Source organism: Streptomyces sp. NBC_01445 (assembly GCF_035918235.1).
Classification (GTDB): Bacteria; Actinomycetota; Actinomycetes; order Streptomycetales; family Streptomycetaceae; genus Streptomyces.
On record NZ_CP109485.1, the window covers coordinates 2,975,400 to 3,436,772 of the forward strand.

General features: G+C 71.2%; 389 protein-coding genes, 6 pseudogenes and 1 riboswitch (2 of these 396 running past the window's edge). Of the genes and pseudogenes, 149 read left to right on the forward strand and 246 right to left on the reverse strand.

The genetic code is table 11. The annotated features are described in order from the left end of the window. Both OG574_RS13685 and OG574_RS13690 read right to left on the reverse strand, forming a co-directional pair. Positions 1–197 carry the start of a sugar ABC transporter substrate-binding protein gene (locus tag OG574_RS13685; RefSeq protein WP_326773449.1) on the reverse strand. Its footprint begins 793 nt before the window's first position, so only the first 197 of its 990 coding nucleotides appear in the window; it begins with the start codon at positions 195–197; the stop codon falls past the left edge of the window. Between the two features lie 92 nt (positions 198–289). Beyond that, positions 290–1,027: a GntR family transcriptional regulator gene (locus OG574_RS13690; RefSeq protein WP_326778469.1), complete on the reverse strand. Its 738-nt coding sequence runs from the start codon at positions 1,025–1,027 to the stop codon at positions 290–292. 127 nt (positions 1,028–1,154) lie between these two features. Here OG574_RS13690 and OG574_RS13695 point away from each other — a divergent pair, with 127 nt between their 5' ends. Further along, complete coding sequence (locus OG574_RS13695) at positions 1,155–2,159, forward strand: Gfo/Idh/MocA family protein (RefSeq protein ID WP_326773450.1); 1,005 nt, start codon at positions 1,155–1,157, stop codon at positions 2,157–2,159. Positions 2,160–2,201: 42 nt separating this feature from the next. Here the strand turns inward: OG574_RS13695 and OG574_RS13700 are convergent, their stop codons facing one another. The 5 genes from OG574_RS13700 to OG574_RS13720 form a co-directional block, all read right to left on the reverse strand. After that, complete coding sequence (locus OG574_RS13700) at positions 2,202–2,648, reverse strand: PaaI family thioesterase (RefSeq protein ID WP_326773451.1); 447 nt, start codon at positions 2,646–2,648, stop codon at positions 2,202–2,204. Between the two features lie 74 nt (positions 2,649–2,722). Then, positions 2,723–3,904, reverse strand: coding sequence for a cytochrome P450 family protein (locus OG574_RS13705; protein ID WP_326773452.1), 1,182 nt, complete (start codon positions 3,902–3,904; stop codon positions 2,723–2,725). 43 nt (positions 3,905–3,947) lie between these two features. Beyond that, a complete protein-coding gene (locus OG574_RS13710; RefSeq protein ID WP_326773453.1) occupies positions 3,948–5,195 on the reverse strand; it encodes an ROK family transcriptional regulator in 1,248 nt (415 codons plus the stop codon). A gap of 83 nt (positions 5,196–5,278) precedes the next feature. Beyond that, positions 5,279–5,944 (reverse strand): response regulator transcription factor, encoded by a 666-nt coding sequence (locus OG574_RS13715; protein WP_326778470.1) that lies wholly within the window; start codon positions 5,942–5,944, stop codon positions 5,279–5,281. 115 nt (positions 5,945–6,059) lie between these two features. Continuing rightward, positions 6,060–7,325 carry a sensor histidine kinase gene (locus OG574_RS13720; RefSeq protein ID WP_326773454.1) on the reverse strand — a complete coding sequence of 422 codons (1,266 nt, stop codon included), beginning with the start codon at positions 7,323–7,325 and terminating at the stop codon, positions 6,060–6,062. Positions 7,326–7,505: 180 nt separating this feature from the next. Here OG574_RS13720 and OG574_RS13725 point away from each other — a divergent pair, with 180 nt between their 5' ends. After that, on the forward strand, positions 7,506–7,706 hold the full coding sequence (locus tag OG574_RS13725) for a hypothetical protein (protein ID WP_326773455.1): 201 nt from the start codon (positions 7,506–7,508) through the stop codon (positions 7,704–7,706). A gap of 22 nt (positions 7,707–7,728) precedes the next feature. Here the strand turns inward: OG574_RS13725 and OG574_RS13730 are convergent, their stop codons facing one another. Beyond that, positions 7,729–8,136, reverse strand: coding sequence for a ribonuclease (locus OG574_RS13730; protein ID WP_326773456.1), 408 nt, complete (start codon positions 8,134–8,136; stop codon positions 7,729–7,731). A gap of 131 nt (positions 8,137–8,267) precedes the next feature. Continuing rightward, positions 8,268–9,170, reverse strand: coding sequence for a DMT family transporter (locus OG574_RS13735; RefSeq protein WP_326778471.1), 903 nt, complete (start codon positions 9,168–9,170; stop codon positions 8,268–8,270). A gap of 227 nt (positions 9,171–9,397) precedes the next feature. Here OG574_RS13735 and OG574_RS13740 point away from each other — a divergent pair, with 227 nt between their 5' ends. Next, on the forward strand, positions 9,398–10,129 hold the full coding sequence (locus tag OG574_RS13740; protein ID WP_326773457.1) for an SDR family oxidoreductase: 732 nt from the start codon (positions 9,398–9,400) through the stop codon (positions 10,127–10,129). Positions 10,130–10,196: 67 nt separating this feature from the next. Here the strand turns inward: OG574_RS13740 and alc are convergent, their stop codons facing one another. Further along, a complete protein-coding gene (gene alc / locus OG574_RS13745; RefSeq protein WP_100591456.1) occupies positions 10,197–11,312 on the reverse strand; it encodes an allantoicase in 1,116 nt (371 codons plus the stop codon). A gap of 5 nt (positions 11,313–11,317) precedes the next feature. Then, positions 11,318–12,658 (reverse strand): allantoinase AllB, encoded by a 1,341-nt coding sequence (gene allB, locus OG574_RS13750; RefSeq protein ID WP_326773458.1) that lies wholly within the window; start codon positions 12,656–12,658, stop codon positions 11,318–11,320. Positions 12,659–12,962: 304 nt separating this feature from the next. On the opposite strand from allB, the gene OG574_RS13755 reads away from it, so the two are divergent. Next, entirely contained in the window at positions 12,963–13,763 is an 801-nt protein-coding gene (locus OG574_RS13755) for an IclR family transcriptional regulator (RefSeq protein ID WP_100591454.1), read from the forward strand. Here OG574_RS13755 and OG574_RS13760 read toward each other — a convergent pair. Further along, positions 13,706–14,464, reverse strand: a complete 759-nt coding sequence (locus tag OG574_RS13760) for an ABC transporter ATP-binding protein (RefSeq protein ID WP_326773459.1) — start codon at positions 14,462–14,464, stop codon at positions 13,706–13,708. The genes OG574_RS13755 and OG574_RS13760 overlap by 58 nt on opposite strands. Further along, a complete protein-coding gene (locus tag OG574_RS13765) occupies positions 14,461–15,537 on the reverse strand; it encodes an ABC transporter permease (protein WP_326773460.1) in 1,077 nt (358 codons plus the stop codon). Before OG574_RS13765 ends, OG574_RS13760 begins: the two co-directional genes overlap by 4 nt. Before the next feature lie 135 nt (positions 15,538–15,672). Here OG574_RS13765 and OG574_RS13770 point away from each other — a divergent pair, with 135 nt between their 5' ends. Together OG574_RS13770 and OG574_RS13775 are read left to right on the forward strand one after the other, a co-directional pair. Further along, entirely contained in the window at positions 15,673–16,848 is a 1,176-nt protein-coding gene (locus OG574_RS13770) for a sensor histidine kinase (protein WP_326773461.1), read from the forward strand. Beyond that, positions 16,845–17,471, forward strand: a complete 627-nt coding sequence (locus OG574_RS13775) for a response regulator transcription factor (protein ID WP_326773462.1) — start codon at positions 16,845–16,847, stop codon at positions 17,469–17,471. Before OG574_RS13770 ends, OG574_RS13775 begins: the two co-directional genes overlap by 4 nt. Before the next feature lie 188 nt (positions 17,472–17,659). Here OG574_RS13775 and OG574_RS13780 read toward each other — a convergent pair whose 3' ends face one another. Together OG574_RS13780 and OG574_RS13785 are read right to left on the reverse strand one after the other, a co-directional pair. Continuing rightward, positions 17,660–18,193 (reverse strand): universal stress protein, encoded by a 534-nt coding sequence (locus tag OG574_RS13780; RefSeq protein ID WP_326773463.1) that lies wholly within the window; start codon positions 18,191–18,193, stop codon positions 17,660–17,662. Further along, complete coding sequence (locus tag OG574_RS13785) at positions 18,190–18,333, reverse strand: hypothetical protein (protein WP_326773464.1); 144 nt, start codon at positions 18,331–18,333, stop codon at positions 18,190–18,192. The genes OG574_RS13780 and OG574_RS13785 overlap by 4 nt, the downstream gene beginning before the upstream one ends. Before the next feature lie 101 nt (positions 18,334–18,434). On the opposite strand from OG574_RS13785, the gene yczR reads away from it, so the two are divergent. Beyond that, entirely contained in the window at positions 18,435–19,928 is a 1,494-nt protein-coding gene (gene yczR, locus OG574_RS13790; protein ID WP_326773465.1) for a MocR-like transcription factor YczR, read from the forward strand. A 35-nt stretch (positions 19,929–19,963) separates the two neighbouring features. On the opposite strand, the gene OG574_RS13795 is transcribed toward yczR, so the two are convergent. Then, positions 19,964–20,278, reverse strand: coding sequence for a DUF5955 family protein (locus OG574_RS13795; protein WP_326773466.1), 315 nt, complete (start codon positions 20,276–20,278; stop codon positions 19,964–19,966). A 225-nt stretch (positions 20,279–20,503) separates the two neighbouring features. Here OG574_RS13795 and OG574_RS13800 point away from each other — a divergent pair, with 225 nt between their 5' ends. Continuing rightward, positions 20,504–21,109 carry a nucleotidyltransferase family protein gene (locus OG574_RS13800; RefSeq protein ID WP_326773467.1) on the forward strand — a complete coding sequence of 202 codons (606 nt, stop codon included), beginning with the start codon at positions 20,504–20,506 and terminating at the stop codon, positions 21,107–21,109. 216 nt (positions 21,110–21,325) lie between these two features. Next, positions 21,326–22,963 (forward strand): malate synthase A, encoded by a 1,638-nt coding sequence (gene aceB / locus OG574_RS13805; RefSeq protein WP_326773468.1) that lies wholly within the window; start codon positions 21,326–21,328, stop codon positions 22,961–22,963. A gap of 65 nt (positions 22,964–23,028) precedes the next feature. On the opposite strand, the gene OG574_RS13810 is transcribed toward aceB, so the two are convergent. Continuing rightward, positions 23,029–23,952 carry a HipA family kinase gene (locus OG574_RS13810; RefSeq protein WP_326773469.1) on the reverse strand — a complete coding sequence of 308 codons (924 nt, stop codon included), beginning with the start codon at positions 23,950–23,952 and terminating at the stop codon, positions 23,029–23,031. A 169-nt stretch (positions 23,953–24,121) separates the two neighbouring features. On the opposite strand from OG574_RS13810, the gene OG574_RS13815 reads away from it, so the two are divergent. The 3 genes from OG574_RS13815 to OG574_RS13825 are packed head-to-tail and all read left to right on the forward strand — an operon-like array spanning position 24,122 to position 27,528. Further along, the gene (locus tag OG574_RS13815) at positions 24,122–25,363 is read left to right on the forward strand and encodes an FAD-dependent monooxygenase (protein WP_326773470.1); all 1,242 of its coding nucleotides are present in this window, start codon (positions 24,122–24,124) and stop codon (positions 25,361–25,363) included. A gap of 45 nt (positions 25,364–25,408) precedes the next feature. Continuing rightward, on the forward strand, positions 25,409–26,677 hold the full coding sequence (locus tag OG574_RS13820) for a VWA domain-containing protein (protein ID WP_326773471.1): 1,269 nt from the start codon (positions 25,409–25,411) through the stop codon (positions 26,675–26,677). Continuing rightward, entirely contained in the window at positions 26,677–27,528 is an 852-nt protein-coding gene (locus OG574_RS13825) for a hypothetical protein (protein ID WP_326773472.1), read from the forward strand. Before OG574_RS13820 ends, OG574_RS13825 begins: the two co-directional genes overlap by 1 nt. A 64-nt stretch (positions 27,529–27,592) precedes the next feature. On the opposite strand, the gene OG574_RS13830 is transcribed toward OG574_RS13825, so the two are convergent. Further along, positions 27,593–28,231, reverse strand: coding sequence for a winged helix-turn-helix transcriptional regulator (locus OG574_RS13830; RefSeq protein ID WP_326773473.1), 639 nt, complete (start codon positions 28,229–28,231; stop codon positions 27,593–27,595). Between the two features lie 92 nt (positions 28,232–28,323). Here OG574_RS13830 and OG574_RS13835 point away from each other — a divergent pair, with 92 nt between their 5' ends. Beyond that, a complete protein-coding gene (locus OG574_RS13835; protein WP_326773474.1) occupies positions 28,324–29,532 on the forward strand; it encodes a pyridoxal phosphate-dependent aminotransferase in 1,209 nt (402 codons plus the stop codon). A gap of 381 nt (positions 29,533–29,913) precedes the next feature. On the opposite strand, the gene OG574_RS13840 is transcribed toward OG574_RS13835, so the two are convergent. Further along, complete coding sequence (locus OG574_RS13840) at positions 29,914–30,648, reverse strand: DUF7873 family protein (RefSeq protein WP_326773475.1); 735 nt, start codon at positions 30,646–30,648, stop codon at positions 29,914–29,916. A 71-nt stretch (positions 30,649–30,719) separates the two neighbouring features. On the opposite strand from OG574_RS13840, the gene OG574_RS13845 reads away from it, so the two are divergent. Together OG574_RS13845 and OG574_RS13850 are read left to right on the forward strand one after the other, a co-directional pair. Beyond that, positions 30,720–31,178 (forward strand): hypothetical protein, encoded by a 459-nt coding sequence (locus OG574_RS13845; RefSeq protein WP_326773476.1) that lies wholly within the window; start codon positions 30,720–30,722, stop codon positions 31,176–31,178. Between the two features lie 56 nt (positions 31,179–31,234). Further along, a complete protein-coding gene (locus tag OG574_RS13850) occupies positions 31,235–31,768 on the forward strand; it encodes a hypothetical protein (RefSeq protein WP_326773477.1) in 534 nt (177 codons plus the stop codon). 9 nt (positions 31,769–31,777) lie between these two features. Here OG574_RS13850 and OG574_RS13855 read toward each other — a convergent pair whose 3' ends face one another. Both OG574_RS13855 and OG574_RS13860 read right to left on the reverse strand, forming a co-directional pair. After that, positions 31,778–33,055 (reverse strand): SWIM zinc finger family protein, encoded by a 1,278-nt coding sequence (locus OG574_RS13855; RefSeq protein ID WP_326773478.1) that lies wholly within the window; start codon positions 33,053–33,055, stop codon positions 31,778–31,780. A 13-nt stretch (positions 33,056–33,068) separates the two neighbouring features. Next, on the reverse strand, positions 33,069–35,933 hold the full coding sequence (locus OG574_RS13860; protein ID WP_326773479.1) for a DEAD/DEAH box helicase: 2,865 nt from the start codon (positions 35,931–35,933) through the stop codon (positions 33,069–33,071). Positions 35,934–36,155: 222 nt separating this feature from the next. Between OG574_RS13860 and OG574_RS13865 the strand changes: the two genes are divergently transcribed. The 3 genes from OG574_RS13865 to OG574_RS13875 all read left to right on the forward strand — a co-directional run bounded on the left by OG574_RS13865 (position 36,156) and on the right by OG574_RS13875 (position 37,992). Then, the gene (locus OG574_RS13865) at positions 36,156–36,749 is read left to right on the forward strand and encodes a histidine phosphatase family protein (RefSeq protein ID WP_100591435.1); all 594 of its coding nucleotides are present in this window, start codon (positions 36,156–36,158) and stop codon (positions 36,747–36,749) included. 93 nt (positions 36,750–36,842) lie between these two features. After that, positions 36,843–37,481: a hypothetical protein gene (locus OG574_RS13870; RefSeq protein ID WP_326773480.1), complete on the forward strand. Its 639-nt coding sequence runs from the start codon at positions 36,843–36,845 to the stop codon at positions 37,479–37,481. Between the two features lie 88 nt (positions 37,482–37,569). After that, on the forward strand, positions 37,570–37,992 hold the full coding sequence (locus OG574_RS13875; RefSeq protein WP_326773481.1) for an acyl-CoA thioesterase: 423 nt from the start codon (positions 37,570–37,572) through the stop codon (positions 37,990–37,992). Positions 37,993–38,020: 28 nt separating this feature from the next. On the opposite strand, the gene OG574_RS13880 is transcribed toward OG574_RS13875, so the two are convergent. Next, positions 38,021–38,875 carry an NAD(P)H-binding protein gene (locus OG574_RS13880; RefSeq protein WP_326773482.1) on the reverse strand — a complete coding sequence of 285 codons (855 nt, stop codon included), beginning with the start codon at positions 38,873–38,875 and terminating at the stop codon, positions 38,021–38,023. A 102-nt stretch (positions 38,876–38,977) separates the two neighbouring features. Between OG574_RS13880 and OG574_RS13885 the strand changes: the two genes are divergently transcribed. Beyond that, positions 38,978–39,865, forward strand: a complete 888-nt coding sequence (locus tag OG574_RS13885) for a helix-turn-helix domain-containing protein (protein WP_326778472.1) — start codon at positions 38,978–38,980, stop codon at positions 39,863–39,865. 196 nt (positions 39,866–40,061) lie between these two features. Beyond that, positions 40,062–40,886 (forward strand): chitosanase, encoded by an 825-nt coding sequence (locus tag OG574_RS13890; RefSeq protein ID WP_326773483.1) that lies wholly within the window; start codon positions 40,062–40,064, stop codon positions 40,884–40,886. A 319-nt stretch (positions 40,887–41,205) separates the two neighbouring features. On the opposite strand, the gene OG574_RS13895 is transcribed toward OG574_RS13890, so the two are convergent. Then, the gene (locus OG574_RS13895) at positions 41,206–41,952 is read right to left on the reverse strand and encodes an AraC family transcriptional regulator (RefSeq protein WP_326773484.1); all 747 of its coding nucleotides are present in this window, start codon (positions 41,950–41,952) and stop codon (positions 41,206–41,208) included. A 141-nt stretch (positions 41,953–42,093) separates the two neighbouring features. Here OG574_RS13895 and OG574_RS13900 point away from each other — a divergent pair, with 141 nt between their 5' ends. Then, the gene (locus OG574_RS13900; protein ID WP_326778473.1) at positions 42,094–43,236 is read left to right on the forward strand and encodes an MFS transporter; all 1,143 of its coding nucleotides are present in this window, start codon (positions 42,094–42,096) and stop codon (positions 43,234–43,236) included. 224 nt (positions 43,237–43,460) lie between these two features. Here the strand turns inward: OG574_RS13900 and OG574_RS13905 are convergent, their stop codons facing one another. The 8 genes from OG574_RS13905 to OG574_RS13940 all read right to left on the reverse strand — a co-directional run bounded on the left by OG574_RS13905 (position 43,461) and on the right by OG574_RS13940 (position 50,757). Continuing rightward, positions 43,461–44,837, reverse strand: coding sequence for a nucleobase:cation symporter-2 family protein (locus OG574_RS13905; RefSeq protein WP_100591789.1), 1,377 nt, complete (start codon positions 44,835–44,837; stop codon positions 43,461–43,463). Positions 44,838–45,182: 345 nt separating this feature from the next. Next, complete coding sequence (locus OG574_RS13910) at positions 45,183–46,571, reverse strand: 8-oxoguanine deaminase (protein ID WP_100591427.1); 1,389 nt, start codon at positions 46,569–46,571, stop codon at positions 45,183–45,185. A gap of 48 nt (positions 46,572–46,619) precedes the next feature. Next, entirely contained in the window at positions 46,620–48,032 is a 1,413-nt protein-coding gene (locus tag OG574_RS13915; protein ID WP_326773485.1) for a nucleobase:cation symporter-2 family protein, read from the reverse strand. Positions 48,033–48,102: 70 nt separating this feature from the next. Continuing rightward, on the reverse strand, positions 48,103–49,035 hold the full coding sequence (gene pucL, locus OG574_RS13920; RefSeq protein WP_326773486.1) for a factor-independent urate hydroxylase: 933 nt from the start codon (positions 49,033–49,035) through the stop codon (positions 48,103–48,105). Positions 49,036–49,040: 5 nt separating this feature from the next. Then, complete coding sequence (gene uraH, locus OG574_RS13925; RefSeq protein ID WP_326773487.1) at positions 49,041–49,445, reverse strand: hydroxyisourate hydrolase; 405 nt, start codon at positions 49,443–49,445, stop codon at positions 49,041–49,043. Further along, complete coding sequence (gene uraD, locus OG574_RS13930; protein ID WP_326778474.1) at positions 49,445–49,960, reverse strand: 2-oxo-4-hydroxy-4-carboxy-5-ureidoimidazoline decarboxylase; 516 nt, start codon at positions 49,958–49,960, stop codon at positions 49,445–49,447. The genes uraH and uraD overlap by 1 nt, the downstream gene beginning before the upstream one ends. Positions 49,961–50,131: 171 nt before the next feature. Further along, on the reverse strand, positions 50,132–50,509 hold the full coding sequence (locus OG574_RS13935; RefSeq protein ID WP_326773488.1) for a helix-turn-helix domain-containing protein: 378 nt from the start codon (positions 50,507–50,509) through the stop codon (positions 50,132–50,134). Then, entirely contained in the window at positions 50,506–50,757 is a 252-nt protein-coding gene (locus tag OG574_RS13940) for a hypothetical protein (RefSeq protein ID WP_100591422.1), read from the reverse strand. The genes OG574_RS13935 and OG574_RS13940 overlap by 4 nt, the downstream gene beginning before the upstream one ends. A 160-nt stretch (positions 50,758–50,917) precedes the next feature. Here OG574_RS13940 and OG574_RS13945 point away from each other — a divergent pair, with 160 nt between their 5' ends. From OG574_RS13945 to OG574_RS13955, 3 genes are all read left to right on the forward strand, one after another. Next, on the forward strand, positions 50,918–51,757 hold the full coding sequence (locus tag OG574_RS13945) for a TIM barrel protein (protein WP_326773489.1): 840 nt from the start codon (positions 50,918–50,920) through the stop codon (positions 51,755–51,757). A 56-nt stretch (positions 51,758–51,813) separates the two neighbouring features. Continuing rightward, positions 51,814–52,704, forward strand: coding sequence for a 2-hydroxy-3-oxopropionate reductase (locus OG574_RS13950; RefSeq protein ID WP_100591420.1), 891 nt, complete (start codon positions 51,814–51,816; stop codon positions 52,702–52,704). A 205-nt stretch (positions 52,705–52,909) separates the two neighbouring features. Beyond that, entirely contained in the window at positions 52,910–54,367 is a 1,458-nt protein-coding gene (locus tag OG574_RS13955) for a catalase (RefSeq protein WP_100591419.1), read from the forward strand. Positions 54,368–54,812: 445 nt separating this feature from the next. Here the strand turns inward: OG574_RS13955 and OG574_RS13960 are convergent, their stop codons facing one another. Together OG574_RS13960 and gcl are read right to left on the reverse strand one after the other, a co-directional pair. Next, the gene (locus OG574_RS13960; RefSeq protein WP_326773490.1) at positions 54,813–55,583 is read right to left on the reverse strand and encodes a hypothetical protein; all 771 of its coding nucleotides are present in this window, start codon (positions 55,581–55,583) and stop codon (positions 54,813–54,815) included. Positions 55,584–55,757: 174 nt separating this feature from the next. Next, complete coding sequence (gene gcl, locus OG574_RS13965; RefSeq protein WP_326773491.1) at positions 55,758–57,536, reverse strand: glyoxylate carboligase; 1,779 nt, start codon at positions 57,534–57,536, stop codon at positions 55,758–55,760. Between the two features lie 362 nt (positions 57,537–57,898). Here gcl and OG574_RS13970 point away from each other — a divergent pair, with 362 nt between their 5' ends. Further along, entirely contained in the window at positions 57,899–58,699 is an 801-nt protein-coding gene (locus tag OG574_RS13970) for a hypothetical protein (RefSeq protein WP_326773492.1), read from the forward strand. A gap of 88 nt (positions 58,700–58,787) precedes the next feature. Here the strand turns inward: OG574_RS13970 and OG574_RS13975 are convergent, their stop codons facing one another. Further along, a complete protein-coding gene (locus OG574_RS13975) occupies positions 58,788–60,434 on the reverse strand; it encodes an AMP-binding protein (protein ID WP_326773493.1) in 1,647 nt (548 codons plus the stop codon). Then, on the reverse strand, positions 60,431–62,134 hold the full coding sequence (locus OG574_RS13980) for an AMP-binding protein (RefSeq protein ID WP_326773494.1): 1,704 nt from the start codon (positions 62,132–62,134) through the stop codon (positions 60,431–60,433). The genes OG574_RS13975 and OG574_RS13980 overlap by 4 nt, the downstream gene beginning before the upstream one ends. 109 nt (positions 62,135–62,243) lie before the next feature. Here OG574_RS13980 and OG574_RS13985 point away from each other — a divergent pair, with 109 nt between their 5' ends. Continuing rightward, complete coding sequence (locus OG574_RS13985; RefSeq protein WP_326773495.1) at positions 62,244–63,161, forward strand: helix-turn-helix transcriptional regulator; 918 nt, start codon at positions 62,244–62,246, stop codon at positions 63,159–63,161. 91 nt (positions 63,162–63,252) lie between these two features. Continuing rightward, positions 63,253–63,897 (forward strand): LysE family translocator, encoded by a 645-nt coding sequence (locus OG574_RS13990; RefSeq protein WP_326773496.1) that lies wholly within the window; start codon positions 63,253–63,255, stop codon positions 63,895–63,897. 22 nt (positions 63,898–63,919) lie between these two features. Here OG574_RS13990 and OG574_RS13995 read toward each other — a convergent pair whose 3' ends face one another. Beyond that, on the reverse strand, positions 63,920–65,068 hold the full coding sequence (locus tag OG574_RS13995; protein ID WP_326773497.1) for a winged helix DNA-binding domain-containing protein: 1,149 nt from the start codon (positions 65,066–65,068) through the stop codon (positions 63,920–63,922). Between the two features lie 183 nt (positions 65,069–65,251). Here OG574_RS13995 and OG574_RS14000 point away from each other — a divergent pair, with 183 nt between their 5' ends. Next, positions 65,252–66,415, forward strand: a complete 1,164-nt coding sequence (locus OG574_RS14000) for a magnesium and cobalt transport protein CorA (RefSeq protein ID WP_326773498.1) — start codon at positions 65,252–65,254, stop codon at positions 66,413–66,415. Positions 66,416–66,626: 211 nt separating this feature from the next. Here OG574_RS14000 and OG574_RS14005 read toward each other — a convergent pair whose 3' ends face one another. After that, the gene (locus tag OG574_RS14005; RefSeq protein WP_326778475.1) at positions 66,627–67,985 is read right to left on the reverse strand and encodes a diacylglycerol/lipid kinase family protein; all 1,359 of its coding nucleotides are present in this window, start codon (positions 67,983–67,985) and stop codon (positions 66,627–66,629) included. An 878-nt stretch (positions 67,986–68,863) separates the two neighbouring features. After that, positions 68,864–69,991: pseudogene (locus OG574_RS14010) on the reverse strand (short-chain fatty acyl-CoA regulator family protein); the annotation flags it as partial. Here OG574_RS14010 and OG574_RS14015 point away from each other — a divergent pair. Further along, positions 69,983–70,156 (forward strand): annotated as a pseudogene (locus tag OG574_RS14015) (3-hydroxyacyl-CoA dehydrogenase family protein); the annotation flags it as partial. The pseudogenes OG574_RS14010 and OG574_RS14015 sit on opposite strands and share 9 nt — an antisense overlap. 24 nt (positions 70,157–70,180) lie before the next feature. Here OG574_RS14015 and OG574_RS14020 read toward each other — a convergent pair. Genes OG574_RS14020 through OG574_RS14030 form a run of 3 tightly spaced genes read right to left on the reverse strand, consistent with a single transcriptional unit; the run spans position 70,181 to position 74,559 of the window. Continuing rightward, positions 70,181–70,885 carry a M24 family metallopeptidase gene (locus OG574_RS14020; protein WP_326773499.1) on the reverse strand — a complete coding sequence of 235 codons (705 nt, stop codon included), beginning with the start codon at positions 70,883–70,885 and terminating at the stop codon, positions 70,181–70,183. Positions 70,886–70,945: 60 nt separating this feature from the next. Next, positions 70,946–73,729: a molybdopterin-dependent oxidoreductase gene (locus tag OG574_RS14025; RefSeq protein WP_326778476.1), complete on the reverse strand. Its 2,784-nt coding sequence runs from the start codon at positions 73,727–73,729 to the stop codon at positions 70,946–70,948. After that, complete coding sequence (locus tag OG574_RS14030) at positions 73,729–74,559, reverse strand: FAD binding domain-containing protein (RefSeq protein ID WP_326773500.1); 831 nt, start codon at positions 74,557–74,559, stop codon at positions 73,729–73,731. The genes OG574_RS14025 and OG574_RS14030 overlap by 1 nt, the downstream gene beginning before the upstream one ends. A gap of 261 nt (positions 74,560–74,820) precedes the next feature. On the opposite strand from OG574_RS14030, the gene OG574_RS14035 reads away from it, so the two are divergent. Further along, positions 74,821–75,282: a VOC family protein gene (locus OG574_RS14035; protein WP_326773501.1), complete on the forward strand. Its 462-nt coding sequence runs from the start codon at positions 74,821–74,823 to the stop codon at positions 75,280–75,282. Between the two features lie 27 nt (positions 75,283–75,309). Here OG574_RS14035 and OG574_RS14040 read toward each other — a convergent pair whose 3' ends face one another. Continuing rightward, positions 75,310–77,136: a bifunctional sugar phosphate isomerase/epimerase/4-hydroxyphenylpyruvate dioxygenase family protein gene (locus OG574_RS14040; RefSeq protein ID WP_326773502.1), complete on the reverse strand. Its 1,827-nt coding sequence runs from the start codon at positions 77,134–77,136 to the stop codon at positions 75,310–75,312. A 51-nt stretch (positions 77,137–77,187) separates the two neighbouring features. Further along, on the reverse strand, positions 77,188–78,063 hold the full coding sequence (locus OG574_RS14045; RefSeq protein WP_326773503.1) for a shikimate dehydrogenase: 876 nt from the start codon (positions 78,061–78,063) through the stop codon (positions 77,188–77,190). 130 nt (positions 78,064–78,193) lie between these two features. Here OG574_RS14045 and OG574_RS14050 point away from each other — a divergent pair, with 130 nt between their 5' ends. From OG574_RS14050 to OG574_RS14060, 3 genes are all read left to right on the forward strand, one after another. Then, positions 78,194–78,859, forward strand: coding sequence for a TetR/AcrR family transcriptional regulator (locus OG574_RS14050; protein WP_326773504.1), 666 nt, complete (start codon positions 78,194–78,196; stop codon positions 78,857–78,859). Positions 78,860–79,075: 216 nt separating this feature from the next. Beyond that, positions 79,076–80,440: an MFS transporter gene (locus OG574_RS14055; protein ID WP_326773505.1), complete on the forward strand. Its 1,365-nt coding sequence runs from the start codon at positions 79,076–79,078 to the stop codon at positions 80,438–80,440. 137 nt (positions 80,441–80,577) lie between these two features. Then, positions 80,578–81,507 (forward strand): oxygenase MpaB family protein, encoded by a 930-nt coding sequence (locus tag OG574_RS14060; protein ID WP_326773506.1) that lies wholly within the window; start codon positions 80,578–80,580, stop codon positions 81,505–81,507. Here OG574_RS14060 and OG574_RS14065 read toward each other — a convergent pair. Beyond that, positions 81,480–82,973, reverse strand: coding sequence for a hypothetical protein (locus OG574_RS14065; RefSeq protein ID WP_326773507.1), 1,494 nt, complete (start codon positions 82,971–82,973; stop codon positions 81,480–81,482). The two genes, OG574_RS14060 and OG574_RS14065, sit on opposite strands and share 28 nt — an antisense overlap. A gap of 550 nt (positions 82,974–83,523) precedes the next feature. On the opposite strand from OG574_RS14065, the gene OG574_RS14070 reads away from it, so the two are divergent. After that, a complete protein-coding gene (locus tag OG574_RS14070) occupies positions 83,524–84,324 on the forward strand; it encodes a polysaccharide deacetylase family protein (protein ID WP_442816821.1) in 801 nt (266 codons plus the stop codon). A gap of 27 nt (positions 84,325–84,351) precedes the next feature. Here the strand turns inward: OG574_RS14070 and OG574_RS14075 are convergent, their stop codons facing one another. Next, a complete protein-coding gene (locus tag OG574_RS14075; RefSeq protein WP_326773508.1) occupies positions 84,352–85,566 on the reverse strand; it encodes a cytochrome P450 family protein in 1,215 nt (404 codons plus the stop codon). 137 nt (positions 85,567–85,703) lie between these two features. Between OG574_RS14075 and OG574_RS14080 the strand changes: the two genes are divergently transcribed. Then, a complete protein-coding gene (locus OG574_RS14080) occupies positions 85,704–86,144 on the forward strand; it encodes an SRPBCC family protein (RefSeq protein ID WP_326773509.1) in 441 nt (146 codons plus the stop codon). A 13-nt stretch (positions 86,145–86,157) separates the two neighbouring features. On the opposite strand, the gene OG574_RS14085 is transcribed toward OG574_RS14080, so the two are convergent. Then, a complete protein-coding gene (locus OG574_RS14085; RefSeq protein WP_326773510.1) occupies positions 86,158–87,621 on the reverse strand; it encodes a hypothetical protein in 1,464 nt (487 codons plus the stop codon). Positions 87,622–87,706: 85 nt separating this feature from the next. Between OG574_RS14085 and OG574_RS14090 the strand changes: the two genes are divergently transcribed. Continuing rightward, entirely contained in the window at positions 87,707–89,506 is a 1,800-nt protein-coding gene (locus OG574_RS14090; protein ID WP_326773511.1) for a hypothetical protein, read from the forward strand. Here the strand turns inward: OG574_RS14090 and OG574_RS14095 are convergent. The 5 genes from OG574_RS14095 to OG574_RS14115 all read right to left on the reverse strand — a co-directional run bounded on the left by OG574_RS14095 (position 89,455) and on the right by OG574_RS14115 (position 96,354). Continuing rightward, positions 89,455–90,630, reverse strand: coding sequence for an XdhC family protein (locus OG574_RS14095; protein WP_326773512.1), 1,176 nt, complete (start codon positions 90,628–90,630; stop codon positions 89,455–89,457). The genes OG574_RS14090 and OG574_RS14095 overlap by 52 nt on opposite strands. Positions 90,631–90,685: 55 nt before the next feature. Further along, positions 90,686–92,143: an NCS2 family permease gene (locus tag OG574_RS14100; protein ID WP_326773513.1), complete on the reverse strand. Its 1,458-nt coding sequence runs from the start codon at positions 92,141–92,143 to the stop codon at positions 90,686–90,688. A 287-nt stretch (positions 92,144–92,430) separates the two neighbouring features. After that, a complete protein-coding gene (locus OG574_RS14105) occupies positions 92,431–94,830 on the reverse strand; it encodes a xanthine dehydrogenase family protein molybdopterin-binding subunit (protein WP_326773514.1) in 2,400 nt (799 codons plus the stop codon). Positions 94,831–94,834: 4 nt separating this feature from the next. After that, positions 94,835–95,464 (reverse strand): (2Fe-2S)-binding protein, encoded by a 630-nt coding sequence (locus OG574_RS14110; RefSeq protein ID WP_326773515.1) that lies wholly within the window; start codon positions 95,462–95,464, stop codon positions 94,835–94,837. Beyond that, positions 95,464–96,354: an FAD binding domain-containing protein gene (locus OG574_RS14115; RefSeq protein ID WP_100591390.1), complete on the reverse strand. Its 891-nt coding sequence runs from the start codon at positions 96,352–96,354 to the stop codon at positions 95,464–95,466. Before OG574_RS14115 ends, OG574_RS14110 begins: the two co-directional genes overlap by 1 nt. Positions 96,355–96,691: 337 nt before the next feature. On the opposite strand from OG574_RS14115, the gene OG574_RS14120 reads away from it, so the two are divergent. Both OG574_RS14120 and OG574_RS14125 read left to right on the forward strand, forming a co-directional pair. Then, positions 96,692–98,422, forward strand: a complete 1,731-nt coding sequence (locus OG574_RS14120) for a PucR family transcriptional regulator (RefSeq protein WP_326773516.1) — start codon at positions 96,692–96,694, stop codon at positions 98,420–98,422. Positions 98,423–98,586: 164 nt separating this feature from the next. Further along, positions 98,587–99,348, forward strand: a complete 762-nt coding sequence (locus OG574_RS14125; RefSeq protein ID WP_100591784.1) for a hypothetical protein — start codon at positions 98,587–98,589, stop codon at positions 99,346–99,348. 28 nt (positions 99,349–99,376) lie between these two features. On the opposite strand, the gene OG574_RS14130 is transcribed toward OG574_RS14125, so the two are convergent. Continuing rightward, positions 99,377–100,150, reverse strand: a complete 774-nt coding sequence (locus tag OG574_RS14130; RefSeq protein WP_326773517.1) for a GntR family transcriptional regulator — start codon at positions 100,148–100,150, stop codon at positions 99,377–99,379. Positions 100,151–100,291: 141 nt separating this feature from the next. Between OG574_RS14130 and OG574_RS14135 the strand changes: the two genes are divergently transcribed. After that, the gene (locus OG574_RS14135; RefSeq protein WP_326773518.1) at positions 100,292–101,137 is read left to right on the forward strand and encodes a (2Fe-2S)-binding protein; all 846 of its coding nucleotides are present in this window, start codon (positions 100,292–100,294) and stop codon (positions 101,135–101,137) included. Positions 101,138–101,353: 216 nt separating this feature from the next. Then, positions 101,354–102,433 carry a DUF2637 domain-containing protein gene (locus OG574_RS14140; protein WP_326773519.1) on the forward strand — a complete coding sequence of 360 codons (1,080 nt, stop codon included), beginning with the start codon at positions 101,354–101,356 and terminating at the stop codon, positions 102,431–102,433. Positions 102,434–102,494: 61 nt separating this feature from the next. Here the strand turns inward: OG574_RS14140 and OG574_RS14145 are convergent, their stop codons facing one another. From OG574_RS14145 to OG574_RS14160, 4 genes are all read right to left on the reverse strand, one after another. Then, positions 102,495–102,986, reverse strand: coding sequence for an ATP-binding protein (locus OG574_RS14145; protein ID WP_326773520.1), 492 nt, complete (start codon positions 102,984–102,986; stop codon positions 102,495–102,497). Positions 102,987–103,145: 159 nt separating this feature from the next. Further along, positions 103,146–104,891, reverse strand: a complete 1,746-nt coding sequence (locus OG574_RS14150; RefSeq protein ID WP_326773521.1) for a pyruvate dehydrogenase — start codon at positions 104,889–104,891, stop codon at positions 103,146–103,148. 70 nt (positions 104,892–104,961) lie between these two features. Then, positions 104,962–106,536, reverse strand: coding sequence for a protein phosphatase 2C domain-containing protein (locus OG574_RS14155; protein WP_326773522.1), 1,575 nt, complete (start codon positions 106,534–106,536; stop codon positions 104,962–104,964). 153 nt (positions 106,537–106,689) lie between these two features. Then, positions 106,690–110,436 (reverse strand): S8 family peptidase, encoded by a 3,747-nt coding sequence (locus tag OG574_RS14160; protein ID WP_326773523.1) that lies wholly within the window; start codon positions 110,434–110,436, stop codon positions 106,690–106,692. A 198-nt stretch (positions 110,437–110,634) separates the two neighbouring features. Here OG574_RS14160 and OG574_RS14165 point away from each other — a divergent pair, with 198 nt between their 5' ends. From OG574_RS14165 to OG574_RS14190, 6 genes are all read left to right on the forward strand, one after another. Beyond that, entirely contained in the window at positions 110,635–111,687 is a 1,053-nt protein-coding gene (locus OG574_RS14165; RefSeq protein ID WP_326773524.1) for a winged helix-turn-helix transcriptional regulator, read from the forward strand. Positions 111,688–111,856: 169 nt separating this feature from the next. Continuing rightward, positions 111,857–112,339: a DUF456 domain-containing protein gene (locus OG574_RS14170; protein WP_326773525.1), complete on the forward strand. Its 483-nt coding sequence runs from the start codon at positions 111,857–111,859 to the stop codon at positions 112,337–112,339. Between the two features lie 153 nt (positions 112,340–112,492). Further along, positions 112,493–114,820, forward strand: a complete 2,328-nt coding sequence (locus OG574_RS14175) for a glycosyl hydrolase family 95 catalytic domain-containing protein (protein ID WP_326773526.1) — start codon at positions 112,493–112,495, stop codon at positions 114,818–114,820. A 174-nt stretch (positions 114,821–114,994) separates the two neighbouring features. Next, entirely contained in the window at positions 114,995–116,692 is a 1,698-nt protein-coding gene (locus OG574_RS14180) for an MFS transporter (protein WP_326773527.1), read from the forward strand. Continuing rightward, positions 116,689–118,119, forward strand: coding sequence for an amidase (locus OG574_RS14185; protein ID WP_326773528.1), 1,431 nt, complete (start codon positions 116,689–116,691; stop codon positions 118,117–118,119). The genes OG574_RS14180 and OG574_RS14185 overlap by 4 nt, the downstream gene beginning before the upstream one ends. 77 nt (positions 118,120–118,196) lie before the next feature. Next, positions 118,197–118,565 (forward strand): PPOX class F420-dependent oxidoreductase, encoded by a 369-nt coding sequence (locus OG574_RS14190; RefSeq protein WP_326773529.1) that lies wholly within the window; start codon positions 118,197–118,199, stop codon positions 118,563–118,565. 12 nt (positions 118,566–118,577) lie between these two features. Here OG574_RS14190 and OG574_RS14195 read toward each other — a convergent pair whose 3' ends face one another. The 3 genes from OG574_RS14195 to rsgA form a co-directional block, all read right to left on the reverse strand. Then, the gene (locus OG574_RS14195) at positions 118,578–119,069 is read right to left on the reverse strand and encodes a methylated-DNA--[protein]-cysteine S-methyltransferase (RefSeq protein WP_326773530.1); all 492 of its coding nucleotides are present in this window, start codon (positions 119,067–119,069) and stop codon (positions 118,578–118,580) included. Further along, the gene (locus tag OG574_RS14200) at positions 119,066–120,466 is read right to left on the reverse strand and encodes a DNA-3-methyladenine glycosylase 2 family protein (protein WP_326778478.1); all 1,401 of its coding nucleotides are present in this window, start codon (positions 120,464–120,466) and stop codon (positions 119,066–119,068) included. The genes OG574_RS14195 and OG574_RS14200 overlap by 4 nt, the downstream gene beginning before the upstream one ends. Positions 120,467–120,588: 122 nt before the next feature. Beyond that, positions 120,589–121,698, reverse strand: coding sequence for a ribosome small subunit-dependent GTPase A (gene rsgA / locus OG574_RS14205; protein ID WP_326773531.1), 1,110 nt, complete (start codon positions 121,696–121,698; stop codon positions 120,589–120,591). A 422-nt stretch (positions 121,699–122,120) separates the two neighbouring features. On the opposite strand from rsgA, the gene OG574_RS14210 reads away from it, so the two are divergent. The 3 genes from OG574_RS14210 (at position 122,121) to OG574_RS14220 (ending at position 124,374) form a co-directional block, all read left to right on the forward strand. Continuing rightward, a complete protein-coding gene (locus OG574_RS14210) occupies positions 122,121–123,398 on the forward strand; it encodes a DUF1906 domain-containing protein (protein WP_326773532.1) in 1,278 nt (425 codons plus the stop codon). Positions 123,399–123,487: 89 nt separating this feature from the next. Next, entirely contained in the window at positions 123,488–123,910 is a 423-nt protein-coding gene (locus tag OG574_RS14215) for a hypothetical protein (RefSeq protein WP_398374591.1), read from the forward strand. Next, the gene (locus OG574_RS14220; protein WP_326773533.1) at positions 123,907–124,374 is read left to right on the forward strand and encodes a peroxiredoxin; all 468 of its coding nucleotides are present in this window, start codon (positions 123,907–123,909) and stop codon (positions 124,372–124,374) included. The genes OG574_RS14215 and OG574_RS14220 overlap by 4 nt, the downstream gene beginning before the upstream one ends. 52 nt (positions 124,375–124,426) lie before the next feature. Here OG574_RS14220 and OG574_RS14225 read toward each other — a convergent pair whose 3' ends face one another. Together OG574_RS14225 and OG574_RS14230 are read right to left on the reverse strand one after the other, a co-directional pair. Next, positions 124,427–125,746: a radical SAM protein gene (locus OG574_RS14225; RefSeq protein WP_326773534.1), complete on the reverse strand. Its 1,320-nt coding sequence runs from the start codon at positions 125,744–125,746 to the stop codon at positions 124,427–124,429. Between the two features lie 61 nt (positions 125,747–125,807). Then, positions 125,808–126,500, reverse strand: coding sequence for a pyridoxamine 5'-phosphate oxidase family protein (locus OG574_RS14230; protein ID WP_326773535.1), 693 nt, complete (start codon positions 126,498–126,500; stop codon positions 125,808–125,810). 132 nt (positions 126,501–126,632) lie between these two features. On the opposite strand from OG574_RS14230, the gene OG574_RS14235 reads away from it, so the two are divergent. The 4 genes from OG574_RS14235 (at position 126,633) to OG574_RS14250 (ending at position 132,318) form a co-directional block, all read left to right on the forward strand. After that, the gene (locus OG574_RS14235) at positions 126,633–127,859 is read left to right on the forward strand and encodes an ROK family transcriptional regulator (RefSeq protein WP_326773536.1); all 1,227 of its coding nucleotides are present in this window, start codon (positions 126,633–126,635) and stop codon (positions 127,857–127,859) included. A gap of 15 nt (positions 127,860–127,874) precedes the next feature. Next, positions 127,875–130,769 (forward strand): glycoside hydrolase family 2 TIM barrel-domain containing protein, encoded by a 2,895-nt coding sequence (locus OG574_RS14240; protein WP_326773537.1) that lies wholly within the window; start codon positions 127,875–127,877, stop codon positions 130,767–130,769. A 127-nt stretch (positions 130,770–130,896) separates the two neighbouring features. Continuing rightward, positions 130,897–131,811 (forward strand): homocysteine S-methyltransferase, encoded by a 915-nt coding sequence (mmuM, locus tag OG574_RS14245; protein ID WP_326773538.1) that lies wholly within the window; start codon positions 130,897–130,899, stop codon positions 131,809–131,811. A gap of 96 nt (positions 131,812–131,907) precedes the next feature. Further along, complete coding sequence (locus tag OG574_RS14250) at positions 131,908–132,318, forward strand: VOC family protein (protein WP_326773539.1); 411 nt, start codon at positions 131,908–131,910, stop codon at positions 132,316–132,318. Here the strand turns inward: OG574_RS14250 and OG574_RS14255 are convergent. Both OG574_RS14255 and OG574_RS14260 read right to left on the reverse strand, forming a co-directional pair. Continuing rightward, on the reverse strand, positions 132,315–133,499 hold the full coding sequence (locus OG574_RS14255) for a M20 family metallopeptidase (protein WP_326773540.1): 1,185 nt from the start codon (positions 133,497–133,499) through the stop codon (positions 132,315–132,317). The genes OG574_RS14250 and OG574_RS14255 overlap by 4 nt on opposite strands. Beyond that, positions 133,496–134,947: an MFS transporter gene (locus tag OG574_RS14260; protein ID WP_326773541.1), complete on the reverse strand. Its 1,452-nt coding sequence runs from the start codon at positions 134,945–134,947 to the stop codon at positions 133,496–133,498. Before OG574_RS14260 ends, OG574_RS14255 begins: the two co-directional genes overlap by 4 nt. A 112-nt stretch (positions 134,948–135,059) precedes the next feature. On the opposite strand from OG574_RS14260, the gene OG574_RS14265 reads away from it, so the two are divergent. Beyond that, a complete protein-coding gene (locus OG574_RS14265) occupies positions 135,060–136,076 on the forward strand; it encodes an Lrp/AsnC family transcriptional regulator (RefSeq protein ID WP_326773542.1) in 1,017 nt (338 codons plus the stop codon). A 14-nt stretch (positions 136,077–136,090) separates the two neighbouring features. On the opposite strand, the gene OG574_RS14270 is transcribed toward OG574_RS14265, so the two are convergent. Then, on the reverse strand, positions 136,091–136,783 hold the full coding sequence (locus tag OG574_RS14270) for a helix-turn-helix transcriptional regulator (RefSeq protein WP_326778480.1): 693 nt from the start codon (positions 136,781–136,783) through the stop codon (positions 136,091–136,093). 51 nt (positions 136,784–136,834) lie between these two features. Further along, positions 136,835–138,010, reverse strand: a complete 1,176-nt coding sequence (locus OG574_RS14275; protein WP_326773543.1) for a YihY/virulence factor BrkB family protein — start codon at positions 138,008–138,010, stop codon at positions 136,835–136,837. Between the two features lie 18 nt (positions 138,011–138,028). On the opposite strand from OG574_RS14275, the gene OG574_RS14280 reads away from it, so the two are divergent. Together OG574_RS14280 and OG574_RS14285 are read left to right on the forward strand one after the other, a co-directional pair. Continuing rightward, the gene (locus OG574_RS14280) at positions 138,029–139,675 is read left to right on the forward strand and encodes an acyl-CoA dehydrogenase family protein (RefSeq protein ID WP_326773544.1); all 1,647 of its coding nucleotides are present in this window, start codon (positions 138,029–138,031) and stop codon (positions 139,673–139,675) included. Between the two features lie 329 nt (positions 139,676–140,004). Further along, the gene (locus OG574_RS14285) at positions 140,005–141,279 is read left to right on the forward strand and encodes a helix-turn-helix domain-containing protein (protein WP_326778481.1); all 1,275 of its coding nucleotides are present in this window, start codon (positions 140,005–140,007) and stop codon (positions 141,277–141,279) included. Positions 141,280–141,333: 54 nt separating this feature from the next. Here the strand turns inward: OG574_RS14285 and OG574_RS14290 are convergent, their stop codons facing one another. After that, positions 141,334–142,218 carry an SIS domain-containing protein gene (locus OG574_RS14290; protein WP_326773545.1) on the reverse strand — a complete coding sequence of 295 codons (885 nt, stop codon included), beginning with the start codon at positions 142,216–142,218 and terminating at the stop codon, positions 141,334–141,336. A gap of 212 nt (positions 142,219–142,430) precedes the next feature. Between OG574_RS14290 and OG574_RS14295 the strand changes: the two genes are divergently transcribed. Next, positions 142,431–143,558, forward strand: coding sequence for a ricin-type beta-trefoil lectin domain protein (locus tag OG574_RS14295; protein WP_326773546.1), 1,128 nt, complete (start codon positions 142,431–142,433; stop codon positions 143,556–143,558). A 47-nt stretch (positions 143,559–143,605) separates the two neighbouring features. Here OG574_RS14295 and OG574_RS14300 read toward each other — a convergent pair whose 3' ends face one another. From OG574_RS14300 to OG574_RS14320, 5 genes are all read right to left on the reverse strand, one after another. After that, positions 143,606–144,391 carry a DeoR/GlpR family DNA-binding transcription regulator gene (locus OG574_RS14300; protein ID WP_100591358.1) on the reverse strand — a complete coding sequence of 262 codons (786 nt, stop codon included), beginning with the start codon at positions 144,389–144,391 and terminating at the stop codon, positions 143,606–143,608. Positions 144,392–144,546: 155 nt separating this feature from the next. Continuing rightward, a complete protein-coding gene (locus OG574_RS14305) occupies positions 144,547–145,734 on the reverse strand; it encodes a Gfo/Idh/MocA family protein (RefSeq protein ID WP_326773547.1) in 1,188 nt (395 codons plus the stop codon). Positions 145,735–145,801: 67 nt separating this feature from the next. Continuing rightward, on the reverse strand, positions 145,802–147,451 hold the full coding sequence (locus tag OG574_RS14310) for a hypothetical protein (RefSeq protein ID WP_326773548.1): 1,650 nt from the start codon (positions 147,449–147,451) through the stop codon (positions 145,802–145,804). Positions 147,452–147,503: 52 nt separating this feature from the next. Next, complete coding sequence (locus OG574_RS14315) at positions 147,504–148,367, reverse strand: carbohydrate ABC transporter permease (protein ID WP_326778482.1); 864 nt, start codon at positions 148,365–148,367, stop codon at positions 147,504–147,506. A 104-nt stretch (positions 148,368–148,471) separates the two neighbouring features. After that, positions 148,472–149,527, reverse strand: a complete 1,056-nt coding sequence (locus tag OG574_RS14320; protein ID WP_442816925.1) for an ABC transporter permease — start codon at positions 149,525–149,527, stop codon at positions 148,472–148,474. A gap of 333 nt (positions 149,528–149,860) precedes the next feature. On the opposite strand from OG574_RS14320, the gene OG574_RS14325 reads away from it, so the two are divergent. Then, positions 149,861–153,751, forward strand: coding sequence for an endo-alpha-N-acetylgalactosaminidase family protein (locus tag OG574_RS14325; RefSeq protein WP_326773549.1), 3,891 nt, complete (start codon positions 149,861–149,863; stop codon positions 153,749–153,751). A 73-nt stretch (positions 153,752–153,824) separates the two neighbouring features. Here the strand turns inward: OG574_RS14325 and OG574_RS14330 are convergent, their stop codons facing one another. The 4 genes from OG574_RS14330 to OG574_RS14345 form a co-directional block, all read right to left on the reverse strand. After that, entirely contained in the window at positions 153,825–154,643 is an 819-nt protein-coding gene (locus OG574_RS14330) for an ABC transporter permease (RefSeq protein ID WP_326773550.1), read from the reverse strand. Positions 154,644–154,646: 3 nt separating this feature from the next. Next, a complete protein-coding gene (locus tag OG574_RS14335; protein ID WP_326773551.1) occupies positions 154,647–155,546 on the reverse strand; it encodes an ABC transporter permease in 900 nt (299 codons plus the stop codon). Next, positions 155,533–156,546: an ABC transporter ATP-binding protein gene (locus OG574_RS14340; protein ID WP_326773552.1), complete on the reverse strand. Its 1,014-nt coding sequence runs from the start codon at positions 156,544–156,546 to the stop codon at positions 155,533–155,535. The genes OG574_RS14335 and OG574_RS14340 overlap by 14 nt, the downstream gene beginning before the upstream one ends. A 199-nt stretch (positions 156,547–156,745) precedes the next feature. Continuing rightward, on the reverse strand, positions 156,746–157,606 hold the full coding sequence (locus OG574_RS14345; RefSeq protein ID WP_326773553.1) for a glycosyltransferase family 2 protein: 861 nt from the start codon (positions 157,604–157,606) through the stop codon (positions 156,746–156,748). Between the two features lie 171 nt (positions 157,607–157,777). On the opposite strand from OG574_RS14345, the gene OG574_RS14350 reads away from it, so the two are divergent. Then, positions 157,778–158,596 carry a phytanoyl-CoA dioxygenase family protein gene (locus OG574_RS14350; RefSeq protein ID WP_326773554.1) on the forward strand — a complete coding sequence of 273 codons (819 nt, stop codon included), beginning with the start codon at positions 157,778–157,780 and terminating at the stop codon, positions 158,594–158,596. Positions 158,597–158,623: 27 nt separating this feature from the next. On the opposite strand, the gene OG574_RS14355 is transcribed toward OG574_RS14350, so the two are convergent. Beyond that, positions 158,624–159,370 carry an SDR family oxidoreductase gene (locus tag OG574_RS14355; RefSeq protein ID WP_326773555.1) on the reverse strand — a complete coding sequence of 249 codons (747 nt, stop codon included), beginning with the start codon at positions 159,368–159,370 and terminating at the stop codon, positions 158,624–158,626. A gap of 96 nt (positions 159,371–159,466) precedes the next feature. Between OG574_RS14355 and OG574_RS14360 the strand changes: the two genes are divergently transcribed. Both OG574_RS14360 and OG574_RS14365 read left to right on the forward strand, forming a co-directional pair. Continuing rightward, positions 159,467–160,777: an aspartate aminotransferase family protein gene (locus OG574_RS14360; RefSeq protein WP_326773556.1), complete on the forward strand. Its 1,311-nt coding sequence runs from the start codon at positions 159,467–159,469 to the stop codon at positions 160,775–160,777. Positions 160,778–160,949: 172 nt separating this feature from the next. After that, the gene (locus OG574_RS14365; protein ID WP_326773557.1) at positions 160,950–162,146 is read left to right on the forward strand and encodes a DUF3472 domain-containing protein; all 1,197 of its coding nucleotides are present in this window, start codon (positions 160,950–160,952) and stop codon (positions 162,144–162,146) included. A 36-nt stretch (positions 162,147–162,182) separates the two neighbouring features. Here the strand turns inward: OG574_RS14365 and OG574_RS14370 are convergent, their stop codons facing one another. Together OG574_RS14370 and OG574_RS14375 are read right to left on the reverse strand one after the other, a co-directional pair. Beyond that, positions 162,183–163,742: a right-handed parallel beta-helix repeat-containing protein gene (locus tag OG574_RS14370; RefSeq protein ID WP_326773558.1), complete on the reverse strand. Its 1,560-nt coding sequence runs from the start codon at positions 163,740–163,742 to the stop codon at positions 162,183–162,185. Between the two features lie 155 nt (positions 163,743–163,897). Then, positions 163,898–164,941 (reverse strand): M36 family metallopeptidase, encoded by a 1,044-nt coding sequence (locus OG574_RS14375; RefSeq protein ID WP_326773559.1) that lies wholly within the window; start codon positions 164,939–164,941, stop codon positions 163,898–163,900. Positions 164,942–165,051: 110 nt separating this feature from the next. Here OG574_RS14375 and OG574_RS14380 point away from each other — a divergent pair, with 110 nt between their 5' ends. The 12 genes from OG574_RS14380 (at position 165,052) to OG574_RS14435 (ending at position 175,342) form a co-directional block, all read left to right on the forward strand. Further along, the gene (locus OG574_RS14380; protein WP_326773560.1) at positions 165,052–165,618 is read left to right on the forward strand and encodes a GNAT family N-acetyltransferase; all 567 of its coding nucleotides are present in this window, start codon (positions 165,052–165,054) and stop codon (positions 165,616–165,618) included. 215 nt (positions 165,619–165,833) lie between these two features. Further along, positions 165,834–165,917: a putative leader peptide gene (locus OG574_RS14385; RefSeq protein WP_324902501.1), complete on the forward strand. Its 84-nt coding sequence runs from the start codon at positions 165,834–165,836 to the stop codon at positions 165,915–165,917. A gap of 118 nt (positions 165,918–166,035) precedes the next feature. Beyond that, positions 166,036–167,733 (forward strand): nitrite/sulfite reductase, encoded by a 1,698-nt coding sequence (locus tag OG574_RS14390; RefSeq protein ID WP_326773561.1) that lies wholly within the window; start codon positions 166,036–166,038, stop codon positions 167,731–167,733. Next, complete coding sequence (locus tag OG574_RS14395) at positions 167,730–167,909, forward strand: hypothetical protein (protein ID WP_100591340.1); 180 nt, start codon at positions 167,730–167,732, stop codon at positions 167,907–167,909. The genes OG574_RS14390 and OG574_RS14395 overlap by 4 nt, the downstream gene beginning before the upstream one ends. Further along, positions 167,906–168,628 (forward strand): phosphoadenylyl-sulfate reductase, encoded by a 723-nt coding sequence (locus OG574_RS14400; RefSeq protein WP_326773562.1) that lies wholly within the window; start codon positions 167,906–167,908, stop codon positions 168,626–168,628. Before OG574_RS14395 ends, OG574_RS14400 begins: the two co-directional genes overlap by 4 nt. Continuing rightward, positions 168,628–169,194 carry an adenylyl-sulfate kinase gene (cysC, locus tag OG574_RS14405; RefSeq protein WP_199841625.1) on the forward strand — a complete coding sequence of 189 codons (567 nt, stop codon included), beginning with the start codon at positions 168,628–168,630 and terminating at the stop codon, positions 169,192–169,194. Before OG574_RS14400 ends, cysC begins: the two co-directional genes overlap by 1 nt. Continuing rightward, the gene (gene cysD, locus OG574_RS14410) at positions 169,191–170,129 is read left to right on the forward strand and encodes a sulfate adenylyltransferase subunit CysD (RefSeq protein WP_326773563.1); all 939 of its coding nucleotides are present in this window, start codon (positions 169,191–169,193) and stop codon (positions 170,127–170,129) included. Before cysC ends, cysD begins: the two co-directional genes overlap by 4 nt. Then, positions 170,130–171,488: a sulfate adenylyltransferase subunit 1 gene (locus OG574_RS14415; RefSeq protein WP_326773564.1), complete on the forward strand. Its 1,359-nt coding sequence runs from the start codon at positions 170,130–170,132 to the stop codon at positions 171,486–171,488. Between the two features lie 230 nt (positions 171,489–171,718). After that, a complete protein-coding gene (locus OG574_RS14420; RefSeq protein WP_326773565.1) occupies positions 171,719–172,834 on the forward strand; it encodes an aliphatic sulfonate ABC transporter substrate-binding protein in 1,116 nt (371 codons plus the stop codon). Positions 172,835–172,883: 49 nt separating this feature from the next. Beyond that, a complete protein-coding gene (locus OG574_RS14425; RefSeq protein ID WP_326773566.1) occupies positions 172,884–173,675 on the forward strand; it encodes an ABC transporter ATP-binding protein in 792 nt (263 codons plus the stop codon). Beyond that, positions 173,662–174,585: an ABC transporter permease gene (locus OG574_RS14430; RefSeq protein ID WP_326773567.1), complete on the forward strand. Its 924-nt coding sequence runs from the start codon at positions 173,662–173,664 to the stop codon at positions 174,583–174,585. The genes OG574_RS14425 and OG574_RS14430 overlap by 14 nt, the downstream gene beginning before the upstream one ends. A 7-nt stretch (positions 174,586–174,592) precedes the next feature. Then, positions 174,593–175,342, forward strand: a complete 750-nt coding sequence (locus OG574_RS14435) for a sirohydrochlorin chelatase (RefSeq protein ID WP_326773568.1) — start codon at positions 174,593–174,595, stop codon at positions 175,340–175,342. Positions 175,343–175,361: 19 nt separating this feature from the next. Here OG574_RS14435 and OG574_RS14440 read toward each other — a convergent pair whose 3' ends face one another. From OG574_RS14440 to OG574_RS14465, 6 genes are all read right to left on the reverse strand, one after another. Next, complete coding sequence (locus OG574_RS14440; RefSeq protein WP_326773569.1) at positions 175,362–176,012, reverse strand: mycothiol-dependent nitroreductase Rv2466c family protein; 651 nt, start codon at positions 176,010–176,012, stop codon at positions 175,362–175,364. 87 nt (positions 176,013–176,099) lie between these two features. Continuing rightward, positions 176,100–176,651 carry a TIGR03086 family metal-binding protein gene (locus OG574_RS14445; RefSeq protein WP_326773570.1) on the reverse strand — a complete coding sequence of 184 codons (552 nt, stop codon included), beginning with the start codon at positions 176,649–176,651 and terminating at the stop codon, positions 176,100–176,102. A gap of 81 nt (positions 176,652–176,732) precedes the next feature. Next, entirely contained in the window at positions 176,733–177,740 is a 1,008-nt protein-coding gene (locus tag OG574_RS14450) for a ketopantoate reductase family protein (RefSeq protein ID WP_326773571.1), read from the reverse strand. Between the two features lie 557 nt (positions 177,741–178,297). Continuing rightward, on the reverse strand, positions 178,298–178,663 hold the full coding sequence (locus OG574_RS14455) for a nuclear transport factor 2 family protein (protein WP_326773572.1): 366 nt from the start codon (positions 178,661–178,663) through the stop codon (positions 178,298–178,300). Beyond that, positions 178,656–179,207, reverse strand: a complete 552-nt coding sequence (locus OG574_RS14460) for a DUF1697 domain-containing protein (RefSeq protein WP_326773573.1) — start codon at positions 179,205–179,207, stop codon at positions 178,656–178,658. The genes OG574_RS14455 and OG574_RS14460 overlap by 8 nt, the downstream gene beginning before the upstream one ends. A 73-nt stretch (positions 179,208–179,280) precedes the next feature. Continuing rightward, a complete protein-coding gene (locus tag OG574_RS14465; protein WP_326773574.1) occupies positions 179,281–180,492 on the reverse strand; it encodes a S8 family peptidase in 1,212 nt (403 codons plus the stop codon). A 397-nt stretch (positions 180,493–180,889) separates the two neighbouring features. Between OG574_RS14465 and OG574_RS14470 the strand changes: the two genes are divergently transcribed. Beyond that, a complete protein-coding gene (locus tag OG574_RS14470; RefSeq protein ID WP_326773575.1) occupies positions 180,890–183,145 on the forward strand; it encodes an MMPL family transporter in 2,256 nt (751 codons plus the stop codon). 91 nt (positions 183,146–183,236) lie between these two features. Here the strand turns inward: OG574_RS14470 and OG574_RS14475 are convergent, their stop codons facing one another. Then, positions 183,237–184,196, reverse strand: coding sequence for a CDP-alcohol phosphatidyltransferase family protein (locus OG574_RS14475; RefSeq protein WP_326773576.1), 960 nt, complete (start codon positions 184,194–184,196; stop codon positions 183,237–183,239). 387 nt (positions 184,197–184,583) lie between these two features. On the opposite strand from OG574_RS14475, the gene OG574_RS14480 reads away from it, so the two are divergent. Both OG574_RS14480 and OG574_RS14485 read left to right on the forward strand, forming a co-directional pair. Further along, positions 184,584–185,681: a DegT/DnrJ/EryC1/StrS family aminotransferase gene (locus tag OG574_RS14480; RefSeq protein WP_326773577.1), complete on the forward strand. Its 1,098-nt coding sequence runs from the start codon at positions 184,584–184,586 to the stop codon at positions 185,679–185,681. Positions 185,682–185,722: 41 nt separating this feature from the next. Continuing rightward, entirely contained in the window at positions 185,723–186,715 is a 993-nt protein-coding gene (locus OG574_RS14485; protein WP_326778484.1) for a Gfo/Idh/MocA family oxidoreductase, read from the forward strand. A gap of 9 nt (positions 186,716–186,724) precedes the next feature. Here the strand turns inward: OG574_RS14485 and OG574_RS14490 are convergent, their stop codons facing one another. Further along, the gene (locus OG574_RS14490; protein ID WP_165914600.1) at positions 186,725–187,117 is read right to left on the reverse strand and encodes a GtrA family protein; all 393 of its coding nucleotides are present in this window, start codon (positions 187,115–187,117) and stop codon (positions 186,725–186,727) included. A 156-nt stretch (positions 187,118–187,273) separates the two neighbouring features. Between OG574_RS14490 and OG574_RS14495 the strand changes: the two genes are divergently transcribed. Continuing rightward, on the forward strand, positions 187,274–188,233 hold the full coding sequence (locus OG574_RS14495; RefSeq protein WP_326773578.1) for a glycosyltransferase family 2 protein: 960 nt from the start codon (positions 187,274–187,276) through the stop codon (positions 188,231–188,233). 37 nt (positions 188,234–188,270) lie between these two features. Here the strand turns inward: OG574_RS14495 and OG574_RS14500 are convergent, their stop codons facing one another. From OG574_RS14500 to OG574_RS14560, 13 genes are all read right to left on the reverse strand, one after another. After that, a complete protein-coding gene (locus OG574_RS14500) occupies positions 188,271–188,894 on the reverse strand; it encodes an acyltransferase (protein ID WP_326773579.1) in 624 nt (207 codons plus the stop codon). Between the two features lie 61 nt (positions 188,895–188,955). After that, complete coding sequence (locus OG574_RS14505) at positions 188,956–189,405, reverse strand: hypothetical protein (RefSeq protein WP_326773580.1); 450 nt, start codon at positions 189,403–189,405, stop codon at positions 188,956–188,958. Between the two features lie 48 nt (positions 189,406–189,453). Continuing rightward, entirely contained in the window at positions 189,454–191,580 is a 2,127-nt protein-coding gene (locus OG574_RS14510; RefSeq protein ID WP_326773581.1) for a N,N-dimethylformamidase beta subunit family domain-containing protein, read from the reverse strand. Further along, positions 191,522–192,895 carry a hypothetical protein gene (locus OG574_RS14515; protein ID WP_326773582.1) on the reverse strand — a complete coding sequence of 458 codons (1,374 nt, stop codon included), beginning with the start codon at positions 192,893–192,895 and terminating at the stop codon, positions 191,522–191,524. Before OG574_RS14515 ends, OG574_RS14510 begins: the two co-directional genes overlap by 59 nt. Positions 192,896–193,118: 223 nt before the next feature. Beyond that, positions 193,119–194,681: a hypothetical protein gene (locus OG574_RS14520; RefSeq protein WP_326773583.1), complete on the reverse strand. Its 1,563-nt coding sequence runs from the start codon at positions 194,679–194,681 to the stop codon at positions 193,119–193,121. A gap of 86 nt (positions 194,682–194,767) precedes the next feature. Then, a complete protein-coding gene (locus OG574_RS14525; RefSeq protein WP_326773584.1) occupies positions 194,768–197,011 on the reverse strand; it encodes a bifunctional glycosyltransferase/CDP-glycerol:glycerophosphate glycerophosphotransferase in 2,244 nt (747 codons plus the stop codon). A gap of 47 nt (positions 197,012–197,058) precedes the next feature. Then, positions 197,059–199,287, reverse strand: coding sequence for a bifunctional glycosyltransferase/CDP-glycerol:glycerophosphate glycerophosphotransferase (locus OG574_RS14530; RefSeq protein ID WP_326773585.1), 2,229 nt, complete (start codon positions 199,285–199,287; stop codon positions 197,059–197,061). Positions 199,288–199,309: 22 nt separating this feature from the next. Then, positions 199,310–201,562 (reverse strand): bifunctional glycosyltransferase/CDP-glycerol:glycerophosphate glycerophosphotransferase, encoded by a 2,253-nt coding sequence (locus tag OG574_RS14535; protein ID WP_326773586.1) that lies wholly within the window; start codon positions 201,560–201,562, stop codon positions 199,310–199,312. A gap of 480 nt (positions 201,563–202,042) precedes the next feature. Further along, the gene (gene mgt, locus OG574_RS14540) at positions 202,043–203,257 is read right to left on the reverse strand and encodes a macrolide-inactivating glycosyltransferase (protein ID WP_326773587.1); all 1,215 of its coding nucleotides are present in this window, start codon (positions 203,255–203,257) and stop codon (positions 202,043–202,045) included. 43 nt (positions 203,258–203,300) lie between these two features. Beyond that, positions 203,301–203,756 (reverse strand): MaoC family dehydratase, encoded by a 456-nt coding sequence (locus OG574_RS14545; RefSeq protein ID WP_326773588.1) that lies wholly within the window; start codon positions 203,754–203,756, stop codon positions 203,301–203,303. Positions 203,757–203,819: 63 nt separating this feature from the next. Next, positions 203,820–205,307 (reverse strand): acyl-CoA synthetase, encoded by a 1,488-nt coding sequence (locus tag OG574_RS14550; protein WP_326773589.1) that lies wholly within the window; start codon positions 205,305–205,307, stop codon positions 203,820–203,822. A gap of 11 nt (positions 205,308–205,318) precedes the next feature. Beyond that, the gene (locus OG574_RS14555; protein ID WP_442816822.1) at positions 205,319–206,200 is read right to left on the reverse strand and encodes an amidohydrolase family protein; all 882 of its coding nucleotides are present in this window, start codon (positions 206,198–206,200) and stop codon (positions 205,319–205,321) included. Continuing rightward, the gene (locus OG574_RS14560; protein ID WP_398374537.1) at positions 206,197–207,153 is read right to left on the reverse strand and encodes an SDR family NAD(P)-dependent oxidoreductase; all 957 of its coding nucleotides are present in this window, start codon (positions 207,151–207,153) and stop codon (positions 206,197–206,199) included. The genes OG574_RS14555 and OG574_RS14560 overlap by 4 nt, the downstream gene beginning before the upstream one ends. A 234-nt stretch (positions 207,154–207,387) precedes the next feature. Between OG574_RS14560 and OG574_RS14565 the strand changes: the two genes are divergently transcribed. From OG574_RS14565 to OG574_RS14585, 5 genes are all read left to right on the forward strand, one after another. Then, the gene (locus OG574_RS14565) at positions 207,388–207,813 is read left to right on the forward strand and encodes a MarR family winged helix-turn-helix transcriptional regulator (protein ID WP_326773591.1); all 426 of its coding nucleotides are present in this window, start codon (positions 207,388–207,390) and stop codon (positions 207,811–207,813) included. A gap of 10 nt (positions 207,814–207,823) precedes the next feature. Then, entirely contained in the window at positions 207,824–208,612 is a 789-nt protein-coding gene (locus tag OG574_RS14570) for an IclR family transcriptional regulator (RefSeq protein ID WP_326773592.1), read from the forward strand. Between the two features lie 135 nt (positions 208,613–208,747). After that, positions 208,748–209,815 carry an aromatic ring-hydroxylating dioxygenase subunit alpha gene (locus OG574_RS14575; RefSeq protein WP_326773593.1) on the forward strand — a complete coding sequence of 356 codons (1,068 nt, stop codon included), beginning with the start codon at positions 208,748–208,750 and terminating at the stop codon, positions 209,813–209,815. Further along, positions 209,812–209,976 carry a hypothetical protein gene (locus OG574_RS14580; protein ID WP_165914601.1) on the forward strand — a complete coding sequence of 55 codons (165 nt, stop codon included), beginning with the start codon at positions 209,812–209,814 and terminating at the stop codon, positions 209,974–209,976. Before OG574_RS14575 ends, OG574_RS14580 begins: the two co-directional genes overlap by 4 nt. Further along, positions 209,973–210,914, forward strand: coding sequence for a PDR/VanB family oxidoreductase (locus OG574_RS14585; protein WP_326773594.1), 942 nt, complete (start codon positions 209,973–209,975; stop codon positions 210,912–210,914). Before OG574_RS14580 ends, OG574_RS14585 begins: the two co-directional genes overlap by 4 nt. Before the next feature lie 21 nt (positions 210,915–210,935). Here the strand turns inward: OG574_RS14585 and OG574_RS14590 are convergent, their stop codons facing one another. The 3 genes from OG574_RS14590 to OG574_RS14600 are packed head-to-tail and all read right to left on the reverse strand — an operon-like array spanning position 210,936 to position 214,008. Then, positions 210,936–212,222, reverse strand: coding sequence for an ABC transporter substrate-binding protein (locus OG574_RS14590; protein ID WP_326773595.1), 1,287 nt, complete (start codon positions 212,220–212,222; stop codon positions 210,936–210,938). After that, the gene (locus tag OG574_RS14595) at positions 212,219–213,052 is read right to left on the reverse strand and encodes a carbohydrate ABC transporter permease (protein ID WP_326778486.1); all 834 of its coding nucleotides are present in this window, start codon (positions 213,050–213,052) and stop codon (positions 212,219–212,221) included. The genes OG574_RS14590 and OG574_RS14595 overlap by 4 nt, the downstream gene beginning before the upstream one ends. A 17-nt stretch (positions 213,053–213,069) precedes the next feature. Beyond that, positions 213,070–214,008, reverse strand: a complete 939-nt coding sequence (locus tag OG574_RS14600) for a carbohydrate ABC transporter permease (protein WP_398376107.1) — start codon at positions 214,006–214,008, stop codon at positions 213,070–213,072. 191 nt (positions 214,009–214,199) lie between these two features. On the opposite strand from OG574_RS14600, the gene OG574_RS14605 reads away from it, so the two are divergent. Next, positions 214,200–215,087 carry a phosphotransferase enzyme family protein gene (locus OG574_RS14605; protein WP_326773596.1) on the forward strand — a complete coding sequence of 296 codons (888 nt, stop codon included), beginning with the start codon at positions 214,200–214,202 and terminating at the stop codon, positions 215,085–215,087. Positions 215,088–215,253: 166 nt separating this feature from the next. Beyond that, positions 215,254–218,091 carry a glycosyl hydrolase family 95 catalytic domain-containing protein gene (locus OG574_RS14610; protein WP_326773597.1) on the forward strand — a complete coding sequence of 946 codons (2,838 nt, stop codon included), beginning with the start codon at positions 215,254–215,256 and terminating at the stop codon, positions 218,089–218,091. A gap of 80 nt (positions 218,092–218,171) precedes the next feature. Here OG574_RS14610 and OG574_RS14615 read toward each other — a convergent pair whose 3' ends face one another. The 4 genes from OG574_RS14615 to OG574_RS14630 all read right to left on the reverse strand — a co-directional run bounded on the left by OG574_RS14615 (position 218,172) and on the right by OG574_RS14630 (position 222,504). Continuing rightward, complete coding sequence (locus OG574_RS14615) at positions 218,172–218,894, reverse strand: 3'-5' exonuclease (protein WP_326773598.1); 723 nt, start codon at positions 218,892–218,894, stop codon at positions 218,172–218,174. Between the two features lie 110 nt (positions 218,895–219,004). Continuing rightward, positions 219,005–220,261: an SAV2148 family HEPN domain-containing protein gene (locus tag OG574_RS14620; protein WP_326773599.1), complete on the reverse strand. Its 1,257-nt coding sequence runs from the start codon at positions 220,259–220,261 to the stop codon at positions 219,005–219,007. A 101-nt stretch (positions 220,262–220,362) separates the two neighbouring features. Next, complete coding sequence (locus OG574_RS14625) at positions 220,363–221,670, reverse strand: copper amine oxidase (protein WP_326773600.1); 1,308 nt, start codon at positions 221,668–221,670, stop codon at positions 220,363–220,365. A gap of 45 nt (positions 221,671–221,715) precedes the next feature. Continuing rightward, complete coding sequence (locus OG574_RS14630; protein WP_326773601.1) at positions 221,716–222,504, reverse strand: Tat pathway signal sequence domain protein; 789 nt, start codon at positions 222,502–222,504, stop codon at positions 221,716–221,718. 159 nt (positions 222,505–222,663) lie between these two features. Between OG574_RS14630 and glgX the strand changes: the two genes are divergently transcribed. Beyond that, positions 222,664–224,778 carry a glycogen debranching protein GlgX gene (gene glgX, locus OG574_RS14635; RefSeq protein WP_326773602.1) on the forward strand — a complete coding sequence of 705 codons (2,115 nt, stop codon included), beginning with the start codon at positions 222,664–222,666 and terminating at the stop codon, positions 224,776–224,778. Here the strand turns inward: glgX and OG574_RS14640 are convergent. Further along, entirely contained in the window at positions 224,732–226,000 is a 1,269-nt protein-coding gene (locus tag OG574_RS14640) for an MFS transporter (protein ID WP_326773603.1), read from the reverse strand. The genes glgX and OG574_RS14640 overlap by 47 nt on opposite strands. 90 nt (positions 226,001–226,090) lie before the next feature. On the opposite strand from OG574_RS14640, the gene treY reads away from it, so the two are divergent. Both treY and OG574_RS14650 read left to right on the forward strand, forming a co-directional pair. Further along, a complete protein-coding gene (treY, locus tag OG574_RS14645) occupies positions 226,091–228,505 on the forward strand; it encodes a malto-oligosyltrehalose synthase (RefSeq protein WP_326778488.1) in 2,415 nt (804 codons plus the stop codon). A gap of 280 nt (positions 228,506–228,785) precedes the next feature. Further along, complete coding sequence (locus OG574_RS14650; protein WP_326773604.1) at positions 228,786–230,036, forward strand: M14 family zinc carboxypeptidase; 1,251 nt, start codon at positions 228,786–228,788, stop codon at positions 230,034–230,036. A 39-nt stretch (positions 230,037–230,075) separates the two neighbouring features. Here the strand turns inward: OG574_RS14650 and OG574_RS14655 are convergent, their stop codons facing one another. Beyond that, on the reverse strand, positions 230,076–230,627 hold the full coding sequence (locus OG574_RS14655; protein WP_326773605.1) for a DUF1707 and FHA domain-containing protein: 552 nt from the start codon (positions 230,625–230,627) through the stop codon (positions 230,076–230,078). A 195-nt stretch (positions 230,628–230,822) separates the two neighbouring features. On the opposite strand from OG574_RS14655, the gene OG574_RS14660 reads away from it, so the two are divergent. Continuing rightward, a complete protein-coding gene (locus OG574_RS14660; protein WP_326773606.1) occupies positions 230,823–231,773 on the forward strand; it encodes a GNAT family N-acetyltransferase in 951 nt (316 codons plus the stop codon). A 135-nt stretch (positions 231,774–231,908) separates the two neighbouring features. After that, complete coding sequence (gene treZ, locus OG574_RS14665; RefSeq protein ID WP_326773607.1) at positions 231,909–233,657, forward strand: malto-oligosyltrehalose trehalohydrolase; 1,749 nt, start codon at positions 231,909–231,911, stop codon at positions 233,655–233,657. 18 nt (positions 233,658–233,675) lie between these two features. Here the strand turns inward: treZ and OG574_RS14670 are convergent, their stop codons facing one another. Continuing rightward, complete coding sequence (locus OG574_RS14670) at positions 233,676–234,602, reverse strand: aminoglycoside phosphotransferase family protein (RefSeq protein WP_326773608.1); 927 nt, start codon at positions 234,600–234,602, stop codon at positions 233,676–233,678. A 5-nt stretch (positions 234,603–234,607) separates the two neighbouring features. Then, the gene (locus tag OG574_RS14675; protein WP_326778489.1) at positions 234,608–235,732 is read right to left on the reverse strand and encodes a M24 family metallopeptidase; all 1,125 of its coding nucleotides are present in this window, start codon (positions 235,730–235,732) and stop codon (positions 234,608–234,610) included. Between the two features lie 215 nt (positions 235,733–235,947). On the opposite strand from OG574_RS14675, the gene OG574_RS14680 reads away from it, so the two are divergent. After that, a complete protein-coding gene (locus OG574_RS14680; protein WP_326773609.1) occupies positions 235,948–236,742 on the forward strand; it encodes a metallophosphoesterase in 795 nt (264 codons plus the stop codon). Positions 236,743–236,763: 21 nt separating this feature from the next. Here OG574_RS14680 and OG574_RS14685 read toward each other — a convergent pair whose 3' ends face one another. From OG574_RS14685 to cyc2, 3 genes are all read right to left on the reverse strand, one after another. Then, complete coding sequence (locus tag OG574_RS14685) at positions 236,764–237,357, reverse strand: PDZ domain-containing protein (protein ID WP_100591305.1); 594 nt, start codon at positions 237,355–237,357, stop codon at positions 236,764–236,766. Positions 237,358–237,447: 90 nt separating this feature from the next. After that, complete coding sequence (phsA, locus tag OG574_RS14690) at positions 237,448–239,337, reverse strand: O-aminophenol oxidase PhsA (protein WP_326773610.1); 1,890 nt, start codon at positions 239,335–239,337, stop codon at positions 237,448–237,450. Positions 239,338–239,399: 62 nt separating this feature from the next. Beyond that, positions 239,400–241,601 carry a germacradienol/geosmin synthase Cyc2 gene (cyc2, locus tag OG574_RS14695; RefSeq protein WP_326773611.1) on the reverse strand — a complete coding sequence of 734 codons (2,202 nt, stop codon included), beginning with the start codon at positions 241,599–241,601 and terminating at the stop codon, positions 239,400–239,402. A gap of 144 nt (positions 241,602–241,745) precedes the next feature. On the opposite strand from cyc2, the gene OG574_RS14700 reads away from it, so the two are divergent. Next, a complete protein-coding gene (locus tag OG574_RS14700) occupies positions 241,746–242,216 on the forward strand; it encodes a universal stress protein (protein WP_326773612.1) in 471 nt (156 codons plus the stop codon). A 67-nt stretch (positions 242,217–242,283) separates the two neighbouring features. Next, positions 242,284–244,350, forward strand: coding sequence for a prolyl oligopeptidase family serine peptidase (locus OG574_RS14705; protein WP_326773613.1), 2,067 nt, complete (start codon positions 242,284–242,286; stop codon positions 244,348–244,350). A gap of 22 nt (positions 244,351–244,372) precedes the next feature. On the opposite strand, the gene OG574_RS14710 is transcribed toward OG574_RS14705, so the two are convergent. Further along, a complete protein-coding gene (locus OG574_RS14710; protein WP_326778490.1) occupies positions 244,373–245,215 on the reverse strand; it encodes a pentapeptide repeat-containing protein in 843 nt (280 codons plus the stop codon). Positions 245,216–245,419: 204 nt separating this feature from the next. Between OG574_RS14710 and OG574_RS14715 the strand changes: the two genes are divergently transcribed. Next, entirely contained in the window at positions 245,420–245,881 is a 462-nt protein-coding gene (locus tag OG574_RS14715; protein ID WP_100591301.1) for a hypothetical protein, read from the forward strand. Between the two features lie 19 nt (positions 245,882–245,900). Here the strand turns inward: OG574_RS14715 and msrB are convergent, their stop codons facing one another. The 4 genes from msrB to OG574_RS14735 all read right to left on the reverse strand — a co-directional run bounded on the left by msrB (position 245,901) and on the right by OG574_RS14735 (position 249,229). Next, positions 245,901–246,308 carry a peptide-methionine (R)-S-oxide reductase MsrB gene (gene msrB / locus OG574_RS14720; RefSeq protein ID WP_326773614.1) on the reverse strand — a complete coding sequence of 136 codons (408 nt, stop codon included), beginning with the start codon at positions 246,306–246,308 and terminating at the stop codon, positions 245,901–245,903. A 5-nt stretch (positions 246,309–246,313) separates the two neighbouring features. Further along, complete coding sequence (gene murC, locus OG574_RS14725; protein WP_326773615.1) at positions 246,314–247,732, reverse strand: UDP-N-acetylmuramate--L-alanine ligase; 1,419 nt, start codon at positions 247,730–247,732, stop codon at positions 246,314–246,316. Positions 247,733–247,837: 105 nt separating this feature from the next. Continuing rightward, positions 247,838–248,311 (reverse strand): indole-3-glycerol phosphate synthase, encoded by a 474-nt coding sequence (locus tag OG574_RS14730; RefSeq protein ID WP_100591298.1) that lies wholly within the window; start codon positions 248,309–248,311, stop codon positions 247,838–247,840. A gap of 144 nt (positions 248,312–248,455) precedes the next feature. Then, positions 248,456–249,229 carry a pyrimidine reductase family protein gene (locus OG574_RS14735; protein WP_326773616.1) on the reverse strand — a complete coding sequence of 258 codons (774 nt, stop codon included), beginning with the start codon at positions 249,227–249,229 and terminating at the stop codon, positions 248,456–248,458. Positions 249,230–249,266: 37 nt separating this feature from the next. Between OG574_RS14735 and zapE the strand changes: the two genes are divergently transcribed. Further along, complete coding sequence (zapE, locus tag OG574_RS14740; protein WP_326773617.1) at positions 249,267–250,358, forward strand: cell division protein ZapE; 1,092 nt, start codon at positions 249,267–249,269, stop codon at positions 250,356–250,358. A gap of 12 nt (positions 250,359–250,370) precedes the next feature. On the opposite strand, the gene OG574_RS14745 is transcribed toward zapE, so the two are convergent. Further along, positions 250,371–250,913: a hypothetical protein gene (locus OG574_RS14745; protein ID WP_326773618.1), complete on the reverse strand. Its 543-nt coding sequence runs from the start codon at positions 250,911–250,913 to the stop codon at positions 250,371–250,373. A gap of 178 nt (positions 250,914–251,091) precedes the next feature. Between OG574_RS14745 and OG574_RS14750 the strand changes: the two genes are divergently transcribed. From OG574_RS14750 to OG574_RS14765, 4 genes are all read left to right on the forward strand, one after another. Then, positions 251,092–252,492, forward strand: coding sequence for a PhoX family protein (locus OG574_RS14750; protein ID WP_326773619.1), 1,401 nt, complete (start codon positions 251,092–251,094; stop codon positions 252,490–252,492). Positions 252,493–252,705: 213 nt separating this feature from the next. Then, positions 252,706–253,530, forward strand: coding sequence for a polyphosphate kinase 2 family protein (locus OG574_RS14755; protein WP_326778491.1), 825 nt, complete (start codon positions 252,706–252,708; stop codon positions 253,528–253,530). A 147-nt stretch (positions 253,531–253,677) separates the two neighbouring features. Continuing rightward, positions 253,678–254,541: an ABC transporter substrate-binding protein gene (locus OG574_RS14760; RefSeq protein ID WP_326773620.1), complete on the forward strand. Its 864-nt coding sequence runs from the start codon at positions 253,678–253,680 to the stop codon at positions 254,539–254,541. Between the two features lie 90 nt (positions 254,542–254,631). After that, positions 254,632–255,495 (forward strand): polysaccharide deacetylase family protein, encoded by an 864-nt coding sequence (locus tag OG574_RS14765; protein ID WP_326773621.1) that lies wholly within the window; start codon positions 254,632–254,634, stop codon positions 255,493–255,495. A 157-nt stretch (positions 255,496–255,652) separates the two neighbouring features. Here the strand turns inward: OG574_RS14765 and OG574_RS14770 are convergent, their stop codons facing one another. The 20 genes from OG574_RS14770 to OG574_RS14865 form a co-directional block, all read right to left on the reverse strand. Continuing rightward, positions 255,653–256,546 (reverse strand): peptidoglycan-binding protein, encoded by an 894-nt coding sequence (locus tag OG574_RS14770; RefSeq protein WP_326773622.1) that lies wholly within the window; start codon positions 256,544–256,546, stop codon positions 255,653–255,655. Further along, positions 256,546–258,105, reverse strand: a complete 1,560-nt coding sequence (locus OG574_RS14775) for a DUF6519 domain-containing protein (protein WP_326773623.1) — start codon at positions 258,103–258,105, stop codon at positions 256,546–256,548. Before OG574_RS14775 ends, OG574_RS14770 begins: the two co-directional genes overlap by 1 nt. Before the next feature lie 54 nt (positions 258,106–258,159). Beyond that, positions 258,160–260,337, reverse strand: coding sequence for a hypothetical protein (locus OG574_RS14780; RefSeq protein ID WP_326773624.1), 2,178 nt, complete (start codon positions 260,335–260,337; stop codon positions 258,160–258,162). Continuing rightward, a complete protein-coding gene (locus tag OG574_RS14785; RefSeq protein WP_326773625.1) occupies positions 260,337–264,095 on the reverse strand; it encodes a putative baseplate assembly protein in 3,759 nt (1,252 codons plus the stop codon). Before OG574_RS14785 ends, OG574_RS14780 begins: the two co-directional genes overlap by 1 nt. Beyond that, positions 264,092–267,202 (reverse strand): putative baseplate assembly protein, encoded by a 3,111-nt coding sequence (locus OG574_RS14790; RefSeq protein WP_326773626.1) that lies wholly within the window; start codon positions 267,200–267,202, stop codon positions 264,092–264,094. Before OG574_RS14790 ends, OG574_RS14785 begins: the two co-directional genes overlap by 4 nt. Continuing rightward, complete coding sequence (locus OG574_RS14795) at positions 267,199–267,591, reverse strand: GPW/gp25 family protein (protein WP_326773627.1); 393 nt, start codon at positions 267,589–267,591, stop codon at positions 267,199–267,201. The genes OG574_RS14790 and OG574_RS14795 overlap by 4 nt, the downstream gene beginning before the upstream one ends. Further along, positions 267,588–267,923 carry a hypothetical protein gene (locus tag OG574_RS14800; RefSeq protein WP_100591284.1) on the reverse strand — a complete coding sequence of 112 codons (336 nt, stop codon included), beginning with the start codon at positions 267,921–267,923 and terminating at the stop codon, positions 267,588–267,590. Before OG574_RS14800 ends, OG574_RS14795 begins: the two co-directional genes overlap by 4 nt. A gap of 19 nt (positions 267,924–267,942) precedes the next feature. Continuing rightward, positions 267,943–268,479, reverse strand: coding sequence for a phage baseplate assembly protein V (locus tag OG574_RS14805; protein ID WP_326773628.1), 537 nt, complete (start codon positions 268,477–268,479; stop codon positions 267,943–267,945). Positions 268,480–268,509: 30 nt separating this feature from the next. Then, positions 268,510–269,649, reverse strand: coding sequence for a hypothetical protein (locus OG574_RS14810; protein WP_326773629.1), 1,140 nt, complete (start codon positions 269,647–269,649; stop codon positions 268,510–268,512). Then, the gene (locus OG574_RS14815) at positions 269,642–269,995 is read right to left on the reverse strand and encodes a LysM peptidoglycan-binding domain-containing protein (protein WP_326773630.1); all 354 of its coding nucleotides are present in this window, start codon (positions 269,993–269,995) and stop codon (positions 269,642–269,644) included. The genes OG574_RS14810 and OG574_RS14815 overlap by 8 nt, the downstream gene beginning before the upstream one ends. Positions 269,996–270,005: 10 nt before the next feature. Then, the gene (locus OG574_RS14820; RefSeq protein ID WP_326773631.1) at positions 270,006–270,692 is read right to left on the reverse strand and encodes a hypothetical protein; all 687 of its coding nucleotides are present in this window, start codon (positions 270,690–270,692) and stop codon (positions 270,006–270,008) included. Then, complete coding sequence (locus OG574_RS14825; RefSeq protein ID WP_326773632.1) at positions 270,689–271,267, reverse strand: hypothetical protein; 579 nt, start codon at positions 271,265–271,267, stop codon at positions 270,689–270,691. Before OG574_RS14825 ends, OG574_RS14820 begins: the two co-directional genes overlap by 4 nt. Before the next feature lie 15 nt (positions 271,268–271,282). After that, positions 271,283–277,840: an eCIS core domain-containing protein gene (locus OG574_RS14830; protein ID WP_326773633.1), complete on the reverse strand. Its 6,558-nt coding sequence runs from the start codon at positions 277,838–277,840 to the stop codon at positions 271,283–271,285. Beyond that, positions 277,837–278,169 carry a hypothetical protein gene (locus tag OG574_RS14835; protein WP_326773634.1) on the reverse strand — a complete coding sequence of 111 codons (333 nt, stop codon included), beginning with the start codon at positions 278,167–278,169 and terminating at the stop codon, positions 277,837–277,839. Before OG574_RS14835 ends, OG574_RS14830 begins: the two co-directional genes overlap by 4 nt. Then, a complete protein-coding gene (locus OG574_RS14840; protein ID WP_326778492.1) occupies positions 278,160–280,121 on the reverse strand; it encodes an ATP-binding protein in 1,962 nt (653 codons plus the stop codon). Before OG574_RS14840 ends, OG574_RS14835 begins: the two co-directional genes overlap by 10 nt. Positions 280,122–280,154: 33 nt before the next feature. Next, a complete protein-coding gene (locus OG574_RS14845) occupies positions 280,155–280,982 on the reverse strand; it encodes a DUF4255 domain-containing protein (protein ID WP_326773635.1) in 828 nt (275 codons plus the stop codon). Positions 280,983–281,042: 60 nt separating this feature from the next. Continuing rightward, positions 281,043–281,777: a hypothetical protein gene (locus OG574_RS14850; protein WP_326773636.1), complete on the reverse strand. Its 735-nt coding sequence runs from the start codon at positions 281,775–281,777 to the stop codon at positions 281,043–281,045. After that, positions 281,770–282,498, reverse strand: coding sequence for a T4 family baseplate hub assembly chaperone (locus OG574_RS14855; RefSeq protein ID WP_326778493.1), 729 nt, complete (start codon positions 282,496–282,498; stop codon positions 281,770–281,772). The genes OG574_RS14850 and OG574_RS14855 overlap by 8 nt, the downstream gene beginning before the upstream one ends. Positions 282,499–282,577: 79 nt before the next feature. After that, complete coding sequence (locus OG574_RS14860; RefSeq protein WP_100591276.1) at positions 282,578–283,102, reverse strand: phage tail protein; 525 nt, start codon at positions 283,100–283,102, stop codon at positions 282,578–282,580. A 34-nt stretch (positions 283,103–283,136) separates the two neighbouring features. Beyond that, entirely contained in the window at positions 283,137–285,002 is a 1,866-nt protein-coding gene (locus tag OG574_RS14865; RefSeq protein WP_326773637.1) for a phage tail sheath subtilisin-like domain-containing protein, read from the reverse strand. Positions 285,003–285,643: 641 nt separating this feature from the next. Here OG574_RS14865 and OG574_RS14870 point away from each other — a divergent pair. The 6 genes from OG574_RS14870 (at position 285,644) to OG574_RS14895 (ending at position 291,657) form a co-directional block, all read left to right on the forward strand. Beyond that, the gene (locus OG574_RS14870; protein WP_326773638.1) at positions 285,644–285,850 is read left to right on the forward strand and encodes a hypothetical protein; all 207 of its coding nucleotides are present in this window, start codon (positions 285,644–285,646) and stop codon (positions 285,848–285,850) included. 57 nt (positions 285,851–285,907) lie between these two features. Continuing rightward, positions 285,908–286,684 (forward strand): peptidyl-tRNA hydrolase, encoded by a 777-nt coding sequence (locus OG574_RS14875; protein WP_398376155.1) that lies wholly within the window; start codon positions 285,908–285,910, stop codon positions 286,682–286,684. 175 nt (positions 286,685–286,859) lie between these two features. Further along, on the forward strand, positions 286,860–288,185 hold the full coding sequence (locus tag OG574_RS14880; protein WP_326773639.1) for a DUF692 domain-containing protein: 1,326 nt from the start codon (positions 286,860–286,862) through the stop codon (positions 288,183–288,185). A 103-nt stretch (positions 288,186–288,288) separates the two neighbouring features. Next, the gene (locus tag OG574_RS14885) at positions 288,289–289,032 is read left to right on the forward strand and encodes a DUF4142 domain-containing protein (RefSeq protein ID WP_326773640.1); all 744 of its coding nucleotides are present in this window, start codon (positions 288,289–288,291) and stop codon (positions 289,030–289,032) included. Positions 289,033–289,144: 112 nt separating this feature from the next. After that, a complete protein-coding gene (locus OG574_RS14890; RefSeq protein WP_326773641.1) occupies positions 289,145–289,915 on the forward strand; it encodes a TIGR04222 domain-containing membrane protein in 771 nt (256 codons plus the stop codon). 149 nt (positions 289,916–290,064) lie between these two features. Continuing rightward, complete coding sequence (locus OG574_RS14895; RefSeq protein WP_326773642.1) at positions 290,065–291,657, forward strand: alpha/beta hydrolase; 1,593 nt, start codon at positions 290,065–290,067, stop codon at positions 291,655–291,657. A gap of 75 nt (positions 291,658–291,732) precedes the next feature. On the opposite strand, the gene hemQ is transcribed toward OG574_RS14895, so the two are convergent. After that, positions 291,733–292,452, reverse strand: a complete 720-nt coding sequence (hemQ, locus tag OG574_RS14900; RefSeq protein WP_100591268.1) for a hydrogen peroxide-dependent heme synthase — start codon at positions 292,450–292,452, stop codon at positions 291,733–291,735. A 4-nt stretch (positions 292,453–292,456) separates the two neighbouring features. Further along, positions 292,457–293,923, reverse strand: a complete 1,467-nt coding sequence (gene hemG / locus OG574_RS14905) for a protoporphyrinogen oxidase (RefSeq protein WP_326773643.1) — start codon at positions 293,921–293,923, stop codon at positions 292,457–292,459. Positions 293,924–294,070: 147 nt separating this feature from the next. Here hemG and OG574_RS14910 point away from each other — a divergent pair, with 147 nt between their 5' ends. Then, positions 294,071–295,063: a DUF4349 domain-containing protein gene (locus OG574_RS14910; RefSeq protein WP_326773644.1), complete on the forward strand. Its 993-nt coding sequence runs from the start codon at positions 294,071–294,073 to the stop codon at positions 295,061–295,063. A 27-nt stretch (positions 295,064–295,090) separates the two neighbouring features. Further along, on the forward strand, positions 295,091–296,470 hold the full coding sequence (locus OG574_RS14915) for an FAD-dependent oxidoreductase (protein ID WP_326773645.1): 1,380 nt from the start codon (positions 295,091–295,093) through the stop codon (positions 296,468–296,470). On the opposite strand, the gene OG574_RS14920 is transcribed toward OG574_RS14915, so the two are convergent. Next, positions 296,467–296,823, reverse strand: a complete 357-nt coding sequence (locus OG574_RS14920) for a hypothetical protein (RefSeq protein WP_326773646.1) — start codon at positions 296,821–296,823, stop codon at positions 296,467–296,469. The genes OG574_RS14915 and OG574_RS14920 overlap by 4 nt on opposite strands. Before the next feature lie 135 nt (positions 296,824–296,958). Then, complete coding sequence (hemE, locus tag OG574_RS14925; RefSeq protein WP_326773647.1) at positions 296,959–298,026, reverse strand: uroporphyrinogen decarboxylase; 1,068 nt, start codon at positions 298,024–298,026, stop codon at positions 296,959–296,961. Between the two features lie 152 nt (positions 298,027–298,178). On the opposite strand from hemE, the gene OG574_RS14930 reads away from it, so the two are divergent. The 6 genes from OG574_RS14930 (at position 298,179) to OG574_RS14955 (ending at position 305,750) form a co-directional block, all read left to right on the forward strand. After that, positions 298,179–298,811 (forward strand): DUF3000 domain-containing protein, encoded by a 633-nt coding sequence (locus OG574_RS14930; protein WP_384249349.1) that lies wholly within the window; start codon positions 298,179–298,181, stop codon positions 298,809–298,811. Between the two features lie 368 nt (positions 298,812–299,179). After that, positions 299,180–299,842: a response regulator transcription factor gene (locus tag OG574_RS14935; RefSeq protein ID WP_100591261.1), complete on the forward strand. Its 663-nt coding sequence runs from the start codon at positions 299,180–299,182 to the stop codon at positions 299,840–299,842. A 324-nt stretch (positions 299,843–300,166) separates the two neighbouring features. Further along, positions 300,167–301,450 (forward strand): HRDC domain-containing protein, encoded by a 1,284-nt coding sequence (locus OG574_RS14940; protein WP_100591260.1) that lies wholly within the window; start codon positions 300,167–300,169, stop codon positions 301,448–301,450. Positions 301,451–301,549: 99 nt separating this feature from the next. Further along, the gene (locus OG574_RS14945; protein ID WP_326773648.1) at positions 301,550–302,260 is read left to right on the forward strand and encodes a ferritin-like domain-containing protein; all 711 of its coding nucleotides are present in this window, start codon (positions 301,550–301,552) and stop codon (positions 302,258–302,260) included. Between the two features lie 134 nt (positions 302,261–302,394). After that, positions 302,395–303,621: a thiolase family protein gene (locus OG574_RS14950; protein ID WP_100591258.1), complete on the forward strand. Its 1,227-nt coding sequence runs from the start codon at positions 302,395–302,397 to the stop codon at positions 303,619–303,621. After that, positions 303,618–305,750 (forward strand): 3-hydroxyacyl-CoA dehydrogenase NAD-binding domain-containing protein, encoded by a 2,133-nt coding sequence (locus tag OG574_RS14955; RefSeq protein WP_326773649.1) that lies wholly within the window; start codon positions 303,618–303,620, stop codon positions 305,748–305,750. Before OG574_RS14950 ends, OG574_RS14955 begins: the two co-directional genes overlap by 4 nt. Positions 305,751–305,826: 76 nt before the next feature. On the opposite strand, the gene OG574_RS14960 is transcribed toward OG574_RS14955, so the two are convergent. The 5 genes from OG574_RS14960 to OG574_RS14980 all read right to left on the reverse strand — a co-directional run bounded on the left by OG574_RS14960 (position 305,827) and on the right by OG574_RS14980 (position 312,641). Then, positions 305,827–306,897 carry a C40 family peptidase gene (locus OG574_RS14960; protein WP_326773650.1) on the reverse strand — a complete coding sequence of 357 codons (1,071 nt, stop codon included), beginning with the start codon at positions 306,895–306,897 and terminating at the stop codon, positions 305,827–305,829. A 22-nt stretch (positions 306,898–306,919) separates the two neighbouring features. Next, a complete protein-coding gene (locus OG574_RS14965) occupies positions 306,920–307,402 on the reverse strand; it encodes a poly-gamma-glutamate biosynthesis protein PgsC/CapC (RefSeq protein WP_100591255.1) in 483 nt (160 codons plus the stop codon). Then, positions 307,399–308,952, reverse strand: a complete 1,554-nt coding sequence (gene pgsB, locus OG574_RS14970) for a poly-gamma-glutamate synthase PgsB (RefSeq protein ID WP_326773651.1) — start codon at positions 308,950–308,952, stop codon at positions 307,399–307,401. Before pgsB ends, OG574_RS14965 begins: the two co-directional genes overlap by 4 nt. Positions 308,953–308,958: 6 nt before the next feature. Next, positions 308,959–311,193 (reverse strand): HAMP domain-containing protein, encoded by a 2,235-nt coding sequence (locus tag OG574_RS14975; protein ID WP_326778495.1) that lies wholly within the window; start codon positions 311,191–311,193, stop codon positions 308,959–308,961. A gap of 230 nt (positions 311,194–311,423) precedes the next feature. Beyond that, a complete protein-coding gene (locus tag OG574_RS14980; RefSeq protein WP_326773652.1) occupies positions 311,424–312,641 on the reverse strand; it encodes a CapA family protein in 1,218 nt (405 codons plus the stop codon). Between the two features lie 59 nt (positions 312,642–312,700). Here OG574_RS14980 and OG574_RS14985 point away from each other — a divergent pair, with 59 nt between their 5' ends. Together OG574_RS14985 and OG574_RS14990 are read left to right on the forward strand one after the other, a co-directional pair. Further along, the gene (locus tag OG574_RS14985) at positions 312,701–313,636 is read left to right on the forward strand and encodes a hypothetical protein (protein WP_326773653.1); all 936 of its coding nucleotides are present in this window, start codon (positions 312,701–312,703) and stop codon (positions 313,634–313,636) included. Then, positions 313,633–313,983 carry an NYN domain-containing protein gene (locus tag OG574_RS14990; protein ID WP_326773654.1) on the forward strand — a complete coding sequence of 117 codons (351 nt, stop codon included), beginning with the start codon at positions 313,633–313,635 and terminating at the stop codon, positions 313,981–313,983. Before OG574_RS14985 ends, OG574_RS14990 begins: the two co-directional genes overlap by 4 nt. 22 nt (positions 313,984–314,005) lie before the next feature. Here the strand turns inward: OG574_RS14990 and OG574_RS14995 are convergent, their stop codons facing one another. From OG574_RS14995 to OG574_RS15015, 5 genes are all read right to left on the reverse strand, one after another. After that, complete coding sequence (locus OG574_RS14995; RefSeq protein ID WP_326773655.1) at positions 314,006–316,753, reverse strand: bifunctional glycosyltransferase/CDP-glycerol:glycerophosphate glycerophosphotransferase; 2,748 nt, start codon at positions 316,751–316,753, stop codon at positions 314,006–314,008. Positions 316,754–316,804: 51 nt separating this feature from the next. Then, on the reverse strand, positions 316,805–318,280 hold the full coding sequence (locus OG574_RS15000; protein ID WP_326773656.1) for a glycosyltransferase family 2 protein: 1,476 nt from the start codon (positions 318,278–318,280) through the stop codon (positions 316,805–316,807). Between the two features lie 21 nt (positions 318,281–318,301). Next, complete coding sequence (locus OG574_RS15005) at positions 318,302–321,043, reverse strand: bifunctional glycosyltransferase/CDP-glycerol:glycerophosphate glycerophosphotransferase (protein WP_326773657.1); 2,742 nt, start codon at positions 321,041–321,043, stop codon at positions 318,302–318,304. A gap of 46 nt (positions 321,044–321,089) precedes the next feature. Then, positions 321,090–322,898: a stealth family protein gene (locus tag OG574_RS15010; protein WP_326773658.1), complete on the reverse strand. Its 1,809-nt coding sequence runs from the start codon at positions 322,896–322,898 to the stop codon at positions 321,090–321,092. A 228-nt stretch (positions 322,899–323,126) separates the two neighbouring features. Next, positions 323,127–324,257 carry a hypothetical protein gene (locus OG574_RS15015; protein ID WP_326773659.1) on the reverse strand — a complete coding sequence of 377 codons (1,131 nt, stop codon included), beginning with the start codon at positions 324,255–324,257 and terminating at the stop codon, positions 323,127–323,129. Between the two features lie 330 nt (positions 324,258–324,587). Here OG574_RS15015 and OG574_RS15020 point away from each other — a divergent pair, with 330 nt between their 5' ends. Beyond that, complete coding sequence (locus OG574_RS15020) at positions 324,588–325,676, forward strand: LCP family protein (RefSeq protein WP_326773660.1); 1,089 nt, start codon at positions 324,588–324,590, stop codon at positions 325,674–325,676. 35 nt (positions 325,677–325,711) lie between these two features. On the opposite strand, the gene OG574_RS15025 is transcribed toward OG574_RS15020, so the two are convergent. The 9 genes from OG574_RS15025 to ngcE form a co-directional block, all read right to left on the reverse strand. Further along, positions 325,712–327,202 (reverse strand): amino acid permease, encoded by a 1,491-nt coding sequence (locus OG574_RS15025; protein ID WP_326773661.1) that lies wholly within the window; start codon positions 327,200–327,202, stop codon positions 325,712–325,714. Between the two features lie 148 nt (positions 327,203–327,350). Continuing rightward, positions 327,351–329,276 carry a 1-deoxy-D-xylulose-5-phosphate synthase gene (dxs, locus tag OG574_RS15030; protein ID WP_326773662.1) on the reverse strand — a complete coding sequence of 642 codons (1,926 nt, stop codon included), beginning with the start codon at positions 329,274–329,276 and terminating at the stop codon, positions 327,351–327,353. Between the two features lie 270 nt (positions 329,277–329,546). Next, positions 329,547–330,833: a sugar ABC transporter permease gene (locus OG574_RS15035; protein ID WP_326773663.1), complete on the reverse strand. Its 1,287-nt coding sequence runs from the start codon at positions 330,831–330,833 to the stop codon at positions 329,547–329,549. Continuing rightward, positions 330,830–331,621 carry an ATP-binding cassette domain-containing protein gene (locus OG574_RS15040; protein ID WP_199841620.1) on the reverse strand — a complete coding sequence of 264 codons (792 nt, stop codon included), beginning with the start codon at positions 331,619–331,621 and terminating at the stop codon, positions 330,830–330,832. Before OG574_RS15040 ends, OG574_RS15035 begins: the two co-directional genes overlap by 4 nt. Before the next feature lie 232 nt (positions 331,622–331,853). Next, positions 331,854–332,960: a sugar ABC transporter substrate-binding protein gene (locus tag OG574_RS15045; protein WP_326778496.1), complete on the reverse strand. Its 1,107-nt coding sequence runs from the start codon at positions 332,958–332,960 to the stop codon at positions 331,854–331,856. A 133-nt stretch (positions 332,961–333,093) separates the two neighbouring features. Then, positions 333,094–334,293 (reverse strand): ROK family transcriptional regulator, encoded by a 1,200-nt coding sequence (locus OG574_RS15050; protein WP_100591239.1) that lies wholly within the window; start codon positions 334,291–334,293, stop codon positions 333,094–333,096. A gap of 218 nt (positions 334,294–334,511) precedes the next feature. Beyond that, a complete protein-coding gene (locus tag OG574_RS15055; RefSeq protein WP_326773664.1) occupies positions 334,512–335,429 on the reverse strand; it encodes a carbohydrate ABC transporter permease in 918 nt (305 codons plus the stop codon). Between the two features lie 2 nt (positions 335,430–335,431). Then, positions 335,432–336,355, reverse strand: coding sequence for a carbohydrate ABC transporter permease (locus tag OG574_RS15060; RefSeq protein ID WP_326773665.1), 924 nt, complete (start codon positions 336,353–336,355; stop codon positions 335,432–335,434). A 60-nt stretch (positions 336,356–336,415) separates the two neighbouring features. Continuing rightward, a complete protein-coding gene (ngcE, locus tag OG574_RS15065; protein WP_326773666.1) occupies positions 336,416–337,864 on the reverse strand; it encodes an N-acetylglucosamine/diacetylchitobiose ABC transporter substrate-binding protein in 1,449 nt (482 codons plus the stop codon). A gap of 490 nt (positions 337,865–338,354) precedes the next feature. Here ngcE and OG574_RS15070 point away from each other — a divergent pair, with 490 nt between their 5' ends. Continuing rightward, positions 338,355–342,167, forward strand: coding sequence for a GH92 family glycosyl hydrolase (locus tag OG574_RS15070; protein ID WP_326773667.1), 3,813 nt, complete (start codon positions 338,355–338,357; stop codon positions 342,165–342,167). Between the two features lie 74 nt (positions 342,168–342,241). Here OG574_RS15070 and OG574_RS15075 read toward each other — a convergent pair whose 3' ends face one another. After that, positions 342,242–342,832 carry a TetR/AcrR family transcriptional regulator gene (locus OG574_RS15075; protein ID WP_326773668.1) on the reverse strand — a complete coding sequence of 197 codons (591 nt, stop codon included), beginning with the start codon at positions 342,830–342,832 and terminating at the stop codon, positions 342,242–342,244. Positions 342,833–342,985: 153 nt separating this feature from the next. Between OG574_RS15075 and OG574_RS15080 the strand changes: the two genes are divergently transcribed. Beyond that, entirely contained in the window at positions 342,986–343,927 is a 942-nt protein-coding gene (locus tag OG574_RS15080; protein ID WP_326773669.1) for an alpha/beta hydrolase family protein, read from the forward strand. Positions 343,928–344,065: 138 nt separating this feature from the next. On the opposite strand, the gene acnA is transcribed toward OG574_RS15080, so the two are convergent. Further along, positions 344,066–346,792, reverse strand: coding sequence for an aconitate hydratase AcnA (acnA, locus tag OG574_RS15085; RefSeq protein ID WP_326773670.1), 2,727 nt, complete (start codon positions 346,790–346,792; stop codon positions 344,066–344,068). Between the two features lie 333 nt (positions 346,793–347,125). Here acnA and OG574_RS15090 point away from each other — a divergent pair, with 333 nt between their 5' ends. Further along, positions 347,126–348,655, forward strand: coding sequence for a helix-turn-helix domain-containing protein (locus tag OG574_RS15090; protein WP_326773671.1), 1,530 nt, complete (start codon positions 347,126–347,128; stop codon positions 348,653–348,655). Between the two features lie 15 nt (positions 348,656–348,670). On the opposite strand, the gene OG574_RS15095 is transcribed toward OG574_RS15090, so the two are convergent. Continuing rightward, positions 348,671–349,603 carry a 2-hydroxyacid dehydrogenase gene (locus OG574_RS15095; protein ID WP_326773672.1) on the reverse strand — a complete coding sequence of 311 codons (933 nt, stop codon included), beginning with the start codon at positions 349,601–349,603 and terminating at the stop codon, positions 348,671–348,673. 129 nt (positions 349,604–349,732) lie between these two features. Here OG574_RS15095 and OG574_RS15100 point away from each other — a divergent pair, with 129 nt between their 5' ends. The 3 genes from OG574_RS15100 to OG574_RS15110 all read left to right on the forward strand — a co-directional run bounded on the left by OG574_RS15100 (position 349,733) and on the right by OG574_RS15110 (position 353,024). Beyond that, positions 349,733–351,061 carry an MFS transporter gene (locus tag OG574_RS15100; protein ID WP_326773673.1) on the forward strand — a complete coding sequence of 443 codons (1,329 nt, stop codon included), beginning with the start codon at positions 349,733–349,735 and terminating at the stop codon, positions 351,059–351,061. A gap of 54 nt (positions 351,062–351,115) precedes the next feature. Then, positions 351,116–351,877, forward strand: a complete 762-nt coding sequence (locus tag OG574_RS15105) for an IclR family transcriptional regulator (protein ID WP_326773674.1) — start codon at positions 351,116–351,118, stop codon at positions 351,875–351,877. A gap of 106 nt (positions 351,878–351,983) precedes the next feature. Then, positions 351,984–353,024, forward strand: coding sequence for an NAD(P)-dependent alcohol dehydrogenase (locus OG574_RS15110; RefSeq protein WP_326778497.1), 1,041 nt, complete (start codon positions 351,984–351,986; stop codon positions 353,022–353,024). 24 nt (positions 353,025–353,048) lie between these two features. Here OG574_RS15110 and OG574_RS15115 read toward each other — a convergent pair whose 3' ends face one another. Continuing rightward, on the reverse strand, positions 353,049–353,453 hold the full coding sequence (locus OG574_RS15115; RefSeq protein ID WP_326773675.1) for a RidA family protein: 405 nt from the start codon (positions 353,451–353,453) through the stop codon (positions 353,049–353,051). After that, positions 353,450–354,580 carry an acyl-CoA dehydrogenase family protein gene (locus OG574_RS15120; RefSeq protein WP_326773676.1) on the reverse strand — a complete coding sequence of 377 codons (1,131 nt, stop codon included), beginning with the start codon at positions 354,578–354,580 and terminating at the stop codon, positions 353,450–353,452. The genes OG574_RS15115 and OG574_RS15120 overlap by 4 nt, the downstream gene beginning before the upstream one ends. A 151-nt stretch (positions 354,581–354,731) precedes the next feature. On the opposite strand from OG574_RS15120, the gene OG574_RS15125 reads away from it, so the two are divergent. After that, on the forward strand, positions 354,732–356,366 hold the full coding sequence (locus OG574_RS15125; protein WP_326773677.1) for an AMP-binding protein: 1,635 nt from the start codon (positions 354,732–354,734) through the stop codon (positions 356,364–356,366). Between the two features lie 4 nt (positions 356,367–356,370). Beyond that, a complete protein-coding gene (locus OG574_RS15130; RefSeq protein WP_326773678.1) occupies positions 356,371–357,192 on the forward strand; it encodes a PaaX family transcriptional regulator in 822 nt (273 codons plus the stop codon). Here the strand turns inward: OG574_RS15130 and OG574_RS15135 are convergent. Both OG574_RS15135 and OG574_RS15140 read right to left on the reverse strand, forming a co-directional pair. Then, positions 357,176–359,470, reverse strand: coding sequence for a bifunctional salicylyl-CoA 5-hydroxylase/oxidoreductase (locus OG574_RS15135; RefSeq protein ID WP_442816823.1), 2,295 nt, complete (start codon positions 359,468–359,470; stop codon positions 357,176–357,178). The genes OG574_RS15130 and OG574_RS15135 overlap by 17 nt on opposite strands. After that, a complete protein-coding gene (locus OG574_RS15140) occupies positions 359,455–360,282 on the reverse strand; it encodes an enoyl-CoA hydratase family protein (protein WP_100591225.1) in 828 nt (275 codons plus the stop codon). The genes OG574_RS15135 and OG574_RS15140 overlap by 16 nt, the downstream gene beginning before the upstream one ends. A 229-nt stretch (positions 360,283–360,511) precedes the next feature. Between OG574_RS15140 and OG574_RS15145 the strand changes: the two genes are divergently transcribed. Beyond that, complete coding sequence (locus tag OG574_RS15145) at positions 360,512–361,036, forward strand: ATP-binding protein (RefSeq protein WP_100591224.1); 525 nt, start codon at positions 360,512–360,514, stop codon at positions 361,034–361,036. Positions 361,037–361,063: 27 nt separating this feature from the next. On the opposite strand, the gene argF is transcribed toward OG574_RS15145, so the two are convergent. From argF to OG574_RS15165, 4 genes are all read right to left on the reverse strand, one after another. Beyond that, positions 361,064–362,071 (reverse strand): ornithine carbamoyltransferase, encoded by a 1,008-nt coding sequence (gene argF, locus OG574_RS15150; protein ID WP_326773679.1) that lies wholly within the window; start codon positions 362,069–362,071, stop codon positions 361,064–361,066. A 112-nt stretch (positions 362,072–362,183) separates the two neighbouring features. Next, positions 362,184–363,407, reverse strand: a complete 1,224-nt coding sequence (locus OG574_RS15155; RefSeq protein ID WP_326773680.1) for an arginine deiminase — start codon at positions 363,405–363,407, stop codon at positions 362,184–362,186. Between the two features lie 76 nt (positions 363,408–363,483). Next, a complete protein-coding gene (locus OG574_RS15160; RefSeq protein ID WP_326773681.1) occupies positions 363,484–366,057 on the reverse strand; it encodes a polynucleotide kinase-phosphatase in 2,574 nt (857 codons plus the stop codon). Then, positions 366,054–367,583 (reverse strand): 3' terminal RNA ribose 2'-O-methyltransferase Hen1, encoded by a 1,530-nt coding sequence (locus tag OG574_RS15165; RefSeq protein ID WP_326773682.1) that lies wholly within the window; start codon positions 367,581–367,583, stop codon positions 366,054–366,056. Before OG574_RS15165 ends, OG574_RS15160 begins: the two co-directional genes overlap by 4 nt. Before the next feature lie 104 nt (positions 367,584–367,687). Here OG574_RS15165 and OG574_RS15170 point away from each other — a divergent pair, with 104 nt between their 5' ends. Next, positions 367,688–368,611, forward strand: coding sequence for an LLM class F420-dependent oxidoreductase (locus tag OG574_RS15170; protein ID WP_326773683.1), 924 nt, complete (start codon positions 367,688–367,690; stop codon positions 368,609–368,611). Between the two features lie 234 nt (positions 368,612–368,845). Continuing rightward, entirely contained in the window at positions 368,846–369,043 is a 198-nt protein-coding gene (locus OG574_RS15175; protein WP_100591218.1) for a hypothetical protein, read from the forward strand. Between the two features lie 72 nt (positions 369,044–369,115). Here the strand turns inward: OG574_RS15175 and OG574_RS15180 are convergent, their stop codons facing one another. From OG574_RS15180 to OG574_RS15215, 8 genes are all read right to left on the reverse strand, one after another. Then, a complete protein-coding gene (locus OG574_RS15180) occupies positions 369,116–369,595 on the reverse strand; it encodes a DUF6099 family protein (protein WP_100591217.1) in 480 nt (159 codons plus the stop codon). 188 nt (positions 369,596–369,783) lie between these two features. Beyond that, a complete protein-coding gene (locus tag OG574_RS15185) occupies positions 369,784–370,116 on the reverse strand; it encodes a nucleotide pyrophosphohydrolase (protein WP_100591216.1) in 333 nt (110 codons plus the stop codon). Then, a complete protein-coding gene (locus OG574_RS15190; protein WP_326773684.1) occupies positions 370,113–371,267 on the reverse strand; it encodes an AAA family ATPase in 1,155 nt (384 codons plus the stop codon). The genes OG574_RS15185 and OG574_RS15190 overlap by 4 nt, the downstream gene beginning before the upstream one ends. Positions 371,268–371,359: 92 nt before the next feature. Next, positions 371,360–371,746, reverse strand: coding sequence for a cell division protein SepF (locus OG574_RS15195; RefSeq protein ID WP_107489189.1), 387 nt, complete (start codon positions 371,744–371,746; stop codon positions 371,360–371,362). 139 nt (positions 371,747–371,885) lie between these two features. Next, positions 371,886–373,223 carry an FtsX-like permease family protein gene (locus OG574_RS15200; RefSeq protein ID WP_326773685.1) on the reverse strand — a complete coding sequence of 446 codons (1,338 nt, stop codon included), beginning with the start codon at positions 373,221–373,223 and terminating at the stop codon, positions 371,886–371,888. Between the two features lie 3 nt (positions 373,224–373,226). Continuing rightward, complete coding sequence (locus OG574_RS15205; RefSeq protein ID WP_326773686.1) at positions 373,227–374,027, reverse strand: ABC transporter ATP-binding protein; 801 nt, start codon at positions 374,025–374,027, stop codon at positions 373,227–373,229. A gap of 151 nt (positions 374,028–374,178) precedes the next feature. After that, positions 374,179–374,574, reverse strand: a complete 396-nt coding sequence (locus tag OG574_RS15210; RefSeq protein ID WP_326773687.1) for a TOBE domain-containing protein — start codon at positions 374,572–374,574, stop codon at positions 374,179–374,181. Positions 374,575–374,646: 72 nt separating this feature from the next. Further along, positions 374,647–375,858, reverse strand: a complete 1,212-nt coding sequence (locus tag OG574_RS15215) for an FAD-dependent monooxygenase (RefSeq protein WP_326773688.1) — start codon at positions 375,856–375,858, stop codon at positions 374,647–374,649. Positions 375,859–376,146: 288 nt separating this feature from the next. On the opposite strand from OG574_RS15215, the gene OG574_RS15220 reads away from it, so the two are divergent. The 3 genes from OG574_RS15220 (at position 376,147) to OG574_RS15230 (ending at position 378,568) form a co-directional block, all read left to right on the forward strand. Further along, the gene (locus OG574_RS15220; RefSeq protein WP_326773689.1) at positions 376,147–377,133 is read left to right on the forward strand and encodes an ABC transporter ATP-binding protein; all 987 of its coding nucleotides are present in this window, start codon (positions 376,147–376,149) and stop codon (positions 377,131–377,133) included. Beyond that, entirely contained in the window at positions 377,130–377,942 is an 813-nt protein-coding gene (locus OG574_RS15225) for an ABC transporter permease (RefSeq protein WP_100591209.1), read from the forward strand. The genes OG574_RS15220 and OG574_RS15225 overlap by 4 nt, the downstream gene beginning before the upstream one ends. A gap of 95 nt (positions 377,943–378,037) precedes the next feature. Continuing rightward, positions 378,038–378,568, forward strand: a complete 531-nt coding sequence (locus OG574_RS15230; RefSeq protein WP_326773690.1) for a YceI family protein — start codon at positions 378,038–378,040, stop codon at positions 378,566–378,568. A gap of 71 nt (positions 378,569–378,639) precedes the next feature. On the opposite strand, the gene OG574_RS15235 is transcribed toward OG574_RS15230, so the two are convergent. From OG574_RS15235 to OG574_RS15260, 6 genes are read right to left on the reverse strand one after another with little or no spacing between them, the layout of a single operon-like run. Next, positions 378,640–379,530 carry a thiopeptide-type bacteriocin biosynthesis protein gene (locus tag OG574_RS15235; protein ID WP_326773691.1) on the reverse strand — a complete coding sequence of 297 codons (891 nt, stop codon included), beginning with the start codon at positions 379,528–379,530 and terminating at the stop codon, positions 378,640–378,642. 32 nt (positions 379,531–379,562) lie between these two features. Beyond that, positions 379,563–381,065 (reverse strand): nitroreductase family protein, encoded by a 1,503-nt coding sequence (locus OG574_RS15240; RefSeq protein ID WP_326773692.1) that lies wholly within the window; start codon positions 381,063–381,065, stop codon positions 379,563–379,565. Then, positions 381,062–382,990 carry a TOMM precursor leader peptide-binding protein gene (locus tag OG574_RS15245; protein ID WP_326773693.1) on the reverse strand — a complete coding sequence of 643 codons (1,929 nt, stop codon included), beginning with the start codon at positions 382,988–382,990 and terminating at the stop codon, positions 381,062–381,064. The genes OG574_RS15240 and OG574_RS15245 overlap by 4 nt, the downstream gene beginning before the upstream one ends. Beyond that, the gene (locus OG574_RS15250; RefSeq protein ID WP_326773694.1) at positions 382,980–384,638 is read right to left on the reverse strand and encodes a hypothetical protein; all 1,659 of its coding nucleotides are present in this window, start codon (positions 384,636–384,638) and stop codon (positions 382,980–382,982) included. Before OG574_RS15250 ends, OG574_RS15245 begins: the two co-directional genes overlap by 11 nt. Further along, positions 384,635–387,196, reverse strand: a complete 2,562-nt coding sequence (locus OG574_RS15255) for a hypothetical protein (RefSeq protein ID WP_326773695.1) — start codon at positions 387,194–387,196, stop codon at positions 384,635–384,637. Before OG574_RS15255 ends, OG574_RS15250 begins: the two co-directional genes overlap by 4 nt. Further along, a complete protein-coding gene (locus tag OG574_RS15260) occupies positions 387,193–388,356 on the reverse strand; it encodes a hypothetical protein (RefSeq protein ID WP_326773696.1) in 1,164 nt (387 codons plus the stop codon). Before OG574_RS15260 ends, OG574_RS15255 begins: the two co-directional genes overlap by 4 nt. A 205-nt stretch (positions 388,357–388,561) precedes the next feature. Between OG574_RS15260 and OG574_RS15265 the strand changes: the two genes are divergently transcribed. After that, positions 388,562–389,116: a DUF7010 family protein gene (locus OG574_RS15265; RefSeq protein WP_326773697.1), complete on the forward strand. Its 555-nt coding sequence runs from the start codon at positions 388,562–388,564 to the stop codon at positions 389,114–389,116. Positions 389,117–389,229: 113 nt separating this feature from the next. On the opposite strand, the gene OG574_RS15270 is transcribed toward OG574_RS15265, so the two are convergent. From OG574_RS15270 to OG574_RS15280, 3 genes are all read right to left on the reverse strand, one after another. Continuing rightward, positions 389,230–389,406, reverse strand: a complete 177-nt coding sequence (locus OG574_RS15270; protein WP_100591202.1) for a thiazolylpeptide-type bacteriocin — start codon at positions 389,404–389,406, stop codon at positions 389,230–389,232. 68 nt (positions 389,407–389,474) lie between these two features. Then, positions 389,475–389,651 carry a thiazolylpeptide-type bacteriocin gene (locus OG574_RS15275; RefSeq protein ID WP_100591202.1) on the reverse strand — a complete coding sequence of 59 codons (177 nt, stop codon included), beginning with the start codon at positions 389,649–389,651 and terminating at the stop codon, positions 389,475–389,477. A 126-nt stretch (positions 389,652–389,777) separates the two neighbouring features. Further along, on the reverse strand, positions 389,778–391,334 hold the full coding sequence (locus OG574_RS15280) for a SagB/ThcOx family dehydrogenase (protein WP_326773698.1): 1,557 nt from the start codon (positions 391,332–391,334) through the stop codon (positions 389,778–389,780). Positions 391,335–391,611: 277 nt separating this feature from the next. On the opposite strand from OG574_RS15280, the gene OG574_RS15285 reads away from it, so the two are divergent. The 4 genes from OG574_RS15285 to OG574_RS15300 are packed head-to-tail and all read left to right on the forward strand — an operon-like array spanning position 391,612 to position 396,811. Beyond that, entirely contained in the window at positions 391,612–393,069 is a 1,458-nt protein-coding gene (locus OG574_RS15285) for a multicopper oxidase family protein (RefSeq protein WP_326773699.1), read from the forward strand. A 43-nt stretch (positions 393,070–393,112) separates the two neighbouring features. Then, a complete protein-coding gene (locus tag OG574_RS15290; RefSeq protein WP_326773700.1) occupies positions 393,113–394,792 on the forward strand; it encodes a class I adenylate-forming enzyme family protein in 1,680 nt (559 codons plus the stop codon). Next, complete coding sequence (locus OG574_RS15295; protein ID WP_326773701.1) at positions 394,789–395,724, forward strand: 2-amino-3,7-dideoxy-D-threo-hept-6-ulosonate synthase; 936 nt, start codon at positions 394,789–394,791, stop codon at positions 395,722–395,724. The genes OG574_RS15290 and OG574_RS15295 overlap by 4 nt, the downstream gene beginning before the upstream one ends. Next, complete coding sequence (locus tag OG574_RS15300) at positions 395,696–396,811, forward strand: 3-dehydroquinate synthase II (protein ID WP_326773702.1); 1,116 nt, start codon at positions 395,696–395,698, stop codon at positions 396,809–396,811. The genes OG574_RS15295 and OG574_RS15300 overlap by 29 nt, the downstream gene beginning before the upstream one ends. A gap of 110 nt (positions 396,812–396,921) precedes the next feature. Here OG574_RS15300 and OG574_RS15305 read toward each other — a convergent pair whose 3' ends face one another. Both OG574_RS15305 and OG574_RS15310 read right to left on the reverse strand, forming a co-directional pair. Then, complete coding sequence (locus OG574_RS15305) at positions 396,922–397,527, reverse strand: response regulator transcription factor (protein WP_100591196.1); 606 nt, start codon at positions 397,525–397,527, stop codon at positions 396,922–396,924. Between the two features lie 4 nt (positions 397,528–397,531). Then, positions 397,532–398,071, reverse strand: a complete 540-nt coding sequence (locus OG574_RS15310) for a hypothetical protein (protein WP_326773703.1) — start codon at positions 398,069–398,071, stop codon at positions 397,532–397,534. A gap of 169 nt (positions 398,072–398,240) precedes the next feature. Here OG574_RS15310 and OG574_RS15315 point away from each other — a divergent pair, with 169 nt between their 5' ends. Next, on the forward strand, positions 398,241–399,224 hold the full coding sequence (locus tag OG574_RS15315) for a helix-turn-helix transcriptional regulator (protein WP_100591195.1): 984 nt from the start codon (positions 398,241–398,243) through the stop codon (positions 399,222–399,224). Between the two features lie 25 nt (positions 399,225–399,249). On the opposite strand, the gene OG574_RS15320 is transcribed toward OG574_RS15315, so the two are convergent. From OG574_RS15320 to OG574_RS15390, 15 genes and pseudogenes are all read right to left on the reverse strand, one after another. After that, a complete protein-coding gene (locus tag OG574_RS15320) occupies positions 399,250–399,519 on the reverse strand; it encodes a hypothetical protein (RefSeq protein ID WP_326773704.1) in 270 nt (89 codons plus the stop codon). Positions 399,520–399,710: 191 nt separating this feature from the next. Then, a complete protein-coding gene (locus OG574_RS15325) occupies positions 399,711–400,052 on the reverse strand; it encodes a MerR family transcriptional regulator (RefSeq protein ID WP_326773705.1) in 342 nt (113 codons plus the stop codon). Between the two features lie 187 nt (positions 400,053–400,239). Then, positions 400,240–400,551, reverse strand: coding sequence for an SCO5918 family protein (locus tag OG574_RS15330; RefSeq protein ID WP_326773706.1), 312 nt, complete (start codon positions 400,549–400,551; stop codon positions 400,240–400,242). A 7-nt stretch (positions 400,552–400,558) separates the two neighbouring features. After that, on the reverse strand, positions 400,559–400,846 hold the full coding sequence (locus OG574_RS15335; RefSeq protein ID WP_326773707.1) for a CBS domain-containing protein: 288 nt from the start codon (positions 400,844–400,846) through the stop codon (positions 400,559–400,561). Between the two features lie 51 nt (positions 400,847–400,897). Next, positions 400,898–402,352 (reverse strand): DEAD/DEAH box helicase, encoded by a 1,455-nt coding sequence (locus tag OG574_RS15340; RefSeq protein WP_326778499.1) that lies wholly within the window; start codon positions 402,350–402,352, stop codon positions 400,898–400,900. 214 nt (positions 402,353–402,566) lie between these two features. Further along, positions 402,567–402,770: a cold-shock protein gene (locus OG574_RS15345; protein WP_100591190.1), complete on the reverse strand. Its 204-nt coding sequence runs from the start codon at positions 402,768–402,770 to the stop codon at positions 402,567–402,569. 282 nt (positions 402,771–403,052) lie between these two features. Continuing rightward, complete coding sequence (locus tag OG574_RS15350) at positions 403,053–403,520, reverse strand: hypothetical protein (RefSeq protein WP_326773708.1); 468 nt, start codon at positions 403,518–403,520, stop codon at positions 403,053–403,055. Between the two features lie 44 nt (positions 403,521–403,564). Further along, complete coding sequence (locus OG574_RS15355; protein ID WP_326773709.1) at positions 403,565–404,032, reverse strand: cupredoxin domain-containing protein; 468 nt, start codon at positions 404,030–404,032, stop codon at positions 403,565–403,567. A 169-nt stretch (positions 404,033–404,201) separates the two neighbouring features. Next, positions 404,202–404,891, reverse strand: coding sequence for a M24 family metallopeptidase (locus tag OG574_RS15360; protein WP_326778500.1), 690 nt, complete (start codon positions 404,889–404,891; stop codon positions 404,202–404,204). Between the two features lie 26 nt (positions 404,892–404,917). Then, positions 404,918–405,682: a class I SAM-dependent methyltransferase gene (locus tag OG574_RS15365; RefSeq protein ID WP_326773710.1), complete on the reverse strand. Its 765-nt coding sequence runs from the start codon at positions 405,680–405,682 to the stop codon at positions 404,918–404,920. 97 nt (positions 405,683–405,779) lie between these two features. After that, positions 405,780–406,253: pseudogene (locus OG574_RS15370) on the reverse strand (glutamine amidotransferase-related protein); the annotation flags it as partial. A 45-nt stretch (positions 406,254–406,298) separates the two neighbouring features. Continuing rightward, positions 406,299–406,424, reverse strand: coding sequence for a hypothetical protein (locus tag OG574_RS15375; RefSeq protein ID WP_326773711.1), 126 nt, complete (start codon positions 406,422–406,424; stop codon positions 406,299–406,301). 52 nt (positions 406,425–406,476) lie between these two features. Further along, on the reverse strand, positions 406,477–406,899 hold the full coding sequence (locus OG574_RS15380) for a DUF7144 family membrane protein (RefSeq protein WP_326773712.1): 423 nt from the start codon (positions 406,897–406,899) through the stop codon (positions 406,477–406,479). Between the two features lie 35 nt (positions 406,900–406,934). Next, on the reverse strand, positions 406,935–407,414 hold the full coding sequence (locus OG574_RS15385; protein ID WP_326773713.1) for an SHOCT domain-containing protein: 480 nt from the start codon (positions 407,412–407,414) through the stop codon (positions 406,935–406,937). Positions 407,415–407,527: 113 nt separating this feature from the next. Next, positions 407,528–408,190 carry an HdeD family acid-resistance protein gene (locus OG574_RS15390; protein ID WP_326773714.1) on the reverse strand — a complete coding sequence of 221 codons (663 nt, stop codon included), beginning with the start codon at positions 408,188–408,190 and terminating at the stop codon, positions 407,528–407,530. Positions 408,191–408,487: 297 nt separating this feature from the next. Here OG574_RS15390 and OG574_RS15395 point away from each other — a divergent pair. Beyond that, positions 408,488–408,835, forward strand: a pseudogene (locus tag OG574_RS15395) (DUF2252 family protein); the annotation flags it as partial. 10 nt (positions 408,836–408,845) lie between these two features. Here OG574_RS15395 and OG574_RS15400 read toward each other — a convergent pair. The 4 genes from OG574_RS15400 to OG574_RS15415 all read right to left on the reverse strand — a co-directional run bounded on the left by OG574_RS15400 (position 408,846) and on the right by OG574_RS15415 (position 413,087). Continuing rightward, positions 408,846–409,055 carry a hypothetical protein gene (locus OG574_RS15400; protein WP_100591755.1) on the reverse strand — a complete coding sequence of 70 codons (210 nt, stop codon included), beginning with the start codon at positions 409,053–409,055 and terminating at the stop codon, positions 408,846–408,848. A gap of 435 nt (positions 409,056–409,490) precedes the next feature. After that, positions 409,491–412,181, reverse strand: a complete 2,691-nt coding sequence (locus OG574_RS15405; protein ID WP_326778501.1) for a LuxR C-terminal-related transcriptional regulator — start codon at positions 412,179–412,181, stop codon at positions 409,491–409,493. Positions 412,182–412,560: 379 nt separating this feature from the next. Next, positions 412,561–412,791, reverse strand: a complete 231-nt coding sequence (locus tag OG574_RS15410; protein WP_326773715.1) for a hypothetical protein — start codon at positions 412,789–412,791, stop codon at positions 412,561–412,563. Further along, positions 412,788–413,087, reverse strand: coding sequence for a hypothetical protein (locus OG574_RS15415; RefSeq protein WP_326773716.1), 300 nt, complete (start codon positions 413,085–413,087; stop codon positions 412,788–412,790). Before OG574_RS15415 ends, OG574_RS15410 begins: the two co-directional genes overlap by 4 nt. Before the next feature lie 224 nt (positions 413,088–413,311). Between OG574_RS15415 and OG574_RS15420 the strand changes: the two genes are divergently transcribed. Beyond that, entirely contained in the window at positions 413,312–414,154 is an 843-nt protein-coding gene (locus OG574_RS15420) for a helix-turn-helix domain-containing protein (protein WP_326773717.1), read from the forward strand. Next, entirely contained in the window at positions 414,136–414,345 is a 210-nt protein-coding gene (locus tag OG574_RS15425) for a DUF397 domain-containing protein (RefSeq protein WP_326773718.1), read from the forward strand. The genes OG574_RS15420 and OG574_RS15425 overlap by 19 nt, the downstream gene beginning before the upstream one ends. Before the next feature lie 273 nt (positions 414,346–414,618). Here OG574_RS15425 and OG574_RS15430 read toward each other — a convergent pair whose 3' ends face one another. After that, positions 414,619–416,442: a TerD family protein gene (locus tag OG574_RS15430; RefSeq protein WP_326773719.1), complete on the reverse strand. Its 1,824-nt coding sequence runs from the start codon at positions 416,440–416,442 to the stop codon at positions 414,619–414,621. A 551-nt stretch (positions 416,443–416,993) separates the two neighbouring features. Here OG574_RS15430 and OG574_RS15435 point away from each other — a divergent pair. Then, the gene (locus OG574_RS15435; protein ID WP_326773720.1) at positions 416,994–417,224 is read left to right on the forward strand and encodes a MerR family transcriptional regulator; all 231 of its coding nucleotides are present in this window, start codon (positions 416,994–416,996) and stop codon (positions 417,222–417,224) included. Positions 417,225–417,328: 104 nt separating this feature from the next. Here OG574_RS15435 and OG574_RS15440 read toward each other — a convergent pair whose 3' ends face one another. The 8 genes and pseudogenes from OG574_RS15440 to OG574_RS15475 all read right to left on the reverse strand — a co-directional run bounded on the left by OG574_RS15440 (position 417,329) and on the right by OG574_RS15475 (position 425,437). Continuing rightward, the gene (locus OG574_RS15440) at positions 417,329–418,858 is read right to left on the reverse strand and encodes an FAD-dependent monooxygenase (RefSeq protein WP_326773721.1); all 1,530 of its coding nucleotides are present in this window, start codon (positions 418,856–418,858) and stop codon (positions 417,329–417,331) included. A 55-nt stretch (positions 418,859–418,913) separates the two neighbouring features. Further along, complete coding sequence (locus OG574_RS15445; RefSeq protein ID WP_326773722.1) at positions 418,914–419,606, reverse strand: TetR/AcrR family transcriptional regulator; 693 nt, start codon at positions 419,604–419,606, stop codon at positions 418,914–418,916. Positions 419,607–419,803: 197 nt separating this feature from the next. Continuing rightward, positions 419,804–419,955: pseudogene (locus OG574_RS15450) on the reverse strand (transcriptional regulator); the annotation flags it as partial. Positions 419,956–420,063: 108 nt separating this feature from the next. Continuing rightward, a complete protein-coding gene (locus tag OG574_RS15455; protein ID WP_326773723.1) occupies positions 420,064–420,354 on the reverse strand; it encodes a hypothetical protein in 291 nt (96 codons plus the stop codon). Between the two features lie 352 nt (positions 420,355–420,706). Then, positions 420,707–422,038, reverse strand: coding sequence for a class I SAM-dependent RNA methyltransferase (locus OG574_RS15460; protein ID WP_326773724.1), 1,332 nt, complete (start codon positions 422,036–422,038; stop codon positions 420,707–420,709). 112 nt (positions 422,039–422,150) lie between these two features. Next, entirely contained in the window at positions 422,151–424,199 is a 2,049-nt protein-coding gene (locus tag OG574_RS15465) for an APC family permease (protein ID WP_100591180.1), read from the reverse strand. 111 nt (positions 424,200–424,310) lie between these two features. Further along, positions 424,311–425,057, reverse strand: a complete 747-nt coding sequence (locus OG574_RS15470) for a transglycosylase SLT domain-containing protein (RefSeq protein ID WP_326773725.1) — start codon at positions 425,055–425,057, stop codon at positions 424,311–424,313. An 8-nt stretch (positions 425,058–425,065) separates the two neighbouring features. Continuing rightward, positions 425,066–425,437, reverse strand: a complete 372-nt coding sequence (locus OG574_RS15475) for an ArsR/SmtB family transcription factor (protein ID WP_234374118.1) — start codon at positions 425,435–425,437, stop codon at positions 425,066–425,068. 183 nt (positions 425,438–425,620) lie between these two features. Here OG574_RS15475 and OG574_RS15480 point away from each other — a divergent pair. From OG574_RS15480 to OG574_RS15490, 3 genes and pseudogenes are all read left to right on the forward strand, one after another. Further along, positions 425,621–426,280: pseudogene (locus tag OG574_RS15480) on the forward strand (acyltransferase family protein); the annotation flags it as partial. A gap of 169 nt (positions 426,281–426,449) precedes the next feature. Beyond that, positions 426,450–427,121, forward strand: coding sequence for a potassium channel family protein (locus OG574_RS15485; RefSeq protein ID WP_100591177.1), 672 nt, complete (start codon positions 426,450–426,452; stop codon positions 427,119–427,121). Beyond that, a complete protein-coding gene (locus OG574_RS15490) occupies positions 427,121–427,798 on the forward strand; it encodes a potassium channel family protein (protein ID WP_326773726.1) in 678 nt (225 codons plus the stop codon). Before OG574_RS15485 ends, OG574_RS15490 begins: the two co-directional genes overlap by 1 nt. 118 nt (positions 427,799–427,916) lie before the next feature. Here OG574_RS15490 and OG574_RS15495 read toward each other — a convergent pair whose 3' ends face one another. The 10 genes from OG574_RS15495 to OG574_RS15540 form a co-directional block, all read right to left on the reverse strand. After that, positions 427,917–428,660 carry a DUF3159 domain-containing protein gene (locus OG574_RS15495; protein ID WP_326773727.1) on the reverse strand — a complete coding sequence of 248 codons (744 nt, stop codon included), beginning with the start codon at positions 428,658–428,660 and terminating at the stop codon, positions 427,917–427,919. A gap of 3 nt (positions 428,661–428,663) precedes the next feature. Next, positions 428,664–429,074 (reverse strand): OB-fold nucleic acid binding domain-containing protein, encoded by a 411-nt coding sequence (locus tag OG574_RS15500; RefSeq protein ID WP_100591174.1) that lies wholly within the window; start codon positions 429,072–429,074, stop codon positions 428,664–428,666. A gap of 41 nt (positions 429,075–429,115) precedes the next feature. Beyond that, positions 429,116–429,799, reverse strand: a complete 684-nt coding sequence (locus tag OG574_RS15505; protein ID WP_100591173.1) for a response regulator — start codon at positions 429,797–429,799, stop codon at positions 429,116–429,118. Further along, positions 429,796–432,351 carry a sensor histidine kinase KdpD gene (locus OG574_RS15510; RefSeq protein ID WP_326773728.1) on the reverse strand — a complete coding sequence of 852 codons (2,556 nt, stop codon included), beginning with the start codon at positions 432,349–432,351 and terminating at the stop codon, positions 429,796–429,798. Before OG574_RS15510 ends, OG574_RS15505 begins: the two co-directional genes overlap by 4 nt. Before the next feature lie 143 nt (positions 432,352–432,494). Continuing rightward, a complete protein-coding gene (locus OG574_RS15515) occupies positions 432,495–433,238 on the reverse strand; it encodes an ABC transporter ATP-binding protein (protein ID WP_326773729.1) in 744 nt (247 codons plus the stop codon). Positions 433,239–433,311: 73 nt separating this feature from the next. Further along, entirely contained in the window at positions 433,312–434,538 is a 1,227-nt protein-coding gene (locus OG574_RS15520; protein WP_326773730.1) for an alginate lyase family protein, read from the reverse strand. Positions 434,539–434,655: 117 nt separating this feature from the next. Beyond that, the gene (locus OG574_RS15525; RefSeq protein WP_398376214.1) at positions 434,656–435,039 is read right to left on the reverse strand and encodes a hypothetical protein; all 384 of its coding nucleotides are present in this window, start codon (positions 435,037–435,039) and stop codon (positions 434,656–434,658) included. A 281-nt stretch (positions 435,040–435,320) separates the two neighbouring features. Then, complete coding sequence (locus OG574_RS15530; RefSeq protein WP_100591169.1) at positions 435,321–436,088, reverse strand: DUF3710 domain-containing protein; 768 nt, start codon at positions 436,086–436,088, stop codon at positions 435,321–435,323. Between the two features lies 1 nt (position 436,089). Further along, positions 436,090–436,617, reverse strand: coding sequence for a dUTP diphosphatase (gene dut, locus OG574_RS15535; protein WP_326773731.1), 528 nt, complete (start codon positions 436,615–436,617; stop codon positions 436,090–436,092). Then, positions 436,614–437,198 carry a PaaI family thioesterase gene (locus tag OG574_RS15540; protein ID WP_326773732.1) on the reverse strand — a complete coding sequence of 195 codons (585 nt, stop codon included), beginning with the start codon at positions 437,196–437,198 and terminating at the stop codon, positions 436,614–436,616. Before OG574_RS15540 ends, dut begins: the two co-directional genes overlap by 4 nt. A 58-nt stretch (positions 437,199–437,256) precedes the next feature. On the opposite strand from OG574_RS15540, the gene OG574_RS15545 reads away from it, so the two are divergent. Continuing rightward, on the forward strand, positions 437,257–437,703 hold the full coding sequence (locus OG574_RS15545) for a DUF3093 domain-containing protein (RefSeq protein ID WP_326773733.1): 447 nt from the start codon (positions 437,257–437,259) through the stop codon (positions 437,701–437,703). Between the two features lie 6 nt (positions 437,704–437,709). Here OG574_RS15545 and OG574_RS15550 read toward each other — a convergent pair whose 3' ends face one another. From OG574_RS15550 to OG574_RS15565, 4 genes are all read right to left on the reverse strand, one after another. Next, positions 437,710–438,675 (reverse strand): hypothetical protein, encoded by a 966-nt coding sequence (locus OG574_RS15550; protein ID WP_326773734.1) that lies wholly within the window; start codon positions 438,673–438,675, stop codon positions 437,710–437,712. A 13-nt stretch (positions 438,676–438,688) separates the two neighbouring features. Beyond that, on the reverse strand, positions 438,689–438,985 hold the full coding sequence (locus OG574_RS15555; RefSeq protein ID WP_030357326.1) for a DUF4193 domain-containing protein: 297 nt from the start codon (positions 438,983–438,985) through the stop codon (positions 438,689–438,691). A gap of 461 nt (positions 438,986–439,446) precedes the next feature. Continuing rightward, positions 439,447–440,691, reverse strand: coding sequence for a sensor histidine kinase (locus tag OG574_RS15560; RefSeq protein ID WP_100591164.1), 1,245 nt, complete (start codon positions 440,689–440,691; stop codon positions 439,447–439,449). A gap of 6 nt (positions 440,692–440,697) precedes the next feature. Further along, positions 440,698–441,351, reverse strand: coding sequence for a response regulator transcription factor (locus tag OG574_RS15565; RefSeq protein ID WP_100591163.1), 654 nt, complete (start codon positions 441,349–441,351; stop codon positions 440,698–440,700). Between the two features lie 322 nt (positions 441,352–441,673). Between OG574_RS15565 and OG574_RS15570 the strand changes: the two genes are divergently transcribed. Beyond that, a complete protein-coding gene (locus OG574_RS15570; protein ID WP_199841616.1) occupies positions 441,674–441,847 on the forward strand; it encodes a hypothetical protein in 174 nt (57 codons plus the stop codon). A gap of 84 nt (positions 441,848–441,931) precedes the next feature. Here OG574_RS15570 and OG574_RS15575 read toward each other — a convergent pair whose 3' ends face one another. Then, positions 441,932–442,729, reverse strand: a complete 798-nt coding sequence (locus OG574_RS15575; RefSeq protein ID WP_326773735.1) for an inositol monophosphatase family protein — start codon at positions 442,727–442,729, stop codon at positions 441,932–441,934. Positions 442,730–442,739: 10 nt separating this feature from the next. Further along, on the reverse strand, positions 442,740–443,876 hold the full coding sequence (locus OG574_RS15580; protein ID WP_326773736.1) for a ferrochelatase: 1,137 nt from the start codon (positions 443,874–443,876) through the stop codon (positions 442,740–442,742). 106 nt (positions 443,877–443,982) lie between these two features. On the opposite strand from OG574_RS15580, the gene OG574_RS15585 reads away from it, so the two are divergent. Together OG574_RS15585 and OG574_RS15590 are read left to right on the forward strand one after the other, a co-directional pair. Next, positions 443,983–445,254 carry an MFS transporter gene (locus OG574_RS15585; protein ID WP_326773737.1) on the forward strand — a complete coding sequence of 424 codons (1,272 nt, stop codon included), beginning with the start codon at positions 443,983–443,985 and terminating at the stop codon, positions 445,252–445,254. Further along, complete coding sequence (locus OG574_RS15590) at positions 445,181–446,542, forward strand: D-arabinono-1,4-lactone oxidase (protein ID WP_326773738.1); 1,362 nt, start codon at positions 445,181–445,183, stop codon at positions 446,540–446,542. Before OG574_RS15585 ends, OG574_RS15590 begins: the two co-directional genes overlap by 74 nt. A 6-nt stretch (positions 446,543–446,548) precedes the next feature. On the opposite strand, the gene OG574_RS15595 is transcribed toward OG574_RS15590, so the two are convergent. Beyond that, positions 446,549–447,742 (reverse strand): hypothetical protein, encoded by a 1,194-nt coding sequence (locus OG574_RS15595; protein ID WP_326773739.1) that lies wholly within the window; start codon positions 447,740–447,742, stop codon positions 446,549–446,551. Between the two features lie 462 nt (positions 447,743–448,204). On the opposite strand from OG574_RS15595, the gene sepH reads away from it, so the two are divergent. Then, positions 448,205–449,275 carry a septation protein SepH gene (gene sepH, locus OG574_RS15600; protein WP_326773740.1) on the forward strand — a complete coding sequence of 357 codons (1,071 nt, stop codon included), beginning with the start codon at positions 448,205–448,207 and terminating at the stop codon, positions 449,273–449,275. Between the two features lie 70 nt (positions 449,276–449,345). On the opposite strand, the gene OG574_RS15605 is transcribed toward sepH, so the two are convergent. Beyond that, positions 449,346–450,200 (reverse strand): sulfurtransferase, encoded by an 855-nt coding sequence (locus OG574_RS15605; RefSeq protein ID WP_326773741.1) that lies wholly within the window; start codon positions 450,198–450,200, stop codon positions 449,346–449,348. A gap of 249 nt (positions 450,201–450,449) precedes the next feature. On the opposite strand from OG574_RS15605, the gene OG574_RS15610 reads away from it, so the two are divergent. Further along, positions 450,450–451,247: a VOC family protein gene (locus OG574_RS15610; RefSeq protein WP_326773742.1), complete on the forward strand. Its 798-nt coding sequence runs from the start codon at positions 450,450–450,452 to the stop codon at positions 451,245–451,247. A 17-nt stretch (positions 451,248–451,264) separates the two neighbouring features. Here OG574_RS15610 and OG574_RS15615 read toward each other — a convergent pair whose 3' ends face one another. From OG574_RS15615 to OG574_RS15630, 4 genes are all read right to left on the reverse strand, one after another. Further along, positions 451,265–451,915 (reverse strand): thymidine kinase, encoded by a 651-nt coding sequence (locus tag OG574_RS15615; protein ID WP_326773743.1) that lies wholly within the window; start codon positions 451,913–451,915, stop codon positions 451,265–451,267. A gap of 37 nt (positions 451,916–451,952) precedes the next feature. Next, complete coding sequence (locus OG574_RS15620) at positions 451,953–453,140, reverse strand: alkaline phosphatase family protein (protein WP_326773744.1); 1,188 nt, start codon at positions 453,138–453,140, stop codon at positions 451,953–451,955. Next, positions 453,140–453,727: a DUF5998 family protein gene (locus OG574_RS15625; RefSeq protein WP_326773745.1), complete on the reverse strand. Its 588-nt coding sequence runs from the start codon at positions 453,725–453,727 to the stop codon at positions 453,140–453,142. Before OG574_RS15625 ends, OG574_RS15620 begins: the two co-directional genes overlap by 1 nt. 93 nt (positions 453,728–453,820) lie before the next feature. Further along, a complete protein-coding gene (locus tag OG574_RS15630; protein WP_326773746.1) occupies positions 453,821–456,643 on the reverse strand; it encodes a bifunctional acetate--CoA ligase family protein/GNAT family N-acetyltransferase in 2,823 nt (940 codons plus the stop codon). Between the two features lie 177 nt (positions 456,644–456,820). On the opposite strand from OG574_RS15630, the gene OG574_RS15635 reads away from it, so the two are divergent. After that, the gene (locus OG574_RS15635) at positions 456,821–457,102 is read left to right on the forward strand and encodes an HPr family phosphocarrier protein (protein ID WP_326773747.1); all 282 of its coding nucleotides are present in this window, start codon (positions 456,821–456,823) and stop codon (positions 457,100–457,102) included. Between the two features lie 193 nt (positions 457,103–457,295). On the opposite strand, the gene OG574_RS15640 is transcribed toward OG574_RS15635, so the two are convergent. The 4 genes from OG574_RS15640 to OG574_RS15655 form a co-directional block, all read right to left on the reverse strand. Next, the gene (locus OG574_RS15640) at positions 457,296–457,982 is read right to left on the reverse strand and encodes a GntR family transcriptional regulator (RefSeq protein WP_326773748.1); all 687 of its coding nucleotides are present in this window, start codon (positions 457,980–457,982) and stop codon (positions 457,296–457,298) included. Between the two features lie 261 nt (positions 457,983–458,243). After that, the gene (locus OG574_RS15645; protein WP_326773749.1) at positions 458,244–459,032 is read right to left on the reverse strand and encodes a M23 family metallopeptidase; all 789 of its coding nucleotides are present in this window, start codon (positions 459,030–459,032) and stop codon (positions 458,244–458,246) included. A 13-nt stretch (positions 459,033–459,045) separates the two neighbouring features. Beyond that, positions 459,046–459,201: riboswitch (cyclic di-AMP (ydaO/yuaA leader) on the reverse strand. 196 nt (positions 459,202–459,397) lie between these two features. Beyond that, positions 459,398–460,783, reverse strand: coding sequence for a M16 family metallopeptidase (locus OG574_RS15650; RefSeq protein WP_326773750.1), 1,386 nt, complete (start codon positions 460,781–460,783; stop codon positions 459,398–459,400). Then, positions 460,780–461,373 carry the 3' end of a M16 family metallopeptidase gene (locus tag OG574_RS15655; protein WP_326778502.1) on the reverse strand. The gene runs 816 nt beyond the window's last position, so the window shows 594 of its 1,410 coding nt (coding positions 817–1,410); the start codon falls outside the window, past its right edge; the stop codon is at positions 460,780–460,782. The genes OG574_RS15650 and OG574_RS15655 overlap by 4 nt, the downstream gene beginning before the upstream one ends.

The following is a 461,373-nucleotide window of genomic DNA, read 5'->3' on the forward strand; positions in this document are numbered from 1 at the left end:
CTCTGGACGATGTCCCAGAAGGTGTCGCCCTCACCGGAGTGCGTGACCATCGCGATCTTCAGGCGGGGCGTGCCGGCGGACTTGCCGCCCCCTGAGTCGTCGGCCTTGTCCTCGGAGGTCTTGCCTCCGGAGCTGCTGCATCCGGCCGCGAGTGCGACGACCGCAATGAGGGTTGCTGCCGTGCGGGCTGTGCGCATGGTGTGCCACCTCTCTCCTCGCCGCCCGTGTGCGGCTGGAGGAGTTCTAGCGGTGGGTACCCGGCACCGTCAATGACTTTGTCATAACATTCTTACGGCCGTACGAGGAGCTGGAACTCGAAGGAGTAGCGGGACGCCCGGTATGTGTGCGACCCGAACTCGACGGGTCGGCCGGTGTCGTCGAACGTGGTGCGCTGCATTGTCAGGAGCGGGGCGCCCGCGGGCTCGGCGAGCCGCTCGCCCTCCTCGGCCGAGGCGGCGCGGGCGCCGACGGACTGGCGGGCGCTGTGCAGGGTTATCCCCGCGGCGCGCATCAGCCGGTAGAGCCCGGTCGCCTCCAGCCGCTCCGTGTCGAGCGGGAGCAGCCCGGTGGGCAGGTGGTTGCAGAGGTACGCGACCGGGTCGCCGTGGGTCAGCCGCAGCCGCTCGACCCGGTGCACCTCGTCGCCCTCCGCCACCCCGAGCGCGGCCGCGACCTCGGCGGACGCGGGCACGAGGGTGTTGGCCAGAACGCGCGTCTCGGGCTTCTGGCCCGCCGCCTCCAGGTCGTCGTAGAGGCTGCTGAGCTCCAGGGGGCGCTTGACCTGGCTGTGGACGACCTGGGTGCCGACGCCCCGGCGGCGGACGAGGAGGCCCTTGTCGACGAGGGACTGAATGGCCTGGCGCACGGTGGGCCGGGACAGGCCGAGCCGGCCCGCGAGCTCGATCTCGTTGCCGAGCAGGCTGCCGGGGGTCAGGGAGCCGCGCTCGATCGCCGCCTCCAGCTGCTGGGAGAGCTGGAAATAGAGCGGGACCGGACTGCTGCGGTCCACGCTGAGCTGGAGCGACACGGTCGGGTCGACTACTGGTTTGGCCACGGGCCGAGCGTAGTCGCAAGGAATGTTGACGGGAAGTCGTGAAGTTCGGTTGTCAGGACAAACCGTTGACAGCGGGTTCCCCGGGCGGCACCTTGACTGCATGCGCATCGGACTCATCGGGACGGGCCGTATCGGCACCTTTCACGCAGCTGTTCTGGAGCGGTACCGCGAGGTCGGCTCGCTCGTCGTCACGGACGCTGACCCGGAGCGGGCCGTCGCGCTCGCGGACCGGATCGGCGCGACCGCGGCGCCCACGGTGGACGAGATCTTCTCCTGGGGCGTGGACGCGGTGGTCATCACGGCGGCGACGTCCGCACACGGCGAACTGATCGGGCGGGCGGCGCGGGCCGGGCTCCCGGTGTTCTGCGAGAAGCCCATCGCCCTCGACCTGCCGGGCACGCTGGCCGCGCTCGACGAGGTGGAGCGGGCCGGGACCGTGCTCCAGCTGGGCTTCCAGCGCCGCTTCGACGCGGGGTACACGGCGGCGCGCGAGGCGGTGCGCTCGGGCCGCCTCGGCCGGGTGCACACCGTACGGGCCATGACGAGCGATCCGGCGCCGCCGCCGGCCGCCTATCTGCCGCTCTCCGGCGGGCTCTACCGGGACTGCCTGGTCCATGACTTCGACATCCTGCGCTGGGTGACCGGCCGCGAGGTGACGGAGGTGTACGCGACCGGGTCCGATGCCGGGCCCGCGATGTTCCGCGAGGCCGGGGATGTCGACACGGCGGCCGCGGTCCTCACGCTGGACGACGGCGCGCTGGTCACGGCGACGGCGACGCGCTGCAACGGCGCGGGCTACGACGTACGCATGGAACTCTCCGGCGAGCGGGACACAGTCGTCGTCGGCCTCGACGACCGCACGCCCTTCGCCTCCACCGAGCCCAAGGGCCCCTCGGCCGCGACCAAGCCCTGGCCCGGCTTCCTGGAACGCTTCGCCCCCGCGTACGAGGCGGAGCTCGTCGCGTTCGTCGACGTGGTGCGCGGCGAACGCGAGAACCCGTGCGACGGCCGCGAGGCACTGCACGCGCTGCGGATCGCGGAGGCCTGCGAACTGTCGCGCCGGGAACGGCGGTTGGTCCGGATGGAGGAGATTCCGGGGGGCTGATTCTCCGGCCTTGTACACGCGCCGCTCAGCCTGTGCGACCGATCAGCCCTGCGTGACCGACAGGATCGTGCCCTGGGCGAGGGCGCACAGTTTCTCCGTGCCCTCCTCGTCCGCCGTCGACAGGTCACAGCGGACGACGGCCTGGCGTCGGCCGCCGTGCATGACCTGGGCGCGGGCGATCAGGGTGCGGCCCGTCGCGGGGCGGACGTACTGGATGGAGAAGCCGCCGGTGAGCACCGCCGCGCCCAGGACCGCGCCGCCCGCGAACGTCAGCGCGTTGTCGGCCGCGTAGGAGAGCACCCCGCCGTGCAGGAACCCGTTCTGCTGGTGCAGCTCGGGTCTGATGTCGACCTCGATCGTGGCCGCTCCGTCGCCGAACTCGGTGAGCCGGGCGCCCACGAGACGGGTGAACGGCTGGGCGTCCAGAAGCTTCGCGGCCAGGGCGAAGTCGAGTTCGTGGGGGCTGTCGCTGTCGCGGGGTGCGGTCATGGAGATCTCCGGGCGGGTCGGCGGGCGCGTCGGGTACGGCCGACCGGTCGCGCCGGGCGGTGGCGTCATGTCACTCACCACCGGACCGGCAGACTGCGGACACCCCTTATCAGCATGCCGGGCAGCCAGTCGTCGGCCGGGCCGTCGAGCGCGAGCGCGGGGGCGCGGTCCAGGAGCGAGCGCAGGGCGATCTGGCCTTCGAGGCGGGCCAGGGGTGCGCCGAGGCAGTGGTGAAGGCCGTGCCCGAAGGCGATGTGGCCCCGGGCGTCGCGCCGGATGTCGAAGCGGCCCGGCTCGGGGAAGCGGTCCGCGTCGTGGTCGGCGGCAGCGAGGCCCACGAGGACGGGGGAGCCGGCGGGGATGACCGTGCCGCCGATCTCGGTGTCCTCGACCGTGAAGCGGTACGTCGCGTTCTCCACGGGGCCCTCGTAACGCAGCATCTCCTCGACGGCTCCGCCGAGGAGGGTCATGTCGGCGCGCAGCGCGGCGAGTTGATCGGGGTGGGTCAGCAGGGCCCGTACGCCGCCCGCGATCAGGTTCACCGTCGTCTCGTGGCCCGCGATGAGGAGGATGAAGGCCATGGCGCGCAGCTCGTCGGGCGAGAGCCGGTCGCCGTCCTCCGCGGTCGTGCGGATCAGGGCGCTGAGCAGGTCGTCGGCGGGGGCCGAAGCCTGCTTGTCCTCGATCAGGTCGCGCAGGTACGCGGCGAGTTCCGCGAACACCGCGTACTCGGCGTCGCGGTCGGTCGGCGCCACCACCTCGTTCGACATGCGCCGGAAGTCGGCGCGGTCGATGTCGGGCACGCCGAGCAGCTCGCAGATGACCGTGAGCGGCAGTGGGAAGGCGAACGACTCGACGAGGTCGGCGCGGCCGTGCGGGAGCATCGCGTCGAGAAGGTCGTCGGTGATGCGCTGGATGCGCGGGCGCAGGGATTCGACGCGGCGCGCGGTGAAAGCGCGGGTGACGAGGGAGCGCAGCCGCGTGTGGTGCGGCGGGTCGGTGATCAGCAGATGGGCGCCGATCAGCTCCTCGTCGAGGCCGGAGAAGCCCAGCTTGGCGGGGGACTTGACCAGGCGCGGGTCGGTGAGCGCGGCGCGCGCCTCCTCGTGCCCGACGATCAGCCACGCCTCGCCGTCGTCGGCGGGCTTCGGCAGCCTCACCCGGTGCACCGGGCCCCGGGCGCGCAGCTCCTCGTAGACGGGATACGGGTCGGCCGTGAAGCCCGCGTACTCGCCCAGATCGATCGGTTCCCCCATGGCACCGCCCCTCACGTCGGTCAGGCGTCAATCCCTGCTGAATCTAACTCGCGCCACTGACAATCGGTTCCCGTGACGTGATCGACGCGCCGCCCTCGGCCAGGAAACGCGCGAGCGGCAGGGTCGCCGCGCCGACTGTGACCGCGTCGGGTCCGAGGCGCCCGAGTTCGATGGTGGTCTGCGCGTACGGGTGGCGCAGGGCGTACGCGGCGGCCGCCCGCCGGACCGGTTCGAGGAGGCGGGGGCCCAGGAGCAGCCCGGCCCAGCCGCCGACGACGATGCGCTCGGGGTTGAAGAGATTGACGAGGTCGGCGATGCCCGCGCCGAGGAACTCGGCCGTCTCGTCGAGGAGTTCACCGGCTTCGGGGTCGGCGAGGAGCTCGGCGAGCGCCCCCTCCTCGTCGGCCGAGGTCGGGTGGCCGCCGCTCTCCCGCCACCGTTCGAGCAGCGCCTCGGCGCCCACGTACGCCTCCAGGCAGCCGCGCGCCCCGCACCGGCAACGGCGCCCGCCGACCTGGAGCGTGGTGTGGCCCCACTCCCCCGCACTGCCGGACGAGCCCTGGTAGGGGACGCCGTCGGCGATGACGCAGGCGCCGACGCCGGAGCCGATGAGGGTGACGACGGCGTTGCGGGCTCCACGGCCCGCGCCGAACCACATCTCGGCGAGGCCGAGCGTCTTGGCGCCGTTGTCGACGAACAGGGGCAGTTCGGGCGGGAGTTCACCGCAGTCGCGGAGCATCGCCTCGAGGGGGACGGCGTCCCAGCCGATGGCCTGGCCGTGCACGACGGCTCCGACGGCGCCGCCCGCACCGGAGGCGTCGACGATGCCGGGCACGCCGATGCCGACGCCGATGAGGGCGTCCGGCGCGACCTTCGCCTCGGCGAGCACCTGCGCGAGGCCGGCCGCGACGATCCGTACGACGTCCCGCGCGTCATGGTGTCCGTCGGGCAACGGGGCGTCCACGCGCGCGAGTTCGTTCAGGGTGAAGTCGAAGAGCTCCACGCGTACGCGTGTCTCGCCGATGTCGACGCCGGCGAGGTGGCCGCAGTGCGGGGCGACGCGCAGGAGCGTGCGCGGCCTGCCGCCGTCGGAGTCGACCGATCCTGCTTCCTCCAGGAGGCCGTCGGCGACGAGCTCGGAGACGACATTGCTGATCGACCCCGAGCTGAGTGCGGTGAGCGGGCCCAACTCCTGCCGGCTGAGCGGCCCGTCGAAGTAGAGCTTGCGCAGCACCGTGGCGCGGTTGTTGCGTCTGAGGTCACGCACCGTGCGCCGGCGTGGTCCGGCCATCGTCATCCTCCCCCGTGCGGCGGACCCTGAGCGCCGTTCGCCCGCGCCCGGATCACGCTGTGAATTTACCCGTGCCGCTGGAGTCAGTCGTCGAGGAGTCCCGCGTCGTGGGTCAGGAGGGCGATCTGGACGCGGTTGTTCAGGCCGAGCTTCGCGAGGATGCGGGAGACGTGCGCCTTGACGGTCGCGACGCTCATGTAGAGCTCAGCGGCGATCTCCGCGTTGGACGCGCCGCGGCCCACGGCGACGGCCACCTCCCTTTCGCGGTCGGCCAGTTCGCCGAGGCGCTCACGCGCGCGTGCCCTGCGGTCCTGCTGCGGGTCGGGGCCGGTGGCCCGCGTGATGAGCTGCCGGGTCACGGTCGGCGACAGGACGGGCGCTCCGGAGGCGACCCGGCGGACCGCCTCGACGATCTCGGCGGGCGCGGTGTCCTTGAGGACGAAACCCGCGGCCCCGGCGCGCAGCGCCCGCAGTACCTGTTCGTCGGCGTGGAACGTGGTGAGGACGATGACCTCGGGTGCGTCGGGCCGCGCCCGCAGCGCCTCGGTCGCGGCGAGACCGTCCACGTCCGGCATGCGGATGTCCATGAGGACGACGTCGGGCCGGGTCTCGGCGACAAGGGCGGGGACCTGTGAGCCGTCGCCCGCCTGGCCGACGATCTCGATGTCGGGCGCGCCCCCGAGCATGAAGGAGAGGCCCGCGCGCACCAGCGGGTCGTCGTCGACGAGGAGCACCCTGATCGGTTCCACCGAATTCACCCAGTCCCGCCTTCGCGCCGTCGTACCGCGGCCGTCACCGTCCCCGGGGGCCACCGTAGCGAGCCGGTGATCACGTGGTCCAGGCGTGCGGGCCGCGGGCTGGGGGTCACCCGGGCCACGGCAGCCAGGCCTCGATCGCGAAGCCCCCGTCGTCGGCGGCGCCGTGGCCGAGGCTGCCGCCGGCCAGGGTGGCGCGTTCCGTGAGGCCGATCAGGCCCTGGCCCGAGCCGGGCACGTGCGGGACCTCGCCCGGGGGCGGCGGGTTGCGGACCGAGACGGTGACCCCGTCTCCCGGAGCGCCGGACACGAGGACCTCGACCTCGGCGCCGGGGGCGTGCTTGCGGGCGTTGGTCAGGCCTTCCTGGACGATGCGGTAGGCGGTGCGGCCGACGGACGCGGGGACGGCGTCCGGGGCGGTGACCTGATGATCGAGGACGATCTTCATGCCCGCCTCGCGGGACTCGGCGACCAGGGCGTCGAGTCCGGCGAGCGTCGGCTGCGGCCGCCCCGACTCCTCGCCGTGGTCGTCGGCCCGCAGGACGCCGATGATCTCGCGCAGGTCCTGGAGCGCCTCGTGGGCGCTCTCGCGGATGACGCCGGCCGCCCGGGCGACCTCCTGCTGGGGTGCGTCGGGCCGGAACTCCAGGGCGCCCGCGTGCACGCTGAGCAGGGTGAGCCGGTGGGCGAGCACGTCGTGCATCTCGCGGGCGATGGCCTCGCGGGCGAGGCGCTGCGCCTGCTCGGCCCGCAGTGCGGCCTCGGTCTCGGCGCGCCTCGCCCGGTCGCGCAGCGACAGCAGGAGCTGGCGCCGGGAGCGTACGAACATGCCCCAGCCGACGACGGTGACGGTGAGGACGATCGTGAAGGTGACGGAGAGGACGTACGGCGAGTCCGGGTCCGGCCTGATCCAGAAGAAGAGCGGGATCAGCGCGCACGAGGCACCGGCGACCCAGGCGACATACCTGAAGGGGCGGTGCACGGCGAGGGTGAAGATGGCGACCATGGTGGCGCCGCCCGCGCTGTTCGACACCATGCTGACCGCCGCCAGCGCGATGGCCAGGCCCAGGGGCCACCTCCTGCGCAGCCACACGGCGGCGCAGGCGAGCGCGCCGAGCCACTGGTCGAGGGCGGCGAGGCCGTCGGAGGTGTTCGGGTCGTTCGAGACGGAGTGGGCGCCGAGCAGGCCGATGCCCACGGCGGCGAGGAAACAGGTGAAGTCGACGACCCAGTCGCGCAGGGTGCGGCGCCTGCGGCCGGGGCGGCCGTCCGGGTCCAGGTCGAGCTCGTCGGCGACGGCCGAGGGCAGCATCCTGCGCCGCCACCGGTACCGCTCCCCCGGTGGGGTCGTCCCTGTCCGCTCCTGAACCTCCATGGTCGACAAATCTACGCACCCGTGGCACCCGGGACCGCCTCGTGGAGCGGACCGTGGACGAAAGTCGCGGCGGCCGGTACTTCGGTACGCGCGTCCCGCCGTAAGTCGCGTCTTGTGGCGGGACGCGCCTCGCCCCGCGGCCGATGTGCGTGGGAGGTCCGCGGGGCGAGGTTGTCACCTATGAAGAAGGTTCTGGAGTTCATCGGCGCGATCGCGCTCATTCAGGGCGCGATCGGCCTGCTGCACGAGTTCACCGGGTGGCTGAGCTGGGGCGTCATCCAGCATCTCGGCTTCCTCGACGGCTACGAGGTGTACGGGAGCATCACGCTGATCGTGCTCGCGTTCGCCCTGTTCGCCGCGTCGGAGAGCCTCAAGAGCTGACGGCGCCGGTCACCGGGGTCGTTCAGCAGCTGTGGTCGACGAGGTCGAACGTCGCGTAGTGGTCGCCGGTGTAGTAGTCCTCCTGGGACTGCTCACCGGTGACGATGCGGCGGGCGCCGCGGGTCGGGGAGCCGGGGGTGATGACCGTGTACTCGTGGTAGTAGCCGGTGGACTGCGAGGGCAGGACGCCCTCCCGGTTCTGGAAGACGGTGCCGTCCTGGTCGTACGGGTAGGGGCCGCCCTGCTCGATGAGGTCGAGCGTGTCGTGGGCCTGGGAGGGCAGCGCCGAGTAGCAGATGTCGCCGACGGCTGTCACGGAGTACGTGACGGGGGCCGGGGCCGCGGTGGCCGAGCCGGCGAGGACGGGGCCGCCGATGAGCAGGGCGGCGGCGAGGGCAGTGACGCTGGCGATTCGTGGGGGGATTCGCATGGCCCCTAGTGTGACGCGCGTAGAGCATGACGTGTCAACGTCAAGTCGGGGGAGTTTTCCGGAAGTTAACCAATCGGAGGCGCCGCTTCAGGCGCGTCCGGGGCGCATTCGGGGCCCGTTCAAGGTGCGGCTCAGGCGGTGGCGCGGCGCCCCCACGCCGTCCCTGCCAGCACGAACACGGCCCCCAACAGGCCCAGCGGCCCCAGGCGTTCGCCGCCGACGGCGATGCCGGCCGCCGCGGCCCACAGCGGCTCGGTGCCAAGAAGCAGGCTCACCCGCGACGGTGACGTCCGGTGGACCGCCCACATCTGCACGAAGAAGGCGAAGAGCGTACAGAAGACGGACAGGAAGACGAGCCCCGCCCACGCGCGCGGGCCGAAGTCCGCGGCCGCCTCCCACGGCGCGGCGCCCGTCCCCGGCACCCCGCACAGGAGCGCGAACACCGCGACGGACGCGCCCAGTTGGACCGTCGTCAGGGGCAGCGCGTCCGCGCCCCGCACGGACTTCATCCGGGCCATGGCGAGGACGTGGACGGTGCGGGCGAGTGCCGCGAGCAGCATCAGGAGGTCGCCGCCGGACGGGGCCGTGAAGCCGCCGCTCTGGGTGAGCAGGACGACGCCGGCGACGGAGACGGCGGCCGCGGCGAGGAAGGTGCGGGACGGCCTGGTCCGCGTCAGCGCGGCCTCGGCGAGGGGCGTGAAGATCATGGTGAGGCTGATGATGAGGCCCGCGTTCGTCGCCGAGGTGTGGACGACGCCGTAGGTCTCCAGGAGGAAGATCCCGCTGAGGATCAGCCCGAGGAGTCCCGCCCCGCGCCACTGCGTGGCGCTCAGCCCGCGCAGCGCGCCCCGCCCGGCCACGGCGAGCGCCGGCAGGACGGCGCCGAACCGGAGCACGAGGACCGCGAGGACGGTGGTCTGTGTGGTGATGCCCTTGGCCGCGAGATAGCTGGCTCCCCAGACGACGGCCACGAGGAGAACGGGCAGGTCGGTGAGCCAGGCGCGGCGGGGCGCGGTGACGGTGAGCGTGGTCAAGGTGCGGTCTCCGGCGGCGTACGGCGGCGTGGAGACGACGGCGACTCGCACGGGGGCGGGCTCACGGTACCGGCGGCAAGATCATCAGGGCCACCGCTTTCCGTCCACCGGACCCGCCGGGCAACTCACCACTGCAGGCGGGGCATCGGTGTCCGTTTGCCGCCAGCATCGGCGGTCGCCCGTCCATTTACTTGAAGTCATAACAACCGATGGCTTCAGGAGGACCCATGAACGGCAAGGCAGCACTCGTCACCGGTGGCGGCCGCGGGATCGGCGCGGCGACCGCGCTGCGGCTGGCGCGTGAGGGCGCGAATGTGGCGGTCACCTACGTGAACGGCAAGGAGGCGGCCGAGGAGGTCGTGCGCCGCGTCGAGGCACTGGGCCGGCGCGGTCTCGCACTGCGCGCCGACTCGGCGGACCCGCACGAGGCGGCGGGGGCGGTGGATCAGGCGGCGGACGCGTTCGGCGGGCTCGACGTGCTGGTGAACAACGTGGGCGTGGGGGTGCTCGGGCCGCTGGAGGGCTTCTCGCTCGCCGAGATCGACCACGCGCTCGCGGTGAACGTGCGCGGTGTCCTGCTGGCGTCGCAGGCGGCCGCGGCGCGGCTGTCCGACGGCGGCAGGATCGTCACCGTCGGCACCTGCATGGCGAAGCGCGTACCGGGCCCCGGCGGGACCGTGTACGCGACGACCAAGGCGGCCCTGATCGGCCTGACGAAGGCGCTGGCACGCGAGTTGGGCGGCCGCGGCATCACGGCGAACATCGTCCACCCGGGCCCGATCGACACGGACATGAACCCGGCGGACGGACCGTACGCCTCGGGCCAGACCGTGTCCGTCGCGCTGGGCCGGTTCGGCACGGCCGACGAGGTGGCGTCGATGGTCGCCTATCTCGCGGGCCCCGAGGCCACGTATGTCACGGGTGCGGAGTTCGCCGTGGACGGCGGGCACGCGGCGTGACGTATGCGCGCGGGGGCGTACCGGTGCTGTCAGGCCGGTACGCCCCCGCGCGGGTCCGGGGCCCGGGTCAGCCGCCGAGCTCCTGGTGACGGGCTGTCAGGCGGGCCGTGCCCTCGTCCGTCAGCGAGCCGAACAGCCGCAGGCGGGAGATGCCGCCGTCCGGGTAGATGTCCACGCGCGCGTGGGTGCCGACCGCAGGGGCGTCGAGGACGAAGCGGTGGTTGGTGTCGGGCTGGAGGCGGGTGCGGGGCAGGACCTCCACCCACTCGCCGTCGTCGCCGTCGCGCACGGAAACCGACGCCCAGCCCGCCGAGTTGCCCTTGAGGTAGGCGGTGTCGATCTCCAGGGCGCGGATCTGCGACTGGGCGGCCAGGCCGTAGCTGATCCAGTCGTTGCCCTGGTCGCGGCGGCGGCGGGTCTCCCAGCCGTCGTCCATCTTGCGGGAGCGGCCCGGCTGGATGGTGTTGCTCGCGGGCGAGTAGAAGAGGTTGGAGGCGTCCTCGGCGCGGCCGCCGTTCTCCAGGGCGACGACGTCGAACGTGCCGAGCGTGGCGAGCCACTTGGGGTCGGGCACGACCTCGCCGTGGACCCGCAGGCGGGCGATGCCGCCGTCGGGGTGCTGATTGACGCGCAGGTGCGTGAAGCGCTGCTCCACGTCGACGGCGAAGCCGTTGGCCGCGTGGCCGCCGACCGCCGTGCGCGGTACGAGTGTCGTCCACTTGACGTCGCCCGACAGGAGCTCCTCCGGGGTGGGCGCGCCCTCGACGGACGCGGCCTCCACGGAGACGGCCTGCGGGTAGTTGCCGCGGAAGTGGGCGGTGTCGACGATGATGCCGCGGATCACGCCGGGGGCGCCGAGCCGGACGAGCGCCCAGTCGTGGTCCTCGGCGGTCGGCCACGGGTGGTCCGCGCCGGTGCCGCGGCGACGGCGGGTCTCCCAGCCGTCCATGATCTTGCCCTTGTGGCCGAAGTGCTCGGGGTCGAACTCGGCGCGCTCGGGCACGAGGAGGTTCTCGCGCTGGGCGAAGAACTCGTCGTTGGCGGCGATGACACCGGCGCCGAGCTGCCGCGCGGCGAGGTCGGCGTACTGCGTGAACGGGAAGTCGGCGGTGCGGTAGTCGGCGTACGGGTCTCCGCCGCCGTAGGGGTTCGCGTCGCCGGTGAAGCTGGGAATCGCCGTCACAGTGATCAGTTGTTCCTTTCGAGGAGCTTGCCGGCGGGAGCGGTGAACTCGCCTTCGGCGACGATGCGCTCACCGCGCAGCCAGGTCGACTTCACGACGCCGTGCAGCGTCTTGCCCGCGTAGGCGGTGACGCGGTTGCGGTGCTGCAGTTCGGCCGGGTCGACGGTGAAGGTCTCCTCGGGGGCGAGGACCGCGAAGTCGGCGTCGCGGCCGGCGGCGATGGCGCCCTTACGGTCGTCGAGGCCGACCAGCTCCGAGGTGCGCGAGGACATCCAGCGCACCACGTCGTCGAGGGAGTGGCCGCGCCCACGGGCCTCGGTCCAGATGGCGGAGAGGCTCAGCTGGAGGCCGGAGATGCCGCCCCACGCGGTGGCGAAGTCGTCGGTCTTCAGGTCGGCGGTCGACGGCGAGTGATCGGTGACGATGCAGTCGATGGTGCCGTCGGCGAGCGCCTGCCACAGCAGGTCCTGGTTCGCGGCCTCGCGGATGGGCGGGCAGCACTTGAACTCGCTTGCGCCGTCCGGGACTTCCTCCGCGGTGAGCGTGAGGTAGTGCGGGCACGTCTCGACGGTGAGCTTGACGCCCTCGGCCTTGGCCTCGGCGATCAGCGGCAGCGCGTCGGAGGAGGAGAGGTGCAGGATGTGGACGCGGGCGCCGATCCGCTTGGCGGTGTCGATGAGCCCCTTGATCGCGACGTCCTCGGAGATCCGCGGCCGGGTCGCGAGGTAGTCGTCGTACTTCGGGCCGCTGTTGTGCGGGGCGACGTCCAGCTCGTGCGGGTCCTCGGCGTGCACGATGAGCAGGCCGCCGAACCCGGCGATCTCGGCCATGGAGGCGGTGAGCTGGTCCCCGTTCAGGTGCGGGAACTCGTCCACGCCGGACGGCGAGAGGAAGCACTTGAAGCCGAAGACCCCGGCGTCGTGCAGCGGACGCAGGTCCTTGACGTTGTCCGGCAGCGCGCCACCCCAGAAGCCGACGTCGATGTGCGCCTTGGCGGCGGCGACGTCCTGCTTGGTGCGCAGGTTGGCCGCCGTCGTCGTCGGCGGCAGTGAGTTGAGCGGCATGTCGACGATCGTGGTGATGCCGCCGGCCGCCGCGGCGCGGGTGGCCGTCCAGAAGCCCTCCCACTCCGTGCGCCCCGGGTCGTTCACGTGGACATGGGTGTCCACGAGTCCGGGCATGAGGACGTCGTCACCGAAGTCCTCGAGCCGGGCGCCTGCCGGTACGTCCGCGTCGTGCGGAAGGACGGCGGCGATCTTTCCCCCGGCGACGGCGACCGACGCGGGCCGCGTGCCTTCGGGGGTGATGACGCGGGTCGAGCGCAGCACCAGTTCGACGTCGGACACCCGAGCCCCTCTCAGTAAATTCAACGTTCTGTTGAAGGAGTTTTCACTCCAGTCCAGGGTCCGTCAAGAGCCGCCCCGTAAGGGACGACGCCATCCTGGACGTTTCCACAAAGTGGAATTAGAATTCCGTAAGCCAGAACGTAGCTATCTACGACGACACCGTCAAGAGACCACAGGCATGGCCCGGCGACACCCGGACAAAGACCCCCTGACCGGCCGGAACAACCCGGGCCGTGCCACACCCCCCTCGGTGACCGCCGGGTAGGCTGCTGCCTTGCCCTTCCGCCCCGAAAGGAACGCGCCCGTGCCGACGTCAAGCGCCAGCACCAAGTCCTCTGGCCCTTCCGCCCCGACCGGCGGAGTCCAGTCCCTCGAGCGCGCCTTCGACCTCCTCGAGCGGATGGCCGACGCCGGGGGCGAGGTGGGTCTCAGTGAGCTCTCCGCGAGCAGCGGCCTTCCCCTGCCGACGATCCACCGCCTGATGCGCACCCTGGTCGCCTGCGGCTACGTGCGCCAGCAGACCAACAGGCGCTACTCGCTCGGCCCCCGCCTGATCCGCCTCGGCGAGTCCGCCTCCCGCCTCCTCGGCACCTGGGCCCGCCCCTATCTCGCCCGCCTCGTCGAGGTGACCGGCGAGACGGCGAACATGGCGCTGCTCGACGGGGACGAGATCGTCTACGTCGCTCAGGTGCCGTCCAAGCACTCGATGCGGATGTTCACCGAGGTGGGCCGGCGCGTCCTGCCGCACTCGACGGGCGTGGGCAAGGCCCTGCTCGCCGACACCCCGGCCGACGAGGTGCGCGCGCTGCTCGCGCGGACCGGCATGCCGGCCGCCACGGAGAAGACGATCACCACGGCCGACGGCTTCCTCGACGCGCTCGCGGAGGTGCGCCGCGCCGGGTACGCGGTCGACGACAACGAGCAGGAGATCGGCGTGCGCTGCCTCGCCGTCTCCGTGCCCAACTCCCCCACGGCCGCCGCGATCTCGATCTCGGGCCCGGCGGGACGTGTCACCGACGCCGCGACCGAGAAGATCGTGCCGGTGCTTCAGCAGGTCGCCGAGGAGCTGTCGGTGGCACTGTCGAGCTCCGGGGTCGGCGTGTAGCGGGCACCACCCGCAGCGTCACGGGACGGGCCGGCCTTCGTGAGCCGCCCGTCCACCATTTCGCACACCTCGTCCGCCACCGCGAGATGCGCCCGGTCGTGCGTGACCAGGACGGTCGCGGTGCCGCGCTCCCTCGTGAGCCGGGCGAGCAGATCCAGTACGGCCGCCCCGCGTTCGTGGTCGAGGGCGCTCGTCGGCTCGTCCACGAGCAGGACCGCCGGCTCGTTCATCAGGGCGCGGGCGATGTTGACGCGCTGGCGCTGACCGCCGGACAGCTGGTGGGGGCGGCGGCGCGCCTGGTCCGTCAGTCCGACCGCGGCCAGCAACTCCCCTGCCCGCTCCCGCGCTTCGCGCGGCTTGCGGCCGTCCAGGTGGGCCATGACCTGGAGCTGTTCGAGGGCGGTCAGGGACGGCAGGAGGTTCGGCTGCTGGAAGACGATGCCCAGAGAGCGGCGGCGCAGCCCGGCGCGTTCGGCGGGGCCGATCGAGTCCGTCGGCGTACCGCCCACGGTCACGGTGCCGCTGTCGGGCGTGACCAGCGTCGCCGCGACCGCGAGGAGGCTGGACTTGCCCGACCCGGACGGGCCGACGACCGCGGTGACCGTGCCGGCCGGGACGTGCAGCGTGACGCTGTCGAGCGCCGTGATGCGTCCGTCGCCGTCCGGGTAGGTGAGGGTGATCTCGTCGAGGTCGAGGCTCATCGGGCGCTCCCGAGTGCGGTGAGGGGGTCTACGGCGGTGATGCGCCGGATGGACAGGGCGGCGCCGGCCGCGCCGAGCACGGTCATGACGGCGGCCGGGCCGAGCGTGGTGAGCGGCTCCATGACGAACGGCACGCTGTCGGGCACGAACGCCCCGATGAGCGCCGCGAGCGCCGTCCCGAGGGCCGTACCGCCGACGAGCATGACCACGGCCTGCCCGAGCGCGTCCTTCAGCAGATAGGGCGTCGAGGAGCCGAGGGCCTTGAGGACCGCGATGTCGCCGCTGCGCTGGATCGTCCACACGGTGAAGAACGCGCCGATGACCATCGCCGAGATGACGAAGAGGAAGCCCCGCATGAGCTGGAGCGAGCCGTTCTCGGCCTGGTAGGACCCTATGGCCTCAAGGGCCCCGGCCACGGTCCGCGTCTCGGTGCCCGCCGCACGGTCCGCGGCGCCGAGGTCGGCGCCGTCCCCGGTGCGCAGGGCGATCACGGTGGCCCGCTCCCCTGTGCGCTGTCCGCCCGGCGCCACGTTCTGCCAGTCGCCGAGGTCGATCCAGACGACGGGTGTGTGGCTGTACGAGGCGTCGCCCGCGACCGCGCTCACCGTGAGGGACGTACGGGACAGGGCGATACGGTCACCGGGCCCCGCGCCCAGATCGTCCGCCGCCTGCTGGGACAGGACGGCCGTGCCGGGTGCCGTCGTGTCGGGCGCGAGCCCCGAGCGGGGCCGCACGCCGAACGCGGACACGGCCGCCGTGTGGTGGCCCGCCTCGGCGTTGACGGTGCTGATGCCGAGCGGCTGCGCGCTCTCGATCCCCGGCCGCGCGGCCAGCGCCCGCCACTGCCCGGACCCGACCGTCGAACCGGTGAACGACACCGCCTGGCCGTCCGCGGGCCGGGCGAACGCCAGGTGGTCGGCGGGCAGCCCGGTCAGCGCCGAGGTGTTGTCCCGGGCCAGGCCCGCGGTCAGGGCGGACAGCAGGCCGACGAGCAGCGTGATCAGCACGACCACGCTTCCCATCAGCGCGAACCGGCCCTTGGCGAACCGTAGATCTCTCCATGCGACGAACATGGTCCCCAGCCTGCGGCCGGGCGCCCGCCCCGGGCATCGCGCCACAGCACGCTTCACCCGAATCGAAGGAAGGAGCCGCCTTTCAAACTTTCGGTTGACCGTCTTCGACGTTCTTCTGCCTACGCTGGTGACGGTATGGATCCACGTTCTCTGACCCCCGTTCTGCGCGTCCTGCGCCTGTGCCTGCACGTGCTGATGGCCGGGCTGCTCCTGCTGGTCGCCGGCCGCGCGCTGGCCGGGGACTCGACGGGGGCGGGCGCCGTGGTGGCCGCCGCGGTGGTGATGACCGTCGTGTACGGGGCGGGCCCGCTGATCCCGGCCGTACGGGACACGCGGGCCGGGGCGGCCCTCTGGCTCGGGGCGCTGTGCGCGGTGTGGCTGGTGCTGCTCGTCCTCTCCCCCGACGGGCTGTGGCTGGCGTTCCCGCTGTACTTCCTCCAGCTGCATCTGCTGCCCGCCCGCTGGGGCGTCCCCGCCGTGGCGCTCACCGCGTGCGCCGCCATCGCCTCGTACGTACGCCATGGGCAGGAGCTCAACCCGGGGGCCTTCATAGGGCCGCTCCTCGGCGCGGCCGTGGCCGTCGCGACCGTCATGGGCTACCAGGCGCTGTACCGCGAGAGCGAGCGCAGACAGCGCCTGATCGAGGAGCTGATCGCGACGCGCGCCGAACTCGCCGCCGCGGAGCGCACGGCGGGCACCCTCGCCGAGCGGGAGCGCCTGGCGCGCGAGATCCACGACACCCTCGCGCAGGGTCTGTCCTCGATCCAGCTCCTGCTGCGCGCGGCCCAGCGCGCGCTGCCGCCGCAGTCACCGGCCGCCCCGCACATCGAAGAGGCGCGCGCGGCCGCCCAGGACAACCTGGCCGAGGCCCGCCGCTTCGTGCGGGCCCTGTCGCCGCCGGACCTGGAGAGCGGGTCGCTTGCGGGGGCCCTGGAGCGGCTGTGCGCGACGGCTCCCGGGCTCACCGCCCGCTTCACGGAGAGCGGCACACCGTCCGGGCTGCCGACGCCGTACGAGGTCGCCCTGCTGCGGATCGCGCAGTCGGCGCTCGCGAACACGGTGCGCCACGCGGGAGCCCGCCGCGCCGAGATCACCCTCAGCTTCATGGACACGGCCGTGGCCCTCGACATCGTGGACGACGGCCGCGGCTTCGACCCCGCCTCGGCCCCGTCCGGCGACGGCGGGTTCGGCCTGCCCGCGATGCGCTCACGCGCGGAGTCCCTCGGGGGCACGTTCACGGTGGAGTCGGCGCCGGGCCAGGGCACGGCGGTCGCGATCACTCTCCCTCTCCCCGTGGAAGGCGCGTCATGACCGTCCGGCTCCTGCTCGCCGACGACCACCCCGTCGTACGCGCCGGGCTCCGCGCCGTCCTCGACGCCGAACCCGACTTCGAGATCGCCGCGGAGGCCGCCACGGCGGAGCGGGCCGTGGAGCTCGCCGCGGCCGGCGGGGTCGACGTCGTCCTCATGGACCTCCAGTTCGGCGCCGGAATGCACGGCTCGGAGGCGACGGCGGCCATCGCGGCGAGGCCCGGTGCGCCGCGCGTCCTCGTCCTGACCACGTACGACACGGACGCGGACATCCTCGCCGCGGTGGAGGCGGGCGCGTCCGGCTATCTGCTCAAGGACGCGCCGCCGGAGGAGCTCGCGGCGGCGGTCCGCACGGCGGCCTCCGGCCAGTCCGCGCTCGCGCCCGCCATCGCGCACCGCCTGATGGACCGCATGCGGGCCCCCGCCGAGGCGCTCAGCCGCCGCGAGCTGGAGGTGCTCCAGCTCGTCAGGGACGGCCTGTCGAACCAGCGGATCAGCAAGGAACTGTTCCTCAGCCAGGCGACGGTGAAGTCCCATCTGGTGCACATCTACGCCAAGTTGGGCGTCGACTCGCGCACAGCGGCGGTCGCCGCGGCCACCGCACGCGGCCTCATGCGCCGCTGACCTGCCCGTTCAGCCCACCGGACCTTTCGCCGCGAAGTCCTGCGGCCATCCGCCGCAACCCGTCCCGCGCAGGCGCCGGCGCGGCACGCTCAGGACCGGGCACCCGGCGCACACCCCACCACCGAACCGCAGATCCGCCTCACACAGCGGCAACCACCGCCTACGGCCTCATGCGCCAATGCCCCCGTTCACCCGGCCGGGCCCGCCGCCGCGAAGTCGTATGCGCTCGCTCGGCGCAGCGCGCGCAGCTCGTGCCGTGCCAGCGGCGGGGCCGGCACGGTCAGGACCGGGCAGCCGGCGTGTGCGACGACGTAGCGGTGGATCCGTCCGCGCCGCATGCGGCGTGGACGGACGCCGATGACGAGCAGGTCGTCCGGGCCCGCCACCGCGTCGCGCAGGGCCCGGCCCGGTCTGGCCCTGACCACACGGCGTACCAGGTCGACGTCCCGGGGTGGCCCGCCGAGCGCCTCGGCGAAGGCGCGGTCGAGGCGGGCGCAGGCCTCGCCGTGCCAGTGCCGGGCCCACTGCCGGTCGGGGCGGCGGGCGTACAGGCCCTCACCCTCGGGCGGCTCCCAGGCGAGGACGGCGACGAGGACCCGGCCCGAGCGGCGCGCCTGCTCGGTGGCCGCGCGCAGCGCCGCGAGCCCGCCGAGCGAGTCGCTCACCCCGACGACGACCTGACCGACCGTTCCCTCGGGCCGTCGGGCCTCGATGGCGCTCACGGCTTCCTCCCCTTGCGCTGCTTCCCGTTCACCAGCGCGCGGACCCAGGCGCCCGCCGGCCGCGTGGTGCGCGCCTCCGCGCGGCGCTGCATCTCCCGCTCGAAACGGTCCGTGACACAGCCCGCCTCGTACCCGTCCATGGCATGCCTCCTCAGCCGGCTCCCCAGGCCAAAACCCCTGACCTCCCTCGAGTCTGTAGGCTGATTGGCCTGGACAGCAGGGCCAATAGCGGGGAGTTGGTATGGCAGGCAATCGAGTGGTCCACGCCTTGAACCCGCCGGGCACGGACAACATGAACGGGTCCCTGGGCAGCCGCCGCCTCGCCGGCCTCCTGGCGGTCACCGCCGGGGAGCGACCCGGCTACCGCGTCCTGGCCCAGGGCGTACGCACCCTGCTGCTCGACGGGCGCATCCCGCTGCACACCCGGCTGCCCGCCGAGCGCGAGCTGGCCACGGCGCTCGGCGTCAGCCGCGCCACGGTCACCGCCGCCTACGACCTGCTGCGCGAGGGCGGCTACGCACGCAGCAGGCGTGGCGCGGGGACGTGGACCGAGCTGCCCGAGGGACAGCGGCCCGCCAGCGTGGCCGTCTTCCCCACGGGCGACGACGTGATCGACCTCGCCATCGCGGCGCCCGGCGCGCCCGAGGCGGAGCTCGCCGACGCGCTCGCCGCCGCCGGCGCACAGCTGCCGAGGCACGCGTCGACGCCCGGCTACCACCCGTACGGGCTTCCCGAGCTACGGGCCGCGGTCGCCGAGCGGTTCACACGGCGCGGCCTGCCGACGCTCCCCGAACAGATCCTCATCACCTCGGGCGCCCAGCAGGCGGTGTCGCTCACCCTGGGGCTCCTCGCCCGGGCGGGCGACCGCGTCCTGGTCGAGAACCCGTCGTACCCGAACGCCCTGGACGCGCTGAACAGGGGCGGGATGCGGGCCACGCCGGTGCCGGTCACGGACGGCGGCTGGGACACGGACCTTTTCGAGTCGGCGCTGCGCCAGACCGCGCCGCGGCTCGCCTATCTGATCCCGGACTTCCACAACCCGACCGGGCGGCTGATGCCGCGCGAGCAGCGGGTGCGGCTCCTCGAGGCGGCGCGGGCGACCGGGACCTGGCTGGTCGTGGACGAGACGGTCGCCGACATCGCGCTGGACGTGCCGGCGCCCGCGCCGTTCGCCTCGCTCGCCTCGCACGGTGCGGGCGAACAGGTCGTCACCGTGGGCTCGTTGAGCAAGTCGCACTGGGGCGGGCTGCGCATCGGCTGGGTACGGGCCGGGTCGCGGCTCATCACGGAACTGGCCACGGCACGGGTGCCGTTCGACATGTCGGGTTCCGTGCTCGACCAGCTTGTCGCGCTGCGGCTGCTCGACCGGATGGACGAGGTCCTGAGCGAGCGCCTGCCGCGGATGCGGGCCCAGCGGGACGCGCTCGCCGAGGACCTGGCGCGCGAACTGCCTGAGTGGCGCTGGCAGTTGCCACCCGGCGGCCTGTCGCTCTGGATCGACCTGGGCCGCCCGATCGCCTCGGCGCTCGCCCGGGCCGCGCTGCGGCACGGGGTGCGCATCGAGGGCGGCTCCCGCTTCGGCGCGGACCCGGGCACGCACGAGCACCGGCTGCGCTTCCCGTACACACAGCCGCCCGAGGTCGCCAGGGAGGCGGTGCATCGCCTGGCGCAGACGCTCGCGGACGGCCTCGGCGCGACCGGTGACGAGCCGGGCCGGCCCCACTGGGTGGCGTGACGCCGGACTGATGGGCCGTCAACTCAGGCACGAGGTCAGTGCAGTGACGGCCCGCCGAACAGCTCCACCGCGTTCCGCACGTCCCCGAGGCCCTTCGCCAGGGCGCTGACCGAGCCGATCGCGCCCGCGATGAGCAGCAGGGAGCGGCGCAGGCGCGGGATCTCGGGGAGGCCGCCGGCGGCCATCGCGTCCAGGGCGGCCAGTTCGTCCTCGGCGACCGCCCGGTCGGGGAACTCGGCCGGATGGGCGGCCAGTTCACGGCGCAGCCTGGACACCGCGGCGCGCAACTCCGTCACCCGCGGATCCTCTTCGCTGACCGCCACCAGCTTCTGCCCCACGCTCCGCAACACAGCTCTCCCCCCTCGCACGCCTTTGTGCGACCGCGGACGTGCGCGTTCCGCACGCCGTACGCCTTCCGCGGCCCCGGCGGGGCGTTGGCCGGACTCGCCGCATCGGGGTCGTCGGCCAGTAAACGCCACCTTCTGCCGCGCCCGCCACCGTGCCGACCGAATTCCGGCCTCACGAGTGTCCCCGGGGGTCGGCGCGCGGGCGGCCCGGTGAGGTATCCAGGCTTCATGACACACGCAACGGATGAGGCTCCGGTGACGGGACTGCTGCTCGCGGCGGGCGGTGGGCGCAGGCTCGGCGGGCGGCCGAAGGCGCTCCTGACGCACCGCGGGCGCCCCCTGGTGGAGCACGCGGTGGCGGTGCTGCGCGCGGGCGGCTGCGAGCGCGTCCACGTCGTACTGGGCGCGGCAGCGGACGACGTGCGGGCGCGGGCGGACCTGGCGGGGTGCGTGCTCGTGGAGAACCCGGCGTGGGAGGAGGGCATGGGGTCGTCGCTGCGGGCGGGGCTCGGCTCGCTCACCGGGACGGGGGCGTCGGCCGCGCTCGTACTCCTTGTGGACCAACCGGGGATCGGGGCTCCGGCGGTGGCGCGCGTGCGCGCCGCGTACCGGTCGGCGGGGTCGCTGGCGGCGGCCGCGTACGACGGGGAGCGCGGGCATCCGGTCCTGTTCGGGGCGGAGCACTGGCCGGGGATCGTGGCGAGCGCGGCCGGGGACCGCGGGGCGCGCGCGTACCTGAAGGAGCACGCGTCGGAGCTCACGCTCGTGGAGTGCGGCGATGTGGCCGATGACTACGACATCGACACCGAGGCCGACCTGAAGCACCTTGAGTGAGGGGCATGAACGGGGCGTGAGGAGCCTGGCACCGAGCGCCACGTTATGTCGACCCGGAGAATCTCGACATCAACAAACCATTGAACTTCCACAATGAGGAAACTAGTATCCACTGCTCAGAAGGGCCGGTCCCCCCGCGCGGGGTCCGTAGTCGTATTCCGGCGCCCACGGCACTCGGTGCCGCCCGCGCCCGTTCGCTGAAGGAAGTGACAGCTCATGTCCGCACCAGCGCCGTCCCCGCTGGCCATCGTCGACGCAGAGCCCCTGCCCAGGCAGGAAGAGGTGCTCACGGACGCGGCCCTCGCCTTCGTGGCCGAGCTGCACCGGCTGTTCACGCCCCGGCGTGACGAGCTCCTCACCCGCCGCGCGGAGCGTCGCGCCGAGATCGCCCGCACCTCCACGCTCGACTTCCTCCCGGAGACCGCTCACATCCGCGAGGACACCACCTGGCGCGTCGCGCCCGCCCCGGCCGCGCTGAACGACCGCCGCGTCGAGATCACCGGTCCCACCGACCGCAAGATGACCATCAACGCCCTGAACTCGGGCGCCAAGGTCTGGCTCGCGGACTTCGAGGACGCCTCGGCCCCCACCTGGGAGAACGTCGTCCTGGGCCAGGTCAACCTGATGGACGCCTACACGCGCAACATCGACTTCACGGACGAGCGCACCGGCAAGTCGTACGCCCTCAAGGGCAACGAAGAGCTCGCGACCGTCGTGATGCGCCCGCGCGGCTGGCACCTGGACGAGCGCCACCTGAAGGACGAGGCCGGCCGGCCCGTCCCCGGCGCGCTCGTCGACTTCGGCCTGTATTTCTTCCACAACGCCAAGCGCCTGATCGAGCTCGGCAAGGGCCCGTACTTCTACCTCCCGAAGACGGAGTCGCACCTGGAGGCCCGCCTCTGGAACGAGATCTTCGTCTTCGCGCAGGACTACGCCGGGATCCCCCAGGGCACCGTCCGCGCGACCGTCCTGATCGAGACGATCACGGCCGCGTACGAGATGGACGAGATCCTCTACGAGCTCCGCGACCACGCCGCCGGCCTGAACGCGGGCCGCTGGGACTACCTGTTCTCCATCGTCAAGAACTTCCGTGACGGCGGCTCCAAGTTCGTCCTGCCGGACCGCAACCTGGTCACGATGACGGCCCCGTTCATGCGCGCCTACACCGAACTCCTCGTCCGCACCTGCCACAAGCGGGGCGCGCACGCGATCGGCGGCATGGCGGCGTTCATCCCGTCACGGCGCGACGCCGAGGTCAACAAGGTCGCGTTCGAGAAGGTCAAGAACGACAAGGACCGCGAGGCCGGCGACGGCTTCGACGGCTCGTGGGTCGCCCACCCCGACCTGGTCCCGATCGCGATGGCGTCCTTCGACGCGGTCCTCGGTGACAAGCCGAACCAGAAGGAGCGCCTGCGCGAGGACGTGTCCGTCGCGCCCGGCGACCTGATCGCGATCGACTCCCTCGACGCCCGGCCCACCTACGACGGCCTGGTCAACGCCGTCCAGGTCGGCATCCGCTACATCGAGGCGTGGCTGCGCGGCCTCGGCGCCGTCGCCATCTTCAACCTGATGGAGGATGCGGCCACCGCCGAGATCTCCCGCTCGCAGATCTGGCAGTGGATCAACGCCGGCGTCGTCTTCGAGGGCGGCGAGCACTCCGGCACGACGGTCACGGCCGACCTGGCCCGCGAGGTCGCGGCCCAGGAGCTCGCGAACATCAAGGCCGAGATCGGCGAGGAGGCCTTCGCGGCCGGCAAGTGGCAGCAGGCCCACGACCTCCTCCTCCAGGTCTCCCTGGACGCGGACTACGCGGACTTCCTGACGCTGCCCGCGTACGAGCAGCTCGCCGGCTGAGTCCGGCCCCGCACCACCCGAGCCCTCGGCACCGCACAGCGCCGGGGGTTCGGTCGTGTCCGGGGTCAGCCCTTGTCACCGAGGTGGACGGACCAGTCCTGTTCGGCGGCCGGTTTGCCGTGCAGGTCGGGGACGCGCTTGAGCCAGTCGGGGCGGCCCTTCTCCGTGTCGGCCGCGCGGCGCGCGTCGGCGGCCGCCAGCTGATCGCGCGACGGAAAGTCCGTGGGCAGCCAGGCGGGGGACGTACGGGCGCGGGCCGCGAGATAGGAGACGTACGCCTCGCGGACCGCGTCCGGCGAATGGAAGCCCGGCTCGTCGGTCAGCCACGCGTCGGGGACGAGCGCGGTGATCTCGCGGAGCATCTCCTCGGTGACGAGGGGCGCCAGCTCCGCGTCGGCGGCCGCCGTGTCGGGCCCGTAGGCGCCGAGGGCGTGATGGCGGAAGTCGTACGCCTTGTCGGGCGCGGACGCGTCCCAGCGGTGGTGGAAGATCAGGGCGGCGCCGTGGTCGATCAGCCACAGCTTCGGCTCCTGGATGCCGAAGGTGGGCCAGATCATCAGGTTCGAGCTGTGGATCGTGCGGTCCACGTTGACCGTGAGGGCGTCGAGCCACACGATCTTCCCGGCCTCCAGCGGGTCCACCGTGAAGGCGGCAGCGACCTCGGGCGTGAAGTCCTTCGCGCCCGGCAGGAAGTCCATCCCGAGGTTGAGCCCGTCGCTCGCGCGCAGCAGGTCCTGGACCTCCTGGTGCGGCTCGTGTGCGGCCACCTCGGGGTCGAAGTGGACGCGGACCAGCTCGGGAAAGCGCAGGCCGAGGCGGCGCGCCAGCTCACCGACGACGATCTCCGCGACGAGCGCCTTGCGGCCCTGCGCGGAGCCGGTGAACTTCACGACGTAGGTCCCCAGGTCGTCGGCCTCGACGACCCCGGGCACGGAGCCGCCGGTTCGCAGGGGGTTCAGATACCGGACGGCCGTCACTTCTCGCAGCACACCCGCCAGCCTAACGGTCGGCGCCCGCGGCCGAGGGGTGGCCGGGATCGCACCCTGCGGCGCTCCGGGTCCACCCGACGCCCGGCGACTGCCGGTACCGTCGTCCCGGCTGCGGAGATCTTCTTGCGCTATCTCCCTTGCGCGGGACCGATGATGAGGGACGGGACGCATGGTGAACGGTGGCCGGGTCGCGGTCGTGGGCGGGAGCATCGCCGGGTGCGCCGCGGCTCTCGCGGCCCATCGCGGGGGCGCGGACGAGATCGTCGTGTACGAGCGGGCCGCGAGCTCCCTCGCGGAACGCGGCGTGGGCCTCGCGGTGCACGACGCGCGGTACGCCGAGCTGGAGTCGGCCGGGTACATGGACGCGGGCATGCCGTGGGTGGGCCTGGTGCGCCGTCGCTGGTACGTGCGCGCCGGGGGCAAGGAGCTCGGGCGCGAGATCGCCGTCATGCCGTTCCCGTTCCGTACGTACAACTGGGGGCCGCTCTGGCGCGATCTGCGCCGGGCGGTGCCCGAGGGCGTCGAGTTCCGTACGGGTGCGGCGGTGGCGCGGGTCGAGGCGACGGCGGGCGGGGCCCGCGTACACACGGCAGCCGGTGGCGCCGAGGAGTTCGGCCTCGTCATCGGCGCGGACGGCTACCGCTCGGCGGTGAGGGCCTGCGCGTTCCCCGACGTACAGCCGCGGTACGCGGGATATCTGGCGTGGCGGGGCGCGTTCCCCGCACAGCGGATCTCCGAGCCCGGCCTGTGGGCCGAGGAGGACTGCGCGTACGTCGTGTTCCCCGGCGGGCACCTCATCGTCTACCGGATCCCGGACGGCGGCCCGTCCGGCGGCCATCGCGTGAACTGGGTTCTCTACACGGCTCCCCCGCCGGGCGTCGACGCGGCGCTGCGCGTCGACCTGCCGACGAGCCTGCCGCCCGGCACCCTCACCGACGCGCTGCGCTCCCATCTCGCCTACGTGGCCGACGAGTTGCTGCCGCCGTACTGGGGCGACCTGGTCCGCCTCACCGCCCCGGACGAGCTCGCGCTCCAGCCCATGTACGACTTCACGGCCCCGCGGTACGCGACGGGCCGGTTCATGCTGGCCGGGGACGCGGCGACGGTCGCGCGCCCGCACACCGGGGCGGGGGCGGTGAAGGCCCTCCAGGACGGCGTGGCCATCGAATCCGCGTTCCGCGCCGCGCCGGCCCTGGACGGGGCGCTCGCCGCGTACGACGACTCCCGCACGGCGGCCGGCGGCGCACTGGTCGGGCTCGGACGGAGCCTCGGCCGGGCGCTCGTGCAGGAGACCCCGGACTGGCGGGAGTTGGACCAGGCCGGGCTTGAGGCGTGGTGGGCACAGGCGGACGGAACCGGGGTGTTCGGCGGGAAACAGCTGGATTCCGGCACCGGCCCGCATCCCCGCTGAGCAGTCGTTTTGTTGTGCGCGTACGTTGATCCATAAGATCCGGCGATGATCATAAGAAAACGGCTGGCGGCGGGAACGTGTGTCCTGTTCGCCGCCCTGACCATGGGGCTGACGCCCGTCGGCGCCTTCGCCGCGGACAGCCCCGACGAGCAGCCCACGGCCGCCCCGAAGGTCGAGCTCGTGCTCGACGTGAGCGGTTCCATGCGGGCGCGCGACATCGACGGCGGGACCCGGATGGCCGCCGCGAAGCAGGCGTTCAACGAGGTGCTCGACGCGACGCCGAAGGAGGTGGAGCTCGGCATCCGCACGCTGGGCGCCAACTACCGCGGCGAGGACCGGAAGGTGGGCTGCAAGGACACCGCGCAGCTCTACCCGGTCGGGCCGCTCGACCGCACCGAGGCGAAGACCGCGGTCGCCACCCTCTCGCCGACCGGCTGGACGCCGATCGGCCCCGCGCTCCTGAAGGCGGCCGACGACCTCGACGGCGGCGACGGATCGCGCCGCATCGTCCTCATCAGCGACGGCGAGGACACCTGCCAGCCGCTCGACCCGTGCGAGGTCGCCCGCGACATCGCCGCCAAGGGCATCAACCTCACCATCGACACGCTCGGCCTGGTCCCTGACGCCAAGACGCGTGACCAGCTCAGCTGCATCGCCGAGGCCACCGGCGGGACGTACACCTCCGTGCGGCACACCGATGAACTCACCGACCGCGTCGGCCAGTTGGTCGACCGGGCCGCCGACCCCGTGGTCAACCCCGTGGCCGTCGAGGGCGCCGAGGAATGCACCGGCGCGCCGGAGATCAAGCCGGGTCTGTACACGGACCGCGAGACGTTCGGCGAGCACCGCTTCTACCGCGTGGCCGTCGCCCCCGGGCAAGAACTGCGTGCCTCGGTGAGCGTCGCCGCGGACCGCGCGGTCAACAAGGACTACGGCGTGCTGCTGCGCGCGGTCACCGAGCACGGCCGTGAGATCGTCCGGGGCTCGGAGGCGGGCGACGGTCGTACGGACGTGATCTCGACCGGTCTGCGCTACCCGAAGCCCGAGCAGGACGACGAGGCGGCGGCCGAGACCGTCTGCCTCCAGGTGTCGAACTCCTACTCGGCCCCCGCGTCGGTCAAGACGACGCCGGGCCTCCCGGTCGAGCTGACCGTCGACGTCGTGGACGCGCCGAGCGCCGCGTCCGACGTGGCCGCGTTCGGCCTCGGCCGCGGCTGGTGGCTGCTCGGCGCCCTGGTGCTCACCGGCTTCGTGGCGGGTGTGCTGTGGGGCTGGATCTCGCGCTGGCGGGTCGCGGTCTGGAGGACCAACTGATGCGTAAGACCAGGTTGTTGGTGACGGCGGGGCTCCTCGGCGCGAGCGCGCTGACCGCACTGCTCGGGGCCGGCGCGGCGTTCGCCGGCTCCAGTGACTCCGGCTCCTCCGGTGACGACAAGGCCCCCACCGAGGCGGGCACGTCGTTCCGTACCGCGCAGGAGGTGGAGCAGGGCCGGCGGGCCACCGCGGGCGCCTCCACGGGTGACTACCTGTACTGGTCGTTCCCGGCGGACGCCGGGCAGCGACCCACGGTCAAGGCGACGGTGAAGCTGCCGGACTCGGCGGCGCGGCCCTCGGGCGCGACATGGCGGATCGACGTGTACGACGGGCTGAGGCGCCGTCAGTCCTGCATGTACGGGACTCAGTCGAGGGCGGCGGCGCAGGATGCGTCGTCGGTCGACCTGTCCTGCACGCTGCGCACGGTGCGGGCCTGGTCGGACCAGTGGGCGAACGACCCGCTGCCCGGCACCTACTACGTCCGGCTCACGGCGGCCGCGCTGACGCCCTCGGACCAGGGTCTGCCCGTCTCGGCCGAGGTCGAGGTGACCTCCAAGAAGGTCGGCGGCTCCGCGGCGGTGGACGGCTCGCTCGCGGCCCCGCTCGTGCCGGGCTCGACGACGGAAGAGGCCGCTGCGGCCACCGACGACGCCTCCGACGAGGAGAACGGCTCGTCGGCGAGCCAGGCGCTCGCGACGGGTGAGCCCGAGGACGGCTGGTCCTCCGGCTGGTGGTCGGACCGCTGGGTCTGGACGGCGGCGGGCGGCATCCTGGCCGCGCTCGCCGGTATCGGCGGCTACGCCCTGACGCGCGGCACGGGCCGCCCGTCCCGGGTACCGCCGGGCAGGTAACCCGCCCGTCCATGGCGCCCGCGCACCTCACGTGCCGGGCGCCATGGACGAGTTGGCCCCTGCTTCACACCTCTCGCAGCGCCTTCGCCAGGGCGCCGTCCCCGGACACGGCGACACGGCCCGCGCGCGCCGCCTCCTCCAGCGTCAGCTCGCCCCGCACCACGGCGACACAGGTTTCCGTGCCGAGGACGAGCCGCGCGTCGGGCTCGCCGCCCACCGGCCCCTCGGCATAGACAGGCCCGCCCGCACCCGAGCCGCCGACCCGCACATGGAACTCCCCCTCGTCGAGGCGGACTTCGACCACACCCTCGCCGCCGAGCCGCTCCAGATGGCTCAGGAGCGGCAGGGCGAACCAGTGCGCGCGTACCGCGTCCGTGGGCCCGCGCTCCTCAAGCGCAGGTGCGCCCCACTCACCCAGCGCCTGGAGCACCGGCAGCAACTGCCGTCCCCGCGAGGTCAGTTCATACACGTACGCCGAGACGGGCGCCGGCAGCCTGCGGCGCTCGGCGACGCCCTCGCGCTCCATGTCCTTCAGGCGCGAGGCGAGCACGTCCGTGCTGACACCGGGCAGGTCGGCGTGCAGATCGGTGTAGCGGCGCGGCCCGGCGAGGAGCTCACGGACGATCAGGAGCGTCCAACGGTCCCCGACGGCGTCGAGGGCGCGGGCGGCGGCGCAGTACTGGTCGTAGCTTCGGCGTGGCATGGCTCGCAGTCTATGCAACTTGTTGGACTTTCCAAGCGGTCACTTGGTAAAACCAAGTCACACACGTCACGGGCAGTCCGGGAGGGCACCACATGGAGTTCCGGCAGTCGAGCAAGCTCAGCGAGGTCTGCTACGAGATCCGCGGCCCGGTGATCGAGCACGCCAACGCCCTTGAGGAGGCGGGCCACAGCGTCCTGCGCCTCAACACCGGCAACCCCGCGCTCTTCGGCTTCGAGGCACCCGAGGAGATCGTCCAGGACATGATCCGGATGCTCCCCCAGGCCCATGGCTACACCGACTCGCGGGGCGTCCTGTCCGCCCGCCGCGCCGTCGCCCAGCGCTACCAGGCGCTCGGCCTCGAGGTCGGCGTCGACGACGTGTTCCTCGGCAACGGTGTGTCCGAGCTGGTTTCCATGGCCGTACAGGCACTCCTGGAGGACGGCGACGAAGTCCTCATCCCTGCCCCGGACTTCCCGCTGTGGACGGCCGTCACGACGCTCTCCGGCGGCAAGGCCGTGCACTACATCTGCGACGAGTCGGCCGACTGGTACCCCGACCTCGACGACATGGCCGCGAAGATCACCGACCGCACCAAGGCGGTCGTCATCATCAACCCCAACAACCCCACGGGCGCCGTCTACCCCAAGGAGATCATCGAGGGCATCCTCGACCTCGCCCGCCGGCACGGCCTGATGGTGCTCGCGGACGAGATCTACGACCAGATCCTGTACGACGACGCGGTACACCACAGCGCCGCCGCCCTCGCCCCCGACCTGGTCGTCCTCACGTTCTGCGGCCTCTCCAAGACCTACCGCGTCGCGGGCTTCCGCTCCGGCTGGCTGGTCGTCACGGGACCGCAGCAGCACGCCCGCAACTATCTGGAGGGCCTGACGATGCTCGCCTCCATGCGGCTGTGCGCCAACGCCCCCGCCCAGTACGCCATCCAGGCCGCGCTCGGCGGCCGCCAGTCGATCCGCGAACTGACCGCGCCGGGCGGACGCCTCCTCGAACAGCGCGACAAGGCCTGGGAGAAGCTCAACGAGATCCCGGGCGTCTCCTGCGTGAAACCGAAGGGCGCCCTGTACGCGTTCCCGCGCATCGACCCCAAGGTCCACCCCATCGTCGACGACGAGAAGTTCGTCCTAGACCTGCTGCTGCGCGAGAAGATCCAGGTCGTCCAGGGCACCGGCTTCAACTGGCCGCGCCCGGACCACTTCCGCATCCTCACCCTCCCCTACGCCGACGATCTCGACGCCGCGATCAGCCGGATCGGCCGCTTCCTGAGTGGGTACCGCCAGTGACGAGCAGATCGTCCGACGACATGGAGCGGGTCCGAGGGCGTAGCCGGCCCCCGGACCCCATGAATGCCACTCACATCACACGCCGACACGCTTGAGGACCCGGGTCAGTGTCAATGCCCTGCGTCCTGCCTTTGGACTACCGCCCATCGAGCTGGGCGGGCCGGATTCGAACCGGCAATTCGGGGCCTGGGGCCCGGGTCCGATCGATTCGGCGATGAGCGGCGAATACTGAGTCTGGAGCAAGAGTCTGAGATTGATGGCGGTCCGCGTGTGCTGTGCGGACCGCACCGTCACGACAAGCTTCAGCTTCAGCTTTGCGCTCCTCGCGCACCCCGGCCGCCGGCTGAGCGGCGCCCGGGGAGTCTTGTGCGGGGCCCTGGATCAGCCGAACAGATAGCTGAACACGGGGTCACCCGCCCGCTGGTCGGTCACCTCCGCCGCGTTCGCCTCCTCGCGGGCGAACTTGACGGCCTGCTGGAGCCTCTCGATCCGCTCCAGCAGCTCGTTCACCCTGCGCGCGGGCAGCGCGCCGGAGAACTTCACCGTCGTCCAGTACCCGACGGGCACGTCCTCGTAGTACACCTCGACCTGCGCCGGGTGCTTCTCGGTCGCCTCGGCCTTCACGTGGTTGCGCGGCACCTTCTTGGTGCGCAGCGTCCGCACCGGCTCCGTCTTCCAGTCGTCGGTCGACGGGTCCTGCGTCCACGACTCGGAGGCGTCGAGCAGGGGCAGCTTGCGCACGAAGGTGTTGAGGTCGACGAGCTGCTTCTCCAGGAAGAGCAGGTAGGCGACCGGCACCTGGCTCAGGACGGCCCGTCCGTCGACGGTGACATCGGCGCGCGCCTCGCAGTTCGCCCAGTCCTTGGTGGCGGTCACATCGAACAGCCGGGTCAGCGTCTTCGCGGTGTCCCGCAGCACGTGCTCGGCCTTCACCTGGACCCGCGTCGACTCGGGCGGCAGCTGCTCGCCCTCCTCGTCCTTGGGCTGGTAGGTACGCGAGATCCCGGCCAGGAGCGCCGGCTTCTGAAGCCCGTGATGGGCCGCCGTCAGGTCCTGGTGTGCCTTGGACTTGACGCCTTTCTCGACTGCGATGATCTGATTGAGTTTCGTTGCCACGCGAGAACGGTAGTCAGGCACCGCACTCCGAATCGAATGGTTTTTCCCCGGCCCACGAGGAGCAACTCACCATGGATGCGGCGCTGATAGCCGTGCTCGGCACCCTGCTCGGTTCCGTCGTCACCCACTTCTTCCAGGCGCGGTCCACTGAACGGGTCGCCGGACTCGCCCGCGCCGAGCAGCTGCGTCAGGAACGGATCTCCAGCTACAGCGCGTTCGCCGGGGCCCTGTTCGACTACCGGCGCAGTCAGAACGACCGCTGGTTCCGGGCCCATGAGGTGCCGGGTTCCACGCAGGCGGAGGAGGCCCGCTTCGCCTCGTACGAGGCGCGGATCAGCGCGCGGCAGGCGCTGGCGCGGCTCCAGTTGGTGTGCGACCGCGCGGACACGCGCCAACTGGCGGAGAGTTCCTTCGAGTTGGCGAACTGTCTGCACGAGGCGGTGGACGAGGAGGACCGGGACCGGCGGTCACAGCGGTGCAAGGAAGCCCTGACGAGGTTCATCGACTCGGCGGCCCCGAGCGTGCGCTGACCGTGTGTCCGACGTCGCCATGAGCGATCACCGGCCTCGGTGGGCAGTACCTCTGCATGACACACAGGCCGCTGCTCCTCCTGGACGTCGACGGGCCCCTCAACCCGTACGCCGCCCGCCTCCCCCGTCTGCGCGGTTACGCCGCTCACCGCGTCCACCCGGCGAACTGGCTCTCGCGCCAGGTCCCCGGCTCGCGCCGTCACCGCCGCGGGTTACGGGTCGTGCTCAACCCGTCCCACGGCCGGCGCCTGGCCGGCCTGCCCTTCGAACTGGCCTGGGCGACCACGTGGATGCACGAGGCGAACGAGATGATCGGCCCGGCGATCGGACTGCCCGCCGCGCTCCCGGTGATCGAGTGGCCCGAGCTGTTCGCCAGGGATCCCGACGGCCTCTACTGGAAGACGCGCCCGCTGCTCGACTGGGCGGCCGGCCGGCCCTTCGCGTGGGTCGACGACATGATCACGGATCTGGACTCCCGCCATGTGACCGCGCACCACGACGCTCCGGCCCTGCTCCTGCGCATCCATCCGCGCCACGGGCTGCGCGAGACGGACTTCACGACGCTGTCCCGGTGGGCGGAGGCGTTGTGACGCGACGCGTCACCGGCCGAGCAGTGCCGTGAGGGCTCCGACGGGGTCCGTGTCGGGGGTGCCTCTCGGCCACCAGTCCTCGCGGCCCGGGTCCGACTCGTAGCCGTACCAGAGCCCTTCGCGGCCGAGGCGGAGCTGGAGGTTGTCCGTGGACAGCCTGTTGCGGTGGGGACGGAAGTGGGGGAAGTCCGCGGCGATGAGGGCCGGGCGGGCACGGTCGAAGGGGCCGGCCGGCGGGTCCCACTCCTCTTCGAGGACGCCCAGGCCCGCGAGTCCGCCCTGGCGCCAGGCGGCGACGGCGCGGGCCAGGTCGGTGGCCGTGCGTCCGGTGCCCTGGGCGAGGGACTTGTAGAGCGCGCGCGTGGACGCCGCAAGGCCGGAGCCGGGGTGGGCGGCGGCGAGCCGGACCGCGTCCTGCCAGGGGGTGAGACCGGCGATCGGGTCGATGCCCCGGGTGAGGAAGGTGTGGGCGCGGGCCGCGGCCTCCGTGGCGAGGAGGTCGAGGGCGAGCGGGTCGGGGGCGCCGGACGCGTGCGGGTAGACGGGCGGGCGGCCCGGGTGCGCGGGGGCCGGGAAGGGCGGGGGCAGGAGCGGCAGGGTGCGGGGCGCGAAGGCTTCGCGGGCCTCGACCGAGGGCAGCGCGGGGGCCGTGGCGGAGCGCTCGCCGGCGGCCCGCGCCGCGTTGCGCCGGGTGAGGTCGGCGAGGAGCTCCTGTTCGCCACGGCCGCGCAGCAGGAAGAGGACGAACGGGTCCTCGTCGAGCAGTCGTGCCGTCTGATAGCAGAGCGCGGCCGCGTGCTTGCAGGGGTAACCGTCGTCCGGGCAGGAGCAGTCGGGGATCAGGTCGCCGACGGCGGGCAGGAGGTCGGCGACAGCGGCCAGCGCGTGCGGCACGTCCTTGTCGAGGAGGGCGGCCATGTGGTCGGGGCGGGCTGCCGCCGTGTCCAGGATGCGTTCCCAGTCCTCGTCGTGGAGGGTGCGCAGGCGGATCTCCGTGCGGTACGGGCGGGGGCGTGAGCCGTGGACGTAGGCCATGACGCGGCCGGGGGTCACGGTGATGGCGTCGACGTGTCCCCGGTCGGCGTAGGAGCGGCCACGGGTGAGGCGGGCCGTGTCGAGCGCCGTGTCCACGAGGGCGTCCACCCACGCGTTCCCCCACCAGGTCAGGGCGAAGTCGTCGGCCGTGCGGGTGCGGGGCGGCAGGGGCGGGAAGGTGCGGCGGCGGTCGTCGACGCGGGCGCGGGCCTGGGCGTGCGCGCCGGCGCGGCCCGGCGTGTGGGGTGTCATGCCGTCCTCCGTGTCATGCCGTCCTCCTGAGGGAGACGAGGTCGGCGAGCTCCCGGTCGGTCAGCTCGGTCAGGGCGGCTTCGCCGGAGCCGAGCACGGCGTCCGCGAGGGCCTTCTTGGCGGCGAGCATCTCGGCGATGCGGTCCTCGACGGTGCCCTCGGTGATGAGGCGGTGGACCTGGACCGGCTGGGTCTGGCCGATGCGGTAGGCGCGGTCGGTGGCCTGCTCCTCGACGGCCGGGTTCCACCAGCGGTCGAAGTGGACGACGTGGCCCGCGCGGGTGAGGTTCAGGCCGGTGCCGGCGGCCTTCAGTGAGAGCAGGAAGACGGGGACCTCGCCGGACTGGAAGCGGTCGACCATGCGCTCGCGTTCGGCCACGGGGGTACCGCCGTGCAGGAGTTGGGACGGGATCGCGCGGGCGGCGAGGTGGGTCGCGAGGAGGCGGGCCATGGACACGTACTGCGTGAAGACGAGGACGGAGCCGTCCTCCGCGAGGATCGTGTCGAGGAGTTCGTCGAGCAGGGCGAGCTTGCCGGAGCGGCCGGTGAGGCGGGCCCGCGGGCCTTCCGCCTCCTTGAGGAACTGCGCCGGGTGGTTGCAGATCTGCTTGAGCGACGTCAGGAGCTTCATGATCAGGCCGCGGCGTGCGATGCCTTCGGCGGCCTCGATCTCCGCCATCGTCTCGCGGACGACCGCCTCGTAGAGCGAGGCCTGTTCGCGGGTGAGGGGTGCCGGGTGGTCCGACTCGGTCTTCGGCGGCAGCTCGGGGACGATCCCGGGGTCGGACTTCTTGCGGCGGAGCAGGAACGGCCGCACGAGGCGGGCCAGTCGCTCGACGGCCTCGGCGTCCTCACCGGTCTCGACGGCGCGCGCGTGCCGTGCGCGGAAGGACTTGAGCGGGCCGAGCAGTCCAGGGGTCGTCCAGTCGAGCAGGGCCCACAGCTCGGAGAGGTTGTTCTCCACGGGGGTGCCGGTGAGCGCGATGCGGGCGGGCGACGGGATCGTGCGCAGCGCCTTGGCGGTGGCGGAGAAGGGGTTCTTGATGTGCTGCGCCTCGTCGGCGACGACCATGCCCCAGGTGTGCCCGGCCAGTTCGGCGGCGCGGGTGCGCAGGGTGCCGTACGTGGTGAGGACGAAGCCGCCTGCGAGGCCGTCGAGGGTGCGGTCCGTGCCGTGGAAGCGGCGGACGGGGACGCCGGGGGCGAAGCGGGTGATCTCCCGCTGCCAGTTCCCGAGGAGGGACGCCGGGCAGACGACGAGGGTGGGCGCCGCCTTGTTCCTGCGCAGGTGGAGCGCGATGAGGGTGACCGTCTTGCCGAGGCCCATGTCGTCGGCGAGGCAGCCGCCGAGGCCGAGCGAGGTCATGAGGTCGAGCCAGGCCAGGCCCCGCAGCTGGTAGTCGCGGAGCGTGGCGTGCAGGCCCGCGGGCTGGGTGACGGCGGCGGGGCCTTCGACGAGGCGGTCGCGGAGGTGGGCGAGGACGCCGGTGGGGACGGCCTCGACGCGCTCGCCGTCGATGTCGGCCTCGCCGGTGAGGGCCACGGCGAGGGCGTCGACGGGTTGGAGCAGTCCCAGCTCGCGTTTGCGGGCCTTGCGTACGAGGTCGGGGTCGACGACGACCCACTGGTCGCGCAGCCGGACGACGGGCCGGTGGGACTCGGCGAGTTCGTCCATCTCGCGCTCGGAGAGGGGGTCGCCGTCGAGCGCCAACTGCCAGTTGAACTTGAGGAGTTCCTCGCCGTCGAAGAACGGGGTGCCGTCGGTGGCGGAGCCGGGCGCGGCGGCGCGCACCACGGCGGTGGCGGTGAGGGCACGGGCCAGGTCCCTGGGCCAGTGGACCTCGACGCCCGCGTCCGCGAGGCGGGCCGCGGCCGGGCCGAGCAGGTCGAGCAGCTCGCCCTCGGAGAGTGCGAGGACGTCGGGCACGTCGCGCTCCAGGACGCGGCCGAGCGGGGGCCAGACACGGGCGGCGCGGCGCAGGGCGAGGACGGCGTCGATCCTGGCGCGCGGGCCGAAGTGCGCGTCGCCGTCACCGGCCCAGAGCCGGGCCGCGTCGACGACCTGGGTGGGGTCGGCGAGGCTGTGCACCTGGACGAGGGCGGCCCCGGCCCGCCGCCGCTCCTCGGCGCCTGGGCCTCCCGGGCAGTCCTCACCGGCGGAGGCGGGGTCGGTGGCATCGCCAGCGTCGTCCGTGTCGAAGAGCGTGAAGTTCGAGAGGTCGAGGCGCAGGGACACCCGTACGCCCGCGTCCATACCGGCGGCCGCCTCGACCGCCCAGGCACGCGCGCGGGGCAGGTGCTGCGGCGCGAAGGAGGCGAAGGGTGCCCCGGCCGCGAAGGGTGCGGCGGGGCTGCGCGGGAGGGAGTCGGCGACGGCGTCGAGGAACGCGCGCACAAGGGCCTCGGGCTCGGGCAGCCGCAGCGGCTTGGAGCCCTCGACGGGCGCGGCATGGGCCTCGTACGGCATGGCTGCGGCGATGGCGCGCAGCTGTGCGATGTCGTCCGCGTCGAGGGGTCCTGCGCGCCACGCGTCGTGGTCGGAGGGGGTGAGGCCGGGCAGGAGGCGGCCGCGGCCCACGAGGTGCAGGGCGTGCAGGGCGGCGGCGCCCCAGCAGGCCGCGGCGGGGTGGGCGCCAGGGGTGTGGCGGGCCCGGACGAGCAGGGGCAGGGCGTCGGTGACGGGCAGCCGGACTGCGGGCACGGTCCGGGCGCGGGCGCCCGCGCCGTGCGGCCGGACGACGGTGAGCGGAGTGGCGCCCGGCAGGTCCGTGCCGTCCGGGTGCCAGAACGCGACGCTGCTCTCGCGCGGCAGGGGCGCGGGAAGGAACACGGCGGCCGCGGCGACGGTGATGCCCCTGTGGTCGATCTGCTCCGTCATGGCCGGGCTCCTTTCCCTGGTCGGCCGGCATGGGTACGCCCTGGTCGGTGCGGCGTGCGTCGCCCTCGTCCGGCGGGACCGGCGACGTCTACGACCTTACGGGCGGGGTCTGACAATCAAGGCCGGGCGTCCCTCCCGCACCGCGTGTACGGTTCGAACGACGGCCCGTGCAAGATCGCCGGGCCCGACCGACGGCAGCCTCGGAGAGAACAGGACAGTCGCATGGGTGACCTGCTGCTGGTCCGGCACGGCGAGACCGAGTGGGCCCTGTCCGGGCGACACACGAGCTGGACCGACGTCCCGCTGACGGAGAACGGCCGCGAGCAGGCGCGCAAGCTCGCCCCGCTCGTCCGCAGCTATCACATCGGAGCCGTCTTCTCGAGCCCGATGGTGCGGGCCCACGAGACCGCGAAGCTCGCGGGTCTCGGGAACGTGCGGGTCGACGCCGACCTGTGCGAGTGGGACTACGGCGCCTACGAGGGCGTCACCACGCTCGAGATCCAGCGCACCCGGCCCAACTGGTTCCTCTTCACGGACGGGGTCGCGCCCGGCCCCCCGGAGCACCCCGGCGAGAGCCCGGAAGAGGTGGGGGCGCGGGCCGACCGCATGCTCGCGAAGGTGGACGCCGCGCTCGCGGAGAACGAGGGCAGCGTCGTCCTCTTCGGCCACGGCCACTTTTCGCGGGTCCTCACCGCACGCAGGCTCGGCCTGCCCCCGGCGGACGGGGCGCACTTCCTGCTGGCGACAGGCACGGTCAGCAGGCTGAGCACAGAGCACGGCCGGCCGGTCATCGCAGGGTGGAACCTGCGGCCCTGATACGCCGTCGGACCCGGCCGTTGTCAGACCCGTGCTGCACCATCGGAACGTACGGAGCACGTACCGGCCGAGGGACGGAATCAGGGGGGCGCCATGGCCAGGCCGCTGTCCGCCGCGCAGCGGCGCATCGTCGACGAGGCCGACCCGGTCACCGGGCGGCTGAAGGGCGGTGACGCCCAGCTCGCGCGCCTCGTCCTGATGAAGCTCGCGTTCCGGCACCCGCGACCGCCCCACGACCACTTCCTGACGCCGGCCGGACACCGGATACGGGAGGCGGGGGACGAACCGGAGCGCGCCGAGCAGCCCCCGCCGCCGGAGCCTTCGGGCGGCGGCCCCTTCGCGGCGCGGGTGGGCGGAGAGGCGCCGGTGCCGGGCGGTCCGGCGCGGGCGCGCGAGGTGTGCAGTGCCTGGCAGGGGCTCGTGGAGATGCGCCGGATGACCAATCCGGGCGGCGTCACCGACCGCCCGTGCGCCTGGGAGCGCGCGCATCTGGTGCAGGCCGCCGCCCTCGCCCTGGAGGCGGCGGGCTGCCGTCCGGCGGAGGGTGACACCGGGGACGGCTACCGTGTCGGCGGCACACCACAGCCGGAGGCGGTGGCCGTACGGGGGCGGGGGCCGGACGGAATCGCGGGCTGCGCCGCCGCGTTGGAGCGGGCAGGGTGGCAGGTCAGCGAGCACGCGGAACCCCGCACCGGGGGACGGTACTTGCTGGCGTCACCGCGAAGATCATGACGATCGAGAAGCAGACGTAGCACCCGAAGCAGAAGCCGTAGTAGCTGTACCAGCCTGATCAGCCGTAGTAGTCGTCGAAGGGGAAATCGTGGCCGAGCCGTTCACCGTGCGCATTCAAGTGCGCGGGTACGAGACCGACTCGCAGGGGCACCTCAATCAGAGCGTGTACCTGCAGTACGCGGAGCACGCGCGATGGGTGCTGCTCCAGCACGGCGGGATCCGGCAGGCCGACCTGCTGGCGAAGGGGGTCGGCCCGGTCGCCCTGGAGACGACCATCCGCTACCGCCGAGAGCTGCGCGCGGGCGACGAGGTGGACGTGAGCTGCGCGTTCGTGTGGACGGAGGGCAAGACGTTCCGGATCGAGCAGTCGATACGCAAGACCGACGGCACGCTCGCGGCTGAACTGACGAGTGCGGGCGGCCTGATGGACCTCAAGGAGCGCAAGCTCGTGGCGGATCCGCGCGAGTACTTCCGGGCACTCGCGTCGGATCCACGCGCCTTCGGCCTCTGATTCCCGACGGCCCTGGACGAACGCCGCCCTAGACGAACGCCCCCTTGTGCTCTTCGGCCCACATGGCGAAGGTACGGGGCGGGCGTCCGAGGATCCGTTCGACGTCGTCCGTGACGATCGCGTTGTGGCCGGCGCGGACGTACGCGAACCCTTCGAGGACACTGGCCACGGACTCCTCGGCGATGCCCGCGGCAAGCACGTACTCGCGGGCGGACTCCAAGGGCACCTCGACGGTCTCGACGGAGCGCCCGACCGCCGCGGCGATGGCGGCCGCCTGGTCGGGCACGGTGAGGAGTTCGGGTCCGGTGAGGGTGTAGACGCGGCCGGTGTGCCCGTCGGCGAGGAGGGTCTCCACGGCGGCCTCGGCGATGTCGCGCGGGTCGATCACGCCCTGGGCGCCGTCCGCGAACTGGTTGGGGACGGGCCGCCCGGCCCGGATCTCCGGTGCCGACCACAGGAAGTTCGACGCGAACGTCGTGGGGCGCAGTACGGTCCACTCCAAGTCGCCCGCCCGGAGCGCCTCTTCGCCCGGTACGTGCCACATGCCGAAACGTCCGGCGCCCGGCTCGCCCGTGCCGATCGCCGAGAGCTTCACGACCCTGCGCACGCCGGCCGCCCGCGCCGCGTCCAGCAGGTCCTTGTCCTGCGCGCCGGGCCCGGATCCCGAGCCGGGCAGGGTCACCATGAAGACGGCCGTCGCGCCGGACACCGCCGCGCCGAGGGTCTCCGGGTCGTCGAGGTCCCCTCGGACGACCTCGGTGGCGGGGCCGAACGCGGCGCGGGCCGGATCACGGGTCAGGGCGCGGTGCGGGACGCCACGCGCGGCCAGGAGGCGGGTCACTTCACTGCCGATGGTGCCGGTGGCACCGGTGATGAGGATCATGGCTGCAACGCTGCCGGTCAACGGGCCCCCGCAGCTAGGAAATTCCGGCACAGCCGGCGGCGCCCGGACGGCACAGCCCCCGGTTAACGTGGAGAGGTGACCATGCTGCGGGACAGGACGGCGGAACAGGCGGGGGCGCCGCACCACACCGGCACCCCCGGTCGGTACGGCACCCCTCTCGCGCCGCCCGAGGCACTGCGGCCCTGGATCACCGAGATCGACTCGATCAACTCCGTCGGCTCTTCGGACTTCGGTCAGGGGGACACAAGGCCGATCACCCACGTCCCGGACGCGGCGACGCGTCTGGTGTTCCGTGTGCTGCCGGACGGCGGCACCGACGTGGTCGCCATCGGCCCGCGCACCAAGGCCTCGTACTACGAGGAGAAGCGGCTCCCGATGTGTCTGCAGCTGCGGTTCCGGCCCGGGGCCGCGCGACCGCTGCTCGGGGTGTCCACACGCGAACTCGTGGGCCGCGCCGAGCCGTTGGAGTCGCTGCCGGGCGAGGCGGGCCGACGGCTCGCGCGCGGGCTCGCGGCCCTCGGGCCCGCCCCGGACCCGGACGCCGTACTCGCGCGCATGACGGAGCTGCTGCCGGACGGTCTCACGCCGCGCGACCGTGGCGAGCGCGCCCGCGACGGCCTGGTGCGGGCGGCGGTGGAGGCGCTGTCGACGGCCCCGGGGCGCGACCGGCCGGGGACGGTCACCGAGGTGGCCCGGCAACTCGCCGTGAGCGAGCGCCAGTTGCGCAATCTCTTCGCGGACGGCGTCGGTCTGTCCCCCAAGCACTTCGCGCGGATCGACCGGGTGCGCCAGGTGCTCGCCGGCGCGGGCGCCGAGGAGCACCCGCGGTGGGCCGGACTCGCGCACGCCACCGGTTACTACGACCAGTCGCACATGACGGCGGAGTTCCGCGCACTGCTCGGCGTACCGCCGACGGCGTTCGTCACGGGACGCCTCCCGGCCGCGCGCCCCTGCGGCCCGGGCCACTGATCCCACCGGCGCCCCGCCCACCCCCTCCCCACATACAAAACCGCCGTTCACGTGCGGGAACGGCCTGCGGGAGCACATCGACCCCCGCCCCACACCCCCAACTCCCTTCCGCTTGACGGGTATACGTCACCCGCAATCTCTGGTAGGAAACCTTCCTAACAGTTCGCGGAAGAACGAGCTCCCCCATGGAGGTCCCGTGCACACCCCCCACATACGCACGTCGCGTCGCACCCTGCTCGCCCTGATCGGCGCCTCGGTCGTCGCGGCCCCGCTCCTCACGACCCAGCTCGCGACGGCCACACCCGTCTCCGCGAGCGGGCTCGACGACCCGGCGAAGAAGGAGATCGCCATGAAGCTGGTGTCGAGCGCGGAGAACTCCTCGCTCGACTGGAAGGCCCAGTACGGCTACATCGAGGACATCGGTGACGGCCGCGGCTACACCGCCGGGATCATCGGCTTCTGTTCCGGCACCGGCGACATGCTCGACCTCGTGGAGCTGTACACGCAGCGCAAGCCCGGCAACGTCCTCGCGAAGTACCTGCCCGCCCTGCGCGAGGTGGACGGCACCGACTCGCACGACGGCCTCGACCCGAACTACCCGCGCGACTGGGAGAAGGCGGCCGAGGACTCCGCGTTCCAGCAGGCCCAGAACGACGAGCGCGACCGCGTGTACTTCAACCCGGCGGTCTCACAGGGCAAGGCGGACGGCATCGGCACGCTCGGCCAGTTCGCGTACTACGACGCCATCGTGATGCACGGCGACGGCGATGACGCGACGAGCTTCCGCAACATCCGCAAGCGCGCCCTCGCCCAGGCCCAGCCGCCGGCGCAGGGCGGCGACGAGGTCGCGTACCTGAACGCGTTCCTCGACGCTCGGGTGTGGGCCATGAAGCAGGAGGAGGCCCACAGCGACACGAGCCGCGTCGACACCGCGCAGCGCGTCTTCCTCAAGAACGGCAATCTCAACCTGGACCCGCCGCTCGACTGGAAGGTGTACGGGGACAGCTACCACATCGGCTGACAACTCCCTTCCCAAGGCGGCGCGTTCGGCTTTCACGTGAGCCGGGCGCGCCGCTTGCGCGTACGCCGAACAGCCCATGCACCCCGTCCGTCTACGCACGTCACCCCGATGCGTTGCCCCCAGCGTCACCCCCGAAGCGAGAGGCCCGTACCCGACGGGTGACGTCCGGCACGTGTCCGACATCTCGGTGACCGGTGACGGGCGGATGCTCGTCAGCTCGGCGTCGGACGCGGGGGGACGACGGGCCGTTCGACTCGGCGGTGAGTACGGCGGGGCGCGTGCGCGGCCCGGACGGCCAAGGGACACGTAAGGAGAAGCCCTAGGGCCTCCGGCTGTGCTCCCCCGGCGTGGTGCCGAACGCGCGGCGGAACACGTCGATGAACGCGCTGGTGGACGACCAGCCGCAGCGGTGCGCGACCGCTGTGACCGGCTCGCCCTCCGCCAGCATCCGCAGTGCGTGGTAGAGGCGGAGCTGGGTGCGCCATTGAGGGAAGGTCATCCCCAGTTCGCGGCGGAAGAGGCGGCTCAGCGTGCGTTCACCGGCGCCGGACGCCCTCCCGAGCGCGGCCAGGGGGCGGGCGTCGGCCGGGTCGTCGGACAGGAGGTCGCAGACCGCCTTGAGGCGCGGGTCGGTGGGGGTGGGGAGTTGGAGGGGCTGCTGCGGGGATGCGCGCAGCTGGTCGAGGAGGACGGCGCGCAGGCGCCTGCTCTCGGGGCTGTCGTCGTCGGGGTCGCGGGTGGCGGCGAGGAGCAGTTCGCGCAGCAGCGGGCTGACGGTCAGGACGGTGGGCGCGTCCAGGCCGAGCGGGTTGACCCGGGCGGGCAGGCCGAGCGTGTGCAGGGCGAGGTGCCCGTGGGCGCGGTGGGCGTGGACGCAGCCGGCAGGTACCCAGATGGCGCGGGTGCCGGGCGCGAACCAGGTGCCGGCGTCGGTGGTGACGGCGAGGACTCCCGAGCCCGCGTAGACGATCTGGTGCTCGTCGTGCCGGTGCGGGTCGATCCGCCCGCCCGCCGCCAGCGTCTGGGTGCGGGTGGGTGCCTGTGGAGTGTGGCGGATATCCGGCATATGTTGGCACTTTATCGGAAGCGCGCCACGGCGGCCCGTACGGACGATGGACGGGTGTCAGACAACCGGACCTCCGTCTCCCCCGCGCCCACGACCGAGCCAACAGCCGCCCCCGGACCACCGGCCCGCCGGCGCGGGCCCATCACCCTGCTCGCTCTCGGGCACGCGTGCGTGGACGTCTACCAGGGCGCGGTGGCCGCCCTGGTGCCGTTCTTCGTCTCCGAGCGGGCCTACACGTATGCCGCCGCCTCCGGGATCGTCCTGGCCGCGTCGCTGCTGTCGTCGGTGGTGCAGCCGCTGTTCGGCGCGCTCACGGACCGGTGGGCGATGCCCTGGCTGCTGCCGGTGAGCTGCGTGGTGGGCGGGGCCGGTGTGGCGCTGGCCGGCGTCGGGGACTCGTACGCCCTCACGCTGGTGGTGGTCGCGGTGTCCGGGATCGGGGTCGCCGCCTACCACCCTGAGGCCGCGCGCGTGGCCCGCGTCGCGAGCCGTGGCAGCCATACGGCGATGGGCTGGTTCTCGCTGGGCGGCAACCTCGGATTCGCGACCGCGCCCCTGCTGGTCTCGGCCGTCGTCGCCACCGGCGGGCTGCACGCGTCGCCGCTCCTTGTCGTCCCGGGCCTGGCCGGAGCGGCCCTGTGCGTGGCCGCGCTGCGCTCGGGCCGCAGAGCCGTCCCGGCGGCGGGCGGAGCCGCGCTCGAAGTGGACGGCAGGGACGACTGGCCGTCGTTCCTCAGGCTGACCGGCGCCATTGTGTGCCGCTCGATCGTCTTCGTCGGCCTGAGCGCGTTCATCTCCCTGTACGCGCGCCAGCGGGCGGGCGGCGGTGAAGTAGCGGGCACAGCCGCGCTGTTCGTGCTCTACATCGGCGGCGCGGTGGGCACCGTGGCGGGCGGCAGGCTCGCCACCCGCTTCGGCCGCGTGCCGGTGCTGCGCTGGTCGTACGCCCTGACGGTCCTCGCCGTCGCCGGGGTCGTCTCCGTCCCCGGTCCCGCGCTCTACCTGTGCGTGGCGCTGACGTCGGCCGGCCTGTACGTACCGTTCTCGCTTCACATCACGCTCGGCCAGGACTATCTGCCCCGGCGCGTGGGCACCGCGAGCGGCGTCACGCTGGGGCTTGCGGTCAGCGTCGGCGGCATCGCGAGCCCGGCGATCGGCGCCCTCGCGGACGCCACGTCCCTGCGCACCGCGCTCGCGCCGCTGACCGTCCTGCCGGCGCTCGGCTGGCTGCTCGTACGGTCGCTGCGCGAGCCCGGCGGACGGCCCGTGAAACAGGCGGAGTGACGGGCAGTACGGGAGGGCCGGTTCGGTCACCTTGGCCGAACCGGCCCTCCGGCCCGGGTGGTTGAAGAGAAGGTTCGGGCCGACTGCCAGGATGCAGTCCGTCGAGATGCCCGAACCGAGGACGACGGCCGGTCCCGTCGCGCTGCGGCTCACGCGGGACCGGCAATCCGGTTTGATTACAAAGCACCTTCCGCCATGCGGTCGGCGGCGTCACGCTCGGTGCGTCAGTGCACCCCTGCCGCGGAAGACCCTGCCGACGCCGAGGACCCGGCGACCGTACGCGTCGACGCGATCTCACCGCCCGGTTCCATGGGGGCCGTCACGTCGTCCGCGTCGCCGCTGCGGCCGAGGTGGTTGAAGAGCAGGTTGAGGATCACCGCGGCCACGCAGCCCGTGGAAATACCCGAATCCAGGATGATCTTCGCGGTCTCCGGGAACGCGTGGTAGAACTCCGGCGCCGCGATCGGGATGAGCCCGACGGCCAGCGAGACGGCCACGATCAGAACGTTGTTGTCCCGCTCCAGGTTCGCCTTGACCAGGGTCTGGATGCCGCTCGCCGCGACCGAGCCGAAGAGCACGACGCCCGCGCCGCCGAGAACGGGCCGGGGCACGACCGCGATCAGCGAGGCCGCCATCGGGCACAGGCCCATCAGGACGAGGAAGCCGCCGCCCGTGGCGACCACGTACCGACTGCGGATCTTCGTCATCGCGACGAGGCCGATGTTCTGGGCGAACGCGCTGCACATGAAGCCGTTGAAGAACGGGCTGAGCGCCGAGCCGAGGGTGTCGGCCCGCAGGCCGGCCGCGATGGTCTTCTCGTCGGCGGGACGCTCCACGATCTCACCGAGCGCCAGCATGTCGGCCGTGGACTCCGTCATCGAGACGACCATGACGACACACAGGGAGACGATCGCGGCGGCGGCGAACTGCGGGGCGCCGAAGTGGAACGGCGTCGGGAAGCCGATGACGTCCGCGTCGCCGATCGGGCTGAAGTCCGTGACGCCGAAGGGGATCGCGACGAGGGTGCCGATGATCAGGCCGAGGAGTACGGCGATCTGCTTGACGAAGCCCGTGGTGAACCGGCGCAGCAGCAGCACGATGACGAGAGTGATGCCCGCCAGCGTGAGATAGGTCGTCGAACCGTAGTCCTTGGCCGCGGGGTTGGGGCCCTGGGCCCAGCCGAACGCGACCGGCATCAGCGAGACGCCGATGAGGGTGATGACCGTACCGGTCACGACCGGCGGGAAGAAGCGCACGAGCTTGCTGAAGAAGGGGGCGGCGATGAAGCCGAGAACGCCGGCGACGATGACCGCGCCGAAGATGACGGGCAGCGCGTCCTTCTTGTCGTCGGTCGAGTTGACGACGGCGATCATGGGCGCGACACCGGCGAAGGTGACGCCGTTGACGAACGGCAGACGGGCGCCGATCTTCCAGATGCCGAGGGTCTGGAGGAACGTGGCGAGTCCCGCGGTGAACAGGCAGGCGCCGGTCAGGAAGGTGAGTTCCTTGGGCGACAGGCCCACGGCGGCGCCCACGATGAGCGGCGGCGCGACGACGCCCGCGTACATGGCGGCGACGTGCTGGAGGCCGGTCGTCGCCATCTTCAGCGGCGGCAGCTTCTCGTCCACCGGGTGCTTGCCCGCAGGATGTTCGGTGTGCCCCTCGGATATCTCGTCGGGGGTGGTGCCTTGCTTGGTGAACCTGGGCTTGATGGCCACAGCGGCTCCTCCGGTTGTTTTCCAGTGCCTGGGCGGCACTCGCTTCTGGGAGGTGGTACGTCGTGCAAGGACTTGCCGGTATTCGGTTGTGGGTACTGCGCCCAGGTAGTGCTGACCGCCCCGGGATCGTGAAGTGTTGGGCCACGATCCGGGGCGGCACTTGAGCAGCCCGCTCGGCAGCTCAAGCCCGGTCGGGGGCCGTCCCCCCCGACCGGAGTTCTTGGGTTGTCAGGACTCGGCGGTGATCCGCGCGAGACGCTGGGCCTCCTGACGCGCATCGCGGGCGATGGCGTCCTCGTCGGCGTGCAGCAGGCGTCCGTCCTCGACGACCGGCTTTCCGTTGACGAGGGAGAGGGTGACCGGGGCCGCCGCGCCGAAGACGATGGCGGTGACCGGGTCGGCGATCGAGGAGTGCCCGATGCCGTCGATCTTCCACAGGACCAGGTCGGCGAGCTTGCCCGCCTCCAGGGAGCCGATCTCGGCGGCGCGGCCCAGGACCCGGGCACCGCCGGCGGTGCCCAGCCTGAGCGCCTGACGGGCGTTCAGGGCGGCCTCGCGGTGGGCGCCGAGACGGTTGATGAGGAGGGCGTTGCGCAGCTCGGTGTGCAGCTCGCCGGACTCGTTGGACGCCGTGCCGTCGACGCCGAGGCCGACCGGGACGCCGGCCTTGAGCATGTCAGGGACGCGGGCGATGCCGGCCGCCAGACGGGCGTTGGACGACGGGCAGTGCGCGACACCCGTGCCCGTACGGGCGAAGGCGGCGATGTCCGAGTCGTTCATGTGGACGCAGTGCGCCATCCACACGTCCTCACCGAGCCAGCCCGTCGACTCGAAGTAGTCGGTCGGGCCCATGCCGAAGAGCTCGTGGCAGAACTTCTCCTCCTCGACCGTCTCGCTGCCGTGAGTGTGCAGCCTCACCCCGAGCCGGCGCGCCAGCTCGGCGCCCTGCTTCATGAGTTCGGTGGACACGGAGAACGGCGAGCAGGGGGCGACGGCCACCTGGGTCATGGCGCCGAAGGAGGCGTCGTGGTGCTTCCTGACGGTCTCCTCGGTGGCCGCGAGCGCGCCCTCGAGGGTCTCGACCGCGAAGTCCGGCGGCAGGCCGCCGTCCTTCTCGCTGCGGTCCATGGAGCCGCGGGCGAGCGTGAAGCGGACACCCATGTCGGAGGCGGCGCCGATGATGGCGCCGGACAGGTCGCCGGAGCCCTGCGGGTACACGTAGTGGTGGTCCATCGCGGTGGTGACACCGCCGCGGGCCATCATCGCGAGGGAGCCCTGCGCGGCGACGCGGGCCATCTGCTCGTCGATGCGCGCCCACGTCGGGTACAGCGCGACCAGCCAGTTGAACAGGTTGTGGTCCGTGGCGAGGCCCCGGGTGATCCACTGGTAGAAGTGGTGGTGGGTGTTGATCAGGCCGGGCGTGACGAGGTGACCGGTGCCGTCGACCCGGCGTACGACGTTCTCCAGGCCCGCGGGGGCCTGGCCTGCGCCGATGGACTCGATCTTGTTGTCGGCGACGACCACGTACCCCGAGGCGTACTCGGTGTCGTTGGCGTCGACGGTCGCGATGGCCGCGTTCTCGATGACGATGCGGGAAGGGGCTGCCGAAGGTGCCATGGTGCTTCCTTCATGATGAGTGGCGAGGCGTGTGGGCACGGCAGGACCCTAGGAGGATTTGAGTGCCGCGGCGGCGGTGGCGCGGCCGCGGGTGCCGAGATGGTGAAAGAACAGGTTCAGCGATACGGCCACCAGGGCGCCCGCGCTGATGCCGGAGCCGAGCACGGTCTGCGCCCAGGCCGGGAATTCGGCGTAGAAGGTGGGCGCGGCGAGCGGGACGATCCCCGCGCCGAGCGAGACGGCGACCAGGATGATGTTCGAGCTGTCGTCGAGGCCGGCCTCCGACAGCGTACGGATGCCGCTGACGGCGATGGAACCGAAGAGGACGATGCCCGCGCCGCCGAGGACCGGCATCGGCACCGTGGAGACCACCGCGCCGAGCACCGGGAAGGCGCCGAGGACCAGGAGCGCGCCTCCCGCGGCGGCGACGACGTAGCGGCTGCGCACCTTGGTCAGCGACACGACGCCGACGTTCTGGGCGAAGGCCGAGGTGGGGAAGCCGCCGAAGACGGGGCCGAGAAGGGTGGCGAGGCCGTCGGTGCGCAGGCCGCGGGTGATGGTCCTGCCGCTGGTCTCGCGGTCGCAGATCTCGCCGATGGCGAGCATTCCGGCGCTGGACTCCGTCATCAGGACGAGCATCACCAGGCAGAGCGAGAGGATCGCGGCGGGCTGGAACTCGGGCGTGCCGAACGCGAAGGGCGTGGGCAGCGCGGCGACCGGGGCCGACCTGAGGGCGCCGAAGTCGGCCATGCCGAACGGGATCGCGGCCAGCGTGCCGATCAACAGGCCCAGAAGCAGGGCGACTTGCTTGACGAAGCCGCGGCCGAAGCGCTGGATCACCAGGATGACGACGAGCGTGAACGCGGCGAGTCCCAGGTACTTCATGTCGCCGAAGTCGGCGGCGGTCTTGTCACCGCCCTGCGCCCAGGCGACCGGGACGGGCATCAGGGTCACCCCGATGAGGGTGATGACGACGCCCGTGACGAGCGGTGGGAAGAAGCGCAGGAGCCTGCCGAAGAACGGGCCGATCGCGAGACAGAAGACGCCGGCGACCATCACCGCACCGTAGATGGCGGGGAGTTGGTCGCCCCGGGCGTTGGTCTCGGCGATGGCGAGCATCGGCGCGATGCCGGCCGAGGAGGCGGCGTTGACGAAGGGCAGCCGGTTGCCGACGAGTCCCTTGACGCCGAGGGTCTGCAGGAGGGTGGCCACGCCCGCGATGAGCAGGCTGGCGGCGATGAGCCGGGTCTGGCCCGCCGTGTCGAGACGGACGGCCTGGCCGATGATGAGCGGGGGCGTGACCACGCCCGCGTACATCGCGGCGATGTGCTGGAGTGCCGCGGGGACGAGCCGCGAGGGGTGGAGCTTTTCGTCCACCGGGTGCACCACGTTATGGCTTGTGGTGTTCTCCGATGGGGTGGAACACGGGCCTTCTGCCGGCCCTTTTGCAGGCGTTGCCATTGCTGTCCCTCCGGTGTGGCGCACCCCCCGCCCGGCTACGGGCGGGCGGGCGGGGGGTGCGCGCCCCGCGTCAGAGGTTGGTCATGTCGACCGGGATGTGCGGCTCGCAGCCGTCGCGCAGGATGGTGGCCTCGATCAGGCCGTAGGGGCGGTCGGCCGCGTAGTACACGGCGCCGTCCTTGGCTTCGTTCTCCAGACCGAAGGCGGAGAGGTCCTGCCGGAAGTGGTGCTTGTTGGGCGCGGAGAAGCGGATCTCGTCGATCTCGCTGCGGTTGTTGATGACCCGCGAACCCATTTGGTACAGCGTCTGCTGGAGCGAGAGCGAGTACGTCTCCACGAACGCCTGGAGGATGTGCTTCTTGGACTGCTCGTAGGACTTCTCCCACTGCGGCATGCGCTGGTCGTCGGAGGTCCAGTTGTGCCGCCACCACGTCGACAGGGACGTGGCGAGGATGCGGTCGTAGTCCTCCTGGAGCGTCGTGTACTTGTCCTTGATGTAGCCCCAGAACTCGGAGTTCGTGGAGTTCATCACGGTCAGGTCCTTGAGCCCGGACAGGACTTCGAACTTCTCGCCGTCGTACGTGATCTGCGCGAGGCGGGTCTCCTGGCCCTTGCGGACGAAGGAGTGCTTGACCTCGTCGGCGCCGATGAACTTGGAGTTGCCGTCGGAGCCGGCGATGCGCTCCCAGGAGTACTCCTCGATGCGGATGCGCGCGCGGTGGATGGACGGCTGGCTGTCCACGAAGTGCCGGGCGAGGTGGATGCCGTACTGCTCGGCCGACTCGATGCCGTATTCCTTGGCGAACGCGAAGCAGGTGTTCTTCGTCGTGTCCGTCGGAAGGCAGTTGGCGTTCGAGCCGTTGTAGTGGACGTCGTCGAGGTCGCCGGAGAGGGCGACGGAGACGTTCAGGTCCTTGATGTGGTGGGTGTCGCCGTCCCGCGTGATCTTGACGACGCGGTTCTCTGCTTTGCCGTACTGGTTCTGGCCGAGAATCGTGGGCATGTCTGCTAGCTCCCTCGGTAAACGGAGTAGCCGAACGGGTTGAGCAGCAGCGGTACGTGATAGTGCTCGCCCGGCTTGACGGCGAACGTGATCGCCACCTCCGGGAAGAACGCACCGCTGTCCCTTACGCGGGGGGCGTCCTGCTGCGCCTCGGCTTGCTTCACTGTCTTGATAGAACGCGTGAAGTACGTCTCGACGGCGAAGTCGAGCCGTACGTGGGTGGTGCCCTCCGGCAGCGCCGGCAGGTCCTTGCAGCGCCCGTCCGCGTCGGTCGCGGAGCCGCCGAGCGCCACCCACTCGGCGTCGCTGCCCTGACGGGCGGCGAGCGAGATGGCGACGCCCTCGGCGGGGCGTCCGATGCTGGTGTCGAGAATGTGCGTCGACACCGACGCGGTGGTCGCGGTGCTCATCAGTCCTTGTCCTCTTCCACTTCTACGTCTTCTTCGGCGAGGCGGGTCAGGCGGATACGGTTGATCTTCCCCAGTTCGGTGCGCACGATCTCGCGCTCCGTGCGGGTGTCGTTACCGATCCTGGCCTTCATCGCGTCGCGCATCTGCTCGCCGGTCGCCCCGGTGGCGCAGATCAGGAAGACATGACCGAACCGGTCCTGGTACGCCAGGTTCAGTTCGAGCATCTCGGCCTTGAGCTCCTCGGAGGCGCCGGCCATGCCCCGCTGCTCGCGGGACGAGGTCGGGTCGCCCGGCTTCGGGCGGCCGATCGGGGGGTGCCCCGCCATCGCCTCGGCGAGATCCTCGGCGCTGAGCTCGGCCATGGCGGCGTCGCTCGCGGCGAAGAGTTCCTCCGCGGTTTTGAAGGGGCGCTGGGCGAGGAGCTTGCTCCCCCACGCCGAGCTTGCACACACCTCGTGGAGCGCGGCACCGGCCGCGTTCTCCTGAAGGGTGTTGAACCGGGAAAGCCCCGGCATCGGACGTGAAGTCACGGGAAGCCTCCGTGGCCTTGAGCTGGACGGGCTGCGGATAGCTAACGCCCTCCGAAACACCACGTCAACACTTTGTTGAAAACTCGGAGTTACAAAAACCGCCGCCCGGTATCCGGACGGCGGCTGGTTCGACACCTTGGCGTGATACTGGGGAGGCTACTCCCCCTTGGCCGCGTTTTCCCTGTTCAGGTAGTTGTAGACGGTAAAACGACTCACCCCGAGCGCACCGGCCACGGTCTCCACTCCGTGCCGCACGGAGAAGGCACCGCGTGCCTCCAGTATCCGTACGACCTCCTGCTTGGCCTTGCGGTCGAGGGCCGACAGGGGCATGCCCCGCCCGCGCTCCATGGCCACCAGGATGTGATCCAGGGAGTCGGCCAGCTGGGGCAGCCGTACCGCGATGACCTCGCGACCCTCCCAGTGCAGGACGACATCGTCCTTGCCCGCCTCCTGCGGCGGCAGCATCTCGCCCCCCATGGCGTCCACCAGCGGCTTCACCGCGCTGACGAAGGGGACGTCTCCTGTAGCGCTCACTTATCGCCCTCCCCCATCACATTGACCTGGAGCGAGACGCGGGTGGCGCCGGCCGCCAGGGCCTGGCGCAGCAGCGCGTCCACCGCACCGAGCACGGCGTCCGCCTCCCCTTCGGCGGTGTTGCCGAAGGGTCCGACATCCACCGCGTCCAGTTCGGCCTTCTGGATGACGTCGCGGGCGACGACCGCATGGGGCGGCGCCTCGTCCAGGTCGAAGGGCTCGGTCGTGAACTCCACTCTCAATCGCACGGGGTCAACCTACTGCCGCGACCGGTTTTTCCGGCAGCCCCTCTTGACAAGAGCGAAGCATCCCCGGCAGTCTTCCATCAAGCAGAAACGAACTTCCGCTATACGGAACTCGACACCGAGTGCCGTACGGATCTCGATACGGAAGGGAGCGCCGACCCCGATGGGATTCGCAGACCAGCGCTTCAACGTCAACCTGTCGATCCTCTTCACGGAACTCCCGCTCCTGGAGCGCCCCGCGGCCGCCGCCGCGGCGGGCTTCACCGCGGTCGAGCTGTGGTGGCCCTGGGTCGACGCCCCCACCCCCGAGCAGTCCGAGCTCGACGCCCTCAAGAAGGCGATCGAGGACGCGGGCGTACAGCTCACCGGACTCAACTTCTACGCCGGACAGCTGCCGGGCCCCGACCGCGGCGCCCTGTCCATCCCCGGCGAGGAGAGCGACAGGTTCCGCGCGAACATCGACATCGCGGCGGACTTCGCCCTCTCCCTCGGCTGCAAGGCGCTCAACGCGCTGTACGGCAACCGCGTCGACGGCGTGGACCCGGCGGTCCAGGACGAGCTCGCCCTGGAGAACCTGGTGCTCGCGGCCCGCGCCGCCGACCGCGTCGGCGCGATCCTCCTGATCGAGGCGCTGAACAAGCCCGAGTCGCCGCTGTGCCCGATCGTGAGCGCCCCCAAGGCGATCGAGATCGTGGACAAGGTGAACGCGGCCACGGGCCTCGGCAACGCCAAGTTCCTGATGGACCTGTACCACCTGTCCATGAACGGCGAGGACCTGCCCGCGGTGATCGAGCAGTACGCCGCGAAGACCGGCCACGTGCAGATCGCCGACAACCCGGGCCGCGGCGCCCCCGGCACCGGTTCGCTGCCGCTCGAGGAGCTGCTCGACCAGCTGGCGAAGACGGGCTACGAGGGCTATGTCGGCCTGGAGTACAAGCCCGGCGACAAGCCGAGCGCCGAGGCCTTCGACTGGCTGCCCGCCGGGGCCCGCGCCACGCGCTGAGCGTCCCGACGCACGCCAACTCACCTACGTACGACCGCAGTTAGAGAGGCACCCTCATGAGCAACCTCCCCAAGATCGCGTGGATCGGACTCGGCATCATGGGCTCCCCCATGTCCGAGAACCTGATCAAGGCTGGTTACTCGGTGACCGGCTTCACCCTCGAGCAGGACAAGCTGGAGCGGCTCGCGGCCGCCGGCGGCACCGCGGCCGGCTCGATCGCCGAGGCCGTCAAGGACGCCGACGTCATCGTCACGATGGTGCCCGCCTCTCCGCAGGTCGAGGCCATCGCCTACGGCGAGAACGGCATCCTCGAGAACGCGAAGTCCGGCGCCCTGATCGTCGACATGTCGTCGATCACCCCGCAGACCTCCGTGGACCTCGCGAAGGCCGCCAAGGACAAGGGCATCCGCGTCATCGACGCCCCCGTCTCCGGTGGCGAGGCCGGCGCGATCGAGGCCGTTCTGTCGATCATGGTCGGCGGTGAGCAGGCCGACTTCGACGAGGCCAAGCCGCTCCTCGACGCCCTCGGCAAGACCATCGTGCTGTGCGGTCCGCACGGCTCGGGCCAGACCGTGAAGGCCGCCAACCAGCTGATCGTCGCCGTGAACATCCAGGCGTGCGCCGAGGCCGTGGTCTTCCTGGAGAAGTCCGGCGTGGACCTGACGGCCGCGCTCGACGTCCTCAACGGCGGCCTGGCCGGCTCGACCGTCCTGACCCGCAAGAAGGACAACTTCCTGAACCGGGACTTCAAGCCCGGCTTCCGGATCGACCTGCACCACAAGGACATGGGCATCGTCACCGACGCCGCCCGCAACGTGGGCGCCGCCCTGCCCGTCGGCGGTGTGGTCGCCCAGCTCGTCGCCTCCCTGCGCGCCCAGGGCGACGGCGGCCTCGACCACTCCGCGCTGCTGCGCGGCGTCGAGCGCCTCTCCGGTCAGCAGGTCTGACCCCCCGGACTTCCGGGCCGTGGCGGCGCTGACACCTGTCCTGTCGCGCCCAGGCGTCGCCACGGCCCGGAACCATGCCTTTCAATTCAACAAACTGTTGACCATGACTTCAACAAACTGTTGACGTAGCTGTTCAGAGCCTCTTACGCTCCGGTTCACCGTCAGCAGTCCCAGCAGTTCCGTACGGAAGGTCACCCTCGCCACCATGTCGAAGCGTGTGCTCACGACCGAGTCCGGCGCTCCTGTCGCCGACAACCAGAATTCCGCCACCGCCGGCGTCGGTGGCCCGCTTCTCCTCCAGGACCAGCACCTCCTCGAGAAGCTCGCTCGCTTCAACCGCGAGCGCATCCCGGAGCGTGTCGTCCACGCGCGCGGTTCCGGCGCGTACGGCTACTTCGAGGTGACGGACGACGTCACCGGCTTCACCCACGCCGACTTCCTCAGCACGGTCGGCAAGCGCACCGAGACGTTCATCCGCTTCTCCACCGTCGCGGACAACCTCGGCGGCGCGGACGCGGTCCGCGACCCGCGCGGCTTCGCGCTGAAGTTCTACACCGAAGAGGGCAACTACGACCTCGTCGGCAACAACACCCCGGTGTTCTTCATCAAGGACCCGATCAAGTTCCCCGACTTCATCCACTCCCAGAAGCGCGACCCCTTCACGGGCAAGCAGGAGGCGGACAACGTCTGGGACTTCTGGGCGCACGCCCCCGAGGCGACGCACCAGATCACCTGGCTGATGGGCGACCGCGGCATCCCTGCCTCGTACCGCCACATGAACGGCTACGGCTCGCACACCTACCAGTGGACGAACGCCGAGGGCGAGGCCTTCTTCGTCAAGTACCACTTCAAGACGAACCAGGGCATCCGCTGCCTCTCCTCCGAGCAGGGCGCCGAGATCGCGGGCAAGGACGCCAACTCGCACCAGACGGACCTGCTCCAGGCCATCGAGCGCGGCGTCAACCCGTCCTGGACCCTGTACGTGCAGCTCATGCCCGTCGCCGAGGCGGACGACTACCGCTTCAACCCGTTCGACCTCACCAAGGTGTGGCCGCACAAGGACTATCCGCTGCAGCGCGTGGGCCGCCTGGTCCTCGACCGCAACCCGGACAACGTCTTCGCCGAGGTCGAGCAGGCCGCGTTCTCCCCGAACAACTTCGTGCCCGGCATCGGCCCCTCCCCGGACAAGATGCTCCAGGGCCGCCTGTTCGCCTACGCGGACGCGCACCGCTACCGCCTGGGCGTCAACCACACCCAGCTCGCGGTGAACGCGCCCAAGGCGACCGACGCCGACAACTACGGCCGCGACGGCCTGATGGCGTCCAACGCCTACGGCCGCGACCGCAAGAACTACGAGCCCAACTCGTACGACGGGCCCGCCGAGACCGGCCGCCCGCTGTCGGCCCCGCTCGCCGTCGCCGGCTACACCGGCACGCACGAGGCGCCCGCCCACACCAAGGACGACGACTTCTTCCAGGCGGGCGAGCTGTTCCGCCTGATGTCGGACGACGAGAAGTCCCGTCTGATCGCCAACATCGCCGGCGGCCTCTCGCAGGTTTCCCGCGACGACGTGATCGAGAAGAACCTGGCTCACTTCCACGCCGCCGACGCCGAGTACGGCAAGCGCGTGGAGGAAGCGGTCCGCGCCCTGCGCGAGGACTGACACCCGAGCTGCGTCCGGGGTCTGACGGGAGGTCAGGCCCTGGACGCAATGCCCGCGTCACTGTGCAGACCCGGATGAGGGGTGGTCACACGGCGACGCGGGTGGTCCGCCCCAGGCGGACAGGCACGGTCCGCGGCGGCTCTGCGAGCCAGTGCGGTGGTCAAGATCCTGGCGGCCCCTTCTCGACCTGAGGGGAGGGCAGTCGCCGGGGTTCATCCCAGGCCGCCGCGGTACCGGCCACACCACGGAATCCGCCCGGCGGCACGCATGCATGTTTCGCCAGTCGCATGCCGTCGGACGGCACCAACTCCCTTCGGGGAAAGCCCTCTTCGGGGAATGCTCATTTCAGGAGAGGTCAGCTTCGGGGGAAGCACAGAACGCCGAGTACGGACGGTCCCGTACTCGGCGTTCTTGCGTTGTCCCCGCGTCGCCCGGCCGACGGTGCTCAGGAGTTGCCGCTGCCCGCCTGCGCGATCAGCTTCTCGCGCAGCACGGTCCACTGCGCCGTCATGTCGTGCACCAGATACAGGTCGCGCCGCCGCGTCCAGGCCTGGCCCGACTCGGGGTCGTACGTGCCGGGCATCTCGAAGCCGGCGGGCGCGTACGCCTTCATGCCGCGGTCGTTCGTGGTCTGCACACAGCGCTTGACGTGGTCGCGGAAACCGATGACGCCCGCCGTGCCGATGCCCTGCGGCAGCTTCTTGCGGGCCTCCACGACCTGGGCGGCGACGCCGTCCGTGCTCAGGTACGTGATGGTGCCGTCCGGCGCGATGACCGGCTCGATCGATGTCACGTCGGTCATGCGGTACTTGGACTTCAGGAAGCGCGCGATCTCCCACTGCGCGTACACGGGCACGTCCCTGCGGGCGCGCACTCGGGCCACGGTGTCCGCCAGCTCCTCGTTGACCGGTCCCGGCTCGTACATGACCTTCGTGGGGTCGCCGCCACCGGCCGGCGGCCGGTTCCCGAAGCCGTACGCGACGAGGAAGTCGATCCGGCCCAGGGGCACCGTCGGCGGGTGCCAGTCGAAGCCGATGCCGTGGATGTGGGGCTCGACGGCGCGGGCGGCGGCCCGGTCGTCGAGTTCGGCGCCGAGCGCGGCCCGCATGGCCTTCCTCAGCCGGTCGTCGCCGTGCGAGGGGGCGGGGGCCGCGCCGAGCAGGGCGGGGGCGGCGGCCGCTGCCGCGATGCCCGCGGCGAATGTGCGTCGTTCCATGACCGGATCGTCGCCTTCCGGGACGGCCCGCCGGTCAACACGGGGCAGCGGCCGGGTGTCGGCGCGGTGTCATACGTATCGCGCGATGTCACACGTGACGCGCGCTGTCATGCCGAAGGGGCGGCCCACCCCCCATCGGGTGAACCGCCCCTTGTCGGACCGGCAGGCGCCTGATCAGGCCGTCAGCGGCCGGATCGCGGTCGGCGCGTGGCCGGGCTCGGTCGCGAGCTCCTCGAACTCCTTGACGGCGCTGATGTCGGCCGTCGGGCTCATCGAGATGTTCGTGATGCGCTCCAGGATCGCCTCGACGACGACCGGAACGCGGTACTGCGCGGCGAGCTTCTTGGCCTCCTCGAAGGCCGGCAGCAGCTGGTCGGGCTCGGTGACGCGGATCGCCTTGCAGCCGAGGCCCTCGGCGACCTTGACGTGGTCGACGCCGTAGACGCCGAGCTCGGGGCTGTTCTGGTTCTCGAACTCCAGGTTGACCTGGAAGTTGATGTCGAGACCGATCTGCGCCTGGCGGATCAGGCCCAGGTAGGCGTTGTTGACCAGGACGTGGACGTACGGGATGCGGTGCTGCGCGCCGACCGCCAGCTCCTCGATCATGAACTGGAAGTCGTAGTCGCCCGAGAGCGCGACGACCTGGGTCTCCGGGTCGGCGGTGGCGACACCGAGCGCGGCCGGGATGGTCCAGCCGAGCGGGCCCGCCTGGCCGCAGTTGATCCAGTGGCGCGGCTTGTAGACGTGCAGCATCTGCGCGCCGGCGATCTGGGAGAGGCCGATGGTGGTGACGTAACGGGTGTCGGGCCCGAACGCCTTGTTCATCTCCTCGTAGACGCGCTGGGGCTTCATCGGCACGTTGTCGAAGTGCGTGCGGCGGTGCAGCGTGCCCTTGCGCTCCAGGTGGGCGGCGACCCACGCGGAACGGTCGGGGAGCTTGCCCGCGGCCTTGAGCTCGCGCGCGACCTCGACGAACAGCTCGAGGGCGGCCTTGGCGTCGGAGGCGATCCCGTAGTCCGGGGCGAAGATCTTGCCGATCTGGGTCGGCTCGATGTCGACGTGGACGAACTTGCGGCCCTCGCGGTACACGTCCAGCTTGTAGCCGGTGTGACGGTTGGCCCAGCGGTTGCCGATGCCGAGGACGAAGTCCGACTCCAGGAACGTGGCGTTGCCGTAGCGGTGGCCCGTCTGCTGGCCGACCATGCCCGCGTTCAGGTCGTGGTCGTCCGGGATGGTGCCCCAGCCCATGAGGGTCGGGACGACCGGCGTGTTGGTGATCTCGGCGAACTCGACCAGGAGGTCGGAGGCGTCCGCGTTGATGATGCCGCCGCCGGCGACGATCAGCGGGCGCTCGGACTCCAGGAGGAAGGAGATCGCCTTCTCGATCTGGGCGCGGGTCGCGGCCGGCTTGTAGACGGGCAGCGGCTCGTACGTCTCCGGGTCGAAGTCGATCTCGGTCTGCTGGACGTCGATCGGCAGGTCGATGAGGACCGGTCCCGGACGGCCGGAGCGCATCAGGTGGAACGCCTGCTGGAAGACGCCGGGCACCTGGGCCGCTTCGAGGACCGTGACGGCCATCTTGGTGACGGGCTTCGCGATCGAGGCGATGTCGACGGCCTGGAAGTCCTCCTTGTGCAGGAGGTGGCTGGGCGCCTGGCCCGTGATGCACAGGATCGGGATGGAGTCACCGGTGGCCGAGTAGAGGCCGGTGATCATGTCGGTGCCGGCCGGTCCCGAGGTGCCGATGCAGACCCCGATGTTGCCCGGGTTCGTACGGGTGTAGCCCTCGGCCATGTGCGAGGCGCCCTCGACGTGGCGGGCCAGCGTGTGGCTGATGCCGCCGACCTCCTTGAGGGACTTGTAGAAGGGGTTGATGGCGGCACCCGGCACGCCGAACGCGTTCGTGACGCCTTCGCGCTTGAGGATCTCAACTGCCGCGCTGGCAGCGGTCATACGAGCCATTGAGTTCTCCTGCTTCGGCTGTCGGATTCGCGCTCCCGTCGCGCCCCCGCGGCGAGCTGTGAGTCCGTGTTGTCTTCGTACTGTCTTCAGCTTCTAATTTCCACATTGCGGAAACTAGGTTCTGCTATATGGAAGCAATGTAGGCGGCGACCTCCCGAGCGTCAAGGGACGGCCTCTCGTCGACGGATCCGGAGCGATCTCGCCCGACTGCCTGCCGCGGCCGGGGAGTTTGGAGGACGATGGCCCCCGAGGGGCTTTCGTTCGGATCCGGCCTGATCCGAACGAAAGGCCCAAGGGCGGGAAGCCATCACGAGCCCGGGTGCGGAGCCCCGGGCGGATGCCGGGAGTGGGTCATGGCTCAGAACGTGCCGGTGCGGTGCCCCGCCTGCCGGCGTGAACAGCTGTATGCGCCACCGGTCTACCCCTGCTCGTGCGGCGCGCCCGTCGTGCCGCCGCTGCGGCGCGGGGCGCCCGCGGAGCCGGTCACGCACCGCACCTGGCTCGACGACTGGGTGACCGTGCGGTGCGCGGCCTGCGGGCGCCGGGACCGGTGGCCGCGCCCGGAGGTCGGCTGCGCGTGCGGCACGGTGCTGCGGATCCCGGTCGAGGGCGACCCGGCGCCGAGCCATGACGCGTCGCCGGACTCCGACGTGGCGGGCGGCGCGACATGGCCGGGGCCCGCGGACCCGCCCACGACGGACGATCCGGATCAGGCCGGTCCTACGCGGCCGGGCCCCGCCCACATTCCGCTGCCGCCCACGGCTCCGGTCCCGCGCCCCGCGTTCCGGCCGGTGGCCATCCGCACGGCGCGCGACGCAGTGACCGCCGTCGCCCTCTATCTGCGCTGGCTCGGCTACCGGGACATCCGCCGCGCCGACCAGCGCCCCTCGTCCGGCATCGGCCTCGCGGCGCGCGGCGTCGTCGCCCAGGTCGAGCCGTCGGTACGGCCCGCCACCCTGCGGGACGTGGAGTGCCTGTGGCTGACCGGCATGACGGAGTCGGCGGTCTGCGTCTACTTCTCACTCGCGGGCTACGACGAGGACGCGCGCACCCGCGCCGACGAACTCGGCATCCCGCTCTTCGTCCTCGACCTGGCGGGCATGCCCCAGCCGGTCAACAATCCGGCGGACGAACTGATAGCGGCCGGGGCGTAGACCCTGCCGGGTTCGGTCGGAGGCATGGGGCGGGCCCCACCCGGGCCGATCGGGCCCGGATGAGGCCCCGCAGAAAGAGTCGTACGCCTCAGCCGGCGTCGGCCCCGTACCCCTCCCGCAGCTCGATCTTGCGGACCTTGCCGCTCACCGTCATCGGGAACGCGTCGAGGATGCGCAGCCGGGCCGGCGTCTTGTAGTGGGCCAGCCGGTCGCGGCAGTACGCGCGGAGTTCCTCCAGGGTGAGCGTGTCCTCCGGGTGACGGAGGATCACGCAGGCCAGGACCTCCTCCCCGTACCGCTCGTCGGGCACGCCCACGACCTGGACGTCCGCGATCTTCGGGTGGGCGTAGAGGAACTCCTCGATCTCGCGCGGGTAGACGTTCTCGCCGCCCCTGATGATCATGTCCTTGATGCGGCCGACGATCTGGACGTAGCCGTCCTCGCGCAGGACCGCGAGGTCGCCGGTGTGCATCCACCGTCCCGGGTCGATGACCTCGGCCGTCTTCTCCGGCTCGTCCCAGTAGCCGAGCATCACGCTGTAGCCGCGCGTGCACAGCTCCCCCGGCTCGCCGCGCGGCAGCGTCACGCCGCTGACCGGGTCGACGACCTTGACCTCGATGTGCGGCAGGACGCGGCCGACCGTGCCGGTGCGGCGCTCCAGGTCGTCGTCGCGGCGGGTCTGCGTGGAGACGGGCGAGGTCTCGGTCATGCCGTAGCAGATGGAGACCTCCGCCATGTGCATCTCGGCGACGACCCGCTTCATGACCTCTACGGGACACGGCGAGCCCGCCATGATGCCGGTCCGCAGCGACGACAGGTCGTACGTCGCGAAGTCGGCGAGGTTCAGCTCGGCGATGAACATGGTCGGGACGCCGTACAGCGACGTGCACCGCTCGCGCTCGACCGCGTGGAGCGTGGCGACGGGGTCGAAGGAAGGGGCGGGGATGACGATGCAGGCGCCGTGTGACGTTGCGCCCAAATTGCCCATCACCATCCCAAAACAATGGTAGAAGGGCACGGGCAGGCAGACCCGGTCCTGCTCGGTGTAGCCGACCGTCTCACCCACCCAGAAGCCGTTGTTGAGGATGTTGTGGTGGGAGAGCGTGGCGCCCTTCGGGAAGCCGGTCGTGCCCGAGGTGTACTGGATGTTGACCGGGTCGTCACAACTCAATTCCGCCTGTCTGGCATCGAGTTGCTCAACCGTCACCGCGGCCGCACCCGCCGCCAGGGCGTCCCATCCGGGGTCACCGATGAAGACCGTCTCGCGCAGCTCGGGGCACCGCTCCCGCACCTGCCGGACGAGCGCCCGGTAGTCGCTGCCCTTGTGCTCGGTCGAGGCGACGAGGATGCAGACGCCCGCCTGCTTGAGCACGAACTCCAACTCGTGGGCTCGGTATGCGGGGTTGATGTTCACCATGACCGCGCCGATGCGCGCGGTCGCGTACTGCACGAGGACCCACTCGGGGCAGTTGACCGCCCAGACCCCGACGCGGTCACCCTTGAGCACACCTGCGGCGAGCAGCCCTCGCGCCAACTGGTCCACGTCCGCGCCGAATTGGGCGTAGGTCCAGCGGCGCCCGGACGGCACGTCGACCAGTGCGTCACGGTCGGGGTACGCGGCCACGGCCCGGTCGAGGTTGCGGCCGATGGTGTCGCCGAGGAGCGGCGCGGGGTCCGTCCCGTGCGCGTACGACAGGGCCTGGGGCCGGGCCGTCGTGCGGGGTTCGCTCGTCACCGGAAGTCCTCCTCGCGGTACTCGGCCGTGGAACCCTGCGCCGTGCGCTCGCGCAGCTCGATCCGGCGGATCTTGCCGGAGACCGTCTTGGGCAGCTCGGCGAACTCCAGACGCCGGACGCGCTTGTACGGCGCGAGCACGTCCCGCGAGTGCGCGAACAGCAGCTTCGCGGTGCCGGGCCCGGGTTCGTACCCCTCGGCGAGGACGACGTACGCCTTGGGGACGGCGAGCCGCAGCTCGTCGGGGGCGGGCACGACGGCCGCCTCGGCGACCGCCTCGTGCTCCAGGAGCGCGCTCTCCAGCTCGAACGGGCTGATCTTGTAGTCGGAGGCCTTGAAGACGTCGTCCGAGCGGCCGACGTACGTGAGATAGCCGTCGGTGTCACGCGAGCCGATGTCGCCGGTGCGGTAGTAACCGCCCGCCATCGCCTCGGCCGTGCGCTCGGGGTCTCCGTGGTAGCCGACCATGAGGCCGACGGGCCGCTCGGACAGATCGAGGCTGATCTCGCCCTCCTGCGCGCCGGGTCGGCCGGTGACCGGGTCGAGCAGTTCGACCTTGTAGCCGGGGCTGGGGCGACCCATGGAGCCGGTCTTCAGCTCCTGACCGGGGCTGTTGGAAACCTGCACGGCGGTCTCCGTCTGGCCGAACCCGTCCCGGATGGTGACGCCCCAGGCGCGCCGCACCTGCTCGATGACCTCGGGGTTCAGCGGCTCGCCCGCGGCGACGACCGCGCGCGGCGGCGTCGCCAGCTGCGTCAGGTCGGCCTGGATGAGCATGCGCCACACGGTCGGCGGGGCACAGAAGGACGTGACGCCCGCGCGCTCCATGACCTCCAGGAGCCGGCCCGCGTCGAAGCGCGTGTAGTTGTAGAGAAACACGGTCGCCTCCGCGTTCCACGGCGCGAAGAAGTTCGACCAGGCGTGCTTGGCCCAGCCGGGCGACGAGATGTTCAGATGGACGTCTGCGGGACGCAGCCCGATCCAGAACATGGTCGCCAAGTGCCCTACGGGATACGACACATGGGTGTGCTCGACGAGCTTGGGCCGGGCAGTCGTGCCGGAGGTGAAGTACAGGAGGAGTGGGTCCTCGGCCGACGTGACGCCGTCGGGCTCGAAGATCTCGGAGGCGTCGTCGGCGTCCTCGTACGAGAGCCAGCCGCTTTCCGCGGTGCCGCTCGCACCGACGACGGTTCGGGTGAAGTCGCCGGGGACCTCGGTGAACTTCTCGACGTCCTCGGGGCGCACGATGACGTGCCGGGCCCGGCCGCGGTCCACGCGGTCGCGCAGGTCGGCGGGTCCGAGCAGCGGTGTCGCGGGGATGACCACGGCCCGCAGCTTCATCGCGGCGAGCATGATCTCCCACAGCTCCACCTGATTGCCGAGCATCAGGAGAACCCGGTCGCCCGCGTGGACGCCCTGGCCGCGCAGCCAGTTGGCGACTCGGTTCGAGCGGCGGCGCAGCTCGTCGAAGGTGAAGCGGCCCTCGCGGCCGTCCTCCTCGACGATGTGCAGGGCCGTCTTCCCGTTGCCGTCGGCGATGGCGTCGAACCAGTCGAGGGCCCAGTTGAACCGCTCGGGGCGCGGCCAGGCGAAGCCCTCGTACGCGGCGGTGTAGTCGTCCGCGTTCCGCAGCAGGAAGTCCCTCGCCGTGCGGAACTGCTCGGTCGGGCTCGGATCCGTGCCGCTGGTGGCGGTCGTCATGTGTCCTCCTCATTGCGGACCGTGCATGCCATCGTGTAATCCGTGACGCAGATCTCACCACCCCCGGACGGGGGTGGTGTACGAACCGCTCTCTGGAGGGACACGGCGAGTGAGCGCAGACGGGGCCGACGCGATGGAGATGCGTGCCGCTCTGGTGCGGCTGCGGCGGGGCACAGGACTGCCCGTCGCATTCGGCGGGCTCATGACGGGCGGCACCGTGACGGGCGGCACGGGTTCGGTGCGCATCGGTGAATTGAGCGGCGCGGTGACGGGCGCGCTCCGCGGCCTCGCCATCGCGACGGGCAACGGCCTGGGCGGCAAGGCACTCGCTCTGTCCCGGCCGTGCGCCGTCACGGACTACCCGGTCTCGCGGCACATCAGCCACGAGTACGACGCGGCGGTCGCGGCCGAGGGCCTGCTCTCGGTCCTCGCGGTCCCCGTCGTCGTACGCCGCAGGGTGCGGGGCGTGCTCTACGGGGCCCTGCGCACCGCCCAGCCACTGGGCGACCGCACGCTGGGCGAGGCGGTCGCGGCGGCGCGCGACGTGGAACAGGCCTTGGTGATACGGGACGAGGCGCGGGCGCTGCTGGCGGCGGTGGGCGGAGCGGGGGCCTCCGGGTCGGGGGCTGGTGGGGCAGCCGGTTCGGTGACTGGCGCGTCGGCCGGCTCGGCGGCTGCGGCGGCCGGCGCGGCGGCGTGGGAGGAGGTGCGGGAGGCGCACGGAGCACTGCGGGCGCTCGCGCCTCGCGTCGTGGATCCGGCACTGCGCGAGGAACTCCTCGCGGTGTGCGGGCGGCTCGCCTCGGCGACGGCTCCGCCGCGCGTTCGGGACGTGGGGCTCGCGCCGCGCGAGGTGGATGTCCTCGCGTGCGTGGCCACCGGCGCGACGAACGCGGCCACGGCCGAACGCCTCGGCCTGCGGCCCGAGACCGTGAAGGGCTATCTGCGGTCGGCCATGCGGAAGTTGGGCGCGCACACGCGCCTGGAGGCGGTGGTGGCGGCACGGAGGGCGGGGCTGCTGCCGTAGCTGCTGCCTTGGACGGGCCGCGCCTCGGGCAGGAGCAATTCCTCATGTGGTCCGTGGACGACGAAGGGGGTTGGGGGACATGCTGGGGAACATGGTGTCCACCGACCGGTATCTGGCGTTCGCGGCGATGTCGCTCCTTGTGATCGTGATCCCTGGGCCGAGCGTGCTGTTCGTGATCGGGCGCGCGCTCGCGCACGGCCGGCGGACGGCGGTCGCGACGGCGCTCGGCAATGTCATCGGCTCGTACGTGCTCGTGGTGGGCGTGGCGCTCGGGATCGGTTCCCTGGTGGAGCGCTCGGCAGCGGTGTTCATGGCGGTGAAGCTGGCGGGAGCCGCGTATCTGGTCTTCCTCGGCGTGCAGGCGTTCCGGCATCGCAGAGAGATGCGGGCCGAGGACATCCGGGCGCCGCACGGCCCCCCGCGCGGGGATCTGCGGACGGTCGCGGACGGCGCGCTCGTCGGGGTGACCAACCCCAAGGGCATCGTCTTCTTCGCGGCGGTCCTGCCCCAGTTCGTGGACCACTCGGGCGGTCAAGTGCCCGCGCAGATGCTTCTGTTGGGGCTGATCCCGATCTCGATCGGCCTGGTCACGGACACGCTGTGGGGCCTGACGGCGTCCGCCGCGCGTACGTGGTTCGCCCGGTCCGACCGCCGTCTGTCACTGATCGGCGGCACGGGAGGCTTCGCGATGATCGGCCTGGGAGTGACGGTCGCGGCGACGGGTCGCGCGGACTGATCCCGGCGCGCTCCGACCGCCACTACTCCGGCCGTACGGTCCCGAAGCGGATGTCGCACGGGCCCTTGACCCCCAGCGTGCGCGCGGTGGTCTCCGCCTCGTCCGTGAGGGCGTCGCGCTGCTGCGCGGTGAGCTTCCCGAAGGGCTGGAGGGTGAGCGTGGCGGAGTCGTCGTTGGCCTCGTCGAGCTTCCAGAGCCCGGCGAGCATGCCGTCGACGAGGAAGGCGGGAAAGGACATGTTCGCCTTCCAGGTGCGGTCCTTGTACGCGAGCGGCACGAGGCGGGTGCGGTCGGCGTGCGAGAGCAGCAGGTTGTCGAACTCGGGGAGGAGGCGCGGCGGGGCGGGGGTGTCCTCGTCGGGGCGGGGGGCGTCGGGCAGGTCGAAGAGCTCGACGCCGTGCGGGTCGCGGAAGGTGACGAGCTGCGGCCGCAGCCGCTCGAAGACCTCCCTCATACGGGTCAGGCCCGCCCACTGCTGCATGTCCTTGACCGAGGCGGGCCCGAACGCGGCCAGATAGCGCAGGACGGTGCCGTCCGGGGCGGGCGCCGGGTCGGCAGCCCGGTCGAGCCAGTGCTCGGCGGTGGTCAGGGCGACCTGGCCGCTGCGCTTCCACAGGCCGCGCGGCGTGGTCTGCACGAGCGGCAGCCGGCAGCGCGCGGCGATCGTGAGGGCGAGGGGGTCCGCGTCGGGCCACTCGGCGAGGAGCAGCTCCCTGATCTGCTTGGGGGTACGCGGCTCCTGCTCGACGTACGCCTTGGTGAGCGCGGTGAGCCGGTCGAGGTCGACGTCGGGCAGGCCCTTCGCGAACATCTTCAACTCCCGCTCACGCGCGGGCTGGACGAGGGGGCGCAGACTCATGCAGTCGTCGGCGCTGTGGAGGTGGATGGTCGAGCGCATGGTGACGATACGGACGACTTCGCGGTCCTCCAGGAGCCGGGAGAGCTCGGCGGGGTCGAAGCCGTCGAGCCGGGCGGCGAGCGCGCCGTAGGGCGGCTTCACGTTCTGCGCCTGGAGCCCCAGCAGATGTTCCACGGCGGCCTTCACTGTGACCGGCGAGCGCCGCAGCAGGAACTGACGGTCAAGGGTGGCGCGACCCAGGGCCCGGGCCGACAGGGTCGGCGCAGCCGCATTGCTCACACTTGCCTTGGCCGTGCTCCGCTTGGTGGTCATACTCGGCACGCTATCGGGACTTGCGGACAGCTACTGGCCTCGAGCCACCGCCCAGCCCATCACCCACGTCCCACCGACCTGCCGACCGGCTCTCTGACGATCTTCCCCCACCGGCCGTATTTTGGGCTATATATCCTGCACAGTGGCCGAAGTGACAGCCGTTTCGACACGCAAGGCGGAGACATGGCAGAGCGGCGGACCCGCCCCGGAGCGGAACCGAAGAAGTACATGTGGCGCCGCGCCGCAGGACAGTCGCCGGCGAACCCGCCCGAGCCCGACACCACGCCGCCCCCGCCCGCCACACCCACCGACCCGGCGTCGGAGACGGCGAGCGTGGTGCAGGCGGCGCTGTACCGGGACGGGGTACGGGTGTCGTCGCCCGCGACGCTGGCCGAGACGTTCCGCGAGCTGCGCGAGCAGCAGGACGGCATGGCATGGATCGGCCTGGCCCGTCCGACGGAGTCCGAACTCCTCTCCCTGGCAGGCGAATTCGACCTGCACCCGCTCGCGGTCGAGGACGCACTGGAGGCGCATCAGCGGCCGAAGCTGGAGCGGTACGGGGACACGCTGTTCGTCGTCCTGCGCGCCGCCCGCTACCTGGACGCGCCCGAGGAGGTCGAGTTCGGGGAGCTGCACGTGTTCGTCGGAGCGGACTTCGTCATCACGGTCCGGCACGGCGCGGCGCCCGACCTCTCCGGTGTGCGCCGCCGCATGGAGGACTCCCCAGAGCTGCTGAAACTCGGCCCCGAGGCGGTGCTCTACGCGATTCTCGACGCGGTCGTGGACGGCTATGCCCCGGTCGTCGCCGGCGTCCAGACCGACATCGACGAGATCGAGACAGAGGTCTTCTCCGGAGCGCCCGAGGTGTCCCGGCGCATCTACGAACTCTCGCGCGAGATGGTCGAGTTCCAGCGCGCGACCCGCCCCCTGGTCGGCATGCTGCACGCCCTGATGGCGGGCTTCGCCAAGTACGGCACGGACGAGGAACTCCAGCGCTACCTGCGCGACGTGGCCGACCACGTCACGCACACGAGCGAACGCGTCGACGGCTTCCGCCAGGCCCTCGCGGACATCCTGACGGTGAACGCGACGCAGGTCACCCAGCAGCAGAACGCGGAGATGCGGGCACTGGCCGAAGCGGGCTTCGAACAGAACGAGGAGATCAAGAAGATCTCGTCGTGGGCGGCGATCCTGTTCGCACCGACACTGGTGGGAACCATCTACGGCATGAACTTCGACCAGATGCCGGAGCTGCACTGGGCGGGCGGGTATCCGTTCGCGATCGTGCTGATGGCAGTGGTGTGCACGAGCCTGTACGTCATTTTCAAGAAGCGGGACTGGCTGTAGTAGGGATCTGGCACCTGGGCGGCCCGGTCGGCGGCGTTCGGAGAGTCACTGGTTCCGGCACCGCTGAGAGGGGGCCCGATGCACGGATGCCCTCCTCGGGCACTTCGGCTGCCCTGCGGATCGAGGTCGGAGCTACGGCAACACGCGCGTCCGCCCGGCGGTGCGCGGGAGGTGTCGGCCGCGCCGCGTCGACGGCCGCGTTCGCCATCCGTCAGGCGCGGGTCTGCGCATCGGCGGTCCGCTCGGTACGGCGGAAGGCGAGGTCGATGATCCGCCGCCAGTTCACGGGCGGCTCGGGTACCACGACGCCGGGGCGGTCGCGCGGTACGAGGACCCGCAGTGCCCCCGGGCGCAGCGTGCAGACCACCGGGGTGGGCATCCGAAGCGCCTCGCCGTCGACCGCGACGGGGATCTCGTCCGCGTCGGTCGTCACCTCGACACGGTGTGCGGTCATGACGGTCAGTCCGGTGGACTCCGAGCCCCGCACGGCCAGGTCGGCAGCCTGCGCCGCGTCCTCCACCCGGATCCCGAGCACCCCCAGTTCGCCGTCGTCCAGTCGGGGCCGGCGGCCGCCGCCGCTGAGCTCGTCGGGTGAGGTGTACGGGTTGTTGCTGACCAGCAGTGCCTGCTGGGAGGAGAGGGTGGTGCCGTCGACCCGTGCGTCGAGCCGTCGTACCCCTTCGCCGAGCAGCAGGTCCGGCATGAGGGACAGCGCCGTGCCCGCCTTGTCGTCGCGGTACTCGGGCCGTTGCACGACATCCGCGTACACCCCGAACGACACGGTGTTCACGAAGGCCCGGCCCGCGATGTCGCCGAGGTCGACCCGGACCTCCTCGCCGGCCGTCAGCGCGTCGAGGCAGCGGGAAGGGTCGGAGCGGTCGAGGCCCAGGTCCATGGCGAAGTGGTTGCGGGTGCCGGCGGAGACCACGAGGAACGGCAGGTCGTGCTCGGCGGCGATCGCCGCGACCAGGGCCTGGGTGCCGTCGCCGCCGGCGACGCCGAGCAGGTCCGCGCCTTCGGCCACGGCCTGCCGGGCCAGCGCGGCGACGTCCGCCGCGGCGGACGGATCGAGCAGGATCACCCGCGCGCCGAGTTCCTCCGCCCGCTCGACCAGCCCGAACCGGCCGACCTTCCCGCCCCCGGACTTCGGATTCATGATCAGGACCGGCCGGTTCGGCCGGGAGGCGGCCCTCGTCCGCGTCGGCCGCTCCGGGCGCGACTTGCGCAGCGCTGTCCTCGCGCAAGCCAGGGCCACGCCCCAGCACAGGCAGAGGACCAGAGCCGTCAGCCACAGGCCGTCGTGCGCGAAGAGCACCAGGACGGCGACGGGGGACACGACCGCGAGGAGCGCCCCGCCCAGCCGCACCAGTCCGCGGTGCGCCACGAACCACCAGACGCCGACCGCGCAGACGATCAGCCCCAGGAGCCCGGCGCCGACGACGACCAGGCCGCCCTCCCCCAGCGCGAGCACGAGCACGAGCACCGAACCCACCACCGCGAGCACGGCCAGACGTGCCAACAGCCGCGCGGCCCCATTCCCGCCGGGGCCCGTCGTGCGCGTCCTGCCCATGGCGTCCTCTCCACAGCCCTGTCCGACCGCGAGCCCGGTCCTGGTCACCAGCCTGCATGCTCCCTGATCGGGGAGCATCCCAGCGGGCGGCGGGCGAACTCCTGCGCGGTCAGCGCGCCGAAGGTGAACCAGACAGCCAGGGCTCTCAGATGGCTCACGTCGTGCACGAGGCCGAGGTCACCCCTGCCGGATGTGTGCGCGGCAGGGGCGTAGCACAGGCCTGCCACGAACGCCGCGACGAAACCGTCGCTGCGACCAGCACGGAGGCGGCGTAGGTGAGGAACGGCAACGCGGGACCGGCCCGGCGCGTTTCCTCTGCGGCCCCGGCCGAGCGTGGAGGGCCGATGGTGTGTACTGCTTGACGTACCTCGGAACCTCGTCCTGGACGGTGAGCGCGCGGGCGGTGTGGGCGCCGGTCATGCCCAGCCTTCCGGCGACGAGGATCATCGGACCACTTCGTGGCGGAGGTGCGTCACACCCGGTGCCACGATGGTTTCCAGCTGACGCAGGCGCACGTGCTTCGGGAGCTCGCGGAAGAAGCTGCGACCGCCGCCTGCTACTCCCCGGATTCATGTCTCGATGCGCGGCTCGGACGATGCACCGCGCCCGCCGCGCCTTTGGACGAACTGGCCCGTCGCAATCCCCCAAAGGAGGGAGCCAAACCCACAGGAGTGATCGAACGCAGCATCACAGCGCGGCTCCCTCGGCCACACCAAGGGTCCTCCGGCTATTCGAAGTCCAGTCGCCGGCGTTCCCGACGTCCGGTTCGTGCACGGCGACGTGGTCGACCACCTGCGTACCGCCGAGCCCTTAGATGCCGCCTACGCCATAGGTTCCATGGCCTTCGCCGACCCGGCTCGGGCAGGGACGTAGCAAGGTCAGGCCTCCGGAGCAGGACCCCGGTTCGCGGACGTTCCGTGCGCCACCGGATACGGCACGAACGTGCTGGAGTTCTGGTCGATCCGTAGCGCGTGGCCGAGTGGGGGCGCTGCGCGCTGGGGGCATTCGAGGCGTTCGCAGACCCGGCAGCCCATGCCGATGAGGGCGGCGGAGGCTGTGCGGCCGAGGTCGAGGCCGTCGGAGTAGACGAGGCGGTGGGCGTGGCGGATCTCGCAGCCGAGGCCGATCGCGAAGGTCTTGCCGGGCTCGCCCCAGCCGCCCCGGTGCCGGGTGACGGCGCGCGCGGTCCACAAGTACCGCTGGGCGTCGGGCATTTCGGCGATCTGGACGTGGATGCGGCCCGGCGCGGCGAACGCCTCGGAGATGTTCCACAGGGGACATGTGCCGCCGGAGCGCGAGAAGTGGAAGCCGGTCGCCGACTGCCGTTTGGACATGTTGCCGGCGCGGTCGACGCGGACGAAGGAGAACGGTACGCCGCGCAGCCGGGGTCGTTGGAGGGTACTGAGGCGGTGGCAGACGGTTTCGTAGCCGAGGCCGTAGCGGTCGGTGAGGCGTTCGATGTCGTAGCGCACCGTCTCGGCCGCGGTGTGGAAGTCGCGGTACGGGAGGATCAGCGCGGCGGCGAAGTAGTTGGCGATGCCGATGCGGGCCAGGGCGTGGGCGGGTTCGCCCGGTGTGAAGTCTTCGGCTGCGTAGGCGTCCAGCTCGTCCCCGTGTTCCAGCAGGGCGAGTTGCGTGGCCATGCGGAAGGCGCGCTGGCCCGGGCGCAGTCGCGTGGACAGGTGAAGCGTGCGTGTGGCGGTGTCGTAGTGGTGCAGGTGTGAGCCCCCCGTACCGAGCCGGACGCCGTGCCGGTCCGCCAGGCGCGCGGACAGGGCTCTCAGTACTTCGCCCGGGCGGATACCGATGGCCTGGGCGAGTTCCTCGGCCGCCAGGTCCGCCTCGTGCAGATAGTTCTGGCGGCGGTAGAAGTAGTCGCGGATCTCTTCGTGCGCCGAGCGAGGGGCGTCCTGCCCGCTGTCACGGCCGTCGGCGCCGCCGACCAGTTCGGCCAGGCGCTGATTGCGCCGCCCCAGGTCGAGGAGGACTTGGGCCACGGCAGGCATCGGCTCGCCGACCTGATCGGCCTCGACACCGTCGCCGCCATCGCGGAATCGCTCTACGAGGAGTTCAAGGAACCGCTGTACGCACCGCCGCCCCTGCTTCAACGCATGGTCGAGGCAGGCCTGTTGGGCCGCAAGACGGGCCGCGGCTTCCACACCTACGACTAGGGCGGCTTTCACCGGCAGCCGGAGTCAGGCCAGGTCCAGGAGCCCCTTGTACGCGCCGCCGAAGCCCCGGTGCTCGTCGAGCAAGCTGATCTCCAGCAGCCAGTGGGCCTGCCAGCCGTCCTCGGCCGTACGGCGGAGGGGGCGGTCGTTGGCGGGGGAGATGTACGCGTCGGACGACTGGGCGCCGCCGTGGGCATTCGGCGCCCCCACCATGTGCCCCGCGTTCCAACCCCCCAGCGTCCAGCCCGCCTTGGTGGCCAGGGTCTGGATCTCGGCGTGCAGGTGGCTGCCGGTCAGGGTCCGGTCCGCGTGGAACGCCTCGCGGGCGGCCGCGAACAGCCTCGGGAGATCCTCGATGAGGCGGCGTTTGTCCGGGTCCTGGCCGATGACGACCGTACGTACGAAGCCCGACTCGTAACCGGCGAGGACCGGGCCGAGGTCGGCGATCGCGATGTCGTCCCCGGTGAGGATCCGGTCCTCCGGTGGCTCCTGGCCTGCGGGCAGGGCGGAGTGCGGCCCCGATCGCACGGCCCGCCAGGAGCCGCACGTGCCCCAGGCGGGTACTTCCCGCGTCAGGGCGCCGATGCGGTCGCTCACCTCGCGTTCGCTGCGGCCCGGGGCGATCAGACCCCGGGCGGCGACCTCGGCGAACAGGGCCTGGGCCATCCGCTGGCCCTCCACGAGGCCCAAGGCGCGCAGCCGTTCGTCCATCCGGTCGGGTGCTGCCATGGCGCCGTTCCTCTTCCGTTCAACCCGCATTCCGTTCAACCGAATTCCGTTCAGCCCGGATCAAGCGCCCGGAACGGGGTCGTGCCGGTCGAGGGCGAGCCAGACGCGGTCCCGGGTGACCGGCATCTCGGTGAAGCGGACACCGGTGGCGTCGCGCAGCGCGTTGGCGAAGGCGGGGGCGACCGGGTTGAAGGGGCTCTCGCTCATCGACTTGGCGCCGAGCGGGCCGATGGCGTCGGTGGTCTCCATGAAGTGGACCTCCGTGCGCGGGACATCGGCGTACTGCGGGAGGCGGTAGCGGCGGAAGGCGGCGGTGGTGACCTCGCCGCGGTCGTCGACACGTACCGTCTCAAAAAGCGTCGCGCCCAGCGCCTGGGCTACGCCTCCCTCGACCTGGCCGCGGCACTGCATCGGGTTCATGACCTTGCCCGCGTCGGCGGCGTGGACGCTGCGCAGGATGCGGATCTCGCCGGTGCCGGGGTCGACGGCGAGGCGGAACCACTGGGCGTTGAAGGCGACGGAGCGGGGCGAGCCGCCCCAGTGGCCGTCGGCGGCCACCTCGTCCATGGCGCCCTTCGCCTCGGCCGCCTCGTACAACTCCTTCAGCGTCACCACCCGGCCCGCGCAGTCGAGGGCCTCGGCCCCGAGTACGCACAGGTGACGGGCGACGCCCGTGTGCCGGGCGGCGAAGGTCCGCAGCCGTTCGGCGAGCGAGCCGGCGGCGAGGAGGACGGCCTTTCCGGCCACCACCGTGCCCGCGGAGCCGAAGGCGCCGGTGTCGTGGCGGACGACGTCCGTGTCGGACTGCCGGATCGTGAGGCGGTCCTCGGTCGTGTTGAGGGCGCCGGCGGTGATCTGTTTGTGGACGGTGGTGGTGCCGTTGCCGAACTCCGCCGTCCCGACGGCGATGTCGTACGTCCCGTCGGACAGGAGCGACACGCGGGCGTCGGCGTAGTGCCCGCCGGGCGGCCCGGTGGCGATCATCGCCATCGCCGTGCCCTGCCCGACCAGCCATCCCTCGGGCGCCTGCTCGGCGCTGGTGTCCTCGGCGATCGCCTTGCGCACGACCCCCAGGCACTGGTCGAGGCCGTAGGAGGCGATGTGGAGGTCCTCCTCCTCACCGATCGGGCTGAGCATGTGCTCGCCGGGGCCGATGATGTTCTTCTCGCGGAAGGCCAGCGGGTCCATGCCGAGACGGCGGGCCAGTTCGTCCATGACCGATTCGACGGCGAAGGTGACCTGGCCGAGGCCGTAGCCACGGAAGGCGCCGGCCGGGACCACGTTCGTGTAGACGGAGAACGCGTCGACCTTCTTGTGCGGGGCTCGGTAGACGGCGAAGGACTCGCCGACGCTGTGGAACATGACGGCGGGGCCGTGGTTGCCGTAGGCGCCGGTGTTGGAGACCACGCGCATCTGGATCGTGGTCAGGGTGCCGTCGGAACGGGCCCCGACCTTGATACCGATGGCGAACGGGTGGCGGGTGGTCGCTCCGTAGAACTGCTCGCCCCGGGTGTACTCCAGCTTCACCGGCCGCCGCAGCTTCAGTGCCGCCAGCGTGACGATGTCCTCCGTCAGCATCTCCTGCTTGCCGCCGAAGCCGCCGCCCACGCGTCCCGCGACGACACGGACCTCGTCCTCGGGCAGGCCGTACAGTGCGCACAGCGCGCGGCGCGTCAGGAACGGGGTCTGGGTGGAGGAACGGACAGTGAGGCGCTCGCCGGTGCCGTCCTCCTTGGGCTCGAAGTAGGCGACACAGCCGTGGGTCTCCAGGCTCGCGTGCTGGACGCGCTGGGTGCGGAAGGTCTCCTCGTAGACGACGTCCGCGTCGGCGAAGCCGTCCTCGACGGAGCCGATCTCGCCGTGCACCTCGCCGGCGACGTTGTTCTCCACGCGGGAGATCCGCACCTCGGGGCCCTTTCCCTCGTGGATGACGGGGGCGCCGGGGGCCATCGCCTTCTCGGGGTCGGTGACGTAAGGGAGTTGCTCGTAGACCACGTCGATCCGCCGGCAGCCCTCCTCGGCGGCCTGCTCGCTGTCGGCCACCACGGCGGCGACGCGCTGGCCGACATAGCGGACGGTGTCGTCGAGGACGCGCGTGTCGTCGGGGTCCTCGGTGGGATGCTCGTGCCGGGCCGAGGAGTACAGGGTCGCGGGGGCGTCCTCGTGGGTGAGGACGGCGTGCACGCCGGGCACGCGCAGGGCGTCCGCAGTGTCGATGGAGACGATACGGGCGTGCGGGTACGGGGAGCGCAGCAGTTTCAGGTGGAGCAGCCCGGGGACCTCGACATCGAAGGTGTAGCGGGCGGTGCCGGTCACGACCTGGGGGCCGGCGGGCGCGCCGAGACTCTTGCCAACTGCCTTGCCGGCACAGGGGCGTTCCGTGTGCTGCACGCCTCGCACGGCGTCCTCGATGGCGCGATATCCGGTGCACCGGCAGATGTTGCCCTTGAAGGCGCGGGGCAGGTCGTCCAGTTTGCCGTCGTCGCGCTCGGTGCCCTGCTCGGCTTCGAGGGCGGCCGTCGTCATCAGGAATCCGGCGGTGCAGAAGCCGCACTGGAACCCCTGGGCGGCGAGGAACTTCTGCTGGACGGGGTGGAGTTCGCCCTCAGGGGACGCGAGGCCTTCGACCGTCGTCACGCTGCGGCCCTCCGCCCGTACGGCCGGATACAGGCAGCTGTGGACCGGCTCCCCGTCCACATGGACGGTGCAGGCGCCGCAGTCGCCGGCGTCGCAGCCCTTCTTCACCCCGAACCAGCCGCGCTCGCGCAGATACGTACGCAGACACTGGCCGGCCCGTGGGTCCGTGTCGAAGTGCTGGTCGTTGACCTCGATGTCGAAGCTCATCATGCACCGTCCTCAGAGAGCCGGGTCAGTTCATGACGGACTTCCTCGGCGAGGCGGAACCCCATGTGCCGCCGCCACTCGGGCAGTCCGTGGATGTCGTCGAACCAGTCGTCCTCGCCCACGGCCGCTTCGATGGCCCGCCGGAGTTCACCCTTGTCCGGCAGCAGGGGGAACCAGAGGCGGAAGGGGCGTACGGTCGCCGCGCTGATCGTCACCGCCATCGACCCGTCCACCGGATCGAGCGCCCCGATGACCAGCGCTCCCGAGCGGCCGAGCCCGTACAGCGACGCCTGGCGGAAGGCCGTCCGGCAGCCGAGTGCCCGCGCGGGCAGGGTGACCGAGCGGAGCAACTCGCCCTCGCCCAGGTCCTTGCGACCCGCGCCGGTGATGAAGTCGGCGACCTTCACGGTCCGCCTCACTCCTGCCTGCGACTGGAGCAGGCACGTGCCGTCGAGCGCGGCGGTCAGCGAGATCATGGGCCCGGCCGGCAGCCCGTTGCAGAGGTTCCCGCCCACGGTGGCCATGTTCCAGATCTTGAACGAGGCGAGAAAGGCACGACAGCACTGCTCGAACAGAGGCGCCGCCTCGGCCGCGAACTGCCGCCCGAAACGCGAGAGTTGGGCAATAGTGCACGTCGCCGCGATCTCCAGCGCCCCGTCCTCACCGAGGGTGAGCGACTCCCAGCCCATGCGGCTCAGATCCACCAGGCGCCGCAGATGAGGCTGCGGCTCGGAGAACAGGTACGTGCCCCCGCCCAGCCACGCGTCGCCCGGTTGCCAGGGCTCCCGCAGCCGGCCGTCACGCACTTCCTTCACCGTGTTCAGATCCATGTCTCCAACGCCCCTCAGCTGCTGCCTCACAGCCAGTGAAGCCGGGAGCGAGTCCGGAAACGACTGGTTCACCACACGGAAAACCCCGCCCCGACACCGTGGGCATTGGTTGAACGACCAAGCAGGTTCTGCCCTCGGCGCACCGGGGTCGCGGACCGCATCTGTCCGCGAGAGGTGCCAGGGTGATGCAAGGGCCGCAGACGCACTCCGCCGCGGATCCTCTGCCCGCACACACGCGCCACGCCACGAACGGAGCACCCCGTGAGCCGCCACATCCAGGTCACCTTCGATGCCCACGACCCGCGGGCACTGTCGTCCTTCTGGCGCGACGTACTGGGCTACGTCCACCCCGGCCCGCCCGGCGTCGAGGTGCCCGAGGGCGCCGACCCCCTGGCCGCGTGGGACGGCTTCCTCGCGCGGATCGGCGTACCGGAGGAGCAGCGCAACACGAGGTCGGCCATCGAGGACCCGGAAGGGCAGGGCCCGCGGCTGTTCTTCCAGCAGGTGCCGGAGGACAAGGCCGCCAAGAACCGCGTCCACCTCGACGTCCGTGCGGCACCCGGACTGGAGGGGGAGGAGCGCATGGCGGCGCTCGAGGCCGAGTGCGCGCGGCTCGTCGCACTCGGCGCCGCGCGGGTACGACGCGATGAGCCCGCTCCCCCGCTGAGCACGGGCTACATCGTGATGAACGACCCGGAGGGGAACGAGTTCTGCCTCGACTGACGTGGTTCGGCCCGTAGTTGCGGGGCTCTACCTGCGTCCGGGGCGCAGGGCGTGCTGGGCGGCGAGGCGGACGGGGGCGTTCTGGGCGCCGTATCCGCGGTATCCGCCGTCGCGCTGAACCAGTTCGAAGAAGACCCGGCCGACCGTCTCCGTGTAGAAGTGGCGGAAGGTGCCGTGCTCGTCACGGTCGTAGAGGATGCCGAGCTCCCGGTACGTCTCCGCCTCGCCGGGGGCGAGCTCGAAGCGGGCCGCCAGGTCGTCGTAGTAGTTGGGCGGTACGGGCAGCGGGCGGCCGCCCGCGTCCTGGAAGGCGCGCGCGGCGGCGACCACGTCGTCCGTCGCGAGGGCGATGTGCTGGGCGCGGCCGGCGTCGTCGGCGGGGCCGGGGCCGATGCCCAGGGCGATCCGCACCCTGCCGTCGTCGTTCGTGACGGCGCGGCTGCGCAGCAGCCCGTAGGGGTCGGCGACGTCGACGCTCTCCTGCGGCCTGAGCCCGAGGACCGTGCGGTGGAAGAGCGCGGCCTCGTCGAACTGGTGCCAGGGCTGGGTGAGGGCGAGGTGGTCGATCCGCAGGACGGCGCCCCGCCGGTCCCGGCCGGGTTCGCCTGAGCCGTCGCCGTCGCCGTCGCCGGGTAGCGGCGCGAAGTCCTCCCGCCAGTTCGGCAAGCCCTCCCGGTCCGTCGCGCAGAAGAAGATCTCCACGCCGTCGGGCGCGGCCACCGCGTCCAGCGGGGCATCCTCGGGTGCCCGATGGCGGGGCAGTACGGGGGCGAGGAGCGAGTCTGCGCGGGCGGTCGCGGCCGCCGGGTTCGGGGACTCCAGGCCGAGCGCGTTGAGGGAGAGTCCGTCGCGGTGGCGGACGGGATCCGTGGTGACGAGGATGCGGGCCTCGCCGCGCTGCCACAGTTCGACGGGCTTGCTGCGGTGCCTGGCGGCCCGGGCCAGGCCGAGCGCGCCGAGGAGCGCGGACACGGCACCGGCGTCCGGGGTGGTGAGTTCCGCGAAGGCGAAGCCGGTGGGCTGGACCGGTGCGGGCGGCGCCGTGAGGCCGGCGGCCTCCTGGAGGAGCATCAGGGAGCGCCGGGCGTCGACGGCGGTGGGGCCCGCGTCGGCCTGCCGGAAGACGTCGTTGAACACTTCGAGCGAGAGCGGGCCCGGGTAACCGGCGTTGATCACGTGCCGGACGAGTCCGGTCACGTCCAGGCCGCCCTGCCCGGGGAAACAGCGGTAGTGGCGACTCCACTGGAGCACGTCCATCGCCATCAGCGGGGCGTCGGCGAGCTGGAGGAAGAAGATCTTCTCGCCGGGGATGTCCTCGATGCCCTTGGGGTCGGAGCCGCGGGCGAGGATGTGGAAGCTGTCCAGACAGGTGCCGAGCGCCGGGTGCCCCGCCGCCTCGACGATGCGCCAGGCGTGGTCGTAGGTGCTGACGTGGCGGCCCCAGGCGAGTGCTTCGTAGGCGACGCGTACGCCGTGTTCCTGCGCCGACTCCGCGAGCCGGTGCAGGTGTTCGGCGGCGAGCGCGTCGTCGTCGACGGCGAGGGGCGACACGCTGGAGCACACCAGGACGGTGTCGGTGCCGAGCCGGTTCATCAGCCGGAACTTGTGCTCGGCGCGGCGCAGGTTCCGCTCGAACTCCTGCGGCGGCACCGCCTCGATGTCCCGCATCGGCTGGTAGAGGTCGATGGTCAGGCCGAGGTCGGCGGTGCGGGACCGGATCTCCTCGGGGGTGAGCGGACTCGCGAGGAGATCGTTCTCGAAGATCTCCACCCCGTCGAACCCGGCCGAGGCGGCGGCGGTCAGCTTCTCGGTCAGGGATCCGCTGAGCGAGACGGTGGCGATCGAGGTACGCACGACGGTGCTCCTTGAGAGGGAGGAGGAGGGGGTCGGTGTGGGGGGCCGGGGTCAGCCTCGGGCCGCCGCCGCACCCGCGAGTTCGGCGATGTCCGCGAGCATCCGCGTGACGTCCGGCTCGCGGCGCGTGAAGAGCCGGAACGCGTCGGCGGCCTGGAACACCGCCATGCCCGCGCCGTCGAGCGTGGCGCAACCCAACTCCCTTGCGGTGTGCAGGAGTTCCGTCTCCAGCGGACGGTAGACGACTTCCGCGACCCAGAGGGACGGGCGCAGCAGGCGGGCGGGGAGCGGAAGTCCCGGGTGGGCGGCCATGCCGGTGGGTGTGGCGTGGACGAGGCCGTCGGCGCGGGCGAGGGGCTCTTCGATGCGGTCCGGGGTCCCGGCGGACGCGCGGCCCTCGCCGAAGTGCCGGTTCAGCGACGCGGCCAGGTCCGCGGCCCGCTCGGGCAGTGCGTCCACGACGGTGAGGTGACCGCCGCCCAGGGTGAGCACGGCGTGCGCGACCGCCGCGCCCGCGCCGCCCGCGCCGAGCTGCACGACCCGGTCGAGCGGGGCGTCGGGCAGGCCGCGGGCGAAGGAGGCCGCGAATCCGGTGACGTCGGTGTTGTGGCCGACGGCGCGCCCGCCCTCGAACACGACGGTGTTGACGGCGCCGAGCGCCTCCGCCTGCGGGGCGAGCTCATCGAGGTGCTCAATGACGAGCTGCTTGCAGGGGTGGGTGATGTTCAGGCCGTCGTAGCCCACGGCCCGGGCCGCCCGCACCAGGTCGCCGACCCGGTCCGGGGTGACACCCAGGGCGTCGATGTCGATCAGCCGGTAGAGATGGCGCAGGCCCTGGCGGTCGGCCTCCCGCTCATGGAGCGCGGGGCTCAGCGAGGGGCCGATGCCCGAACCGATCAGACCGACGAGACAGGAGTCCTGGGACACCGCGCTCCTCCTAATGTACGAACTGGTTCGTTAGTAATACCAGGAAGGCGTCATCCTGGAAAGGGCAGCCGGTCACCAGCCCCGGCCCTGCTTCTACAATCACCAGCACAGAACCGACCCGGAGGAACGCATGGCCACAGTCGAAGAGCCGACGCGACCCGCCGGACGGATCCGCGACGCCGCCCGCACCCGGGCCGAGATCCTCGACGTCGCCACCCAGGAGTTCGCCCGCGCCGGATACACGGGCGCCCGCGTCGACGAGATCGCGGCCCGCACCCGCACCACGAAGCGGATGATCTACTACTACTTCGGCGGCAAGGAACAGCTGTTCACGGCGGTTCTGGAGCACGCGTACTCGGCGATCCGGCAGGCCGAGCAGGAGGTCGACGTCGACCATCTGGACCCGGTCGCGGCCATCCGCCGGCTCGCCGAGCTCACCTTCGACCACCACGAGGCGCACCCCGACTTCATCCGCCTGGTCGCGATCGAGAACATCCACGAGGCGGAGCACATCGCCGCCTCCGAGCAGCTCGGCGCGCTCAACTCGCCCGCGATCGAGGTGATCCGCCGCATCCTCGACGCCGGACGCGCGTCGGGCCTGTTCACGGCCGAGATCGACGCCGTCGACCTGCACGCGATGATCAGCTCGTTCTGCTTCTTCCGGGTCTCGAACCGGCACACGTTCGGCGCGCTCTTCGGCCGTGACCTGGTGGCGGAGGACCGGCGCGAGCACTACCGGACCATGCTCGGCGACATGGTCATCGCCTATCTGACGGCGGACCGCACCGAGGACTAGGAGCGGGTACCGGGAGGGCACCTCGTGCGGAAGTTTTCGCGGCCCACCTCTTGACACGCGGGTAACGCCAGCGCAACATCCGTAGCCATCCGCTACTAACTACCCAGTGGGTTAATTAACCGCTCGCCCTGCCCCAGGGCCGGAGAAAGACACCGCGACACCACCCCGCACCCCTCCGCTCGCTTCATCGCCGAAGCGTCCCCCTAGGAGTACGCCGTGACCGTCCCCTCCCCCGGCGCCGCAGCGCCGCCTCGCGCCCCCGAGGCTCAGCCGCGCAAGGCAGCGCTCGCGGCCTGGACCGGCAGCGCCCTGGAGTACTACGACTTCTTCATCTACGGCAGCGCCGCGGCCCTGATCTTCCCCAAGGTCTTCTTCGACGAGTCCGACCCCGCGAACGCGACGCTGCTCTCCCTCGCCACCTTCGGCGTCGCCTACGCCGCCCGCCCCGTCGGCGCGCTCTTCCTCGGCCACATCGGCGACCGGCTCGGCCGCAAGAAGATCATGGTCTTCACGCTGATCCTGATGGGCCTGTCCACATTCCTCATCGGCTGTCTGCCGAGCCGCGCTCAGGTCGGCTCGCTCGCCCCCGTGCTGCTCGTGCTGTGCCGCGTGCTCCAGGGCATCTCCGCCGCGGGCGAGCAGGCCAGCGCGAGCTCGATGACGCTGGAGCACGCGCCGCCGGGCCGACGCGGCTTCTTCACGAGTTTCACCCTCAGCGGCACGCAGGCGGGCCAGCTCATCGCCACCCTCGTCTTCCTGCCGGTCGCAGCCCTGCCCGAGGACCAGCTGCTCTCGTGGGGCTGGCGCGTCCCGTTCTGGCTGAGCGTCGCCGTCGCCGTCGTCGGGTACGCGATCCGGCGCTCCCTGGAGGAGACCCCGGCCTTCGCCAAGCAGGCGGCGACGGAGGGCGTCGTGAAACTGCCGCTGGCCGTGCTGCTGCGCGACCACTGGGCCGACGTCCTGCGCGTCGTCGCCGGATCCCTGATCGCCTCTGTGAGCACGATCTTCACCGTGTGGGCCCTGTCGTACGCGACGAGCGACTCGGTGGGCATGGACCGGTCCGGGATGCTGTGGGTGGGCGCCCTCGCCAACGTGGCGGCCCTCGGCGCGATCCCGCTCTGGGCGAAGCTCTCGGACCGTATCGGCCGCAAGCCGGTCTACCTCGTGGGCGCGGTCGGCAGCGCCGTGCTCATGGCCTGCTATCTGTGGGCGATCTCCACGGGTTCGTACCCGCTGGTCCTCGTCCTCGGCATGCTCACCTTCGGCGTCGTGTACAGCGCGGCCAACGGTGTCTGGCCGTCCTTCTACGGCGAGATGTTCTCGACCCGCGTGCGGCTCTCCGGTGTGGCGATCGGTACGCAGATCGGCTTCGCGGTGGCCGGGTTCGCGGTGACGTTCGCGGCGCAGCTCGCGGGCCCGAACGGTGACGACTGGTCCACGGTCGCCCTGTTCACCGCGGCGCTCTGCGTACCGCCGGTCATCGCAGCCCTCACCGCGCGCGAGACGCACCGGGTGCCCTCGGACCGGCTCGGCCTGCGCAACGAGGCCGGGGCCCCCGGCCGCGTACCCGCCGAGGTCTGACCCCGCAACCGCCCACGACGGCCGAACTGCCCTGCGCTGCCCCGCACTTCACCACCGGAATTCATACCGCGCCGAATCGGAGCCGGTGGCGGGGCCGCGCCGTAGGGTTGATCTCCCGGCCACAGATGGGGGATGGCATGCAGCGCTATGAACGGCTCCGGCAGATCCGGCGGCTCGACCCGGACCGGGACTGGCTGACGATCTACCGGCTGACCGCCACCTACGAATTCCCGTGGGACCTCACGCGGGCACTGGAGCTGGCGCTCTACCGCACCTATGCCGTGCCCAGCATCGGCCGACTACTGGCTGAAACAGCAGAACTGACGGAACGTCCGCAGAAGCGGTACGACGACACCTCGCTGCTCCTGGACACCGTCGTCGAGCACGGCTTCGACAGCGTCCAGGGGCGCACGGCGATCCGCCGCATCAACCAGATGCACCGCAGCTACGACATCAGCAACGACGACATGCGGTACGTCCTGTGCACGTTCGTCGTCGTGCCCAGACGCTGGATCGACACCTACGGCTGGCGCCGCCTCTCGCGCCACGAGGTGATCGCCTCGGCGCACTACTACCGCGCGCTGGGCCGGCACATGGGAATCCAGGGCATCCCGGAGTCCTACGAGGAGTTCGAGACCTGCCTCGATACGTACGAGGCCGAGCACTTCGGCCGGGACGAGGCCGGGCGACGGGTTTCGGACTCGACGCTCACTCTCATGGCTTCCTGGTATCCGGGCGTCCTGGAACCGGTGTTGAAGAAGGCGACGGTCGCGCTGCTCGACGAGCCGCTCCTGCGCGCCTTCGACTACGAGCCACCGAGCCCTCTCACGCGCACGCTCGTCCGGGGCGCCGTCCGCCTGCGCGGCCGTGCGGTACGTCTGCTGCCGCCCCGCCGCGCGCCGCACCAGGCCCGCCAGAACTGGGAGATCAGGGGCTATCCGAACGGCTACCGGGTCGGTGAGCTCGGCACGTTCCCGACGCCGGGCCTGCGCGGCTGCCCCGTCCCGCACGCGACGCCGCCCGGCGAGGGTTCAAGGGATCACAGGCCGCCGCCGCGCACGACGTAACTGCACTGCGTGTACGAGTAGCCCGGCCTGATCTCGCTTCCGGCGGCACGGTCGGAGATGGCCGCCGTCGTGTCCCCGCTGTGCTTGTGGAGGAAGTGGTAGCTCCCGGCGGGCAGCCTGATCGTGGCCTTCGGGTACTTCCTGTTCGCCTTGCAGGCCTTGGTCCTGCCGGCCGACTCGCTCGCATACATCGTGCACGAGCCGCAGGCGGCCAGCTTCACGCTGCCGGTGACGGGGCCCGTGTAGAGGACCTCGACGGGGCCGGGGCCGTCGTTGGTGACGACGAGCGTCATCCGAGTACCGCCCGGACTCCCGGCGGGCGGAAGGCGGTTACCGGCGGCGGGACGCACCCCGGCGATCTCCGCGGCGATGGCGATGTCCTCGGCCCTGGCCCTGTTCCTGCTGTTCTTGTACGTGTCCGCGAAATCGGCCAGCGTCTTGCGGGCGTCGCCGAACTTCTTGTCCTTGAACTCGTCGACGCCGCAGGCATACACGCCCTTCTCGACGCCCTTGTCGACGTCGGTCGCCACGCCCGCTCCCGCATCGTCGGGGAGAGCGCCGGCGGTCTCGCCGATGCTGCGCAGTTCGTCCGTGGCCGTGCAGGGTTCGGCGCCGCCGAGGCTGCGGTCGCGGGCGGCGACGGCGTCGCGCAGGGCGCCTGCGACCTGTCCCGCCTGCTCCGACTTCGGGAACGTACGCAGGAGTCGGCCCAGCTCACCGCCTTCGGATCCGGCGGACTCGGTGCCGAGCTTGCCGGTGCCGCAGGCGTAGAGAGAGGCGGCGAGTGGCTTGTCCGGCCAGGTGGCGAGGGAGCCGAGCACGTCGCGGTCCATGCCCTTGCCGGGCACGGCCCGCAGATAGGCGAGCGGCTCGATCGCTTCGCAGTCCTTCTTGTCCGTGTACGGCTTGGCGACGGCCTTGTAGTAGGCGTCGAGCCGGTCAGGCACGAGCCCGGCGGCCTTGGATCCTGCGTGGTCGTGGGCGAGTTCGCGGTAGCGGGCGAGCGCGGTCGTGTAGTCGCCACGTCCCTCGGCGAACGAAGTCCGGGCGGCGGCCTTCGCGACGAGCGCGTCGGCGTCGTCGAGGCGGCCGAGCAGCATTTCCTCCACGGCGTCGTCGCGCGCGGCGTCGTACGCGACGACGCCTCCGGCGGGCACGGCGAGCAGCACGATCCCGAGAGCTGTCGCCACAACCGGGCTGTGCAGTGGGGTGGTTGCGGCTCGCCGGGCCGCGTCCAGGGCGACGACGAGCAGCAGGAGCCCGTACCCGACGAGCAGCCCGGCTGGTACGCCTTCCGGTTCGGCGGGCAGCGCGAGTACGAGCAGCGCGGCGGTGGCGGCAAGACAGACCGCGGCCAGGACCCAGCGCCTCAGCAGGAGGTAACCGGCCCCGAGTCCACCGAGGTTGAGCAGGGCGGCGGCCACGGCCCGCACAGGATCGACGGGGGCCTTGGGTACGGGGGCCACCGGCGGTGGCGGTGGCGGCCCGAAGGTGGGCGGACCGGCGGGCGGGGGCGGTGCGGCGGGGTATGCCTGCGGCGGCGCGTGGCTTGGCAGTTGGGGTGCGGCCGGCCCTGACGCCGATCCCGTCGTGACAGTCGCCCCGGAGCCTGGAGGTCCGAAACTCGGCGCGGAACCCGGACCGGGGTCAGGGTCAGTGGCGCCGGGCGCCGAGCCGATCGGGCCCGCCTCCTGACCCGCCGCCGGCTCCCGCGTCACCGCATCCCGGGGAACCGAGTCCGCCGGCACCGCATCCCGCGGCTCCCGCTCCTCTGATCCCGCCCCCGCGTGCCCATCCCCCACACCCATCTCGGTCCCCCAACCGTCAGGCGTCGCGCCAGAGGGACACCATCCGCAACGGCGCACGCGCTGTCAATCGTGCGCGCACGCCACTGTCGGACCCTGCCTTCCGAGGCCACTAGGCGCATCAGCACGCCGCCGCCGGCATCTCCGCAGGCCAGAGAGCTATACACCATGACTATACATTCCGCGTATACACACTATGTATAGTCCTCGCATGCCTACCGCGAATCAGAAGATGAGGAAAACCAGGGCCGCGTTCCACGCCGCCGCCGCGCTCTTCACCGCCGGTGCTCTGGCCTTCGGCCTGAGCGGCTGCACGTCGTACGACACGACCGCCCCGAGCGGGGCCAGGGCCGACAGGAGCCACACGGACGCCAAGAACGCGCCGGCCTCACTGGGGACCGTCGACTGCCGCAGGGCGAAGTGCGTGGCGCTCACATTCGACGCGGGCCCGAGCGAGCACAGCGCGCGGCTGCTCGACATCCTGAAGGAGAAGCATGTCCCCGCGACGTTCTTCCTGCTCGGCAAGAACCACATCGCGAAGTACCCGGAGCTGGTCAGACGCATGGAGCGCGAGGGTCACGAGGTCGCGAGCCACACCTGGGACCACAAGATCCTCACCGACATCGGCGACGCGCAGATACGGGAGGAGTTCGAGCGACCCGACGACGCGATAGAACAGCTGACGGGGAAGCGGCCGACGTTGATGCGGCCGCCGCAGGGCCGCACGAACAATCACGTCAGCGAGCTCGCCAAGGAGGAAGGGCTCGCCCAGATCCTCTGGAGCGTGACGGCCAAGGACTACACGACGAACGACTCGGCCGTGATCAGGAAACGCGTCGTCGACCAGACGAAGCGCGACGGGATCATCCTGCTGCACGACATCTACAAGGGCACCGTGCCCGCGGTCCCCGGCGTGATCGACGAACTCAAGGCGAAGGGCTACGTGTTCGTGACCGTGCCGCAGCTCTTCGCGCCGGGGAAGGCCGAGCCGGGCAAGATCTACCGGCCCTGACCCGCCTCCCCCGTGCTGCCCGGGTCCCTACAGGGTGACCCTCAACTCGCCGTAGCCGTAACCGATGAAGGACTCCACGTGCGGGGCAGCGCCCTCGCTCGCGTCGAGTGCGAGGGCGGGGAAGCGCTCGAACAGCGCGGGCAGTGCGACCGCCGCTTCGAGGCGGGCCAGCGGCGCGCCGACGCAGTAGTGGACGCCGTACCCGAAGGCGAGGTGTTCCTTGTCCACGCGTGTGACGTCGAAGGATCCCGCGTCCTCGCCGTGGCGCAGCGGGTCACGCCCGGCCGAGGCGTACGTCGCGAGGATCGCGTCGCCCTGCGGGATCTTGACACCGTCGGGCAGCTCGATGTCCTCGACGGCGTACCGCAGTGGCAGGTTGGCGATCGAGGGGGCCCAGCGCAGGGTCTCCTCGATCACGTCGTTCCAGGGGATCTCGCCCGCGAGGACGCGGGCCAGCTGGTCGGGGTGGCTGAGCAGAGCCTGCACGGCGTTGCCGATGAGATTGACGGTCGTCTCGTGACCGGCGCCGATGACGAGCAGCAGTGTGTCGATGAGCTCCTGCTCGGTGAGGCCCGAGCCGTCCTCGTCGTCGCGGGTGGTGATCAGGACGCTGGTGAGATCGTCGGCGGGCGTCTCGCGCTTGAGGGCGACCAGGCCCCCGAGGAGCTCCTGCACCTCCTGCCAGATGGCCATGGCCTGTTCGGGGGTGACGGTGGTGTCCATGATGCCCGCGACGAGGCGCGCGGCGTCGGCCTGCCGGTCCTCGGGCAGCCCGAACAGTTCGCAGATGACCTGCATGGGCAGCGGGTGCGCGTACGCGGCGCGCAGGTCGACACGGCCGTCGGGCGCCTCGGCCATCCGGTCGAGGAGGCCGGCGGTGAGCTCCTCGATGCGGGGGCGCAGGCCGTCGGTGCGGCGCTTGGTGAACGCGGGCGAGATCAGCTTGCGCAGGCGCCGGTGGTTGCTGCCGTAGGCGGTGAACATGTTGGTCACGCCCACCCAGGAGTTGACCCAGGTCTCGCGGAACTCGCCGTTGATCCAGGCGGGCCAGTGCTGGTTGGGGTCCTTGGAGACGCGGTCGTCGGCCAGGAGCTGCTTGAGGATCGTGTACCGGGTCGGGGCCCAGGCGCGTATACCGCCCGGGAGTTCGACAAGGGCGGCGGTGCCGCGCGTGCGCAGCAGGTCGGCCTCCGCGTGGAGGCCGCGTCCCGCGGGGTCGATGACGTGGGGGTCGTGTGCCATGGGGGCTCCAGCCGGTGTGGGGGTTTCATGATCAAATTGGCACGACAGATCGTAGGGTCTCAGGAGTGAGGAAGCACGGCGATCCGGCGCGCGCCGGGCAGCGCCGCGAAGGGCGCCCGCGGATCTAGGATCCGGGCGTGGCCTTCTTCCGAATCACCCGTGAATCGCCGCTTTCCGCCGCCGAGGCGTGGCGCCGCATGACGGACTGGGAGCGGCACGGGGACGTCGTCCCCCTCACCCGTGTCAGACTCGCGACCCCGCCTCCGACCGGCGAGGGCACCGTCTTCGTGCCGCGGACCGGCGTCGGGCGCCACACCTTCGACGACCCCATGGAGGTCGTCGACTGGGCGCCCCCGTACGGCGACTCGGCCGGGCGGTGCCGTCTGGAGAAGCGCGGCACGTTCGTCACGGGCTGGGCCGAGATCGAGGTGGCGCCGTACGGCGCCGGGTCCCTCGTCGCATGGCGCGAGGAGATCCGCGTCCGCCCACTGCCGCGATGGTGCGACCCGCTGCTCGCGAGGGCGGCCCGCCTGATGTTCGGACGGGCGGTCAAGAAGCTCCTCCAGTACGGAGGTTGAACCGCAGGATCATTCACCCTCTTCCGATGACGCGCCTGGCGCCTGCGAGGACCGCCGTCGCCAGGGTCCAGCCGGAGACCACGAGGAAGACGGCGACGGCCTTGCCCGCGCCCTGCGGATCCCAGGAGCCGCGGTAGCCGAGGCTCGCCACCGGGATGAGCAGGTCGACGCTGTAGAGGACCGGGTCCCAGGCCCGCTGCCCGGAGCCGCCCACCGCACGCGGCTCGTGGAAGGCGAACCACAGGGAGCCCGCGGCGGCCAGGGAGAGCAGCCAGACGAGCGCCCGGCGCGGGGCGTAGCCGTAGCCGAACAGGAGGTCCTGGACCAGGCCCCAGGCGCGCCCCGACAGCCGGTCGAGGCGGCGCACATGGCGCTCCCTCGCGTGCCGCACGGTGCGCGCGGACCGCTCGTCGCCCACGCTCTCGTACGACGTCGCCAGCTGCTCGAAGGAGCCCGCGCCCGCGTTCGGGTCGCGGGTCAGCCAGCCGATACGGGCGCGGACGTCGACGGGTCCGGCGGTTTCCAGGCGCTTGTACGTGAAGCCCTCCAGGTTGAGCCGGCCCGGGGCGGCCCACGTGGCGGCCGAGTCCACGAGCACGTCGACGGCCGCGTCCTGGAGGACCACGGCGTCGGCCGGTGGTTCGCGCAGATCGAGGCGGAGTCGTGGGACCCGGAGCCGGCTCAGGAGCAGTGCGCCCGCGGGTGCGCCGATGACGCTGTCGTGGAACGTGACCACGCCCTCGATCACGGCGGCGCGCAGCAGCACCTGCCCGGCGCTGCGGAAGCCCCAGTCGGCGTACAGGCCTCGCCCGCAGGCGAGTCCGGTGCCGTCGAGGCCGCCGACGTCCGCGCCGTTGAGGTTGAGGGCGTACGCAATCTGGGCGTCCCTCAGATAGAGGGCGCCTGAGGCGGTGAGGCCGCGCGCGTGGACCGAGCCCGCCACGTTCAGGCGGGGGGCGAGCAGGGACCAGGGGCCGGAGTCGGCGACCGTGAGCTCTTCGACGACGAGGTTGCCGTCTATGCGCGCGTCGGCCAGTTCCAGTACGGCCGACGTGGAGTCCTCCGGCAGGCGGCGCGGGACCCGCGGGCCGTCACCGGCCGCGGGCGGGGCGGTCAGCGGCTGAGGGACGGGCGTTCCGCTGCCGAGCGTGGCTCCGGTCAGGCGCAGGTCGCCGTCGACGGTGATCCGGTTCGCGTGCAGGGCGGGCGCTTCGGAACCCGACAAGTTCAGTGCGCCGACGGTGAGTTCGGCGAGTCGGAGTGGCTCGTCGAAGACGCAGTCGACCAGTTCGAGGACGGCGTCGACGCGGCAGCGGGACAGGTCGAGCCGCCCGCGCACCCGCAGCCCCTCGAATCTGAGCGGGCCGCCGGTGCCGCCCTCGTGTCCGGTGATCTCCTCGCGCAGCCGGGCCGCGTCGACCGTGTCGCCCGGCGCCGGGCGCCACCTCGGACGCCTGCTCCCCCTGAGACGTGCCATCGTCGCCTCCCCCTTCTCTTCCTCCTCGCAGGAGATATCACGCGAGGGCGAACACGCGCGCGGTCCTTGCGGTGATACTGAACTGATGGACCGCTCCTCGCAGTTCGCGCCGTTCGGTACGCGCGCTGCCGCGCTGCTCGGCCAGTGGCAGCAGCAGAACCACCGCCCGCTGACCGCCCCGGCCTGGCTCGACACCGGTGGCAGCGGTGCGTCCCTGGCCTCCGTGTTCGTCCGGGACAGCGACCCGGGGCGCACCAAACGCCGGATGATCATCAAGCTCTGTTCCCCGGACGGCGACTCCTCGATGGAACCGGGGCGGCTCGTCGCCGCGAGGCGGTCCCTGCCGAACGGCGATACCTCGTTCCCCCGCGACCATCTCGTGGAACAGCTCTACGATCCGATGCCGGTGGACGACGCCTGGCTGATGTTCCAGGGCTTCGCGGGCAACGACGAGACCATGGTGACGCTCAGCACGATCCTGCGGCAGCGGCGCATGCCCGGCGTCGCCGCGCAGATCACGCGGTCCCTGCTGGCCGACTGGAATCCGGACGAGGACTCGGACGGGCAGATGTCCGCGGCCTCGTTCGTCTCCGAACTCCTCGACCGACGCCTCGAACCGGCGGAACCCCTGGCCGTCTGGGTCCGCGACACACTGGGCCTCGACCTCGATACCGCGTGGATCAGACTGGGCCGCCCGAACGCCGCGCCGGTCCCCAACCCCGTACACCTGACAGGAAGTTGCCCGCTCGCGGCGCGCACCATCGACTACCCGATGCGCGGCCGGGCGCACGGCGATCTGCACCCCGGCAACATCATGGTGCCCAGGGAGCCCGACGCGGACACCGGCCGCTACGTCCTGATCGATCTGTCGCGCTTCGACGAGCGGGCGCTGCTCGCCCGTGACCCCGTGCATCTGCTGCTCTGCCTGGTGGCCGACTTCCTGCCGCACCTCTCCGACGACGCCCGCGCCGAGCTCCTCGACCTGCTCATCGGCCGGGACACCCCGGGTCTGCTGATCCCGCAGGGCCTGGCCCGGACGGTCGACGAGGTGCGCAAGGCACCGGGCGGCTGGCTGCACCAGCGCGCCATCTCGGGCCAGTGGACCGGCCAGTGGCTCCTGTCGATGCAGGCGTGCGCGCTGATGTTCACGGCCCGCGTCCGGTACGACGCGCGGGACCGGTGGTGGTTCTTCCGGCTCGCGGCGGAGGCGGCCGGCGCCTGTCTGGGGCCGGCCGAAGCGTACGAGCCGGGTGAGGTGAAGTTCGTGCCGGGGCCACGGGAGGCCGAACCGAAGGTGGTGGAGGTGGTGGTGGCCGCGGCGGCGAAGGTGCCGAAGCAGGTGACACCGCCCGAATCGAAGCCCGGGGCGGAGCCCGGTCCCGTACGTGTCCCCGCCCCCGCACCCGTACGGGAGCCGGCCCCCGAGACTCCCCCGGAGGCACTCCCGGGCACGCTCCCGGCGCTCCTCCTGGACCTCGGCAACGCCTTCGGGACCGGGCTCGAAGAGCTCAGGCAGCAGGAGGCGGGGTCGGTCATCGCCAAGACGCTCGGCTTCGTCAGGGAACAGGCCTACCGGGGACAGATCGATCTCTCGGCGCTGCTCGACGCCGCTGACGGCACCCTCGGCGAAGAGGACCGGTCCCGCCTCCACGAGGTCCGCGGGCACCTCGCCGGCGTCACCGAGGCGGCGAACGAACCGGGGTTCTCGCACAAACAGCCGTTGTTCGTACGGGACTTGGCTCATCGGGCACTCGTCATGAGGATCGACCAGCTGCTCGCATCCGCGCGAGAGGCGGCGCTCGGCCTCCAGGCCGGTCGGGCCGGTCGGACCGGTCAGGCCACGGACCCGATCCGGACGGAGGGTGCCCGCGCTCCGTCGGGGTGAATCGGCGTGTGGGCGCCGGTCAGCGCGACGCCGCTGCCGCCGCGCCGGTTGGCGACGATCTCCGAGGCGATGGACAGGGCCGTCTCCTCGGGGGTGCGGGCGCCCAGGTCGAGGCCGATCGGCGAGCGCAGGCGCGCCAGTTCGAGTTCCGTGACGCCGACGTCGCGCAGGCGGTCGTTGCGGTCGAGGTGAGTACGGCGAGAGCCCATGGCGCCGACGTAGGCGACGGGCAGGCGCAGCGCGAGCTGGAGGAGCGGGACGTCGAACTTGGCGTCGTGGGTGAGGACGCACAGGACGGTGCGTCCGTCCGTCTGCGTACGCTCCAGGTACTTGTGCGGCCATTCCACGACGATGTCGTCGGCGTCGGGGAAGCGGGCCGGCGTGGCGAAGACGGGGCGCGCGTCGCACACCGTCACCTGGTAGCCGAGGAACTTGCCGATCCTGACGAGCGCCGCCGCGAAGTCGATGGCCCCGAAGACGATCATGCGCGGCGGGGGGACGGACGACTCGACGAGGAGGGTGAGGGGCTGCCCGCAGCGCGAACCGCTCTCGCCGATTTCCACGGTGGCGGTGCGTCCGGCGTCGAGGAGCGCGCGGGCCTCGCCGGCCGCGGTGCGGTCCAGTTCGGGGTGCCCGCCGAGGCTGCCCTCGTAGCCGCCTGCGAAGCCGCTCTCGGGGGCGCTGTCGTCGCGTACGAGAATGGCGCGGCCCATGAGTTCGGCCGGGCCCTGGGTGATGCGCGCGACCGCCGCCGCCCTGCCTCGGGCGGCGGCGGACAGCGCCGTCGCGAGCACCTCCCGTCCCGGGGTGTCCGCGCGAACCGGGGTGACCAGGATGTCGATGATTCCACCGCAGGTGAGCCCCACGGCGAAGGCGTCGTCGTCGCTGTAACCGAAGCGTTCCAGGACGGTCTCGCCGTCCTGGAGCGCCTGTTGGCACAGTTCGTAGACGGCGCCCTCCACGCAGCCGCCGGAGACCGAGCCGATCGCTGTGCCGTCACTGTCGACGGCGAGTGCGGCGCCCGGCTGCCGGGGCGCGCTCCCGCCGACGGCCACCACGGTGGCCACGGCGAAGTCGCGTCCCTGCTCGACCCACCGGTGCAGCTCTTCGGCGATGTCCAGCATCTCTAGGTCTCCTTGTCGGTTGCGTGGAGGGCGCGGGGCCCTCACGGGCCGGGCGTCAGTGGACGCCCAGCCATCCTTCGATCGGGTTGAGGGCGAAGTACACGAGGAAGATGACCGTGAGGCCCCACATGAAGGCCCCGATCTCCCGGGCCTTGCCCTGGGCGACCTTGATGGCGACCCAGGAGATGACGCCCGCGGCCACACCGGTGGTGATGGTGTAGGTGAAGGGCATCAGGACCACGGTCAGGAAGACCGGGATCGCGGTGGCGCGGTCCGCCCAGTCGACGTGCCGGGCGTTCATCATCATCATCGCGCCGATGACGACGAGCGCGGCGGAGGCGACCTCCTGGGGCACGATCGCGGTGACCGGGGTGAAGAACAGACAGGCCGCGAAGAACAGGCCGGTCACGGCGGACGCGAGGCCGGTGCGGGCTCCCTCGCCGACGCCGGTCGCGGACTCGACGAACACGGTCTGACCCGAGCCGCCGGCGACACCGCCGATGGCGCCGCCCGCTCCGTCGATGAACAGAGCCTTGGACAGGCCCGGCATGCGGCCCTTGTCGTCGGCGAGCTTGGCCTCGGTACCGACGCCGATGATGGTGGCCATCGCGTCGAAGAAGCCGGCGAGGACCAGGGTGAAGACGATCATGCCGACGGTCATCGCGCCGACTTTGCCCCAGCCGCCGAACTCGACATGGCCGAAGAGCGAGAAGTCGGGCGTCGAGACCGCGCTGCCGTGCAGCTCGGGGGCTCCGTTGGCCCACTGCTTGGGGTTGATCACGTCGAGCGCGTTGAGAATCATCGCGACGACGGTGCCGGTGATGATGCCGATCAGGATGGCGCCGGGGGTGTTGCGGGCCTGGAGCATGAAGATCAGGAGCAGGGTGCCCGCGAAGAGCAGGACGGGCCAGCCGGCGAGTTCTCCGGTGGCGCCGAGCGTGAGCGGGGTGGCCTTGCCGACCTGGACGAAGCCGGACTTGTAGAGGCCGATCAGGGCGATGAAGAGGCCGATGCCCATCGTGATGCCGTGCTTGAGCGCGAGAGGAATCGCGTTCATGATCATTTCACGGAGGCCGGTGACGACCAGGAGCATGATCACCACGCCGTACATCACGCACATGCCCATGGCCTGCGGCCACGTCATCTCGGGGGCGACCTGCGAAGAGATCACACCTGAGACGGAGAGGCCGGCGGCGAGTGCGAGCGGCACCTTGCCGACGAAGCCCATGAGGAGCGTGGTGAACGCCGCGGCGAAGGCGGTGGCGGTGATGAGGGCCTTCTGGCCCATCATGTCGCCCGCCACGTCCTTGCCGGACAGGATCAGGGGGTTGAGCAGCAGGATGTACGCCATGGCCATGAAGGTCGTGACGCCGCCGCGCACCTCACGCGCGACAGTCGATCCTCGTTCGGATATGTGGAAGTACCGGTCGAGCCAAGACCTGCCGGCCGACGGACGCGAGCCTGCGCCCGCGTCTTCGGCGGTGGTCTTCGGCTCCAGAGACTGCTGGGTCATGGTGCCTACTCCCAAGGTTCACAGGGACACCCGCACAAACGTGGTTGGAGATCGCGGGATTTGGGATGGTGCGTGGGCTGCACGACCCGGGGGACGGCCCGAGACGAACGGGGAAATGCGTAGCTCTGTTACGCAAGAAACCGTGTTGCTGGTGTTGTTACCGGTGGTGCCTTTGGTGCTGGTGGTGCTGGAAAGAACCGCGAGCGGTGCGGTACTTGAAGGCTCCGGACGGTGCGGGCTGGGAAGTGTGACGTTCCTGGGAGGCACGCACCGTCCGGAGAGCTTTGTCAGGCCGGGCCCGTTCCCGTGAGGTGCTCGGGGCGTACCGGAGTCCGGTCGAGCTCCAGGCCCGTCGCGTTGCGGATCGCCGCGAGGACGGCCGGCGTGGACGACAGGGTCGGGGCCTCGCCGATGCCGCGCAGCCCGTACGGGGCGTGGTCGTCGGCGAGTTCGAGCACGTCGACCGGGATGGTCGGCGTGTCGAGAATCGTGGGGAGCAGATAGTCCGTGAAGGACGGGTTCCTGACCTTCGCGGTCTTGGGGTCGACGACGATCTCCTCCATCACCGCGATGCCCATGCCCTGGAGGGTGCCGCCCTGGATCTGCCCGACGACGGACAGCGGGTTGAGCGCCTTGCCGACGTCCTGGGCGCAGGCCAGCTCGATGACCTTGACCAGGCCGAGCTCGGTGTCGACCTCGACGACGGCGCGGTGCGCGGCGAACGAGTACTGCACGTGACCGTTGCCCTGACCGGTGACCAGGTCGAAGGGGACGGTGGGCCGGTGGCGCCACTCCTCCTCCAGCTCGACGACCTCGCCCTCCAGGACGTCGACGAGGTCGGCGAGGACCTCGCCTCCGTCGGTGACGACCTTGCCGCCCTCCAGGAGGAGTTCGGCCGTCGCCCACGCCGGGTGGTAGGTGCCCTTCTTGCGGCGCCCGATCTCCAGGACCTTCTCGCGCACCAGCTCGCAGGCGTTCTTGACGGCTCCGCCGGTCACGTACGTCTGACGCGACGCGGACGTGGAGCCGGCCGAGCCGACCTGCGTGTCGGCGGGGTGGATGGTCACCTGCCCGACGCCCAGCTCGGTGCGGGCGATCTGCGCGTGGACGGTGATGCCGCCCTGGCCGACTTCCGCCATGGCGGTGTGCACGGTGGCGACGGCCTCGCCGTTGATGACCTCCATGCGCACCTTGGCGGTGGAGTAGTCGTCGAAGCCCTCGGAGAAGCCGACGTTCTTGATGCCGACCGCGTAACCCACACCCCGGACGACGCCTTCGCCGTGCGTGGTGTTGGACAGACCGCCGGGCAGCTGACGCACGTCGGAGCCCTCGCTGGACTCCCACTGGCGCTCCATCGGCAGCGGCATCGCCTGGACCCGGCGCAGCAGTTCGGCGACCGGGGCCGGGGAGTCGACCGGCTGGCCTGTCGGCAGGAGCGTGCCCTGCTCCATGGCGTTGAGCTGCCGGAACGCGACCCGGTCCATGCCCACCTTGTCGGCGAGCTTGTCCATCTGGGCCTCGTACGCGAAGCACGCCTGGACCGCGCCGAAGCCGCGCATGGCGCCGCAGGGCGGGTTGTTCGAGTAGAGCGCGATCGCCTCGATGTCCACGTCGTCGATCACGTACGGACCGACGGAGAGCGACGAGGCGTTGCCGACCACCGCCGGCGAGGCGGAGGCGTAGGCGCCGCCGTCGAGGACGATCTTGCACTTCATGTGCGTGAGCTTGCCGTCCTTGGTCGCCCCGTGCTCGTAGTAGAGCCTCGCGGGGTGGCGGTGGACGTGCCCGAAGAACGACTCGAAGCGGTTGTAGACGATCTTGACCGGCTTGCCCGTGCGCAGCGCCAGGAGGCAGGCGTGGATCTGCATGGACAGGTCCTCGCGGCCGCCGAAGGCGCCACCGACGCCGGAGAGCGTCATGCGTACCTTGTCCTCGGGCAGGCCGAGGACGGGGGCGATCTGCTTGAGGTCCGAGTGCAGCCACTGGGTGGCGACGTACAGGTCGACGCCGCCGTCCTCGGACGGCACGGCCAGACCCGACTCGGGGCCGAGGAACGCCTGGTCCTGCATGCCGAAGTAGTACTCGCCCTTGACGACGAAGTCGGCCTTCTTGGCGGCCTCTTCGGCGTTGCCGCGGACGATCGGCTGGCGGTGCACGATGTTCGGGTGCGGGACGTGGCCGATGTGGTGGTCGTCGCGGCCCTCGTGGACGAGGATCGCGTCCGGCGCGGTCGCGCTCGCCTCGTCGGTGATGACGGGGAGTTCGCGGTACTCGACCTTGATCTTGGCGGCGGCGCGGCGCGCGGTCTCCGGGTGGTCGGCGGCCACGATGGCGACGGGCTCGCCGTGGTGGCGGACCTTGCCGTGGGCGAGGACCGGGGTGTCCTGGATCTCCAGACCGTAGTTCTTCACGTCGGTCGGCAGGTCGTCGTACGTAAGTACCGCGTAGACGCCGGGAGTTGCCAGGGCCTCGCCCGTGTCGATGGAGAGGATCTCGGCGTGCGCGACCGGGGAGCGCAGGATCTGGCCCCACAGCATGTCCTCGTGCCACATGTCGGACGAGTACGCGAACTCGCCGGTGACCTTGAGGGTGCCGTCCGGACGGAGCGTGGACTCGCCGATGCCGCCCTTGGTCTTGGATCCCTGCGTGACGTTGAACGGGATGCCGGTGGTGCGTGTGTCGGCCATGGCGTCAGGCTCCCTGGCTCGGAACAGTTGCGGACTGGCGCGCGGCGGCGAGCCGTACCGCGTCCATGATCTTCTCGTAGCCCGTGCAGCGGCACAGGTTGCCCGACAGGCCCTCACGGATGTCCGCGTCGGACGGGTCCGGGTTGCGCTCGAGCATCTCGTCGGCGGCGACCAGGAGACCCGGCGTGCAGAAGCCGCACTGGACGGCGCCGGCGTCGATGAACGCCTGCTGGATCGGGGAGAGTTCATCGCCCTCGCCGGTCTGGGAGTCGCTCGGCCTGGACTGCCACTGCTGGGCGTCCTGGAGCGAGGTGCCCGCCCTGCCGGCCTTGCCCGCGTCGTCGCCGCAGGCGCCGCTCGCGCAGCCCCCGTGCTGCGCACGCTGCCTGGCGAACTCGGCCAGACCCTCGACGGTGACGACGTCGCGGCCCTCGACCTGGCCGGCCGCGACCAGACACGAACAGACCGGTACACCGTCGAGGCGGACGGTGCAGGAGCCGCACTCGCCCTGCTCGCAGGCGTTCTTCGAGCCGGGCAGCCCCATGCGCTCACGCAGGACGTACAGGAGGCTCTCGCCCTCCCACACGTCGTCGGCTTCCTGCTGACGGCCGTTGACCGTGAAATTGACGCGCATTACGCGACTCCCTCCGTGCTTGCGGCGGTGCCGCGGTAGGACTCCCAGGTCCACGTCAGGGTGCGGCGGGCCATGATGCCGACGGCGTGCCGGCGGTAGCTCGCGGTGCCCCGGACGTCGTCGATCGGGTTGCAGGCGGCCGAGCAGAGGTCCGCGAACTGCTTGGCGACCGAAGGGGTGATGATCTTGCCGTTGTCCCAGAAGCCGCCCTCTTCGAGCGCAGCGTTCAGGAACTCCTCGGCGGCCTTGGCACGGACCGGGGTCGGCGCGGCAGAGCCGATGCCGGTGCGCACCGTACGGGTCTCGGGGTGCAGCGCCAGACCGAAGGCGCACACGGCGATGACCATCGCGTTGCGGGTGCCGACCTTGGAGTACTGCTGCGGGCCGTCGGCCTTCTTGATGTGGACGGCCCGGATGAGCTCGTCGGCGGCGAGCGCGTTGCGCTTCACGCCGGTGTAGAACTCGTCGATCGGGATGCGGCGCGAGCCGCGTACGGACTCCACCTCGACCTCGCAGTCGGCGGCGAGGAGCGCGGGGTGGGCGTCACCGGCGGGCGACGCGGTGCCGAGGTTGCCTCCGACGCCGCCGCGGTTGCGGATCTGCGGCGAGGCCACCGTGTGCGAGGCCAGGGCCAGGCCGGGCAGCTCGGCGCGCAGGTTCTCCATGATCTCGGTGTAGGGGACGGAGGCGCCGAGGCGGACGGTGTCCTGCCCGACCTCCCATTCGCCGAGCTCTCCGATGCGGTTCAGGTCGAGGAGGTACTCGGGGCGCCGGTGGTCGAAGTTGATCTCGACCATCACATCGGTGCCACCCGCGAGCGGCACAGCGGTGGGGTGCTCGGCCTTGGCGGCGAGCGCCTCCTCCCAGCTGGCGGGGCGAAGGAAGTCCATGAGCGGCTCTCTTCTTCGTGATCTCGTGGTCGGTCGTTCGAACGGATCGAGCCACGGGATGTGCGGACCTCGAAGGCTCGTTCATGTGCTGTTTACGTGGAGTGGGCTCAGTACACAGCGCGGCACTCCGCCGTGGTCAGTCACGGAAACCATGAAGGAGTTGGCTGGCCAACCGGGACGTCTTGTAGATTCATATAAACGGCGGTCACCGGGAACCTCACCGCTTTCCCCTTGAAGCGCAGAACCACACGCAACACGGACACGGTGCCCGGGAAGCGGCTCCGGCCGCTTCACCGTCAGGCAAGCACAATCTTCGAGACAGATCGGCGGCAACGAGATGCGGCTGCGCGCCCTACTTGATACAGACGCGCTGGGCCTCAGGCTGCTCGGCGGCGAGGACGAACTGGACCGCACCGTGCGCGGTGTGATGACCACCGACCTGCGGGACCCCAGCCGCTACCTCTCCGGCGGCGAGCTGGTCCTCACCGGGCTCGCGTGGCGCCGGGACGCGGCGGACTCCGAACCGTTCGTCCGCATCCTCGCGACGGCCGGCGTGGCCGCGCTCGCGGCCGGTGAGGCCGAGCTCGGGGACATTCCCGACGACATCGTCGAGGCATGCGCGCGCCACCGGCTCCCGCTGTTCGCGGTGAACGAGTCCGTCGCCTTCGCGACGGTCACCGAGCACGTCGTGCGCCAGGTCTCGGGCGAGCGGGCCGGCGATCTGGCCGCCGTCGTCGACCGGCACCGGCGCCTCATGACGTCCGGCCCCGCGGGCGGCGGCCCCGACGTGGTCCTGGACCTTCTCGGCACCGACCTCGACCTGCGCGCCTGGGTACTCTCCCCCGCGGGCCGGGCCATCGCCGGGTCGAGCGCGGCGGGCCCCGAGCTGACCGCCGGCGTCTGCGCCCGCCTCGCGGCCGAGCACCTGGCGGCCACCCGCACGGGGCGGCGCGGGCCGCACCGGGTGACGATCGAGGGGGGCGGCGCGAAGCGTCTCGATGAGGGGCGGCGGCCGGGCGACGGGCCGGGAGGCACGACGTACTCGCTCTTCCCGATCCGCAGCGCGGGCCGCGGCGCGACGCCCGCCTCCCGCGACGTGCGTGAGACGGTCCTGTCCGACTGGCTGCTCGCCGTCGAGGCGGACGCCGGCGACTGGCCCGAGGAGCGGCTCGACCTGCTCCAGGGCGTGACCCAGCTGATCGCCGTCGAGCGCGACCGCCGCGACGCGGCCCGCACCGTGCGCCGCCGGCTCGCGCAGGAGGTCCTCGAACTGGTCCAGACGGGCGCCGCCCCCGCCGAGATCGCCGCACGCCTGCGCGTCGCCGCGCCCGTGCTGCTCCCCGGCCTCGGCGCCGCCCCGCACTGGCAGGTCATAGTGGCGAAGGTCGAGTGGGACGGCGGCGACATCGAGGGCGGCCCGGTCGCCCAGTCGCTCCTGGAGGAGATCCTCGTCGACCCCCTGTCGGCGGGGCCCGAGCCCTCAGACCGCATAGCCGTCGCCCACAACGGCGACGAGGCCATCGCCCTGGTGCCGCTGCCCGCCGTGCCGGACGAGCACGACGGGACGCAGACGGGGCTGCACGCCGACGCGCTCCTGGACTCCGTACGCGATCCGCTGACGGCGGGCCTCGCGGACGACGGGCGGCTCACACTGGGCGTCAGCGCCGCCGTGCACTCGGCGGAGGGGCTGCGCGGGGCCCTGGAGGAGGCACGGCACGCCCGCCGCGTCGCCGCGGCCCGTACGGGGCGCGTGTGCGCCGCGGGTCACCAGGAGCTGGCCTCGCACGTCCTGCTGCTGCCGTTCGTCCCGGACGACGTGCGCCGCGCCTTCACGGCCCGCCTCCTCGACCCGCTGCGCGACTACGACCGCAAGCACCGCGCCGAGCTCATTCCGACCCTGGAGGCGTTCCTCGACTGCGACGGTTCGTGGACGCGCTGCGCGAGCCGTCTGCACCTCCACGTCAACACGCTGCGCTACCGCGTCGGGCGGATCGAACAGCTCACCAACCGCGATCTCTCGCGGCTCGAGGACAAGCTGGACTTCTTCCTGGCCCTGCGTATGAGCTGAACTCGGGCCACCCGAGGGGTGTTTCGAACCCCGTCCGCCACCCCATGCGATTGTGAAATCTTTCACCTACCCCCTTGGCCGAGTGTGCCCATCCATGCTGAGATGCGCGCACGACAGCTCGGCTCAATGGTGTGCTCGGGGAGGGCAACGTGGCGCATACCGCCATGTCTGGTTCCGGAACGACTGCAGGGGACGATCCACTCCAGACCGCGGTATGGCGGCTGCGCTCACGCGCCTGCTGGACCGACGCGGCCGCACTGCTCGAGCGGCTCGCCGCGACGGACGCGCGGGCCGCGCTCCAGCGGGCCGCGCTGCTCGGGGAGCGCTGCCTCTACACCGAGCAGGGCTGGGCCGCCGCGGAGGACGCGCTGCGCGCCGCCGAGGCCCTGGCTCACGACGACGGCGAACGCGGCGCCGCGGCCTGCGAGCGCGGCCAACTCGCCTACTCGGCAACGCTGTTGGGGGTACGGGACCGGGCCGACGAGGCGCGCTCCGCGCTCGGCAGGGCCGCCGCACTGCTCCCGCCCGGCGCCCCGGGACGCGCCCTGCTGGACTTCCGGCGCGGCCTGATGGCGGAGAACCTGTCCGACTCGCCGCAGGCGGCCAGGGCCGCGTACCGCAGAGCCCACGCGGGTGCGACGGCGCACCCCGATCCGCTGCTGCTGTCCTTCACCTGGCGCCATCTGGCCGGACTCGCCCTGCGCGAAGGCGAGTTGACGGAGGCCCGGCACGGTTTCGCCGAGTCGCTGCGCATCCGCGAGGAACTCGGCTACCTGGTCGGCACGGCACCGGCGCTCGCCTCCCTGGCAGAGGCGGAACCCGACCCGGAGGCGGCGGCCCGCTTGCGTGCGGAGGCGTCCCGCCTGTTCCGCCTCCTGGGCGGCGTCCCCACATGGCTGGCGGAGCACTTGCCGACGGCGGCCTGACGGTCCGGCGCGGCTGAAGGCGGCGCAGTCAGTCCGCTGCCCCGGTGAAGTGCTCCCGCACCAGCGCCTGCACCACCGTGAGGTCCTGGGCCTCCAGGGCCGCGAGGAGTGCCATGTGTTCCGCGGCGTCGGCCACCAGGTCGGCGCGGCGGGACAGCGGTCCGCCGCCGGGCAGGGGCCACTGCGAGCGGCGGTGCAGGTCGTCCGCGACCTGTACGAGCTGTTCGTTGCCGCCGAGGGCGAGCATCGCGCGGTGGAAGGCGCGGTCCGTCTCCGCGTAGTGCGCACGGTCGCCGCCGGCGGCCGCGACGGCCGTCGCGTCGGCGAGGGGCCGCAGCTCGGCCCAGCGCGCCACCGGCACCGTACGGGCGAGCCGCAGCACCACCGGCACCTCGATCAGCGCCCGCACCTCGGCCAGCTCGGCGAGCTCGCGGGCGCTGCGCTCGGTGACGCGGAAGCCGCGGTTCGGCACGACCTCGACGGCGCCTTCGCGGGCCAGCTGCTGCATCGCCTCGCGCACGGGCGTCGCCGAGACGCCGAGGCCGTCCCCGAGGGCGGGCGCGGAGTAGACCTCGCCGGGCACGAGCTCGCCGTCGACGAGCGCGGTGCGCAGCGCGTCGAGCACCTGTCCGCGCACGGAGGTCCGCTCGACGCGGGGGCGCGGCAGCGGCGTCTCGCTGTGGGTGTGCTCGCCCCGGGTCTGCTCGGGCACCTGGTGCCACCCGGCGGTACCCCGCTGCTCGGGAACGCTCGCGGGCAGCCCTGAGGGGGCGCTGTCGGCGCGCGTTCTGGCCTGCTCCACCCAGGTCCTCCCCGGTCGTCGGTAATCCGCGGAATTCGTCCAACGCAGAACCATAGGCCGCTGGGCCCGCAGTTCAAACCCCCCATCGTTCGGGTAAGGTAAGGCTTACCTGCAAACGATCGCGATTCGGTGGTCCCCTGCATGCCTTTCCCCGCATCGGCCCCCGCGGCCACCAGCGCGCTCACGCCCGCGTACACCCGGCTGACCGAGGTGTTCGCGGGTCTGCGGATCACGGAGCTCGCGGACACCGAGCAGCCCCCTCAGGGCAGCGGCTGGGTCGCCGCCGCCCGGCTCGCGGAGGGCGGACCCGCCCTCGACGCGTTCCTCGCGTGGGACAACGCTCAGGTGCTCAAGGACTACGGGCAGCAGGCCCGCCCGGACGTCGTCGCCAGCTTCGGCCTGCACCGCTACGCCTGGCCCGCCTGCCTGCTGGTCACGGTGCCGTGGTTCCTGGACCGCCGCGTCCCGCGCTTCCCCGTGACGAACGTCGCCTTCCAGCGCACCCTGGGACGGATGGCCGTACGCGTCACCGACTTCGCCTGCCTGCCGGGCGACCCGGCCGCAGCGCTGCCCGGCGCCCACGTCGTGCCCGACGAGGAGGCGCTGCGGGCCGAGGTGCGCGCGGCCGTCGCCGACCACCTGGGCCCCGTGCTCACCGGATTCGGACCGCGGATGCGGCGCGGCCCGCGCGCCCTGTGGGGCATGGCGACCGACGAGATCGTCGAGGGCCTCTGGTACATCGCCCATCTGCTCGGCGACGAGCGCCGCGCGATGCAGGAGCTCGAACTGCTGCTGCCCGGCACGACGAAGCCGTACGCCGGCAAGCCCGCGTTCCGTGAACTCACCGGCCCCGAGGGCCAGTCGCTGCCGACGCGCGACCGGGCGAGCTGTTGCCTCTTCTACACGCTGCGCCCCGAGGACACCTGCGTGACGTGCCCCCGCACCTGCGACGCGGACCGAGTGGCGAGGCTGAGCGCAACCGCCTGAACACGACGACGGCAACCCCCTCACCATGAACCACCCTTTCGGGTGACGTGATTCGAACTCAACTTCCCTCATTCTCAAGGGAGTTCGAGCGCATACCCGCTTCGTACGCCCCCTCGCACTCCAATGGCGTTCTCTTGTCCCGAAACTCCTTGCGCACAGGTGGCCTTGAGTCAATATGGCGGCCGAAAAGCCCTACCGCGACGCAAGGGACCCCAGATGAGACTGACCGACATATCGCTGGACTGGCTGCTTCCCGGCGCCGTGCTGCTCCTGGGCCTGCTGGCGGCGGTGGCGGTCCTCGCGCGCAGCAAGCGCGCCGGGGAGAGGGCGGCCGCATCGTCCGACGACTCGTGGGAGCGCAGCGAGGAACGCCGCAGGCGCAAGGAGGCCGTCTACGGCACCGCGTCCTACCTGCTGCTGTTCTGCTGCGCCGCCGTGGCCGCCGCGCTCTCCTTCCACGGGCTTGTCGGCTTCGGCCAGCAGAACCTGAACCTGTCCGGGGGCTGGGAGTACCTCGTCCCGTTCGGCCTCGACGGCGCGGCCATGTTCTGCTCCGTGCTCGCGGTGCGCGAGGCGAGCCACGGCGACGCGGCGCTCGGCTCCCGGATACTCGTGTGGACCTTCGCGGGCGCCGCCGCCTGGTTCAACTGGGTGCACGCGCCGCGCGGCATCAGTCACGCGGGCGCCCCGCACTTCTTCGCCGGCATGTCCCTGTCCGCCGCGGTCCTCTTCGACCGCGCACTGAAGCAGACCCGCCGCGCGGCCCTGCGCGAACAGGGCCTGGTGCCGAGGCCGTTGCCGCAGATCCGGATCGTGCGGTGGCTGCGCGCGCCCCGCGAGACGTACGGCGCCTGGTCGCTGATGCTGCTCGAAGGGGTGCGCACCCTGGACGAGGCAGTGGAGGAGGTGCGCGAGGACAAGCGCGAGAAGGAGCAGAACCGGCTGCGCAGGCGCGAGCACGAGAAGCTGGAGCGGGCCCAGCTCAAGGCGATCAGCCGGGGTCATCCCACGCTCGGAGGGCGCGGAGGGCGCCAGGTGGACGTGCAGACCGCCGTCTCCGCGGGGGCCGGCACGGGGCAGGCGGGCGCGGAGCCTGCCATATCGGAGGACCCGCCGCCCTCACCCCAGGAACAGCTCCCGCTGCGCGCGCGTCCCTCCCTCCAGGCCGTCAAAGGCGGCCCTGAAGCCGGCAAGCCCGTCACGGTCGACCTCACGGCGGAGGACGACACCCAGGCCCTGCCGCGGCTCGACTCACTGGAGCAGAAGCTCAAGGACCTCGAGCAGCAATTCGGCTAGGGAGCGTCCGAAGGGAGTTCGGCCCGGCGGGCTTGCCGTTCCGGGCGGTGGTCCCGCGGTGTCACGCGGGACCACCGTCCAGTTCGAACCAGACCACCTTGCCCACCCCCAGGGCCCGTACGCCCCAGGCGTCCGCGAGGGACTGCACCAGGACGAGACCCCGGCCGTTCGTACCGTCGTCGGCGACCGGTGCGCGCAGCCTCGGCCTGCGCCCCACGAAGTCCCTGACCTCCACCCGGAGCCGCTTCGGCCCGACGGTGGCCGTGAGGACGGCGTCGTGGTCGGTGTGCACCAGGGCGTTCGTCACCAGTTCGCTGGTGAGCAGCTCCGCGGTCTGCGACCTCTCCGGCGGGCCCCACTCGTCGAGGAGTTCACGCAGTGCGCGTCTCGCCTCGGGCACCGCCCGCAGATCGGACCGCCCCAGCGTGCGCCTGAGCTTCGCGCCGCCGTCCGTCGTGCCGTCTGTCGCCGCCCCGTCGCCGCCCGGCGCTCCCTCCGTTGGGGAGCGTCCGGCCACCTTGGTGGGAACGCGCCCTCGTACCAGCCGTTTCATGACCCCCGCCCGCACGCCGATGACCTTGACCCTTCTCCTGCGACCACGCTCGAACGCGTACACGGGAATGCATGCCCCGCACGCATGTCCGCACTCCTGTGGATTCATCCACCAACGAACTCGTGGCCCGGCAGGCGCCGGCAGGGCGACACGTACCGGCTACGGGCGCGGCACGTTGCGGATGTTGGAGCGGGCCATCTGCACCATGCGGCCGACACCGCCGTCCAGGACGATCTTGGAAGCGGAGAGCGCGAAGCCCGTCACCATCTCGGCGCTGATCCTCGGCGGGATCGACAGGGCGTTGGGGTCGGTGACGATGTCGACGAGGGCGGGGCCCTTGTGCTTGAAGGCGTCCTTCAGCGCCCCGGCGAGCTGCTTCGGCTTCTCCACGCGCACCCCGTACGCGCCGCACGCGCGGGCGACGGCCGCGAAGTCGGGGTTCTTGTTCGCCGTCCCGTACGACGGGAGCCCCGCCACGAGCATCTCCAACTCGACCATCCCGAGGGATGAGTTGTTGAAGAGGACGACCTTGACCGGCAGGTCGTACTGGACGAGGGTCAGGAAGTCTCCCATCAGCATGGAGAACCCGCCGTCGCCCGACATCGAGACGACCTGGCGGCCGCGGTCGACGAACTGGGCGCCGATCGCCATCGGCAGCGCGTTGGCCATGGAGCCGTGCGAGAACGAACCGATCACGCGGCGGCGCCCGTTGGGCGAGATGTAGCGCGCCGCCCACACGTTGCACATGCCCGTGTCGACCGTGAACACGGCGTCGTCGGCGGCGAGTTCGTCCAGTACGGAGGCGACGTACTCCGGGTGGATCGGGACGTGCTTCTCGACCTTCTTCGTGTACGCCTTGATGACGCCTTCGAGGGTGTCCGCGTGCTTCTTGAGCATCTTGTCGAGGAAGCGCCGGTTCGTCTTCGGCTGCACGCGCGGGGTCAGACAGCGCAGCGTCTCGCGCACGTCGCCCCACACCGCGAGGTCCAGCTTCGAGCGCCGGCCGAGGTGCTCCGGCCTGACGTCGACCTGGACGATCTTCACGTCCTTCTGCGGCAGGAACGCGTTGTACGGGAAGTCCGTGCCGAGCAGGATCAGCAGATCGCACTCGTGCGTCGCCTCGTACGCGGCGCCGTACCCGAGCAGCCCGCTCATCCCGACGTCGAACGGGTTGTCGTACTGAATCCATTCCTTGCCGCGCAGGGCGTGCCCGACCGGAGACTTGATCTTCTCGGCGAACCCCATGACCTCGGCGTGCGCGCCCGCGGTGCCGCTGCCGCAGAAGAGGGTGACCTTGGCGGCCTCGTCGATCATCTCGACGAGCCGGTCGATCTCCGTGTCGCCCGGGCGGATGGTCGGCCGGGACGTGACGATCGCCGTCTCGACGGACTTCTCGGGGGCGGGCCGGTCGGCGATGTCGCCGGGCAGCGTGACGACGCTGACGCCCGACTGGCCGACCGCGTGCTGGATCGCCGTCTGCAGGACGCGCGGCATCTGCTGCGGGTTGGAGATCATCTCGCTGTAGTGCGAGCACTCCTGGAAGAGCCGGTCCGGGTGGGTCTCCTGGAAGTAGCCGAGGCCGATCTCGCTCGACGGAATGTGCGAGGCGAGGGCCAGGACCGGGGCCATGGAGCGGTGGGCGTCGTAGAGCCCGTTGATGAGGTGCAGATTGCCGGGCCCGCAGGAGCCGGCGCAGGACGTCAGCTTCCCCGTGATCTGCGCCTCCGCCCCGGCGGCGAATGCTGCGGTCTCCTCGTGCCGTACGTGGATCCAGTCGATCGCGGAGTTGCGGCGGATCGCGTCGACGACCGGGTTCAGGCTGTCACCGACGACGCCGTACATGCGCTTGACGCCCGCGCGGACGAGGATGTCGACGAACTGCTCGGCGACGTTCTGCTTGGCCATGACTCACGCGCCCCTTCACGAACCGGGTACTGAGGACACTCCTTTCCCCATGAATTCACAGCGGGCGCGGTTACGCCTCCCAAACAGCGGCGGCCGTGCGGTCGTCCGCGTACCCCTTGACCCGTACCTGGGTGTCCGCGAGGAAGGCGGTGAGGCCGGGCGGGCCGCTCCCGTTCCAGCGGCGCGTGAGGTGCCCGGACAGTTCCGGCTCGCCCCGCAGGGGCTCGGCGAGGCCCGCCGTGCACAGCAGGAGCGTGTCACCCGGGCGGGCGACGGAGGCCCGGAAGCGGAACGGGTCGCGGGGCTGCTCGGGTGCCGGCTCGTACGGGCTCGGGGGCGTGGTGATCCCGAGGTCCATGGTCAGGCGGTCGCCGTCGGGGGTCTCCGGCGGCGGTGAGCCGTAGCCGACGACGGGGGCGCCCGACACCTCGGAGACCTGCGGCTCGATGTCCTGCCACGCGCCGTCGCGCAGCCGGAACAGGCCGCCTCCGCCGACGCCGAAGAACACGCGGGTGCGGCAGTCGGGGTCGGCGGGCAGCAGGAGGCAGCGCAGGCTCGCCGTGTACTCCTCCGGTTCGAGGCCCTGCTCGGCGGCGCTCGCCCTGAGTCTGCCGAGGCTGCGGTCGGTCAGGCGGTGCAGGCCCGACTTGAGGTCGCCCCGGTGGGCGGCGCGGATGTCCTCGGCGAGCCTCGCGTGGCTGCGGCCGACGGCACGGCCGATCCAGTCGCAGGCCTCGGCCGCCGCGCGGTGCGCCCCGGGGGCGGCGCGGGCGCCGGTGGCCATGGCGACCAGGATCAGGGCGCCGGGTCCCGTGCCGAACCGGGCGGTGAGCAGACAGTCGCGGCGGGGCTCGCCCCGGTAACGCGCGGAGTCGCCGCGCACGGACACCGCGCGCAGGGTGGATGTCCCGTATCTGGCGCCGTCCAGGACGGTGTCGGCGACGAGGTCGTCGAGGGTGTCGGGGTCGGCGGGCGGGAGCGCGGTGGGTTCCGCGTCGTAGGTGGGCGGGCCGTCGCCCACGTAGGGGATGACCGGGGGTTCGGGGCGGGCCCCGGGCCCTTCGGCGACGACCGCGTCCTGACCGGGGCCGGCGTCGGGGGCCGCGTCGGGGGCGTGCGCATCCGTGTCGGGCGCGCGGAGGTCCGGCGCGGCGGTGGGAGGGGGCGGTGGTGGCCGGTGGCCGGGCGGCGGTGGCCCGGGCGGAAAACTCCGGGGGCGCCCCGGAGCGTGTGCCGGGGGTTCCCACGGGGCGCGCGGGGCGCCCGGATCCGGCGGCGGGTCCACGGGCCGTGCAGGCGCCGGGGGCGGTGGCGGAGCCATCCGCTGCTCCGGGGGCGGTGGCGGTGGCGGAGCGATCCGCTGCTCCGGGACCGGCGCCCGCTCCGTGACCTGCTCGGGCACCGGCCCGGGGACCTGCTCGGGCACCGGCCCGGGGACCTGCTCAGGCACCGGTTCCGGGACCTGCTCCTCGCCCCTGTCGGAACCTGGTGGCGAGACCGTCCCCGACACCGAGGCGAAGCGGTCGTCGAGGGTGTCCGGGGCCGGGGCCGGGCCCGTGTCGTCGGTGGATTCGTCGTACAACTGCCCCCACCAGTCGTCGCCTTGACCGTGTCGGCCGGAGTTCCTCTCCCCCTGCTGGCTCATGCCCTTATTGTCCACCGCACGGGCCTTACGAAAACGGGACACTCGAAAACGACCAAAAATGGCCCCGAATGACCCGGCTTGAAGCGAAAAAGGTCCGCCGGACGACCCCACCCCCCACGGGAAGGACGCCCGGCGGACCGGCTCGTTCGGTGATCAGCGCACGTCGTAGGCGCGCGTCACCGTCTGCGTGACCGAGTTCCCCTTGGAGTCGGTCAGTTCGGCCTTGAGCGTGACCGGCTTGCCGGAGGCGCCCGCGTGGTTCACGGTCGCGCTCCACTTGCCGTCACGCTCACCGGTCGGCGCCTCGGTCCACGTGGTGCCGCCGTCGTAGGAGTACGACAGCTCGGCCGAGGTGATCTTGCCGGGCGTGTAGCCGGCGTGACCGGTCGCGGTGAGCGTGATCCGCTGGCCGTCCGTGGCGGGCAGCGTCTTGAGGTCGTCCTGCGGAAGGGCGTAGTGCGGGAAGAGCAGCGGGATGCCCTGCGAGTAGGCGTTCTCCTCGAGGTGCGAGCGGAACGACCAGGTCGTCGTCGTCTGCGTGGAGCGGTTCCAGGCGCCGAAACTCTGCTTGAACGTGTTGAGCGTCAGGTCGTACGACGAGTCGTCGGCCGGGACGTCGAACACACCGGACGGCCAGGCGCTGTCCCCGATGACCTCGCCGTCGCGCTTCAGCTCCATGCCACCGAAGTCGCCGAAGCTGCCCTGGACGCCCTGGTGTTCACTGTCGCCCCAGAAGCCGGGCGCGACACCGATCAGGTTGCCCTGGCGCTCGGCGGCGAGCGCCGGCTTCCCCGCCTCGTCGAGGGGCGTGGTGGGCGCGAGCACGCCGCCGTACCACTCCTCGGTGCGGTGCTCGCCCTTCTTGTACGTGCGCACCGGGTCGATCATGTACTCGCCCCAGGGGAAGCTGCTGGAGACCTGGTGGCCCCAGCCGGTGGTCCCCGCCGAGTAGAGCTCAGTGCGGTGGGAGGGCGCCGCCACGGTCTCGAAGTCACCGAAGTAGGCCGAGAGTCCGCTGGGGCGCGTGACGCTGGGGATGTCCATGTAGTCGGTGGGCGTACCCATCGCTCGGTACGTCGCCTTGTTCTCGGCGAGGTCGCGGTCGCGGACGGTGTAGGTGCGCGCGCTCTGCACCGGGCCGCTCTCGGGGAAGGCCAGGTTGTAGAGGTACGGGCTCTTCGCCGTGCCCTTCCAGTGGAGGGTCACGTCGCCGGCGCCGATCCGGGTGAGCAGGTCGGCGGCCTCGTCGGACGGGATACCGATGACGGGCAGGGAGCCGCCGATGAAGCCGACGGACGGGTAGAAGCGCCCCGGGATCGAGCGGTGGGCGAGGACGGCGATGGCTCCGGCGTCCTTGGCCGCCTTGGCCACGGCCGCGGCCGCGCCGTTGTCGGCGAGCTTGACCAGAGCGATCTTGCCCTTGACGCCGGCCGCGGCGAGCTCGGCGGCCGTACCGGACTTGGCGTCGACGACCTGGGCCTTGCCGGAGCCGTCGAGGTTGGCGGAGTTCGTCGCCCCGGCCACCGCGTGCAGCGCGGGGCCTCCTTCGACGCCGAACTCGGTCAGCTGCGGGGCCGCAGCGCGCCAGAAGCTGTCGAACTCGAAGGTGCCGTCGGTGGCCCGGCCCTCGACGTCGGCGTAGTAGCCGGCGATGCTGCGGCCGCCGGCCGCGGTGCCGGCGTGCAGCCAGGTGTCGTCCCAGCTGCGGGCGAACCCGAGGGTGGCGCCGCGCACTTCGGACGCCTTGTCGGTCTTCACGCTCAATCGGCCGGCCTTGCGGGCGTCGAGGACGACGGTGGTGTCCTTCTTGACCTCGAGCTGCGGACGGGCCAGGTAGGAAAGGGAGTTGAGGAGGGTGCCCTCGGTGTCGGGCGTGGCGACGAAGCTGGAGAGGAAGTAGCGGCCCGGACGCACCTGGTACGTCTGGTCGGCCGCGCCCTCGTTGAAGCGGCGCTCGCCTCTGGCGTCGTCGGTGCCGATCACGTCGACGGACGACTGGGCGTCGGCGGGCTTGCCGAGGCGGTCGACGAGCTTGACGCGCAGGGTGACCGTCTCGGGCTGCACGTACAGCGAGAACGGCGTGGAGACGCCGACGCCGTCGGCGGTGGCGAGCACGCGGCCGGTGACGTCGCCGTACTGGGCGGCCTTGAGCGAGGCGGTGGGGTCGATCTTCAGCGGGACCTTGACGGTCGCGCCCGCGGGGACGGTGACCGTGCGCTCGCCGAGCTTCGCGACGGAGGAGTGGACCGCGGAGCCGTCGTTGCCGGTGACGCCCTTGACGGAGAGGCTCAGTCGGACCGGCTTGTCGGTGGTGTTGGTGTAGGGCACGTCGACGGTGGTCCGGTCACTGCTGTCCTGCGGCCAGTTGAAGCTGCCGCCCTGGACGGCGCTCGCGCCGAGCACCTTCTCGTCGATCGCGGCCTTCACGTCGAGGCGGCCGCCGCCGGTCTCGCGCACGTCGCCGGGGATGGCCGCGTCCGCGGAGGACACGAGGGCCGACTTGATCTGCTGCGCGCTCCAGTCGGGGTGGCGCTGCTTGACGATGGCGGCGGCGCCCGCGACGTGCGGGGTCGCCATCGACGTACCGCTCATGGACTGGTACGCGTAGACGCCCCGGCCGCCCGCGGCGGCGGCCGAGATGTCGACGCCGGGCGCGGTGATCTCGGGCTTGAGGGTGTGCGAGCCGTAGGCCGGGCCGCGGCTGGAGAAGCTCGCGGTGGAGTCGTCGCGGTCGACGGCACCGACAGTCAGGACACTCGGGGCGCAGCCGGGTGAGGACACGGTGTTGTTGCCGGGGCCGGTGTTGCCCGCCGCGATGACGAAGAGGGTGTTCTTCGAGGACTGCGCGAGTTCTTCGGTGGCGATGGCCATCGGGTCGGTGCAGTCGGTCTGTGCGGGGTTGCCGAGGCTCATGGAGACGACGTCGGCGCCCTGGTCGACGGCCCACTGCATGCCGGCGATGATCCACGAAGTGGCGCCGGAGCCCGAGTCGTTGAGGACCTTGCCGTTGAGGAGCGAGGTGCCGGGGGCGACGCCGCGCTTCTTGCCGTCGCTCGCCGCGCCGGTCCCGCCGACGGTGGACGTGGTGTGGGTGCCGTGGCCCTGGTGGTCGGTCGCGTCGGGCGAGTCGGTGAAGTTCTTCGACTCGGCGACGCGCCCCTTGAGGTCGGGGTGGTCGGTGTCGACACCGGTGTCGAGAACGGCGACCTTGGTGCCCTTGCCGTCGTACCCGGCGGCCCACGCCTCGGGGGCGTGCACCTGCTTCGTCGACCGGTCGAGGCTGGCCTCCACCTTCTCGTCGAGCCACAGCTTCTTGAGGGAGCCGGCGGCGCGGGAGCGGGTGTTGGTGACGTCCGCCCAGAAGTCGGCGGCCTTCTTCTTGTCGGCCTTCAGCGCCACGCCGTCGACGGGGTCGAGCACGAGGCCGCGCTCGGCGCCGCGCGGGGCGGCGGGCGCGCTGCGGGCGACGTCGACGGACTTGTCGTAGACCGCGATGAGCGGCAGCGACTTGCTGTGCGCGTCGTCGTAGCCCTGGCGGACGAGGCCCGTGACGTTGAAGAGCTCCTCGTCGACGCGGCCGTCGGCGATCGCCTTGACGGCCCCGGCGGGATAGACGTAGAGGTCCTGGCCCGACGTCCGCGTCTGCACGAGCGGGGCGGTGCCGTCCTCGCCGGGGAGCGCGGTGGCCGCGCTGTGGCCCGAACCGTCCTTGGTCACCAGGATCCGGTCGCCCGTGACGAGCGTGACGACGGAGCCAGCCCCCTCCTTCGCGGCCGCCTCGCTGCCGACGAGCGGTCTCTTGGCGTCCTCCCGTGGCTCGGCCACGGTAGGCAGGGCCGCGGTGACGGCCAGGACGACGGCGGTCGCCGCCACCGAGGCCGTACGCGATATCGCGCGCATCGCTCTCCCTCTCCCCAGGTGAAAGCGCAGGTGAATACGGCACAAAGGCCGTATTCCCGGCGGATGTTGGTGCTGCGGTGGCGCCACATTGGCAGAGAGAGCGCTGGTGCGGGGAAGATGGGGCGCGGCGGGTTTGTGCCGTGGCCGTTTCCCGCCACGGTGCCGCCGGAACCGAGGCTCGGGGAGGGGCATCGCCGCATGCTGGGTGCGATAGGTCTGGACGAGATGCACGAGAGCGCCTACCGCGCGCTCGTGTCGCTGGGCGCGGCCGACGTGCCCGATCTCGCGGGGCGGCTCGCCCTCGCCGAGTACGAGACCGAGCACGCGCTGCGCAGGCTGGAGCGGCACGGGCTCGCGGCGCAGTCGTCCGCGCGGCCGGGGCGCTGGGTCGCGGCTCCGCCGGGCGTCGCGCTCGGCGCGCTCCTGACGCAGCAGCGGCACGAGCTGGAGAAGGCGGAGCTGGCGGCGGCGCTGCTCGCGGAGGAGTACCGGGCGCAGGCCGCCGAGCCCGCCGTGCACGATCTGGTCGAGGTGGTCACGGGCGCGGCGGCGGTCTCGCAGCGGTTCCTGCAGCTTCAGCTGGGTGCGACGGACGAGGTGTGCGCGTTGGTCACCGGCAACCCGATCGTCGTCTCGGGGATGGACAACGAGGCGGAGGAGCAGGCCACCGGCCGGGGTGTCGCGTACCGGGTCGTGGTGGAGCGCGAGGTGCTCTCGATGCCGACGGGGCTGACGGAGCTGTCGGCCGCGATCGGACGGGACGAGCAGGTACGGGTCGTGGACCGGGTGCCGACGAAGCTGGTGATCGCCGACGGGGCGCTCGCGATGGTGCCGCTGACCTCGCGCGGGGCGGAGCCCGCGGCGCTCGTCGTGCACGCGAGCGGGCTCCTGGAGTCGCTGTCCGGACTGTTCGAGGCGGTCTGGCGGGACGCGCTGCCGCTGCGGCTCGGCGAGAGCAGCCGCGCCATCACCGAGCAGGAGCCGGACGGCCCCGACGGCACGGACCTGGAGATCCTCTCCCTTCTTCTGGCCGGACTCACGGACGCGAGCGTCGCCAAGCAGCTCGACCTGGGGCTTCGCACGGTCCAGCGCAGGGTGAAGCGCCTGATGGAACTGGCCGGTGTGACGACGCGGCTCCAGCTGGGGTGGCATGCGTACGAGCGGGGCTGGGTGTCACGGGACGTGCCGGGGTCGGACCGGGGCGGGGAGCGGATTCAGGAGCGAACCGGGGAGCACGGCGCGGAGGGGTGACTTCCGGGTCGAGACGATCCGGCGATGGAGCGCGGTGCCAAGCAGGCCCGGGGCCGGATCGGGGAGCACGGCGCGGAGGGGTGACTTCCGCGGCCGGAAGCCGTCGGTGGTGGCGGAGCGTGAAGCTCTGCGATCTGCGGGTTCGGCCGTTGTCCGGCACTCTTGGCAGATGGGCGTGTGGGAACTCCTGCTGGTGGGAGTGGTGATGCTGCTCGGCCTGTGCGGAGTGCTCGTGCCCGGGGTGCCCGGGTCGTGGCTCGTGTGGGCCGCGGTCCTCGTGTGGTCGCTCCAGGACCCGAACGGGCTGGCCTGGGGTGTTCTGGTCGGCGCCACCGCTGTCCTGCTCGCCTCTCAGGTGCTTCGCTGGCAGCTCCCGCCGCGCCGGCTGCGCGAGAGCGGGGCCACGCGCCGCACCGCGATATGGGCGGGGACCGGCGCCCTGGTCGGTTTCTGCGTGATCCCGGTGATCGGATCGATCCCGGGGTTCGTCGGAGGTATCTACCTCTGCGAGCGCCTGCGCCTCGGCCGGCACGGCGACGCCGTCGCCTCGACCCGGACCGCGATGCGGGCCGGCGGCTCCAGCGTCCTGGCCGAACTCTTCGCCTGCCTGCTCATCGTGGGCGCCTGGATCGGGGCCGCGATCTGGGGCTAGCCGCTCCGGTTCATGTACACGTACAGCATCCACGTAGCGCGAGTTACATCGGATCTCTCCCGGCATATTGACGGGCTCTCGTCACATCTCTAGCTTGCCGCAGGGGATAGCTCCGATGAATCGACGTCCGCTTCGACACGTGGAGGCCGCGCCATGCCAAGACCGTCCAGAAGGACCGTGCTCGCCACCGGATCCACCCTCGCCGGGGCCGCGCTGGCGGGCGGGCTGCCGTCACCGGCCACCGCCGCCACTCCCGTCGCGCCTCCCGCCACAGCCGTCAGCGCTCCCTCCGAAGACGCCTGGCGCACCGTCCTCGACGACGCCGACCTCGTCTGGCAGAAGATGCCGAAGACCTGGTACGAGGGCCCTTACCTGGGCAACGGCCTCCTCGGCTCCGGGATCTACCAGGAGCCCGGGAAGAACGCGATCCGCTTCAACGTCCAGCACTCCGAGGTCCAGGACCACCGCCCGGAGTTCGGCTCCCTGTTCGGTCTGGCGCGGCTGCCCATCGGCTACTTCACGCTGGAACCCGTCGGCGCCATCACCGGCCTCGACTGGCGCCTGCGCCTTCGCGACGCGGAGCTGACCGGCACCCTCACCACCGACCAGGGCACGCTCACGATCCGCGCCCAGGTCACCAACGCGCTCTCCGTCCTCGCCGTCGAGGTCACCCCGTCCGAGGGCGAGCGCGGCTTCGCGTGGGTCTTCCACCCCGCCCAGTCGATCAGCCCGCGCGCCGCGTTCCAGCCGATCCCCGCCGGCTACGAGGGCAACCCGCCCGCCGAGTCCGGTGAGTACGACGGCATCTCCGCCTCCGTCCAGCCGCTCCTGTCCGGCGGCCAGCACGTCACCGCCTGGCGCGAGCGCACCCGCGGCGAGCGGCGGACGCTGTACGTGAACGTGGCGCACTCCTTCCCGAAGTCCACCGCCCGCGACCGGGCCGTCCGGACGGTGCGCGCCGCGGCCGTGCTCCCCTACGACGCCCTCGCCGTGACCCATCGCGCCTGGTGGCACGCGTACTACCGCAAGAGCTTCCTGTCCGTCCCCGACGCGCGCATCCAGCGCTTCTACTGGATCCAGCTCTACAAGACGGCGTCCGCCGCCCGCCGGGACGCCCCCGTGATGGCGACCAGCGGCCCCTGGCTGGAGCCGACGCCGTGGCCCGCGACCTGGTGGAACCTCAACGTGCAGCTGGAGTACTGGCTGATCCACGGCTCGAACCACCTCGAACTCGACGCCGTCACGCGGGCGCTGGGCGAGTTCCGGGACAACCTCACCGCCGAGATGGCCGCCCCGTACCGCGCCGACTCGCTCGGCATCCCGCGCACCACGGACATGCACCTCGTCAACGGCGGCGCGACGAGCAACGCGCAGGGCTACGGCGTCGGCATCCCCGGCCAGGACACTCCGACCCCCGAGGTCGGCAACCTCACCTGGGCGCTGCACAACGTGTGGCTGAGCTACCGGCACACCATGGACGAGAAGATCCTGCGCGACGTCCTCTTCCCGCTGCTGCGCAAGGCGATCAACTACTACCTGCACTTCCTGGAGCCGGGAGCCGACGGCAGGCTGCACCTGCCCGCGACGTTCTCGCCCGAGTACGGCGGCAACACCCGCGACTGCAACTACGACCTGATGCTCCTGACGTGGGGCTGCCGCACCCTCCTCGATTCGGCCGAACTCCTGGGCATCGACGACGAGTTGGCGCCGCGTTGGCGGGAGGTGCTCGCCAGGCGCGTGGCCTACCCGACGGACACGAACGGCTTCATGATCGGCGCGGACATCCCCTTCGCGAAGTCCCACCGCCACTACTCGCACATGCTCGCGGTGTACCCGCTGTACGAGCTGACCGGCCGCACCTCCGACGAACTCGCCCTGATCGAGAAGTCGCTGGCCCACTGGGTCGGCTTCGAAGGGGCCCTCCAGGGCTATACGTTCACGGGCGCGGCCTCGATGTCGGCGCTGCTCGGCAAGGGCGAGGACGCCCTGAAGTACCTGGGCCAGCTGATGTCCCGCTTCATCCAGGCCAACACCATGTACAAGGAGTCGGGCCCGGTCATCGAGACGCCGCTGTCGGCCGCCCAGTCCCTGCACGACATGGTGTGCCAGTCCTGGGGCGGCGTGATCCGCGTCTTCCCGGCCCTGCCCGCCGCATGGAAGGACCTCGCCGTCCACAACTTCCGTACGCAGGGCGCCTTTCTGCTGAGCGCGGTACGCGAGGGCGGCACGACGCGCTGGGTGCGGCTGCTGAGCGAGGCGGGCGCACCGTGTGTGGTGCGGCACGGCATCGCGGGCGCGGTCGACGTACGCGACGGCCGGGGCAGGCCGCTCCGCTACGAGGACACGGGCGACGGCGCGATCCGGATCACCCTGCGCAAGGGCGACTCGGCGCTCGTCACGGCGAAGGGCGACCGCCCCGACCTGAGCGTCGAGCCGGTCACGGCGAACGCGCCGGCGGAGCGCTGGGGACTGCCCGCCTGACGCCGGCGCGTATCCCCGCGGCCCGGGCCTGCCCGCCTCCGGGCAGGCCCGGGCCACACACTCCCGCCGTAACGAGATCACAAACCCTTGTCCTACCCCTAGGAGATACCGACTGGACGGTATTAGCCTCCCCGACCATGCACACGCTGGCGTGTGTCTCGACAGCAGGGAGGCATGATGTCGGTTTCGTCACCGGCGGGCACGGCGCGGCGCACCAGCCGGCCAATCCCCTCAGCTCTGAGCCGCCTCGGCGGCAGACGGCTCGACCACTACCCCGAGAGTGGTCCCCGGTACTGGTACCTGGGCATCGTCGTGCTCGTCACGATCGTTCTCTACTACCAGCTGTACATCCAGTACGCGGTGTCGACAGCCATCATCAGCCACTACCACATGACGTTCCTGTACTTCGTCTACATATCGGTGGCCGCCAACGCGGTGGGCGCCTTCTCGTCCCTGGTGGCCGGCCTCGCCGACCGCTGGGGCCGGGCGAACATCGTGGTCTACGGCCTGCTGGTGGTCGGACTGCTCACCACGTTCGCCCTGCCCAACGCGCCGGGCAAGGTGAGCTATCTGATCGTCTACGCGGCCGTGTCACTCGTCGAGGGCATGATCCTGGTCGCCACCCCGGCGCTCATCAGGGACTTCTCTCCGCAGCTCGGCCGGGCCTCGGCGATGGGCTACTGGACGATGGGGCCGATCATCGGCAGCCTCGTGGTCACCGCCGTCACCTCCCGCACCTTCAGCGGCTCCACCACCTGGCAGGACGAGATCCGCTTCGCGGGCATCAGCGGCCTCGTCATGTTCGTCGTCGCACTGTTCGGACTGCGTGAGCTGGCCCCGGCGCTGCGCGACCAGATCATGGTGAGCCTGCGCGACCGCGCGCTGGTCGAGGCACGCGCCAAGGGGATGGACACCGAGACGGCGCTGCGCGGACAGTGGCGCCAGATGCTCCGCCTCGACGTCATCGGCTCCGCCGTCGCCATCAGCGTCTACCTCCTGCTGTACTTCGCCGCCGTCGGCAACTTCGTGCTCTACTTCGCCACCAACTTCGGATACACCCCGCAGCGCGCCAACGCCCTGCTGAACTGGTACTGGGGAGCGAACGCGATCTCCCTGGTCCTGGCCGGCCTGTTCTCCGACCGCCTGCGCGTGCGCAAGCCCTTCATGCTGCTCGGCGCGCTCGGGTCCATAGGCTTCACGCTGGCGTTCACCCTGCACGCCACCCAACCGCACACCGGCTACTACACGTTCGCGTTCATCGTGGCGGGCATCGGCGTCACCAGCGGTATCGCCTACTCGCCGTGGATGGCGAGCTTCACGGAGACGGTCGAGCGGCACAACCCGGCGGCCACCGCCACGGGCCTCGCCGTGTGGGGCTGGATCGTGCGGATCACCGTCGCCCTGTCCGCCGCCTTCGTACCGCTCGTCGTGAGCACCGTGACCCCGCTGATCGAACACGGCGCGGAGGTCAAGGCGGCGTCGGTGCAGGCGGCTCCGGCCCTCGCCATCACCGACGCCCACCCGAAGCTCTTCGCCGAACTCGGCTCGTACGCACCGGACAAGGTGCCCGCCCCGCTGCTGGCCCAGGCCCGGAAGGAGGTCGGCGCCGAAGGTCTGGAGACCGTGCAGAAGGCGGCGCCACAGCTGAAGATCCTGCGCGAGCACGGGCCCGAGGTGCAGCGGGCGAGCGCGGACAACGCGCACGCGTGGCAGACCTGGTGGTGGGTGTGTCTCGGCGGACAGGTGCTGTTCCTGCCGTTCATCTTCGTGATGACGGGCAGGTGGCGGCCGCGCGACGCGCGACGCGACGTCGAGGAGCACGAGGAACTGGTGGCCCGGCAGGTCGCCGAACTGAAGGAGAGCACCGCATGACCGCCGCGACTCGGCTGCACGCACTCGGCGCCCTCGAACAGGCCGCCGCCGTCCGCAAGGGCGAGGTCGGCCCGGTGGAACTCGTACGGCATCACCTGGACCGGGTGGAGCGTTACGACGAGCAGTTCGGCGCCTTTGTGACGGTGACGCCCGACGCCGCTCTCGCCGAGGCGGCGGCCGCGCAGGAGCGGCGCGCGGACGGGGACCTGCCGCCGCTGTTCGGCGTGCCGACGGCCGTCAAGGACCTGGTGGACACGGCCGGTGTGCGCACGTCGTACGGGTCCAAGGCCTTCGGCGGCCATGTGCCGGAGGCCGACGCCTACAGCGTGACCCGGCTGCGCGAGGCCGGCACGATCAGCCTCGGCAAGACCAACACCCCTGAATTCGGCTGCTGTTGCTACACCGACAACGATCTGTCGGGTCCGGCCCGCAACCCGTGGGACCCTGCCCTGTCCGCCGGAGGATCCAGCGGCGGGGCGGCGGTGGCCGTGGCGCTCGGCCTCGTGCCGGTCGCCCACGCCAGCGACGGGGGCGGCTCCATCCGGATCCCGGCGAGCATCTGCGGCCTCTTCGGCATCAAGCCGTCGCGGGGCCGGGTCAGTTCGGGCCCCGCCGGGATCGAGGTCAACGGCCTTTCCGTACAAGGGCCGTTGGCGCGCAGTGTGCGCGACGCGGCGGCGCTGCTCGACGCGCTGGCGGGGCCCGAGCAGGGCGACCCGCACTGGGCACCGCCGCTCCCGCCGGGCGAGACGTTCCTCTCGTATGCCGAGCGCTCCCCCGGGCGGCTGCGCATCGGCCGGTACGCGCGGCCCGCCGCCGAAGGCGTGACGGTGGACCCGGCATGCCTGGCGGCCTGGGAGCACGCCTCGCACCTGCTCGAAGATCTCGGGCACGTCGTGGAGGACATCCCGACGCCGTTCGGTCCCGAGATCAGCGGCCACTTCGTGACGGCGTGGGGAGTTCAGTCGCTCGGACACACCCTCGACGCCGGAGCGGAGGAGCTGCTGCGGCCGGTGACCCGGGCGTGGCGCGAGTTCGGCCGTGGCATCAGCGGCGAGCAGCTCGCGGCCGCGATCACCGGGATGCAGCGCGCCGCACGCCGTGCGGTACGGGCGACGTCCGGCTACGACGCCGTACTCACCCCGACGCTGGCCACGCTGCCGCAACCGCTCGAGTTCTTCGACGAGTCCGGCGACCCGCTCGACAACCTGCGCCGGCAGAGCGCGTTCAGCGCCTTCACCAGCCCGTACAACATGACGGGCCAGCCGGCGGTCAACGTCCCGCTGTACTGGACCCCACAGGGCGGGATCCCGGTGGGAGTCTCCCTGGTGGGACGCCCCGCCGACGAGGCCACCCTGATCGCCCTGAGCGCGCAGCTGGAGGAAGCGCACCCCTGGCACGACAGGTACGCACGCCTCTTCTCTTAGCCGCCGGGACGCATCGGGCAACGGCCCTAGGACCGGGGCCCGATGCATGGCGGGGGCGATCGTGTTTGGCTGAGGCCATGACCGAATTCAGCGAGGCCGAGCTCACCTATCTGAAGTCCCAGCGCCTGGGACGGCTGGCCACCGTCGACCCGAAGGGCCAGCCGCAGGCGAACCCTGTGGGGTTCTTCCCGCAGGACGACGGCACGATCCTGGTCGGCGGATACACGCTCGGGAAGACGAAGAAGTGGCGCAACCTCCAGGCGAACCCGAAGGTCGCGCTCGTCGTCGACGACATCCTCAGCGTCAAGCCGTGGAAGGTGCGTGGCGTCGACATCAGGGGCGAGGCGGAACTCCTCACCGGCCCGCACCACCTGGGCGCGCACTTCAGCGAAGAGCTCATCCGGATCCACCCGCACAAGATCCACAGCTGGGGGCTCGACGACTAGGGGCCTCGACGACTAATCGTCCTGGAGGACTCCCTCCAGGGCCAGCAGCTGCTGCTTGCACTCCAGGCCGCCCGCGTACCCGGTGAGGGAGCCGTCCGCGCCGATCACGCGGTGGCAGGGGCGGACGATGAGGAGCGGGTTGGCCCCGATCGCGCCGCCGATGGCGCGGACCGCGGCGCGTGACGCGCCGATGCTCGCGGCGACGGCGCCGTACGTGGTGGTCGCGCCGTACGGCACGGCGTCGAGTGCCGCCCACACCTTCTCGCGGAACTCGGTCCCGTCCGTGCTGAACTCCAGGTGGAATTCCTTGAGTTCACCCCTGAAGTAGGCGGCGAGCTGCTTCTCGGCGTCGGCGAAGCGCTCCGGTGCGCGCCGCCACCCGGGCTGCACCGTGCGTCCTGCCTTCTGCCCGGGCACGGACAGAGAGGTGAGGGCACCCGACTCGTCGCCGGTGAGCAGGAGTTCACCGATGGGGCTGTCGAGCACGGTGTAGTACACGGTCATGACTGCTGCTCCAACTGTCGCTGTGTCCAGAGGTGTTGCTGTGCGTACGTGCGCCAGGGGCGCCAGGTGTCCGGTACGGGTTCCTGCCCCGGCTCTTCGGGGAGGGCCACGTCGGGGTCGGCCAGGGATCGCATGCGGATGAGGGCGGCGGTGCGGGCGTCGACGCCGGGCAGGGCGCGCAGGGCGGCCTCGGCGTCGTCGCGGTCGGCGCCCGGATCCAGGCGCAGGGCTCCGTCGGCGAGGGCCGTGGCGAGCGCGCCGACGGGTCCCGGCTCCCCGGCGAGGTCGTCGGGCGAGGGGAAGACATGGGTGAGGGTGCCGCAGGGCGCGTCGACGGCCTTCGCGTACCGCTCGACGAGCCGCGCCGCCTCCTCCCGCCCCGCGAGGACCCTTACGGCCAGCTCGTCGGGGTCGGCGGCGCCCGGCGCGCGCAGGCCGGGCCGCGCGGCGACGAGTGGCGCGAGGCGCGGGTCGGCGCCGAGGCGCTCGTCGATCGCGTACGGGTCGCTGTCCAGGTCGAACAGGCGCCGCAGGCGTCCCACGGCCGTCGTCAGATCGCGCAGGTCGGTGAGGTGGATGCGGGCGTCGAGCCAGCCGCCGTGGTGCGCGGCGCGGCTCGCGGGCGTGGACCTGGTGCGCTCGTCGACGGAGACGACGCCGGTGCCGTAGGGCAGGCGCAGGGTGCGCCGGTAGGTGCGGGCGCCCGGCGTTCCGGTCATCTCCTCGACGCCGTCGAGGGCCTCGCGGGCGAGGGTGTCGAAGAGGGGGCGGGCCTGGTAGGGGCCGCGGTGGGCGAGGCGCAGGGGGATGCCGGCCGCCGTGGCGGTGGCGCGGGTGGCGGGGGCCTCGGCGCGCAGCTCCGTGGGCGTACGGGCGTAGACCGCACGGATGGTGTCGTTGAACTGGCGCACGCTCGCGAAGCCCGCGGCGAACGCGATCTCCGTGATCGGCAGGCCGGTCGTCTGGAGCAGGACGCGCGCGGTGTGCGCGCGCTGGGCGCGGGCCAGGGCGACAGGTCCGGCGCCCACCTCGGTGGTGAGCTGGCGCTGCACCTGGCGGGCGCTGTACCCGAGGCGCACGGCGAGCCCGGCGACGCCCTCGCGGTCGACGACGCCGTCGCCGATCATGCGCATGGCGCGGCCCACCACGTCGGCGCGTACGTTCCAGTCGGCCGAGCCCGGCACGGCGTCGGGGCGGCAGCGCCGGCAGGCGCGGAAACCGGAGCCCTGCGCCGCCGCTGCGGTGGCGTAGTAGCGGACGTTCTTCCGCCTGGGGGTGACCGCGGGGCAGCTGGGGCGGCAGTAGATGCCGGTCGTCTCGACGGCGAAGAAGAACTCCCCGTCGAAGCGCGCGTCACGGCTGCGCACCGCTTCGTACCGCGTGTCCTCATCGATCATCACGCCCTCCAGTGTGCGCCTGCGCGGCGCCGGGGGCTGGCGGGATTCGGACATGGCACTGCCCGGGGAGTGCCGCGACCCCCGCGCCCCGTACGGGACAGCGGGGGCCGCGCGAGGCCGCCTCAGCCGAGGCGCCCCCGCTTCGCCTCCATCGCGGCGCGGCCCTCGGCGCCGCGCGCCTTCCAGACGCGCCGCATCTCGTCCCGCAGGCGGGCGTCGGTCCGGGCGGCGAGCCGCTGGTTCTCGCGCAGCAGCTTGCGGTAGCTGTCGAGGCGCCGCGGGGGCAGCGTCCCGTCGTCGAGCGCGGCCAGTACGGCGCATCCCGGCTCGGCGTCGTGGGCGCAGTCGTGGAACCTGCACCCCTCGGCCAGGGCCTCGATCTCCGAGAAGACCTGCCCGACGCCGGCCTCCGCGTCGAAGAGCCCGACGCCACGCAGCCCGGGGGTGTCGATCAGGACGCCGCCGGTCGGCAGGACCAGCAGGTTCCGGGTGGTCGTGGTGTGCCGGCCCTTGCCGTCGACGTCGCGTACGGCGTTCACGTGCATGACGTCGGCGCCGAGCAGGACATTGGCCAGCGTCGACTTGCCCGCTCCGGACTGGCCGAGCAGCACGGACGTCCCGTCGAGGAGCGCGCCGAGCACGTCGATGCCGTGGCCCTCCTCCGCGCTGACCGCGAGGACGTCCACGCCTGGCGCTGCCGTCTCCACGTCGGAGACGAGGTGCGCGACGGTCGCGGCGTCCGGTACGAGGTCGGCCTTGGTGAGGACGACGACGGGCTGGGCGCCGGACTCCCACGCCAGGGCGAGGAACCGCTCGATACGGCCGAGGTCGAGCTCCGCGGCGAGCGATACGGCGATCACCGCGTGGTCGACGTTGGCCGCGAGGATCTGGCCCTCCGACCGCTTCGACGAGGTCGACCGCACGAAGGACGTGCGGCGCGGCAGCAGCGACCGCACGTACCGCGGGTCGCGTTCTTCAGGGTCGACGGCGACCCAGTCGCCCGTGCACACGACCTTCATCGGGTCGCGCGGGACGACGAATTCGGTGTCGGCGCGCACCACACCCTCGGCGGTGACGACGTCACACAGACCGCGATCGACACGTACGACACGGCCCGGCAGCAGGCCCTGCTCGGCGAACCGGGCGAACTCGGCCTCCCAGCCGCCGTCCCAGCCGTACACAGCCAGGGCCGATTCCGAGGGAGAAGAGCTCGGGAGAGAAGAGGAAGACAAGGGGTGACCCTTCACAAAGGCGGCCCCGGCTGGTCACGCACAGCGGCGCGAACAAAGAAGGTAGGTCAGCCGGTGACCACAGAGGTGGACTCGATGAACTTCTGGATGCGGGCAGCGCCCGTCACAACGACAGCCATCGGTCAACACCTCCTGGAATACGCCTCTGCATACGGTGGCCATGGACCACCGCTGGAACGGTTCGGAGACTAACTCAGGCAAGAGGCGCGGCGCCAGGCATTTATCGGCCTCGCGCCCGACCCCCGGACACCAGCCCACAGCCCTGAGTCGGATACCAGGTGAGTGAGACTACGGAGGGCGGATGACACCTCGTCACATCCCACGCGTCGTACAGCCTCCTCGCTGACCCGACGCGGTACACCTAGCGCTGCAGCCACCCTGATCCCCCCGAAGAGGAGACCGTCGTGCAGCTCCGTCCGATCATCCGGCGCAGGCGCGGCCCGGCCGCCACCGCGGCGGCACTGCTCGTCGCACTGGGGGCCTTGTCCGCAGCGCCCGTCGGGGCAGCTCCGGCGCAGGCGCAGGACGGCGCACAAGTGGTGACGTACCACGGCTACCAGGTGCGGGTCCCGGCCACATGGCAGGTCGTCGACCTCGACCGGCACCCAGACACCTGCGTACGTTTCGACCGGCCCACTGTCTATCTCGGCCGTCCCGGCAACGGGTCGACGTGCCCGGCGAGGCTGGTCGGACGCACAGAGGGCCTGGTCGTCGAACCGCTTGCCGGTCTTGACCCCCACCGTGTGACGCCCTCCACGGCACGCACCGCCGGTCATTCGGCCGTCGCTCCGGGCGCGGTCTCCACCAACGACGAGATCCAGGTCGCCGTCGAGAGCGCGGGCGTACTCGTCACCGCGTCGCACACCGATGCCAACGAGACCGCGGTACGCAAGGTCCTGGGGTCGGCGACCCTGACGGCGGGCGGCGATCCCGCTCCGCTGCCGACGGCCCGTGCGGCGCGGACCGCGGCCGCCGCGGGGGCGCAGCCCGGCGAATTCACCGGCCATGGCTTCGACGCCTGCACCGCGCCCTCCCAGAAGACGATGGACGCCTGGCGGGCCGACTCCCCGTACGGTGCCGTCGGCGTCTACATCAGCGGCCAGACACGAGCCTGCGCGCAGCCGAACCTCACCGCCTCCTGGGTGAGCAAGCAGACCGCGAAGGGGTGGCGGCTCATCCCGATCGAGGTCGGCAGGCAAGCCCCCTGCACGACCTTCTCCAACAGGATGTCCGCCGATCCGGCCACCGCACGCTCTCAGGGCGCCGCAGCCGCCGTCGGCTCGGTGTCCGCCGCCCGGGCACTCGGCATCCCGGCCGGGAGCGCCCTCTACAACGACATCGAGGGCTACGCCTCCACCGCCTCCTGCAAAGCGGCCGTCCTCTCCTACCTGTCCGGCTGGACCGAGGCGCTGCACGCCGGCGGCTATCTCTCCGGCTTCTACTCCGGCGCCTCTTCCGGCGTCCGCGACGCGGCGGCCGAGCACGACAACCCGGCGTACACACGCGTCGACCACATCTGGTTCGCCGCGTGGAACGGCACCGCCACCACCGACGCGGGCAGCTACGTCCCGGCTTCCGCCTGGCCGGGCAGTCGGCGCATCCACCAGTACGCCGGTGAGGTCCAGGAGACCTGGGGCGGCGCCAAGGTGAACATCGACCGCGACTATCTCGACGTCGGATAGGCCAGGGGCGACAGGGGCTCCGTCACACGGGCTTCCCCAGCGCGCTTACTCCCGAGTAATATCGCGCGCCAGTCATCCGAGGAGGTCCCGTGCCCCGCCCCGCTTCCGATTCCAGGCCCAGTTCCAGGGCCCGTTCGTCGTCCACCCGCAAGTCACTCGCCCTCGCCGGGCTGCTCGCCGGTGCCGGGGTGACGCACTTCGTCGCCCCGAAGTCATTCGACGCCACGGTGCCCCGCGTGCTGCCGGGCTCCGCGCGTGGGTGGACGTACGCGAGCGGCGCCGTCGAGCTCGCGCTCGCGGCCGGCATCGCGCTGCCGTGGACGCGCCGCAGGGCCGCTCAGGCCACTGCCGCGTTCTTCGTGGGCGTCTTCCCCGCCAATGTGCAGATGGCGGTCGACTGGCGCGACAAGCCCGCGCCGCTGCGGACCGCGGCCCTCGTGCGGCTGCCCCTTCAGGTGCCGCTCGTCCTGTGGGCGCGCGGCGTGGCCAAGGCCCAGGAGGCCGGATCATGAGCAAGCGCGTCGAAGCGGGCGACACCGTCGAGGACTTCACCCTGCCGGACGAGAGCGGAACCCCGACGCGGCTGTCGGAGCTGCTGAGCGAGGGGCCCGTCGTCCTGTTCTTCTACCCGGCGGCCATGACGCCCGGGTGCACGGCCGAGGCCTGTCACTTCCGGGATCTCGCGGCCGAGTTCGCGGCCGTCGGCGCACGGCCCGTGGGCGTCAGCGCCGATCCGGTCGAGCGCCAGGCGGAGTTCGCCGGGAAGCACACGCTCGGCTTTCCGCTGCTCTCGGACCCGGACGGCGAGGTCCGCGAGAGGTTCGGGGTCGCGCGCGGCTTCTCCATCGCGCCGACCAAGCGGGCCACGTTCGTGCTCGGCCAGGACCGCGTCGTCCTCGAAGTGGTCCGCAGCGAGTTCCGGATGAGCGCCCACGCCGACCGCGCGCTCGCGGTGCTGCGCGAGCGGGCGGCCTGAACACAGGTGGACCGGGCGGGTGTCGGGCCGGCACCGCGCCCGGATCCCGCGGCTAGCCGGCCGGGGCCGGCTCCGGCGCGAGGCTGTCCATGAACGAGCTGACGGAGAACACGGCGCGGCCGGCGCCCGCGGGGCCGTAGCCGGGGGGCGAGGAGAGGCCGTACTCCTCCATCGTGGAGCGGTAGGCCTCCAGGAGCCTGATGTGGTACTCCAGCGGCGCGCCCTGCGGGTTGGCCTTGCCGAGCGGGGTCGTCGGCTCGGGGCACCACGTGGTGAAGCGGGGCGTGATGCCGTGCGACATGAAGAAGCGCAGGCCCTCGGTGGTGGAGGCGATGGCCTCGTCGACGGTGGCGAAGCCGGAGGGCTCGGCCATCTCGACGCCGGCCACGAAGTTCGGGATCACATTGCGCGCACCGAAGACGTCCGCCGAGTCGAGGATGCGCTTGTGCCACTCGTCGCGGCCGACGTAGCGCTCCTTGCCGGGGCAGTACAGCTCGAACAGACGGCGGTCCCACACCTCGTAGTTGGGGTGGTAGATCTGCACGCCGTAGTCCTTGAAGCGCTGCACGTCGTCCTTGGGCAGCGCCTGGGCGACGACCTTGCCGATCCAGCGGCCGGGGAAGTGCTCCTCGATGGCCTTGGCGTACAGGCCGTAGAAGTCGGCCTCGTCGCGGCCCTGGAGCTTGGAGGTGATCGCGCCGCCGGTGAGCGTGTAGGCCGTGGACGCCTTCGTGGTGTCGTACTTGTCGATGATCTCGAGGGCTTCGAGGACCTCGTCGACGTCCTTGACACCGGTGTACGGGCGGCCGGCCGCCTTGTGCTGGCGCCAGTTGTGGTTGATGTCGCAGTACTGGCACTCCTCCTTGGCGCCGAAGTACTGGCAGACGCGGAAGACCGTCAGGTAGATCAGGTAGCCCCACTGGATGGTGGGGGCCACCTCCATGACGGACTTCCCGTTGGAGAGCTTGTGCCGGTAGTACTCCGGCATCGGCGGGACGCCGACGTCCGAGATCCGCTTCCCGTCGAGGTAGAGCCCGAGCATCCCGTCCTCGTCGGCCGCGACCCGGTAGGGCGACGCGGGGTTCACACGGACCGAGACGACCGTGCGCCGCAGGTCGTACGGGCCGCCGGTGAGGATGATCTCCTCCGGCGGGCGGCGCAGCGCGGCCTCGCCGAGCTCGGGGAGCGTGCCGTGGTCGAAGGAGAAGATGAAGTACGACTTCGGCTTGACGTCACCGGACTCGTTGTCGCTGAGCGCGGACTTGTCGAACGCCACGCCGCCGCGCAGCAGGTCCTCCTTGAACACCGCTTCCCGCGGCACGTGCGGGAAGCGCTCCATCAGGTCCTCGACCAGCGCCGTGCGGCTCTGCATCCCGTTCTCCTCGCTCCCAGAACCAGTGCTCGAGAACTCACGGTATGCCCCCGCTTGCCGGTCAGCCCTGCCGGGTCCCCGCGCGCGCCACGATGTGGGCCGGGGCGGTGATGCCGGTCGGCAGCAGCGGATCGGCGGTGGGCGCGCCCCAGCGGGAGGTCAACGGCAGGGTGCCGGCCCACAGGCCGAGGGCCGCGTCGGGCCCGTCGCCGTCGTCCGGGGCGCCCGTACGAATCTTGACGGAGGCCTCGTCGAGGGACAGGACCAGGAGGGTGGTGGCGGCCAGCTCCTTGCGGCTCGGCTGCCTGGCGTACGTCCACTGGCCCGGGGTCGCGTGCTCGGTGAGGCGGCGCAGGCCCGCCAGTTTCTCGTCGGGGTCGGTGACCGTGTGCGGTACGCCGTGGATCATCGCGCTGCGGTAGTTCACGCCGTGCTCGAAGACGGAGCGGGCGAGGACCAGGCCGTCGACGTGGGTGACGGTCACGCATATCGGCCCGTCGGGTTCGGCGGCCAGGCTGCGGCTCGCCACCGATCCGTGCAGGTAGAGCCGGGTGTCGTCGCGGCCGTAGACCGTGGGGACGACAACGGGGCGGCCGTCGACGAGGACGCCGAGGTGGCAGACGAACCCCGCGTCGAGGATCGCCTCGAGGTCGGAGCGTTCGAGACTGGCCTGCTCGCGGAGCCTGCTGTGGCGGGTGCGGTCGGTCTGCGGGAGCGTGCGCGACAGCGTTGTCGCGATGTCGGACTGGGTCATGCGGTCGGACGGTACTCCGTGGTGATCACCCCCTCGCGGGCGGGGACTTCTGGCAACCCCTTTTCAAACCCCTTGTAGAAAGGACGCGGGCGGCCGTAGCGTCGAAGGGGGCCCAGGAGTGGAGGGGACACGGTGAAGCGCACATCCCGCGACATCAGGACGGCGAACCGGTACGCGGTGCTGCGCCACCTCATCGCCAAGTCCCCCGCTTCCCGGGGCGAGCTGACGGCGGGGACCGGGCTCAGCCAGGCGACGGTCGCCACGCTCGTGGGTGAGCTCACCGCGCTCGGCCTGCTCGTCGAGGTCGGCTTCGAGGAGTCCGCGGGCGGGCGTCCGCGCTCGCTGGTAGCGGTGGACGCGGCGGGCGGCGCCCTCATCGGCGTCGACGTGGCCGAGACGTACGTGCACGCGGAGCTCTTCGATCTCGCCCTGGGCGTCATGGCGCGCGCGGAGGAGGAGCTGCGGCCCGGCGAGTCCGCCCCGGAGCAGGTCGTCGGCCGGATCGCCGCGGCGGTCGGGGCCGTGGTCGCCGCCGCGGGCCCGCGCCGCCCGCCCCGCGTGCTCGGCGTGGGCGTCACGATGCCGGGGCAGGTCGACCGCGAGCGCGGTGTCGCCGTGCGCGCCGCGAACTGGGGCTGGCGCGACGTGCCCCTGACCGCACTGCTCGCAGAGCGCTTCCCCTACCCGGTCCACCTCGACAACCCGCTGCGGGCGGCCACGCTCGCGGAGCTGTGGTTCGGCGCCGCGCGGGGCCGCGACGACGCCGTGGTCATCAACCTCGGTACGGGCGTCGGCGCGGGCCTCGCGCTCGGCGGCTCCCTGCACCGCGGTGTCACGAACAGCGCCGGCGAGTGGGGTCACACCACACTCGTCCTGAACGGGCGGCCGTGCCGTTGCGGCGACAGCGGGTGCGTGGAGGCGTACGTGGGCGCGCCCGCCATCATGCGGACGCTGCGCGAACTCGCCCCGGACAGCGCCCTGTTGACGGACGACGACCAGACCGCGACGATCGGCGCGCTCGGCCGCGCGGCCGCCGGTGGCGATCCGGTGGCGCTGCGGGTCGTCCGGGAGACCGCCCGCCATCTCGGCGCCGCCGTCGCGGACCTGGTGAACCTGCTCAACCCCGAAGTGATCGTGCTCAGCAGCTGGGTGGCGGCCGCGCTCGGTACGCCCCTGCTGACCGAAGTACGCGAGGCCGTCGCGCGGCACGCCCTGGGCAGCCCGTTCGCGGCCACCGAGATCGTCCTGTCCCCGATACCGACCGACCCCGTGAGCCTGGGCGCGGCGACCTTCGCGCTGGAAGGCGTGCTGTCGTCGCCGGGCCTGACCGGCACCACCCTCACCCCGCACACGACCTGACCGTCAAGGAGAACGATGTCCCTCCCCGAGGTGTCCCTCCCTGAGGAATCCGCACTCCCCTACTACGAGCAGGTGTCCCCCGGGACCGGCGGTGTCGCGCCGCGCTCCTGGTATGCCGCATCGGACGCCAAGTCCCTCTCTCTCAACGGTCCGTGGCGCTTCCGCCTCGCGGCGACGGCCGACGGCCACGACGCGTCCTTCGCCCGCCCCGGCCACGACGCGTCCGCCTGGGCGGAGCTGACGGTGCCGGGGCACTGGGTGCTCCAGGGCGACGGGGCCTACGGGTCACCTGCGTACACGAACACTCTCTACCCGTTCCCCGTCGACCCGCCGCGCGTCCCCACCGAGAACCCGACCGGCGACCATCTGCGCGTCTTCGACCTGCCGGACGACTGGCCCGCGTCGGGAGCGACCGTGCTGCGCTTCGAGGGGGTCGAGTCGTGTGCGCGGGTCTGGCTGAACGGCGAGGAGCTGGGCGAGTTCAAGGGCTCGCGGCTGCCGCACGAGTTCGCCGTCGAGGGGCTGCTGCGCGCGGAGGGCAACGTCCTGGCCGTACGCGTCCACCAGTGGTCGTCCGGCTCCTATCTGGAGGACCAGGACCAGTGGTGGATGCCCGGCATCTTCCGTGAGGTCACACTGCTGCACCGGCCCGACGGCGCGGACGCCGACTTCTTCGTGCACACCGCGTACGACCACCGCACCGGAGAGGGCACGCTGCGGGTCGAGGCAGGCGCGGGAGGCCGCGTGACCGTGCCCGAACTCGGCGTCGACGTCGGGGCCGGGGAGCCGGTGACGCTGCCGGTGGAGCCGTGGACGGCCGAGACGCCGCGCCTGTACGCGGGTGAACTGGCCACGCCGGGCGGGGAGATCATCCCCTTCCGCGCCGGATTCCGTACGGTCGTCGTGGAGGACGGCCTCCTCAAGGTCAACGGGAAGCGGATCCTCTTCCGCGGCGTCAACCGGCACGAGTTCCACCCGGAGCACGGCCGCACCGTGGACGAGGAGACGATGCGCCACGACGTCCTCCTCATGAAGCGGCACAACATCAACGCCGTGCGGACCTCGCACTACCCGCCCCACCCCGCCTTCCTCGACCTGTGCGACGAGCTCGGCCTGTGGGTGATCGACGAGTGCGACCTGGAGACGCACGGCTTCACCCACGAGCGGTGGAACGGCAATCCGGTCGCCGACGAGCGCTGGACCCCGGCGCTCCTCGACCGGGCCGCCCGCATGGTGGAACGCGACAAGAACCACGCGTCGGTGGTCATCTGGTCCCTCGGCAACGAGTGCGGCACGGGCGCGGGCCTGACCGCGATGGCCGGCTGGATCCGCGACCGCGACCCGTCCCGCCCGCTGCACTACGAGGGCGACGCGTCGTGCGCCGACACCGACGTCTACTCGCGGATGTACGCGGACCACGCCGAGGTCGAACGCATCGGACGTGACGAGGACGAGGGACCAGAGGCGCGCCGCGAACTCCCCTTCATCCTGTGCGAGTACGCGCACGCGATGGGCAACGGTCCCGGCGGGCTCTCCGAGTACCAGCGCCTCTTCGAGACGTACGACCGGCTCCAGGGCGGGTTCGTCTGGGAATGGATCGACCACGGCCTCGCGGACGAGCGGTACGGGTACGCGTACGGCGGTGACTTCGGCGAGGAGCTGCACGACGGCAACTTCGTCTGCGACGGCCTCCTCTTCCCCGACCGCACGCCCTCGCCCGGGCTCGTCGAGTACAAGAAGGTGATCGAGCCGGTCCTGATCGAGGGCGACGGTACGGCCGGCACGGTCCGCGTCACGAACCGCCACGACTTCGCGGACCTCGCCGCGCTGGCCTTCACCTGGTCGTACGAGGTGGACGGCGTACCGGTGGAGTCGGGCCCGCTCTCCGTGCCGACGCTCGCGCCCGGCGAGAGCGCGGACGTCAAGCTGCCCGCCCCGCCGGACGCGGCGCGGGGTGCGGAGACGCAGTGGTCGGTACGGGCAGCGCTGGCCGACGACACCGCGTGGGCGGACCGGGGTCATGTGGTGGCATGGGGTCAACTCCCCGTATCGGGGCGGCAGTCGGTCGTTACCGCGAGCGGGGTGTCGCCTGTGCGGGACGCGGACGTCGTCACGCTCGGCCCGGCCGCCTTCGACGCACGTACGGGCGAGCTGCGGAGTGTCGGACAGGTGCCGGTCACCGGGGTGCGCCTCGATGTGTGGCGGGCGCCGACCGACAACGACAACGGCGCCGACTGGCAGGAGGACCGGCGGTTCGGCCCCCTGTGGCGCGCGGCCGGGCTGCACCGCATGCGGCACCGCCTGGACCAACTGACTCTGGAATCAGGCGGGTTGACGGTGCGGACCCGGGTGGCGCCCGCGGCCGGGCAGTTCGCGCTCGCCACGGAGTACCGCTGGACGGCGGACGACGCGGGCCGCCTGACCCTCACGGTCTCGGTGACCCCCGAGGGGGACTGGATGGTGCCGCTCCCCCGCCTGGGCGTCCGCCTCGGCCTCCCGTCGTCCGCGACGCACGCGCGCTGGTTCGGCGGCGGCCCCGGCGAGGCCTATCCGGACACGCGGGCCGCGTCGCGGCTCGGCCTGTGGGAGGCGACCGTCGACGAGCTCCAGACGCCGTACGTGCGGCCGCAGGAGAACGGTGCGCGGGCGGATGTCCGCCGGGTGGAGATCGGCGGCCTGCGGATCGACGGCGAGCCGGAGTTCTCGTTCACGGCCCGCCGCTGGACGGGCGAACACCTCGACGCCGCCGGGCACCGCACGGACCTGGTGGCCGGGAACACGGTGTGGGTGAACCTGGACCACGCCCAGCACGGCATCGGCTCCCAGTCCTGCGGCCCCGGCCCGCTCCCGCAGTACGTGCACGAGGTGGTCCCGGCCTCGTTCGCCTTCACGTTCTCGGCGGCAGGCTGAGCCATGGCGGACACCTGAAGGTCCGGCTCCGCGCTCGGTTCGATCACGTCTGGGCGTTCGGCTGAGCACGAGACCTGGCAAGAGGACTCACTCCCGCTCAGTCCCTAGGAACGGTTAGCGTCGTCGTATGACGTCACCCCCTCTTGCCGAAGCCCTCGCCTCGGGGCCGGTCGTCCTGGACGGCGGGCTCTCCAACCAGCTGGAGTCCGCCGGGTACGACCTGAGCGACGAGCTGTGGTCGGCGCGGCTGCTCGCCGAGCGGCCCGAGGCGATCGTGGCCGCGCACCTCGCGTACTACGAGGCGGGGGCCTCGGTGGCGATCACGTCGAGCTACCAGGCGACGTTCGAGGGGTTCGCGCGGCGCGGGGTCTCCCGCGAGCGGGCCGCCGAACTGCTCGCCCTGAGCGTCGAGTTGGCGCGCGAGGCGGCCCGGCGCGCGGAGGCGAAGGGGGTGCCGGGTCCGCTGTGGGTGGCCGCGTCGGCGGGCCCGTACGGGGCGATGCTGGCCGACGGTTCGGAGTACCGGGGCCGCTACGGCCTGACGGTGGCCGAGCTGGAGGCCTTCCACCGGCCCCGGCTCGAAGTCCTCGCCGCGGCCGGGCCCGACCTGCTCGCCCTGGAGACGGTGCCGGACACCGACGAGGCGCGGGCGCTGCTGCGGGCCGTGCGGGGTCTCGGCGTCCCGGCGTGGCTGTCGTACAGCGTCGCCGGTGACCGCACCCGCGCCGGGCAGCCCCTGGAGGAGGCGTTCGCGCTCGCCGCCGACGCGGACGAGATCGTCGCGGTGGGCGTCAACTGCTGCGCCCCCGAGGACGTCGAACCCGCGGTGGCGCTGGCCGCGCGCGTCACGGGGAAGCCGGTGGTGGCCTATCCGAACAGCGGCGAGTCCTGGGACGCGGGGGCGCGCGGCTGGCGGGGCGCGGCCACGTTCACCGCGGACCGCGTTGCCGGCTGGGAGCGGGCCGGGGCGCGGCTGCTCGGGGGCTGCTGCCGCGTGGGCCCTGACCGGATCGCGGCGCTCGCGGCGGCCGTACGTCGCTGAGCGGCGCGGGCCGGTGACCGGGCGCGGGTGCGGCGCGACGCGGCAGTGTCCGATTCCTTCAAGACCGGCTCCGGGGCAGGTGCCTACGGTGGGGCCATGACCGAGATCACCGCACGACTGGACGCCGTCGGCGTCGTCGTCTCCGACATGGCCGCCGCCGTCACGTTCTACCGCCGCCTCGGCCTCGCGTTCCCGGAAGGAGCCGAGGAGCAGCCGCACGCGGAGGCCGCCCTGCCCGGCGGGCTTCGCGTGCTGCTCGACACCGAGGAGACCGTGAAGTCGTTCCACCCGTCCTGGCGGGCGCCGGCCCGCGGCGCCTCCCGGCACGGGCTGGCCTTCCACTGCGGCGACGCGGCCGGGGTGGACGCCGTCTACGAGGAGCTGACGGCCGCCGGGTACGACGGCGAGCTCGAGCCGTGGGACGCGTTCTGGGGCCAGCGGTACGCCGTGGTGCTCGACCCGGACGGGAACGGCGTCGACCTGTTCGCACCGCTGGCCACCGCCTAGGAGGCGTGTGCCCGGCGCTTGCTCACCCCGTCGAGCAGCCGGGCGCGCTGTGCCTCGGACGTGGCGAGATCGACGCCGACGAGGGCGAGGGCCGTCGCTCCGTCGAGCACCGCGAGGTCGGCGCCCGGGGTCTTGCCGTGGGCTGTGAACTCGGGGGTGTGCTGCTTGGCGCCGCCCGTGTCGTAGCCGACCGTGGGGTGGATCGTGGGGATGCGCTGCGAGACGTTGCCCATGTCGGTCGACGCCATCGTCTCGCCGTGCAGCGAGGTGACGGTACGGCCCAGCTCGCCGGCGGCCCTCGCGTAGGACCGGGTCATCGCCTCGTCCTGGCGCAGATCCGCGAAGTCCCTTCCGTGCGCGCTCACTTCGAGCTCGGCGCCGGTGGCGAGCGCGCCCGCCTCGAAGCACGCCCTGACGCGCTGCCATGCCTCGGCGAGCTGCTCCACGGTGCGCGCCCTGACCTCGTAGCGGGCGGCGGTGCGGGCGGGGATGACGTTCACGGCCTGGCCGCCGTCGGTGATGATGCCGTGCACTACGACGCCGGGCGGCAGCTGCTGACGCAGGAGGCCGACCGCTGTCTGGGCGACGGTCATGGCGTCGAGCGCGTTGACGCCCTCCCAGGGGGCGAGCGCGGCGTGCGAGGGCCGGCCCCGATAGGCGAGGTCCCAGGCGCCGATGGCCAGCGAGGAGGCGCCCACGGTGTCGTCGGGGGCGGCGTGCACCATCATCGCGGCGGCGACGTCGTCGAAGATCCCGGCGTCCATCAGGAGCACCTTGCCGCCGATGTCCTCCTCGGCGGGCGTGCCGATCAGCTTCACCGTGACGCCGAGCTCGTCGGCGACGGCGGCGAGGCCGAGCGCGGCGCCGACGGACGCGGCGCCGTTCACGTTGTGCCCGCAGGCGTGGCCGATGCCGGGCAGGGCGTCGTACTCGGCGCAGAACGCGATGACGAGGTCGCCGGTGCCGTACGTGGCGAGCACCGCGGTGGGGAGGCCGCCGGCGCCGCGGGTGACGTCGAAGCCGGCGTCCTCCATGAGGTCGGCGATCCGGGCCGCCGCGCGGTGTTCCTCAAGGGCGGTCTCGGGGTCGTCGTGCAGGGCGTGGCTGAGCCCCACGACCTGCTCGCGCCAGTTCCGTACGGCGCCGGTCACGGTCTTGCGCGCGGTCGGGGTGTCGGTCATGCGAGGTCTCCGCTCGGGGCGAGGTGCGGTACGGGGGTGGCGGCGTCGGCGCGGGGGACGCGGTAGCGCAGGGCGAGGGCCGTGCCGACGACGGCGGCGCAGGCGCACGCGCCCCAGCCCCACAGGTAGCCGGACTCCGCGATGCGCGTGGTGCCGCGCACGGCGTGGGCGGTGAAGAAGCCGCCGATGACGGCGGCGCCGATGGCCGCGCCGAGGGAGAGGGCGAGTTCGTTGAGGCCGACGGCGAGCGCGGTCTCGTGCTCCTCGACGACCTCCGCCGACAGGGTCCGCGTGATCGACTCGAAGAGCCCGGTCGCCAGGCCCACGACGAGGGCGGATGTGACGTACTGGGCGAGGCTGTCGTGGAAGAGGGCCATGCCGACGAAGCCGAGCGCGACGAGGACGCCGCCCGTGGCGAGCACGGCGCGGTCGCCGATGCGCCGGGCGAGGCGCGGGGTCAGCGTGGATCCGGCGAATCCGGCCACGACCATGGCGAGCGAGATCGTGGCGATGGCCTGCGGGCCCATGTCCATGCCGTAGCCGTTCTCGGACCGCGAGGAGCCGAGGAAGAGCGCGTTGGCGCCGAGGAAGCCGATCGTGCCGAACGCGGCGCAGAACGTGTATCCGCTGACCACGGCGAGCCGCGGGTTGCTCAGCATGCGGACGCTGACCAGCGGGTTCTCGGACCGGCGCTCGACTGCCACCCAGGCCGCGAGGACGGCGACGGCGACGACGGCGAGCCCGATCGTGCGCGCCGAGCCCCAGCCCCACGTGCTGCCCTGCGCGAGGACGAGGACGAGCGCGACGAGGCCCGCGGTGAGCAGCGCCGCCGCGCCGTAGTGGAAGCGCCCGCCGCGCGGGATGTCGCTGTCCGGCAGTACGAGACCGGCGACGACGGCGAGCACGGCGACGGGGACCGCGGTCCACAGACCCGCCTCCGCGTGTCCCTCGCTGAGCGCGCCGGCCACGAGACCGCCGACGCCGATCGAGATGAGCAGGACGCCCACGAGGAGGGAGATGCCGGTGCGGTTCTGCTCGGGGGCGCGGGAGCGGAGGATGCCCACGAGGAGCGGGAAGAAGCCGACGAGGGCGCCCTGGAGGGTGACGCCGACGGCAAGGGTCGCTGCGGACGGCCACGCGGCGATCAGGAGCGAGCCGCCCGCCACCATCGCGAGCGCCACCCGCAGCAGCCTGCGGTGTCCGTACAGGTCACCGAGCCGGGACAGCAGCGGCGTCAGCACGGCGCAGGCGAGCTGGAAGAGCAGGTAGATGTTGTTCTGCCCGACGGTGCCGATGTGCAGGCTCCGGCCGACCTCGGGGAGGAGCGGGGTCAGATAGCCCTGGACGATGCCGCTGAACAGGACGACGACGGCCATCGTCGCGACCATGGCCGGGCCGGAGCTGACCGCTCTCGGCCCGCGTCCCGTTCCCGATATGTGTGTGGACACAGCTTCACCTCTGGGTCTTCTGGTGGCCGGAACCGAATGTGGTCGCTACTGTGCGGGCCGAGGCACGGGCGGCCCCGAATATTCATGGATTCGTACGTACGGAGTGCTTGTGATGCGAGAAACGGTCACCGCCAGCGAGCTCGACCTCGCTCTGGTGAACGCCCTCCAGCTGCGGCCCCGGGCGTCCTGGTCGGAGCTCTCCCCGCTGCTCGGCGTGACGGCGGGCACGCTGGCGCGGCGGTGGGACCGGCTGACGCGGGCGGGGCTCGCCTGGGTGTACGCGGCGCCGGGCCGTGAGTTCACCCGCAACCGCTGCACGGCGTTCGTGCTGCTGCGCTGCCGGCCTCAGGAGCGGTCGCGGCTGCTGGCGGAGCTGAGCGTGCTCCCGGAGGCGGTGACGATCGAGGTGACGGCCCCCGGCAGCTCCGACCTGCTGCTCGACGTGCTCGCCCCCGACCTGCCCTCGCTCAGCCGCTTCCTCACACAGGACCTGGACCGGCTGCCGGGCGTCGAGTCGGTCAGCGCGCTGTTCGCCACCTCGCTGTACGTGGAGGGCAGCCGCTGGCGGCTGCGCTCCCTCGACCCCTCGCAGCTCACGGCGCTCGGCAGTCAGGCTGCGGCGCAGCATCCGGTGCGCGGGCTCGAACTCGACCCCGTGGACCGGGCCCTGCTCGGCGAACTCGTCCGTGACGGGCGCCTCGGCCTCGCCGAACTCGCCGAGCGCACCGACACCAGCCCGCCCACCGTGCGCCGCAGGCTGCGCCGTCTCACGGACTCGGCGGTCCTGACGTTCCGCTGCGACATAGCCTCCGCGCTCGCGGGCCATCCGGTCCCGGTGTCGCTCCTCGGCCGGGTCCCCGCGCGGGACATCGGCACCGTCCACCGCACGCTCGCCGCGCTGCCGGAGTGCCGGCTGGTCGCGGCCGTCACGGGTCCCGCGAACATCTTCGCCACGCTGTGGGTGCACGACCTGGGTGACATCCAGCGCCGCGAGACCGCGCTGTGCGCCCGGCTGCCCACGCTCACTGTGACGGACCGCATCGTCGGTCTGCACACGGTCAAGCGCATGGGCCATCTGCTCGACGAGGAAGGGCGCCGGGTCGGCGTCCAGCCCATCTCCCCCTGGTAGTCGCGGCGGCTTCGTCAGACGAGGCGGGTCGGCGGAACACCCGCCAACTCCCTTACGTCGCGTGCCAGATGGGCCTGGTCGGCGTATCCCGCCCGCGCGGCCGTCTCGGCGAGCGGCACTCCCCCGCGGGCCAGCGCGAGGGCGCGTTGCAGGCGCAGGACGCGGGCCAGGGTCTTGGGTCCGTAACCGAACGCGGCGAGGGAGCGCCGGTGCAGGCTGCGGGCGCCGAGCCCGGCGCTGTCGGCGGTCTCGGCGACGGTGCGGCCCGCGCCGAGCGACGCCACGATGTGCGCGAGGACGGGGTCGGGCGGCGCGGCTCCCCGTTCCAGGGCCACGGTTTCGAGGGCGGCGGCCGGGTCCTGTGCCGCGTCGACGCGTTCGGTGAGGCGCCGTACCTGGTCCGACGGCCACAGGTCGTCGAGATCGACGCGCCGGTCGCGCAGTTCCTGGGCCGGGACGCCGAGGACGGCGGGCGCGGTGCCGGGAAAGAAGCGGATGCCCGCGAACCGGGTGGCGCCGCTGATGCCGGGCCGGTACACGTGCGTGTCGGGTCCGGCGACGAAGAGGCGTCCCTCGGTCCACAGCAGGTCCATGCAGCCGTCGGGCAGGACGTCCGGTTCGGGGCTTCGGTCGTCGCCGTCCGGGGTGACGGTACGGGTCCACAGGACCGCGCCCGCCACGCTCGGCGCCGCCCGCTCCCGGTACACGTCAGCCACGTCTTCGAGGCTACGCCGCGTGTGCGGGGTGGCGTCGGCCGGTCAGTTGTGATCGTGGTGGTCGTGGTCGCGCGGGTTGGGGTCCTGCGGATGGTCGCCGTTCTTGCGCACGTGCGTGCGCAGGCGGGACGACACGTCGTCCGGGGGCAGGAACTTCGACCAGCGCTCGGGGAACTCGGACGGCATGTCCGGGTCGTCCGCATCGTCGGTGCCTCTGTGCCCCTCGCGGGCGGCGGAGCGGGCGATGTACTCCGCGGCCTGCGCGGTCCGCCACCGCTCGTTGGCGGCGCGGGCGACCGAGGTCGCGACGGACGGCCAGACCCGGTCGATGGCCGCGTTCACCGCGGCGCCGACGAGCACCGCGAACGCCGATACTCCGATCCACAGGAGCACGGCGACGGGCGCGGCGAGGGACCCGTAGATGGTGGGGCCCTCGATGGTGCTGGTGATGTAGAGACGGAGCAGGAAGCTGCCCGGCACCCACATCGCGAGGGCCACGAGCGCGCCGGGTACGTCCTCGATCCACGGCGAGCGCACGGGCACGGACACGTGGTAGAGCGTCGTCAGGAACACCACGGACAGGAGGAGGACGACGGGCCAGTACAGGACCTGGACCACGGTCTCCGACCACGGGACGAGGGCGATCACGGCGTCCGGGCCCGCGATCATCAGCGGCAGCGCGACCGAGCCGACGATCAGCGCGCCGAGGAACAGCAGGAAGGCGAGCAGCCGGGTCTTGACGATGCCGCGCACCCCGTCGAGCCCGTACATGACCGTCACCGTGTCGACGAACGTGGACACCGCGCGCGAGCCCGACCACAGCGAGAACAGGAAGCCGATGGAGATGACGTCCGGGCGGCCCTTCATCGCGTCGTCGAGCATCGGCCGGGCGATCTCCTTCACGCCCTGGTCGCTCAGGACGGTGCGCGACGCCTCCAGGATGTTGTCGCGGACGCCCGCGATCGTGTGGGCGCCGGTCCAGGTGTCGACGTAGGCGAGCAGCCCGATCAGGGAGAGAAGCAGCGGCGGCACGGACAGGAGGGTGAAGAACGCGGCCTCGGCCGCGAGCCCGAGGATGCGGTACTCCATGCACGAGTTGACGGTGTCCTTGAGCAGCAGCCAGGCGGTCCTGCGCTTCGAGACGTTGCGATAGAGGGCGCGGGCCCGGTGGAGTCGGCCTCTGTGTGGCCGATCTGGTGTTTCTTTTGCCTGGTGCACGTCCTTACCGTATCTGTCATGGCAGCCACCACCCACGCAGTGACCAACCAGGCTCCGCCCCTGGTGGGATATGACGTTTTTGCCGCGGACAGGGCCCTCGCCGAGGGGGTCGAACGGCATCTGGAGCCCTCGCTCACGTCCGAGGTCCGCGAGGAACTCGGCGGCCTCGGCCGCGCCGCCGGTTCGGCCCAGGCGCAGGAGTGGGGCGTGCTCGCGAACGAGAATCCGCCGCGGCTGCACACCCACGACCGCTACGGGCACCGCGTCGACGAGGTCGAGTTCCATCCGGCCTGGCACCGGCTCATGGGCAAGGGCGTCTCGGCCGGGCTGACGTCGGCCTGGTCCCGGCCCGGCGGCCATCTGCGGCGCGCGGCCGCGTTCCTGGTGTGGAGCCAGGTCGAGGCGGGCCACACGTGCCCGCTGTCGATGACGCACGCGGCGGTGCCCGCGCTGCGCGCCGATCCGGCGCTGGCCGCCGAGTGGGAGCCCCGGCTGACGTCGACGGTGTACGACGCGGGGCTGCGGCCAGCCGCAGTGAAGGCGGGCGCCGTGTTCGGGATGGGCATGACGGAGAAGCAGGGCGGCAGCGACGTCCGCGCGAACACGACGCGGGCGACGGCGCTCGCCGAGGACGGCACGTACGAGCTGACCGGGCACAAGTGGTTCTGTTCGGCGCCCATGTCGGACGGGTTCCTCGTCCTGGCGCAAGCGCCCGAGGGACTCACGTGCTTCCTGCTGCCGCGCGTCCTGGAGGACGGCACGCGCAACCCGTTCGCGATCCAGCGGCTCAAGGACAAGCTGGGCAACCGGTCGAACGCGTCGGCCGAGGTCGAGTTCGACGGGACGTGGGCCCGCCGGGTCGGGGACGAGGGGCGCGGGGTGCGCACCATCATCGAGATGGTCGCCGCCACGCGCCTGGACTGTGTGCTCGGTTCGGCCGCGATCATGCGGCAGGCCGTCGCGCAGGCGATCCACCACTGCACGTACCGCGAGGCGTTCGGCGGCCGGCTCGTCGACAAGCCGCTGATGCGCAACGTACTGGCCGACCTGGCGCTGGAGTCGGAGGCCGCGACGACGCTGGCGCTGCGGCTCGCGGCGGCCCAGGACGCCGTCCAGGACACCGGGTCGGAGCAGGAGCGGGCGTTCCTGCGGATCGCGGTGCCGGCCGCCAAGTACTGGGTGACGAAGCGCTGTACGCCCGTGGCGGCGGAGGCCCTGGAGTGCCTGGGCGGGAACGGCTATGTGGAGGAGTCCGGCATGCCGCGGCTGCTGCGCGAGTCGCCGCTCAACTCGATCTGGGAGGGGTCGGGCAATGTGCAGGCCCTCGACGTGCTGCGGGCGTTGCAGCGCGAGCCGCAGGCACTCAACGCGTTCCTCCAGGAGGTCGGCAGGGCGCGCGGCGCCGATCACCGCCTCGACCGCGCCATCAAGGACCTGCTGACCGAACTCGCCGACCTGGACGGCATCGAGGCACGGGCGCGCCGGGTCGTGGAGCGGATCGCTCTCGTGCTGCAGGGTTCGCTACTGGTGCGTCACGCGCCGCCGGAGGTCGCGGACGCGTTCTGCGCCTCGCGGCTCGGCGGGGACTGGGGTTCGGCGTTCGGCACGCTGCCGCACAGTCTGGACCTGCGCTCGGTCGTCGAGCGGGCGCGCCCCGTGAGTTGAACGACCGGGCGGAGGGTACGCGGTGACGATCGAAGTCACCGGTCTTGACGACTGAGGTCACGGGGGTGATGCTGCGCCGACACGGCATCACCCCCGCCCTCAGGCCCCGTTGAGGAGCTCCTGCGCCGCCGGAGCGGCACGGCTTCAGCTTCGACCGACGTACGGCCGTTCGCCAGAGTTGCAGAGGGTTGCAACCGTCCCGCCCCCCTTTCGGCCCCACGAAGGCCGGAGAAGCGGCACGATGGGCACATGTCCGCACGCACTGGTCTGTTCCAGGAGGACCTGTGACGCAGAAGAACTCGACCGTCGATCTGGGCCGGCTGTCCACGATGGACTTCTCGCAGGCCGCACGGCTCCTGAAGGGCGTCCGCGCCGCGACCCTGTCGGGGCAGCGGCCGCAGATCCTGCCGCGCCCGGTGATCGGCGAGTCCTGGAACCGCATGCTGCGCAGCGGCGTCGACCCCGACCGTGACGTGCGGTCGGGCCTGCTGAACCTCGAGGAGATCGAGGAGCGCCGCCAGGCGTCCGGGCTCATGGAGATACTGCCGGTGCTGCGCGAGGCGCTGGTCACCGTCGCGGACGCGGCGCAGCACATCATGGTCGTGTCCGACGCGGACGGGCGCATCCTGTGGCGCGAGGGCTGCGCGGCGGTGCTGCACAAGGCCGACCGGCTCGGCTTCGAACTGGGCGCGGACTGGGCCGAGGAGACGGTCGGTACGAACGGGGTGGGCACGCCGCTCGTGACGCGGCGCCCGGTGCAGGTGTTCTCCGCCGAGCACTTCGTGGTGTCGCAGCACGCGTGGACGTGCACGGGCGCGCCGATCACGGACCCGCGCGACGGGCAGCTGATGGGCGTCGTCGATGTGAGCGGCCCGATGGAGACGATGCACCCGGCGACACTCGCGCTCGTCGGGGCGGTGGCGCAGCTCGCGGAGGCGCGGCTGCGGGAGCGTCATGCGGCGGCCCTCGACCGCTTGCGGGCCGTCGCGGCGCCGGTCCTCGCGCGGATCGGCGGCCGGGCTGTCGCGGTGGACGTCCAGGGCTGGACGGCGGCGGTGACCGGGATGCAGCCGGTGGACCGGATCGCGCTGCCCAAGTCGCTGTCCGAACTCTCCGAACTGTCGGAAGGGCGGGCCTGGGTTCCGACCCTGGGGATGTGTGCGGTGGCGCCGCTGCCCGGCGGCTGGCTGCTGCGGCCCGACGGCCCGGGAGGGGCGGCCGAACCGCTCGGCGGCACCCGCGTCGTGCTGGACGTGAGCACGCCACGGCGCTGGTCGGTCACGGTGACGGACGGCACGCGGTCCTGGTCGCACGAGCTGAGCCCGCGCCACGCCGAACTCCTCTATCTGCTCGCCCTGCACCGCGGCGGGCGCAGCGCGTCGGGCCTCGCACAGGACATGTTCGGCGACCCGACGCGCACGGTGACGGTCCGCGCCGAGATGTCGCGGATACGGCGCTATCTCGGCAGCCTGCTCGGGCACCGCCCGTACCGCTTCCATGAGGAGGCGGAGCTGGAGGTGGTGCTCCCGCAGAGCCCGGCGGACCTGCTGCCGCACTCGGTGGCGCCCGGGGTGCTGAGATCGCGCTCAACACCGCCGCACTGACACCCCCCACACAACAGCCTTGCTCTCAGCCGCAGTTGACCGGCACGCGGGTCCTCAGACCCGGGCGAGGATCACCGAGCGCGTGAGGTGGCGGGGCCGGTCCGGGTCACGGCCGCCGGCCACCGCGACCGCCACCGCGAGGCGCTGCGTCCGTACCAGTTCGGCCAGCGGGTCGAGGCCGCCGGCCACCCACATTCCGCCGGTGGCGTGCACCTCGTCGGCGAGACCGGCGGGCGCGTCGCCGAGCATCCAGGTGACCGTGCCGCGGGTCGAGACGCTGATCGGGCCGTGCCGGTACTCCAGGGCCGGATAGGCGCCCGCCCAAGGGAGTTGACTCTCGCGCATCTTGTGGGCAGCCTCGCCCGCGAGCCCCACGGTCCAGCCCCGGCCGAGGAACGTGAACTGCGTGCAGCCGACGAGCCACGGGGGCAGCGGCTCGGCGAGCGCGTCGTGTGCGTCGTCCACGACCTCCTGCGAGTGCAGCCCGAAGTGGGCGCGGAGCAGGGTGAGGGCCGAAGTCGGGAAGCGGGTCTGCACGACGGACTTCTCGTCGGCGAAGTCGAGGACGACCACGTCGTCGGCGGCCGACGCCACGGGGGTCGCGGCGTCCGTGGTGATCACGGTGGTCCTGACCCGTTTGCGCAGCCCGGCGAGGAGGCGGAGCACCTCGGTGGTGGCGCCCGAGCGGGTCAGGGCGACGACGCGGTCGTAGGGGCGTCCGGCCGGGAACTCCGAGGCGGCGTGGGCGTGGGTCTCGCCGTGGCCTGCTTCCTCGCGCAGCGCGGCAGCGGCCTGCGCCATGAAGAGCGAGGTGCCGCAGCCGACGATCGCGACGCGCTCGCCCGGCTCGGGCAGCAACGCCGCCCGGTCCAGGGCCAGTTCGGCCGCCCGGTCCCAGCACTCGGGCTGGCTGTACAGCTCGTTCTCGATATGGCTCATGGCGCACCCTCACATCCCAGCACATGCTTGGTTGTGCAAGTTATAGCGCGTTTTCAAGCATTTGAGATCAGCCGGACCCGTCAAAGTCCGCCGAGAGTCCATGTGCGCGCTCCAGAAGTCCATGCCCTTGCCCACCCACCGCGGCCACTCTCTTGTCGAGCACGAGCACATATCTGCAAGCACCTCCCTCCCCCACCGTTCAGGAGGAACCTGTGCGTCGCTTCAGATCGATCAGATCCGTCTGTGTGACCGCCGTCGTCGCGGTCGCCGCCACTCTGGGCCTGTCCGCGCCGGCCCAGGCGGCGGGGCAGACCCCCGGTACCTACACCAACTACGGCTTCCCGTCCGGCACGACGGCCCTCACCGAGGCAACGTGGGGCACGACGGTCGAGGCGGACCCGGGCCGCGGAAACGTCTACTGGGCCCACCAGTTCGACTTCACCAACAGCGTCGGCGGCTACATCGGCCAGCAGCGCTGGCGCACCGGCACCGGCATGTTCCTGTTCTCCCTGTGGGGCTCCACGGCGGCGAAGGCGGGCTCGGCCGGTACGTACTGCCAGACCTTCGACGAGTCAGGCACCGGGTACACGTGCCGCTACAACCAGGCGTTCGCGTCGGGGCACCACTACACGTACCGCATCTCCCCCGACACGACCGACGGCTGGTACAAGGCGACCATCTCCGATGTCACGGCCGGCACGTCCTTCGTCCTGGGCAGCCTCCAGGTCGGCTCGGGCGCCCGGATCAGTGCGGGCGGCATGGTCGACTGGGTCGAGTACTTCGACTGGAACAGCAACTCTGCGACCTGCGAGGACGAGCCCTACTCACGGGCCCGCTTCGACCTCCCCAAGGGCACGTCGACGGGCGGCTCCGCCGTCACCGCCTCCGTCAGCTCGACGTCCACGAGCAGCACCTGCACGCAGTACGCCAAGGTCACCCAGGTCTCCGGCGGCAGCGTGCACGACGACGCGACCGGAAACTCCGCCTCGGGCGACATCACGGGCAGCGGCGGCAAGTGCGTCGACATCACGGGCGGCAGCAGCACCGACGCCACCCCGCTCGAACTGTGGACGTGCGGCGGCGGCAACAACCAGAACTGGGTCCTGTCTCACGACGGCACCGTGCGCGCGCTCTACAAGTGCATGACGGTGAGCGGGAGTTCGGTGCAGCTGTCCACGTGCAACGGATCGGCCGCGCAGCAGTGGCAGCGCTCCGGGGACACCCTCGTCAACCAGGGCAAGTGCCTGGACGCCGAGGGCGGCACGAGCGCGGACGGCACGAAACTGATCACCTACACGTGCTCGGGCGGCGCCAACCAGCGCTGGACGACGCCCAGTTGATGCACACGTGACCGGGCGTCGCCACGACACGCCCTACGGGCGCCCGATCACACGCAGATGACTTCGATGCCCTGCGCCGTGATCTCCTCGACGAGCGCCTCGGGGGCGTCCTTGTCCGTCACCAGGATCGACACCGCGTTGAGCGCGCACACCTGGGCGAACGCCCGGCGGCCCAGCTTCGAGGAGTCGGCCACCACGATGACCGTGCCCGCGCGTTCGGCGAGCGAGCGGTTCGCGCTGGCCTCCGACTCGTCGTGGGTGGCCGCGCCGAAGTGCGGGTGGACCGCGTCCACACCGAGGATCGTGTAGTCGAGGGCGAGGCTCTGCAGGACGGACGTGACGAGCGGGCCGACCAGTTCGTACGAGCTCGGCCGGGCCACGCCGCCGGTGACGACGATCTTCACATGGGGGCGGATCGCCAGCTCGTTGGCAATGTTGATGGCGTTGGTGACGACGGTGAGCGCGACGCCGCCGGACGTGCCACCCGGGTCGGTGCGGACGGCCAGTTCCCTGGCCACCTCGGAGGTCGTGGTGCCGCCGTTGATGCCGACGACGGAGCCCGAGGGGACGAGTTCGGCGACCGCCTTCGCGATCCGCTGCTTCTCGTCCGCCTTGCGGGCCGTCTTGTAGCGCAGCGGCAGGTCGTAGGCGACGGAGCTCACCACGGCCCCGCCGCGGGTGCGGGTCAGCAGGGACTGCCGGGCCAGTTCGTCCATGTCGCGCCGGACCGTGGCGGAGGAGCAGCCGAGCAGTTCGGCGGCCTCGGTGACATCGAGATGGCCCTGATTGCCCAGTATTTCCAGCAGTTGGGTCCATCGGGCATGTGCGCCCACTTGTTCCTCCTCGCGACGCGCGTAGCGTAACCCGCGCCGTTCTCCGCATCCAGACGTGATCATCCGCGCACCTACACGTGACCGTCTGTGTGCGCACGCAGGCGTGGACAGGCCCGCCCACTCCGACGGGCCCGCCCACACCTGCGCTGTGGCTGCTACTCCCCGGCTCCGCGCGTCAGCTGCCCGCCGTCGAAGTACGCGAGGAGCTCCGGTTCGAGCTCCGGGACGTCGTACGGCATGCCCCCCTCGCGCAGCGAGCGGGTGGCGAGCGCGCCCGCGGCGACGCTCATCCGGGCCGCGACGGGCGACGTGTCGGTGACGCCGCCCTCGCGCACGAAGCGGCAGAACTCGCCGATGATGCGCTCGTCGGCGCCGCCGTGCGAGCCCTTCGCCTCGGGCACGCGGTACACGATGTCGGCGTCCTTGCGGTAACCGGTCGGGCCCGTGTTCCAGACCCGGACCTCGTCGCCGGGGCTGTCCCCGAAGTTCTCGAGGCGGCCCTCGGTGCCGATGACCGTGTAGTTGCGGAAGTAGTCGGGGCTGAAGTGGCACTGCTGGTAGGCGGCGATGACGCCGTTGTCCAGCTGCATGTTCATCACCGACACGTCCTCGACGTCCACGACGTGGTGCAGGTCGTGGCGCTCCGTCGGCGGCCAGTCGAACTCCTTCAGCCAGCCGTCGGGGCGCGGTGTGTCCGGCTCGCGGCGCGGCAGGTCGCCGTAGACCATGAGGTCGCCGAGGGCGTTGACGCGCCTGGTGTAGCCGCCGGCCAGCCAGTGCACCACGTCGAGGTCGTGGGCTGCCTTCTGGAGGAGGAGGCCCGTGGTGCGGGTGCGGTCGGCGTGCCAGTCCTTGAAGTAGTAGTCGCCGCCGTACGAGACGAAGTGCCGTACCCACACGGTCTTCACCTCGCCGATGTCGCCGCGCGCGATGATGTCGCGCATGAGGCGCACGACGCCCATGTGGCGCATGTTGTGGCCGACGTAGAGACGGGTGCCGGTCTTGTACGCGGTGCGCAGGATGGTGTCGCACTGCTCGACCGAGATGCCGAGCGGCTTCTCGACGTACGCCGGCTTGCCCGCTTCGAGCGCCTCGCAGGCGATGGCTTCATGGGTGTCGTCGGGGGTGGCGACGATGACGGCGTCGATCGAGGGGTCTTCGAGGAGCCTTCGGTGGTCGTCGACGGCGACCGCGCCCTCGTACAGCTCCGGTACCTTCGCCCGGATCTGCGGGTCGAGGTCGGCCACCGCCGCCACGACCGACCCCTTGCCGGGGCGGTGCGCGGCGGTCGCCAGGTTCCGTCGCAGTCCGAGCCCGATGACTCCGATGCGCAGGTCTTCCACGTGCGGGTGTCCTGTTCTGTGTGCGAGACGCATAGTGGTGCAGGGTGGAACGGGGCCGGGGCCGGTGTTACTTGGCGTCGGCGATGGCCTTCTCGAACTCGTCGCGCATCGCGTTGCCCGCCTCACGCTGCCAGGTCGGCAGGATGTCCTTCTTGAAGGAGGAGAGCGGGGTGCGGCCGGCGACGATGTCCTTGACGGCCGTGTACACCGTGTCGGTGGAGGACGCGCCCTTGTTGGCGTTGGTGTCGGAGAAGAAGCCCGTGGTCGGGTTGACCTTGGCGATCTTCATCAGCTCCACCTCGGTCTCGTGGACGCCGCGGGTGATGTCCGCCTTGCCGGGCAGGTAGAGGGCCTGCGGGGCGTTACCGAAGAAGTTGATGGCCTGCCGGGTGGTGAGAACCTCGGCGTTGCCCTTCTTGTTCAGGAGCACGTCGCCGTTCTTGGCCCGGGTGTGGTGCGTGCCTTCGAGACCGTTGTCGAGGAAGAGCCGCTCCTCGGTGCCGAAGGGGGCGCTGAGATAGTTCATGACCTGGAGCAGCGTGTCGATGCGGTCCTTGCTCACGGCCCTGTTGATCGCGGTGAAGCCGACCGAGCCGTAGCCGAAGCCCCAGGTGGGGGTCATGCCCTTCTCCGCGGCGAACGGGACGACGACCTTCTCCGGCCAGTCGTACATGTTGCTGTCGTTGAGGAAGCCGGGGAAGGACTGGACGTGCAGCCCGAGGAACCCGCCCTCCATCTTCTCCAAAGTCGTCGGCAGGTTCGGGTCCGGCCAGAACAGCTGCGCCTTCTGGCACTTGAGGGCGAACTCGAGGCCGGCGTGGAACTCGTCTGTCTCGAAGTAGTGGGTGAGCTTCCCGCCCTCCGTGCGCCAGCCGTTGGGCGCGCCGTGCCAGTAGGCGAACTGCAGGATGTGGTTCACGTACGCCGGCTCCAGGACGTACTTCTTGCGCTTGACGTCGAGGAGTTCCTTCGCCTTGTCGAAGAAGTCCTGGGCGCTGTCGAACTGCACGCCGCCGACCGGCTTCCAGAAGTCCTCGTTCGCGACGTAGACCTGGCCCATGCGGCCGTACGGGACCGCCATGCCCCAGATCTTGCCGTTGAAGACGGCCGTCTTCCAGGCGAACTCGGGGATGTTGGCGAGGTTCGGGTACTTCTTGACCGCGTCGCCCGACAGGTACTCGGTGAGGTCGTGGAACTTCGCCTCGAGGAGCGCGGGGACGTTCTTGAGGCCCTGGTTCGGCGGGAACCACATGAGGTCGGGCATGTCGCCGCCGGCGATGGTGGCGTTGAACTTCGCGCGGTAGACGTCGTCGGCGCCGAGGCCGTTGACGATCGTCATCTTCAGCTCGGAACCCAGGCGCTTGTTGAGCTCCTGCCAGTACTGGTTGCGGTTCATCGCGGGGGCCGCGGTCGTGAAGGTCTCCGTCAGGGCGGTGACCGGCTTGCCGTCGCCCGGCTTCTTGGTGACGCTGCGGACCGGGGACTTGGGGTAGCGCAGGTACGCCGGGTCGAGGCCCGCCGCGTTGCCCGGCAGGTCGGGCGCCGGGACGTTCGCGGGGACGTACGTCGGCAGCTTCAGCTTGGCCGACGCCTTGGCGCCGCCACCACCCGAGGCCGCACCGGAACCACAGGCCGTGAGGGAACCGGCACCGGCGACGGTGAGGCCGGCGACGGTCGCGGCACCGAGGAACCCGCGGCGGTTGAAGTCTCTGGACATGACTCTCCTAAGGGGCGAGGAGCGGTTGAGGGTGGTGGCTCAGGGGGGTGGCTCAGGCCTTGATGGCGCCGGTGAGAACGCCCTTGACGAAGTACTTCTGGAGGAACGGGTAGACCGCGATGATCGGCAGGACCGCGAGGATGAGCACGGCCATCGACAGGGAGGTGCTGGCGGGCAGCACGCTCACGCCGAGGGCCTTCGCATTGAAGGTGTCGCCCTGGAGGACGTAGCTGCGCAGCACCACCTGGAGCGGCAGCTTGTCCGGGTCGTTGATGTAGAGCATCGCGTTGAAGAAGCTGTTCCAGTACGTCACCGCGTAGAACATGCCGACCACGGCGATGACGGCCTTCGACAGGGGCAGCACGATCCGGCACAGGATGGTGAGTTCACCGGCGCCGTCGAGGCGGGCCGCCTCGTGCAGCTCGTCGGGGATGCCCTGGAAGAACGCCCGGACCACGATGATGTTGAACGCGTTGAGCAGGATCGGCGCGATCATCGCCCCGTAGGTGTCGAGCAGTCCCAGCTCCTGCACCACCAGGTAGTTGGGGATGATGCCCGGGGTGAACAGGAACGTGCCGACGACGATCAGGAGCAGCGGCTTGCCCGCGAAGGTCCGCGGCCGGGAGAGGCCGTAGGCGAGCGCGATCGTGCAGAGCAGGCTGAGCGCCGTGCCGACGACGGTGATCCCGACGCTCACGACGGCGGCGCGGGTGATGACGCCGCCGGACAGGACCACCCGGTACGCCTCGAGCGTGGGGTGCGACGGGAACAGCACATAGCCGCCGTTCGCGGCGAGTTCGGCCTTGGAGGAGAGACTGGTGCCGATCGCGAGCAGGAACGGGTAGCCGACCGCGACGATCATCGCGACGATGACGATGAACTTCAGCGTCTGGGCGGCCGGGTTGGGCTGTTCCATCCAGGCGGGGCGCTCGGCGGAGCCGCGGCGCTTCCTGCTGCCGGTGCGGCCTTTTCGGCTCTCCTGGCTCTCGGGCCGCAGGGTGGTGGATATGGGCGCGGTGCTCACTGGTAGACCCCCTGCTCGCCGAGGCGGTGCGCGAACTTGTTGGCGAGGACGATCATGACGAAGCCGATGACGCCCTTCATCAGGCCGGCGGCGGTGGACATGCCCCAGTCGCCGTCGACGACACCGTGGAAGTAGACGTAGGTGTCGAGGACTTCGGAGGCGTCACGGCCGACGTTGTCGCGCTGGAGGAGGATCTGCTCGAAGCCGACCGACAGGATGTCGCCGAGGCGCAGGATGAGCAGCATGATCATCACGGGCCTGATGCCGGGCAGCGTGATGTGCCACATGCGGCGCAGCCAGCCCGCTCCGTCCATCGCCGCCGACTCGTAGAGCGAGGTGTCGATGGAGGCCATCGCGGCGAGGAAGATGATCGCTCCCCAGCCGGCGTCCTTCCAGACGCTCTGGGAGGTGATCAGGTAGATGAACGTGTCGGGGTTGTTCATGATGTTGCCGACGTGCACGCCGTGGTCGTTCAGGTAGCTGGTGACCGTACCCGCGCCGCCGAAGACCTGCTGGAACATGCCGACGACGACGACCCACGACAGGAAGTGCGGCAGGTAGACGACCGTCTGCATGAGGCGGCGGGTCTTGTTGCTGATCAACGAGTTGAGGAAGAGCGCGAGGGCGATCGGCGCGGGGAAGTAGAGGATCAGCTGGACGGCGCTGATCGTCAGCGTGTTCCAGACGGCCGTCCAGAACTCCGGCTGTTCGAGCAGGGCCTTGAAGTTGTCCCAGCCGACCAGCGGGCTGCCCTTGAAGCCGAGGTAGGGCTGGTAGTCCTGGAAGGCGATGCTGTTGCCCGCGAGCGGAAGATAGAAGAACACCGCGAAGTAGAGGATGCCCGGCACGCACAGCAGGAGCAGCGTGCGGTCCTGCCTCAGACGCTCCCGCAGGCTCCGCCGTTCGGCGGGCTTGCTCCCCTTCCTGCCCGGCGTCCCCTTCGTGCCGGACGCCTTCTTCCTGCCCGACGTTCCGGGTGCCTCGTGCGTTAGGTCGGGCGGGTTTTGCGATGTGGGCGTGGGCGATGCGGACGCAGCGGCCGACACATTCACCTCCTGCGTCGAGTGGCGAGCGAGGGTTGGTTTCACAGGGCCCTCGCGGGGGCTGCGGCCCGGCTCGCGAGGTACCGGAATCTTGCGTCAGCCTGCCGACAGATGACAAGACTTGATTGGTAACTATTTAGATCTTGCAGCTTCACGCATGAAACGCGCAGGCAACGAACACGGCCACCGCAGTCGCACGCACCGCCCCCGACCTGGGCGAAGCTGCCCTTCTGTGTTTGGACTAACGACCGCTGGTGTTTGGACTTTGGTGGAAATTGCTTCCTAGGGCCCTGGATCGCCCACTAGACAGTGCGTGTTCGCACCGTCGCAGCAGGGAGACATATGTCCAGATCCCCAGGCAGACGCCGCCTCTCGGGCGCCGTCGGTGTTGCCCTCGCGCTGACCCTGGCGGGTGGTGCCGTCCCGGCCCTCGCCGACTCCGCGCACGCCTCCTCCGCCGACGCCGGCGCCGACGCGGCCGGGGACGGCGCGGCGATCACGTCCGGCGCCCTGTCCGTGAGCGTCGCGAAGGACTTCCCGCGCGTCCTCTCCTACACCGACCGGGCGAGCGGGGAGCGACTGCTCGGCAGTACGAGCCCGGTCACCGAGGTCACGCTCAACGGCAAGGCGTACAAGGTGGGCCTCAAGGCTGCGCCGAAGGTCACCGCCCACCGGGCCGCGTACACGCTGGTCTTCCCCGATCTGCCCGGCGTCGAGATCGACACGGTGCTCGACGTAGCGGGCCGGGCCACCACCTTCAAGGTCACCGCCGTGCGCGACACCGAGACGTTCCGGCTCGGCACGCTCGACATACCGGGCCACGACCTGATCTCGGTGGGCTCCACGGACACCGGCGCCGAGACCGCGTTCACCCGGCTCGACACCGACTCGACCCGCACCGCCGACGTGTTCGGCAAGGTCACGGCGTCCACCGCGCCCGACGCGTCCCCGGTCGGCGCCTCGTACGCGATCGTGAACACCGGCTCGCTCGCCGCGGCGGTCGAGTCCAACTCGACGTACGACAAGCCCGCCGGAGCCACCAACGGCGACAACGCCCGCTTCTGGCACCAGGCCCGCAAGGGCGCCGACGGCAGTGTCCGCGTCGGCGTCTGGTCGGGGCAGTGGACCTACCGCAGTGACGGCGCGCCCGCCCCGGAGAAGGAACTGCCCTGGGCGAAGGTCGTCGTGACGCCCGACGCCAACGGCGACAAGACGGTGGACTGGCAGGACGGCGCCGTCGCCTTCCACGACATCGGCGTCAAGGTCAAGGGCGGCGACAAGACCCCGGACCGGGTGATCACCCACATCCCGTACAACTTCGCCAGCCAGGCCACGCACCCCTTCCTGCGCACGCTCGACGACGTGAAGCGGATCTCGCTCTCGACGGACGGGCTCGGCCAGCTGAGCATCCTCAAGGGGTACGCGTCCGAGGGGCACGACTCCGCGCACCCCGACTACGGCGGCAACATCAACAAGCGCGCCGGCGGCCTCAAGGACCTCAACAAGCTGCTCAAGGGCGGCAAGAAGTGGGGCTCCACCTTCGGTGTGCACGTGAACGCCACCGAGGCGTACGCAGAGGCGAACGCGTTCGACGACAAGCTGGTGGACAAGTCGAAGCCGGGCTGGAACTGGCTCGGGCAGTCGTACTACATCGACCAGCGCCACGACATCAACAGCGGGAACCTTGCCCGGCGCTTCCAGCAGCTGCGCGACGAGACCGACCCCAACCTGTCGCTCATCTACGTCGACGTCTACTACACGCACGGCTGGATCGCGGACCGGACGCTGACCGAGCTGAAGAACCAGGGCTGGGACATGGCCACTGAGTTCGGCAACAAATTCGAGCGTCAGGCCCTGTGGTCGCACTGGGCCAACGACCTCGACTACGGGCCCAAGACGAACAAGGGCCTCAACTCGAAGATCATCCGTTTCATCCGCAACGGTGAGAAGGACGTCTGGAACGACGACCCGGTGCTCGGCCAGACCGCGCTGGTCGGCTTCGAGGGCTGGACCGGCGAGAACGACTGGAACGAGTTCTCCGCCAACGTCTGGGAGCGCAACCTCCCGGCGAAGTTCCTCCAGCACTACCGCATCACCGACTGGGACAAGAACGACGTCACCTTCACGGGCGGCGTCCGCGGCACCGTCACCGACGGCAAGCGCGAGGTGTCCCTCGGCGGCTCCAAGGTGATCGACGGCGACTCCTACCTGTTGCCCTGGAAGTCGGAGGACAGCAAGCGGCAGGACAAGCTCTACCACTGGTCGAAGAACGGCGGCACGAGCACCTGGACGGTGCCCCGACCCTTCGCGGGGACACGGCAGTTCACCGTCTACAAGCTGACGGACAACGGCCGCGTCAAGCAGTCCACCGTCACCGCCGAGGACGGCAGGATCACGCTGACCGCGACCGCCGGACAGCCCTACGTCCTCTACCCGCACCAGGCGCCGAAGCAGGCCCACCCCGACTGGGGCCAGGGCGGCAAGGTCAAGGACCCCGGCTTCAACGACATCGCCCTGACGGACTGGAAGAAGACCGGACCCGTCACCAGCGACCGTGACGACCTCGGCCACCGCGGGGTGGCCCTCGGCGGCGGCAAGGCGGCCGCGATCGAGCAGCGCGTCACCGGCCTCACCCCCGGCAAGCGCTACAGCGCGTCCGTGAACGTCGAGGTCGAGCCCGGCAGGACGCGGCCCACGACCCTCGCCGTCGGCGGCGAGAAGCTGACGGTGGACCGCTCGACGGCCAAGAACTACATCGCGGGCGACGAGCGGCACGGCACGTACTACCAGCGGGTCAAGGTCCACTTCACCGCACCCGGGAACGGCTCGGCGACACTGCGGATCTCGGCGGCGGGTGACAGCGGCGCGAAGGTCGGGCTCGACGACGTGCGGATCGTGGAGAACGACCCCGCGACGAAGAAGGGGACGGTCGCCTACGACGACTTCGACGCCGTCGACCAGGGCTGGGGCCCCTTCGTGAAGGGCGAGTCGGGCGGCGAGAACGACCCGCGCACGCACATCGCGCAGAAGCACGCCCCGTACACGCAGGCCGGCTGGAACGGGAAGCTCATCGACGACGTGATCGGCGACGGTGAGTCCCTGAAGTCGCACGAGGAGAACGACGGCCTCGTCTACCGCACCACTCCCGCGTCCGTGCCCTTCGAGTCGGGCCACGCCTACAAGGTGGAGTTCGACTACCAGAACAGCCACGCGGGCGCCTACCAGTGGACCACCGGGTACGACACGGTCACCGGCGGCGAGCCGACCGGCGTGACCACCCGCAGGACCGCGCTGCCGCAGGAGCGCACCACCGGCCACTTCAGCGAGCGGGTCGTCGGCGGCTGCGGTGACGTGTGGACCGGACTCACCAAGGCGGAGAACGCCCCCGAGGGCGCCGACTTCGTCCTCGACAACTTCACCGTCACCGACCTCGGCACCACCGACGAGCGCACCGCGTGCGCCACGCTCGGTCTCACCTCGGCCAACGCGACGCTGGAGCCCGGCAGCGCGAACAAGGTGACGGCGGCGTTCGCCAACCACGAGGCGACCGCGGCCAAGAACGTCAAGGTGACGCTGGACGTGCCGGAGGGCTGGAAGGCCGAGGCGGCCGGCGCGACGACGTTCGACTCCGTCGCCGCGGGCGCCAAGGCGACGGCGACCTGGAACGTCACGCCGCCGGCGGACGCCGAGTACAAGAGCTACCCGCTCACCACGAAGGCGTCGTACGAGGCGGGCGGCGACACCAAGTCGCTCACCGACGGCATCTCGATCCACACGCTCGCCCCGCCGCCCACCGAGGACACCTGGGTGAGCGACATGGACTGGGTGTCGGCCGACAACGGCTGGGGACCACCGGAGAAGGACCTCTCCAACGGCGAGGTCGGATCCGGCGACGGGCAGCCGATCAGCATCGGCGGAACGGCCTTCCCCAAGGGCCTCGGCACGCACGCGCCCGCCGACGTGAAGTACTACCTCGGCGGAGGCTGCGAGGCGTTCACCGCCCAGGTGGGTGTCGACGACGCGCAGAAGACCGCGGGCTCGGTCCAGTTCAGTGTCCTGGCGGACGGCAGGAAGGTCGCCGAGAGCCCGGTCCTGAAGGCGTCGGACAGCGCGTACAAGCTGGACGCCGACGTCTCCGGCGCGAAGTACGTCGAGCTCGTCGTCGGTGACGGCGGCGACGGGAACGGCAACGACCACGCCAGCTGGGGCGGGGCGAAGTGGCTCTGCGGCTGACCTGAGGCCGTGAAGAACGGGGCCCCGCACGCTTTCGGCGTGCGGGGCCCTTCGCCGTGTCCGTACGGGTCGCTCAGCCCGCGCCCTGGTACCGCCGCAGACCGGCCCGCCAGATCAGCCCGGCCACCGTCAGCGTCGCGGCGCCGCCGAGGAGCAACAGGGCGATACGGCCGAGGAGTTCGAGGCCGCCGGAAGCCAGCGCCAGCGTCGGGTAGTAACTCAGGAGGCCGAAGGGCAGCACGAACGTGAAGACGAACGCGACGGCGGAGTCGTAGAGCGTGAGGGGGAACTTGGCGAGGTCGGCGGTGTTGCCCACCAGGATCGAGACGCTGTTCTGCTCGGCGCCGTCCCAGAACACGAGGCTGTTCGTGGCCAGGTTGAGCGAGCCGACGACGACCACGCCGTTGCAGACCGCGACGACGAGCACGGTGAGGGACGCGGCGCTCACGGCGAAGGCTCCGTGGCGTGCCGCGAGGACGAGGAGCGTCAGGCCGAGGACGACGTCGCCCGCGCCGGCCGGGTTCGCCCGCAGGGTGCACAGCTGGAGGAGCGGCGAGAGCGGCCGGGTCAGGAACTGGTCGAACTCCCCCTTCACGACCAGGTGTCGCAGCTCCCACACCCCGTCGAAGAGCATCACGCACAGGCCGCGCGGGACGATCGCGAGCGCGTAGGTCACCGACAGCTGCCAGATCGTCCACCCGGCGATGTCCGGGACCTGCCGCAGGATGATCCACACCGTTCCGAACCCGGCGGCGTGCAGACAGAACGCGCCGAGCACGCCGATCACGAAGTCCGCCTTGTACTCCAGCTGCGACTGGAGCCTGATCCGGTACAGCTTGGCCGCGCTCGACAGGTATCTGAGGCTGGGGTGTCCCGGGCTGGGGCTCGGCACGGGTCATCCTCCGTTGACGGTCAGGTGGCGGCGCGCCGCCCGCCACAGCCGGACCGTCAGGGCCGACATGACCACGGTCCAGGCGAGTTGGCGTCCTAGGGCGAGAAGGGCGTCGTCACCGGTGAGCCGGCCCAGGTACATCTGCACGGGCGTGGACACGATGGCGCTGAACGGCAGCCACTCGGCGACGACGCGCAGCGGCGCCGGGAAGAGGGCGAGGGGAACCATGCCGCCCGCCATGAAGGTGGTCACGGCCTGCCGCGCCAGGATCAGGCCGTACGCGCTCTCCGTCCAGAAGCAGAGCAGGCTGGTGAGGAAGCAGAGCATCGCGTTGACGGCGACCCCGACGGCCAAGGTGATCAGGAACAGCAGCGCGGCGGCCGGCGACTGCGGGGGCAGCGCGTGCAGCAGCATTCCGCCGATGACGGCGGTCCCTGCGAGTGCGCCGGCCATGTGCGGGGTACCGGCGCCGAGTGCCCTGACGAGCTGCATCGCCGGATAGTTCACGGGGCGTACGAGGTCGAGGGCGACCTGGCCGCTGCGGATGTCCCTGTGCATCTGCATCTCGGCCTGGAACGCGAGGAGTTGGCCGAGCGCGAAGGAGAGCAGGACGTAGGTACGCATCTGGTCCCAGGAGTACCCGCCGACACTGGTGGCGCCGGCGAAGATCGAGCGCCAGAGGTAGTAGAGGACGGCCGCCCAGACGGCGTTGCCCGCGAGGTCGACGAGGACGGCGCGGCGGTGGGCGAGGGCCTGCTGGAGCGAGGCGAGGTAGAGCGAGCGGTAGGGAGCGCGAACGGTGGGGCGTACCGGGTGTACGGGGTGCCCGGGGGCGGGGTGTACGGGGTGCGCAGAGCCGGGGTGTACGGGGCGCGCGGGCTCGGGTGCGCTAGAGAGCGGCATCCACTCCGCCCTCGTACAGGTTCCGGATGATCTCCTCGATGCTGGGCGCGCCGACCTGGATGTCGTCCACGGGGAGGGTGGCGAGGGCCTGGGCGATGACGTCGCGGGTGGCGAGGGTATTGCGGTCGTAGCCGATCTCCAGGGTGTTGGCATTCTTTTGACGGACCGTCACGTCATCGCCGAAGCACCCTTCGAGCGGCACGGCGGTGAGCCGATCGGCGCCGCTCACGGTGACGGTGCGGCGCGTGCCGTAGCGGGCGAGCATGTCGCTGACCGGCATGTCGAGGAGGATCCGTGCGCGGTCGATCAGGACGATGCGGGTGCACAGGGACTCGACGTCGCCGAGGTCGTGCGAGGTGAGCACGACGGTGACGCCGCGCTCGCGGTGCAGGGTGGCGAGGAACTCGCGGAGCCGGGCCTTCACCGAGACGTCGAGACCGATCGTGGGTTCGTCGAGGAAGAGGACGGGCGGCGCGTGCAGCAGCGAGGCCGCCACGTCGCACCGCACGCGCTGACCCAGCGAGAGCTGCCGGACGGGCCGCTCCAGGAGGCCCTCGATGCCGAGGAGTGCGATCAGTTCGTCCAGGCGGGGGTCGAACTCCCGCTTCGGGACGAGGTAGATGTCGCCGAGCAGGCGGAACGACTCGCGCACGGGCAGGTCCCACCACAGCTGGGTGCGCTGCCCGAAGACGACGCCGATGTTCCGCGCGTTGGCGACCCGGTCCTCGTACGGGACGACGCCCGCGACGCGCAGGTCGCCCGAGGTCGGGGTGAGGACGCCGGTGAGCATCTTGACGGTGGTCGACTTGCCGGCGCCGTTCGGGCCGACGTAGGCGACGCTCTCGCCGGGCGCCACGCGCAGGTCGACGGCGTCGACGGCGGTTCTGTCCTCCCACTCGCCGCGGACCAGATGGCGCAGCGCCCCGCGCATCCCGGGCCGTTTCCTCGCGACGCGGAACCGCTTGGTGAGGGCCCGCGCCTCGATGATGTGCTCGCCCATGGCCAGGGCCTTCCGTTCGGATCGGGCTGGATCGGGAGCGGAGTCTGGTGCGTGCAGCTGCAAGGCGGAGGATCGAGGCGACGCGATGGGGGTCCCCCTGCTCGAGCGGAGCCGAGAGCTCGGGGGGCGGTGATGGACGACAACGCGGCACATGTGCGTGCCAGACCCCGCGAGCCCAGCGTGATCCAAACGCAAGGCTCTAGCTCACGGCGCCGAAGTCCGCGCTGATGTCCTCGCCGCGCAGGGTCCTCGCCGGGTAGGAGAGGGCGAAGATCGCGTGCGGCGGTCCCGCCTTGAGGTCGTCGTCGACGTTCTCCCCGGCGAGGATCCGGCGGGCCAGGCCCTGGCACGAACTGTCGTACACGTCAGGGTGGTTGGTCACGATCGCGGCGCGCAGCGCGAGGTCGTGGACGCGGTGGCGGGCGAACATTCCGTCGACGCTGGTGCGGTAGTGGAGCAGCGGCTCGGGGACGGTCGTCATGTGGCCGCCGTGCTTGCCGACGGCGATCCAGAAGTTCCAGTCCTCGTACGCGGGCAGGCCCTCGTGGTAGCCGCCCGCCCGCTGCCACGCGGAGCGGCGGAACATGGCGCAGTACGGTGCCTGGTTCACCGATGTCGACGCGTCGAAGTCGTAGTCCGGGTACTCCCAGATCCGCTCCTCCACACCGAAGGAGCGCAGATAGGGCCGGGCGACCTCGGCGGTCGGGTCGCGGTCCAGGGCGGCGGAGAGCTTCTCCAGGGCGTGCGGCTCGTAGTGGTCGTCCGCGTCGAGGCAGGCGACGTAGCGGCCGCGGGCCACGGATATGCCGAGGTTGCGCGCGCGCCCGAGGCCGCCGTTGCGGGTGAACACGAGAGTCACGGCCAGCTCGGGGTGGGCCGCGGCGAAGGTCTGGGCGACGTCGCGCGAGGTGTCCGTGCTGCCGTCGTCGACGATCACGAGCTCCCAGTCGGCCGTCGTCTGGGCTCGGACGCTCTCGAGCGCGCGCAGCAGCATCCGGTCGTAGTTGAAGCAGGTGACGACCACGGAGACGAGTGGGGTGCGGGTTGAGTGCTGCTGCATCTGGCCTTCCTGACCCGGGATGTTGCAGGAACGCAAGCAGTATGCACGAAGCTGCTCGATTGAGAGCCTCTGCGTGCACAATCAAGCAACTATCGCTACGGTTCCTTTCTGTTCGCCGCGCGACCACCTCCCACAACAGGGCACAAAAAGCACCAAGTTGAAGGAAGGCCAATGGGGATCACGGGAATCATGGGGACCGACGCCGCTCTGACCGGACAGGACCGCAGACAGTTCGAGGAGGAGGGCTATCTGGTCCTCCCGGGCTTCCTGCCCGCCGCACTCGCGGAGCGCGCAAAGGCCGAGGTCGACCACTGGGTGGACTCGGGTGCGCGGCAGCGGTCCATAGCCTCGGCCGTCTCCCCCGACACGTACGGGCTGCCGCCCCTGATGGAGCTGGAGATGGAGGCGCACGGCCGGATCCTGGCCCATCCGCCGCTGCTCGAACTGCTCGCCGGGCTGCTCGGCGAGTCCTTCGTCTTCCACCACCTGCACAGTGACCGTCGCCCGCCGAACGCGCCCGGCAAGGACTGGCACCACGACTACGAGCTCGGCCCGCGGGCGGAACGCACCCACACGATGGTCCACGCGCTGCACTACCTCGGCGGGCTCGACGCCTCCGTCGGCGGGCTCGCCGTACTGCCCGGCTCGCACCGCGAGACCGCCACCAAGACGGCCCGCGCCCACCTGGGCACGTCCGAGCTGCCGGGTGAGGTCTTCATCGGTGAACTGCCGCCCGGCTCAACGGTGTTGATCCACTCGGCCCTGTTCCACACCCGCCGCACGGCTCCCCACGGGGAGAGCCGTGAGCGGTACATGGTGGACAGCTCCTACGCGCAGACGGGCGTCCGCTGGCGGCCCGTGAAGCCGTACTGGCGGCACATGCTCGCCCGCGCCAGGGAGCTCCGGCTCGCGGGCGACGGGTGGCCGGAGCTCTTCGCCGAGCACCACTTCACGGAGTACGAGGCCGAGCAGGCCGGGCGTCGGGGATGACGGACGGGACGGGGCGGACGAGAGGCCCTAACCGCGTCCCACGTAGGGCATCGCGCTCGGCATCACCGTGACGGACTGGATGTTCACGTCCACGGGGAGCTCCGCCATGGCGGCGACCATGTCGACGACATGGCGGATGTCCATGGTCGGCTCCACGCGCCGGCTGCCGTCCGCCTGGAGGACGGCGGGCTGGGGGCGGTCGGCGGGGGTCACGTTGCCTATGTCGATCTGCCCGCAGGCGATGCCGTGCTCACGCCCGTCGAGGGACAGCGAGCGGGTCATCCCGGCCACGGCGTGCTTGGCCGCGGTGAACGCGATCGAGTCCGGGCGGGGCACATGCGCCGACGGAGCGCCGTTGTTGATGATCCGGCCGCCGCGCGGGCTCTGCTCCTTCATCATCCGGAACGCCGCCTGCGAGCACAGGAAGGTACCGGTCGCGATCGAGCCCATGACGCGATGCCAGTCGTCGGCCTCGACATCCTCCGTGGGGATGTACGGCATGGTCTCGGCGGCGTTGTTGAACAGCAGGTCGACGCGGCCGAACCGCTCACCCACGGCGGCGAACAGGCGTGTCACCGCCTCCGGGTCGGTGATGTCCGCGACGAACGGGACGGCGCGGTCCGCGTGCTCGCCCGCATCCGCGGCCGTCGCTTCGAGGAGCGCCTCGCGGCGGCCCACGAGGACGACCGACCAGCCCCGCGCCAGGAGCCCGAGGGCGCAGGCCCGACCGATTCCGACGCCGGCGCCGGTGATGACGGCCACCTTCTCGACCATGTCCGTTTTCCCCTCTGCAACATTTCAGGATCTCTCGGGCATGGAGTCTCACTCCCACCGGAATCCGTGTCAACGCCTTGAAAACAGGAGGAATTGATGGCATATCACAAGAGCCGCGAGCTCTTCGAGCGCGCACGAGGGTCGCTCGCGGGCGGCACCAGCTCCTCCTCCCGCATCACCACCACCGGGCCGGAGCCCCATCCGCTGTACATGGAGAGCGGCTCCGGTGCGCGCATCAGGGACGTGGACGGCAACACCTACGTGGACTATCTGCTCGCCTACGGCAGCGCCGTCCTCGGCCACGCGAACCCGCTGCTCACCGACGCCCTCTCGACGGTCCTGGCGAGCGGCACCATGTTCGGCACGTGCAACGTCCCGGAGATCGAACTCGCCGAGAAGATCCGGGAGTCGGTGCCGTGCGCCGACCTCGTGCGCTACGCGAACTCCGGCTCCGAGGCGGTCCAGGGCGCGATACGGGCCGCGCGCGGCTTCACCGGGCGCTCCCTCGTCGTGAAGTTCGAGGGCCACTACCACGGCTGGACCGACACGCTCGCGGTGTCCAGCAAGTCGACGCGGGACGAAGTCGGCCCGTACGAGGCGCCGTTCGCGAAACCGCACTCGCGCGGGATCCCGCAGGGCGTGCTGGATGACGTGGTGATCTGCCCGTGGAACGACGCCGAGGTCCTGCGTGACGTCCTCGACGCGCACCGCGGCCGGATCGCCGCAGTCGTGTGCGAGCCGATCGTCGCCAACAACGCCTGCACGATGCCGGTCCCGGGCTACCTGGAGACCCTGCGCGCGGAGTGCACGAGGCGCGGCATCGTGCTCGTCTTCGACGAGGTCTGCACAGGATTCCGCACCGGACCCGGCGGCGCGCAGGCCCTCTTCGGGGTCGTGCCCGACCTCGCGGTCTACTCCAAGGCGCTCGGCGGCGGGCTGCCCATCTCGGCGTTCGCGGGCTGCCGGGAGATCATGGAGCAGGTCGGCGACAACCGGATCAAGCAGGGCGGCACGTACAACGGTTCCCCCCTGTGCGCCACGGCCGCCCTGGTGACCGTCACCCAGCTCGCCGATCCCGCGGTCGCCGGCCGGATCGACGAGGCGGGGCGGCGCGTCATGGAGGCGGTCCGCCGGGCGTCCCGCGACCACGGCGTGCCGTGCGCGGTCCAGGGGGTCGGCGCGATGTTCCAGATCGTGTTCTCGGCGGACGGCGCCCCGACCCGCCACTACCGCGATCTCTTCGCCGCCGATCTGGACCGCTACGAGCGCTTCCGCCACGAGCTGCTGGTGCGCGGTATCCACGTCAACGTGTACGGCCTCGCCTGCTGGTTCGTCTCCGCCGCACTCGAGGAGGACGACATCCGGCGCACCTGCGAAGCCGTGAACGAGGCGTTCGCGGCGCTGTGACGGCCCTGCGCGCCCCCTCTTGCCCCGCGCCGTCCGATGGCGCAAGATGTGCCCGGCACGCGCGATCATGCTCTAAGTCACGCGCTTTCAATCACCTTCGCGCACGATGGTGCGCAGTGCAGCCCGACGCACTCCCTTCACGCATCCACCTCCATCACAGGCAGGGTTTTCGATGACTGGACGCTTCACCCGTTCCCTCAAGCGGCGGTCCGTGCCGCTCCTCGCGGCCCTCGGCCTCGCCGCCGGCGCCGGCCTGGCCTCCGCCCCCGCGGCGAACGCGGACGACACGATCGGCACGACCCCGGGGACGTACACCTACTACTCGTTCCCGTCGGCGGCCGACGGGCTCAGCGAGGTCACCTGGTCCACGACGGTCGAGAAGGACCCCGGCTACAACGCGAACACCTTCTGGAGCCACCAGTTCGGCTTCAACGTCGGCAACGGCGCCTACATCGGGATGCAGCGCAACGGCGGCGACAAGCCCACGTTCCTGTTCTCGGTGTGGGACAGCTTCGAGCGCAAGCCCGGCTCCGAGGGCAGCTACTGCCTCCAGTTCGGCGGCGAGGGCGAGGGCTCCAGCTGCCGCATGAACCACGACTGGGAGGAGGGGCACACCTACACCTCCACGGTCGCCTACGAGGGCGACGGCTGGTTCGGCGCCACCATCCACGACAGGACCACGGGTGAGTCGTTCAAGCTCGGCAGCGTGCAGACGCCGGCCACGGCCATCAAGCCCACCGGCCTGATCGACTGGGTCGAGTACTTCGAGTGGAACGACCCGCGGGCCACCTGTTACGACCAGCCGTACTCGGACGCCCACTTCGGCCTGCCCACCGGCACCGCCGTCGGCGCCGACGCGGCCGTCAGCTCGGTGACCAAGACCAAGAGCAACCCGCCGTGCGCCGCCGCCGTGGACGCGCGTCCCGACGGAAGCACCAACCAGCGTCTGGCGCTGGGCAATTCGAAGCGCGCCGAGATCTCCGCGCCCGGCGACAAGTGCCTCGCCCCGAGCGGCACCGCCGAGGACGGCGCGGAGCTCACGCTCGCCGCGTGCAAGGACAACGGCCCCGGCGCCTTCGAGCAGTCCTGGGTCCTCGCCGCCGACGGCACGGTGCGGCTGCCGTCGAACTACTGCCTGACGGCGAGCGACAAGAAGAGCGTGCGCATCACCGACTGCGCGGGCGACATCGCCACCGGCGGCAAGGTCACCGACCCGGCCAAGCTGTGGACGTACAACCCGGGCAGGAAGACCCTGGTGAACCAGGCGACCGGGCGCTCCCTCGCCCGCACCGGCTCCGAGGTGAAGCTCGCGCCGGCCGGACCGGGCACGCAGGGCTGGCACGCGCCGGTGCCCGTCAGCGCCCCGTAGGGCGCCCCGACCAGGATCAGGGCGCCCCGCCGATCGTCACCGGACGGTTGAACTCCCGTTCCACGCACCGATGTTGGGCGCCGCTCCCGGCACCACCGGGTTGCCCGCGAAGTCGCGGGCGCCCGCGTCGGCGAGCGGCGCCCCCGTTCCGAGGGCGGGCGATCCGGCGCGCAGGGAGTAGGCGGCCGCGGCGTCCCCGTAACCCGTGGCCGTGCCCGGACGGGTGAGCAGCGGGTCGGCGGTGGTGCCGCCGGGGTTCGCGGGCGCCGCCCCGATCCCGTACAGCGCGTTGTGGGACGCGGTGACGCCGCCGGAGCGCAGGGTGAAGGCCGCCGTGCCGGCGCCCTGCTTCACGACGAGGTTGTTGTCGAAGGCGATCTCGTGCCGGCTGGTGGTGTTCTCGTTGACGACGGTCTGGCTGACGCCGTCACCTACGTAGATCGTGTTGTGCAGGAAGCGGACCCCGGAGAACGAGCCGCGGCAGGTCTCGATGCCCCTGAAGTGGTCGTTCTGGCTGATGTTGAAGCGGATCACGGCGTCGCCGAGGGTGCCGTCGGCGCTGCAGACGAGGAAGAACCCGCCCGCGTTGTCGTGGCTGTAGTTGTACTGGAAGACGGTCCCGAACGAGCCCTCGTCGACGTCGTACGCCATGCCGTCGCGGGTCGTCTCGCCCCCGGACGTCTCGTTGTACTGGAAGACGGTGCCGTCCGCGTTCCACGGCCACATGCCCGCGTTGTATCCGGCCGAGCGCCGCTGGAAGCCGTGCAGGGTGTTGTGCTCGACCAGGGCGTCCTTGGTGGCGGTCATGACGATGCCGTCGCCGCCGAGGTCGTTCAGTGTGTTGCCGCGCACGACGACGCCGGTGGACGGGACCCAGCGCGGGCCGTTCGGGTCGTAGCCGCTGATGGCGGGCCGCTGGTTCCAGCTGGACGCGAAGAAGATGCCCTCGCGGTCGACCGTCCTGAGGGTGTTGTTCTCGACGCGTACGTCGTCGTAGTGCGTCTCCTTCGCGGACCCGGTGACGGAGAAGAGGATGCCCGCGGAGCCGTCGTTGTCCTTGGTGTCGTCGCCACGGATGTCGTGGATGTCGAGGCCCGTGAGGCGGTAGTGCCTGCCGGTGCCGTAGTCGCTGAGGACGACGCGCACGCCGCGGCGCTTCGTGCCCGGGTTCGCCGCGTTGGTGATCTCCAGGTCGGAGACCTCGATCCACTGCGTGTTCCGCAGGAGGACGGTGTCGGGCGCGCCCGCGCCGTCGATCACCGGCTTCGCGCCGGTGCCGTAGGCGGCGATGCGGACGGGGCTGCCGGGAGCGCCCGCGCCGTTCGGGGTGAGCGTGCCCGTGCAGCGGGTGCCGCGCTTGAGGAGCACCTGGTCGCCGGGGCCGAGGTGCTGGGCGTTGACGGCGGCGAGCGTGCGCCAAGGCGCGGCCCGCGTGCCCTTCTGCGGGCCGGTCCCGCCGCGGCAGTCGACGTAGTGGGCGCGGGACTTGAACGGGGAGGCGGCCGTGGCGGCGGGGGCGGCCGCGAGGGCCGTGACGCCGGCGGTCGCGGCGGCGCAGAGGGCGACGAGCGCGGTGCTGACGCGGGTGCGTCTCATGACGTACCTCCGTGAGTGGTTGCGGGTGCCGGAGGGGACGGAGTCGCCCGGCGGGACGGCTCAGAGCGTGCCGCCCGGCCGGGCCCGACTCCATGGACTTACGGAGGGGGTTCCTGGACATCCGCCGGTCCCGCGCCCTCCGGTCCCGCGCGGACTCACACCCCGGGGATGCCCCGGGCCTGGAACGCCTTGCGCACGGCGTCCGCCGCGCTCTTCCCGTACAACTTCTGCGCGGTCGCGACCGTCGTCAGGGCCGCGTCCGTGAAGCTGGTGTCCGGGGCGAAGCCGAACTGCGCGTCGACGATGACGCGGTCGGCCGTACGCGCGCCGAGCGCGCCCCTGATGTCGAACAGCGCCTGGGACCAGATCTCACCGTCCGCGTGTACCTCCCCCACCTTGTCGGCGTACGTCTTGCCGGTGTCGAGGCGGCGCAGGCAGTGCGGGGCGGTGGCCGTGTACGAGACCGAGTCCCAGTCCGCGACACAGGCGAGGTCGGTCTTGCGCGGCCAGCCGTACTTGGCGTCCGCGTAGGCACCGACGGACGCCGCCAAGTAGTCGCCCCACGCCTCTCCGATGGAGCCTGCCTCCTCGGAGGTACCGAACCCGGGGACCTGCGCGTTGTGCACGGCGTGTCCGTACTCGTGGACGATGACCTCGGCGTCCTCCGCGTCGTCGACGCCGCCCTTGCCGAAGCGGATCTCGGCCTTCTTGTCGGTGAAGAAGGAGTTGTCGGCGCCCCACTGGTCGATACGGACCGGCTGCTGCCGGTCGTTGGCTCCGGGCAGTTCGCTGCCGAAGCCGAGGCTCTGGAGGTACTCCTGTGCCTCGTTGACCCAGAAGTAGGCCATGACCTGCTCGAACTGGTCGTCCTTACGGTCGTATCCACCGGCGCCGGCGACCGAGGCGGCGCCACCGGTGTTCGATCTCACGGAGACCCACTTGCCCGAGAGGCCGCCGCTCGCGTCGAGGTTTCGCAGGGCGGCGAGGGTGTAGGCGGAGGCGGGCACCGCGGTCGCGGAGTCCTTCGCGTCGGTGAGGGTCTGGTCGCCGGACGACTGGACGGGGTTGACCATGAAGACCCGGCCTTGCGGGCCCGCGGCCTGGGCACCGGCCGGGGCGGCGAGGGTCGCGAGGGCCACGGTGGTGATGGCCGTGGCGAGGAGACCGCGGGGTGTGCGGCGAGCTGTCCTGCGGGGCATGAACATTCCTCCGGGTGCGTCGTGCGCGGGGGGTGGCATGGCGCGGGCGGATCTTCCCGTATCGCGGACCGCTTTGGCCAGGGTGCGGGGCCCGTGATTGCCTGACGTGCATGAGCAACATCGCTGTGACCACCTGGTCCCTGGAGCAGACCGCTCCGTCCGACCTCCGGCCGGCCCCCGCGCCCGAGGGCGACGGCCTCCGCGTCGTCCGCGCCGAGGTGCCCTCGCCGGAGTTCAGCCGCTTCCTGTACGCGTCCGTCGGGGGCGACATCCTCTGGACCGACCGGCTGAGCTGGACGTACGCGCGCTGGCAGGAATTCCTGGCGCGGCCGGGCACCGAGACGTGGGTGGCGTACGAGAAGGGGACCCCGGCGGGTTACGTCGAGCTGGAGGCGCAGGACGACGGCGTCGTCGAGATCGTCTACTTCGGCCTGATCCCCGCCTTCCGGGGCCGCCGCATCGGCGGCCACCTCCTCTCCTACGGAGTGGCACGCGCCTGGGACCTGGCCGAGCGGTGGCCGGACCGCGCGCCGACGAAGCGGGTCTGGCTGCACACGTGCAGCAAGGACGGCGAGCACGCGATGGCCAACTACGAGCGGCGCGGGTTCCGCCTCTTCGACACGAAGGTCGAGGATGAGCCCGAGGTGGCGACGCCGGGGCCGTGGCCGGGGGCGTAGCCCGGGCCGTAAGAGAGGGACAAGAACATGAGGGGCGCCGTGAGGCATCGCGGCGCCCCTTCCCGTACCCTCCAGTCACACCCCAGCAGCCACACCCCGGTCCATTCCCGCGGCGTCCAGTGACGCGCGACACATATGTCCACGATGCGAGACAGTCATGTCCACTTTCTGGACAGTGGTGGACTGGGCCGAAAGTCCCATGACACGCTTCCGTCATGGATCGAGCTGGAATTGCCTTGGTGAGTCGGCGGCACGTCGACCTCGGCCGCATGTCCAGCGCCATGTGTCCGGTGAGCTGACTCCACCAGCACCGCCGCACTTTCTCCCCGTACAGCACTCTGCGCACCGCCGCGCCCTCGCGCGAAGTGTGCTGGTCAAAGCTGTCAGAGCCTCCGCCCGCCCGAAGGACGTACACCCATGGCTGCCACCCCTGAAAAGCCCACGACCGCCGCGCCGCGCCGCAAGGTGAGCCGTCACCGCGGCGAGGGCCAGTGGGCCGTGGGGCACTTCACGCCGCTCAACGGCAACGAGCAGTTCAAGAAGGACGACGACGGTCTCAACGTGCGGACACGCATTGAGACGATCTACTCGAAGCGCGGCTTCGACTCCATCGACCCCAATGACCTCCGGGGCCGTATGCGCTGGTGGGGGCTCTACACCCAGCGCAAGCCCGGGATCGACGGCGGCAAGACCGCGATCCTGGAGCCGGAGGAGCTGGACGACGAGTACTTCATGCTCCGCGTCCGCATCGACGGCGGCCGGCTGACGACCGAGCAGCTGCGCGTCATCGGCGAGATCTCGCAGGAGTTCGCGCGCGGCACCGCCGACATCACCGACCGGCAGAACATCCAGTACCACTGGATCCGCATCGAGGACGTGCCGGAGATCTGGCGGCGCCTCGAAGCCGTCGGGCTCTCCACCACCGAGGCCTGCGGTGACACGCCCCGCGTCATCCTCGGCTCGCCCGTCGCCGGGGTCGCCGCCGACGAGATCATCGACGGCACGCCCGCCATCGACGAGATCCAGCGGCGCTTCATCGGCAACCCCGAGTTCTCGAACCTGCCCCGCAAGTTCAAGACCGCCATCTCCGGATCCCCGCAGCTCGACGTGGCGCACGAGATCAACGACATCGCGTTCGTCGGCGTGAACCACCCCGAGCACGGCCCCGGCTTCGACCTGTGGGTCGGCGGCGGCCTGTCCACCAACCCCAAGCTGGGCCAGCGCCTCGGCGCGTGGGTGCCGCTCGACGAGGTGCCGGACGTGTACGGCGGCGTCATCGGCATCTTCCGCGACTACGGCTACCGCCGCCTGCGCACCCGCGCCCGCCTGAAGTTCCTGCTCGCCGACTGGGGCACCGAGAAGTTCCGGCAGGTCCTGGAGGACGAGTACCTCCAGCGGAAGCTGGTCGACGGCCCCGCGCCCGAGCAGCCCGCCGGCACCTGGCGCGACCACCTCGGCGTGCACCGCCAGAAGGACGGCCTCTTCTACGTCGGCTTCGCGCCCCGTGTCGGCCGCGTGGACGGCACGACCCTCACCAAGATCGCCGAGGTCGCGGGCGCCCACGGCTCCGGCCGGCTGCGTACCACCGCCGAGCAGAAGATGATCGTGCTCGACGTGGCCGAGGACCAGGTCGAGTCGCTGGTGGCGTCCCTGGAGGCGCTGGACCTCAAGGTCAACGCGTCTCCGTTCCGGCGCGGCACCATGGCCTGCACCGGCATCGAGTTCTGCAAGCTCGCCATCGTCGAGACGAAGGCGCGCGGCGCCTCGCTGATCGACGAACTGGAGCGCCGCGTCCCGGAGTTCGACGAGCCCCTCACCATCAACATCAACGGCTGCCCGAACGCCTGCGCCCGTATCCAGGTCGCGGACATCGGCCTCAAGGGCCAGCTGATGCTGGACGCGGACGGCAACCAGGTCGAGGGCTACCAGGTGCACCTGGGTGGCGCGCTCGGCCTCGAGGCCGGGTTCGGCCGCAAGGTCCGCGGCCTGAAGGTCACCGCGGCCGAGCTGCCCGACTACGTCGAGCGGGTCCTCAAGCGCTTCCAGGCGGAGCGCGAGGACGGCGAGCGCTTCGCCACGTGGACCGCGCGGGCGTCCGAGGAGGCCCTCTCGTGAGCGAGCGCGCCGCCCCCTTCTACTGCCCCTACTGCGGTGACGAGGACCTGCGTCCGAACGAGACCGGTCACGGCGCGTGGGAATGCGCGGCGTGCAATCGGGCCTTCCAGTTGAAGTTCCTCGGTCTGCTGACCCGGGGAGTTCAGCGCAACGACGGTGGAGGGGAAGACATATGACGACCACTCAGGCCACGCAGGTACCTGACCGGACCGAGCCCGACCTGCGGGAGCTCGCGGAGCGGGCCGGGCGCGACCTGGAGGACGCGTCCGCCCTGGAGATCCTCAACTGGGCGGTCGACACGTTCGGCAAGCGCTTCTGCGTGACCTCCTCCATGGAGGACGCGGTCGTCGCCCACCTCGCCTCGCGCGCCAGGCCCGGCGTGGACGTCGTCTTCCTCGACACCGGCTACCACTTCGAGGAGACCATCGGCACCCGGGACGCCGTCGAGGCCGTGATGGACGTGAACGTCATCACGCTCACGCCCCGCCAGACCGTCGCCGAGCAGGACGCCGAGTTCGGGCCGAAGCTGCACGACCGCGACCCCGACCTGTGCTGCGCCATGCGGAAGGTCAAGCCCCTTGAGGACGGCCTGAGTTCGTACACGGCATGGGCCACGGGACTGCGCCGCGACGAGTCCCCGACGCGGGCGAACACCCCGGTCGTCGGCTGGGACGAGAAGCGCCGCAAGGTGAAGGTCTCGCCGATCGCCCGCTGGACGCAGGACGACGTCGAGGCGTACGTCGCCGAGCACGGTGTGCTGACCAACCCCCTCCTCATGGACGGCTACGGCTCCGTGGGCTGCGCCCCCTGCACGCGGCGCCTCCTCGAGGGCGAGGACGCGCGGGCCGGCCGCTGGGCCGGAAGCAACAAGACCGAGTGCGGGATCCACGGCTGATGCCCGGGACCACAGAGACTTTGGAGAAGCAAGTGACCGGAGCCACCGTCTGGCTCACGGGTCTGCCGAGCGCGGGCAAGACCACCATCGCCAACGAGCTCGCCGAGCAGCTGCGCACCGACGGCCGCCGCGTCGAGGTGCTCGACGGCGACGAGATCCGCGAGTTCCTCTCGGCGGGCCTCGGCTTCAGCCGCGCGGACCGCGACACCAACGTGCAGCGCATCGGCTTCCTCGCCGAACTCCTCGCCCGCAACGGCGTGCTGACGCTCGTCCCGGTGATCGCACCCTTCGCGGACAGCCGGGAGGCGGTACGCAAGCGCCACCAGGCCGGCGGCACCGGCTACCTCGAGGTGCACGTGGCCACGCCCGTCGAGGTGTGCTCCGTGCGCGACGTGAAGGGCCTGTACGCGAAGCAGGCGGCGGGCGAGATCTCCGGGCTCACCGGGGTCGACGACCCGTACGAGGCACCCGAATCGCCCGACCTGCGCATCGAGTCGCACACCCAGACCGTGCAGGAGTCCGCGGCGGCGCTCTACGCGCTGCTCACCGAGAGGGGTCTCTCATGACGACCGTCGCACCCACCACAGGCGAAGAGACCGACAGCCCGTACGCGCTCTCGCACCTGGACGCCCTCGAGTCCGAGGCCGTGCACATCTTCCGTGAGGTCGCGGGCGAGTTCGAGCGGCCGGTGATCCTCTTCTCCGGCGGCAAGGACTCCATCGTGATGCTGCACCTGGCGCTGAAGGCGTTCGCGCCGGCGCCGGTGCCGTTCACGCTGCTGCACGTCGACACCGGGCACAACTTCCCCGAGGTCCTCGAGTACCGCGACCGGGTCGTCGCCGAGCACGGCCTGCGGCTGCACGTCGCGTCCGTGCAGGAGTACATCGACCGCGGCGCCCTCAAGGAGCGCCCGGACGGGACGCGCAACCCGCTGCAGACGGTGCCGCTGACGGAGAAGATCCAGGCGGAGCGCTTCGACGCGGTCTTCGGCGGCGGGCGCCGCGACGAGGAGAAGGCGCGCGCCAAGGAGCGCGTGTTCTCCCTGCGCGACGAGTTCTCCCAGTGGGACCCGCGCCGCCAGCGCCCCGAGTTGTGGCAGCTCTACAACGGCCGCCACGCCCCCGGCGAGCACGTGCGCGTCTTCCCGCTGTCCAACTGGACCGAGCTCGACGTGTGGCAGTACATCGCCCGCGAGGGCATCGCACTGCCGGAGATCTACTTCGCCCACGAGCGGGACGTCTTCAAGCGCTCCGGCATGTGGCTGACCGCCGGTGAGTGGGGCGGCCCCAAGGACGGCGAGAGCGTCGAGAAGCGCCTCATCCGCTACCGCACGGTCGGCGACATGTCGTGCACCGGCGCCGTCGACTCCGACGCGACGACGCTGGACGCCGTGATCGCCGAGATCGCCGCCTCCCGGCTCACCGAGCGGGGCGCGACCCGTGCCGACGACAAGATGTCCGAGGCCGCGATGGAAGACCGCAAGCGCGAGGGGTATTTCTAAATGACCACCACCACAGAGCAGTTGGCCGACCTGTCGGCCACCACCCTGCTGCGGTTCGCCACCGCCGGTTCCGTCGACGACGGCAAGTCCACGCTCGTGGGCCGCCTGCTCCACGACTCCAAGTCGGTCCTCACGGACCAGCTGGAGGCCGTCGAGCACGCGTCCCGCAACCGCGGTCAGGAGACGCCCGACCTGGCGCTGCTCACCGACGGCCTGCGCGCCGAGCGCGAGCAGGGCATCACCATCGACGTCGCCTACCGCTACTTCGCCACGGCCCGGCGCCGGTTCATCCTGGCCGACACCCCGGGCCATGTGCAGTACACCCGGAACATGGTGACCGGCGCGTCCACCGCCGACCTCGCCGTCGTCCTCGTCGACGCCCGCAACGGCGTCATCGAGCAGACCCGCCGGCACGCCGCCGTCGCCGCGCTGCTGCGCGTCCCGCACGTCGTGCTCGCGGTGAACAAGATGGACCTGGTCGACTACGCGGAGCCCGTCTTCGCGAAGATCGCCGAGGAGTTCACGGCGTACGCGTCCGACCTGGGCGTTCCCGAGATCACCGCGATCCCGATCTCCGCGCTCGCCGGTGACAACGTCGTGGAGCCGTCCGCGAACATGGACTGGTACGGCGGCCCGACCGTGCTCGAGCACCTGGAGACGGTCCCGGTCAGCCACGACCTGACGAGCTGCCACGCACGGCTGCCCGTGCAGGTCGTGATCCGCCCGCAGACCGCCGAGCACCCCGACTACCGCGGCTACGCGGGCCAGATCGCGGCCGGCACGTTCCGCGTCGGCGAGTCCGTCACCGTACTGCCGTCGGGCCGCACGTCGAAGGTCTCCGGGATCGACCTGCTGGGCAAGTCGGTCGACGTGGCCTGGACGCCGCAGTCGGTGACCCTCCTCCTGGAGGACGACATCGACATCTCGCGCGGCGACCTGATCGTGCCGACCGGCGACGCGCCCGCCACCTCGCAGGACGTCGAGGCGACCGTCTGCCACGTGGCCGACCAGCCTCTCGCCGTCGGCCAGCGCGTGCTGCTCAAGCACACGACACGCACGGTCAAGGCGATCGTCAAGGAGATCCCCTCGCGGCTCACCCTGGACGATCTGTCCCAGCACCCCGAGCCGGGACAGCTCGTCGCCAACGACATCGGCCGCGTCAAGGTCCGCACCGCCGAGCCGGTCGCGCTCGACGACTACGCCGACTCGCGCCGCACCGGTTCGTTCCTCCTCATCGACCCGTCCGACGGGACGACGCTCGCCGCCGGCATGGCGGGCGAGGCGTTCGGCGGCAAGGCGCATGCGGCCCACGCGGAAGAGACCGCGCCGGCCTCGGACGACGACGGCTGGGACTTCTAGTCATGACGGCCATCGACATGTATGCGACGTTCGCGAAAGAGGGCGGCCGCGTCGGCAGCGGCGCCCTCGGCGCGGGCCAGGGCGGGGTCGGGCGATGTGCGCGATGACGTACGCGCACTGCCTGCGCGCCCACACCCCCCGCGACCTGTTCGTGCGAAGACGAAACCCTGCCGACCTCCCGGCCACGCCCTGAGAGCGTGACCGCCGGGCCAACGAGAGGACCACCTCCCGTGCCTGCCAACTCCGCCTCCTGGCGCCGCGGCCTCGCCGCCGTCGCCGCCCTGCCGCTCCTCGCGCTCGCCGCGACGGCCTGCGGCTACGGCTCCGACGCCAAGGACGACACGTCCGGCAAGACGAACGTCGCCGCCAAGGGCAAGAAGCTCTCCGCCGACACCGTGAAGATCGGTTACTTCGGCAACCTGACGCACGGCACCGCCCTCGTGGGCAACCAGAAGGGCTTCTTCCAGAAGGAGCTCCAGGGCACACAGGCCAAGTACCAGATCTTCAACGCGGGGCCGTCCGAGATCGAGGCGCTCAACGGCGGCTCCATCGACATCGGCTGGATCGGCCCCTCGCCGTCGATCAACGGCTTCACGAAGTCCCAGGGCAAGAGCCTGCGCATCATCGGCGGTTCGGCGTCCGGCGGTGTGAAGCTCGTGGTGAACCCGAAGAAGATCAAGTCCCTGGACGACGTCAAGGGCAAGAAGATCGCCACCCCGCAGCTCGGCAACACGCAGGACGTCGCGTTCCTCAACTGGATCGCCGAGAAGGGCTGGAAGGTCGACGCCAACAGCGGCAAGGGCGACGTCTCCGTGGTCCGTACGGACAACAAGATCACCCCGGACGCCTACAAGTCCGGCTCCGTCGACGGCGCCTGGGTACCGGAGCCGACCGCGTCCAAGCTCGTGGCCGAGGGCGGCAAGGTCCTCCTCGACGAGTCCGACCTGTGGCCCGACAAGAAGTTCGTGATCACGAACATCATCGTGTCGCAGAAGTTCCTCAAGGAGCACCCGGACGTCGTCGAGGCCGTGCTGCGCGGCTCGGTGAAGACGAACGCCTGGATCAACGCCAATCCGGACGAGGCGAAGGCCGCGGCCAACAAGCAGCTGGCGGCCGACTCCGGCAAGGCGCTGCCCGCGAACGTGCTCGACCCGGCCTGGAAGTCGATCCAGTTCACCGACGACCCGCTGGCCTCGACCCTCGGCACCGAGGCGACGCACGCGGTGAAGGCCGGCCTGCTGGAGAAGCCCGACCTCAAGGGCATCTACGACCTCGCGCCGCTGAACAAGGTCCTCAAGGCCGAGGGCAAGGGCGCGGTCGCCGACGCCGGCCTCGGCGTCAAGTAACCGCGTCGGCAAAGCCCGTAATCGCTTGAGTTCCCAGGAGGTGACGACCATGGCAACGACCCTCGCCAAGGCCGCGGACGGCGGCACGCGGACCACCGGCCACGCCGCGCGGATCGAGCACGTCTCGAAGTCCTTCGCCACGCCCGCCGGGCAGCAGCTCGTCCTGGACGACATCACGCTCGATGTCGCTCCGGGCGAGTTCGTCACCCTCCTGGGAGCCTCGGGCTGCGGGAAGTCGACGCTGCTCAATCTGGTCGCGGGCCTCGACCGGCCCTCGTCCGGCGAGATCAGCACGCAGGGCCGGCCGGCCCTGATGTTCCAGGAGCACGCCCTCTTCCCGTGGCTGACCGCGGGCAAGAACATCGAACTGGCCCTGAAGCTGCGCGGCGTTCCGAAGGCGGACCGCCGCACGCGGGCGGAGGAGCTCCTGGAGCTCGTCCGCCTGAACGGCGCGTACGGCAAGCGGGTGCACGAGCTGTCGGGCGGTATGCGCCAGCGCGTGGCGATGGCCCGCGCGCTCGCGCAGGACAGCCAACTGCTGCTGATGGACGAGCCGTTCGCCGCGCTCGACGCCATCACGCGCGACGTGCTGCACGACGAGCTGACCCGCATCTGGCGCGAGACGAACGTCTCCGTCCTGTTCGTCACCCACAACGTCCGCGAGGCGGTACGCCTCGCGGAGCGGGTCGTACTGCTCTCGTCGCGGCCGGGCCGGGTGGCGCACGAGTGGCGGGTCGGCATTCCGCAGCCGCGCCGCATCGAGGACACCGCCGTGGCGGAACTGTCCGTCGAGATCACCGAACAACTGCGTGGGGAGATCCGCCGCCATGGCCAGCACTGAGACGACGACCGCGGGCAAGGACACGGGCGCCGTCAAGGACACGGGCGCCGGGCAGGACCTGGCGGGTCTCGAAGCGGGGCTCGACGCCCTGGACACCGTGCACACCGCCCGTACCCCGCTGCGCCAGACGCTGGTCCAGAAGGTGCTGCCGCCGCTGACGGCGGTGCTCCTGGTCCTGGTGGTGTGGCAGGGACTGGTCTCGTTCAAGATCGTCGACGACCCGAGCAAGCTGCCCTCGCCGTCCGCGGTGTGGGGCGAGGTGTCCGACGCGTGGCTGCAGGGGACGCTTCTCGACTACATCTGGACGAGCGTGTCGCGCGGCCTGCTCGGCTTCCTGCTGGCACTCGTGATCGGCACCCCGCTCGGCCTGGTCGTCGCCCGGGTCCGGTTCATCCGGTCCGCGATCGGCCCGATCCTGTCCGGCCTCCAGTCGCTGCCCTCGGTCGCCTGGGTCCCGCCGGCCGTGATCTGGCTGGGCCTCGACAACAAGATGATGTACGCCGTGATCCTGCTCGGCGCGGTCCCCTCGATCGCCAACGGCCTGGTGTCGGGCGTCGACCAGGTGCCGCCGCTGTTCCTGCGGGCCGGCCGCACGCTCGGCGCGACGGGCCTGCGGCACACCTGGCACATCGTGCTCCCGGCCGCGCTGCCCGGCTATCTCGCGGGCCTGAAGCAGGGCTGGGCGTTCTCGTGGCGCTCGCTGATGGCCGCGGAGATCATCGCCTCGTCGCCCGACCTGGGCATCGGCCTCGGCCAGCTCCTGGAGAACGGCCGCAACGCCAGCTCCATGTCCATGGTCTTCCTCGCCATCTTCCTGATCCTGATCGTCGGCATCGCCATCGACCTGCTGATCTTCAGCCCCCTGGAGCGGCGCGTCCTGCGCAGCCGCGGCCTCCTGGTGAGGAGCTGACCCCGTCATGCACCAGCGCCCCGCCCGCCCGGTCCTGCTCGTGATCGCTCACGGCAGCCGCGACCCGCGCCATGCCGCGACGGTCCACGCGCTCGTACGCGAAGTACGGGCGCTGCGGCCGGGGCTGCGCGTGGAGACGGGGTTCCTGGACTTCAACGTCCCCTCGGTGAACGGCGTCCTGGAGTCCCTGGCGGCGGAGGGCGTGCGCGACGTGGTCGCCCTCCCCCTGCTCCTGACGCGCGCGTTCCACGCGAAGGCGGACATCCCGGCGGTCCTGCGGCAGGCCCCGGCCCGGCTGCGGATCCGCCAGGCGGAGGTGCTCGGCCCCTCCCCACTCCTGACGGCAGCGCTCGAACGCCGCCTCTACCAGGCCGGGCTCACCCCGGCCGACAAGCCCACGACCGGGGTCGTCCTGGCCTCGGCGGGCTCCACAGACCCGGAGGCGATCGCAGTGATCGCTGAAATCGCGCGGGAGTGGCGGCACACCGGTTGGTGCGCCGTGCGACCTGCGTTCGCCTCCGCATCTCTGCCCCGCACGGAGGACGCCGTGGCTGGGCTGCGCGCCGAGGGCGTCCGCCGGGTGGCGGTGGCCCCCTACGTCCTGGCCCCCGGCCACCTCCCGGACCGCATCGCCCGCGGCGCCTCCCGAGCGGACGTCCTCGCGGACGTACTGGGCCCGGCACCGGAGGTGGCGCGGCTGCTTGTGCGGCGCTATGAGGCAGCGACCGTACGGGAGTTGGTGGCGGTGGGCGCGTGAGGCGATCGCCTCAACGGCGTCAGGAGAAGTCCAGACCCCCGGTCCTCGTCCGCTTCAGTTCGAAGAGGTCGGGGTGGGTCGCCAAGGTGCGGAAGCTGTCGAAGAGGCGGGCCGCTTCCTGGCCGCGCGGGATCGCGCGCAGTACCGGGCCGAACCACACCGTGCCGTCGACGTGGATCGTGGGTGTGCCCACATAGCCGTCGGAGCCGGGCTCCTTGCCGGCGTCGTGGCTACGGCGGACCGCTTCGTCGTACGCCGGGTCGTTCGCGGCCCGGGCGAGTTCGGCGGGGAGGCCCAGCTCCGCCAGTGAGTCGGCGACGACCTGGTCGAAGTCCTCGTTCTTCTCCTCGTGGATGCGGGTGCCGAAGGCCGTGTAGAGGTCCCGGAGCACCTTCTCGCCGTGCTGTTCGGCCGCGGCCACCGCGACCCGCACCGGGCCGATCGACCTGTCGACCAGTTCCCGGTACCAGTCGGGGAGTTCGTTGCCGATGTTGTGCAGGTAGAGGCTCATGGGGTGGAAGCGGATGTCGAGCGCGCGTTCACGTTCCACCTCCAGCATCCAGCGCGAGGTGATCCACGCGAAGGGGCAGGCAGGGTCGAAGTAGAAGTCCACGCGGGGCGCTGAGGTGGCGTCTGGGCGAGACGCTGCGTGATCGGTCGTCGTCTTCATGACCCTGACGCTACCTGGCCAGTGGCCCGCCCCCTTGGTCCATTCTCGTACTGTTCCCCTGGGCCATTCAGCTCGGATCGCGTCCGCTCAGGATGAGCGCGCGGTGGAACACGGGCGCGCCATACGGCACCGGGACCACATCGGCGAAGCCGTCGTGCCGGCGGTACTCCTCGGCGTTCGCCTCGATGACTCCGAGCAGGAGGCGGCCGTGTCGTCCGAGACCTGGAACTTCTGGCCGGTGGCGCGGGCCACGTCCCAGCCGTGGAGGGCGAGTTCGGCGATGAGCAGTCCGGCGATCTCCGGTGCGGGCGTCGTCGCGAAGCCGAGGTCGATCTCGCCCTCCCAGACCCGCGGGTCCGCCCACGCGGCGACGGCCCGTTCGAGCTGCACGGCGTACGCGTCGGCCCAGCCGGTATCGGCCGCGAAGTCACGGGCGGTGGCTCGTCGGGGAGCCTCGTGCGCAGGGCCCGGTGCTCCAGGCCGTGCCGGGGTGCAGAGGACCCAGTGGTTGACGAGGGCGCGGACGTCCCGGTCGCCGCACCCGCTCGGCTCGGGCAGGCGGCCCGCATCGACGCCCCGCGACGCGACCCTGCCGGCCTCCGCGGCGCATTCCTTCATGGAGGTGTACTCGTTTTCCATGCGGCAGGCGTCTGGCGCGAGGACCGCCGGTGGCTTGGAGAAATGCGACAACGCGACAGCAGCCAACGGGAAGCGCGACAGCTACCGCGTCGCCGCGGCGGCCTTTGAGATGAGTTCCGTGATCGGCATTGATCCGGCCGGGCGGCCCTCGCGGGCGAAGCGGTTGGCCACCGACTGGAGGGCGTCGTTGACCGGGGTCGGAACGCCGTGCAGCCGTCCGAGCAGGCCCATCTCGCCGTTGAGGTAGTCGGACTCGATGGTGCCCGTGCCGCGGCTGAGGGACTGCCAGGACGAGCCGCCGCTGCGCTCCGAGCCGTCGAAGGGCTCGAAGCGGATCTTGTCGCCGCGGGACTCCTTCTCCTCCTCCTTGGAGGCGAACGCGATGCCCGCCGAGGCGAGCACGGCCTCGCCCTCCGCACGGGCCCGCCCGTGGAGGGCGAGCCCCTCCTCGCTGGTGATCACCCCGGACACGGCCTCGATCGCGTTGGCCAGGTTGCCGAGGAGCTTGGCGTACTTCCAGCGCATCACGTCGGGCACGACGGGTGCCTCGAAGAAGGACTTCTCCAGGTCGGCGGAGATGCGGTGGGCGGTCTCGTCGGTGCCTCCCGGGTACCGGCCGATGTGCAGGATGCCGGTGAGCTGAGTGCCCGCGGCGGACACGACACCGGGCTCGACGAACGTGGCGGGCAGCCACACGCACATGCCGTACACGCGCCGGAAGAGCCGCAGCGCGAGACGCTCGCTCTCCACTCCGTTCTGCGCGCAGACCAGCGGCAGCCGCTCGGCGGCGGTGCCGCCTCCGGCGACCGGCCGCCCGGCCCACGCTTCGAGCGCGGCGACGCTGTCCTGGGTCTTCACCGCGAGCACGAGCACGTCGTCCGGGCTCAGTTCGCCGAGCTCCCCGGGCCCGGCGACGACCGGGAGACGGTGGATGTGCGGGCCGTCGGGAGTGACGAGCCGCAGCCCGTGGTCCCGCAGTGCCTCGTACTGCTTGCCGCGGGCGACGAGGACGACGTCGTGCCCGGCCTGTGCGAGCCGGCCGCCGATGGCGCCGCCGACCGCTCCTGCTCCGATGATGAGGTAACGCATGCCAACGAGCCTTTCACAGAAGGCTGTAGGGGCCACTCATGATCAGGCAAACTCTCGCGCTCCGCGCACGCGGACGTGCGAGCCTGCTCCCCGTGCGTACACGCTCGGTCCTCTGGGGGACCGGATTCCTCTGCCTGCTCTCGGCGGTTGTGGGCAGCTGCTCGGCCTCCCGGCAGTGGCGGCAGGCGGAGCGGATCGACGCGGCTCCGGTCCGCGTGAGCGGCGTCGTCACCGCCGTCGAGCACGTGCCGAAGAGCGGCTACGAGCAGGTGATCGCGTACGAGGTCCAGGGGCACCGGCGCACCGTCACGAGAGCGCTGGGCACGGGCCCCGGCAGTCCCGGAGTCCGTCACCGGGTGTGTCTGGAGGCCGACCGCGACCACCCCGGCGTGGTGCGGCTCTGCGGTGAGCGGTATCCGTCGGGCGACGACTGTATCCCACGTACGGCCTGGTCGCGGTCGCCGGAGCCATCGGGACCTGTGTCGTTGCGGGCGTCGCGGCCGGGGTCCGCCGCCGCTCCCGCTCGAAGCCGGCGCGCTGACGTCTCCGCGCCGCGCTCACTCCCGGCTGAACGGCGTCCCTTGATGGAAGTACAGCAGCCAGCCCTCGACGCCCTGCCGCCACAGTGAACTGCGGTGTGCGCAGACCCCGTTGCGGTCGGTGTCGAAGGTCAGATGGACGAGCCCGGGGCCGAGCCGCACGCCCTTCATCCGCGAGACGGTGAGGGGCCGCACGCCCAGCTCGGCCGTCGAGGAGAGCTCGGCGATGATCGAGGCGCGGTCCCAGCGGCGGCCCGACACGCCGAACTCGAAGTAGTCGGGGTGCAGCAGCGCGCCGAGCAGCTCCGGGGAGCGGCGCACGGCCGGGTCGAGCAGCCGCAGTTCACCCTCGATGGCGGCGTCGACGGCGTCGAGCTCAGGCACCGGTCATCTCCACGAGCTTGACGACGGTGTTCCAGTTGCGGGAGGTGGCGATGAGGCCCTTGTTCAGGGACGGACGGGAGAGCACGGCGCCGAGCTTCGAGCGGCCGAGGCCCTCGGGGGCGTAGAGGTACAGCTCGCGCGGGCCGAGCCGGAAGTCCTCGGGGGCGAACTCGGCCGGGTCGACGGAGGCGAACCGCTCGGGGTCGACGGGCCCGGAGAAGTAGGTGACGTGCAGCTGCTTGCCCTCGAGCGAGGCGGCGGGGAAGGGGCATGCGTCCACGACCGACGCAAGGTAGGCGTGCTCGCGCACGATCACGTCCACGCCGAAGCCGAACTCCTTCTCGATGGCCGTGCTCAGCTCGGCGGCCAGGGTCGCCTCGTCGCCGTGGTCGCTGGTGAACGTCGCGTTGCCGCTCTGCAGATACGTCCGTACGCCGCCGTGCCCGAGCCCTTCGATCAGGGGGCGAAGCCGCGCCATCGGGACCTTTCTGCTGCCGCCCACATTGATCCCGCGGAGCAGTGCCGCGTACGCCTTTGTCGCCATGGGGACACGATAGGCGGCCGCCGCGCCCCGTGGGGGAGGGCACGGCGGCCGCCGGTCAGGGGTGCTGCCGGTGCTACTCGACGATCTTGAGGAGCTTGTTCGGCGTGCCCTCGCTCGCGTTGGAGATCTTGTCGGGGGTCGCGCCGTCGGTCAGTGCCTTGGAGACGTCCGCGGGCGTCGCGTCCGGGTGGCCGCTCAGGTAGACGGCGGCGGCGCCCACGACGTGGGGGGTCGCCATCGACGTACCGGAGATGGTGTTGGTGGCGTCGTCGCCGGTGTTCCAGTCGGAGGTGATGTCCGAGCCGGGGGCGTAGATGTCCACGACGGAGCCGTAGTTGGAGAAGTCGGACTGCTCGTCGTCCTTGGTGGAGGAGGCGACGGTGATGGCCTCCTTGACGCGGGCCGGGGACCCGGCGGACGCGTCGGTCGACTCGTTGCCCGCGGCGACCGCGAAGGTGACGCCGGAGGCGATGGCCTTCTGGACGGCCGCGTCGAGCGCCTCGTCGGCGCCGCCGCCGAGGGACATGTTGGCGACGGACGGGCCCTGGTGGTTCTTGGTGACCCAGTCGATGCCCGCGACGACCTGCTCGGTGGTGCCCGAGCCCTCGTTGTCGAGGACGCGGACGGCGACGATCTTCGCCTTCTTGGCGACGCCGTGCGCGTCACCGGCGATGGTCCCGGCGACGTGCGTGCCGTGGCCGTTGCCGTCGTCGGCGTTGTCGTCGTTGTCGATGGCGTCGAAGCCGGAGGTGGCGCGGCCGCCGAAGTCCTTGTGGCTGACACGGACGCCGGTGTCGATGACGTACGCGGTCACGCCCTCACCGGCGCTGTCCGGGTACGTGTACTTCTTGTCGCCCGCGGTGTCCGCCTGGTCGATGCGGTCCAGGCCCCACGACGGCGGGTTGTCCTGGGTGGCATCAATGTGGAACTTCTTGTTCTGGACGACCTTGGCGACCGACGAATCGGCGGCGAGGCGCTTGGCCTCGGTCTCCGAAAGGCCGTTCACGGAGAATCCGTTGACGGCGGAGGAGTAGGCGCGCTTCAGCTGGCCGCCGTACTCCTTGGCGAGGTCCTGCTTGCCGTTCTTGTCGGTCTTCTGGTCCAGCAGCACGATGTAGCTGCCGGAGACGGCGCCCTTGGCGTCGAGCCCGTAGACCTTGCCCTCGGCGGGGGTCGAGGCGCCGGCCAGGGAGCCCGCGAAGACGATCACGCCGGCCGCGGTGGCAGCGGTGGCTATCGCCGCGGTGAGCTTCATCGTGTTGCGGGCACGCTTGTGAGTTGCCATGAAGAGGGGTCTCCTCGTGGTTTCTGTGGGGGGGTTTGTGGGGGGTTTACTGATGGATCTCACGCATCCCCCGGCAATCTCCGGAAGATCTCCGGGGGTTGGCACGAAACCCTGTCCGATTGACGCGACCAGATCAAGACCTACATACAGCTGTGACTTGTTCAACAAGCCTTCGTAATAACAATTCGGTCTTCGACCGACACTTCGGACTCCGGGAATTCCCTATAGATGTAGGGGACTTCAGTCCTCCTGAGTGGGGAGCCCGCCCCGCCCGCAAGGAGGAGCCGGGCCCCGCCGGCTCACCGGACAGCACGACGAGACCCTCTTATCGGGCCCATACCTTCGATACGGAGGTGACGGCACGGTGCTGTCACCGCACACAAGGGGGCAGCCCGTCATGGGGAACCGAGACACGCGGGTACGGGGCCTTGCGGCCCGGGCCGGCGGCTGGAGCGTGCGGCACCGATGGGCTGCCGTAGGCATCTGGGTGCTGTTCGTCGTCCTGGCCATGGGGATCGGCACGGCCGCCGGCCGGGTCGATGTGTCGGACAGCGATCAGCTCCAGGGAGAGACCACACAGGCGGCGCGCATCATCGACGACGCCGGTATCGAGGAGCCCGCGGGCGAAACCGTGCTCGTCCAGGGCAGGGACGGCGAAGTGCGGGCGACGGACGCCGACTTCCGGCGGGCCGTCGACGAGGTCGTGAAGGCGGTCCAGGGCACCGGCGCCGCCACGAACGTGAAGTCGCCCTACGACCCGGGGTCGAAGACGATCTCCAAGGACGGCCGCAGCGCGCTCGTCCAGTTCGACATGCGCGGCGACCCCGGCACGGCGAGCGACCGCGTCGAACCGGTACTCAAGGCCGTCCAGAAGGTCCAGCGGACCCATGGCTCGCTGCGGATCGAGGAGATCGGCGGCGCGAGCATGGGCAAGACGTTCGAGGACGCCTTCGGCAACGACTTCCAGCGGGCCGAGTACTCGGCGGTCCCGGTCGCGCTCGGCATCCTCCTCATCGCGTTCGGCGCACTGGTGGCCGCTCTCCTCCCGGTCGCCCTGGCCGTCACCGCGATCATGGCGACGATGGGCCTGATGGGCATCGTCAGCCACCTCCAGCCGATGAGCGACACCGCCAACTCCGTGATGCTGCTGGTGGGTCTCGCGGTCGGCGTCGACTACTGCCTCTTCTATCTGCGGCGCGAGCGCGAGGAGCGGATGAAGGGCCACGACCCGCAGACCGCGCTGCGGGTGGCGGCGGCGACGAGCGGCCGGGCCATCATCGTCTCGGGTGTCACGGTGTGCGTGGCGATGGCGGGCATGCTGTTCACGGGCCTCGCCGAGTTCCAGGCGATGGGCCTCGCCTCACTGATGGTCGTGGCGGTCGCCATGGTGGGCTCCGTGACGGTGCTGCCGGCGCTGCTCTCGCTGCTCGGCGAGCGCGTGGAGAAGGGGCGGCTGCCGTTCCTGAACCGCGGCAGGCGCCGTAACGGGAACGGGGCTCCGGAGGGCAGCCGGTTCTGGCAGGCGGTGCTGCGCGTCGTCCTCGCCCGGCCCGCCGTGTCCGTGGTCGTCGCGATCGGCGCCCTCCTCGCGGTGACCGCCCCGGCACTCGGCATGAAGACCCAGAACCTCACCCTGGACCAGGAGTTCGGCGACTCGCTGCCGATCGTGGCGACGTACGACCGGCTCAACGACGCGTTCCCCGGCGGCTCCGAGCCGGCCGAGGTGGTCGTCAGGGCCGCCGACATCAACGCGCCCGAGGTGCGGAGCGCGATCGCCGGCTTCCGGGAGGCCGCGGTCAGCTCGGGGGCCTCGCGCGGCCCGGTGGACCTCACCGTGCACGGCCGCGAGAACGTGGCGTTCATCAGCGTCCCGCTGGTCGGCGGCTCCGACCAGGACAGGGCGGAGAAGAGCCTCGCACTGATCAGGGACCAGGTGCGGCCGGACACGCTCGGCAAGGTCGACGGGGTCGAGGCGCCCGTCACCGGTCAGGTCGCGGGATCGAAGGACTTCAACGACCAGATCGTCGGCTCGGTGGTCCCGGTGTTCGCTTTCGTCGTGGTCTTCGCGTTCCTGCTGATGCTGCTGTCGTTCCGCTCACTGACGGTGGCCATCACCTCGATCGCCCTCAACCTGCTGTCCGTGGGCGCCGCTTACGGCATCCTGGTCGCCGTCTTCCAGAACGGCTGGGGCGCGTCCCTGGTCGGCGCGGAGGGCGTGGGCGCGATCATCTCCTGGCTGCCGCTGTTCCTCTTCGTGATCCTCTTCGGGCTCTCGATGGACTACCACGTGTTCGTGGTGTCGCGGATCCGGGAGGCGCGGCTTCAGGGACGTACGAACAAGGACGCCATCACGCACGGCGTGGTGACGACGGCGGGCGTGGTCACCAGCGCGGCGGTCATCATGGTGGCCGTCTTCGCGATCTTCGGGACGCTGTCCATGCAGTCGTTCAAGCAGATGGGTGTGGGCCTGGCTGCCGCGGTGCTCATCGACGCGACGGTCATCCGCGGCATCCTGCTCCCCGCCGTGATGGCGCTGCTCGGCGAGCGGAACTGGTATCTGCCGAAGTGGCTGCACCGGCTGCCCGACCTGACCCACGACGAGGTGGCCGCTCCCCCGCCTCCGGCCGTGACGGACGAGAGGGTGGGGGTGTGACGACGGCGTAGGGCTGAGGTACGCGTCGGGGGTGCCCCGCGGGACCGTCAGGTCCGGCGGGGCACCACCGCACGTTCGAGCGCCCTCACGTTCAGGCCGCGGCGGTTCGCCGGCCTCGCTCCGCGAACGAGTCGATCGTGCGCGTGAAGTCGCGGGTCGACAGCAACAGCTTGTAGATGATGGCGAGTTCGAAGACGAGCAGAAGCGCTCCGGACACGATCGTCGCCCACAGGACCTGGTCGATCAGCGGGCCGATCATGAAGACGCCCATCTGGAACTCGATCCCGCTGATCAGATGCGTACGGATGCGGTGACGCAGAAGGAACGAGCGCAACCGCAGGTATACGGGGAAGCGGCTCCTGAACTCCTGGTGCAGGTCGACCACTTGGGGCGCGGGCTGCGGTGCGGCCTCCGCGATCCCCTGAGCCGAGCGCGCCTTCTGGAGGTCCTGCTCGATGTCCGCTTCGGGGTTGTCGCGGAGGAGGTCCTCCATGAAGGCCAGCTCGGCCTCGTTCTCGGCGCGCCGCGCCTCCTTGACCCGCTCCTTGATCTGCTTGCGCATGGAGTGGCGGATCTTGAAGATCTCCAGGGAGTTGATGTAGCGCAGGGTGTCGAGGCCGACGACGGCCAGGGCGAGCCAGATGTAGAGCTCGTCATCGGTGCGTTCGTACTGGCCCGCCATGAGCGCGACCCCGCACACCATGACGCGGATGCGGTCGAAGACGAAGTCCAGCCAGGCGCCGAAGACCGACCCCTGGCCGGTGAGCCGGGCGACCTTGCCGTCCATGCAGTCGAGGATGAAGGACAGGTGGTAGACGACGGCGCCGGCGATGAGCCACCGCCAGTCGCCCAGCCAGAAGCAGACGGCGGAGCCGAGGCCCAGGGCGAAGGCACCCCAGGTGATCTGGTTCGGGGTGATCCTCGTACGCATCGCCGTCAGCCGCACGAGCGGCGTGGCGACCGGGTCGACGAGGAGCACGGTCCACCACGCGTCCCGTTTCTTCTGGGTGATGCGGCGCACCTCGTCGAGGGGCGGTATGTCTCGGCGCATGGCTGGTCAACTTCCTGGCGTTCGACGTGAGTTCATCTCACGCTAGAAAGCCCTTCACGCGAGGTTCAAGTAGCGCAGAGTGCAACCTTTGGCCGGGGGTAACGGTCGAACTCCATGGCCAAGTCAATGACTTCGCCACGAACCACCTGCGTTACCCGAGCGTTATGAAATGACCTGACCGTTACCCAAAACGCGCGATCACTTCACGCCTCCCGTGGAACCAGGCCGCCGGCCACGTGGCCGAGACGGCGAGCACCTCATGCGGGCAAATCACCTCATCCTACGCATACTGCCTTCCGGGTTGATTGGTGGTGCCATCAGAAACCCCTGACACGGAACTGCGGTTAAAGGCAGGCCGACTCCCTCGCTCTCGAACGGAGACTGCCCGTGTGCGGGTCCAGCCTGCCCATCCCAGCCGCCCGGCCCGTGATCGGCGAAGCCGAGATCGAAGCCGCCGTACGCGTCCTGCGTAGCGGCCATGTCACCCAGGGCCCGGAGGTGGCCGCCTTCGAGGAGGAGTTCTCCGAGCTGGTCGCCGACCGTAGCTGTGTAGCGGTCAACTCCGGCACCTCCGCGCTGCAGCTGAGCCTCATGGCGCTCGGCATCGGAGCGGGCGACGAGGTGGTGGTGCCCTCTTTCTCGTTCGCCGCCACCGCCAACGCGGTACGCCTGGTGGGCGCCGAACCCGTCTTCGCCGACATCACGCCCGGCACCTACTGCCTCGATCCGCTCGCCGCGGCGGCTGCGATCGGCCCGCGAACCGCGGCGCTGATGCCGGTGCATCTGTACGGACATCCCGCCGCCATGGACCACCTGATGCCGCTCGCCGCGCGCCATGGCCTCGCCGTCGTCGAGGACGCCTGCCAGGCGCACGGCGCCGCCCTGCACGGTCAGCCCGTCGGAACCTTTGGGCAGGCCGGATGCTTCAGCTTCTACCCGACGAAGAACATGCACGCGCTCGAAGGCGGCATGATCACCACCGCCGATCCCGAACTGGCCCGCATCCTCAGACTGCTCAGGAACCAGGGCATGGAACAGCGGTACGAGAACGAGATCGTCGGCGCCAACATGCGGATGACCGACGTCGCGGCGGCCGTCGGCCGTGCGCAGCTGAAGCAGTTGCCTGCGTGGACCGACCAGCGGCGGGCCAACGCCAAGGTGCTCGACTCCCTTATCGAGGGGCTGTCCGTGCCGCAGGTGGCCGATGGCGCCCGGCACGTCTACCACCAGTACACCGTCGCCGTCCCCGACGGCCGCAGGGACGCCGTGCAGCGGGAACTGGCGCGGCAGGGCATCGGCAGCGCGGTGTACTACCCGACGCCGATCCACCGTCTGAAGCCGTACCACGACCCGGCCGGCCCTCCCTTGCCCGAGACCGACCGCGCTGCCGCCGCGGTGCTCTCGTTGCCGGTCCACCCGACCCTCGGGCAGGGCGAGCTGGAGCGCGTCGCCCGGGCCGTGAGCGTCGCCGGAGGTGCCCGGTGAGCAAGCAGACCCTGCGCGCGGGACTTGTCGGTCTGGGTGCGATGGGACGCAACCACGCCCGGGTGCTGTCGTCGCTCGACGGCGTCGGACTCGTCGGCGTCATGGACCCGGCGGGAGACGCCACGGGCGCAGCACGTGGCGTCCCGGTCGTCGCCACCCTGCCTGAACTGCTCGCGCTCGGCCTCGACTACGCCGTGGTCGCCTGCCCCACCGCGCTGCACGAGGAGATCGGCCTCGCCCTGGCCGCGGACGGCGTGTGCGCGCTGATCGAGAAGCCGCTCGCCCACTCCGCGGCTGCGGCCCGACGACTGGTCGATGCCTTCGACAGGGCCGGTCTGATCGCCGGGGTCGGGCACATCGAGCGCTTCAACCCGGCGTTGCAGAGCCTGCGTTCGCGCCTGGAGGCGGGCGAGCTGGGTGAGATGTTCCAGGTGGTCACGCGGCGGCAGGGGCCTTTCCCGCAGCGCATCGCGGACGTGGGCGTCGTCAAGGACCTGGCGACCCACGACATCGATCTCACCAGCTGGGTGACGGGGTGTCACTACGCTTCCCTGGCGGCCCGCACGCTCTCCAAGAGCGGCCGCCCGCACGAGGACATGGTCGCGGTCGTCGGTGAACTCACCAACGGCACCATGGTCAGCCACCTCGTGAACTGGCTGAGCCCGCTCAAAGAGCGCTTCACGGCGGTGACCGGCGAGCACGGCTGCTTCATCGCGGACACCCTCACCGCGGACCTCACCTTCCATGCCAACGGCGCCGTCGCCACGGAGTGGGAAGCGCTGAGCACCTTCCGCGGAGCCGCCGAGGGCGACATGGTCCGGTACGCCATCCCCAAGCGTGAGCCGCTGTTCGTCGAGCACGAGCGGTTCCGCGACGCCGTGGAAGGCAAGGGCACGGACATCGTCACCCTCGAGCAGGGGCTGAGGACGGTCGAGGTCGCCGAGGCGGTCCTCGACTCGGCACGGCGGAAGACGGATCTGCCGCTGCAGAGCCCGCACTCGCGGAATCTGGCGGCGGTCACCCAGCGGTCGTGAGGTGCCCGGTCACGGCAGTCGGGTCGGCTCGGGCCTGCCCGGACTGCCGTGGCTTCGCACACCGGGCGACCTGAAGACCCACCACCGAAATGCGCCGTAATTCACCACCGCATTGACGATGGTCGACGTGGTCTTCGCCGCCACATAGGGCAGCCCCAGAGCTGTCAACCCGGTGACCGTCGCCACAGTTGCACTGTAATTCAGCCCGACGAGCACAAGATATTTGGCAAAGGCCGGTCCTGCCAGTGCGCCGCTGCGAAATACAAAGGACCTGTTGAGGCCGAAATTGACCGCCAGCACGGTCACGAACGCCAGCGAGGTGGCCGCGGCCAACGGCATACGAAGTCCGCCGTGCAGCAGGACCAGCGTCCCGACATCGATCAGGTAGCACAGCCCTCCCACAAGGAGGAACCTTGTCGTATCAGCCGAGGAAAAGCGGCAAACGGTGTCCCACAGTTTCCGTACGATTTCTGGTACCTTCCCCCGTGCTCCAGCCCATCGTCGCAGACGGGCTCCAGTTGAAGAACCGTGAGAGGTTTTTTCTCCGTGTATCGAAATATGAAAGTCGCGGTTGTGGTGCCGGCGTACAACGAGGAAAAGTTGATCGCCCGGACGATCAACACCACGCCCGATTTCGTCGACCATATCGTGGTGATCGACGACGCCAGCAGTGACTCGACGGCCGTCGAGGCGATCGACGCCGGCGACCCGCGGGTGGTTCTCATCCAGCACGAGAGAAACACCGGAGTCGGTGGAGCTGTCTGCGACGGGCACAAGGAGGCACTGCGGCTGGGGTGTGACGTCTCGGTGGTCATGGCGGGCGACGGGCAAATGGACCCGGCCTATCTTCCCGCCCTGCTGGCTCCGATCTGTGACGGGACCGCTCTCTTCACAAAGGCGAACCGCTTCTACTCGCGCGACTCCTACCGCGGCATGCCGAAACACCGGATTCTCGGCAACGTCATCCTCTCTTTCCTGACCAAGCTGGCATCCGGGTACTGGCACCTGTTCGACCCCCAGAACGGGTACACCGCGATCCACCGGGCGGCGCTGGAACGGTTGAACCTCGACCGCGTGGCCAAGGACTACTCATTCGAGAACGACCTGCTGATCAATCTGAACATCCTCCGGATCCCGGCCTGCGACGTCCCGATTCCCGCGGTCTACGGGGATGAGGTGTCAACCATGCGGATGCACAAGGTCATTCCGGCATTGATTGGCCAGCTGGCTCGCGGGTCCGGACGACGCGTCGTCCTGAAGTACGTCGTCTTCTCCTTCTCGCCGATCGCTCTTCTGCTCCTGGCGGGACTGTTCCTGATCGCCTTCGGCAGCGCGGCAAGCACGTGGGTACTGGTCCACACGCTCGGGCCTGCGAGCGCCAGCGCAGGAAGTGTCCTGCTGGCAACCCTGCCTATCCTCACCGGAATTCACTTTCTCGTCGGCGCCCTCATGCTCGATATCCAGGAGAGCCCGGACCGCCCAGCCGCCACCGCCGCCGGGATCGGAGGCTCCGGATGAAGTCCGCCGCAGCCGGACCCAAGGCGACGTTCTCGCATCAGACCTCCGTGAGAACGCCGTCGTTCTCGACGTGCAGGACGCCGGTGCCCGGGCATTCCCACATCCCGGTCGAGCCGGGGACCTCGCTGAGCCGCAGGCCCGCACGCCCCACCCAGCCGATGTGACGGGCCGGGACGCCGGCGACAAGGGCGAAGTCCGGCACGTCCCGTGTGACCACGGCACCGGCGGCCACCATCGCCCAGCGGCCGACGCGGACCGGAGCCACGCAGACCGATCGCGCGCCGAGCGACGCGCCCTCGGCGACCGTGACCCCCACGGGCTCCCAGTCGGCACCTCTCTTGGGCCGCCCTTCGGGGTCGACCGAGCGCGGGTTGTGGTCGTTGGTCAGCACGACCGCGGGACCGACGAAGACACCGTGGCCGAGCTCCGCCGGCTCGTAGACCAGGGCATGGTTCTGAATCTTGACCCCGTCGCCGATCCGGACTCCGGGGCCGACATAGGCGCCCCGCCCCACCACGCAGTTGTCGCCCAGCACGGCCGCCTCACGGATCTGGGCGAGCTCCCACACGGCGGTGCCGGGGCCCACCGCGGCCGACTCGTCGACCTGGGCCCCGGCTGCGATCCGAACCGGAGCGAGCGGCGCTTCACTGTTCTGCATCATGTGTTGTGGAACGACCCAAGGGGTGTGTGGGTTCGGGGACTTGGCCCGTTCTTCTTCTCCCCTACCAGCCTGCCGGCTCTTCGCCGCAAACAGGGCCGAGGGTGATGCAGGCGGTCCCAGCCTCTTCGCACACATGCAGGGTGAAACAGTGCTGGATGGCGCCATAGAAGTAGCCGGTAGCGGTCTCCCCTGCCTTCACCGTTTCCGTGACCCTGCCTGATTCAGGCCCCCCGGTCGTATCCACGTACCACACCGTGTAGGTCATCGGCCGGGCGCCGCCATTTGTGATGACGTACTGGAGGCCGGTTACGTCCTGGACTTCTCGTGCCGTGACGCAGACCTTCGTGCTGCCCAGATTTCCGCAGGTGCTGGTCGCCTGCCGTTTCCCTTTCGCGGTAGCCGGCGGTTCCTCTTGCCCGGACTCCGCACCAGCAGTCGAGGCGGGAAGGCCCAGCGCAATCACCGTGGCCGCGGCGCCGACCAGTACGGTGCGACGCGAGGTCTCCTTCATGTTCTCTCCTCTCCCCGTCGTCGGTACCTGATCTCGTAAGTCAGGACACTAGGCCACCGCTTTCGCGAAAACGTTCAGCAGGATCTTCTGGATCGCGGTGTCGAACGGAATGCTGCCGGTGAAGGACAGGGAGCCGACCGTGAACACCCAGCCCTTGGGGGAAACGGGCGGCACGTAGAGCATTTCGGCCCCGCCCGAACTATTGAGCCCTTCCGCGATCAGTACGGATCCGGGCACGGCGGCCTGTCGACGGTCGACCTCCCAGCCGCTGGCGGCGATGTCGTAGGAGACGCTGCCAATGGCGTCTCCCACGTTCAGACCGGTTCCCGCCGTAAAAGGATTGTTAGCGGTGTCGCGCACCTCGTACGGAGCGAAGGACATATACGTCGGTGGGAAGTGCGATACGCCCAGGATCTGCGATTCGGACTGTCCGGAATCTGCGAAAACATCTCGTGAGCCGTTGGGCCGTCGAAAAATGACCGCGTTACCGTCCGGCGTGTACTGCATCCGTTCGTAGATTCCGTTCCCGCCCAGGTAGATGATGCGGCCGCCGTTGTTCTGGAAGTCAGCAATGTTGTCACGCGCGGTTTGCGTGAAATACTCGGGATGGGTGGTCAGCACCAGCGCCTTGTAATTTCCGCCCTGCGCGGGTGTCCGCAGCCAGCCGGCACCCGTCGCATGCAGGTCGTTGTCCGCGTAGCAGTCGTACTGGATGCCCTGTGAGCTCATCCATCGAAACAGCAGCAGGTCACTGTAGAGGAGGTGGTCGATGATTCCGGTCGCGGTCACATAGGAGTTGTCCCACGAGGTTCCCATATTGGGGCGCTGCAGGGTGACGGTCCGCTGCGCACCGGATTGGCCGGTCGTATATTGATTGTGCCCGCCCCAGAAATTGTAGGCGTTATAAGTATTGGTCGGCACCAGGACGGCGATCTGTCGCTGTGGCGTTGAGGGCCGCACGACGAACATCACGTTGTGTTCTTTACCCTGAGGTGATTTCAATTGTGATGCGTATACGCCCGAAGGCCAGCTCGCCCCGGACCCCACAGATACCGAGAAGGACGGATTCCACCCGCACCCTGCGCTGTGATATCCGCTCTGCAGCAGCTGGAACTGCCCGGTTCGAGTAGCGGGCGGTGTGACGGTGACGGGGCCACCGGGGGCAGGAGCGAGGCGAACGGTGGACGACGTGTACGAAGGGAACGTCGTGGAGACGTGGATGCCGAGACTCGTGCCCTGCCGAGTGGACAGTGACGTCGGGTAGCCCTGCAACGCCGCGGAATTCTCGCGGGTGAAACCCGAGCCGACCACAGCGCCGGAACCGCTGGCCCATTGAACGCCGCTGGTATCGACGGTCTCGGAGTTGAGCAGGCGATACCACTGGAGTTGATTGTCGGGGCCCGGCGGGTTGGCGGTGCTCGTGTTGATCTTGTACACGGCACCGGAACCATTGGAGAAAAGCCCCCTCTCGAACGGCCCCAAAATTGTGGTGTCAACAGGCGCGCCACCGTTCGCCCAGTTGAACGTTCCAGTCGAGCTGAGATAGCGGAACCAGCTGAGCGCGCTGCCGTGCCGCGTTCCAAAAATAACGCCGTTCGGGTCGGCGAACAGTTGGGTGTAGGGCTGCCATTTCGAGCCGATCTTGGCACCCGAATTCGCCGCCCAGCTGAAGGAGCCGTTGGTGCCGGTATATTTGTACCAACGCAGGTCCCCGTTGCCGTCCTGCGCGTAGAGGACGTTCCCCCACCCGCCGATGACACGCGGGAAGTTCCACTGGGTACCGATACGACTGCCGCTTGCCGAGTGCCAGCTCCCGGCGCCGGTGCCGAGGTTGGACAGGATATATCGGTACCAAATAAGGTCCCCGTTGGGCAGGAACGCGAAGATCTGTCCATCGGCGGCGGCCAGGACGAAACGGAATTTCTGCCATCCGGTGCCGATGAGTCGAGGGGCGCCAGAATTTGCCCAGGAGGCGGGGGTGCCCGTCGTCCAATTGATATGCCGATACCAATACAGGTTTCCGTCGGCCTGAATCGCGTAGATGATTCCGTTTCCGCCGGGAACCAAGCTCAAGAACCGCTGTTGAGGGTCATAGGCCATGTCTTTCGATGCCCTTTCAGATAAACCGCCGTGGGCATGGTCGTGCGTTACTGGTCCACGTGCAAGAATCGACACGATCCAATCGGGCCGAGGCCCATAGGGCGGGGAACAGCGACAGGCAGAGCACGCCGATGAAGAGTGGCGCTGCCATGTAGCGGAAGCACGGCGCGGGATTAGCTGCGAGCACGGTGAGCTGCACGCCGAGGGTGACGCCCGCCAGGGCGAGCAGGGGACGGCAGCGGCGGACCCGGGCGAGCAGGGCGACGAGCGCGTAGGTGGCGTAGCACCAGGTGGCGCCACGCCAGAAGAGCCACTCGAGCTGGGGGACGCGGAAGGCGGAGCGGCCGAAGGTGGCCGCGTGGTTGAGGGTCTGGGACAGCGGCCGGGCCGTGAGCACCGGTCGGTACGGGCTGTCCTGGATCGAGCGGAATCCCCACAGGTCTGCGGGGATCGATGTGCCGTACGTCCATGTCCTGGCGTTCTTGCTCCGCGGTCCGGGGAAGACGGCCCAGGCAATGTGCGCTCGGCACAGCCGCGCGTCGAAGATCTGCTGAGGGGACGTGCGCAGGACCCGCCACCACAACCGCACCAGCGGTTCGGCGAGCCGGTCGGCCGCGGCCCGGTTCAGCGAAGGACTGTAGTAGAGCACGTCGGACACATAGCAGTTGGTGCCGGCGCCCTGCCAGGTCGAAAGCGGCGCCACCCCGGCCATGAGCCGCAGATCATCCGCGGTGAACAGGCCCGGCGCCTGCGCATAGGTCACCGCCAGGTCGGCGTAGTGCAAGTTGTAGATGAATGCCTTGCTCGGCTGCTCGACGCCGGCCGCCGGATAGACAACGAGCATGAGCAGCAGCGTCAGGGATGTGGTGGCGGCAGCGAGGCCGGCGATCATGCGCCGGGCTCCGGGCAGCGCCAGGAGCAGGACCAGTGACGCGATCACGGACATCGGGAAGCCGTTGTTGCGGAAGAGGTCGACGCCCAGGAGCCCGGCGCACAGCAGCAAGAGCTCCGAGCTGTGCAGATGCCCGTTCCACGTGCCGTTCGAGCGCCTGCCCAGGAGCCGTACCGACACTGCGAACACCAGCACCGCACAGATCGTGAACGGCACGTCCTTCCAGACGAAGACGGTGAAGGACCCGAGCGGTGGAGCCGCCGCGCAGGCCACCGCGGCCGGTGCGCTCCATCGCCCCCGTACACCCAGAGTCCGCAGGCTCGCGCACGTGTAGCCGAGTACCGCGGACATCGCGATCGTCTGCAGCAGCGTCAGCGCAGCGAGGTCCCCCGTGATGCCGAGGGTCAGCCGGACCAGCGCGTTGTAGAGCACCGAGTGGTCCGAGCGCCAGTGGCCGGTGGTGACCTGCCACGTGTAGACGACCGAGTCCATGCTCATCAGCCCCGGGTAGAAGGCCGCCCACCACAGCAGGTGGCAGGCCTGGCACGAGAGGAAGACAGCCAGCGGCAACCGTAGTTCCGGAGGTACGCGCGACGAGAGGGCCCGGGCCTTCGTGGCCGTCTTCACATCGGACCGGCCGGAACGGACTTGTTGTGGGGGATGGACGGAGATCTCCTGGGCGTTCGGGACACCGAGCAGTTTCAGCTGCTCCGTGCGCTTGTCACGGGATGTACTCCACGTTCTTCGGTGAGGTGGGTGAGGTCGCTGCGGTGGTGGACGGTGTCGCTCGGGACGCCGGGGGCGGGACGACGGGGCGTCCGGCACCGCGCAGCGCGGGAATGAGTGACAGGCAGAGCACGCCGATGAACATGGGGGCCGCCATGTAGCGGAAGCACGGCGAGGGGGTCGCGACGAATACGGTGAGCTGATTGCCGAGGGTGACGCCCGCCAGGGCGAACAGGGGGCGGCAGCCACGGGCCCGGGCGAGCCGGGTGACGAGCACGTAGGTGGCGTAGCACCAGATCGCGCCGCGCCACAGGAGCCACTCCAGCTGGGGAACGCGCGAGGCGGCATACGCGAAGACGCCGACGTCGTGAAGGGCTTGGGACGGGGGCTGGGGCTGGGCCGCCTGCCGGTAGGGGCTCGTCCGCATCTCCGGATACCACTTGTAGAACACCGGGTTCACCCAGTTGAGGGAGTTGTACGTCCTGCCTCCTTGATCCTGCGGCCCGGGGAAGACGGCCCAGGCGATGTGCCCGCGGCAGATCCGCGCGCCCATCACCTTCTGGGGGGCCTTGCGCAGAGTGCGCCACCACAACTGCACGAGGGGTTCGGTGAGTTGATCGGTGACATGCCTGTTCAGCTTCCGGTACAGCGGGTCGGAGGCAAAGCAGGTGGCTCCGGTCGTACGCCAGTCCGAGAGCGGCGCCGCCCGGGCCATCAACCGCAGATCATCCTGGGTGAACAGGCCCGGCGCCTGCGCATAGGTCACCGCCAGGTCGGCGTAGTGGAGGTTGTAGACCAGCGTCTTGGGCGGCTTCTGGATACCGACCGCCGCATAGACCACGAGCATCAGCGTCAGTGTCACGGCGGTGGTGACGGTGACCAGCACGGCGATCATGCGGCGGGCCCCGGGCAGCACCAGAAGAAGGCTCAGGGCGGCGATCACGGCAACGGGGAAGCCGTTGTTGCGGAAGAGGCCGATTCCGAGGAACGCGACGCACAGCAGCAGGAGTTCGGAGCGTCGCAGGTGGCCGTTCCACCTCCCCTGCAACCGCCTGCCCACCAGTCGTACCGTCACGGCGAAGGCCAGCACCGCACAGGTCGTGAACGGCACGTCCTTGCCCACGTAGACGGTGAACACACCGAGCGGTGGAGCCGCCGCGCAGGCCACTGCGGCCGGTGCGCTCCACCGTCCGCGTACGCCGAGTGTGCACAGGCTCGCGCACGTGTAACCGAGTACCGCGGACATCGCGACCGTCTGCAGGAGCGTCAGCGCAGCGAAGCCCCCGTTGCTGTTGAGGGACAGCCAGAGCAGGGAGTTGTAGAGGACCGAGTGATTGGAGATCCAGTGGTCGGTGGTGACCTGCCAGGTGTAGGCGAGCGCGTCGTAGTCGATCAGGCCTGGGTAGAACGCCAGCCACCACAGCAAGTAGCAGGCCTGGCAGGAAAGGTAGACGACGAGCGGCAACCGCAGCGCCGGCGGCACGCGCGACCACAGCTCGTGGGCCCTGGCTGCCGCCGTTGAGGAATGGAGCCGGGAACGGGGCGCTGTGGCTGACATGGCGGAGATCTCCTGGGCGTTCGGACCGGAGCGGCGAGCGGAAGGTGACGGGAAGGACAGGCCGGTGGCCCACGCTGCGGCCCTGGTCATCGTGTGCCGTCCGGGACTGCGGGGTGCGCGGCGCCTCGGAGCTGTCGTGCGTCCTGCTGAGGGATGGCCGACAGGGGGTACTCCTGGCCGAGCATGATCAGGGAGACCACCCGGGCGGCCGCGTGCCCGTCGTCGTACGGACAGAACCGTCGGCGGAAGGTGGCGCGAAGAGCGGCGGAGCGCGCGTCCTGCCATGCCCCGGAGACGAACAGATCCGTCAGCTCTTCGGTGCTGGTGGAGACATGGCCCGGCGGCTCGGCCGGCAGATCGACGTAGGCGCCGCGGGCCGCCCGGTACGCCGCCCAGTCGTCGCCGTGGACGATGATCGGGCGGTCCGTGTTGGCGTAGTCGAACATCAGGGACGAGTAGTCGGTCACCAGGGCGTCGGAGACGAGCATCATGTCCTGTACCGAGGGCTCGTCGGTGACGTCGAGGAGCTGCCCGCGCCGCTGGAGGTCGCGCAGCTGCAGACCACGGATCTCGGCCTTGGTGTCCCTCGGGTGCAGACGGACGAGCAGGGTGACCGCCGGCCCCAGCTCCCTGACCAGGTGCTCGAAGTCGAGCCGCGGCACGTACGACTTGCGGTGGTCGCGCCTGGTCGGGGCGTAGAGCACCACGGCGTTGCCGTCCGGGACACCGAGCCGCTTGCGCAGGGCGACCGTCCGCAACGCGTCCCCCCGCACCAGCACGTCGTTGCGCGGGGCGCCGGTCGGCAGTGAGGTGAAGTGACAGGGATAGGCGCGGTCCCAGATCTGCTGCGCGTACGGACTGGAGACCAGGCTGAAGTCCCAGCGGTCCGCACGCCGGAGCATCGCACGGACATCGACGTGGTACTTCGCGGCCGGGCGGCCGAGCAGGTCGACGCCCATGTGTCCCAGGGGTGTCCCCTGGTGGGTGTGCACATGGATCTGCCCTGGGCGCTTCACCAGGCCGTGTGTCCAGTCGACGTTGTTGACGAAATACGTGGCGCGGCTCATCACCCGGTGGTAACCAGGCGTGTCCGGGGCGACGTGGTCGATGCCTTCCGGGAGCCGCTCCACGTCGTCCGGCCGCACCACCCACACCGGGTGGATGTGCGGGGCCAGCATCCGTGCCACGTCATGGATGGCAGCCGGATCGCCGAGCACACCGCGGTGCCAGAAGGCCGAGTACACGGCGAGATTCGGATCGAGCGGGCGCCGGCGCTGGGTCCCGGCGATGGCTCTGTTGATCCGCCGTGTGGTCGCCTTGCGCACCTCGCTCTTCTTGCGGAGCAATGCGTTGCGCAGCCGCTCAGCCAGCACGCAGGCCTGGAACACGGGGTAGGGGCTGCCGGGGAGCAGGCGCCACTGGGTGCGGTAGGTATCGTCCGGCGGGGTGAAACCGTCCGGCTTGTAGCGCCGGTAGTACCCCACTGTCTCCCGGTAGAAGGCGGCCCGGTCCTCGGGCAGTACTCGCTCGCCGAGCGGCATCGTCGCCAGGAAGTGGTTGATCATCCGCTCGAAGAGGAGCGGCCTCGCCCCGTCCAGTTCCGGGTGTTCGTCGAGAAACGCGAACAACCCCGCGTACTGCGCGAAGATGTCGAAGTGCCTGCGTCCCGGGGTGCGGGTGATCGCGCCACGCCTGCGCTGCAGATACTGGACGCACACCCGGTCGAGACAGGCGATGCGGCGGGCGCACATCAACGCCTGATAGGTGACGGGGGCGTCCTCGTAGAGACCCTGCTGGTAGGTGAATCCGTGGCCGGTGAAGAAGTCACGACGGTATGCCTTGTTCCAGGCGACCAGGAACAGATGCAGATACTGGGGACTGCTCATGATGTCGAACGTGTCCGTGCCCGCGGAGGCGAGCAGATCCGCCGTCATGCTCCTGCCGCCACGGCCCCACCAGTGCGTGCGCACATGGTCGAAGACGAGAACGTCCGGGTCGTCGGTGACGGCGAGCCGCTCGTCGATGGCTCGCAGTGCTCCGGGGGTGTAGCTGTCGTCGCTGTCGAGGAAGAGCAGATACTCGCCGGTGGCGTGGCCGACCCCCGCGTTGCGTGCCCGGCCGAGGCCGACGTTCCGCGGCAGGTGGACCGCGGTGACCCGTGCGTCGCGCGCCGCGTACTCGTCGATGATGTTGCCGCAGTTGTCGGGTGAGCAGTCGTCGACCGCGATGACCTCGATGTCGGTGCAGGACTGCGTCAGGATCGAGTCGAGGCACTCGCGCAGGTAGCCCTGGACCTTGTAGACGGGAACGATGACGCTGAAGCGAGGCACGGGCTCTTCCACGGTCGTGAGGGATGGGGGCGTGCGGTTCGGACGGGTCAGTGATGCGGGACGCGGGCTGCGGCCGGGGCCGGGACGCGCTCGCCCAGCGGAACGACCGGCGGCAGGGCCTCGGCCGGCTCACCGAGCAGCACCCGGCGCACCACCCGCTCTGCGGCAAGCCCGTCGTCGAATTCGCAGAACCGCTCACGAAACGCGCCGCGCAGCCGGGCCGCGGCCTCGCCGTCCCACTCACCGCCGCGGAAGATCCGCGTGAGCTCGTCCTGGGTACGGGCCACCGGACCCGGCGGCGCGGCAAGCAGATCGAAGTAGACGCCCCGTGTCTCCCGGTAGATGTCCCAGTCGTCGGCGTACACGACGATCGGGCGGTCGAGGTTGGCGTAGTCGAACATGATCGACGAGTAGTCCGTGATCAGCACGTCCGCGGCGAGGCACACCTCCTCGGGCGAACGGTGCTCCGTCACGTCGATCAACGCGCCGGAGCGCAGCATCCCTTCGAGGCCTGCGGCCCCCTCGTAGGAGTGGTGGGCCCGCAGCAGCACGACGAACTCCTCGCCGAGCGCCTCGCAGAACGCGACGAGGTCCAGCTGGGGGAGGAAGTCCGTGCGGTAGTCGCGGTAGGTCGGCGCGTAGAGCACCGCGATCCGGTCCTCGGGGACGCCGAGGCAGTGCCGGATCGCGGCCACGTCCTCGGCCGTCGACGTGTAGAACGCGTCATTGCGCGGATAGCCGACGTCCAGACTCTCGTACTCGCCCGGGTAGGCCCGCTCCCAGACCTCGGTGGAGTGGCGGTTCGAGGAGAGGTTGAAGTCCCAGCGGTCCACGCGCTGCAGGAGCTTGCCGAGCGGGCCGGCCGCGGCCGCCGCTGCCGGGAACTCCACCTGGTCCACGCCCATGCGCTTGAGCGGGGTGCCGTGCTGGGTCTGCACATGGACGGTGCCGGGGCGCTTCTTGACCGACATCTCGAAGTTGACGTTGTTGAAGGTGTACTTGGCGGTGGCCATCACCTCCCAGTAGCGGGCGCTTCCGATCACCACGCTCTCGACGTCCTCCGGCATCTGTCGCGCGTGGTTCTCGGTCGACAGAAAGACCGTTCTGATGTGCGGTGCCAGACGCCGCGCCGCCGCGTGGATGGCGGCGGGGTTGCAGGTGTAGCCGCGACCCCAGTACGAGGAGAAGACAGCGAGGTTCTCGTCGACCGGCCGTCTGAGGAAGGCCCCGTACGGGTTGCCGGTCCGCTTCCGCAGTCTCCTGAGGAGCCGTCCGACAGACCGCGCCGCCCTGCCGAGGCAGCGCTTCGTGCCGCGCAGTGCGCGGAATGCCGTGTAGGAGCGGGAAGCCAGCAACACGTGCTGCAGCCCCACGCTGCCTCCTGGCGGGCGGTGGCCCGTGGGGCGATGCTGACGGTAGAGCCGGGCGGCCCTGCGGAAGTACTGTCGCCGCAGCGCGGGCGTCGGCAGCCGTGCGGGCGATGCCGCTGTCTTGAGCACCCCGCACACCAATTGGTGGAAGACCCTGCCGAGCAGCGCCGCGTCCGGCTTCAGCTCCGCCGCCCGGCGCATCACCAGGTCGAACCGGTCGAGCAGATCCATGTGGTGGAGTCCGGGGATCTCGTTCCGGCTGCCTTGGCGGCGCAGCAGATGACGTACGCAGATCCGGTCGAGCAGCGCGATCCGCTCGGCCCGCAGCGCGGCCAGCACGCTCCACACCGTGTCGGTGAACATGCCGGGTACGAAAGCCAGTTCGCGCCGGGACACGAAGTCGCGCCGATAGGCCGCGCTCCATGCGGGCACCAGCACATCGGGCAGCGCGGGGTGCTGCTCCACGGTAAAGGTCCCGGCCGGGGCCCCCTGCCACAGCCGCTCGAGTGTCGCGCCCCAGCTGCCGTCGAACCAGTGCACCCGCTCATGGTCGAAGAGCAGCAGATCGGGCTCTTCGCACTCGGCGAGCCGGGCGTCGAGGACTCCCAGAGCGCCGGGCACCAGCGTGTCGTCGCCGTCGAGGAAGAGCAGGAACTCGCCCTCGGCAACGGCGATCCCGGCATTGCGTGCGCCCGGAAGGCCGTGACCCGGTGGCGAGTGCACCACCTTGATCCGCGGATCGCGGTCCGCGTGTGCGGCCACGATCGAGGCGCACAGCCCTTCCGGGGCGCTGACGACCGCGATCAGTTCGAGGTCGGCGAATGCCTGGCCGAGCACCGAATCAAGACAGTCGGGCAGTCGCCCCGGCCCGTCGTGGGCGGGAACAACAACGCTGAAGCGGGGCAACACACTCTCCTTCGGTGGGCGTTCAAGCAGCGCTGGTGGGCAGGGTCGCGGTTGCCTCCGGTTCCTTCCGCGGGCCGGATGCCGCCGGGGCCTGGGCCGGTTGCCGCTCGTCCAACGGCACGACGGACGGCAGGCCCGCCGTCTCCCCGAGGAGGACATGCCGCACGACCCGCTCGGCGGCGCCCCCGTCGTCGTACGGGCAGAAGCGACTGCGGAATGCGGCCCGCCGCTGGGCGGAGCGCGGGCTGCACCACTCGCCGGTCGCGAAGATGTCGATCAGCTCGTCCTCGCCGGTGGCGACGGCGCCGGGCGGGAAGGACCAGAGGTCGAAGTAGGTGCCGCGGGCCGCCTCGTAGGCCTCCCGGTCGTCGGCGTACACGACGATCGGGCGGTCCAGATTGGCGTAGTCGAACATCAGCGAGGAGTAGTCCGTGACCAGCGCGTCGCTCGCCAGGCAGAGGGATTCGACGCAGGGGTGGTCCGAGACGTCGACCAGTCGGGACGAGTCCCTGCCCACGAGCGGACCGCCGGAGAGGTGGTGGGCGCGGGTGAGCAGTATGAAGCTGGGGCCGAGTGAGCGCAGCATGCGCTCCAGATCGATCACGTGGCGCTGCGTGCGACGGTAGTCCCGGTGTGTCGGGGCGTACAGGATCGCGACCGAATCCCGGGGGATGCCCAGGGTCTCGCGCAGCCGGGCCACGTCCTTGCCGGTGGCGTGCTGGTAGATGTCGTTACGCGGATATCCGTACTCGAGCGTGGTGTAGGCGGCGGGGTAGACCCGCTCCCAGACGAGCGTCGAATGGCGGTTCGCGGACAGGACGTAATCCCACTTGTCGCAGTTGGCGAGCATGCGCCCGACGTCGGTGTCGCCGACTGCGGCGGGCCGGTCGAGCAGGTCGAGGCCCATGTGCTTGAGCGGGGTGCCGTGCTGGGTCTGCAGGAACACCTGGCCCCGGGCCTTGACGAGTCTTCGGTCGAAGTTGACGTTGTTGACCAGGTATTTGGAGCGGGCCAGCGCCGTCCAGTACGCGGCCGAGCCAGGAGTGAGGCGACGGGTGCCCGCCGGGACCGTGTGGTCGTGCGCGGGGCCCGCGATCCAGGCGGTGCGGATACGGGGCGCCACTTCGCGGACCTTCGCCTCGATCGCCGCCGGGTTGCAGCCGTAGCCGCGGCCCCAGTAGGCGGAGAACACGGCGTCGTTCTCGCGCAGTGGAAGGAGCCGTTGGATGCGGTAGTGGATCTGGAGTGCGGCCGCCCTGACGGCACCGTATGCGGCGACGGCGGCGCGGTGGACGTGTCGATGGACGGCTCGTGCGCAGTACAGGGCGAGGTAGCTGCGGTGCGCGCCCAGGCGCACCAGGGCGTGCCGGATTCTGGTGCGCGCGGGGGGAGTCGCGCCCGGGCAGTGGTAGCGGCGGCTGTAGGTGCGGGCCTGGCGCAGAAACGCGGCACGGCTGCCGCGCAGCAGCCGGTCGCGCGCCGTGAACACCGTGCTGAAGTGGTCGAGCATCCGGCGGAAGACGAAGGGGCGCCAGCGCGCCAGTTCGGGGTGCGCGTCCAGGTAGGCGAAGACCCGGTCGTACTGGTCGAAGATCTCGAAATGCCTGCGCCCGGGGGAACAGGTGATCGCTCCCTGTCTGCGCTGCCGGTACCGCACGCAGACCCGGTCGAGCACCGCGATCGAGTTCGCGGTCACCAGCACCGGATAGGTCCAGGAGACGTCCTCGTAGTAGCCGGGGGCGAAGGTGAAGCCCGCGCGCTCCAGGAACTCACGGCGGTAAGCCTTGTTCCAGACGACGTGCAGGACTCTCAGCAGGCCTGGCCTGTCGTCCAGGGTGAACGCCGCCGGGCCCTCCTCGGTGAGCTGGGCCGTGACGACGTTGGGCGCCGTCCTCCCGGTGCAGTACGACCGTACGTAGTCGTAGACCAGGACGTCGGGGGCGTCCGTGTTCTTGAGCCGGTCCGAGATCGCGTGCAGCGCGTCAGGGGTGAGGGAGTCGTCGCTGTCCAGGAAGATCACATACTCGCCGGTGGCGCGTTCGAGCCCGGCGTTGCGGGCTCGGCCGAGACCCGTGTTCTCCGTCAGATGGATGGCGCGCACACGCGGATCCCGGGCCGCGAATTCGTCGATGATCGTTCCACTGCCGTCCGGTGAGCAGTCGTCGATCGCGATGAGCTCAAGATCCGTGAAGGGCTGCTCCAGGACGGATTCAAGGCATTCATGTAGATATGCCTGCACCATGTAAGCGGGGACAATCACACTGAACCGTGGCAATACGAATCCATGGGTCGGCGGCGGCGTATTGCCCGAAAACGACCGATAGCATCCGAAGTTACGCCAAATCTGGCATACGGGGGACTCCTGGGTGATCAGGGGGCGGAACCGCCGCCCCTCCCCGCCGCGAGCGGAGCGATTGGGGGCTACCGTGCTCGGCGCCCTCGCCGGCCACAGGGGCGCCGGCCACGAGGTTGTCGATTTCGACGACGCGGGGCAGCGCGGCCGTCCCGGGATCCGTCGGCGGGTCCGCCGTCCGAGCCCGGGACCGCGCTCCGGCGCGCTGTGGCGCCGCTGGGCAGGGCGTGCCGACGAACGCGATCACCGAGGCTCGGCAGCGGGGACGCACCCATGCTTTGGCGGCGCACGAGGCCGGGCGGCGGGTGCCGGAGCCGGCCGGACGGGAGGTCGCGGAAAGCCTTGCCGGGGGCAGCGGGACGGACCGCCCCCGTCGGTATCCACCAAAAACGTGCGCTCCCTCTACCTTTGGCGGGCACCCGCCCTGTCCGCCGCCGCCTCCACCAGGTCGGCTGCCCGGGCCGTGCCGCCCTCTCCCGCCATCTCCGCCCGGATCTCCTGGAGGCGGCGCGCCACCTCGGGGTCGGACGCCATGGCGAGTACCGCCTCCCTGAGCTTCCCGGGCGTGGCCTCCTCCATCGGTACGTGGCGTGCGACGCCGAGCCCCTGGAGCATGTCGGCGTTGCCGAACTGGTCGACGGCCTGCGGGACCGCGACCATCGGCGTCGCGGTGGCGAGGCCCTCCTGGCTGCCGCCCGCGCCCGCGTGCGTGATGAAGGCGTCGGCCTGCCTGAGGATCGCCAGCTGCGGCACCCAGTGGTGCACCTCGACGTTCGCGGGGACCTCACCGAGCTCCTCCTCGTCGACGAACTTGCCGATCTGGAGCACCACATGCCAGCCGGGCAGGTCACCGAAGGCCTCGATGCAGGCACGGTAGAAGGCGGGCTGCTTGGTGAAGGACGAACCGAGCGAGACGAGGAGGAGCTTCTCCGCGCCGGCCGGGCGCTGCCACTCGCCCTGCGCCGCCCGCTCGCCCTGGCAGGCGCCGACAAAGGTGTAGCGGCTCTCGTCGACCCGGTCGGCGTTCGGCTGGAGCGCCTTGGGGATGAGGACGAGGCAGCGGTCCGGGCGGCCCATGAAGTCCTCGACCGAGAGGTCGATTCCGTTCGACCTGATCCAGCTCTCGAAGTTCTCGTAGAACGCCTTGCCGCGCGGCGTCTGCTTCAGCGGCTCGAACATCGGCTTGCCGACCTCTTCCTCGTATCCCTCCCAGGCCACGAGGTTCGGCGAGAACTGCACGATCGGGACGTTCCAGCGGTGGGCCAGGACGCGGGCGGGGTAGGCGGTGATGTCGTAGAGGACGAGGTCCGGTTCGTCGTCCTCGTAGAGGTCGACGAGCTGCGGCAGCGCCTGGATCGCGTCGGTGAGGAAGGGTTCGAGGTTGTCGACCAGCTCCGTGCCCCACGCGTCCGGGTCGTCGTCGGTGGGCAGCGTCGAGTGCCAGATCTTCGGCTCGGCCCCGGTCTCGGCGACCTTCTCGGCGAACTGTGGCGGGATCGCGTACGTCACGCGGTGCCCGCGGGCGACGAGCTCCCTGATCACCTCGATGCTCGGGTTCACGTGCCCGTGGGCGGCGACGGAGAACATGGCGATATGGGCGTTCCTGGGGACGGACATGACGCCACCGTAAGTGAGACGAGACGTCTCGTGCAATTTCTTTCTACGCGTAGAACCTCGAGACGCTCTGCAGGACGCATGCGGGCTTGGCCGCTCCCTCGATCTCGACGGTGCCGTCGACCGTGATCTGCACGCCGCCCGGCACGTCCTCGACCCCGGCGAGGCGCGCGGCCAGGCGGATACGGGAGCCCGCCGGCACGGGGGCGGGGAAACGGACCTTGTTCAGGCCGTAGTTGACCTTGGTGGTGACTCCTTCGACGTCCAGGAGCTCGGTGAACATCGGGATGAAGAGGGAGAGCGTCAGATATCCGTGCGCGATGGACGCGCCGAAGGGGCCTTCCTTGGCGCGCTCGGGGTCCGTGTGGATCCACTGGTGGTCGTCGGTGGCGTCGGCGAAGGTGCCGATCCGCTCCTGCGTGACGTCGGTCCATTCACTGGAACCCAGGTCGCTTCCGGCGAGCTTCTTCAGTTCGTCCAGGCCGTTGACGGTGATGCCCATGAGGGGCTCCTTCGGTGGGTGTTGATGGGGGTGCGATGCGGGGCGGGGCAGGGCATTCAGGGGTCATGAAGTGCCGTGCAGGCGACGGACGTCGGCCTTGACGAGCTTTCCCGACGCGGTGCGGGGCAGGGCGTCCACGACGACGGCCGACTTGGGGATCTTGTAGGGGGCCAGGATCCCGGACAGCGACGCGAGGACCTCGTGCGGGTCGGGCGCGTGGCCTTCGCGGGCGACGAGGACCGCCCTGCCGACCTCACCCCACTTCTCGTCGGGTACGCCGATGACCGCGCACTCGGCGATGTCCGCGTGGGCGAGCAGGGCGTCCTCGACCTCGGCGGGGTAGATGTTCTCGCCCCCCGAAATGATCATGTCCTTGAAGCGGTCGACGATGGTGACGTAGCCGTCCGCGTCGATCCGGGCCGCGTCCCCCGTCCGGAACCAGCCGTCGGCGAACGCGGCGGCGCTCTCGTCGGGCAGACCCCAGTAGCCGGGCATGACATGAGGCCCGCGCACCAGGACCTCGCCCGTCTCGCCCGGCTCCACCGGCGCGAGATCGGGGCGCGCCACGCGTACGTCGCTGAAGAAGTGCGGCACGCCCGCCGTGCCCGCCTTGCTGACGGCGTGCTCGGCGTCGAGGAAGAGGGTGCCGGGCGCCGCCTCGGTCATCCCGTAGCCCTGCAGGAAGGTGAGGCCGCGGTCCTGGTAGGCCGCGATGAGCGGGGTCGGGACGGGCGAGCCGCCGCAGCTGAGCATCCGCAGCGACGACAGGTCGGCGTCCGGCCAGTTCGGTTGCCGTGTGAGCTGGTCGAACATCGTCGGGACGCCGAACATGAACGTGACCCGGTGGCGCTCGACGAGTTCCAGGGTCGCCGCCGCGTCGAACGAGCCCACCAGGACGCAGCTGCCGCCTTTGAGCAGCACCGGCAGGGTGAGCATGTTCAGGCCGGCGGTGTGGAAGAGCGGCGCCACCACGAGCGCGATCTCGTCGGCGACGAGGTCCTGGTCGACCAGGACGTTGACGGCGTTCCAGGTGAGGTTCCCGTGCGTGAGCATGGCTCCCTTGGGACGGCCCGTCGTCCCGGAGGTGTACATGATGATGGCTACGTCGTCGGGGCCGACCTGCTCGTCGATGGCGAGGGCCGGGGCGGCGGCCAGCAGTTCCTCGTACGCCGGTCCGTCCGCCTCGACGGCGGTGCGGACGCCCGGCAGGTCACCGCTCCGCGCGGCGGCGTGCAGCAGCACCGTGGCGCCGGAGTCCCGTATCTGGAAGGCGAGTTCGGGCTCGGCGAGCCGGGTGTTGAGCGGTACGAAGACCGCGCCGAGGAGCCCGGCGGCGAACAGGGCCTCCAAGAACGAGGGGTGGTTGGGGCCGAGGTAGGCGACCCGGTCTCCGCGCCGGACGCCGAGCGCCCGCAGGGCGTGGGCGAGCCGGGTGGTGCGCTCGTGCAGGGCGGCGTAGGTGACGGCGGCGCCGGCGTGGATCAGTGCGGTGCGGTGCGGGGTCTTGCGGGCCCGGCGTGCGGGCCACGACCCCAGTCCCTCGTTGCGCATGTCCGGCCCCTTCACGGTTTTGTCAGCCCGAGCAGCCGGGCGGCGTTCTCCTTGAGGATCTTCGGTCGGACCTCGTCCTTGATCGGCAGCTTCGCGAAGTCGGCCAGCCAGCGGTCAGGGGTGAGGACGGGGTAGTCCGAGCCGAAAAGCACCTTGTCCTTCAGCAGGGTGTTGGCGTACTGGACCAGCTGCTGCGGGAAGTACTTCGGCGACCAGCCCGAGAGGTCGATGTGCACCCCCGGCTTGTGGGTGGCCACGGCGAGCGCCTCGTCCTGCCAGGGGAACGACGGGTGCGCGAGGATGATCTTCAAATGGGGGAAGTCGGCGGCGACGTCGTCCACGTGCATCGGGTTGGAGTACTTCAGGCGGATGCCGCCACCGCCGGGCACGCCCGCGCCGATGCCGGTCTGGCCGGTGTGGAAGAGCGCGACGGCGCCCGTCTCCTCGATCACCTCGTAAAGGCCGTACGCCATACGGTCGTTGGGGAAGAAGCCCTGGATGCTGGGGTGGAACTTGAATCCGCGCACCCCGTACTCCTCGACCAGGCGCCGGGCCTGCCGGATCCCGGCGCGGCCCCGGAAGGGGTCGATGCTCGCGAACGGGATCAGCACGTCGGGGTTGGCGTGCGCGGCCTCGGCGACCTCCTCGTTGGGGACGGGCTCGGTGCCGGTGGCGGACTCGGCGTCGACGGTGAAGATCACGGCGGCCATCCGCCGCTCGCGGTAGTACGCGGCCGTCTCCTCGAGGGTGGGCTTCCGGTTCCCCTCGATCTTGAAGTAGGCGCTGGACGCGGCGTTCAGCTCGTCGTCGAGCGAGGCCCGCCCCTTGGACGACACCTCGGCGTGCGTGTGGACGTCGATCGCGGTGAGTGCCGCCACGTCGATGCCGCTCATGCCGGGACCACGCCCTCGGGAGCCTTCGGAAGGCGGGGCGCGGGGATGCCGACGGACTGCGGCTCGCGCCCGACCGACGTGTGCCAGGTCTCGGCGATGGTCCGCGGGCTCCAGCCGCCGTCCGCGTAGGCGACGGACACCTCCTGCGGGTGCGACCACAGGGCGAGCTTGTCGCCGCCGATGCCGATGCACTGGCCCGTGACGTCCCGGGCCGCTTCGGAGGCGAGGAAGGGCACGAGCGCGGCGCAGTCCTCCGGTGTGCCGAAGCCCTCGCCCCTGCGCAGGAACCCGGGCAGCGGCTCGCCGCCGCGCAGGGCGTCGACGTACGGGGCGAAGGCGGGGATGGTCTCGGTCATCGCGGTCGCGGCGACCGGCACGACGGCGTTCACGGTGACGCCCGCGCGGGCCAGCTCCATGGACCAGGTGCGCACCATCGCCGCGATCCCGGCCTTGGCCGCCGCGTAGTTGGTCTGCCCGAAGTTGCCGCGCTGGCCCGCCGGGGAGGCGACGAGCACCAGGCTGCCGCCCTCGCCCTGCTGGCGCATGCGCACGGCGGCGGCACGTGCGCAGGTGAAGGTGCCCCTGAGATGGGTGGTGACAACGGCGTCGAAGTCGTCGTCGGTCATCTTCCACAGCACCTTGTCGCGCAGGATTCCGGCGTTGGTGACCATGACGTCCAGCCGGCCGAACTCCGAGACGGCCCGGCCGACCAGGCGCTCGGCGGCCTCGGTGGTGCCCACGGGGACGACCTCGGCAACGGCCCGGCCGCCGGCCTCGGTGATCGTCTTGACGGCCTGCGCGGCGACGTCCTCGTCGATGTCGTTGACGACGACGCTCGCTCCGGACCGGGCGAGGGCGGTGGCGTAGGCGAGCCCGAGTCCGCGGCCGCTTCCGGTGACGACGGCGACCTTTCCGTCGAGAGAGGTCAATGGTCCTGATGACACGTCAGACATTGCGGCTGTGCCCTTCCGATGGCGTGAACAGGTACGTGGAGGGGAGAAGGCGGCCGAGGAGATCCGTTCCGCTCAATCCGTACCGGCCGACGAGAAAGACGCTAGGACCAATCATTGTTGTCGTCAATAGTTGCCGGAAGCCTTTAAGTCCTTCATGCTGGAGCCGACCTCACGCCCCCGTGCCCGCACGGACCGACCCCGGAGCCCGACATCACTGACGAAGAGGCGCCCTGGATGCGCGCGCTGCACGCCGACACCGGCTATCTCCTCTACCGGCTCGGGCTGCACTCGGGCCGGCTGTTCAACGCCACGCTCGAAGAGTTCGGCCTGCGGCTGCGGCACTACGCGCTGCTGCGCTACCTCGCCACCGTGGAAGGCGCCCTGCAACGCGAACTGAGCGACCGGCTCGGCTACGACCCGAGCGCCATCGTGTCCCTCGTGGACGATCTGCAGGACCTCGGCCTGGTGGAGCGGGGACCCGCGCCGGGCGACCGGCGCAGCCGCATCGTCGCTCTCACAGACCGGGGAAAGGACGTCCTGCGCGACACCGACAAGGGCAGCCGGCGCGTCACCGACGAACTGCTCGCCCCCCTCGCCCCCGGCGAACGGGCCACGTTGCAGGCCCTGTTGGCGCGGGTCGCGGAAGCGGACCGGGGCTGACCCGGCGGACATGACAGGGCCGTCGGAGGACTCCGCGGACGCAGCGCGCAGCCGTTCCGCGGCGGAGCGTCTCCTTGCGGTGCTCGGCGCGTTCGACCACCGCAGACCCGCGCTGTCTCTCACCGAGATAAGCCGCCGGGCCGGACTGCCGCTGGCCACCGCCCACCGCCTGGTGGGCGAGCTCACCGCGTGGGGCGCCCTCGAACGCGACGCGGCAGGCAGCTACCACGTCGGGCTGCGGATCTGGGAACTCGCGGCGCTGGCCCCGCGCGGCCCCGCCCTGCGCGAGGCCGCGCTGCCCTTCCTCGAGGACCTCTACGAGGCGACCCACGAGAACGTGCACCTCGCGGTGCGCGACGGCCTCGACGTCGTCTACATCGAGCGGCTCTCCGGCCGCCACGCGGTCGGCGTGCGCAGCCGCGTCGGGGCGCGCTGGCCGCTGCACGCGACGGGCGTCGGACTCGTCCTCCTCGCCCACAGTGCCAGGACCTTCCAGGACCAGGTCTGCGACCGGCCGCTCGCCTCCTTCACCCCGCACACCCTGTCCGACCCCGTCCGGCTGCGCCGCGCTCTGGCCGAGGTGCGGCGCACCGGCTGCGCGGTGGCCGACCGTCAGATCACGGACGACGCGGTCTCGGTGGCCGCGCCCGTGCGCGGGCCTGGGGGCGACGTCGTGGCCGCGGTCTCGCTCGTGGTCCCCTCGGCCGGGACACAGCCGCACTCGCTGATCCCGGCCGTACGACTCGCGGGCCGGGGCATCTCGCGCGCCCTGGGCTGGCGGCCCGGCTCAGGTCGGTGATCAGATATCTCCGGCATTCTCCGGCTTCCGCCCGGCGGAAGTGCCGTTGCCGGGACCTGGCCCCCGTCACGACGCTGGTGGCACACCACGGCACGGCGAAGCAGAGCCGCTTCGCCCTTCAGGGACGGGAGTGCCATGTCCGAGTTCGCGCGGAACCAGTGGTATGTAGCGGCGTACGGGACGGAGGTCGGGCGGGAACTGCTCGCCCGCACCGTCCTCGGCGAACCGATCGCCTTCTACCGGACCGAGGACACGGGCGAGGTCGTCGCCCTGGCGGACCGCTGCGTGCACCGCCGCTTCCCGCTCTCGCACAGCCGGCTCGACGGCAACAAAGTGGTCTGCGGCTACCACGGCTTCACCTACGACACGACCGGCACCTGCGTGTACGTACCCGGACAGAAACGCATCCCCCGTACCGCCAGGGTGAGTTCGTACCCCGTGGCCGAGCTGGACTCCTTCGTGTGGGTGTGGATCGGCGACCCGGCGCTGGCCGACCGGACGACGATCCCGCGGGCCCCGCACCTGGCCGACTCGGCGCACTGGACGACGGTCGGCGGCATGGAGCCCATCGACGCCGACTACGTCCTGCTGGTCGACAACCTGATGGACCTCTCCCACGAGACGTACCTGCACGGCGGCTACATCGGCACGCCCGAGGTCGCCGACACTCCCATGACGACCGAGGTCGACGAGGGCGCCGGCATCGTCCGCGTCAGCCGGCACATGGACGACGCCGAGTGCCCGCCGTTCTACGCGAACTCCACCGGTATCAAGGGCCGCATCACCCGCTGGCAGGACATCGAGTACCACGCCCCGTGCCTGTACCTGCTGCACAGCCGCATCGCCCCCCAGGGCGTCCTGCCGAATCCGGACGGCACCGACCCGGACGCCTTCCACGTGGAGATCACCTACGCGATCACACCGTCCACGCAGAACCAGGTCTACGACTTCTGGGCCGTCTCCCGCGACTTCGGCCACGGCGACGAGGAGATGTCCACGTTCCTGCGCGACTTCAACCACGAGGTCGTCATGCAGGACGTGAACGCGCTGAACCTGCTCCAGAAGACCCTGGACACCGAGCCCGCCGGCTACCAGGAACTCAGCATCAACATCGACACGGGCGGCCTCGCCGCCCGCCGGATCCTGGCCCGCCTCGCCGCCGGGGGCGACCGGTCCGCGACCCCCGACACCGTCGCGCGATGAGCCGCCCGCCCACCGCCGAGGTGTACCGCGTCGACTGGGTCCCCGGCACCGACGAACTGCACGGCATCTGCCACTGCGGGGCCGAGCACGACACGCAGGACCCCGTGGCGATGTGGCAGTGGATGCTGTCCCACCCCGATCACCAGGAGGACGACCGGTGACCCCGCCCTACGAAGCCGACCTCGTCGTCGCCGCACGCACCGAAGAGGCCACCGGCGTCATCTCCTTGACGCTCCGTCACCCCGAGGCGGACCCGCTGCCCTCCTGGGAGCCGGGTGCCCACGTGGACCTGGTCCTCACGGACGACCTGGTCCGCCCCTACTCGTTGTGCGGCGACCCCGCCGACCGCACCGCCTGGACCGTCGCCGTCCTCCACGAACCGAGCGGACGCGGCGGATCGGTATACGTGCACGAGAAGCTGACCCCGGGCACGGTCGTCCGCGTCCGGGGACCACGCAACCACTTCCCTCTCCACGAGGCACCGGGCTACCGCTTCGTGGCGGGCGGCATCGGGATCACCCCGATCCTTCCGATGGTGGCCGCCGCCGAGGCGGCGGGCGCCGAGTGGAGCCTGCTGTACGGCGGGCGGTCGCGCGGCTCGATGGCGTTCCTCGATCAACTCTCCGCCTACGGCGCGAAGGTGCGCGTCGCGCCGGAGGACGAGACGGGGCTCCTCGACCTCGACGGATATCTCGGCCCGTCGGACGAGAACACCCTGGTCTACTGCTGCGGCCCGGGACCGCTCCTCGACGCCGTCGAGGCCCGGGGCGCCGCGCACACCGAGCGATTCCGTTCTGCGCAGGACGGACCGGACGGCGCCGACGGCACGGACCACGCCTTCGAGGTGGAGCTGCGGCGCTCCGGCCGCACCCTGACCGTGCCGCCCGGCCGCAGCATCCTGCACACGGTGCAGGACGCGGGGATCGAGGTGCTGTACTCCTGCGCCGAAGGCACCTGCGGGACCTGCGAGACCGACATCGTGGAGGGCGCGGCGGACCACCGGGACTCGGTGCTCACCGCGGAGGAGCGGGCGGCGGGCGAGACACTGATGATCTGCGTCTCGCGCTGCCTGGGCCCGCGCCTCGTCCTCGACATGTGAATCCGTCTCCCGCGTCCCGCCCTACCTCTGATACCTCGCGAGCACCAGATTTCCGTCCTTCACCAGGCGCTTGCGCAGTTCACCGAGTCCGATCGAGCCGCTGTAGTACTCCTGGAGCGCGGGTGTCGCGACCTTGTCCTTCCACTCCGCGTAGCCGCGCACCGACTGCGCGGGGGCCGAGCGGAGGTCACCGGCGAGGGCCGTGCCGGTCGCCCAGTCGTTCTTCTGCGTGTGCAGGGCCGGGTCCTTCAGCGCCTCGGTGCCGGTGGGCAGCATCCAGTCGCCGAGCGCGAGGCGCACCATGTTCGGCGGCCGCAGCAGGAAGTCGATGAACTGCGCCGCCTCCTTCTTGTGCGGGCTGTCCTCGGCGACGGACAGGGTCTGCGGGGACACTCCCTGGGCGAGTCCGTCACGGCCCGCGGGCGCCGGGAGCACCTGCCAGTCGAAGCCCTTGGGCGCCTGCTGGACGATCTGCTGGCGGTAGGAGAAGCCGAGCGGGACCATCGCGTACTTGCCGGCGAAGAAACCGGGGAGCGTGTCGGAGCCGCCCATGCCGAGCGTCGTGCCCGAGGCGCTGCCGTCGGTGTTGACCTGGTCGTGGACCGTGCGGGGCACGACCTGGTCCGCGGCGTCGAAGCGGACCGTCACCTTGCCGTCGGCGCCGCGGTGGAACATGCGTCCGCCGGCCGAGAGGGAGAGGTTGAGGGTCGCCGAGACGGGCTCCTTCAGCGGCCACGCGACGCCGAACTTCTTGTCGCCGCTCAGCTTCTTCGTGACGGTCCTGAACTCCTCCCAGGACCAGGGCTTCGCAGGCGTCGGGATGCGGACACCCGCGGCTTTCAGGATCTTCGCGTTGGCGATGAGGACGCGCGGCTCCTGGAGGAACGGCACGCCGTAGACGCCGTCACCGAAGGTCGCGGTCTCCCAACTGTGCTGCGGGATGCCGGACTTGAGGCGGGCGGGCAGCAGGTCCCGCAGATCGGCGAGGTAGCCGCCGTACGCGAAGTCAGCGAGGTCGTCGGAGGCGTCGTGGATGACGTCGGGCGCCTCCCCTCCCTCGAAGGAGGTGAGCAGCTGGTCGTGGACGCTGTCCCAGCTGCCCTGGACGTACTTGACCTGGATGTCCGGGTGCGCCGCGTTCCACTCCTTCACGAGCTGCTTGTTGGCGTCGACGGACTCCTTCTGCCAGGCGAGGGACTGGAACTCGAGAGTGATCTTGCCGTCGTCGGCCGTGCCGCCCGAGGAACAGCCGGTGACCAGCAGGGCCACGGCCGCGGCGACGGCGGCCAGCCGGCCTACGCGCCTCATGACTTCACCGCCCCGGTCAGCATCCCGCCGGTGAGTCTGCGCTGGATGAGCGCGAAGATCACCAGTGAGGGCAGGGTCGCGAGGAACGCCGCGGCGGCCAGCGGCCCGAGGTCGGCAACGCCCTCCGCGCCGAGGAAGTGCGTCAGGATCACCGGCAGCGTCTGCCTCTCCGGGGTCTTCATCAGGACCAGCGCGAAGAAGAACTCGTTCCACGCGGTGATGAACGCGAACAGGGCCGTCGCCACCAGGCCCGGCGTGAGCAGCGGCGCCGTGACGGAGACGAGCGTGCGCAGCTTTCCGGCTCCGTCGACGGCAGCCGCCTCCTCCAGCTCGGGCGGCACGGCCCGGACGTAGCCGACCAGCATCCACAGTGCGAAGGGCAGCGACCACACGACGTAGACCATGGTCAGGCCGGGCAGCGAGTTGATCAGGTGCAGGTTCTTCAGGATCAGGAAGAGCGGGATGATCAGCAGGACGAACGGGAACGCCTGGCTGACCACCACCCAGCCCGTCGCAGCGCGGGACAGCGCGGAGCGGTGGCGGGCCATCACGTACGCCATCGGAGTCGCGATGACGACGGCGATCAGGGCCGCGCAGACCGCCACGATCACGGAGTTGACGGCGGCCCTCAGGAGCGGCTGCTCGTCGAAGGCCTGGCGGAAGTTGGCGAGTGTGGGGTCCTTGGGTATCCACGTGGGGTGCAGGCTCGCGAGTTCACGGGGCGGCTTGAACGCCGTGGAGATCAGCCACAGGAACGGGAACGCGAGGAAGACGAGATAGGCGAGCAGCGCGAGGTACTGGCCCGCGCGCGCCGGCCTGCTGGGCCGGATGCCTGTCCGGGTACGGCTCACTGCTCGTCGCCTCCCTTGAGCCGGCCCACGAGATAGAAGGCGAGGATGACCGAGATGACCGCGACCATCACGCAGCCCATCGCCGCCGCGTAGCCGAACTGGCCGTAGCGGAAGGCCTCTTCGTAGGCGAAGAGCATGGGCAGGCGGGTCCGGCCGCCCGGGCCGCCGTTGGTCAGGACGTAGACCAGGGCGAACGAGTTGAAGTTCCAGATGAAGTTGAGCGCGGTGATGGCGAGGGCGACCGGCCTGAGCGCGGGCCACGTCACAGCGCGGAAGCGGCCCCAGGCACCGGCGCCGTCGAGCGCCGCGGCCTCGTGGAGTTCGGGCGAGGTGTTCTGGAGCCCGGCGAGCAGGGCGACGGTGGTCTGCGGCATGCCCGCCCAGATGCCGACGACGATCACGGCGGGCAGCGCGGTCGCCAGACCGGTGAGCCAGTCGCGCCCGTCACCGAGGCCGAGGTCGCGGATGGTCTCGTTGAGGATGCCCGCGTCGGGGTTGTAGACGAGGCGCCACATGATGCCGACGACCACCTCGGGCATCGCCCAGGGAATGATCGCGAGCGCCCGCGCCAGCCAGCGGAAGCGGAGGTTCTGGTTGAGCAGGAGCGCGAGGCCCAGGGCGAGCAGGAACTGAGGGACGGTCACCCCGACCGCCCACAGCAGGCCGATCCGGAACGAGTCCCAGAACAGCGTGTCGTGCAGCAGGTCCTGGAAGTTGAGCGCCCCGACCCACTGGGTCGGCGCCGTGCGGCCGGCCTGCGAGTCGGTGAACGCCAGCGCGATGCCGTAGAGGAGAGGCCCGACGCTGAGCACGAGGATCGGGATGAGGGCGGGCAGAACCAGGAACCAGGCGGCGCCGCGGTCCGCCGGGCGCCCACCGCCCGGTGGCCCTGGCACGCGCTTCCCCGTCCGCGTCGTTGCGGTCGCCAATGTCACGTGTCCGGCTCCTTCGGGCGACTGGGTACGGCACCGGCCACCCCGGCGGCCTCCGTCATCGTGCTGAGGGACCCGTTACTCGTCAAGCCAGTGCGCACGGCCTTGTCCGTCAGGGCGTGGACCGGGGCGTATGCGCACGTGATACGGGTGCGAGACTGGGCCCGGACCAAGGGATCATCGGGAGGCAAGTGATGGACGAGGCGCAGGCGCGGAAGGTGCTCGCGGCGGCGGGGCTCCTCGGTGGACAGCAGGGCGGCGGACAGCGGGGCGGTGGGCCGGAGGGCGAGCTGCTCGCGCTCGGCGAGAACGCCGTGTTCGCGCTCGGCGACCTGGTGGTCAAGGTGGGCCGCGACCCCGAGCTCCTGGAGCGTGCCCGGCGCGAGCTCGCCGTCGCGGGCTGGCTCGCCGGCCAGGGCGTGCCGGCCGTACGGGCCGCCGAGCCCGAGCCGCTCCTCGTGGACGGTCACCCGGTGACGCTGTGGCACCGCGTTCCGGCCGCGCTGCGCCCCGCCGAGCCGCGCGACCTGGCCGAGCTGCTCCGCCTCGTGCACGCCCTGCCCGCCCCGCCCTTCGCGCTGCCGCGCCGCGAGCTGCTCGGCGGCGTCGAGCGGTGGCTGCGGCTCGCAGGCGACGCGATCGACCCCGCCGACGCCGCGTATCTGCGCGAACGGCGCGACAGCTTCGCGGACGCGGCGGCGGCGCTCGTCCCCCACCTGACGCCGGGCCCGATCCATGGGGACGCGCTGCCGCGCAATGTTCACATCGGCCCCGACGGACCCGTCCTCGTCGACCTGGAGACGTTCTCCTCCGACCTGCGCGAGCACGACCTGGTCGTCATGGCGCTCTCCCGCGACCGCTACGGGCTCGACCCCGAGGCGTACGACGCGTTCACGCGGACGTACGGCTGGGACGTGCGGGAGTGGGACGGGTGCGCCGTGCTGCGCGGCGCGCGCGAGACGGCGAGCTGCGCGTGGGTCGCCCAGCACGCGCCGACCAACCCCAAGGCGCTCGCGGAGTTCGAGCGCAGGGTGGCGTCACTGCGGGACGGGGATCCGACGGTGCGCTGGTACCCGTTCTGACGGCTTCCTTCGAGGCGCGCGGCTGAACTTCCGCCCCTGCACGGGCGTTTGGACTCCCGCTCAGGAGTTGTTGGACTTTCGCGCTGAATTCATCCGATCTCTTTCCCGTGGCGGGGTCCTGGAGCAAGGTACGGCGGAGTTCGCCGACCCTTGCCTGGAGGACCTGATGCCCACGCACCCCGAACCCGACTCCGCCGTCTCCCGCCGTTCCGTCCTCAAATACGGCTCAGCCATCGGATCTCTCCTGGCCCTGAGCCAAGTTCCCGCCTTCACGGCACAGGCAGCGCCGAGACCCGGCGGGCACCCGGCCGCGCCACGCCTCGTACCCGAGGCCGACGCGCTCGCGCTGCGCTACGGGTCCCCGGCCGCCGAGGACCTGCTCATGCGGGAGGGACTGCCCATCGGCAACGGCCGCCTCGGGGCCGTCGTCTCGGGGCACCCGTCCCGCGAGGTCCTGTCCGTCTCGGACGTCACCCTGTGGACGGGCGGAGCGAACGACGCGCTCGAGTCCGACGGTCAATTCCCTTACGACACCGCCCATTTCGGCTCGTACGGCGTCCTCACCAAGGCGTATCTGGAGGTGCCGGGACACGACCCGTCCGCCGTGAGCGGCTACCGGCGCCGCCTCGACCTCAGCAACGGCCTGACGACGGTGGAGTACGAGCTCGGCGGAACCCGCTTCCGGCGTGAGATCTACTGCAGTCACCCCGACGACGTGATCGTCGTCCGGCTCACCCGCAACGGCGGCGGCACCTGGAGCGGACGCCTCACGCTGACCGGGACGCGCGGCGAGCCGATCACCGTGGACCGCGCCACGGCGTCGGCCGGCTTCGCCGCGAAACTCGACAACGGCCTCGCGTACGCCGCCGTCGCGCGGGCGGCGACGCACCGCGGCGGCACGGTCGGCGCGAGCGGCTCCTCGGTCACCTTCGAGGACTGCGACGAGGTGCTCCTCGTCCTGAGCGGCGGCACCTCCTACTCCCCCGACGCCGACGGCTTCATCGACCGTGACGCCGACCCGCGCGCCACCGCCGCCACGCGGACCGCCGCCGCGGCGAAGGCCGGCGCGACCCGCCTCCTCGCCGCCCATGTCGCCGACCACCGCGCCCTGTTCGACACCATGAGCGTCGACCTGGGCGCGTCCACCGACGCGCAGCGGGCCCTGGACACCGACAAGCGGCTCCTGGCCCGGCAGGCCTCCGGTGGCCGCCCCGACCCCGAACTCGAGGCGTCGTACGTCCAGTTCGGCCGCTATCTCACCGTGTGCGGCTCGCGCTCCTCGCTGCCGCTCAACCTCCAAGGCCTGTGGATCGACCGGAACGACCCGGCGTGGATGGCGGACTACCACACCGACATCAACATCCAGATGAACTACTGGCCCACCGACAGGACCGGCCTGCCCGACTGCTTCGACGCCCTCGCCGACTACTGCCTCGCCCAGGTCCCGCACTGGGAGAAGCGCACCCGCGAGCTGTTCAACGACCCGCGCAACGGCTTTCGCAACACGAGCGGCGAGATCGCCGGCTGGACCACCGCGTTCTCCACCAACACCATGGGCGGCCCCGGTTGGTGGTGGCACCCGGCGAGCAACGCCTGGCTGTGCAACTCCCTCTTCGAGCACTACGAGTTCACCCTCGACCGGCGCTATCTGGCGAAGATCCTGCCGCTCCTGGAGGGGGCCTGCGCGTTCTGGGAGAAGCGGCTCGTCACGGCGACGGTGAAGGACCCGAGGACCGGGGCGGACGTCGAGGTGCTCGTCGACGACCACGACTGGTCGCCGGAGCACGGTCCGACCGACGCGCGCGGCATCACGTACGCCCAGGAGCTGGTCTGGCAGCTCTTCGAGAACTTCCGCACCGCCACGGCGGCCCTCGGCACCTCCAAGGCATACGCCCGCCGTGTCGCCGCCCTCCAGAACAGGCTGTACCTGCCGCGCGTCAGCCCCACCACGGGCTGGCTGGAGGAGTGGATGGGCGGCGCGAACCTCGGCGAGACGCAGCACCGGCACCTCTCCTACCTCGTCGGCCTGTTCCCCGGCGACCGCGTCAGCCGCGACCGCAGCCCGCACGACGTCCTCGTCGGCGTCGACAAGGGCCTCACGGCCCGCGGCATGGACACCTACGGCTGGGGCTGCGCGTGGCGCGCCCTGTGCTGGGCGCGGATGAAGGACGCGGAGAAGGCGTACCAGCTCGTCGGCACGGTACTGCGGCCCTCCGTGAACCACAGCAACGGCACCGCGCCGAACTTCTTCGACATGTACCAACTGGGCGGCGACAGCTCGGTGTTCCAGATCGACGCCAACTTCGGCGCGACGGCCGCCGTGATCGAGATGCTCCTCTACTCCCGCCCCGGCCTCGTCGAACTCCTGCCCGCTCTGCCGGTCGCGTGGGGCGCGTCGGGCAGGGTCACCGGCATCGGCGTGCGCGGCGGGTTCACGGCCGACCTGGAGTGGAAGGACGGCGTGGCGACGAAGCTCCGGCTCACCTCGACCGGCGGCCGCACCACCCGCGTACGGGCCGGCTCCTGGACGAAGGACGTCAGCCTGAAACCGGGCGCGAGCATCACCCTGGCCCCCTCGTACGCGTCGCAGCGCTACGTCCTCGTCAACCGGGCCGACAGCGGCATGGCGATCGAGGTGTCGGGGACCGCCGAGTCCGCGCCGCTGGTCCTCGGCACGCGCACGGGCGGCGCGTCGCAGCAGTGGAAGTTCGCGGAGTCCCTGGACGGCGGCCACCGCCTCACCAACGTGCACTCCGGCCTGACGGCGGACGTCAGCGGCGGCCAGGCCACGGAGAACGCCCCGATCGTCCAGTACCGGGCCACCGGCGCCGACAACCAGCACTGGCGCGCGGAGTCCACGGACGGTGGCCACGTCCGGCTGGTGTGCGTCCGCACGGGCAAGTCCCTCGGCGCGGCCGGCGGTTCCACGGCGACGGGCACGGCGGTCGTCCAGCAGACGTACACGGGTGCGGCGTCGCAGCAGTGGCGGCGGGTGGCCGTGTAGAGCGGCTCGGTGGCGGCGGGATCTTCACGGCTTCACCGGCCCCCGGACCGGTGGCTCCGTGAAGCCCCCCGCCCCACCACTCAGACCCCGGGCCCCGTCAGCTCCCGCATCGGCCACGCCGCCTCGACCACTGCCTGTGCGTCGCCCTTGCGGCGCAGGAAGGACTGGAAGTCCGCCGCCCACTGCGCGTACCACTCGATCTGGGACTCGTGCAGCCGGGCCGGTCCGAGGGAGGCGACCTTCGGGTGGCGGCCGGCTATCGCGCCGGCCAGGCGCGCGGCGGCGAGGGCGTCGGCGGAGGCGTCGTGCGCGGATTCGAGCGTCACGCCGTACTCCGCGCACACCGCCTCGAGGTTCCGCTTTCCCTTGCGGTAGCGGTCCACCGAGCGGTCGATCGTGTACGGGTCGATGACCGGCGCCGGGTCCACTCCGCCGAGCCGCTCCCGCAGCGACGGCAGGCCGTGGCGGCGCAGCTCGGCGGAGAGCAGGGTCAGGTCGAACGCGGCGTTGTACGCGACGACGGGCACGCCCGTGCGCCAGTACCCGACGAGCGCCTCGGCGATGGAGTCCGCGACCCGGTCGGCCGGATCGCCGTCGGACGCCGCCTTCTCATTGCTGATCCCGTGCACGGCGACCGCGTCGGCGGGGATCTCGACCCCCGGGTCCGCGAGCCACTGCCGGTGTCCCAGCGGCCTCGCGTCCTTGACCTCTATCACCGCGCCCGTGACGATGCGCGCCTCGCGCGGATCCGTCCCCGTGGTCTCCAGGTCGAAGCCGACCAGCAGCTCCTGGTGCCATCCCATCGCGGCCCCCTTCTTCATGGTGCGTCCCCGTGTCTCCCCAGTGGCCACCACGATGACATGGGGCACTGACAACGGGCCGGGGGCGTTCCGCTTCCCGCCGTGCGGCGGGGTCAGGACACGGGCCGGGCGTCCGCCCAGGCCAGCTCGAATTCTTCGCGATACGTGGAGAAAAGTCCGACTTCCTCCCCGTCGCGGGGACTGTTCGCCTTCACCACGCGTCCGGGCCCGCGCAGCACGAGGACCGGCGCCTCCATGCCCCTGGCCCGGCGCAGGTACGACTGGACGACCCCGACGCCGTCCGACCCGTCACCGTCGACCAGATACGCGGTGAACCGTGGCGTCTCGTCGTAGACCTGGATCTCGAACGCGCCCGGGTCGCGCAGCCGGGCCCGCACCCGGCGCATGTGCAGGATGTTCATCTCGACGGCGCGGCTCAGCTCGCCGCGCTTGAGACCCAGCTCGCGCTCCCTGCGCTTGACGGCGCTGGAGGCGGGGTTGAGGAAGAGCAGCCGCACCCGGCAGCCGGACTCGGCGAGCCGGACGAGGCGGCGGCCCGAGAAGTTCTGCACCAGCATGTTCAGGCCTATGCCGATGGCGTCGAGGCGGCGCGCGCCACCGAAGATGTCCTCGGCCGGGAACTGGCGAAGAAGCCGTACCCGGTCCGGGTGCACGCCCACGACGTCGGCGTACCGGTCGCCGACGAGCTCCTCGACGGCGTCGACGGGGAGCCTGCGGGCGGACGGCACGTCGGAGCCCGCGCCCAGCATCTCCAGGAGCCGCCCGGACGCGCGCTCGGCCTGGGCGAGGACGGCCTCGGACAGGGCGCGGTTGCGCGAGACGACGTTCCGCGTGACCTCGAGCTCGTCGAGGGCGAGTTCGACGTCGCGGCGGTCGTCGAAGTAGGGCTCGAAGCAGGGCCAGTGCTGGACCATCAGCTCGCGCAGCTGCGGCAGGGTGAGGAAGCTGAGGACGTTGTCGTCGGCCGGGTCGAGCAGATAGCCCTTGCGGCGGCTGACCTCGCGCACGGCGACGGCCCGCTGGACCCACTCCTGCCCGGCGGGCCCGGCGGCGGCCACGACCCAGTCGTCGCCGTGGACGGGTTCGTAGATGGGGCGCAGCACTGCGGCCACGACGGCCCGCAGCCGCTGTTCGACCAGGTTCAGCCAGATGTAGGCGCGGCCGGCCCGCTGCGCGCGCGTACGGACCTCGCTCCAGGCGTCGGCGCCCCAGGCGAACTCCGACTCCGGTCCGATCTGGGATCCCATGTCCATCGGCCGTGCCAAGGACACCGCTCCGGGCGGGACGTCAGCGGAGCTCCCCTCGTGACCTGCGTCACCAGGGGGCAGCTCCAGCCCACCCGAGCTCACCCACGCACCGCCTTCCGCTCCCCCGAGCACTCCCCAGCAACGATCAAGGAAGGGTACTCCGGGAGCGGTCGGCGGTGCAGCCGGATGGGCAGGGTAGTTTCTCAACTACCGTTTCTGGGCACGCCGTTCTGGTCCGCGAGGTCGGCGGGAGTGAGCGGATTCATAGCGGTCACGTCCCTGGGGGCCAGTGAGAAGCCCTGCCAGTGGACCGGCATCGGCTGCTGGTCCTCGTCCCGGGCGATGTGGTGGAACCCGATGTTGACCCAGGTGATCGGGTGCGTGAGCGTCTGTCCGCCGACCCACTTGTCGACGCTGGCGCCTCCGCAGTGCCCGGCCGGGTTGTCGCTCGCGTACTGCTCGCACTTCTTGTACTCGGTGAAGTACACGTCGTGCTTGGTGAACGAGCGGCCGGGGAACTTGGCTGTGCGGCCGGGCACGAACTCGTAGGACCTGGGGTGGCCGTCCTTGTTCTTGCCCGCGGTGCTGACGACCCGCCACCAGCGCATGTCCTTGGCGTCACCGGCGAGTTCCTTGGTGACGGGGGTGCGGGTGGTCTTCGTGGTGGGGCTGCCGCTGCCGCTCGGCGCGGTGACCTTGGAGTCGTACTGCTCGACCTTGTTCTTGGGGGAGCCGTCGAGGCCGAAGTTGAGCCGCCAGAAGACGTTGTGGGCGTGGCTCTCGGCATAGGCGCGGGCGCCCTTGCCGATCGGCCAGCCCTTGCCGTCCGTGCCGTTGTAGTCGTACGGGGAGAGGCTGCCGGTCGCGCCGACGTTCGACGTGATCGTCCCGTCGGAGGAGAACCGCCACTCGGTGATGTACTCGTACCAGGACGCCTTGTTGACCGTGTAGACGAGGAGGTCCTTGCCCTGGGCGGTGTAGACCTTGCCGCTGCCGCCGGTGCTCTCGTCGTCGTTGAGCCGGTACGCGTGCCCACGCGCGCGCGTGGTGGTGCACAGGCCCTGCACGTTGCCCCGGTCGGGCACCTTGACGGTCTTGATGGTGCCGCCGGGGCACTCGCCGGGCTTCAGGTTCTGCAGGGCGTACCCGAAGTCGGTGCCGGTGACGTCGTCGTACTCGTTCTCACCGTCGTCGTAGGGGACATGGACCTGCGCGAGGCGGGCGCTGGTGAGGACGGCGATCGGCTTGGGCTCGTCCTTGGGCTGGTAGCTGACGTTGTCGAGGACGAGCCCGGACAGCGTGTTGTAGTGCCAGCACATGCGCCAGGTCGTGCCCCCGTCGAGGACCTGCTCGATCTTGTACGCGGTGCTGCAGGCCGGGGCCGCGGCGGCGGGCGCCTGCGGGGCGGCGGTGGCGGGGCCCGCGGCGCTGACGGCGGTGCCGAGCAGGGCGAGGGACGTGAGGGCGACTGCGGCCCGGGCGCGGGCGCGCCGAAGTCTGGTGAGGTGCATACGGAATGACTCCTTCAAGCAGGAGGAGAGGCGGGCGTGAGGGACTCAGCCGAGGCGGCCGACGGTGCGCGCGCTGAGGTCGACGACCAGGGCGCGCGTGTCGATCCACGGCCCGTTCCTGACCTTGGTGACGACGCGCAGGCACCGGTGCTCGCCGCAGGCGGTGAGGCCGGACGGGACGTGGGCGACGGTCTCCTTGCGGAAGACCATGCCGCTCAGCTCCAGCTGGTCCGTGCCCGTGAGCTGCTTGCCGGTGGCGTCCTTGTAGTCCTTCTTCAGGCCGGCGCCGAGCGGGTCCGCGATGAGGAGCTCGGTGGCCTCCCGCAGCTCGCCGGGGCTCGGCGGCGGCTGCACGCCGTGCGCCGTGTCGGTGTTCTCGACCTTGCCGCTGTCGAGGTTCACGGTCCTGGTCACGACCGTGTCGGCCTTGTAGTCGTAGTAGACGACCTCGGCGCGGCGCTCGGCCGCCTGCGGGCCGCTCTGCGTCGGGTCCACCTCGCTGAGGTTCGTGGACAGGTGCTGCGGCCCCCGGTCGCCCTCGACGTCCCGCGCGCTCCTGCGCAGTCCGTTGCTCGCGACGGCGAGCTGTTCGGCACGCTTGATCTCGTCGTCGGTGAGCGGGTCCCTGCCGATGCCCTTCTCGCCCTCCTTCGGCGCGGCCTCCATCACGCCGTCCTTCGGGATCGCGTCCTGCTGGGCGGAGCCGGCCTTGGCCTGGTCGCCCGCGCCCGCCTCCCCCGGCAGGGTCACGCCCAGCAGCACGGCGGTCGCCGCGGCCGCGACGGCCGCTCCCGCCATCATTTTCCCCAGATGGCGTCTTGCGAGCTCTCGCACATCTTCCCCCTGTTGTCCCCGCGGCCCCACCTGTGGGCGACGGGTATGCGTGGTCTTCCTGTAAGAGGGGCCCAATTCCTAGGTGGTTCCGTCACTTTCGGGAAGACTCTCGCCTAAGTCGCCCGGGGCATCCGGGCCGGAAGTGGAAGAGTCGTACCCATGCAGGTCTGGCCTGGACAGGCGTATCCACTCGGTGCCACTTACGACGGCGCCGGCACCAACTTCGCGGTCTTCTCGGAGGCCGCCCGGCGCATAGAGCTGTGTCTGCTGCACGACGACGGGTCGGAGACCGCGGTGGAGCTGCGGGAGTCCGACGCCTTTGTGCGGCACGCGTACCTGCCCGGCATCATGCCGGGCCAGCGGTACGGCTTCCGCGCGCACGGCCCGTACACCCCGGAGCGGGGCCGGCGGTGCAACTCCTCGAAGCTGCTCCTCGACCCGTACGCGAAGGCGATCAGCGGCCGGATCGACTGGGGCGAGGCGGTGTACGGGTATCCCTTCGGGTCGCCCGACAAGCGCAACGACCTGGACTCGGCGCCGCACACGATGACGTCGGTCGTGGTCAACCCCTACTTCGACTGGGGCGACGACCGTCCGCCGCGCACCGAGTACCACCACACGGTGATCTACGAGGCCCATGTGAAGGGCCTCACGATGACGCACCCGGCCCTCCCGGACGAGCTGCGCGGCACCTACGCGGCGCTCGCCCACCCGGCGATCCTGGATCACCTCACGGAGCTTGGCGTGACGGCGCTCGAACTGATGCCGGTCCATCAGTTCGTCAACGACCACCGCCTGGTGGAGATGGGCCTGAACAACTACTGGGGCTACAACACCATCGGCTTCTTCGCCCCCCACAACGCCTACGCCTCCTGGGGCGACCGCGGGCAGCAGGTCCTGGAGTTCAAGTCGGCCGTACGGGCACTGCACGAGGCCGGGATCGAGGTCATCCTCGACGTCGTCTACAACCACACGGCGGAGGGCAACCATCTGGGCCCGACGCTGTCCTTCAGGGGCCTGGACAACGCCTCGTACTACCGCCTCGCGGACGACCGCCGCTACTACATGGACACGACGGGCACCGGGAACTCGCTGCTCATGCGGTCGCCGCACGTCCTACAGATGATCATGGACTCGCTGCGCTACTGGGTCACCGAGATGCACGTGGACGGGTTCCGCTTCGACCTGGCGGCCACGCTGGCGCGGCAGTTCCACGAGGTGGACCGGCTGTCGTCGTTCTTCGACCTGGTGCAGCAGGACCCGGTGGTCTCCCAGGTGAAGCTGATCGCCGAGCCGTGGGACGTCGGCGAGGGCGGCTACCAGGTGGGCAACTTCCCGCCGCTGTGGACGGAGTGGAACGGCAAGTACCGGGACACCGTCCGAGACCTGTGGCGGGGCGAGCCGCGCACCCTCGCCGAGTTCGCCGGGCGGCTGACCGGCTCGTCCGACCTCTACCAGGACGACGGCCGCCGCCCGCTCGCCTCCATCAACTTCGTCACGTGCCACGACGGCTTCACCCTGCGCGACCTGGTCTCGTACAACGAGAAGCACAACGAAGCGAACGGCGAGGGCAACCGCGACGGGGAGAGCCACAACCGGTCGTGGAACTGCGGTGTGGAGGGCGACAGCGACGACCCCGGAGTGCTCGGCCTGCGGAGCCGTCAGATCCGCAACTTCATCGCGACGCTGATGCTCTCCCAGGGCGTGCCGATGCTCAGCCACGGGGACGAGCTGGGGCGCACGCAGAACGGCAACAACAACGCCTACTGCCTGGACAGCGAGCTGGCCTGGGTGCGCTGGCCCGAGGACGGCGAGCAGGACGCCCTGCTGGCGTTCACGCGCGCGATGGCGCGGCTCCGGCGTGACCACCCGGTGTTCCGCAGGCGCCGCTTCTTCCACGGGCGGCCGGTCGAGGGCACCCACGACGAGCTGAGCGACATCGCCTGGTTCACTCCGGAGGGCGAGGAGATGACGCGGGACGACTGGGGCGCGGCGCAGGCGCGGGCCCTGTCGGTGTTCCTGAACGGGCACGCGATCTCGGAGCCGGGCCCCCGGGGCGAGCGCATCTCGGACGACTCGTTCCTGCTGCTGTTCAACGCGTCGCCCGACGCGTTGGAGTTCCTCGTGCCGGTCAACCACGGCCGGCAGTGGGAGGTCGTCGTGGACACGGCGCTGCCCGAAGGCGTGCCCCACGGGACCGGCGCGAAGGTAAAGGCCGGTGACCGCCTCACGCTCCTCGACCGGAGCCTGACGGTGCTGCAGCGGCCGGCGTGACGCGTGGTTCCGCCGGGGCCTTTACGAGGAGTGCGACGCCGAACGCGAGGGCCGCGGCGACGCTGCCCACGGTGAAAGCCGCGGCGGGGCCGTGGGACTCGGCGAGGCGGCCCGCCACGGCGAGCGTGACCGCCTGCCCGCCGACGAAGGCGCTCGCGGCGAACGTCATGCCCTCGGCGAGACGTTCGCCCGGCACGGCGCGTTCGGTGAGTCCGAAGCCGGTGATCAGGTTCGGCGCGAAGACGGCGCCGAACACGGTCACCGCCACATAGAGGCCCGGCATGCTCTGCGTGCCGATCAGCAGGAGGGACAGGAGCGCGGCTGCCGCAGTGGCGACGCGCCAGCGCAGCGCGAGCCCGAAGCGCTCCGGCACGGCCGCCATGGACAGGCCGACGACGGCGCTCATGACGCCCATGGCGGCGTAGACGAGGCCCGCCTGGTCCTCCTGGCCGAGCTTCTGGGTGAGCGCCGTGATCCCGGCCCCGCAGCCGCCGAGAAGGATGCCGAGGAGGACGAGGCCGAGGCGCACGAGCCGGACCTCGCGCGGCATGCGGGGTCGCCGGGCGCGCGGCTCCTTGGGGGTGGGCGCCCCCGCGGGCCGGACCGCGGTCGCAGTCGGGTGCAGCGCGAACGCCGTGCCGCAGGCGGCGACCAGGAGAGCGGCGGCCCCGAACGCGTACGCGGGGTGGCCGACGAAGGACGCGACGCCGATCAGTGCGGGCCCGAGGACGAACGACAGCTCGTCCATGGTGCTCTCCAGCGACAGCACGGTGTTCACGACGCGCTCGTCCGCACCCCCTCGGCGGACGAGCGCGACGCCCCGGGCCCTGGCCAGCGGGCCGATCCCCGGCACCGTGGCTCCGGCGAGCACGCCGAGCGCCACCAAGAGCGGCGTGGACGGCCCCGCGAGGGCGCCGAGCGTGTAGCAGGCGATCGCGACGGCGTTCAGCAGCGAGCAGCACAGCACGACGCTCCGCTGACCGCGCCGGTCGGCGAGCCGGCCGACGACGGGCCCCATGGCCACCTGTCCGAGCGCGAGCGCGCAGGCCACGGTCCCTCCAGTGGCGAGGGAACCGCTCGTCCTGGTGATCAGCAGGACGCTGCCGAACTGGATCACCGCCACCGGCAGCCGCCCCAAGAACGAGATCACCGGGAGCAGTACCCCGGTCGCCCCGAGCACCTCGCGGTATGTCGCCGACGTTCCGCCCGCTGCCTGTGCCATCGTTCGAAACTATCGACGGCGCCGGTGACATACGCATGCGGCGATGACACGAAAGACGCCTGGGCGGGTACGTAGCTTCGCATGACGCGCATGACACCGGACCATCACGAGGGCGAGGTCCCCGCCCCGCCCACGGCCACGTACCGGATGCAGCTCCAGCCGGCGTTCCCGTTCGCCGCCGCCGCCGGAGCCGTCCCGTATCTGGCCTCACTGGGCGTCTCGCACCTGCATCTGTCGCCGGTCCTGGAGGCCGTGCCCGGTTCCACGCACGGGTACGACGTCGTGGACCACGCGCGCGTGCGGGACGAGCTGGGCGGCGAGGCCGGGCTGCGGGCGCTCGCGCGGACGGCGCGGGAGCACGGGCTCGGCCTGATCGCCGACATCGTGCCCAACCACATGGCGGCGGCGGCCGGACTCAACCGGCCCCTCCAGGAGGTACTGCGGGACGGGCCGCACTCCGCTTACGCGCACTGGTTCGACATCGACTGGGAGGCGCAGGGCGGGCGGGTTCTGCTGCCCGTGCTCGGCCACCGGCTGAGCCACGAGCTGGACCACCTGGAGGTGGACGGCCGTGTGCTGCGCTACTACGAGCACGCGTTCCCGCTGCGCGAGGGCACGGAGACGCTGCCCCTTCCCGAGCTGCTCGACGCGCAGTGGTACCGGCTCGGCTGGTGGCGTCTGGCCCGCACCGAGCTCAACCTCCGGCGCTTCTTCACCATTTCGGACCTCATCGGGGTCCGCGTGGAGAACCGGGAGGTGTTCGACGCCACCCACGAGAAGATCGTCCAGCTGCTGCGCGAGGGCGTCCTCGACGGGCTGCGCGTCGACCACCCCGACGGCCTCGCGGACCCCGGCGCCTACCTGAAGGACCTCGCCGACGCGGCCGGCGGGCGCTGGACCGTCGTCGAGAAGATCCTCGGTGAGGACGAGCAGCTGCCCGCCGCCTGGCCGGTGGCAGGCACGACGGGCTACGACGCGCTGCGCCGGATCGACGGCCTGTTCACCGACCCGTCGGGCGCGGACGAACTGCTCGGCCTGTTCCGGCGCTTCACGGCGGCGCCCGCCGACCGGGGCGGCGACTGGGACGCCACGGCGCGCCGCGCGGCGTACAAGGTCGTCACGCACGAGCTGGCGGCCGAGGTGGACCGCCTCACGCGCGAGGCGGTCAGGTTGTGCGCCGCCGACGCGGCCCTGCGCGACCACGCCCCGTGGGCCCTGCGCGCCGCCGTACGCGAACTCCTGGTCCGCCTCGACGTGTACCGGCCGTACGCGACCGGGGGCGCGGACCCCGAGAGCGTCCTCACGCCCGAGGACGCCGAGGACGCGAAGGCGGTGTTCACCGTCGCCGAGGAGGCCAAGGCGGTGGACACCGTGCGGGATCTGGCACTCGGGAAGCGCGGGTCGGGGCCCGAACACGGCGCGTTCCGGGCGCGGTTCGCGCAGACGGCGTCCGCGCTGAGGGCCAAGGCGGTCGAGGACACGGCGTTCTACCGGCACGCGCCCCTGCTGTCCGCGACGGAGGTCGGCGGTACGCCGCAGCGCCCCGCTGTGGACCCGGAGTCGTTCCACGCGTACTGCGCGCGCGTGCAGCGCGACTGGCCGTACACGGGCACCGTGTTGTCGACGCACGACACCAAGCGGAGCGCCGATGTGCGGGCGGGGATCTCCGTGCTCACGCAGTGTCCCGGGCGTTGGGCCGATCTGCTCGCGGAGGTCACCGAGCGGACCGCGCGCGAGGGCCGCGCGAGCTCGCCCGATGCGCAACTCGCCTGGGCGGCCTGGCAGACGGCGGTCGGGTTCGGCCACCAGGACGGCGAGCGGCTCCAGGACGCGATGCTCAAGCATGTGCGCGAGGCGGGGCTGCACACGAGCTGGACCGAGCCGGACGCGGACTACGAGAAGGCGGTACGCGACTTCGTGGCGGCGGGACCGTGCGGGCCGCCCAGGGAGGCCGTCGCCGCGTTCGCGGACTCGTTGCGGCCCCATGTGCGGGCGAACGTCCTGGGGGCCGCTCTCGCCCATCTGACGATGCCGGGGGTGCCGGACGTCTACCAGGGGACGGAGCGGGAGTACCGGGCACTGGTGGATCCGGACAACCGTGCGCCGGCCCGCTTCGACCTGAACTTGCTGAACTCCGGTGAGGGGTCCGTGCCCCTCGATCTGTCCGACGAGAAACTGGCGCTCACCGTCGCCGCGCTGCGGCTGCGCCGGGCGCACCCGGAGTGGTTCGGCGGCGAGTCGACGTACGATCCGCTGTCCGCCCGGGGGGCGGGCGCCGCGCACTGTGTGGCGTTCGCACGCTCCGGGGAGGCCGTCGCCGCCGTGACCCGGCTGTCCCTGCGCCTCGCGGAGACCGGCGGCTGGCGTGACACGGAACTGCCGCTCCCGGAGGGCCGCTGGGTCGACCTGCTCGCCCCGGGACGGGAGTTCACCGGCCACGCACGCGTGGAGGACCTGTTCGACCGGCTGCCGGTGGCGCTCCTGGTGCGGGCACCGGTCGGCTGAGGAGGGCGTCCGGAGGCAGTTCACGGGCGGCGCGCGCGGACAGGAGTCGTTCAGCCGGCCTCCGGTTGTGCTCCTCGTGGCGCGCACCCGTCAACTGATGAGTACCGGCGGCGTTTTCGGGCCGCGTGTGATCAAGCTGCTCTCCGAGGCCGTCGGCTGGACCTTCCTCGCCCCGGCGGGCCCGGGCCGCACCAGCGGTGAGGCACCCGATGCCGCCTTCTTGACAGGTGCCGCGCAGCGTGGGGTACTGCGGGATGCGACGCGGGGAGCACCAACGGGGGTGAGTCACCTGACGGAGCAGCGCTACCCGAATGTGGCCGAACTGGTCCAGTCAGCACGGGAGCTGGCGTCTCACCGACCCGACCTGTGCGTTCTACGCCAGGTCGGGACCTCACGCGCGGGCCGGCCGCTGCACCTGTTGTCGGTGGGGCACGACCACCGCGCGGTGCTCGTGGTCGCAGGCGCCCACGCGAACGAGCCGGCCGGTGGCTCCACTCTACTGCGCCTGGCCGAACGGGCCCTGATGGAGCGGGAGTTACGCACCGACTGCTCCTGGCACTTCCTGCTGTGCGCCGACCCCGACGGCGCGGATCTGCACCGCACCCCCGCGCCGCGCACCCTGCTCGACTACCACCGGCACTTCTTCCGCCCAGCGGGCCCCGAGCAGCCCGAGTGGTCGCCCTCCGTGCTGCCGCCCGACCGGCTGCCGCCCGAGACGCGGGCCCTGACCGGGGTCATCGACGAGCTGCGCCCCTTTCTCCAGGTGTCCCTGCACGGCACCGATCTGGGCGGCAGCTGGGTGCAGCTGACACGGGACATACCGGGGCTCGCGGAGCCGTTCGCCAAGTCGGCGGCGGAGCTGCACATCCCGGTGGAGACGGGGGCGTCGGACGCGGCGGGCTGGCCCGCGACGGGGCCCGGCGTCCATGTGATGCCCGAGCCCGGCGCCGAGGCCGCGTTCCCCAGCCTGCCGGACGACGCCCGGCACAGCACCTGGCACCACGCCCACCGCTACGGAGGCCGCACGGCGATCGTCGAGGTCCCGATGTGGGCGAGCGACCTCGTGGACGATCCGGCGCCGCACCCCGCCCCCGACCGGGCGCTGCGGCGCCTGGCGTTGCGGCTGAGCCGGGACACACTCCTCGTGGAGGAGATCCTCCAGTCGGCGCTGCCGCGGCTTCCCGAGGTGGACGGGCCGCTGATGCGGGCGGCGCGCTGGGCCGTCGCGCTGGTGCCGGGCCTCGCGCACGACTGGCTGAAACCGCCGCCGCCGGACGCGACGATGGCGTACGTGGGGAGCATCGACGCGTTCTCCAGACGGCTGCCGCTGCGGGCGGCCGCGATGCTCCTGCGGGTCCTGAAGGAGGCCGACGACCCGGACACGGAGCGTCTTGAGCAACTGGTGACCCACTGGTGCGACGCGTTCGCGGAGCGGTTCAGTGCGCGCTGGGTGCCGCTGGAGCACCAGGTCGAGCACCAGTCGCGTACGACTGTCGCGGCGGTACGGCACACGCGCGCGGCGGGGGACTGAACGCGAACGCCCCCTGCCCCGACCGGGGTTGCTCGACAGCTAGTCGGCGGACAGCCGGAACGACATCCGTCCGAAGCCGACCTGGTCGCCGTCCTGGACGACCGCCGCGCCGACCACCCGCCGCCCGTTGACGGACGTGCCGTTGGTGGAGCCGAGGTCGCGCAGCACCCACATGCCGCCCTGCCTGCTCAGTTCGGCGTGCACCCGGGAGACCGTCTCGTGGCTGAGGCGCAGTCCGTTGGCCGGGTCACGCCCGATGCGCAGCGGGTAGGGGTTGTTCGGCGACGGCAGCTGCAGCTTCGGGAGCCGCTCGCGCTGCCACGCCCCGCGCAGCCGCACCGTGAAGCCGGAGACCGCCGCCACGGTGCCGAAGACCGCGCGGGACCAGCGGCTCTCGGTGTGCAGATCGGCGGTGAGCGCGGCGAGTTCGTCGGACCGGCGGGCGGCGAGTGCCAGCTCCATGCGCCGTACGAATGTGTCGTGCGACAGCCTGCCCAGTGCGGCGCCCTCTCGGAGCTCCCGCAACGCCCTGTCGCGCTCGGCGTCGGACAGCCGCGCGGGGTACGTATGGTGCTCGAACGAGGAGGTCACGTACGTGATTGTCCGGCAGCGCGGCCGAGGTGTCCAGAAAACGGCGAAGTTCAGCCCGCCCCCGTACGGCCTTGACCAGCAAGGACGGTGGTTTGACGGAGTGTGCGGAAAACCGGGCGCGCCCGGCGCGGGCCCGCTGCTACGTTCGGCAGCCCGGACCGCCACCCGGCGCGTTCGCCTGGACCAGGAGATTTCTTGACTGCTGCACCGCACGGAAGCCCGCACCCGGCACACGACGACACCCGTCCGGTCGTCCGCGCCCTGACCGAGGAAGACGTTCCGCTTTTCCGTACGTTCGAGGATCCGGGCCTGGTCGGCCGCGTCATCACCGGCGTCGGATATCGCACCGTCACCGAGGGCGGCGACTACCGCCCCGAGTGGACCTGGGTCGCCCTGCGGGAGGGGCGCGTGGTCGCGCGAGCCGCCTGGTGGGGCGGCAAGGACGACACGGAACCGGTGAACCTGAACTGGTTCGACGTCCTGGAGGACGACATCGAGGCGGGCGCCGAACTGCTGCGGCAGGCCCCGTTCGACGTCGAGTACGAGCTGATCCTGCCCGCGGGCTGGCGTGAGGACCCGCGGACGCGGGCGGCCGCCGAGGCGCGGATGGAGGCGGTCACGCGGGCCGGCAAGAAGCTGCTCGTGGAGCGGCTGCGCTACCGGTGGACGCCCGAGAACGGCCTGCCGGAGCGCCCCGGCCGCCTGGAGTTCCGGGCCGAACCCGACGACGAGGTGATCCTCGACGTGCTGCGCCGGGTCCACTCGGCGACGCTCGACGCGCACGCGCGCCGCGCCATCGAGGAGTCGGGCCTCGACACGGCAGCGCAGGAGGAACTGGACTTCTTCCACTGGTGCCCGTCACCGCGCGAGTGGTGGCAGCTGGCGTACACGCCGCAGGGCGAGTTGGTCGGCCTGCACATCCCCGCCCACAACCCCGGCGGGCCGTGCATCGGGTTCATCGGCGTGGTCCCGGAGCAGCGCGGCCACGGATACGCGTACGACCTGCTGGTCGAGTCGACGCACATCCTGGTGGAGCAGGGCGCCGAGTTCATCGCCGGGGCGACGGACGACGGGAACTTCCCGATGGCGGCGAACTTCACGAAGGCCGGGTACCCGGTCACGGAGAAGCGCATCAATTTCGTCTGAGGTTCACCGGCCGGTTCGGCGACGGGTCCGATCCGGCGAGGAATGCGCGGAACCCGCTGCGAATCCCAGCGGATCGATCTCCGCTGACGCAGGATGGACGGGTCGTCACTGTCGGCAGACAAGGGGGAACCGTCCGTGCAGTTCGAGGTGTGGGCACCACAGGCAGAGCGGGTCGCGCTCCACTGCGAGGGCACCACGCGCGCGTTGGAGCGCGACCCGGACCGCGAGGGGTGGTGGGCGGGCGAGGCCGACGCGCAGGACGGTTCACGCTACGGGTTCGCGCTCGACGACGGGCCGGTGCTGCCCGACCCCCGCTCGCGCCGCCAGCCGGACGGGCCCGAGGGCCTGAGCGCGGTCGTCGACCACGCGCGGTACACATGGCGCTCGGAGTCGGGGCCGGGCAGCAGCCTCCCCGGCGCGGTCCTGTACGAGCTGCACGTGGGGACGTTCACGCGTGAGGGCTCGCTCGACGCCGCGGCCGAACGACTGGGCCACCTCGTCGAGTTGGGCATCACGCATGTGGCGCTGATGCCGCTGTGCCCGTTCCCCGGCCGGCACGGCTGGGGCTACGAGGGCGTCAGCCCGTGGGCGGTGCACGAGCCGTACGGGGGCCCCGAGGCGCTGAAGCGTTTTGTCGACATGGCGCACGGGCTCGGGCTCGGCGTCGTCCTCGACGTGGTCCACAACCACCTGGGCCCCTCGGGCAACCATCTGCCCGCGTTCGGGCCGTACTTCACCGACACCCATCACACGCCCTGGGGCGCCGCGGTCAACCTCGACGCCCCCGGTTCCGACGAGGTGCGCGCGTACTTCGTCGGCAGCGCGCTCGCCTGGCTGCGCGACTACCGGATCGACGGGCTGCGCCTCGACGCGGTGCACGCGCTGCGCGACACGCGCGCGGTCCACTACCTGGAGGAGCTGTCCGCCGCCGTCGACGCCCTGGCCGAGGAGCAGGACAGGCCCCTGTTCCTGGTCGGCGAGTCGGACCTCGGCGACCCGCGCGTGATCACCCCGCGCAGCCGCGGCGGCCTCGGGCTCCAGGCGCAGTGGAGCGACGACTTCCACCACGCCCTGCACACGGCGGTGACGGGCGAGTCCCAGGGCTACTACGAGGACTTCGCGAAGGCGCCGATGGCCGCGCTCGCCAAGACCCTGAGCCGCGGCTACTTCCACGACGGCACGTACTCGACGTTCCGTGGCCGGCACCACGGGCGCCCCATCGACCGCACCCGCACCCCCGCGCACCGGCTGCTCGGCTACGCCCAGACACACGACCAGATCGGCAACCGCGCGCAGGGCGACCGGCTCTCCGCGAGCCTGTCCCCCGGGCTCCTCGCGTGCGCGGCCACGCTCGTGCTGACGGGACCCTTCACGCCGATGCTGTTCATGGGCGAGGAGTGGGCCGCCGGCACCCCGTGGCAGTTCTTCACCGACCACACCGACCCGGCGCTCGCCGACGCCGTGCGCAAGGGCAGGCGGCGGGAGTTCGCGTCGCACGGGTGGGCCGAGGAGGACATTCCCGATCCGCAGGACCCGGAGACCCGGGAACGCTCCTGCCTCGACTGGTCGGAGCCGGACAGCGACTCTCACGCGCGCGTGCTGGCCTGGTACCGCGAGCTGATCGCGCTGCGCCGTGCCCGGGCCGACCTGATGGACTCCGACCTGGCGGCCGTGCGCGTGGCGTACGACGAGGAGGCCCGCTGGATCGCGTACCGGCGGGGCGATCTGCGGGTGGCGGTGAACCTGTCGGACGAGCCGGCAGCGGTGCCGGTCGGCCGGAACGGTTACCGGGTGCTCGCCGCGTGGGAGCCGGTGGGGCTGCCCGGCGAGGACGGCCTGCTCACCGTCCCTCCGCAGTCGTGCGTGGTACTCGTCGGGCCGTAAGCCGGCTCATCAGGGGCTTCAGCCGGTCTCCGGGTCCTTGTCGGGGAGTTCCGTCACGAGTTCGAGGAGGATCGCCTCCCACGCGCGCTCCAGCTGGGTGCGCAGCAGGGGCACGGGGCTGTCGTCCGTGCCGTGGAGGCGCTCCCCGAGGCGTACGAGGGTGTCACAGCGGGCCAGCCACAGGCCGCGCAGGCTGGCGCGGGGGCCATAACCGGCAAGGGTCGCCGCGCGGACGGCCGCGCGGGCGCCGACCGAGATGCTCAGGCCCGCGATGTCCTCGGCCGGGTCGCCGATGACGGCGTCGGTCCAGTCGAGGACGCCGCGCACCCGGCCGTCAGGGGTCACGGTGAGGTGCTCGCCCCTGAGGTCGTTGTGGACCACGACGGCGCCGGGCTGCGGGGCGAGCTGGGCGGCGGCCTGCGGGGTCAGCTGCCCGAGGCGTGCGGTCTCGAACTCGCCGTCACCGCCGAGGAGTTCGGCAGCCCGCGCCCCTTCCTGGCGCACTACGTCGAGGGAACGCGGCGCGGTCCTCGTGAGCCCGAGCGCCTCGGCCCGCGCGGCGGGCACCTCCCGCAGGCCGCCGAGCAGCCCCGCGAGGTCCTCCTCGCCGACCGCGGTGACATCGACGACCTCGCCCGACGCGCCCTGCAGCCGCGTATCGAGGGTGTACGTGCGCCCGGTCGCCCACTCGCCGGACGCGAGAGAGGCGGGCACGGCGATGCCGACGTGCTGGCGCACGAGGTCACGGAGCCTGATCTCGCGGCGCTGGCGCACGGACGACGGCGCGTCGAGGGCGAGGCGCAGCACATAGCGGGTGCCGACCCACCAGGTGGAGTGCTCGCCGCCCTCCGCCACGGCACTGACCTCGAGCTGCCCGCCGTCGGGGAGGAGGGCGTCCAGCAGTCTTCGTACGGTGTCCTGGGTGGGCCGCGGGGCGTCGGACATGGCGTCTAGCTCACGATCGCCATGTCCCGCGACGTGCTGTTCAGCCGTCGCACGCCGTCCTCGGTGACCGTCACGATGTCCTCGATGCGCACCCCGAAGCGGCCCGGAAGGTAGATGCCCGGCTCCACGGAGAAGCACATTCCGGGGACGAGGGGCAGTTCCTCGCCCTCGATCATGTAGGGCGGTTCGTGGGTGGTGACGCCGATGCCGTGGCCGGTGCGGTGGATGAAGAACTGGCCGTAGCCGAACTCGGTGATCACAGCGCGGGCGGCGCGGTCGACGTCCTGGCAGGCGGCGCCCGGCTCGACCGCCGCGCAGCCCGCCGCCTGCGCCTCGCGCACGACGTCGTGGACGCGCTGCTCCTCGGCGGTGGGCTCGCCGACATGCACGGTGCGGGAGGTGTCGGAGCCGTAGCCGTGCTTGAGACCGCCGAAGTCGAGGACGACCATGTCGCCGTTCTCGATGACGCGTTCGCCCGCCTCGTGGTGCGGGTTGGCGCCGTTCGGGCCCGATCCGACGACGGTGAAGTCGACCTGCGAGTGCCCGAACTGCCGCAGCAGATCGGCGAGATCGCCCGCGACGTCGGTCTCCCTGCGGCCCGCGAAGGGCACCTTCTTGATCTCCTCGTACGTGGCGTCGGCAGCCTCGCCCGCCGCCACGAGCCGTTCGAGTTCGGCCGCGTCCTTGACGGCGCGCATCATCGGCAGGGCCTCCGTGAGAGAGGCGTACGAGGTGTCGGGCAGCGTCTTCTGCAGCCCGATGAGGTGCATCGCCCACGCGTTGTCGCTGATGCCGAAGCGCCCGGAGCCGTCGAGGAGGGGCGCGGTCACCGCGTACGGGTCCTTGCCGTCGGTCCAGTCCCGCAGGGTGAGGGCGTCCGCTCCCACCGCCTTCGCGGCGTCCGGCGCCTCGAGCGTGGGGACTACGAGGACGGGGTCCCGGCCCGGGGCGAGGACGAGCATCGTGAGGCGCTCGGTGTCGGCGGTGGGCGAATAGCCGGTGAGCCAGACCATGTCGGGGCCGGGGGCGACGAGGACGCCGGCGAGCCCCGCGTCGGCCGCGGACCGGGCGGCGCGCTCCATCCGGGCCTTGTAGTCGTCGGCCGTGAACGGCGCGGGCGTGGCGGTCATCCGGTCCTCCGGGTGCTCCGAGCTGAACATCGCTTCTACAAAAAGGACGTACGGGCAGCATCCTGCCCGCCCGCCGAGCCTGACGCGAGTCAGTTCCCGCATGCGCGCGCCACTTGCCCGGACCACCACCTAACGCCAACCCATTGTTCAACCATTATAACTAATGGTTAGATCGGCAGCATCCGTTAGTCCCCTTCTCCGGAGGACGTACAACCATGCTTGTACTGGCCCAGATCAGCGACCTGCACCTCGACGGGACCCCGCGCGCCACGGCGCGCGCCCGGCGCGTGATCGACCACCTCCGGGCGCTGCCTGGCCCCTTCGACGCCCTCCTGGTCACCGGGGACATCGCGGACCACGGCGCGGAGTCCGAGTACGAGGAGGCGGCGGAGCTGCTGGGGCTGCACACGGGCGGGCCGAGCGACGGCGGCCCGCCCCCCGGCGCCCCCTTCCCTGGCCTGCCTTTCCCCGTCCTGACCTGTCCCGGCAACCACGACAGCCGGGCGCCCTACCGCAAGGCGCTGCTGCGCGAACCCGCGGCCGAGGGACCGGTGAACCGCGCCCACCACGTCGGCGGCGCCGTGGTCCTCATGTGCGACTCCAGCATTCCGGGCGCAGACGAGGGCCGGCTCGACGAGGAGACGTACCGCTGGCTGGAGGACACCCTCGACAGGCTCGACGGCGAGACGCCCGTCCTGCTCGCGTTCCACCACCCGCCGGTGGCGCTGCACCACCCGCTGCCCGACGCGTACCAACTGGCCCGACCACGGGAGCTGGCCGCCCTGCTGGAGCGGCGGCCGGAGATCGCCGGGATCATCGCGGGGCACGCGCACACCCCGGCCGCCACCGTGTTCGCGGGCCGTCCGCTGGTGATCGGCCCCGGCGTGACCTGGACGCTGCGGCTGCCCTGGGAGGGCGAGGGTGTGGCGGACCGGGACGCTCCGGTGGGCCTGGCCTTCCACATCCTCGACGACGAGCGGCGGCTGACGACGCACTTCCGGGTGGTCTGATCCCCCCCGTAGGGCGATCCCCTAGGTCACCACTCCAGGAGTCACCGCCAGCACCTGGCGCACGCCCGACTCGTGCCGGACCGTCAGCGTGACCTGCCGGCCCGGACGCGCGGACTCCACCGCCTGGGCGAGGGCGCCCGCGGAGCCGATCCGGGTCTCGCCGAAGGCGATCAGCACGTCGCCGCGGACGAGACCCGCCGTGTAGCCGGGACCGGGCACGTGCACGCCCACGAGCAGGGCCCCCGCGCCCTTGGGCGCGTCCACCGCCTCGACGCCGAGCGCCGCCCGCACGGGGCGTGCGGAGGGCGACGGGGAGGCGGAAGAGGTCGGCGGATGTGACGGGGTGAGCGCGGGCGGCCGCGGCGCCGCCCCCGCCTGCTGTTGCATCTCGGCCAGTTTGCTCATCCCTATGACGGCGGCGCCGACCGTGCCGAGGCCGACCCCCGACAGCACGAGCACGGCCCCGAACAGCAGGCCGAGCAGCAGAGTGACGAGGCGCTTGCCGCGGCGCCGCGCCGCATGCGGGCGGCGGCCGCCCGAACCGTTCCCCCGGGCCGCCGCCTCACGGCGCGGGGCTCCGGGCATCGACTTGGGGCGCAACGCGGTCTGTTCCATGGCCCACCTCCGGCCAAAGCCCTACCCGTCCGCGTCCTGCGCGACGATTCCCGAACGAGTGAGACTGAACCGGGCATTTCTGGCATCCGGTCAGCCGCCGTGCCCTCCGTGCCCCCCATGTCCGCCGTGCCCCGCACCGTGGTCGAACTTCATCGCCTCGGCGGGCATCACCACGAACGGCCGCATCATGCCCATGTCCTCGTGCTCCAGCAGATGGCAGTGATACATGAAGCGCCCGTACGCGCCGTCGAACCGGCCCATGACGCGCAGCATCTGGCCGGGCAGCGCCCGGAAGACGTCCTTGTAGCCGCGCTCGTTCGGCGGGAGCGGGACCGGCGTGGCCGGGTCGGGCGCGAGCGGCGCGCGCGTGCCGCCGGCCGTCACGTCGAACCCCGACACGTCGTACGTGTCACGGCCGAGGATCTGGAAGTCGGCGAGATGGATGTGCATGGGGTGCACGACGGGCGGGTTCACCGCGAGATTGAGGAAGCTCCACTGCTCGTAACTGCCCTCCGCGACGGTGAAGCCGAGGCCGTCGTTGAAGGTGCGTGAGGTGCGACGGTACGTCTTCAACGTACCGTCGGCGCCGCGGAGTTGGATGACGCCGTCCGCTGGGACTTCGACCTCCCCCTCGACCTCGGTCATCTCCCAGATCTCGGGGTGGCCGCCGCCGCCCTTCGTGGCGGGCGGGGTCAGCACGATGAGGCGGTGCCCGTGCTCGATGTCGTGCGTGAGCCGGCGGAAGGAGCCCGAAAGCACCTCGGGCAGTTCGAACGGGTCGTCCGCGCCGCACTCACCGACGCGGAACTCCATGACGTGCGGATAGCGCACGTTGTTCGCCGGGTCGGGTACGCCGGGCGCCTGACCCGCGCCCTTGTTGACGAGGCGTACGCGGCGTCCGGCGAGCACGCGGAAGTCGATGAGCAGGTCCATGCGCTCGGCCGGGGCGACGGTCAGCGTGGGCAGCGCCCCGTCGAAGTCGACCGGCACCGGGCGCGGGAGAAGGCCGCCGTCGCTGCCGATCTGATGCAGGACGCCCGGCACCGGGTTGTCGTCCTCGTCGATCAGGACGAGGTCGTAGATCCGGGCGTTCGACGCGTTGACCAGGCGGAAGCGGTGCCAGGCCGCGTCCACTTCGGCGTAGGGCCAGATGCGGCCGTTGACCGTGGTGTACGGGCCCGCGAAGGGCACGGAGACCGGCTTGCCCGTCTCCGGGTTCTTCTCCTGGACGATCACGGTCTTGTGCAGCAGTCGGCCGTTGAGCGCGCCGTCCTCGTCCGTGTCGAGGTTGCGGTCGGCGATGAGGAGCGGGATCTCCCGCTTCCCGGAGGGGAGTTGGAGCGCGTCCTCCTCGTCGTCGCGGACGAGGTAGGTGCCGTAGAGGCCCGTGTGGACGTTCCACCGCGTCACGTTCATGGCGTGGTCGTGGTACCACCACTGGACCGCCTGGTGGTCGTTCGGGTACTCGGAGAGCTGGGCGTCGCCGTAGCCCACCGCGTTGTCCGCCCACCCGTCGTTGCCGCCGCCGGTCTGCGCGCCGTGCAGGTGGGTGACGGTCCAGGCGGGCAGGGCGGCGACGTCCGCGATCGGCGGGACGCCGCCGCGGCCCGGTTCGGTGCTCGGGTTGGGGTTCGCCGCCGGCACCTCGACGGCGGTGACCGGGTACTCGCTGCCCTTCGGGATGCGGTTGGTCCACGCGATCCGGACGCGCTGCCCGCGCCGGACCTCGATCGTCGGCCCCGGCACCGATCCGCCGTACCCCCACATGAGCGTCGGCGGGAGCTGCGGGTGCAGCCGCACCCACGTCGGCCGCAGCGCGATCTCGGTCTCCCGCAGGACGTCCGTGGAGTCGGGACGCAGGACGGGCGGAACGGTCAACGGCGCGACGTGCGGCGCCAGTTCACCGCCCGCCGCGGCGGGCGCGGCATCCCGCGCCGCGCCCGCCAGGCCGTCCGTGATCCTCTCGATGATGTCGGTCATGGTGAGAACACCCCCGTGTTCTGTGTTGCATCCCCCGTGGTGCGGCCGGTCAGCGGCCGCCTTCACCCCACAGGACTCACCACACCCCACGAGGGTTCCATGAACCCCTCATTCCGGCTGAAAAGGTTCGGCAACCGGCCCGGTACGAACCCATGCGCGCGCCGGGCCAGGTCGTCGGCCCCGTAACGGCGGCATTCGCGGTGCCAGTTGAGGATCCCGGCCATCCAGTTCTGGAGCTCCAGCACATAGCCGTCCATGGTCGCCCGCGCCTCGCGCGACAGCTTGAAGTCGTCGTACAGGACGGGGAATTCATGGGTGGCGACATGCTCGAACTGCTGCATGCGCTGCGTCATCAGGTCGTGCACGACGCCGAGCGCGGTCGGGTAGTCGCAGCCGAAGAAGTTCTGCACGACGAGGATGCCGTTGTGGATCTCGCCCTCGTACTCGATCTCCTTCTGGTACGAGAACACGTCGTTCAGGAGCATCGCGTAGTCGACGGCCGCGTTCTCCAGGGAGCGGACCGGGCCGCTGCGGTAGACCTCGGATGGCACGGCCGGGCCGTGGCCCATCCGGCTCAGGCTCATGGTGAGGTCGGCGCCGAACGTGGCGCGGCGCATCTCCAGGTAGTCGACGGGGTCCGGGATACGGTTCTGGAGCTGGTTGGACAGCTCCCACACCCAGCTCTCCGTCATGACGTCGATGGCCGCCTTCAGGGTGCGCCGCTGCTCGGCCGTCATCCCGGCGGCGGTGCGGGCCCAGAGGTCGGCGAGGCCGCGCTCCATCGCGTTCACGGGCGGCGGGATCTCGCCGCCGTCGACGGGCATGCACGCGGAGAGCCGCTCGGTGCACAGCTTCGCCGCGGCGAGGTCACGCCGGTGCCCGAAGACGAGCGGGTAGTAGTCGTCCCCGTACGTCCCCCAGGCCAGCCAGTGCGCACTCAGGTCCAGGGCGTCCTGGTCCCCGTCGGGGTCGAGACCGGCCGAGCACAGGGGCAGGTCGTAGGCGGCGAGCTTGTCCTCGTCCCAGACACCTTCCGCCAGGATTCCCATGGCGTGCGCCCACGGCGTGATGCGCCGGCGGGCCTCCTCCAGGCCGGGGTTCAGCCGGAGCCGGAACGGCATGTAGAAGTCGGGGAGCAGGGACGGGCCCACCTTCTGGTACGGCACATGCGTGTAGGCGCGCAGCCGCTCTGCGCCGGCCGCCGCGAGCAGCGCCCCGACGTCCGCGCCGGACGTGCCGATCCCGGTGGGCCCCGCCAGCGGGTTGCTCCCCGTCGCCCCCTCGTTCATGTACCGGCTGGAGCGCAGATGCCATTCGTGGCCGCCGGACTGCCAGTCCTGGAGGCCCCGCGTGTAAGCGGCGACCGCGGCGACCTCGGGCGGGGTGAGCCCCTTCTCGACGGCGAGGGCGGGCACTTCGGTGAGCGCGGTGTGCTCGAACTGGTGGAGGCGCGAGGTGAGGATGTCGTTGACGGTCTGCGCGGCCTCCTGCGTCGTACAGCCGAAGAAGGTCTCCAGGACCAGTACGCCGTTGCTCAGCTCGCCCTCGTCCTCGACCTCCCGCTGGTACGAGAAGAGGTCGTTGCGCAGGTGCACGGCGTCGGAGAACGTCTCCATCAGGACGCGCAGCGGCCTCGACCCGGCGACGGACGCGGGCACTTCGGAGGTCGCGTACTCGACGAGCCCCGCAGACCAGGGCGCGCCGCCGACCTTGCGGCGCATCTCGATGTACTCGACGGGGTTGGAGATCCGCCCCTCGTTGATGTTGGACAGCTCCCACATCGACTCGTTGAGGAGGTGTTCGGTCGACTCGGCGAACCTTCTGCGCCAGTCCACCGACATGGCGGGCACGGTGCGCGCCCAGAGGTCGGCGAGGCCCGCCTCGACCGGGTTCTTCGGCTCGGGCACGGGGGTGGACAGGTCCATCGGCATGAACAGGGGCAGGCGGTCCAGATAGGCCTTGCCGCCCTCGCGGTCCATGGTCCGCTTGAACGTCTCCAGGAAGTGGTCGTCGAAGAAGAAGACCCACACGTACCAGTCGGTGACGAGGGACAGTGCGGGCCCGTCGCAGTCTGGGTGGGTGTACGCGCACAGCAGTCCGTAGTCGTGCGCGTCGAGGTCGCTCTGCTCCCAGATGCCCGACCCCTCCAGCATGCCCATCTCGCGGGCCCACTGCGTGGAGTGCGCCCGCGCCTCGTCGAGGTGTGGATTGAGCCGCGCCTGGTACGGCATGTAGAAGTGCGGCAGTTCGAACGGCTGCGTCATGGCCCGGCCCTACCCGTGGCCTCCGGCGGGCATCCGGACGGCGGCACATGATCGCACCATCGCGTGAACCGACGACTGAGGAGCGTCCGGACGGGGAAAAGGGCGGTACCCGATCCCACCCGATCCCCAGCTGAGGAGTCTTCGGTGAGCCAGGCCACGGAGCCGTTGATCGTCGTAGGCGTCGACGGTTCGAAGCACTCGAAGGAAGCCCTCCGCTGGGCCGTGCGGCAGGCCACGCTCGTCGGCGGCCGGGTGCACGCCGTCATGAGCTGGGAGTGGTCCACGAATCCCTTCAGCCTCGGCGGGCCCGCCGACGTGGGCACGGCGGCCGGCGGCCGCGAGCTGGTCTCCTCCGAGGAGACCTCGCGCGTCGGACTGATCGACATCGTCACGGAGACGGTCGGCGAGAGCCCGCCCGTCCCGGTGCACAGCCGCATGGTGCAGGGGCCCGCGGCGAAGGTCCTCGTCGAGGCGTCCGGGGCGGCCGATCTCCTGGTCGTGGGCACCCGCGGCTACGGCGGCTTCAAGGGGGCGCTGCTCGGCTCGGTGAGCCAGCAGGTGACGCAGCACGCGCACTGCTCGGTCGTGGTGGTGCGGGAAAAGTCCGACAGCTGACGCGAGCGGGGGCACGCCCCCGTCGTCCACCCGACGGGGTGTCAGCGGGGCATGTCAGAGTGCCCTCATGGACGATGCCCGAGAGTTCCCGCGCCAGTACGCCCGCACCCGCCGCTTCGCCCTGGGCGCCCCGAGCCGGTTCACGGTCTCGGCGGACGGCGGGCGCGTCCTGTTCCTGCGCACGGGCGGCGGCGCCGACCCCGTGAGCGCCCTGTGGCTCCACGAGGACGGTGAAGAGCGGGTCCTCGTGAATGTCTCGCGCACCGCGCGCGCAGGTGAGGTGCCGGCCGCCGAGCGCGTGCGCAGGGAGCGGGCGCGAGAGAGCGCGGTCGGGCTCGTCTCGTACTCGGCCGACGCCGAGTGCCGCACCGTCGTGTACGCCCTGTCGGGAGCGCTCTGGGCCGTGCGTGTCGCGGACGGCGTCCCGTTCCCCGTGTCGGCGGCGGGCCCGGTCGTGGACCCGCGCCTGTCCCCCGACGGCCGTTCGGTCGCGTACGTCACCGGGGGCGCCCTGCACGTCGTCACGCTCAACGGCGAGGACCGGCTGCTCGCGGCGCCCGAAGGCCCTGACATCACCTACGGGTTGACCGACCACGCGTCCTCGGAGTCGATGGGCCGGGCGCGCGGACACTGGTGGGCGCCCGACGGCGGCGCGCTGCTCGCGGCGCGCGTGGACACGTCGCGTGTGCAGCGCTGGTATCTCTCCGACCCCGCCGACCCTTCAGCGCCGCCGCGCGCCGTGCGCTACCCGGCGGCGGGCACGGCCAACGCCGACGTGTCGCTCCACTTGCTGCACCTGGACGGATCGCGGGTCGAAGTGGACTGGGACCGTGGGGCGTTCGAGTACGTGCCCGTCGCCGGGTGGGACGCGCACGGCCCGTTCGCCGCGGTGCAGAGCCGCGACCAGCGGACGCTGCGCACGCTGGCCGTGGACCCCGCGACGGGCGCCACCCGCCTCCTGGACGAGCAGCTCGACGCGGCCTGGGTCGAGCTGGTCCCCGGCGCCCCGTGCCGCACGGCGTCCGGCGCGCTGGTGACCACCCGCGACGAGCAGGACACCCGCCGCCTCGTCGTGGCCGGGAGGCCGGTAACCCCGGTGGGCCTTCAGGTCCGCCAAGTCCTGGGCGTACAAGGCGAGTCGGTGCTGTTCGAGGGCGGCGACGAGCCCACCGAGACCCATGTGTGGACGTGGGCGCCCGACGCGGGCTGCGTCAGGCTCACGGACACGCCGGGCGTGCACACGGCCGTCTCGGCGGGCGGCACCACGGTCCTGGTGAGCCGCCGGGAGGACCGTACGACCGTGGAGGTGACGAAGAAGGGCAAGCCCGTCGGGGAGATCGCCTCGCTCGCCGAGCGCCCCGTCGTCCCCACCCGGCCCGTTCATCTGCGGCTCGGCGAGCGGCAGTTGCGCAGCCAGCTGTTCCTGCCGTCGTGGCACACACCGGGCAGCGGCACGCTCCCCGTCCTGGTGAACCCGTACGGGGGCCAGCACCTTCTGGTTGCCACGCGCGGCCTCGGCTGGCCCGCGCATCTGTCGCAGTGGTTCGCCGAGCAGGGCTTCGCGGTCCTGGTCACGGACGGGCGCGGCTCCCCGGGGCGCGGCCCCGCGTGGGAGAAGGAGATCCGCGGCGACATCCTGACGCACGCCCTCGACGACCAGGTCTCCGCCGTGCAGGCGGCCGGGGCGCAGTTCCCCGACCTCGATCTGACGCGGGTCGCGATCCGCGGCTGGTCGTTCGGCGGGTTCCTGGCCGCGGGCGCCGTGCTGCGCAGGCCCGACGTCTTCCACGCGGCGGTCGCGGGCGCGCCGCCCACCGACCAGCGGCTGTACGACACGCACTGGAAGGAGCGTTATCTCGGCCATCCCGACGAGGAGCCGGAGAACTACGAGCGCTGCTCCCTGATCGCCGACGCGCCCCTGCTGCGCCGGCCGCTCCTGCTGGTGCACGGGCTCGCCGACGACAATGTGGCGGTCGCGCACACCCTGCGCCTGTCGGCGGCGCTGCTCGCGGCGGGCCGCAGCCACCAGGTACTCCCCCTGCCGGGCGCGACGCACATGGTCACGCAGGAGGACGTCGCGGAGAATCTGCTGCTGTTCCAGCTCGACTTCCTGAAGAAGTCCCTGGGGGTCTGACCACTCGCCGAGCGGCGCGTGCCTACCAGTGCGCGGGGCGGCTCATGGTGGCCGGGATCCTGGTCGAACCGTCCCCGCGGGCCGCGTTGACCTGCGCCTGCGTGAGGAAGATGCTGCCGGTCAGATCGGCGCCCTGAAGGCGCGCGTCGCGGAGGTCGGCCCCTATGAGGTCGGCCTCGCGCAGGTCGGCGCCGGTGAGGTCGGCCGCGATCAGACAGGCGCCGCGCAGGTTGGCACCCCGAAGATCGGCGCCCTTGAGGCGGGCGCCCATCAGGTCGGCGCCCCGGCGGTTCTTCTTTCGGCCGGGCACGGCCGCCCGTACAAGTTCGCTGACCTTCAGGAGCGTCTCGCTGACCTCGCCGCGGAGGGTGGAGACGTCGGCCGCGGCGAGGGTGGCGGCGTCGGCGCGGGTGAGCTCCTCGATCCCGTCGAGGGCGCGCCGCACCTCCGCGTGCGCCGGGCGGGCCCGGTCGAGCTCCAGCGCCTCGGTCAAGTACCAGAGCAGTTCGTGCAGTTGGCGCATGACGGGGAAGACGTCGAACATCGTGCGCGCGGTCCCGCGCGACGTACGCCAGTCCTCGCCGCCGAACGTGACCTGTGACACCTGCTGACCGGCGCCGAAGCAGTCGAAGACCGTGCAGCCCGAGTAGCCCTTGTCACGGAGCGTGGTGTGGATGCCGCAGCGGAAGTCGTCCTGGAGGTTGTGGCACGGCCGGCCCGCGGCCTTGTCCGCGGCGAAGTCGGAGGACTTGGCGAAGGGCAGCGCGACACAGCACAGCCCGAAGCAGTTCCCGCAGTCGGCTCGCAGATCGAGCCGGCGCCGGTGCCCGGCCTCCGGAACAGCGCCGGGGCCATCGGACGCCACGGCCTCGGGTCGGGTTTCGCGCTTCTGGGACAACGGGCCCGGTCTCCTACGTGTACGTGGTGTCTGCGGCGTGGGCCCTCATTCTCCCCGATGGCGCGGGCGGCGGACCGGCGCGGGCCCGGGTCACCCGCCGGGCCCGGTACCGTGGGGGAGGAACGATCTCGTGGGCCTCCTGGCGGGCTGCGTGAACCCAGGAGGAACCAGATGACGACGAACCGCGGACGCAAGCACGTGATCCGGAGCCGGATGACGTCGACCGGAGAGTCGTACGTCGTCGCCGCGAAGAACCTCAAGGCGATGAAGGACATGGGCGCCACCGCGGAGGCCGTGCGCACCCAGCGCTGGCGGCCCGCGGAGTCCCTCGACGTCCCCTGCCCCTGCGGCGGCACGTGCGAGCCCGGCGAGAAGTGCGACCGCTGTCACGCCCGCCACCGTCACGTGGGCCGGGCCCCCGGCAGCCTCACGGACGTCGAGACGTGGATGGACAAGTACGACTGCATGGGCTGCGCGTCCTCGTACACACTGACCGTCGTCCTGCCCGGCCGCCCGTGGGGCATCGCCGAGACGGTCGTGCAGGGGGGGTCCACGGAGCCGGTGGTCCGGGCGCGTGTCTTCCCGGGCGTCGTCCACCCGATGATGCGCCCGGAGACGCCGGCGGAGGACTGAGCCTCCGCCGGGGCCCCGGTCAGCCCGCTTCCGGTGCCAGCTTCAGCGAGATCGAGTTGATGCAGTACCGCTGGTCCGTCGGGGTGGGGTAGCCCTCGCCCTCGAAGACGTGGCCGAGGTGCGAGCCGCAGCGCGCGCAGCGCACCTCGGTGCGGACCATGCCGTGCGAGCGGTCCGCGATCAGCTCGACGGCGTCCGTGTCCTTCGGATCGAAGAAGGACGGCCAGCCGCAGTGCGACTCGAACTTCTCGCCCGAGGTGAAGAGCTCCGCGCCGCACGCGCGACAGGAGTAGACGCCCTGGGTCTTGGTGTCCGTGTACTCACCGACGAAGGCGGGCTCGGTCCCGGCCTGGCGCAGTACCGCGTACTCCGCCGGGGTCAGTTCCGCGCGCCACTCCTCGTCCGGCTTTTCGACGTCGTACGACATTCAGCTCAGTCCTTCACTTGGCAAGGCGATCCAGACCGGATCTTCTTCAAGATGTGCGGGCCGAGCTCCGTGACGTCACCCGCGCCCATGGTGAGAACAAGGTCGCCCGGCTTGGCCATTCCCGCGATCACGTCGGGCACGGTCGCCTTGTCCTGAACGGCGTCCACGTCGGCGCCCGCCGCGCGGGCCGCGTCGATGATGAGGCCGCTGGTGATGCCGGGGATCGGGTCCTCGCGGGCCGGATAGATGTCCAGGACCACGGACGCGTCGGCGAGGGCGAGGGCGTCGCCCATCTCCTTGCCGAGCTCCTGGGTGCGGGAGAAGAGGTGGGGCTGGAAGACGACGAGGATCCGGGAGTCCCCCGCGGCCGAGCGCATCGCCTCGAGGTCGGCGGACATCTCGGTGGGGTGGTGCGCGTACGAGTCGATGACCTGTACGCCGTTCTCCTCGCCCTTGAGCTGGAGGCGGCGCTTGACGCCGGTGTACGACTTCAGGGCCGCGGCCAGGTTGCGGGAGGGGATGCCGAGCGCGACGCCGGCGGCGAGCGCCGCGACCGCGTTGTGCGCGTAGTGGCGGCCGGGGACCGAGACGGTGAAAGTGAGCAGCTTGCCGTCGAGGAGGACGGTGACCTCGCTGGTCAGACCGCGCGGGGTGACCTTGTGGATGCGGACGTCGGCCGCCTCGGACTCGCCGTACGTGACGACCTTGAGGGACGTCGTGTCCCGCAGCCTGCGGGTGAGCTCGACCGCGCCGGACTGGTCCGCGGCGATGACGAGCGTGCCGCCGGGGACGATCTTGGAGGCGAAGGTCTCGAAGGACTCGTAGATCTCGTCCATCGACGCGTAGTTGGCGTGGTGGTCGAGCTCGACGTTGAGGACGATGGCGACCTCGGGCGCGTACTTGTGGAAGCTGCGGTCCGACTCGTCGGCCTCGGCGACGAAGATCTCGCCCTCGCCGTGCAGCGCGTTCGAGCCGGGGGCATCGAGGTCGCCACCGATGGCGTACGAGGGGTCGAGGCCCAGGGAGGACAGCGACACCGCCAGCATCGACGTGGTCGTCGTCTTGCCGTGCGTGCCGGCGACCGCGATGGGGCGCAGGCCGTTCATGAGGGAGGCGAGTGCGTCGGAGCGGTGGACGACCGGGATGCCGAGCTCGGCGGCGCGTGCCAGCTCGGGGTTGTCGGCGCGGATCGCGGAGGAGACGACGACGCAGGTGGCGTCCGGCGCGAGGTGCGCGGCGTCGTGGCCGATGTGGACGGTGGCGCCGAGCGAGCGCAGCGCCTCGGCCGTGGCGGACTCCCGGGAGTCGCTGCCGGCGACCTGGGCGCCGCGCTGCGTGAGGATCTTCGCGATGCCCGACATTCCGGCGCCGCCGATGCCGATGAAGTGCGGTCGGTCCATGGCGGTGGGCAGGCCGGGTGCCATTGGTTTCTCCCTGGGACGGTGTGCTGCTGCGTGCCCACTGTGCGGGCAGGCTCAGCCTACTTTCTCCGTGCACCCCGCCCGCGCAACCCCGTACCCCCTCGGCGGCTACGCCTTGCTGTAGGAGAAGAGCTTCAGAACCGGTACGCCCACCTTGTGCCGGGCGCGCGAGGCCCAGTCGCGGTGGAAGAACTCCTCCACGTAGTGCGGGTCGGTCAGGACGATGACCTCGTCGGCGCCGATCTCGTCGACGAGGGACTTCAGGGCGTCCAGGGGGTGGTCCTCGACGAGACGGCCCTCTGCCTGGCAGCCGGCCTGGTGGAGTGCGGTGAGGGAGACCTGGAGTGCTTGTTCGCCGGGTTCCGTGGCGTCCTGGCCCTCGGGTACGTCCCTTTCCTTCGCCGCGTCGTCGAGCTCTCCCATGGCGACGTCGTCGATGGCCCGCAGCAGGCGGTCGGCCTGGTCCCCGCGGGGCTGGAGCAGCACATGGAAAGTGACTTCCTCGTCACCGTGCAAGGTGGTGACGAACTCCACGTCGGCGGACGTCAGGGCCTTCTCGATCATCAATACGCTCGTGAACACGACAGGCGCCCTTCTTCTCTCCTCCGTGGGCCGTCGACTCTCGACCGGTCCCTGCGGAAACCATCCTGCCCCGTGGCCGCACGGGGTCTGCGAGATTTAGTGTGCCCAGCGGAAGGTAAACGGAACGGCAGATTCCGCCGATTGTCAGCTCCGACGGTATCGGGTGAACAGGAACCCGGCCTCTTCCAGTACAGAAGCCATCTCGAAACGTTCGGGGACGGTCAGGGACGGTCCGCCGGCAATCCGCTGGGCGTCTCCGGCGGTGAGCATAGGCGACAGCGTCAGACAGAGTTCGTCGAGCACCTGTGCGGCCACGAACTGGCCGAGCAGGCGGGGCCCGCCCTCCGTGAGCAGCCGGGTGAGCCCGCGCTCCGCGAGCGCCCGGACCGCCCGCTCCGGCTCGACGGTGGTGCCCTCGCCGACGATCAGCACCTCGGCGCCCGCCTTGCGTGCGGCGTCCAGCCGGTCGGGCGGCGCCCCGGCGCCGGTGACCACGAACGTGGGAACGAGGGGGGAGGTGAACAGCGGAAGGGAGAAGTCGAGGTTCAGACTCCCGGTGATCACCGCGATGGCCGGGGCGGGTGCCTGTCCGGCCGCCTCCCTGCGCCCGGCGAAGGCCTCACGCGCGCGCGCCGGACGGTAGCCCTCCAGGCGGACCGTTTCCGCACCGACCAGGACGGCGTCCGCGAGACCGCGCAGGGTGCCGAAGATCCGCATGTCGGCGGCGTTCGAGATGCCCTGCGAGCGGCCGTCGTGCTGGGCGGCACCGTCGAGCGTGGAGACCATGTTGGCGCGCAGCCAGACGTCCTGCCCGGCGGGGTAGGCATAGGCGTCCGCGAGCTCGTCGAGACTCCATTCACGGGCTTCGTGGGCCGCGTGATCTGCTGTTTCGTACGTCACAGGGAACAGGCGTCGCATGTCACGCAGTGTCGCACGGCGTCTAGAGTTGGGTGCTGTGTCGTCCTCCACCACCGCCCCGGCCCAGAGTCCGATAGCCGACGCGGCCCCGCTGTCCCTGTGCGCCCGTGAGCCGCTCGTCCCCGCGGACCGTCTGGTCGCCGAGATGGTGCCCCCGCCGCGCTTCGACTCGGTCCGCTTCGAGACATACATCCCGGACCCCAATCAGCCCAGCCAGACCGAGGCGGTGCGGGTCCTGAGCGGCTTCGCGGCCGGGCTCGGCGGCGCCCACGCGACCGGTTCGGGCAAGCGGAGGTGGTTCGCCAAGAAGCCCGCGGCCCCCACCGGGCCCCGCGGCGTCTATCTGGACGGCGGCTACGGCGTCGGCAAGACCCACCTCCTCGCCTCCCTCTGGCACGCCACCCCGGCGGCCCCCGAGCAGAAGGCGTTCGGCACGTTCGTCGAGCTGACGAACCTGGTGGGCGCGCTCGGCTTCCAGCAGACCGTACGCACGCTCGGCGAGCACCGGCTGCTGTGCATCGACGAGTTCGAGCTGGACGACCCGGGCGACACCGTCCTGGTGTCGAGCCTGCTCGGCAAGCTCGTCGACGCGGGCGTCGCGCTCGCCGCGACCTCGAACACGCTGCCGGGCAAGCTCGGTGAGGGCCGGTTCGCCTCCGCTGACTTCCTGCGCGAGATCCAGGGCCTGTCCGCCCACTTCCGCCCCCTGCGGATCGACGGCGACGACTACCGCCACCGCGGCCTGCCCGAGGCGCCCGCCCCGTTCTCCGACGAACAGGTGACGAAGGCGGCGTACGCGACCCAGGGCGCCTCGCTCGACGACTTCCCGCATCTGCTCGGCCACCTCGCGCGCGTGCACCCCAGCCGCTACGGCGCCCTGACGGACGACCTCGATGCGGTCTGCCTGACCGACGTCCAGCCGGTCCCCGACCAGTCGACGGCGCTGCGCCTCGTCGTGCTCGCCGACCGGCTCTACGACCGTGAGATCCCCGTACTCGCCTCCGGTCTCCCCTTCGACCAGTTGTTCAGCGAGGAGATGCTGAACGGCGGCTACCGCAAGAAGTACTTCCGTGCGATCTCCCGGCTGACCGCGCTCGCGCGGGACGCGAAGGGGTTGGTGCACGCATAGGGCCGCCCGGGGTCACCTGCTGCGCCGCCTGCCGGTCACCAGCGCGACCACAAGGCCCGCCGAGCTGACGAGCACCGTCAGGACAGCGGCGCACACCGCACTGACAAGCCAGTCGGCATCCCCGCCCTGCCTCGCGTCCTCGCTCCACCACATCACCGTCAACACCACCCATGTACCACCGATCCAGGCGACAGCGCTCCGGACCGATGGCGCCTTGAACGGCTCTGCGCGGTCGATGTGCTCAAGGGCCTCCTTGGCCATGCGCTCCCACCGCAGCGTCAGGGCGAAGAGAAGGCCGACCCCCGTCCCGATGGCGACGAGCGCCAGGGCATCGGCCGCCCCCGTGAACCGCCACCCCGCGACTGCGCAGATCCCCACCATGAGCGCCGCCGTCGCGGCCCCCAGCAAGCCACCCGCGCGCACCGGATGCCGATGGCCGTAGGCCTGGACCCGGCCAGGACGCCGCGGCGCACGGGCAAGGCTCCGGTCGCGGTTCACCAAAGCCCGGACCACCACCCGGTCGATCGCGCGCACCGCCCGCAGCAGCACCTTCACGTCCCCTCCTCGTCTGCCACCCGCCCGGCCCTCTGAGCCGTACGCAACGGGACAGTAGAGCGGTTACACGAGCAACCTCCCCCCAGCTGACACTGCTACGCGCGTGGTTCCCGTGACGAATGGGCCGTGATAGACACAGCCGGGTCACAGTTCCTGTCCGCCAGCAGGAGGTTGCCCCATGTCTGAAGCACGTACCGCACGTACCGCTCAGTCCCCCGCAACACGACGTCAGGTCCTCGCGCGCAGCGGCGCTTCCGTCGCCGCCATCGCCTTCGCCGGAAGCCTCTCCGAGCTCTTCGCGGGCACGGCCGCCGCGCAGAGCCTCGGCAACAAGGGCTACGGCCCGCTGGTGCCCGACCCCGCCGGGCTGCTCGACCTGCCCGCGGGGTTCCGCTACAAGGTCCTCTCACGCGAGGGCGACCCGCTGCGCTCCGGCGAGGGCAAGGTGCCCAGCAACCACGACGGCATGACGGCCCTGGAGGGCAGACACGGCCGGGTCCACCTGGTCCGCAACCACGAGAACCGCGTCACCGCGAAGATCGCCGTGCCGACCGTCGAGGGGCTCACCTACGACCCGATGGGCAAGGGCGGCTGTACGGCGCTCACGCTCGACCATCGGGGCAATGTCCTGTCGGAGCGCGTCGCCATCGCCGGCACGGCCGTCAACTGCGCGGGCGGGCACACGCCTTGGGGCACCTGGCTGACCTGCGAGGAGACCGAGGACAAGGCCGGCACGAACGGCTACACCAAGGACCACGGCTTCATCTTCGAGGTCGACCCGGCCGACCCGCACCGCTCGGGCGCCGTGCCGCTGACCGCGATGGGCCGCTTCCAGCACGAGGCGATCGCGATCGACCCGAAGCGGGGCGTCGTCTACGAGACCGAGGACGCCTTCGAGAAGCCGTTCGGCCTGTTCTACCGCTTCCTGCCCGACAAGCCCGAGGGCGGCCTCGGTTCCCTGCGGGCGGGCGGAACGCTCCAGGCGATGCGGGTACCCGGGGTGCCCGACCTGTCCGCGATCCAGGAGACGGGCGCGACCTTCGACGGCGTCGAGTGGGTCGACGTACCCGACCCGCTGGCCGCGCAGACCCCCATCCGCCTCCAGGACTTCGGCCCGAAGGGCATCACGCACGCGCAGAAGCTGGAGGGCTGCTACTGGGGCGGCTCGTCCGTCTACTTCGTCTCCTCCTTCGCCCACAGCGCGGAGGGCTCGGCGGCCGATCACTTCGGGCAGATCTGGCGCTACGACCCGAACAGGCGCCGGCTCACGCTGGTGATCGTCTTCGGCCCGAGTACCGACGTCCAGCTGCCGGGCGAGGAGCCGGACAACATCTGCCTCGCGCCCAGCGGCGGCCTGATGGTGTGCGAGGACGGCGAGGGCGCGCAGCACGTCTTCGGGGTGACCCGTAAGGGCGACGTGTACGCGATGGCACGCGGGCGCCAGAACATCGGCACGGCGCAGGAACCGGCGTGGGGCGAGTTCGCGGGCGTCACCTTCTCCCCGGACGGCGACACGATGTACGTCAACTGCTACACGCCCGGGACGACCTTCGCCGTGACGGGGCCCTGGCAGCGGTAGCGCAGGCGCCCGGTCCGTCGCACGATCGAGGGACCTGACGGGAAGGGGTGCGCGGTGGCCAAGGCCGACAAGGACACGAAGCGGAACGGCAAGGGCAAGGGCAAGGGCGAGCCGGCCAAGAGCGCCGGGAAGTCCCGGGCCAAGGCCGGACAGGCCCCCGGGAAGCCGTCCGGGAAGTCCTCCGGCTCGAAGTCGCCCGTCGCGCTTCGTGAGCTGCTGCGCATCCCCGCGGGCAAGCCCGTGAATCTTGCGTCCTTCGACGCGCGGGCGACACCCGCCGGCCCCTCCGGCAAAGCCGCCGGCCTGGAGGCGACCGCCCGTATGGGTGAACGCCTCGCGGACCTGCAGGAGCGCCTCTGGGCCTCCGGCACGGCGGGCGACCGGCGCCGGGTCCTGCTGATCCTCCAGGGCATGGACACCAGCGGCAAGGGCGGCACGGTCAAGCACGTCATCGGCCTCTTCAACCCCTCCGGCTGCCGCATCAAGGCCTTCAAGGCGCCGACCCCCGAGGAGCGCGGCCACCCGTTCCTGTGGCGCATCATGCGGGCGCTCCCCGAACCCGGCGAGATCGGCATCTTCGACCGCTCGCAGTACGAGGACGTCCTCGCCGCCCGCGTCCGCGGCCTCGTCCCGCGCCGCCAAGTGGGCGGCCGCTACGGCCAGATCAACCGCTTCGAGCAGTCGTTGGCCGAGGACGGCGTGACGGTCGTCAAGTGCTTCCTCCACATCTCGTACGAGGAGCAGCGCGAGCGCCTGCTGGAACGGCTCGACAACCCGGACAAGCACTGGAAGTTCAGCATGGGCGACATCGAGGACCGCGCCCTGTGGCCCGCGTACCAGGACGCGTACGAGATGGCGCTGGAGCGCTGCTCGACGGACGACGCGCCCTGGTACCTCGTGCCGGCGGACCGCAAGTGGTACCGCAACTGGGCCGTCAGCAAGCTGCTCCTGGAGCATCTGGAGGCGCTGGACCCGACGTACCCGAAGGCGGACTTCGACGTGGCCGGGGCGCGGGAGCAGTTGCTCGCGCAGGGGTGAGGCGGGGTTCCGGCCCCACCGGCGCCGCCCGCAAATGCGGCTGATCACCGAGCGTGCCGATCCCGCCCCCTGGGCAGGGTCTTAGGGGTCCTGCCGGGCCCATGAGCCCTTCAGGACGTCGCCCCCTAGGGACAAGGACACGGACACATGGAACGACACGCAGTCTGGGAGTTCACCGACGACCGCGGGCATGTGGCGGCCGCGGGGGACGTGCCGTTACGGGTGGTGGCCTACATACAGGCCGGCGCCACCCTGTGGGACCACGGGATACGGCCGGTGGGGATCTTCGGCTCGTTCCACGACGACGATCTCGCCGACCCGGCCAAGGCGGGGACGCTGCCGCTCGACGAGGTCGTGTACCTGGGGGCGGGCCACAGCGTGGGGCTGGAGGCGGTGCTCGCGGCCGAGCCCGACCTCGTCGTCGCCGTCACCTACGGCGGCGGTCAGGTGTACGGCGTCGATCCGGACGTGGCGAAGCACCTGGAGGAGCACGTCCCGGTCGTCGTGGTCGACGTCGGTCAGGGCCGTTCGCTCACCGCGGTCAGGGAGCGCTTCGCCGAGCTGACGCGCTCGCTCGGGGCGCGGGACCGGGGCGGGGCCGAACTGGAGCGCGCCATGCGGGAGTTGGAACAGACCGCGCGGGACAGTCCGGGGCGGGTGCTGGCCCTGTCGCCGGGCGGCCCGGACAGCGTCCATCTGGCACGCCCCGCCAAGTGGCCCGACCTGAGCGCGCTGACGGCTCTCGGCGTACGGACCGTCGAACCGCCGCAGGGGCCGGGCGCCAACTGGAACACGGCCGGGTGGGCACAGGCCGCCGCGCTCGCGCCCGACATCGTGCTCGTGGACTCCCGCGCGAACGCGGCCCCGTGCGAGCAGTACGCGGCGAACCCGTACTGGCAGCAGGTCGAGGCCGGGGCACGCCTGCTCCCCTGGAACCCCGAACTCCCGGCGAGCGAGTCCGCGCACGCGCGCTTCTTCGACCAGGTGAGCAGCGCGCTGCGGGACACCTGAGCCCTCACCTCTCGCCCACCTGGCCCGACGCCGCACCGCACACACGGCACGGTGCGCCATTAATCGCATTAATACGTTTAATGTCGCCGCGTGATGACCTATGTACGGAGATTCGCACTGGTCTGCGCCCTGGGCGCGCTGGGGGTCGGAACTGCCGCCTGCGGTGGGAGCGGCGGCTCCGCCGGGCACCCGGGGCGAGGGGTGGTGAGCGCGAGCGCCTCCGCGTCCGCCGCGCCCTCGCGCCCGCCCACGCTCGCGCCGGGCCCCGCCGGTCTCACCCCCGTGTTCAAGAGCGCGCCCCACCCGCGGGACCGCACCGTGGCCCTCACCTTCGACGCCGACATGACCGCCGACGAGGGCGCCCGCGCCGCGGCCGGTGAGCACTTCGACAACCCGGCCCTGATCGCGACGCTGCGCCGGCTGAAGGTGCCCGCGACCGTGTTCATGACCGGGCGGTGGGCCGAGGAGTACCCGGCCGAGGCGAAGTCGATCGGGAGCGATCCGCTCTTCGAGGTGGCCAACCACTCGTACAGCCATTACGCCTTCACCGGTAAGTGCTACGGCCTGCCCACCATGCCGCCCGCGCAGATGCGGACGGACGTGGAGCGCGCCTTCACCGCCTTCCGCAAGGCCGGCGTGAAGCGCACGGTGCCGTACTTCCGCTTCCCGGGCGGGTGTTACGACCAGGAGGTACTGCGGAAGCTGACCCCGGCGGGCGTCACGGCCGTGCAGTGGGACGTGGTGAGCGGGGACGCGTTCGCCACGGACTCGGGCGCGGTGGCACAGCAGGTGCTCGACGGGGTGCGGCCCGGTTCGGTCGTCGTCATGCACTGCACCCGCAGCGCGGCGCCCGCCACGGAAGCCGCGGTGCGCGCCGTCGTACCGAAGCTGCGGGAACGCGGGTACCGGTTCGTGCGGGTGTCGGAGCTGATCGGGTCGACGGCCAGGCCCTAGGGGCTTTCGTTTGGATCAGGCCCCGCGAGCCCGGCGTGATCCAAACGCCCATGGGAGTCATGGCCTTCCGCGGTCGCGTCGGCCGTTTCGGAGTCTCCGGCCCGCGGGCCTGCCCACCAACGCCGAACCGGCGTAGGCGGGCAGGACGGTCAGGCTCTCAGGACGCCGGGACTTTCAGCTTGTCCCAGCTGGTCTTGCCCGGAATGCCGTCCGCGTCCTTGCCCTTGAAGCCGAGCTTCTGCTGCCAGGCCTTGTAGGACTTGCGGTCGGCATCGGTCCACTCGGGGCTCGGCCCCTCCTCGTAGTGGTCGCAGCCCTCGGCGACCAGGCGGCGGCCCATGGCCGTGATGACCGCGGACTTCTGGCCGTTGTGGAAGAAGCCGCTGCCCGGAAACGGAGCGTGCGACGGCTTGGACGGCGTGGGCTTCGGGTCGGGCTCGGGGTCGGAACCCTGGGACTTTCCGGCGAGCCGGTCGGCGATCCGCTTGCGCATGCTGTCCATCGTGAAGCCGCGCGGATCCTGCTTGCCCGGCTGCCACTCCTTGTGGCCGATGACCGACCGCTCGCTCCAGCCGTAGTGGCGGCAGATCGCGGCGGACACCTTCTCGATGGCCTCCTTCTGCGCCTCGGGCCAGGGGTCCTTGCCATCGCCGAGGTTGATGCACTCGAAGCCGTAGAAGTGCCGGTTGCCGTCGGTGTCGGCCTCGTTGTCGTGCGGCAGCTTCGACTCGTTGACCACGGCGCGCAGCACGTCGCTGTCGCCCAGCCCTGCATGATTGGCACGGCCGTTGCCGACGAGGTGGATCTCGCCCTTCTTGTCGATGACGCCGTGACACAGCGGCCCCGGCAGACCCGAGTAGCCGTTGTAGCAGATGTTCACGGAGGCGTCCGTGCCCGAGGTGACGGTGTGGTGGATCATCACGCCGTTCACCGGGCCCCAGGGACCCTTCGTATTGCGGTTGTGCGTGCGCCAGCTGCGCACCTCGTGGACCGTCAGACCCTCTTTACGCAGGATCTCCACCAGCTTGGACGCGCTCAGAGGTGTGGCCATCACTCGTCTCCTTCCACGGCGGACTCCGCTTCTGCGGTGGTCTGCGACCTGCTGTGCGAGGGGCCTTCGGCCGCGAGCTCCTCACGGTGTGCCTGTTCCTCCGCCGCAAGGGTCGCCTCGTCCGCGGCCGGGATGCTGATCGCGAGCGGGCCGAACGCGAGGCGCAGGTCGACGGCGCTCTCTTCGCCCTTGACCAGGGCCAGCGGGGCGAAGTGGCGGGCGATGCCTGCGGGCCCCTGGAGCAGCGGGCGGCGCGCCGGGTCCGTCGGCCATTCGACGCCGCCGGTGGCGGTGCGGGCGGGGACGAGCCAGTGGTCGCCGGTCCGGTAGGTGCCGCCCTTGGCGAAGTACACCTCGACGCCGTCCTCCAGAGGTAGCCACTCCCCCTCCGTGACGGGGACGGCGCCGCCCTTCAGGGCTGCGGTACGGCCCCTGCGCTTCGGACCCTCGCGGTGGTCCCAGCGGCGCAGGAACGGGTGCAGGTGGGGCAGCCGGCCGACGCCCGGCCCGGGCTCGGCGGAGAGGCGGACACGGCGGCCCGGCAGGTCAAGCTCCTCGACGCGCAGCAGGGGCAGGGCCTCCAGGCGGGAGGCGCAGGCGGTGTCCGTGAACTCGACGAAGTCGCCGACGTCCAGGTCGAGCTTGTCGTCGTGACCGAGGGACGCCAACTGCACCCAGGTGCCGTCCAGTTCGTCGACCGGGAAGACGACCGAGCCGTTCTCACGGGACCATTTGAAGGTGGCGTCCTTCGTCTCGCCACCGGCATGGACCTCGACCCGGTACAGCTGGTTCTCCGGACCGCGGTAGCGGGCATCGGGCCTGACCAGGCACGGGTCCTCGTCGGCGTGATCGGGCCGCTCGCTGCGGGCGGCCAGCCGGGCGGTGGCCGCCGCCTGGCTCTGCGCCCACTTGTCGAAGGCCGCGCGGACGACCTCCTTCGACGGGTCGGCGTCCTCGATCGCCAGCGCCGCGAGAGACAGCGGCAGCACCTGCCAGACCACCTTGACGCGGGCCGCGGTGTCCGGCATCGCCGCGCCGAGGGCGACCTCGCGCAGCGCCGGATCCTCGGCCGCGTTCACCGACCGCTCCCACACGTTCAGGTAGACCACGAACGGCGACTGCGCGGGCGAGGGCAGCCGGTCGCCGGGCTTCTCCGCGTCGCGGTAGGCGTCGGGCTGGTCCCAGTAGGTCCAGTACGAGGGCGGGGCGGCCGTGTCCTCCGCGCCCTCCGCGTCCTCGGCGGCCTCGTCCGGCACGGGCGTGCCGGGGGCCGGGCGGTCCGCGTCGAGCAGGATGCCGTCGACGTAGTACCGGCCGCCGTGGATGTAGAGGGTGTCGATGTCGTGCTTGCCGCCCACGTACTCGATGCGGAAGCCCGCCGCGTCGCGCGGCCCGCCGTAGCGGCCGATCAGGTCCGCGGCGACGGTGCGGGCCTGGTGGAGCTGGATCGCGGTCTGCTCGTTGGCGTCGGCGTCGAGCTGGACGCGGCCCTGCTGGGCGACGACCGCGGAGTAGTGCCGCTCCGGGTGGAAGGTGAGACGGGAGAGATCAGCGTGCATGAAGGGGGTCCCCCTGGTTCAGGAAAGTGCGGGTGGGTCGTACGGCGGCACTGCTCATGTCACGAAGAAGATTCCGGCGTCCGTGCCCGCGGGCGTGTGGTCCGCGAGCCGTGCGCGCAGACCGTCCTCGCGCTGCGGCCGGTACAGGTCGTGGAAGGCGCCCATCTCGGCGCCGTCGTCCGCGCCGCGCCGGATCACCTCGGGGCAGGCGTCGGCCAACTGCGCGTACCAGGGGGTCCCGTAACGCACGGCGGCGAACAACGGCTGTACGCCGGGGGTGAGATCGGGCTGGCAGCGGTGTCGTCGTGGCGTGCGCGAGCCGGTCGGGACGTACGAGTACCGCAGGCAGCCGATGCCGCGCCGGGCCACCCGCAGCTTGCCGGTGAAGACCGAGTTCTCGGCGATCTCCACCGCGTGCGTGTGGACTTCGCCGATGACGGTCGCGCGGTGCGCGTGCAGCACGGCGTGGGCGAGGCGGCAGTCCGGGGCGGACAGGGCCTCGCGGTCGTGTCCGGTGGCGTCCAGGACGCTGTCGCGGAGGTGGATGTCGAGGGGGTCCTCGCCGACCTCGTCGCCGATGACCTCGATGGTGCCGAGGACGCTGTGCTCGATCTGGAGGCAGGCGGTGGTGCGGTCCAGGACGATGCTGGGCTCGTCGGGCGAGTGCGGCTCGCACTCGGGCTCCAGTGACCAGCCGGGTACGAGGGTGGTGTGCCGTACGACGACGGCTCCCATCGGCCCGGTGACGTTGATGCCGCGCCCCGCGACCAGCAGCCCGTCGAGGACGATGCGCGGCCGCGCGTGCGGGGCGCAATCGTCCGCCACGGCACGGATGTTGAGGGCGTCGGGCCGGTTGCTGTACCAGTCGAGCAGGCGCATCACCGGCCGCGCGCCCTCGGCCGCCCGGAGCTCCAGCCGGTCGCCGGGGTCGAGGTCGAAGTCCAGCTGCTCCTGGTAGGCGCCGCTGTGCGTGATCTCGATGATGCCGTCGGGCCCGGTGCGGTCCGCACGACGGTCGTGCTGCCAGGCCCGGTACGCGTCCATGATCTGCCGGTACGGCTGTCCCGGGCCGACCCGGTAGAAGGCGGCGTCGGGCCGGTCCACCCGGTCGGGCCGCTCGTACTCGCCGCCGCCCATGTCGGCGCCGGACGCGTAGTGGTAGTCCACCCACACGCCCTGCCGGGGCGCCGACCGCGCCCCGAACGCGATCCGCCCGAGCTCGGGGTCGACGGCGACCTGCCCGCGGCCCGGGCGGTAGCGCCAGTCGGACAGGTCGGTGACCACGATGTCCGAGGGCGGTACGGGCTTGTCCTCGCCGTCGCGCCGGATGACGAAGCTCTTGCCGGGACCGTAGTAGTCGAGGAGACGGTCGTGGAGCAGGCGGCGGGTGATGAACGCGGGGACGTTGTCGACCGTGGCGATGTGGGTCGGCGACGGTTCCGGGACCGGCTTGGTGACCAGGGGGCTGTCACTGCCGAGGATCGAGAACGTGTAGAGGTTGCGGGCGCGGTCGATGCAGTACGCCGGAGAGGACGTCAGCGAGTACGCCTTGAGCCGCCAGACGAAGAGGCCGACTCCCGTCGGGGTCCAACCACCCTGCTTTTTGGGCGAGTTGGCACGACGGATGTCGACGGTGCGGGCAGTGCTGTCGAAGGGGCCGCCGGCGAGCGCGAGCGCAGAGCCGTCCCGGAGGTCGAGGAGACGCCCCCTCTCCGCGGCCGTTTCCCGAAACAGCTTCACCGACTGGTGGTGAGCGACCAGCCGCGACAGCTCGACGGCCCGCGCGGGCCAGTCTGCGACCTGCTCGGAGATCTCCTCCAGCAGGTGCAGCGTTCCCTTGCGGCGCCGGTTGGCGACGGTGGCAGCCACGTCCGCGCGTGGCGCGACGGCGTCGGCCAGCGCGGCACGCCCGCCCTCGTGCAGGCCCGTGGTGAGGACGCGTTCGTAGCCCGGCAGGGTGCGGTAGCCGACCAGGTCGCCGAGGTACGGCAGTGCCCAGGGGGCCGCCGTCTCCACGAACAGGTCCTCGTAGCCCTGCTCGACGCCGTCGCGGACCCGGTCGAGCTGCTCGGCGATGACCGCGAGCAGCGCGCGCAGCGGCTCGCCCTCCTCGGCGTCGCGCAGGAGATGCCAGCGGGGCAGCAGGGCGGCGAGGCCGTCGGGTTCCCGCGATGCCGCGGGGGCTGCCGTGTCGAACTGGACGTCCGTCGAGTTCGCCGCGTTCGTGGCCATCACTTGACCTCCGTGAGTATCAGCGTGTCTGCGGCACGCGGCGACAGCAGGGCGAGCTGCGCCGGGCGGATGCCGCGGAAGACGAACACCGACCGGCCCTTCGCCAGGCGCCGGGTGTCGGTGATGTCGGGGTTGAGGCGCAGGAGTTCGGCGAGCGGGATGCCGTAGCGCGCGCAGACCGCCGACAGGGTCTCGCCGTCGGCGTCGCGGACGGTGTGGATCTTCTCGTCGTACGTCGCCTCGTGCGCGGGAACACTCGACCGCGGTGCGCCGGGGTCGGTGAGCAGCGCGGCGAGCTCTTCCGGGGTGGCGGACGCGGGGACGCCGTTGAAGACGTCGACGTCGACGTAGTCGACACCCGGCACCGTGTGGGCCGCGGCGAGGACGTCGGAGAGCCGGGCAGGCTGCCCCAACTCGCGCCCCTCGTACCCGAGTCGGCGCAGCAGCGCCTGCCGCAGCCGTGGTTCGACGAATTCCCAGGCGTAGTCCGGAGCGACCTTCACCTTGGCGGCGACGAGCAGCAGGACCAGTTCGCGCACGTCCACACGGACGGGCAGGTTGGCGTCTCCGTACTCGGTGAGGGCCCCGCGCAGGGCGCGCAGGGTGTCCGAGCCGCCGTCCAGGGGTACGTCGTCGGTGCCCGCGACCGTCACGTGCAGAACGCGCCGCCGCCCGTCGAAGAGTTCGCGTGCGGCGGCCCGGCCGATACCGGCGCGGGAGCGGGCGAAGTCCTCGTAGTCGGCCGCCGAGACGAGACGGTCGAGGGCGGAGACGGCAAGCGGGATCGTCCGGCGGGTCAGGCCCGGGCCGTCCGCGTCGGCGCCGCCCGTGGCCGGGCGCAGGTTGGTGACGGCGGTGACACCGAGCGGGCGGGTGAGGGGCTGGGTGAGCCGGTCGGCGGGGACGTTGGCGGCCTTGCCGGTGCCGAAGCGGTAGCGGGCGTGGACGTTCTCGTGACCACTGGGCAGCCGGGCCCCGTGCACGCCGTCGCCGAAGGTGACCGTCGTCCGGCCGTCGGAGGCGGTGCCGGTGATGTAGATCCGCTCGCGCGGGCCGCGTCCGGCAAGGCTGTCGACCTCGTGCCACAGGACGCCGTCGACCCGGATCTCCAGCACCGGTGTGGCGCCGAGGGGGTTGTCGTCGGCGAGCCAGGTCAGCGGGGACTGCCACAGGGCGAACGTCTGGTTGACGCGGTCCGAGTCGCCGCTGCCGATGGCCTCCTCCCGGCTCTCGCCGTGCGTGGCCTCGACGACGTTCCCGAGGATGCGGACCGTCTCGCGGCGGTAGCGGTGGGCGAGGTCGGTGGTCAGGGTGAGGTGGGTGTGGACGCGGTCGCCGGGCAACTGCGGATCCACTGTCTGGTCTGCGGCGGCGATCGTCACGACCTCGGCGGCCGTGACGCCGGCCGTACCGGGGATGTCGCTGCGCTCGCCGGTCACGATGAGCGTGCGTCCGGCGCGCAACCCGTCGTACAGCTCGGCGAGCTCGATCCCGTTGCCGTGGACCTCCTCGCCGAGCGGCTCGTCGGCCGGGCGCAGCGGCTCGCCCGCCGCGTACACGGTGGTGTCGCGGATGTGCGACAGCAGGACATCGAACTCGTCCAGCCAGGGGTCGGCGAGGGTGAGTTCGGTGCCGCGGCCGGTGATCCCGTAGTTGGTGTACGCCGCCGTACGCGCGGCCACGACCTGGGTGGTGACGAACGCCAGCTCGGCGTCGCCGGGGATGCCGTCCTGGGCTCCCTTGGCGGGGCGCTGGATCGCGACCCAGCTGCCGACCGTGATGCCGGTGTGCACGGTGTCGAGTTGGAGCACGCGCCGGTTGACGGGCGCGGGCTTGCCGGCAATGACGACCTCGACGTTGGGCTCGGTGCTGCCCACCGTGTAGCGCAGGCTCACCTCGTACGCGCCGTGGGTGAACTGCTCGGTGGCGCCGGGCCGCAGGGAGAGCTCCTGTGCGGTGCCGTTGTTGATGCCGACGTGGATCAGGCGGTCCTGGTCCGGACGGGATACGAACAGGGTGCATTCGGGCAGACCGTCGCGGAGGCGCACGGTGACGCCCGGCTCTTGGGAGTCGGCGGGGCGGCGAACGAGCCAGCTCAGGTCGCGGTCCTGGGCGGAGCGCGTCGACAGGTCGACCTGGCCGGGTCCCAGCGCGAAGGTGACCTGCCGGGTGACGGGCAGCGGCACTGCCCGCTGGTCGGAGCCGTTGCCCTCGACGTACTGGAACTCCGCCCGGATCGGCGCCTTGCCCGCGGTGTCGTGGACGACCCGCATGCTGGTCAGCACGGCCCCCGTGAGCGGCCAGTCCGCGCTGCGGATGACCCGGCCCCTGTCGTCCTGGACGGGCTTGAGCGGGGCCGTGGCGCCGAAGGGGGACGCGGTGACCCGCATCGCGAGCAGGTCGCGCAGGAGTTGCGCGCCGCCGGGGGCGGCGGCCCCCGCCTTGCGCCAGGCCGGGTAGAGGCCGGTGAGGCCGGGGTTGAGGGCCGCGAGGAGGCGGGCCGTGTCCGTGCCGGGGCGCTGGGAGCCGGCGCCGGAGGGCGGGGCAGGGGTCTGGGCGCGGAGGGCGGGGAGGACGGCCGCCAAGGTACGGAAGGCGGCATCGCGCGGGTCGGCGGTGCTCTTCGCCTTGGCGGCCACCGGGGTCCCGGCGGTCCGCGCGGGCGCCAACTCCAGTGCGCGCTCGGCAAGTTCCGCCAGCACCGCCTCCAGCTGCTCGAACCAGGCCGCCACGTCCTCCCACCCAGTGGCCAGCACCTGCGCCTCGCCGAGGCGGGCGACAGGCTCGGCGAGGGCGGCCGCGAGGCTCTCGGGGGTCTTCACGTCGTCCAGAGCCGCACGGAGCGGCGCCAGAACCTGGTCCTCGAAGTCCTCGATCAGCCGGCTGACCGGGCGCGGGTTGGGCACCTCGGGCGTGGGCGGCTCGTCGCCGGGCTCGCCGGGGGCCGCAGGCTCGGCGGTCCACCGCCGCACCTCGTCGACCAGCTCCTTCAGCGTGGGCGGTGCCGACTTCTGCAGGGAGATCGCCGTAGTGTCGTCGTCCCGGTCGATGCGCACGCCTGCGACGGGCAGCAACTTCCGTCGACCGCCTGCCTGTTCGCCGAAGACGAAGAGCAACTGATCGCCGGTCTGCAGGGAGTTCGCGGTGCCCTCGACGAAGAGCTCGGAGCGCCGCTCCAGATCCTCCGGAGTGACCAGGGACGGTCGGCGCCTGCGCACCTTCAGTTCGTTCCAGTCCCAGCGGGCCGTGAGGTCCCGGCTGGTCTCGAAAGTCACGGACTCCTCGTCCGCGGAGGCGGGCACGCCGTGGGTGCGCGCGCCGCGCGGGATCAGCACGGGCAGCGCCTCGGCACGCGGGTCGCGTTCGAGGGTGTACGCGAGGTGGGTGGCGGCGGCGACGCCGGGCCGGGGGCGGTGGCCGACGAGGCGCCCCAGCAGGACCAGCGAGCGGTGCTCGCCGGCCGTACGGATGTATGCCTCGTCGGCGATTCGCTCCGAGTGGAAGGTGAGCAGGTCGCCGAGGACGGCGGTGGCGTCGAGGAGGCCGATCGCCGGGTCGTCGGGGGTGCGGACGGTCAGGCCGCCGAGCGCCGGGTACGCCGGTGAGGCGAGCCGGTCCAGCAGGGCGGCCAGGAACGAGCCGTACTCGCCGACGCGGTAGTCGAGGGCGGTGCGGCCGGGCGGGTTGTGCAGCGGGGCGGGCGCGAGACGCTCGTCGTGGCCGCCGCACGCGCCCCCGCAGGAACAGGCCTGGCTCATCGGGCACCTCCCAGGGATATCGCCAGCAGGCCGTTCTCCGGCCGGTCCGGGTCGTTGTCGCAGGTGGCGATCTCCAGCGGGCCGAGCCGCAGCACGCCGTCCTCCCTCTCTCCTCGATCCTGTTCGAACAGTCGCCGCAGCCGGACGACTTGGGCGCTCTGCACGCCCGGTACGGCGGCGGCGACGGCGACCAGACGGCTGAGCCGCACGGGTTCGCCGAAGGTCAGCGCGTCGGGGTGGAAGAACCCGAGCCGGCCGCCCGCGAGGCGGCCGCTGCCCAGCACCCGGTACAGCTCGGCCAGGATCTGCCCGTGCTGATGGCCGGGCGCGGCGCACACGCTCAGCGCGATGTCGAGGGGCACCAGGCGGGCGGGACCGACCACCAGGTCGTGGCCGATGCGCCGGTAGGCCTCCAGGGACTGCTCGGCCCGGGCGAGCAGCTCGGCCGACGGCTCCGCGCTGCCGTGCGCGTCGATCGCGACGTGGGCCTCCTGGACGCTGCCGGTCCAGCGGATCTCCGCGGCGGCGCGCTGCACGCCGGGCAGTTCCGCTGCGAGCGCGGCGTAGTCCTCCGCCGTGATCGCGCGCAGGCGGGTGCGACGCAGGTCGAGCGGGGCCAACTGGCGGGCCTGTTCGACGGGTTCGGGCTCGACGCCGCCGGTGGCGGGCAGCGGGTTGCGGACCGCGGCGGCCGGCGGATGGGCGCAGTCGCTCTGGACGACCAGGTGGTTGATGGCCTCCGCGCCGACGTTGCCCGCGATGCCGCCGCCGAGCCGGTGGTGCAGGGCGAGCCGGCTGCCCGGCGTGGGCTTCGCGCCGTGCCGCCCGTCGCCGAAGCGCAGGGCGAGGCGACCGTCGTCCTCCAGTTCGCCGACGAAGTGCCGGTCGCGGGGGCCACTGTGCAACAGGTCGTGGCGGGGCGCCCAGGTCAGGTCGCCGTCCTCGACACGTACGGCGGGCAGGGCCGTGCGCGGGTCCTGGCCGAGCGCGGCGGTCGCGGATCCGCGCAGCACGGGCTCGTCCGGGTGCAGCCCGGCCGCGTAGTCCGGACCCCAACTGTGGGCGATCTCCCAGGCGATGTGCCCGTCGAGGACCGTGCCCGCGCGGGCGCGGGAGGCGAGAATCTCCACGCGCCGGATCTTGGTGTCGAGCAACTCGTCGTTCTTGTGAAGGAGTTCGCGCAGGGCACGGACGGGATGCGTACGGAGCTCGAACCGCTCGACGACCTTCAGGCCGTAGATCAGGGTGAGTTCGTCGATCTCCGCAGCGGCGAGCCCGTCACGGTCGCGGGCGCTGCGCCACAGCTCGACGAGCCGCTGCCGCACCCGCCCGGGGATCGCGGCGATCCGCTCGGCCTGCCCGGCGGCCACGGTCCGCGCCTCCGGGAACGGCACCGCCTGGACGACCGGTGAACGTCCGAGCACCGGGCGGAAGCGGGGTGCGATGCCCGGGTAGACGGACTGCGCGAGCAGGGTGCGCAGGGCGATCGCCTGGGCGTACGCCGTGCCGGGTACCACGCGTTCGTGCCGCTGCCCGGCGCGTTCCAGACCGAGTCCGGCGCGCACGGTCGCCCCCTCGCCCACGACCTCGAACAGTTCGCGGACGTCGTCGGGTACGAGTGCTCGCCCGCTCTCCGTCAGGTCCGTGAGGGAGTTGACGAGCCGGGCCGGCGCGTTGCCCTCGTCCCGGTCGTGGCAGCCGAAGGCGGGCTCGCAGGGCGCGACGACGGCGGGCTCGGGCGGCACGGTGGCCGTCTGCGGGAGTCCGGCGAGGGTGCGGCCGTGGTCGACAAGAACGACATTGCCGCGGGCCACGGTCACGTCCTCGACGGGCAGGCAGTCGCGGCCGCCGCGCGTGGTGAGACAGAGCGGGAAGTGCAGGGCGTCCTCGGCGGCCCAGGTGACCTCCAGGACCGGCTGGTCCTCGATGCGGTCGACGGCCGGGGTGACGGAGGTGAGGCGCACGGCCTGACGGTGGCCCGGGTCCTGGTCTCCGGGGGTGCCGGTGCGCGGGCCCTTCACCTCTTCGAGTACGAGCAAGTCACCTGGATTCAGACCGAGTTGACGGTCCCGGCAGGTCTCCGGGTCGTCCCACTCGTCGCGCAGGGTGGCGGCGGTGGCGCCCTGGGGCAGGGCGCACACCTCGCCGCCCCAGGTCCACAGGCGGATCGTGTTGTGCGCGGCCTTCAGCTCCAGCGGGTCCGCGGCGACGACCGGTTCGAAGACCTCCACCGAGCCGCGCTCGTCCAGGTCGCCGAGGTCGTTCTCGTCGATCACGGTGCCCGGTTCGGGGCGGTCGTGCGGGTCGAGGGTGCGGACGTCGACGGAGGCGAAGCGGAAGGTGCCCGGGGCGAGCGTGGTGTCGCCGGCGGTCCGGACGGTGACGTAGGCGCGCGCCGTGCAGCCGTCGTGCAGCGCGTAGTCGATGAGCCGGACGTGCCGGCGTACGGAGACCCGTCGGCGCGCGGTGTCCAGGTAGGCCTCGGTGGCCACCGCGTCCTGCTGGTAGCTGATCTGGTCGCCGGTGTACGCGAGCAGCTCGACAAGGGTGACGCCCAGGTCGGCGGGGTTGCGCTCGACCCAGTCGGGGGTGGTGAGCGCGAGCCGGTCCAGGAGCAGCTTGCGGATGGTGTCGTAGTCGCGGGCCGTGTAGTCGACGACGGGAGCGGCCGGGAAGTCCGGTACCTCCTCGCCATCGCCCTTGCAGTCGAAGGGAGTCGGGCAGTCGGGCCGGAAGGAGAAGGACGCGCGGTGGTAGCGCTGGTCGAAACCGCGGAAGGGCTCGGTGCCGGGCCGCCCGTACGGGTCGGTCTCGACGAGCGAGAACACGTATTCCGAGGTGTCTCCGGCCTGGTCGAGGGTGACGTAGAACCGGTCGTCGAGCTCCGGGTCCTCCTCGCGCTCGACGCTGACGTCGACGGCGGTGATGCCGGTGATCCGGCGGCCGCCGTCGATCCGGACGTTCTCCGGTCCGAGGCCGTGCGGTGCCTTGCCGAGGAACATGACGGTCAGCAGCAACCCGTCGTCGCTGACCTCGACGGAGTCGACTCCATTGAGCTGAGCGGCTCTTACCTTGCCGCGGCGGGAGGTGGTGGTACCGGTGGTCACGCCGCCCTCCCTTCGAAGACGTCGTCCGTGCGGGTTCCGGTGGAGCGCAGGACGTACGACAGGTAGACCCGTACGGCGTCGTCGGCGCTCTCCACGTCGAGGGCCACCACGTCGATGAGGTCGCCGAGCCAGCGCTGGAGTGAGGCCTGCACGGACAGTTCGAGCGTGCTGACGAGTTCGGGGGTGTTCGGGGCGAAGACCAGGTCGAGGAGCCCGCAGCCGAAGTCGGGGCGCATCACCCGCTCGCCGGGGCTGGTGAACAGCAGTTGCTCGATCAGGTCGTGGACGTGCTCGCCGTGGCCGGCGTGCGCGGTGCGTCCCCGGCGGTCGGTGCGGAAGGGGAACGCGATGTCGCTGCGCGGGCGGGTTCCCCGGCTCGTCTGGCTCATCGGACGATCACCTTTCGCTGTGCGGCCTGGACGACGGGCGGCCCCTGCGGCACGAACGCCGCGGTGAAGCACTGGGCCGCGGAGGTGTCGAGCAGCACAGGGGCGCCGTCGACCGTGATGCCGGCGCCGTCGGCGGTCCAGCGGACCGAGACGCAGGGCTTGTGCACACCGGCTTCGGTGTGCGGGCAGCCGGTGACGACGTACGCGTGCGTGGCCGTCGCGACGGCCACGCCCCCGATGCGTACGCCGCCGGAGGGTGTGGTGGCGGCGGTGACCCGGCCGCCGTGCGGGCAGCCGATCACGGCTCCGGCGTCGAGCAGACTCCCGGACACTTGGTGCTTCCCCCGTCTTCTATCGCTTCGAGAGCACGGTCAACTGGCCCTCGTTGATGGTTACTTCGTTGCCACGGAGCACGACTTGGGCGCCTGCGCCGGTCGCGATGACCACGGCTTCCTTGGTGATGCGGATGTACGCGCCGCCTTGGGCCTGGAGCAGGATCCCCTGCTCGGCACCGACGGTGTCGCTCATGACGAGCTTGTGCGCGGCCGGCGTCTGTACGACGACCGGCTTGCTGGGCGAGTTCGCCGCCAGCTCGCGCCGCGCGTCGGGCGGCAGCTCCTCGGCGGCGCCGTACCAACACCCGGTCCACACAGGGAAACTGGGATCCCCCTGCTCGAACTCCACCCACACGCCCGCGCCCGGCGGCGGCACCACGAACTGTCCGGCCTCGGGCCCGGTGAACGGCAGGCACGGAAGCGCCCAGGTGGATGCCTCGTCACCGAGGACGTCGGGCACCTCGACGGTGATGCGGCCGATGCGCAGCGGGTCGTTGTTGTCCACGACCCGGCCGCGGAACTTGCCGAGGTAGCGATTGCCGTCTGCCGCCATGCTGAACTGCTCCTGATCAAGGGGTTGTTGTTACGGTCGGACGTGGTCGCTGCGCGCCTCGAGCCCCTCCCTGGAGAGGGTGAAGTTCTGCTGGAACGAGCCCGGGCGCAAGTTGTGCGTGACGGACTTGACGTAGTAGTCGCCGTCGTAGGCCCGCCCGGAACCGCGCACACCGACCAGCTGACGGGGTTGCAGGATGTACCCGTGCCGGTTGACGTCGAGCGAGCCGGACCCGGAGACGACGTCGGCGGACACGGCGGCCCGGGCGAGGAGTTCGGCCTCGGCCTGTTCGCGCTGCTGCTTGGCTGTCCCGGAGAGGGTCTTGCGCTTGAGGGCCGGGGTGGGCCGGCGCCCGAGGGGCGGACGCAGGGGGCTGATCGGTGGCTGGGGCAGGAGGGTGGAAACGCGGGTCCCTGGGTCCTGCCAGCGGGCCTGCGGCTCTTCGCGCGCAGTCCCGTCGTAGGCGAAGGTGAGTTGGTCCACGGTGGTGTTGGCATCCATGTTGACGTTGAGGGCGTGCTGGCGGATGCCGAGGCGGACCTCGGGCCCCCAACGCGCGGAGGACTGGCCGGGGTTGGGACCGGGCTCCAGGTAGAAGGTGTAACCGTTGGCCCTTGCCAGCTCAGTGACGTACTGGAGATCGGTGCCGGTCTGGTAGTGGACGCGGAGATCCTGGTGAGGCGGCTGGGCGATCTTCTCGGCGTAGACGTCGGGCCGGATGCCGTAGTCGGAGTACCGGCGAAGGATGTTGAGGACGCGCTCGGAGGGCGGCAGATTGGGATAACGGGCGGTGCGCTCCTCCAGGTCCATCAGCAGCGTCAGGTCCTCGCCGGTGACGGTGAGGGTGGAGTGTCCGGGCTGATTGCTGGCACCGACCTCCTGACGGACGATGAGCCCGTCGAAGAGAACATCGGGTGTCCCCCGGACGCTGACGGTGACGATGAGCCGCGTCTTGGGATCGAAGAACCCCTCGGGCAGGAGCCGCTGGTTGATGATCCCGGTCTTGGTGAGGTCGAAGGCGATCTGAAAGCCGCTGCGCTCCCCCGCAGTGGCCGTGATCTGCGCCGACAGCAACGCCTCGGTCACCTCGGCCGGCACGGGGCGGGCGAGCTTCGGCCCCATGAGGAGCGTGATGTGGACGGGGCCCTGCCCCACGGGCTGTTCAGACACGCCGGTGTCCCCCGGGCTCGGGGATGTCGATGACCTGCCCGGCCTCGTCCGTCAACTCACGAGGATCGAGTGCTGGGTTGGCGTCGGCGATCCGCCACCACTGACCGGGGTCGCCGAAGTACCGCTGGGCGAGCAGATCGGCCCGCTCGCCTGCGCCGACGACATGTTCCTGCGTCTCCTGCGCGTCGAGCGCGGGCAGCAACCGACGCTTGGCGTACCGCACTTCGGTGCCGTCGGGGAGACGGTGCACGCCGATCTCCGCGTCGTGGTAGCGGCTGGTGCGTGGGTACGGGTGCGCGCCGGGTATCGCCCCGAGGGCGCTCTCGTACGGCTCGATGTCGGCCATGGTGTGCTGCTCAGCCCCTTCCGCTCAGTACGTCCGCGCCGGGCAGCCCGAGCACCCCGAGACTCCCGCCGCGCGCGGCCGCGGCGAGCCGCTCCTTCTGCGCGAGGTGGGCCATGTACAGATCGGCCCCGCGATGCCCCGCCGGCAGATCGCTGACGGTGAGGATCTTCATCCCGATGCTCAGCGAGGCCCGAATCGGATTGAGATTCACATCGAAGGCGGATTCATTGACGGACAGTTCGGTGAGCCGCACGGGCATGACGCGCTTGCTCCCCCACGTGAACAACGTCAACGGCATCTCGATCGGGCTGATCTCGATGGTCCCCTTCTGCGAGAGCCGACTCGCGGCGCGGAGCTGCGCGGTGGTGGGCTGCACGAGCATCTCGAGCGTCGCGAGCTGGGGGTGGATCCCGTCGGGCGCCGCGATCTCCAACTGGTCGGTGGCATCGATCTCGGCGGTGAACTTCCAGGTCTCCTGGGCGGGGCCCTTGAGACGCAGCGCCTCGTTCCGGTCTCCCCCGCCGCTGCCTCCGCCGCCACCGTCGCCGCTGTCGCCGGCGGTCTGGGGCGCGATGCTGCGCTCCAGGGTGTCGGGGTTGAACTGCAGCACGATGACGCGCTGGGGGGTGCCTCGGTCGGGGTCGACCACGACTATGCCGGAGCGGATGGGTTTGGGGATGTCTGCGTAGCGGGTCATGACGCCTCATCGTTCCTTTCGACGAAGTAGCCGGCCTGCTGGCGCAGGGGCTCCTCGTCGTCGTGCTCGTGCATGCGCCGCACAAAGGGAGCGACGAACGGCCAGTCGACATAGAGGGCGGAGAGCATTGCCGCACGCCTGATGTCACGGTCGGAACTGCCGAATGCCTCTTCCAGCAGACGCATGGCCTCCGGCGGCGGGTCGGACATGAGCCCGGTGGCCAGCCGCACCACTGCGAAGGCCTTGGCATCGCTCGTCTCGGCCGAACGGACGTCGGTCATGAGATCGGGCACTTCGCGAGGGGAGAAGAATTTTCTGGCGATCCCCGTGAAACGTTCCACCGACCGGGCAGAGTCACCGGTCACCTGAACATAGGAGACTCCGGTCTCAGTGTTGTCCACGTAATGGAAATAGAGCGGACCACTGATGATCCAGACCCGTTCGTAAACGGTAGAGGTCCGCCTCTCATGGCCCTCGTTAAATCCGGCGGCCTCGGCGAAAGTGATCACCTCGTCCTCGGTGGCCGTCAGGGGAAGCACAAGGCGATCCCCACGGAGCCAATCTGCCTCAGTCACCGACTCTTCTCCTTGCTAATTCCTGCGCCTGGGCACCCAGACCGAGGGCACCTGGTTCTCAAGATCCGGATCCTCATTCCTGGCCTCTTCCATGAGCCGACGCACCTCGGCCGCTTTTTCCGGCGTCACGAAGATGTCCTCGTAGGCCGAACTCCGGTCGAGCCACAGAACGGACCGGTTCATGTTCCTCCGCGGGGTTTCCACACTCTCGCTCAGCTCGTGCTCCGACGGTTCCTCCATACCTCGACTCTTGGCCCACTTCCGGTAGGCGGTCTTTCCAGCCGAGGTGTTTTTGTCGTCCGGCTCCAGGAACGCGCCCATTTCTTCCAGATCGCTCTGACTCATCTGCTCCATGCGCGTCCCCGGAGGGTACTTCTGCATGATCTTCAGGGCGTTCTGGACTCGTTGCGCGGAGTAGTTCGACTTCTGCGGAACCATGAGGCCGCGCCGTAGAATCTCCTGCACACGGCTCTTCTTCTCAGCCTCGTCCCTTCCCTCAAGACCCCAACGCGCCTCGCCGCGGCCCGCGATGCCCATGAGCGGTGAGCGCATCCTCTCGCTCCACTCGCGCAGCACACGGTCGTGGACGACTTCGCTGAGCAGGCCGTTGGGGACGCCGGCGGGCCGGCCCTCGCTCACGTTGACCGAAGCGTTCAGATAGTCGGATCCCCAACCCTGTTCCTCGGCCATCTGGGCTCTGTCCTGATAGGGCTCCATTCCGCCGCTCCGGTTCAGGATTGCCGCCCCTGGATCGCTGGGCCAGCCATGCTTGGCCCGGGGCGAGTTCTCCTCGTCGAGCTCCGGATGAAGGACACGTCGTTGGGGATGGACGCCCGGCAGACTGTTCCCCCACTCCTCGAAGTCCGCGGCCTGGTCTGCGAACGACCGCCCCCTTTGGACCTGGAACGGTGGCGCGTCGGGGTTCCGCGGTGGGTTGGCCGCCCGTTGCGCCTCTTCTTCCTGCAGGGCGCTCTGCGCCTCCCGTATTGCCTCGAGCTTCTTGAAGGTCCCGGCGTCCACCTCCGGGTTGAGTACGGCTTGGACGGCCCCCTGCTCACTCCCGCGGGTCGCGAGGCTCGTCAGCCGATACCACGTACGCATCGCAGCCAACGCGGCGCGCAGGAACGGCCCCTTCACCCCCCGGTCCAGCAGGGCCCGCACCTTCGGCCGGACGCGAGTGGCGATCTTCTGGAGTCGCGCCTCCTTCGACTCCTTGGACTTCTCGTCCTTCTTGCGCTGGTCCTGTTTGCGCCTCTTCTCTTCCTGCCGGCGCCGCTTGTGATCGCGGAACTGGTCCTTCTTCCGCTTGAAGTAGTTCCGCAGCTTCGACGCACCGTTCTTGAGCGCCTTGCCGAGCTTCGACTTCTTCAGCTTGCGACCGAGAGTCTTGGCCGCGTTGCCGACCTTCTTCAGGGCGGACTTGACCGCACCCTTGGCCTTCGCGAGGGCCCTGCCGACCGGGGACTTGGGCTTCTTTGGCTTAGTCGGCTTGGGGCCCTCGATCTCCTTCTGCTTCTTCTTCGGAGCGGACTCGGGAGTCTTTCCCTTGGCCGGTGCCTGCTCCTTGTCCGGGGTCCGGTCCTTGGCGGGGCCCTGCTCCTTCTCGGGCGCCTTCTCCTTCTCCTTCGGCCTCGTCTCCGCCGTATCCGGCTTCTTCGCCGGCCCCTTGGGTGTGGCGTGGTCCTTCGGCTTCACGGGAGACTTCGGATCCGGTGACGGCTCGCCCTTCGGCCTGCGCTCGGTGCCTGGCCGGCCCAATGCCTGCCGTGCCCTCCGCATCGCCCCCCGAGCCGAATTCACCGCCGACCCCGCCGCCTTCTTCGCCCCGCCCCCCACCTTCTTCAGGCCGTCCATGATCTTTTGGGCCATGCCCTTGAGCCGCTTGCCGACGCCCTTGGTCGCCGAAGCCAGCTTCTGCAGAAGGAAGTTGGTGATGAGGTCCAGCAGGGCCACGACACCGGCAGCGACCGCCTCCGCGAACAGGCAGGCCGCCGGTCCCGCCTTCACCGCCTTCAGGTACGCCCAGAACTTCGAGAACGCGGACAGGATGGAGCTGATGCTCTGCCAGGCCGACATCAGGCCCTGGACGATCGTCAGGATCGCCCCCGCCGCCGGCACGATCATCGAGACGACCTTCTCGATGACCAGGGTCGCGATCATCATCGGGAGGGAGGCGATGATCGCGTCCCAGGCCATCTTGCCGATCTGTTTGATCGACACGCAGCCCTTCACCAGGACGTCGATCACTGCTTTGCCGAGGCCGAGGATGCCCTCGACCTTGGTGTCGAACCATCCCTTGACCGCCACCTTGATGGCGCCCCAGAGGTGGTCGGTGATGCCGGTCTTCGCAGAGCTGCCGGCCTTCGAGATCCAGCCGCCCGGGTCGGGCGCGATGTCCGCGACCAGCGCCGCGAACTTCCCGAGCGCCTCGATCGCCGCCTGCGCGAACTTGATCGCGCCCACGATGACGGCCTGGTAGGCCTTGATGACCGCCTTGACGCCCGCCTCAAGGACGTCGAGGAGCTTGTTCAGGCCGGCCGCCAACGCGTCCAGCAGCGTGTTGACCGCCTTCTTCAGGCTGTCCGCCAGCTGGTTGACCTTCGCGATCGCCGCGTCCCTCAGGCCCTCGATCGCCTTGCGGAAGCGGTCCCGTAGCTCCGGGAAGGCCGCGAGGAGTACGTCCCCGATCGCGATCAGCACGTCGGCGAGCGCGTTGATCGCGTTGATCGCCAGATCGCGTACGAAGTCGATGGCCTGGTTGGCCCACGTCTTGAACGTGTCGATGATCCCGTTGACGGCCTTGCGGGCGGCGTCGAAGACCGCGGTGACCGCCGCGAGCAGGCCCTTGAAGAAGTCGGCGACCTTGTCGGCGATCCAGCCGAACAGGCCTCCGGAGGGCTTCTTCTCCTCCTTCTTCTTCTTGGCCTCCTTCTCGGCGTTCTCACGCTCGGTGTCGATCTGCGAGTTGTCCTTGTCCTTGCGCGCGCCGACCTCCTTGTCCTTGTCGTCGCGCGCCTTGACGATCTCCTTGTTCTTCTTGCCGTGTTCGTCGTCGGACTTCTTGTCCGCGTCCTCGGTCTTCTTGTCCTGCTCGGTCCGCCAGTCCTCGCGCTGCTTCTGCGTTTCGCGCGCGACACGGCCGCGCTCGGTGGTCTGCTGCTGGGTGTTGCGGTCGACCTCGCGATCGATCTCGGTCTGCTTGTCCTGCTTGGCCTGCTGCTCGCCCTGCTGGTGCTGCTTCTCCTTGGAGCCGAGGTCACCCTGCGCCCGACCGGCGGCGCCGGTGATCTCGGAGCCCTTCTCCTGTTTGGCCACCGCCCCCACGCCGGCCTTCGGCGCGGGCGTTGCCTCCAACGCCCCGCCCTTGCCGCCCCCGGAACCACCGGACGCCTTGCCGGTGAGCTGTTCACGGGGCGCGTTGGGGAAGATCTGGTCCTCGCCCATGGGCTTGGCCGCGTCGGCGCGGCCGGTCGACTGCAGGTCGGACTGCTTGTCCTTGAGCGCCTTGGCCTGGTCGTCGGTGCGCTTGGGGTCGCTGGCGCCCTCAAGACGGATCTTGGGGGCCGGGCCGACGGTCTTGTTCTCGAGTTCCGGGTCGGTGGTCGGGACGGCATCGGCCGCGGCTTCGACGCTCTTCGCCTCGGACTCGCTGAGCCCCTTGTCGGGCACGGCGGGGGCGGGCGGCGGAGGCACGTTGTCCGTGGGCTGCTTGCCCTCGGCCTTGTCGCCGCCCTTGGCCTTCTGCTTGTCGCCCTGGTTCTCCGGACCGAGCTTCTCCACCTTGCCGGTGACCTGCGGCGCCGCGGGAGCGGCCGAGGGCGGCGCCGAACGTGTCTGTGGCGCGCCCGACGGACGTTCGCGCGTCGGCGGGGCCGCGTCGAGCCGCTTCTGCTCCTCGCCGATCTTCTTGTCCGCGGCCCTGTCGACCCCGGGCATGGCGGCGGCCGCCTGGTCGGGCGCCAGCTTGCTCACGGTCTGCACGGCGGCCTTGGGGTCCTGCCCCGAGACGTCCGGCGGTTCCTCCTGCTTCTGCTCGGGCGCGGCCTCACCACCGCCGCCCCCGCAACTTCCCTGCCCGCCCTCGTCCTTCTCGGGCGCGGGCGCGGGCGGCGCGCAGCCGCCGCCGTCCTTCTCCAGGGACGCCTCGGGCCGGGGCGCGGCCGTGTCGGCAGCGGTCTGGCCGGGCCCGTCGGTCTGCTCGGCGGCCGGGCTCACCGCCGCCTGCGCGACGGACGGAGCGGCACCGGGTCCGGCAGCGGTCGTCGGCCCGGTCTTCTCCGCGGAGCCCACGGGTCCGCGCGGCACGGCGCCCGGTCCGGTCTCCTTGGGCACCCGGCTCTTGGCCGCCGGCGCCTCGCGTTCGGACCGGGGCGGTTCGGCTCCGCGCCGGGCGGCGGGCGAGGGGTCACGGTCCTCGACCGGGGTCTTGGGAGTCTGCGCGCCGGCGGGCCGGGACACGGCCGCCGCCACCGGACTCGCGGAGGGCGCCGCGGCTGCCGCCGGGCTCGCGGCCGACCGGGACTGCGCGGTCGTACGGTCCTGGTGTTCCCTCTGCTCGTCCTGCGTGTCCTTGGCGTCCGGCTGCTCGTCGTCGCCGTCCCCCTCGGTGCCCTCGTCCTCCGGTCCCTTGGTCTGCTCCCTCTCCTGCTGCTGTTCCGGGTCGGGCTTCTCGGCCTCGGGTTCGGGCCGCTCCTTGTCCTGGGTCGCGAGATCCGGGCCGACCTCCTGGTCGAGCGGCTTGTCGGTCTCCTGAAGGTCCTTGGTGTTACGGTCCTGGGCCTGCGCGGCGGGCCCGTTCTCGGGCTGCGGGGCCTCGCCCGCGACGGGCCCCTCGTCCTGGCCGGGGGCTTTCGGCTCGGGCCCGGCCTCGTCCTCGTCCTGCTCTCCTTCGTTCTTCTCCCGCTCCTGCTCCGCCTTCTCGGCCTTCGTCGGCGGAGGGGTGGGGAAGGAAGGCAGCGACGGTTCGGCGGCGCCCGGCCGGAGCTTGTCCGCGGTCGGTACGGCGGACAGGTCGAGGTCGGCCTCGGGCAGGTAGTCCTCTGGTCTGATCGCGGGCTCGTCCCGCGCGCCCGGCGCCCGGCCGTCCTCGTCCTCGCCGCCCGTGACCTCCTGCTCGGCGCCCGCTTCAAGGCCGAGCGGCCGTTCCTCCTCGCGCGGCTCGGCGTCGGGGCCGCCGTCCTCGTCCTGCTCGTTCAGGCCGTGCTCGGACAACGCGGAGTCGGGCTGTCCGGCCCGCTCGTCGACCTTCTCGGGGCGTGCGGGGCCGGGCTGGGCCTTCTGCTTCGGGTCCGGTTCCGCGTTCTTCGACCCGGCTCCCGGCTGGGTCTGGTCGTCGCGCCGCTTGCGCTTGTCGGCGCCCGGCGCGCTCGCCTGCCGCGGGTCGGCCTCCTCGCGGTCGCGCTGCTCCTTGCGCTCTTCCTTGGCCTGTTCGGCGCCTTCCTGCTGCCCTTGTACGCGCTCGTCGGATGCCTGGTCGGTGCGCTCGCGGTCGGTGGCGGCCTGCTCGCCCTCCTGCTGTTCCTCCTCGCGCGCCTGCTGCCGGGAGGCGTTGCGCTCGTCCTCCTGCTCCGTGCGCCGGGCGGCGTCCTGCTCCTCGGTGGCGGCGTCCGAGCGGGCCCGGCTGCGGTCGCTGCCGCTCTTGTCGTCGCGGGCCTTGGTGTCCTGCTGTTCCTCGCGGGCGTCGGCGGCACGCTTGTCGGCGGATCCGCGGTCCGACTCCTGCTTCTTCTGCCACTGGGTGCGTTCGACGCCGAGCTCTTCGAAGAGGTCGATCTCGGGCAACGGCGTCTCGGCGGGCTGGAGTTCGACCGGACCGGGGCGGGCCTGATCGGCGATCTCCAGGAGACGGTCGTACTCGGGTGTCAGCAGACGGTTCTCGAGGCGATCGACAACCGCGTCCTCCAACTCCTGTGACATCCGCGCCAGTTGAAGCCGCACTCGGCCGGAGGCATCAGTGGGGTCGCCACGCAGACTGCGCAGCACGTTGCCCGCAAGCCGGTCCACGAGGGTCGCCGGGTCGACAGCCTCGGCACGCATCCGGTCGGCGTCGACGGTGGCGTAGCGCAGCCAGCCGGGTGTGGCCTGCCCCTCCTCGACCTGCGGGGCGGACTCCTCCTGAACGACCGCCTGAGCAGCTGCTTCCGCCTCCCGCTCGATGGCCTGCTGCGGCAGGCTCACGGCACCGAGCTCGCGGCCGGCCCGCAGGGCGCCGAGGCCGTGCGGGTTCTGCACCGTGTGCTGCAGCTCGTGGGTGAGCAGCCGGCGGCCCTCGTCGGTGCCGGGCCGGTAGGCGCCCTCGCGGAAGAAGACGTCCTGGCCGACCGCGACCGCGTCCGCCCCGAGCAGCTCGGTCAGCCGCCCGGCGTTCCGGCCGGTGTGCAGCCGTACCCGGCCGAGATCGTGTCCGAGCTGCTCCTCCAACTCCCTTCGCAGACCGGGATCGAGGGGCTGCCCGGCGCCGCTGACGATGTTCTTCGGCTCGGGCGCACGGGACTTGGCGGCCCGCTCCTTGCGCTTGCGGCGCCGCTGCTCGGCGGACTGCTCCGCACCGGCGTCCTGGGTCCGGGAGCTCACCGGCTCACCTCCCCGTGACCGCTCAGTCCCTCGTGCACGGCACGCGCCAGCTCCTGCCCGAGCCGCCGCGCGGACAGGCCGGCGGGCAGGGGCGGCAGCCCGGACAGCGCGTCGGCCGTGAGGGGACCGTCCGCCGCCAGGGGCACGCCGTGCAGCCGGACCAGCCGGGTCAGCTCACTCTCGAACGCGGCCGAGACGCGCTCCGGATCCGCCCGGAAGCCGTCGAGCACCAGCTCCCCGATCTCCACGCGGATCGCCGAGGGCGCCCGGTCCCGGGAGTGGCCGCCTGATGGATGCCGCGAGTGGTCCCGTGAGACATTCACACCCATCCGCGCACCTCCGTGGGCGTCAGCGAGCGCTCCAGCTTCAGGTACTCGGTACGGGCGGCGGCGAGCATGTGCCGCATCTGCAGCCGGTCGCCCTCCTCGGCGGCCAAGAAGGCCCCGGACAGGGCGATGTTGCGGATCGAGCCGCCGGCGACGGTGAGCTGGGCGAGCAGCGACGCGTCGATGTCCTTCACCGGGGCCTGTGGCGGCAGCACGCGGCGCCAGATCTCGGCGCGCTCGTGCTCGGCCGGGAAGGGGAAGTCGACGACGAAGCGGATGCGCCGCAGGAAGGCCGTGTCGAGGGCGTTCTTCATGTTGGTGGTGAGGATGGCCAGGCCCCGGTAGGCCTCCATCCGCATCAACAGATAGCTCACCTCGAGGTTGGCGTACCGGTCGTGGCTGTCCTTGACCTCGCTGCGCTTGCCGAACAGCGCGTCGGCCTCGTCGAACAGGAGCAGGGCACCGCCGCGTTCGGCGGCGTCGAACACCCGGCGCAGGTTCTTCTCGGTCTCGCCGATGTACTTGCTGACCACCTGCGAGAGGTCGATGACGAACAGGTCGAGGCCGAGTTCCTTCGCCATGACCTCGGCGGCCAGCGTCTTGCCGGTACCGGAGCCGCCCGCGAACATCGCGGTCACGCCGAGGCCGCGGCGCAGGGTGGCCGCAAACCCCCACTCCTGGTGGACGGTTGCCCGCTGCCGCACATGCGCGACGATCTCGCGCAGCACGCTCGTCTGCCGCTCGTGCAGCACCAGGTCGCCCCAGCCGGCCTGCGGCGCGATCCGCCGCCCCAGCTCGTCCATGCCGATCCGCGCCTCGTCGAGTCCGGCCCGCCAGGCGAGCTCGGCGGCGTCCAGCTCGTCCTCGTGCGGCAGCCGGCGGTGTACGGCGGTGGCCGCGGAACGCACGACATGCGGCGGCAGCTGGAACTGGGCGACCAGGGACCGGAGTTCGCCCTCGTCCAGGTCCACTCCCTCGAACGCGCTCGTCCACAGCCCGAGTTGTTCCTCGTCGTCCAGCCGCGGCACGGCCACCCGGGCCCCGTACGACCGCTCCGAACGCAGCGGATCCTCGCTCGAGACCACCACCGGCACAGCGGCCCCGGCCAGGAACGATTCGGTCGCCGCCCGTTGGTCGCGGTCCAGTTCGCCCACCTCGACGAGCAGCGCCGAGGGCAGCAGAACCGCCTCACGCTGCCACAGCCGGGCGAGCCGGTCGCGCTCGACCGGGTCGGACGGCACGTCCTCGGCGCTCATCGAGTAGAGCCCGAGTCCCGAGCGTGCGGCCGCCGCGGCGGCGAGGTCGGCCCGGCTGCGCAGGTCCCCGCCGGTCACCTCGACGAGCGGCGCCTCGGAGTCCGCCGCCGTCGCCCAGCCCTCGGCGAGCCGGCTCGCGGCCAGGTCGTACGACGGCGTCAGCTCCTGAGGCGCCGGCGTGCGGCGCAACTGACCGTGCAGCCGTGCGTCCAGGTAGGGCGAGCCCAGCAGGAAGTGCAGGATGCGCTCGTCGAGGCGCAGCCGGGAGGCCGTCAGCCGCGACTCGTCGTCCAGCTCGACGATCCGCCAGCGCCTGAGCGGCGCCACGGGCGTCAGGGCGCTCCAGTGCGGCTCGGCCAGCGCGGCCAGCGCGAGCGAGAAGGTGGGGTACGCCCGCTCGGGGTCACCGCAGGCGGCGGCACATCGGGCGGCGGCCGTGGGTTCCAGCTCGTGGGCCGCGGCGAGGAGGACGAGGTCGCGCTCGAAGGGCGTGATGCTGAAGCAGGAGACGAGGGCGTCCAGCGGGGCGCTACCGGGGCCGCCGGGCGCGGTGGCGAGTTCGGCCCCAGGGGCACCGCCGCTCTCCTCCGTGACACGTGCCGCATGCGCGTCGACGCGGGCCAGGACGCGCCGGATCTCCGCGGTCAGCGTCGCACTGCCCGGGTCGGCGTCCGCCGCGCTCTGTTCGTACGTCCCCATGTCCTCACCTGCCCCCGTCGTCTCCATGCCGTGTCACTCCTGCGTGGGCTTGGCGGCCCTCGGCGCTGTCTTACGCGTGCGTGCCGGGGCCTTGGCCGGGGATTTCGCGACGGCCTTCGCAGGGGTCCTGGCTGCCTTCTTGGCGCTCGGGGCCTGGGGTTCGGCCTCCTTTTTCGCAACCTCGCCTGGACCAGGCTCATTTGATGTCACATCAGGAGTCGGTTCCGCCCCCGGAGGGACCGGCGCGCCCGGCGCCCCGAACGGCAGCACCCGTACCTCCGGCCGCTCCACCGGCTTGCCCGCCACCGGAGTCTCCCGGCCGTCGATGAGGACGAGGGCCGCCTGGTAGACCACCGACAGGGTGTAGGGCGTCTGGTAGAGCATCCCCCACAGCTTCGACGTCTCGTCGACGTCCATCACCGTCGGAGTGAACCGCACGCGCTGCGCCGACTCGGCGAGATTGCTGCCTGCCAAGTACGGCCGCTCACCGGCGAGTTCGATGATGTCCTTCGGCAGGACCGGTATCTCGTGCAGCGCGCGCACCACGGAACCGATCAGCCGCTGACCGACCAGTTCCGTCTCGTCGCCGTACGCGGTGATCAGGAAGTGCAGGTCGAGTGCCGCGACGGGCCGCTTGACCAGCGTGCCGTCGGCCGCGCGCGTCGGCAGGTCGTTGTTGCGCTGCGAGGTGTCGGGCGTGACCTGGTAGAGGAACACGGAGATGGTGGGCTCGGTCGGCGGGTCGGCCGGCGGCTTGCGCGGCTCGACCTTGACGGCCATGTCGATCTCGGGACCCAGGTTGGACTCGAGCAGCAGGGCGAGGGCCTGGGTGACATGCGCGAGGGCAAGTGCGTTGCTCATGGCGTCAGTTCCTCGGTTCCTCTCGGACTGCTGGTCGTCGTACTGATCCGTGTTCGCGGTTCACTCGCGCCCCCGCGCCAGGTATTCCGTGAGGCTCAAGGTCGCCCCGGCCCTGCCCGCGGCGGGCGTCCGCGGCCGTCCGCCGCCGGGCGCCTCGCCCGCCGTCACTTCGAGCCGCCCGATCTGCACCTGCACCACCTGCTCGACGGCCCGCGCCGGTCGCCGGGCCGCGGCCTGCCGTACGGCGTCGCGCGTTGCCGTCGTATCGGCGGCGCTGGGGGGCAGCGCCGCCGATACGACGTGGGGAACGGCGTCCCGGCCCGGGGGGACGGGCACGGACACCGCGGACTGTGCGGCTCCCGGCTCCGCACGCCCCCGGCCCGCCGCACGCCGCCCGGTCTCGGGCGGAGTCCGCGGCGGCGCGAGTGGCGCGGCGGGCCGCAGCAGCGGCGCCTCGGCCATGACCACCGGCGCCGGCCGTGGCCCCTGCTGTTCGGCCGCCCGTTCGCTGCGGACGACGGTCCGCTCCCGTTCCGTGTGCGTCCGTTCCGCCACAGCCGTCGGCGACGGCGCATCCGGCAGCGGAACGGCCGACGGCGTGGCCGCGGGCCACAGCAGCGCGTCCTCCTCCGGTGCCGACGCGGCGGCCCGTACCGCCTCGACCCGCTCGAACGGGCCGGGCAGCCGGGGCCGTACCCGCGCCACGGCCGGCCGCGGGGCGGTGTGCCGCGCGAGCAGCCGATCGAAGAAGTCGGCGCAGTCCGGCGAGCCCTCAGGGGTCTCGGAGTCAGACATCCGCACACAGCTCCAGGTAGTAGCGGCGCCGCGTCGGGCTGAGCGCCAGGATCTCCGGCTCGCTCCAGCCGTAGGCGGTGGCGAGCAGATGGACGTCGAGCAGCACGTCCCGTGCCCAGGAGTCCAGTTCGGTCCACAGGTAGGAGGCGATGTCGAGCTCCGCACGGGTGGCCTGCCCGCACTCGGGGCAGGCCACGTTGAGCGCCAGGTCGGCGCCGGGGTCGGCCGCCTCGACGGCCTCGACGATCCGGCGCTGTACCGGCGCGGGCAACTCCCCCGCCGTCACCGCCGTCCCGTCGTGCACCGCCGAGACCAGGCATTGCGCGAACAGTGCCGTACGCGGATCCGCCGCCCGGGCCGCCGCCGTCAGGTCGGCGACGCCGGGCAGCCTGAACTCGACTTCCCAGCCGTCCTGTTGGACCCGTAGGGCCGACTCGCCGCGCCCACCCAGTGACCCGGAGAGCTCCCCGGCGTCCAGGTCGAACTCCATGTCCTGTCCGCACGCCACGCACGCCAGGCGAACCTGCATCCGCTCGCCGAACAGCGCCCGGCGCAACGCGAACAGGTCCGCCTCGCGCTCGCCCACCGGCAGCGCCGGCAGCCGTTCCGCCCCGACGTCCGGTCGTGCCGTGCGGTGCAGCAGCAGCGCACGCCCGACCGGAGCCTCGCCAAGGCCCGCCTCCCAGGCAGCCAGCAGTTCAGCCGCCCCGGTGATCACCATGTCCACCCCGATTTCCGCGACCAGCCACGACGAAGCCGCAGACGAACGCCGACGCGTCGCGGCACTTCCGGCGGAGCGCTCAGGCCGGGTTGAGGAACGAGGGCTCCTCCGGCTCGGGCACCTCGTAGTCCCGCTCCCAGCCCTCGCACTCGAGCTTCAGCGACTGGATGGCCACCGCGTTGGCGTTGGCGTCCAGTTCACCGAGGACCTGGTACTCGCTGGGCCAGGTCCGGTACAGCTTGTGCGAGACGGCGACCTGGCCGGCCTCGTTGAGGACCTGGATGACGAGGTCCTTGCGGAAGTCCGCGAGGGACACCTCCGAGCCGAGGCCCGCGCCGACCTGCCAGACCTTGTTGGCCCAGCGGTCGAACTCCGGGTCGTGGGTCACCCCGCGTTCGAGGGTGATGCCCTCGAACTCCGAGCGCCCCGGCGACTTGCGCGGGGAGGAGGGGTCACCGCCGTGGCGGTGCTTGACGACCTCCGTGGTCCGCTTCAGCGGACTGATCTTGCTGATGCCGGCGACCGTACGTCCGTCCCACAGGACCAGGAACTTGAAGTTCTTGTACGGGTCGAAGCGATGGGCGTTGACCGTGAACTCAGCCATCGATTTCCTTCAGCTCTCCCTGGATCCCGGGCCGCTAGAGAACGAACTGCCCGGACGTCTGCTGGATCTTGACGACCACGAACTCGGCCGGACGGACCGGCGCGATACCGACGAGCACGTTGACGATCCCGTTCGCCACGTCCTCGTCCGTCGTGGTCTCGCTGTCGCACTTGACGAAGTACGCCTCCCGCGGGGTGCTGCCCTTGAAGGCGCCCTGGCGGAAGAGGGTGTGCAGATACGAGGAGGCGGACAGCCGGATCTGCTGCCACAGGCTCTCGTCGTTGGGTTCGAACACGACCCACTGCAACCCGCGTTGGAGGCTCTCCTCCACCTGCAGCGCGAGCCGCCGCACGGGCACGTACTTCCACGCGCTGTCGAGGGCGTCGGAGCCCTCCAGCGTGCGCGCGCCCCACACCAGCGGACCGGCCAGCGGGAAGGTGCGCAGGCAGTTCACACCGAGCGGATTGAGCAGCCCCGTCTCGCGGTCCGTCAGATCGACGGTCAGCGAGCGCACTCCGACGAGCTGCGCCTCCGTACCGGCCGGTGCCTTCCAGACACCGCGCTCGGAGTCGGTGCGCGCGATGACGCCGGCGACCGCGCCGGACGGCGGGAAGGCGCGCAGCCGCCCGGTGAGCGGGTCGGTGAGCTGCAGGTGCGGGAAGTACAGGCCCGCGTGGTTGCCGCGCACGGCGTCGAAGGCGGACAGGCCCGCCCGCGCCGAGTCCACGCTCACCCAGGTGCTGGGCGCGTCGACCAGCAGGAAGATCCGCCGCTCCTCGCACAGCCGCTGAGCTGCGGATACGACGGTGAGGGCGTCCTCGGTCTTCTCGTACGACGCCAGCTCCGGCAGTGACAGCAGGTTGACGTCGGCCACCCCGCGCAGCGCCTGGATGCCGGTCTTGTCGGCCTCGGAGCCGATGAGGTCGCGCGGGCCGGGGGCCTCGCCGTCCTCGCCGCCCTCCAGCGGGAACACCGGCGGGTTGACCGAGGCCTCCAGGCCCAGGTCGTTGGCGCACTCGCCCAGGAAGCGGACGACGTCCTCGGGGTCGGTGGAGCCCGCGACGACCTGGATGCGCCGGCCGAACGCCGTGACCTCGACACCCGCGAAGGCGTGCCGGCCCGGCGCGTCGGGCAGCGCCCGCAGCTTGCGCTCCAGAAGCAGCGCCAGCTCGGCCACGGAGGACGGGGCTTCGCCGTCGCAGTCGGCGTCGTAGAGCTTGAACTCACGCTCCACGTCACCGATCTTCACCGTCAGGTCCACGGCCAGGTCGGGCAGTTCGTGGCCGAACGGCTTGGAGACGGTGCCGGACGGGTCGGGGCGGCCCTCGCCCACGGCGTCGACGCGGATGAGGCGCGACCCGGCGTTGATCACGGTGGGTGCGTAGGTTCCGCTGCCGGCGTCCATGGACAGGCCGGTGAAGCTCTCGCGGGCGTCGCCCTTGGCGTCGTAGACCCGCAGGTTGAAGGTCTCGTCGCAGTCCGGGGTGTCGTAGTCGACGGCGACCCGCAGACCGTTGCCCCACACGCCGGGTTCCTTGGCGTGGACCTCGAGCACATGGCTCTCGCTGTGCCCCTCGGTGGACTCCAGGACGACGCAGGCGGCCTTGCCGCTGCCAGCCTTGGCGACCCTGACGACCACGGCGACGGAGCCGCCGTTGCCGAAGAACTGGTGCACCGCGTAGGCGAGCGGGCTCTGCGCGCTCAGCCCTCCGAAGCGCCGCTCGAACTCGGCGAATCCGGTGACGCGCACCGGCTCGTTGAGCGGGCCGCGCCGGGTGTGCCCCACGAACGCGGTCACCGAAGTGGTCACGGCGGAGATGGCGCGGGTGCTGCTGGGAAGCTCTTCGACGTAGACGCCCGGGTAAGTCGGCCTCGCGGCGCTCACGGCATTCGTCGGCATTCCCCCTCCTATCCCTTCTCGGGCACCGGGTGAAAGGCACCAAGAGGCGGCAGAGGGGGAGGTGTCGGCACGGCGGGCGCGCGGCGGTCTCCGGACGCGTCATGTCGCGCCGGTCCGCACAGCCCGTATCAGTTCCCCCGTCAATGCCCCGGACGGACGGCCGCCCGGGTCAAGCACGCACGCTTGTGACTCCTGATGCTCAAGTGCTCAACCCACCTTGGGGAGTGGGGAGTTGTGGGAGCAAGGCATGTTTACGCCAGTCCGAAAGACGGTTCGATGAAGGGAGGCGCGTGCGACCCACACACGATGTGCACGTGTCGGAACAGATAGTTCACGGATCCCACACAGCGGATGGTGCAGCAGAAGGGAACTCATGTCCGGACGTACCTCATAATTCCGGCGGCAGGGTGGCTCCGCCCCGGCTCACAAGCCCTCCTGCCCTTGCGGTCTTGCGGAGGCGTACGAAGAGTGCTGTGGCCGATTCCACCGGGGTGAGGCCGCGTCGCCGACCACCCGGCCCTGCGCGCCGGCGTCACGCGGCATACGGCCGGGGTGGAGGAGTTCGCGGAGGCCGTGGAGGCGATGCCCGGCATCGCTCCGGGGCGGCCCGCCCGTCCGGGGCCGGGACTACGCTCGGAGTCATGGCTGACTACCGCGACGGGCCGGGTCCGCGTACGGGCACGGGCACGGGCACGGGCACATCCGAAACGGCCGGCGCGACCACGGAACCGTTCGCCGAGTGCGTGCTGTGCCGCAAGCCCACCGAGTACCCGGAGTCTCACAAGGGTGTGACGCTGTGCCCCGTGTGCGCATGGCAGGAGGCACAGCGCACCTCCTGCTCGGGGTGACCACAGCTGCCGCAGAGGGCCGCGAGGAGCCCCTCTTCCGCCTGGCAGACTGGTCCGGTGAGCAGTGACGACCAGACCCTCCCGAACGACGCCGCCGACACCTCTGCCGAGGTGCCGCAGGACAGCCCCTTCCGGTCCGAGCGGACCTCGCGTGACGAGGCGCCGCAGTTCGTGCTGCCCCTGGTGGCGCGGATCGAGAAGGCCGCTCCCCCGGCCCGCACCGACGCGCTGGAGACGGCGGCCCGCGCGGTCCTCGTGATCCTCTCCGACCCGCGGGCGACCGGCGACGGCGAGTGGGCGCAGGTCATGCGCGACTGGCAGGACGCCCGGATCCGCAAGGTGGTGCGGCGGGCTCGCGGCGCGGAGTGGCGCAGGGCGGAGGCGCTCGAAGGGATCACGGTGACGGGGAGGTCGGCCGAGGTCCGGGTGTTTCCGCCGGTCCCGCTCGACGGCTGGCCCAAGGATCTGGCCCGGCTGCAGGTCTCCGGCACGGAGCTCGACGACCCGGAGCCGCCGGCCGCGCCGGACCCCCGGGCGCCCGTCCTGTGGCTGAACCCCGAGCTCGACATGACCGCGGGCAAGACCATGGCCCAGGCCGGGCACGGCGCCCAGCTGGCCTGGTGGGAGCTGTCGGACACCGAGCGCAAGGAGTGGCGCGAGGCGGGCTTCCCGCTGTCGGTCCGCGTGGCCGACCGCGACCGGTGGGGGCCCCTGACGCGGGCCGGGCTGCCGGTGGTGAACGACGCCGGCTTCACGGAGATCGCCCCCGGAATGACGGTGGTCACCGAAGGGGGCAGTCGCTTCTGTCCCCTCCCGGTCGGTCAGCGGGCATAGCGACCCGCGGGGCCCGGGAGCCGCTTCGGGCAACCCCGTGTCGACTCGCCCGCCGGGGCGCCGCGCGGAACCTCAAATGAACCTCTGAACGTCCCCTCTCCGGGGTTCGGCGGCGTCCGCCGGGGTCATGACACCGGCATCGCACGGCATACGGCCGGGGTGGAGGAGGGGAACCATGCAGCGGATCGAGCGTCTGGGTACGGGCATCGGCTGGCGTCCCGAGATCGCGGAGGCCGTGGAGGCGATGCCCGGCATCGACTGGGTCGAGGCCGTCGCGGAGAACGTGTGCCCCGGGCACGTCCCCGACTCCCTGCTGCGGCTGCGCGAGCGCGGCGTCACCGTCGTCCCGCACGGCGTCTCGCTCGGCCTCGGCGGCGCGCAGCGGCCCGACGAGGGCAGGCTCGCCGACCTCGCGGCCCGCGCCGAGGCCCTCGGTTCCCCGCTCGTCACCGAGCACATCGCGTTCGTACGGGCGGGCGGCGCGCTCACCGCGTCGCAGCCGCTGGAGGCCGGCCATCTGCTGCCGGTCCCGCGCACGAGGGACGCCCTCGACGTGCTCTGCGAGAACATCCGCATCGCCCAGGACGCACTGCCCGTACCCCTCGCCGTGGAGAACATCGCGGCCCTGTTCTCCTGGCCCGGCGAGGAGATGACGGAGGGGCAGTTCCTGTACGAACTGGTGGAGCGCACCGGTGTCCACCTCCTGATCGACGTGGCGAACCTGCACACGAACCACGTCAACCGCGGCGAGGACCCCGCGAAGGCGCTCGGCGAGCTGCCGGTCGAGGCCATCGCGTACGTGCATGTGGCGGGCGGCTTCGAGCGCGACGGCGTGTGGCACGACAGTCACGCGCACCCCGTGCCGCGCCCCGTCCTCGACATCCTCGCCGACCTGGCGTCCCGGGTCTCGCCGCCCGGAGTCCTCCTGGAGCGCGACGAGAACTTCCCGGCCCCGCAGGAGCTGGAGCGTGAACTCGCCGAGATCAGGGGGACGTTGGCGACCGCGCCCGCCGACGGGCGCACCGTGCGCTTCCTTTCGGGCAACGCCGCTCAGGGCACCGATCCCGCCCGTCAGCGGCTCGCGCTCGCGCAGGCCGCGCTCCTGTCCGCCCTCGTCGCGGGGACGCCCGCGCCGGAGGGGTTCGACCGGGTGCGGCTCAAGGTCCAGAGCCGGGCGCTGTGCGCCAAGCGGGCGGACGTCGTGGCGAAGGTGGCCCCCGAACTGCCGGAGATCCTCGGCGCTGCCGCGTACCGCCCGGCGTTCCTGTCGTACGCGCAGGGCCGGCCCATGACGGGCGGCTACCGCCGTGACGCCCTCGGCTTCGCCGAGCATCTGCTCGACTCCGGCGGGCCCGGGGACGCGGGGGTGCGGCGGGAGCTGGAGCGGTGGTGGCGGGAGCGGTCGGGGCCCACTCCGCCGGCCGCGCACCCGGGGGCACGCCTGGTGCGCGCGGCGCGGTCCGCCCTGCACCGGGGGCGTCCGGCGCTCCGGTCCGCCTGAGCGTCGCCACCCCGCGCCCGTACCGCAGTTGGCGTATTCGCGGGGGTACCCGAGCCCACGTCCGTGAGGCGGACTAGCGTGCGGTGCCGCACCAGGAGGCACCATGCGCACCCGATTCGTCAACGGCACCGGACTCATCGTCGCCGGGCTCGTCACCACACTCGCCGCTCTCGTGTTCCCGGTCTGGTCGTACGCCGACCGCTCCGGCACGGGCGTGGACCTGCTCGACGAGGGGACCGTGTCGACCAGATTCGGCCCGCTGTCGGCGCTGGACCGCGAGTTCGTCACGAAGGTCCGGCTCGCGGGCCTGTGGGAGCTGCCCGCGGGCCAGCAGGCCGAGGCGAGAGGGACGAGCACGGCGGTGCGGACGGCGGGTGAGCACCTCGTCGAGGGGCACACCTTCCTGGACGCGCGCGTGCGCGAGGTCGCCGCGCGGCTCGGCCTCGAACTCCCCAACCAGCCGAGCAGCCAGCAGCAGCAGTGGCTCTCCGAGCTGAGCGCGGCGCACGGCGACGACTACGAGCGCAAGTTCGCCAACATCCTGCGCCGGGCCCACGGGAAGGTCTTCTCGCTGGTCGCCCAGGTCCGCGCGACGACACGGAACTCGCTCGTACGGGACCTGGCGGACGACGCGAACAAGACCGTCCTCGACCACATCAAGATCCTGGAGTCCACGGGCCTGGTCGACTTCGACGCGCTCGCGCGGGACGCCGCCGGTACGAGTACGCCACCGGAGACCCGCTCCCCCGCCCCGCCGGGACCGGTGACGTCCCCCGAGCCCCCGACCCCCCTCTCCCCCTCCCCGTCCTTCCCGCTGCCCCCGGCGGCCTCCCGGCCCAAGCCCTGACACGACCTGACTCAACCGGGCACGACAAACGGAACGTCACATACCGACGACGCTCTGTCCATATGGTGAACAAGCCGTGGCGCCACCCGAGCGCGTGGCATAGAAAAACGCCATGTTCTGGCTCCTGTTCCTGCTCATGGCCTGCGCCGCCGCCTTTCTGTCCTGCGCGCGCCTCTGCCTCGCCGCGGTGCACGCCGCGCACAGCGAGCCGGCCGGCGGAGGCGCGCACGAACTGACGCTGTACGAGGCCGCGTTCCTGTCGGGCGGCCCCTTCCGGGTCGCTGATCTGACCCTTGTCTCGATGGCGTGCAGCCGGCGGCTGCTGCTCGCGCACACCGGCTGGGCCACCGTGGTCGACCCGGTCGGCGGCGACGACATCGAGCGCTCGGTGATCGGCGCGATCGGGCCGGACGGGCAGTCGCGGATAGGGGCGGTGCGCCGGGCGACGGCGGCCGCGGACGCGGTACGGGCGCTGGCCGACCGGCTCGTCGCGGCGGGCCTCGCCGTTCCCGACGGCGCGCGCGGCGGGGTCGCGGCCGCGGTGCGCCAGGTGCGGGCCGCCGCGCTCGCCGTCGTGGTCCTGGCCGCCGTATCGCTGACGATGCCGGGCGGGGAGCCGGGCGACGGCGTGCTGATCGCCGCGTGGTTCGCGCTGCCCCTGATCCTCACGCTGTCCTGTCTGGCGATCGCCCGCTTCGAGGTCCACCCCTACACGCGCTGGGCCTCACCCACCGGGCAGCGGCTGATCGGCGCCCTGCCGCGGGGCGTACGCGAAGGGGTCGGGGAGGCCGCCCTGCTGACCGCCGTCGCCGTGCACGGCGTCCGCGCAGTATCCGACCCCGCGCTGCGCTCCGCCTTCGGAACGGCGCAACGGGGTCATTGAGCCGACACCGGCAGGCCGGTGCTTTACTTCGTCAACTGCCGCACGAAGTATCCCCTTTGTTCGCGTCTGCTCCCGGCAGGCGGGTGACAGCCCCGAAGGCCGCGCGAAACGGCCGCACGAGGGCCGGACGAAAGGGACCCAGAAGAGCGATGAGAGCAGCCCCCGCCGTATACGCGGCCGCCGGATCCCTGGTCCTGACCGCCCTCGTCGCCGCCCCCGGCCGCGCCGACACCCAGACCGCGCCCGACACCGCCGAGCTGCGCGGCACAGCCGTCGCCGCCGCCCGCGCCTCGGCCACCGGGATCGCCTTCGGCGCCTGCGCCGCCGCGGAGCACCTCCCGGACTACATCAAGTGCGGCACGGTCTCCGTCCCCCTCGACTACGCCCACCCCGACGGCGAGCAGATCAAGCTCACCGTCAGCCGCGTGAAGGCCACCGGCACGACGGCGCCGAAGGGCGGCAGGCCGGTCCGCAGGCAGGGCTCCGTCGTCTTCAACCCGGGCGGCCCGGGCGCGTCCGGCATGTACTTCCCCCTCGTCGGGCTGATGCCGCAGTGGAAGCGCATCGCCTCCGCGTACGACCTCGTCGGCTACGCGCCGCGCGGTGTCGGCCGCTCGGCCCCGCTTTCCTGCGCGGACCCGAAGCGGTTCGCGAAGGCCCCCACGCAGGCGCCGACGCACCCCTCCGCCTCGTACAAGCTGGAGCGGATCGCGCAGGCCAAGGCGTACGCGCGGGGATGCGCGAAGAACGCCGGGGGCGCGCTGCGGCACTACACGACGCTCAACAACGCCCGCGACCTGGACGTGCTGCGCGCCGGGCTCGGCGAGCGGAAGCTGAACTTCATGGGGTCGTCCTACGGCACGTACTTCGGGGCCGTGTACGCGACGCTCTTCCCCACGCATGTGCGCCGCATGGTCTTCGACTCGGCCGTGAACCCCGACCCGAAGCAGATCTGGTACACCAACAACCTCGTGCAGTCGGTGGCCTTCGAGCGGCGCTGGGCGGACTTCCGGCGGTGGGTGGCCAAGCACGACAAGACGTACCACCTGGGCGCGACCGCCGCCGACGTACAGCAGAGCTACGAGAAGGTCAGGGCGCGGCTCGCGAGCGAGCCGGTGGGCGGCACCGTCGGCCCCGGCCAGCTCCAGGCCGCATACCTCCAGGCCGGGTACTACGACGACTACTGGGCGATGCGGGCGTCCGCGCTGTCCGAGTATCTGAAGGGCAATCCGAAGCCGCTCGCCGAGCAGGCCGCGCCGCAGACCGCGGCGGCCTCCGAGAACGAGAACAGCGCCGCCGTCTACACGGCCGTCGAGTGCAACGACTCGGCGTGGCCCACCGACTTCCGCGTCTGGGACCGCGACAACACCGAGCTCGCGCGCCACGCCCCGTTCGAGACGTGGGACAACGCCTGGATGAACCTGCCCTGCGCGTACTGGCCCGCCCCGCGCCAGCGCCCCGTCGACGTACGGACCGCCCCCGGCGCGCTGCCTCCGACCCTGATCCTGGCCGCCGAGCGGGACGCGGCCACCCCGTACGAGGGTGCCCGTGAGCTGTGGCGCAGGCTTCCGGGGTCGGTCCTGGTCACGGAGCGCGGCGCGGGCACCCACGGCATCGCCGCCGGCCCGAACAAGTGCGTGAACAGCCACCTCGACGCGTATCTGATGGAGGGGCGGGTCCCGGTGACCCGCGCCGCGTCCTGCGCCCCGCACTCCGAACCGGCGCCGCTCGCCGTGGACTGACGGCGGGCACGGAACGCGAAGGGGCCGACCGGTCGTCGAACCGGTCGGCCCCTTCGCGTACGGACCGGGTGCGAACTACGCGAGACCCTCGACCAGTTCGGCGACGCTCTTGCGGCGGCCCGTGTAGAACGGGACCTCCTCGCGGACGTGCATACGGGCCTCGGAGGCGCGCAGGTGACGCATCAGGTCGACGATGCGGTACAGCTCGTCGGCCTCGAAGGCGAGGAGCCACTCGTAGTCGCCCAGCGAGAAGGAGGCGACGGTGTTGGCGCGGACGTCCGGGTAGCCGCGGGCCATCTTGCCGTGGTCCGCGAGCATGCGGCGGCGGTCCTCGTCGGGCAGCAGGTACCAGTCGTAGGAGCGCACGAACGGGTAGACGCTCACGTAGTTGCGGGGCGTCTCGTCGGCGAGGAAGGCCGGGATGTGCGAGCGGTTGAACTCGGCGGGGCGGTGCAGCGCCATGTTCGACCAGACCGGCTCGAGGGCGCGCCCCAGCTTCGTGCGGCGGAAGAGGTTGTACGCCTCCTGGAGCTGGTCCGCGGTCTCCGCGTGCCACCAGACCATGACGTCGGCGTCCGCGCGCAGGCCCGACACGTCGTACGTGCCGCGGACCGTCACGTCCTTCGCGGCGAGCTGGTCGAAGAGCTCCTGGACCTCGTCGGCGTAGCCGGCCCGGTCCTCGGGGAGGACGTCTCGGAGCTTGAAGACGGACCACAGGGTGTAGCGGATGACCTCATTGAGGTCCTTGGCCTTCTTGCCTGCGTTCGGGATCTTGGCGGGGGCGTCGTCACTCATGGGGCTATTCTCCCGCGCCGCCGTGCAGACTCTGCACCGGGTTCGCGGTGAGCTCCTCCACGCCGGTCAGGTCGCCGTCCAGCTGGTCGACGGCGGCGTAGGCGCTCGCGATGCAGGCCGGGATGCCGACGCCGTCGTACGCCGCCCCGCACACGGCAAGTCCGGGGATCTTGGCGACGTGGCCGCGGATCCGCGCCACGCGCGCGTGGTGGCCGACGGGGTACTGGGGCAGGCCCTCGTGCCAGCGCGTGACGCGCGTGGCGACGGGCGTGGCACTCAGCCCGGTGGCCTCCCGCAGATCGTGGCGCGACACCTCGACGAGCCCGTCGTCGTCGCGCGCGAGGTCCTTCTCGTCCTGGTAGCGGCCCACGGAGGTGCGTACGACGACCAGGCCGGGGTCCTCGGCCGCGATCCACCCCCACTTGTTCGAGGCGAACGTGGACGCCTTGATCGTGTGGCCGTCGACCGGCGGCACGAGGAAGCCGGAGCCCTCCGGCAGGTGCGCCTCGTCGCGCCGGAACGCGAGGGTGATCAGGGCCATCGACGCGTACTCGACGGTGCGCAGCTCGGCGGCGGCCGCCGGCGACTCGGTGTCGAGGAGCCGGGCGGCCTTCTGCGCGGGCACGGCGAGGACGACGGCGTCGGCCTCGATGACCCGGTCGTCGACCCGGACCTCCCAGCCGTCGGGGGTGCGGCGCAGGCCGCGGGCGGGGCTGTCGAGGAGGATCTCGCCGCCCCGCGCGCGCACCGAGTCGGCGACGGCGAGCGGGAGCTGTCCGATGCCGCCCTCGATGCCCATGAAGACGGGGCCGGTCTGCTGGTTCCGCGCCGCGCGCTCCTGGATCGCGCGGACGGCCTCGGTCAGGGAGCGGTGGCTGCGGGCCTCCTCGAAGAGCTGGGGGACGGCGCTGCGCATCGAGATGCGGTACGCGTCGCCCGCGTAGACGCCGCCGAGCAGCGGCTCCACGAGCCGGTCGACGACCTCGCGGCCGAGGCGCTCGGCGACGTACGCGCCGACGGCGACGTCGTCGCCGAACTCGGTGGCGGGCAGGTCGCGGTCCTGCTCGATGCGGGCCAGGCCCTCGTCGGACAGGACCCCGGAGAGTGCGGCGGCGGTGCCGGGGACGCCCATCACATGGCCTTTCGGCATCGGGCGCAGCGCGCCCCTGGTCCAGAGCGAGGCCGTCGCCGTGCCCGGCGGCTGGAGCCGGTCTCCGAGCCCGACCTCGCGGGCGAGGTCCACGGCCTCGGGGCGCCGGGCGAGCATCGACTCGGCGCCGAGGTCGACCCGTACGCCCGCGATCTCACCGGCGCGCAGCTTGCCGCCGAGCCGGCCCGACGCCTCCAGGACGGTGACCTGCGCGCCCGCCGCGAGCAGCCGGTGAGCCGCGGCGAGCCCCGCGATGCCACCACCGATGACGACCGCCCTCGGGGCCTGTCCCGTTCCCGTACCTGTGTCCGCTTCGCGCATGGCCCCACTGTCTCAGACCGGCGAGTCCCGACCGTGACCGCATCGGGACCACCCGGCAACCACCGAAAGGGGCCGCCGGACCGTCAAAGGAAGCGGCCAGGGCCCGTCCTCGGCCGGCCGTCCCACTCAACCTCCGGGGGTACGTCGATGCGGATATCAGGCACCACAGGAAAGCGGCCGGGGCGCCGCGGGATGCGGGCGGCCGGCGCCGTCCTGCTCGTGGCGGCGCTCGCGCTCACGGGGTGCAGCGCCGGCGCCTCGGACAGCGGGGACTCCGCCAAGGCCGCGGGCGGCGACGCGGCCGCCGCCGACCGGGGCTCCGCGCAGGAGGCGGGCGGAGAACAGTCGGACGCGAAGTCGTCCCGGCGCGAGCCGCCCAAGCTCGCCGGCGTCCACATCATCCGCACGGCGACGCTCACCGTGCAGGTCAAGGACGTCCCGCAGGCGCTCGACCAGGCACGCACGGCGGCAGAGGACGCGGGCGGCATCGTCGGCAACGAGTCGACCGACCGCGACGGCAGGGGACATGAGCGTTCCCGTGTCGTCCTGCGCGTGCCGCAGGAGCGCTACGAGCAGGTCCTCTCGGACCTCGCGGGCTCGGGCCGGCTCATCGAGCGGAACGTGAAGGCGCAGGACGTCACCGACCAGGTCGTCGACGTGGAGAGCCGCGTCAAGTCGCAGCGGGCGAGCGTGGCGCGGGTGCGCGAGCTGATGGACAAGGCGACGAAGCTGAGCGATGTGGTCGCCCTGGAAGGGGAGTTGAGCACCCGCGAGTCCGATCTGGAGGCCCTGCTCGCGCAGCAGGCGTCCCTCAAGGACCGCACGAGCCTCGCGACGATCACGCTGTCACTGACCGAGACCCCGGTGAAACCGGCGGGGCACAAGGACGACGACCCGGGGTTCACCGACGCGGTCGCGGGCGGCTGGGGAGCGTTCGTGACGATGCTGCGCTGGGTCGCCGTGGCCGTCGGCGCCGTGCTGCCGTTCGCCGTGGTGGGCGGCCTGCTGGTCTTCCTGTGGCTGCGCCTGGTGCGCCCGCGGCTGCCGCGCAGGGCCACCACTGCCTCACAGCCGTTGACGACGGCGCTCGGCCCGCTGCCCGCGCATCCGCCGGCCGGGGAGCGGGGCGAGGAGGAGTGACAGGGGCGCGGACGTAGTTTGGTGGGCATGAGCCCTACACGTGAGCGACTGGTGGTCATCGGCGGCGACGCGGCGGGCATGTCCGCCGCGTCGCAGGCCCGCAGGATGCGCGGCCCCGACGAGCTGGAGATCGTGGCCTTCGAGCGGGGGCACTTCTCCTCGTACTCGGCGTGCGGCATCCCGTACTGGGTCGGTGGCGAGGTGGAAGGGCGCGACGAGCTGATCGCGCGCACGCCCGAGGAGCACCGGGAGCGGTCCATCGACCTGCGCATGCGCACGGAGGTGACCGAACTCGACGTCGAGGGCGGACGGGTGAGGTCACGCGCGCTCGACACGGGGACGGAGGCCTGGACCTCGTACGACAAGCTCGTGATCGCTACGGGTGCCCGGCCGGTGCGGCCGCGGATTCCCGGGATCGACGCGCCGGGCGTGCACGGCGTGCAGACCCTCGACGACGGCCAGGCGCTGCTCGACACGCTCGCCGCGACGCAGGGGCGGCGGGCCGTCGTCGTCGGCGCGGGCTACATCGGCGTCGAGATGGCGGAGGCGCTGATCCGCCGCGGATACGAGGTCACGGTCGTCAACCGCGGGCCGGAGCCGATGTCGACGCTCGACCCCGACATGGGCCGCCTGGTCCACGAGTCGATGACCGGCATGGGCATCACCATGGTCGACGACGCCGAGGTCACCAAGATCCTCACGGACGACGACGGGCGGGCGCGGGCGGTGGCGACGACCGCCGACGAGTATCCGGCGGACGTCGTCGTCCTGGGCATCGGCGTCCGCCCGGAGACCTCGCTGGCGCGCGCCGCGGGGCTCCCCCTGGGCGAGCACGACGGGCTCCTCACCGATCTGGCCATGCGCGTGCGCGGCCACGAGAACATCTGGGCGGGCGGGGACTGCGTGGAGGTCCTCGACCTGGTCTCGGGCCGCGAGCGCCACATCGCGCTCGGCACGCACGCCAACAAGCACGGGCAGGTCATCGGCATGAACGCGGGCGGCGGTTACGCGACGTTCCCGGGCGTCGTCGGGACGGCGGTGAGCAAGGTGTGCGACCTGGAGATCGCGCGCACGGGCCTGCGCGAGAAGGACGCGCGGCGGGCCGGTCTGCAGTTCGTGTCCGCGACGATCGAGTCGACGAGCCGCGCGGGCTACTACCCGGGCGCGGCCCCGATGACGGTGAAGATGATCGCCGAGCGCCGCACGGGCCGCCTGCTCGGCGTGCAGATCGTCGGCCGCGAGGGCGCCGCGAAGCGGGTCGACATCGCGGCGGTCGCCCTGACCGCGGGCATGACGGTGGACCAGATGACGGCCCTCGACCTCGGCTACGCACCGCCGTTCTCACCGGTGTGGGACCCGGTCCTGGTGGCGGCCCGCAAGTCGAGCGCGGCGGTGCGCAGGGGCTAGGGCGCGTCGGGGCCGGCTGATGTGGGCGGCATCGGGGTGGACGGGCCGTTGATCTTCTCTATGGCCTGGCGGGCCTGGTCGCCGGGGGTGCGGGGCGTGGCCGCGCTCAGGGCGGAAGCGGCCGTGGTCTGCGGAGGTTTGGCGTGGGCCGCGGGCAGGCGGGTGCGCAGGCGGTGGCTGACGGCCTCGTCGAGCGTGACCGGGCGGTGCGTGCGGGCGGCGATGCGGCCCGCCTCCTGACCGAGCGCGGCCAGATCCTCCCAGGTCAGGCGCAGTACGACGGCGAGCTGGGCCTCACCGTCGGGCAAGGCGGTGAGGGGAGGGACGGGGGCACCCGGCTGATGGTCGGTCATGGGCTGGTCTCCTCGCTTGGGGCGGCGGGACACTGCTCGGCATGACGTACGCGCGGCGGGCGCCTTGCGTTCAGGGGCGGCGCTGTTCGTCCGGCGGGGCGGGGTCGGTCAGGACCCCGCCGTGGCTGCCTACCCCTAGCGGGCGGTCTGCGTGTGGACGTACTCCACGAGACGCGACAGGGAGTCCGGGTCGGTGGTGGGCGGCACGCCGTGGCCGAGGTTGAAGACGTGGCCCTCCAGGTCCGCCGCCGCGTCGAGCACCTCGCGGGCCTTGGCCTCCACCGCTTCCCGCGTGGAGAAGAGGACCGCCGGGTCGATGTTGCCCTGGAGCGCCTTGCCGGGGCCGACGCGGCGCGCGGCCTCGTCGAGCGGCACGCGCCAGTCGACGCCGACCACGTCGGCGCCGGCCTCGCCCATGAGACCGAGGAGCTCGCCGGTGCCGACACCGAAGTGGATGCGCGGCACGCCGTACTCCTCGACGGCCTTGAACACCTTGGACGACGCGGGCATCACGGAGCGCCGGTAGTCGGCGGGGGCGAGCGCGCCGACCCACGAGTCGAAGAGCTGGACCGCGGAGGCGCCCGCCTCGATCTGCACCTTGAGGAACGCGGAGGTGATCTCGGCGAGGCGGTCGAGCAGGTCGGCCCACAGCTGCGGGTCGCCGTACATGAGCGCCTTGGTGTGCTCGTGGTTCTTGGACGGACCGCCCTCCACGAGGTAGCTCGCAAGGGTGAAGGGCGCGCCCGCGAAACCGATGAGCGGGGTGGAACCGAGCTCGGCCGTCAGCAGACCGATCGCCTCGGTGACGTACCAGACGTCCTCGGGCGTGAGGTCGCGCAGCCGCGCGAGGTCGGCGCGCGAGCGGATGGGCTGCTCGACGACGGGACCGACGCCCGGCTTGATGTCGAGGTCGATGCCGATGGCCTTGAGCGGCACGACGATGTCGCTGAAGTAGATGGCCGCGTCGACGTGGTGGCGGCGCACGGGCTGCATCGTGATCTCGGCGACGAGCTCGGGCATCATGCAGGACTCGAGCATCGGAATGCCCTCGCGCGCCTTGAGGTACTCGGGCAGCGAACGACCGGCCTGGCGCATGAACCACACCGGGGTGTGCGGCACCGGCTCACGCCGGCACGCCTTGAGGAAGGCGGATTCGTACGTCGCTGTCGGCTGCTGGCCCGTGGGGCGGAGGTTGGCACTCACGTCGGAAAGTCTCGCACGGGTGCGAACCCCGCCGGGCGCGGGGACATCGGGGCGGAGGTGCCGGGTGTCTCTCCCTGCGCGAAGGCCGCGTTCCCCTTAATCTTCCCCGCATGGCTGCGGCTGAGGGACGACTGTCGGACGGCGCTGAGGGAATGAGTGAATCGGAGCGGGAGGGGCGCAAGACGATGGATCCGGTGGACTCGGCACCACCGCCGTTCCGGGCGGCGGTCGAGGCCTTGCAGGGAGCACGGCTGCGCCCGGAGATCGAGGTGGACCCGACCAAGCCGCCCCAGCGCCTCGCGCCCCACGCATACGCGCTGGAGGCCGCGGTGGTGGACGGCGACGACGACCTCGCGGACGGCCGCCTCGTCCTGTTGCACGACCCGGCGGGGCACGACGCGTGGCACGGCACGTTCCGTCTGGTGACGCTGGTGCGGGCGGAGCTGGAGCCGGAGATGGCGGCGGACCCCCTGCTCCCCGAGGTCTGCTGGTCGTGGCTGACGGGCGCGCTCCAGGGGCGGGGACTCTCGTACGGGGAGGCGAGCGGCACGGTGACGCGGGCGAGTTCGCACTACTTCGGCGGGCTCAGTGAGCGTGCGCCGGCGTCGCAGATCGAGATCCGGGCCTCGTGGACACCGCGTGAAGGGCCCGCCGGGGTGCCGGACACGGCCTCGCACCTGGCGGCCTGGTGCGATCTCCTCAGCCAGATCGCGGGCCTGCCGCCGGCCGGTCCCGGGGACGCGTCCGTGGTGACGCTGCCCCAGCGCCGGGGGCCGCAGAAGTAGGTCCTGAACGGCGATGCACGAGTCCTGAACGGCGGTGCAGGAGTTCTGACGGGCGAAGAGGTACAGCCATCGGCAGTCGATTTTCGGCCTTCCGCTGCCGGTGACCAGGGGCAGGGACAGCGGCGGGGACCGTGGCAGGGACAGAACGGATCAGGACCGGACCTCGAAGAGTTCCGGTCCCGTTGTGATTCGGTTCGATCTTCGGATGATCGATCGCGTGTCCGAATTGCACGAATTGTTACTCACTAAATCGTGATCTTTCTCTAAAGGCGAGCGGGTTTACTGCCGAAGAGGTCTGTGACCTTGAAAGCACGGTTCGCCCCGGCTTCATCCCCGAGCCGGTCCCGTCCCGCACCCCAGGAGGCCTGGTGTCCGTTCTCCTCGAGCAGCCCGCAAGCCTGGTCGCCTACCGCCCGAACAAGCCGACCGCCATGGTGGTCGTGGCCGACCCGCGCGTCCGTTCCACCGTCACCCGCCACCTGTGGGCGCTCGGTGTACGTGACGTCATCGAGGCCTCGTCCGTCGCGGAGGCTCGTCCCCGCATCGGCAACCCCCGCGACATCTGCGTCGCAGACGTCCACCTTCCCGACGGCTCCGGCCTGACCCTTCTGTCCGAAACCCGTGCCGCGGGCTGGCCCAACGGGCTCGCCCTCTCCGCCGCCGACGACATCGGTGCCGTACGCAACGCCCTCGCGGGCGGCGTCAAGGGCTACGTCGTCACTGGCACCCGTACCAACGTCGGGCTGCCCTCCCGCCCCGGCGCCGCCCCCATCGGGTCCGCCGCGGCCCGTATGCACCGCCGCCCCCCGGGTGCTCCGAGCCACCCGGGCGGCTACCGCGAACTGTCAGGCCGTGAGGTCGAGGTGCTCCGGCTCGTCGCCGAGGGCCAGTCGAACAAGGCCATCGGAGTCTCGATGGGCCTGTCCGCGCTGACCGTCAAGAGCCACCTCGCCCGCATCGCGCGCAAGCTCGGCACGGGCGACCGCGCCGGGATGGTCGCCGTGGCCCTGCGCACCGGCATCATCCACTGACCCTTACTGGTTCACGTACCTTCAGCGCCCGTCGACGGAACGTTCCGTCGACGGGCGCTGAAGGTACGTAAACGTTCATGAGGGTCCGTCAGCTTGCTGACGGACCCTTTGTCGTGTCCCTCGCGGTGCAAGTCTCGACAAGAGGGCCTTCCCATGACTGTAGATCAAGTATGGATTATTGGCACTAAAGTGCATATTCCGGGCACTCTGGTGCGAGAACCCCCCAGACGCACCGCGACCTGTCGACACGCGTTTTCGCAGGTCAGTCGACCAATGGCCAGAACACGCAGGTCAGGCATGCGTACGGGCAGATACCCTTGACAGGTGACCGACGCCCAAGAGACCGCAGCAGACACTTCACTGCGAACCACCGGGGGCGCACCCCCGGACGACGGCGGCTCTGTTGCGGAGGTGCCGATCCCCCTGCTCGAGCCGCGCGAGGGCATCCCGCCGGTGATCGCCGACGAGGCCTCCCTGGCCGAGGTGGTCGCGGCCTTCGCCGCGGGCACCGGACCCGTGGCCGTCGACGCCGAGCGCGCCTCCGGCTACCGCTACGGGCAGCGCGCCTACCTGGTGCAGCTGCGCCGCGAGGGCGCGGGCTCCGCGCTCATCGACCCCGTCGCGTGCCCCGACCTGTCCGCCCTCGGCGACGCGATCGCCGACGCCGAGTGGGTACTGCACGCCGCGACGCAGGACCTGCCGTGTCTGCGCGAGATAGGTATGGTCCCCAGCCGCCTCTTCGACACCGAGCTCGCCGGGCGCCTGGCCGGTTTCCCGCGCGTGGGGCTCGGCGCGATGGTGGAGAACGTCCTCGGCTACGTACTGGAGAAGGGCCACTCCGCCGTCGACTGGTCGACGCGGCCCCTGCCCGACCCGTGGCTGCGCTACGCCGCGCTGGACGTGGAGCTCCTCGTGGACCTGCGGGACGCGCTGGAGAAGGAGCTCGACCGGCAGGGCAAGCTGGACTGGGCGCACCAGGAGTTCGACGCCATCGCCTCGGCGCCGCCCGCGCCGCCCCGCAAGGACCCGTGGCGGCGCACGTCCGGGATGCACAAGGTGCGGCGCCGCCGGCAGATGGCCGTCGTGCGGGAGCTGTGGACCGCGCGGGACCGGATCGCGCAGCGGCGTGATGTGTCGCCGGGCAAGGTGCTCGGGGACGGCGCGATCGTCGAGGCGGCGCTCTCGCTTCCCCCGAATGTGCACGCTCTGGCGGCGCTGCCCGGCTTCGGTCACCGCACCGGCCGGCGTCAGCTGGAGCAGTGGCAGGCGGCCGTGGACCGGGCGAAGGAGCTGCCCGACGCGGAGCTGCCCCAGCCCGGGGCGCCGCTCGCCGGGCCGCCTCCCCCGCGGGCCTGGGCCGACAAGGACCCGGTCGCCGCCGCGCGGCTCTCCGCGGCGCGGGCCTCGGTGTCGTCGCTGGCCGAGACGCTGAACATGCCGCAGGAGAACCTGGTCACTCCGGACACGGTCCGCCGCGTGTGCTGGGAACCCCCGGGCGACCGCTCCGAGGCGGCGGTGGCCGAGGCGCTGCGCGGGTACGGGGCGCGGCCCTGGCAGATCGAGCAGGTCACGCCGCTGCTCGCCGAGGCGCTGAAGCAGACCGCCTGACCCGGCCGGCCCCGCGCGGCGCCCCGCGTTCGTCGCGGTTTCGTACCGGTCGGCCCTCCTCGCTCGTATCGGCGGGGAGGGCCTGTCTAACGTCACCCCATGATCACCAGGGGGTACGCGGGATGGGTGCGGGAGTTCGAGGTCGAGCGGGAGCGCCGGGCCGTGGCAGGGGAACCCGCCTGGGAGCGGGGCGCACGGGTGGATACCGCGATCTGGCGGAGCGTGCGGCGCTTCCAGATCGGTGAGAGCGGTGACGGGGCGAATCTGATCGCCAAGGCCGACCGGGCGGGCGATGCCCCGTACGCGCGGGCCGTCCGGCTGTTCGTGGCCGAGGAGCAGAACCACGCCCGGCTGCTCGGGCTGCTGCTCGGCGCCGGCGGGGTGTCGACCCTTGCGTCGCACTGGAGCGACACCGTCTTCGTCCGGCTGCGCCGGCTTCTCGGGCTGCGGCTCGAACTCCTGGTCCTGATGGTCGCCGAGGTCGTGGCGCTGCGTTACTACCGGGCGCTGCGCGACGGCACCGACGACGGGCTCACGACGCAGGTGGCCGGCGCGATACTTGCCGACGAGGAGCGGCATGTGCCGTTCCACTGCGAGCGGCTGCGCGAAGCCTTCGCGCGGGTGCCGCGCCCGGTGGGGCGCATGGTGCTCCTGGGGTGGCGGGCGCTGCTTCTCGCCGCGGCGCTCGTCGTCGCCTGCGACCACGGCTCGGCGCTGCGCGGGCTCGGGGTGGGACGGGTGCGGTTCATCCGTGACGTGGTGGCTTCGGCGGGGCCCGTGGTGCGCTCGGTTCTCGATCGCGCGGTGTGACCTTCGCCGCTCCGGCCGGGGGGACTACACGTCTTGGTTACCCGCAAGTAGCATGACGGTATTCGCAGCGCGCTTCCCGCACCCCGGGTACGCGCCGCGCGGCAGTGCCATCCCGCATCTGGAGGAGAGCCATCGTGCCTCGTACCGTCAGGGACGTCGTCTTCGTCGACGGCGTCCGCACCCCGTTCGGCAAGGCGGGCCCGAAGGGCATCTACCACGAGACCCGCGCCGACGATCTCGTCGTGAAGGCCATCAGGGAGCTGCTGCGCCGCAACCCGGCCCTCGACCCCGCGAAGATCGACGAGGTTGCCATCGCCGCGACCACGCAGATCGGCGACCAGGGCCTGACCCTCGGCCGCACCGCCGGCATCCTCGCGGGCCTCCCGCAGTCCGTGCCCGGCTACTCCATCGACCGCATGTGCGCCGGCGCGCTGACCGCCGTCACCGCCACCGCGGGCTCCATCGCCTTCGGCGCGTACGACGCCGTCATCGCCGGCGGTGTCGAGCACATGGGCCGCCACCCCATGGGCGAGGGCGTCGACCCGAACCCGCGCTTCGTGTCGGAGAAGCTCGTCGACGAGTCGGCCCTGTTCATGGGCATGACCGCCGAGAACCTGCACGACCGCTACCCGCAGATCACCAAGCAGCGCGCCGACGAGTACGCCGTGCGCTCGCAGGAGAAGGCCGCGAAGGCGTACGCGAACGGGAAGATCCAGCAGGACCTGGTCCCGGTCTCCGTGCGCAACACCAACCCGGACGTCGGCGAGACCGGCTGGGGCCTGGTCACCGCCGACGAGCCGATGCGCCCGGGCACCACGCTGGAGAACCTGTCCGGCCTCAAGACGCCGTTCCGCGTGCACGGCCGCGTCACCGCGGGCAACGCCGCCGGTCTGAACGACGGTGCGACCGCGTCGATCATCGCGTCCGAGGACTTCGCCCGCGAGAACAACCTCCCGGTGAAGATGCGCCTCGTCTCCTACGCCTTCGTGGGCGTCGAGCCGGAGGTCATGGGCTACGGCCCGATCCCGGCCACGGAGAAGGCCCTCGCCAAGGCCGGTCTGTCGATCGAGGACATCAACCTCTTCGAGATCAACGAGGCCTTCGCCATCCAGGTCCTCGCCTTCCTGGACCACTACGGCATCGCCGACGACGACGCGCGCGTCAACCAGTACGGCGGCGCCATCGCGTTCGGTCACCCGCTGGCCTCCTCCGGCGTGCGCCTGATGACGCAGCTCGCCCGCCAGTTCGAGGAGCAGCCCGAGGTCCGCTACGGCCTGACGACGATGTGCGTCGGCTTCGGCATGGGCGCCACGGTCATCTGGGAGAACCCGCACCACAAGGACGCCGGAGGCGACAAGTGAGCACCACCACCGCTGAGCTCCTGAAGGGCGCCGCCGAGCTGTTCCCGGACGAGGTCGTCACGTCGGCGAACGTACGCCACCTCGACCTGCCGTTCGGCGCGGGCCGGTTCGCGCTGATCACGCTCGACAACGGCTTCGACCACACCAAGCCGACCACCTTCGGCCCGGCCTCGCTCGCGAACCTGAACGCCGCGATCGACCAGGTCGAGAAGGAGGCGGCCGAGGGCACGATCGTCGGCGCCGGCATCACCGGCAAGCCGTTCATCTTCGCCGTCGGCGCCGACCTCAAGGGCGTCGAGCTCCTCAAGAAGCACGACGACGCGCTGGCCATCGGCAAGGGCGGCCACGAGGTCTTCAAGCGCCTCTCGGGCCTCGCCGTGCCGACGTTCGCGTACTACAACGGCGCGGCCATGGGCGGCGGTGTCGAGGTCGGTCTGCACTGCACCTACCGCACCGTCTCCAAGGCGCTCCCGGCCTTCTCGCTCCCCGAGGTCTTCCTCGGTCTGGTCCCGGGCTGGGGCGGCTGCGCGCTGCTCCCGAACCTGATCGGCGCCGACAAGGCCGTCTCGGTCATCATCGAGAACTCGCTCAACCAGAACCGCCAGCTCAAGGGCAAGCAGGTCTTCGAACTCGGGATCGCCGACGCGATCTTCGAGGGCGCCGACTTCCTGGAGCAGTCGCTGATCTGGACGGCGAACGTCCTCAAGGGCGACGTGGCCGTCGAGCGCGCCGAGGTCGACCGCGGCGACGCGTGGGACGAGGCCGTCGCGCGCGGCAAGTTCATCGCCGACAGCAAGGTGCACGGCGCCGCCCCGGCCGCGTACCGCGCGCTCGACATCATCGCCGCCGCCAAGGACGGGAACCTGCAGGCCGGGTTCGACGCCGAGGACAAGGCGCTCGCCGACCTCATCATGGGCGGCGAGCTGCGCGCGGGTATCTACTCGTTCAACCTCGTCCAGAAGCGCGGCAAGCGCCCGGCAGGCGCCCCGGACAAGTCGCTCGCGCGTCCGGTCACCAAGGTCGGCGTCGTGGGTGCGGGCCTGATGGCCTCGCAGCTCGCGCTGCTCTTCCTGCGCCGCCTCGAGGTGCCGGTCGTCCTGACCGACATCGACCAGGAGCGCGTCGACAAGGGTGTGGGCTACGTCCACGCCGAGATCGAGAAGCTGCTCGGCAAGCGCCGCATCAACCAGGACAAGGCCAACCGCCTCAAGGCGCTGGTCTCCGGTGTCCTGGACAAGGCCGAGGGCTTCTCCGACGCGGACTTCATCATCGAGGCCGTCTTCGAGGAGATCGGCGTCAAGCAGCAGGTGTTCGCGGAGGTCGAGGCGGTCGCCCCGGCGCACGCGATCCTCGCCACCAACACCTCGTCCCTCTCGGTCTCCGAGATGGCCTCGAAGCTGAAGCACCCCGAGCGGGTCGTCGGCTTCCACTTCTTCAACCCCGTCGCGATCCTCCCGCTCCTGGAGATCGTCCGCGGCGAGCAGACCGACGACGCCTCGCTGGCCACGGCCTTCGGTGTCGCCAAGAAGCTGAAGAAGACGGCGGTTCTGGTGAAGGACGCCCCCGCGTTCGTCGTGAACCGCATCCTCACCCGCTTCATGGGCGAGATCCAGAACGTCATCGACGAGGGCACCCCGGTCGAGGTCGCCGAGAAGGCCGTCGAGCCGCTCGGCCTGCCGATGTCCCCGCTGGTGCTGCTGGAGCTCGTCGGTCCGGCGATCGGTCTGCACGTCTCGGAGACCCTGAACCGCGCCTTCCCGGACCGCTTCACGGTGTCCCCGAACCTCGCGGCGGTCGTCAAGGCGGGCAAGCGCGGCTTCTACGTCTACGATTCCGGCAAGCCGGAGCTGGACCCCGAGGTCGCCGCGCTCCTCAAGCAGGGCGATGTCGTCCTGACCGAGGAGCAGGTCCGTGACCGCGTGCTCGACGCGGTGGCGCAGGAGATCGGGCTCATGCTCGACGAGGGTGTCGTCGCCGAGGCGCAGGACATCGACCTGTGCCTGATCACCGGCGCCGGCTGGCCCTTCCACCTGGGCGGCATCACGCCGTACCTGGACCGTGAGGGCGTCAGCGAGCGGGTGACCGGCAAGCGGTTCCTGGCGCAGGGCGTGGCCAGCGTTCCGGCGTAACTCCCCGGCGTTCCCGGTGCCCGGCATGCCGACTGGCGTGCCGGGCACCGGCGTTTGCGGACGCCGCGGCCGGGGGTCAGAGTCGCTTCGCGCTGCGCAGGGTGCTCGCGTAATAGCCGTTGCCGTCGAGGCGGGACGTGCCGCCCTTGTCGCCGATCGTCGGGCCGTTGACCTCTTCGCGGCTCGACACGAAGATCATGTGGCCGTCCGTGTCGTGGCCCATGTACAGACCGACGTGGTCGAGGCGCTGATTCGTGCGGGCATCGAGCTTGAAGAACACGAGGTCTCCGGGCTGGAGCACGTCGATGGACTTGGGCCGGTCCGCGGCGCCGACACCCTTGAGCGGGATGATGTCGGCCCCGACGTCCGAGCGGGCCATGCCGTTGGCGGTGCGCGGCAGACCGTCGCCCGACTTGTCGGAGGACATCAGGGGGTAGCGGGCCCGGTAGCCCCACACCAGACGCTGGAAGCCGGAACAGTCGACGGACCGGGCGCGCTTGGTCTCGGGCTGCTGCGTGACCCCGTCCCGGAAGGTGTACGGGATGCCCAGGTAGTCGTAGAAGTCGGAGAGTTCGTCGCGCAGGTCGTTGCCCTCGCTGCCGTTCGGGTTGATCGGCCCGAAGTTGGCGTCACCGCCGTAGGCGATGCCCTCGTCGTCCTTCTTGACCGGGGCGCCCTCCAGGTACTGGAAGGCGAAGGCGAAGATGTCGTCCTCCTCGCTCCCGTAGAACTCCTTGAACCAGTCCTTGAACCACTTCTCCTTCTCCGCGCCCTTGCGCCAGGGTTCCGGCATGAGGCGCACCCAGTCCTCGGTGACCACGCGGGACTTGGTGTTGGCGGGCTCGGTGAAGGTGCGGCTCGGGCCCTTGAGCGTGGCCGTGCGCGCGCTGTCGGTGAAGGTCGCGAGGACCTGGCCGCCCTCGCCGCGCAGGACGGAACGCTCGGGGTTCTTCAGCCGCTCCCAGTTCCGCTCGCCGCCCTGCTGGCCCGTGCTGGACTCCAGGAGCGGGGTGTCGGTGACGGCCTGGACGGCGGGCGCCTTCGCCTGCTCGTCCTTGCGCAGCTCCACCGTCAGATAGGCGCTGCCGCCGAGCAGCGACAGAACGATCGCGGTGTGCAGGACGGGGTGCTTCTTCTTGGCACTCATGGGGTCGGCTCCGGTGGGTGGTTCAGGCGGACGGCATGACGCCGAGGAGGATTCCGGCGGTGAGGACGACGTACGCCATCAGCGTCACCGAGCCGGTGGCGAGGATCGTGGGGCCCTTGGGCTGGCGGACCAGCTGGTAGGCGATGAGGCCGGGGACGATGAAGCCCAGGGTCTGGTTCGCGTACATCAGCGGGAACTCGAGGGAGAGGACGATCATCACGGTGGCCTGGAGCGTCACTCCGAGCAGCACGACGGCGGCGAACAGGCGCTTGCCGTAGAGGATCACGTAGCGCTGCATCAGGAGCGTGCCCACATAGGTGAGGACGGTGACGCCGACGACCATGGCCGCGCGCTGGAGGTCTTCGACGAGCGTCAGCGCGATCCAGCCCGGGGTGATCATTCCGCCCGGCGAGAGGTTCGTCGTGAGGTAGCAGACCAGGGAGAACAGCAGCCCGATCGCGATGCCGATCGCGGCGATCTCGGGGGTGAGGACGGTGGGGATCAACGTGGTTCTCCTGGGCTGCTGTGCCACTGCTGCGGGTCTTCGGCGGGAGGTGCGGGCGGGATGCGCGGTTCGAACGGGCCACGGGGGACGGTCTGTTCGGCCGGCTGGACGGGCTGGTGCTGCGTGACCGCGGGCCAGGCCTCGCGGGGCCGCTGCGGATCCTGGTACCCGGGATGCGGGTGGTCCGCGTCGCGCTGCACGGGGATGTGCAGCGGGGGCGTGTAACGCGTCTCGTACGCCTCGGGGTACTGCTGGTACGGGTCGATGCGGGGCGCGTACAGCTGCACCGTCTCGATGTGTTCCGGCACGGCCGGTGCGTCCTGCCAGGAGGACTCGGCGGGCTCGAAGCGGTCCGCCGGGTCGTCGGACTCGTCCGCGGGGAGTTCGGCGAGGTGCTCCAGGAGGTGCTCGCCCTGGCCGTGGATGTTGCCGATGGCGACGAGCGAGGAGTCGGGGCCGAGGCTGCCGAGCAGCTTGCCCATGAACTCCTCGGCCTCACGCCGGTCGCCGCCGAGGTCCACGGCCCGGTCCCGGTAGGCGGCTGGGATCGCGTCGATGGCGGACTTGGCCGGGTGGCCGATGACGAAGACCTGGTCCGGATCGAGCTCGGGGATGATCTCGCCCATCTGGCCGTTGCGTTCGACGCGGTCCGGGCGGCAGTTGATGACGACGTTCAGCGGGCGGTGGATGGCACCGAGGTCGAGGAGCTGGTTGATGTTCATCAGCGTCGACTCGGGGTCGTTGGCCGCGAAGACGTTCGCGAAACGCAGCTTCTTGTTGTCGTGCGTGAGATAGCGCTCGACGGAGAGGACTCCGGGGTCCGGCGGGGCGTCGTACATGCCCTGGAGCGCGGTGTCCCGGTCGACGCCCACCAGCTCGGCGACGGTCAGCGCGATCGCCACGTTCTCCTTGAAGGTGAACCAGCTGAACCCGCGCAGCTCCTCGTCGCTGACCGTCTCGGGGTCGGCGTAGATCAGCTTGCAGTCCCTGGCGTCCGCCTCCTCCTGGAGGATGTGGAAGCGCTCCTGCTCGGCGGTCACGCAGATGCCTCCCTCCGGCATGGAGCGGCACAGCGAGCGCGCCACGTCGTCGAGGGTGGGGCCCATCTCGGCGAGGTGGTCCTCACGGACGTTGCACAGGACGCCGATGGTGGAGCGGATCAGCTTGGACTGGTTGATCTCCTGGAGCGCCGGCATGACGGCCATGCACTCGATGACGAGCGCGTCCGGGTTGTAGGCGGCGGCGCGGCGCACGATGCCGATCTGCTCGACGACGTTGGCGATACCGAACTTGCGGTAGACCGGTTCCTCGGTGGCGTCGGGGTGGATGAAGCGGGCCGCCGTGCCGGTCGTCTTGGCGACCGTGGTCAGGTCGCCGCCGCGCAGGGCGCCCGCGCACAGACGCGTGATGGACGACTTGCCGCGGATGCCGTTGACGAGGACGCGGGTCGGTATGTGTTCGAGGTTGGCGAAGTGCCGCCGCTGTTCGACGATTCCGGCGATCAGCAGGACGGCTCCGCACACCACGAGCACGGTGTAGAGGAAGAGCACGGGGTTCTAGTTCCTTCCGGCTCCGGCGGGCGTGCGGGCACCGCCGTCGCGTTTGCGCTGCTGGCTCTGGACCTGCTGCCTGATCAGCTCCAGGCTGCGGGCGACGGCGCCGACCTCGTCGTGGTGGCGTGGGAACAGGACGGTCTTGCGGTCACCGTCCGCGAGCGACTCGGCCTGCCGGGCCAGGTCGCGCAGGGGCCGTACGACGACGATGTGCAGCCAGCCCAGGCAGGCGGCCGCCGCGGTGATCCCGAGCAGACCGGCCAGGACCGTGCGGTTCTGGAGGCTGTACTCGGGGATGACGAGGCTCGATGCGGGCTGCCAGCTGACGACGGTCCAGCCGAGCGACTTGGCCGCGCCGCCGCCGACGAAGGGGGCGGCCGCGGCAATCTGGATGTCGCCGCCGTCACGGAACAGGACCCCGCTGGGGCGCGGGCTCATGCCGACCTTCTGGTTGGTGCCGTCGGCGAGCTCGTCGAGGCGGTTGCCGGGCAGCTTGTGGAAGGCGAGATAGCCGGTGTTGCCGCCGATGACGCGCCGCTCGGCGTCGACGACCCGGACGTCGCCGAGCCCGGGGCGCTTGAGCAGTGAGTTGAGGAAGTCGATACGGAACTCGCCGACCACGGCGGCACCCTGGCGGCCGGGCAGTTCGGCGGTGCCCACGATGACCGGCTTCTTGCCCTGGTCGTCCAGGACGCGGATGGGCTGCGCCGAGGGACCTTCGCCCTTCTCGTTGTGCGGGCCGTGCCCGGACCTGGCGAGGACGTTGCCCTGGGCGTCGAGTACATAGAGGGACTCGTAGCGCTCGTGTTCGTGCATGGTGGCTTCGAGCACCTCGGTCATCTGCGAGGGCTTGGTGCGGTCGCCGATGAGGGAGGCGACCGACATCAGGTCGGCGTGCCCCTCGTTGAGCGCGCGGCGCACCCGGTCGGACAGGGTGTCGGTGCGTTCGCGCTGGTCGTTGACCATCTGCTGGGGTACGACGACGGTGTCGCCGGCGCGGTTGAGCATGAGCAGCAGGGGGCCCGACCAGACGAGCAGCAGGACCCCGGCGACCGCGAGGAGCGAGCGGGCGCCGAAGCGGCGGCGGGCCGGTGCAGCGGGCTGCGGGAGTTCGCCGAGCAGCTGGCGGCGCAGGCGCTCCAGGGCCGCGCCGATCCTGGCGGCCTCGCCGCGCCGGGGCACGGCGACGGGCCGGGCGAGGTCACCGCGGGTGATGCGGCGGCTCTCCAGGAACAGCCTGATCAGTGGCCGTTGCACGGTGCCGAGCAGCAGCGCGACGGTGAGGCCACCGATGAGCAGCAGGGCGGCCGCGGCCGCCAGGCCGAACATCGGGTCGGCGGTGACCGCCGGGTCCTCGGCGACCTTGACCATGGCGACGACGGTCAGGCCGAGGCCGGTGGCGACCGTGGGCTCACCGGGCTGCGGCGACGCGAGCGTGGCGTAGCCGGCGACGGACCGCTCGCCCATGTAGCGGTCGCCGCTGAGGCTGCCGCTGACGCCGAGGAAGCCGCCGGAGCCGGGCTCCTTGGACTTGACGGGGTGCTGTTCCGCCTTGCCGGCGGCGCTCTTCGCGAAGGCCTTCAGCTGCCGGTTGGACTCTTTGACCTCGGCGCGCTGAAGGTCGGTGAGCACCTGCTCGGGCTCGGGGATGCCGTCGCTGCTGAGGATCGTGCCGGCCTGGTCGATGACGGCGATGGAGCGGAACTCGCCGAGGCTGATGCCGGGGAACTTCAGACTGTTGGAGGCGACGAGCAGCTGCTGCGGCTGACCCTTCCAGTTCAGGAGCGCGAAGGTGAGCAGGCGCGTCTCGCCGTTCTGGAGGCGCACCATGCGCGGGGCGAGGCCGTTGTCGTCGGAGAGCTTGGCGCGGTCGATCGCGGTCAGCGGCACGTTCTCGCCGCGGGCGGCGAGGAGTTTGCCGGACTTGATCTCGACGACGGCGGTGCCCATCCACTTCTGGTAGACGTTGCCGATCTTGTCGAGGACGGCGTCGGCCGACACCGGATCGCCGGCGCTGAACAGCGCGGCCGTCCTGGTGAGGTCGGTGACGCCCTCGTCGACGGAGGCGCGCAGGCCGATGGCCCCGTCCTCGGCGAAGTGCTGCTGCGAGGTGCGGACGGCTTCCGGGACGCGGTCGTGACCGACGCGGCCGAGAGTGAGCGCGGTGATGCCCGCGAGGGCGAGGAGCAGAACCGACAGCACTGCGATGGGCGGACGTATGCCGCCCAGCAGGGACATGTCGGCCCGTCGGCGGACCTTGTGCCGCCGCTTCGGGCGCGAAGCGGCCAACGGAGGGCTCCTCTCTGGAACGTGGGGGCGCGTCCGGACACGCGAAAGTCGCTCCGCGGCCGTGGGGGTTGCGCGCACCGGAACGCACAGGAGTGCGATCCGGAAACATCTGACCCACACCGAAGTCAAAGGGTTGTACTGGTGAGGAGAAAGGTGACAAGCGTCGCTTTGCCGAGGTCCTACTCGGGCAGCGGCTCCAGCGGGGCGAGTCCGTCCTTGGCCGCGCCGCGGTTGAGCATCGTGCCCTCCGTCCGCTCGAAGGCCAGGCGGTAGCGGGCGCGCTGCTGCTCGCTCAGCTTCGTGTCACCGTCACCCCGGCCGTCCCGCAGGGCCGCCGCGATGTCCACGAGCCGGTGGTTCTCGACCGCACCCTTGGGGAGATTGCCCGACTCGTCCGGGTCCGGCGGGATCTGCGTGAACGTCGGCACGTACTTCGCCTGTACGTCCCACTTCCCGGCCCTCTTGGTGAATTCGAACCAGCCGATGACGCCCTCCTCGGTCAGGCCGGTCGGCACGTCGTGGCGGGCGATCTGGTTGCCGAGCCCGTAGGCGATCCAGGTGCCGTCGACCTTCTCCATGGGCTGCACCACGTGCGCGTGGTGGCCGATGATCAGGTCGATGCCGGTCTCGCGCGCCAGCTTGCGGCCCAGCTGGAGCTGGGAGCGGCTGGGGTTCGGCTGGTTCTCGCGGCCCCAGTGGATGCTGAGGATCACCACGTCGGCGCCCGCGGCGCGGGCCCGCTTCTCGGCCGCGGCGATGTTCCTGAAGTCGATCTGGTTGACCAGCCAGGGCTTGTCCGCCGGAATCTCGTTGCCGTTGAACCCGAAGGCGTACGAGAGCTGGGCGACCTTGACGCCCTTGACTTCCATGATGAGCGGCTTGGCCGCCTCGGCGGCGCTGCGTGCCGACCCGGTGTGCTTCAGGCCCGCCCGGTCGAGGACGTTCAGCGTGTTCTGCACACCGGCGGCGCCATGGTCGAGGGTGTGGTTGGAGGCGCTGGAGCAGGTGTCGTAACCGACGTGCTTGATGGTGGTGGCGATCTGCGGCGGCACCAGGAACGCGGGGTAGCTCTCGAAGGGGCCCTCGGGCTTGCCGGCGACCGGTTCGAAGTGGCAGATGGCCAGGTCGGCCTTGCTGATGACGGGCTTGACCCCGGCCAGCATCGGGTCGAAGTCGAGGCCCTTCTCGCCCTGGCCGGTCACCTTGGCGTCCTTGCGCGCCTGTTCGGTGAGCTGCGGGTGGATGAGGATGTCTCCGGCCGCCGCGACGGTGAACGAGGGGCCGTCCGCGGCGGCCTTGCCGTCGTCCGAGCCGAAGGGGCCGCAGGCCGCGGTTCCCGCGAGCAGCGCGGACAGGGCTATGCCGGACCACGACCGGCGGGAGGGGCGTCTATTCACCGGGCTATCTTTATACAAGCATGAGGACGAACAGGACGAAGACGGTAACGATTGCAACAATGCTGCTGATCGCAGCGGTCGTTGCGACCGCGCTCGTGGTCGGCATCACGCACCGGGAAGAGCGGGCGGCCAGCCGCGCCCCCGGCGCAGGGACCGGCGGCCGGACGGGCGTCGACCTGCTGACCCGGGTCACGGACTACACCGCGCGCTTCACCCCCTCAACCGGCTACCGGCCCCCGACACGCAATGAGCGGCGCACGGCCGCGAGCGGTCTCCGGCTGCTGCTCGCCGGCCACGCGGACCAGGCAAAGGAGCGCCTGTCCGAAATCGACCTCTCGCTGGACAGCGTCACGGACAGCTCCACCGGGCGGCGGTACGCGGAGATCGCCGACCGCACCGAGCAGGGCCGCGCGCCTCGCGGCTGGGGGCGCGTGTACGTGGAGACCGGCTCCCCCGCACGCTGGTCCGTGCAGGTCCCGCACCCGGTCGCCGACCGCAACACCGAGCGGCTCGCGGTGGGCGTCCTGCGCGGCGGCCAGGGCGGCGTCCTCGTAATTGCTGGTGCACATCGCAAAGCCGGCACGGGTGACGCGGCGGACGTCGCGCACCGCCGGGACAGCGTTTTCGACGCGTTCTGCGACGAGCTCGCGGAGCGCGGACTCCCCGGACTCCAGATCCATGGCTTCGCCGACGACTCGGCGCCCGGCCGCGACGTGATCGCGTCGACGGGGCGGGGCCGGGAGGGCCGCGCGGATGACCGGCTGCTCGCCGACGAACTGCGTGCGCGCGACTTCGACGTGTGCCGCGCCTGGGTACGCTCCTGTCCGCTCGAGGGGCACACCAATGTGCAGGGCGCGAAGGCGGCCGCCGAGCATGTGCCGTTCCTGCACGTCGAGTTCGCCAACGCGCTGCGTACGGACGCCCCGCGCACGGCGCGCGCCGTGGAGGCGATGCGGCGGGTCACCGCCGCGTGGGAGAAGGGCGGGACCTCATGACCATGCTCCTGATCGTCGACGGCGCCAATGTCGTCGGTTCGGTCCCCGACGGCTGGTGGCGCGACCGACGGGGCGCGGCCGAACGCCTGCGGGACAGCCTGGTGACGTACGCCGAGCGCGAGGGCGTCGACATCGTGCTCGTCGTGGAGGGCGCGGCGCGCGGCGTGGAGTCGGTACCCGGCGTGCGGGTCGAGTCGGCGACAGGGAGCGGGGACGACCACATCGTGGAGCTGGTCGCCGCCGCCGGAAGGCCGTGCACCGTGGTGACCGCCGACCGTGAACTGCGCCGCCGCGTGGGCGAGTTGGGCGCGACGTGTGTGGGGCCGCGGACGGTGCGGCCCGCGTGAGGCACGCGGGCCGCAACACGCCTTACCGGTCCGACGCCGCGAGCTCCGCGATCGCGGCCGTCGCGCGGGCGCAGTTGTCGCGGTCCTCGAAGGCGAAGAACGCCCGCGCCCTGCGGTCGTACTCCGGCTCGCGCGCACACCCGTTGCCGAGGTAGCGGATCACTTCGGTCACCACCTCGTCGACGTTGCCGCACACCGGCCCGAATCCGTCGTGCTCCGCCTCGAAGTAGCCCTTCCTGGCGTGCTTCGCCCAGTACTCGTCCGGGTCGAACCGGGCGTAGACGAGCGGTGTGCCGAGGTAGGCCATGTCGAAGTGGACCGAGGACCAGTCCGTGATGAACAGGTCGCACTGGCGCAGGGCCGTCTGCACGCTGACCTTCGTCTGGTCCAGGCGCTGCACCCGGGGGTGGTCCGGCACGACTCCGTCGATCATGTTCCGCATCTCGTAGTGCGGCAGGAAGTCGAGTGTGTAGTCGTAGTACTCCAGCGCCTCCATGAGCTTCGGGTCGCGCAGGAGCCGTACGACGAAGTCCCGGTAGGCCGACTCGTGGAAGATCTCGTTGACGGCGTCCTGGTCGGCACCCTCCTGCTGGAGATAGGAGGGGATCGTCAGGTACTTGCGCCAGGTGGGCATCAGGAGGATGCGGCGGCCGCCGCGGTCCGGCTGGAGCGCGTCGAAGCGCGGGAAGCCGAGCGCCTTGGCCTGTTCGCCGTAGTGCATGTGCTCGGAGAAGTACTGGGCTTCCCGGTCGCTGGTGGCGAACACCAGGTCCACGCCGGTCCGGTTGCGGTGCAGGGCCTTGCTGCCGTCCTCGTCGGTGACCCCGTGCTGGAGGAAGACCCGCTTGGCGCCCACGCGCCAGTTGAGGTGCTTGAGGTACTGCCCGCGGTCCCAGCCGTCGGGGAGCATGTACGAGTCGATGTCATAGGCGTTGATCAGCAGCGACGCGTGCAGCATCAGCAGCTTGTGCTTCCACGAGCTGTGGGCCACCACGTTCCCCAGGCGCTTCAGCTTGGCCCGGTCCGCGCTGTCCTTGTCGATGATGTAGTACGCCTTGCGGCGGCGCTCGTGCGTGCGCAGGTATCTGAACAGGTGCAGGCTGTTGTCCTGCGCGGTGTCCTTGCGCTCGGCGATCAGCCAGATCTCCTTGCGGCGGAAGAACCTGAGCGTGGCGCGCCGGATGGCGCGGGCCCGCCAGAAGGGCGCCTTGCGCTTCTTCTGGTCCTCGTCCATGCCCTGGAGGAACTCCTCCCAGTCCTTGTCAGCTCCCCTTCCCTTGCCCTGCACCTCCCGGACGAGCAGAACGGCGTTGTCCTTTCCCTTGGACATCGGCAGGACCCAGCGGCCCCCGACGTTCATGCCTCGGGCGCCGCGCAGCATCGCGGTGGTGGTCATGCACGGGCGTGAGACGTCGCGGCCGGAGGTGCAGAACACCAGCTTCAGCGGGAACTCGCCGTCCTTGATGGCCCGTACGGGGACGACCGCCTCGAATCCGCCCCATTCGAGATCGTCACGGGTCGCCTTGAGGTCGCTGCGCCACACCTGCCGCGCGGTCACCATCTGGCCGCTCGTCTCCGGCCACAGCTGCATGGGGTTGCGCATGGGCCGGTTCATCGGCAGTCCGTTGAGCACGAAGCGGCCGGCCACGACGATCCCGTCGGACTCGGGGTCCTCCTGGATGCGTTCCACGTGCACGCTGGTGGAGGAGACCTTGGTCAGCGGGAGCAGCGCGCTCGGGACCGAGAGATCGAGGTAGAGGTCACCGGCCCGCCCGTACACACCGGTGATCGCCTGCTCCGGCCGCGCAAAGAGCTCGAACCAGTTCATGTACATCGCGAGGAACGGAACGCGGTGGCGGGTGTCATGGGTGGACGCCATGACCGCGTCGGGCGTGAGCTGTGTGTAGACGGCGCGGGCCCGGGTGAAGAGCTGGAACAGCTCCTGCTCGTCCATGGCCTGCGGGGCACGCAGTGCGAAGCCCTGGTAGCTGCGCACCAGGAACCGGTTGAGGACTTCCTGCCGGTGGCCGGAGAGGCGGGGGCGGAGCGTCATCAGGTACTCCTCCAGCAGGAGGTGGTCCCAGTAGTTCGCCTTGCGCTCCCACAGCTTGTCCATCGTGGAGTCCTCGGCGGCGCGCTTGCGGTACTGGTAGACCGTGCTGGGCACCATCGCGATGCGGTCCGCGAGGAGCATGGCGGGAACCGAGAAGAACGCGTCCTCGAAGTGCACGCCTTCGCGGAACCGGATGTTGTTCGCGCGGATGAACTCGACGTCGAAAAGCTTGTGGCAGGCGCTTCCGCCGTGAATCATCTCAGGAATGTTCTCGATTCCGGGATGTACTTGAACATTCGTCCCGAAGTAGCGGAGCCAGGGCCAGTTGGTCGGCTCCGGGAACGTCTCCATGCGCCCGATGGTGAGCGGCACGCGCTCCTTCACGGCGGTCCGCCACATGACTTCGAGGGCGTCCTCGGGCAGTACGTCGTCGGAGTCGCAGAACGTGATGTAGCGGGAACTGACCAGGTCCATTCCCGCGTTACGGGCGCCGCCGGCCTTCCCCGTGGGGTGGACGAAAGCCCACACGTTCTGGTGCCGAGCGGCAAATCCCGCGGCGATGGCGGGCGAGCTGTCGCTGCTGCCGTTGTCGACGAGAATCACCTGGCAGCGGTCGAACATCGTCTGGCGCGCCAGCGAGTCCAGGCACTCCTGGAGATATCTCTCCACATTGAAGATGGGGACGACGACGGCGACGTCGTAGACGGGATCGAACAACTTATGACTCCTGTTTTCTGCCGAATACCCCATCTCTGGAGCGGATATTGATCAGGCTTGCGTGGACTCGATGACGAGCCGGGCGTCCGAGCCCTCGGCGGCGATACGTGTGAGGCCGTGGAAGCCGGCCACGGGGGGTTGCTGGGCAAGGCCCGGGGACACGCCGCACGGCCGCGAGACGTTTCTGCCCCGGGTGCACACCACGAGCCGTACGGGGAAGGCGCCGACCGGGAACTCCCGGGGGTCGAGCGTGACGCTGAAGGCGGCTCCCCCCTGACCTGTCCGGTCGTGGAGCTGCCCGTGGTTCACCGCCGGAAGGGTCTTGCCGCTGCGTTCGAACCAGACCTGCAGTTCGATCTTCTCCAGCAGTTCGTCGGGAATCCCGTTCACGGAGAATCGCCCGTGGACGACCGCGGTCCCGCCGTCACCGGCGGCGATTCCCTCGATACGGGCCGGCACCGACGTGACCTTCGTGAGAGGCAGCGCCCAGGACGTACCCGGGTAGTCGACGTAAAGGTCCGCCTCACGGCCGTGGACCGGGCCGAGGACGGAAGCCGGGCGGTGGAAGAGGTCGAAGTCCCCGAAGTGCAGCGCGAGGTAGGGAAGCCGGTGCCGGGTGTCGTTCGTGCTGCGGACGAACGACTCGGAAGTGATCCCCCAGTAGAGCGCGCGACACCGCTCGAAGAGCTGCCGGCACTCGGATTCGCTGAGGATGCGCGGGGCCCTCAGCAGGAATCCCTGCATACTCCGGATGAGGAACCTCTCCAGCGTCTCCTGCTGGTACGGGCTCAGCTGCTCACGCATCGCCGCGAGGTACTCCAGCATCACCAGCTGGTCGGCGTAGTTCTGCGGGAGATCCCAGAGGGTGTCCATGACGGACGTGCCGTCCCCGCGCCTGCGGTACTCGTAGACGGGGGCGTCGACCAGCGAGATGCGTTCGGCCAGGAGCAGCGCGGGGATCGAGACGTAGGCGTCCTCGAAGGCGGTGCCGGTACCGAACCGGATCCCCTGGGAGCGCAGCAGGTCGAGATCGAAGATCTTGTTCCAGCAGGACGCCGAGTGGATCAGGTCGGGGATGTCGACGACGCTGTCCACCGTCTTGACGTTCTTGCCGAAGTACTTGTGCCAGGGCGCCTTGACCGGCTTCGGGACATGCTTCTCGCGGCCCACGACGACGGTGGCCCTGGTCTTGATGATGGTGTTCCGCAGAACTTCCAGCGACCGCTCGGGAACGATGTCGTCGGCATCCCAGAAGACGATGTACGGCGTCGCGGCCATGTCCATACCCATGTTGCGCGCGTCGCCGGCTCGCCCGTGCGGCTGCGCCACCAGGTCGACATTGGGGTACAGACCCGCGAATTCACTCGCGATACCCACCGAGTGATCGGTGCTGCCATTGTCGACGAGTATCACGTGCGCACGCGAGAAGTCCGTCTGTGCCGCCACCGAGGCCAGAAATTCGGAGAAGAAATTCTGGACATCGCGGAACGGCACGACGACGGTCACGTCACGGCTGGCTTGGGACATACTTCCTCCTGACACGCCACATCAATGGTTCAACCCCCGAATGAGACGTTCGATCGCTTCCGACGCCCTCACGTTGTTCTGCTGGTCGTGGTGCTCGAAGAACTTCTCGACCCTGCGCAGGTATTCAGGTTCCCTTTCGCATCCGCGCTGCACATAGCGGATCACTTCGCCCACCACGCCCTCGACGGTTTCCCCGACGGGTCCGAAGCCGTCACGGTGGGCGTCGAAATACCCTTTTCGGTAATGCCCGTCCCAGTACTCCTCGGCGTCGAACTGCGCGTAGACAAGGGGAGTTCCGAGGTAGGCGACGTCGAAGGCGGTGGACGACCAGTCGGTGATGAAGAGATCGCATCGGCGCATCGCGTCCTGCACGCTGATCTCGTTCTGGTCGATGATGCGGACCCGCTCGTGGTCCGGTGCCATCTCGCCGACCACCGCGCGCATTTCGTAGTGCGGCAGGAAATCCAGGGTGTAGTCGTAGCGTTCCAGGGCGGCCAGGAGAGCCGGGTCGTTCAGGAAGCGGACCATGAAGTCCCGGTACGTGGAGGCGAGGAACCGGTCCTGCATGGCTCGCTCGGCCTCGCCGCGACCGCCGTCACGGCTGTACGAGGGGACGGTCAGGTAGGCGCGCCACGTCGGCATGAACAGGATGCGGCGCCCGCCGCGGTCGGGAACCAGCGCGTCGAAGCGGGGGAAGCCGGTGACCGCCACCTGCCCCTCGTAGCCGAGTTCGGCCGACAGGAACTCTCCCTCGTGCCGGCTCACCGCGAGGATGAGGTCGACGCCCGTGCGGTTGCGGTGCAGGCCCTTGCTGACGTCCTTGTCCGTCACTCCGTGCTGGAGGAACACCCGGCGGGCGCCCACCCGCCAGTTCAGGTGCTTGAGATAGCGGGTCCGGTCCCAGCCGTCGGGCAGCATGTAGGTGTCGATGTCGTACGCGTTGATCAGTGCGGACGCGTGCAGCATCAGCAGCTTGTGCTTCCAGGAGCTGTGCGCGACGACATGCCCGAGACCCGCCAGGTGCGTACGGTCGGGGCTGCCGGCCCGGATGACGTAGTACGCCCCGCGGCGCTTCCCGGCGGTGCGCTCGTGACGGAAGAGGTGCCGGCCGTTGTCCTGCGCGGTGTCCCCGCGCTCGCCGAACAGCCGGATGTCCCTGCCGAGGAACAGTGGCTTCGTGAGGAGGCGGGCAAGCCGCTGCTTCCAGAACGGCCGCCTGCGCAGCACGTGCTTGACGTCCTTGGCGAGCAGGCCGCCCCGGATGCGCCTGCCGAGCCCGCGCGAGGAGCCGACGACCATGAGGATCGCCCGGTTGCTCCCCCGCCAGTGCGGCACCACCCTCGTCCCCCGGTGCCGTACGACGCGTGCCCCGCGCAGGAAGCCCGCGGCGACCAGGCACGGGGTGACCGTCTGGCCGCCTTCGGTGTCGAGGACGAATTCGAGATCGTGGACGCCCGGCCGCAGTGCGTCGAGGGGCAGGTCGGCAGTGAAGCCGCCCCACTCCGTGTCGGGCCGGAGGTTCTTCATGTCGCGCCGGCGGACCTGCATGGCGGGCGCGCTGAGACGGCTCCCCCGCACGCGCAGGCCCAGCCGCCCGGGCAGCGGCCGGACCAGCGGCATGCCGCAGACCTCGAACCGGCCGGAGACACGCAGCATCCTGGTGCCGGGAAGGCGGCGGACGTGCTCCACATGGGCGGTGAAGGGTGTGGCTTCCACCAGCGGCGACAGCCCGTCCGGCACCTCGTCGGCGACGTACGGCCGGCCGTCGCGCACCGAGATTCCGTGCAGCCGGGCCGCCCGGTCGGCGAAGAGGCCGAAGTCCCCGGTGATGAACGCGTAGTAGGCCACCCGGTGGCGCCCGTCGGCCGTGGCCGCGACAACCACGTCGGGAGAGACGTTCCAGTAGACGGCGCGGCACCGCGCGTAGAGCTCCTCCAGCTCCGCCCCCTGGAAGAGTTCGGGCGCCCGTAGCGCGAAGCCCTGATAGCTCCGTACGAGGAAGAGATCGAGCACGGCGCGCGACGACGCGGGGACGGCCGCTCCCAGTCCGTGCAGGTACTCCACCAGCTGAAGGTGGTCCCAGTAGTTCTGCCGCCGGGTCCAGATGGCGTCCATGGTCGAGTTCCCCGCGGCGCGCTTGCGGTACTTGTAGACGCACGCGTCGACCAGGGCGATGCGGGTGGCGCGGACGAGGGCGGTGACGCCCACGTAGGCGTCCTCGAAGTGGACGCCCTCCGCGAAGCGGATGCGGTGGGTACGCAGATAGGACAGGTCGAAGAGCTTGTTGCAGGCGCTCGCGCTGTGCACCAGTTCCGGCGCCTCCGCAATGCTCGCGAACGTCCGGTCGCCCTTGCCGAAATGGTCCTTCCAGGCCCAGCGGGTCGTCTTGGGGAACGTCTCCATCGCGCCCACGACGACCTGCGCACCGGTGGTGACCGCGGCGTCCAGCAGGCGTTCGAGGGCGGTGGGCGGCAGGACGTCGTCGGAGTCGCAGAACGCGATGCGCGCACCGGTCGCGCGGTCCATCCCGAGGTTGCGCGCCGCTCCGGCGCCGCCCCCGTGGCGTACGAGCACGGTGACGTTGGCATGCCGCAGGGCGAAGTCCGCGCAGAGCCGGTACGAACCGTCGCTGCTGCCGTTGTCGACGAGGATGACCTCGCAGCGCTCGAAGACGGTCTGCGCCGCGATGGAGTCCAGGCATTCGTGGAGGTACTGCTCCACGTTGTAGACCGGCACGACCAGCGTGACGTCATAGGTATTCATGCGCGGCAGGACCCATTCGCAGGCGGTGCGACGGGGAAGGCAGATCTCATCGGTCGGCGGCCTTCACGAGTTCGTCCAGGTCCGCGCTCTGTTCGAGGATGTTCACGTGTTCCGGAACCTCGTACGGGCTGGGCACCGGGAAGTACGCGTCGAGGAAGCTCGCGAGCATTTCCCTCTGCCGCTCCGGATCGGCGGATTCAACTGTGTCGTTGAGGCAGAAGGTGTCCATGTTCCGGTTGGCGAGGAGCGTGTTCAGGCGCCGCTCGGCGAGGTCGGCCGAGAGGTCGATGTACCGGTACTGGATGTCACCCACGGTCGCCCGCGCGGAGTGGTAGGCGAAGTAGTGGTGCAGTGACGAGGCGATCGGGACGTCCCCGGGGGAGCGGAAGCGCGAGTGCTGAGTCGCGGCGTGCTCGTCCGCGAAGGTCTCCTCGATCTCCTGGAGCACGCTCAGGCGCAGGGCGTGCGGGGTGTGCTTCATCTTCTGGGATATGGCGGTGCCGAATTTCTGCGCGATGAGCCAACGGCTGTTCTTCCCGGCCGCGTTGACAGGAAGATCGGTCGAGGCGATTCCGCCGCCGGGTATCAGGGCGGGCGATGTGAAGAACTTGGTGATGCCGTTCGGGTGGAAGAAATGCGAGGGCGTCACCGGCCGCCCGAAGAACACGTCGTCGTTCAGGTAGAGGAAGCACTCCGAGAGCCCCGTGATGTGGTGCAGCTGGCTCTCGATGGCATGGGAGTTGAACGTGGGCAGTGCGGACGGGTCGGAGAAGATCTCCCGGTGGTCCAGCACCCGGAGGTTCGGGTGCCGCGCGTTGAGCCAGGACGGGACCTGCCCCGCTGTCACGAGGTAGATGTTGCGCACCCAGGGTGCGTTCTGGTGGAGCGACCGCAGCGAATAGCGCAGCTCGTCACGGCTGGTGTACCGCGCGTCGTTCGCCGCCTGTTCGTGCAGTTCGTCCCCGGAGAACCCCTGGCGCACCTGGTCGCGCTGCACGCGCCAGACGGGGTCCGAGTCGTCGACCCAGGTGTAGACGACGTCGATGGGGAACTGGTGGTCCTCGGGGAGCTGCACGGCGAACTCGGGCAGCGTGCGGGCATCCCCCGTGTGGTACGCGGGAGGGATGGGGCTGAAGAGCCGCTGGGGAGCCGACTTGCGGGGGGCGTCCACCTGGACGGCGTCGATGACGCGATTGGGGCGCGGGGCCCTCAGCTCCCCGTCGCGCTCGGCCCACACTTCGAGGTCGCATCCGGTGGCCGCGCCGAAGACGAGCTGCTGGGTCGGATCGCACACGTACCAAGCGACCCGCAGCACCTTGTTCTTGCGCAGCGCCCGCCACGAGCGCTCCTCGTCGCCGGGCTCCATCCGGGCCTCGTCGCCGCCGGCCGGACCGACATAGCCCGGGGCCTGCGCGAAGGCCAGCTGGAGCACTTCCTCGGCGGCCGGGCGGGACTTGGCGGGGATGGCGACGGCGGGCAGCCCGCCCGCCGTGCCCCGTACGCAGAAGTAGTCGATGCCCGCCGCGTCCAGGACCGAGACGACGATGTTGAGGTTGCGGGCGCGAGCCGCCCAGTCCGTGGCGCCGGCGACCGTCAGCGCGCGCATGTGGCGGCGACCGACACGGACGACGCGCTGGCTGTAGGCGGCGCTGTGGCGGGGCGCCCTGCGCTTGCCGCCCATGGCCCAGACGACGGTCGCGGAACGGACGGTGTCGGCCACATTGAGAGAGGACTTGACGGCCTTGCGGACCGGGGTCGGTACACCGCGGACGATGCGCTGCCTGGCGCCGACCGGGACCGCGGACCGGTACGCCGAAACCAGCGCTCCGGATTCAGGGTTGTCCGACCCGCCCACGAGGCAACCACCGTCCCCACCTTGCAGCCCCGTCCCCCGGGCTCGTGGCACTTGCGCCACCGCGACGACCCGCACACCGGGCATTCACCGGACTCTCACATGACCTTTACTCAAAGTACAGGTCAAGGCTTCAACTAAGCGTCACGCGGTGAGTGAGGATCATCACTTTCGGCCAGTACAACCTTTTTTAGGTCTAGCCGTGCAGTGGAATTTGGTGTAGAGGCGTTCTCAATTGCCGGGCAGGCGGTCCCAGTCGGACAGGGTGAGCCCGGGCTCCGGGCGCTGCCGGCTCACCAGCACGCTGCCGTCCGTCGCGACCGTCGCCATGACGACCCGCCCCCGCCCGTCCAGCGCCAGAGCGGGAGTGCCGGCACAGGTCACGCCCGTGTCGGTCCACCACAGTCCGGCTGACTCGCCGCCGGTGCCGCAGACGCCGAACACGGCCGTTCCCGTGTGCCCTTGGTGGGCCAGGACCGTGCAGTCGTAGCCGTCGACGACGGCGCGAAGCGTGGCGTGCGGCCCTTCTCCCGGGGCCCCTCCCGCGGGGAAAGCCCATTCGCCGGGCCGCTGCGCGTAGACGCCCGTCCCGCTCTGCTCGCTCCAGTACGCGGTGAAGACCCCGGGTCCGGTCTCGAGGAGCGCGGCCGAACCGGGCACCGGGGCAGGCATGAGGTCCTGTGCACGGCGCAGGTCCGCACCGTGATCCATCTGCACCCAGCGCATCACCGACCGGCGTCCCGGCGCGAGGAGTTCGACCAGTCCGGCGGAGGTCGCCGCGGCGACCGGTCCGCCCGCGACCTCACCACCGCGCAGGTCCTGCCACGCCTCCCACGCCCCGCTCTTCGACTCCCGGCGCAGCATGACCCCGCCGGCGCCGCCCGAGACGAAGACATGGACCGTGCCCTGTCCGTCGACAGCGGCGGCCGGCTCACCGAGCGCCGCCGCGTCCCTCGCGTCGCGATACGGGTTGCCGAGCGAACGCCAGTCCCCCAGCGTCCGGCCCGACTGGTACTGCACTGCATAGAGCAGATCGACCTTCGCCGCGCCGCCGCTCTGCCGCTTCTCCCGGCGTCCGAGAAAGTGCACGTAGCGATTCGCACCCTGGGCCACCGCGAGGGCGGTCAGTCCCGCGACGGGGAAGAAGTCCGGCCGGGTCCAGCGGCCGCTGCCGACGGCGGTCTCCGTCCAGCGGTTCACGCCGCCGTCGACGAGCGCGTACACCGCGAGACGGCCGTCGTTGCCCCGCAGCAGCCACGACCCCGTGGCCGCCGCCGTGACGGATGCCGCCCGGGGCCGCTCCTCGACGTCGGCGCCGGATCGGGTCCGCCGGTCCACCGTCTGCGCACCTCTGCCGCGCATGTGTGCCGCCCCCTCCCGCGCCGCCCCCGGCGTTCACAGATCATTCCAGAATTCGACACATCATATGCCTGTACGAACAGCCGTCTCCCTGTTCGGTCGGCACGGCAAAAGTCACAGGTGACAGCCATTCCGACGGGTTCGGGAGGGCACGAGTACGGCCCTGTGCGGTCCCAGCTCCCCTCACCAACCGGGCACTTCGCTCATAAGAGTTTTCGAGTACATGTCTATAGTTCAGCCCAACCAAGCGTCAGCCGCGCGGCACAGACCCGGTTCTCCGGGGTCTGTCTGCTGCCCCTGCCCATCGGGCACTAGTTGCGAGGACACCCCGCGATGAGCCATGACCTGAGCACCGCTGTGCCGCCGTCCCGCCGGAGCTCGCCCAAAAAGCGCAGCCGCAAGGCTCCGAAGAAGCGCCGCACCGGCAGGATCGTGCTCCTGTCCCTGCTCGTCCTCGCGCTCATCGTCGGCGGCACGGGTTACTGGTTGTACAGCGATCTCAACGGCAACATCAGCGGAGTCGACCTCGACAAGGCGATCGGCGACAACCGTCCCGAGAAGCTTCCGACCAGCGGCCAGAACGTCCTGGTCCTCGGCTCGGACTCGCGCGCCGGGGACAACGCGGACCTGGGCACCGGCAAGGTCGCGGGGGCCCGCTCCGACACCGCGCTGGTGATGCACGTACCGGAGGGCCGCACGCAGGCCACCGCCGTCAGCATCCCCCGGGACACCCTCGTGACCCGCCCCGAGTGCACCAAGTCGGACGGCTCCAAGATCCCCTCGGCGAAGCGCGTGATGTTCAACTCCGTGTACTCGCTTGCCGGTCCGGCCTGTGTGGTCAAGACCGTCGAGGCCATGTCCGGGGTGCGCATGGACCACTTCATGGAGATCGACTTCTCCGGCTTCAAGGGCCTCGTCGACGCGATCGGCGGAGTGACCGTGACCGTCGACAAGCCGATCCACGACAAGTCCAGCGGCCTCGAACTGAGCGCGGGCACCCACAAGTTGAACGGCACCCAGTCGCTGGCATTCGTGCGGACCCGGCACGGCGTCGGCGACGGCAGCGACCTCGGGCGCATAGGCCTTCAGCAGCAGTTCATGATCGCGCTGCTCGGCGAGGTCAAGAAGCAGGACCTGCTGGGCAGCCCGACGAAGACATTCAAGATCGCGGACAGCCTCACCTCGTCGCTGACCACCGACTCCGACCTCGCGTCGCTGAAGTCCCTGGCGGAGTTCAGCCGCAGCATGCAGGGCGTCGACCCGGCCGACATGGAGACGATCATGCTGCCGGTGCGGTACGACACCGCGGACCCCAACCGCGTGGTGGCCGCCGAGCCCCAGGCCACTCAGCTCTGGAAGGCGATCCGCACGGGCGGCGAGATCCCCGAGTCCGCCAAGAAGTCCCCGGCACAGGGCGGCTGACCGGTCGTCAGGCCCGCCCTCGCGTCGGCGTGCCCCTACTGCCGGCCCGCCTCCTCCGTCCGCCCCAGCCTGCTGTGCGAGCGCCCGTACACGAAGTAGACGATGAAGCCGAGCACCATCCAGACGCCGAAGCGGAGCCAGGTCTCCGCGGGCAGGTTCAGCATCAGCCACAGGGACGCGAGCACCGACAGGATCGGGATCAGCGGTACCAGGGGGGTGCGGAAGGCGCGGTGCAGGTCGGGGCGGGTGCGGCGCAGGATGATGACGCCGAGCGCGACGACGACGAACGCGAAGAGCGTGCCGATGTTCACCAGCTCCGCGAGCTCGCTGAGGCTGGTGAAACCGGCCAGGATCGCGATGATCACGCCGAGCAGGATGGTGGGCCGGTACGGGGTCTTGAACCTCGGGTGGACGACGGAGAAGAAGCGGGGCAGCAGACCGTCGCGGCTCATCGCGAAGAACACCCGGGTCTGGCCGAGGAGAAGGATCAGGCAGACCGTCGTCAGGCCGACCGCGGCGCCGAAGCTGATGACACCCGCGTACCAGGGGTGCCCGGTCGCCTTGAAGGCGTCCGCGAGCGGGGCGTCGATGGACAGCTGGCTGTACTTCTGCATGCCCGTGACAACGATCGACACCGCCACGTAGAGCGTGGTGCAGATGATCAGCGAGCCGATGATGCCGCGCGGCATGTCCCGCTGCGGGTTCTTCGTCTCCTCGGCGGCGGTGGCGACGACGTCGAAGCCGATGAAGGCGAAGAAGACGACGGAGGCGGCGGTGAAGATGCCCATGACGCCGAAGTCGGTCGGCGCGTAGCCGAACATCAGCTGCACGAGCGGGGACTGGATGCTGGTGCCCGCTTCCTGCGGCTGCGCCTTCGGGATGAAGGGCTTGTAGTTGTCGGCCGTGACGAAGAAGGCCCCCGCGATGATCACGATGAGGACGACGGCCACCTTGATCGCGACGACGACCGTGGTGACGCGGGCGGAGAGCTTCATCCCGACGACGAGGATGGCGGTGAGCACCAGGACCAGGGCTGCGGCGAGGATGTCGAAGCCGAACCCTGTGGCCCCGTCCCGCCCGCTCAGCGACGCGGGCAGATGCCAGCCCGCGTTGTCCAGCAGCGAGCGCACATAGCCTGACCAGCCGACGGCGACGACCGCCGTGCCGAGCGCGAACTCGAGCACCAGGTCCCAGCCGATGATCCAGGCCGGCAGTTCGCCGAGCGACGCGTACGAGAAGGTGTAGGCGGACCCGGCGACCGGGACGGTGGAAGCGAACTCCGCGTAGCACAGCGCGGCCAGGCCGCAGACGACGCCGGCCACGATGAACGCCAGCGCCACCGAGGGGCCCGCGTTCTCCTTGGCGACTTTGCCGGTGAGGACGAAGATGCCGGTACCGATGATGACACCGACCCCGAACACGGTGAGGTCCAGAGCGGACAGCGACTTCTTGAGTGCGTGCTCCGGCTCCTCAGTGTCCAAGATCGACTGTTCGACCTTCTTCGTCCTGAAGAGGGTGCTGCTCACGGGCGTACCTCCCACGCATTGTCGTCCTCGACATGATCGAGGGGGCTTTCGCTCCGTATGCCCCGGCGCGGGGGCGTTCACGCGAATGGGCCGGTCCCACCACCCTTGCGTGGTGGTGGGACCGGCCCATGGAGCAGCCTGTGGAGGGTCAGTCGCGCGCGGGCTCCACGGCGTCCGTGGCCGTGGCGCGCTCGAAGCGGCCGTCCAGCTTGGCGACCAGACCCGTGACCTGACGCGCGATGTCGGGGGCCGTGAGGCCGATCTCGGCCATGACCTCCTTGCGCGAGGCGTGGTCGAGGAAGCGCGGCGGGATGCCGAAGTCGCGCAGTGGTACGTCGACGCCCGCGTCGCGCAGGGCCTGCGCGATCGCCGAACCGACGCCTCCCACGCGGGAGTTGTCCTCGACGGTGACGACGACGCGGTGCTGCTCGGCGAGCGGCGCGAGCGCCTCGTCGACCGGCTTGACCCAGCGCGGGTCGACGACGGTCGTGGTGATGCCCTGCTTGTCGAGGAGGCCGGCGATCTCCAGGCACATCGGGGCGAGCGCCCCGACGGAGACAAGGAGCACGTCCGGCTTGGCGGCCGACGACCTGCGCAGCACGTCCATGGCGCCGACCTTGCCGACGGCCGGGACCGCGGGTCCGACGACGCCCTTCGAGTAGCGGACGACGGTCGGCGCGTCGTCGACCTCGACGGCCTCGCGCAGCTGGGCGCGCAACTGCTCGGCGTCGCGCGGGGCGGCGAGGCGCAGGCCGGGGACGACCTGGAGCATGGACATGTCCCACATGCCGTTGTGCGAGGCGCCGTCGTCGCCCGTGACGCCGGCCCGGTCCAGGACGAAGGTGACGCCGCACTTGTGCAGCGCGACGTCCATGAGGACCTGGTCGAAGGCGCGGTTGAGGAACGTCGCGTAGACCGCGAAGACCGGGTGCACCCCGCCGGTGGCGAGGCCCGCGGCCGAGGTGGCGGCGTGCTGCTCGGCGATGCCGACGTCGTAGATGCGGTCGGGGAAGGCGTCGGCGAACTTCTTCAGGCCGACGGGCTGGAGCATCGCGGCGGTGATCGCGACGATGTCCTCGCGGTCGTGGCCGAGCTTGACCATCTCGTCGCCGAAGACGGACGTCCAGCTGGCGGCCGAGGCCTTGATGGGCAGGCCGGTGTCCGGGTGGATCGGGCCGATGCCGTGGAAGCGGTCGGCCTCGTCCTGCTCGGCCGGCTTGTAGCCGCGGCCCTTCTCGGTGAGGCAGTGCACGATGACCGGTCCGCCGAACCGCTTGGCGCGGGCCAGGGCCGACTCCAGGGCCTCGATGTCGTGGCCGTCGATGGGGCCGACGTACTTCAGGCCGAGGTCCTCGAACATGCCCTGCGGGGCGATGAAGTCCTTGAGGCCCTTCTTGGCGCCGTGCAGGGTCTCGTAGAGCGGGCGGCCGACGACCGGCGTGCGCTCCAGGAGGTCCTTGCCGCGGGCCAGGAACCGCTCGTAGCCGTCCGTGGTGCGCAGGGTGGCCAGGTGGTTGGCGAGGCCGCCGATGGTGGGGGCGTACGAGCGCTCGTTGTCGTTGACGACGATCACGAGGGGGCGGTCCTTGGCGGCCGCGATGTTGTTCAGGGCCTCCCAGGCCATGCCGCCCGTGAGGGCTCCGTCGCCGATCACGGCGACGACGTGGTCGTCCTTGCCGCGCACCTCGTTCGCCTTGGCGAGGCCGTCGGCCCAGCCGAGGACCGTGGAGGCGTGCGAGTTCTCGATCACGTCGTGGTCGGACTCGGCGCGCGAGGGGTAGCCGGACAGGCCGCCCTTGGTGCGCAGCTTGGCGAAGTCCTGCCGGCCGGTGAGCAGCTTGTGCACGTAGGACTGGTGACCGGTGTCGAAGAGCACCCGGTCCTTCGGCGAGTCGAAGACGCGGTGCAGCGCGATGGTGAGCTCGACGACGCCGAGGTTGGGGCCGAGGTGGCCGCCGGTCTTGGATACCGCGTCGACGAGGAAGGTCCGGATCTCGCCGGCCAGCTGGTCCAGCTGTTCCAGGCTGAGCCGGTCCAGATCGCGCGGTCCCGTGATGCGGGTCAGCAGCGGCACCCGTGCCTCCTTGCGATAGAGCTGTTCGAGCTTTTGCCGGGCCTGTCGAGTCTAATGTTCCGCCTCAGCGCGCGGCGCCCGGGCTGTGCGTTGTACGTCACGCGATCGGCCGTACCCGAGGCGTACGCGTGTTCAGGAAATCGGTGCGGACACGCCTGTGCCCGGCGTCTCCATTGACACCGGGCACAAGCCCCGCGCCCAAGGGGCGCGGGGAACTGCGCGACCAGCCACAGCCGGTCCGCAGAGATCACACGTGGCCGAGCGGAGCGCTTACGCGCGGCCCGCCGACTTCTGGGTCTTGCGGGTGACCGAGTCGATGACGACCGTGGCGAGGAGCACGCCGCCGGTGATCATGTACTGGATCGGGGTGGCGATGCCCTGAAGGGCGAGGCCGTACTGGATCGACGTGATCACGAGGACACCGAGCAGGGCGTTCCAGGTGCGGCCCCGGCCGCCGAAGAGGCTGGTGCCGCCGATGACGGCCGCCGCGATGACGTTCATCAGGAGGTCGCCGGAGCCGGCGCTCTGGTTGGCCGCCGCGATCTTGGAGGCCCAGAAGAGGCCGCCGACCGCCGCGAACAGACCCGCGACGGCGAAGACCGAGACACGGACCGCCGTGACGTTGATACCGGCGCGGCGCGACGCCTCGACGCTGCCGCCGAGCGCGAAGATCTTGCGGCCGTACGAGGTACGGCGCAGCACGAAGTCGGTGGCGACCAGGACGATCGCGAACAGCAGCACGGCGAGCGGCAGGCCCTTGTACTGGTTGAACATGATCGCCACGGCGAAGGCCGCGATCGCGAGGAGCACGGTGCGCAGCACGAGCTCGCTCAGCGGGCGGGACGGGATCCCGGCGGCCTCACGGCGCCGGTTGCCGAGGAAGGCCGACAGGAAGTAGCCGGCGACCGCGACGACCGCGAGCCCGTAGGCGGCGGCGACATCGGAGAAGTAGTACGTGGTGAGCTTGCCGACCACGCCGTCGCCGTCGATGTTGATCGTGCCGTTGGAGCCCAGGATCTGGAGCATGAAGCCGTTCCAGAACAGCAGGCCCGCCAGGGTCACGGCGAACGCGGGCGCACCGATCCGGGCGAAGAAGAAGCCGTGCAGGGCGCCGATGACGGCACCGGCCGCGAGGGCGGTGAGGACCGCGACCCACTCGTTGACGCCGTGGGTGACGCTCATCACGGCCGTGATCGCCGCGGAGACACCGGAGACGGAGCCGACCGAGAGGTCGATCTCACCGAGCAGCAGCACGAAGATGATGCCGACCGACATCATGCCCGTCGCGACCATGGCGACGAAGATGTTGTTCAGGTTCTCCGCGCCCAGGAACGCCGAGTTGAGGCTCTGGAAGATCGCGCAGATGACGATCAGGCCGATGACGACCGGGGTGGCGCCGAGGTCACCGGCGCGCATCTTGCGCTTGAACTCGCTTATGTAGCCCGCGAATCCCTGCTCGCGCACGAGGAGGCGGGGGTCGATGGCGACACTCGCGTCGCCGGCGACCGCCGGCGCGTCCACAGGGGCCTGCGGCTTGTCGGTCTTTTCGATGCTCACTTCTGAGCCTCCGCGTTGCTGCGCGCCGCACGACGGGTCACGGCGTTGTCCGTGGCGCCGGTGATGGCGGAGATGATCTCTTCCTGCGAGGTGGTCTTGACCTCGAAAACGCCGTTGTTGCGGCCGAGCCGCAGGACGGCGACCTTGTCGGCGACGGCCTTCACATCGGCCATGTTGTGGCTGATGAGGATGACCGCGTGGCCGCGTTCGCGCAGCCGCTCGACGAGGTCGAGGACCTGCGCCGTCTGCTCGACGCCGAGGGCGGCCGTCGGCTCGTCGAGGATGACCAGCTTGGGCTCGCCGAGCATGGAGCGGGCGATGGCCACGACCTGGCGCTGACCGCCGGAGAGCGAGGCGATCGGGATGCGCACGCTCGGGATGCGGATGGAGAGCGTCTCGAGGAGCTCCCTGGAGCGGCGCTCCATCTCGACCTCGTCGAGGACACCGCGGCGCTTGAGCTCACGGCCCAGGAAGAGGTTGCCGACGACGTCGATGTTGTCGCACAGCGCGAGGTCCTGGTAGACGGTCGCGATGCCCAGGGCCTGGGCGTCGTGCGGCCGGTTGACCGCGACGGCCTTGCCGTCCCACTCGATGACGCCGTCATCGATGGGGTGCACGCCGGCGATCGTCTTGACCAGGGTGGACTTTCCGGCACCGTTGTCGCCGACCAGGGCGACCACCTCACCGGCGTGGACCTCAAGCTCTACATCGGTGAGCGCCTGGACGGCACCGAATCGCTTGGAGACTCCGCGCAACGCCAGCACGGGCGTAGCGGACACGTGAACCATCTCCTTCGCCGCCTAAGGCCTGACCCGGCGGGAGGTTGAACAGAAAAGACTGAGAGGGGGGTGCGTACGTGCAGGGGGTGCTGTCGTACGTCGTTCCGTCCGGCGCCCCGCCGTTGAGCTTGCGGGGCTGTCGGCGGCGGGGCGCCGGACGTGCTCACACGGGGCGCTCCTTCAAGGTGCGCTCACGTCCCGTGCAGGACAAGGGAGTTGCCGCAAGGCGACTCCGGCCTGGTTACTTCAGGCCGATCTTGTCGCAGGCGGCCTTGTACTTGGGCGTGCAGATCTCGTCGAGGGTGTAGTAACCCTGCTTGATGACCGTGTCGTTGATGTTGTCCTGGGTCAGGGAGACCACCGGGACGATCACGGAGGGGACACCCTTCTCGGTGCCGCTGTCGACCGTGCCGGTCTTGATGGAGTCGAGGCTCTCACCCTTGGCGACGGCGACGGCCATCTTGGCGACGGTCTCGGCCTCCTGCGGGTACGACTTGAAGACGCTCATGTTCTGGTCGCCCGTGACGATGCGCTGCACACCCGCGAGCTCGGCGTCCTGGCCGGTGACCGGCGGGAGCTTGCTCAGGCCCGCGCCCTTGAGCGCGGTGATGATGCCGCCCGCCATGCCGTCGTTGGCGGAGTAGACACCGGCGATCTTGTCCTTGCCGATCGCGGAGATGGCGCCTTCCATGTTCTGGTTGGCGTTCTCCGGCTTCCACTCCTTGGTGTCGTAGGACTTGGCGATGGCCACCTTGCCCTTGAGCACCGAGAGCGCGCCGTCCTTGAACTGCTTCGCGTTCGGGTCGGTGATCGCGCCGTTCATCATGACGATCTTGGAGCTGGGCTTGGCCTTGTCACCCATGGCCTTCAGCAGCGCCTCGCCCTGCGTCTTGCCGACCTCGGTGTTGTCGAACGAGGTGTACGCGGCGATCGGACCCTCGGCCAGGCGGTCGTACGCGACGACGGGGATGCCGGCGTCCTTGGCCTTCTTCACGCCGCCGGCGACCGCCTTGTAGTCGACCGCGTCCAGGATCAGCACGTCGACCTTCTTGGTGATCATCGTGTCGATCTGCTGCGACTGGAGGGTCGCCTCCTGCTTGGCGTTCAGGTACTCGACCTTGCCCTTGCCATTGGTCAGCGTCGAGATCTGCTTCTCAATGATCGGCTTGTCGAACTTCTCGTAGCGCGCGGTCTGGTTCTCCGGCAGCAGCAGGCCGACGGTGATGGCGTCGCCCTTCTTGGGGCTCGCCTTGTCGCTGCCCTTGTCGCCGGACTCCTTGGCGCTGCCGCAAGCGGCGAGAGAGACAGCCATACCAGTGGCACAGAACGCAACGGCGGCACGACGCATACGCGTGTTCACTTCAGAAACCTCCCTGACGAGGCCGCGACGTTGCGGCCGAGGTAGCGGGAAGTCAACTCGGCCGCAACCCCAGCGTCAAGGAGTAAATCCTTAACGAGATGGCAACGGTGTCATGCGTTCTCTAAGTGAAGGCAGGTGCCACAGCGGACAGCGATCCGTCCAAAAGGGTCGAATCGCCCATCTCGCTGAGTGCCAGGGCGAGCGCCCCGAGCACCTCCGCGCGGCCGCCCAACGCCCCTGGAAGGACGGACAGTTGGCGCGCCGCACTGGGGATCGCATAGCGCCCCACGGACTCCCTGATGGGCCCCAGGACCAGCTCTCCGGCCTCCGCCAGATCACCGCCGAGGACGACCCGGCTGGGGTTGAGCAGGTTGCAGAGATTTGCGACACCACTGCCGATGTGACGGCCCACGTCGGCGATCACCCGCCGGCACCCCGGGTCGCCGTCCCGCGCGAGCCGCACGACGGACTCCATGGTCAGTCCGGTGCCGTGGCTGGACTCCAGGAGCGGCAGCACGTAGCGGGCGGCGGTGAAGGTCTCCAGGCAGCCACGGTTGCCGCACCGGCAGACGGGACCCGACTCGTCGAGGGTGATGTGCCCGATCTCGCCCGCGGTCCCGCCGGGCCCCCGGTAGATCTTCCCGTCGATCACGAGCCCGGCACCGACACCGCTGGCGACCTTGATGTACGCGAGGTCCTTGACGCCGCGCCCGCTGCCCCAGACCAGCTCGCCGAGGGCGCCCAGGTTGGCGTCGTTGTCGACGTGCACGGGCACGCCGAGGCGCCTGCTCATCTCCTCGGCGGGCTTGGTGCCGGTCCAGCCCGGCAGGATCGACGTGGAGCCCAGCGTGCCGCTCTCGACGTCGATGGGGCCCGGTACGCCGAGCCCGACGCCCGCCACCTTCGTACGGTCCACGCCGGTGGCCGCCACGAGCCGCTCGACGAGCTCCTCGGCCCGGTCGAAGCCCTGCGCCGCGGAGGCGTCCACATCGAGGGGTTCGGCCTCCTCGGCGAGCACCTGGTGGGCGAGGTTGCCGATCGCCACGCGCAGGTGGGTGTGGCCGAAGTCGACGCCGATGACGATGCCCGCGTCGCCGCTGAGCGAGACGCTGCGGGCCCGCCGGCCGCCCGCCGAGGTGGGGGTGACCTCGACCGTGCCGCCGTCCTTGAGCTCGCGGACGATGTTGGAGACCGTGGCCGCGGACAGGCCGGTCGTCCTCGCGATCTCCGCCTGCGTGAGCGATCCGGCGAGCCGCACGGCGCGTACGACCCGCTCGAGATTGGCCCGATGCAGCGACGACTGCGACCCCGGAGTCTCCACGACGACCTCCTGCGTGCGAGGCCGCTTCTATGAGGCCTCGGCGTATGTCCAACTATTGAACTCTAAGCTGAGCCTTTCGGGTTGCCTCCCGTCAAGAGCTTGAGCGATACCCGGCGCAGAAGAGCACAGAAGAGCACACACGGGCCCGGACAGGGGTGAGGGCCCGGTTCCGGACGAGATGTTCCGGAACCGGGCCCTCACCCGACGTGACCGTTGCGTTACTTGAGCGCGCCGGCGGTCAGGCCCTGCACGACCTGGCGCTGGAAGATGATGTACGCCCCGAGCACCGGCAGCATCGCCATCACGAGGCCGGCGAAGAGACCGGACCAGTCGCCCTTGTAGCCCTGGCTGGTCGCGAGCTCCACCAGCCCCTGGGCCAGCACCCTTTTGTCGGGCTCGGTGTTGAGAACCGTCGGCAGCATGTACTGGTTCCACTGCCCCAGGAAGTTGAAGATCCCCACGCTGATCAGGCCGGGCTTGGCCATCGGCAGCATGATCTGGAAGAACGTCCTGGTGTGCGAGGCGCCGTCGACGAACGCCGCTTCCGCGATCGACGTCGGCAGCGTCCTGAAGAACGACGTCAGGAAGAAGACCGTGAACGGCAGCGAGTACGCGATGTAGGCGATGATCAGGCCCTGCAGTGTGTTCAGGAGGTGCAGGTTCTGCATCACATAGAACAGCGGCACCAGGGCCAGCATGATCGGGAAGCTCATTCCTCCGACGAAGAGGAAGTAGATGAACCGGTTGCCCGGGAAGTCGAAGCGGGCCAGGACGTACGCGGCCATGGAGCCGAGCACGAGCGTGCCCACGAGCGAGCAGCCCACCACGATCGCCGTGTTGGCGAAGTACTGGCTCATGTGAGCCTCGCCCCAGGCCCGCGACCAGTTCTCGAAGTGCAGCTTGTCCGGCAGCGACCAGGGCGAGCTGAAGATCGAGTTGTCGTCCTTGAAGGACGTCATCACCGCCCACAGCAGCGGCATGATGACCATGATCGCCCAGATGACGAGGACGCCGTGCGAGAACACGTTGAGGACGCTGCCTTCACTGCTCTCCTCCTTGACGGCCGGGGCCGCCGTCTTGCTCACCGGCGGACGGTCCTCGATGGGGCCGGCGGGCGGGATGTCAGTGGTCTTCATGGTCAGAACTCCAGCCGCTCGCGCCGGCCGAGCCGCATCACGATCGCCGCGAACAGCAGCGTGACGATGAGCAGGGCGACGCCGATCGTTGTGGCGTAGGCAGCGTTGGCGTCGCGGAACGCCGATTGGTACACGTACAGCGGCAGGACCGTGGTGGAGTAGTCGGGGCCGCCGGGGCCCACCGTCATGATCTGCACCGAGGCGAAGGCCTCCGCGCCGAGGGCCAGGATTCCCATGTAGACCCAGCCGGACTGCACGGTGTCCCAGAGCAGCGGCAGCGTGATCTTGAAGAACGTGGTGAACCGGCTCGCGCCGTCGAGCAGCGCGGCCTCGTAGAAGTCCTTCGGGATGGACGCCATGCCCGCCGAGAAGAGCACGACGAAGAATCCGACGGTGCTCCAGACCAGGACGGTCATGACGCACCACAGAGCGAAGTTCGGGTCGCCCAGCCAGTCCGGCTGGATGCTGCCGAGACCGATCGCCTTCAGCGTCCCGTTGATCACGCCGTCATTGGGGTTGAAGGCGAACCGGAAGAGAATCGCGACGATCGCGATCGAAAGCACCTGCGGGAAGAAATACGCGATCTTGTAGAAACCAGAACCGCGAACGCCGGTGATGGCGACGCCTTTTCGGCGCCGCCCACCGACATTGAGCATAAAGGCGAAGAAGAGCGCGAGGCCCAGCGTCACCAGCGGCAGCAGCAAAGCCAGTAGCACGCTGTGCTGCAAGGACTTCCAGAAGACGTCGTCCTCGAACATCCGCTTGTAGTTGGCGAAGCCGACCATCTTGAAGTCCGGGCTCAGGCCGGTCCAGTCCGTGAACGAGTAGTAAATGGACTGGATGAACGGCCAGATGACGAAGACTGCATACAACGCCAAGGGGGTCACCAGGAACCCCGCAATGAACCTGTACTTGCCGTGTTGCATGGTTTACCGACCCCGATCGATTCGCGGGTGCCGCCGCTGACGACGCGTGCGCACGAGCTCTTACTGGTGCTTGTAGTGCTTGATGGACTGGTCCTTGGCGGCCGCGTCCGCGAAGCCCTGGATCTTCTTGATGGCCTCGGCCGGGGTCAGCCGTCCGGCCATCATCTCGCCCAGGCAGGAGACGCCGATCTGCTCCTTCTGGAGCTTGACGTACCAGTCCTGGAGGCGCGGGTTGACGACGTTCTCGCCGGCCTTGTCGAGCGCCGCGACACCGGACTTGAGGCCCGGGGTCAGCTCGATGCCGTCGGTGCCGCCGTTGAGCGCGGTGAGCGACTTGACCGAGGAGGTGAAGTTCTTCGAGGAGGCCTCGGAGAGCATGAGGCGCAGCTGCTCCATGCCGCCCTCGACGTTGTTCGCCTTGGCCGGGACGATGAAGGGCTCACCGCCGGACGCCCAGATGGTGCCGAAGGGCATCTTGTCGCTGGAGTCGAGGCCGGTGGGCGCGCCGACCGACAGGCCGAAGTCGGCGGGGATGACCTTCGCGGACTCGTTCTCGACCCAGGAGCCGTTCGGGATGAACAGCGCCTTGCCCTTGGCCCACGCGGTCTGCGACTGGATGTGGTCGATGCCGGGCGTGCCCTTGAGGACGTAGCCCTTCTTGTACAGCTCGTAGTACGCCTCGAAGGCGGACTTGACGGCCGGGTCCTTCCAGGCGTTCGGCTCCAGGTTGTCGATCTTGTCGAGGACCTCGCGGCCACCGATCTTGGCGATGAAGGGGTACAGCGAGAACGGCAGGTAGTACGGGTACTTGCCCGCGTACGTCCAGCCCGCGATGCCCTTCTTCTTCGCCTTGGCACACAGGGCGAGCATGTCGTCCCAGGTCTCCGGGTACTGCGCGTCGAGACCGTCCAGGGCCTTCTGCGAGTACCAGACGCCGTAGACCGTGTACGCGTAGTACATGATCCAGACCGGGTCGCCGTCGAACTGGCCCATCTCGACGATGCCCGGGCGCAGGGTGTCGCGGACCTTCTTCGACGGGTCGTCGATCGACGGCGCGTCCAGGAGCGGGGTCAGGTCGGTGAGCTGCTTCTTGCCGACGAGGACGCCCATGTCCATCTGCTCGGCGCCCGAGTTGTCGATCAGGTCGGGGGGCGTGCCGCCGTTGAACTTCGGCTGCAGCTCCGACTGGATCTTCTGCGTCTTGTGGAAGTCGATCTTGGCCTTGGGGAACGCCTTCTTGTACTCGGCGTTGGCGTCCGTGGCGTACTTCGTGCCGAAGCCGCCGTCGAAGATGGTGACCGCGAGCGGCGCGGTCTCATTTACGCCGAGCGGGTTCTTCTTGGACGTCTTGCCCTTTTCGGCCTTGTCCCCCGAACCGCTGTCGCTGCTCGCGCAGGCCGACAGGAAGCTCATCGTGGGAACGGCGACCAGACCAAGTGCGGCGGACCGCTTGATCAGATCGCGGCGGCCGAAGCCCTCACCATTGTTCTGGGCGGAAGTGGATCCCATGCTCAAGTCCTCGCCTTCTCCAGGACTCAGGCGGTGAACCGGATCCTCCCCGGCACCGCGGTGATGTGAAGCTGGGGTCGTGCCTGATGTCTACACGCCGGGATCGGTCGGAAACACACGGCCGACGGCGCTCGGATACGCGCCTCACCGTTTCCCCCATCCCCCCGCGCTGTCCGCGGCCGGTGGAAACGGCTGGGCAGACGCCGACAGGTATAGTCCACTTCACGTCAACTGGGCAAGATCGAATGCAGGTTTGGACGGCGTTCTTTCCCGAGTTGAGACCTCTCGGATATATGAGGCGCCCATGAGCGACCCAAGCGCGCCCCGGACGACCGATGACCTCGCTTAATGGATGGTCGCGCCACCCTTCTCTCCCCGCGCGTCGCACACGCCGATCCCAACACCCTTGACACCACGGGCGACTTACCTCCCTACTGGACCCTGCGCTGTGAATTGACAACGTTGTCTCGCGCCGGGAGGGTGCTCGCGAATGGACGGCAGATCCAGACACAGACTCAAGGCCACGGCCGCCCTGGGGGCGGCCTCACTCGCGCTCGTCGCCGCCGGCCAGGGAGCGTCCGCCGCGTCCCCCGGCCAACAGCCGCGCGCCGACCGCGAGTTCAGCTCCTCGTTCGAAACGGGCGATCCCGCCCCCACCTGGCTGAACACTGTGGATACCGCCGCGGACGGCACAAAGCGGTCGTCCGGGGTCGATGGCGGCGACAGCGGCGGATTTCCGGGCAATGTCAACAGCCATGTCACGGAGGTCCGCGCCAGCGACGAGAACGCGGGCGGCGGTGAGACCAAGGAGAACCTCCTCGACGGCGAGTCGAGCACCAAATGGCTCTCCTTCGAACCGACGGCCTGGGTCGAGTACGACCTGGACGCACCGGCCAAGATCACGACGTATGCCCTGACATCGGCCAACGACCACGCCGAACGCGACCCGAAGGACTGGACCCTCAAGGGTTCCACCGACGGCAAGGAGTGGACGACGCTCGACACCCGCACAGGGGAGAGCTTCGCCGACCGCTTCCAGACCAAGAAGTACGACCTCCAGAACCCGGCCGAGTACCAGCACTTCCGGATCGAGTTCACCAAGAACAACGGCGCGGGCGACGCCACGCAGCTCGCCGACCTCCAGCTGGCCACCGCCGACACCGGCTCGCCCACCACGCCCGACGACATGCTCTCCCTCGTGGACAAGGGCCCCAGCGGCTCCCCCACCGCGAAGGCGGGCGCGGGCTTCACCGGCAAGAAGGCGCTGCGCTACGCGGGCACCCACAAGGCCGACGCTCGGGCCTACTCGTACAACAAGGTCTTCGACGTCGACGTGGCCGTCGCCCGTGACACGGAGCTCTCGTATAAGATCTTCCCGTCGATGGCGGACGGCGACCGCGACTACGACGCCACGAACGTCTCCGTGGACCTCGCCTTCACCGACGGCACCTATCTGAGCGACCTGAAGGCCACCGACAGCAACGGCGGGCTGCTGACGCCGCAGGGCCAGGGCGCGGCCAAGCGGCTCTACGTCAACCAGTGGAACGCCGTCGCCTCCTCCATCGGCTCCGTCGCGGCCGGCAAGACCGTCGACCGGATCCTGGTGGCGTACGACTCCCCGAAGGGCCCGGCGAAGTTCCGCGGCTGGGTCGACGACATCGCGCTGAAGGCCGCGAGGCAGGAGCCGCCGAAGGCGCATCCGGCGGACTACGCGGTCACGACCCGCGGCACGAACTCCAGCGGCGGCTTCTCGCGCGGCAACACGTTCCCGGCCACCGCGGTCCCCCATGGCTTCAACTTCTGGACGCCGGTGACCAACGCCGGCTCGCTCAGCTGGCTCTACGACTACAGCCGCGACAACAACGCGGACAACCTGCCGACGATGGAGGCGTTCAGCGCCAGCCATGAGCCAAGCCCCTGGATGGGCGACCGGCAGACGTTCCAGATGATGCCGTCGGCGGCGTCCGGCACCCCGGACACCTCCCGCACCGGCCGTGCGCTGCCGTTCAAGCACGAGAACGAGACGGCCCGCCCGTACTACTACGGGGTGCGCTTCGAGAACGGCCTCAAGGCCGAGATGACGCCGACCGACCACGCGGCGATGCTGCGCTTCACCTACCCCGGTGACGACGCGAGCGTGATCTTCGACAACGTCTCCGACCAGGCGGGCCTCACGCTCGACAAGGACAAGGGCATCGTCACCGGCTACTCGGACGTGAAGTCCGGGCTCTCCGCGGGCGCGACCCGGCTCTTCGTCTACGGCGTCTTCGACACCCCGGTCACCGGCGGCGACTCCACCGGCCCCAAGGGCTACCTCCGCTTCAAGCCGGGCGCCGACAAGGCGGTCACCCTGCGTCTCGCGACGTCCCTGATCGGCATCGACCAGGCCAAGGCGAACCTCGCGCAGGAGCTGCCGTCCGGCTCGTCGTTCACGTCCGTACGGGACAGCGCCCGCGCGCAGTGGGACAAGCTCCTCGGCAAGGTCGAGGTGGAGGGCGCCACGGCCGACCAGCGCACCACGCTCTACTCGTCCCTGTACCGGCTGTACCTGTACCCCAACTCCGGCTTCGAGAAGGTCGGTTCGAAGTACCAGTACGCCTCGCCGTTCTCGCCGATGCCGGGCCCGGACACCCCGACCCACACCGGCGCGAAGATCGTCGACGGCAAGCCGTACGTCAACAACGGCTTCTGGGACACGTACCGCACGACCTGGCCGGCGTACTCGCTCCTGACGCCGAAGAAGGCGGGTGAGCTCGTCGACGGGTTCGTGCAGCAGTACAAGGACGGCGGCTGGATCTCGCGCTGGTCGTCGCCGGGCTACGCGGACCTGATGACCGGCACGTCGTCGGACGTGGCGTTCGCCGACGCGTACGTCAAGGGCGTCAAGTTCGACGCGGAGGCGGCGTACAAGGCGGCTCTGAAGAACGCGAGCGTCGTGCCGCCCGCGGCCGGCGTCGGCCGCAAGGGCATGCAGACGTCGCCGTTCCTCGGCTACACGAGCACGGACACCCACGAGGGACTGTCCTGGGCTCTCGAGGGTTACCTCAACGACTACGGCATCGCGCAGATGGGCCAGGCCCTCTACAAGAAGACCGGCGAGAAGCACTACAAGGAGGAGTCGGAGTACTTCCTCAACCGGGCCCGCGACTACGTGAACATGTTCGACCCGAAGGCGGGCTTCTTCCAGGGCAAGAGCGAGAAGGGCGACTGGCGCGTCGAGTCGTCGAAGTTCGACCCGCGCATCTGGGGCTACGACTACACGGAGACCAACGCCTGGGGCTACGCCTTCACCGCCCCGCAGGACTCGCGCGGGCTCGCCAACCTCTACGGCGGCCGCGACGGCCTCGGCAAGAAGCTCGACACGTTCTTCGCCACCCCGGAGACGGCGTCGAACGATGTCGCGGGCTCGTACGGCGGCGTCATCCACGAGATGACGGAGGCGCGTGACGTCCGGATGGGCATGTACGGCCACTCGAACCAGGTGGCGCACCACATCACGTACATGTACGACGCGGCGGGCCAGCCGTCCAAGACGCAGGAGAAGGTCCGCGAGGTCCTCTCCCGGCTCTACACGGGCAGCGAGATCGGCCAGGGCTACCACGGCGACGAGGACAACGGCGAGCAGTCGGCCTGGTACCTCTTCTCCTCGCTCGGCTTCTACCCGCTGGTCATGGGCAGCGGCGAGTACGCCATCGGGTCGCCGCAGTTCACGAAGATGACGCTGCACCTGGAGAACGGCAAGGACCTCGTCGTCAAGGCTCCCAGGAACAGCGCGAAGAACATCTACGTGCAGGGGCTGAAGGTCAACGGCAAGAACTGGACGTCGACGTCGCTGCCGCACTCGGTCGTCGCGAAGGGCGGGGTCCTGGAGTTCGCCATGGGCCCGAAGCCGTCCAAGTGGGGAACCGGAAAGAACGCGGCGCCGGTCTCGATCACGCAGGACGACAAGGTGCCGTCGCCGCGCAAGGACGCCATCACGGGTTCGGGTCCGCTGTTCGACAACTCCTCGGCGACGAGCGCGAGTTCGGAGTCGGTGGAGCTGCCGGTCGGCACTGACGGCGCGAAGGCCGTGCAGTACACGCTGACGTCGGACGACAGGGCGAAGGCCCCGGCGGGCTGGAAGCTGGAGGCCTCGGCCGACGGCTCGTCGTGGAAGACGCTGGACCAGCGGTCCGGCGAGTCCTTCTCCTGGGACAAGCAGACGCGGGCGTTCTCGGTGAGCAAGCCGGGCACGTACAAGCACTACCGGCTGGTGTTCGCCGGTGGGGCCGCGACGGTGGCGGAGGTGGAGCTGCTGTCGTGACGGAGTGAGTGACTCGCTCAACGGGCGGGGCGGGAGCGGCGGTTGCCGGTTCCGCCCCGCCCGCCGTCGTGGGGTCAGCGCGGCTCGCGCAGGCCTGCGACGAGGAGCCCGACGAGCCGGCGCGCGTCGTAGCGGGGGTCGTTCTCGGCGCCGATGCAGAGGTTTCCGATGCCGCGCATGAGCTGGTAGGCGTCGAGGTCGGCACGGATCTCGCCGGAGGCGACGGCGGCCTCGATGAGCTGGGTGCACACCGGCACGAGGCGGTCGAGGAAGTAGGCGTGCAGCGTCTCGAAGCCGGCGTTGTCGGCCTGCATGGCCCCCGCGAGACCGTGCTTGGTGACCAGGAAGTCGACGAAGAGGTCCACCCACCGCCCCAGCGCGACGTGCGGTGTCGGGGCCGCCGCGAGGAGGGCCGGGCCGGCCTCGGCGCAGGCCTCGACCTGGTGGCGGTACACGGCGATGACGAGGTCTGCCCGGGTCGGGAAGTGGCGGTAGATCGTGCCCATCCCGACGCCGGCCTTCGCGGCGATGTCACGTACCGGCGCTTCCACGCCCGAGGCCACGAAGACCGCGGCGGCCGCGTCAAGGAGGGTCTGCTGATTGCGCCGGGCGTCCTTGCGCTTCGATCCGGCCGCGCCCCCCGTGCCCTGACCGCTGTCGTTCACCGCAGCACTCCTTCCCTGTTCTACGAGGCCCGGAGACCTTGAGGCCTGCAAAGCGGAACAGCGCTCCGTATCGTTAGCGGAGCGAGGTTCCGTTTTGCTCATGATGTCAGACCGGGCGACCGGCGAACAAGCAACCGAACGGATGGCACTCCCATGCCCGACTCCCCCACCGCGAACGCGCCGAAGCCCGCGGCCGCACCCACCCCCGTGATCTCCGCGAAGCCGGTCGTCCTGCCCGCCCCGGGCCGCGGTGAGGACCTCCAGGTCCGCGTGTCCGCGCCCGCGACCGGCACGGACCTGCCCGTCGTCGTCTTCTCGCACGGCTTCGGCTGGTCGATGGACGGCTACGCCCCGCTGGCGGATCACTGGGCCGCGCACGGCTTCGTGGTCGTCCAGCCCACCCACCTCGACTCGCGGACGCTCGGCATCCCCGCCGACGATCCCCGTACGCCGCGGATCTGGCGTATCCGTATCGAGGACCTCACGCGTGTGCTGGACGGGCTCGACATCCTGGAGGCCGCCGTTCCGGGCCTCGCCGGGCGCGTGGATCACGACCGCATCGCTGTGGCCGGCCACTCCTGGGGAGCGCAGACGGCGAGCACGCTGCTCGGCGCGCGCATCCTCGGTGCCGACTGCGTTCCCGGCGAGGACATGTCCGACCCGCGCGTGAAGGCGGGTGTGCTGTTCGCCCTGACCGGCCTGGGCGACGACCTGACACCCTTCGCGCGGGAGCATCTCCCCTTCATGAGGCCGTCGTTCGACACCATGACCCCGCCATCGCTGATCGTCGCCGGGGACAGCGACCGGTCCCACCTGTCCACCCGCGGACCGGACTGGTTCACCGACCCCTACACGTACAGCCCGGGCAGCAAGAGCCTGCTCACCCTGTTCGGTGCCGAGCACTCGCTCGGCGGCATCCCCGGCTACGAGGTCGCCGAGACGACGGACGAGAGTCCCGCCCGCGTGGCCCTGATCCAGCAGCTCACCACGGCCTTCCTGCACAGCGCCCTCTGCCCCGAGGACACAGGCTGGAAGACGGCGGCCGCCGCCCTGGACGACGACCCCGGCCCGCTGGGGACGCTGCAGAGCAAGTAGAGAAGGACGACTCGTCGCGGCGCCGTGGACAAGCGCTTCCCCGGCCTGCTGGGCCTGGTGCGCGCCGACGCCTGAACACACGCGAAGGGCCGCACCCCCGAAACCTCGGGGATGCGGCCCAACCGCTTGCCGGATCGCTTACTTGCGGATCAGGCTGCGGAGCACGTACTGCATGATGCCGCCGTTGCGGTAGTAGTCCGCCTCGCCGGGGGTGTCGATGCGGACGACCGCGTCGAACTCCACACCGGTGTCGGTGGTGACCTTGACCGTGCGCGGCGTGGTGCCGTTGTTGAGCTCCTCGACGCCGGTGAAGGAGAAGGTCTCCTCGCCGGTCAGGCCGAGGGACTCGGCCGAGGCGCCCTCCGGGAACTGGAGCGGCAGGACGCCCATGCCGATGAGGTTCGAGCGGTGGATGCGCTCGTACGACTCGGCGATGACGGCCTTGACGCCGAGGAGCGCGGTGCCCTTGGCGGCCCAGTCACGGGACGAGCCCGAGCCGTACTCCTTGCCGGCCAGGATGGCCAGCGGGGTGCCCTGCTCGATGTAGTTGCGCGAGGCGTCGTAGATGAACGACACCGGAGCCGCGTCAGCAGTCGCAGCCTGGGTGAAGTCGCGGGTGTAGCCGCCCTCGGTGCCCGGCGCGATCTGGTTGCGCAGGCGGATGTTGGCGAACGTGCCGCGGATCATGACCTCGTGGTTGCCACGGCGCGAGCCGTAGGAGTTGAAGTCACGGCGCTGGACGCCGTGCTCCGTGAGGTACTGGCCGGCCGGGGTGTCGGCCTTGATCGCACCGGCCGGGGAGATGTGGTCGGTGGTGACCGAGTCGCCCAGCTTGGCAAGGACGCGCGCGCCCGTGATGTCGGAGACCGGAGTGGTCTCCATCGTCATGCCCTCGAAGTACGGGGGCTTACGGACGTAGGTGGACTCGGAGTCCCACTCGAAGGTGTTGCCGGTCGGGATCGACAGGGCCTGCCACTGGGCGTCGCCCGCGAAGACGTCCTGGTAGGACTTGTTGAACATGTCCTCGCCGATGGAGTTGGCGACGACGTCGTTGACCTCGGCCTCCGTCGGCCAGATGTCCGCGAGGTAGACCGGCTTGCCGTCCTGGTCGATGCCCAGGGCGTCCTTGGTGATGTCGACCTTCATCGAACCGGCGAGGGCGTACGCGACGACCAGCGGCGGGGACGCCAGGTAGTTCATCTTGACGTCGGGGTTGATGCGGCCCTCGAAGTTGCGGTTGCCGGACAGGACCGACGTGACCGCCAGGTCGTGCTCGTTGACCGCCTTCGAGACCTCCTCGGGCAGCGGGCCCGAGTTGCCGATGCAGGTGGTGCAGCCGTAGCCGACGAGGTTGAAGCCGACCTTGTCGAGGTACGGCGTCAGACCGGCCTTGTCGAAGTAGTCGGTGACGACCTTCGAGCCCGGGGCGAGGGTGGTCTTGACCCACGGCTTGCGGGTCAGGCCCTTCTCCACGGCCTTCTTCGCGACGAGCGCGGCGGCGACCATCACGTACGGGTTCGACGTGTTGGTGCACGAGGTGATCGCGGCGACGGTGACGGCGCCGTGGTCGATCTCGTACGTCGAGCCGTCGGGGGCCGTGACCAGGGTCGGGCGCGACGGGACGCCGTTGGTGGTGGCCGGGGAGTCGGAGGCCGGGAAGGACTCCTTGCCCGCCTCGTCGTCGTCCTCGACGTAGTTGCGCACGTCGAGCGCGAACTGCTGCGCGGCGTTCGCGAGGACGATGCGGTCCTGCGGGCGCTTCGGGCCGGCGATGGAGGGGACGACCGTGGAGAGGTCGAGCTCGAGCTTCTCGGAGAAGTCGGGCTCGGCGGCCGGGTCGAGCCAGAGACCCTGCTCCTTGGCGTACGCCTCGACGAGCGCGACCTGCTGCTCGTCGCGGCCCGTCAGCTTCAGGTACTTCAGCGTCTCGTCGTCGATCGGGAAGATCGCGGCGGTGGAGCCGAACTCCGGCGACATGTTGCCGATGGTGGCGCGGTTCGCCAGGGAGGTGGCGGCGACGCCCTCACCGTAGAACTCGACGAACTTGCCGACGACGCCGTGCTTGCGCAGCATCTCGGTGATCGTGAGCACGAGGTCCGTGGCGGTGGTGCCGGGCTTGAGCTCACCGGTGAGCTTGAAGCCGACGACGCGCGGGATGAGCATCGAGACCGGCTGGCCGAGCATCGCGGCCTCGGCCTCGATGCCGCCGACGCCCCAGCCGAGGACGCCCAGGCCGTTGACCATCGTGGTGTGCGAGTCGGTGCCGACGAGGGTGTCGGGGTAGGCCTGGCCGCCCCGGACCATGACCGTGCGAGCGAGGTGCTCGATGTTCACCTGGTGCACGATGCCGGTGCCCGGGGGGACGACCTTGAACTCGTCGAAGGCGGTCTGGCCCCAGCGCAGGAACTGGTAGCGCTCCTTGTTGCGGCCGTACTCCAGCTCGACGTTCTGGCCGAAGGCGTCGGCGGTGCCGAACTTGTCGGCGATGACGGAGTGGTCGATGACCAGCTCGGCCGGGGCCAGCGGGTTGATCTTGGCCGGGTCGCCGCCGAGCTCCTTCACGGCCTCACGCATGGTGGCGAGGTCCACGACACAGGGCACACCGGTGAAGTCCTGCATGATCACGCGGGCGGGCGTGAACTGGATCTCCTGGGACGGCTGGGCCTGGGAGTCCCAGCTGCCGAGCGCACGGATGTGGTCGGCGGTGATGTTCGCGCCGTCCTCGGTGCGGAGCAGGTTCTCAAGGAGAACCTTCAGGCTGTAAGGGAGGCGCGCGGAGCCCTCGACCTTGTCCAGCTTGAAGATCTCGTACGACTCGTCGCCCACGCGCAGCGTGCTGCGGGCGTCGAAGCTGTTCGCCGACACGACAGTCTCCTTCATATATGTGCGCGTTCCACCGCATCCTGCCGCCACGACGATTTCGCCGATCCGCCAAGGTAAGGCTAAGTTAGGTAACCCTTACCGAGCATGGCGGCTGCGGTGTGCCTCTGTAGATATCTCGATGTCGAGATAACTCTAATACATGAGGCCGGACTGGTCATGCCCGGCCTCGGCCGAGCCGTCCCGCCGCGCCACCGGCGGACCGTCCCCCTCATCGTCCCGCACACGCGCCCGCGCGCCACCAGGGCCGATTGACGGCCCGTCACTCCAATGGACCCCCCGGAATGCGGCATCTCATATCTGAGATAGCCTGCCGACATGGCAGACGACTACCTCGTACGCATCGGCAAGCTCATCCGTGACGCCCGTCAGCACCGGGGCTGGACACAGTCGCAGCTTGCCGAGGCGCTCGGTACCAGCCAGAGCGCCGTCAACCGCATCGAGCGCGGCAACCAGAACATCAGCCTTGAGATGATTGCCCGCATAGGCGAAGCGCTCGACAGTGAAATCGTCTCTCTGGGTTACTCGGGTCCGATGCACCTGCGCGTGGTCGGCGGCCGCCGCCTGTCCGGGTCCATCGACGTGAAGACGAGCAAGAACGCCTGCGTGGCGCTGCTGTGCGCCTCGCTCCTCAACCGGGGCCGCACCGTCCTGCGCCGCGTCGCCCGCATCGAGGAGGTCTACCGCCTCCTCGAGGTCCTGAACTCCATCGGCGTCCGCACCCGGTGGATCAACGGCGGCGTGGACCTGGAGATCGTGCCGCCGGCCGCCCTCGACATGGACGCCATCGACGCGGCCGCCGCCCGCCGCACGCGCTCGATCATCATGTTCTTCGGCCCGCTCCTGCACCGCCTCGACCACTTCAAGCTGCCGTACGCGGGCGGCTGCGACCTCGGCACCCGCACCATCGAGCCGCACATGATCGCGCTGCGCCGGTTCGGTCTGGACATCACGGCGACCGAGGGGCTCTACCACGCGCAGGTCGAGGCGGGGGTCTCCCCCGGCCGGCCGATCGTGCTGACCGAGCGCGGCGACACCGTGACCGAGAACGCGCTGCTCGCGGCCGCCCGCCACGACGGCACCACCGTCATCCGCAACGCGTCCTCGAACTACATGGTCCAGGACCTCTGCTTCTTCCTGGAGGCCCTGGGCGTACGCGTCGAGGGCATCGGCACGACCACCCTCACCGTGCACGGCGTGCCGCAGATCGATGTCGACGTGGACTACTCGCCGTCCGAGGACCCGGTCGAGGCGATGAGCCTGCTGGCCGCCGCGGTGGTCACCGAGTCCGAACTGACGGTGAAGCGGGTGCCGATCGAGTTCCTGGAGATCGAGCTCGCGGTCCTGGAGGAAATGGGCCTCGACCACGACCGCACGGCCGAGTACTTCGCGGACAACGGCCGCACGCGCCTGGTGGACCTCACCGTCCGGCCCTCCAAACTGGAGGCGCCGATCGACAAGATCCACCCGATGCCGTTCCCGGGCCTCAACATCGACAACGTGCCCTTCTTCGCGGCCATCGCCGCCGCGGCACAGGGCCAGACCCTCATCCACGACTGGGTCTACGACAACCGCGCGATCTATCTCACCGACCTGAACCGGCTCGGCGGGCGCCTCCAGCTGCTCGACCCGCACCGCGTCCTCGTCGAGGGCCCGACGCGCTGGCGCGCCGCCGAGATGATGTGCCCGCCCGCGCTGCGCCCCGCCGTCGTCGTGCTCCTCGCGATGATGGCCGCCGAGGGCACGTCCGTGCTGCGCAACGTCTACGTGATCAACCGCGGCTACGAGGACCTGGCCGAGCGGCTCAACTCCGTTGGCGCGCAGATCGAGACGTTCCGGGACATCTGACTCGACTGACGCCGTTCAAGGCCGCGGGAAGAGGTTGAGCAGTTCCTCTTCCGCGGCCCATCGGCGTATCTGCTCCGCGATCAGGCGCTCGGCGCGCGGGCGGAAGGCTGCCGAACCGCCGGCCACGTGCGGGGTGATGAGGACTCCGGGGGCGTGGCGCAGGGCGTGGTCCGCGGGGAGGGGTTCCGGGTCGGTGACGTCGAGCGCGGCGCGCAGCCGGCCCGTGGCGGTCTCGGCGAGCAGGGCCTCGGTGTCGAGGGTGCGGCCGCGGCCGACGTTGACGACGAGGGCGCCGTCCGGCAGTGCGGCCATTTCCTTCGGGCCGAACAGGCCGACCGTGGCCGGGTTCTCGGGCAGGACGAGGACCACGATGTCGAGGCCGGGGAGCAGTTCGGGCAGGTCGGCGATCGCGTGGACCCGCTCGTCGGGGCGGGCGCGCCGGGCGACGCGGACGACGTCCGCCTCGCAGGCGAGGAGCCGCGCCTCCAGGGCCGAGCCGATCGACCCGTAGCCGACGATCGCGACGCGGCTGTCCGCGAGTGAGCGCGTGAAGTGCGGGTCCCAGCGGCCCGCCACCTGGTCGGCGGCCCAGCGGGGCAGCTCGCGCTGGGCCGCGAGGATGAGGCCGAGCGCGTGCTCCGCGGTGGAGGCGTCGTGCAGGCCGCGGCCGTTGTGCAGGGTGACGCCTTCGGGCAGCAGCGGCTGGAGCTTCTCGACTCCGGCGCTGAGGGACTGGACGGCGCGCAGGCGTGGGAGCCGGGGCAGCAGCCGGTCCGCGTCGGGGACCGCGTAGGGCATGACCCAGAACTCCACGGCGTCCAGGGTCTCCTGCGGAAGCTCGGATACGGGCGTCACGCCGTCCCACACGTGGACGCGGACACCGTCGGGCCAGGGGCCGTGGCGCTGGTCGAGCTGGGGCCAGGGGACGAGCACGTCGGTTTCGGTCATCGCGGGTTTCTCCTTCGGCTGCTTCCGTCGCGGCATGCGGGCGAACCATTGACCCGGCCGCCACTCCCTCGTAACGTCTTCCCGCCCAGTGAAACACTTTCCATCTCACGGAAAACAGGGGGTCAAGGGATGACAGCGCCGTCGCCCTCCCGGCCGTCCACCGGCGGCTTCTGGAGCTCGACCCGCGCCCGGCACCTGATACCGGTCGCGTTCATCACGTACTCGCTCGCCTATCTCGACAAATCCAACTACGCGATCGCGTCCGCCGGCGGCATGGCCGACGAGCTGCATCTGTCCGCGGGCCTCGACTCGCTCATCGCCGCGTCGTTCTTCCTCGGCTACTTCTTCTTCCAGATCCCCGGCACGATCTACGCCGAGCAGCGCAGTGCGCGCCGGCTCGTCGCCTGGTCGACGGTGCTGTGGGGGCTGCTCGCCGTGGTGCAGGGCCTGCTGAGCAGCCCGGGGCAGCTGATCGCCGTGCGGTTCGCGCTCGGTGTCGTCGAGGGCGCGGTGCTGCCGTCGATGGTGATGCTGCTCAGCCGCTGGTTCACGCACGGCGAGCGCGGCCGCGCCAACACCCTGCTCATCCTGGGCAATCCGGTCACCGTGATGTGGCTCTCCGCCCTGTCGGGCTGGCTGGTGTCGGTGACGGACTGGCGCGTGATGTTCATTGTCGAGGGCGTGCCCTCGGTCATCTGGGGCCTGTTCTGCCTGCGGCTCATCAAGGACCGCCCCGAGGACGCCAAGTGGGTCGCGCCCAGCGAACTGGAGGCTCTGCGCGAGGACCGCGCCACCGTTCCGGCCGCCTCCGGGAACCTGCGCGAGGAGTACGGCAAGGTCCTGCGCTCGCGCCCCGTGCTGCTGATGTCGGTGCAGTACTTCTTCTGGTCGTTCGGCATGTACGGCTTCATCTTCTGGCTGCCGTCGATCGTGAAGAAGGGCTCCGGCGAGGGCATCGGCGCCACCGGTCTGCTGACCGCCGTGCCGTACGCGTTCGCGGTCGTCGCCATGCTGCTCAACTCGCGCCTGTCCGACCGCAGCGGGCGGCGCAAGGCGGCCGTGTGGCCCTGGCTCGCCGCCGGCGGCCTCGCCCTCTTCGGCTCGTACGCGGCCGGGTCCCACTTCCCCGTGGCGCTCGCGCTGCTCGTGGTGGCGGGCCTGTGCCTCTACGCGCCCTACGGCCCGTACTTCGCGCTCGTCTCCACGCTCGCCCCGGCGGGCGTCTCGGGCGCGGCGGTGGCGCTGGTCAACTCGTTCGGCGCGCTCGGCTCGTTCGCCGGGACGTATCTCGTGGGCTGGGTACGCGGCACGTCGCTCGGCGACGCGGGGGCCTTCGCGTTCATGGCGGCGGGCGCGCTGGTCTCGGCCGCGCTGATGCTGGCGGTGCACGAGCCCCGACCGTCCGGTCCCCGCCCGGGTACGGTGAACCGGCAGCCCACCGCTGCCACCACCACCTGAGTGCGCCGGGGACCGGTCCCCGCGTACGGGCGCAGCACACGGGAGACGAGCAGCGTGACCACGACGTCCGGCGACGACATGCTCGGCCGGGGCCTGCGACTCCTCACCGTGCTCGCCGACCATCCCGCGGGCCTGGGGGTGAGCGCCGCGGCCCGCGCCGCGGCGCTCCCGGTCAGCAGCGCCCACCGGCTCCTCGGCCGGCTCGCCGCCGAACGGTTCGTGGCGTACGACGAGGACACCCGGCGCTACGCCCTGGGGGCCCGGGTGCTCGAACTGTCGCGGGGTTTCCAGCGCTCACCGGCCGGCTACTCCGCGGCGGCGGCGCCGATGCGCAGGCTCGCCGACCGCACGGGCCTGCCCGCCATCGCGGGCATCCTCTACGACACGGACGTGCTGCTCGTCCTCACCGCGCAGGGCACCCAGCACCTCCAGCTGCGCAGCGCGGAGGGCACCCGTAACGCCTGGCACGCGACCTCGCTCGGCAAGGTCCTCGTCGCGGGCCTGCCCGAGCGTGAGCGCGACGAGCTGCTCGCGGCCGAGCTGGCCGCGGTGACCGACCGCACCGTGATCGACCCGGCGGCGGTCCGCAGGGAGCTCGACGCCGTGCGCGAACGCGGCTGGGCCGAGGTCGACGAGGAGAACGAGGTCGGCGTCCGGTCCATCGCCGTCGCCGTGCCCTCCCCGCACGGGGAGGCGCCGCGCCTCGCCGTCTCGCTCGGCGCGGCCGTCGCCCTGACCGGCGCCGACGAACTGCGCGCGCACGTCCCGGCCCTGCGCGCGTGCGCGGAGGACATCGCGGCGCACATGGACCACTGAGCAGATCTTGGGGTGTGACGGCTGCCGCCCGGTGACATTCATCCCGGGGAGGGCGGCCACCGGGCCCCCGCACCGCTCCCGGGAGGAACGCACGATGACCGAGCTGATGAAGGCCGTCCAGTACCGCGCGGCGGGTGCCGCCCCCGAAGTCGTGCAGATCCCCGTGCCCGCCCCCGGTCCCGGCCAGGTGCTCCTGCGCGTGACGGCGGCCGGTGTCTGCCACTCCGACATCGCCGTGATGAGCCTGCCCGCCGAGCAGCTGGGCTTCCCGCTGCCGCTCACGCTCGGCCACGAGGGCGTCGGCACGGTCGCGGAGGTGGGTGACGGGGTGACGGCCGTCGAGGTCGGCGACGAGGTCGCCGTCTACGGGCCGTGGGGCTGCGGCTCCTGCGCCAAGTGTGCGGAGGGCAAGGAGAATTACTGTCCGCGCGCCAGGGAACTCGGCATCTTCCCGCCCGGCCTCGGCGCGCCCGGCGCCATGGCCGAGTACATGGTCGTGGACAGCCCCCGCCACATCGTGCCGCTCGGCGGCCTCGACCCGGTGCAGGCGGTGCCGCTGACGGACGCCGGCCTGACCCCGTACCACGCGATCAAGCGGTCGCTGCCGAAGCTGGTGCCGGGGTCGACGGCCGTCGTGATCGGCACGGGCGGGCTCGGGCACGTCGCGATCCAGCTCCTGCGCGAGCTGTCTCCGGCCTGGGTGATCGCGCTCGATGTGAACGAGGAGAAACTGGCGCTCGCCCGTGAGGTGGGCGCCCACGAGGCCATCCTGTCGGACGCCGAATCCGTGGGAATGGTAAGGGAGTTGACAGGCGGCAGGGGCGCCGAGGCGGTCTTCGACTTCGTCGGGGCCGCACCCACGGTGGCCATGGCGGGCAGCTGCGTGGCGGTCGAGGGCGATGTCACCATCGTGGGCCTCGGCGGCGGCAGCCTCGCGGTCGGCTTCGGCACGACACCGTACGAGGTGTCGGTGACCGCCCCTTACTGGGGCAGCCGCAGCGAGCTGATGGAGGTGCTCGACCTGGCGCGGGCCGACGTCATCTCCGTACACGTGGAGACGTACGGCATCGACGACGCGCCCACCGCCTACCGGCGGCTGCACGACGGGACGGTGCGCGGACGCGCGGTGATCCTGCCGCAGGAGTAGTCGGCCGGGACCGGCGGGCCCGCCCTAGTCCGACAGGACCGCCAGCCCGTCCAATTCCACCAGTGCCTGCTCGTCCCACAGCCGGGTCGTGCCGATCACCGCCATCGCCGGATAGTCGCGGCCCGCCAACTCCCGCCAGACACGCCCGATTTCACGGGCATGGGTGCGGTAGTCGGCGACGTCGGTGGCGTAGACGGTGACGCGGGCGAGGGTGTCGGGGGTGCCTCCCGCGTGGCGCAGTGCGGTGAGGAGGTTGGTCAGGGCCCGCTCGAACTGCTCCGGGAGCGTGTCGCCGGTGATCTTGCCGTCCGCATCGAGGGCGGTCTGTCCGGCGAGGAAGACCAGGCGGCCGCCGGTGGCGGTGACGGCGTGCGAGAAGCCGGTGGCCGGGGAGAGTTCGGGTGGATTGATCCGCTCGATACTGCTCACGCGTACAACTCCTTGGCGATGATCGCGCGTTGGACCTCGCTGGCCCCTTCGTAGATGCGGGGTGCGCGCACCTCGCGGTAGAGGTGTTCGAGGAGGTGGCCGCGTTGCAGGGCGCGGGCGCCGTGCAGCTGGACGGCGGTGTCGACGACGTGCTGGGCGGTCTCGGTGGCCAGGAGCTTCGCCATCGCGGCGCGCTGCGGCACGTCGGGGGCGCCCGCGTCGTACGCCGAGGCCGCCGCGTAGACCATGAGGCGGGCCGCCTCCGTGCGCAGGGCGAGATCGGCCACCTGGTGGGCGACCGTCTGGAGGTCCTTCAGCTTGCCGCCGAACGCGTCGCGCCGGGCGGTGTGGTCGAGCGTCGCGTCGAGCGCGGCCTGCGCCATGCCCACGGCGAAAGCCCCGACGCTCGGGCGGAAGAGGTTCAGGGTGGTCATGGCGACGCGGAAGCCGCGGTCCGGTTCACCGAGCACGTCGTCGGCGGTGACCGGGACCGCGTCGAAGTCGAGGGAGCCGATGGGGTGCGGGGAGAGCATGTCGAGGGGGGTGCCGGTGAGGCCGGGGCGGTCCGCCGGGACCAGGAAGGCGGTGACGCCACGGGCGCCGGCGTCCTGGGCCGTACGGGCGAAGACGGTGTAGAAGTCGGCCTCGGGGGCGTTCGAGATCCAGGTCTTCTCGCCGACGAGGCACCAGCCTCCGGTGCCGTCGGGCTCGGCGCGCAGGGCGAGGGCCGCGGCGTCGGAACCCGCGCCCGGCTCGCTGAGCGCGAAGGCCGCGACGGCCGTGCCGTCGCTGACGCGCGGCAGCCAGTGCGCGCGCTGCGCGTCGGTGCCGTACGCGTGCACGGGGTGTGCGCCGAGTCCCTGAAGGGCGAGAGCGGTCTCGGCCTCCGTGCAGACGCGGGCGAGGGACTCGCGCATCAGGCACAGGTCGAGGGCGCCGGAGCGGAACAGCCGCTCCAGGAGGCCGAGCCGGCCGAGCTCGGCGACGAGCGGCCGGTTCACCTTCCCCGGCTCGCCCTTCTCGGCGAGGGGTGCGAGCCGCTCGGCGGCGAGCGCACACAGCTCGGCACACCAGGCGGTCTGTGCTGGGTCGAGCGAGAATGACGGAGCTGCGGACTCTGCGGTCATCTGTCGGCGCCTCCCGGTTCGCCGGCGGCTCGGGCCGGCTCCGTCACGTTATCGCGGACCGTTGACTGTCGTCACCATCACGATACGCTCGTTCCGCGAGCCCACCGATACCTGTTTGCGCGAGCCCACCATGACAAGGGGGCGCACGGCCATGACAGACGCTCCACCGCAGCACACATCGGCCCACGTCGACACCTTCGCGCGCGACCATCTCCCGCCGCCCGAGCTCTGGCCCGACCTCGTCTTCGACCTCCCCGAACTGCGCTATCCGCAGCGGCTCAACTGCGGGGCCGAGCTACTGGACCGCACCGTCGAGCGGTTCGGCGCGGAGCGTCCCGCGTTCCGCACCGGCGACGGGGAGGTGTGGACGTACGGGGAACTGCTCCGCCGCGTCGACCGGATCGCGCACGTGCTCAGCGGCGAGCTGGGCGTGCGGCCGGGGAACCGGGTACTCCTCCGCGGCCCCACCACGCCCTGGCTCGCGGCCTGTTGGCTGGCCGTGATGAAAGCGGGCGCGGTCGCCGTCACCGTCCTCGCGCAGGCGCGGTCGCAGGAGCTGGCGACGATCTGCTCCATCGCGCGGGTCACGCACGCGCTGTGCGACGCCAGGACCATGGACGACCTGGTGAAGGCCGAGGTGCCCGGGCTGCGCGTCACACCGTTCGGCGGCGAGGGGCCCGACGACCTCCTGCGGCGCGGCTCCGGACAGCCCGAGACGTACGACGCCGTGGCGACCGCCGCCGACGATGTCGCCCTGATCGCGTTCACTTCGGGCACGACGGGGCGCCCCAAGGGCTGCATGCACTTCCACCGGGACGTCCTCGCCATCGCCGACACGTTCGCGCGCCATGTCCTGCGGCCGAGGCCGGACGACGTGTTCGCGGGGAGCCCGCCGCTCGGTTTCACGTTCGGGCTCGGCGGTCTCGTCATCTTCCCGCTGCGGGCCGGCGCCTCGTCGCTGCTGCTGGAACAGGCCGGGCCGCGGCAGCTGCTGCCCGCCATCGCCGAGCACGGGGTGTCCGTCCTGTTCACCGCGCCGACCGCGTACCGCGCGCTGCTCGACGGGATCGACGGCACCGACGGGCACGCCCTCTCTTCGCTGCGGCGGTGCGTCTCGGCGGGCGAGAACCTGCCGGCCGCGACCTGGCGCGCCTGGCACGAGGCGACCGGGATCCGCATCATCAACGGCATCGGCGCCACGGAACTCCTGCACATCTTCATCTCCGCCGCCGACGACGCGATCCGCCCCGGGACGACGGGCGTGCCCGTACCCGGCTGGCAGGCGCGAGTGATCGACGCCGCCGGGGCCGAAGTACCGGACGGAGAAGCAGGGTTGCTCGCCGTGCGCGGCCCGGTCGGCTGCCGCTACCTCGCCGACGAGCGGCAGACGACGTACGTCCGCGGCGGCTGGAACGTCACCGGGGACACGTACGTCCGCGATCCCGACGGCTACTTCCGGTACGTCGCCCGCGCCGACGACATGATCATTTCTGCGGGGTACAACATCGCGGGCCCCGAGGTCGAGGACGCGCTGCTGCGGCACCCGGACGTCGCGGAGACCGCGGTGGTGGGCCGCCCCGACGACGAGCGCGGGCAGATCGCGGTCGCCTACGTCGTGCTGCGCGAGGGCGCCCGCCGGGACCCGGACGCGCTGCGGGCGTTCGTGAAGGCCGAGCTGGTGCCGTACAAATGCCCGCGCGAGATCGTATTTCTGGACGCGCTGCCGCGCACGGCGACCGGGAAGCTGCAGCGGTTCCGACTGCGCTCCACCGGCGATCTAGAGTGACCACGTGTCCGACCTGCACACTCCCCGGTCCCTGATCGTCACCCTCTACGGCGCCTACGGGCGCGGCTTTCCCGGCGCCGTGCCGGTCGCCGAGCTGATCCGGCTCCTCGGCGCGGTCGGCGTCGACGCGCCCGCCGTGCGGTCCTGCGTCTCCCGCCTCAAGCGGCGCGGGCTGCTCCTGCCGGAGCGCACGGGGTCGGGCGCCGCCGGGTACGCGCTGTCGCCGGCCGCGCGGCAGCTCCTGGACGACGGCGACCGGCGCATCTACGGGGCGCCGGCCGGCGGGGCGGACGGCTGGGTGCTCGCGGTGTTCTCCGTGCCGGAGGCCGAGCGCGCCAAGCGGCACGTCCTGCGCTCACGCCTTGCCGGGCTCGGCTTCGGCTCGGCGGCGCCCGGCGTGTGGATCGCCCCGGCGGGCCTGCACGAGGAGACCCGGCACACCCTGGAGCGCCTCGGGCTCTCCCCGTACGTCGATCTGTTCCGCGGCGAGCACCTGGGGTTCGCGGCGACGGCGGACGCGGTCGCGCGCTGGTGGGACCTGGACCGTCTCGCCGCGCTGCACGAGGCGTTCCTGGACGAGCACGCGCCGGTGCTCGCCGCCTGGCAGGCCCGCTCCCCCGGCGACGCCGCTCCGGAGGAGGCGTACCGGGACTACCTCCTCGCCCTCGACTCCTGGCGCCATCTGCCGTACGCCGACCCGGGGCTGCCCGCCGGGCTGCTGCCTGCGCGGTGGCCGGGGACCCGCTCGGCGAGCGTGTTCCGGGCGCTGCACGAGCGGCTGCGGGACGCGGGGGCGGCGTTCACCACCGTCAACCACCCAGCGTGAGCCGGGGCTTGGGCGCGTCCAGGCGTCCGGTCTGCGGTGGCCTGCTGCCCGCCTCGTACGGCTTCGGCCAGGCGACACCGGGACCCGCGTAGCCCTGTTCGGCAGCCGCGTGCAGGGTCCAGTGCGGGTCGTAGAGGTGGGGGCGGGCGAGCGCGCACAGGTCGGTGCGCCCGGCCAGGATCAGCGAGTTGACGTCGTCCCACGAGGAGATCGCGCCGACCGAGATCACCGGGATGCCGGTCTCGTTGCGGATCCGGTCCGCGAACGGCACTTGGTAGGAGCGTCCGTAGGCGGGCTTCTCGTCGGCGACGACCTGGCCGGTCGACACGTCGATCGCGTCTGCGCCGTGCGCGGCGAAGGCGCGGGCGATCTCCACGGCGTCGGCCGCGTCCGTGCCGCCCTCCGCCCAGTCGGTGGCGGAGATCCGGACGGTCATGGGCCGGTCACCGGGCCACACTTCGCGTACGGCGTCGAAGACTTCGAGGGGGAAGCGCAGCCGGTTCGTGAGCGAGCCGCCGTACGCGTCGGTCCGGTGATTGCTCAGGGGCGACAGGAACCCGGACAGCAGATAGCCGTGGGCGCAGTGCAGTTCGAGGAGGTCGAAGCCGACGTCGGCGGCGCGCACGGCGGCGGAGGTGAACTGCTCCCGGACATCGGCGAGTTCGTCCCGCGTCAGTTCGTGCGGAATCTGGCTGCCCGGCTTGTACGGGAGCGGGGAGGCGGCGACCAGCGGCCAGTTCCCGTCGGGGAGCGGGTCGTCGATGCCTTCCCACATCAGTTTCGTGGAGCCCTTGCGGCCGGAGTGCCCGAGCTGGACGCCGATCGCCGTGCCGGGGGCCTGGGCGTGCGCGAAGTCGGTGACGCGGCGCCAGGCCGTGGCCTGTTCCGGTGTGTAGAGACCGGCGCAGCCCGGGGTGATGCGGCCCTCGGGGCTGACGCACACCATCTCGGTCATGACGAGTCCGGCGCCGCCGAGGGCCCGCGCGCCGAGGTGGACGAGGTGGAAGTCGCCGGGGACGCCGTCCCGGGACGAGTACATGTCCATGGGCGAGACGACGACGCGGTTGCGCAGGGTCAGCTCGCGCAGGCGCAGCGGCGTGAACATGGGGGGTGTACCGGGCGGGCAGCCGAAGTCGCGCTCGACGGCCTCGGTGAAGCGGGGGTCGCGCAGGCGCAGGTTGTCGTGCGTGACGCGGCGGCTGCGGGTGAGGAGGTTGAACGCGAACTGACGTGAGGGCTGGTCGAGATAGAGGCCGAGGTTCTCGAACCACTCCAGGCTGGCGCGGGCCGCGCGCTGCGTGGAGGCGACGACGGGCCGCCGCTCCGCCTCGTACGCGGCGAGCGCCAAGGCCGTGGTGGGCTGCTCCTGGAGGCAGGCGGCGAGCGCGAGGGCGTCCTCGACGGCGAGCTTGGTGCCGGAGCCGATGGAGAAGTGCGCGGTGTGCGCGGCGTCGCCGACGAGGACGACGTTCCCGTGCGACCACTTCTCGTTCACGACTGTGCGGAAGGCGGTCCAGGCGGATTTGTTCGACCTCAGGCCACGGCCGCCGAGGGCCTCGGTGAAGATCTTGGCGCAGCGCTCGACGGACTCGCGCACGTCGAGCCCGTCGAAACCGGCCGCCCGCCAGACCTCCTCGCGCATCTCGACGATGACAGTGCTGTCGCTCGCCGAGAACGGGTATCCGTGCAGCTGCATGACGCCGTGCTCGGTCTCGGCGGTCTCGAAGCGGAACGCGTCGAAGGCGAAGTCGGCGGCGAGCCAGATGTAGCGGCAGCGGTGCTCCTCGATGTGCGGCCGGAATGCGTCGGCGTGGGCCTCGCGGGTCGCGCTGCGCACTCCGTCGGCGGCGACGACGAGGTCGTGGTCGCGGGCGAGGTCGGCCGCCGACGGGGCTTCCGAGCGGAAGCGGAGGTTCACACCGAGCTGCCGGCAGCGCTCGTGGAGGATTTCGAGGAGCTTGCGGCGGCCGAGCGCGGCGAAGCCGTGGCCGCCCGAGGTGCGGCGGGTGCCGCGGTGCACGACGTCGATGTCGTCCCAGCGCACGAACTCGGCCTGGAGCGCGGCGTGGACGACGGGGTCGGCGTGCTCGATGCCGCCGAGCGTCTCGTCGGAGAGGACGACGCCGAAGCCGAAGGTGTCGTCGGGGGCGTTGCGCTCCCAGACCGTGATGTCGCGGCGCGGGTCGAGCCGCTTGAGGAGGACGGCGGCGTACAGGCCGCCGGGTCCGCCGCCGATGACGGCCACGCGCAGGGGTCCCACGGTCACCGCCCCCGCCACTTGGGGGCACGCTTCTCCGTGAAGGCCGCGTGGAACTCGGCGTAGTCCTCGCCGTTCATGAGGAGGGCCTGGGTCGCGGCGTCCATCTCGACGGCGGCGGCCAGCGGCATGTCGAGTTCGGCGGTGAGCAGCGCCTTGGTCTGGGCGTACGCGAGGGCCGGGCCCTCGGCGAGGCGGCGGGCCAGGGCCTGCGCGGCCTCGTCGACCTGGCCCTCGTCGGTCAGCTCGCTGATCAGGCCGATGCGCTCGGCCTCCGGGGCGCGCACCGGCTCGCCCAGCATGAGCAGCCGCGTCGCGTGGCCGAGGCCGACGACGCGGGGCAGCAGATACGCGGCGCCCATGTCGCCGCCGGACAGGCCGACGCGGGTGAAGAGGAACGCGAAGCGGGCGCTCGGGTCGGCGACGCGGAAGTCGGCGGCGAGCGCGAGGACGGCGCCGGCGCCCGCCGCGACGCCGTGCACGGCGGCGATCACGGGGAAGGGGCACTCGCGCACGGCCCGTACGACCTGGCCGGTCATCCGGTTGAAGTCGAGGAGCTGGGCGGTGTCCATGGCGAGGGTGGCGCCGATGATCTCGTCCACGTCACCGCCGGAGCAGAAGCCGCGCCCCTCTCCGGCCAGGACGAGGGCGCGTACGGAGCGCTCACGGGACAGCTCGGCGAGCAGGTCGCGCAGGTCGGCGTAGGCGCCGAAGGTGAGCGCGTTGAGCTTGTCGGGGCGGGCCAGGGTGACGGTGGCGACCCCGTCGTCGACGGCGTACCTCAGGTGTCGCCAGTCGTCGGTGCGGGGCGCGGAGCCGGTGAAGGGACTCATGGCGGTGCGGCCTCCTCGGGCGGGGGCGGCGGACGGGACGGCGCGCCTGCCTCGGGCACGTCGCCCCACGAAGTTATCACCGCTTCGTGACTTCCGTCACGAGTACGCGATACGCCATCCTGACAGCGCGTCGTCTACAGCCCATGTGGGGCGGGTGCGGGGAGGCCAGTGCCGGACGTCACGAAGAAGGGCGTCGGGTGGCTCTGTCCACCGACGCCCTACCATTCGTATGGTTGAAAGCAGGACAGCCCCTCCGCTGTCAGCCCCTGTCACCCCCTGTCAGGATACCTGCACCCTGAACGGACCCGCCGTGCCCACACCGCCTGCCCCCACCTCATGGCGCATCGCGCTGCCGCACAGCGCGGCCGCGGTGCCGGTCGCGCGCGCTCTGGTGCGCACGGCCCTGACGGAGATCGAGTCGCCCGCCGCCGACAGCGACACGGCGGAGCTGCTGACGGCCGAGCTGGTGGCGAACGCCGTCGAGCACACGGCGGGGTCGGGCCCCATCGAGCTGGTGGTGGAGCTGCTGCCGTCGGGCTGTCAGGTCGAGGTGCACGACGGGGACCCGGCGCCGCCCGGCGATCTGACCCTGCCCGGCCCGGCCGAGGAGCCGGACCCGTGGCAGGAGCACGGGCGCGGCCTGCTGCTGATCCGCACCCTGAGCTCGTCCTGCGGACATCGCCCCACCGCGTCCGGCAAGGCGGTCTGGTTCACCCTTCCCGCGATACCGGCGCAGCGGACGAGCCCGGAGTAGTACGCCCCTCCTCTGCCGGGGCGGGCGTCAGGCCAGCGTGGCGACCATGATCGCCTTGATGGTGTGCAGCCGGTTCTCGGCCTCGTCGAAGACGACCGAGTGCGCCGACTCGAAGACCTCGTCCGTGACCTCCAGCGAGTCCAGGCCGTACGTCTCGTGGATCTCGCGCCCGACTTTGGTGCCCAGGTCGTGGAAGGCGGGCAGGCAGTGCAGGAACTTGACGTCCGCGTTGCCGGTGGCGCGCAGGACGTCCATCGTCACGGCGTACGGCTTGAGAGCGGTTATGCGCTCGGCCCACACCTCCTTGGGCTCGCCCATGGAGACCCAGACGTCGGTGGCGACGAAGTCGGCTCCCGCGACGCCCTCGGCGACGTCCTCGGTGAGCGTGACGCGGGCGCCGCTCGCCTCGGCGAGCTTGCGGGCCTCGGCGACGATCTCCTCGGCCGGCCAGTACTCACGCGGCGCCACGATCCGGACGTCCATGCCGAGCAGCGCGCCGGTCACCAGGTACGAGTTGCCCATGTTGAAGCGGGCGTCGCCGAGGTAGGCGAAGGCGATCCGGTCGAGCGGCTTGCTGCAGTGCTCGACCATCGTGAGCACGTCGGCGAGCATCTGCGTGGGGTGCCAGTCGTCGGTCAGGCCGTTGTAGACCGGCACGCCCGCGTACGCGGCGAGTTCCTCGACGCCGGACTGGCTGTCCCCGCGGTACTCGATGGCGTCGAACATCCGGCCGAGGACCCGGGCGGTGTCCCGCACGGACTCCTTGTGGCCGATCTGCGAGCCGGACGGGTCCAGGTAGGTCGTGAACGCGCCCTGGTCGGCCGCGGCGACCTCGAAGGCGCAGCGCGTACGCGTGGAGGTCTTCTCGAAGATCAGCGCGATGTTCCGGCCCGCGAGGTGCCGCGTCTCCGTCCCCGCCTTCTTGGCGGCCTTCAACTCGGCGGCGAGGTCGATCAGGCCGCGGAACTCCTCGGCGGTGAAGTCCACCTCCTTGAGGAAGTGGCGGCCGGTGAGGTCGGGACGGACTGTCGCCATGGGGCGCTCCTGGGGTACGCGTAAAAGGGCTAGGGCATCAGAGACACTGGAAGTCTATACGACGTTACACATTTCTATACAGGATTCCAGAGGCAGGCTTCGACACGCGCCCCTACACAGGGTCCCTCTCCACCGGGCAGCTCATGCAGCGCGGGCCGCCCCTGCCGCGCCCCAGCTCGCTGCCGAGGATCTCTATGACCTCGATGCCCTGCTTGCGCAGATAGGTGTTCGTCGTGGCGTTACGTTCGTAGGCGACGACGACGCCCGGCTCCACGGCCAGCACGTTGCACCCGTCGTCCCACTGCTCCCGCTCGGCCGCGTGCACGTCCTGCGTGGCGGTCAGGACCCGGATCTCGCTGAGGCCGAGCGCGGCCGCGATGGCCCGGTGCATGTGCTCCGGCGGATGGTCGGTGACCTTCAACTCCCGCTCGCCCACGCCCGGTTCGATGGTGTACGAGCGCAGCATGCCGAGCCCCGCGTACTGCGTGAACGTGTCGCCGTCGACCATCGTCATCACGGTGTCGAGGTGCATGAACGCCCGGCGCTTCGGCATGTCGAGCGCCACGATCGTCTGCGCGGAGCCCGCCGCGAACAGCTTGTGCGCCAGCATCTCGACGGCCTGCGGGGTGGTGCGCTCACTCATCCCGATGAGAACGGCGCCCTGCCCGATCACCAGGACGTCGCCGCCCTCGATCGTGGACGGGTAGTCGGCCTGCCCCTGCGACCACAGGTGGAAGCCCGCGTCGCGGAACAGCGGATGGTGCCGGTAGATCGCCTCGAAGTGGACGGTCTCGCGCTGCCGGGCGGGCCACCGCATCGCGTTGATGGAGACGCCGTCGTAGATCCAGGCCGAGGTGTCGCGGGTGAAGAGGTGGTTGGGCAGCGGGCCGAGCAGGAAGTCGTCGAGGTCCATCGCGTGGAAGCGGACCGACGTCGGCTCGGGGTGCCGGTCGAGGAACTCCCGCTTGGTCATGCCGCCGACCAGCGCCTCGGCCAGGTCCGTGGCCGGCATCGTCTCGAAGGCGGCCCTGAGGTGGTCGGTGGCGAGCGGCCCGTACTCCTTCTCGTCGAAGACCCGGTCGAGGACGAGGGATCTGGCGTCCCCGATGGCGAGCGTCTCGGTGAGCAGGTCGCCGAAGAGGTGCACGGTCACACCGCGGTCGCGCAGCACGTCGGCGAACCCGTCGTGCTCCTGCCGCGCGCGGCGCACCCACAGCACGTCGTCGAAGAGCAACGCGTCCTTGTTGCTCGGGGTGAGCCGCTTGAGCTCCAGATCGGGGCGGTGCAGGATGACGCGGCGCAGCCGCCCGGCCTCGGAGTCGACGTGGAATCCCATGGGATCCATCTTTCCCCGGCCGGACGGCCCGTGCCCGTGCAATCAAGGAGCTGGGTGGCGGGTCACATCGGCGCGCTCACAGCCTCGGGTCGACCGGCTCCGACTCGAGCGCGAGGACCGCGAACACGGCTTCGTGGACGCGCCACAGCGGCTCCCCGTCCGCGAGCCGGTCGAGCGCCTCGAGACCGAGCGCGTACTCGCGGACGGCGAGCGAGCGCTTGTGCCCGAGGAAGCGGCCGCGTAGGCGTTCCAGGTGGTCGGGGCGCGTGTACTCGGGACCGTAGATGATCCGCAGGTACTCGCGGCCCCGGCACTTGATGCCCGGCTGTACGAGACGGCCCTTGCCGTCGCGCGTGAGCGCCTCGACCGGCTTGACGACCATGCCCTCGCCGCCTCGGCCCGTCATCTCCAGCCACCAGTCGACACCGGCGCTCACCGACGCCTCGTCTCCGGTGTCCACGAAGAGCCGCCGGGTGGTCTGCAGGAGCCCGGACCCGTCGTGCTCGACCATGCGGTCGATGAGGGCGAGCTGCTCGTCGTGCGGCAGCGCGGCCAGCGACCGGCCCTGCACGGCCAGGATCTGGAACGGCGCGAGCCGCACCCCGTCGAGCCCGTCCGTCGTCCAGCAGTAGCGCCGGTAGGCGTCCGTGAACGCGGCCGCGTCTTCGGCCCGTTCACGCTGCCTGCCGAGCAGTTCACCCACGTCGACGCCGCGCGCCGCCGCCGCTTCCAGGCCGGCGATGGCACCCGGGAACACCGCACCGGACGCCGCGCCCACGGCGGCATACTGCGAGCGCAGCAGGCCCGACGCCTTGAGCGACCAGGGCATCAGCTCCGTGTCGAGCAGCAGCCAGTCCGTGTCGAGTTCGTCCCACAGGCCGGCGTCCGTGACGGCGGCGCGCACCCGGCCGAGGATCTCCTCGGTGACCTGCTCGTCGGCGAAGAAGGACCGTCCGGTACGGGTGTAGAGCGCTCCGGTGGGCCCCTCCGGGACGCCGAAGCGCTCGTGCGCCACCTCCGCGTCCCGGCACACCAGGGCCACGGCCCGCGAGCCCATGTGCTTCTCCTCGCACACGACGCGCCCTACTCCGTCGGCGGCGTACTGGGCGAAGGCCTCGGCGGGGTGCTCCAGGAAGTGCTCGTCAGCGGCTCCGCCGCGGGCCCCTTCCCGTGACGTCGCCGTCGGCGCCATCGTCGGCGGCAGGTACGGGACCAGCCGCGGATCGACGGCGAAGCGGCTCATGACCTCCAGGGCCGCCGCCGCGTTCTCCTCGCGCACGGCTACGCGTCCGGCGTGCCGGGTCTCGACGGCCCGCCGTCCGTGCACGTCGGCGAGGTCGAGCGGCCGCCCGTCCTGCCCGCCGGGCGCCTCGGTCCGCAGCGGCCGCGACGGCTCGTACCAGACCTTCTGTGCAGGTACGTCGACCAGTTCGCGCTCCGGCCAGCGCAGCGCGGTCAGCTTGCCGCCGAACACGGCGCCGGTGTCGAGGCAGATGGTGTTGTTGAGCCAGGTGGCCTGCGGGACCGGTGTGTGGCCGTAGACGACGGCCGCGCTGCCCCGGTAGTCCTCGGCCCACGGGTAGCGCACCGGCAGGCCGAACTCGTCGGTCTCGCCGGTCGTGTCCCCGTACAGCGCGTGCGAGCGCACCCGCCCGGACGTGCGGCCGTGGTACTTCTCGGGCAGGCCCGCGTGGCACACCACGAGCCTGCCCCCGTCGAGGACGTAGTGGCTGACGAGGCCGTCGACGAACTCCGCGACCTCCTGCGTGAACTCCTCGCTCTCGCCTGCGAACTGCTCGACGGTCTCGGCGAGGCCGTGCGTGTGCTGGACCTTTCTGCCCTTGAGGTACCGGCCGAACTTGTTCTCGTGGTTCCCGGGCACACACAGCGCGTGGCCCGACTTGACCATCGACATGACGCGGCGCAGGACGCCCGGGGAGTCGGGCCCCCGGTCGACGAGGTCGCCGACGAACACCGCCGTACGGCCTTCGGGGTGCACACCGTCCGCGTATCCGAGCCTGGTGAGCAGCGTCTCCAGTTCAAAGGCGCAGCCGTGGATGTCGCCGATGATGTCGAAGGGGCCCGTGAGGTGCGTGAGGTCGTTGTAGCGCTTCTCGCGTACGACCTCGGCGCTGTCGGCCTCCTCGACGCCGCGCAGGATGTGCACCTTGCGGAAGCCCTCGCGCTCCAAGTGGCGCAGGGAACGCCGCAGTTCACGGGTGTGCCGGGAGATGACGCGGCGGTGCATGCCGGCGCGGTCGGCGCGCTCCGCGTTGCGCGCGGCGCAGACCTCCTCGGGGATGTCGAGGACGATGGCGATGGGCAGCACGTCGTACTGCCGCGCCAGGTCGACGAGCTGCTTGCGGCTCTCCTGCTGCACGTTGGTCGCGTCGACGACGGTGAGCCGCCCGGCCGCGAGGCGCTTGCCCGCGATGTAGTGGAGCACGTCGAAGGCGTCGCGGCTGGCGCTCTGGTCGTTCTCGTCGTCGGCGACGAGCCCCCGGCAGAAGTCGCTGGAGATGATCTCGGTGGGCTTGAAGTGCCGCCGCGCGAACGTCGACTTGCCGGACCCCGAGGCGCCGACGAGGACGACGAGGGACAGGTCGGTGACGGGGAGCGTACGAACGTGGGAACCAGGGGTGGTGGTCATGCGGCCTTCGCCTCCTTCGGACTCGGGTCGGCCGGGGTCCGGTCAGTCGGGGTCTGGTCAGTCGGGGTCCGGTCGGTCGAGGACTGATCGGTCAGAGTGAAGACGGCCATCTGTGTGGGCGGGCCGACCTCCGGGTCGTCGGGTCCTACGGGCTCGAACTCCACGTCGTAGCCGTGCCGTTCGGCCACCGCGCGCGCCCAGGTGCGGAACTCCTCGCGGGTCCACTCGAAGCGGTGGTCGCCGTGCCGGACGTGCCCGGCGGGCAGGGTCTCCCAACGGACGTTGTACTCGACGTTCGGCGTCGTCACGAGGACGGTCCTCGGCCGAGCGGAGCCGAACACCGCGTACTCCAGTGCGGGCAGCCGCGGCAGGTCGAGGTGCTCGATCACCTCGCTGAGGACCGCCGCGTCATAGCCCTTGAGCCGCTTGTCGGTGTACGCGAGCGAGCCCTGGAGCAGCGTGACGCGGGCGGCCTGGCGCTCGCCCATCCGGTCGATCTTGAGGCGCCGGGCGGCGATCGTCAGGGCCCGGATCGACACATCGACACCGACGACCTCGGTGAACCGGGTGTCCTTGAGCAGCTCGTGCACCAACTGGCCCTGTCCGCAGCCCAGGTCGAGCACCCGCGCGGCCCCCGCCGCCCTGAGCACGGCGGTGATGGCGTCGCGCCGCTGGACAGCCAGCGGTACGGGCTGCTCCTCGGTGTCCGTCGCCTCGTCGACCGCGTTGTCGATGGCCTCGACGTCGGTGTCGTCCGCGTTGGCGAGCCGTACCAGTTCCAGGCGCTCCATGGCGCTGCGGGTGAGTGCCCAGCGTCGCGAGAGGTAGCGGCTGGTGATCAGCTTCTGCTCGGGGTGCGTGGGCAGCCAGCCCTCACCCGCCCGAAGCAGCTTGTCGACCTCGTCGGCCGAGACCCAGTAGTGCTTGGCGTCGTCGAGCACGGGCAGCAGCACATACAGGTGCCGCAGCGCCTCGGCGAGCCGCAGCTCGCCCTCCAGGACGAGACGCACGTAGCGCGAGTCGCCCCACTCGGGGAACTGCTCGTCGAGCGCCACCGGGTCGGCCGTCACCGTGGTCCAGCCGAGCGGCTCGAAGAGTCGGCGCACCAGCGTGGCCCCGCCGCGCGCGGGCACCGCGGGCACCTCGATGCGCAGCGGCATCGGCTGCTCGGCCCGCTCGGGCATGGCCTTGCACTGCCCGCGCAGGGCGCTGGAGAACACATTGCCGATCGCCACGGCGAGCAGGGACGACGCGGCGTACGGCCGGTCGTTCACATACTGCGCGAGCGCCGCGTCCGGGGCGCCGCCACGGCCCTTGCCCTTGCCGCGGCGCACGAGCGCGACCGGATCCACCTCAAGGAGCAGCGCCGCGGTGCAGCGCTCCGGGGACGCCTCCGGGTAGAGGACGTGCGCGGTTCCGTGCGAGGTGGAGAACGCCTGCGCGTTGTCGGGATGCTTGTGCAGCAGAAACCCGAGGTCGGTCGCGGGGCGTTCAGGGGTGCCGGTCGTACTGATCGTCAGGAACACGCGTCCGAGTATGGTCCGCCAGTACCGCCTCCGACCACGCATTTCCCTCCGGGGACGCTGCGGTTCTAAAAGGTCACCAGAAGTGACCGGTGCATGATGGATGAATGGATCTTCGAGTCTTCACCGAACCGCAACAAGGCGCGACCTACGAGACGCTTCTCCGCGTCGCGAAGGCCGCTGAAGACCTCAATTACGGAGCGTTTTTCCGGTCTGACCATTACTTGCACATGGGCTCCGCCGACGGGCTCCCCGGCCCCACCGATGCCTGGATCACGCTGGCCGGGCTCGCCCGCGAGACCAGGCGGATCCGCCTGGGCACACTGATGACCGCCGGCACCTTCCGCCTCCCCGGCGTCCTCGCGATCCAGGTCGCGCAGGTCGACCAGATGTCGGGTGGGCGCGTGGAGTTGGGCCTCGGCTCCGGCTGGTACGGGGCGGAGCACGAGGCTTACGGCATCCCCTTCCCGAAGGAGAAGTTCGGCCGCCTCGAGGAGCAACTCGCCATCGTCACGGGCCTGTGGAGCACGCCCGTCGGCGAGCGCTTCAACTTCAACGGCACCTACTACCAGCTGACGGACTCCCCCGCGCTGCCGAAGCCGACGCAGAGCAAGGTGCCCGTCCTGATCGGCGGGCACGGCGCCAAGCGGACCCCGGCGCTCGCCGGGCAGTATGCCGACGAGTTCAACATCCCCTTCGCGTCGCTCACCGACACGGAACAGCAGTTCAAGCGGGTCCGTGCGGCGGTGGAGCAGCACGGCCGCAGCGCCGACAGCCTCGTCTACTCCAACGCCCTGGTGGCGTGCGTCGGCAAGACCGACGCCGACGTCAGGCGCCGCGCCGCCACGATCGGCCGTGAAGTGGACGAGCTGAAAGCGAACGGACTCGCCGGGTCGCCGGCCGAGGTCGTCGAGCGGATCGCCGCGTACCAGGCCGTCGGCTCGCAGCGGATGTATCTCCAGATGCTCGACCTGGACGACCTGGACCACTTGGAACTGATCGCCACCGAAGTGATGCCCCAGCTGTCCTAGGCCACGCGTCAACTCCGCTGGTCCCGGTGCTCCGGCCCCGCCCCTGTCGGGTGAACATCCGTCAACCGGGCACGTGGCCGGGGCCCCGGCCAGTGACCCGTTCACGCGAGTGATCGTTGGCTCGGGCGGAGCCGGACCGCCCGGCACCCGCACCGGCGGCGGCTGCCTCCGCCGGGCGACGCGTGCGTCAACTGGCCTTCCCCCGTGGGGAGGGCAAGGGCCGAGGAGGCCGCCATGTCCCAGGAAGCCATGTCCGAGCAGGTCGTCCACGAACCGGCCGGGCCGGATCAGGAGGGCGCGCCCAAGGGTCTGCTCCAGCAGATGGAAGAGCTGATGGCCGCGCTCAACGCGGATCTGTCGCAGCTCGACGCCGACCTTCAGCAGTCCACCGGACCCGGCGCCCCGTCCGCCGACGAGGGCCACCGCCTCTGACCCCGCCGGGGGCGCGTCGCACCGATGCCGGTGCGCCCCCGAAGCCCGCCGCCGCGCCAACTGGCGCGCCCTCTACGCCGCCGAGTCAGGTTCCGACTCCGACATGGTGTCGCGGCGCAGCCCGAGCCGGCGGATTATCTCGAGGACCCTGTCCCGTGATTCGTCGGCGGCGTCGATGGCGTCCATGCAGTGCCAGTAGTCCCCCTCCTCCTCCGCCTCGCTGGCTATGCCCACCAGGGCGATCCCCACTTCCCCGAGCAGCGCGGCCAACCCGATCAGTGCCTTGTGCGCCTCCGGCAGCTCCGTGAGCTGCGCCGCCCGTATGCCGCCCGCCCCGATGACCGGGAGCGCCGAGCCCGAGCAGCCTCTGCCGCCCGCCTCACTCAGTCCGCGCGCCTCACCCCTCAGCTCCGGCGGGCCCTCTCTCGCCAGCCTGTTCCCCATGGCCTGTGCGAGGGCCTGGGCCTGCCATGCCTCCCGCGTGATGGCCGGCGCGTCCTGGCTCTCCGCCAGGGCCCGTCGGCTCGCCCTGATGAGTCGCACCGCGTCCATGCGCCGCCCCCGTCCCGAACTCCCTTGTCCACTACCCAGAGTGAGGGTCGGAGAGGCGAAAAGCCAGAGGACGACCGAAATCTGTGGACACGGAATCCAATGTTGATAATTCTGTGACTCCATAGAGTGACAAGACCGGTCGCGCGGCCCTTCCAGCCGGTCTCAGCCGCCCGTCTCAGCCGCCGACCTCAGCCCTCCCCCGGCACCGGAAACCGTTCCTCGTTGCGGTCGATCTTCGCCGACAGGGCCGCCAGCGCGTCGATCCCGAGCACCTCGCACAACTGCAGCAGATACGCGAGGACGTCGGCGACCTCGTCGCGCACCCGGTGCGCCGTGTCCGGGTCCGCCATCACGCCGGCCGACTCCTCCGGGGTCAACCACTGGAAGATCTCGACCAGTTCGGACGCCTCCACGCTCAGCGCGGCCACCAGGTTCTTCGGCGTGTGGTACTGCTCCCAGTTCCTGGCCTCGGCGAACTGCGCCAGCCGGCGCTGCAGTCCCTCCACATCAAGTTCTGTCACGGCCCCAGGTCTACCACCGCCGCTCCGTGCTCCCGCGCCGCCCACGTCCCGTCGCCGACCGCCCCCGCCAGACGGATGTGCCCGCGCCCGCACATCCGCACCGCGAGCGCCGTCAGCTCCCGCAGCTGCCGCGGGTCGAGGCTGCGGTCGAGGCCGTCGGCGAGGACGGTGAGCGTCTGGTACGCCTCGGGGACCTCCGCCACCGGGTCGACCGCGAGCACACGGGGGCCGGTGAGCAGGACCAGGGCGAGCGCCAGGTACCTCAACTCGCCCTCCCCGAGACGGTCGACGGGGGTGCGCAGACCGTCGCCGCGGTCGAGCACGGCCCGTACCGTGCCGTTGCCGAGGTCCTCCGACAGGACGTCGACGACGGGTCCCGCGCAGCCGGCCCGGGCGGCGGCGACGAGCAGCGCGTGCCGGATGCCGCACTCGGAGCGTGTGCGCCACAGGACGGCGGCGAGGTTGTCGCAGCCGCTCAGGAGCCGGTCGGCGGCGGCCGGGGCGGGGCGGCGCATGCGGTCGGGCCGGGGGTCGCAGGAGAAGACGGAGCGCAGGGCGACCACCACTTGTTCGGCGGCGGCGATGACGAGCCGCTGGCCTTCCGTCTTGCCCGCGACGCGCAGCGGCAGGAGCGCCGTGCCGAGCAGGTCGTCCGGCAGGGGCGCGCGGGTCACGGGGGTTGCCCCTGCCGTGTGCCAGGCGGCCTGGACCACGCGGCGTCCGGGGTCGCGCAGGGCGGTCTCCAAGAGAGTGCGGCCGTCGCAGGTCAACCGCTCGCCGACGATGCGCAGTTCGGGCTCGGCCTGGATCGCGAGGTCGAGGCGGACCGGGCCGACGGGCCCGGTGACGGTGCAGCCGATGCGGAAGCCGCGGCGTCGCTGCGCGTCGGGGCGGGCCCGGTCGGGGACGTAGGCGGACGGGTCGGGGAACACCTCGTCGAGGGCCGCGCCGCCGCCGAGCCGGGCCAGGCCCTCGTAGGCCTTCAGGGCGCTGGACTTGCCGCTGCCGCTCGGTCCCGCGAAGAGGGTCAGCGGGCCGAGCGGGAAGCGTGCGCTGCGGTGCGCGGCGAAGGCGGAGAGCCGCAGTTCGGTGAGGCTCGGCCGGTCCTGGGGAGCCGGGGGTGCGCCGCCGTCCCCCGCGAGCAAGGTCATGTTCCGGACGGTAGGCGGCACTCCGCCCGGAGAACCGTTCTTCCGGGCGGACCTTCCTTCGATCGGGGGACCGGAGGGCCTGGGCCGGCTGACTAGACCCGGGGAACGGCCCCCGCCACGAAGTCCTGCACCTCGGTGCCGGGAGGGGCGAGCAGGAAGACATTGCGGTCGACACGGTGCATTCCGCAGCCGAGACCGAGGACCACTCCGCTGCTGAAGTCCAGGACGCGCTTGGCGACATCGGACTCTGCGCCGCTCAGGTCGAGCAGCACGGGGATGCCCGTCATCACGGTCTCGGCGACCTCGCGGGCGTCCGCGAACACATTGATCCGCAGGACGACGAACCGTCGCCGCGCCTCGGTCTCCGCTTCGGGGACGGCCCTGTGGTCGACCGCCGACGGCCATGCGTTACGGCCGCGCAGAGGTACGACCTGGGCGAGCCCTTCCCACTGTTCGTCAGTGACGTCGTGGCTGTTCACTGCCCCCACCCCGTCCGGGCTCGTACTTTTGTCTGCACCCGCCATTCTTACGCCAAGTCACTCGTTCAGCCCAACAGCGACACGGTCCGCATCCGCCGTGGTGGCGGGTGCGGACCGTGCGGAGGGCTTGGATCCGGTGTCAGGCGGCGATCGCGACGGCGTCCACGGCCTTGACGCGCAGGGTCCTGCGGGCCGTGCCCAGACTGGTCACGAACGTGGCCGTGGCCGCCAACACCACGACCGTGAGCCAGATCCCGAGGCCCTGGTCGGGCAGGAGCGAGTCGGTGCGGACGGTGGTGAAGGGCACGATCCCCGCGAGGCCCGCCACCGTGCCGAAGAACACACCCGTCACCGTGAGGACGAGGCTCTCGACCGCGACCGTCCCGAGGACCTGGACCGGTGTGGCACCGGCGAGGCGCTGCTGGCCGAACTCGCGGACCCGATAGGAGGTCGCCGCGTACAGGGTGTTGACGAGCATGACGCAGGCGAAGACGACGATGATGCCGACGACCACGAAGTTGAGGGTCTCCAGATTCTTGTCCCCGACGGACTTGGCGACGCCGGACGCCTTGATCGCGTCGCTCTCGACGGCCTGCATGTAGAGGGTGGCCGTGGCCATGCCGGTGAACAGGATCAGCGGCATCAGGACACCGGAGAGCTGGTCGGCGCGCTGCCGCATGTTTCGCACCGTCAGATAGCCGCTCGCGCCGGTGAGCGCGGTGAGCAGGGGTTCCGTGCGGCCGAGGAAGCCGCGCAGCAGCGCCGGGGAAAGCATCGCGAAGCCTACGGAGAGCAGGATCGCGCCGTAGGCGGGCGCCGCCATCAGGGCCGCGTCGGTGGCCTTCATGGCGAAGGTGCAAAGGACACCGGCTGCGCCGACGGCGAGCGCGCCCCAGGCCACGAACTTCCGTGCCCTGCCCCGCCCTTGCCGCATCCCGGCGGCGGCCCTCGCGGCGCGCCGCACCGCGAGGAACGCGGCGCCCGCGGAGGCGAGCAGAGTGATGGCGACGCCGGACGTGAGGGCGACGGGACCGAATACGTGGCTGACGCCGTCGGCGACCTGGCCGCTGTCCTTGAACACGTCGAGCAGGGCCTGGCCGCCGAGCATCGCGGGCCCGACGGCGAGCGCCGAACCGGCGAGGGCGACGATCACGGACTCGCCGACGATCAGGCGCTTGATCTGGGCGGGGGTGGCGCCGGTGTTGCGCAGGAGGGCGATCTCGTCGCCTCGCTGACGGACGTTGACGGTCAGGGTGGAGGCGACGGCGAAGAACACGAGGAGCGTCCCGTAGCCGCCGACGACACTCGCCGCGGTGGTGAGGGTCTCGGCGCTGACGCGGTCGACGCCGGCGGCGCCCGCCGTGTCGTGCAGCGAGTTGAACGTCATGATGATCGCCGCGCCGAGGAAGGCCGACAGGAGCGTCGCGAGGAGGCGTCCGGGGCGCAGCCGGACGGAGCGCAGGGCGAGTGCGAACATCCCTCACACCCCCGCCGGCGTGCTGTCGCCGAGGTGCGCGAGGCGTTCGGCCACGGCGTCGACGGTGGGGGCGGTCATCTCCCCGGCGAGGCGGCCGTCCGCGAGGAAGAGCACGGAGTCCGCGTACGAGGCGGCGACCGGGTCGTGCGTCACCATGACGACGGTCCTGCCGTGCAGGCGCACGGCTTCCTGCAGGAGGCGCAGGACGTCGCGCGCGCTGCGGGTGTCGAGGGCGCCGGTCGGTTCGTCCGCGAAGATCACGGCGGGTTCGGTGACGAGGGCGCGGGCGATGGCGACGCGCTGGCGCTGGCCGCCGGAGAGCTGGTCGGGGCGGTGGCCGAGCCGGTCGCCGAGGCCGACCTGGGTGAGGATGTCCTGGGCGCGGGCCCGGTTGACACGCCGCCCGGCGAGCCTGAGCGGCAGGGTGGTGTTCTGCGCGACGGTCAGCGTCGGCAGCAGGTTGTACTGCTGGAAGACGAAGCCGATCCGGCGGCGGCGGAACTTGGTGAGGGCCGCCTCGGTGCCGCCCGTCATCTCCTCGCCGTCGACCATCACGATGCCGCTGTCGGGCCGGTCGAGTCCGGCCGCGCACTGCAGGAGCGTGGACTTGCCGGAGCCGGAGGGCCCCATCACTGCGGTGAACGTCCCGGCCCGCAGGCTGAGGGTCACGTCGTCGAGTGCGGTGACGGCGTTCTCGGCGCCCTCTCCGGCCCCGTACGTCTTGCTGACCTTGACGAGGCGCAGGGCCTCGCCGCCGTGCCCTGCCGGTCCGCTGCCGCCGGCTCGGCCCGTACGTCGGAACATGGTCTCTCCCCGTCCACCGTCGTTGTCACGGCGCTGTCTGCGCCATGACTACGACGTTAGGGACGGCGGCGTTCCCGCACATGGGGCGTACCGCCCGGACCTCGGGTGTTGCTACGTACACCCCGCACATACGGGTGCCCGGTGGGCCGGGTCAGGTGAGGTCGATGTGCACGTTGGTCGACTTCACGCGGGCGATGGCCTGCATGCCCACTTCGAGGCCGAGCTCCTCGACCGCCTCGCGGGTCAGGAGCGAGACGAGCCGGTGCGGGCCCGCCTGGATCTCGACCTGGGCCGCCACGTCGCCGAGCTTCACGCCGGTGACGATGCCGGGGAAGGCATTGCGCGCGGAGGTGTACGAGGCGTCCTCGTCGTCGCCGCCCGACTGGCCGACCTCGATCGAGAACGCCGCCAGGTCCTGGCCGCGGATCAGGCGGCGGCCGCCCTCGTCGCGGTGGGTGGCGACGCGGCCCGCGTCCGCCCAGCGGCGTGCCGTGTCGGGGCTGACGCCGAGCAGACGCGCCGCCTGCCCGATGGTGTAGGACTGCATGCGCAAAAGACTATGCGGCGGCCCGACGCCCGGTCACATTCCCCCGTCACGCCCCGAAGACAGACCCCGAAGTCACACCCCTGAAGGCACCACGCTGCGTCCCGTCTCGTGGGCGTACAGCGTCGTGCGGTCGCGCAGGGCCGCGTGCACCGCCATCTGCGCGTCGCGGCGGCGCTGGGCCGGGCCGTCGGGCAGGTGCAGCACGCCGGCGTTGCCGCGGGAGCCGCGCTGGATCTCGGCCGTGCGCGGGATGCGCAGGGACTCGTAGTGGGCGAGGCGGGTGCCGGTCGGCTCGTCGGCCGGGGCGGCGAGGCAGGCCGCCAGGTCCATCGCGTCCTCGATGGCCTGGTTGGCGCCCTGTGCCATGAACGGCAGCATCGGGTGCGCCGCGTCGCCGAGGAGCGTGATGTGACGGCTCGACCACTGCCGCAGCGGCGGCCGGTCGTGGAGCGCCCACTGATGGGTCACGTCGACGGCCTCGACGATGTCGGAGACCAGGCCGGTCCAGGAGCCGAACGCGCGGCGCAGCTCCTCCGGGTCGCCGGGCGCCGACCACGACTCGGGCGGCGCGTCCGTCATGGGGACGGTCGCGGCGAAGCTGAGGTAGCGGCCGCCGGACACCGGGTAGCAGACGAAGTGCCCGCCGGGGCCGAGCCAGAGCCGCACGAGGGCCGCACGCGCCTCGTCGGGGAGCCGGTCGACGGGGACGAGGCCCCGGTAGATGCCGAGCCCCGCGAAGACCGGCACGTCGCGCAGGAACGTCTCGCGGACGGTCGAGTGGATCCCGTCGGCCCCGACCACGACCTCCGCGTCGCGGACGGTGCCGTCCTCGAAGGTCAGCCGGGCACCGTCATCGCCCAACTCCTCGGCGCTGCCCAGGCGTTGGCCGAGTCGCAGACTGTCGCGGTCGACCAGTGAGAGCAGCGCCTCGTGCAGATGCGCACGGTGGATCGCGTAGTACGGCGCCCCGAACATCCGCTCGCAGTCATCGCCGAGCGGGGTACGGGCGATGGGGCGGCCGGTCCAGCCGCGTACTTCCATCGCCTCGATGCGCACGGCGTGCTCGCGCAGCGCCGGGCCGAGGCCCAGGCGCAGCAGCGGCCTGATGGCGTTCGGCGAGAGCTGGACGCCCGCCCCCACCTCCGCGAGGCGCCGGGTCTGCTCGAAGACCACGTACGGCAGGTCGTGCGCGGCCAGCGCGCCGGCCAGTGCCAGGCCTCCGATGCCCGCGCCGACCACAGTGATCCGCGGCCGTTCCCCTTCGCCCACTTCCCCGAACCGCACGTCTGGGACCGCCTTCCGCGTCGCTGTGTACCGGCCATGTGCGCGGCGGTGCGAGAGGCCCGGTGGCCCGGGGTCCCGCCCTTCGCCGCTCCCTGAGCATCGGCGGCTCCCGGCCCGCGCGGCAACGCCCGCCACCTTCTGACCTGACAACTGTCGCCGCTTGCGTGACGTCCGTCATCGGAACCGGGCCACGGCCGCTCAACGGCCCCTGGCCGGGCCTAACTTCCTGGTGACAGCGAGATCTGACGACGCCGGGAGGCACACAGTGACGGAAGCGGAGGGACCGCGGTGACCGCGGTGGCCGTGGAGGGCCTGCGCAAGCGCTACGGGGACCACGAGGCCGTACGCGGCGTCGACTTCACCGTCTCGGACGGGGAGATCTTCGCCCTGCTCGGACCGAACGGCGCGGGCAAGACCACCACACTGGAGATCCTCGAGGGCTTCCGCGGCCGGGACGGCGGGAGTGTCGAGGTGCTCGGGCGCGACCCGGGCAAGAAGGCGGACGGCAAGTGGCTGCGCGGGCAGATCGGGCTCGTGCTCCAGGACATCGCCGTCGAGCCGTATCTGTCGGTGCGCGAGACGATCGCGCGTAACGCCGGCTACTACCCCGCGCCCCGCGGCATCGACGAGGTCATCGACCTGGTCGGGCTCGACGAGAAGCGCGACGCGAAGGTGAAGGACCTGTCCGGCGGGCAGAAGCGACGGCTCGACCTGGCGCTCGGCGTCGTCGGCAACCCGCAGCTCCTCTTCCTCGACGAGCCGACGACGGGCTTCGACCCGAACGCGCGGCGCGGCGCCTGGGAGGTCGTCAAGAACCTGCGGGACGCGGGCACCACCATCGTCCTGACCACGCACTACATGGACGAGGCGCAGGCGCTCGCCGACTCGGTCGCCGTGATCGCGGGCGGCGAGATCGTCGCAGCGGGCACGCCCGACACGCTGGGCGGCCGGGACAGCGCGCTGGCCCGGATCCGCTTCCTGCTGCCGCACGGCGCGGCCCTCACCGACGTGCCGCTGCCGGTGAGCGATGTGCAGGAAGGCCTGGTCACGGCGGAGTCGGACGAGCCGACGGCCGCGCTGCACCGGCTGACCGAGTGGGCGCTGGGCCGCGGCACCCCGCTGGAGCGCCTGACCGTGGAGCAGCCCACGCTCGAGGACATCTATCTGGGTCTGACCAGCAAGTACGCGGAACAGGAAGCATCCTCGCCGTCCTCCGAACGCGGGCGCGGGCCGTCCTCGCGGCGAGGGCGCCGACCCGGACGGAGCCGCTCATGACCACCCTGACCCCGACCACGGCCGCCGGCGCCGGGCGCACCGCGCGCACCGAGCGGAGCCCCCTGGCGCTGCTCGGCCACCAGATCCGTTACGAGCAGCTGTCGTTCTGGCGCAACCCGCAGTCGATGGTGTTCACGTTCGTGCTGCCGATCGTGATCATCGCGATCTTCGGCGCGGTGTTCAGCGGCAGCGCCGACGACAAGTTCTTCTTCGGCCTGTCCGGCATGCAGTACTACACGCCGACGATCGCCGCGGTGTCCGTACTGGGCGCCTGTTACGGGCAGTTGGCGATCGTCCTCGCGATGCGCCGGCAGACCGGTGTGCTCAAGCGGCTGCACGCGACGCCGCTGCCGGCCTGGGTCTACTTCACGGGCCTGCTCGTGCACTGCATCGTCGTGAGCGTCGTCGACGTCGCGCTGGTCATCGGGATCGGCTCGCTGTACGACGTGCCGCTGCCGACGCACTGGGGCGCGATCATGGTGACCCTTGTACTCGGCGCGGCGAGCTTCTGCGCGCTCGGCGTGGGCGTCGCCTCGCTCATCAAGAACTCGGAAGCGGCGCCCGCCGTGGTGCAGTTCATCCAGTTCCCGCTGGTGTTCATCTCGGGCAGCTACTTCCCGATCCACTCCGAGGTCCTCAACAACATCGCCGGGCTGCTCCCGGTGAAGCCGTTCAACGACGCGATGCTGGCGCCGTTCGCGCAGAACTCCGGCTACCAGTGGCGCGACCTGGCCGTCCTCGCGGCCTGGGGTGTCATCGGCGCCCTGATCGCGGTGCGCAGCTTCCGCTGGGACCCGCGGCCGGAGTAGGCCGCGCGCCGTACCCCGCACACGGCTTGGGGGCCTCCTCGGAGGCCCCCTCGGCACTCCGCCCCACCCCCCACTCCCCGAAGGGAACCCCTCGCATGTCCCTCACTGAACCGCACACGCGCACCGCGCCGGCCGACCTCGCCGGTGCCTGGGCCCTCGAACCCTCCGCCAGTTCCGTCGAGTTCACCGGCCGGCACTTTCTCCTCCTCCCGGTGACCGGGTCGATGCCGGTGCGCTCCGGCGCCGCGGAACTCGACGGCGACGGCCGTCTCGCGCACCTCGACGTCGCGCTCGACGCGGCCGGCTTCACGACCGGCAACCCGCGCCGGGACGACGCCGTCCGCGGCCCCGCCTTCCTCGACGCGGAGCGCCATCCGCTCCTGCGCTTCGACGGTGAGTCCCTCGCCGCGGCCGGCGAGCCGTGGACCGTCCCGGGTCAGCTGTCCGTCAAGGGCCGCGCGGTGCCGCTGGTCCTCACGGTCGACGAGGTCGTCCCGGAGGGCGCCCGCACGCTGGTCCGCGCGTCGGCGACGGTCGACCGGCACGCGTACGGCGTGAGCGCGATGCGGGCGATGGTGGGTCCCCGGCTGCGGGTGCGGGTGACGGCGGTGTTCGTACGCGCCTGATCCACGTGCGGCGCAACACGAAGGCCCGGCCGGTGATTCACCGGCCGGGCCTCGTTGTGCGTGCTCCCGGGTCAGGCGAGGGCGCCCTCCGCGACCGGGAAGACATGCGCCAGCCACGCGTAGTTGCGCAGCTCCTCGAGGAGGCTCAGGCCCAGGCGGTTGTGGAGCATGTGGGCGTGCGAGAAGAGGATCATTCCGGGGTGGGTCGGCGACTTCGCCCGGATGTCGCCGGTGAGAGCGGCGAGCCCGTCGTGCCAGTGCGCGAACGGGCCGTGGGCGAGCGGGTCCACGGGCTTGGCCCCGGCGTCCCTGGTGATGGTCGTCAGTGAGTCGAGGAGCTCGTCCGGGTAGCCGGCCTCCCCGGCCCAGGCGCGCCAGGCGCCCAGACCGTGCGCGTAGAAGTAGCCGCGTTCCGCCGTGTCGCCCAGGGCCGCGGCGGCGGCCATGGTGCCGCGCAGGGCGAGCAGGGCGCGCTGCCGCTGCGAGGGGGCCTTCGGCGCGAGGCGCAGGACGAGTTCGCTGGAGAGGCGGAACAGGTCCTCGGTGGCGGGCATCAGGGCGGGGCCGCCGTAGCGGTCGAACTCGGGCTCGTAGTCGGCGCGGTGGACGCCGGGCGCCAGCATGGCCCGTACGTGCCGGTCGTCGCCCTGCTCGCCCGCCGAGGCGAGCGCTCCCGCGCCTTCGAGGTAGGCGTCGGGGTCGAGGGGCTCCTCGCCGGGCCGGAGCGCGCCGGCGTCGGCGAGCCGGACGCGCAGCACCTCCTCGACGTGGTCATACGTATCCGGGTCCAGGTCCCCTATCCGCAGCCGTAGATGCGGCCCCGCTTGCCAGTAGCGGATGAAGAACCAGGGTGTGCCTGGGGCGAGTTCGCCGATCATGGGGCCGATCACGTCGGTCAGGACGCGGTCGTGCGCGGACCGGGCGGTGGTGGCGAGGTGGAGGTGCCACGAGCTCCATGTCATGAGGTCTCCCTGAGTGGTCGGGGCGTGGGCGGTCACAGCCGCAGGTCCAGGAGTGCGCCGCCCGAGTCCTGCGGGGCGCCGACGACGACGGAGAGGACGATCGTCTCGTCCGGGTCGAGGCCGAGGACGCGTTGCGTGGGGATCTCCTTGAACGCGCGGACGGGCCGGGCGAAGAGGCCGGAGGCCGCCGCCGAGAGGCACAGGCCGTGGGCGGCCCAGCCGACGGCGTGCTGCGCGGCGCCCCACCCGGCCGGGCCCGAGCGGGCGAACAGGTCGCGGGGGCGCACGGAGAAGAACACGGTCATGGGCGCGTGCCGGATGCGGCAGCCGTTGACGGGCGAGACGCCGTACCCGTAGTGCTCCTCCAGGCGGGCGGGCGCTTCGGGGTCGGCGCGCAGGAGGCGGGCGCCGCCCGGGACCGCACGGTGGACGCCGTCCTCGTGGCCGTCGATGCCCTGGACGACGGCGGTGACGTTCACGGCGTCGAAGGCCGCCGCGAGGTCGGGCCCAGGGGGCGGTACGGCGAGCCACCGCAGCGCGGTGTCGAACGCCTCGGCGGGGAGGCGGGCGCGGCGGCCGCTCATGCCGTGCAGGGCGCGGGGCATGCGCCCGGAGTGCCGCTGCCACAGGAGCTCCGCCCAGTTCGGGACGGTGCGCGAGGGGGGCAGCTCCCGCGGGATCGCGCGGCCGACCGGCACAGGTGAACTGTCGTACGTCTGCTGCCTGTTGACGCGCACGAGGTCGGCGAGGGACGGGTCGCGCAGGTCGGGTACGGCCGCGCGACGCCGTACGGGCAGGAGCGGCGCCGGGTCGCCGATGTCGAGGGTGAGCGGCAGCGACCACTCCCACGCCGGGTCGAGCCCGAGGTCCCCCAGGAGTTCGTGCCCGTCGGGGCCGGGCAGCGAAAGCCGGGCGGGTACGTCGAACAGCTCGAAACCCACACCCAACGCCCGCAGCACGATGCCGAGTTCGAGCGCGACCAGCGAGCCCCTGAACCACTTGTAGGCGGCGGGGACCGACGTGTAGCGGCCGGTGAGGGCGATCCGGCGCGGCGCGCCCCCGTCCGGCTCACCGGTCAGCGCGTGCCGGTCAGGATCGAGGACACGCCAGGGCGCCCCGCCACTGCCCCCGGCCACGAACGCGTGCACGGGGAAGAGGCAGCGCGGAGAGGCGTAGGGGCGGTGGTCGTTGTACGGGTTCTCGGGCTCGCGGCGCTGCGGGCCGAACGCGGTGATCAGCGCGCGGGCCAGGCGGTCCGGCACGTCGCGCGGCGACGGGAGCGCGGGGTAGGGCATGGCCTCCAGCAGGTCGACGGTGCCGAGCGGGAGGGTCTCGCGTGGGGCGCCCGCGCGCGGAGGCTCGGGCGGGACGTGTGTGTCCGGGGGAGGTTCCGGGGTCCAGGTCCACGGGGGCGGCTCGGGCCGGTCGGCGCCGGCGCCGTACGCGTACCAGAGGGGTTCGCGCGCGATGCTGTTGTCGCCTTCGGGGCCCGGCAGTTCCACGGGGGAACGCCGGGCCGGCGCGGGGGCGGTCACGGGAACGGGTGGGGGTCGTAGGGGGACGTCCGGTGCTCCTGGGCCGTGCCGCGCAGGGCCGCCTCCAGGCGGGGCAGGCCCGCCAGGCGCTGCTGCGCGTGGCCGAAGCACATCGGCAGGATGCCGGGGACGACCGCGCGCGCGACGTGGATGCCCGCGTCGGCGTGCTCGCGGCTCGTCTGGTCGACGAGGACGATCCGGTCGAGGCCCGCGTCGGCGAACAAGGAGCGCACGAAGTCCAGGGCGCCCCGCACATCGCCGCCCGACGCGTCGGCGAGGCGCCGCGGCCAGTCGGGGAACGCCTCGTCCAGGGTGACGCTCTCGCCGCCGAGCGCGGCTGTGGCCCGCTCGCGCGTCTCGGGGATCGAGGAGAACCGCACGTGGTCCTCCAACTCCTGTACCAGCCAGGGGTCTTCGGCCATCGCCTCGACCTGTTCCCTGGTCCAGTCGACCGGGTTGGTGACGAGCTGGGCGACCTCACGAAGGGCGCCGCGGATCGCGGACTGCGGGTCCGCCCCGGATCCGGCCGAGGAGAACGTCGCGGGGAACGGGTTGAGGCGGTTCACTGCCAGGACCCAGACCACGGGCAGCGCGATGTCCCGCGTGGCGACCAGGAGATGGACGTCGAAGCCGCGCGCCTGGATCAGCTCGATCATGGCGCGGCTCGTCGGGTCGGTGATCGAGCTCTGCGGGATGTGGGGCAGCGGCGCGGCCCGGTACCAGGAGGTCAGGAACGCGTCGCGCTCGGCCAGCTCGAACAGCGAGTGCAGTGCTGCCTCTTCGAGGTTCGCGCCGACGGCGCAGCCGCTGGAGGACTCGTAGAAGTAGTGCTTGCGCTCGTGCGGTGTGACGGCCCTGGCGGCGCGCCGGTCCCTGCGGAACGCGTACTCGTACTGGTAGAAGGCGTGGTCGGCGGGGACGAGCAGGGCCCGTCCGTCGTCGAGGTCGTGGCCCCACACCCAGTCCATCGGGGTGTCGGCCGTGTGCGCGGTCACCCGGCTGGTCGGATGGGCCAGCTGCTCGTCCGTGTAGCGGCCGAGGGTCGCCGGGTCCACGGCGTGCTCGGCGACGTCCGTGTACGCGCGGTCCGTGAGGACCGGGATGTCGTACGGGAACCCGCCGAGCCTCTCGTACGCCTCCAGGACGGCGACCGGCTCGGTCTCGGCGAACGTCCTGGCGCGGCCGTGGCCCATCGCCGGCGCGTCCGGCACGACGGCCATGCTCATCGCGAACGGGGTGCGGGACTCGCGCAGGATGGCGCGGACCGGGCCGAAGCGGTCGTCGACCAGGCGCTCGCGCAGCAGGCCCCGCTCGACGAGACGGCTGTCTCCGGACCGGGTCGGGTCGCCCGGGGACGCCGGCCGGTTCCGCAGCGCTTGCGGCAACGGCTGTTCCGTGGCGGCGAGTTCACCCTTCTCCGGGCCGCACAGCGGGCAGTGGAAACTGCGGGCGACGCGGTGGCGGCGCAGGCCGCGCGCCGATACGGCGTACAGCTCGCCGGTGCCGAGGGGCCGCCGCGCCAGATGCTCCAGGGACGCCCGGAGCAGTTCGGGCAGCAGCGCCTCGGACGGTGCGGTTCCGGCGGTCGCGTGGGTGAGGTCGCCGACGAGGGGGTGGTCGACGACGGTGCGCTCACGCACCTCGGCGCAGCCGGCGCACCCGGCGTCGGTCCCCGGCGCCCACAGCGGTCCGACGAGAACTTCGTCGCTGTGGATGCGCACGGACAGATGTGGGCGGCCCGACTCTCCTGCCGCATCCAGGTGTTGGCGCTCCCAGCCGAGGTCCCAGCCGCGCCGGACGGAGACGCGCCCGCCGTCCGCGACCGTCAGGGCGCTCAGCCCGGTGACGACGTCCCGCCAGGTCTCGTCGTCGTACGCGTCGGGGGCGCGCCGCGTGCTGATCACGTCAGCCGTGTCACTGTGCATCGTGGGTCTCCCGCGTGCGCTCTACGGCCTCGACCGGCCCGTACCAGAAGGGGATCTCGCCGAGTACCGGGTCCGCCGCGACGGGGTGGCCGCGGAAGGCGATGCCGAGGGCGTCGGCGTGGGTGGTGAGCTGTGCGCGCAGGGCGCCGATGACGGCGGGGTCGGCGAACAGCAGGGAGTCCGTGGAGAGTTGAGGGGGCCTGCCCGTCTGCGCGTGGGCGACGCCCTCGCACAGGGCGGTGCGCAGCGCCTCCTGAGTGGTGGATCCCCAGCCCGTGCCCAGGATTTCGCCGGCCGCGGTGGTGATCTCGGCGAGTCGCCAGTCGACGCCGGGGACGTGGTGCAGCACGAGCCGGGGCTCGCCGTCCACCAGCTGCCGCAGCGCGGACAGGATGCGCTCGCCTTCGGCGTCGGGCGACGCGTCGACCCCGGCAAGCTCGACCGCGCGCGGGGCCAGCAGCCGCAACGCGCCGTCGAGCAGCCAGTGCTCCTCGGTCAGGCCTGCGGCCGTCCCCGGGGTGCGGTCCCGCAGGGCGAGCAGCGCGGCGGCGACGGTCGCGGCCTCCTGGTGCGGTCCCCAGGCGACGACCGTGCCCGCCCGTTCCCCGCGCTGTTCGACGGCGCGCAGCGCGAGCGGCATCTGCGGCAGGTCCTCGTCAGCGGTGTAGGAGAACAGGCCGGTCCAGCGACCGGCGAGGGCCACGGCCGGCTCGCGCGCGTCCTCCGGTTCGGGCATCGGCGTCGAGGGGGCGTCGGTGAGGAGGGAGCCCGGCCGGCCGGTCGCGGCCGCCATGCGGGCTCCCCCGACGGTCACCCGGTCGGAGACCAGGTCCGCCCCGTACACGACGTGGGCCTCGCCCGCGTCCGCCGTCCCTGTCAGCGTGTCGATGAGCAGCTGCCCCGCGAGGGCCCCGGCCACGGCGTCGGCGACCGGGCGCGGCACGGGCCCGTCGCCCTCGTCCGTCCAGGACAGGGCCCGCGCACGGAACGCGGCGCGGGTCGCGGCGCCCTCGGGACCACCCGCGAGAACGGGACCCACGACATGAACCGTGTCGCCGAGGAAGACGGTCAAGTGGTGCTTCACGGCCGAGAGTTCAAGCGGCCCACCATCGGCTGCGGTACGGATCTCCAGTACCGCGTCAGCGCCTTCGTACCCGTTGTCGTACGAACCGGGCACCTCCATGACCGTCACCTCCCCCACCCCCGCCCGCCGCAGCCCGCGCGCCGCCGGACCGGTCGCCTGTGGCGGGCCCGTGACGAGTACGCGGGCGGCGCGCAGGCGGGCGAACGCGGCGTACGGATCGTCGAGCCGGGCCTCCAGGCGGGCGACGGACTCGGCGTGCGGCGCGCGCTCCTCGGGGGACGGCTCGGGGGCGGTGAGGGCGTCGGGGTCGAGCAGGAGTCCCGCGTCGCGCAGCTTGCCGACGAGGTGGCGGACGGCGGGGCGGGAGCGCTCGGTGCCGAGTTCGGCGACGAGTTCGTCCTCGGTCGCGCCGCTCTCCAGGAGGGGGACGCAGCCCTCGGCCACGGCGTGCAGGACGTCGGAGCCGCGCAGGACGACCTGGCCGCGGGTGCCGCTGAGGTAGACGCCGCCGGGCACGGGCGCGAAGTGCAGGTCGGGGCGGGCCTTGAGCCTGGCGTTCGTCATGCCTGTCCCCCTCGGTAGGTGAAACGGCCGCCGGCCTCGCGGCCGACCTCGACGACCCACTCGGTGGCGTGCGTGCCGTCGACGACGGCCGGCAGCGCCTCCTCCAGGTAGCAGCCGTCGGCGCCGCGCCGGTCGAGCATGCGCGGCAGGACGCGGGCGCTCAGGGCGCTGGTCAGGTCGACGTACTGCGGCTTCTGCTGGAGCCGCTTGGACTGCACGTCGGGGGCACCCACCGAGAGGGGTCCCTCGTCCTCGGGCGCGTTCTTGATGACGACCTCCTCGGCGACACCGTGGCGGGCGCGCCACGCGTTGAGCGCGAGGAGCCGGTCGTGCTCGTCGGGTCCCGCGGCGACCGCGGTGGTGAGTTCGTCGCCGCCGTACCAGCGGCGGCGGCCGATGAGGACGTCGCCGACGGCCATGCGGGGCGCGGTCCGGGTGGTGGCGCGGTCCCACGGCGTCGCCGCGTGCCAGCTGTTGGGCAGGCTGTTGAAGAGGCGGCCGCTGATGGCGAGGCCCGAGGCGACGGACAGGGGCGGCGGGAACAGGCCGGGGTGGCCCGTGCCGAGCGGGAGTACGCGCAGGGGCGCGCCGTCGGCGTCCTCGACGCGCAGCGTGTCGGTGTCCGGGTCGTGCGCGAGGCGCAGCGTGAACCAGTCCTCGGGGGTGAGGCCGCCGGGCAGGATCGGCGCGTGCGCGTTGACGTTGAGGCGGTGCAGGCCGAGGTCCTCGGTGACGCGGGCGCCGTCGAAGCCGTACTCCCGCTGGAGGTGCTCGGCGAGGCGGGGCAGGGCCTGGCCGCCCATGCGGCGGTCGGCGTCGAGGAAGCGGGCGTAGAGCATGCCGTGGCCCGGCAGTCCGTCGTTGAGGACGAGCCTGCCGTCGCCCTCCTGGAGGAGGACGCCGTAGATGAGGGGGTCCTGGCGGAAGCGGTCGGGCAGGGACGCGGTCAGGCCCGTCACGTCGTCGGGGGTGAGGACGAGGGTGTCGTCGCCGGCGTCGACGGTCTTGGACAGGCGCGCGTGGACGGCCTCGGTCAGCTCGCGGCGCAGCAGGTACATGCGCTCCAGGGAGCCGTCGGCGGGGCCGATGCCGGCGAGTGCGGACGGGTCGCCGGTGCCGTGCGGCCCGTAGACGGCGTCCATGGCGGCGGCGCGCCGGGACACCTCGCCGACGACGAACGCGGCGTTCGCGGCGAGCGGGATGTTGGCCCCGGCTCCGAACCGCTCGACGAACGCGGCCGTCATCAGGACGCGTACGTCGTGCAGCCAGTCGAAGACGGACAGGAGCTCGACGGCCGGGCCGAGGTCGGCGAGCGGCTTGTGCCACTGCCGGGTCGCCACCTTCAGCGGCGGCATGACGTAGTCCTCCTCGACGGTGATCTGGGCGGGCCGACCGGCGAGGTGGCTCAGCTTGCCCAGGTCGCCGCGCAACTCGGCGAGCACACCGCCCCGTTCGGGCGCGGGAGCCTCGGCGAGGCGAGGCAGTCCCGCGCGGATCCCGGCGGCGAGGGTGGTGGCGCGCGGGTCGTCGGGGGTGAGGAGGTCGTCGTAGTCGGCGGAGCCGTCCTCGGCCTCGTGGAAGGTGCACAGGAGGCCCTGGCCCACGGCCTGCCGTACGCGCTTGTCGGCGGCCTCGGCGGGGATGCCGGCGCGTTCGGCGACGTGGGCGACGACGGCGGGGAAGAGCCGCGGCCCCATGGACACCGCGTCGAGCAGGTCGCCGACGGGCCCGTCCAGGGGTACGGCGAGCCGGCGCATGCCCGCGTCGGTGAGCCGCAGGAAGAACAGCTTGCCGGACTCGGGGTCGGGCGCGGAGGTGGGCGGGATGCCCACCCAAAGGTCCGTGAGGTCGGCGGTGTCGGCCGCGGGGAGCCCGCCGAGCACGTAGCCGAGCATGACGCGGTCGAGCCCGGGGAAGGCGGTGGCGCCCTCGAAGGGGACGTCGCCGGGGTCGACCCCGTCCGGGTCGGGTTCCGCGATGCCGACGGCGGTGAACCGGGACAGCGGGCTCGTGCGGACCATGGCCCGCGTGACGTACTGGATGAGGCCGCGCTCGGACTTGCGGGTGCGGGCGGAGACCTTGCCGGGGCCGAGGACGGCGGCGCGGTAGCGCTCGGCCTCCTGGTGGACCTCGGGCGCCACGAGGGCGAGTGAGCGCAGCAGGTCGTCGTCGCCCAACAGGGCGGCCAGGCCGGCCCGTTCGCGGTCGGCGGCCTCCGGGTAGCCCTCGACGAAGGCGTCGCGCAGCCGCTCCCTGGTGTCGCGCGCGGCGAGCCATTGGGTGACGGCCGGCGTGGGGGTGGGCGGCTTCTTGGGGGCGCGGCCGTTGTGGATGGAGCGGCGCAGGGCGATGAGGTCGCGGCGCTCTGCGTCGTCGGCGGCGGCGCCGATGCGGTGGTACAGCTCGCCGGAGCACGCGTCGGCGGCCTGCCTCAACTCCTCTTCAGCAGCGGCGAGTTCGGCGAGAGCACGACGCTGGGCGGGGTCGGCGAGGCGGGCGCGGCGCAGCGGGTTGACCCGCAGGAACCAGAGGGATTCGGGTGTGGTCGGGCCTGTCATCGCGGGGCTCCCGTCGGGTCGGCCGCGGTGGCGGCCATGCGGTCTCGGCGGTCGTTCAGCCGGTCCTGCCAGGACACGCCGAGGACGTCGTCGACGGTCTCGGCGATGGCGAAGCACATGTAGTAGCGCTGCATCGGCGAGACGGTCAGGAGCGGCAGCTGCTCGTAGAAGAGGTTCGTCAGGAGGCGGAAGGCGGCGAACCAGCGGGAGGGGTCGGCGACCACTCCGGAGTCGCCGACGGCGCGGTGGAAGTCGCTGTCCGGCTGGTCGCCCTGCGGCACGACGCGGGTCGCTCCGGGCGGTCCCATCTCGCTGCGGTCCACGCCGTCGGTGACGGAGTCGAGCAGGTCGAGGGTGAGCGTTCCGGCGGCGACGGCGCTCTCCAGGGCGCCGGAGCTGTACGCGAACGCGGTCCGCCACTCGGCGGCGCCGGCCGACACCTCGCCGGACAGGCGCTGTTCGACGACGGTACGCAGCCGGGGCGCGTCCTTGGCGAGCCGCTCCTGGAAGACGGGCCTGACGTCCTTGGTGGGCGCGGCCCAGGCGAGGAACGCCTCGACGTGGGAGCGGGGCGAGAACACCCCGTAGGCGGGGCCGAGGAAGTGCGTGTCGACGAGGGCGGCGAACGCCTCGGCGAGCCGGACGGTGGCGGTGGCGGGCTCCGCCGCGATGCCGTCGATCATGCGCAGCAGGGGCTTGTTCAGGGCGCCGAGCACGACGGTGCGGAACTGGTCGAGGCGCGGCTCGCGTGACGCCGTGTCGGCGGGGCCCACCCGTGAGACGGCGCCGTGCTCGTGCAGCGGGAGGTAGGGCGGCTGGACCGCTTCGAGCCGGCCGAACTCGCGGGCCTGCTCCAGGTACGCCTCCTCGGTCAGGGCGCGCGGCGGGTCGAGCGGACCCGCGTCGAGGAGATCGGCGACCTCGGTCCAGTCGGGGCCGCCCGGCACCGCGAGGGCGAGGACGTCGACGTGCGGGCCGTGCAGCCAGCCGCGCCTCAACTGGACGGCTGGGGCGCCCCGTTCGCTCAGGGCGCGGGCGACCGGCACGACGTGCCTGGCGAGCCACGTCGGTGTCATCGGCATCCGTGTGTGGAGCCGCACTCCCGTCAGGCCGGCGGAGTCCGGCTTCACGGCAGTGCGCTCCGGCGCTTCAACCCCCATGTTTTTCGCACCTTCCAGGAAATCTTCAACAGATCTTGCGGAATGTTTTGACTGGAATTCTGTGGCGCCGACTTGTGCCCGGAAAGGGAATGCGGGGCGGCCGCTTACATACGTCACCGCTTTCGTGACACCGGCGCCCGCCGGGTCACGGACGGGTTGGCCGAAAACTGCCAGTCAGGCGCCAAGATCGCTGTACCCTCCGGCCATGACTACGGACACGGAGTGCCTTGCACTCACGCAGAATCTGCGCCGCCGCGGGGCCATCGTCCTCGCGGTTTTTGCCCTGGTGTGGGCTTTTGCGGGCGGCTCCGGCATAAGTGCCGTGGGGGTTTCGGTGACGGTCGGCGTGCTCGCCGCCGCGGTGACCGTCGTGGCGGTGGTCCTGGCCTTCCGCGGCGGGGCCGGACCGGCCTCGCGCATGGTGCGGCTCCCGGAGAAGTGGAACCGCGGGGTCGGCATGGTGAACATGGCCGAGCTGGTGGCGATCTTCGTGGTCATCGCCGCGTCGAACGCGAGCGGCCACCCCGAGCTGATCCCGCCCGGTATCTGCCTGGTCGTGGGCCTGCACTTCTTCCCGCTCGCCCGCCTCTTCGACCAGTGGCAGTACAAGTGGACGGCCGTCTTCCTGACGGCGGTCGCGGTGGCCGGCCTGGTGGTGGCGGCGGCCGGCACGACCATGGAGACCGTGCGTGTGGTGGTCGGCCTCGGCGCGGCGCTGGTGCTGTGGGCCTCGTCGTTCCACGTCGCCGTGCGCGGCTGAGGCGGAAGCGGCGGCACCTCGAAGTTCCCGCGAAAGGCCCCGCGAAAGGTCCCCACACAAGGATGTACCCATCCAGCTCCCGGCTGGATGGGCGCATCCTTTGGAACGGTGGATCAGCAGGCGGAGCAGGTGCTGGACGAGGACGACGAGGTGCCGATCGAACCGCTGGAAGCGCCCATCTCGGGGAGCGCGACACCCTGCGCGACCTCAAGGGTCTCCAGCTCGTCGACGTCGAAGCTGTCGAACGCCTTCTCCGCGTCGTCGCCGTTCTTGATGTCGTTGATGCTCATGTGGTGAATTCCTTCCGGTGTTCCGCGAAGTGGCTTCGCGGGGTGGACGAGCGGTGAGTGAGGGGAAGTCAGCAGGCGGAGCAGGTGCTGGACGAGGACGACGAGGTGCCGATCGAACCGCTGGAGGCGCCCATCTCGGGAAGGGCCACGCCCTGCGCGACCTCAAGGGTCTCCAGCTCGTCGACGTCGAAGCTGTCGAACGCCTTCTCCGCGTCGTCGCCGTTCTTGATGTCGTTGATGCTCATGTGGTGAATTCCTTTCGCGAGTTCACGAGTTCCCGGGGATTCCCCGGAACGACCTTCCCGGAGATTTCCGGGGGGTCTTTTTTCTTTCCGCAACCGGTGGCTGCGCAATTAATAATGCTCGGCCGGTCATTCGGTGGCCAGCCTTTGCGCCCCCTCGCTGACATTTATCACGGGGGAATTGACCGGCAGCGACCATTCCGGGCTGTTGAGCATGGCCCAGCCCGCCTCGGGATCGCCGGCCACGGAGTCGTCGGGGCTGCGGCTGCCCAGCAGGAAGTCGCCGACGGACGACTCCTTCAGATAGTCGAGGCCGAGGACACGGGCCGACATGTCGGCGTCGCCGTTGCCCAGGCCGCACGGGGCGAGACCGAGGGCCGTCGCCACCAGGTACATGGTCTGGTAGAGCACACCGGTGTGCCGCAGCGTCGTCGCGTAGGCGATGGCGCGGTACTTCCACGCCATGCGCTGGAAGCGCGCCGTGACGGTGATGAGCACGTCAGGGCGCGCCTCCATCCCAGTGGCGCGTGACGCCACATGGAAGAGGGACTCCCGGTCCGTCTCCGCGTCGTTGACGAGGACGAGGCGGTGCGCCACGGGGTCGTAGTAGTAGATGCCGGCGTCGAGCCCCGCGCAGCGCCGCACGGTCACGTACAGCTCGAGTTCGTAGCCCTGGCCGCCGCTGGGATAGGGACGGGAGACGACCTCGTCGCGTCCGCTGCCGTCCTCGGGGGTGTAGTGGGCGCGCACGCGGGCGACCCGGTAGAGGAACTCGCCCAGCTGCTCGGCCGTCAACTCCCCTTCTCCGTAGGAGCGGATGGAGCGGCGCGTCTCCAGGGCGGTGGTGAGGGAGGGGTCGCGCCCGGCGATCTCCTCGCGCGTGGGCCGGTACAGATCCACGGCCGGTCCGTCCGGGGCCGGCTTCACGGCGGGCTGGGGGTCGATCTCGCCGCGGTACGGGTAGACGGCGCCGAACACGTCGTCGTAGCGCCCGGAGCGGATGCGGGAGTGGAACAGCAGGTCGTGAAAGTCCCACTGCCGCAGTGTCGGCTCCGTGTCGGAGGCGAACGCGCCTTCCTGGTCGGCGGGTTCGACGAAGCCGGCGCCCACGAGGTGGGCGAGCGCGTCGAGGGCGTCGTCCTCGCTCAGTCCGGTGCCGAGCGCGCCGGCCGCCACGGGTTCGCCCAGGGCGGCGACCAGCTCGCGGGCCGCGCGGTCCACGAGCACCGCGCGGAACTTCACGAGCGGCGACTCCAGGACCAGTACGCCCTCGCGGGTACGGCAGAACGCGAACCGGGAGAGGCGCACGGTCGTGCCCGGCGCCACCACGGCGATCCGGTGCTCGGCGTCAGGCGCGGTGGGCTCGACGCGCAGGAGCTCCCTGCGGTCGGCGGGTCCGCCCCGAGTGAGGACACTGCGCGCGACCAGATGGCCCGCGCGGTCGAGGAGCCGTTCCACCTGGACGGCCTCGGCGGCCCGCAGCCCGTCCAGCAACTCGCTCATGGGGCGCGGCCCTTCGGCGAGCCGGCCGAGCGCGGTGCGGATGCCGCCGCGCACCGGTCGCAGGGTGAGCGAGGTGGCCGGGCCCGCGAGGGTCGCCGACTCCCCGTCGAAGAGGACCCGGACGTCGGCGCGGAACGCGGGCGCGGTGCGCGGCGGTGATTCCGCCGGCTTCTCGGTCTGCATACTGATCTCCGGTTCCCTTGAGGCGACTTGCCCAGGGCCGCGTGCTGTCGAGGCGGCCGTTGAGGGCGTACTCCGGAAATCACTGTCACGCCGAACGCGAAGCGCTCCCCCTGTCTCCCGTGAAATCGGTGACGTACACCATCGGCGGCCATGACACCCGTCACCGCGACGCGTCGAACTCTCGGAATTCCGCGCCCCTGTCCGCATGCTCGGAAGACGAATTCACCATCCGGCCGGGCAAGTTCGGCCGAGCGACCTCAGTTAAGGAATCCCCGCCGTGCTTACACGTCGTCATGCAATACGCCTCGGTCTCACCACCGGTGCCGTCGGCGCGGTGGGCGCCGCGGGAGGGCTCTTCCAGACACTGACGTCGGGCGGATCCGCGAACGCGGCAACGGCGGCCGGCGCCCCGGCCGTCACGCCGTTCGCGGCCCCGCTCCCCGTGCCCAAGGTCCTCGCCCCGTACCGGAGAACGAGCACCGCCGACTACTACGCGGTCACCATGAGCCGCACCAGCCACGAGATCCTGCCCGGCACCCGCACGGACGTCCTCACCTACAACGGCACGTTCCCCGGCCCCACCATCCGGGCCCGCAAGGGGCGCACCGCGGTGGTCCGACAGATCAACGCCCTGGACATGCCGACCTCCGTCCATCTGCACGGCGGCAGCAACCCCGTGGAGCACGACGGCGGCATGATGGACACGATCGCGCCGGGCCGCTCCAGGACGTACGTGTACGCCAACGACCAGGTCGGCGCCACGCTGTGGACGCACGACCACGCCCACCACATGGAGTCCGAGCACGTCTACCGAGGCCTTTCCGGTCTCTATCTGCTCGGCGACAAGGCGGAGGACGCGCTCGGCCTGCCGTCCGGCCGGTACGAGGTACCGCTGATCCTGCGTGACGCGCAGTTCGACGCGGCCGGCCAGATGGTCTACACGATGGACGACGCGGAGAACCGGACGACCATCCTGGTCAACGGCGCCCCGTGGCCGTACATGAAGGTCGAGGCGCGCAAGTACCGCTTCCGGATGCTGAATTCATGCAACCTGCGCATCTTCATCCTCTGCCTGAACGACGGCAGCCAGGTCACCCAGATCGGCTCGGACGGCGGCCTGCTCCCGGCACCCGCCGCCACCCCGGTCCTCGTCCTGTCCCCCGGTGAGCGCGCCGACTTCGTCGTCGACTTCTCCAAGTACGCGCCCGGCACCCAGCTCACGCTCCAGAACATGCTGGGCCCGGGACCGACCGAACTCGTCGGCCAGATCATGCGGTTCGACGTCGGCGAGAAGACACCCGACACCAGCCGCGTGCCCGACGTCCTCACCACCCTGCCCGCCCTGCCGAAGCCGACCGTCGAGCGCAGCTTCGAGCTGCGGATGGACGAGCCCGGCACCGGCGACAAGGCCTACATCAACGGAAAGACCTTCGACGCCGGCCGCATCGACACGAACATCAAATGGGGCGACACCGAGGTCTGGACGGTCACGAACACCAGCACCACGATTCCGCACAACTTCCATACGCATCTGGTGCAGTTCCGCATTCTCGAACGCGACGGGCAGCCGGTCTATCCGGCGGAGGCCGGCCTCAAGGACACCGTGCTGCTCTTTCCGGGGCAGACGGCCAGACTCCAGCTCACCTTCGACACGCACAAGGGCGTCTATCCCTATCACTGCCACATGATCGACCACAGCGCCATGGGAATGATGGCGCAAATGAAGATCTCTTGAACTGCCTATTCCGCACACCGAATTGCTGGAGAAAGGGGGGAACATGACCGCACGATCAAGCCCGTACGTCCGCCGCATTCTCGACGCGCTGGAACGGGATCCGTCCCGCGCGGTCCTGCACCGGCCGGACGGCACCGTCGCCGCCGGTGAGCTGAGCGACTCCGTCCACGGCACCACGGCCCTGCTGTACGACCGGGGGGTCGGCCGGGGCGACACCGTGGCCGTCCTGACCGGGCCGAACCATCCGCTGATGCTCAGCGCCCGGTACGCCGTGCACCTCCTGGGGGCCACCTCCGTCTACGTACGGTCGATGAACCCGAGGACCGACACGGAGACGTTCTCGCTCGGCACGCAGACCCAGCTCCTGCGGGATCTGGGCGCGTTGCTTCTGCTGGTGGACGAGGAGAGCGCCGAGCGCGGGCGCTGGCTCGCGCACCGGCTGCCGGGGCTCACCGTGCTGCCGATCCCTCGCGGGGCTCCCGCCCGGGCCCTCGATCCGGGTCGGCTGCCGCCGCCGCGGCCCGACGCGCTCGCCGTCGTCGACTTCACCAGCGGCAGCACGGGCCGGCCCAAGATGGTCGCGCAGCAGTTCGGCACCCGTGAGGAGCTCGTCGACCGCCTCGCCCATGGCCTCGATCCCCGGGGACCCGCGACGCTCCTGTCCGTCACACCGATCAGCCACACAACGGCGCCGATGGCCGACGCCGTCCTGTCGGGCGGCGGCACGGTGGTGCTCCACGACGGCTTCGACCCCGACGACGTACTGCGCTCCTTCGCCCAACAGCACGTCACCGACGTGTACTTGGCGGTCCCGCACCTCTACCGGCTGCTCGACCATCCGGGCATCGACGCGACCGATCTGTCCTCGCTGCGCCGCATCACCTACAGCGGCACCCCGGCGGCCCCGGGCCGCGTGGAGCGGGCCGTCCGCCTCTTCGGGGACGTCCTCATCCAGGTGTACGGCACCACGGAGGCCGGCGGGATCAGCAGCCTCAACCCGCTCGACCACCGGGAGCCGGAACTGCTCGGCTCGGTCGGCAGGCCCTTCCCGTGGGTGCGCCTGGAGATCAGGACACCCGGCGGCGGACCGCAGGTCGAACGGGGCGTCACGGGCGAGCTGTGGGTCAACTCCCCTACGGTGACGGCCGGTTACCTGGACGACGACGAGCTGACCGGCGCCACCCTCAGGGACGGCTGGCTGCGCACCGGTGACCTCGGGCACTGGGACCGGTACGGCTATCTGCGGCTCGACGGACGCGTCGGCGACGTGATCAAGCACGGCGGTCTGAAGCTGGACCCCACGGCGATCGAGGGCGCGCTCCTCCAGCATCCGCAGGTACGCCAGGCCACGGTGTTCGGTGTGCGCGACGACGACTACGTGGAGCAGGTGCACGCCGCCGTCGAACTGCACTCGGGCGCCGCCCGCACCTCGTGCGACCTGCGCGGATACGTGGCCGCGACGCTGACTCCGGAGCACACCCCGGTCCGGATCTCCGTCTGGCCGCAGCTGCCGCTGACCCCGTCGGGCAAGCCGGACCGCGCGTATCTGCGCCGGGTGTCGTCCACACCCGAACGCTCCGGTCCGAAAGCCTCCGCTGCCGCGCCGGCGCCCGCCACCAGCTCCCCGCGCGGAGCCACCGCGCGGGACGGCCCCGTCCGCGTACGCGGCACGGGCGCCCCGCCCGATCACGCCATCCCGCGAACCAGAAAGGGCGTCTCATGACCGCATTCGGCCACTTCGCCCGGTCGCTGCGGCTGCGGCGGCTCTACCGCCACAGCACGGCCGGCCTGATGATCACCCCTCTCGACCATTCGATCAGTGACGGTCCCGTGGTGTCCAAGGGCATGTCACTCGACCATCTCGCGGGCCGCCTCGCGGCCGGCGGTTCGGACGCCGTCGTCGTGCACAAGGGCAGTGTGCGGCACATCAGTCCGGAGCGGTTCGCCGCGATGTCCCTGATCATCCACCTCAACGCGAGCACCAGCCAGGCGCTCGACCCCAACGCCAAGTACGTCGTCGCCGGCGTCGAGGAGGCCCTGCGCCTGGGCGCGGACGCGGTCAGCGTCCACGTCAACCTCGGCTCCGACGACGAGCGGCAGCAGATCGGCGACCTCGGCCGGATCGCCGACGCCTGCGACCGCTGGAACCTGCCGCTGCTCGCCATGGTGTACCCGCGCGGCCCGCGGATCACCGACCCCCGGGACCCGGAGCTCGTCGCGCACGCCGTGACGATCGCCGCCGACCTGGGCGCCGATCTGGTCAAGACCGTCTTCCTCGGCTCCACCGCGGAGATGCTCGACCTGACGGCGGCGTGCCCGGTGCCGGTGCTCGTCGCGGGCGGCCCCGCCCTCGCCGACGAGGAGGACGTTCTCGCGTACGTGCGGGACGCCCTGGCCGGCGGCGCGGGCGGCGTGGCGATGGGCCGCAACATCTTCCAGGCCGCCGACCCGCGGAGGCTCGCCGCCAAGGTCGCCCGGCTCGTCCACCACTTCCCCGAACAGCACTTCGGGCCGGGCCCCTTCACCGCGTCCGCCGACACGGACAGCGACGCCCGGCTCACCCCGGACCACCTCGACGCACCGACCACCGCCCCGCTCTCCCACGATCTGACAGGAGGTCCGCATCATGACGGACGCCAAACTGTGCTGGCTTGACATCCGCGACGCCGGCACCGCCACCGCCGCCATCCTCGAAGAGGCCGTCCACCAGCGGATCGACGGCGTCGTCGCCGCCGACCCGGCCGCCTTCACCGGCCTGCCCCCGACCGTCCGCAAGATCCTCCTGTTCGAGGACGGAGCCGCCTCGGTCCCCGCCGACCTCGGCGAGGCCGACCTGGTGATCGTGCCCGGCGGCAAGGACGAGCGGGCCCCGCTCGTCGCGGCGCACCCCGACGTCGAGTTCGGCCGCTACGTCGAGATCGTCGACGCCGACACCCTGGAGGACGCCTGCCTGGCGGCGCGTCTGGAGGCGTGGAGCGTCCTCGACTTCCGCGACCCGACGAAGATCCCGCTGGAGATCGTCATCGCGGCGGCCACCGGCGCCCCGGGCTCCATCGTCACGACCGCGGCCAATAACGAGGAGGCCGAGATCGTCTACGGCGTGCTCGAACTGGGGTCGGACGGCGTCCTGATGCGCGGCCGCACCGTGGGCGACGCCACCGCCCTGCGCACCGCGGCGACCTCGCGCGGCGGGGAGATCCCGCTGGTCGAACTGACGGTCACCGGCGCCACGCACATCGGGATGGGAGAGCGTGCCTGTGTCGACACGACGACCCACTTCCGCAAGGACGAGGGCATCCTCGTCGGTTCGCACTCCAAGGGCATGGTGCTGTGCGTCAGCGAGACCCACCCGCTGCCGTACATGCCGACGCGGCCGTTCCGGGTCAACGCCGGCGCGCTCCACTCGTACACCGTGGCGCAGCACGGGCGCACCCACTACCTGAGCGAACTGCACGCCGGCAGCTCGGTGTTGGCGGTCGACGTGAAGGGCCGTACGCGGCCGGTCAGCGTCGGCCGGGTGAAGATCGAGACGCGTCCGCTGATCTCCATCGACGCGGTCGCGCCCAACGGCCAGACGGTCAACCTGATCCTCCAGGACGACTGGCACGTCCGCGTCCTCGGCCCCGGTGCCTCGGTCCTCAACAGCACCGAACTCAAGCCGGGCGACACCATCCTGGGCCACCTGCCCACGGCCGACCGCCATGTCGGCTACCCGATCAACGAGTTCTGCCTGGAGAAGTAGCAGCGCCCGTACGCGCGTGAGCAGCGCCCGTACGCCGCGCACCAGGACGCCCCGCCCCGGCACACCCCGTGCCGGGGCCGGCGCGCGTGAGGCCCCGGGCCGCCCCGGTCTCACAGCCATCCGTGCTCACTCGCGATGCGCGCCGCGTCGAACCGGTTGCGGCCGCCGAGCTTCTTGATGGCCGCCGAGGTGAGGTTCCGCACGGTGCCCGCGGCGAGATACAGCTCGCCCGCGATCTCCTTCACCGTGGCGCCGCCGGCCGTGAGGCGCAGCACGTCCATCTCCCTTACGCTGAGCGCCGATTCACCTGCGGTGGGCGGCCGCATCAGTGCCGGGTCGACGGTGAGACAGCCGCCCGCGACACCCATGAGGGTCGTGATCAGCTGCGGGAGGCGCGCGTTCTTGGGGACGATGCCGAGAGCGCCGGCGGCGACGGCGCGGTCGACCACCGCCGGGGTGGCCGCGCCGACCATGAGGGCGACCCCGCACTTGGGATGCCGGGAGCGCACATCGGTCGCGGCCCGCAGCGCCTTGCCGCCCATGGTGGGCTCCCCGAGCAGCAGCACGGTCGGCCGGTGCCGCTCGACGGCGGGCAGCACGGCCTCGTAGGTCGTGGCGAGCCCCACGACGTCCAGGCCGTTCGTGCCGTTGAGCGTCTCGGCGAACGCTTCGAGAACCAGCTGGTGATCACCGGCTACGACCACGCGTACGGACATCTCTCTACCCCCGTATCGATGTACTGGACTCGGACTCGAAACTGGCATCGGCATCGGAACCGGTGGTGCCGAGCAGCCGGTGGACCACCGACCTGGCCAGCTCCTCGGCCCGGGCCTCCTGGTCGATCTCGATGTGCACGGCGTGGGCGGGCAGGCCCGCCACGACGGCGGCCGACACCGCGCGGAACGTGTCCGCGAGGCCGTACGGAGCGTCCTCGGCCGGGACGATCACGACGGCGGACGTGAGCGGACCGATGTCGGCGGCTATCTGCGCCGGCAGCGCGAGCACCGCCTCCGTGTCCTCGGCGTCCACCTGGTAGGGCAGCGCCACGAGACCGATGTCGGCCAGCTCCTTGCACAGGAAGGCGGCGTTGGTGGCCGCGTCGTCCCCGCGTCCCCGATGGCCCGCGCCGACGACGGCGACGGCGGCCCCGGCGGCGCAGAGCCGTGCGGTGACGACCCGTCCGGTGCCGGTGGTGGCGTCGACGACGAGGACGACGCAGCCGTCGAGCGGCGGGGGTGCGTAGGACGCTGCGTGGGACACGAGGACTCCCTGTTCGCGGAATACGATGAGCAGGTAACGTGCGGAATCTGTGGACAGCTTGAAACGTGCGCGTCGCCGGGAATGCGGCGCGCCCTGATGAAGTGGAGTTCAGGCGCCTTGACCTGGCGCTGAATAAACGTTCAACCGTGGTTCAAGGGGGAAACACCACGTGGACGAAGTCTCGTCACTGGATCAGCAGACTCTCGGCGTCTACCGCGCGATTCTGTTCCACAAGGAACACGATCCGAAGCGCCTCGCCGCTTTGCTCGACTGCACACCGGAGGCGGTGGAGGCGGCCCTGGACAGGCTGTCCGAGCTCTCCCTCCTCGCACCTTCTACGGATTCCCCGGGCCGGCTGCGGGCGGTGAACCCGTCGCTCGGCCTGAAGGTCCTCCTCCAGCGGGAGCAGAACGAACTGGCCTGGCGCCAGCAGCGCATCGAGCAGAACCGCGCCGCGCTGGCGGCGCTCGCCGCCGAGTACACGGCGTCCGGCTGGTCGAACACCCTGGACGGCACGGAACACCTCGACAACGTCGACGACATCCGTATCCGTCTGGAGGCGCTCGCCGAGTCCTGCGTGCGCGAGTCCCTCGCGTTCCATCCGGTCAACGCGCTGACCCAGGAGTCGATCGAGGCCGGCCGGCCCCTCAACGAGCGGGCGCTCGCGCGGGGGGTGCGCTTCCGGTCGATCTACCTCGACAGCGTCGCCAACGACCGGGTCACCAAGGCGCACGCGCAGTGGATGGCGGAGCGGCACAGCGAGATCCGGACCTCGCCCACGCTGCCGATGCGGCTGCTCATCGTCGACAACACCGCGGCGATCGTGGCCGGTCTGCCGGGTCAGGCCCAGCCGTCCGCGCTGCTGTTCAGCAGCCAGCCGGTGGTCCTCGCGATGCGGGCCCTGTTCGAGGCGTACTGGGAGCACGCCTGCCCCCTCGACCGGCCCGGGGACGCCCTGCCCGGCGGGCTGACCCCGCAGGAGCGCAAGCTCCTCCAGCTCCTCGCGACGGGTCTCACCGACGAGGCCGTGGCCCGTGCGCTCGGTATCGGGGTGCGCACCGAGCGCCGCATCATGGCCGAGCTGATGGAGCGCCTCGGTGCGTCGAGCCGCTTCGAGGCCGGCGTGCAGGCCACGCGCAGGGAGTGGATCTGACGGGGCGTCGTCGTCCGCATCGGGCTCACCGCTGAGGGGTGACGGGCCAGACGAAGTCGTCGGGCGAGGCGGGTATGCCGGGCAGGCCGGGGAGGTGCTGCGGCAGGGTCGGCCACACGAAGTCGAGGGGCCTGGCCGGCGGGGTCGGCCACACGAAGTCGTCCGCGGAGGAGGGGGTGGCCTTCGGCGCGTCACCGGCCGCCCCCGAGGGGAGGGCCTGCGCGGGCACGGCCCACAGGATCCCGCCGAGAACGGCGGCGGCGAGGACGGTACAGCGGGTGGTGGCACGGGACATGGGAGGTCTCCATTCGCGAGTACGGTGCGGCGTACGTTCGATGCGTTGACCTGCGTCGGTCCGGTCCGTTGCGGCCGTTCCGACTGCGTGCCTAGAGATAATCACCGCGCCACCCCCACTGTCCGCATCCGGCCACGCCAGGAAGCTGCATGGCAGGGAGTTGCCTGAGGGGCGGGGTCTTCAGGTGGGGCCTATCGGCCCTCGGCCCCGGCGTCCGGTCCGGCCGCCGCGCGGCGGAACTCCGCGTTGATGCGCAGGGCCTCCTCGAGCTGGTCCTCGAGGATGATGATGCGGCAGGCGGCCTCGACGGGGGTGCCCCCGTCGACGAGCTCGCGGGCACGTGCCGCGATACGCAGCTGATAGCGGGAGTAGCGGCGGTGTCCGCCGGCCGACCGCAGCGGAGTGATCAGGCGCGCTTCGCCGATGGCCCGCAGGAACGCGGGCGTGGTGCCGATCATCTCGGCGGCCCTTCCCATCGTGAACGCGGGATAGTCGTCGTCGTCGAGACGGCCGAGCGGTCCTTCTGCTGTCATTTCACCTCGTCGAGGGGCGCATGGAGGGGCCCCGGCGCCGTCGCGGCGGCCGCGCCCCGGGCAAATTGAACACCATGCGTCCCCAAGACCGCGCCGGCCACCGATGCGGCGCGCACGCCGAGGGCCCCGACCGGTTCTCAGGTCGGGGCCCTCGGCCGCCCGGCCGCGGTGGCCGGCGGTGGCGTGTCTACGCGGGGGCGGGCAGACCCATCAGAGCCGAAGCGGCCTGGAGCGGGGTGAGTTCAGCCGCGTCGGAGCCGCCCGCGGAGACCTCGGTACAGGCGAAGCCGAGCGCGGTCAGCGCCCTGACGACCTCACCGGAGGTGAAGTCGCGCCGGTCCTGCCGGGTGATGACGGCCCCGACCTGCTTGACGGGGTAGCGGCGCCGCCCGATGAGCACGGAGTCGCCGGTGACGGGTTCGGGTTTGACGCCCTTCATCGCCTCCAGCACATCACTGCTGAACAGCTCGAAGGGGAATCTGGCGATGACACAGCGCATGGGGGCCTCACAGGGAGAGGGACGGACCGGAGGTGCGGACGATGTCCCGCAGCTGGATGCGATCGGTGTAGCCGGCGCTGTCACGCACGGCGCTCAGCTCGGCGCGGCTGACCGTGACGGTGCAGCGGCCGTCCTCGTCGCAGAGGAGAAGCCGGCCGGCACGGGAGCTGTCGAGGACGGACAGGGCGACCTCGACGGTCATGTCGGCCCAGACGCGAGGTCCCGACGGCCTCAGGGACGCGGCCCCCGAAGGGGGGCGGGCCGTCTCGCGCGGATGTGTCTCGACCAGTGTCAAAGTGCCTCCTACGGGATGACGAAATGGGACAAGGGGCCGTGGCGTAACAGGTCAGGACGCCGTGGCGACCGGGGACGCGGACTGCCGGAAGGCTCCCGAGCCCTGCCCCGTGCGCGGCTGGTCGGCGGCGCGCCAGGGACCGGCGGCGCGCCGGGCCTCGGCGGAACGGCTGCGGCGGCCACGGGTGCTCGACCCGCTGCGCCGAGGGCGCTCCGCCACCGGCGCGGTGATGACGACCGGCACACCGGACGGCGCCCGCGCCCCGGTGATACGGCTCAACTCGGCTTCGCCCGAGCGGACTTGGGCGATCTGCGGGGTGATCCCGGCGTCGCGCATCAGCCGGCTCATGTCGCGGCGCTGGTTGGGCATGACCAGGGTGACGACGCTGCCGGACTCACCGGCACGGGCGGTACGGCCGCCGCGGTGCAGGTAGTCCTTGTGGTCGGCGGGCGGGTCGACGTTGACGACGAGGTCGAGGCTGTCGACGTGGATCCCGCGGGCGGCGACGTTGGTCGCGACCAGGACGGTGACGTGGCCGCTCTTGAACTGGGCCAGGGTGCGGGTGCGCTGCGGCTGGGACTTGCCGCCGTGCAGGGCGGCGGCGCGCACACCGACGGCGAGCAGGTCCCGGGTCAGCCGGTCCACCGCGTGCTTGGTGTCGAGGAACATGATGACCCGGCCGTCGCGGGCGGCGATCTCGGTGGTGGCCGCGTGCTTGTCGACGGGGTGCACGTGCAGGACGTGATGTTCCATCGTCGTCACCGCGCCGGCCGACGGGTCGACGGAGTGGACCACGGGGTCGTGCAGGTAGCGGCGCACGAGGAGGTCGACGTTGCGGTCGAGCGTGGCGGAGAACAGCATGCGCTGCCCCTCCCGGCGTACCTGGTCGAGCAGGGCCGTGACCTGGGGCATGAAGCCCATGTCGGCCATCTGGTCGGCCTCGTCGAGCACGGTGACCGCCACCTCGTCGAGCCGGCAGTCGCCTCGGTCGATGAGGTCCTTGAGCCGCCCCGGGGTGGCGACGACGATCTCGACGCCCCCTCGCAGCGCTCCGGCCTGACGTCCGATGGACATGCCGCCCACGACGGTGGCCGTCCGCAGCTTCAGCGACCGCGCGTACGGGGTGAGTGCCTCGGTGACCTGCTGGGCGAGTTCACGGGTGGGGACGAGGACCAGGGCGAGCGGACTGCGGGGCTCGGCGCGTCGCCCGGCGGTACGGGCGAGGAGTGCGAGCCCGAACGCGAGGGTCTTGCCGGACCCGGTTCGGCCGCGGCCGAGCACGTCACGCCCGGCGAGGGAGTTGGGCAGGGTCGCCGCCTGGATGGGGAACGGCTCGTTCATGCCGAGGCTGGTGAGCATCCGCAGGAGCTCGTCCGGCAGAGCGAGCTCCCCGAAGGAGGCGACGGCGGGGAGGCCCGGCCGAACGGTCTTCGGCAACGCGAACTCCCCGGAAACCACACTCCGGCCCGTTCGCCCGGCTCGACTCTCTCGACCTGCCCCATACATACGTTTCATGATCGGCAAAACCTTCCTGGACGCGGCACGAAAATGCACGGCACGCATCAAGGAATTCCCGCGACATTTGAACAGCACAGGGAATCGCAGGAACGAGCCGAATCATTGGATGCCAAAAAGATGAACGGCACCCGGAAAAGCAACGAGCTGGGGCCCGCACCCCAAGGTGCGGGCCCCAGCTACGGTCTACGCGTCAGCGACGACGTCAGGCGGGAACGATGTTCTCGGCCGTCGGGCCCTTCTGGCCCTGACCGATGTCGAAGCTCACCTTCTGGCCTTCCTGCAGCTCACGGAAGCCCTGGGCGGCGATGTTCGAGTAGTGGGCGAAGACGTCGGGGCCGCCACCGTCCTGCTCGATGAAGCCGAAACCCTTTTCCGCGTTGAACCACTTCACGGTGCCAGTAGCCATGTCATATCTCCTTCGGGGCAGTGCCCGGAGCCCACACTGTGCGGACTCCTGTCGCCGCGATCATCGCCCCGCCCGGAAAGACACCGGAAACACAGAAGCGCTCCCGCCGGAAATGAATATCCGGCGGAGGCACTCGAAGTTTTGGGAACCACAACTGCAACTAAATCCAACAGTAGCATGCCACCCCGAAATCCCGCAGAACTCCAATTTCCCAGCCCTGCCGCCCGAAAAAAACTTCAGCCTCCCGCCCTCGATTTCTGCACTCGCCGGAACAGATATCACTCAGTGTCCGGAAGCCGACCGCCGGGTCAGGAGCCGTTCGCGACCCCGGCCGACCAGGAGCACGGTCATCGCCACGACGGTCAGGACCTGGGAGATCACCACGAGGTCCTTCTCCGCGTACCAGACGGGTTCGTACATGTCGGGCAGCGGTCCGAATGCGCCGACGTCGACGTAGCGGTAGACGAGCAGGGCCGCGAGCCCGCCGGCCGCGGTGAGCCAGGCGAAGACGTCACCGAGAGACCGGCGCCAGAACAGGACGAGCACGGCGGCGAGCGCGGCGAGGGCGGTCTCGATCCTGAAGAGGGAGCCCTGGCTGATCGTGGCGCTGACGGGGTCGTAGCGGGAGGCGAGGTCCGCGTGCACGTACGCGTTGACGGCGAGCCCGGCGGCGGCGAGGATGCGGGCCGCCGCGCGCCATGGCCGCCGCGCGGGGCGGGGGGACGGGGGGTCGGTCGGTTCATGGGACATGGCGGGGGCCTCCCGGTGACGAGGGCGTGCGGGGTGCGCCGACGTCAGCGGACGGTGAGAGTGCCCTTCATGTTCGGGTGGATGGTGCAGACGTAGGAGTACGAGCCCGGCTTGGACGGCGCGGTGATGGTCGCCGACTTCCCCTGCGCGAGGTCGCCGGTGTCGAAGGACTTGTCGTCGGCGGTCAGCGTGTGCGTGGCCGAGTCCTCGTTGGTGACGGTGATCTTCGTGCCGGGGCTGACCTCGAACGTGGCCGGGTGGAAGGCGAAGTCCTTGATGGTGACCTTCACTTCGCCCTTTCCGCTCTCGGATGGCGAGGGGGACGCCGGGGCAGGGGCGGAGACACTTGCGGAGGCGGACGGGGCGGAGGACACCGAAACGGAAGCGGACGCGGGCGGGGTGCTGCTGGAGGAGGACCCGTCGCCCGAGTCCGAGCATCCGGTGAGGGTGGTGACCAGACACAGGGCGGCGCCGATCAGGGCCGTGTGCGGTCGGCGGTGACGCATGGACATCGTGTCTCCAAGTGGTGTGCGGGGCACGCCGATGTCCGGCAGGAGCCCGGCCCATGCACGGATCCGTCCGTCGGACGGTGAACACGGGTACCGCTAAGAGATGTCGACAGGAGGAGGTCGTCGCACGAGTGACAGCGCCTGAACGGCGTACACAACGGCCTGCATACGGTCATCCCAGGTCGAGAAGCTCCTCGTGGAAGCCGCCGAAGCCGCGCTCGCGGTCGATCAGATGGATCTCCAGGATCCAGTGGCAGTCGCGTCCGGCCCGGTCGGGGCGCCGGAGCCGGGTGGCGTTCCCGGGTGCGATGTACGACTCGATGTCGGCGCCGTCGATCTTCTCGTGCGGGAACTCGCCCACCGGGTGACCGGCGTGCCAGCCGCCCAGTTCCCAGCCGCGTGTGGCGGCCAGTCGGGCGACCTCGGCGTGGAGCGCGGCGCCGGTGATGTCCGGGTCGGCCTCGAAGGCGCGGCGTCCGGCGGCGAAGACCTCGGGCAGGTCGTCGCGCAGCCGGAGCTTGTCGGGGTCGTCACCGAGGACGAAGGTGCGGCCGAAGTCGGCTTCCCACTCCTCGAGGATCGGCCCGAAGTCGGCGAAGGCGATGTCGTCGTGGCCGATGATCCGGTCCGGGGGATTCTCCTTGTACGGGTGGAGGGTGTTCGGGCCGGAGCGCACGATGCGCTTGTGCCAGTGGCGCGTGGGCCCGAACAGTTCGTTCGCGAGGTCGCGGATCCGGTCGCTGACCGCCCGCTCCCCCTCCCCCGGCGCGACCAGCTTCCTCGCCTCGATCTCGGCGAAGAGTTCGGCGGCTTTGGCCTGGGCGTCCAACAGGCGTGCGGCGCGGTCGAGTTCGGTGTGCATGAATCCCCTCCGGTCGGGTGTTCCGCTCAGTTGTGCGCCTCGTCGGCGACGCGGACGGCACGAGCCAGGAAGTACTCGGACTTGTCCTCGTAGCAGACGAGTTGCCAGCCGTTGCCGTCCAGCATGGGCCTCAGATTCGGCTCGCCCAGCGGGTCGTCGGGGCTCAGGGGGCGGCCGTGGCGGGCTGCGCGTTCGGCGCGGCCGGAGGGGTGGAAGAGGAGAAGCGTGCCGCCGGAGGCGGTGACGCGGGCCCATTCCCGCAGGGCTACGGGTGGGGCGGGGAGATGGTCGAGCAGCCCGGCACTGAAGATGCCGTGGGTCGCGCCCGGCGGCAACGGCAGGCGGTGGCAGTCGGCGACCAGCAGGCAGGCCGGACCGGCGCGCCCCTCCCGGGCGGCTGCCGTGAGCATGGCCGAGGTGACGTCCACCCCGAACACCTTCCCTTTGTCCCCCACCCCGGCACGCAGTGCAGGCAGGGCGCGTCCGCTGCCGCAGCCCAGGTCCAGGGCCGTCTGACCGGGGAGAAGTCCCATGCGGGCGACCGCCGCCGCGTACCTCGGCCCGTCGGCGGCGAAGCGCGCCTCCCAGGCATCGGCCCTGGGCGTGAAGAACGTACGGGTGGCGGTGTGCGCGGCGCGCGCGGCCACCAGCGCCGCGAACCGCCCGAACACCAGGTCCCGGTACGGGGCCGGCTCGGCCGGTTGACCCGACGCGGCATCGCGGATGCCGGGAGCGGTGGCGGCCTCTTCCGGGAATGCCGTCACGAAGGCGTCCACGGGGGCCTCGTCCACTTCCAGGTGAAACTGCAGCCCCCACGCCCACCCGGAACGCCTGCACCGGATCCCGCTCGCAGGAGGCCAACAGCGCCGCGCCGTCGGGAAGTTCCATGGTGTCGCCGTGCCGGTGCGGCACGCGCAGCCGCTCGGGCGCACCCGCGAACAGCGGATCCCGGTCGGCCGCCGGGCCGGTGCGTACCTCACCCCACCCCAGCTGCGAGCCGGAACCCGTACGGGCCGCGCCGCCCGCCGCAACGGCGAGAAGCCGGGCCCCCAGACCCACCGCGAGCACCGGCACCTCGGCGGCCAACGCCTCGCGCAGCAGAGCCAGTTCGGCACGACGCGCGGGGAACCCGGCATCGCTGTGAGCGGCCAGGGGCCCGCCCATCACCACCAGCGCCTCGACCCCGGCCAGGCTCTCCGGCAGCGGATTCCCCGCCCACACCCGGCACACCCGCAGCCGCAGCCCGGCCGCCACCAGTGCCTCACCGATCGCGTAGGGCCCCTCCTCGCGCACATGCTGCACCACCAGTACGCCCACAGCCTCGCCCCACTCCGCACATGCAGCCCAGAACAGCCTGATCACACAGTGCGTGCGAGTCAATAAGACTATTCAAGCCGCACAAGCGGCTCATCTCCAGCTCCGCCAGCAGACGTCGCGGACGGAGCGCTCGTCGGCGGCGAGCTGCTTGACGTACTGGGCGGCCGCGTCGGGGGCGAGGCCGCCAGGGGCGACGGACCCGGACGAGCGGGTCATCCTCGCGCCTGCAGGTTTCCCTCTGCGTCACGTACACGCCGTGAGGTGCGCCCTAGAACCAGTCGGACTCGTCCTTCCGGACCACGCACAGCGCCCAGATGATGAAGCCCGAGATCGCGATCAGCACGACCGACCAGACCGGGTAGTACGGCAGGGAGAGGAAGTTGGCGATGATGACGAGCCCGGCGATGGCCACGCCGCCGACACGTGCCCACGTCGCGGTCTGGAGCAGCCCGAAGCTGACGATCACCGCGAGTACGCCCAGGACGAGGTGGACCCAGCCCCAGCCGGTCAGGTCGAACTGGAAGATGTAGTTGCGTGTGGTGACGAAGATGTCGTCCTTGGCGATCCCCATGATGCCCCGGCAGATGCCGAGCACACCGACGAGCATGAGCATGACGCCGGCGAAGATCGTCAGGCCGCCTGCCCACGCCTGCTTCGTCGTGTCGGCCTGCTGCGAGTGTGTCGCGGTCATGGTGGTGCCTCGTTTCGTGTTCGTCCGGCACGCGCTCAGCGTCCGGAGCCGGAGGAGCCGGAGGCGGTGTCGGTACCCGGGCCTTCGGCCGGACCGTGGCCGGCCAGCACCAGTTGCTTCGCCTTGTTGAACTCCTCGTCCGTGATGTCGCCGCGGGCGCGGATCTCGGACAGCCTGGCCAGCTCGTCGACGCTGCTGGGCCGGTCCGTACCGCCCGCGGTCTTCTTGATGTAGCTGTCGAAGGCCTTCTGCTGCTCACGGGCCTGCGCGATCTCCCGGCGGCCCATGTTCTTGCCGCGGGCGATCATGTAGACGAAGACGCCCAGGAAGGGCAGGAGGATGGTGAACGCCAGCCAGCCGGCTTTCGCCCAGCCGCCCATGTCGTCGTCACGGAAGATGTCGCCGATGATGCGGAACAACAGGACGAACCACATGATCCACAGGAAGAACCAGAGCATGCTCCAGAAGACGCTCAGCAGGGGATAGTCGTACGCCAGGTACATCTGCGCGTTCATGTCTCTTCTCCGTCCCGGGCGCTCGCCCAGCCGCCTTTGCCTGCCGTCTTCAGCCTGGGCCGACGGCGGCCGGTTGGCCTCACCCGACGGGGGTGAGCTCGGTGGGTGGGGTGTCAGGCCGTCGGGGCCTGGCCGGGCGAGCCCGTGACGCCCGCCTTGCGAAGCGCGGACCGCCAGGCGAAGGCGACCGCCGCCTCGGCCAGAGCGAGCAGGACGAGCCACAGGCCGAGCAGCCGGGTCAGGGCCTGTGCCGACTCGGCAGGCAGGGCCAGTACGACGATCCCCGCGACGATGCCGAGCACCGCGACGCCCAGGAGCACGCCGCGGTACGGCAGGTCCTTGGCGGCGATGGCGGTGTAGAGGGTGAGAACGCCGGACACGAGCCAGACGATGCCGACGATCAGGGAGAGCGCGGTGATGGTCTGCAGCGGGTTCCTCAGGCACAGCACCCCGGCCAGGAGGAACAGCACGGCCAGGAGCAGCCCCGACAGCCGTTCGCCGAGCTCCTCCCGCGCGAAGACGGCCACGAACCGGAACACCCCCATGGCCAGCAGGTACAGGCCGATGAGAATTGCCAGGACGTGCAGTGTCTCCTTCGGCCAGACCAGGATCAGGACGCCGGGCACCAGCGTGACGACCGCCGAGCCCAGGATCCAGGTCCATGAGCGGCCCAGTCGCGCCAGTGCGTCGGCGGGATCGTCGGCCGGCCGGGGGGCCGCCCCGCCGGCGGGGGGTTCCGGTCCGGTCTGCGGCGCCGGACCACGCGGCATGGTCATGGCTCCTCCTCGCACGATCGAGCGGGTCGTTCCCGGACCGCCGAAGGGACCGGCGATACGCGGGGACCTGACCGCCTCAGCGTCCCGCGCGCCGCAGCCCGCCGGGTCACCCGCGGCGGGTGATCCGGCGGCGCCACGCCAGGGCGATGAGATGGAACCGGAGGCGTTCGCACGCCCTGCGACTGGACGTGCGGCGGACGGGAACGAAGAGCGACGAGATGAGCGATCACACGGCCGCCCGGACGGATGCCGGCCGATCCGGACTCGCCCCGGCCGATCCGGACCCGACCCGGCGGAGGCGGCGACGGGCAGGACCGGGACTTCTACGTGCGCCAGGTGCGCGACTGGAAGGTCATCGCGCGGCCGGAGAGCATGGATCCGGGCCTGCTCACCCTCTTCGGCCGGCTGTGCGGGAGGACGGTCGTCGCGCAGTCGGCGACGACCTTCGCCCAGAGCCCGTCGAGGGCCTCCCTGGCACGGGCCCACGCCCGCTCCGGCGACCCCATCGCCATCGCCGCGTACCTGGGCGTCAGCAACCGATTCGACCGCGCGCTCACCGGGTTCGCCCACTCCTGTGCCGACCGGAACGAGCGGGACGTCGAGGTGCTGGGAGCGGCCTGCCGCTCCGGGCGGATCAGGGCGGAGCGCCCCCTGATCAGTCGGCCATGCCCTCCGGCAACTGCCGCATCTCCAGCACCCGCAGTCCCAGCGACTGGAGCCGGGCCAGCAGCCCGTACAGGTGCGCATCGTCCACGACGGGGCCGAACAGGACCGTCTGGCCGGCCATCATCACGTGGCCCAGCTCAGGGAAGGCCTTGGTCAGCGTTTCCGACATGTGTCCCTCGACGCGGATCTCGTAACGCATGGGCTTTTCTCCCGCGAGCAGCGTGGGGCGATGGGCGACGTCCTTACCTGCGAGCGTCCGCCTCTGCGCCCGGCCCGGCCTCACCCGGTACAGGTGACCGGCCTTCTCCGGCGCACGACGACGGCTCAGTGCTTCAGGACGATCTCGAAGGTGATGATCAGCAGACCGAGCGCCAGGTCGACCAAGGCGGTGACGCCCATGAGACGCCGGGGCACCGGCTCAGCGTTGGTGCCTCCTCGGGCTCGGCTCAGAGCGTCGGTCCGGTCACCCCGGCCCCGCTCACGCTTCCCCTCGCATCGCCCTTCCCGTCGCAGCCTAGGTACGCGCACCGCGCCTCACCCGCCACGGGGAGAGGGACTGAGCTCGCGGCAGAGCCGGCGTGTTCGGTCCCGGCCGCCGAATCCCGTTCACACCGGTCCGAGTTCGCGCGCGGCTTCACACCAGTCCGAGTTCGCGCGCGCGGCGCACCGCTTCGTTGCGCCGGTTCACCGCCAGCTTCCGGTAGACGCTCTTGAGATGGGTCTTCACCGTGTTCACCGACACGTAGAGGTCGGCGGCGATCTCCTCGGTCGACATCATCCGGGCCAGCCGCTCCAGCACGTCCCGCTCGCGTCCGCTCAGCTCCTCCGCGACGAGCGCAGCGGGCCGGGCGTCGACCGGGGCCGGTTCACCAGGACGCGACGGAGCGGGCGCCAGCCAGTCCGCGGCCAGCTCCTGGAGCGGCGCGGCGGACAGGAGGGGGCGGATCCACGGCCGCGCATCGAGGAAGGGTCTGCGAAGCCGCTCGCGCCGGGCGCTGAGGAGTGCCTGCGCGACGAGCCTGTGTGCTGTGGCGTCGTCTCCCGCCCCCAGCGCGGCCTGTGCCCTGACCAGCGCTGCCCGAACGGTCACCGCCGGCCCGGTCCGGCCCCCGGTGTCGATGCTGTCGAGCAGACCGACGGCCTCTTCCGGGCGACCTGCGGCGAGCAGCATCCGCGCGGCTTCCACAGCGCAGGCCGGCTGGTCGCCGGAGACGTCCTGGAGCACCTCGGCGGCCGTCCGAAGCCGTCCTTCGGCCATGTGCGCGGCCGAGGCGACCAGCACCTCCTGGCCCGCCGCCCAGGGCGAGGCCACAAGGACGCGGATGCCTGGGTCCGCCGCCTCGACGGCGGCCCGAGCGTGGCCCTGGACCAGCAGGAGACGCGCCTTGGTGATGGCCCGGACCGCGGCGATCACCGGATCGTGCGTCGCGGAGGGGAGTTGGGCCGTCTCGTCGAGAAGGGTCTGCGCCCGGCTCAGCTCGTCGCGGTCCACGGCCACGGCGGCCAGCACCAGCAACCCGATGCCCGTGCCGGCACCGGAGACGTCCGGCTCGGGCAGACGGAACCTCTCCGCCTCGGAGGCACCCGCGAGCGCCTTGCGCTCCGCCCTGCCGATCCAGCCGTTCAGGTAGTCGATCAGTGCCAGGTGCCCCAGCGACTCCTCACGGGGCAGCACGGTGGACGCCTCGCCCTGGGTGCCCGCCACTGTGGTCAGGGCGGCACGCGCGTCCTCGAAGCGCCCGGCCCACAGGCGGGTGGAGCCGAGATGGGTCATGAGGAGGGCATGGAGTTCGGGATGCCTGTCCAGGAGATGCTCCGGGACCTCCCGCCGGAGCCGGGCGGCCGCCTCAGCGGCCTCCTCGGCCTGCTCGGGAGAACCGGTCAGCCGGGCGGCCAGCGTCTCCAGCAGCGCACAGCTCAGCTGCGCGGCCGCCCCGGCGTGCGGGTCGGCGGCAAGCCGCTCCTCGGCGCGGCGCAGATGGGAGAGACCGCGCTCGACGTCGCACCGGGACAGGTCACGGGCCGCCCGGACGAGCTCCGGCGCGGGGCCGGTGGCCTCGGGGTCCATCCCGGAGAACAACTGGTCGAGGTCGGCCGAGCGCAGACCGGTGAAGAGCTGCCCGATCGCCAGGTCGTCGACGAGGGCGCCGGCGGTGAAACCCCAGTCGCCCGAAGCGGCGCCGTGAGCGAGTGTCTCCGGGAGGGATCCGGATCGGCGCAGCCACAGCGCGGCCCGTCGGTGGAGTTCGGGCTCAAGGCCCGGCAGGCGGACCCGCAGGTGGGCCCGGAGTATCTCCCCGAACAACGGGTGGAGCCGGTACCACGAGTGCCCGAGGTCCTCGACGAACGCGTTCGCGCGGTGCAGCTCGACGAGCAGGGGCTCGGCGTCGGTCCGCCCGGTCAGCGCGTTCGCCAGATCAGGACTGAAACGCTGGAGGACGCTGACGCGCAGCAGGAGATCCTGTGTCTCCTCCGGCTGCCGCTTGAGCACCTCGGCCAGCAGGAAGTCCGCGACCGTGCTCCGGTCCGCCTCGAACTCCTTCAGATAGAGCTCCGGGGCCGCGCTCTCCCGCGCGGCCAGGGCGCACAGGCACAGGCCGGCGGCCCAGCCCCGGGTGCGGTCCACCAGGCCGCGCGCGGCGTCGACCGGCAGGCGCAGGCCGTGCAGTTCCAGCAGCGGGACGGCCTCCTCAGGAGTGAAGGCCAGCTCGGCGCCGCGCAGCTCTGTCAGCTCGCCGGCTGCCCGGTAACGGTGCAACGGCAGCAGGGGTTCGGTGCGGGTGACGAGGACCAGGCGCATGCCCTGCCCGGCGTGGTGCAGGACGAATTCCAGCTGCTCCGCGACCTCGGGGGTGGTCACGCGGTCGAACTCGTCGATCACGACGGTCACCGGCTGGTCGCGTGCGTCCAGATCGGCGGCGAGCGCCGCCAGCAGCTTGCGGTCCACGCGGGCCGCCTCCATCGGCACCCCGACCGCGCCGGAGACCGGCGCACCGCACGCGCGCAGAGCCTCCAGCACGTACGCCCAGAACACACCGGGCTGCCGGTCCTCGTTCTCAGCGGTGAGCCAGGCGACCGGCTGTGGCAGGCCGGCGGCCCAGTCGGCGGCCAGCAGGGTCTTGCCCGCGCCCGCCGCTCCGTTGATCAGGGTCAGCCGGGTCCGAAGAGCCTTGTCGAGGTGCCGGTCGAGCCGCTGCCGCCGCAGGTAGACAGCGGGTCGCGTCGGCAAGGTGATCCGCGTGCGGAGAAACGAGTCCCCCAGAGGATCAACGCCCGGAACACTCTGCCCGGCCGCTCCAGCAGCATCCTCGTGGATCTCCGCCACAGCGCTCACCACCGCTGCCTTCCAGGGGCCGAGTCATGGGCCCGCCCACCCACAGGATCCCAGCGTTTCCGGCTGTGCGCGCGGGGGCGGTTTTCTCGACGGGGAATGCAGGGCGTGCCAGCCCCCGCACATCAACGGTCACCGCACTCTCAAGAACGGCGTCAGGAATCGCTCGCCCGCACGAGCCGCCGACAGCAAGGAAATGCCCCCAGGCAGCACGAAGAAGACTCCCGCGGGTGGGGGCATGCCCCCGGTTTCCGCGCGCGGGCAGATCAGGAAGCCCGCCGGGCCGCCGAGAGGGTCCTCGTCGTCCTGGGGCAGCGCGGGGAGCACGAGGAGGGCGTCGGCGGGACTCCACGCTCGGAGGACTGTCGCACCGTCAGATGCCGTGCCTGCTGCGGGCGTTCGCCTCGGCCACCAGGGCGCGCAGCAACTCGTCCTGGGTCAGGAGCCGGAGGTCGCCGGTCTGGGCGTCCCATTCGCGGCCACCGGCCAGCGGACGGATCTGGAGATACGGCCCTTCATGGCCCATGACCCGCCCGAACCGGTCGCGCACGGTGTCGTGGACGGCGTCTCCCACCTCCAGGAACGGGACCGGCTCCGGCGTCACGAACCGACCGCCTTGGCGATCACAGCCGCCAGCTGCAGCGCCACGGGCGCCGAGCAGACCCCTAGGTGGACGAGCGCGTAGCGGCTCTCACCCTCTCCGTCGCCCACCCACGGTGTGCGGACGTCCATGGCGGGGAGCTGGACTCCGGCCCGGCTGAGAGCACCGGCCAGGGCGTCGCGGGCATCGAGCGCTTCCTGGACCTTGGGCGTGCGGGGTTTCGAAGGGCCCGTGACGATGGCGGTGTGGCCGGTGGCGGGGGTGATCGAGTGGTGCGGGGGCCGCTGTGTGGGGGGCATATGTGTCCTCGTCCTTCGCCGGTCGTTCTGTCGGGTTCGTCGGTCCGACTGATTCCATGACCCCGGCAAGCTGCGTGAATTACGCTGCGTAGTCCGGGTGTTACGAGGATGCGCCCGGATGTGACCGATCACGCCGTGGACGTGCGGTGCTTCCCCGCCGTACGGCGCTGGTTCCACACCTTCCACACCGACCACGAGCCGGCGCTCGGAGGGGAGTCGGCCGTATGCCGCAGCGACGGGTCATCACCGGCCGCAGCCAGGAGCCGCGTCAGAGGTTCGCCGAGGAGCTGCGGACCCTGCGGGCCGGGAGCGGGACGAGTCTGCGGCAGCTCGGCGAGCGGCTGGGCTGGGACTACTCCCTGTTCGGCAAGATGGAGAAGGGCGAGACGCTCGGCAGCCCCGAGGTCGTCCAGGCCCTGGACCAGCACTACGGGACGCCGGGACTGTTACTGGCGCTGTGGGAGCTCGCCGCCGGGGACCATACGCAGTTCCGCGAGCGGTACCGGCGGTACATGGCGCTGGAGGCCGAGGCGGTGAGTCTGTGGCACTTCGCGGTGAGCGTGCTGCCGGGGTTGCTGCAGACGCCGGGGTATGCGCGCGAGGTGTTGGCGGCGGGCGGGCTCCGGGGGAAGGAGCTGGAGCAGCAGGTCGAAGCCCGGATGGGGCGGCGGGAGTTGCTGGAGGGAGAGGACGCGCCGCCGTTCCGGACGATCCTGTCGGAGGCGGTGCTGAGGACGCCGTTGCGGGAAGTGGCGCAGTGGCGTGGGCAGTTGGAGTACCTGATGGAAGCTGCGGACCGCCCCCATGTGACGGTCCACGTGCTTCTGCACGGTGCAGGGCTGCACGGTCTCATGAGCGCAGACATGTGGTATCTACTCCTTCCCGAGGGCAGGACCGTCGCGTATACCGAGAACGGATACCGGGGCGAACTCATCGAGGAATCTGCACCTGTTGTGCGTTTGCAGAAGACGTACGATGCGGTGCGCGACCTGGCGCTCACCCCGGCGGAATCGCGCAAGTTCATTCTGCGGATGTTGGAGGAAGCAACGTGCGAACCATCGACCTGAGCGACGCTTCTTGGCGGAAGAGCAGCTACAGCAACCAGGACGGTGGCGCCTGCGTCGAGGTCTCTGACGACTTCACGGTCATCGTCCCGGTACGGGACAGCAAGGTTTCGCACGGGCCGGTGCTCGTGTTCCCGGCCGCCGGCTGGTCCTCCTTCGTCTCAGCAGTCAAGGGCGGACAGCTGAGCGCCTGAACGAGCAAGCCGACGGCCCCGCGACGATGCGCCTCGCGGGGCCGCCTCGCACTTGTGAAACCTCAGGCCAGGCGTCCTTCTTCACCGGCTCAAGAATCGCCACGCACTCCACGTGATGCGTCATCGGAAAGACATCACCACGGGAGTGCACTGACATACTCGCAGGTCAGTGGCAGTTTACGGCACTACTGGAAGGCCCCTCGGGCGCCCAGAGCGTCAAACGAGCGTCACGACCTGCCGGTAGCAGCAGCTGGCCAACTGGGAGTCCGTCGGTCATTCGGCGACGTCGACGCCGTAGCCGCGAGCGAGGTCGGCCAGGCCATGGTCATAGCCCTGTCCGACGGCACGCAGCCGCCATCCGTCGCCTCTGCGGTAGAGCTCGGCGAGGATCATGGTGCGCTCGGTGGTGGCGGCGTCGAGGGTGGCCCGGGCGGCCGGGGCCGCGCCGATCCCGCAGGTGGCGGTGAACTCGATGGCTCCGACGTCGGAGAAGGTCGCGGCACCGTCGATCGCGGCGGCGATGACGACCCGGTGGATCTCCAGGAGTAGGCGTTCCAGGTCGGCGGTGACGGCCTGTTCCGTCGGGCCGTCCGTGGCGAGCCGCACGGTCCCGTCCGGGTGCTCAAGGGCGCCGTAGAAGACGAAGTCCTCGTCGCCCGGGACCTGTTCCTGCGCGTCGACCGCGAAGGCGACTACGTCCACATCGCAGGCGGTCTGCTGACGCCAGGAGGCGGCCACCGTCCAGGGCATTGCGGTGTCGGACAGATCGATGACGGCACCTCGGACCAGTACCTCCACCGCGTCCGGCTGGTTCAAGGCCGAGTTCTGTGGCGGCGCAGGCGTGGGCGCGAGGAGCCAGTCCGCGTCGTGCACGCGAAGGCCGAGGGCGGCGATGCGCGTCATGCGCCGGTCCGTTTCGCCGCCGGGAAGCACGACGACGTCGGTCACGCCGGCCGAGAGGTTGACCGCCGCGGAGGCGCCAAGGGCGACAGCACGACCACGTGCTTCGGCGGCCTCGTCGTGAGTGCCGCCCAGAACCAGGACCCTGCGTCCGGTGAGTGACCAGTCCGCACCGGCGGTGGGCGTGGCCGTGCGCTGTGCCGGGACGCTCGGTACGGGTTCGGGTTGTGCGGTCGTCGCACTCACGGGCGTTTCGGCTGCGCGACGCTGCCGGGCGGTGCCCTTGGCCTGGCCGGGCCGCACACTCTCCAGCAGCCGCAGATAGGTCGGCTCGTCCACGAGCGGCACACCCTCGTCCGCGGCGCGACGCAGCTTCCCGGACGCGGCGCCGGGGTCGTTGGTGACAACGACGCTGGTCTGGCCGCTGACCGAGGTCATCATGTTCAGCCCGGCCGCCACCGAGCGGGCGACCAGTTCCTCACGGGAGACCTGGGTGTCCCCGGTGATGGCGACCTTCATCCCCTGCACCAGCGCCCCGCCCGACTCCAGGCGGCCCGGATTGCGGTACGCGCAGGGCGCCTTGGGGACATACGGCCTGTAGTCCTGGCGAGGTGGGCACTCCAGGAGCGGCAGGGACAGGCCCAGTTGCTCGGCCGCGCCCAGCGAGCCGCGCAGGATGCCGGAGAGCACCCGTACGTCGTCCTGCGCGTCGTGAGCCTTCTCCTGGCGCACCCCGTAGTGCGCGGCAAGAGTGCCCAGTTTGAGATCGGACGTCGCGGGCCCGACCAGGCGGTTGAGAGCCAGTGTGCACAGGCGTCTGCTCACCGGCACCCAGGACCGGACGTGGGCGAACTCATGGGCCAGGAAGTCGTAGTCGAACTGCGCGTTGTGGGCGACCAGGACCCGGCTGCTGAGCAGTGCCCCCACCCGCGGTGCGATCTCCTGGAAGGTGGGAGCGCCGGCGAGACGGTCGGGGGTGAGGCCGTGGATGTGCACGGGGCCGGGATCGCAGCCCGGGTCGAGGAGGGTGGAGAACTCCCCTGTCTGGTTTCCGTGTGCGTCCAGCGTGAGGATCGCGAGCGAGAGGACACGGTCCCGGCCGGGCCTCAGCCCGGAGGTCTCCACGTCCACCAGCGCCCAGTCGTGGGAGTAGTCGGGAAGAGTGGGCCACTTCGTGCTCGACGACAGCAGGGCCATACGAGGCTCCCCTCCCTCGGGTGCGGCAGGCGGCGGCGCCCTCTGCGCGATGATGATCGACCGGTGGGATTTTCGCACGCAATGGGCGGCTTTCGTGGTGCGTCGGTGACGAAGAGCCAGCCCACCGGCACCGATCAAGAACGACGGCACCCGCGCCTCGCGCAATGCGCACGCACCAAACCGCAGTTCAGGATCTCTTCGCGACCGGTGTTGGAGTCAGTTCTGACCCCACCCGCAAGGGCGGATTCGCCGGGGGTGCGACTCGTGAGCTCGACGGCAACACAGGCAAGGCCTTCGCCGTTGTAGAGCGACACGCCGCAGACATGCTGCGTGCGCACCTCTGTGCGGCCGCTGGGGACATGACGTCGTGGCACAGACACCACCCACCTCTACGACTACCGCGTTCGGATAGCCGAGGAGCGGGTTCGTAGATCCCGGGACGCGGTGGCAGCCGCACCGGATCGTGAGTGCCGTCCCGGCGTCGGCGAGCGCGCGGGTCCGGCTTGACCTTCGACCTGGGTCGAATGTCTGCGGTCGGAGGTGTGATCACGATGCGGATCTCCCAGCTCGCCGAGCACTCCGGCGTACTGGCGACGACCCTGCGCTTCCACGAGGGCGCCGGGCTCTCACCCGCCGACCGGACTTCGGCCGGCTACCGGGTGTACGGCGAGGACGCGGTCGAGCGGCAGTCGTTCATCGGCGCGGCCGACGACTGGGGCTGCCACTGGAGGAGATCGGCGAGCTGCTCGCGGTGCGGTAGGCCGGCGCCTGCCGGGACGTGAAAGCTGATCTGCGTCCGCGAATCGCCGCCCGCCTGGCCGAGGCAGAGTCCCGTGGCGAAGTCGGGACCGTCGGGGGTGCGGAGAACGGGCCGGGCGGTGTGCGGTCAGGGGGTGGGGGTGCCGAACCAGCGGGTGGCGGTGTGCCGGAAAGCCTCGGGGTCGGGGGCGTGGCCCTCGGCCCAAGCGACGACGCCGTCGGGGCGGATCAGCAGTGCGCCGAATCCGAGGTCCTCGCGTACTGGGCCGCCCGCGTAATGGAGTTGGCCCTCCCAGCTCTGGGCCGCGCTGCGCAGCGCGTGGTCGCCGCTGAAGTCGAGCACGACGCCCCGGCCCTGGCACAGAAGGTCCCCGAGGCGGGTGCCGTCGCCGAAACGGAAGTCGGGGGCGGTGCGGCCGACGAGCGGCTGCTCGCTGCTCAGGTCGTAGCGGTGGAACAGTCCCGTCGTCTGCCGGTACACGTGCGTGGTTCCCGAGGCGGTGCTCATCAGGTCGTGAACCAGCTGCCGCAGCGCAGGGGCGTTGGGGCCCGGCTTCATGGTCGCCACCTGAGCACGTGACCAGTCGAGCACCGAGGCACCGACGGGGTGACGCTCGCTGGTGTAGGTGTCGAGCAGGCCCGCGGGCGCGGTGCCGTGTACGGTCGCCGCGAGCTTCCAGCCGAGGTTCACGGCGTCACCGATGCCGAGGTTGAGGCCCTGGCCGCCCAGCGGGGAGTGGATGTGCGCGGCGTCGCCCGCCAGGAGCACGCGTCCCTTGCGGTATGTCGTCACCTGCATCGCACGGTCCGTGAAGGTCGACGCCCGAAGCACACCGGTGAGCGTGACGTCGGTACCAGTGATGCGGCGCAGCACTCCCTGAAGATGCTCGCGGGTGAGCGGCTGGGAACGGTCGAACGTGCCGCCGTCGAAGTCCATCATGCCCAGATGCCCCTCGAAGGGCGTGCGCAGGTACATGCCGTTCGCCGTCAGGTTGAACCCGAACGGCAGCTTCGCCGGGTCGGGGTCGGCGAACTCGACCTGCGCGACATAGCCGGTGAACAGCGGTTCGGTACCCACGAAGTCGAAGCCCGTGAGAGCACGCACCGCGCTGCGCCCGCCGTCGCACCCCACAAGCCAGCGTGCCCGGTACTCCTTGCCGCCCGCCGTCGCGAGGACGCACTCGGCGTCCTGCGTCACCGCGGTGACCGCAGCGCCCCGCACGATCTGGACGCCGAGCGAGGTGGCGCGCTCGGCCAGGACCAAGCCGACCGCCTCGAGGCTCGTCATGAACCCCTCCATCGCCGGGCTGGGAAGCCTGAACGGGAGCGCGGAGACATCGATGTCGGCCGCGTTCAGTCCCATGCCCGCGAAATGACTCACGTCACGGGGGGCGGGTGCCTCGACCGCGTCGGGGGCCGCGCCGACCCTCTTCTCGTCGGCACCCGAAGCGCTGATTAACGCTTCGAGCAGTCCGCGGCGGTAGAACGTCTCGGCCGACCCGGTGTTCAGGCCCCGCAGCCCCAGCGGCAGCGCCTTCCACGGCGAGGTGACGTCCTCATCGCGCTCAAGGACCAGGACAGAACAGCCACCCAGAGCGAGCTCGCCGGCCAGGAACAGGCCCACCGGGCCGGCGCCCACGATTACTACGTCATGCATGAGAGATTCCTTTCTGAAACACACGCGCGAAGAAACCCGACCCGCAAGGACGCCGTCAGCCCAGACGGGTCAGGCCGTCCAGGACGATGGCGATGCCGGTGAGGAACTGCTCGCGATCATCGTGCTCGCCGAGCTGGCCGACGATGGCGTGCATGAACGGGTAGTCCTCGGGATCGAGCTCCTGCCACGCCGTCACCGACGCGTCCAGGAACTCGGCGCGGTCCGGCACGACGGCCGAGGAGCCACCGTCGATGTGCGCGTTCTGACTGACAGCCCCGAGGATGTAGTGCACAAGCGTCGAGGCAGCGTCGAACCAGGAACCCTGCGGCACACCCAGGGCCTCCACCTGCCGGCCGATCCTCTCGAAGATCCCCACCGTCACCGGGCCGACCGGATTCCGCACGACCTGCAGGATCAGCCGCGTAGCGAGCCACGGGTGCTCGGCGATCGCATCGAACAGCGCCAGCGCGACGACGCGGATCTCGTCCCCGGGCGTGGCCGCCGCCCCGGTGGGCCTCGCCGCCAAAGCGGCAGTGACGACCGTCTCCGTCACTGTGTCCAGCAACTCGTCCCGGGACCCCACGTGGTAGTAGATCGCCCCGGACCCGGTGGCCAGGCGCTCGGTCAGCGCGCGACTGGTCAGCGCGCCCTCGCCCCCCGCGTCGAGCAGCTCGATCGCGGTGTCGATGATCTGATCCCGGGAGAGCACTTGGTTACGCCGCTGAGGCCGGCGAGTTCTCGTTGCCATGCCACCATCGTGGCACATTTGGAGCGGCGCACCAAATTGGCGCGCTGCTCCAAATGGGAATGGTGACCATTTGGGTGCGGCGCACCACAAGGGGAGACCGGAGCGCCCCTCCCTGTACATCCGGGATGCGCGGCGGGGGATGCGCGGCCGAGTCGACGACGCTTCGCATACTGAAGCGCGAGGCCCCCGGCGGGTCGGAGTCGGGTCCGGGAGACGCCGAGCGCGTCGGCGGTTCCGCGGGACAGGCCGACCCCTCGCGGAGGGCAAGCAGGATCCGGCAGTGGATCGGGTCGGCGAGCGTGCGGCCCAAGCGGGCCAGCACGTCGATGTCGGAGGCAACAGTCAGCACCTCGTGACAGTGCATCCGATCTTGAGCACCTCGTGACAGTGCATCCGATCTTGAATCCAGGGGGCGGTGAACTGGCGATCGTCGCTCATCGACAGGCGCGGACGCGCCTCACCGGGGCAGCTTGGCGGTTCGTTCGGGGTGGGCGGCGGTGACGTAGCGCATGGCGGTCTTCTCCGTGATGCCGAACAGCCGCATCAGCCGGAGCGGGAAGGCGCTTTCGGCTGCTTCGTTGAGGATGCGGTCTTGCCTCAGGCCGCTCAGTGTCAGCCCGAATTCCTCTTTGACCTGCCCCTTCAGCCAGGAGACCTCATCCTGGGGCTGTTGATCCGCGCGCTGCCGAAATTTGGCCCGCACAACCTCGTGGCCGTCCCATGCCTCAAGCTCGCTCGGATAGGGCACCCGCCCCAGGAACGTTGCCTCACGCCCGCCGTCCTTGCCGTCCCCGAAGGCGGAGACGCCCGGCCCGAGGATCTCCTGGGCCAGGGCCTACGACACGTGCTCGAACTCCCGGGTGCTCAGCCCGCTGAGGTTGTGATCCACCCCGCCATGATGCCGCGGCGGCTATCTCCCGACCGCCCAACGGAACCCTTTCCCCGGCCGGACCTCTGCGACCACGCCGATTCCGTGGCTTGACGAGCCCAGCAACACGCCTGACACCCCATCAGAACGAGCGTCACGAGCGTCATTTCAGCGTCAAGATATCGCCCGTAACGCCCACACCGCACGCAATGCGCACACACGAAACCGCAGATCAGGCGTCCTTCTTCACCGGCTCAAGCACCGCCACGCACTCCACGTGATGCGTCATCGGGAACAGATCGAACGCCCGAAGCATCCGCACCTTGTACCCGCCATCCCGGAAGTACGCCAGGTCCCGCGCCAACGCCGCCGGGTCACACGCCACATAGGCAATCCGGCGGGCGCCGAGCGACGCCAGGTGCTCCACCGTCTTCTTGCCCGCGCCCGCGCGGGGCGGGTCCAGGACGATCAGGTCTACCTCGGTGATGCCCGTGCGCGGGAGGACCGTTTCGACCTTGCCCTGTTCGATGCGGACGCGGTCGAACGCGGCCAGGTTGTGGCGGGCGTCCTCGACCGCGCGCTTGCCCGACTCGATGCCGAGCACCGCGCCCTCGTCGCCGATGCGGTCCGCGATCGCGCCGGCGAAGAGGCCGACGCCGCAGTACAGGTCGAGCGCCATCTCGCCCTTGCGGGGCAGCAGGCCCTGCATGACCGCCTTGACCAGCGTGTCCGCCGCCTGCGGATGCACCTGCCAGAAGCCGCCGCTGCCGACGCGGTGCGTGCGGCCGTCGGCGCGCTCGCGTACGAACCCGCGGCCGTGGACGCGGTGGATGCCGCCGTCCTTCTCGTCGACGCGCAGCACGGAGACCGGCTTGTCGAGTTCGACCAGGGGCAGGCGCGCGCCGGGGCGCGGGGTCAGGATGACCTGGCGGTCCTGTGAGCCCGTCGCCGCGATCGCCTCGATGGACTCCATGCCCGTCCAGTCGCGCTTCTCGATGCCGAGCTCGGAGACGCCCGGCGCCGCGATCATGCAGTGTTCGATCGGCTCGACCTCGTGCGAGCGGTGGCGGCGCAGGCCCGCCTTCCCGGTGTCGGGGTCGACCGCGTACTGCACGCGCGTGCGCCACTGCGGGACCTCGCCCGCCGGGAGCTTGTCGCCCTCGGCCGGCATGACCGTGCCGTCCCAGCCGGCCTCCTCGGGCGTGAGGCCCGCGAGGCGCTGGAGCTGCTCGGCGATGACCTCGCCCTTGAGGCGGCGCTGCGCGCCCGGCTTGGCGTGCTGCCAGTCGCAGCCGCCGCAGCGGCCGGGGCCGGCGTACGGGCAGGGCGCCTCGACGCGGTCCTTGGACGCCTCGATGACGGTGACCGCGTCGGCGCGCAGGAAGCGGGCGCCTTCCTCGCCGTCCGTGACGCGGGCCACGACCTTCTCGCCGGGCAGCGCGTGCCGGACGAACAGGACCTGGCCCTCGTCCGTGCGGGCGATGCAGTGGCCTCCGTGGGCGACGGGGCCGATCTCGACCTCGTACTCCTCCCCGACCAGCGACTTCTTCGGTTCTGCCTGCATGGCGGGGGACTCCACAACGTAAGAAAGCAAGGGACACGGCGAACGGCCGGACAACAGCCCACCAGTCTACGTGGGTGTTGTCCGGCCGCTCGCCACACGACAGCCGAGGGGGTCAGCCCTTGTTCGAGGGCTCCTTGGGGCGCTTCTCGACGGGGCCGCGGCGCACCGCACCCGGCGCGTTCCACTCCGAGCGCCTGCGAGCCCGCTTCTTGGCGACCTCGGAGGACTCCAGCTGGTAGGGCACGGAGGTGACCATGATGCCGGGGGTGAACAGGAGGCGGCCCTTGAGGCGCAGGGCGGACTGGTTGTGGAGCAGGTGCTCGTACCAGTGGCCGACCACGTACTCGGGGATGATCACGCTGACCGCGTCGCGCGGGGAGTCGCGGCGCAGGCTCTTCACGTACTCGATGATCGGGCGCGTGATCTCGCGGTAGGGCGAGTCGAGGACCTTGAGCGGTACGTCGATGCCGCGCCGCTCCCACTCCTCGCGCAGGGCCTTCGTCTCGGCCGGGTCGACGTTCACGCTGAGCGCCTCGAGGGTGTCGCTGCGCATGAGCTTGGCGTAGGCGAGGGCGCGCAGCGTCGGCCGGTGGATCTTGGAGACGAGGACGATCGAGTGGACGCGGGACGGCCGGACGCTGTCGTCGGTCGGCGTCTCGGGGGCCTGGATCTCCTCGGCCACGCGGTCGTAGTGCTTACGGATCGCGGTCATCGTCGCGTAGAAGATGCACATGCCGAGGAGGGCGACCCAGGCGCCGTGCGTGAACTTCGTGACGAGGACCACGACGAGCACGAGGCCGGTGAAGAACGCGCCGAAGGTGTTGATGGCCCGCGAGCGGACCATGTGGCGGCGCTTGGCCGGGTCCTTCTCGGTGCGCAGGTGGCGGTTCCAGTGCCGGACCATGCCGGTCTGGCTCAGCGTGAACGAGACGAACACGCCGACGATGTACAGCTGGATGAGGCGCGTCGAGTCGGCGCCGTAGATCACGACGAGGAGCGCCGCCGCGCCCGCGAGGAGCACGATGCCGTTCGAGAACGCGAGGCGGTCGCCACGGGTGTGCAGCTGGCGCGGCAGGTAGCGGTCCTGGGCGAGGATCGAGCCGAGGAGCGGGAAGCCGTTGTACGCGGTGTTGGCCGCGAGGAAGAGGACCAGCGCGGTGGCCGCGGCGAGGATGATGAAGAGGAAGCTGCCCTTGCCGAAGACGGCCTCGGCGACCTGGGAGATCACCGGGTTCTGGACGTAGCTCCCGCCGACCGCGACGCCGTTGTGGATCAGGTCGGTCGCCGGGTTCTCGGCCATGCGGACCTTGGTCGACATGGCCAGGGCGATGATGCCGCAGAACATGGTGACGGCCAGCAGGCCCATCGCCGCGAGCGTGGTCGCCGCGTTCTTCGACTTCGGCTTGCGGAACGCCGGTACGCCGTTGCTGATCGCCTCGACGCCGGTGAGCGCGGCACAGCCGGAGGAGAACGCGCGCAGCAGCAGGAAGACGAGGGCGAAGCCCGCGAGGCCCTGGTGCTCGGCCTTGATGTGGAAGTCGGCGGTGGGCGCCTTCATGGTGTCGTCGAGGACGAGCCCGCGGAACGCACCCCACGCGATCATGATGAAGACGCCGGCCACGAAGACGTAGGTCGGGATGGCGAAGAGCTTCCCGGACTCCTTCACGCCGCGCAGGTTCATCAGCGTGAGCAGGACGATGACCAGGACCGCGCACAGGACCTTGTGCTCGACGACGAACGGGATCGCCGAGCCGAGGTTCTCGATGCCGGAGGCGATCGACACGGCGACGGTGAGGACGTAGTCGACGAGGAGGGCGCTCGCGACGGTGAGGCCGGCCTTGGGGCCGAGGTTCGTGGTCGCGACCTCGTAGTCGCCGCCGCCGCTCGGGTACGCGTGGACGTTCTGGCGGTAGGAGGCGACCACGGTGAACATCAGCACCACGACCGCGACCGCGATCCAGGGGCTGAAGTGGTACGCCGACACGCCCGCGATGGACAGGACCAGCAGCACCTCTCCCGGCGCATAGGCCACGGAGGACAGCGGGTCGGAGGCGAAAACGGGGAGGGCGATGCGCTTCGGCAGGAGCGTTTCTCCGAGCCGGTCGCTGCGCAGAGCGCGCCCGATCAAGATCCGTTTGGGCACGTCGGTCAGTTTGGACACGCAGAGGATCGTAAGCGTTCGAACGGGGAGCCGCCCACCCACCACCCCTCAAGTGCACCGGAACCTCACACCGGGCGCCTGACCGGGCAGTCCTGGCGAGGGCTTACGGCCTCAGTTGCCGCCCGTCCGGGAGGCGGATCGCCCCGCCTTGTCCCAGTTCGAACGCAGCCGGGCCAGATAGTCGGCGGCCTGGCTCCCGGGCTTCGCACCGCGCGCGAAGGCCTGCATGTTGCCCGCGCCCGTGTTGTAGCCGAGGGCAAGCAGCTCTTCCCTGTCGTACGGGCCCGAGGGATGCGCGGGCAGTTGCCGCGCCAGGTCGTGGAGATACCAGGCAGCCGCGCGCACGGCGAGGTCCCGGTCGTCGGGCAGCTCCTCCCACCGGCGCCCCGCGAAGGCCCGGCCCCGCTTGGTCTCGTCGAACGCGGCGCGGTGCATATTGGCGATCCCGAAGGCGGCGCCCGGCTTGTAGCGCTGCCAGGCGCGCTCCAGGGCCGGGTCGTGCGGCTTGTACGACTCGTTGTAGAGGATCGCCATGAGGAGTTGCGGGCTCACGCCGGCCTCGGCGGCGCGGGAGCGGACCTGCGGGGCGTATGTCGCCGGGTCGTACTTGCCTGAGGGGACTGAGGGGGTGGCGGGGCTGCTGGGGCCGGGCTTCGGGGCGTGGCTCGGAGTGGGCGTTCGCGGGGGGTGGGCTGACGCATCCGGCTTCCCAGTAGTTCCCGTGGTCGCCTTGGCCCCACCGGTCCCGTCAGCCCCCGTGTCCCCCGACCGCCCGCACGCCCAAGCCACAACCAGAACGAGCAGCACCGCGCCCCAGAGCCAGGGCCTGCGTCTGGCCTGCCCGCCCCGCTCCGTCATCGCACGGCCTAGGCCCCGGCCCCGCGGAGCCGGCGGGCCGGAGTCCGGTCGGCCCGTTCGGCGAGGCGGCCGATCAGCAGCCGCACCACGGCGACGATGTCCGGGTCGTCCACGAAGTAGACCTGGCGGCGCCCCTCGCGCCGGGACCGGACGAGCCCGGCGAGCTTCAGTTTGGTGAGGTGCTGGCTCACTGCCGGCAGCGCTCCGCCGACGCGTTCGGCGAGGCCTGTGACATCACTCTCACCCTGCGCGAGGGCCCACACGATGTGCAGCCGGGCCGAGGACGCGAGCAGGCCGAAAGCGCCGGCCGCCTCCGCGATGACCTCGGCGGGCGGGTCGTCGAAGGCGGGCCGGTCACCGAAGTCGCGTACGCGCGTCACCACCGTCGTCGTCCTCTTCCACATCCGCTTCGGCTCACCGGGCCAAGGAGGACCCCAGTCTAGGTGGGCACTGTGACGCCCGTAACGCCGCTGTGGCCCCGGTTTACGCGGAAGAGGAGGGGTGGTTCCGGTGCGGGCGATGTCCCGCAGCCGCCTCCCCGCGCAACGGCCGGTCACACCTCGGAGATCGTCCGCCGGCCGGTGCCGCTCGCGCCGGCCATCGCCGTACTCGCCTCCGTCTCCCCCGACATCGGCGACGACCTCGACCTCCAGCGCGTCCTGCAGTTCCTCCCCTTCTTCGTGCTCGGCCTCGTCCTCAAGCCGGAGCACTTCCAGCTCGTACGGCGTCGCGAGGCGCGGATCCTTGCCGTCCCCGTCTTCGCGGCCGCGCTGCTGTTCGCGTACTGGGCGGCCCCGCGCATGAACGCCGCCTGGTTCTACCGGCGCGACAGCGCGCAGGAACTCGGCGCCCCCGCCCGGTCGGGCGCCGTCATGACGCTCGCGATGTTCGGCTGCTCCGTCGTGCTCCTCGCGTGCTTCTTCGCCTGGGTCCCGCGCCGCAGGATGTGGTTCACCGCCCTCGGCGCAGGCGCCCTGTACGGCTACCTGCTGCACGGCTTCGTCGCCAAGGGCTCCCGCTTCGGGGACAGGTACGACCTTCAGTGGCTGCACACCCCGCTCGGCGAGATCACCGTCACGCCGGCAGCAGCCGGCCTCATCACCAGCCTGTGCACCCCGCCCGTGCAGCGTCTGTTTCGCTTCGCCATGGAGCCGGAGATGAAGTGGGCGTTCAGGCGGGACGCGGCCCGGATTGCGGGCAGGGGCAGCGCGCGGCGAAGCTGATCAAGCTTCCGCCTACGCGGATGCTGGCAACGGGGGCCATGCGGCTTAAGCTCGTCTCCTGGCAACGCGGCACGCGATTGCCTCTAGTTGCCCGGCAGACTGAGAGAGAAGAGTGAGCGAGATGTTTTCGCAGGTCATCGGGGCGACCAGGAGTGCGGGGTAGCGGCCGGTGCACATCGTCATCATGGGGTGCGGCCGGGTGGGTTCCGCCCTGGCCCAGACCCTTGAGCAACAGGGGCACACGGTCGCGGTCATCGACCAGGACCCCACGGCCTTCCGCCGCCTGGGTTCCGGCTTCGGCGGCCGCCGCGTCACCGGGGTCGGCTTCGACCAGGACACCCTGCGCGAGGCGGGGATCGAGGAGGCCGGCGCGTTCGCCGCGGTCTCCAGCGGTGACAACTCGAACATCATCGCCGCCCGCGTGGCCCGCGAGATGTTCGGCATCGAGAACGTCGCGGCCCGTATCTACGACCCGCGTCGCGCCGAGGTCTACCAGCGCCTGGGCATCCCGACCGTCGCGACCGTGCGGTGGACCGCGGACCAGATGCTGCGCAGGCTCCTGCCGTCGGGCGCCGAGCCGCTGTGGCGCGACCCCACCGGGGGCGTCCAGCTCGCCGAGGTGCACGCCTCGGTGGCATGGGTGGGACACAAGATCAGCCGGCTCCAGGAGGAGACCGGCGTCCGGGTCGCGTTCGTCACCCGGCTCGGCGAGGCGATCCTGCCCACGTCGCAGACGGTGCTGCAGGAGGGCGACCTGGTGCACGTGATGATGCGCACCGACGACGTCGAGAAGGTCGAAGCGGCGTTCGCCGAGGGTCCTGAAGAGGAGGGCGGTCACTGATGAGGGTCGCCATTGCCGGAGCGGGCGCGGTGGGCCGTTCCATCGCCGGTGAGCTCCTGGAGAACGGGCACGAGGTCCTTCTCATCGACAAGGCGCCGACGGCCATCTCGGTCGAGCGCGTCCCGCAGGCGGAGTGGCTGCTCGCCGACGCCTGCGAGATCACGTCCCTGGACGAGGCGGCGCTCCAGCGCTGCAACGTGGTCATCGCGGCCACCGGCGACGACAAGGTCAACCTCGTCGTCTCGCTGCTCGCGAAGACCGAGTACGGGGTCCCGCGGGTCGTCGCCCGTGTGAACAACCCGAAGAACGAGTGGCTCTTCAACGAGTCGTGGGGCGTCGATGTCGCGGTCTCCACGCCGCGCCTGATGTCCGCGCTCGTCGAGGAGGCGGTGAGCGTGGGCGATCTGGTCCGCCTGCTGCGCTTCAGCCACGGCGACGCGAACCTGGTGGAGCTGACGCTGCCGCCCGAGTCGGCCCTCGCCGGCACGCGCGTGGGCGACGTCCAGTGGCCCGAGGACACGTCCCTGGTGACGATCATCCGCGGCACCCGCGTCCTGGCCCCGTCCCCGGACGACTCCCTGGAGGCGGGCGACGAGCTGCTGTTCGTGGCGGCCCAGGCCCGCGAGGAACAGCTCGAGGACCTGCTGTCGGTCCGCCGCGAGGACGTCGCGGGCTGAGGGTTCTTCCGTAGGTACGAAGAGGGGCCCCGGAGTCGAAACTCCGGGGCCCCTCTTGCTTTAGGGGCGCGGGGAACTGCGCGACCAGCCCCCACCGGCCCGCAGACGCCAACGAACCTCAAGCCTCCCGGCGATGCCGCGCAGCCCCCGCCTCCTTGCGGGCAGCCTCCGCTTCCTTCTCGGCCTTCTCCTGCGCCTCCATCTCCGCGAACACGTCGATGGGCGCGGGCGCCTTCGCCAGGAAAACCCAGGTCAGCCAGACGGCGAGCAGGAACGGGGGGATCTTCAGGGCGATCAGGACCCAGCCGAACTTCGTGGTGTCGGCCCACCAGTACATCGGAAAGAGGATCGCGCACTTGGCGAGCAGGATCAGGCCCCAGGCCCAACTGGCCTTCGCGTAGGCCTTCTTGCGGCCGGGGTTGCGCGTGCGCCAGGAGAGGTTCTCCTTGAAGACCGGCCCGAGGATCAGGCCGATCAGCGGCACCCCGCACAGCGTGGTCACGATGTAGGCGACGGCCAGGCCCAGCGTGTAGAGCATGCCGGGCAGGTAGAAGTCCTTGGCGTTGCCCGTCATCATCGCGAAGACGACGCCGAAGGCCACGCCGAAGACGCCGCTGAAGGCGTGCTTGACGGTGCCCTTCATGACCAGGCGGACCACGACCAGGACCAGGGACACCGCGAGGGCCGCGATGGCCGACATGTGCAGGTCCTTGTTGATCGTGAAGATGGTCACGAAGAGGAGGCCGGGAACGACCGTCTCCACCATGCCCCGCACGCCGCCGAAGGCCTCGAAGAGGGCGGCCTCGGTCACCGCCTTCGAGTCGGCGTCCTGATCCGCGGTCGGCTTGTCGAGGGACGTCACCGGCTACTCCCGTCCGAGCGGTCTGAGTTCGTACTTCGGGTTGAAGAGCACCCTACGGCCCCGGCTCATCGAGACCCGTCCGGAAGCGATCAGCTTGCGGCCCGGTTCGATGCCGACGATGGACCGGCGGCCGAGCCATACGACGTCCAGAGCCGCGGAGCCGTCGAACAGCTCCGCCTCCAGAGCCGGGACTCCGGCGCGTGGTCGGAGGGTGACCGTGCGCAAGGTACCAGTAACGGTGACTATCTGCCGGTCCTGGCAGTCCCCGATGCGGGTACAGCCCGTGGTCTGCGAGTCCTCGCGCAGCTCCTCCGACTCCAGGTCCTCCTGGGAGGAGGACAGCCGGTCGAGCATGCGCCGGAAGCGGCCTGCCGGCTTCTCGGACGGCGTATCGGAACGAGGGACAGCACTCATAAATCAAGCGTACCGGGGGCCGGGGACAACGGATGAGCGGGTCAGCGCTCGAAGCGATACCCCATGCCGGGCTCGGTGATGAAGTGCCGCGGGTGGGAGGGGTCCGACTCCAGTTTGCGGCGGAGCTGGGCCATGTAGACGCGCAGATAGTTCGTCTCGGTGCCGTAGGAGGGGCCCCAGACCTCCTGGAGGAGCTGCTTCTGGCTGACGAGGCGGCCCGTGTTGCGGACCAGGACCTCCAGGAGGTGCCACTCGGTGGGGGTCAGGCGCACGTCGCGGCCGTCGCGGTTGACCTTCTTCGCGGCCAGGTCGACGGTGAAGTCGTCGGTCTCGACGATGCCCTCGTCCTCGCCGCCGCCGGTGGGCTCGGCCCGGCGGACCGCGGCGCGCAGCCGGGCCAGGAGCTCGTCCATGCCGAACGGCTTGGTGACGTAGTCGTCGGCGCCCGCGTCGAGCGCCTCGACCTTCTCGTCGGAGGAGTGCCGCGCGGACAGCACCAGGATCGGTACGCGGGTCCAGCCGCGCAGGCCCCTGATCACCTCGACGCCGTCCATGTCGGGCAGGCCCAGGTCGAGCACGACCACGTCGGGGTGGAACGCGGCGGCGAGCTGGAGCGCGCCCGCGCCGTCGGCCGCGGCCTCCACCTCGTACTTGCGCGCCTTCAGGTTGATGACGAGGGCGCGCACGATCTGCGGCTCGTCGTCGACCACGAGCACCCGGGTCATGCGTACCTGCCTCTCTGAGCAATGGCTGAGCTGGTGGGGCCGGCCGGCGGGTGGCCGGCCGCGGCGGTGAGCGTGAGGACCATGGTCAGGCCCCCGCCGGGGGTGTCCTCCGCCGTGAGCGTGCCGTTCATCGCCTCGACGAAGCCGCGCGCGACGGCGAGGCCGAGGCCCACTCCGGCGCCGCGCGGTGCGTCACCGTAGCGCTGGAACGGGGCGAAGATGCGGTCCTTCGCGGTGTCGGGGACGCCCGGCCCGCGGTCCACGACGCGGACCTCCACGCGGTCGCCGAGCGTGCTGGCGGCGACGAGGACCGTCTCGTCCTCGGGGCTGTACTTGACGGCGTTCTCGACGATATTGGCGACGGCGCGCTCCAGGAGTCCCTTGTCCACGGTGACCATGGGCAGGCTCTCCGGAATGTCGAGGTCGACGCTGCCGTCGGGGACGCCCACCAGCGCCATCGGAACCACCTCATCGAGATCGATCTCGCGCATCAGCGGTGTGACGGTGCCGGTCTGGAGGCGGGACATGTCGAGGAGGTTGCCGACGAGGTGGTCGAGGCGGTCGGCGCCCTCCTCGATGCCGGCGAGGAGTTCCGCCTGGTCCTCCTCGGACCAGGCGACGTCGTCGGAGCGCAGTGAGGAGACGGAGGCCTTGATGCCGGCGAGCGGGGTCCGCAGGTCGTGGCTGACGGCGGCGAGCAGGGCGGTGCGGATGCGGTTGCCCTCGGCGAGGGTGCGGGCCTGGTCCGCCTCGGACTGGAGGCGCTGGCGGTCGAGGACGACGGCGGCCTGGGCCGCGAAGGCCGCGAGGACGCGGCGGTCCTCGGCGGGCAGCACGCGGCCGGACAGGGCGAGCGCCATGTGGTCGCCGACCGGCATGTCGACGTCCGCGTCCTCGGGCCGTTCCTGAGGGTGCGGGCCGACGCTGGCGGCGCAGGTCCACGGCTCCACGTCGCCGGCGCGTTCGAGGAGGGCCACGGAGTCCATGGCGAAGGTCTCGCGGACCCGGTCGAGCAGTGCGTCGAGGCTGTCCTCGCCCCGCAGGACACTGCCGGCGAGGAAGGAGAGGATCTCGGACTCGGCCCGCAGCCTGGCGGCCTGGTGGGTGCGCCGTGCCGCCAGGTCGACGACGGAGGCGACCGACACCGCGACGCCTACGAAGATCACGATGGCGACGATGTTCTTGGGGTCGGCGACGGTGAACAGGTGCAGGGGCGGCGTGAAGTAGTAGTTCAGGAGGAGCGAGCCGACGGCGGCCGAGGCCAGGGCCGGCAGGAGACCGCCGACGAGCGCGGCGGCCACTGTCACGGACAGGAACAGGAGCATGTCGTTGGCGAGGCCGAGATCGGTGGCGACATGGGTGAGCGCGAGGGCCAGCAGGGCGGGCCCGCCGACGCCGACGAGCCAGCCCCAGATGATCCGGGACCGGCCGAGCCGGGCGCCGCGTGCGACGGGCAGGCCTCGGCCCTTGGCCACTTCCTCGTGCGTGACGATGTGCACGTCGAGGTCGGGGCCCGACTCGCGGGCGACGGTCATGCCGACGCCGGGTCCGAAGATGTACTGCCATGTCTTGCGGCGCGAGGAGCCGAGGACGATCTGGGTCGCGTTGACACCGCGCGCGAACTCGAGGAGCGCGGCCGGTATGTCGTCCCCTATGACGTGGTGGAAGGTGCCGCCCAGGTCCTCGACGAGGGTGCGCTGGAGCGTGAGTTCCTTGGGGGAGGCGGCGGTGAGGCCGTCGCTGCGGGCGATGTAGACGGCGAGGATCTCGCTGCCCGAGCCCTTGGCGGCCATCCGCGCCGCGCGCCTGACCAGCGTGCGGCCCTCGGGTCCGCCGGTCAGGCCGACGACGATGCGCTCGCGGGCCTGCCAGGTGGAGCGGATGTTGTGTTCGCCGCGGTACTGCTGGAGGTATTCGTCGACGCGGTCGGCCACCCACAGGAGGGCCAGTTCGCGCAGGGCGGTGAGGTTGCCGGGGCGGAAGTAGTTGGAGAGGGAGGCGTCGATCCGGTCGGGCTTGTAGATGTTGCCGTGCGCCATGCGGCGCCGCAGCGCCTGCGGCGACATGTCGACCAGTTCGATCTGGTCGGCGCGGCGCACGACCTCGTCGGGGACGGTCTCGCGCTGGCGCACGCCGGTGATCGACTCGACGACGTCGCCGAGTGACTCCAGGTGCTGGATGTTGACGGTGGACACGACATCGATGCCGGCCGCGAGGAGTTCCTCGACGTCCTGCCAGCGCTTGCCGTTGCGCGAACCGGGCACGTTCGTGTGGGCGAGTTCGTCCACCAGGGCGACGTCGGGGTGCCGGGCCAGTACGGCGTCGACGTCCATCTCGGTGAAGACGGCGCCGCGGTAGGTGAGCTCCTTGCGGGAGATCTGTTCGAGGCCGTGGAGCATCACCTCCGTACGGGGCCTGCCGTGGTGCTCGACGAAGCCCACGGCGCAGTCCGTGCCCCGCTCGATACGTCGGTGGCCCTCGGAGAGCATCGCGTAGGTCTTGCCGACGCCCGGTGCCGCACCGAGGTAGATCCGAAGCTTGCCGCGTCCCATGGCCCCATTGTCTTCCCGCTGCACGTGTTGTACGCAGCGTCGACCCTACGGCCACCAATTGCGGCAAATGGGGCGAGGGAGCCGCGGACGTGCGTCTTTGACGCAACTCTGATGCGGGCCGCACCGCACCGGCGGCGTTTCGGTCAGCGCCCCTCCGCTGCGGTGATCTCCGTGATCTCGCCGTCGCGCAGTTCGAGCACCCGGTCGGCGAGGTCGAGCAGCGTCGCGTCGTGGGTGGCGACGAGCGCGGTGACGTGTTCGCTGCGGACGACGGCGCGCAGCAGCTCCATGACGGCGAGCCCGGTCTCGGCGTCGAGCTGGCCCGTGGGTTCGTCGGCGATGAGGAGGGCGGGCCGGTTGGCCAGCGCGCGGGCGATGGCGACGCGCTGCTGCTGGCCGCCGGAGAGTTCGCCGGGGCGCTGCCTGGCGTGGTCGGCGAGGCCGACGAGGGCGAGGAGCAGCTCGACGCGCTCCTCGCGTTCGCGGGGGTCGGCCTTGCGCAGCCGCATCGGCACCCCGACGTTCTCGGCGGCGGACAGGATCGGGATCAGGCCGAAGGACTGGAAGATGAAGCCGATGCGGTCCCTGCGCAGTTCCAGGAGCCCGTTCTCGCCGAGCCCGGAGAGGTCCTGGCCGTCGACGGTGATACGGCCGCCGTCGGGTTCGTCGAGCCCTCCGACAAGGTTGAGGAGGGTCGTCTTGCCGGATCCCGAGCGGCCCTTGAGGGCGACGAGTTCACCGCGCGGCACCTCGAAGGACACGCCGCGCAGGGCGTGCACGGCCGCGGCCCCGGTGCCGTAGGAGCGGTGCAGGTCCTCGACGACGACCATGGGGACGGCGCCGTCCTGGTCGAGGACGGCGGTCCCCGCTTCCGTGCTCTCGCTCATGTGCGCTCCCCCGTGCGTTCCCCGGCCGGGCGCCAGTATGGTCACGCGGCGCCCGGCCGGGCAATGGCCGGGATCAGTTGGGGTTCTCGGCGTGGGTCAGGGTCTCCCAGGCGACGAACAGGTTGTTGGAGCCCGCCGGGCGGTTCTGCTCGGTGAGCTTCTGGGTGTTCGTCATGGCGTTGCCGAGGCGGGTGTGCATCGCGTTGTAGCCGACCTCGGTGACCGGTCCGAGCCCGCGCGTGACGGACCCGCCGCACAGCCAGCTCGGCGGCGCCTCACCCAGCTCGTACTTGGCCTGGAAGCCGAGGGCCTGCTGCAGGCGCTGCCCGACGTCGGTGCCGTACAGGTCCTGGCCCTGGATGCGGCTGGTCTCGGCGATGTGGGAGATGGCCGAGATGCCGTATCCGGTGTGCACGAAGTCGCGGCAGGTCTCCTGAGTGAGGCCGGTGACGAAGGTGGACTGCCCCTGCCAGTAGCTGACGATCTTGGCCTTGGTGTCGAGGTTCTGGCTCGGCACGGTCTTCGGCAGGTCGCCGTCGGAGGCGAGGTAGACGTAGGCGGCCGTGCGCGTTCGGAACTTGGCCATGGCCTTGTCGTACGACGTCTTGTCCTCCAGGAAGACGGAGATGCCGACGGCAGCCTCCATCATCGACAGCTCCCAGTTGCCGTTGGAGTTCGAGCCGTTGATCACCTTGGGGAGGTAGACGTCGCGCAGCATCGTCCTGAAACGGCCCTCGTTCGCCCAGCCGCCGGTGTACGTGTACTTGATGATCTCGGCGGCCTTGGGCCAGGAGGAGCCGGCCCAGCCGGTCTGGAGGGGCGCGTTGCTGTTGGTGTGCTCCTTGATGGTGGCCGACCAGGCGTCCATCAGCTCGATGGCCTTCTTCGCGTAGCGGTCGTCGCGCGTGATGTACCAGGCCAGCGCGTCGGTGTACGCGGCTATCGCGTCCTCGCGCTCGTCGGTGCAGCCGTAGTTGGGGTTGGAGTACGAGCCGCACTCGACGGTGGCGCGGGGCTTGGCGGTGCGCGTGAGGGAGGCGTACTTGCTCGCCAGCATCTGGTCGTACGCGCCCTTCCAGGGCTGGGCGCCTGCGTTGACCTTGTCGCGGGCGAAGTCCAGCTGGCCCTTGGAGACGGTGACGCCGGGGTGTGCGAAGGTGACGGGCGCGGCGTCGGCGCGGTCGGCGCCGGGCCAGGCGAGGAGGGTGGCGACGAGCGCGGTGGTGGTCGTCGCGAGGGTGGCGAGGAGGGCTGTGCGTCGTCTGCGCCGGTGGCGGGCGGGGGCCGGTGTGTTCGGCATGTGGGGGGCCATCCGTTCTTCTATGTGAACGTGAAGTACCTTTATGAACACGGGTGTTGGCCGGAGACCTTAGGTACGTACCAGCCCTCCGTCAAGAGGTGAAGAAAGAGCCGCAGTTCAGCTGCCGGCCAGGTCGTCGCGATCCGGCCATACGCCCACGTGGCCCGCCTCACCCGTGAGCCGAACCCGACCGCGGAGCCCGTACCGCTCCACGTAGTCGCGCGGCAGCCGGAGCCGGCCCGCCCGGTCCAGAACCGTGAACTCCTCGCCCTCTCCCCCGCGTTCGCGCAGCGTCTCCGTCGACGTGCGGCCGTCGCGGATGCGGACCGTGCGGCGCACCTGGCCGGACACGAGCGGGTCGTGGGTGACGACGAGAACGGTCGCCCCCAGCTCCTCGTCGGCACGGCGCAGGGCCGTGAACACGTCCTCCCCGCTCGCCGTGTAGAGCTCTCCGGTCGGCTCGTCGGCCGGCAGGACACGCGGCGCGTTCGCCGTGGCCACCGCGACCGCGACGCGCTGCTGCTCTCGGTGAGGGCAGCGAGCACCATGGCCGTGAGCCCGGCGGCACACAGAACCAGCCGATGGTGCCCGCTCCCCCGCGCCACGGCAGGCACCCGCCGTACGTCCACGAACCGGTCTCCCCCCGTGTGCGCGGCACATCAGGGGGTTGCGCGAAGACCTCGCAATGGTCTGGACAACCTTCAACTGCCCAGCCGCGCAACGCCGATGGGCCGCACACTCCCATGGAGTGCGCGGCCCATCGATGGCCGTACAGGTGCGGCTCAGCGCACCTCGGTGATCTCGGGGCCGCGCGCCAGCTGCCCCATGCCGCCCGCGAACCGGGAGCCTTCCTGCGGCTCCTGCTGCACGCCCTCGGCGACCATCTGCGCGTCGTCCGGCAGCTTCAGGACGATCGGGTCGCGCGGGGCCATCGGGCCCTCACCACGGACCACGACGGTGTCCCGGAAGATCTGCTCGAGGAGCCCGGCGGCCTGCGGCTGCACCGCGCCCTGCCCGGAGATCACTCCGCGCAGGAACCAGCGGGGACCGTCGACGCCGATGAACCGGACGACCTGGAAGCCGCCCGTGCCGTCCGGCAGCTGCACCGGCACCTGGGCCCGCAGCTCCCAGCCGAGCGGACCCTCGACCTCGTCGATCACGCCACCCTGCTGAGTGATGCCCGAGGCGATCTCCTCACGGACCTCGCCCCAGATGCCCTCCTTCTTGGGGGCGGCGAAGCCCTGGAGCTGCACGGCGCTGTCCTGGAGGACGACGGTGGCCGCGACGATCGCATCGCCCGCGACCTCGACCCGCAGCTCCATGCCCTCGACTCCGGGTACGAAGAGTCCGCCCAGGTCCACGCGGCCCTCGCCGGGCTCACGGACCTCGGAGGCGTCCCAGGGGCCGTCGGGACGCGGCTCGGGCTCGAGCCGCACGCGCTGCGGCTCGCCCTCGTCCGCGTCGCTGTCGCCGGCTACGCCGTCGACGACCTGCTCGGCCTCGCCCGCCGCGTCATCGGCGGCGCCGTTCTTCTTGCGACGTCCGAACACGTCACTGTCCTTCCCGGTCGGATACGACCGATGCGTATCGATTCCCACCCTGATGCCCACCCGGGCCCGGCCCCACGGCGGCATGACCACCGGTGGACCCGAAGCCCCCCTCGGCCCGCGCCGAGTCGGGAAGCTCCGCCACCTCCTGGAAGCGCACCTTCTCGACCTGCTGGACGACCAGTTGGGCAATCCGGTCGAAGCGCTCGAACCGCACGCTGTCGCGCGGGTCGAGATTCACCACGATCACCTTGATCTCTCCACGGTACCCGGCATCCACCGTCCCTGGGGCATTCACCAGGGCGACACCGCAGCGAGCGGCGAGGCCGGATCTCGGGTGCACGAAGGCGGCGTACCCCTCGGGCAGCGCGATCGACACCCCCGTGGGGAGTACGGCCCGCTCGCCCGGCGCGAGCTCGCACGCCTCGGTGGTCCGCAGATCCGCGCCCGCGTCACCGGAGTGCTCGTACGACGGCAGCGGTACGTCGGGGTCGACGCGCCTGATCAGCACGTCGAGAGGGGCTCGGGTCACGGGTTCACCTCGAAGGCACGGGTACGCCGGACCTGGTCCGGGTCGCTCATGGCCGCCTGGATCTCCTCCGGGCGTCCGTTGTCGATGAAGTGGTCGACCTTCACCTCGATGAAGAGGGCCTCGGCGCGGACCGCGACAGGCCCGTCGGGGCCGCCGATCCGGCCGGTGGCGGTCGAGTAGATCTTGCGGCCGGCGACGGCGGTGACCTCGGCGTCCAGGTACAGCACGGTGTCCACGGGCACGGGTCGCACGAAGTCCGTCTCGAGCCGGCCGGTCACCGCGATGACACGCAGCAGCCAGTTCAGCGAGCCGAGCGTCTCGTCGAGGGCGGTGGCCAGGACGCCGCCGTGCGCGAGGCCGGGCGCGCCCTGGTGGGCGGGGCGCACCGTGAACTCGGCGGTGACGCGGACGCCGTCCTGCGCGCGCGCCGCCAGGTGCAGCCCGTGCGGCTGTTCGTCGCCGCAGCCGAAACAGTGTCCGTAGTGCGCGCCGAGGAGGTCGCCGGGTGCGGGGGCATCGGGGTGCCGCACGGGCGCTATGGCGTCGGCGGGGGGCGTCAGAGCTGCAGAAGTACCACTCACAGGCGCAGACCTTACCCGCGCGTCCTGGGAGAAAGCGCACCGTGCCAAGCTTGGCTGCATGGAGCTCTCCACCGCACCGTTCGAAGAACGCCTCACCGCCCCCCGCTCGTGGTGGCTCGTCTCACTCCTGCTCGGCGTCGCCTGCGCCCTGGTCCTGCTGCCGTTCGGCACGCTGCCGCTGCTCGGAGGGCTTGTCGGCGGGACGGCCGCGGCGGCGGTGGTGACGAGTTCGTACGGCTCCGTGCGCATCCGTGTCGTGGCGGGCTCGCTGGTCGCCGGGGACGCGAAGATCCCGCTGTCGGCGCTGGGTGACGCGGAGATCCTGGACGCCGAGGGCGCGCGCGCCTGGCGCATGCACAAGGCCGACCCGCGTGCCTTCATGCTGCTGCGCAGCTATGTGCCGACGGCCCTGCGCGTGGACGTCACCGACCCGCAGGACCCGACCCCGTACCTGTACCTGTCGACGCGGGACCCGAAGGGGCTGGCCAAGGCGCTCGGCAAGTAGCGCCGGTCAGCTTCCGAGCTCCTTGGGCTCGGAAGCGTCACCCGGGATCAGCGGGTGCGGGTCGCTGGGGCGCTCCAGGGGCGGCAGCTCCGGCAGGGCGTCCCAGGGGACCTGGATCTTGCGCAGGTCCTTGCGGATCCGCCCCGCGAGCTTCTTGGTGTCGCGGCGGTTCATGACCGCCCCGACCGCGGCGCCGACCATGAACGGCATCAGGTTCGGCAGGTTGCGCACCATGCGCTTCATGATCTGCTGGCGCAGCTCGCGCTTCATCCGGCCGCCGAGCGCCGCGTTGATCGTCGCGGGCTTCGTGACCTCGATGCCGCGTTCCTCGGTCCACGAGGCCAGATAGGCGGCGCTGCGGTCCTTGAGGGCGCCGGGCGGGCGCACGCCGTAGACCTCGTGCAGCTCGGCGACGAGCTTCATCTCGATGGCGGCGACGCCGGTGATCTCGGCCGCAAGCTCCGCGGGCATCGCGGGCGGTACGGGCATCATCGCGGCGGCGCCGATCCCCGCACCCACGGTGGAGGTGGCGTTGGCCGCGCCCGCGACGAGTTTGTCCGCGAGCTGTTCGGCGCTCAGGCCGGGGAACTGTCTGCGCAGGGTCGCCAGATCGCGCACCGGTACACGCGGCGCGTTCTCGATGATCCGGTCGGCGAGGTAGCCGAGTCCTGCTTTGGCGGCGGTGCCGCTCTTGCGGACGCCGTCCCTGACGGCGGCCACACGGCGCCTGGCGACCTGTGCACGGTCGCCGATCGACGCTTGGTCACCCGCGGTGGGCACGGCGGGCAGGTCGCTGAATCCCGCCGCCGCGAGGTCGCCCGTCACCTCTCGGTCGTCCGCGTCCTCGAGCGAGGCTGCTCCAGTGGGGGAAGAGCCTCGCTCGTCGTCACGCACGCCGTCGTCGGACGGGCCACCGTCCGCTTCCCGGTCCTTCCGGGAGCGGCGCTTCCAGGGCGGGGTCGAGCCAGTCACGGCCGACCCTGCCTCAGTCGCAGTCGCGGCAGATCGGCTGGCCGTTCTTCTCCCTGGCCAGCTGGCTCCTGTGGTGCACCAGGAAGCAGCTCATGCAGGTGAACTCGTCCTGCTGCTTGGGCAGGACCCGGACGGCCAGCTCCTCGTTCGAGAGGTCGGCGCCGGGGAGCTCCAGGCCTTCGGCGGCCTCGAACTCGTCGACGTCGACCGACGAGGTCGACTTGTCGTTCCGCCGAGCCTTGAGCTCCTCGATGCTGTCCTCGTTGACGTCATCGTCGGTCTTGCGTGGGGTGTCGTAATCCGTTGCCATGTGTCGCTCTCCCCCTCTGGGTGTATGCGGTGTCTCCAGCGCACAACGCGCGGGAGGCCGGACTTTGTGCCCGACCTGAGGCGGAGATTTTGCCTCACATCAAGGTCTGTTACTCAATCGACACCCAACCGGATCCCTCATGAGTGATCGGGTTGGATGGCGATCGGGACCGTACACGGTCCGAAGGTGGCACCTCACGGGCGCCACCCCGTGTACTTCCCGTGATCCGGACCCCTGAAAACCCGGATTTTCCCGGCTTTCCGGGGGCTTTGACGATCACGGAGAGTAGATGGCCGGAAATTCGCCCTTGTGATCGATCACACACGGCCTCTCCGGGATCAGGTCCCGAAAATTCCGCTAAAAGCGAACTCGCCCGGCACGTCGGCGGAAGCATCTCAGATCGGTCGCCGACCCGCATCTCGGAAGGCTCGAATCGGCGGGTGACACGCGTCTCGGAGGCCTCAGATCGGCAGGGTGACCCGCATGACGAGCCCACCCCCTTCACGCGGCTCCGCGATGATACGGCCCCCATGAGCGCGCGCCACCGAGCGGGCGATCGACAGACCGAGCCCCACTCCCTTGTCGCTCCCGGTGCGCTCGGTGCGCAGCCGCCGGAACGGCTCGAAGAGGTTGTCGATCTCGTACGCGGGCACCACGGGCCCCGTGTTGGACACCACGAGGACCGCCTGGCCGTGCTGGGCCTCGGTGGTGACCTCGACCCAGCCGCCCTCCGGGACGTTGTACCGGACGGCGTTCTGGACGAGGTTCAGGGCGATGCGCTCCAGGAGCACGCCATTGCCCTGGACGACGGCCTCCTTGCGCTCGCCGCGGATCTCGACGCCCTTCGCGTCGGCCTCCGAGCGGGTCTGGTCGATGGCCTGCGAGGCGACCTCGGCGAGGTCGACCGGCTTGCGCTCCACGATCTGGTTGTCGCTGCGGGCGAGCAGGAGCAGGCCCTCGACGAGCTGCTCGCTGCGCTCGTTCGTCGCCAGGAGCGTCTTGCCGAGCTGCTGGAGCTCCACCGGCGCTCCGGGGTCGGAGAGGTGGACCTCGAGCAGTGTGCGGTTGATCGCGAGCGGCGTGCGCAGCTCGTGCGACGCGTTGCCGACGAACCGCTGCTGCGCGGTGAAGGCTCTCTCCAGGCGGTCGAGCATGTCGTCGAAGGTGTCGGACAGCTCTTTCAGCTCGTCGTCCGGGCCGTCCAGCTCGATGCGCCGCGACAGGTCCGTGCCGGCCACCCGGCGCGCGGTGCGCGTGATGCGGCCCAGCGGGGACAGGACGCGGCCCGCCATCGCGTACCCGAAGGCGAACGCGATCACGGCGAGGCCGAGCAGGGCGAGGAGCGAGCGGCTGAGGAGATTGTCGAGCGCGTGCTGACGCATCTCGTTGACGCACTCGTTCAGCGCGGAGTTGAGCTGGCTGGTCGTGGGGTGGTCGGGGAGACCTGTGAAGTTGCGGCAGGTCCCGCTGCTCACCGTGCCGCCCGTGACCGTGAACGGCAGGTCACTGCCGACGTTCAGGGCCTGTGCGGCGAGCAGATAGATGATCGACAGCAGCAGGATGCCGGCGATCAGGAACATGCCGCCGTACAGCAGGGTGAGGCGTATGCGGATGGTGGGGCGCAGCCACGGGTAGGGCGGCTCGGCTTTTCTGGGGTCCCACGTGGGTTTCGGAGGCGCGGCCGGTGGCGCGGGTGAGGAGGCCACAGGGGATCAGATCCGGTATCCGGAGCCGGGCACGGTCACGATGACGGCCGGCTCTCCGAGCTTGCGGCGCAGGGTCATGACGGTGACCCGTACGACGTTCGTGAAGGGGTCCGTGTTCTCGTCCCAGGCCTTCTCCAGGAGCTGCTCGGCCGAGACGACGGCGCCCTCGCTGCGCAGCAGCACCTCGAGGACGGCGAACTCCTTGGGCGCGAGCTGGATCTCCTTGCCGTCGCGCAGGACCTCGCGCCGGTTCGGGTCGAGCTTGATGCCCGCGCGCTCGAGGACGGGCGGCAGCGGCACGCTCGTACGGCGTCCGAGCGCCCGCACTCGGGCCGTCAGCTCGCTGAACGCGAACGGCTTGGGCAGGTAGTCGTCGGCACCGATCTCGAGGCCCTCGACGCGGTCGCTGACGTCGCCGGAGGCGGTCAGCATCAGGACGCGGGTCGGCATGCCGAGTTCGACGATCTTGCGGCAGACGTCGTCGCCGTGCACGAGCGGGAGGTCCCGGTCGAGGACGACCACGTCGTAGTCGTTCACGCCGATGCGCTCGAGGGCGGCCGCGCCGTCGTACACGACGTCGACGGCCATGGCCTCCCGGCGCAGTCCGGTGGCCACCGCATCGGCGAGCAGCTGCTCGTCCTCGACGACGAGTACGCGCACGTCGCTGTCCTTCCTGTGTGACCTGCGGGCAGGTTTTGAGCACCTGTGAGCAGGTCGGGGTCGTGGAGTGTGGCCTCCATCCTGCCCCTTTCGGCCATAAACCGGCTGTAAGGCGGTGGGGCGCACAGGGAATGCGGATTTTCTCGCCGGTCGAGGTTTCTGTGGAAGTGAGCGCGGGGAGGACGGATTTACACCCGCGATCACGCTTTGTATGTGGCGTGCCACGACCCGCTTTCCGCAGGGCGGTTTGAGTCGTGATCGCCCCTTCCGAGGGCACACCCCCGTGCCACCGACCCACGACCCAGGACGAGGGGGCGCAACCATGGACGCATTCACCGCAGGACTTCTGCAGCGCATCAAGGCGACCGAGTCCGATCTGAGCCGGGCTCGCGAGACGGGCGACGAATTCCTCGTCGAGATCGAGCAGGACGAGCTGGACGACCTGCACCGGCTCGCCGCCGAACACGGCGTGGAGCTCGGCGTCTCGCGCGTCTGACGCAGCACGGAAGGGCCCCGGCGCCTGGTCGATCCAGGCAGGCGCCGGGGCCCTTCTCTGTGCTCAGCAGGCTGGGGACGCCCTTCAGTCGTGCCAGGCCCCGAGCTCCTCAAGGCGGTTCTGGAGCTGCTCGAAGAGTCCGGGCGGCGCCGCGATCGTCAGCTCGCCGGACGGCACTTCGCCCGGACGGCCACCGGTGAGCGCGCCCGCCTCCCGCGCGATGAGGTCGCCGGCCGCGAGGTCCCAGGGGTTCAAGCCGCGCTCGTAGTACGCGTCGAGGCGTCCGACGGCGACGTCGCAGAGGTCGATGGCGGCCGAACCGCCACGCCGGATGTCGCGCACGTGAGGCACCAACTCCCGTACGACGTCGGCCTGGTGGGCCCGGCGGGCGGCGAGGTAGCCGAATCCCGTGCCGACCAGCGCCTGCTCGAAGGGGGGCGCCACGCGCGCGTGTGCCGGGCGGTCGTTCACGTACGCGCCCTGGCCGAGGACCGCGCGGTAGGTCTCTCCGCGCAGGGGCGCGGCGACGACCCCGACGAGGGTCTCGTCGCCCTGGCGCGCGGCGATGGAGACCGACCATTCGGGGCGCCCGTACAGGTAGTTGACCGTTCCGTCGATGGGGTCGATCACCCAGGTGATCCCGCTGCTGCCCTCGGTGCTCGCGCCCTCCTCGCCCAGGACGCCGTCGTCCGGCCGGCGCTCCGCGAGGAAGCCCGTGATCAGCTTCTCGGAGGCGATGTCCATCTCCGTGACGACGTCCACGGCGCTGGTCTTGGTGGCGGCGACGCCGAGGTCGGCGGGGCGTCCGTCGCGTAGGAAGGTCCCGGCGCGGGCGGCGGCCTCCAGGGCGACCTCGAGGAGTTCGGCCTTCAGGTCTGTCACGTCGGGATCCTTACGCGTACGGGCTGTCGGCGCCCGCGGCCGCGGGCTTGGGGGCACGGGAGGGGCAGCAGCCCACCGGGCAGAGATTGTGGCTCGCGCCGAGCGCGCCCAGGGCGCAGGGCGTGACGGCCCGGCCGCTCTCTGCGGCGGACCGTTCGAGGACGAGGTCGCGGACGGCGGCGGCGAAGCGGGGGTCCGCGCCGACCGTGGCGGAGCGGCGCACCGGGAGGCCGAGCTCGGCGGCCTTGGCCGTGGCCTCGGTGTCGAGGTCGTAGAGGACTTCCATGTGGTCGGAGACGAAGCCGATGGGCGCCATCACGACGGCCGGCACACCGGCGCTGTGCCGCTCCTCGATGTGGTCGCAGATGTCGGGCTCCAGCCACGGGATGTGCGGTGCGCCGGAACGCGACTGGTAGACGAGCTGCCATGGGTGGTCGATGCCGGTCTCCTCGCGGACCGCGTCGGCGATCACGCGCGCGACGTCCAGGTGCTCCTTCACGTAGGCACCGCCGTCGCCGTGGTCACCGACGGGCCCGGAGACGTCGGCTGCCGCGGTCGGGATGGAGTGCGTCGTGAACGCGATGTGGGCGCCGTCCCGTACGTCGTCGGGGAGATCGGCGAGCGACTTCAGGACACCGTCGATCATGGGGCGCACGAAGCCGGGGTGGTTGAAGTAGTGCCGCAGCTTGTCGACGCGCGGCACCTCGAGCCCCTCCGCTTCGAGGGCGGCGAGCGAGTCCGCGAGGTTCTCGCGGTACTGACGGCAGCCCGAGTACGACGCGTACGCGCTGGTCGCGAGGACGAGGATGCGCTCGTGGCCGTCGGTGACCATCTCGCGGAGGGTGTCCGTCAGGTACGGCGCCCAGTTCCGGTTGCCCCAGTGGACGGGCAGGTCGAGGCCGTGGTCCGCGAAGTCCTTGCGGAGCGCGTCCAGCAGGGCGCGGTTCTGCTCGTTGATGGGGCTGACCCCGCCGAACAGGAAGTAGTGCTGCCCCACCTCTTTGAGCCGCTCCTTGGGGATTCCCCGGCCGCGCGTCACGTTCTCCAGGAACGGGACCACGTCGTCCGGGCCTTCGGGGCCTCCGAACGAGAGCAGCAGCAGGGCGTCGTAGCCGTCGAAGGGCGTGGGATCGAGCGCATCGGACATGCCTTTGATCCTGCCATCCGTCACTGACGGGCGGAAAACGGGCATGCCCGCAAGCCCCGGGGCCCGTAAGCTGTCTTGGCCACCTACGCGCCTTACCGGAGTCGACTTGCCCAGCCCCTACCGCGCCATATTCGCCCTGCCCGGCACCAAGAGCTTCTCGGTCGCCGGGTTCCTGGGCCGGATGCCCCTGTCGATGATGGGCATCGGGATCGTCACGATGGTCTCCCAGCTGACCGGCCGATACGGGCTCGCGGGTGCCCTGTCCGCCACCGTGGCACTCTCGGCGGCGGCCATCGGCCCGCAGATCTCACGCCTCGTCGACCGGCACGGACAACGCCGTGTGCTGCGGCCCGCGGCCCTGGTCTCGCTGGTCGCGGTCGCCGGTCTGCTGCTGTGCGCGAAGTTCGAGGCGCCGGACTGGACACTGTTCGTCTTCAGCGCCCTGATCGGCTGTGTGCCGAGCGTCGGCTCGATGGTCCGGGCGCGCTGGGCGGCCCTTTACAGGGACACCCCTCAGCTGCACACCGCGTACTCCTTCGAATCCGTCATCGACGAGGTGTGCTTCATCTTCGGGCCGATCATCTCGATCGGTCTGTCGACGGCATGGTTCCCGGAGGCGGGGCCCCTGCTCGCGGGCTGCTTCCTCGCTGCCGGCGTCTTCTGGCTGACCGCGCAGCGCGCGACCGAGCCGGTGCCGCATCCGCGCGGACAGCACTCCGGGGGGTCCGCCCTGAGGTCGCGCGGTCTTCAGGTCCTGGTGACCACGTTCGTCGCGACGGGCACGATCTTCGGTGCGGTGGACGTGGTGACCGTCGCGTTCGCCGAGGACGAGGGCCACAAGGCGGCGGCCAGTCTCGTGCTCGCGGTGTATGCGGCGGGTTCCTGCGCCGCCGGGGCGGTCTTCGGGCTGCTGCACTTCAAGGGGGCGCCCGCGCGCAGGTGGCTGGTCGGTGTCTGCACGACGGCCGTGAGTATGATCCCCCTCCTACTGGTCGGGAACCTTCCGTTTCTGGCCGTGGCGCTCTTTGTCGCGGGCCTGTCCATCGCACCGACGATGATCACGACGATGGCCCTCGTCGAGCAGCACGTACCACGCGCGAAACTGACCGAGGGCATGACCTGGGTGAGCACCGGACTGGCGGTCGGTGTCGCGCTCGGCTCCTCCGCGGCCGGCTGGGTGATCGACGCCGCCGGTGCGAAGGCCGGGTACGGGGTTCCGGCCGTGGCCGGCGCCGTCGCGGTGGCGGTCGGGTTCCTGGGGTACCGCCGGCTGAAGCAGCCGGTGCCGCAGCGGGGAGGAACCAATGAGCACGGGGAACTCGGGCAGCGACACGACGAACGCCCGGCAGGCCAGGACACGGAACGAACCGTGGCGTAACTGGGCGGGGAACGTCACCGCGCGGCCGGTCCGCGAGGTGACGCCCGCGTCGGTGGAGGAGCTGTCGGCGGCCGTCCGCGCGGCGGCCGATGACGGCCTCAAGGTGAAGGCCGTCGGTACGGGGCACTCGTTCACCGCGGCGGCGGCCACCGACGGTGTGTTGATACGCCCTCAACTGTTGACCGGAATCCGCAACATTGACCGCGACGCCGGCACCGTCACGGTGGAGGCCGGCACCCCGCTCAAGAGGCTCAACCTCGCCCTGGCCCGCGAGGGCCTGTCGCTCACGAACATGGGCGACATCATGGAGCAGACCGTCTCGGGCGCCACCAGCACGGGCACGCACGGCACGGGCCGCGAATCGGCGTCCATATCCGCGCAGATCAAGGGCCTCGAACTGGTCACCGCCGACGGCACGGTCCTCACCTGCTCGGAGAAGGGGACCGCAGAAGAACGCGCGGTCTTCGCGGCCGCACGGATCGGACTCGGCGCCCTCGGCATCATCACGGCGATCACGTTCGCCGTGGAGCCGATCTTCCTGCTCACCGCCCGCGAGGAGCCGATGACCTTCGACAGGGTCGCGAGCGACTTCGACGCGCTGTACGCGGAGAACGAGCACTTCGAGTTCTACTGGTTCCCGCACACGGGCAACTGCAACACCAAGCGCAACAACCGCAGCGCCGGCCCGGAAGCCCCTGTCAGCAGGTTCAGCAGCTTCCTCGAGGACGAGCTCCTGTCGAACGGCCTCTTCCAGGCGGTCAATTCACTCGGCCGCGCGGTCCCCTCGACGATCCCGTCGATCGCCAAGATCTCCAGCCGCGCGCTCTCCGCCCGCACCTACACGGACATCCCTTACAAGGTCTTCACGTCCCCGCGCCGCGTCCGCTTCGTGGAGATGGAGTACGCCGTTCCGCGGGCGGCCCTCGTCGAGACTCTGCGCGAGCTGAAGACCATGATCGAGCGCTCGAACCTGCGCATCAGCTTCCCGGTCGAGGTCCGCACGGCCCCCGCGGACGACATCACGCTCTCCACGGCGTCCGGCCGGGAGAGCGCGTACATCGCCGTCCACATGTACAAGGGCACCCCGTACCAGGCCTACTTCACGGCGGCCGAGCGCATCTTCGCCGCGCACGAGGGCCGGCCGCACTGGGGCAAGGTGCACACGCGCGACGCGGGCTACTTCTCGACGGTCTATCCGCGCTTCGGCGAGTTCACGGAGCTGCGCGACCGTCTCGACCCTGACCGCCTGTTCGCCAACGACTATCTGCGCCGGGTCATCGGCGACTGACCGCGCTCACCCCTCGGGCGTCTCGTCCTGCTGCTGCGGCACGTCAGCTCCGTCGCTGCTCTCCGAGGCGCTCGGAGTGGGCGTCGGGGCAGGCGTCGGCGTGGACTTGTCCCCGCCGGTCCCCGAACCGCTGCCCGAGCCGTTGTCGTGACCGGTGTGGGAGTCCTCGCTCGCGCTGGGCGTGGGCGTGGGCTGCACGGTGTCGCCCGTCTGCCTCCCGTCCCCGTTCTGCGGCGTCCCGCTCTGCGTCCCGGAGCTGCTGCTGTCCGACGGCTCCTGCGAGGTGCTCGGCACGGGGGTGTGGTCGTTGCGGGACGGGTGGCCGCCTCCGCCGGTGAAGGCCTCGCGGAGCGTGGTCCGCTGCCCGTCACCGCTGAAACTCTGCCCCGAGGCGAGTTCGTACGTCGTGATGCCGGCCATCGTCACTCCGAAGACCACGGCAGCGGCGACGAGGGGCCGCTTCCAGCTCCGCACACGCGCGCGATGCGTGGTCCCTTCGGTGTACTCGTCGCCCAAGTCACCCGGCGGAGGCGGCAGTTCCGGCCTGACGGCCCCGACCCCTCCCCCGTCCGCCGGTGCGGCACGCAGCACGCGCGTGGCGTCGTCCACGACACCGGGACCGGCTCCGGCCCCGACCCTCAGCAACTGGGTCTTCTCCGCGGCGGCACCACCGGCCGTCAGAAGCTGTGTCCGATCCGGATCGCCGGCATCCGCCGTGAGGAGCTGTGTCCGCTCGGCGTCCAGCGCCGGGAGGACAGTCGTCGCGTCGGCGCCCTGTGCCGACGCGCCGCCCATCCCCCACGACGTGGTCCTCGGCAGCACGTCCGTCCGCATCGCCGCCGTGGCCGCGGGCGGCGTCACGGAGGCGGGGACCGTGTCGGACCGGAAGGTCTCCGGTACCGGACGCCCGTCGTCCGTCACCGGGGTCTGCCGGCCCTTCGGTATCGCCTGGCCCGCGACGTCACGTATCTGCTCGCCCGTGCGCCGGAAGAAGTGCTGGAAGAGGGAGCCACCGCAAGTGGCCAGCGCGCTCACCACGCCCGCGCCCACGATCGTCCCGTACACACCGAGCCCGGCGGCCAGCTTGGCGGCCACCACGGCGGCCACGGCGCTGCCCGCCACCTGCGGCACACTCAGGTCGAGCCGCTTCCCCTTGGGCTTTTCTTGTGCATCCTGGGAGGTTTCCGGCTTCTCGCCCATCTCCGACCCTTGCCTGCCTTTCTCGACTTACTTCACGAGAAAGGGACGGATGGACGAAGGGATTAGTTCCGTTTCTGGGGATTTCGTGAAGCACGCCACGTCCATGAACCCCGAACGAGGGACGCCCCGTACTCAACTCCCGTCCCCCATGAGAACTTCGATGGCGTGCCGGTCCACCCGAGTGGCCCGAATGGAGTACCGTTGCGAGCCCTGGGTCCGGTCTCCCGTCAGGGTGCCCGGGGCCTTCCAGGACCGCCGGGAGGGGGTTCGTTGCACAGGGTGACGAGCTCGGTCACTTAGCGTTGCGAACAGGTAACCGTGCCATAACGGCGATGCAGGGCCCATGCCCGACACGCCGGGCAACTCGGCAAGGTTGTGGCAGGCTGCACCCGGGCAGGCCACACTCGACTAGCGGAAGCAGCGACGCACGTGACGTCGGCAGGCACCACCCGGGAGGTCCCCATGCCCGAACTGCGTGTCGTGGCCGTCTCTAACGACGGCACACGGCTGGTGCTGAAGGCTGCGGACAGCACGGAGTACACGCTTCCGATCGACGAGCGCCTCCGGGCCGCCGTGCGCGGCGACCGTCCGCGCCTCGGCCAGATCGAGATCGAGGTGGAGAGCCATCTCCGCCCCCGCGACATTCAGGCGCGTATACGTGCCGGTGCCTCCGCCGAGGAGGTGGCCCAGCTCGCCGGCATCCCCGTCGACCGCGTCCGCCGCTTCGAGGGCCCTGTCCTCGCGGAGCGCGCCTTCATGGCCGAGCGCGCCAGGAAGACCCCCGTACGCCGTCCCGGCGAGAACGCGGGCCCCCAGCTCGGCGAGGCGGTGCAGGAGCGTCTGCTGCTGCGCGGCGCCGACAAGGAGACCGTCCAGTGGGACTCGTGGCGCCGCGACGACGGCACCTGGGAGGTCCTGCTCGTCTACCTGGTCGCGGGTGAGCCGCACTCGGCGAGCTGGACGTACGACCCGCCCCGGCGGCTCGTCCAGGCCGTCGACGACGAGGCGCGCTCGCTCATCGGCGAGACCGACGACATCGCCGCGCCGGAACCCAGCTTTCCGTTCGTGCCGCGCATCGCGAGGCTGCCCCGCGACCGCCCGCTCGACCGGGCCCTCGACCGGCAGTTGGAGCGCCCCTCGCTGCCGGCCCCCGCACCGGAGATCACCGAGGAGAGCCCGGCGGCCGTCTCCGCCGCCGAGCGTGACTCGCTGACCAGCCTTCTGGAAGCCGTACCCAGCTACCGCGGCGACATCGTGGTGCCCGAGCGCCCCACTGTGCCCGCACCCGATCCCGTCACGGACGAGCCGGAGCCCGCCGAGGCGGAGGAGCCCCCGGCGCCCGCCGCGTCCGCGGGAGCGGGTTCCGCCTACGCGGACGTCCTCATGCCGCGCAGCGTCGCGGGACACCGAGACCGTCTCACCGGCACCACCGACCGCCAGGCCGAGGCCGACGGGGTCCGTCCCGGACGGCGCGCGGCCGTCCCGAGCTGGGACGAGATCGTCTTCGGCACGCGCCGCAAGAAGCAGGACTAGCCGCAAGCGGTACGCAGAAGAGGCCCGCGCCCATCGGCGCGGGCCTCTCGCGTACTCACCTGCCGAAGCCCTACTGCGGATCGGGGCCGGTCGCCACGGGGCGTGACTCGTCCGAGGACCACTCGGACCACGAACCGACGTACAGCGCCGCGTCGATGCCCGCCACCGCGAGGGCGAGCACCTCGTGGGCGCCCGAGACGCCGGAGCCGCAGTACACGCCGACCTCGCCCGAATCCCCGGACGCGCCAAGGGACTTGAAGCGGGAGGCGAGCGCGTCTGCGGGCAGGAACCGGCCGTCCTGCGCCACGTTCTCCGACGTCGGCGCGGACACCGCGCCCGGGATGTGACCGCCGACGCGGTCGATCGGCTCCACGTCGCCCCGGTAGCGCTCGGCGGCGCGGGCGTCGAGCAGGATCCCCGAACGCGCAAGCGCGGCCGCGCCGTCGGCGTCCAGGAGCGCCACTGCGCCCGGCGCGGGCTCGAACGTGCCCGGCACGGGCGACGGCACCGCGGTCTCCAGCGGCCCTTCCCACGCACCGAGGCCGCCGTCGAGAACTCGCACGGACGGGTGACCCGTCCAGCGCAGCATCCACCAGGTGCGCGCGGCGGCCCAGCCCTGCCCGCCGTCGTACACGACCACGTCCCGGTCGGCCGACACGCCGGCCCGCCGCATCACGGCGCCGAAGGACGCCACATCCGGGAGGGGGTGCCGACCTGCCGCTCCGGCCGGTCCCGCGAGGTCGGCGTCGAGGTCGACGTAGACCGCGCCGGGGATGTGCCCGGCCTCGTATGCGGCCCGTCCGTCGAAGGCCGGGGCGCCCGCCGCCTTGGCAACGCTCAGCTGCCAGCGGATGTCGAGGATGACCGGCGGGGCCACGCCGGTCGACTCGCTCGCGAGTTCGATTGCGGAGATGATGGCATTCATGGGGGCCATCCTTGCTCATGCTCTGGCCCGAGCGCCGTCGGTCGGCTAGCGTGCACGATCGACTACCGAGCGTTGACCGACCGGACATCGCGAGGCCGTGGCGCGGCAATGGATGCGGACATCTCACCGGCATCCTCGTGCGAGGATCCGGCCGGGGCGGCGCGGCCGATGGGCGTCGCGCGGCACGGAGTGCCACCATCAGCTCGGGCGCGTTGCGACACGTGATTTTGTTCCGAGGAGAGAGTGACGATGACCGAGGCAGCAGCCAGGCGCGCGCCGGGCACCCCGTGCTGGGTGAGTCTCATGGTGCACGGCATGGCGGCGACCCAGGAGTTCTACGCGGCGTTGTTCGGCTGGGAGTTCCGGCCGGGACCGCAGCAGCTCGGCCCCTACGTGCGGGCCCTGCTCGACGGCCATGAGGTGGCCGGGATCGGGCAGATGCCGCCCGACCGCCACCTGCCCGTCGCCTGGACCCCGTACCTCGCCTCGGACGACGTGGACGCCACGGCCGAAAGCATCCGCCACTGCGGCGGCACCGTCGGCGTCGGCCCGCTCGACGCCGGGGAGGCGGGCCGGATGGCCATCGCGTCGGACCCGGCGGGCGCCGTGTTCGGCATCTGGCAGGCGGCGGAGCATCTGGGGATGGCGCTCACCGGGGTGCCGGGGGCACCGGCGTGGAACGAACTGGTGACCCAGGAGACGGCGAGCGTCGCCAAGTTCTACGAGGCGACCTTCGGCTACGAGGAAGAGGCCGTCGTCTCCGCCGACTTCGACTATCTGACGCTGCACCTCAACGGCACCCCGGTGGCATCGGTGCACGGCGTGGGCCAGGCGCTCCCCCGCGACCGGGGCGCGCACTGGATGACGTACTTCGAGGTGGCGGACGTCGACGAGTCGGTGTCCCTGGTCGAGGAGCTCGGCGGCCACGTCCTGAAGCCCGCACGCGACGGCTCCCAGGGCCGCCTGGCGACGGTCGCGGACCCGGAGGGCGCGGTGTTCACCCTCGTACGGTCAGCGCCGCGCGAGGAGGGCCAGGGGGCCTCCTGACGGACGCCTGAGACAGCTCAGGCCGAGGCGACCGGCAGGACTTCGGGTGACAGGGCCGCCGCGTGCGCAGTGGCGCTTGTCAGTTGCTTGCGGTGGTGGCGTCGGCAGAGGACCTCGTAGCCGACCTCGTCGTCGCTCCGGTCTACGTCGCCGACGACGACCTGGGCGCCCTCGACGACCATCCGGCCGCCCACCGTGCGGGCGTTGTGCGTGGCGCGGGCACCGCACCAGCACAGGGCCTCGACCTGGAGGACCTCGACGCGGTCGGCGAGTTCGACCAGGCGCTGGGAGCCGGGGAACAGCTTGGACCGGAAGTCGGTCGTGATGCCGAAGGCGTAGACGTCGAGGCCGAGGTCGTCGACGACGCGGGCGAGCTGGTCGATCTGGTCGGGCGCGAGGAACTGCGCCTCGTCCGCGATGACGTAGTCCACGCGGCCGCCCTGGGACAGCTGGTCGACGACGTACGCGTACACGTCGAGGTCGTCGGCCACCTCGACGGCGTCGGTGACGAGGCCGAGGCGCGAGGAGAGTTTCCCCTCGCCGGCCCGGTCGTCGCGCGTGAGGATCATGCCCTTGAGGCCGCGTGCCGAGCGGTTGTGCTCTATCTGGAGAGCCAGGGTGCTCTTTCCGCAGTCCATCGTTCCGGAGAAGAACACAAGCTCGGGCATGGGGAGTTGAGGGCCTTTCCGCGGTGGTGGGGGACGATCAGGAGCGTACTTCGAGCAGCGGTACGAGCTGCTCGGCGGGGGTCATCGAGCCGTGGTTGCCGACCATGGCCGACTCCTTGGGCTCCCGCTCCGAGGCGATGATCACCACGTCGTCGTGGGCGGCCGCGATGACGTCGCCCAGGCGCGCGTAGACCCGCTCGTCGATGTGCGGGCCGAACCAGCCCGCCTCGATCGCCTCGTCCCGGCTCGCGATCCAGAACTGCTCGCCGAGCACCTCGCGCCACACGGTCAGGACATCGGACTCGGCGCCCGGCACCGCGTAGACGTGGCGGGCGCGGCCCTCGCCGCCGAGGAGGGCGACGCCTGCGCGCAGCTCCCAGTCCTCGTCGAAGTCGATGCGGGACTGCTCGTCGAACGGGATGTCGATCATGCCGTGGTCGGCCGTGATGTAGAGGGCGCTGCGCGGCGGGAGCTGCTCGGCGAGGCGCTGGGCGAGGCGGTCGACGTACATGAGCTGGCCGCGCCACGGGTCGGAGTCGACGCCGAAGCGGTGACCCTTGCCGTCGACCTCGCTGTAGTACGTGTACACCAACGACCGGTCGCCCGCCGCCAGTTGCTCCGCGGCCAGGTCCATGCGGTCCTCGCCGGAGAGACGCCCGCGGAAGGTGCCGCCGCTGAGGGCGATCTTCGTGAGAGGGGTCGACTCGAACGCGGGGGCGGAGACCTGCGCGGTGTGCACCCCGGCCTCGTGGGCGCGCTGGAAGATCGTCGGGTACGGCTGCCAGACGTGCGGCTGGGTCCAGGGGATCCAGCGGAGCTGGTTCATCAGCTCGCCGGTGTCCGGGTTACGGACCGTGTAGCCGGGCAGGCCGTGCGCGCCGGGCGGCAGGCCCGTGCCGACGGAGGCGAGCGAGGTCGCGGTGGTCGCCGGGTAGCCCGCGGTGATCGGGCGGCCGGTGCCGCCGCGCGAGGACGCGAGGAGCGAGGTCAGGAACGGCGCCTCGTCGGGATGGGCCTGGAGCTGCTGCCAGCCGAGCCCGTCGATCAGGAACACGCACGCGCGGTCGGCGGGCGCGAGCTCGGGTATCGCCGGAGCGCAGTCGGGGACCCCCACGTGGGAGCCGAGGGTGGGCAGCAGGTCGGCGAGGGAGCCGGCGCCGTACTCGGGCACGGGGGCGGACCGGACGGCGAGCGGCTCCACGTCGTCCCAGCTGGGCATGGCCATCAGCGCGCGGTCGCCGCGGTGGCCTCGGACAGGGACTGGGCGAAGGCGAGGGTCTGACGGACGGTGTCGGGACCGTCCCCGGTCTCGCTGACGCGCAGGCTCAGGTCGTCGGCCGTCGAGCTGCCCGTGTACCCGTGGTCCGCCTCGCAGTTGGGGTCGCCGCAGGCCGCGGGCTCCAGGTCGATGCGGGCGACGGCGCCCCAGCCAATGGTCAGCACGACCTCGCGGGGCAGGGTGCCCGGAACGTACTTCTCCGGGTTGGCGACGACGCGGCTGAGCACGACCGACGAGATCCGGCCGAGCTTCACGGACTCGGTGGACGTCGTGGCGTACGGCGTCGGCGACGTGTTGTCGGCGGCCTGCTCGTCGGTGTGGCTGACGATGAAGCGGGTGCCGGTGAGGACGAGCACGGTGACGTGCCTGCGGACCTCGTTCGAGTCGAAGGTGGTCTCCTGGTGGACCAGATACGACCCGATGGGTTCGCCGCCGACCGCGGCCTCCACCGCCTCGGCCACGAGGGCCGGGTAGTAGCCGCTGCGCTCGATCGCCGCTCGAAGCCCTTGGGTCGTCGTACTGGTCTTGGCCATGGGACCCATCCTAAAGCCCGGCGGGGGGCTCGCGGTGCGCCTGTGGACGGGTACGGAAAACACCCGTATGTGGGGCTCGTCTCACCGGTCTGCTCAGTACGCGGGCAGGGTGCGCGGGCCGAGGTCGTCGCGGGCGGGCGGCGGGGCGAGCCGTATCGAGGCGCCGAGGACCGACAGGCCTCTCTGGGCGACGACGACGGGCTCCAGGGAGACGGCGACGACCTCGGGGTGGTCGTCCACGAGCCGCGAGACCCGTTGCAGCGCCTCTTCGAGCGCGGCCGTGTCGACGGGCGCGGAGCCGCGCCAGCCGAAGAGCAGGGGCGCGGTCTTGATGCCCCTGACGATCGACTGGGCGTCCCGGTCGGTGACCGGAATCAGCCGGTGCGCGGTGTCGCCGAGCAGCTCGGAGGCGGCACCGGCGAGCCCGAAGGAGAGCACCGCGCCTGCGGCCGGATCGATGACCGCGCGGACGACGGTGTCGACGCCCCGGGGTGCCATGGCCTGGACGACGGGCCGCAGCTCCTCGGGCTTGCCGAGCGTTTCGGACAGTTCTTCGTAGGCGCGGCGCAGCTCCTCCTCGTTCGCCAGGTCGAGGCGTACTCCTCCGAGGTCGGCGCGGTGGCGCAGGTGCGGGGCGGTCGTCTTGAGGGCGACGGGGTAGCCGAGGGTGCGCGCGGCGGCGGCCGCCTCGTCGGGTCCGGGGGCGGGCAGGGTCTGCCGTACGTCGATCCCGTAGCGGGCGAGGAGGGCGCGGGCGTCCTCGGGGGCGAGCTCGGCGCCGCGCGGGTCGTCGTCCTTCGCGAGGAGCGCGGTGATGAGCTCGGCGGCGCCCGTCTCGTCGATCCCGTCGTACTCGGGGACCTTGCCGGGCTCCGCGGCGTCGCGCCGCCACTGGGCGTACTTGACGGCTTCGGCGAGGGCGTGGACGGCGCGCTCGGCCGCGGGGTAGGCGGGGATGAGCGCGGGCGTGGGGGCGGGCTCGTCCGTGGGCGGGCGTCCGGCCGGGGGGCCACCCGGGGTCTTGGCGAGCGCGCGCGGGCCGGTGCTGGTGGCCGCGGAGAGCGCCTCGGCGAGGCCGCCGAGCTCGACGTGCACGACCAGGACCGGCTTGGTGGGGGTCCCTGCGGCGGCCGAGCTGAGCGCCTCGGCGAGCGCCGTGTCCTCGGCGATCGACTCCCCCACCGCGGGCATGGCCGTGACGACGACCGCGTCGCACTTGTCGTCCGCGAGCGCCTCCGTGAGCGCCGCGTGGAAGTCCTCGGCGGACGCCGCGGTCGTCAGGTCCCGCGGCGGCTTCGGCCGCAGGCCCTCGGCGAGGCAGACGTCGTACGTGAGGAGGCCGAGCGACTCCGAGTTCCCGAGGATCGCCACGCGGGGGCCCGGCGGGAGGGGCTGGCGGGCCAGCAGCAGGCCGGTGTCGACGAGTTCGGTGATGGTCTCCACGCGGATGACACCCGCCTGGCGCAGCAGGGCGGAGACGGTGGCGTACGGCAGGCGCGTGGCGCGGACTGCGTGGCCGAGGGGCGCGATGCCACTGTGCCGGGCGCCCTGCACCACGACGAGGGGCTTCGCGGCGGCCGTGCGGCGGGCGAGGCGGGTGAACTTGCGCGGGTTGCCGATGGATTCGAGGTACATCAGGGCGACGTCCGTGTCGGGGTCGTCGTACCAGTACTGGAGTACGTCGTTCCCGGACACGTCCGCGCGGTTGCCGGCGGAGACGAACGTCGACACACCTGTCACTCCGGTCACGCCGCCGCCGCGCCGCTGGAGGCGGGCGAGCAGCGCGATACCGATGGCTCCGGACTGGGCGAACAGGCCCATGCGGCCCGCGCGCGGCATCTCGGGCGCGAGCGACGCGTTGAGCCGCACCTCGGGCGAGGTGTTGATGACGCCGAAGGCGTTCGGCCCGATGAGGCGCATGCCGTACGAGCGGGCCTGGCGCACCAGTTCGCGCTGGCGGGCGCGGCCCTCGCTGCCGGACTCGGCGTATCCGGCGGAGACCACGACGATCCCCTGCACGCCACGCTCGCCGCATTCGGCGACGACGTCGGGGACCTGCTCCGCGGGAACCGCGACGACGGCCAGGTCGACGGCCGCGGCGGCGTCGATGTCGTGGACGGAGCGGTGGGCGGGGACGCCGTCGAGGTCGCTCAGGTCGTCGGGGAACGCCTTGTTCACGGCGTGGAGGCGGCCGGTGAACCCGGCGTCGCGGAGGTTGTCGAGGACGCTACGGCCGACTCCGCCGGGCGTGCGGCCCACGCCGATGACGGCGACGGAGCCGGGGGCGAGGAGCCGGTGCACCGAGCGGGCCTCGGCGCGCTGCTCGCGGGCGCGCTGCACGGCGAGCGAGGCCTCGGTGGGTTCGAGGTCGAACTCCAGGCGGACGACGCCGTCCTCGAAGTGGCGCTTCTGGGTGTACCCGGCGTCCGTGAACACCTTGATCATCTTGGTGTTGGCGGGCAGCACCTCGGCGGCGAAGCGGCGGATGCCGCGCTCACGGGCGACGGCGGCGATGTGCTCCAGGAGCGCGGACGCGACGCCCCGGCCCTGGTGGGCGTCCTGCACGAGGAAGGCGACCTCGGCCTCGTCGGCGGGGGCGGAGGCGGGCATTCCCTGGGCGTTGATGCGGTCGTAGCGGACAGTCGCGATGAACTCGCCGCCCACAGTGGCCGCGAGACCCACCCGGTCCACGTAGTCGTGATGGGTGAACCGGCGGACGTCCTTGGCGGACAGACGCGGGTACGGCGCGAAGAAGCGGTAGTACTTCGACTCGTCGGAGACCTGCTCGTAGTAGCTCGTGAGCCGCTCGGCGTCGTCGATGGTGATGGGCCTGATGCGCGCGGTGCCGCCGTCGCGCAGCACCACGTCTGCTTCCCAGTGGGCGGGGTATGCGTGCCGGTCCGACGGGGTCTGCATGGGGCCAGCGTACGGCGCAGCGGTGACAGTCGTACGGGTCGCGGCGCGAGCGGGCCGAAGGCACTCTGTGAGGGCCGACGGGCGTGTGCGGGCGGTACGCAGGGCTCACATCGGGCACGTCCACCGATGTGGCAGACTGGTCTAGACAACTGTGAGAATCCTGAAGGGCAGCATCACATGGCTGAGCGCCGCGTCAACGTCGGCTGGGCCGAGGGCCTTCACGCCCGCCCCGCCTCCATCTTCGTCCGCGCGGCCACGGCGGCCGGCGTCCCCGTGACGATCGCCAAGGCCGACGGCAGCCCCGTCAACGCCGCCTCCATGCTCGCGGTGCTCGGCCTGGGTGCCGGCGGCGGCGAGGAGATCGTCCTGGCCTCCGACGTCGAGGGTGCGGACATCGCGCTCGACCGTCTGGCCAAGCTGGTCGCCGAGGGGCTCGAGGAGCTTCCCGAGACCGTCTAGTACGGGCCCCTGTACCGGGTCTCCCGATTCTTGGGCGCCGTCTCCTGCTCACAGAAGATCGCGCCGCATAAAGGGTCTGTTCGGATTTTCCGAGCAGACCCTTTTGCTTTCTGCGGCTCTGTTCTCAGAATTCCGGGGCAGCGGAAACAGAGCCCCTGGAAATGAGCCGCCCTCTTTGTATACGGCGCCTCTGTTAATGCTGAAGCCCCACTGTGTTGACGGGATGTTGCGAAGTCCTCACACGGCCACCCGCACGGGGGGCGCGCATGCGGTGAGCGGCCGCGGCGCGCTCCGTGTGCTGCGCCGTGAGCGCCCGCGCGCGCTCCACGTCACCGCGCGCCACGGCGTCGACGATCGCCCCGTGCTCGGCCCAGGAGTCGGCGGGCCGCGCGGGCTGCTCGACGGTGTACATCCACGCGATCTTGTGGCGGAGCTGGGTGAGCATCGTGATCAGCCCCGGGCTGCCGGACGCCTGCGCCAGCGTCTCGTGGAACCAACTGCCCAGCGAGCGCAGATCCTCGCTCTGACCTCGCCTGGAGCGCTCTTGGCCGAGCCTTACCAGGCCCCGCAGGACCTTCAGGTGCGCCTCGGTGCGGCGCTGCGCGGCGCGGGCCGCTGCGAGCGGTTCGAGGAGCATGCGGATCTCCAGCTGATCCGCCGCCTCCTGCGCGGAGGGTTCGGCGACGCACGCACCCGCGTGCCTGCGGGTGACGACGAAGCCCTCGGCCTCCAGCGTGCGCAATGCCTCGCGCACGGGGACGCGCGAGACGCCGTAGCGGCGGGCGAGCACCTCCTCGGTGAGTCTGCCGCCGCGCTCGTAGACACCGGAGACGATGTCGTCGCGGATCGCCGTGCATACCGAGTGCGCCGGAATGCGCATGCCCCGACCTCCGCCTTAATCCCCGCGAAACGCGGTCGATAGTCGCCCGTACAGCGCGATTGACGTCTGTTCAGCTCGCCTGTCCAGCGACTCTATTCCAGCGGGCGCGAATTTCCGACGGCAGGCCGTAATCCATGGATATTTTTTGGACACCGGCGTCAGGAAGAAGCGGGCCGGGAACAAGCGGGTCCGGGAACGACGAATGCCCCGGCTCGGTGAGCCGGGGCATTCGGTGCGTCTTCGCGAGGTGCGCGGCGAAGGTCAGACGTTCACGCCGTGGGAGCGCAGGTACGCGACGGGGTCGATGTCCGAGCCGTACTCGGGGCTCGTGCGCGCCTCGAAGTGGAGGTGCGGGCCCGTGACGTTGCCGGTCGCTCCGGAGAGGCCTATCTGCTGCCCCGGGGTGACCGTCCGGCCGACGGAGACACCGATGGACGACAGGTGGCCGTACTGCGTGTACGTACCGTCGTTCATCTTGATGACGATGTTGTTGCCGTAGGCGCCGCCCCAGCCGGCCTCCACGACCGTGCCCGCGCCCACCGCGTGGACCGAGGTGCCGCTGGCGGCGTGGAAGTCGATGCCGGTGTGGCTGCCGGAGGACCACAGGCCGCTGCTCGCTTTGTACGCGGTGGACACGTACGAGCCGGTGACCGGAATGACGAAGGCGTTCAGGCGCTTGCGCTCGGCCGCACGGGCGGCGCGCTCCTTGGCCTCGCGCTCGGCCTTGGCCTTGGCGGCTGCCTTGCGCCGGTCCTCCTCGGCCTTCTTCTCGGCTTCGGCCTCGGCCTTCTTCTTCGCGGCGGCCTCGTCGGCGGCCTGCTGCTGGGCGGCGGCCTGCGCGTCGATCTGCTCCGCGAGGGAGTCACCGATGGCGATGGCCTTGGTCAGGCCGGTCTGCTCCACAGCCGCGTCGTCGGCGGCGAAGGCGGGGGCGGCGAGGCCTCCGATGACACCGGTCGTGGTGAGCGCGGCGACGCCGGCGACCTGCGCGGTGGTGCGCGTGAGACGGCTCGGGCGACGGTGCTTCCCGGTCGCACGGGTGAACGCCATGGGGTGGCTGATCCTTTCCTTCCTTCTCGCCTACCGGGTTAGCTGACGGGTTCGGAGCAGGAAGGTCTCCTACGGACCCCCTTCAGGGAAGGGCGTCCGATTCACCCCAGGGACGGTGGGTCCCCGGCTCCCCCGGCTCGCGCCTTGGGGGACTCGGCGATGACTGTCCGGTGCCACGGGCGCGGCGTGCTTCTGGCGGACAGCCGGACCGACGCTAAGCGGGGCAACTTTCAATCAACAAACGGAACCGGGCTTTTGTAGCGCATGCCACAGGGCAGACAGGCAACCACTGGTTCAATTCAGACAAACAGGGGCCCCGGTGGTCATCTCACCCACCGGGGCCCCTCGTTGCACACCGGTCACGGTCAGCCCGTGACGACGGTCACCTCTCCGATGCCGAGCGCCCTGACGGGCTCCTCGATCTGCGCGGCGTCACCGACGAGCACCGTCACCAGACGGTCCATCGGGAAGGCGCTCACGACGGCCGCGGTGGCCTCCACGGTGCCCGTCGCGGCGAGCCGCCGGTACACCTCCGCCTGGAAGTCGTCCGGCAGGTGCTGCTCGACCTGGTCGGCGAGCGTCCCCGCGACGGCCGCGGCGGTCTCGAACTTGAGCGGGGCGACGCCCACCAAATTCTGTACAGCCACGTCCCGTTCGGCGTCGGTGAGGCCCTCCGCCGCGAGCGTGCGCAGCACCTTCCAGAGGTCGTCGAGCGCCGGACCCGTGTTCGGCGTGTCCACGGAGCCGCTGATGGCGAGCATCGCGACGCCCGTCCCGTCCGGCGCCGAGCGCAGCACCTGGCCGAACGCCCGCACGCCGTAGGTGTATCCCTTCTCCTCGCGCAGGACACGGTCCAGGCGGGAGGTGAGGGTGCCGCCCAGGCAGTACGTGCCGAGCACCTGCGCCGGCCACACCCGGTCGTGCTTGTCGGCGCCGACGCGGCCGATCAGGATCTGCGTCTGCACCGCGCCCGGCCGGTCGACGATGACGACACGGCCGGTGTCGTCGGCCGTCACGGGCGGTACGGGGCGCGGCTCGGCCGTGTTCCCCGTCCAGGCGCCCAGTGTGTCCGCGAGCAACGCGTCGAGGTCGAGGCCCGCGAGGTCGCCCACGACGACCGCGGTGGCCGTGGCGGGGCGCACGTGCCGGTCGTAGAAGGCACGTACGGCCTCCGCGTCGACGGCCGCGACGGTCTCCTCGGTGCCCTGGCGCGGGCGGGACATGCGCGCGGTGGCCGGGAAGAGCTGCTTCGAGAGCTCCTTGGCGGCGCGGCGGCCCGGGTTCGCCGTCTCGTGCGGGATCTCGTCGAGGCGGTTGCGCACGAGGCGTTCGATCTCGCTGTCCGCGAACGCGGGCGCCCTGAGGGCGTCGGCGAGCAGGCCGAGCGCCTTCGGCAGGCGGGAGACGGGCACCTCCAGGGAGACCCGTACGCCGGGGTGGTCGGCGTGCGCGTCGAACGTCGCGCCGCAGCGCTCCAGCTCGGCGGCGAACTCCTCGGCGGCGAGCTTGTCGGTGCCTTCGGAGAAGGCCCTCGCCATGATGGTGGCGACGCCGTCGAGCCCGGCGGGCTCGGCCTCCAGGGGCGCTTCGAGGTTGATCTCGACCGCGACGACCTGCTGGCCCGGGCGGTGGCAGCGCAGCACCGTCAGGCCGTTGTCGAGGGTGCCGCGCTCGGGCGCGGGGAAGGCCCACGGCCTGGCCGTGCCGGCCTGGGGCTGCGGGTGGAAGTCCATGGTCGCGAGCTCGGTCACTTGCCGGCCTCCTTGTCTGCGGTCTCGATGGCGTCTGCGGTCTCGCCGACGGTCTCGTCCGCGGCCTCGTCCGTGCTGGACGCTTCGGCGGTCGCGTCGGCCTCTTCGGGGGCCGTGGGCTCGTAGACGAGCACCGCGCGGTTGTCGGGACGCAGGTGGGCCTTGGCCACCTCCTGGACCTCCTCGGCGGTGACGTCGAGGACGCGCTGGACGGCGGTCAGGGCGAGCTGCGGGTCGCCGAACAGGACGGCGAACCTGCACAGTTCGTCGGCGCGGCCCGAGACCGTGCCGAGCCGGTCGAGCCACTCGCGCTCCAACTGGGCCTGGGCGCGCTCCATTTCCTCCGGGGTGGGCCCGTCGGCTGCGAACCGCGCGAGCTCCTCGTCGACGGCCTCCTCGATGACCGGGACCTCGACGTCGGCGGACGTCTTCACGTCCAGCCAGCCCACGGAGGGCGCGCCCGCGAGCCGCAGGAGACCGAACCCGGCGGCGACGGCGGTCTGGTCGCGCCGTACGAGACGGTTGTAGATCCGGGACGACTCGCCGCCGCCGAGGACCGTCAGGGCCAGGTCGGCCGCGTCGCACGCGCG

Excerpts from the sequence above, each read along its gene's own strand:
- OG574_RS13695 (WP_326773450.1), top strand. The coding sequence starts at position 1,155 with ATGCGCATCGGACTCATCGGGACGGGCCGTATCGGCACCTTTCACGCA.
- OG574_RS13700 (WP_326773451.1), bottom strand. The coding sequence starts at position 2,648 with ATGACCGCACCCCGCGACAGCGACAGCCCCCACGAACTCGACTTCGCC.
- OG574_RS13705 (WP_326773452.1), bottom strand. The coding sequence starts at position 3,904 with ATGGGGGAACCGATCGATCTGGGCGAGTACGCGGGCTTCACGGCCGAC.
- OG574_RS13710 (WP_326773453.1), bottom strand. The coding sequence starts at position 5,195 with ATGGCCGGACCACGCCGGCGCACGGTGCGTGACCTCAGACGCAACAAC.
- OG574_RS13720 (WP_326773454.1), bottom strand. The coding sequence starts at position 7,325 with ATGGAGGTTCAGGAGCGGACAGGGACGACCCCACCGGGGGAGCGGTAC.
- OG574_RS13725 (WP_326773455.1), top strand. The coding sequence starts at position 7,506 with ATGAAGAAGGTTCTGGAGTTCATCGGCGCGATCGCGCTCATTCAGGGC.
- OG574_RS13730 (WP_326773456.1), bottom strand. The coding sequence starts at position 8,136 with ATGCGAATCCCCCCACGAATCGCCAGCGTCACTGCCCTCGCCGCCGCC.
- OG574_RS13740 (WP_326773457.1), top strand. The coding sequence starts at position 9,398 with ATGAACGGCAAGGCAGCACTCGTCACCGGTGGCGGCCGCGGGATCGGC.
- OG574_RS13760 (WP_326773459.1), bottom strand. The coding sequence starts at position 14,464 with ATGAGCCTCGACCTCGACGAGATCACCCTCACCTACCCGGACGGCGAC.
- OG574_RS13765 (WP_326773460.1), bottom strand. The coding sequence starts at position 15,537 with ATGTTCGTCGCATGGAGAGATCTACGGTTCGCCAAGGGCCGGTTCGCG.
- OG574_RS13770 (WP_326773461.1), top strand. The coding sequence starts at position 15,673 with ATGGATCCACGTTCTCTGACCCCCGTTCTGCGCGTCCTGCGCCTGTGC.
- OG574_RS13775 (WP_326773462.1), top strand. The coding sequence starts at position 16,845 with ATGACCGTCCGGCTCCTGCTCGCCGACGACCACCCCGTCGTACGCGCC.
- OG574_RS13785 (WP_326773464.1), bottom strand. The coding sequence starts at position 18,333 with ATGGACGGGTACGAGGCGGGCTGTGTCACGGACCGTTTCGAGCGGGAG.
- yczR (WP_326773465.1), top strand. The coding sequence starts at position 18,435 with ATGGCAGGCAATCGAGTGGTCCACGCCTTGAACCCGCCGGGCACGGAC.
- OG574_RS13800 (WP_326773467.1), top strand. The coding sequence starts at position 20,504 with ATGACACACGCAACGGATGAGGCTCCGGTGACGGGACTGCTGCTCGCG.
- aceB (WP_326773468.1), top strand. The coding sequence starts at position 21,326 with ATGTCCGCACCAGCGCCGTCCCCGCTGGCCATCGTCGACGCAGAGCCC.
- OG574_RS13815 (WP_326773470.1), top strand. The coding sequence starts at position 24,122 with ATGGTGAACGGTGGCCGGGTCGCGGTCGTGGGCGGGAGCATCGCCGGG.
- OG574_RS13820 (WP_326773471.1), top strand. The coding sequence starts at position 25,409 with ATGATCATAAGAAAACGGCTGGCGGCGGGAACGTGTGTCCTGTTCGCC.
- OG574_RS13825 (WP_326773472.1), top strand. The coding sequence starts at position 26,677 with ATGCGTAAGACCAGGTTGTTGGTGACGGCGGGGCTCCTCGGCGCGAGC.
- OG574_RS13830 (WP_326773473.1), bottom strand. The coding sequence starts at position 28,231 with ATGCCACGCCGAAGCTACGACCAGTACTGCGCCGCCGCCCGCGCCCTC.
- OG574_RS13835 (WP_326773474.1), top strand. The coding sequence starts at position 28,324 with ATGGAGTTCCGGCAGTCGAGCAAGCTCAGCGAGGTCTGCTACGAGATC.
- OG574_RS13845 (WP_326773476.1), top strand. The coding sequence starts at position 30,720 with ATGGATGCGGCGCTGATAGCCGTGCTCGGCACCCTGCTCGGTTCCGTC.
- OG574_RS13850 (WP_326773477.1), top strand. The coding sequence starts at position 31,235 with ATGACACACAGGCCGCTGCTCCTCCTGGACGTCGACGGGCCCCTCAAC.
- OG574_RS13855 (WP_326773478.1), bottom strand. The coding sequence starts at position 33,055 with ATGACACCCCACACGCCGGGCCGCGCCGGCGCGCACGCCCAGGCCCGC.
- OG574_RS13860 (WP_326773479.1), bottom strand. The coding sequence starts at position 35,933 with ATGACGGAGCAGATCGACCACAGGGGCATCACCGTCGCCGCGGCCGCC.
- OG574_RS13865 (WP_100591435.1), top strand. The coding sequence starts at position 36,156 with ATGGGTGACCTGCTGCTGGTCCGGCACGGCGAGACCGAGTGGGCCCTG.
- OG574_RS13870 (WP_326773480.1), top strand. The coding sequence starts at position 36,843 with ATGGCCAGGCCGCTGTCCGCCGCGCAGCGGCGCATCGTCGACGAGGCC.
- OG574_RS13880 (WP_326773482.1), bottom strand. The coding sequence starts at position 38,875 with ATGATCCTCATCACCGGTGCCACCGGCACCATCGGCAGTGAAGTGACC.
- OG574_RS13885 (WP_326778472.1), top strand. The coding sequence starts at position 38,978 with ATGCTGCGGGACAGGACGGCGGAACAGGCGGGGGCGCCGCACCACACC.
- OG574_RS13895 (WP_326773484.1), bottom strand. The coding sequence starts at position 41,952 with ATGCCGGATATCCGCCACACTCCACAGGCACCCACCCGCACCCAGACG.
- OG574_RS13905 (WP_100591789.1), bottom strand. The coding sequence starts at position 44,837 with ATGGCGACGACCGGCCTCCAGCACGTCGCCGCCATGTACGCGGGCGTC.
- OG574_RS13910 (WP_100591427.1), bottom strand. The coding sequence starts at position 46,571 with ATGGCACCTTCGGCAGCCCCTTCCCGCATCGTCATCGAGAACGCGGCC.
- OG574_RS13915 (WP_326773485.1), bottom strand. The coding sequence starts at position 48,032 with ATGGCAACGCCTGCAAAAGGGCCGGCAGAAGGCCCGTGTTCCACCCCA.
- pucL (WP_326773486.1), bottom strand. The coding sequence starts at position 49,035 with ATGCCCACGATTCTCGGCCAGAACCAGTACGGCAAAGCAGAGAACCGC.
- uraH (WP_326773487.1), bottom strand. The coding sequence starts at position 49,445 with ATGAGCACCGCGACCACCGCGTCGGTGTCGACGCACATTCTCGACACC.
- uraD (WP_326778474.1), bottom strand. The coding sequence starts at position 49,960 with ATGCCGGGGCTTTCCCGGTTCAACACCCTTCAGGAGAACGCGGCCGGT.
- OG574_RS13945 (WP_326773489.1), top strand. The coding sequence starts at position 50,918 with ATGGGATTCGCAGACCAGCGCTTCAACGTCAACCTGTCGATCCTCTTC.
- OG574_RS13950 (WP_100591420.1), top strand. The coding sequence starts at position 51,814 with ATGAGCAACCTCCCCAAGATCGCGTGGATCGGACTCGGCATCATGGGC.
- OG574_RS13955 (WP_100591419.1), top strand. The coding sequence starts at position 52,910 with ATGTCGAAGCGTGTGCTCACGACCGAGTCCGGCGCTCCTGTCGCCGAC.
- OG574_RS13960 (WP_326773490.1), bottom strand. The coding sequence starts at position 55,583 with ATGGAACGACGCACATTCGCCGCGGGCATCGCGGCAGCGGCCGCCGCC.
- gcl (WP_326773491.1), bottom strand. The coding sequence starts at position 57,536 with ATGACCGCTGCCAGCGCGGCAGTTGAGATCCTCAAGCGCGAAGGCGTC.
- OG574_RS13970 (WP_326773492.1), top strand. The coding sequence starts at position 57,899 with ATGGCTCAGAACGTGCCGGTGCGGTGCCCCGCCTGCCGGCGTGAACAG.
- OG574_RS13980 (WP_326773494.1), bottom strand. The coding sequence starts at position 62,134 with ATGACGACCGCCACCAGCGGCACGGATCCGAGCCCGACCGAGCAGTTC.
- OG574_RS13990 (WP_326773496.1), top strand. The coding sequence starts at position 63,253 with ATGGTGTCCACCGACCGGTATCTGGCGTTCGCGGCGATGTCGCTCCTT.
- OG574_RS13995 (WP_326773497.1), bottom strand. The coding sequence starts at position 65,068 with ATGACCACCAAGCGGAGCACGGCCAAGGCAAGTGTGAGCAATGCGGCT.
- OG574_RS14000 (WP_326773498.1), top strand. The coding sequence starts at position 65,252 with ATGGCAGAGCGGCGGACCCGCCCCGGAGCGGAACCGAAGAAGTACATG.
- OG574_RS14005 (WP_326778475.1), bottom strand. The coding sequence starts at position 67,985 with ATGGGCAGGACGCGCACGACGGGCCCCGGCGGGAATGGGGCCGCGCGG.
- OG574_RS14020 (WP_326773499.1), bottom strand. The coding sequence starts at position 70,885 with ATGGCAGCACCCGACCGGATGGACGAACGGCTGCGCGCCTTGGGCCTC.
- OG574_RS14025 (WP_326778476.1), bottom strand. The coding sequence starts at position 73,729 with ATGAGCTTCGACATCGAGGTCAACGACCAGCACTTCGACACGGACCCA.
- OG574_RS14030 (WP_326773500.1), bottom strand. The coding sequence starts at position 74,559 with ATGGATCTGAACACGGTGAAGGAAGTGCGTGACGGCCGGCTGCGGGAG.
- OG574_RS14050 (WP_326773504.1), top strand. The coding sequence starts at position 78,194 with ATGGCCACAGTCGAAGAGCCGACGCGACCCGCCGGACGGATCCGCGAC.
- OG574_RS14060 (WP_326773506.1), top strand. The coding sequence starts at position 80,578 with ATGCAGCGCTATGAACGGCTCCGGCAGATCCGGCGGCTCGACCCGGAC.
- OG574_RS14070 (WP_442816821.1), top strand. The coding sequence starts at position 83,524 with ATGCCTACCGCGAATCAGAAGATGAGGAAAACCAGGGCCGCGTTCCAC.
- OG574_RS14075 (WP_326773508.1), bottom strand. The coding sequence starts at position 85,566 with ATGGCACACGACCCCCACGTCATCGACCCCGCGGGACGCGGCCTCCAC.
- OG574_RS14085 (WP_326773510.1), bottom strand. The coding sequence starts at position 87,621 with ATGGCACGTCTCAGGGGGAGCAGGCGTCCGAGGTGGCGCCCGGCGCCG.
- OG574_RS14090 (WP_326773511.1), top strand. The coding sequence starts at position 87,707 with ATGGACCGCTCCTCGCAGTTCGCGCCGTTCGGTACGCGCGCTGCCGCG.
- OG574_RS14095 (WP_326773512.1), bottom strand. The coding sequence starts at position 90,630 with ATGCTGGACATCGCCGAAGAGCTGCACCGGTGGGTCGAGCAGGGACGC.
- OG574_RS14100 (WP_326773513.1), bottom strand. The coding sequence starts at position 92,143 with ATGACCCAGCAGTCTCTGGAGCCGAAGACCACCGCCGAAGACGCGGGC.
- OG574_RS14105 (WP_326773514.1), bottom strand. The coding sequence starts at position 94,830 with ATGGCCGACACACGCACCACCGGCATCCCGTTCAACGTCACGCAGGGA.
- OG574_RS14110 (WP_326773515.1), bottom strand. The coding sequence starts at position 95,464 with ATGCGCGTCAATTTCACGGTCAACGGCCGTCAGCAGGAAGCCGACGAC.
- OG574_RS14115 (WP_100591390.1), bottom strand. The coding sequence starts at position 96,354 with ATGGACTTCCTTCGCCCCGCCAGCTGGGAGGAGGCGCTCGCCGCCAAG.
- OG574_RS14120 (WP_326773516.1), top strand. The coding sequence starts at position 96,692 with ATGCGGCTGCGCGCCCTACTTGATACAGACGCGCTGGGCCTCAGGCTG.
- OG574_RS14125 (WP_100591784.1), top strand. The coding sequence starts at position 98,587 with ATGTCTGGTTCCGGAACGACTGCAGGGGACGATCCACTCCAGACCGCG.
- OG574_RS14135 (WP_326773518.1), top strand. The coding sequence starts at position 100,292 with ATGCCTTTCCCCGCATCGGCCCCCGCGGCCACCAGCGCGCTCACGCCC.
- OG574_RS14140 (WP_326773519.1), top strand. The coding sequence starts at position 101,354 with ATGAGACTGACCGACATATCGCTGGACTGGCTGCTTCCCGGCGCCGTG.
- OG574_RS14145 (WP_326773520.1), bottom strand. The coding sequence starts at position 102,986 with ATGAAACGGCTGGTACGAGGGCGCGTTCCCACCAAGGTGGCCGGACGC.
- OG574_RS14150 (WP_326773521.1), bottom strand. The coding sequence starts at position 104,891 with ATGGCCAAGCAGAACGTCGCCGAGCAGTTCGTCGACATCCTCGTCCGC.
- OG574_RS14155 (WP_326773522.1), bottom strand. The coding sequence starts at position 106,536 with ATGAGCCAGCAGGGGGAGAGGAACTCCGGCCGACACGGTCAAGGCGAC.
- OG574_RS14160 (WP_326773523.1), bottom strand. The coding sequence starts at position 110,436 with ATGCGCGCGATATCGCGTACGGCCTCGGTGGCGGCGACCGCCGTCGTC.
- OG574_RS14165 (WP_326773524.1), top strand. The coding sequence starts at position 110,635 with ATGCTGGGTGCGATAGGTCTGGACGAGATGCACGAGAGCGCCTACCGC.
- OG574_RS14170 (WP_326773525.1), top strand. The coding sequence starts at position 111,857 with ATGGGCGTGTGGGAACTCCTGCTGGTGGGAGTGGTGATGCTGCTCGGC.
- OG574_RS14175 (WP_326773526.1), top strand. The coding sequence starts at position 112,493 with ATGCCAAGACCGTCCAGAAGGACCGTGCTCGCCACCGGATCCACCCTC.
- OG574_RS14180 (WP_326773527.1), top strand. The coding sequence starts at position 114,995 with ATGATGTCGGTTTCGTCACCGGCGGGCACGGCGCGGCGCACCAGCCGG.
- OG574_RS14185 (WP_326773528.1), top strand. The coding sequence starts at position 116,689 with ATGACCGCCGCGACTCGGCTGCACGCACTCGGCGCCCTCGAACAGGCC.
- OG574_RS14190 (WP_326773529.1), top strand. The coding sequence starts at position 118,197 with ATGACCGAATTCAGCGAGGCCGAGCTCACCTATCTGAAGTCCCAGCGC.
- OG574_RS14195 (WP_326773530.1), bottom strand. The coding sequence starts at position 119,069 with ATGACCGTGTACTACACCGTGCTCGACAGCCCCATCGGTGAACTCCTG.
- OG574_RS14200 (WP_326778478.1), bottom strand. The coding sequence starts at position 120,466 with ATGATCGATGAGGACACGCGGTACGAAGCGGTGCGCAGCCGTGACGCG.
- OG574_RS14220 (WP_326773533.1), top strand. The coding sequence starts at position 123,907 with ATGAGCAAGCGCGTCGAAGCGGGCGACACCGTCGAGGACTTCACCCTG.
- OG574_RS14225 (WP_326773534.1), bottom strand. The coding sequence starts at position 125,746 with ATGCAGAGCCGCACGGCGCTGGTCGAGGACCTGATGGAGCGCTTCCCG.
- OG574_RS14230 (WP_326773535.1), bottom strand. The coding sequence starts at position 126,500 with ATGACCCAGTCCGACATCGCGACAACGCTGTCGCGCACGCTCCCGCAG.
- OG574_RS14240 (WP_326773537.1), top strand. The coding sequence starts at position 127,875 with ATGTCCCTCCCCGAGGTGTCCCTCCCTGAGGAATCCGCACTCCCCTAC.
- mmuM (WP_326773538.1), top strand. The coding sequence starts at position 130,897 with ATGACGTCACCCCCTCTTGCCGAAGCCCTCGCCTCGGGGCCGGTCGTC.
- OG574_RS14250 (WP_326773539.1), top strand. The coding sequence starts at position 131,908 with ATGACCGAGATCACCGCACGACTGGACGCCGTCGGCGTCGTCGTCTCC.
- OG574_RS14255 (WP_326773540.1), bottom strand. The coding sequence starts at position 133,499 with ATGACCGACACCCCGACCGCGCGCAAGACCGTGACCGGCGCCGTACGG.
- OG574_RS14265 (WP_326773542.1), top strand. The coding sequence starts at position 135,060 with ATGCGAGAAACGGTCACCGCCAGCGAGCTCGACCTCGCTCTGGTGAAC.
- OG574_RS14280 (WP_326773544.1), top strand. The coding sequence starts at position 138,029 with ATGGCAGCCACCACCCACGCAGTGACCAACCAGGCTCCGCCCCTGGTG.
- OG574_RS14285 (WP_326778481.1), top strand. The coding sequence starts at position 140,005 with ATGGACTTCTCGCAGGCCGCACGGCTCCTGAAGGGCGTCCGCGCCGCG.
- OG574_RS14290 (WP_326773545.1), bottom strand. The coding sequence starts at position 142,218 with ATGAGCCATATCGAGAACGAGCTGTACAGCCAGCCCGAGTGCTGGGAC.
- OG574_RS14310 (WP_326773548.1), bottom strand. The coding sequence starts at position 147,451 with ATGTCCAGAGACTTCAACCGCCGCGGGTTCCTCGGTGCCGCGACCGTC.
- OG574_RS14315 (WP_326778482.1), bottom strand. The coding sequence starts at position 148,367 with ATGGAACAGCCCAACCCGGCCGCCCAGACGCTGAAGTTCATCGTCATC.
- OG574_RS14325 (WP_326773549.1), top strand. The coding sequence starts at position 149,861 with ATGTCCAGATCCCCAGGCAGACGCCGCCTCTCGGGCGCCGTCGGTGTT.
- OG574_RS14335 (WP_326773551.1), bottom strand. The coding sequence starts at position 155,546 with ATGCCGCTCTCTAGCGCACCCGAGCCCGCGCGCCCCGTACACCCCGGC.
- OG574_RS14340 (WP_326773552.1), bottom strand. The coding sequence starts at position 156,546 with ATGGGCGAGCACATCATCGAGGCGCGGGCCCTCACCAAGCGGTTCCGC.
- OG574_RS14345 (WP_326773553.1), bottom strand. The coding sequence starts at position 157,606 with ATGCAGCAGCACTCAACCCGCACCCCACTCGTCTCCGTGGTCGTCACC.
- OG574_RS14350 (WP_326773554.1), top strand. The coding sequence starts at position 157,778 with ATGGGGATCACGGGAATCATGGGGACCGACGCCGCTCTGACCGGACAG.
- OG574_RS14355 (WP_326773555.1), bottom strand. The coding sequence starts at position 159,370 with ATGGTCGAGAAGGTGGCCGTCATCACCGGCGCCGGCGTCGGAATCGGT.
- OG574_RS14360 (WP_326773556.1), top strand. The coding sequence starts at position 159,467 with ATGGCATATCACAAGAGCCGCGAGCTCTTCGAGCGCGCACGAGGGTCG.
- OG574_RS14365 (WP_326773557.1), top strand. The coding sequence starts at position 160,950 with ATGACTGGACGCTTCACCCGTTCCCTCAAGCGGCGGTCCGTGCCGCTC.
- OG574_RS14370 (WP_326773558.1), bottom strand. The coding sequence starts at position 163,742 with ATGAGACGCACCCGCGTCAGCACCGCGCTCGTCGCCCTCTGCGCCGCC.
- OG574_RS14375 (WP_326773559.1), bottom strand. The coding sequence starts at position 164,941 with ATGCCCCGCAGGACAGCTCGCCGCACACCCCGCGGTCTCCTCGCCACG.
- OG574_RS14380 (WP_326773560.1), top strand. The coding sequence starts at position 165,052 with ATGAGCAACATCGCTGTGACCACCTGGTCCCTGGAGCAGACCGCTCCG.
- OG574_RS14385 (WP_324902501.1), top strand. The coding sequence starts at position 165,834 with ATGGATCGAGCTGGAATTGCCTTGGTGAGTCGGCGGCACGTCGACCTC.
- OG574_RS14390 (WP_326773561.1), top strand. The coding sequence starts at position 166,036 with ATGGCTGCCACCCCTGAAAAGCCCACGACCGCCGCGCCGCGCCGCAAG.
- OG574_RS14400 (WP_326773562.1), top strand. The coding sequence starts at position 167,906 with ATGACGACCACTCAGGCCACGCAGGTACCTGACCGGACCGAGCCCGAC.
- cysC (WP_199841625.1), top strand. The coding sequence starts at position 168,628 with ATGCCCGGGACCACAGAGACTTTGGAGAAGCAAGTGACCGGAGCCACC.
- cysD (WP_326773563.1), top strand. The coding sequence starts at position 169,191 with ATGACGACCGTCGCACCCACCACAGGCGAAGAGACCGACAGCCCGTAC.
- OG574_RS14415 (WP_326773564.1), top strand. The coding sequence starts at position 170,130 with ATGACCACCACCACAGAGCAGTTGGCCGACCTGTCGGCCACCACCCTG.
- OG574_RS14425 (WP_326773566.1), top strand. The coding sequence starts at position 172,884 with ATGGCAACGACCCTCGCCAAGGCCGCGGACGGCGGCACGCGGACCACC.
- OG574_RS14430 (WP_326773567.1), top strand. The coding sequence starts at position 173,662 with ATGGCCAGCACTGAGACGACGACCGCGGGCAAGGACACGGGCGCCGTC.
- OG574_RS14435 (WP_326773568.1), top strand. The coding sequence starts at position 174,593 with ATGCACCAGCGCCCCGCCCGCCCGGTCCTGCTCGTGATCGCTCACGGC.
- OG574_RS14440 (WP_326773569.1), bottom strand. The coding sequence starts at position 176,012 with ATGAAGACGACGACCGATCACGCAGCGTCTCGCCCAGACGCCACCTCA.
- OG574_RS14445 (WP_326773570.1), bottom strand. The coding sequence starts at position 176,651 with ATGGAAAACGAGTACACCTCCATGAAGGAATGCGCCGCGGAGGCCGGC.
- OG574_RS14450 (WP_326773571.1), bottom strand. The coding sequence starts at position 177,740 with ATGCGTTACCTCATCATCGGAGCAGGAGCGGTCGGCGGCGCCATCGGC.
- OG574_RS14460 (WP_326773573.1), bottom strand. The coding sequence starts at position 179,207 with ATGGCGACAAAGGCGTACGCGGCACTGCTCCGCGGGATCAATGTGGGC.
- OG574_RS14465 (WP_326773574.1), bottom strand. The coding sequence starts at position 180,492 with ATGGCAACTCACAAGCGTGCCCGCAACACGATGAAGCTCACCGCGGCG.
- OG574_RS14470 (WP_326773575.1), top strand. The coding sequence starts at position 180,890 with ATGGGGAACCGAGACACGCGGGTACGGGGCCTTGCGGCCCGGGCCGGC.
- OG574_RS14475 (WP_326773576.1), bottom strand. The coding sequence starts at position 184,196 with ATGCGCCGAGACATACCGCCCCTCGACGAGGTGCGCCGCATCACCCAG.
- OG574_RS14485 (WP_326778484.1), top strand. The coding sequence starts at position 185,723 with ATGGGACGCAACCACGCCCGGGTGCTGTCGTCGCTCGACGGCGTCGGA.
- OG574_RS14495 (WP_326773578.1), top strand. The coding sequence starts at position 187,274 with ATGAAAGTCGCGGTTGTGGTGCCGGCGTACAACGAGGAAAAGTTGATC.
- OG574_RS14500 (WP_326773579.1), bottom strand. The coding sequence starts at position 188,894 with ATGATGCAGAACAGTGAAGCGCCGCTCGCTCCGGTTCGGATCGCAGCC.
- OG574_RS14505 (WP_326773580.1), bottom strand. The coding sequence starts at position 189,405 with ATGAAGGAGACCTCGCGTCGCACCGTACTGGTCGGCGCCGCGGCCACG.
- OG574_RS14515 (WP_326773582.1), bottom strand. The coding sequence starts at position 192,895 with ATGAGCATGGACTCGGTCGTCTACACGTGGCAGGTCACCACCGGCCAC.
- OG574_RS14520 (WP_326773583.1), bottom strand. The coding sequence starts at position 194,681 with ATGTCAGCCACAGCGCCCCGTTCCCGGCTCCATTCCTCAACGGCGGCA.
- mgt (WP_326773587.1), bottom strand. The coding sequence starts at position 203,257 with ATGTCCGTCCCCAGGAACGCCCATATCGCCATGTTCTCCGTCGCCGCC.
- OG574_RS14545 (WP_326773588.1), bottom strand. The coding sequence starts at position 203,756 with ATGGGCATCACCGTCAACGGCCTGGACGAACTGAAGAAGCTCGCCGGA.
- OG574_RS14550 (WP_326773589.1), bottom strand. The coding sequence starts at position 205,307 with ATGCGCAACGAGGGACTGGGGTCGTGGCCCGCACGCCGGGCCCGCAAG.
- OG574_RS14555 (WP_442816822.1), bottom strand. The coding sequence starts at position 206,200 with ATGAGCGGCATCGACGTGGCGGCACTCACCGCGATCGACGTCCACACG.
- OG574_RS14560 (WP_398374537.1), bottom strand. The coding sequence starts at position 207,153 with ATGTCTGACGTGTCATCAGGACCATTGACCTCTCTCGACGGAAAGGTC.
- OG574_RS14565 (WP_326773591.1), top strand. The coding sequence starts at position 207,388 with ATGCGCGCGCTGCACGCCGACACCGGCTATCTCCTCTACCGGCTCGGG.
- OG574_RS14570 (WP_326773592.1), top strand. The coding sequence starts at position 207,824 with ATGACAGGGCCGTCGGAGGACTCCGCGGACGCAGCGCGCAGCCGTTCC.
- OG574_RS14575 (WP_326773593.1), top strand. The coding sequence starts at position 208,748 with ATGTCCGAGTTCGCGCGGAACCAGTGGTATGTAGCGGCGTACGGGACG.
- OG574_RS14580 (WP_165914601.1), top strand. The coding sequence starts at position 209,812 with ATGAGCCGCCCGCCCACCGCCGAGGTGTACCGCGTCGACTGGGTCCCC.
- OG574_RS14590 (WP_326773595.1), bottom strand. The coding sequence starts at position 212,222 with ATGAGGCGCGTAGGCCGGCTGGCCGCCGTCGCCGCGGCCGTGGCCCTG.
- OG574_RS14605 (WP_326773596.1), top strand. The coding sequence starts at position 214,200 with ATGGACGAGGCGCAGGCGCGGAAGGTGCTCGCGGCGGCGGGGCTCCTC.
- OG574_RS14610 (WP_326773597.1), top strand. The coding sequence starts at position 215,254 with ATGCCCACGCACCCCGAACCCGACTCCGCCGTCTCCCGCCGTTCCGTC.
- OG574_RS14615 (WP_326773598.1), bottom strand. The coding sequence starts at position 218,894 with ATGGGATGGCACCAGGAGCTGCTGGTCGGCTTCGACCTGGAGACCACG.
- OG574_RS14625 (WP_326773600.1), bottom strand. The coding sequence starts at position 221,670 with ATGCACCTCACCAGACTTCGGCGCGCCCGCGCCCGGGCCGCAGTCGCC.
- glgX (WP_326773602.1), top strand. The coding sequence starts at position 222,664 with ATGCAGGTCTGGCCTGGACAGGCGTATCCACTCGGTGCCACTTACGAC.
- OG574_RS14640 (WP_326773603.1), bottom strand. The coding sequence starts at position 226,000 with ATGGCACAGGCAGCGGGCGGAACGTCGGCGACATACCGCGAGGTGCTC.
- treY (WP_326778488.1), top strand. The coding sequence starts at position 226,091 with ATGACACCGGACCATCACGAGGGCGAGGTCCCCGCCCCGCCCACGGCC.
- OG574_RS14670 (WP_326773608.1), bottom strand. The coding sequence starts at position 234,602 with ATGTCCGACGCCCCGCGGCCCACCCAGGACACCGTACGAAGACTGCTG.
- OG574_RS14675 (WP_326778489.1), bottom strand. The coding sequence starts at position 235,732 with ATGACCGCCACGCCCGCGCCGTTCACGGCCGACGACTACAAGGCCCGG.
- OG574_RS14680 (WP_326773609.1), top strand. The coding sequence starts at position 235,948 with ATGCTTGTACTGGCCCAGATCAGCGACCTGCACCTCGACGGGACCCCG.
- OG574_RS14685 (WP_100591305.1), bottom strand. The coding sequence starts at position 237,357 with ATGGAACAGACCGCGTTGCGCCCCAAGTCGATGCCCGGAGCCCCGCGC.
- phsA (WP_326773610.1), bottom strand. The coding sequence starts at position 239,337 with ATGACCGACATCATCGAGAGGATCACGGACGGCCTGGCGGGCGCGGCG.
- cyc2 (WP_326773611.1), bottom strand. The coding sequence starts at position 241,601 with ATGACGCAGCCGTTCGAACTGCCGCACTTCTACATGCCGTACCAGGCG.
- OG574_RS14705 (WP_326773613.1), top strand. The coding sequence starts at position 242,284 with ATGGACGATGCCCGAGAGTTCCCGCGCCAGTACGCCCGCACCCGCCGC.
- OG574_RS14715 (WP_100591301.1), top strand. The coding sequence starts at position 245,420 with ATGACGACGAACCGCGGACGCAAGCACGTGATCCGGAGCCGGATGACG.
- msrB (WP_326773614.1), bottom strand. The coding sequence starts at position 246,308 with ATGTCGTACGACGTCGAAAAGCCGGACGAGGAGTGGCGCGCGGAACTG.
- murC (WP_326773615.1), bottom strand. The coding sequence starts at position 247,732 with ATGGCACCCGGCCTGCCCACCGCCATGGACCGACCGCACTTCATCGGC.
- OG574_RS14735 (WP_326773616.1), bottom strand. The coding sequence starts at position 249,229 with ATGCGACGCCTGTTCCCTGTGACGTACGAAACAGCAGATCACGCGGCC.
- OG574_RS14750 (WP_326773619.1), top strand. The coding sequence starts at position 251,092 with ATGTCTGAAGCACGTACCGCACGTACCGCTCAGTCCCCCGCAACACGA.
- OG574_RS14760 (WP_326773620.1), top strand. The coding sequence starts at position 253,678 with ATGGAACGACACGCAGTCTGGGAGTTCACCGACGACCGCGGGCATGTG.
- OG574_RS14770 (WP_326773622.1), bottom strand. The coding sequence starts at position 256,546 with ATGGCCACACCTCTGAGCGCGTCCAAGCTGGTGGAGATCCTGCGTAAA.
- OG574_RS14775 (WP_326773623.1), bottom strand. The coding sequence starts at position 258,105 with ATGCACGCTGATCTCTCCCGTCTCACCTTCCACCCGGAGCGGCACTAC.
- OG574_RS14780 (WP_326773624.1), bottom strand. The coding sequence starts at position 260,337 with ATGGCCACGAACGCGGCGAACTCGACGGACGTCCAGTTCGACACGGCA.
- OG574_RS14785 (WP_326773625.1), bottom strand. The coding sequence starts at position 264,095 with ATGAGCCAGGCCTGTTCCTGCGGGGGCGCGTGCGGCGGCCACGACGAG.
- OG574_RS14795 (WP_326773627.1), bottom strand. The coding sequence starts at position 267,591 with ATGAGCCAGACGAGCCGGGGAACCCGCCCGCGCAGCGACATCGCGTTC.
- OG574_RS14805 (WP_326773628.1), bottom strand. The coding sequence starts at position 268,479 with ATGGCGGCAGACGGCAATCGCTACCTCGGCAAGTTCCGCGGCCGGGTC.
- OG574_RS14815 (WP_326773630.1), bottom strand. The coding sequence starts at position 269,995 with ATGGCCGACATCGAGCCGTACGAGAGCGCCCTCGGGGCGATACCCGGC.
- OG574_RS14820 (WP_326773631.1), bottom strand. The coding sequence starts at position 270,692 with ATGACCCGCTACGCAGACATCCCCAAACCCATCCGCTCCGGCATAGTC.
- OG574_RS14835 (WP_326773634.1), bottom strand. The coding sequence starts at position 278,169 with ATGGGTGTGAATGTCTCACGGGACCACTCGCGGCATCCATCAGGCGGC.
- OG574_RS14840 (WP_326778492.1), bottom strand. The coding sequence starts at position 280,121 with ATGGGGACGTACGAACAGAGCGCGGCGGACGCCGACCCGGGCAGTGCG.
- OG574_RS14845 (WP_326773635.1), bottom strand. The coding sequence starts at position 280,982 with ATGAGCAACGCACTTGCCCTCGCGCATGTCACCCAGGCCCTCGCCCTG.
- OG574_RS14850 (WP_326773636.1), bottom strand. The coding sequence starts at position 281,777 with ATGTCTGACTCCGAGACCCCTGAGGGCTCGCCGGACTGCGCCGACTTC.
- OG574_RS14855 (WP_326778493.1), bottom strand. The coding sequence starts at position 282,498 with ATGGTGATCACCGGGGCGGCTGAACTGCTGGCTGCCTGGGAGGCGGGC.
- OG574_RS14860 (WP_100591276.1), bottom strand. The coding sequence starts at position 283,102 with ATGGCTGAGTTCACGGTCAACGCCCATCGCTTCGACCCGTACAAGAAC.
- OG574_RS14865 (WP_326773637.1), bottom strand. The coding sequence starts at position 285,002 with ATGCCGACGAATGCCGTGAGCGCCGCGAGGCCGACTTACCCGGGCGTC.
- OG574_RS14870 (WP_326773638.1), top strand. The coding sequence starts at position 285,644 with ATGGCTGACTACCGCGACGGGCCGGGTCCGCGTACGGGCACGGGCACG.
- OG574_RS14880 (WP_326773639.1), top strand. The coding sequence starts at position 286,860 with ATGCAGCGGATCGAGCGTCTGGGTACGGGCATCGGCTGGCGTCCCGAG.
- OG574_RS14885 (WP_326773640.1), top strand. The coding sequence starts at position 288,289 with ATGCGCACCCGATTCGTCAACGGCACCGGACTCATCGTCGCCGGGCTC.
- OG574_RS14890 (WP_326773641.1), top strand. The coding sequence starts at position 289,145 with ATGTTCTGGCTCCTGTTCCTGCTCATGGCCTGCGCCGCCGCCTTTCTG.
- OG574_RS14895 (WP_326773642.1), top strand. The coding sequence starts at position 290,065 with ATGAGAGCAGCCCCCGCCGTATACGCGGCCGCCGGATCCCTGGTCCTG.
- hemQ (WP_100591268.1), bottom strand. The coding sequence starts at position 292,452 with ATGAGTGACGACGCCCCCGCCAAGATCCCGAACGCAGGCAAGAAGGCC.
- hemG (WP_326773643.1), bottom strand. The coding sequence starts at position 293,923 with ATGCGCGAAGCGGACACAGGTACGGGAACGGGACAGGCCCCGAGGGCG.
- OG574_RS14910 (WP_326773644.1), top strand. The coding sequence starts at position 294,071 with ATGCGGATATCAGGCACCACAGGAAAGCGGCCGGGGCGCCGCGGGATG.
- OG574_RS14915 (WP_326773645.1), top strand. The coding sequence starts at position 295,091 with ATGAGCCCTACACGTGAGCGACTGGTGGTCATCGGCGGCGACGCGGCG.
- OG574_RS14920 (WP_326773646.1), bottom strand. The coding sequence starts at position 296,823 with ATGACCGACCATCAGCCGGGTGCCCCCGTCCCTCCCCTCACCGCCTTG.
- OG574_RS14930 (WP_384249349.1), top strand. The coding sequence starts at position 298,179 with ATGAGTGAATCGGAGCGGGAGGGGCGCAAGACGATGGATCCGGTGGAC.
- OG574_RS14945 (WP_326773648.1), top strand. The coding sequence starts at position 301,550 with ATGATCACCAGGGGGTACGCGGGATGGGTGCGGGAGTTCGAGGTCGAG.
- OG574_RS14960 (WP_326773650.1), bottom strand. The coding sequence starts at position 306,897 with ATGAGTGCCAAGAAGAAGCACCCCGTCCTGCACACCGCGATCGTTCTG.
- OG574_RS14975 (WP_326778495.1), bottom strand. The coding sequence starts at position 311,193 with ATGTCCCTGCTGGGCGGCATACGTCCGCCCATCGCAGTGCTGTCGGTT.
- OG574_RS14985 (WP_326773653.1), top strand. The coding sequence starts at position 312,701 with ATGCTGCTGATCGCAGCGGTCGTTGCGACCGCGCTCGTGGTCGGCATC.
- OG574_RS14990 (WP_326773654.1), top strand. The coding sequence starts at position 313,633 with ATGACCATGCTCCTGATCGTCGACGGCGCCAATGTCGTCGGTTCGGTC.
- OG574_RS15000 (WP_326773656.1), bottom strand. The coding sequence starts at position 318,280 with ATGTCCCAAGCCAGCCGTGACGTGACCGTCGTCGTGCCGTTCCGCGAT.
- OG574_RS15005 (WP_326773657.1), bottom strand. The coding sequence starts at position 321,043 with ATGAATACCTATGACGTCACGCTGGTCGTGCCGGTCTACAACGTGGAG.
- OG574_RS15015 (WP_326773659.1), bottom strand. The coding sequence starts at position 324,257 with ATGCGCGGCAGAGGTGCGCAGACGGTGGACCGGCGGACCCGATCCGGC.
- OG574_RS15020 (WP_326773660.1), top strand. The coding sequence starts at position 324,588 with ATGAGCCATGACCTGAGCACCGCTGTGCCGCCGTCCCGCCGGAGCTCG.
- OG574_RS15040 (WP_199841620.1), bottom strand. The coding sequence starts at position 331,621 with ATGGTTCACGTGTCCGCTACGCCCGTGCTGGCGTTGCGCGGAGTCTCC.
- OG574_RS15045 (WP_326778496.1), bottom strand. The coding sequence starts at position 332,960 with ATGCGTCGTGCCGCCGTTGCGTTCTGTGCCACTGGTATGGCTGTCTCT.
- OG574_RS15055 (WP_326773664.1), bottom strand. The coding sequence starts at position 335,429 with ATGAAGACCACTGACATCCCGCCCGCCGGCCCCATCGAGGACCGTCCG.
- OG574_RS15060 (WP_326773665.1), bottom strand. The coding sequence starts at position 336,355 with ATGCAACACGGCAAGTACAGGTTCATTGCGGGGTTCCTGGTGACCCCC.
- ngcE (WP_326773666.1), bottom strand. The coding sequence starts at position 337,864 with ATGGGATCCACTTCCGCCCAGAACAATGGTGAGGGCTTCGGCCGCCGC.
- OG574_RS15070 (WP_326773667.1), top strand. The coding sequence starts at position 338,355 with ATGGACGGCAGATCCAGACACAGACTCAAGGCCACGGCCGCCCTGGGG.
- OG574_RS15080 (WP_326773669.1), top strand. The coding sequence starts at position 342,986 with ATGCCCGACTCCCCCACCGCGAACGCGCCGAAGCCCGCGGCCGCACCC.
- OG574_RS15090 (WP_326773671.1), top strand. The coding sequence starts at position 347,126 with ATGGCAGACGACTACCTCGTACGCATCGGCAAGCTCATCCGTGACGCC.
- OG574_RS15095 (WP_326773672.1), bottom strand. The coding sequence starts at position 349,603 with ATGACCGAAACCGACGTGCTCGTCCCCTGGCCCCAGCTCGACCAGCGC.
- OG574_RS15100 (WP_326773673.1), top strand. The coding sequence starts at position 349,733 with ATGACAGCGCCGTCGCCCTCCCGGCCGTCCACCGGCGGCTTCTGGAGC.
- OG574_RS15110 (WP_326778497.1), top strand. The coding sequence starts at position 351,984 with ATGAAGGCCGTCCAGTACCGCGCGGCGGGTGCCGCCCCCGAAGTCGTG.
- OG574_RS15120 (WP_326773676.1), bottom strand. The coding sequence starts at position 354,580 with ATGACCGCAGAGTCCGCAGCTCCGTCATTCTCGCTCGACCCAGCACAG.
- OG574_RS15125 (WP_326773677.1), top strand. The coding sequence starts at position 354,732 with ATGACAGACGCTCCACCGCAGCACACATCGGCCCACGTCGACACCTTC.
- OG574_RS15140 (WP_100591225.1), bottom strand. The coding sequence starts at position 360,282 with ATGAGTCCCTTCACCGGCTCCGCGCCCCGCACCGACGACTGGCGACAC.
- OG574_RS15145 (WP_100591224.1), top strand. The coding sequence starts at position 360,512 with ATGGTTGAAAGCAGGACAGCCCCTCCGCTGTCAGCCCCTGTCACCCCC.
- argF (WP_326773679.1), bottom strand. The coding sequence starts at position 362,071 with ATGGCGACAGTCCGTCCCGACCTCACCGGCCGCCACTTCCTCAAGGAG.
- OG574_RS15155 (WP_326773680.1), bottom strand. The coding sequence starts at position 363,407 with ATGGGATTCCACGTCGACTCCGAGGCCGGGCGGCTGCGCCGCGTCATC.
- OG574_RS15160 (WP_326773681.1), bottom strand. The coding sequence starts at position 366,057 with ATGACCACCACCCCTGGTTCCCACGTTCGTACGCTCCCCGTCACCGAC.
- OG574_RS15170 (WP_326773683.1), top strand. The coding sequence starts at position 367,688 with ATGGATCTTCGAGTCTTCACCGAACCGCAACAAGGCGCGACCTACGAG.
- OG574_RS15175 (WP_100591218.1), top strand. The coding sequence starts at position 368,846 with ATGTCCCAGGAAGCCATGTCCGAGCAGGTCGTCCACGAACCGGCCGGG.
- OG574_RS15180 (WP_100591217.1), bottom strand. The coding sequence starts at position 369,595 with ATGGACGCGGTGCGACTCATCAGGGCGAGCCGACGGGCCCTGGCGGAG.
- OG574_RS15190 (WP_326773684.1), bottom strand. The coding sequence starts at position 371,267 with ATGACCTTGCTCGCGGGGGACGGCGGCGCACCCCCGGCTCCCCAGGAC.
- OG574_RS15200 (WP_326773685.1), bottom strand. The coding sequence starts at position 373,223 with ATGTTCGCACTCGCCCTGCGCTCCGTCCGGCTGCGCCCCGGACGCCTC.
- OG574_RS15205 (WP_326773686.1), bottom strand. The coding sequence starts at position 374,027 with ATGTTCCGACGTACGGGCCGAGCCGGCGGCAGCGGACCGGCAGGGCAC.
- OG574_RS15210 (WP_326773687.1), bottom strand. The coding sequence starts at position 374,574 with ATGCAGTCCTACACCATCGGGCAGGCGGCGCGTCTGCTCGGCGTCAGC.
- OG574_RS15225 (WP_100591209.1), top strand. The coding sequence starts at position 377,130 with ATGACCACCCTGACCCCGACCACGGCCGCCGGCGCCGGGCGCACCGCG.
- OG574_RS15230 (WP_326773690.1), top strand. The coding sequence starts at position 378,038 with ATGTCCCTCACTGAACCGCACACGCGCACCGCGCCGGCCGACCTCGCC.
- OG574_RS15235 (WP_326773691.1), bottom strand. The coding sequence starts at position 379,530 with ATGACATGGAGCTCGTGGCACCTCCACCTCGCCACCACCGCCCGGTCC.
- OG574_RS15245 (WP_326773693.1), bottom strand. The coding sequence starts at position 382,990 with ATGCACAGTGACACGGCTGACGTGATCAGCACGCGGCGCGCCCCCGAC.
- OG574_RS15250 (WP_326773694.1), bottom strand. The coding sequence starts at position 384,638 with ATGACGAACGCCAGGCTCAAGGCCCGCCCCGACCTGCACTTCGCGCCC.
- OG574_RS15255 (WP_326773695.1), bottom strand. The coding sequence starts at position 387,196 with ATGACAGGCCCGACCACACCCGAATCCCTCTGGTTCCTGCGGGTCAAC.
- OG574_RS15260 (WP_326773696.1), bottom strand. The coding sequence starts at position 388,356 with ATGGGGGTTGAAGCGCCGGAGCGCACTGCCGTGAAGCCGGACTCCGCC.
- OG574_RS15265 (WP_326773697.1), top strand. The coding sequence starts at position 388,562 with ATGACTACGGACACGGAGTGCCTTGCACTCACGCAGAATCTGCGCCGC.
- OG574_RS15270 (WP_100591202.1), bottom strand. The coding sequence starts at position 389,406 with ATGAGCATCAACGACATCAAGAACGGCGACGACGCGGAGAAGGCGTTC.
- OG574_RS15275 (WP_100591202.1), bottom strand. The coding sequence starts at position 389,651 with ATGAGCATCAACGACATCAAGAACGGCGACGACGCGGAGAAGGCGTTC.
- OG574_RS15280 (WP_326773698.1), bottom strand. The coding sequence starts at position 391,334 with ATGCAGACCGAGAAGCCGGCGGAATCACCGCCGCGCACCGCGCCCGCG.
- OG574_RS15290 (WP_326773700.1), top strand. The coding sequence starts at position 393,113 with ATGACCGCACGATCAAGCCCGTACGTCCGCCGCATTCTCGACGCGCTG.
- OG574_RS15295 (WP_326773701.1), top strand. The coding sequence starts at position 394,789 with ATGACCGCATTCGGCCACTTCGCCCGGTCGCTGCGGCTGCGGCGGCTC.
- OG574_RS15300 (WP_326773702.1), top strand. The coding sequence starts at position 395,696 with ATGACGGACGCCAAACTGTGCTGGCTTGACATCCGCGACGCCGGCACC.
- OG574_RS15305 (WP_100591196.1), bottom strand. The coding sequence starts at position 397,527 with ATGTCCGTACGCGTGGTCGTAGCCGGTGATCACCAGCTGGTTCTCGAA.
- OG574_RS15320 (WP_326773704.1), bottom strand. The coding sequence starts at position 399,519 with ATGTCCCGTGCCACCACCCGCTGTACCGTCCTCGCCGCCGCCGTTCTC.
- OG574_RS15325 (WP_326773705.1), bottom strand. The coding sequence starts at position 400,052 with ATGACAGCAGAAGGACCGCTCGGCCGTCTCGACGACGACGACTATCCC.
- OG574_RS15330 (WP_326773706.1), bottom strand. The coding sequence starts at position 400,551 with ATGCGCTGTGTCATCGCCAGATTCCCCTTCGAGCTGTTCAGCAGTGAT.
- OG574_RS15340 (WP_326778499.1), bottom strand. The coding sequence starts at position 402,352 with ATGTATGGGGCAGGTCGAGAGAGTCGAGCCGGGCGAACGGGCCGGAGT.
- OG574_RS15345 (WP_100591190.1), bottom strand. The coding sequence starts at position 402,770 with ATGGCTACTGGCACCGTGAAGTGGTTCAACGCGGAAAAGGGTTTCGGC.
- OG574_RS15350 (WP_326773708.1), bottom strand. The coding sequence starts at position 403,520 with ATGTCCCATGAACCGACCGACCCCCCGTCCCCCCGCCCCGCGCGGCGG.
- OG574_RS15355 (WP_326773709.1), bottom strand. The coding sequence starts at position 404,032 with ATGTCCATGCGTCACCGCCGACCGCACACGGCCCTGATCGGCGCCGCC.
- OG574_RS15360 (WP_326778500.1), bottom strand. The coding sequence starts at position 404,891 with ATGCACACCGAACTCGACCGCGCCGCACGCCTGTTGGACGCCCAGGCC.
- OG574_RS15375 (WP_326773711.1), bottom strand. The coding sequence starts at position 406,424 with ATGACCCGCTCGTCCGGGTCCGTCGCCCCTGGCGGCCTCGCCCCCGAC.
- OG574_RS15380 (WP_326773712.1), bottom strand. The coding sequence starts at position 406,899 with ATGACCGCGACACACTCGCAGCAGGCCGACACGACGAAGCAGGCGTGG.
- OG574_RS15385 (WP_326773713.1), bottom strand. The coding sequence starts at position 407,414 with ATGAACGCGCAGATGTACCTGGCGTACGACTATCCCCTGCTGAGCGTC.
- OG574_RS15390 (WP_326773714.1), bottom strand. The coding sequence starts at position 408,190 with ATGACCATGCCGCGTGGTCCGGCGCCGCAGACCGGACCGGAACCCCCC.
- OG574_RS15400 (WP_100591755.1), bottom strand. The coding sequence starts at position 409,055 with ATGCGTTACGAGATCCGCGTCGAGGGACACATGTCGGAAACGCTGACC.
- OG574_RS15415 (WP_326773716.1), bottom strand. The coding sequence starts at position 413,087 with ATGCCCCCCACACAGCGGCCCCCGCACCACTCGATCACCCCCGCCACC.
- OG574_RS15420 (WP_326773717.1), top strand. The coding sequence starts at position 413,312 with ATGCCGCAGCGACGGGTCATCACCGGCCGCAGCCAGGAGCCGCGTCAG.
- OG574_RS15430 (WP_326773719.1), bottom strand. The coding sequence starts at position 416,442 with ATGGCCCTGCTGTCGTCGAGCACGAAGTGGCCCACTCTTCCCGACTAC.
- OG574_RS15435 (WP_326773720.1), top strand. The coding sequence starts at position 416,994 with ATGCGGATCTCCCAGCTCGCCGAGCACTCCGGCGTACTGGCGACGACC.
- OG574_RS15440 (WP_326773721.1), bottom strand. The coding sequence starts at position 418,858 with ATGCATGACGTAGTAATCGTGGGCGCCGGCCCGGTGGGCCTGTTCCTG.
- OG574_RS15445 (WP_326773722.1), bottom strand. The coding sequence starts at position 419,606 with ATGGCAACGAGAACTCGCCGGCCTCAGCGGCGTAACCAAGTGCTCTCC.
- OG574_RS15460 (WP_326773724.1), bottom strand. The coding sequence starts at position 422,038 with ATGCAGGCAGAACCGAAGAAGTCGCTGGTCGGGGAGGAGTACGAGGTC.
- OG574_RS15470 (WP_326773725.1), bottom strand. The coding sequence starts at position 425,057 with ATGACGGAGCGGGGCGGGCAGGCCAGACGCAGGCCCTGGCTCTGGGGC.
- OG574_RS15490 (WP_326773726.1), top strand. The coding sequence starts at position 427,121 with ATGAGGGTCGCCATTGCCGGAGCGGGCGCGGTGGGCCGTTCCATCGCC.
- OG574_RS15500 (WP_100591174.1), bottom strand. The coding sequence starts at position 429,074 with ATGAGTGCTGTCCCTCGTTCCGATACGCCGTCCGAGAAGCCGGCAGGC.
- OG574_RS15505 (WP_100591173.1), bottom strand. The coding sequence starts at position 429,799 with ATGACCCGGGTGCTCGTGGTCGACGACGAGCCGCAGATCGTGCGCGCC.
- OG574_RS15510 (WP_326773728.1), bottom strand. The coding sequence starts at position 432,351 with ATGGGACGCGGCAAGCTTCGGATCTACCTCGGTGCGGCACCGGGCGTC.
- OG574_RS15515 (WP_326773729.1), bottom strand. The coding sequence starts at position 433,238 with ATGAGCGAGAGCACGGAAGCGGGGACCGCCGTCCTCGACCAGGACGGC.
- OG574_RS15520 (WP_326773730.1), bottom strand. The coding sequence starts at position 434,538 with ATGCCGAACACACCGGCCCCCGCCCGCCACCGGCGCAGACGACGCACA.
- OG574_RS15545 (WP_326773733.1), top strand. The coding sequence starts at position 437,257 with ATGGAGCTCTCCACCGCACCGTTCGAAGAACGCCTCACCGCCCCCCGC.
- OG574_RS15555 (WP_030357326.1), bottom strand. The coding sequence starts at position 438,985 with ATGGCAACGGATTACGACACCCCACGCAAGACCGACGATGACGTCAAC.
- OG574_RS15570 (WP_199841616.1), top strand. The coding sequence starts at position 441,674 with ATGGACGCATTCACCGCAGGACTTCTGCAGCGCATCAAGGCGACCGAG.
- OG574_RS15580 (WP_326773736.1), bottom strand. The coding sequence starts at position 443,876 with ATGTCCGATGCGCTCGATCCCACGCCCTTCGACGGCTACGACGCCCTG.
- OG574_RS15590 (WP_326773738.1), top strand. The coding sequence starts at position 445,181 with ATGAGCACGGGGAACTCGGGCAGCGACACGACGAACGCCCGGCAGGCC.
- OG574_RS15595 (WP_326773739.1), bottom strand. The coding sequence starts at position 447,742 with ATGGGCGAGAAGCCGGAAACCTCCCAGGATGCACAAGAAAAGCCCAAG.
- sepH (WP_326773740.1), top strand. The coding sequence starts at position 448,205 with ATGCCCGAACTGCGTGTCGTGGCCGTCTCTAACGACGGCACACGGCTG.
- OG574_RS15605 (WP_326773741.1), bottom strand. The coding sequence starts at position 450,200 with ATGAATGCCATCATCTCCGCAATCGAACTCGCGAGCGAGTCGACCGGC.
- OG574_RS15610 (WP_326773742.1), top strand. The coding sequence starts at position 450,450 with ATGACCGAGGCAGCAGCCAGGCGCGCGCCGGGCACCCCGTGCTGGGTG.
- OG574_RS15615 (WP_326773743.1), bottom strand. The coding sequence starts at position 451,915 with ATGCCCGAGCTTGTGTTCTTCTCCGGAACGATGGACTGCGGAAAGAGC.
- OG574_RS15620 (WP_326773744.1), bottom strand. The coding sequence starts at position 453,140 with ATGGCCATGCCCAGCTGGGACGACGTGGAGCCGCTCGCCGTCCGGTCC.
- OG574_RS15625 (WP_326773745.1), bottom strand. The coding sequence starts at position 453,727 with ATGGCCAAGACCAGTACGACGACCCAAGGGCTTCGAGCGGCGATCGAG.
- OG574_RS15630 (WP_326773746.1), bottom strand. The coding sequence starts at position 456,643 with ATGCAGACCCCGTCGGACCGGCACGCATACCCCGCCCACTGGGAAGCA.
- OG574_RS15635 (WP_326773747.1), top strand. The coding sequence starts at position 456,821 with ATGGCTGAGCGCCGCGTCAACGTCGGCTGGGCCGAGGGCCTTCACGCC.
- OG574_RS15640 (WP_326773748.1), bottom strand. The coding sequence starts at position 457,982 with ATGCGCATTCCGGCGCACTCGGTATGCACGGCGATCCGCGACGACATC.
- OG574_RS15645 (WP_326773749.1), bottom strand. The coding sequence starts at position 459,032 with ATGGCGTTCACCCGTGCGACCGGGAAGCACCGTCGCCCGAGCCGTCTC.